Annotated in this window: 403 protein-coding genes, 12 tRNA genes, 1 other RNA gene, 3 pseudogenes and 1 riboswitch (2 of these 420 only partly in view); of the genes and pseudogenes, 143 read left to right on the top strand and 276 right to left on the bottom strand. The window is 71.7% G+C overall.

What is annotated here, in order from left to right; translation table 11 throughout:
• The 3 genes from AC3RKB_RS17740 to aceE form a co-directional block, all read right to left on the bottom strand.
• A protein-coding gene (locus tag AC3RKB_RS17740) for an ACP S-malonyltransferase (RefSeq protein ID WP_491437625.1) crosses the window boundary here: on the bottom strand, window positions 1–96 show its beginning. 825 nt of this gene lie to the left of the window's left edge; 96 of the gene's 921 nt are visible here — the first part of the coding sequence; the start codon lies at window positions 94–96; the stop codon falls past the left edge of the window.
• Window positions 97–187: 91 nt separating this feature from the next.
• Window positions 188–1,402 (bottom strand): PucR family transcriptional regulator, encoded by a 1,215-nt coding sequence (locus AC3RKB_RS17735; protein WP_491437624.1) that lies wholly within the window; start codon window positions 1,400–1,402, stop codon window positions 188–190.
• Between the two features lie 14 nt (window positions 1,403–1,416).
• A complete protein-coding gene (gene aceE, locus AC3RKB_RS17730) occupies window positions 1,417–4,143 on the bottom strand; it encodes a pyruvate dehydrogenase (acetyl-transferring), homodimeric type (protein WP_491437623.1) in 2,727 nt (908 codons plus the stop codon).
• 162 nt (window positions 4,144–4,305) lie between these two features.
• Between aceE and AC3RKB_RS17725 the strand changes: the two genes are divergently transcribed.
• A complete protein-coding gene (locus AC3RKB_RS17725) occupies window positions 4,306–4,767 on the top strand; it encodes a peroxiredoxin (protein WP_491437622.1) in 462 nt (153 codons plus the stop codon).
• Window positions 4,768–4,808: 41 nt separating this feature from the next.
• Here AC3RKB_RS17725 and AC3RKB_RS17720 read toward each other — a convergent pair whose 3' ends face one another.
• Window positions 4,809–5,507, bottom strand: a complete 699-nt coding sequence (locus AC3RKB_RS17720) for a hypothetical protein (RefSeq protein WP_491437621.1) — start codon at window positions 5,505–5,507, stop codon at window positions 4,809–4,811.
• Window positions 5,508–5,581: 74 nt separating this feature from the next.
• Between AC3RKB_RS17720 and AC3RKB_RS17715 the strand changes: the two genes are divergently transcribed.
• From AC3RKB_RS17715 to rnpB, 4 genes are all read left to right on the top strand, one after another.
• A tRNA-Val gene (locus AC3RKB_RS17715) sits at window positions 5,582–5,654 on the top strand.
• Between the two features lie 54 nt (window positions 5,655–5,708).
• Window positions 5,709–6,530: a Nif3-like dinuclear metal center hexameric protein gene (locus AC3RKB_RS17710; RefSeq protein WP_491437620.1), complete on the top strand. Its 822-nt coding sequence runs from the start codon at window positions 5,709–5,711 to the stop codon at window positions 6,528–6,530.
• 34 nt (window positions 6,531–6,564) lie between these two features.
• Window positions 6,565–7,302, top strand: a complete 738-nt coding sequence (locus AC3RKB_RS17705) for a zinc ribbon domain-containing protein (RefSeq protein ID WP_491437619.1) — start codon at window positions 6,565–6,567, stop codon at window positions 7,300–7,302.
• Between the two features lie 28 nt (window positions 7,303–7,330).
• Window positions 7,331–7,706: RNase P RNA component class A (gene rnpB / locus AC3RKB_RS17700), an RNA gene on the top strand.
• A gap of 22 nt (window positions 7,707–7,728) precedes the next feature.
• On the opposite strand, the gene ppgK is transcribed toward rnpB, so the two are convergent.
• Both ppgK and map (AC3RKB_RS17690) read right to left on the bottom strand, forming a co-directional pair.
• Window positions 7,729–8,484, bottom strand: a complete 756-nt coding sequence (ppgK, locus tag AC3RKB_RS17695) for a polyphosphate--glucose phosphotransferase (protein WP_491437617.1) — start codon at window positions 8,482–8,484, stop codon at window positions 7,729–7,731.
• A 34-nt stretch (window positions 8,485–8,518) separates the two neighbouring features.
• Window positions 8,519–9,382, bottom strand: coding sequence for a type I methionyl aminopeptidase (map, locus tag AC3RKB_RS17690; protein ID WP_491437615.1), 864 nt, complete (start codon window positions 9,380–9,382; stop codon window positions 8,519–8,521).
• Window positions 9,383–9,393: 11 nt separating this feature from the next.
• On the opposite strand from map (AC3RKB_RS17690), the gene AC3RKB_RS17685 reads away from it, so the two are divergent.
• Window positions 9,394–9,579, top strand: a complete 186-nt coding sequence (locus tag AC3RKB_RS17685) for an SPOR domain-containing protein (RefSeq protein WP_465542743.1) — start codon at window positions 9,394–9,396, stop codon at window positions 9,577–9,579.
• 48 nt (window positions 9,580–9,627) lie between these two features.
• Here the strand turns inward: AC3RKB_RS17685 and panB are convergent, their stop codons facing one another.
• On the bottom strand, window positions 9,628–10,515 hold the full coding sequence (gene panB, locus AC3RKB_RS17680) for a 3-methyl-2-oxobutanoate hydroxymethyltransferase (RefSeq protein ID WP_491437614.1): 888 nt from the start codon (window positions 10,513–10,515) through the stop codon (window positions 9,628–9,630).
• Between the two features lie 86 nt (window positions 10,516–10,601).
• On the opposite strand from panB, the gene AC3RKB_RS17675 reads away from it, so the two are divergent.
• Both AC3RKB_RS17675 and AC3RKB_RS17670 read left to right on the top strand, forming a co-directional pair.
• Window positions 10,602–11,939 (top strand): glutamine synthetase family protein, encoded by a 1,338-nt coding sequence (locus AC3RKB_RS17675; protein ID WP_491437613.1) that lies wholly within the window; start codon window positions 10,602–10,604, stop codon window positions 11,937–11,939.
• 13 nt (window positions 11,940–11,952) lie between these two features.
• Window positions 11,953–14,967 (top strand): bifunctional [glutamine synthetase] adenylyltransferase/[glutamine synthetase]-adenylyl-L-tyrosine phosphorylase, encoded by a 3,015-nt coding sequence (locus tag AC3RKB_RS17670; RefSeq protein WP_491437611.1) that lies wholly within the window; start codon window positions 11,953–11,955, stop codon window positions 14,965–14,967.
• Window positions 14,968–15,067: 100 nt separating this feature from the next.
• Here AC3RKB_RS17670 and glnA read toward each other — a convergent pair whose 3' ends face one another.
• Window positions 15,068–16,492 (bottom strand): type I glutamate--ammonia ligase, encoded by a 1,425-nt coding sequence (gene glnA, locus AC3RKB_RS17665; RefSeq protein ID WP_491437609.1) that lies wholly within the window; start codon window positions 16,490–16,492, stop codon window positions 15,068–15,070.
• 138 nt (window positions 16,493–16,630) lie between these two features.
• Between glnA and AC3RKB_RS17660 the strand changes: the two genes are divergently transcribed.
• Entirely contained in the window at window positions 16,631–17,068 is a 438-nt protein-coding gene (locus AC3RKB_RS17660; RefSeq protein WP_491437607.1) for an RDD family protein, read from the top strand.
• Window positions 17,069–17,162: 94 nt separating this feature from the next.
• On the opposite strand, the gene AC3RKB_RS17655 is transcribed toward AC3RKB_RS17660, so the two are convergent.
• The 3 genes from AC3RKB_RS17655 to lipB all read right to left on the bottom strand — a co-directional run bounded on the left by AC3RKB_RS17655 (window position 17,163) and on the right by lipB (window position 19,592).
• The gene (locus tag AC3RKB_RS17655; RefSeq protein ID WP_491437606.1) at window positions 17,163–17,885 is read right to left on the bottom strand and encodes a DUF4191 domain-containing protein; all 723 of its coding nucleotides are present in this window, start codon (window positions 17,883–17,885) and stop codon (window positions 17,163–17,165) included.
• Between the two features lie 73 nt (window positions 17,886–17,958).
• Window positions 17,959–18,948, bottom strand: coding sequence for a lipoyl synthase (gene lipA / locus AC3RKB_RS17650; RefSeq protein ID WP_491437604.1), 990 nt, complete (start codon window positions 18,946–18,948; stop codon window positions 17,959–17,961).
• Entirely contained in the window at window positions 18,945–19,592 is a 648-nt protein-coding gene (gene lipB, locus AC3RKB_RS17645; RefSeq protein ID WP_491437603.1) for a lipoyl(octanoyl) transferase LipB, read from the bottom strand. Before lipB ends, lipA begins: the two co-directional genes overlap by 4 nt.
• 112 nt (window positions 19,593–19,704) lie before the next feature.
• Here lipB and AC3RKB_RS17640 point away from each other — a divergent pair, with 112 nt between their 5' ends.
• Entirely contained in the window at window positions 19,705–21,294 is a 1,590-nt protein-coding gene (locus AC3RKB_RS17640; protein ID WP_491437601.1) for a serine/threonine-protein kinase, read from the top strand.
• Here AC3RKB_RS17640 and sucB read toward each other — a convergent pair.
• The 3 genes from sucB to AC3RKB_RS17625 all read right to left on the bottom strand — a co-directional run bounded on the left by sucB (window position 21,291) and on the right by AC3RKB_RS17625 (window position 25,816).
• Complete coding sequence (gene sucB, locus AC3RKB_RS17635; RefSeq protein WP_491437600.1) at window positions 21,291–22,811, bottom strand: 2-oxoglutarate dehydrogenase, E2 component, dihydrolipoamide succinyltransferase; 1,521 nt, start codon at window positions 22,809–22,811, stop codon at window positions 21,291–21,293. The two genes, AC3RKB_RS17640 and sucB, sit on opposite strands and share 4 nt — an antisense overlap.
• 65 nt (window positions 22,812–22,876) lie before the next feature.
• Complete coding sequence (gene lpdA / locus AC3RKB_RS17630) at window positions 22,877–24,250, bottom strand: dihydrolipoyl dehydrogenase (RefSeq protein ID WP_491437598.1); 1,374 nt, start codon at window positions 24,248–24,250, stop codon at window positions 22,877–22,879.
• Window positions 24,251–24,343: 93 nt separating this feature from the next.
• The gene (locus AC3RKB_RS17625; protein WP_491437597.1) at window positions 24,344–25,816 is read right to left on the bottom strand and encodes a leucyl aminopeptidase; all 1,473 of its coding nucleotides are present in this window, start codon (window positions 25,814–25,816) and stop codon (window positions 24,344–24,346) included.
• An 87-nt stretch (window positions 25,817–25,903) separates the two neighbouring features.
• On the opposite strand from AC3RKB_RS17625, the gene AC3RKB_RS17620 reads away from it, so the two are divergent.
• The 4 genes from AC3RKB_RS17620 (at window position 25,904) to AC3RKB_RS17605 (ending at window position 30,467) form a co-directional block, all read left to right on the top strand.
• Window positions 25,904–26,821: a proteasome assembly chaperone family protein gene (locus AC3RKB_RS17620; RefSeq protein ID WP_491437595.1), complete on the top strand. Its 918-nt coding sequence runs from the start codon at window positions 25,904–25,906 to the stop codon at window positions 26,819–26,821.
• A 289-nt stretch (window positions 26,822–27,110) separates the two neighbouring features.
• The gene (locus tag AC3RKB_RS17615) at window positions 27,111–28,463 is read left to right on the top strand and encodes an RNA polymerase sigma factor (RefSeq protein ID WP_491437593.1); all 1,353 of its coding nucleotides are present in this window, start codon (window positions 27,111–27,113) and stop codon (window positions 28,461–28,463) included.
• A gap of 7 nt (window positions 28,464–28,470) precedes the next feature.
• Entirely contained in the window at window positions 28,471–29,727 is a 1,257-nt protein-coding gene (locus tag AC3RKB_RS17610; RefSeq protein ID WP_491437592.1) for a Mur ligase family protein, read from the top strand.
• Complete coding sequence (locus AC3RKB_RS17605; RefSeq protein WP_491437590.1) at window positions 29,724–30,467, top strand: type 1 glutamine amidotransferase; 744 nt, start codon at window positions 29,724–29,726, stop codon at window positions 30,465–30,467. The genes AC3RKB_RS17610 and AC3RKB_RS17605 overlap by 4 nt, the downstream gene beginning before the upstream one ends.
• Window positions 30,468–30,545: 78 nt before the next feature.
• Here AC3RKB_RS17605 and AC3RKB_RS17600 read toward each other — a convergent pair whose 3' ends face one another.
• On the bottom strand, window positions 30,546–30,782 hold the full coding sequence (locus AC3RKB_RS17600) for a DUF7455 domain-containing protein (protein ID WP_465542760.1): 237 nt from the start codon (window positions 30,780–30,782) through the stop codon (window positions 30,546–30,548).
• A gap of 149 nt (window positions 30,783–30,931) precedes the next feature.
• Here AC3RKB_RS17600 and AC3RKB_RS17595 point away from each other — a divergent pair, with 149 nt between their 5' ends.
• A complete protein-coding gene (locus AC3RKB_RS17595) occupies window positions 30,932–33,010 on the top strand; it encodes a DNA gyrase/topoisomerase IV subunit B (protein WP_491437588.1) in 2,079 nt (692 codons plus the stop codon).
• Between the two features lie 63 nt (window positions 33,011–33,073).
• On the opposite strand, the gene AC3RKB_RS17590 is transcribed toward AC3RKB_RS17595, so the two are convergent.
• Window positions 33,074–34,408 (bottom strand): FAD-binding oxidoreductase, encoded by a 1,335-nt coding sequence (locus tag AC3RKB_RS17590; protein WP_491437586.1) that lies wholly within the window; start codon window positions 34,406–34,408, stop codon window positions 33,074–33,076.
• Between the two features lie 152 nt (window positions 34,409–34,560).
• A complete protein-coding gene (locus tag AC3RKB_RS17585; protein ID WP_491437584.1) occupies window positions 34,561–37,029 on the bottom strand; it encodes a DNA gyrase/topoisomerase IV subunit A in 2,469 nt (822 codons plus the stop codon).
• A gap of 78 nt (window positions 37,030–37,107) precedes the next feature.
• On the opposite strand from AC3RKB_RS17585, the gene AC3RKB_RS17580 reads away from it, so the two are divergent.
• Window positions 37,108–38,253, top strand: coding sequence for an alkaline phosphatase family protein (locus AC3RKB_RS17580; protein WP_491437582.1), 1,146 nt, complete (start codon window positions 37,108–37,110; stop codon window positions 38,251–38,253).
• A gap of 53 nt (window positions 38,254–38,306) precedes the next feature.
• Here the strand turns inward: AC3RKB_RS17580 and AC3RKB_RS17575 are convergent, their stop codons facing one another.
• A complete protein-coding gene (locus AC3RKB_RS17575; RefSeq protein ID WP_491437580.1) occupies window positions 38,307–38,891 on the bottom strand; it encodes a DUF3043 domain-containing protein in 585 nt (194 codons plus the stop codon).
• A gap of 40 nt (window positions 38,892–38,931) precedes the next feature.
• On the opposite strand from AC3RKB_RS17575, the gene AC3RKB_RS17570 reads away from it, so the two are divergent.
• The 5 genes from AC3RKB_RS17570 (at window position 38,932) to ctaF (ending at window position 44,076) form a co-directional block, all read left to right on the top strand.
• The gene (locus AC3RKB_RS17570; protein WP_491437579.1) at window positions 38,932–40,371 is read left to right on the top strand and encodes a dipeptidase; all 1,440 of its coding nucleotides are present in this window, start codon (window positions 38,932–38,934) and stop codon (window positions 40,369–40,371) included.
• Window positions 40,372–40,467: 96 nt separating this feature from the next.
• The gene (erpA, locus tag AC3RKB_RS17565; RefSeq protein WP_491437577.1) at window positions 40,468–40,818 is read left to right on the top strand and encodes an iron-sulfur cluster insertion protein ErpA; all 351 of its coding nucleotides are present in this window, start codon (window positions 40,468–40,470) and stop codon (window positions 40,816–40,818) included.
• Window positions 40,819–41,013: 195 nt separating this feature from the next.
• The gene (ctaC, locus tag AC3RKB_RS17560; RefSeq protein ID WP_491437575.1) at window positions 41,014–41,907 is read left to right on the top strand and encodes an aa3-type cytochrome oxidase subunit II; all 894 of its coding nucleotides are present in this window, start codon (window positions 41,014–41,016) and stop codon (window positions 41,905–41,907) included.
• Window positions 41,908–41,913: 6 nt separating this feature from the next.
• Entirely contained in the window at window positions 41,914–43,653 is a 1,740-nt protein-coding gene (ctaD, locus tag AC3RKB_RS17555) for an aa3-type cytochrome oxidase subunit I (RefSeq protein WP_491437573.1), read from the top strand.
• Window positions 43,654–44,076, top strand: a complete 423-nt coding sequence (ctaF, locus tag AC3RKB_RS17550) for an aa3-type cytochrome oxidase subunit IV (RefSeq protein WP_491437572.1) — start codon at window positions 43,654–43,656, stop codon at window positions 44,074–44,076.
• Window positions 44,077–44,144: 68 nt separating this feature from the next.
• On the opposite strand, the gene AC3RKB_RS17545 is transcribed toward ctaF, so the two are convergent.
• The 6 genes from AC3RKB_RS17545 to ctaE are packed head-to-tail and all read right to left on the bottom strand — an operon-like array spanning window position 44,145 to window position 49,898.
• Window positions 44,145–44,798 (bottom strand): methyltransferase domain-containing protein, encoded by a 654-nt coding sequence (locus tag AC3RKB_RS17545; protein ID WP_491437571.1) that lies wholly within the window; start codon window positions 44,796–44,798, stop codon window positions 44,145–44,147.
• 20 nt (window positions 44,799–44,818) lie between these two features.
• Window positions 44,819–45,676, bottom strand: a complete 858-nt coding sequence (locus tag AC3RKB_RS17540; protein WP_491437569.1) for a methyltransferase domain-containing protein — start codon at window positions 45,674–45,676, stop codon at window positions 44,819–44,821.
• 32 nt (window positions 45,677–45,708) lie between these two features.
• On the bottom strand, window positions 45,709–47,313 hold the full coding sequence (gene qcrB / locus AC3RKB_RS17535; RefSeq protein WP_491437568.1) for a cytochrome bc1 complex cytochrome b subunit: 1,605 nt from the start codon (window positions 47,311–47,313) through the stop codon (window positions 45,709–45,711).
• Entirely contained in the window at window positions 47,310–48,386 is a 1,077-nt protein-coding gene (gene qcrA / locus AC3RKB_RS17530) for a cytochrome bc1 complex Rieske iron-sulfur subunit (RefSeq protein ID WP_491437567.1), read from the bottom strand. The genes qcrB and qcrA overlap by 4 nt, the downstream gene beginning before the upstream one ends.
• Window positions 48,387–48,418: 32 nt before the next feature.
• Complete coding sequence (gene qcrC, locus AC3RKB_RS17525; RefSeq protein WP_491437566.1) at window positions 48,419–49,210, bottom strand: cytochrome bc1 complex diheme cytochrome c subunit; 792 nt, start codon at window positions 49,208–49,210, stop codon at window positions 48,419–48,421.
• A gap of 49 nt (window positions 49,211–49,259) precedes the next feature.
• A complete protein-coding gene (gene ctaE / locus AC3RKB_RS17520) occupies window positions 49,260–49,898 on the bottom strand; it encodes an aa3-type cytochrome oxidase subunit III (RefSeq protein ID WP_491437564.1) in 639 nt (212 codons plus the stop codon).
• A 131-nt stretch (window positions 49,899–50,029) separates the two neighbouring features.
• On the opposite strand from ctaE, the gene trpD reads away from it, so the two are divergent.
• On the top strand, window positions 50,030–51,082 hold the full coding sequence (trpD, locus tag AC3RKB_RS17515) for an anthranilate phosphoribosyltransferase (RefSeq protein WP_491437562.1): 1,053 nt from the start codon (window positions 50,030–50,032) through the stop codon (window positions 51,080–51,082).
• An 85-nt stretch (window positions 51,083–51,167) separates the two neighbouring features.
• Here the strand turns inward: trpD and glpK are convergent, their stop codons facing one another.
• Window positions 51,168–52,688 carry a glycerol kinase GlpK gene (gene glpK / locus AC3RKB_RS17510; RefSeq protein WP_491437561.1) on the bottom strand — a complete coding sequence of 507 codons (1,521 nt, stop codon included), beginning with the start codon at window positions 52,686–52,688 and terminating at the stop codon, window positions 51,168–51,170.
• 111 nt (window positions 52,689–52,799) lie between these two features.
• The gene (locus AC3RKB_RS17505) at window positions 52,800–53,525 is read right to left on the bottom strand and encodes an MIP/aquaporin family protein (RefSeq protein WP_491437881.1); all 726 of its coding nucleotides are present in this window, start codon (window positions 53,523–53,525) and stop codon (window positions 52,800–52,802) included.
• Window positions 53,526–53,790: 265 nt separating this feature from the next.
• Between AC3RKB_RS17505 and dhaK the strand changes: the two genes are divergently transcribed.
• The 5 genes from dhaK (at window position 53,791) to AC3RKB_RS17480 (ending at window position 57,661) form a co-directional block, all read left to right on the top strand.
• Window positions 53,791–54,792 (top strand): dihydroxyacetone kinase subunit DhaK, encoded by a 1,002-nt coding sequence (dhaK, locus tag AC3RKB_RS17500; protein WP_491437559.1) that lies wholly within the window; start codon window positions 53,791–53,793, stop codon window positions 54,790–54,792.
• A gap of 10 nt (window positions 54,793–54,802) precedes the next feature.
• Entirely contained in the window at window positions 54,803–55,450 is a 648-nt protein-coding gene (gene dhaL / locus AC3RKB_RS17495) for a dihydroxyacetone kinase subunit DhaL (RefSeq protein ID WP_491437558.1), read from the top strand.
• A gap of 1 nt (window position 55,451) precedes the next feature.
• Complete coding sequence (gene dhaM, locus AC3RKB_RS17490) at window positions 55,452–56,147, top strand: dihydroxyacetone kinase phosphoryl donor subunit DhaM (RefSeq protein WP_491437557.1); 696 nt, start codon at window positions 55,452–55,454, stop codon at window positions 56,145–56,147.
• Window positions 56,148–56,225: 78 nt separating this feature from the next.
• On the top strand, window positions 56,226–56,561 hold the full coding sequence (locus AC3RKB_RS17485; RefSeq protein WP_491437556.1) for a hypothetical protein: 336 nt from the start codon (window positions 56,226–56,228) through the stop codon (window positions 56,559–56,561).
• A gap of 365 nt (window positions 56,562–56,926) precedes the next feature.
• Window positions 56,927–57,661, top strand: a complete 735-nt coding sequence (locus AC3RKB_RS17480; RefSeq protein ID WP_491437555.1) for an NYN domain-containing protein — start codon at window positions 56,927–56,929, stop codon at window positions 57,659–57,661.
• 97 nt (window positions 57,662–57,758) lie between these two features.
• Here AC3RKB_RS17480 and AC3RKB_RS17475 read toward each other — a convergent pair whose 3' ends face one another.
• The 4 genes from AC3RKB_RS17475 to AC3RKB_RS17460 form a co-directional block, all read right to left on the bottom strand.
• Entirely contained in the window at window positions 57,759–58,601 is an 843-nt protein-coding gene (locus AC3RKB_RS17475; RefSeq protein WP_491437553.1) for a LysM peptidoglycan-binding domain-containing protein, read from the bottom strand.
• Window positions 58,602–58,863: 262 nt separating this feature from the next.
• Window positions 58,864–61,248, bottom strand: coding sequence for an ATP-binding cassette domain-containing protein (locus tag AC3RKB_RS17470; RefSeq protein WP_491437552.1), 2,385 nt, complete (start codon window positions 61,246–61,248; stop codon window positions 58,864–58,866).
• Window positions 61,245–61,658 carry a VOC family protein gene (locus tag AC3RKB_RS17465; RefSeq protein WP_491437551.1) on the bottom strand — a complete coding sequence of 138 codons (414 nt, stop codon included), beginning with the start codon at window positions 61,656–61,658 and terminating at the stop codon, window positions 61,245–61,247. The genes AC3RKB_RS17470 and AC3RKB_RS17465 overlap by 4 nt, the downstream gene beginning before the upstream one ends.
• A 10-nt stretch (window positions 61,659–61,668) precedes the next feature.
• A complete protein-coding gene (locus AC3RKB_RS17460; RefSeq protein ID WP_491437550.1) occupies window positions 61,669–62,112 on the bottom strand; it encodes a helix-turn-helix domain-containing protein in 444 nt (147 codons plus the stop codon).
• Between the two features lie 113 nt (window positions 62,113–62,225).
• On the opposite strand from AC3RKB_RS17460, the gene AC3RKB_RS17455 reads away from it, so the two are divergent.
• The gene (locus AC3RKB_RS17455) at window positions 62,226–63,071 is read left to right on the top strand and encodes a patatin-like phospholipase family protein (RefSeq protein WP_491437549.1); all 846 of its coding nucleotides are present in this window, start codon (window positions 62,226–62,228) and stop codon (window positions 63,069–63,071) included.
• The gene (locus AC3RKB_RS17450) at window positions 63,071–64,159 is read left to right on the top strand and encodes a 1-acyl-sn-glycerol-3-phosphate acyltransferase (protein WP_491437548.1); all 1,089 of its coding nucleotides are present in this window, start codon (window positions 63,071–63,073) and stop codon (window positions 64,157–64,159) included. Before AC3RKB_RS17455 ends, AC3RKB_RS17450 begins: the two co-directional genes overlap by 1 nt.
• A gap of 63 nt (window positions 64,160–64,222) precedes the next feature.
• Here the strand turns inward: AC3RKB_RS17450 and AC3RKB_RS17445 are convergent, their stop codons facing one another.
• Complete coding sequence (locus AC3RKB_RS17445; RefSeq protein ID WP_491437547.1) at window positions 64,223–65,854, bottom strand: RecQ family ATP-dependent DNA helicase; 1,632 nt, start codon at window positions 65,852–65,854, stop codon at window positions 64,223–64,225.
• 184 nt (window positions 65,855–66,038) lie between these two features.
• Between AC3RKB_RS17445 and AC3RKB_RS17440 the strand changes: the two genes are divergently transcribed.
• Window positions 66,039–66,647, top strand: a complete 609-nt coding sequence (locus AC3RKB_RS17440; RefSeq protein WP_491437545.1) for an HdeD family acid-resistance protein — start codon at window positions 66,039–66,041, stop codon at window positions 66,645–66,647.
• 73 nt (window positions 66,648–66,720) lie between these two features.
• On the opposite strand, the gene AC3RKB_RS17435 is transcribed toward AC3RKB_RS17440, so the two are convergent.
• Window positions 66,721–67,488: an SDR family oxidoreductase gene (locus tag AC3RKB_RS17435; RefSeq protein WP_491437543.1), complete on the bottom strand. Its 768-nt coding sequence runs from the start codon at window positions 67,486–67,488 to the stop codon at window positions 66,721–66,723.
• A gap of 121 nt (window positions 67,489–67,609) precedes the next feature.
• Between AC3RKB_RS17435 and AC3RKB_RS17430 the strand changes: the two genes are divergently transcribed.
• From AC3RKB_RS17430 to AC3RKB_RS17415, 4 genes are all read left to right on the top strand, one after another.
• The gene (locus tag AC3RKB_RS17430; protein ID WP_491437542.1) at window positions 67,610–68,083 is read left to right on the top strand and encodes an NfeD family protein; all 474 of its coding nucleotides are present in this window, start codon (window positions 67,610–67,612) and stop codon (window positions 68,081–68,083) included.
• Entirely contained in the window at window positions 68,080–69,018 is a 939-nt protein-coding gene (locus AC3RKB_RS17425; RefSeq protein WP_491437540.1) for an SPFH domain-containing protein, read from the top strand. Before AC3RKB_RS17430 ends, AC3RKB_RS17425 begins: the two co-directional genes overlap by 4 nt.
• Before the next feature lie 8 nt (window positions 69,019–69,026).
• Complete coding sequence (locus AC3RKB_RS17420; RefSeq protein ID WP_491437538.1) at window positions 69,027–69,779, top strand: glycerophosphodiester phosphodiesterase family protein; 753 nt, start codon at window positions 69,027–69,029, stop codon at window positions 69,777–69,779.
• Between the two features lie 85 nt (window positions 69,780–69,864).
• A complete protein-coding gene (locus AC3RKB_RS17415) occupies window positions 69,865–70,230 on the top strand; it encodes an RNA polymerase-binding protein RbpA (protein ID WP_465542795.1) in 366 nt (121 codons plus the stop codon).
• Here the strand turns inward: AC3RKB_RS17415 and lnt are convergent.
• The 9 genes from lnt to AC3RKB_RS17370 all read right to left on the bottom strand — a co-directional run bounded on the left by lnt (window position 70,227) and on the right by AC3RKB_RS17370 (window position 80,206).
• Window positions 70,227–71,846 (bottom strand): apolipoprotein N-acyltransferase, encoded by a 1,620-nt coding sequence (lnt, locus tag AC3RKB_RS17410; RefSeq protein WP_491437536.1) that lies wholly within the window; start codon window positions 71,844–71,846, stop codon window positions 70,227–70,229. The genes AC3RKB_RS17415 and lnt overlap by 4 nt on opposite strands.
• Complete coding sequence (locus AC3RKB_RS17405) at window positions 71,843–74,272, bottom strand: DEAD/DEAH box helicase (protein ID WP_491437535.1); 2,430 nt, start codon at window positions 74,270–74,272, stop codon at window positions 71,843–71,845. Before AC3RKB_RS17405 ends, lnt begins: the two co-directional genes overlap by 4 nt.
• Window positions 74,273–74,284: 12 nt before the next feature.
• On the bottom strand, window positions 74,285–75,049 hold the full coding sequence (gene tatC / locus AC3RKB_RS17400) for a twin-arginine translocase subunit TatC (RefSeq protein WP_491437880.1): 765 nt from the start codon (window positions 75,047–75,049) through the stop codon (window positions 74,285–74,287).
• A gap of 50 nt (window positions 75,050–75,099) precedes the next feature.
• A complete protein-coding gene (tatA, locus tag AC3RKB_RS17395) occupies window positions 75,100–75,381 on the bottom strand; it encodes a twin-arginine translocase TatA/TatE family subunit (protein ID WP_491437533.1) in 282 nt (93 codons plus the stop codon).
• A gap of 63 nt (window positions 75,382–75,444) precedes the next feature.
• Window positions 75,445–76,464, bottom strand: coding sequence for a helix-turn-helix transcriptional regulator (locus AC3RKB_RS17390; RefSeq protein ID WP_491437531.1), 1,020 nt, complete (start codon window positions 76,462–76,464; stop codon window positions 75,445–75,447).
• Window positions 76,461–77,480, bottom strand: coding sequence for a helix-turn-helix transcriptional regulator (locus tag AC3RKB_RS17385; RefSeq protein ID WP_491437530.1), 1,020 nt, complete (start codon window positions 77,478–77,480; stop codon window positions 76,461–76,463). Before AC3RKB_RS17385 ends, AC3RKB_RS17390 begins: the two co-directional genes overlap by 4 nt.
• A 49-nt stretch (window positions 77,481–77,529) precedes the next feature.
• Complete coding sequence (locus tag AC3RKB_RS17380; RefSeq protein WP_491437529.1) at window positions 77,530–78,477, bottom strand: FKBP-type peptidyl-prolyl cis-trans isomerase; 948 nt, start codon at window positions 78,475–78,477, stop codon at window positions 77,530–77,532.
• Window positions 78,478–78,518: 41 nt separating this feature from the next.
• Complete coding sequence (locus AC3RKB_RS17375) at window positions 78,519–79,535, bottom strand: tRNA (adenine-N1)-methyltransferase (protein WP_491437528.1); 1,017 nt, start codon at window positions 79,533–79,535, stop codon at window positions 78,519–78,521.
• Window positions 79,532–80,206, bottom strand: a complete 675-nt coding sequence (locus AC3RKB_RS17370) for an HAD family hydrolase (protein WP_491437527.1) — start codon at window positions 80,204–80,206, stop codon at window positions 79,532–79,534. The genes AC3RKB_RS17375 and AC3RKB_RS17370 overlap by 4 nt, the downstream gene beginning before the upstream one ends.
• A gap of 77 nt (window positions 80,207–80,283) precedes the next feature.
• On the opposite strand from AC3RKB_RS17370, the gene AC3RKB_RS17365 reads away from it, so the two are divergent.
• Complete coding sequence (locus AC3RKB_RS17365; protein ID WP_491437526.1) at window positions 80,284–81,192, top strand: PAC2 family protein; 909 nt, start codon at window positions 80,284–80,286, stop codon at window positions 81,190–81,192.
• A 52-nt stretch (window positions 81,193–81,244) separates the two neighbouring features.
• On the opposite strand, the gene AC3RKB_RS17360 is transcribed toward AC3RKB_RS17365, so the two are convergent.
• Complete coding sequence (locus tag AC3RKB_RS17360; RefSeq protein ID WP_491437525.1) at window positions 81,245–82,066, bottom strand: undecaprenyl-diphosphate phosphatase; 822 nt, start codon at window positions 82,064–82,066, stop codon at window positions 81,245–81,247.
• Window positions 82,067–82,145: 79 nt separating this feature from the next.
• On the bottom strand, window positions 82,146–83,501 hold the full coding sequence (locus tag AC3RKB_RS17355) for a M20/M25/M40 family metallo-hydrolase (protein ID WP_491437523.1): 1,356 nt from the start codon (window positions 83,499–83,501) through the stop codon (window positions 82,146–82,148).
• A 93-nt stretch (window positions 83,502–83,594) separates the two neighbouring features.
• Between AC3RKB_RS17355 and AC3RKB_RS17350 the strand changes: the two genes are divergently transcribed.
• From AC3RKB_RS17350 to AC3RKB_RS17325, 6 genes are all read left to right on the top strand, one after another.
• Window positions 83,595–83,678 (top strand) — tRNA-Leu (locus AC3RKB_RS17350).
• 285 nt (window positions 83,679–83,963) lie between these two features.
• Window positions 83,964–84,749, top strand: a complete 786-nt coding sequence (imuA', locus tag AC3RKB_RS17345; RefSeq protein WP_491437522.1) for a DnaE2-dependent mutagenesis accessory factor ImuA' — start codon at window positions 83,964–83,966, stop codon at window positions 84,747–84,749.
• A complete protein-coding gene (locus AC3RKB_RS17340) occupies window positions 84,746–86,302 on the top strand; it encodes a DNA polymerase Y family protein (RefSeq protein ID WP_491437521.1) in 1,557 nt (518 codons plus the stop codon). Before imuA' ends, AC3RKB_RS17340 begins: the two co-directional genes overlap by 4 nt.
• Window positions 86,302–89,757, top strand: coding sequence for an error-prone DNA polymerase (locus AC3RKB_RS17335; RefSeq protein WP_491437519.1), 3,456 nt, complete (start codon window positions 86,302–86,304; stop codon window positions 89,755–89,757). The genes AC3RKB_RS17340 and AC3RKB_RS17335 overlap by 1 nt, the downstream gene beginning before the upstream one ends.
• Before the next feature lie 51 nt (window positions 89,758–89,808).
• The gene (locus AC3RKB_RS17330) at window positions 89,809–91,017 is read left to right on the top strand and encodes an MFS transporter (RefSeq protein ID WP_491437518.1); all 1,209 of its coding nucleotides are present in this window, start codon (window positions 89,809–89,811) and stop codon (window positions 91,015–91,017) included.
• Between the two features lie 57 nt (window positions 91,018–91,074).
• Window positions 91,075–91,947: a DUF3097 domain-containing protein gene (locus AC3RKB_RS17325; RefSeq protein ID WP_491437516.1), complete on the top strand. Its 873-nt coding sequence runs from the start codon at window positions 91,075–91,077 to the stop codon at window positions 91,945–91,947.
• A gap of 3 nt (window positions 91,948–91,950) precedes the next feature.
• On the opposite strand, the gene AC3RKB_RS17320 is transcribed toward AC3RKB_RS17325, so the two are convergent.
• Both AC3RKB_RS17320 and AC3RKB_RS17315 read right to left on the bottom strand, forming a co-directional pair.
• Window positions 91,951–93,045, bottom strand: coding sequence for a VIT1/CCC1 transporter family protein (locus AC3RKB_RS17320; RefSeq protein ID WP_491437515.1), 1,095 nt, complete (start codon window positions 93,043–93,045; stop codon window positions 91,951–91,953).
• Between the two features lie 198 nt (window positions 93,046–93,243).
• Complete coding sequence (locus AC3RKB_RS17315) at window positions 93,244–93,720, bottom strand: Lrp/AsnC family transcriptional regulator (RefSeq protein WP_491437514.1); 477 nt, start codon at window positions 93,718–93,720, stop codon at window positions 93,244–93,246.
• Between the two features lie 110 nt (window positions 93,721–93,830).
• Between AC3RKB_RS17315 and AC3RKB_RS17310 the strand changes: the two genes are divergently transcribed.
• A complete protein-coding gene (locus tag AC3RKB_RS17310; RefSeq protein ID WP_491437512.1) occupies window positions 93,831–95,066 on the top strand; it encodes a trans-sulfuration enzyme family protein in 1,236 nt (411 codons plus the stop codon).
• A 64-nt stretch (window positions 95,067–95,130) separates the two neighbouring features.
• On the opposite strand, the gene AC3RKB_RS17305 is transcribed toward AC3RKB_RS17310, so the two are convergent.
• The gene (locus AC3RKB_RS17305; protein ID WP_491437511.1) at window positions 95,131–96,969 is read right to left on the bottom strand and encodes a DEAD/DEAH box helicase; all 1,839 of its coding nucleotides are present in this window, start codon (window positions 96,967–96,969) and stop codon (window positions 95,131–95,133) included.
• Window positions 96,970–97,033: 64 nt separating this feature from the next.
• Here AC3RKB_RS17305 and AC3RKB_RS17300 point away from each other — a divergent pair, with 64 nt between their 5' ends.
• Window positions 97,034–97,852 (top strand): SGNH/GDSL hydrolase family protein, encoded by an 819-nt coding sequence (locus AC3RKB_RS17300; protein ID WP_491437510.1) that lies wholly within the window; start codon window positions 97,034–97,036, stop codon window positions 97,850–97,852.
• Window positions 97,849–98,409, top strand: a complete 561-nt coding sequence (locus AC3RKB_RS17295; RefSeq protein ID WP_491437508.1) for a dihydrofolate reductase family protein — start codon at window positions 97,849–97,851, stop codon at window positions 98,407–98,409. The genes AC3RKB_RS17300 and AC3RKB_RS17295 overlap by 4 nt, the downstream gene beginning before the upstream one ends.
• Before the next feature lie 43 nt (window positions 98,410–98,452).
• Here the strand turns inward: AC3RKB_RS17295 and AC3RKB_RS17290 are convergent, their stop codons facing one another.
• Together AC3RKB_RS17290 and AC3RKB_RS17285 are read right to left on the bottom strand one after the other, a co-directional pair.
• Complete coding sequence (locus AC3RKB_RS17290) at window positions 98,453–99,733, bottom strand: D-alanyl-D-alanine carboxypeptidase family protein (RefSeq protein WP_491437507.1); 1,281 nt, start codon at window positions 99,731–99,733, stop codon at window positions 98,453–98,455.
• A 5-nt stretch (window positions 99,734–99,738) separates the two neighbouring features.
• Complete coding sequence (locus AC3RKB_RS17285; protein WP_491437506.1) at window positions 99,739–100,554, bottom strand: TrmH family RNA methyltransferase; 816 nt, start codon at window positions 100,552–100,554, stop codon at window positions 99,739–99,741.
• A 154-nt stretch (window positions 100,555–100,708) separates the two neighbouring features.
• Here AC3RKB_RS17285 and AC3RKB_RS17280 point away from each other — a divergent pair, with 154 nt between their 5' ends.
• On the top strand, window positions 100,709–101,491 hold the full coding sequence (locus AC3RKB_RS17280) for a Sir2 family NAD-dependent protein deacetylase (RefSeq protein ID WP_491437879.1): 783 nt from the start codon (window positions 100,709–100,711) through the stop codon (window positions 101,489–101,491).
• Between the two features lie 3 nt (window positions 101,492–101,494).
• Here AC3RKB_RS17280 and AC3RKB_RS17275 read toward each other — a convergent pair whose 3' ends face one another.
• Together AC3RKB_RS17275 and AC3RKB_RS17270 are read right to left on the bottom strand one after the other, a co-directional pair.
• The gene (locus AC3RKB_RS17275; RefSeq protein WP_491437505.1) at window positions 101,495–102,589 is read right to left on the bottom strand and encodes a glycosyltransferase; all 1,095 of its coding nucleotides are present in this window, start codon (window positions 102,587–102,589) and stop codon (window positions 101,495–101,497) included.
• Complete coding sequence (locus tag AC3RKB_RS17270; protein WP_491437503.1) at window positions 102,586–103,500, bottom strand: alpha/beta fold hydrolase; 915 nt, start codon at window positions 103,498–103,500, stop codon at window positions 102,586–102,588. Before AC3RKB_RS17270 ends, AC3RKB_RS17275 begins: the two co-directional genes overlap by 4 nt.
• A 61-nt stretch (window positions 103,501–103,561) precedes the next feature.
• Between AC3RKB_RS17270 and AC3RKB_RS17265 the strand changes: the two genes are divergently transcribed.
• Window positions 103,562–104,263 carry an exonuclease domain-containing protein gene (locus tag AC3RKB_RS17265; protein WP_491437502.1) on the top strand — a complete coding sequence of 234 codons (702 nt, stop codon included), beginning with the start codon at window positions 103,562–103,564 and terminating at the stop codon, window positions 104,261–104,263.
• Window positions 104,264–104,305: 42 nt separating this feature from the next.
• Window positions 104,306–104,800: a hypothetical protein gene (locus AC3RKB_RS17260; protein WP_491437501.1), complete on the top strand. Its 495-nt coding sequence runs from the start codon at window positions 104,306–104,308 to the stop codon at window positions 104,798–104,800.
• A 145-nt stretch (window positions 104,801–104,945) separates the two neighbouring features.
• On the opposite strand, the gene AC3RKB_RS17255 is transcribed toward AC3RKB_RS17260, so the two are convergent.
• From AC3RKB_RS17255 to glgA, 3 genes are all read right to left on the bottom strand, one after another.
• Window positions 104,946–105,194 carry a type B 50S ribosomal protein L31 gene (locus AC3RKB_RS17255; protein WP_491437499.1) on the bottom strand — a complete coding sequence of 83 codons (249 nt, stop codon included), beginning with the start codon at window positions 105,192–105,194 and terminating at the stop codon, window positions 104,946–104,948.
• Between the two features lie 124 nt (window positions 105,195–105,318).
• Window positions 105,319–106,110, bottom strand: coding sequence for an ABC transporter ATP-binding protein (locus AC3RKB_RS17250; protein ID WP_491437498.1), 792 nt, complete (start codon window positions 106,108–106,110; stop codon window positions 105,319–105,321).
• A 52-nt stretch (window positions 106,111–106,162) separates the two neighbouring features.
• Complete coding sequence (gene glgA, locus AC3RKB_RS17245) at window positions 106,163–107,353, bottom strand: glycogen synthase (protein WP_491437497.1); 1,191 nt, start codon at window positions 107,351–107,353, stop codon at window positions 106,163–106,165.
• A 78-nt stretch (window positions 107,354–107,431) separates the two neighbouring features.
• Between glgA and glgC the strand changes: the two genes are divergently transcribed.
• From glgC to AC3RKB_RS17230, 3 genes are all read left to right on the top strand, one after another.
• Window positions 107,432–108,682 carry a glucose-1-phosphate adenylyltransferase gene (gene glgC, locus AC3RKB_RS17240; protein WP_491437496.1) on the top strand — a complete coding sequence of 417 codons (1,251 nt, stop codon included), beginning with the start codon at window positions 107,432–107,434 and terminating at the stop codon, window positions 108,680–108,682.
• Window positions 108,679–109,341, top strand: coding sequence for a phosphoserine phosphatase SerB (gene serB / locus AC3RKB_RS17235; RefSeq protein ID WP_491437495.1), 663 nt, complete (start codon window positions 108,679–108,681; stop codon window positions 109,339–109,341). The genes glgC and serB overlap by 4 nt, the downstream gene beginning before the upstream one ends.
• Before the next feature lie 73 nt (window positions 109,342–109,414).
• Window positions 109,415–110,368 carry an NHL repeat-containing protein gene (locus AC3RKB_RS17230; protein WP_491437494.1) on the top strand — a complete coding sequence of 318 codons (954 nt, stop codon included), beginning with the start codon at window positions 109,415–109,417 and terminating at the stop codon, window positions 110,366–110,368.
• 18 nt (window positions 110,369–110,386) lie between these two features.
• Here AC3RKB_RS17230 and AC3RKB_RS17225 read toward each other — a convergent pair whose 3' ends face one another.
• Window positions 110,387–111,097 carry a beta-ketoacyl-ACP reductase gene (locus AC3RKB_RS17225; RefSeq protein WP_491437493.1) on the bottom strand — a complete coding sequence of 237 codons (711 nt, stop codon included), beginning with the start codon at window positions 111,095–111,097 and terminating at the stop codon, window positions 110,387–110,389.
• A 142-nt stretch (window positions 111,098–111,239) separates the two neighbouring features.
• Between AC3RKB_RS17225 and AC3RKB_RS17220 the strand changes: the two genes are divergently transcribed.
• From AC3RKB_RS17220 to AC3RKB_RS17210, 3 genes are read left to right on the top strand one after another with little or no spacing between them, the layout of a single operon-like run.
• The gene (locus AC3RKB_RS17220) at window positions 111,240–111,641 is read left to right on the top strand and encodes a DUF3099 domain-containing protein (protein ID WP_491437492.1); all 402 of its coding nucleotides are present in this window, start codon (window positions 111,240–111,242) and stop codon (window positions 111,639–111,641) included.
• Window positions 111,638–111,922 (top strand): hypothetical protein, encoded by a 285-nt coding sequence (locus tag AC3RKB_RS17215; protein ID WP_491437491.1) that lies wholly within the window; start codon window positions 111,638–111,640, stop codon window positions 111,920–111,922. Before AC3RKB_RS17220 ends, AC3RKB_RS17215 begins: the two co-directional genes overlap by 4 nt.
• The gene (locus tag AC3RKB_RS17210) at window positions 111,919–112,767 is read left to right on the top strand and encodes an SURF1 family cytochrome oxidase biogenesis protein (protein ID WP_491437490.1); all 849 of its coding nucleotides are present in this window, start codon (window positions 111,919–111,921) and stop codon (window positions 112,765–112,767) included. Before AC3RKB_RS17215 ends, AC3RKB_RS17210 begins: the two co-directional genes overlap by 4 nt.
• A 203-nt stretch (window positions 112,768–112,970) precedes the next feature.
• On the opposite strand, the gene abc-f is transcribed toward AC3RKB_RS17210, so the two are convergent.
• Complete coding sequence (gene abc-f, locus AC3RKB_RS17205; protein WP_491437488.1) at window positions 112,971–114,569, bottom strand: ribosomal protection-like ABC-F family protein; 1,599 nt, start codon at window positions 114,567–114,569, stop codon at window positions 112,971–112,973.
• Between the two features lie 112 nt (window positions 114,570–114,681).
• Here abc-f and AC3RKB_RS17200 point away from each other — a divergent pair, with 112 nt between their 5' ends.
• Window positions 114,682–115,791: a winged helix DNA-binding domain-containing protein gene (locus AC3RKB_RS17200; RefSeq protein WP_491437486.1), complete on the top strand. Its 1,110-nt coding sequence runs from the start codon at window positions 114,682–114,684 to the stop codon at window positions 115,789–115,791.
• Between the two features lie 68 nt (window positions 115,792–115,859).
• Here the strand turns inward: AC3RKB_RS17200 and AC3RKB_RS17195 are convergent, their stop codons facing one another.
• Both AC3RKB_RS17195 and AC3RKB_RS17190 read right to left on the bottom strand, forming a co-directional pair.
• Window positions 115,860–116,426, bottom strand: a complete 567-nt coding sequence (locus tag AC3RKB_RS17195; RefSeq protein WP_491437484.1) for a YceI family protein — start codon at window positions 116,424–116,426, stop codon at window positions 115,860–115,862.
• A gap of 72 nt (window positions 116,427–116,498) precedes the next feature.
• Window positions 116,499–117,677, bottom strand: a complete 1,179-nt coding sequence (locus AC3RKB_RS17190) for a glycoside hydrolase family 3 N-terminal domain-containing protein (protein ID WP_491437483.1) — start codon at window positions 117,675–117,677, stop codon at window positions 116,499–116,501.
• Between the two features lie 74 nt (window positions 117,678–117,751).
• On the opposite strand from AC3RKB_RS17190, the gene AC3RKB_RS17185 reads away from it, so the two are divergent.
• The 5 genes from AC3RKB_RS17185 to AC3RKB_RS17165 all read left to right on the top strand — a co-directional run bounded on the left by AC3RKB_RS17185 (window position 117,752) and on the right by AC3RKB_RS17165 (window position 122,875).
• On the top strand, window positions 117,752–118,573 hold the full coding sequence (locus AC3RKB_RS17185; protein ID WP_491437482.1) for an oxygenase MpaB family protein: 822 nt from the start codon (window positions 117,752–117,754) through the stop codon (window positions 118,571–118,573).
• A complete protein-coding gene (locus AC3RKB_RS17180; protein ID WP_491437480.1) occupies window positions 118,570–119,064 on the top strand; it encodes an Lrp/AsnC family transcriptional regulator in 495 nt (164 codons plus the stop codon). The genes AC3RKB_RS17185 and AC3RKB_RS17180 overlap by 4 nt, the downstream gene beginning before the upstream one ends.
• Before the next feature lie 108 nt (window positions 119,065–119,172).
• Complete coding sequence (gene pdhA / locus AC3RKB_RS17175) at window positions 119,173–120,321, top strand: pyruvate dehydrogenase (acetyl-transferring) E1 component subunit alpha (protein WP_491437479.1); 1,149 nt, start codon at window positions 119,173–119,175, stop codon at window positions 120,319–120,321.
• Window positions 120,318–121,346, top strand: coding sequence for an alpha-ketoacid dehydrogenase subunit beta (locus AC3RKB_RS17170; RefSeq protein WP_491437477.1), 1,029 nt, complete (start codon window positions 120,318–120,320; stop codon window positions 121,344–121,346). The genes pdhA and AC3RKB_RS17170 overlap by 4 nt, the downstream gene beginning before the upstream one ends.
• Window positions 121,343–122,875, top strand: coding sequence for a dihydrolipoamide acetyltransferase family protein (locus AC3RKB_RS17165; protein ID WP_491437475.1), 1,533 nt, complete (start codon window positions 121,343–121,345; stop codon window positions 122,873–122,875). Before AC3RKB_RS17170 ends, AC3RKB_RS17165 begins: the two co-directional genes overlap by 4 nt.
• Before the next feature lie 75 nt (window positions 122,876–122,950).
• On the opposite strand, the gene AC3RKB_RS17160 is transcribed toward AC3RKB_RS17165, so the two are convergent.
• On the bottom strand, window positions 122,951–123,475 hold the full coding sequence (locus AC3RKB_RS17160) for a hypothetical protein (RefSeq protein ID WP_491437474.1): 525 nt from the start codon (window positions 123,473–123,475) through the stop codon (window positions 122,951–122,953).
• A 166-nt stretch (window positions 123,476–123,641) separates the two neighbouring features.
• Between AC3RKB_RS17160 and AC3RKB_RS17155 the strand changes: the two genes are divergently transcribed.
• From AC3RKB_RS17155 to AC3RKB_RS17140, 4 genes are all read left to right on the top strand, one after another.
• Window positions 123,642–123,857, top strand: coding sequence for a hypothetical protein (locus AC3RKB_RS17155; RefSeq protein WP_491437473.1), 216 nt, complete (start codon window positions 123,642–123,644; stop codon window positions 123,855–123,857).
• A gap of 137 nt (window positions 123,858–123,994) precedes the next feature.
• On the top strand, window positions 123,995–125,677 hold the full coding sequence (locus AC3RKB_RS17150; RefSeq protein ID WP_491437472.1) for a SulP family inorganic anion transporter: 1,683 nt from the start codon (window positions 123,995–123,997) through the stop codon (window positions 125,675–125,677).
• Complete coding sequence (locus AC3RKB_RS17145) at window positions 125,658–126,329, top strand: GAP family protein (protein WP_491437471.1); 672 nt, start codon at window positions 125,658–125,660, stop codon at window positions 126,327–126,329. The genes AC3RKB_RS17150 and AC3RKB_RS17145 overlap by 20 nt, the downstream gene beginning before the upstream one ends.
• Window positions 126,330–126,354: 25 nt before the next feature.
• Entirely contained in the window at window positions 126,355–128,229 is a 1,875-nt protein-coding gene (locus AC3RKB_RS17140) for an alkyl/aryl-sulfatase (RefSeq protein ID WP_491437470.1), read from the top strand.
• A gap of 366 nt (window positions 128,230–128,595) precedes the next feature.
• Here AC3RKB_RS17140 and AC3RKB_RS17135 read toward each other — a convergent pair whose 3' ends face one another.
• The 5 genes from AC3RKB_RS17135 to AC3RKB_RS17115 form a co-directional block, all read right to left on the bottom strand.
• Window positions 128,596–128,973: a hypothetical protein gene (locus AC3RKB_RS17135; protein WP_491437469.1), complete on the bottom strand. Its 378-nt coding sequence runs from the start codon at window positions 128,971–128,973 to the stop codon at window positions 128,596–128,598.
• A complete protein-coding gene (locus AC3RKB_RS17130; protein WP_491437467.1) occupies window positions 128,970–130,004 on the bottom strand; it encodes an IS110 family transposase in 1,035 nt (344 codons plus the stop codon). The genes AC3RKB_RS17135 and AC3RKB_RS17130 overlap by 4 nt, the downstream gene beginning before the upstream one ends.
• Window positions 130,005–130,204: 200 nt before the next feature.
• Window positions 130,205–130,672, bottom strand: a complete 468-nt coding sequence (locus tag AC3RKB_RS17125; protein ID WP_491437466.1) for a hypothetical protein — start codon at window positions 130,670–130,672, stop codon at window positions 130,205–130,207.
• 935 nt (window positions 130,673–131,607) lie between these two features.
• The gene (locus tag AC3RKB_RS17120) at window positions 131,608–132,966 is read right to left on the bottom strand and encodes a helicase-related protein (RefSeq protein ID WP_491437465.1); all 1,359 of its coding nucleotides are present in this window, start codon (window positions 132,964–132,966) and stop codon (window positions 131,608–131,610) included.
• A gap of 140 nt (window positions 132,967–133,106) precedes the next feature.
• Window positions 133,107–135,671 carry a PTS sugar transporter subunit IIC gene (locus tag AC3RKB_RS17115; protein ID WP_491437464.1) on the bottom strand — a complete coding sequence of 855 codons (2,565 nt, stop codon included), beginning with the start codon at window positions 135,669–135,671 and terminating at the stop codon, window positions 133,107–133,109.
• Window positions 135,672–136,211: 540 nt separating this feature from the next.
• Between AC3RKB_RS17115 and AC3RKB_RS17110 the strand changes: the two genes are divergently transcribed.
• From AC3RKB_RS17110 to AC3RKB_RS17085, 6 genes and pseudogenes are all read left to right on the top strand, one after another.
• Window positions 136,212–136,577 (top strand): hypothetical protein, encoded by a 366-nt coding sequence (locus tag AC3RKB_RS17110; protein ID WP_491437462.1) that lies wholly within the window; start codon window positions 136,212–136,214, stop codon window positions 136,575–136,577.
• The gene (locus AC3RKB_RS17105; RefSeq protein ID WP_491437461.1) at window positions 136,577–137,578 is read left to right on the top strand and encodes a hypothetical protein; all 1,002 of its coding nucleotides are present in this window, start codon (window positions 136,577–136,579) and stop codon (window positions 137,576–137,578) included. The genes AC3RKB_RS17110 and AC3RKB_RS17105 overlap by 1 nt, the downstream gene beginning before the upstream one ends.
• 127 nt (window positions 137,579–137,705) lie before the next feature.
• Window positions 137,706–138,644: an IS481 family transposase gene (locus tag AC3RKB_RS17100; RefSeq protein ID WP_491437878.1), complete on the top strand. Its 939-nt coding sequence runs from the start codon at window positions 137,706–137,708 to the stop codon at window positions 138,642–138,644.
• Between the two features lie 183 nt (window positions 138,645–138,827).
• Window positions 138,828–139,082, top strand: a pseudogene (locus tag AC3RKB_RS17095) (transposase); the annotation flags it as partial.
• A gap of 27 nt (window positions 139,083–139,109) precedes the next feature.
• Window positions 139,110–139,586: an IS5 family transposase gene (locus AC3RKB_RS17090; RefSeq protein WP_491437460.1), complete on the top strand. Its 477-nt coding sequence runs from the start codon at window positions 139,110–139,112 to the stop codon at window positions 139,584–139,586.
• Window positions 139,587–139,689: 103 nt separating this feature from the next.
• A complete protein-coding gene (locus AC3RKB_RS17085) occupies window positions 139,690–139,938 on the top strand; it encodes a hypothetical protein (protein ID WP_491437459.1) in 249 nt (82 codons plus the stop codon).
• A 209-nt stretch (window positions 139,939–140,147) separates the two neighbouring features.
• Here the strand turns inward: AC3RKB_RS17085 and AC3RKB_RS17080 are convergent.
• The 10 genes from AC3RKB_RS17080 to rplU all read right to left on the bottom strand — a co-directional run bounded on the left by AC3RKB_RS17080 (window position 140,148) and on the right by rplU (window position 147,272).
• Window positions 140,148–140,220 (bottom strand) — tRNA-Ala (locus tag AC3RKB_RS17080).
• Between the two features lie 78 nt (window positions 140,221–140,298).
• The gene (gene rsfS / locus AC3RKB_RS17075) at window positions 140,299–140,706 is read right to left on the bottom strand and encodes a ribosome silencing factor (RefSeq protein WP_491437457.1); all 408 of its coding nucleotides are present in this window, start codon (window positions 140,704–140,706) and stop codon (window positions 140,299–140,301) included.
• Between the two features lie 31 nt (window positions 140,707–140,737).
• Window positions 140,738–142,036 (bottom strand): hypothetical protein, encoded by a 1,299-nt coding sequence (locus AC3RKB_RS17070; RefSeq protein WP_491437456.1) that lies wholly within the window; start codon window positions 142,034–142,036, stop codon window positions 140,738–140,740.
• A complete protein-coding gene (nadD, locus tag AC3RKB_RS17065; RefSeq protein WP_491437454.1) occupies window positions 142,033–142,632 on the bottom strand; it encodes a nicotinate-nucleotide adenylyltransferase in 600 nt (199 codons plus the stop codon). Before nadD ends, AC3RKB_RS17070 begins: the two co-directional genes overlap by 4 nt.
• A 14-nt stretch (window positions 142,633–142,646) precedes the next feature.
• Window positions 142,647–142,868, bottom strand: coding sequence for a hypothetical protein (locus AC3RKB_RS17060; RefSeq protein WP_491437453.1), 222 nt, complete (start codon window positions 142,866–142,868; stop codon window positions 142,647–142,649).
• Between the two features lie 71 nt (window positions 142,869–142,939).
• Window positions 142,940–144,235, bottom strand: coding sequence for a glutamate-5-semialdehyde dehydrogenase (locus tag AC3RKB_RS17055; RefSeq protein ID WP_491437451.1), 1,296 nt, complete (start codon window positions 144,233–144,235; stop codon window positions 142,940–142,942).
• A gap of 46 nt (window positions 144,236–144,281) precedes the next feature.
• Window positions 144,282–145,058, bottom strand: coding sequence for a glutamate 5-kinase (gene proB / locus AC3RKB_RS17050; protein WP_491437877.1), 777 nt, complete (start codon window positions 145,056–145,058; stop codon window positions 144,282–144,284).
• Between the two features lie 11 nt (window positions 145,059–145,069).
• Window positions 145,070–146,614, bottom strand: coding sequence for a GTPase ObgE (obgE, locus tag AC3RKB_RS17045; RefSeq protein WP_491437449.1), 1,545 nt, complete (start codon window positions 146,612–146,614; stop codon window positions 145,070–145,072).
• A gap of 70 nt (window positions 146,615–146,684) precedes the next feature.
• Entirely contained in the window at window positions 146,685–146,942 is a 258-nt protein-coding gene (gene rpmA / locus AC3RKB_RS17040; protein ID WP_204394428.1) for a 50S ribosomal protein L27, read from the bottom strand.
• 21 nt (window positions 146,943–146,963) lie between these two features.
• Window positions 146,964–147,272, bottom strand: coding sequence for a 50S ribosomal protein L21 (gene rplU / locus AC3RKB_RS17035; RefSeq protein ID WP_129234758.1), 309 nt, complete (start codon window positions 147,270–147,272; stop codon window positions 146,964–146,966).
• 245 nt (window positions 147,273–147,517) lie between these two features.
• Between rplU and AC3RKB_RS17030 the strand changes: the two genes are divergently transcribed.
• Window positions 147,518–147,796, top strand: a complete 279-nt coding sequence (locus AC3RKB_RS17030; protein ID WP_491437447.1) for a DUF4031 domain-containing protein — start codon at window positions 147,518–147,520, stop codon at window positions 147,794–147,796.
• Here the strand turns inward: AC3RKB_RS17030 and AC3RKB_RS17025 are convergent.
• Window positions 147,782–150,469, bottom strand: coding sequence for an Rne/Rng family ribonuclease (locus AC3RKB_RS17025; protein WP_491437445.1), 2,688 nt, complete (start codon window positions 150,467–150,469; stop codon window positions 147,782–147,784). The two genes, AC3RKB_RS17030 and AC3RKB_RS17025, sit on opposite strands and share 15 nt — an antisense overlap.
• Window positions 150,470–150,738: 269 nt before the next feature.
• On the opposite strand from AC3RKB_RS17025, the gene AC3RKB_RS17020 reads away from it, so the two are divergent.
• A complete protein-coding gene (locus tag AC3RKB_RS17020) occupies window positions 150,739–151,362 on the top strand; it encodes a vitamin K epoxide reductase family protein (protein ID WP_491437443.1) in 624 nt (207 codons plus the stop codon).
• Between the two features lie 72 nt (window positions 151,363–151,434).
• On the opposite strand, the gene ndk is transcribed toward AC3RKB_RS17020, so the two are convergent.
• The 5 genes from ndk to AC3RKB_RS16995 form a co-directional block, all read right to left on the bottom strand.
• Window positions 151,435–151,857, bottom strand: coding sequence for a nucleoside-diphosphate kinase (gene ndk / locus AC3RKB_RS17015; protein WP_491437442.1), 423 nt, complete (start codon window positions 151,855–151,857; stop codon window positions 151,435–151,437).
• Window positions 151,854–152,306 (bottom strand): DUF4233 domain-containing protein, encoded by a 453-nt coding sequence (locus AC3RKB_RS17010; protein WP_491437441.1) that lies wholly within the window; start codon window positions 152,304–152,306, stop codon window positions 151,854–151,856. Before AC3RKB_RS17010 ends, ndk begins: the two co-directional genes overlap by 4 nt.
• A complete protein-coding gene (locus AC3RKB_RS17005) occupies window positions 152,303–153,676 on the bottom strand; it encodes a bifunctional folylpolyglutamate synthase/dihydrofolate synthase (RefSeq protein ID WP_491437439.1) in 1,374 nt (457 codons plus the stop codon). Before AC3RKB_RS17005 ends, AC3RKB_RS17010 begins: the two co-directional genes overlap by 4 nt.
• Window positions 153,673–157,002: an isoleucine--tRNA ligase gene (ileS, locus tag AC3RKB_RS17000; RefSeq protein ID WP_491437437.1), complete on the bottom strand. Its 3,330-nt coding sequence runs from the start codon at window positions 157,000–157,002 to the stop codon at window positions 153,673–153,675. The genes AC3RKB_RS17005 and ileS overlap by 4 nt, the downstream gene beginning before the upstream one ends.
• 272 nt (window positions 157,003–157,274) lie before the next feature.
• Window positions 157,275–157,625, bottom strand: a complete 351-nt coding sequence (locus AC3RKB_RS16995; protein WP_491437436.1) for a GntR family transcriptional regulator — start codon at window positions 157,623–157,625, stop codon at window positions 157,275–157,277.
• A 105-nt stretch (window positions 157,626–157,730) separates the two neighbouring features.
• On the opposite strand from AC3RKB_RS16995, the gene AC3RKB_RS16990 reads away from it, so the two are divergent.
• The 4 genes from AC3RKB_RS16990 (at window position 157,731) to AC3RKB_RS16975 (ending at window position 162,503) form a co-directional block, all read left to right on the top strand.
• Entirely contained in the window at window positions 157,731–159,071 is a 1,341-nt protein-coding gene (locus AC3RKB_RS16990) for an MFS transporter (RefSeq protein ID WP_491437434.1), read from the top strand.
• A 167-nt stretch (window positions 159,072–159,238) separates the two neighbouring features.
• Window positions 159,239–161,833 (top strand): valine--tRNA ligase, encoded by a 2,595-nt coding sequence (gene valS / locus AC3RKB_RS16985; protein WP_491437433.1) that lies wholly within the window; start codon window positions 159,239–159,241, stop codon window positions 161,831–161,833.
• A complete protein-coding gene (locus tag AC3RKB_RS16980) occupies window positions 161,830–162,276 on the top strand; it encodes a GNAT family N-acetyltransferase (RefSeq protein ID WP_491437431.1) in 447 nt (148 codons plus the stop codon). The genes valS and AC3RKB_RS16980 overlap by 4 nt, the downstream gene beginning before the upstream one ends.
• Entirely contained in the window at window positions 162,276–162,503 is a 228-nt protein-coding gene (locus AC3RKB_RS16975; protein WP_491437429.1) for a hypothetical protein, read from the top strand. Before AC3RKB_RS16980 ends, AC3RKB_RS16975 begins: the two co-directional genes overlap by 1 nt.
• Window positions 162,504–162,547: 44 nt before the next feature.
• On the opposite strand, the gene AC3RKB_RS16970 is transcribed toward AC3RKB_RS16975, so the two are convergent.
• From AC3RKB_RS16970 to sufB, 6 genes are all read right to left on the bottom strand, one after another.
• Entirely contained in the window at window positions 162,548–163,372 is an 825-nt protein-coding gene (locus tag AC3RKB_RS16970) for a class I SAM-dependent methyltransferase (protein ID WP_491437427.1), read from the bottom strand.
• Window positions 163,373–163,405: 33 nt separating this feature from the next.
• The gene (locus tag AC3RKB_RS16965) at window positions 163,406–163,735 is read right to left on the bottom strand and encodes a metal-sulfur cluster assembly factor (RefSeq protein WP_491437426.1); all 330 of its coding nucleotides are present in this window, start codon (window positions 163,733–163,735) and stop codon (window positions 163,406–163,408) included.
• 19 nt (window positions 163,736–163,754) lie between these two features.
• On the bottom strand, window positions 163,755–164,522 hold the full coding sequence (gene sufC, locus AC3RKB_RS16960; RefSeq protein ID WP_491437425.1) for a Fe-S cluster assembly ATPase SufC: 768 nt from the start codon (window positions 164,520–164,522) through the stop codon (window positions 163,755–163,757).
• 67 nt (window positions 164,523–164,589) lie between these two features.
• Window positions 164,590–164,916, bottom strand: a complete 327-nt coding sequence (locus AC3RKB_RS16955; protein WP_491437424.1) for a non-heme iron oxygenase ferredoxin subunit — start codon at window positions 164,914–164,916, stop codon at window positions 164,590–164,592.
• Window position 164,917: 1 nt separating this feature from the next.
• Window positions 164,918–166,099 carry a Fe-S cluster assembly protein SufD gene (gene sufD / locus AC3RKB_RS16950; RefSeq protein ID WP_491437423.1) on the bottom strand — a complete coding sequence of 394 codons (1,182 nt, stop codon included), beginning with the start codon at window positions 166,097–166,099 and terminating at the stop codon, window positions 164,918–164,920.
• Between the two features lie 3 nt (window positions 166,100–166,102).
• Window positions 166,103–167,521 carry a Fe-S cluster assembly protein SufB gene (gene sufB / locus AC3RKB_RS16945; RefSeq protein ID WP_491437421.1) on the bottom strand — a complete coding sequence of 473 codons (1,419 nt, stop codon included), beginning with the start codon at window positions 167,519–167,521 and terminating at the stop codon, window positions 166,103–166,105.
• A 252-nt stretch (window positions 167,522–167,773) separates the two neighbouring features.
• Here sufB and AC3RKB_RS16940 point away from each other — a divergent pair, with 252 nt between their 5' ends.
• Complete coding sequence (locus AC3RKB_RS16940; RefSeq protein WP_491437419.1) at window positions 167,774–168,712, top strand: COX15/CtaA family protein; 939 nt, start codon at window positions 167,774–167,776, stop codon at window positions 168,710–168,712.
• Window positions 168,713–168,724: 12 nt separating this feature from the next.
• On the opposite strand, the gene AC3RKB_RS16935 is transcribed toward AC3RKB_RS16940, so the two are convergent.
• A complete protein-coding gene (locus tag AC3RKB_RS16935; RefSeq protein ID WP_491437417.1) occupies window positions 168,725–171,622 on the bottom strand; it encodes a helix-turn-helix transcriptional regulator in 2,898 nt (965 codons plus the stop codon).
• Between the two features lie 143 nt (window positions 171,623–171,765).
• Between AC3RKB_RS16935 and AC3RKB_RS16930 the strand changes: the two genes are divergently transcribed.
• On the top strand, window positions 171,766–172,005 hold the full coding sequence (locus AC3RKB_RS16930; protein WP_491437415.1) for a hypothetical protein: 240 nt from the start codon (window positions 171,766–171,768) through the stop codon (window positions 172,003–172,005).
• A 102-nt stretch (window positions 172,006–172,107) separates the two neighbouring features.
• On the opposite strand, the gene AC3RKB_RS16925 is transcribed toward AC3RKB_RS16930, so the two are convergent.
• Window positions 172,108–173,037: a heme o synthase gene (locus AC3RKB_RS16925; protein ID WP_491437413.1), complete on the bottom strand. Its 930-nt coding sequence runs from the start codon at window positions 173,035–173,037 to the stop codon at window positions 172,108–172,110.
• A 284-nt stretch (window positions 173,038–173,321) separates the two neighbouring features.
• On the opposite strand from AC3RKB_RS16925, the gene tkt reads away from it, so the two are divergent.
• The 6 genes from tkt to pgl are packed head-to-tail and all read left to right on the top strand — an operon-like array spanning window position 173,322 to window position 181,445.
• Window positions 173,322–175,418: a transketolase gene (tkt, locus tag AC3RKB_RS16920; protein WP_491437412.1), complete on the top strand. Its 2,097-nt coding sequence runs from the start codon at window positions 173,322–173,324 to the stop codon at window positions 175,416–175,418.
• Between the two features lie 26 nt (window positions 175,419–175,444).
• A complete protein-coding gene (gene tal, locus AC3RKB_RS16915) occupies window positions 175,445–176,557 on the top strand; it encodes a transaldolase (RefSeq protein ID WP_491437410.1) in 1,113 nt (370 codons plus the stop codon).
• Window positions 176,554–178,158 carry a phosphoglucose isomerase-related protein gene (locus AC3RKB_RS16910; protein ID WP_491437408.1) on the top strand — a complete coding sequence of 535 codons (1,605 nt, stop codon included), beginning with the start codon at window positions 176,554–176,556 and terminating at the stop codon, window positions 178,156–178,158. Before tal ends, AC3RKB_RS16910 begins: the two co-directional genes overlap by 4 nt.
• A 14-nt stretch (window positions 178,159–178,172) precedes the next feature.
• Entirely contained in the window at window positions 178,173–179,714 is a 1,542-nt protein-coding gene (gene zwf, locus AC3RKB_RS16905; RefSeq protein WP_491437406.1) for a glucose-6-phosphate dehydrogenase, read from the top strand.
• Window positions 179,711–180,670: a glucose-6-phosphate dehydrogenase assembly protein OpcA gene (locus AC3RKB_RS16900; RefSeq protein WP_491437404.1), complete on the top strand. Its 960-nt coding sequence runs from the start codon at window positions 179,711–179,713 to the stop codon at window positions 180,668–180,670. The genes zwf and AC3RKB_RS16900 overlap by 4 nt, the downstream gene beginning before the upstream one ends.
• A gap of 4 nt (window positions 180,671–180,674) precedes the next feature.
• On the top strand, window positions 180,675–181,445 hold the full coding sequence (gene pgl / locus AC3RKB_RS16895) for a 6-phosphogluconolactonase (RefSeq protein ID WP_491437403.1): 771 nt from the start codon (window positions 180,675–180,677) through the stop codon (window positions 181,443–181,445).
• Between the two features lie 67 nt (window positions 181,446–181,512).
• Here pgl and AC3RKB_RS16890 read toward each other — a convergent pair whose 3' ends face one another.
• From AC3RKB_RS16890 to coaE, 12 genes are all read right to left on the bottom strand, one after another.
• Window positions 181,513–181,878: an RNA polymerase-binding protein RbpA gene (locus AC3RKB_RS16890; RefSeq protein WP_491437401.1), complete on the bottom strand. Its 366-nt coding sequence runs from the start codon at window positions 181,876–181,878 to the stop codon at window positions 181,513–181,515.
• An 11-nt stretch (window positions 181,879–181,889) separates the two neighbouring features.
• Window positions 181,890–182,141, bottom strand: coding sequence for a preprotein translocase subunit SecG (secG, locus tag AC3RKB_RS16885; protein WP_491437399.1), 252 nt, complete (start codon window positions 182,139–182,141; stop codon window positions 181,890–181,892).
• A gap of 108 nt (window positions 182,142–182,249) precedes the next feature.
• Entirely contained in the window at window positions 182,250–183,038 is a 789-nt protein-coding gene (gene tpiA / locus AC3RKB_RS16880) for a triose-phosphate isomerase (RefSeq protein WP_491437397.1), read from the bottom strand.
• Window positions 183,029–184,243: a phosphoglycerate kinase gene (locus AC3RKB_RS16875; protein ID WP_491437396.1), complete on the bottom strand. Its 1,215-nt coding sequence runs from the start codon at window positions 184,241–184,243 to the stop codon at window positions 183,029–183,031. The genes tpiA and AC3RKB_RS16875 overlap by 10 nt, the downstream gene beginning before the upstream one ends.
• Window positions 184,244–184,254: 11 nt before the next feature.
• Complete coding sequence (gap, locus tag AC3RKB_RS16870) at window positions 184,255–185,259, bottom strand: type I glyceraldehyde-3-phosphate dehydrogenase (RefSeq protein WP_491437394.1); 1,005 nt, start codon at window positions 185,257–185,259, stop codon at window positions 184,255–184,257.
• A 107-nt stretch (window positions 185,260–185,366) separates the two neighbouring features.
• A complete protein-coding gene (locus tag AC3RKB_RS16865; RefSeq protein ID WP_491437393.1) occupies window positions 185,367–185,993 on the bottom strand; it encodes a superoxide dismutase in 627 nt (208 codons plus the stop codon).
• 129 nt (window positions 185,994–186,122) lie between these two features.
• Window positions 186,123–187,103 carry a DNA-binding protein WhiA gene (gene whiA, locus AC3RKB_RS16860; RefSeq protein ID WP_491437392.1) on the bottom strand — a complete coding sequence of 327 codons (981 nt, stop codon included), beginning with the start codon at window positions 187,101–187,103 and terminating at the stop codon, window positions 186,123–186,125.
• Window positions 187,104–187,146: 43 nt separating this feature from the next.
• Window positions 187,147–188,019: an RNase adapter RapZ gene (rapZ, locus tag AC3RKB_RS16855; RefSeq protein WP_491437390.1), complete on the bottom strand. Its 873-nt coding sequence runs from the start codon at window positions 188,017–188,019 to the stop codon at window positions 187,147–187,149.
• 42 nt (window positions 188,020–188,061) lie between these two features.
• Window positions 188,062–189,993 (bottom strand): excinuclease ABC subunit UvrC, encoded by a 1,932-nt coding sequence (uvrC, locus tag AC3RKB_RS16850; protein WP_491437389.1) that lies wholly within the window; start codon window positions 189,991–189,993, stop codon window positions 188,062–188,064.
• A gap of 2 nt (window positions 189,994–189,995) precedes the next feature.
• A complete protein-coding gene (gene uvrA, locus AC3RKB_RS16845; RefSeq protein ID WP_491437388.1) occupies window positions 189,996–192,887 on the bottom strand; it encodes an excinuclease ABC subunit UvrA in 2,892 nt (963 codons plus the stop codon).
• Between the two features lie 119 nt (window positions 192,888–193,006).
• Window positions 193,007–195,070 carry an excinuclease ABC subunit UvrB gene (gene uvrB, locus AC3RKB_RS16840; protein WP_491437387.1) on the bottom strand — a complete coding sequence of 688 codons (2,064 nt, stop codon included), beginning with the start codon at window positions 195,068–195,070 and terminating at the stop codon, window positions 193,007–193,009.
• A gap of 84 nt (window positions 195,071–195,154) precedes the next feature.
• Window positions 195,155–195,772 carry a dephospho-CoA kinase gene (gene coaE, locus AC3RKB_RS16835; protein ID WP_491437386.1) on the bottom strand — a complete coding sequence of 206 codons (618 nt, stop codon included), beginning with the start codon at window positions 195,770–195,772 and terminating at the stop codon, window positions 195,155–195,157.
• A 54-nt stretch (window positions 195,773–195,826) separates the two neighbouring features.
• On the opposite strand from coaE, the gene AC3RKB_RS16830 reads away from it, so the two are divergent.
• Window positions 195,827–196,435: a DUF4126 domain-containing protein gene (locus AC3RKB_RS16830; protein WP_491437385.1), complete on the top strand. Its 609-nt coding sequence runs from the start codon at window positions 195,827–195,829 to the stop codon at window positions 196,433–196,435.
• Between the two features lie 120 nt (window positions 196,436–196,555).
• Here the strand turns inward: AC3RKB_RS16830 and rpsA are convergent, their stop codons facing one another.
• The 5 genes from rpsA to AC3RKB_RS16805 all read right to left on the bottom strand — a co-directional run bounded on the left by rpsA (window position 196,556) and on the right by AC3RKB_RS16805 (window position 205,640).
• Window positions 196,556–198,004 carry a 30S ribosomal protein S1 gene (rpsA, locus tag AC3RKB_RS16825; protein ID WP_491437384.1) on the bottom strand — a complete coding sequence of 483 codons (1,449 nt, stop codon included), beginning with the start codon at window positions 198,002–198,004 and terminating at the stop codon, window positions 196,556–196,558.
• A 147-nt stretch (window positions 198,005–198,151) separates the two neighbouring features.
• The gene (locus tag AC3RKB_RS16820; protein WP_491437383.1) at window positions 198,152–199,816 is read right to left on the bottom strand and encodes a DUF885 domain-containing protein; all 1,665 of its coding nucleotides are present in this window, start codon (window positions 199,814–199,816) and stop codon (window positions 198,152–198,154) included.
• Window positions 199,817–199,897: 81 nt separating this feature from the next.
• Window positions 199,898–202,585 carry a DNA polymerase I gene (gene polA / locus AC3RKB_RS16815; RefSeq protein ID WP_491437382.1) on the bottom strand — a complete coding sequence of 896 codons (2,688 nt, stop codon included), beginning with the start codon at window positions 202,583–202,585 and terminating at the stop codon, window positions 199,898–199,900.
• A 64-nt stretch (window positions 202,586–202,649) separates the two neighbouring features.
• The gene (gene ppsA, locus AC3RKB_RS16810) at window positions 202,650–204,941 is read right to left on the bottom strand and encodes a phosphoenolpyruvate synthase (RefSeq protein ID WP_491437381.1); all 2,292 of its coding nucleotides are present in this window, start codon (window positions 204,939–204,941) and stop codon (window positions 202,650–202,652) included.
• A 93-nt stretch (window positions 204,942–205,034) separates the two neighbouring features.
• On the bottom strand, window positions 205,035–205,640 hold the full coding sequence (locus tag AC3RKB_RS16805; protein WP_129233325.1) for an ANTAR domain-containing response regulator: 606 nt from the start codon (window positions 205,638–205,640) through the stop codon (window positions 205,035–205,037).
• 37 nt (window positions 205,641–205,677) lie between these two features.
• Here AC3RKB_RS16805 and AC3RKB_RS16800 point away from each other — a divergent pair.
• Window positions 205,678–205,760: transfer RNA gene (locus AC3RKB_RS16800), tRNA-Leu, on the top strand.
• Window positions 205,761–205,793: 33 nt separating this feature from the next.
• On the opposite strand, the gene AC3RKB_RS16795 is transcribed toward AC3RKB_RS16800, so the two are convergent.
• From AC3RKB_RS16795 to pyrR, 30 genes and pseudogenes are all read right to left on the bottom strand, one after another.
• Entirely contained in the window at window positions 205,794–206,777 is a 984-nt protein-coding gene (locus tag AC3RKB_RS16795) for a CapA family protein (protein WP_491437380.1), read from the bottom strand.
• Window positions 206,778–206,877: 100 nt separating this feature from the next.
• Entirely contained in the window at window positions 206,878–208,293 is a 1,416-nt protein-coding gene (gene pyk / locus AC3RKB_RS16790) for a pyruvate kinase (RefSeq protein ID WP_491437379.1), read from the bottom strand.
• Between the two features lie 70 nt (window positions 208,294–208,363).
• A complete protein-coding gene (locus AC3RKB_RS16785) occupies window positions 208,364–209,821 on the bottom strand; it encodes a glutamate synthase subunit beta (RefSeq protein WP_491437378.1) in 1,458 nt (485 codons plus the stop codon).
• Window positions 209,814–214,337, bottom strand: coding sequence for a glutamate synthase large subunit (gene gltB / locus AC3RKB_RS16780; RefSeq protein ID WP_491437876.1), 4,524 nt, complete (start codon window positions 214,335–214,337; stop codon window positions 209,814–209,816). The genes AC3RKB_RS16785 and gltB overlap by 8 nt, the downstream gene beginning before the upstream one ends.
• Window positions 214,338–214,504: 167 nt before the next feature.
• Entirely contained in the window at window positions 214,505–215,497 is a 993-nt protein-coding gene (lgt, locus tag AC3RKB_RS16775) for a prolipoprotein diacylglyceryl transferase (protein ID WP_491437377.1), read from the bottom strand.
• Between the two features lie 65 nt (window positions 215,498–215,562).
• Window positions 215,563–216,348: a tryptophan synthase subunit alpha gene (gene trpA / locus AC3RKB_RS16770; protein WP_491437376.1), complete on the bottom strand. Its 786-nt coding sequence runs from the start codon at window positions 216,346–216,348 to the stop codon at window positions 215,563–215,565.
• A complete protein-coding gene (gene trpB / locus AC3RKB_RS16765) occupies window positions 216,345–217,550 on the bottom strand; it encodes a tryptophan synthase subunit beta (protein ID WP_491437375.1) in 1,206 nt (401 codons plus the stop codon). Before trpB ends, trpA begins: the two co-directional genes overlap by 4 nt.
• Before the next feature lies 1 nt (window position 217,551).
• Window positions 217,552–218,322 carry an indole-3-glycerol phosphate synthase TrpC gene (gene trpC / locus AC3RKB_RS16760; protein WP_491437374.1) on the bottom strand — a complete coding sequence of 257 codons (771 nt, stop codon included), beginning with the start codon at window positions 218,320–218,322 and terminating at the stop codon, window positions 217,552–217,554.
• A 3-nt stretch (window positions 218,323–218,325) separates the two neighbouring features.
• On the bottom strand, window positions 218,326–218,556 hold the full coding sequence (locus AC3RKB_RS16755) for a DUF6704 family protein (RefSeq protein ID WP_491437373.1): 231 nt from the start codon (window positions 218,554–218,556) through the stop codon (window positions 218,326–218,328).
• Window positions 218,557–218,588: 32 nt separating this feature from the next.
• Window positions 218,589–219,212 (bottom strand): Trp biosynthesis-associated membrane protein, encoded by a 624-nt coding sequence (locus tag AC3RKB_RS16750; RefSeq protein ID WP_491437372.1) that lies wholly within the window; start codon window positions 219,210–219,212, stop codon window positions 218,589–218,591.
• A gap of 23 nt (window positions 219,213–219,235) precedes the next feature.
• A complete protein-coding gene (locus AC3RKB_RS16745) occupies window positions 219,236–220,771 on the bottom strand; it encodes an anthranilate synthase component I (protein ID WP_491437371.1) in 1,536 nt (511 codons plus the stop codon).
• On the bottom strand, window positions 220,768–221,226 hold the full coding sequence (gene hisI, locus AC3RKB_RS16740) for a phosphoribosyl-AMP cyclohydrolase (RefSeq protein WP_491437370.1): 459 nt from the start codon (window positions 221,224–221,226) through the stop codon (window positions 220,768–220,770). Before hisI ends, AC3RKB_RS16745 begins: the two co-directional genes overlap by 4 nt.
• Complete coding sequence (gene hisF, locus AC3RKB_RS16735) at window positions 221,223–221,984, bottom strand: imidazole glycerol phosphate synthase subunit HisF (protein ID WP_491437369.1); 762 nt, start codon at window positions 221,982–221,984, stop codon at window positions 221,223–221,225. Before hisF ends, hisI begins: the two co-directional genes overlap by 4 nt.
• 11 nt (window positions 221,985–221,995) lie before the next feature.
• Complete coding sequence (gene hisG / locus AC3RKB_RS16730) at window positions 221,996–222,835, bottom strand: ATP phosphoribosyltransferase (protein WP_491437874.1); 840 nt, start codon at window positions 222,833–222,835, stop codon at window positions 221,996–221,998.
• 47 nt (window positions 222,836–222,882) lie between these two features.
• A complete protein-coding gene (locus AC3RKB_RS16725; RefSeq protein WP_491437368.1) occupies window positions 222,883–223,146 on the bottom strand; it encodes a phosphoribosyl-ATP diphosphatase in 264 nt (87 codons plus the stop codon).
• Window positions 223,147–223,155: 9 nt separating this feature from the next.
• Window positions 223,156–223,824 carry a ribulose-phosphate 3-epimerase gene (gene rpe, locus AC3RKB_RS16720; RefSeq protein ID WP_491437367.1) on the bottom strand — a complete coding sequence of 223 codons (669 nt, stop codon included), beginning with the start codon at window positions 223,822–223,824 and terminating at the stop codon, window positions 223,156–223,158.
• 40 nt (window positions 223,825–223,864) lie between these two features.
• Window positions 223,865–225,310, bottom strand: a complete 1,446-nt coding sequence (locus tag AC3RKB_RS16715) for an RsmB/NOP family class I SAM-dependent RNA methyltransferase (protein WP_491437366.1) — start codon at window positions 225,308–225,310, stop codon at window positions 223,865–223,867.
• The gene (fmt, locus tag AC3RKB_RS16710) at window positions 225,307–226,239 is read right to left on the bottom strand and encodes a methionyl-tRNA formyltransferase (RefSeq protein WP_491437365.1); all 933 of its coding nucleotides are present in this window, start codon (window positions 226,237–226,239) and stop codon (window positions 225,307–225,309) included. The genes AC3RKB_RS16715 and fmt overlap by 4 nt, the downstream gene beginning before the upstream one ends.
• 58 nt (window positions 226,240–226,297) lie before the next feature.
• A complete protein-coding gene (locus AC3RKB_RS16705) occupies window positions 226,298–228,238 on the bottom strand; it encodes a primosomal protein N' family DNA-binding protein (protein ID WP_491437364.1) in 1,941 nt (646 codons plus the stop codon).
• A 16-nt stretch (window positions 228,239–228,254) separates the two neighbouring features.
• Window positions 228,255–229,448 carry a methionine adenosyltransferase gene (gene metK, locus AC3RKB_RS16700; protein ID WP_491437363.1) on the bottom strand — a complete coding sequence of 398 codons (1,194 nt, stop codon included), beginning with the start codon at window positions 229,446–229,448 and terminating at the stop codon, window positions 228,255–228,257.
• A pseudogene (locus AC3RKB_RS16695) lies at window positions 229,445–230,761 on the bottom strand (bifunctional phosphopantothenoylcysteine decarboxylase/phosphopantothenate synthase); the annotation flags it as partial. The pseudogene AC3RKB_RS16695 and the gene metK, both read right to left, overlap by 4 nt.
• A gap of 7 nt (window positions 230,762–230,768) precedes the next feature.
• The gene (gene rpoZ / locus AC3RKB_RS16690) at window positions 230,769–231,026 is read right to left on the bottom strand and encodes a DNA-directed RNA polymerase subunit omega (protein WP_092669843.1); all 258 of its coding nucleotides are present in this window, start codon (window positions 231,024–231,026) and stop codon (window positions 230,769–230,771) included.
• Window positions 231,019–232,005: a guanylate kinase gene (gene gmk / locus AC3RKB_RS16685; protein ID WP_491437362.1), complete on the bottom strand. Its 987-nt coding sequence runs from the start codon at window positions 232,003–232,005 to the stop codon at window positions 231,019–231,021. The genes rpoZ and gmk overlap by 8 nt, the downstream gene beginning before the upstream one ends.
• A complete protein-coding gene (gene pyrF, locus AC3RKB_RS16680) occupies window positions 231,998–232,876 on the bottom strand; it encodes an orotidine-5'-phosphate decarboxylase (RefSeq protein ID WP_491437361.1) in 879 nt (292 codons plus the stop codon). The genes gmk and pyrF overlap by 8 nt, the downstream gene beginning before the upstream one ends.
• Entirely contained in the window at window positions 232,873–236,166 is a 3,294-nt protein-coding gene (gene carB, locus AC3RKB_RS16675) for a carbamoyl-phosphate synthase large subunit (protein ID WP_491437360.1), read from the bottom strand. Before carB ends, pyrF begins: the two co-directional genes overlap by 4 nt.
• The gene (carA, locus tag AC3RKB_RS16670) at window positions 236,166–237,377 is read right to left on the bottom strand and encodes a glutamine-hydrolyzing carbamoyl-phosphate synthase small subunit (RefSeq protein WP_491437359.1); all 1,212 of its coding nucleotides are present in this window, start codon (window positions 237,375–237,377) and stop codon (window positions 236,166–236,168) included. The genes carB and carA overlap by 1 nt, the downstream gene beginning before the upstream one ends.
• Window positions 237,370–237,936, bottom strand: a complete 567-nt coding sequence (locus tag AC3RKB_RS16665) for a PH-like domain-containing protein (protein ID WP_491437358.1) — start codon at window positions 237,934–237,936, stop codon at window positions 237,370–237,372. Before AC3RKB_RS16665 ends, carA begins: the two co-directional genes overlap by 8 nt.
• Window positions 237,929–239,242, bottom strand: a complete 1,314-nt coding sequence (locus AC3RKB_RS16660; protein ID WP_491437357.1) for a dihydroorotase — start codon at window positions 239,240–239,242, stop codon at window positions 237,929–237,931. The genes AC3RKB_RS16665 and AC3RKB_RS16660 overlap by 8 nt, the downstream gene beginning before the upstream one ends.
• Window positions 239,239–240,192, bottom strand: a complete 954-nt coding sequence (locus AC3RKB_RS16655) for an aspartate carbamoyltransferase catalytic subunit (RefSeq protein WP_491437356.1) — start codon at window positions 240,190–240,192, stop codon at window positions 239,239–239,241. Before AC3RKB_RS16655 ends, AC3RKB_RS16660 begins: the two co-directional genes overlap by 4 nt.
• Window positions 240,189–240,728 carry a bifunctional pyr operon transcriptional regulator/uracil phosphoribosyltransferase PyrR gene (pyrR, locus tag AC3RKB_RS16650; RefSeq protein WP_491437873.1) on the bottom strand — a complete coding sequence of 180 codons (540 nt, stop codon included), beginning with the start codon at window positions 240,726–240,728 and terminating at the stop codon, window positions 240,189–240,191. Before pyrR ends, AC3RKB_RS16655 begins: the two co-directional genes overlap by 4 nt.
• A 131-nt stretch (window positions 240,729–240,859) precedes the next feature.
• Between pyrR and AC3RKB_RS16645 the strand changes: the two genes are divergently transcribed.
• Entirely contained in the window at window positions 240,860–241,507 is a 648-nt protein-coding gene (locus AC3RKB_RS16645; protein WP_491437355.1) for a hypothetical protein, read from the top strand.
• 73 nt (window positions 241,508–241,580) lie between these two features.
• Here AC3RKB_RS16645 and AC3RKB_RS16640 read toward each other — a convergent pair whose 3' ends face one another.
• Complete coding sequence (locus AC3RKB_RS16640) at window positions 241,581–242,111, bottom strand: DoxX family protein (RefSeq protein ID WP_491437354.1); 531 nt, start codon at window positions 242,109–242,111, stop codon at window positions 241,581–241,583.
• 247 nt (window positions 242,112–242,358) lie between these two features.
• On the opposite strand from AC3RKB_RS16640, the gene AC3RKB_RS16635 reads away from it, so the two are divergent.
• Entirely contained in the window at window positions 242,359–243,645 is a 1,287-nt protein-coding gene (locus AC3RKB_RS16635) for a nucleotide disphospho-sugar-binding domain-containing protein (RefSeq protein ID WP_491437353.1), read from the top strand.
• Window positions 243,646–243,667: 22 nt separating this feature from the next.
• Here the strand turns inward: AC3RKB_RS16635 and nusB are convergent, their stop codons facing one another.
• The 13 genes from nusB to AC3RKB_RS16570 form a co-directional block, all read right to left on the bottom strand.
• Window positions 243,668–244,081: a transcription antitermination factor NusB gene (gene nusB, locus AC3RKB_RS16630; protein WP_491437352.1), complete on the bottom strand. Its 414-nt coding sequence runs from the start codon at window positions 244,079–244,081 to the stop codon at window positions 243,668–243,670.
• Window positions 244,081–244,644, bottom strand: coding sequence for an elongation factor P (gene efp / locus AC3RKB_RS16625; protein WP_491437351.1), 564 nt, complete (start codon window positions 244,642–244,644; stop codon window positions 244,081–244,083). The genes nusB and efp overlap by 1 nt, the downstream gene beginning before the upstream one ends.
• A 79-nt stretch (window positions 244,645–244,723) precedes the next feature.
• On the bottom strand, window positions 244,724–245,161 hold the full coding sequence (locus tag AC3RKB_RS16620) for a type II 3-dehydroquinate dehydratase (RefSeq protein WP_491437350.1): 438 nt from the start codon (window positions 245,159–245,161) through the stop codon (window positions 244,724–244,726).
• A gap of 76 nt (window positions 245,162–245,237) precedes the next feature.
• Window positions 245,238–246,317: a 3-dehydroquinate synthase gene (gene aroB / locus AC3RKB_RS16615; RefSeq protein WP_491437349.1), complete on the bottom strand. Its 1,080-nt coding sequence runs from the start codon at window positions 246,315–246,317 to the stop codon at window positions 245,238–245,240.
• Window positions 246,314–246,814, bottom strand: a complete 501-nt coding sequence (locus tag AC3RKB_RS16610) for a shikimate kinase (RefSeq protein ID WP_491437348.1) — start codon at window positions 246,812–246,814, stop codon at window positions 246,314–246,316. Before AC3RKB_RS16610 ends, aroB begins: the two co-directional genes overlap by 4 nt.
• A gap of 55 nt (window positions 246,815–246,869) precedes the next feature.
• Window positions 246,870–248,084, bottom strand: coding sequence for a chorismate synthase (gene aroC / locus AC3RKB_RS16605; protein WP_491437347.1), 1,215 nt, complete (start codon window positions 248,082–248,084; stop codon window positions 246,870–246,872).
• 24 nt (window positions 248,085–248,108) lie between these two features.
• Entirely contained in the window at window positions 248,109–248,984 is an 876-nt protein-coding gene (locus AC3RKB_RS16600) for a shikimate dehydrogenase (protein ID WP_491437346.1), read from the bottom strand.
• On the bottom strand, window positions 248,985–250,634 hold the full coding sequence (gene mltG, locus AC3RKB_RS16595; RefSeq protein WP_491437345.1) for an endolytic transglycosylase MltG: 1,650 nt from the start codon (window positions 250,632–250,634) through the stop codon (window positions 248,985–248,987).
• 4 nt (window positions 250,635–250,638) lie between these two features.
• The gene (gene ruvX, locus AC3RKB_RS16590) at window positions 250,639–251,109 is read right to left on the bottom strand and encodes a Holliday junction resolvase RuvX (RefSeq protein ID WP_491437872.1); all 471 of its coding nucleotides are present in this window, start codon (window positions 251,107–251,109) and stop codon (window positions 250,639–250,641) included.
• Between the two features lie 2 nt (window positions 251,110–251,111).
• Window positions 251,112–253,769 carry an alanine--tRNA ligase gene (alaS, locus tag AC3RKB_RS16585; RefSeq protein WP_491437344.1) on the bottom strand — a complete coding sequence of 886 codons (2,658 nt, stop codon included), beginning with the start codon at window positions 253,767–253,769 and terminating at the stop codon, window positions 251,112–251,114.
• A gap of 67 nt (window positions 253,770–253,836) precedes the next feature.
• A complete protein-coding gene (locus tag AC3RKB_RS16580; protein WP_491437343.1) occupies window positions 253,837–254,040 on the bottom strand; it encodes a hypothetical protein in 204 nt (67 codons plus the stop codon).
• A gap of 137 nt (window positions 254,041–254,177) precedes the next feature.
• Window positions 254,178–254,801 carry a 30S ribosomal protein S4 gene (rpsD, locus tag AC3RKB_RS16575; RefSeq protein WP_491437342.1) on the bottom strand — a complete coding sequence of 208 codons (624 nt, stop codon included), beginning with the start codon at window positions 254,799–254,801 and terminating at the stop codon, window positions 254,178–254,180.
• Window positions 254,802–254,969: 168 nt separating this feature from the next.
• Complete coding sequence (locus tag AC3RKB_RS16570) at window positions 254,970–256,382, bottom strand: replication-associated recombination protein A (RefSeq protein ID WP_491437341.1); 1,413 nt, start codon at window positions 256,380–256,382, stop codon at window positions 254,970–254,972.
• A 113-nt stretch (window positions 256,383–256,495) separates the two neighbouring features.
• Here AC3RKB_RS16570 and AC3RKB_RS16565 point away from each other — a divergent pair, with 113 nt between their 5' ends.
• From AC3RKB_RS16565 to AC3RKB_RS16555, 3 genes are all read left to right on the top strand, one after another.
• Window positions 256,496–257,263 carry a peptidylprolyl isomerase gene (locus AC3RKB_RS16565; RefSeq protein WP_491437340.1) on the top strand — a complete coding sequence of 256 codons (768 nt, stop codon included), beginning with the start codon at window positions 256,496–256,498 and terminating at the stop codon, window positions 257,261–257,263.
• A gap of 133 nt (window positions 257,264–257,396) precedes the next feature.
• Entirely contained in the window at window positions 257,397–258,629 is a 1,233-nt protein-coding gene (locus AC3RKB_RS16560) for a DUF349 domain-containing protein (protein ID WP_491437339.1), read from the top strand.
• 104 nt (window positions 258,630–258,733) lie between these two features.
• Complete coding sequence (locus AC3RKB_RS16555) at window positions 258,734–259,309, top strand: type IV toxin-antitoxin system AbiEi family antitoxin (RefSeq protein WP_491437338.1); 576 nt, start codon at window positions 258,734–258,736, stop codon at window positions 259,307–259,309.
• Window positions 259,310–259,361: 52 nt separating this feature from the next.
• Here the strand turns inward: AC3RKB_RS16555 and AC3RKB_RS16550 are convergent, their stop codons facing one another.
• The 12 genes from AC3RKB_RS16550 to pdxS all read right to left on the bottom strand — a co-directional run bounded on the left by AC3RKB_RS16550 (window position 259,362) and on the right by pdxS (window position 271,163).
• Window positions 259,362–261,614, bottom strand: a complete 2,253-nt coding sequence (locus AC3RKB_RS16550) for a RelA/SpoT family protein (protein WP_491437337.1) — start codon at window positions 261,612–261,614, stop codon at window positions 259,362–259,364.
• 72 nt (window positions 261,615–261,686) lie between these two features.
• Window positions 261,687–262,712, bottom strand: coding sequence for a protein translocase subunit SecF (secF, locus tag AC3RKB_RS16545; protein WP_491437336.1), 1,026 nt, complete (start codon window positions 262,710–262,712; stop codon window positions 261,687–261,689).
• The gene (gene secD / locus AC3RKB_RS16540; protein ID WP_491437335.1) at window positions 262,712–264,454 is read right to left on the bottom strand and encodes a protein translocase subunit SecD; all 1,743 of its coding nucleotides are present in this window, start codon (window positions 264,452–264,454) and stop codon (window positions 262,712–262,714) included. Before secD ends, secF begins: the two co-directional genes overlap by 1 nt.
• A 61-nt stretch (window positions 264,455–264,515) precedes the next feature.
• Window positions 264,516–264,896 (bottom strand): preprotein translocase subunit YajC, encoded by a 381-nt coding sequence (gene yajC, locus AC3RKB_RS16535; protein ID WP_491437334.1) that lies wholly within the window; start codon window positions 264,894–264,896, stop codon window positions 264,516–264,518.
• 67 nt (window positions 264,897–264,963) lie between these two features.
• Window positions 264,964–266,028 (bottom strand): Holliday junction branch migration DNA helicase RuvB, encoded by a 1,065-nt coding sequence (ruvB, locus tag AC3RKB_RS16530; protein WP_491437333.1) that lies wholly within the window; start codon window positions 266,026–266,028, stop codon window positions 264,964–264,966.
• Window positions 266,025–266,645: a Holliday junction branch migration protein RuvA gene (gene ruvA, locus AC3RKB_RS16525; protein ID WP_491437332.1), complete on the bottom strand. Its 621-nt coding sequence runs from the start codon at window positions 266,643–266,645 to the stop codon at window positions 266,025–266,027. Before ruvA ends, ruvB begins: the two co-directional genes overlap by 4 nt.
• Window positions 266,642–267,262: a crossover junction endodeoxyribonuclease RuvC gene (ruvC, locus tag AC3RKB_RS16520; protein WP_491437331.1), complete on the bottom strand. Its 621-nt coding sequence runs from the start codon at window positions 267,260–267,262 to the stop codon at window positions 266,642–266,644. The genes ruvA and ruvC overlap by 4 nt, the downstream gene beginning before the upstream one ends.
• A 5-nt stretch (window positions 267,263–267,267) precedes the next feature.
• Complete coding sequence (locus tag AC3RKB_RS16515) at window positions 267,268–268,029, bottom strand: YebC/PmpR family DNA-binding transcriptional regulator (protein ID WP_491437330.1); 762 nt, start codon at window positions 268,027–268,029, stop codon at window positions 267,268–267,270.
• A 124-nt stretch (window positions 268,030–268,153) separates the two neighbouring features.
• On the bottom strand, window positions 268,154–268,873 hold the full coding sequence (locus tag AC3RKB_RS16510) for a hemerythrin domain-containing protein (protein WP_491437329.1): 720 nt from the start codon (window positions 268,871–268,873) through the stop codon (window positions 268,154–268,156).
• A gap of 129 nt (window positions 268,874–269,002) precedes the next feature.
• Window positions 269,003–269,533 carry a DUF1697 domain-containing protein gene (locus AC3RKB_RS16505; RefSeq protein ID WP_491437328.1) on the bottom strand — a complete coding sequence of 177 codons (531 nt, stop codon included), beginning with the start codon at window positions 269,531–269,533 and terminating at the stop codon, window positions 269,003–269,005.
• A 107-nt stretch (window positions 269,534–269,640) separates the two neighbouring features.
• Complete coding sequence (gene pdxT / locus AC3RKB_RS16500; RefSeq protein ID WP_491437327.1) at window positions 269,641–270,279, bottom strand: pyridoxal 5'-phosphate synthase glutaminase subunit PdxT; 639 nt, start codon at window positions 270,277–270,279, stop codon at window positions 269,641–269,643.
• Window positions 270,273–271,163, bottom strand: coding sequence for a pyridoxal 5'-phosphate synthase lyase subunit PdxS (gene pdxS, locus AC3RKB_RS16495; RefSeq protein WP_491437326.1), 891 nt, complete (start codon window positions 271,161–271,163; stop codon window positions 270,273–270,275). Before pdxS ends, pdxT begins: the two co-directional genes overlap by 7 nt.
• Window positions 271,164–271,272: 109 nt before the next feature.
• On the opposite strand from pdxS, the gene AC3RKB_RS16490 reads away from it, so the two are divergent.
• Window positions 271,273–272,625: an aminotransferase class I/II-fold pyridoxal phosphate-dependent enzyme gene (locus tag AC3RKB_RS16490; RefSeq protein WP_491437325.1), complete on the top strand. Its 1,353-nt coding sequence runs from the start codon at window positions 271,273–271,275 to the stop codon at window positions 272,623–272,625.
• Window positions 272,626–272,632: 7 nt separating this feature from the next.
• Window positions 272,633–273,484 (top strand): pyridoxal kinase PdxY, encoded by an 852-nt coding sequence (gene pdxY / locus AC3RKB_RS16485; protein ID WP_491437324.1) that lies wholly within the window; start codon window positions 272,633–272,635, stop codon window positions 273,482–273,484.
• Window positions 273,485–273,507: 23 nt separating this feature from the next.
• Here the strand turns inward: pdxY and AC3RKB_RS16480 are convergent, their stop codons facing one another.
• The 6 genes from AC3RKB_RS16480 to AC3RKB_RS16455 all read right to left on the bottom strand — a co-directional run bounded on the left by AC3RKB_RS16480 (window position 273,508) and on the right by AC3RKB_RS16455 (window position 277,688).
• Window positions 273,508–274,071, bottom strand: coding sequence for an HIT family protein (locus tag AC3RKB_RS16480; RefSeq protein ID WP_491437323.1), 564 nt, complete (start codon window positions 274,069–274,071; stop codon window positions 273,508–273,510).
• Window positions 274,068–275,966 (bottom strand): threonine--tRNA ligase, encoded by a 1,899-nt coding sequence (thrS, locus tag AC3RKB_RS16475; RefSeq protein ID WP_491437871.1) that lies wholly within the window; start codon window positions 275,964–275,966, stop codon window positions 274,068–274,070. The genes AC3RKB_RS16480 and thrS overlap by 4 nt, the downstream gene beginning before the upstream one ends.
• A 215-nt stretch (window positions 275,967–276,181) precedes the next feature.
• The gene (locus tag AC3RKB_RS16470; RefSeq protein WP_491437322.1) at window positions 276,182–277,114 is read right to left on the bottom strand and encodes a metallophosphoesterase; all 933 of its coding nucleotides are present in this window, start codon (window positions 277,112–277,114) and stop codon (window positions 276,182–276,184) included.
• Between the two features lie 272 nt (window positions 277,115–277,386).
• A tRNA-Val gene (locus AC3RKB_RS16465) sits at window positions 277,387–277,461 on the bottom strand.
• A 30-nt stretch (window positions 277,462–277,491) separates the two neighbouring features.
• Window positions 277,492–277,562 (bottom strand) — tRNA-Cys (locus tag AC3RKB_RS16460).
• A 53-nt stretch (window positions 277,563–277,615) separates the two neighbouring features.
• Window positions 277,616–277,688 (bottom strand) — tRNA-Gly (locus AC3RKB_RS16455).
• A gap of 283 nt (window positions 277,689–277,971) precedes the next feature.
• Between AC3RKB_RS16455 and AC3RKB_RS16450 the strand changes: the two genes are divergently transcribed.
• Window positions 277,972–278,044, top strand: a tRNA-Val gene (locus tag AC3RKB_RS16450).
• A 107-nt stretch (window positions 278,045–278,151) separates the two neighbouring features.
• On the opposite strand, the gene AC3RKB_RS16445 is transcribed toward AC3RKB_RS16450, so the two are convergent.
• From AC3RKB_RS16445 to zapE, 3 genes are all read right to left on the bottom strand, one after another.
• The gene (locus tag AC3RKB_RS16445) at window positions 278,152–278,700 is read right to left on the bottom strand and encodes a type II toxin-antitoxin system PemK/MazF family toxin (RefSeq protein ID WP_491437321.1); all 549 of its coding nucleotides are present in this window, start codon (window positions 278,698–278,700) and stop codon (window positions 278,152–278,154) included.
• 42 nt (window positions 278,701–278,742) lie between these two features.
• Window positions 278,743–280,005, bottom strand: coding sequence for an ammonium transporter (locus AC3RKB_RS16440; protein WP_491437320.1), 1,263 nt, complete (start codon window positions 280,003–280,005; stop codon window positions 278,743–278,745).
• A gap of 188 nt (window positions 280,006–280,193) precedes the next feature.
• Window positions 280,194–281,249, bottom strand: coding sequence for a cell division protein ZapE (gene zapE / locus AC3RKB_RS16435; RefSeq protein ID WP_491437319.1), 1,056 nt, complete (start codon window positions 281,247–281,249; stop codon window positions 280,194–280,196).
• A 144-nt stretch (window positions 281,250–281,393) separates the two neighbouring features.
• Here zapE and AC3RKB_RS16430 point away from each other — a divergent pair, with 144 nt between their 5' ends.
• Both AC3RKB_RS16430 and AC3RKB_RS16425 read left to right on the top strand, forming a co-directional pair.
• Window positions 281,394–282,293: a sulfurtransferase gene (locus tag AC3RKB_RS16430; protein ID WP_491437318.1), complete on the top strand. Its 900-nt coding sequence runs from the start codon at window positions 281,394–281,396 to the stop codon at window positions 282,291–282,293.
• A 28-nt stretch (window positions 282,294–282,321) separates the two neighbouring features.
• Entirely contained in the window at window positions 282,322–282,762 is a 441-nt protein-coding gene (locus AC3RKB_RS16425) for a SufE family protein (protein ID WP_491437317.1), read from the top strand.
• Window positions 282,763–282,813: 51 nt separating this feature from the next.
• On the opposite strand, the gene AC3RKB_RS16420 is transcribed toward AC3RKB_RS16425, so the two are convergent.
• The gene (locus AC3RKB_RS16420; protein ID WP_491437316.1) at window positions 282,814–283,995 is read right to left on the bottom strand and encodes an alpha/beta hydrolase family protein; all 1,182 of its coding nucleotides are present in this window, start codon (window positions 283,993–283,995) and stop codon (window positions 282,814–282,816) included.
• 88 nt (window positions 283,996–284,083) lie between these two features.
• On the opposite strand from AC3RKB_RS16420, the gene AC3RKB_RS16415 reads away from it, so the two are divergent.
• The 5 genes from AC3RKB_RS16415 (at window position 284,084) to AC3RKB_RS16395 (ending at window position 289,912) form a co-directional block, all read left to right on the top strand.
• Window positions 284,084–284,674, top strand: a complete 591-nt coding sequence (locus AC3RKB_RS16415; RefSeq protein WP_491437315.1) for a DUF3000 domain-containing protein — start codon at window positions 284,084–284,086, stop codon at window positions 284,672–284,674.
• The gene (locus AC3RKB_RS16410) at window positions 284,667–285,863 is read left to right on the top strand and encodes an HRDC domain-containing protein (RefSeq protein ID WP_491437314.1); all 1,197 of its coding nucleotides are present in this window, start codon (window positions 284,667–284,669) and stop codon (window positions 285,861–285,863) included. Before AC3RKB_RS16415 ends, AC3RKB_RS16410 begins: the two co-directional genes overlap by 8 nt.
• A gap of 77 nt (window positions 285,864–285,940) precedes the next feature.
• Window positions 285,941–287,146: a thiolase family protein gene (locus AC3RKB_RS16405; RefSeq protein WP_491437313.1), complete on the top strand. Its 1,206-nt coding sequence runs from the start codon at window positions 285,941–285,943 to the stop codon at window positions 287,144–287,146.
• 5 nt (window positions 287,147–287,151) lie between these two features.
• On the top strand, window positions 287,152–289,317 hold the full coding sequence (locus AC3RKB_RS16400) for a 3-hydroxyacyl-CoA dehydrogenase NAD-binding domain-containing protein (RefSeq protein ID WP_491437312.1): 2,166 nt from the start codon (window positions 287,152–287,154) through the stop codon (window positions 289,315–289,317).
• A gap of 64 nt (window positions 289,318–289,381) precedes the next feature.
• Window positions 289,382–289,912 (top strand): dihydrofolate reductase family protein, encoded by a 531-nt coding sequence (locus AC3RKB_RS16395; RefSeq protein WP_491437311.1) that lies wholly within the window; start codon window positions 289,382–289,384, stop codon window positions 289,910–289,912.
• Between the two features lie 3 nt (window positions 289,913–289,915).
• Here AC3RKB_RS16395 and dxs read toward each other — a convergent pair whose 3' ends face one another.
• From dxs to dut, 5 genes are all read right to left on the bottom strand, one after another.
• The gene (gene dxs, locus AC3RKB_RS16390) at window positions 289,916–291,859 is read right to left on the bottom strand and encodes a 1-deoxy-D-xylulose-5-phosphate synthase (RefSeq protein WP_491437310.1); all 1,944 of its coding nucleotides are present in this window, start codon (window positions 291,857–291,859) and stop codon (window positions 289,916–289,918) included.
• 130 nt (window positions 291,860–291,989) lie between these two features.
• Window positions 291,990–294,800, bottom strand: coding sequence for an aconitate hydratase AcnA (acnA, locus tag AC3RKB_RS16385; protein ID WP_491437309.1), 2,811 nt, complete (start codon window positions 294,798–294,800; stop codon window positions 291,990–291,992).
• A 158-nt stretch (window positions 294,801–294,958) separates the two neighbouring features.
• Window positions 294,959–295,714 (bottom strand): DUF3159 domain-containing protein, encoded by a 756-nt coding sequence (locus tag AC3RKB_RS16380; RefSeq protein WP_491437308.1) that lies wholly within the window; start codon window positions 295,712–295,714, stop codon window positions 294,959–294,961.
• Complete coding sequence (locus tag AC3RKB_RS16375) at window positions 295,711–296,331, bottom strand: DUF3710 domain-containing protein (protein WP_491437307.1); 621 nt, start codon at window positions 296,329–296,331, stop codon at window positions 295,711–295,713. Before AC3RKB_RS16375 ends, AC3RKB_RS16380 begins: the two co-directional genes overlap by 4 nt.
• Window positions 296,328–296,786, bottom strand: coding sequence for a dUTP diphosphatase (gene dut, locus AC3RKB_RS16370; RefSeq protein WP_491437306.1), 459 nt, complete (start codon window positions 296,784–296,786; stop codon window positions 296,328–296,330). The genes AC3RKB_RS16375 and dut overlap by 4 nt, the downstream gene beginning before the upstream one ends.
• A 38-nt stretch (window positions 296,787–296,824) precedes the next feature.
• On the opposite strand from dut, the gene AC3RKB_RS16365 reads away from it, so the two are divergent.
• The gene (locus AC3RKB_RS16365; protein ID WP_491437305.1) at window positions 296,825–297,289 is read left to right on the top strand and encodes a DUF3093 domain-containing protein; all 465 of its coding nucleotides are present in this window, start codon (window positions 296,825–296,827) and stop codon (window positions 297,287–297,289) included.
• Here the strand turns inward: AC3RKB_RS16365 and AC3RKB_RS16360 are convergent.
• A complete protein-coding gene (locus tag AC3RKB_RS16360) occupies window positions 297,286–297,579 on the bottom strand; it encodes a DUF4193 domain-containing protein (RefSeq protein ID WP_092669728.1) in 294 nt (97 codons plus the stop codon). The two genes, AC3RKB_RS16365 and AC3RKB_RS16360, sit on opposite strands and share 4 nt — an antisense overlap.
• A gap of 192 nt (window positions 297,580–297,771) precedes the next feature.
• Between AC3RKB_RS16360 and sepH the strand changes: the two genes are divergently transcribed.
• Window positions 297,772–298,890 carry a septation protein SepH gene (gene sepH / locus AC3RKB_RS16355; protein WP_491437304.1) on the top strand — a complete coding sequence of 373 codons (1,119 nt, stop codon included), beginning with the start codon at window positions 297,772–297,774 and terminating at the stop codon, window positions 298,888–298,890.
• A gap of 61 nt (window positions 298,891–298,951) precedes the next feature.
• Here the strand turns inward: sepH and clpX are convergent, their stop codons facing one another.
• From clpX to AC3RKB_RS16325, 6 genes are all read right to left on the bottom strand, one after another.
• The gene (gene clpX, locus AC3RKB_RS16350) at window positions 298,952–300,229 is read right to left on the bottom strand and encodes an ATP-dependent Clp protease ATP-binding subunit ClpX (protein ID WP_491437303.1); all 1,278 of its coding nucleotides are present in this window, start codon (window positions 300,227–300,229) and stop codon (window positions 298,952–298,954) included.
• Between the two features lie 142 nt (window positions 300,230–300,371).
• On the bottom strand, window positions 300,372–301,040 hold the full coding sequence (locus AC3RKB_RS16345) for an ATP-dependent Clp protease proteolytic subunit (protein ID WP_491437302.1): 669 nt from the start codon (window positions 301,038–301,040) through the stop codon (window positions 300,372–300,374).
• A 16-nt stretch (window positions 301,041–301,056) separates the two neighbouring features.
• Complete coding sequence (locus AC3RKB_RS16340) at window positions 301,057–301,662, bottom strand: ATP-dependent Clp protease proteolytic subunit (protein WP_491437301.1); 606 nt, start codon at window positions 301,660–301,662, stop codon at window positions 301,057–301,059.
• A gap of 105 nt (window positions 301,663–301,767) precedes the next feature.
• The gene (locus AC3RKB_RS16335; protein WP_491437300.1) at window positions 301,768–302,274 is read right to left on the bottom strand and encodes a tetratricopeptide repeat protein; all 507 of its coding nucleotides are present in this window, start codon (window positions 302,272–302,274) and stop codon (window positions 301,768–301,770) included.
• Window positions 302,275–302,357: 83 nt separating this feature from the next.
• Entirely contained in the window at window positions 302,358–303,827 is a 1,470-nt protein-coding gene (gene tig / locus AC3RKB_RS16330; RefSeq protein WP_491437299.1) for a trigger factor, read from the bottom strand.
• A 51-nt stretch (window positions 303,828–303,878) separates the two neighbouring features.
• Window positions 303,879–303,953: transfer RNA gene (locus AC3RKB_RS16325), tRNA-Pro, on the bottom strand.
• A 169-nt stretch (window positions 303,954–304,122) separates the two neighbouring features.
• Between AC3RKB_RS16325 and AC3RKB_RS16320 the strand changes: the two genes are divergently transcribed.
• From AC3RKB_RS16320 to AC3RKB_RS16295, 6 genes are all read left to right on the top strand, one after another.
• Window positions 304,123–307,794, top strand: coding sequence for an SCO7613 C-terminal domain-containing membrane protein (locus AC3RKB_RS16320; RefSeq protein WP_491437298.1), 3,672 nt, complete (start codon window positions 304,123–304,125; stop codon window positions 307,792–307,794).
• A gap of 78 nt (window positions 307,795–307,872) precedes the next feature.
• Window positions 307,873–307,943, top strand: a tRNA-Gly gene (locus AC3RKB_RS16315).
• Window positions 307,944–308,019: 76 nt separating this feature from the next.
• Window positions 308,020–308,400: a hypothetical protein gene (locus AC3RKB_RS16310; protein WP_491437297.1), complete on the top strand. Its 381-nt coding sequence runs from the start codon at window positions 308,020–308,022 to the stop codon at window positions 308,398–308,400.
• Between the two features lie 5 nt (window positions 308,401–308,405).
• The gene (locus AC3RKB_RS16305; RefSeq protein ID WP_491437296.1) at window positions 308,406–309,314 is read left to right on the top strand and encodes an alpha/beta fold hydrolase; all 909 of its coding nucleotides are present in this window, start codon (window positions 308,406–308,408) and stop codon (window positions 309,312–309,314) included.
• Between the two features lie 114 nt (window positions 309,315–309,428).
• Entirely contained in the window at window positions 309,429–309,947 is a 519-nt protein-coding gene (locus AC3RKB_RS16300) for a Dps family protein (RefSeq protein WP_491437295.1), read from the top strand.
• Window positions 309,948–310,011: 64 nt separating this feature from the next.
• Window positions 310,012–310,728, top strand: a complete 717-nt coding sequence (locus AC3RKB_RS16295; protein WP_491437294.1) for a hypothetical protein — start codon at window positions 310,012–310,014, stop codon at window positions 310,726–310,728.
• Window positions 310,729–310,740: 12 nt separating this feature from the next.
• Here the strand turns inward: AC3RKB_RS16295 and AC3RKB_RS16290 are convergent, their stop codons facing one another.
• The 7 genes from AC3RKB_RS16290 to AC3RKB_RS16260 form a co-directional block, all read right to left on the bottom strand.
• Window positions 310,741–311,403, bottom strand: coding sequence for a response regulator (locus AC3RKB_RS16290; RefSeq protein ID WP_491437293.1), 663 nt, complete (start codon window positions 311,401–311,403; stop codon window positions 310,741–310,743).
• A complete protein-coding gene (locus AC3RKB_RS16285; protein WP_491437292.1) occupies window positions 311,400–312,809 on the bottom strand; it encodes a sensor histidine kinase in 1,410 nt (469 codons plus the stop codon). Before AC3RKB_RS16285 ends, AC3RKB_RS16290 begins: the two co-directional genes overlap by 4 nt.
• Entirely contained in the window at window positions 312,796–314,355 is a 1,560-nt protein-coding gene (locus AC3RKB_RS16280; protein WP_491437291.1) for a multicopper oxidase family protein, read from the bottom strand. Before AC3RKB_RS16280 ends, AC3RKB_RS16285 begins: the two co-directional genes overlap by 14 nt.
• 96 nt (window positions 314,356–314,451) lie before the next feature.
• Window positions 314,452–315,972, bottom strand: coding sequence for an amidohydrolase (locus AC3RKB_RS16275; RefSeq protein WP_491437290.1), 1,521 nt, complete (start codon window positions 315,970–315,972; stop codon window positions 314,452–314,454).
• Entirely contained in the window at window positions 315,969–316,613 is a 645-nt protein-coding gene (locus tag AC3RKB_RS16270) for an FMN-binding negative transcriptional regulator (RefSeq protein ID WP_491437289.1), read from the bottom strand. Before AC3RKB_RS16270 ends, AC3RKB_RS16275 begins: the two co-directional genes overlap by 4 nt.
• Before the next feature lie 13 nt (window positions 316,614–316,626).
• On the bottom strand, window positions 316,627–317,631 hold the full coding sequence (locus tag AC3RKB_RS16265; RefSeq protein WP_491437288.1) for an Fpg/Nei family DNA glycosylase: 1,005 nt from the start codon (window positions 317,629–317,631) through the stop codon (window positions 316,627–316,629).
• 6 nt (window positions 317,632–317,637) lie between these two features.
• Window positions 317,638–318,156: a ribose-5-phosphate isomerase gene (locus tag AC3RKB_RS16260; protein ID WP_491437287.1), complete on the bottom strand. Its 519-nt coding sequence runs from the start codon at window positions 318,154–318,156 to the stop codon at window positions 317,638–317,640.
• A 129-nt stretch (window positions 318,157–318,285) separates the two neighbouring features.
• Here AC3RKB_RS16260 and pepN (AC3RKB_RS16255) point away from each other — a divergent pair, with 129 nt between their 5' ends.
• From pepN (AC3RKB_RS16255) to AC3RKB_RS16235, 5 genes are all read left to right on the top strand, one after another.
• The gene (pepN, locus tag AC3RKB_RS16255) at window positions 318,286–320,871 is read left to right on the top strand and encodes an aminopeptidase N (protein ID WP_491437286.1); all 2,586 of its coding nucleotides are present in this window, start codon (window positions 318,286–318,288) and stop codon (window positions 320,869–320,871) included.
• Window positions 320,872–320,873: 2 nt separating this feature from the next.
• Complete coding sequence (pepN, locus tag AC3RKB_RS16250; protein ID WP_491437285.1) at window positions 320,874–323,441, top strand: aminopeptidase N; 2,568 nt, start codon at window positions 320,874–320,876, stop codon at window positions 323,439–323,441.
• A gap of 75 nt (window positions 323,442–323,516) precedes the next feature.
• Window positions 323,517–324,650: a mechanosensitive ion channel family protein gene (locus AC3RKB_RS16245; protein WP_491437284.1), complete on the top strand. Its 1,134-nt coding sequence runs from the start codon at window positions 323,517–323,519 to the stop codon at window positions 324,648–324,650.
• A complete protein-coding gene (locus tag AC3RKB_RS16240) occupies window positions 324,647–325,036 on the top strand; it encodes a globin (RefSeq protein ID WP_491437283.1) in 390 nt (129 codons plus the stop codon). Before AC3RKB_RS16245 ends, AC3RKB_RS16240 begins: the two co-directional genes overlap by 4 nt.
• Before the next feature lie 64 nt (window positions 325,037–325,100).
• On the top strand, window positions 325,101–326,780 hold the full coding sequence (locus AC3RKB_RS16235; RefSeq protein ID WP_491437282.1) for an FAD-binding dehydrogenase: 1,680 nt from the start codon (window positions 325,101–325,103) through the stop codon (window positions 326,778–326,780).
• Window positions 326,781–326,821: 41 nt separating this feature from the next.
• Here AC3RKB_RS16235 and AC3RKB_RS16230 read toward each other — a convergent pair whose 3' ends face one another.
• On the bottom strand, window positions 326,822–327,505 hold the full coding sequence (locus AC3RKB_RS16230) for a DUF8185 domain-containing protein (RefSeq protein ID WP_491437281.1): 684 nt from the start codon (window positions 327,503–327,505) through the stop codon (window positions 326,822–326,824).
• 95 nt (window positions 327,506–327,600) lie between these two features.
• Between AC3RKB_RS16230 and AC3RKB_RS16225 the strand changes: the two genes are divergently transcribed.
• The 3 genes from AC3RKB_RS16225 (at window position 327,601) to AC3RKB_RS16215 (ending at window position 329,622) form a co-directional block, all read left to right on the top strand.
• A complete protein-coding gene (locus AC3RKB_RS16225; RefSeq protein WP_491437280.1) occupies window positions 327,601–328,482 on the top strand; it encodes an acyl-CoA thioesterase in 882 nt (293 codons plus the stop codon).
• Window positions 328,483–328,600: 118 nt separating this feature from the next.
• Window positions 328,601–329,065: a QcrA and Rieske domain-containing protein gene (locus AC3RKB_RS16220; RefSeq protein WP_491437279.1), complete on the top strand. Its 465-nt coding sequence runs from the start codon at window positions 328,601–328,603 to the stop codon at window positions 329,063–329,065.
• Between the two features lie 5 nt (window positions 329,066–329,070).
• Window positions 329,071–329,622 carry a hypothetical protein gene (locus AC3RKB_RS16215; RefSeq protein ID WP_491437278.1) on the top strand — a complete coding sequence of 184 codons (552 nt, stop codon included), beginning with the start codon at window positions 329,071–329,073 and terminating at the stop codon, window positions 329,620–329,622.
• 27 nt (window positions 329,623–329,649) lie between these two features.
• Here AC3RKB_RS16215 and AC3RKB_RS16210 read toward each other — a convergent pair whose 3' ends face one another.
• From AC3RKB_RS16210 to msrA, 4 genes are all read right to left on the bottom strand, one after another.
• Window positions 329,650–330,129, bottom strand: coding sequence for an acyl-CoA thioesterase (locus AC3RKB_RS16210; RefSeq protein ID WP_491437277.1), 480 nt, complete (start codon window positions 330,127–330,129; stop codon window positions 329,650–329,652).
• Window position 330,130: 1 nt separating this feature from the next.
• Window positions 330,131–331,813 carry an energy-dependent translational throttle protein EttA gene (gene ettA / locus AC3RKB_RS16205; protein WP_491437276.1) on the bottom strand — a complete coding sequence of 561 codons (1,683 nt, stop codon included), beginning with the start codon at window positions 331,811–331,813 and terminating at the stop codon, window positions 330,131–330,133.
• A 198-nt stretch (window positions 331,814–332,011) separates the two neighbouring features.
• Entirely contained in the window at window positions 332,012–332,581 is a 570-nt protein-coding gene (locus AC3RKB_RS16200) for a single-stranded DNA-binding protein (protein WP_491437275.1), read from the bottom strand.
• 180 nt (window positions 332,582–332,761) lie between these two features.
• Window positions 332,762–333,286 (bottom strand): peptide-methionine (S)-S-oxide reductase MsrA, encoded by a 525-nt coding sequence (gene msrA / locus AC3RKB_RS16195; protein ID WP_491437274.1) that lies wholly within the window; start codon window positions 333,284–333,286, stop codon window positions 332,762–332,764.
• A 17-nt stretch (window positions 333,287–333,303) separates the two neighbouring features.
• Here msrA and AC3RKB_RS16190 point away from each other — a divergent pair, with 17 nt between their 5' ends.
• Complete coding sequence (locus tag AC3RKB_RS16190; protein WP_491437273.1) at window positions 333,304–334,311, top strand: aldo/keto reductase; 1,008 nt, start codon at window positions 333,304–333,306, stop codon at window positions 334,309–334,311.
• A gap of 85 nt (window positions 334,312–334,396) precedes the next feature.
• A complete protein-coding gene (locus tag AC3RKB_RS16185) occupies window positions 334,397–335,107 on the top strand; it encodes a hypothetical protein (protein WP_491437272.1) in 711 nt (236 codons plus the stop codon).
• 46 nt (window positions 335,108–335,153) lie between these two features.
• On the opposite strand, the gene nadE is transcribed toward AC3RKB_RS16185, so the two are convergent.
• On the bottom strand, window positions 335,154–335,978 hold the full coding sequence (gene nadE / locus AC3RKB_RS16180) for an NAD(+) synthase (protein WP_491437271.1): 825 nt from the start codon (window positions 335,976–335,978) through the stop codon (window positions 335,154–335,156).
• Here nadE and AC3RKB_RS16175 point away from each other — a divergent pair.
• Window positions 335,940–337,295, top strand: coding sequence for a cation:proton antiporter (locus AC3RKB_RS16175; RefSeq protein ID WP_491437870.1), 1,356 nt, complete (start codon window positions 335,940–335,942; stop codon window positions 337,293–337,295). The two genes, nadE and AC3RKB_RS16175, sit on opposite strands and share 39 nt — an antisense overlap.
• On the opposite strand, the gene AC3RKB_RS16170 is transcribed toward AC3RKB_RS16175, so the two are convergent.
• Window positions 337,257–337,329, bottom strand: a tRNA-Arg gene (locus AC3RKB_RS16170). The two genes, AC3RKB_RS16175 and AC3RKB_RS16170, sit on opposite strands and share 39 nt — an antisense overlap.
• Window positions 337,330–337,416: 87 nt before the next feature.
• Here AC3RKB_RS16170 and orn point away from each other — a divergent pair.
• The 4 genes from orn to AC3RKB_RS16150 all read left to right on the top strand — a co-directional run bounded on the left by orn (window position 337,417) and on the right by AC3RKB_RS16150 (window position 339,911).
• On the top strand, window positions 337,417–338,082 hold the full coding sequence (gene orn, locus AC3RKB_RS16165) for an oligoribonuclease (RefSeq protein WP_491437270.1): 666 nt from the start codon (window positions 337,417–337,419) through the stop codon (window positions 338,080–338,082).
• Between the two features lie 40 nt (window positions 338,083–338,122).
• Window positions 338,123–338,198 (top strand) — tRNA-His (locus tag AC3RKB_RS16160).
• Window positions 338,199–338,288: 90 nt separating this feature from the next.
• Window positions 338,289–338,636 (top strand): metallopeptidase family protein, encoded by a 348-nt coding sequence (locus AC3RKB_RS16155; RefSeq protein WP_491437269.1) that lies wholly within the window; start codon window positions 338,289–338,291, stop codon window positions 338,634–338,636.
• Between the two features lie 24 nt (window positions 338,637–338,660).
• A complete protein-coding gene (locus tag AC3RKB_RS16150) occupies window positions 338,661–339,911 on the top strand; it encodes a serine hydrolase family protein (RefSeq protein WP_491437268.1) in 1,251 nt (416 codons plus the stop codon).
• A gap of 9 nt (window positions 339,912–339,920) precedes the next feature.
• Here the strand turns inward: AC3RKB_RS16150 and AC3RKB_RS16145 are convergent, their stop codons facing one another.
• The 17 genes from AC3RKB_RS16145 to AC3RKB_RS16065 all read right to left on the bottom strand — a co-directional run bounded on the left by AC3RKB_RS16145 (window position 339,921) and on the right by AC3RKB_RS16065 (window position 358,453).
• Complete coding sequence (locus AC3RKB_RS16145; RefSeq protein WP_491437267.1) at window positions 339,921–340,169, bottom strand: hypothetical protein; 249 nt, start codon at window positions 340,167–340,169, stop codon at window positions 339,921–339,923.
• A 32-nt stretch (window positions 340,170–340,201) separates the two neighbouring features.
• On the bottom strand, window positions 340,202–340,783 hold the full coding sequence (locus AC3RKB_RS16140; protein ID WP_491437266.1) for a nucleoside/nucleotide kinase family protein: 582 nt from the start codon (window positions 340,781–340,783) through the stop codon (window positions 340,202–340,204).
• Window positions 340,780–341,577, bottom strand: coding sequence for an energy-coupling factor transporter transmembrane component T family protein (locus tag AC3RKB_RS16135; protein WP_491437869.1), 798 nt, complete (start codon window positions 341,575–341,577; stop codon window positions 340,780–340,782). Before AC3RKB_RS16135 ends, AC3RKB_RS16140 begins: the two co-directional genes overlap by 4 nt.
• 14 nt (window positions 341,578–341,591) lie before the next feature.
• Window positions 341,592–343,091: an ABC transporter ATP-binding protein gene (locus tag AC3RKB_RS16130; protein ID WP_491437265.1), complete on the bottom strand. Its 1,500-nt coding sequence runs from the start codon at window positions 343,089–343,091 to the stop codon at window positions 341,592–341,594.
• Window positions 343,092–343,093: 2 nt separating this feature from the next.
• Complete coding sequence (locus AC3RKB_RS16125; RefSeq protein WP_491437264.1) at window positions 343,094–343,777, bottom strand: ECF transporter S component; 684 nt, start codon at window positions 343,775–343,777, stop codon at window positions 343,094–343,096.
• A 38-nt stretch (window positions 343,778–343,815) separates the two neighbouring features.
• Window positions 343,816–343,925: riboswitch (TPP riboswitch) on the bottom strand.
• 61 nt (window positions 343,926–343,986) lie between these two features.
• Window positions 343,987–344,319 carry a hypothetical protein gene (locus tag AC3RKB_RS16120; protein WP_491437263.1) on the bottom strand — a complete coding sequence of 111 codons (333 nt, stop codon included), beginning with the start codon at window positions 344,317–344,319 and terminating at the stop codon, window positions 343,987–343,989.
• A 66-nt stretch (window positions 344,320–344,385) separates the two neighbouring features.
• Window positions 344,386–345,726: a DNA polymerase IV gene (locus AC3RKB_RS16115; RefSeq protein WP_491437262.1), complete on the bottom strand. Its 1,341-nt coding sequence runs from the start codon at window positions 345,724–345,726 to the stop codon at window positions 344,386–344,388.
• Window positions 345,727–345,766: 40 nt separating this feature from the next.
• Window positions 345,767–346,414 carry a hypothetical protein gene (locus AC3RKB_RS16110; RefSeq protein WP_491437261.1) on the bottom strand — a complete coding sequence of 216 codons (648 nt, stop codon included), beginning with the start codon at window positions 346,412–346,414 and terminating at the stop codon, window positions 345,767–345,769.
• Window positions 346,415–346,532: 118 nt separating this feature from the next.
• Window positions 346,533–348,065, bottom strand: coding sequence for an Asp-tRNA(Asn)/Glu-tRNA(Gln) amidotransferase subunit GatB (gene gatB, locus AC3RKB_RS16105; RefSeq protein WP_491437260.1), 1,533 nt, complete (start codon window positions 348,063–348,065; stop codon window positions 346,533–346,535).
• Window positions 348,065–349,594, bottom strand: a complete 1,530-nt coding sequence (gene gatA, locus AC3RKB_RS16100; RefSeq protein ID WP_491437259.1) for an Asp-tRNA(Asn)/Glu-tRNA(Gln) amidotransferase subunit GatA — start codon at window positions 349,592–349,594, stop codon at window positions 348,065–348,067. Before gatA ends, gatB begins: the two co-directional genes overlap by 1 nt.
• On the bottom strand, window positions 349,591–349,890 hold the full coding sequence (gene gatC, locus AC3RKB_RS16095; RefSeq protein WP_491437258.1) for an Asp-tRNA(Asn)/Glu-tRNA(Gln) amidotransferase subunit GatC: 300 nt from the start codon (window positions 349,888–349,890) through the stop codon (window positions 349,591–349,593). Before gatC ends, gatA begins: the two co-directional genes overlap by 4 nt.
• A gap of 74 nt (window positions 349,891–349,964) precedes the next feature.
• Window positions 349,965–351,755 (bottom strand): alkaline phosphatase family protein, encoded by a 1,791-nt coding sequence (locus AC3RKB_RS16090; protein ID WP_491437257.1) that lies wholly within the window; start codon window positions 351,753–351,755, stop codon window positions 349,965–349,967.
• A 32-nt stretch (window positions 351,756–351,787) separates the two neighbouring features.
• A complete protein-coding gene (ligA, locus tag AC3RKB_RS16085) occupies window positions 351,788–354,115 on the bottom strand; it encodes an NAD-dependent DNA ligase LigA (RefSeq protein WP_491437868.1) in 2,328 nt (775 codons plus the stop codon).
• Between the two features lie 131 nt (window positions 354,116–354,246).
• Window positions 354,247–355,029: a hypothetical protein gene (locus AC3RKB_RS16080; RefSeq protein ID WP_491437256.1), complete on the bottom strand. Its 783-nt coding sequence runs from the start codon at window positions 355,027–355,029 to the stop codon at window positions 354,247–354,249.
• Between the two features lie 153 nt (window positions 355,030–355,182).
• Window positions 355,183–355,896, bottom strand: coding sequence for a hypothetical protein (locus AC3RKB_RS16075; RefSeq protein WP_491437255.1), 714 nt, complete (start codon window positions 355,894–355,896; stop codon window positions 355,183–355,185).
• Window positions 355,897–356,044: 148 nt separating this feature from the next.
• Complete coding sequence (mnmA, locus tag AC3RKB_RS16070; RefSeq protein ID WP_491437254.1) at window positions 356,045–357,166, bottom strand: tRNA 2-thiouridine(34) synthase MnmA; 1,122 nt, start codon at window positions 357,164–357,166, stop codon at window positions 356,045–356,047.
• 51 nt (window positions 357,167–357,217) lie between these two features.
• Window positions 357,218–358,453, bottom strand: coding sequence for a cysteine desulfurase family protein (locus AC3RKB_RS16065; protein ID WP_491437253.1), 1,236 nt, complete (start codon window positions 358,451–358,453; stop codon window positions 357,218–357,220).
• A 50-nt stretch (window positions 358,454–358,503) separates the two neighbouring features.
• On the opposite strand from AC3RKB_RS16065, the gene glgX reads away from it, so the two are divergent.
• Together glgX and ybaK are read left to right on the top strand one after the other, a co-directional pair.
• On the top strand, window positions 358,504–360,675 hold the full coding sequence (gene glgX / locus AC3RKB_RS16060) for a glycogen debranching protein GlgX (protein WP_491437252.1): 2,172 nt from the start codon (window positions 358,504–358,506) through the stop codon (window positions 360,673–360,675).
• On the top strand, window positions 360,675–361,172 hold the full coding sequence (gene ybaK, locus AC3RKB_RS16055; protein ID WP_491437251.1) for a Cys-tRNA(Pro) deacylase: 498 nt from the start codon (window positions 360,675–360,677) through the stop codon (window positions 361,170–361,172). Before glgX ends, ybaK begins: the two co-directional genes overlap by 1 nt.
• A 160-nt stretch (window positions 361,173–361,332) precedes the next feature.
• Here ybaK and AC3RKB_RS16050 read toward each other — a convergent pair whose 3' ends face one another.
• Both AC3RKB_RS16050 and glgP read right to left on the bottom strand, forming a co-directional pair.
• Window positions 361,333–361,608, bottom strand: coding sequence for a GIY-YIG nuclease family protein (locus tag AC3RKB_RS16050; RefSeq protein WP_491437250.1), 276 nt, complete (start codon window positions 361,606–361,608; stop codon window positions 361,333–361,335).
• A gap of 283 nt (window positions 361,609–361,891) precedes the next feature.
• The gene (gene glgP, locus AC3RKB_RS16045; protein WP_491437249.1) at window positions 361,892–364,456 is read right to left on the bottom strand and encodes an alpha-glucan family phosphorylase; all 2,565 of its coding nucleotides are present in this window, start codon (window positions 364,454–364,456) and stop codon (window positions 361,892–361,894) included.
• 148 nt (window positions 364,457–364,604) lie between these two features.
• On the opposite strand from glgP, the gene AC3RKB_RS16040 reads away from it, so the two are divergent.
• Both AC3RKB_RS16040 and glgB read left to right on the top strand, forming a co-directional pair.
• A complete protein-coding gene (locus AC3RKB_RS16040) occupies window positions 364,605–366,617 on the top strand; it encodes a maltotransferase domain-containing protein (protein ID WP_491437248.1) in 2,013 nt (670 codons plus the stop codon).
• Window positions 366,614–368,818, top strand: coding sequence for a 1,4-alpha-glucan branching protein GlgB (gene glgB, locus AC3RKB_RS16035; protein ID WP_491437247.1), 2,205 nt, complete (start codon window positions 366,614–366,616; stop codon window positions 368,816–368,818). The genes AC3RKB_RS16040 and glgB overlap by 4 nt, the downstream gene beginning before the upstream one ends.
• A gap of 42 nt (window positions 368,819–368,860) precedes the next feature.
• Here glgB and AC3RKB_RS16030 read toward each other — a convergent pair whose 3' ends face one another.
• Both AC3RKB_RS16030 and AC3RKB_RS16025 read right to left on the bottom strand, forming a co-directional pair.
• On the bottom strand, window positions 368,861–369,820 hold the full coding sequence (locus AC3RKB_RS16030; RefSeq protein ID WP_491437246.1) for a co-chaperone YbbN: 960 nt from the start codon (window positions 369,818–369,820) through the stop codon (window positions 368,861–368,863).
• Entirely contained in the window at window positions 369,817–371,688 is a 1,872-nt protein-coding gene (locus AC3RKB_RS16025) for a DUF8094 domain-containing protein (protein WP_491437245.1), read from the bottom strand. Before AC3RKB_RS16025 ends, AC3RKB_RS16030 begins: the two co-directional genes overlap by 4 nt.
• A 246-nt stretch (window positions 371,689–371,934) precedes the next feature.
• On the opposite strand from AC3RKB_RS16025, the gene AC3RKB_RS16020 reads away from it, so the two are divergent.
• Together AC3RKB_RS16020 and AC3RKB_RS16015 are read left to right on the top strand one after the other, a co-directional pair.
• The gene (locus AC3RKB_RS16020) at window positions 371,935–373,545 is read left to right on the top strand and encodes a DivIVA domain-containing protein (RefSeq protein ID WP_491437244.1); all 1,611 of its coding nucleotides are present in this window, start codon (window positions 371,935–371,937) and stop codon (window positions 373,543–373,545) included.
• Between the two features lie 26 nt (window positions 373,546–373,571).
• A complete protein-coding gene (locus tag AC3RKB_RS16015; protein WP_491437243.1) occupies window positions 373,572–374,636 on the top strand; it encodes an AI-2E family transporter in 1,065 nt (354 codons plus the stop codon).
• Window positions 374,637–374,653: 17 nt separating this feature from the next.
• Here the strand turns inward: AC3RKB_RS16015 and AC3RKB_RS16010 are convergent, their stop codons facing one another.
• The 9 genes from AC3RKB_RS16010 to rpsB form a co-directional block, all read right to left on the bottom strand.
• Entirely contained in the window at window positions 374,654–375,391 is a 738-nt protein-coding gene (locus AC3RKB_RS16010) for an alpha/beta hydrolase (RefSeq protein WP_491437866.1), read from the bottom strand.
• Window positions 375,392–375,402: 11 nt separating this feature from the next.
• Window positions 375,403–375,711, bottom strand: coding sequence for an Rv1322 family protein (locus tag AC3RKB_RS16005; protein WP_491437242.1), 309 nt, complete (start codon window positions 375,709–375,711; stop codon window positions 375,403–375,405).
• Between the two features lie 32 nt (window positions 375,712–375,743).
• The gene (locus tag AC3RKB_RS16000) at window positions 375,744–376,400 is read right to left on the bottom strand and encodes an aggregation-promoting factor C-terminal-like domain-containing protein (protein WP_491437241.1); all 657 of its coding nucleotides are present in this window, start codon (window positions 376,398–376,400) and stop codon (window positions 375,744–375,746) included.
• A gap of 50 nt (window positions 376,401–376,450) precedes the next feature.
• Window positions 376,451–377,005: a DivIVA domain-containing protein gene (locus AC3RKB_RS15995; protein WP_491437240.1), complete on the bottom strand. Its 555-nt coding sequence runs from the start codon at window positions 377,003–377,005 to the stop codon at window positions 376,451–376,453.
• Window positions 377,006–377,025: 20 nt separating this feature from the next.
• The gene (locus tag AC3RKB_RS15990) at window positions 377,026–378,009 is read right to left on the bottom strand and encodes a phosphatidate cytidylyltransferase (protein WP_491437239.1); all 984 of its coding nucleotides are present in this window, start codon (window positions 378,007–378,009) and stop codon (window positions 377,026–377,028) included.
• A gap of 9 nt (window positions 378,010–378,018) precedes the next feature.
• Complete coding sequence (gene frr / locus AC3RKB_RS15985) at window positions 378,019–378,573, bottom strand: ribosome recycling factor (protein ID WP_491437238.1); 555 nt, start codon at window positions 378,571–378,573, stop codon at window positions 378,019–378,021.
• A gap of 30 nt (window positions 378,574–378,603) precedes the next feature.
• Window positions 378,604–379,335, bottom strand: a complete 732-nt coding sequence (pyrH, locus tag AC3RKB_RS15980; RefSeq protein ID WP_491437237.1) for a UMP kinase — start codon at window positions 379,333–379,335, stop codon at window positions 378,604–378,606.
• Window positions 379,336–379,528: 193 nt separating this feature from the next.
• Window positions 379,529–380,359, bottom strand: coding sequence for a translation elongation factor Ts (tsf, locus tag AC3RKB_RS15975; protein WP_491437236.1), 831 nt, complete (start codon window positions 380,357–380,359; stop codon window positions 379,529–379,531).
• A gap of 48 nt (window positions 380,360–380,407) precedes the next feature.
• Window positions 380,408–381,331 carry a 30S ribosomal protein S2 gene (rpsB, locus tag AC3RKB_RS15970; RefSeq protein WP_491437235.1) on the bottom strand — a complete coding sequence of 308 codons (924 nt, stop codon included), beginning with the start codon at window positions 381,329–381,331 and terminating at the stop codon, window positions 380,408–380,410.
• A gap of 281 nt (window positions 381,332–381,612) precedes the next feature.
• Here rpsB and AC3RKB_RS15965 point away from each other — a divergent pair, with 281 nt between their 5' ends.
• Complete coding sequence (locus AC3RKB_RS15965) at window positions 381,613–382,173, top strand: murein hydrolase activator EnvC family protein (protein WP_491437234.1); 561 nt, start codon at window positions 381,613–381,615, stop codon at window positions 382,171–382,173.
• 11 nt (window positions 382,174–382,184) lie between these two features.
• Here the strand turns inward: AC3RKB_RS15965 and AC3RKB_RS15960 are convergent, their stop codons facing one another.
• From AC3RKB_RS15960 to AC3RKB_RS15910, 11 genes are all read right to left on the bottom strand, one after another.
• Window positions 382,185–383,183 (bottom strand): tyrosine recombinase XerC, encoded by a 999-nt coding sequence (locus tag AC3RKB_RS15960; protein WP_491437233.1) that lies wholly within the window; start codon window positions 383,181–383,183, stop codon window positions 382,185–382,187.
• The gene (locus tag AC3RKB_RS15955; protein ID WP_491437232.1) at window positions 383,176–384,093 is read right to left on the bottom strand and encodes a metallophosphoesterase; all 918 of its coding nucleotides are present in this window, start codon (window positions 384,091–384,093) and stop codon (window positions 383,176–383,178) included. The genes AC3RKB_RS15960 and AC3RKB_RS15955 overlap by 8 nt, the downstream gene beginning before the upstream one ends.
• Before the next feature lie 49 nt (window positions 384,094–384,142).
• Window positions 384,143–385,390, bottom strand: a complete 1,248-nt coding sequence (gene dprA / locus AC3RKB_RS15950; RefSeq protein WP_491437231.1) for a DNA-processing protein DprA — start codon at window positions 385,388–385,390, stop codon at window positions 384,143–384,145.
• Window positions 385,387–386,946: a YifB family Mg chelatase-like AAA ATPase gene (locus tag AC3RKB_RS15945; protein ID WP_491437230.1), complete on the bottom strand. Its 1,560-nt coding sequence runs from the start codon at window positions 386,944–386,946 to the stop codon at window positions 385,387–385,389. The genes dprA and AC3RKB_RS15945 overlap by 4 nt, the downstream gene beginning before the upstream one ends.
• Window positions 386,946–387,302 carry a YraN family protein gene (locus AC3RKB_RS15940; protein WP_491437229.1) on the bottom strand — a complete coding sequence of 119 codons (357 nt, stop codon included), beginning with the start codon at window positions 387,300–387,302 and terminating at the stop codon, window positions 386,946–386,948. Before AC3RKB_RS15940 ends, AC3RKB_RS15945 begins: the two co-directional genes overlap by 1 nt.
• A gap of 105 nt (window positions 387,303–387,407) precedes the next feature.
• Complete coding sequence (locus AC3RKB_RS15935) at window positions 387,408–389,963, bottom strand: CHAT domain-containing protein (protein WP_491437228.1); 2,556 nt, start codon at window positions 389,961–389,963, stop codon at window positions 387,408–387,410.
• 141 nt (window positions 389,964–390,104) lie between these two features.
• Window positions 390,105–390,428 carry a DUF2469 family protein gene (locus AC3RKB_RS15930; RefSeq protein WP_465541046.1) on the bottom strand — a complete coding sequence of 108 codons (324 nt, stop codon included), beginning with the start codon at window positions 390,426–390,428 and terminating at the stop codon, window positions 390,105–390,107.
• Window positions 390,429–390,434: 6 nt separating this feature from the next.
• Window positions 390,435–391,121 (bottom strand): ribonuclease HII, encoded by a 687-nt coding sequence (rnhB, locus tag AC3RKB_RS15925; RefSeq protein ID WP_491437227.1) that lies wholly within the window; start codon window positions 391,119–391,121, stop codon window positions 390,435–390,437.
• Between the two features lies 1 nt (window position 391,122).
• A complete protein-coding gene (lepB, locus tag AC3RKB_RS15920) occupies window positions 391,123–391,872 on the bottom strand; it encodes a signal peptidase I (protein WP_491437226.1) in 750 nt (249 codons plus the stop codon).
• A 78-nt stretch (window positions 391,873–391,950) separates the two neighbouring features.
• Window positions 391,951–392,298 carry a 50S ribosomal protein L19 gene (gene rplS, locus AC3RKB_RS15915; protein WP_491437225.1) on the bottom strand — a complete coding sequence of 116 codons (348 nt, stop codon included), beginning with the start codon at window positions 392,296–392,298 and terminating at the stop codon, window positions 391,951–391,953.
• A gap of 210 nt (window positions 392,299–392,508) precedes the next feature.
• Window positions 392,509–393,045 (bottom strand): hypothetical protein, encoded by a 537-nt coding sequence (locus AC3RKB_RS15910; protein ID WP_491437224.1) that lies wholly within the window; start codon window positions 393,043–393,045, stop codon window positions 392,509–392,511.
• Window positions 393,046–393,131: 86 nt separating this feature from the next.
• On the opposite strand from AC3RKB_RS15910, the gene map (AC3RKB_RS15905) reads away from it, so the two are divergent.
• Window positions 393,132–393,899, top strand: a complete 768-nt coding sequence (map, locus tag AC3RKB_RS15905) for a type I methionyl aminopeptidase (protein ID WP_491437223.1) — start codon at window positions 393,132–393,134, stop codon at window positions 393,897–393,899.
• On the opposite strand, the gene AC3RKB_RS15900 is transcribed toward map (AC3RKB_RS15905), so the two are convergent.
• A complete protein-coding gene (locus AC3RKB_RS15900; RefSeq protein ID WP_491437222.1) occupies window positions 393,883–394,332 on the bottom strand; it encodes a sirohydrochlorin chelatase in 450 nt (149 codons plus the stop codon). The two genes, map (AC3RKB_RS15905) and AC3RKB_RS15900, sit on opposite strands and share 17 nt — an antisense overlap.
• Window positions 394,329–394,679 carry a nitrite reductase small subunit NirD gene (gene nirD / locus AC3RKB_RS15895; RefSeq protein WP_491437221.1) on the bottom strand — a complete coding sequence of 117 codons (351 nt, stop codon included), beginning with the start codon at window positions 394,677–394,679 and terminating at the stop codon, window positions 394,329–394,331. Before nirD ends, AC3RKB_RS15900 begins: the two co-directional genes overlap by 4 nt.
• 203 nt (window positions 394,680–394,882) lie before the next feature.
• Here nirD and nirB point away from each other — a divergent pair, with 203 nt between their 5' ends.
• The 6 genes from nirB to AC3RKB_RS15865 all read left to right on the top strand — a co-directional run bounded on the left by nirB (window position 394,883) and on the right by AC3RKB_RS15865 (window position 404,711).
• Window positions 394,883–397,492 (top strand): nitrite reductase large subunit NirB, encoded by a 2,610-nt coding sequence (gene nirB / locus AC3RKB_RS15890; RefSeq protein ID WP_491437220.1) that lies wholly within the window; start codon window positions 394,883–394,885, stop codon window positions 397,490–397,492.
• Window positions 397,489–398,265 (top strand): uroporphyrinogen-III C-methyltransferase, encoded by a 777-nt coding sequence (gene cobA / locus AC3RKB_RS15885; RefSeq protein ID WP_491437219.1) that lies wholly within the window; start codon window positions 397,489–397,491, stop codon window positions 398,263–398,265. Before nirB ends, cobA begins: the two co-directional genes overlap by 4 nt.
• The gene (locus AC3RKB_RS15880; RefSeq protein WP_491437218.1) at window positions 398,262–399,392 is read left to right on the top strand and encodes a uroporphyrinogen-III synthase; all 1,131 of its coding nucleotides are present in this window, start codon (window positions 398,262–398,264) and stop codon (window positions 399,390–399,392) included. The genes cobA and AC3RKB_RS15880 overlap by 4 nt, the downstream gene beginning before the upstream one ends.
• A 141-nt stretch (window positions 399,393–399,533) precedes the next feature.
• The gene (locus tag AC3RKB_RS15875) at window positions 399,534–400,949 is read left to right on the top strand and encodes an MFS transporter (RefSeq protein ID WP_491437217.1); all 1,416 of its coding nucleotides are present in this window, start codon (window positions 399,534–399,536) and stop codon (window positions 400,947–400,949) included.
• Between the two features lie 10 nt (window positions 400,950–400,959).
• Window positions 400,960–403,074, top strand: coding sequence for a molybdopterin oxidoreductase family protein (locus tag AC3RKB_RS15870; RefSeq protein WP_491437216.1), 2,115 nt, complete (start codon window positions 400,960–400,962; stop codon window positions 403,072–403,074).
• The gene (locus AC3RKB_RS15865; protein ID WP_491437215.1) at window positions 403,071–404,711 is read left to right on the top strand and encodes an FAD-dependent oxidoreductase; all 1,641 of its coding nucleotides are present in this window, start codon (window positions 403,071–403,073) and stop codon (window positions 404,709–404,711) included. Before AC3RKB_RS15870 ends, AC3RKB_RS15865 begins: the two co-directional genes overlap by 4 nt.
• 155 nt (window positions 404,712–404,866) lie before the next feature.
• Here the strand turns inward: AC3RKB_RS15865 and AC3RKB_RS15860 are convergent, their stop codons facing one another.
• The 5 genes from AC3RKB_RS15860 to rpsP all read right to left on the bottom strand — a co-directional run bounded on the left by AC3RKB_RS15860 (window position 404,867) and on the right by rpsP (window position 407,779).
• Window positions 404,867–405,628, bottom strand: a complete 762-nt coding sequence (locus AC3RKB_RS15860; protein ID WP_491437214.1) for a sirohydrochlorin chelatase — start codon at window positions 405,626–405,628, stop codon at window positions 404,867–404,869.
• 110 nt (window positions 405,629–405,738) lie between these two features.
• Window positions 405,739–406,449 carry a tRNA (guanosine(37)-N1)-methyltransferase TrmD gene (gene trmD / locus AC3RKB_RS15855; protein ID WP_491437213.1) on the bottom strand — a complete coding sequence of 237 codons (711 nt, stop codon included), beginning with the start codon at window positions 406,447–406,449 and terminating at the stop codon, window positions 405,739–405,741.
• A 9-nt stretch (window positions 406,450–406,458) separates the two neighbouring features.
• Window positions 406,459–407,115, bottom strand: coding sequence for a ribosome maturation factor RimM (rimM, locus tag AC3RKB_RS15850; protein WP_491437212.1), 657 nt, complete (start codon window positions 407,113–407,115; stop codon window positions 406,459–406,461).
• A 1-nt stretch (window position 407,116) separates the two neighbouring features.
• Window positions 407,117–407,353, bottom strand: a complete 237-nt coding sequence (locus tag AC3RKB_RS15845) for an RNA-binding protein (RefSeq protein WP_092669556.1) — start codon at window positions 407,351–407,353, stop codon at window positions 407,117–407,119.
• Window positions 407,354–407,356: 3 nt separating this feature from the next.
• Window positions 407,357–407,779, bottom strand: a complete 423-nt coding sequence (rpsP, locus tag AC3RKB_RS15840; RefSeq protein ID WP_491437211.1) for a 30S ribosomal protein S16 — start codon at window positions 407,777–407,779, stop codon at window positions 407,357–407,359.
• Between the two features lie 287 nt (window positions 407,780–408,066).
• Here rpsP and AC3RKB_RS15835 point away from each other — a divergent pair, with 287 nt between their 5' ends.
• Window positions 408,067–409,218 carry a glutamate--cysteine ligase gene (locus AC3RKB_RS15835; RefSeq protein ID WP_491437865.1) on the top strand — a complete coding sequence of 384 codons (1,152 nt, stop codon included), beginning with the start codon at window positions 408,067–408,069 and terminating at the stop codon, window positions 409,216–409,218.
• Window positions 409,219–409,225: 7 nt separating this feature from the next.
• Here the strand turns inward: AC3RKB_RS15835 and AC3RKB_RS15830 are convergent, their stop codons facing one another.
• The 4 genes from AC3RKB_RS15830 to ftsY form a co-directional block, all read right to left on the bottom strand.
• Window positions 409,226–410,659, bottom strand: a complete 1,434-nt coding sequence (locus tag AC3RKB_RS15830) for a GH1 family beta-glucosidase (RefSeq protein WP_491437210.1) — start codon at window positions 410,657–410,659, stop codon at window positions 409,226–409,228.
• 100 nt (window positions 410,660–410,759) lie between these two features.
• Window positions 410,760–412,340 (bottom strand): signal recognition particle protein, encoded by a 1,581-nt coding sequence (ffh, locus tag AC3RKB_RS15825; RefSeq protein WP_491437209.1) that lies wholly within the window; start codon window positions 412,338–412,340, stop codon window positions 410,760–410,762.
• Window positions 412,341–412,353: 13 nt separating this feature from the next.
• The gene (locus AC3RKB_RS15820; RefSeq protein WP_491437208.1) at window positions 412,354–412,842 is read right to left on the bottom strand and encodes a DUF2004 domain-containing protein; all 489 of its coding nucleotides are present in this window, start codon (window positions 412,840–412,842) and stop codon (window positions 412,354–412,356) included.
• A 14-nt stretch (window positions 412,843–412,856) separates the two neighbouring features.
• Window positions 412,857–413,732, bottom strand: a complete 876-nt coding sequence (gene ftsY, locus AC3RKB_RS15815; RefSeq protein ID WP_491437207.1) for a signal recognition particle-docking protein FtsY — start codon at window positions 413,730–413,732, stop codon at window positions 412,857–412,859.
• A gap of 131 nt (window positions 413,733–413,863) precedes the next feature.
• Here ftsY and AC3RKB_RS15810 point away from each other — a divergent pair, with 131 nt between their 5' ends.
• Together AC3RKB_RS15810 and AC3RKB_RS15805 are read left to right on the top strand one after the other, a co-directional pair.
• On the top strand, window positions 413,864–414,844 hold the full coding sequence (locus AC3RKB_RS15810; RefSeq protein WP_491437206.1) for a TIGR03885 family FMN-dependent LLM class oxidoreductase: 981 nt from the start codon (window positions 413,864–413,866) through the stop codon (window positions 414,842–414,844).
• A gap of 4 nt (window positions 414,845–414,848) precedes the next feature.
• Window positions 414,849–416,513 carry an alpha-amylase family protein gene (locus tag AC3RKB_RS15805; protein WP_491437205.1) on the top strand — a complete coding sequence of 555 codons (1,665 nt, stop codon included), beginning with the start codon at window positions 414,849–414,851 and terminating at the stop codon, window positions 416,511–416,513.
• Window positions 416,514–416,535: 22 nt separating this feature from the next.
• Here the strand turns inward: AC3RKB_RS15805 and smc are convergent, their stop codons facing one another.
• A complete protein-coding gene (smc, locus tag AC3RKB_RS15800) occupies window positions 416,536–420,057 on the bottom strand; it encodes a chromosome segregation protein SMC (RefSeq protein WP_491437204.1) in 3,522 nt (1,173 codons plus the stop codon).
• 153 nt (window positions 420,058–420,210) lie between these two features.
• Here smc and AC3RKB_RS15795 point away from each other — a divergent pair.
• A pseudogene (locus tag AC3RKB_RS15795) lies at window positions 420,211–420,564 on the top strand (GNAT family N-acetyltransferase); the annotation flags it as partial.
• 664 nt (window positions 420,565–421,228) lie between these two features.
• Here AC3RKB_RS15795 and mutM read toward each other — a convergent pair.
• The 10 genes from mutM to AC3RKB_RS15745 all read right to left on the bottom strand — a co-directional run bounded on the left by mutM (window position 421,229) and on the right by AC3RKB_RS15745 (window position 432,021).
• A complete protein-coding gene (gene mutM, locus AC3RKB_RS15790) occupies window positions 421,229–422,230 on the bottom strand; it encodes a bifunctional DNA-formamidopyrimidine glycosylase/DNA-(apurinic or apyrimidinic site) lyase (protein ID WP_491437203.1) in 1,002 nt (333 codons plus the stop codon).
• A gap of 1 nt (window position 422,231) precedes the next feature.
• A complete protein-coding gene (gene rnc / locus AC3RKB_RS15785; protein WP_491437202.1) occupies window positions 422,232–422,942 on the bottom strand; it encodes a ribonuclease III in 711 nt (236 codons plus the stop codon).
• Between the two features lie 28 nt (window positions 422,943–422,970).
• Window positions 422,971–423,174 (bottom strand): 50S ribosomal protein L32, encoded by a 204-nt coding sequence (gene rpmF / locus AC3RKB_RS15780; protein ID WP_067950558.1) that lies wholly within the window; start codon window positions 423,172–423,174, stop codon window positions 422,971–422,973.
• Between the two features lie 9 nt (window positions 423,175–423,183).
• A complete protein-coding gene (locus AC3RKB_RS15775; protein WP_491437863.1) occupies window positions 423,184–423,687 on the bottom strand; it encodes a YceD family protein in 504 nt (167 codons plus the stop codon).
• A gap of 74 nt (window positions 423,688–423,761) precedes the next feature.
• Window positions 423,762–426,101 carry a transglutaminase TgpA family protein gene (locus AC3RKB_RS15770; RefSeq protein ID WP_491437201.1) on the bottom strand — a complete coding sequence of 780 codons (2,340 nt, stop codon included), beginning with the start codon at window positions 426,099–426,101 and terminating at the stop codon, window positions 423,762–423,764.
• On the bottom strand, window positions 426,091–427,455 hold the full coding sequence (locus AC3RKB_RS15765) for a DUF58 domain-containing protein (protein ID WP_491437200.1): 1,365 nt from the start codon (window positions 427,453–427,455) through the stop codon (window positions 426,091–426,093). The genes AC3RKB_RS15770 and AC3RKB_RS15765 overlap by 11 nt, the downstream gene beginning before the upstream one ends.
• A gap of 5 nt (window positions 427,456–427,460) precedes the next feature.
• Window positions 427,461–428,435: an AAA family ATPase gene (locus AC3RKB_RS15760; protein ID WP_491437862.1), complete on the bottom strand. Its 975-nt coding sequence runs from the start codon at window positions 428,433–428,435 to the stop codon at window positions 427,461–427,463.
• Between the two features lie 41 nt (window positions 428,436–428,476).
• Window positions 428,477–428,968 carry a pantetheine-phosphate adenylyltransferase gene (gene coaD / locus AC3RKB_RS15755; protein WP_491437199.1) on the bottom strand — a complete coding sequence of 164 codons (492 nt, stop codon included), beginning with the start codon at window positions 428,966–428,968 and terminating at the stop codon, window positions 428,477–428,479.
• Between the two features lie 51 nt (window positions 428,969–429,019).
• Window positions 429,020–431,206, bottom strand: a complete 2,187-nt coding sequence (locus AC3RKB_RS15750; protein WP_491437198.1) for an ATP-dependent DNA helicase RecG — start codon at window positions 431,204–431,206, stop codon at window positions 429,020–429,022.
• Complete coding sequence (locus tag AC3RKB_RS15745) at window positions 431,203–432,021, bottom strand: hypothetical protein (RefSeq protein ID WP_491437197.1); 819 nt, start codon at window positions 432,019–432,021, stop codon at window positions 431,203–431,205. The genes AC3RKB_RS15750 and AC3RKB_RS15745 overlap by 4 nt, the downstream gene beginning before the upstream one ends.
• A gap of 48 nt (window positions 432,022–432,069) precedes the next feature.
• Here AC3RKB_RS15745 and AC3RKB_RS15740 point away from each other — a divergent pair, with 48 nt between their 5' ends.
• Window positions 432,070–432,696, top strand: a complete 627-nt coding sequence (locus tag AC3RKB_RS15740; protein WP_491437196.1) for an RsmD family RNA methyltransferase — start codon at window positions 432,070–432,072, stop codon at window positions 432,694–432,696.
• Here AC3RKB_RS15740 and thiL read toward each other — a convergent pair.
• Window positions 432,666–433,664 (bottom strand): thiamine-phosphate kinase, encoded by a 999-nt coding sequence (gene thiL, locus AC3RKB_RS15735; protein WP_491437195.1) that lies wholly within the window; start codon window positions 433,662–433,664, stop codon window positions 432,666–432,668. The two genes, AC3RKB_RS15740 and thiL, sit on opposite strands and share 31 nt — an antisense overlap.
• Before the next feature lie 25 nt (window positions 433,665–433,689).
• Here thiL and AC3RKB_RS15730 point away from each other — a divergent pair, with 25 nt between their 5' ends.
• The gene (locus AC3RKB_RS15730; RefSeq protein WP_491437194.1) at window positions 433,690–434,199 is read left to right on the top strand and encodes a DUF3515 family protein; all 510 of its coding nucleotides are present in this window, start codon (window positions 433,690–433,692) and stop codon (window positions 434,197–434,199) included.
• Window positions 434,200–434,253: 54 nt separating this feature from the next.
• Here AC3RKB_RS15730 and AC3RKB_RS15725 read toward each other — a convergent pair whose 3' ends face one another.
• The 16 genes from AC3RKB_RS15725 to AC3RKB_RS15650 form a co-directional block, all read right to left on the bottom strand.
• On the bottom strand, window positions 434,254–435,348 hold the full coding sequence (locus tag AC3RKB_RS15725; RefSeq protein ID WP_491437193.1) for a D-alanine--D-alanine ligase family protein: 1,095 nt from the start codon (window positions 435,346–435,348) through the stop codon (window positions 434,254–434,256).
• Entirely contained in the window at window positions 435,248–436,384 is a 1,137-nt protein-coding gene (locus tag AC3RKB_RS15720; RefSeq protein ID WP_491437192.1) for an NAD(P)H-dependent glycerol-3-phosphate dehydrogenase, read from the bottom strand. The genes AC3RKB_RS15725 and AC3RKB_RS15720 overlap by 101 nt, the downstream gene beginning before the upstream one ends.
• The gene (locus AC3RKB_RS15715) at window positions 436,377–437,153 is read right to left on the bottom strand and encodes a lysophospholipid acyltransferase family protein (RefSeq protein ID WP_491437191.1); all 777 of its coding nucleotides are present in this window, start codon (window positions 437,151–437,153) and stop codon (window positions 436,377–436,379) included. Before AC3RKB_RS15715 ends, AC3RKB_RS15720 begins: the two co-directional genes overlap by 8 nt.
• Window positions 437,154–437,160: 7 nt before the next feature.
• Complete coding sequence (gene murA, locus AC3RKB_RS15710) at window positions 437,161–438,531, bottom strand: UDP-N-acetylglucosamine 1-carboxyvinyltransferase (protein ID WP_491437190.1); 1,371 nt, start codon at window positions 438,529–438,531, stop codon at window positions 437,161–437,163.
• The gene (gene leuD, locus AC3RKB_RS15705; protein ID WP_491437189.1) at window positions 438,532–439,149 is read right to left on the bottom strand and encodes a 3-isopropylmalate dehydratase small subunit; all 618 of its coding nucleotides are present in this window, start codon (window positions 439,147–439,149) and stop codon (window positions 438,532–438,534) included.
• Window positions 439,149–440,660 (bottom strand): 3-isopropylmalate dehydratase large subunit, encoded by a 1,512-nt coding sequence (leuC, locus tag AC3RKB_RS15700; RefSeq protein WP_491437188.1) that lies wholly within the window; start codon window positions 440,658–440,660, stop codon window positions 439,149–439,151. The genes leuD and leuC overlap by 1 nt, the downstream gene beginning before the upstream one ends.
• 159 nt (window positions 440,661–440,819) lie before the next feature.
• Window positions 440,820–441,407 carry an FHA domain-containing protein gene (locus tag AC3RKB_RS15695; protein WP_491437187.1) on the bottom strand — a complete coding sequence of 196 codons (588 nt, stop codon included), beginning with the start codon at window positions 441,405–441,407 and terminating at the stop codon, window positions 440,820–440,822.
• Between the two features lie 9 nt (window positions 441,408–441,416).
• Window positions 441,417–443,720: a transglutaminase-like domain-containing protein gene (locus AC3RKB_RS15690; protein WP_491437186.1), complete on the bottom strand. Its 2,304-nt coding sequence runs from the start codon at window positions 443,718–443,720 to the stop codon at window positions 441,417–441,419.
• Window positions 443,717–445,027, bottom strand: coding sequence for a DUF58 domain-containing protein (locus AC3RKB_RS15685; protein WP_491437185.1), 1,311 nt, complete (start codon window positions 445,025–445,027; stop codon window positions 443,717–443,719). The genes AC3RKB_RS15690 and AC3RKB_RS15685 overlap by 4 nt, the downstream gene beginning before the upstream one ends.
• On the bottom strand, window positions 445,024–445,992 hold the full coding sequence (locus AC3RKB_RS15680; RefSeq protein ID WP_491437184.1) for an AAA family ATPase: 969 nt from the start codon (window positions 445,990–445,992) through the stop codon (window positions 445,024–445,026). Before AC3RKB_RS15680 ends, AC3RKB_RS15685 begins: the two co-directional genes overlap by 4 nt.
• Before the next feature lie 41 nt (window positions 445,993–446,033).
• Entirely contained in the window at window positions 446,034–451,382 is a 5,349-nt protein-coding gene (locus AC3RKB_RS15675; protein ID WP_491437183.1) for an Ig-like domain-containing protein, read from the bottom strand.
• A gap of 175 nt (window positions 451,383–451,557) precedes the next feature.
• Window positions 451,558–452,259, bottom strand: a complete 702-nt coding sequence (locus AC3RKB_RS15670; protein WP_491437182.1) for an FHA domain-containing protein — start codon at window positions 452,257–452,259, stop codon at window positions 451,558–451,560.
• Window positions 452,256–453,935: a serine/threonine-protein kinase gene (locus AC3RKB_RS15665; RefSeq protein WP_491437181.1), complete on the bottom strand. Its 1,680-nt coding sequence runs from the start codon at window positions 453,933–453,935 to the stop codon at window positions 452,256–452,258. The genes AC3RKB_RS15670 and AC3RKB_RS15665 overlap by 4 nt, the downstream gene beginning before the upstream one ends.
• Complete coding sequence (locus AC3RKB_RS15660; protein WP_491437180.1) at window positions 453,935–455,092, bottom strand: FHA domain-containing protein; 1,158 nt, start codon at window positions 455,090–455,092, stop codon at window positions 453,935–453,937. Before AC3RKB_RS15660 ends, AC3RKB_RS15665 begins: the two co-directional genes overlap by 1 nt.
• Window positions 455,093–455,111: 19 nt before the next feature.
• Window positions 455,112–455,912 (bottom strand): PP2C family protein-serine/threonine phosphatase, encoded by an 801-nt coding sequence (locus AC3RKB_RS15655; protein WP_491437179.1) that lies wholly within the window; start codon window positions 455,910–455,912, stop codon window positions 455,112–455,114.
• A gap of 202 nt (window positions 455,913–456,114) precedes the next feature.
• Window positions 456,115–456,750, bottom strand: partial view of a TerC family protein gene (locus tag AC3RKB_RS15650; RefSeq protein WP_491437178.1) — the 3' portion only. It continues 429 nt past the right edge of the window; 636 of the gene's 1,065 nt are visible here — the last part of the coding sequence; the start codon falls outside the window, past its right edge — the gene reads right to left on this strand; its stop codon occupies window positions 456,115–456,117.

The following is a 456,750-nucleotide window of genomic DNA, read 5'->3' as shown; positions in this document are numbered from 1 at the left end:
GCCGGCCAGGCGGTCGGCGAACGCGGGCTCGGCGAGCCAGGGAGCGAGGAAACCGGGGGTCTGGGAGCCCTGTCCAGGGCAGACGACGACGATCACCGCTCCAGTCTGCCAATCCGGCGAGGGTCGTGTGTGTGCACTCGCGACAAGGTATCCAGGATGCCGTTGTGCCGACGACACATACGTGTGGTCAACTCGAGGGCCGGCGGCGCGGCGCCGCGTCGTGGTCGCTCATCGACCCGATGATCAGCGCCGACTGCAGGATGAGCGCCTCGCGCGCGCCCGTGGCATCCCACCCGATGACGTCGGAGACGCGCTTCAGGCGGTACCGGACGGTGTTCGGGTGGACGAACAGCTCGCGCGCCGTCGCCTCGAGCGAGCGGCCGTTGTCGAGGTAGCTCCAGAGCGTCGTGAGCAATTCGGTCGAGTGCGCCTGCAGCGGCCGGTAGATGCGGTGCACGAGGGTCGCGCGCGCGAGCGGGTCGCCCGCCAGCGCGCGCTCGGGCAGCAGGTCGTCGGCATGCACCGGCCGCGGCGCGTGCCGCCACGACCGCGCCACCGCGAAGCCCGCGAGGGCCGCCTTCGCGCTCTTGCCGGCGTCGACGAGGTTCGCGACCTCGTGCCCGAGCACGAGGTGCCCCGCGCCGAAGTGCGGCTCGAGCTGGGTCGCGATCTCCATGAACGTCAGCGCCGGCGCGGTGCCGACCGATTCCTCGCCCTCGGGTCCGCGCGGGTCGGCGCGGCCGATGACGACGACGAGCCGATTGCCCTGCACGCCCACGAGGACGTCGGCCTGCATGTGACGGGCCGCCCGGCGGACCTGGTCGACGTCGAACAGCTTCGGCGCCGTGCCCACGAGCACCGCGACCTCGCCGTGGCCATGCCAGCCGAGGGCCGCGATGCGGCTCGGCAGCTCGTCGTCGTACTCGCCCGAGAGGATCGAGTCGACGACGAGCGCCTCGAGGCGCGCGTCCCAGAGGCCGCGCGCCTCGGCCGCACGAGCGTAGACGTCGGCGGCCGCGAAGGCGATCTCGCGCGAGTAGAGCAGGATCGACTCCCGCAGCAGCTCGCCGCCGTCCTTGACCCGCTCCTCGACGACCTCGACGGTGACGCGGATGAGCTGCAGCGTCTGCTGCAAGCTCACGGATCGCAGCAGTTCCCGGGGCGCCGCGCCGAACACGTCGGCCGCGATCCACGGCGTCGACCGCGGATCGTCGAACCAGGAGATGAACGAGGTGATGCCCGCCTGCGCCACGAGCCCGACCGCCGAGCGCCGGCTCGGCGGCATCTCGCCGTACCAGGGCAGCGTGTCCTCGAGACGCTTGAGCGTCTGCGTGGACAGCTCACCCGAGATGGTGCGCAACCACGCGAGGGTCTCCGCCTTGGTCCTGGGCTTCGTCGCCACCGTCGGAACGCCTGCTAGCTCTCGCCGCCGGCGGTGCCGGTCGTGCCCGCGTTCACGTCGTGGAGCCGGTACTTCTCGATCGCCTGGCCGGGCAGCGCACGGTCGACCTCGCCGCGGTCGGCGAGCAGCTCGAGGGTGCGAACCACCACCGAGGGGCCGTCGATCTTGAAGTAGCGGCGGGCCGCCGGACGCGTGTCCGAGAAGCCGAAGCCGTCGGCGCCGAGCGTGGCGTACTGGCCGGGGACGTACGGACGGATCTGCTCCTGCACCGCGCGCATGTAGTCGGACACCGCGACGAACGGTCCGCGGGCTCCGGCGAGCTTCTGCGTGAGGTACGGAACGCGGCGCTCGGCGTCGGGGTGCAGGAAGTTGTGCTCGTCGACCGCGAGTCCGTCGCGGTTGAGCTCGCCCCAGCTGGTCACCGACCACACGTCGGCGGACACGCCCCAGTGCTCGGCGAGCAGCTGCTGCGCCTCGAGGATCCACGGCACCGCGACGCCCGACGCGAGCAGCTGCGCCTTCGGCCCGTCGCCGTGCGATTCGGCGACCCGGTGGATGCCGCGGACGATGCCCTCGACGTCGACGCCCTCGGGCTCGGCCGGCTGCACCAGCGGCTCGTTGTAGACCGTGAGGTAGTACATGACGTTCGGGTCGGGGTGGTTGCCGCCGTACATCCGGTCGAGGCCCGAGTGGACGATGTGCCCGATCTCGTACCCGTAGGCCGGGTCGTACGAGACGACCGCCGGGTTCGTCGCCGCGATCAGCGGCGAGTGGCCGTCGGCGTGCTGCAGGCCCTCGCCGGTGAGCGTGGTGCGGCCCGCGGTGGCGCCGATCATGAAACCGCGGGTCATCTGGTCGCCGGCCGCCCAGATCGCGTCGCCCGTGCGCTGGAACCCGAACATCGAGTAGAACACGTAGATCGGGATGAGCGGCTCGCCCTGAGTCGAGTACGACGTGCCGACCGCGGTGAACGCGGCGAGCGCACCGGCCTCGTTGATGCCGACGTGGATGATCTGGCCCTGCGGGCTCTCCTTGTAGGCCAGGAGCAGCTCGCGGTCGACCGAGGTGTAGTGCTGGCCGTTCGGGTTGTAGATCTTGGCGTTCGGGAAGAAGGCGTCCATGCCGAAGGTGCGGGCCTCGTCGGGGATGATCGGCACGATGCGGTTGCCGAAGTCCTTCGAGCGCATGAGGTCCTTCAGCAGCCGGACGAACGCCATCGTCGTGGCGATCTCCTGCGTGCCGGAGCCCTTCTTCGCGATCGCGTACGCCGAGTCGTCGGGCAGCGAGATCGGCGTGTGCGTCGCGCGCCGCTCGGGCAGGTAGCCGCCGAGTTCGCGACGCCGCTCGTGCATGTAGCGGATCGCCTCGTCGTCGTTGCCGGGGTGGTAGTACGGCGGGAGGTAGGGGTTCTCCTCGAGCTGCGCGTCGGAGATCGGGATGCGCATCGTGTCCCTGAAGGTCTTCAGGTTGTCGAGCGTCATCTTCTTCATCTGGTGGGTCGCGTTGCGGCCCTCGAAGGCGGGACCGAGGCCGTAGCCCTTGATCGTCTTCGCGATGATGACGGTCGGCTGGCCCTTGTGCTCCATGGCGGCCTTGAAGGCGGCGTACACCTTGCGGTAGTCGTGGCCGCCGCGCTTGAGGCCCCAGACCTGGTCGTCGGTGAGGTCCTTGACGAGCTCGAGCGCGCGCGGATCGCGGCCGAAGAAGTTCTCGCGCACGTACGCGCCGGACTCCGCCTTGTAGGTCTGGTAGTCGCCGTCGGGCGTGACGTTCATGAGGTTGCGCAGCGCCCCGTCGTGGTCGCGCGCGAGCAGGTCGTCCCACTCGCGGCCCCAGACGACCTTGATGACGTTCCATCCGGCGCCGCGGAAGAAGCTCTCGAGCTCCTGGATGATCTTGCCGTTGCCCCGCACCGGGCCGTCGAGCCGCTGCAGGTTCGCGTTGATGACGAACGTGAGGTTGTCGAGGCCCTCGTTCGCGGCGACCTGGAGCTGGCCGCGGCTCTCGACCTCGTCCATCTCGCCGTCGCCGAGGAAGGCCCAGACGTGCTGGTCGGAGGCGTCCTTGATGCCGCGGTTGGTGAGGTACTTGTTGGCCTGGGCCTGGTAGATCGCGTTGATCGGCCCGAGGCCCATCGACACGGTGGGGAACTGCCAGAACTCGGGCATGAGCCGCGGATGCGGGTACGACGAGAGGCCGTTCGGCGCGTGCGACTTCTCCTGCCGGAAGCCGTCGAGCTGGTCGGCGGTGAGCCGGCCCTCGAGGAAGGCACGCGCGTAGGTGCCGGGGGAGGCGTGGCCCTGGACGAAGATCTGGTCGCCGCCGCCGGGGTGGTCCTGGCCGCGGAAGAAGTGGTTGAACCCGACCTCGTAGAGCGCCGCCGACGACGCGTACGTGGAGATGTGGCCGCCGACCGCGATGCCGGGGCGCTGCGAGCGGTGCACCAGCATGGCCGCGTTCCAGCGGATCCACGCGCGGAAACGACGCTCGATCTCCTCGTCGCCGGGGAACTCGGGCTCGTTCTCGGGGGCGATCGTGTTCAGGTAGTCCGTGGTCGGCACCATCGGCACGCCCAGGTGCAGCTCCTTGGAGCGCTTGAGCAGGCTGAGCATGATCTCACGCCCGCGCTGGTGGCCCTTCTCCGCGACGAGGGCGTCGAGGGACTCGGCCCACTCGTTGGTCTCCTCCGGATCGGAGTCCATCGCCTCGACCGAGTACGGGTCCTGGTCGTTGACAGTCACACGCGACCTCTCTCTTCAGCAGATCGTGCCGTCTCGTCGGTGCGTGCGCACGACGAAGCGACCGGGTCACGGTCGCGGGCACCACGCCATCCTAGTGATTCTACGGCCGCTGTGACGGGGCTAGGCTGGCGCGCGTCCCGACCCGGTCGTCAGGAGGCGCACGTGATCCTCGGCCCCGGCGCCCTCGCGCCCGAATTCGACCTGCCCGACCAGCACGGCGCCCCGCAGCGGCTCGCCGATCGGCGCGGCCTCCGTCCCGTCGTGCTCGTGTTCGTGCCCTTCGCGTTCTCGCGCACGTGCACTGGCGAGCTGCGCGAGCTCGACGCGCACGCCGACCTGTTCGAGACGGCCGGAGCCGAACTGCTCGTGGCCTCCGTCGACGCGAAGTACGCGCTCCGGGCCTGGGGCGAGGCCGAGGGCGTCGGCGTGACCCTGCTGTCGGACTTCTGGCCGCACGGCGCGGTCGCCCGCGCGTACGGTGCATTCGACGAGCGCGCCGGGTACGCCACGCGGGCGTCGTTCGCGATCGGCGCCGACGGGGTCATCCGTTCGTCGTTCGCGACCGGCCCGGGCGAGGCGCGCCCCGTTTCCGCGTACCGCGAGGCCCTCTCCGCGCTGGGCTGACGACGACGTCGAGCGGATGCCGCGTGGCGGCGCGTCCGGTCTCAGCCGAGGATGCCGACCGACCGGGCGATGACGAGCGCGAGGATCACGAAGCCGCCGAACGCCTGCAGGCCCATCAGCAGCTTCATGCGCTGCGAGAGGGGGATGGCGTCGCTGGCGCTGAAGGCCATGCTGTTCGACAGCGAGGTGTAGAAGTAGTCGACGAACCGGGGCGTCCAGTCCATGATCGCGGAGGACCGCGCCGCCACCTCGGCCACGGCGTCGTGGTCCTCGTCCTGGGGAAAACGCAGGTCGGCCGCCGGCAGTTCGGTCCGCGCCCAGGTCGTGCGCACGACCGGGCCGCCGCGGTCCAGTTCCCAGAACAGCAGCGCGAACCCGATGACGTTCGCGACCCAGACCTGGAGGGCGGCGAGCAGGAGGCCGGGGGCGTCGTGATGCCCGCCGATGAGCTTGGAGACGATTACGACCAGCGCGACCTGGTTGACGAGCACGAGGAGCAGGGCGAACCCGACGGAGACGATCCGGTACCACCTCGGCTGGCGGACCAGCCGGTGCGGGTTGACGATCGAGATCGTGACGAGGAACGCGAGGCCCGCGCCGACGATCACGAAGCGCTGCACGCCGACGAGCGTGTTCGGCAGCAGCGCGTACAACGCGAGCGCCGCCAGCAGCGCTAGCACCGCCGGCCAGCGGTACTCGGGCTCGGCGGTCCGGCTCGGATGCCGCGTCGCCACCTCCATGCCCGTGAGTCTAGGCCCGCTCGGATACCATGGGCGTGCGCCGCACTGCGGGCCCACCGGCCCGGCGCGGCGAGGGGCCTTTAGCTCAGTTGGTAGAGCGCCACGCTTACACCGTGGATGTCGTCGGTTCGAGCCCGGCAGGGCCCACCCGAACGACCTCGACGCCCCGGAACCGGCGATGCGCGGCGCTAGGCTGGGCGGGTGCCCGTTCCCCTCGCCGACCTGCTCGCGACCGTGGAGCGACTCTGGCCCGTGTCCGGCGCCGAGCCGTGGGATGCACCGGGGCTCGTGACCGGAGACCCGGCGCGCGAGGTATCCCGGGTCGTGCTCGCGGTCGACGCGGTCGCCGCGACCGTCGACGAGGCCGTCGCCGCCGGCGCCGACGTGCTCGTCGCGCACCATCCGCTGCTCCTCCGGGGCGTCACCTCGATCGCCGAGGACCGCTACAAAGGCGCCCTGCTCGCGAGGCTCATCCGCGCCGACTGCGCGCTCGTCGCCGCGCACACCAACGCCGACGTCGTCGAGACCGGCACGTCGGCCGTCCTGGCCGAGCGGCTCGGCCTGGTCGACGCGACCCCGATCGTGCCCGGTGCGACGGATTCCGCGCGCGGCCTCGGTCGCGTCGGACGCCTCGCCGAGCCGACCACCCTGGGCCGCCTGGCCCGTCGCCTCGCCGAGGTGCTGCCGCCCACGGCGAGCGGCGTGCGCGCGGCCGGCGGTTTCGACGACCCGATCGAGACCGTCGCGGTGTGCGGCGGAGCGGGCGACTCGTTGCTCTCGCACCCCGCCGTGCAGGGCGCCGACGTCTACGTCACCGCCGACCTGCGCCACCACCCGGCATCCGAGGCGCGCGAGCAGGCCGTGCTCGGCGGCGGCCCGGCGCTCATCGACGTCTCGCACTGGGCGAGCGAGTGGGTGTGGCTGGATGCTGCGGCCGCCGAGCTCCGTGCCGCGCACCCCGACCTCGAGGTCGCCGTGAGCGACCTCCGCACCGACCCGTGGGACTTCCAGGTCCTGCAGTGACCCGTCCCGCCCCCATCCCCACGAGGAGCACCACGTGAAGGCCAGTCCCGCCGACCAGCAGCAGCTGCTGCGTCTCCAGTCGATCGACACGCGCCTGCAGCAGCTCGCCCACCGGCTCCGCTCGCTCCCGCAGACGGCCGAGCTCACCGCGCTCGCCGACCGCGACGCCGGCGTGCGCACGCGCCGCGCCGAGGCGGTCGGCGCGCTCGAGGACGCGCGCACCGAGCTCGGCCGCATCGAGTCCGACGTCGAGGTCGTCGAGAAGCGCATCGCACGCGACGGCGAGCGGCTCACGCACACCTCATCGATGAAGGATGTCGCGGCGCTCGAGTCCGAGCTCGTCTCGCTCCGCAAGCGCCTCAGCGACCTCGAGGACCAGGAGCTGGTCGTCATGGAGAAGGTCGAGGCGGCCGAGGCGCACGTCGCCGACATCGACGCCGAGCGCGCCGAGGTGGCCGCCGACGTCGCGCGCCTCGAGGGCGAGCGCGACGAGGCCGCAGGCGGCCTCGCGACGGAGCGCGACGGGGCCGAGCGCGACCGCACCACGGTCGCGGGCACCGTTCCGGCCGAGCTGCTCGCCTTCTACGAGCAGCGTCGCGCCCGCGGCGGCGGCGTCGGCGCCGCGCTGCTGCGGCAGCGCACCTGCGGCGGCTGCACGATGACCCTCACGGGGTCCGACCTCGAGGCGGTGCGGCGCGCGGCTCCCGACGAGGTCGTGCAGTGCCCGGAGTGCGATCGCATCCTCGTGCGCACCGACGAGTCGGGGCTCTGAGCGCCCTCGGGTACGCTGGAAGGGCGAGCGGGTCGGCAAGACGGCCGCGTCGTCCGAGCGATCGGGCGCCGAGGAACGTCCGGGCTCCGCAGGGCAGGACGGTGGGTAACGCCCACCCGGGGTGACCCGCGAGACAGTGCCACAGAAAGCAGACCGCCACGGGCCTCGGCCCGCGGTAAGGGTGAAACGGTGGGGTAAGAGCCCACCAGCGGCCGCGGTGACGCGGTCGGCTCGGTAAACCTCGTCCGGAGCAAGGCCAGACAGGGAACGATGGGGCGGCCCGTCCCGTTCCCGGGTAGGCCGCTGGAGGGCTGCGGCGACGCAGCTCCGAGAGAGATGGCCGTCCAGCCGGTGTCGCGCAAGCGCCCGGTGAACAGAACCCGGCGTATCAGCCGGCCCGCTCGCACCCCACCTCGCGCCGCTCGGCTAGAAGCGGGCGGCGAGCGCCGCCGCGCCCAGCAGGCCGGCGTTGTTGCGGAAGGCCGCGGGGACGATCGGGGTCGCCAGCGAGAGCAGCGGCAGGAACTCGTGGTGGTGCTTGGAGACGCCGCCGCCGACGACGAACAGGTCGGGCGAGAACAGGAACTCGACGTGCGAGTAGTAGCGTTGCAGGCGCTCGGCCCACGCCGCCCACGAGAGCTGCTCGCGCTCCATGGCCGAGTACGCCGCGCGATCCTCCGCATCGTGCCCGTCGATCTCGAGGTGGCCGAGCTCGGTGTTCGGCACCAGCACGCCGTCATACAGGAAGGCCGAGCCGATCCCGGTGCCGAGCGTGGTCAGGATCGCGAGCCCGCGCTCGCCCTTCGCGGCGCCGAATTGCGATTCGGCGTAGCCGGCGGCATCCGCGTCGTTGATGAAGTGGATGGGGCTGCCGAGTTCGCGTTCGAACAGCTGCTCCGCCTCGAGACCGATCCACTCGTCGGAGATGTTCGCCGCCGAGAGCGTGCGGCCGTGCTTGACGATCGCGGGGAAGCACACCCCGAGCGGCAGCGAGGTGTGGCCCTGGCCTGCGATGATCGCGAGCAGCTGTCCGGTGGCCTCGAGGATGTCGCCGGGCCGGCCGCCCGCGGGCGTCTTGATCTTGACGCGCTCGGTGAGGAGCTCGCCGGTGCCGAGGTCGACGACCGCGCCCTTGATGCCCGTGCCGCCGATGTCGATGCCGATCGCACGCTCAGTCGCCATGGCGCCACCCTATCGCGGGCCTCACCGGCGGCGTTCAGGGCAAGGTCAGGATCTCGGCGCCGCGCTCGGTGACGACGAGCGTGTGCTCGAACTGCGCGGTGAGCGACCGGTCGCGCGTCACCACGGTCCAGTCGTCGGCCCAGAGGTCCCATTCGGTCGTGCCCAGCGTGAGCATCGGCTCGATCGTGAACACCATCCCGGGCTCGAGCAGGGTCGTCGCCTCGGGCGCGTCGTAATGGGGGATCACGAGACCGGTGTGGAACGCGCGGCCCACGCCGTGGCCGGTGTAGTCGCGCACGACGCCGTAGCCGAACCGCTTCGCGTACGACTCGATCGCGCGCCCGATCACGTTCACCTGCCGACCGGGCGCGACGGCGCGGATGCCGCGGGCGAGTGCCTCGCGCGTGCGCTCGACGAGCAGGCGAGCCTCCTCGCTCGCCTCCCCGACGAGGAAGGTGTGGTTGAGGTCGCCGTGGTAGCCCTCGAGGTACGCCGTGACGTCGATGTTCACGAGGTCGCCGTCCTCGAGCACGGTGTCGTCGGGGATCCCGTGGCAGATCACCTCGTTGACCGAGGTGCACGAGGACTTCGGAAACCCGCGGTAGCCGAGCGTCGACGGGTAGGCGCCGTGCGCGACCACGAACTCGTGGGCGATGCGGTCGAGCTCGTCGGTGGTGACTCCCGGGCGTATCGCCGCCGCGGCCGCCTCGATCGCGCCCGCCGCGACACGCCCGGCCGCCCGGATCAGCTCGATCTCGTCGGGGGAGTAGCGGTCGCCGCCGGTGTTCGGCGAGGGCGCCGCACGGCCGACGTACTCGGGCCGGGCGATCGCCGCCGGAACGGCGCGCATCGGCGACGGTCGGCCGGGGATCACGTGGCCGGCGGGGTCCTTGGGCATAGGATCAGCCTATGTCGCGGGACGCCGAGCATCAGTTCTGGTACAACCTCAACACCGGCGAGGTCGAGGAGGGGATGGTCTCCCCGGCGGTCGAGCGCGTCGGGCCGTTCGAGACGCGCGCCGAGGCCGAGCACGCCCTCGAGATCCTCCGGGCCAACAGCGCCAAGTGGGCCGAGGAGGAAGCCGCGGAGGAGTGAGCCGCGCGCCGGCACGCGTACGAGCGCGCCGGCTGCGAGCCGTGCCTCTCAGTAGGAATGCTCCTCGGTCGGGTACGCCCCCGACGCGACATCGGCCCGCCAGGCGGTCGCCGCTTCGCTGAGGACGCCGGCGAGGTTCGCGTACTGCTTCACGAACTTCGGGATGCGGCCGGTGGTCAACCCAGCCCAGTCGGTCCACACGAGCAGCTGGCCGTCGCAGTGCGGGCCGCCGCCGACCGAGATCGTCGGGATGTGCAGCCGCTCGGTGACCTGTCGCGCCGCGTCGGCGGGGACCATCTCGAGCACCACGGCGAACGCGCCGGCGTCCTGCACCGCCTCGGCGTCGGCGAGCAGCTGCTTCACGCCCTCGCCGCGACCCTGGATGATGTGGCCGCCGAGCCCGTGCTCGCTCTGCGGCGTGTAGCCGATGTGCGCCATCACCGGGATGCCGGCACCGACGATGCGGCGGATCTGCTTGTGGCTGCGCTCACCGCCCTCGAGCTTGACCGCGTGCGCGCCCGTCTCCTTCATGAAGCGGATGGCGGTGTGCAGGGCCTCGTCGGGACCGTTCTCGTACGACCCGAATGGCATGTCGGCGACGACGAACGCGCGCTGGACGGCGCCCGCGACGGCTCGGGTGAGGGGGATGAGCTCGTCGACCGTGACCGGAAGTGTGGTCTCGTAGCCGAGCACGTTGTTGCCCGCCGAATCGCCGACGAGCAGGAAGTCGATGCCGGCCTCGTCGAAGATGTGCGCCGTGAGCGCGTCGTAGCTCGTGAGCCCGGTGATCTTGATGCCCTCGCGCTTGGCGTTCTGGAAGTGCCGGGTGCGCACTCGCTTCGGGCCGCCCGTGACCGCGGCCGCGCCGCCGTACGGGTTCTCGGGAACGGCGGAGTCGCCTGCGGACGCTGCGTCGGTGGATGCGGTGTCGGACATGTCGTCATCCTCGCACAGGGCGCCGTCACCCGGCGGGGCGGGGCGGCGCGACCCAGTACGCTGAAGAGCATCGAGGAAGGGTGTGCATGGACAAGCAGCGCGACTTCGTTCTTCGGACCATCGAGGAACGAGGGGTCAAGTTCGTCAGGCTCTGGTTCACCGACGTCGTCGGCACCCTGAAGTCGGTCGCCATCGCGCCGGCCGAGGTCGAGGGCGCGTTCACCGAGGGCATCGGCTTCGACGGCTCGGCGATCGAGGGGCTCAGCCGCACGTTCGAGTCCGACCTGCTCGCCTACCCCGACCCCACGACGTTCCAGACCCTCCCGTGGCGGGGCGACATCGACCCGACCGCGCGCATGTTCTGCGACATCACGACGCCCGACGGCGAGCCCGCCGTTGCCGACCCCCGCAACGTGCTGAAGCGCACGCTGGCGCGCGCCGCCGACCGCGGATTCACGTTCTACACGCACCCCGAGATCGAGTTCTACCTGCTGAAGTCGAGCAAGTACGGCCCCGAGGGCCCGCAGCCCGTCGACTCGGCGGGCTACTTCGACAACGTGCCCGGCGGCACCGCGCACGACTTCCGCCGGCGTTCGGTCCGCATGCTCGAAGACCTCGGCATCTCGGTCGAGTTCAGCCACCACGAGGCGGGCCCCGGCCAGAACGAGATCGACCTGCGCTACGCCGACGCGCTCACGACGGCCGACAACATCATGACCTTCCGCACGGTCGTGAAGGAGGTGGCGATCGAGCAGGGCGTCTACGCGACCTTCATGCCGAAGCCCTTCTCGCACTACCCGGGCTCGGGCATGCACACGCACCTCTCCCTCTTCGAGGGCGATGCCAACGCGTTCTACGAGCAGGGCGCGCAGTACCAGCTCTCCAAGATCGGCCGGCAGTTCATCGCCGGACTGCTGCGCCACGCCAACGAGATCTCGGCCGTGACGAACCAGTTCGTCAACTCGTACAAGCGCCTCTGGGGCGGCGACGAGGCCCCGAGCTTCATCTGCTGGGGGCACAACAACCGGTCCGCGCTCGTGCGCGTGCCGCTGTACAAGCCGAACAAGGGCCAGAGCGCTCGCGTCGAGTACCGCGCGATCGACTCCGCAGCGAACCCCTACCTGGCGTTCTCCCTCCTGCTCGCGGCGGGCATGAAGGGCATCGAGGAGGGGTACGAGCTCCCGCCCGAAGCGGAGGACGACGTGTGGGCGCTGACCGACAGCGAGCGCCGGGCGCTCGGCTATCGGCCGCTGCCCGCGAGCCTCGACCACGCGATCGAGTACATGGAGGAGTCCGAGCTCGTCGCCGACACGCTCGGCGAGCACGTGTACAACTACGTGCTGGCGAACAAGCGGGCCGAGTGGCGCGACTACCGCACGCAGGTCACGCCGTTCGAGCTGCACCGCAATCTCGAGATCCTCTGACGAGACCGGTCGGATGACGCGCCAAGTGCCCATGCTCGGCGCGCTCGCGCGCGCCGGGTTCGACGACCTCGACCTGGCGGCCGCCCGGCTGAGCGACCTGGCGGAGGCGGCCGGGCTCGTGCCTGACACGCTCCTCGACGCGTTCGCGGCCGCCGGCGACGCCGACCAGGCGCTCGCCGAGCTGCAGCGGCTCTTCGAGCGCACCCCCGAGGCCGTCCGCGCCGTCCTGCACGACCCGGCATCGCTCGACCGCGCCGCGCGCCTCCTCGGCGGGTCCCGCGGGCTCGCCGAGTTCCTGCTGCGCAACCCCGACGAGCTCGCCGTGCTCCACGACGAGCCCGGGCGACCGCCGTCGGCCGACGCGGCCCGGGCCGAACTCGTCGACGCCGTGGCATCCGTCGACGGGCCCCTCGCCTCGCTCGCCGACGCGGGCGCCAGGGCGCTGCGCGTGCGCTACCGCCGCGTGCTCGCCCGGATCGCGATCTGGGACCTCACGCGCAGCGATGCGGTCGCCGCGGTCGACACCGTCGCCGCCGGCCTCGCCGACCTCGCGGGCGCGGCCCTCGACGCGGCGCTGCACCTCGCGCGCCGCACGGTCGGCCGCGCCGACGGCGAGCCGGCCGCCCCGGGCCGGTTCCCCGCCGCGGAGGTCGAGGCGACGCGCCTGGCGATCATCGGCATGGGCAAGGCGGGCGCGCGGGAACTCAACTACGTCAGCGACGTCGACGTGATCTTCGTCGCCGAGTCGGCCGACGAGGAGGCGGCGTCGACCGCCCGGGCGCTCGACATCGCCACCCGTCTCGCGATGACCGCGATGCGGCTCATCGGCGAGCCCGGCATCGAACCCCCGCTGTGGGAGGTCGACCCCAACCTCCGGCCCGAGGGGAAGGACGGCGCACTCGTACGCACGCTCGAATCGCACCTGCAGTACTACGACCGGTGGGCGAAGAGCTGGGAGTTCCAGGCCCTGCTGAAGGCGCGCCCGCTCGCGGGCGACCCCGACCTCGGCGACCGGTACGCCGCCGGCGTCGCCCCCAAGGTGTGGGCGAGTTCGTCCCGCGAGGGCTTCGTCGAGTCGGTGCAGCGCATGCGCGAACGCGTCACCGAGCACATCCCGGCCGACGAGGTCGACGTGCAGCTCAAGCTCGGCCCCGGCGGCCTGCGCGACATCGAGTTCACCGTCCAGTTGCTGCAACTCGTCCACGGAGCGACCGACGATGCGATCCGCCAGCCCGGCACGCTGCCCGCCCTCGCCGCACTCGCCGAGCACGGCTATGTCGGGCGCGAGGAGTCGGCCGAGTTCTCGCGCGACTATCGGGTGCTCCGTGTGCTCGAGCACCGCCTGCAGCTGGCACGCCTCCGACGCACCCACCTCATGCCGCGCGACGCGGCCGCGACCCGGGTGCTCGCCCGCGCGTCCGGACTCGCCCGGAGCGCCGAGGAGCTCACGACCGTGTGGCAGGCGACACGCCGGCGCGTGCGCGGGCTCCACGAACGGCTCTTCTACCGGCCGCTGCTCTCGGCCGTGGCGGCGCTGCCCGCCGACGGGCTCGGGCTGACCAGCGAGCAGGCCGCCGCGCGGCTCGCGGCGATCGGCTTCGTGGATCCGAGAGGCGCGCTCGCCCACATCGGCGCCCTCACCGCCGGCGTCTCCCGGCGGGCCACCATCCAGCGCCACCTCATGCCCGTGCTCATCTCGTGGTTCGCCGACGGCGCCGACCCCGACTACGGACTGCTCGCGTTCCGACGGATCAGCGACACGCTCGGTACCACGCACTGGTACCTGCGCCTGCTCCGGGACTCCTCCGATGCAGCGCTCCGGCTCACTCGCGTGCTGTCGGGCTCCCGCTTCGCGGGTGAGCTGCTCGAGCGCATCCCCGAGGCGGTCGCCTGGCTGGAGGATCTCGACGAGCTGCGCCCACGCCAGCTCGCCGGGCTCCGCGAGGAGGCGTCGGCGGTGCTCGCCCGCCACTCCGAGCTCGATCCCGCCGCGAAGGTGCTCCGTGCGATGCGCCGTCGCGAGGTGCTCCGCCTCGCGCTCGCGGCGATGCTCGACGTCTGCACGATCGAGGAGCTCGGCCACGGCCTGAGCGACGTGGTCGAGACCCACATCGACGCGCTCGTCCGCGCCATCCGCCGCGGCGACGACGGCATCGAGTTCGCCGTCATCGGGATGGGACGCTTCGGGGGCCGGGAGCTCGGCATCGGCTCCGACGCCGACATCCTCTACGTGTATCGCCCCGCGGGGGCCGAACCCGATGCCGCGCACTCGCGCGCGCTGAAGATCGTGTCCGAGCTCGTCCGGGTCAGCGAGGACGCGCGCCTGCCGTTCGAGCTCGACGCCGACCTCCGCCCCGAGGGACGCAATGGGGTGGTCGCCCGCTCGCTCGACGCGTACCGCGCCTACTACGCGCGATGGTCGCTGACCTGGGAGGCGCAGGCGCTCCTTCGCGCACGCGGCGTCGCCGGCGACCCGGCACTCGTCGAGGACTTCACCGAGCTGGCCGACAGCGTGCGCTATCCGGCCGAGATCGCCGAGCGCGAAGTCCGCGAGGTCAAGCGCATCAAGGCCCGCGTCGAGAACGAGCGCCTCCCGCAGGGCGCCGACCCGACGCGTCACCTGAAGCTCGGACGCGGGTCGCTGAGCGATGTCGAGTGGTTCGTGCAGCTCGTCCAGCTCGAGCACGCGGCCGACGTCCCGTCACTGCGCACGACGTCGACGCTCGACGCGCTCACCGCGTCCGTCGCGGCCGAGCTCGTGGACGCCCGCGATGCCGAGACGCTGCGCGCGGCGTGGGTCTTCGCCTCCCGGGCCCGTTCTGCCCTCACGCTCTGGCTCGACCGCACGACCGACGTCCTGCCGGTGGAGCGCACGCAGCTCGAGGGCGTGGCGCGCATCATGGGCTACCCGCCGGGTTCCGCGACCCGGCTCGAGCACGACTACCTGCAGGTCACGCGGCGGGCCCGCGCCGTGTTCGAGCGCGGCTTCTACGGCCTCGAACCCAAGCGCGAGCCGACCACGGGCTGAGCCGCGGCATCCGCTCGCTCGCTCGCGCACACGCCACGAGGGCCCGTGTCGCAGATCGCGACACGGGCCCTCGGCTCTCTGGGGGGATGGGGGAGAGAGTCTAGACGCCGTAGTACAGCTCGAACTCGAACGGGTGGGGACGCTGGGCCAGCGGCTTCAGCTCCTTCTCGCGCTTGTAGTCGATCCAGGTCTCGATGAGCTCACGGGTGAACACGCCGCCCTCGAGGAGGAACTCGTGGTCGGCCTCGAGCGCGTCGAGCACGGCGTCGAGCGAGCCCGGCACCTGGGGGATCGTCTTGGCCTCCTCGGGCGGCAGCTCGTAGAGGTCCTTGTCGACGGGCTCGTGCGGCTCGATGCGGTTCTTGATGCCGTCGAGGCCGGCCATGAGCTGCGCGGCGAAGGCGAGGTACGGGTTGCCCGAGGCATCCGGCGCACGGAACTCGATGCGCTTGGCCTTGGGGTTCGTGCCCGTGATCGGGATGCGGATGGCCGCCGAGCGGTTGCCCGCCGAGTAGACCAGGTTGACGGGGGCCTCGAAGCCCGGCACGAGGCGGTGGTACGAGTTCACCGTCGGGTTCGTGAAGGCGAGCAGCGCCGGAGCGTGCTTGAGGATGCCGCCGATGTACCAGCGTGCGATGTCGGACAGGCCGCCGTAGCCGGCCTCGTCGTAGAACAGGGGCTTGCCCTCGTTCCAGAGCGACTGGTGCGTGTGCATGCCCGAGCCGTTGTCGCCGAAGAGCGGCTTCGGCATGAACGTGGCGGTCTTGCCCCACTGGTCGGCGGTGTTCTTGACGATGTACTTGAACTTCAGGATGTCGTCGGCCGCGTGCACCATCGTGTCGAAGCGGTAGTTGATCTCGGCCTGGCCGCCGGTGCCCACCTCGTGGTGCGCGCGCTCGAGGATGAGACCGGCCTCGATGAGCTTCAGCGAGATGTCGTCGCGCAGGTCGGCCTGCTTGTCGACGGGGGAGACCGGGAAGTAGCCGCCCTTGTAGGGCGTCTTGTTGCCGAGGTTGCCGCCCTCTTCGACGCGGCCCGAGTTCCAGGCGCCCTCCTCGGAGTCCACCGAGTAGAAGCTCGCGTTCTGCGTCACCTGGTAGCGGACGTCGTCGAAGATGTAGAACTCGGCCTCGGGGGCGAAGTACGCGGTGTCGGCGATGCCGGTCGAGGCGAGGTACTTCTCGGCCTTCTTGGCGACCTGGCGCGGGTCCTTGGCGTAGATCTCGCCGTTGCGCGGGTTGTAGATGTCGAAGACCATGATCAGCGTCCGCTCGGCGCGGAACGGGTCGATGTAGGCCGTCGAGACGTCGGGGATGAGCTGCATGTCGGACTCGTGGATCGACGCGAAGCCGCGGATCGACGAGCCGTCGAAGAGCTGGCCGACGGTGAAGAAGTCCTCGTCGACGGTGGAGGCCGGGATGTTGAAGTGCTGCTGCACACCCGGGAGGTCGGTGAAACGGATGTCGAGGAACTTGACGTCCGTCTCCTTGATGAACTTGAGGACTTCGGAAGAATCACTGAACATGTGACGGTGCTCCAAGGGCGGGTAGAGGGCGCGGACGCAGTCGTTCGACCGAGTGCGACGCTACGCGGGCGGAGTTTCCCGACCGTGACGCGAATGTTTCCACCGTGTTACACGATCGGCCATCGGTAGAATCGTCCGGTGCCCGACCCCGCCCCCGCGCCCGCCTCAGGCGACATCCCGCCCAGCCGTTATCCCGGGGAACGCCTCGGCCTTCCCGAGGAGGGCGTCGGCTCCGTCGCACGCGTCGGGCGGCGCATCGTCGCCCTGTTCGCCGACTGGGCGATCGCGAACGTGATCGCCCTGCTCGCCGGTCCGTACGCATCGCCGGCGCAGTCGTGGACGACGCTCGGGGTGTTCGCGCTCATGCAGGTCCTGTTCATTCCCACGATCGGCGGCAGCATCGGCCATCGGATCCTCGGCCTGCGCGTGGTCGCGATGCGCGGCGGATGGGTCGGTCCCTGGCGGCCCGTCGTCCGGACCCTCCTGCTCATCGTCGTCGTGCCCGCGCTCGTGTGGGACTCCGACCAGCGCGGCTTCCACGACAAGGTCGCCGGAACGGTGCTCATCCGGCGCTGAGCCGCCGCGCGGCATCCGCCCCGGATCTCACGGCCGGAGACGACCGCGGCACCCGTTCGAGGTGAACGGATGCCGCGGGGGAGTCGTGATCGGGTCAGCGCATCTTGCCGCGCTGCGGGCGGACCTTCATGGGGTCGATGCCCTTCGGGATCGGCAGCGGCGCCTGGAGCGAGTTCAGGCGATTGCTCACCGCCAGGACCTCGGGCTTGGTCAGCGACTTCTTGGTCTTGCGCAGCGTCGCAGGGAGCCGGTAGAGCTCGACCGAGCCCTCCTCATGGCCGACCGAGAGGGTCGTCACGGGCACGTTCGGGAGCACGCGGCTCACCTTGCGCTTCTCGTCCTCGAGCATGCGGTCGGTCCGCGAGCGCGGACCCTCGCTGATCAGCACGACACCGCCGCGGCCGACCGCCCGGTAGATGGCATCCTGCGTCTTTCCGTTCACGGCGATGGGCATCTCGTTGCCGACCCATCCGCCGCGCAGCCCGCTGCGGAGGACCGCGCCGACCGCGCCGGGCTGGCCGTCGATCTGGGAGTACGCCGCGCGCTCGGCCCGGCGACCGAGGATCACGAGGGCGATCAACAGGCCCGCGAGCACGCCCGAGACGATCCAGAGCGCGATGGTGAAGCCGTTGCCCTCGCTCAGCCAGAGGGCGAGCGCGAGACCCACCAGGACGGGCAGCAGGAAGCCGAGGAGCATGAGCCACTGGGCGCTCGGGTCGTAGCGGCGGGTCATCTGGAAGACCTGCCACATCTGCTTCATGCGGCCGGGCTCCTTGGGGGGCTTGGGAGCGGACCCGGCGTCCTTGGTTCGTGCCATGCGACAAGGATACCGGCGGAGGACGGGCCGTCCGACCGCGTCAGGACGCTCGGACGGCCCGTCTCCGCGCGCGTCAGCCCACGGCCTGGGCGAATCCCAGCGACTCGTCGGCGAGGTGCGCGAGCTCGGGGGGCAGCGGCCGACCCTTCGCCCGCATGGACTGGGCCCAGAGACGCCCGGCGCGGTACGAGGAGCGGACCAGCGGTCCCGCGAGGACGCCCAGGAACCCGATCTCCTCGGCCTCGGCCTTGAGCTCGACGAACTCCTCGGGCCGCACCCAGCGCGCGACCGGCAGGTGCCGCGGGCTCGGCCGCAGGTACTGCGTGATGGTGATGATGTCGGTGCCCGCATCGTGCAGGTCGCGGAGCGCCTGCGAGACCTCGGCGCGCTCCTCGCCCATGCCGAGGATCAGGTTCGACTTGGTGATCAGCCCCGCGTCACGACCCTGCGTGATCACGTCGAGCGATCGCTCGTACCGGAACGCCGGGCGGATGCGCTTGAAGATCCGCGGCACCGTCTCGACGTTGTGCGCGAACACCTCGGGTCGCGCCGAGAAGACCTCGCCGAGCAGCTCGGGGTTCCCCGAGAAGTCGGGGATGAGGATCTCGACGCCGGTTCCCGGCGACTGGGCGTGGATCTGCCGGATCGTCTCGGCGTACAGCCACGCACCCTCGTCGGGCAGGTCGTCGCGCGCGACGCCCGTCACGGTCGAGTAGCGCAGTTGCATGCGGACGACCGACTCGGCGACGCGGCGCGGCTCGTCGATGTCGTAATCGGCCGGCTTGCCGGTGTCGATCTGGCAGAAGTCGCACCGGCGCGTGCACTGCGAGCCGCCGATGAGGAAGGTCGCCTCGCGGTCCTCCCAGCACTCGTAGATGTTCGGGCAGCCGGCCTCCTGGCAGACCGTGTGCAGCTCCTCGGACTTCACGAGCTGCTGCAGCTGCCGGTACTCCGGGCCCATCCGCGCGCGGGTCTTGATCCACTCGGGCTTGCGCTCGATGGGCGTCTGGGCGTTGCGGACCTCGAGGCGCAGCATCCGCCGCCCCGCCGGATCGGCGCTCACGCCGCGACCCCCGCGACCGGGGCGAACTCCGCGTCCAGTCGCGCCTGCACGGCCTCCACGACGTCGGCCGGGTCGACCGTGCGGCCGAGCACGCGCGACATCGTGGTGACCCCGGCGTCGCGGATGCCGCAGGCCACGATCTTCTCGTACGGGGCGAGCGAGTTCGAGCAGTTGAGGGCGAACCCGTGCATGGTCACGCCCTCGGCGACGCGGATGCCGATCGCGGCGATCTTCTCCTCGAGGCCGTCGCCGAGGATCCAGACGCCGGAGCGGCCGTCGACCCGTCGGCCGTCGATGCCGCACCCCTGGAGGACGTCGATCAGGACCCCCTCCAGTCGGCGGACGTAGCCGACCACGTCGATCGGCTCGGCGAGGCGCAGGATCGGGTAGCCGACGAGCTGCCCCGGACCGTGCCAGGTGATCTTGCCGCCGCGGTCGACGTCGACGACGGGCGTGCCGTCGGTCGGTCGCTCGTCGGGGGCGGTCCGCTTGCCGGCCGTATAGACCGGATCGTGTTCGAGGAGGATGACGGTGTCCGGTCGTTCACCGGAGACCACCGCCTGATGGACGGCGCGCTGGAGGGAGAGGCCCTCGCTGTACGGCACGGAGTTGGCGCTTAGCCCCGCGACGACGTAGTCGAGCATGCGAACCAGTCTAGGTCGCCTCCACTCCTCCACAGGCGACGGCGGCGGATGGCTCGCCACACCCTCCCCGCATCGACCCCCGAGGCGCCGCCGCGGGGGCGAGCCTGAGGGCATGCCCCGTTTCCGAATCCGCCCCGGCACCACCGCGGTCGGGGCCGAGCATCCGGTCGCCTCGACCCGTGCCGAGGCCGGCGCCGCCGTCGAGTCGGCACTGGCCGGGTATCGTCTCCTCCGGCGGCTCGCCGAAGGAGACCGTGCCGACGTCTACCTCGCCGCGATCGACCGCGGCGAGGTCGAGCCTGCGCCGGGTGAACCGACCGCGGCGGCCGACTCGCTCGTGGTCATGCGCGTGTACGGGCCCGGCACCGACGACGACGCGATCGCGACCGAGATCGCGTCGATGCAGCACGACGGCTCGGGACCCACTCCCGCACTGCTCGACGTCGCCACGCTGGCCGACGGTCGCGCCTGCCTGATCGTCGAGCGCGTGAGCGGCCCGTCGCTCGCCGGCCTCCTCGCGGGCAGCGATCTCCTTCCCGGCCAGGCGGTCACCGCCCTCGCGCCGGTCGTCATGGCGGTGCGATCACTGGCCGAACTCGGACTGGTGCATACCCGGCTCGCCGCGGCCGACGTCCTCGTCGACGAGACCGGGCGCCCGCGGCTCATCGGGCTCGGCGCGCTCGCCCGGCTCGACGCCGCCGCGACGACGGCCGAGCGTGTCGGCCTGCTCCGCGGCGGGCATGCGGCACTCCTCCGGTTGATCGACGACGTCGTCGCGTCGACCCGTGAGGCGCGCGGGTTCGCCGACGTCGCCGGGATCGCGCGGCGGGCCCTCGAGGCGCGGCCGTTCACTCCCGTCGAGCTCGAGCTCGAGCGGGCGCTGTTCGCCGCGGCCGACCCGCTGCCGCTTCCCGGGGTGCCGACGGAGGTCCGCCTGCGCGGGGTGCCCTCCCGCGCCACGCCGATCGCACGGGTTCCCGCCGATGCGCCTCCCGCGATCGTCGCGCACGACGGCGGGCGTCAGGTCCGCCATCGCGAGCTGACCCGGCTCGCCGAACTCGCGCAGCTTCCCGGCGACGCGGCGGAGGACCTGGCCGCCTCCCTCGATCGCGACCCGCGGGCCGCACTGGCGCGCCGTGCGGCCGGGTGGGCCCGGCAGCGCCGTGGAGCGCTCCTGACCGGCGGCCTCGTGGGCGCCGGCGCGCTCGTCGCACTGCTCACCATGGTTCCACCGTCCGCCGCCGGCGTGCGCGCCGAGCCAGGGCCCGACGTCTCCGCAACGGAGGCGTCGGCCGAGGTCGATGGGACCGCCGACGGCATCGCACCCGCCGATGGGGTCGCGACTGCCGCGCCTCCCGAACCGTCGGAGGAGGCGCCGCCGGTCGGATCGGCGGACGATCCGGTCGCGGCGGCGGCGGCCCTGCTCGAGATCCGGGCGACCTGCCTCGTCTCCGCCGACGTCGACTGTCTCAGGGCGGTCGAGCAGCCGGGATCGGCGATCGAGGTGCGCGACCGGGCCGCGATCGACTCCGGCGCGACGATCGGACAATCCGATGCCGACCTCGACGCGATCACGCTCGTCGCCGACCTCGGCGACGCGGTCGTCCTCTCCGTGCCAAGCGTCGGCGGCGAACGCGAACCGACCTCGCTCCTGCTGGTGCGGAGCGAGGCCGGTTGGCGCTTGCGCGAGTGGTTCGACTAGAGGCCGAGGTCGCCCTCGAAGTCGCCCTCCTCGAGACGGGCCTTGACCGCGGTGAGGAACCGAGCGGCGTCGGCTCCGTCGATGATGCGGTGGTCGTACGAGAGCGCCAGGTAGACCATCGAGCGGATCGCGATGGCGTCCGACCCGTCCTCGGAGATCACCACGGGCCGCTTCACGACGACGCCGGTGCCGAGGATCGCCGTCTGCGGCAGGAACACCACAGGTGTGTCGAACAGCGCGCCGCGCGAACCCGTGTTGGTCAGCGTGAACGTGCCGCCGGCGAGCTCGTCGGGCTTGAGCTGGTTGTTCCGGGTGCGGTCGGCGAGATCGGCGATCTGCTGCGCGAGGCCGGCGATGTCGAGCTCGCCGGCATCGCGGACGACCGGCGTGAGCAGGCCGCGCTCGGTGTCGACCGCGATGCTCAGGTTCTCGCGCTCGGGGTAGACGATCGACTCGCCGTCGACCGTCGAGTTGATGATCGGGTAGGCGCGGAGCGCCTCGACCGCGGCGAGCGCGAAGAACGGCAGGAACGAGAGCTTCGTACCCGTCTTCTCCTGGAAGGCGCCCTTCACGCGGTCGCGCAGGCGCGCCACGCGAGTGACGTCGACCTCGACCACCGAGGTGAGCTGTGCCGTCGACTGCATCGAGACGACCGCGCGCTCGGCGACGACCTTGCGCAGGCGCGTCATCGGCTGGGTCGTGCCGCGCAGCGGCGAGGTCTCGAGCGGCTGGCGCGCGGGCTTCGCCTCGGCCGCGGCAGCGGCCGGGGCGGGGGTGCCCGCGGAGAGGACGTCCTGCTTGCGGATGCGACCGCCGACACCCGTGCCCTGGACGGACGCGAGGTCGACGCCCTGCTCGTTCGCGAGCTTCCGGACGATCGGCGTGACGTAGCCCGACGTTCCGGCGTGCGCTCCGCCGGCCGCCGGAGCCTCGGCCGCGGGAGCGGCAGGCGCTGCCGGGGCAGCAGCGGGTGCCGGGGCAGGAGCGGGAGCCGCCTGGGCGACGGGCGCCGCCTCAGGGGCCGGAGCCGGAGCAGGAGCCGCCTGCGGTGCCGGCGCTGCCTGGGGTGCCGGAGCCGGAGCCGGAGCGGGTGCCTCGGGTGCCGGCGCAGGAGCGGGCGCGGGCGCCTCGGCAGCGGGAGCCGGGGCGGCCTCGGGCGCCGGTGCCGCCTCGGGAGCCGGAGCCGGTGCCGGCGCCTCCTGCGGGCCGGCCTCGGCGGCAGGGGCCGGAGCAGCCTCAGCTGCAGGCGCCTCGGCGGCCGGAGCCGCGCCGGCGCCGGAACCGTCGCCGATCGTCACGAGCGGCGTGCCCACCTCGACGGTCTCGTCCTCCTGGACGAGGATCGACTCGATGACCCCCGCCACCGGCGACGGGATCTCGGTGTCGACCTTGTCGGTCGAGACCTCGAGCAGCGGCTCGTCGACCTCGACACGGTCGCCCACGTTCTTCAGCCAGCGGGTGACCGTGCCCTCCGTGACACTCTCGCCGAGTGCCGGGAGGCTGACGGATTCGCTCATGCGCTTGTCTCCTTCACAGCGTTACGCGTTCTAGCTTATTGCAGTCGGATTTCGGCGGGACGGGCTCAGAGCGCGTGGAGCGGCTTGCCCGCGAGCTTGAGGAACGCCTCGCCGAGCGCCTCGTTCTGGGTCGGGTGCGCGTGGATGAGGGGCGCGATGTCCTCGGGGTAGGCCTCCCAGTTCACCGCGAGCTGGGCCTCTCCGATGAGCTCGCCGACGCGAGCGCCGATCATGTGCACGCCCACCACGGGGCCGTCCTCGACCCGGACGACCTTGATGATCCCGCTGGTCTCGAGGATGTGGCTCTTGCCGTTGCCCGCCAGGTTGTACTCGTACGCCGAGACCTTGTCGGCGCCGAACTTCTCGGCGGCCTTCGCCTCGCTGTAGCCGATCGAGGCGACCTCGGGCTCGCAGTAGGTGACCTTGGGGATGTTGACGTCGTCGACGACGATCGGGTTCAGGCCCGCGATCTCTTCTGCGACGAAGATGCCCTGCTGGAAGCCGCGGTGCGCGAGCTGCAGGCCGGGGACGATGTCGCCGACCGCGTACACGCCGGGCACGCTGGTCTGCAGGCGCTCGTTCGTGATGACGAAGCCGCGGTCGACGGTGACCCCGGCCTCCTCGTACCCGAGGCCCTGGGTGACCGGACCGCGCCCGACGGCGACGAGCAGGAGCTCGGCGTCGACCGTGTCGCCGTTCTCGAGCGTGATGACGACGCCGTCCTCGTGCTGGGTGACGCCCTGGAAGCGGACGCCGAGCTTGTACTCGATGCCGCGCTTGCGGAACGCGCGCTCGAGGTGCTTGGAGATCGTCTCCTCCTCGTTCGGCACGAGGTGGGGGAGCGCCTCGATGATCGTGACGTCGGCGCCGAAGGACTTCCAGACGCTCGCGAACTCGACGCCGATGACGCCGCCGCCGAGGATCGCGACCTTCTGCGGGACGAAGTCGAGCTCGAGGGCCTGCTCGCTCGTGATCACGCGGCCGCCGATCTCGAGGCCGGGCAGCGAGCGCGAGTACGAACCCGTGGCGAGCACGACGTTCGTGCCGACCAGGCGCTGGTCGCCGACCTGCACGGCGTTCGCGCCGACCAGCCGGCCCTCGCCCTCGACGACCGTGATGCCGCGCGCCTTGACGAGGCCCTGCAGGCCCTTGAACTTGCTCGCGACGATGCTCTCGCGGTACTTCGTCACCGCGGGGACGTCGATGCCCTCGAACGTCGAGCGCACGCCGAACTTCGCCGACTCGCGGGAGTTGTCGGCCACCTCGGCGGCGTGGAGCAGCGCCTTCGTCGGGATGCATCCGCGGTGCAGGCACGTGCCGCCGAGCTTGTCCTTCTCGACGAGTGCCACGCTGAGGCCGAGCTGGACGGCACGCAGCGCCGCCGCGTACCCTCCGCTGCCGCCTCCGAGGACGACGAGGTCAAAGTTCTGCTCGGACAAACGGATCTCCCTTGCGCATCGGATCAGCGGCACGAACTGCGTCGGCTCGTGGCCGGGCAGGCCCTCGGGCGACGATCGCCCCAGACGACTGTACTACCTGGCGGCGAGCTGCTCGCCCAGCCGGACGAGCGTGCGGACGGCCGCTCCCGTGGCCCCCGATCCGGTGAATCCCCACGGCGCGCCGCTGTTGAACGACGGGCCCGCGATGTCGAGGTGGGCCCACGGAATCCGCGGCGCGTCCTCGCCCTCGCGGCGCCCGACGAACTGCTGCAGGAAGACGCCGGCGAGGAGCATTCCCGGCACCACGGTGCCGAGCTTCGTGTTGGCGAGGTCGGCGACGTCGGACTTCAGCAGCGACTTGAGGTCGCCGGGCAGGGGCATCGGCCAGACCGGCTCGCCCGCGTCATCCGCCGCCCTGCGCACGTCGGCGACGAGATCGTCGTCGCCCATGAGGCCCGATATGCGGTTGCCGAGGGCCACGACCTGTGCGCCGGTGAGCGTGGCGACGTCGATGATCGCGTCGGGCTGCTCCTCGCTCGCCGCCGCGAGCGCGTCGGCCATGACCAGGCGTCCCTCGGCGTCGGTGTTCAGCACCTCCACGGTCGTTCCGCCCTTCATGCGGAGCACGTCGTTCGGTCGCACCGCGTGCCCGGACGGCATGTTCTCGGCGAGGCAGAGCCAGCCGGTGACCCGCACCGGCACCTGCAGGTCGGCGAGCGCGACGATCGCCGAGAGCACCGCCGCCGCGCCGGCCATGTCGGACTTCATGCCGACCATCGAGGCACCGGGCTTCAGCGAGAGCCCGCCCGAGTCGAACGTGATGCCCTTGCCGACGAGGGCGAGGTGCACGGATGCCGCGTCGGGGGCGTACTCGAGGCGGACGAGCCTCGGCGGGCGGGACGATCCGCTGCCGACCGACAGGATGCCCGTGAACCCCTCGGCGGCGAGGGCGTGCTCGTCGAGCACCCGGACGGACACGCCCGCGGCCGACGCCGCCTCGGCTGCGAGCTCGGCGAGCACCGAGGGCGGGAGGTCGTTGGGTGCCCTGTTCACGAGGTCCTTGGTGCGCGCGACGGCCGCCACGACCGAGCGGATGCGGTCGAGCCGGACGGCGTCGGCGTCGTGGCCGGTGTGCAGGGTGATGCGCTCCGGACCGGTCGGCCCCTCGCGGTACTCGGTGAAGGCGTACGCGCCGAGCGCCGCACCCTCCAGGAGCGCACCCGCGTCCGTGGCATCCTCGACCGGCACGGCGACGGCGATCGAGGTCGCCGACGCGAGGCCGCGCACCGCCGCGCCGGCCGCGAGACGCAGCGCCGCGGCATCCGCCGACTCGCCGACCCCGGCGACGACGACGATCCGCCCGGATCCACCGGGCTCCACGAGACGCGTGACCTCGTCGACCGAACCCTTGGCGCCGAGCGCCGAGAGGGCCGCCGTCGCCCACTCGAATCCGGCCGGCGCGAAGAGTTCGGGGCCGTCGCCGGTGCGCCGTGCGGCGAGGACGACGGCGTCGGCGTCGGAGTCGATGGCGGGGGAGTCGGCGAGGGCGATCGTGGGAACGGACATGCGTTCGATGCTAGGTGTTCGCTCTCGGCATCATGGCGCGGTGCCGCTGCCGGCAGCCCGGGCGCGGGGCGTCAGTACCCTTGAGGTATGCGCGATCCCCGCTCCCTTTACGAGCTGAACGCCGACGTCGTGGTGCCGCCGGGGCTGCCCCTCGTCGCGGGCCTCACGGGGTTCGCCGATGCCGGCGGAGCGGTGGCGCAGACCACCCAGTACCTGCTCGACACGCTCGAGACCACGGTCGTCGCGACCTTCGACGCCGACGAGCTCCTCGACTACCGGGCGCGTCGCCCCATCATCCTCTTCGACGGCGACCATCTCACCGACTACCGGCCGCCGCGGCTTTCCCTCGACCTCGCGCGCGACGAGCTGGGCCAGCCGTTCCTCCTGCTCACCGGCTTCGAACCCGACTTCCAGTGGGAGCGGTTCGGCGCAGCGGTGCTCGGCCTCATCGAGCGGTTCGAGATCGGTTCGACGACGTGGATCAACTCGATCCCGATGCCCGTCCCGCACACGCGCCCCATCGGCGTGACGGTGAGCGGCAACCGCGACGACCTGATCGAGGCCATGTCGGTGTGGAAGCCGACGACGCAGGTGCCGGCCAACGCGCTCCACCTCGTCGAGTACCGGCTCCAAGCGCAGGGGCACCCGACCACCGGCTTCGTCCTGTTGGTACCGCACTACCTCTCCGACGCGGAGTGGCCCTCGGCGGCCGTCGCGGCGCTCGAGGCCGTGAGCGCTTCGACGGGGCGGATCTTCCCGACCGACGCGCTGCGGGAGCAGGGGCGCGAGTTCACCGCCCGCATCGACGAGCAGGTCGCCGAGAACGGCGAGCTCGCCAAGCTGGTGCACGCCCTCGAGGAGCGTCACGACGCCTATATGGAGGGCACGACCGTCCGCTCGCCGCTGACCGACGAGGACGGCGAGGTGCCCTCGGCCGACGAGATCGCCGCCGAGCTCGAGAAGTTCCTGGCCCACCGCCGCAACCGGGACGACGACTCGGCCTGAACCGCCGATCCGCACGCTCGCCGGGGGAATGCGCACCCGGCCGCCGGCGTTGTGGTCAGAGACGGGTGCGACGCGCCCCGGATCCGGCGGTGTCGCGGGACGGTCGACGCGCGCAGCCCTGTATAATAGGGGGAAGGACCCGTTCTGGTCCGCGGTGCGGCGCTTGCCGCACTCCTCGCGGACTTGACATGGGTCCTCATCGTGTCCGAAATCACCGGATCGCGACGCAGATCTCCGGGGTCCGAACTCGGGCACCGACCGCGCGACGGTGAGGAAGAGGTTCTAACGCATGGCAACCAAGGCCACCAAGGCCACCACGGCGCCGACCGACGAGTCGGCTGAGGCCGTCGGCACGGCGGCGAAGCGCGCCGCCGCATCCAAGACGAAGGCCGCGGCGAAGCCGACCAAGGGCAAGGCCGCTGCCACGGCCTCCACGACGCGGCGCACCGCGACCGCCAAGGGCGCGAAGGCCAAGGGCGCCGCCGGCGACCAGGCGGCGCTCGACGACGACGACGAGGAGATCGACCCCGCCGACCTCGAGGCCGACGCGGCCGAGGTCGGCGACGACGCGACCGAGGTCGCTCCGGGCGCCGAGGCCGCCGCCGCCGACGAGGACGAGGAGGAGGCCAAGCCGATCCCGGCCGAGCCGCACCCCACGGGTGCCCTCGTGCTCCGGGCGTCCGACGACGAGGACGAGATCCCCGTCTACTCGACGACGATCACCGGCGCGACCGCCGACCCGGTCAAGGACTACCTCAAGCAGATCGGCAAGGTCGCGCTCCTGAACGCGGCCGAAGAGGTCGAGCTCGCGATGCGCATCGAGGCGGGCCTCTTCGCAGAAGAGAAGCTCTCGCACATGTCCGACGCCGAGAAGAAGTCGCAGCTCGGCCGCGAGCTGCAGTGGGTCGCGCGCGACGGGCAGCGGGCCAAGAGTCACCTGCTCGGCGCGAACCTGCGTCTCGTCGTCTCGCTCGCCAAGCGGTACACGGGTCGCGGCATGCAGTTCCTCGACCTGATCCAGGAGGGCAACCTCGGCTTGATCCGTGCGGTCGAGAAGTTCGACTACACCAAGGGCTTCAAGTTCTCGACCTACGCGACGTGGTGGATCCGTCAGGCGATCACCCGCGCGATGGCCGACCAGGCCCGCACCATCCGCATCCCGGTGCACATGGTCGAGGTCATCAACAAGCTCGCCCGCGTGCAGCGGCAGATGCTGCAGGACCTGGGTCGCGAGCCCACGCCCGAGGAGCTGTCGAAGGAACTCGACATGACCCCCGAGAAGGTCATCGAGGTCCAGAAGTACGGCCGCGAGCCCATCTCGCTGCACACCCCGCTCGGCGAGGACGGCGACAGCGAGTTCGGCGACCTGATCGAGGACACCGAGGCGGTCGTCCCGGCCGACGCGGTGGGCTTCACGATGCTGCAGAAGCAGCTCGAGTCGCTGCTCGACTCGCTGAGCGAGCGCGAGGCGGGCGTGATCCGCATGCGCTTCGGACTCGGCGACGGCATGCCGAAGACCCTCGACCAGATCGGCGACACCTTCGGCGTGACGCGCGAGCGCATCCGCCAGATCGAGTCGAAGACGATGGCGAAGCTGCGCCACCCGTCGCGGTCGCAGTCGCTGCGCGACTACCTCGAGTAGGTCGACGGTGCGCTACGCGCCGGCGATCCTCGTCGGCAGGCTCGTCCGCATCGCCGCCCGGCTGCGCAAGCCGGGCGGCGGCTCCGCGGTCCCCGGCCTGATCGTCAACCGGATCGCCCCGGGATACCTGCGGAGCACCCTCTCGGGCTTCCCGCAGGGGCTCCTCGTCGTGTCCGGGTCGAGCGGCAAGTCGACGACCACGAAGATGCTCGTGGCCATCCTCCGCGCGCACGGCGTCGACGTGTTCACGAACCCCTCGACGGCCAACATCAGCCAGGGGCTGACCTCGGCACTGCTCGAGCGGGCCGACTGGCGCGGGCGCGTCCCGGGCGACATGGCCGTGCTCGAGATGGACGAGGGCCATGGCGCGCTGGTCATGGACGGCGTCGACGCACGCTCCGTCACGCTCACCAACGTGATGGTCGACCAGATCGACCGCTTCCACGACTCCGAGATGGTCGCCGGAATGCTCTCGAGGATCGGCGCGCGGGCGCGCGAGGCGGTCGTCGTGAACGCCGACGACGCCTACCTCGAACGGCTCGCGGGCGGCCTCCGCCCCGAGGTGCGCATCCACCGCTTCGGTGTGTCCGCCGCAGTCCTCGCGGCCGCGCCGCGCGGACTCGGGCACACCGAGACGAGCGCGCGACGGCTCGATCCGGGCGACGGCGTGGTCGTCGAGTCCGTCGACGGCGCGTCGGCGGTGCTCGCCGACCACGCGACATCCGTGCCCATCGGGCTTCCGGCGCGCGGCACGCACTACGCCGTCGACGCGGCCGCCGCGTACGCGACCGCGAAGTCGGTGCTGGGGGAGCGGTTCTCCTCCGAGACCGCGGCGGCGGCCCTCAGCGCCATCCCCGCCGTCTTCGGACGCGGCGAGCGCGTCACGGTGCGCGGCCACGAGGTCGACTTCGTGCTCGTGCAGAACCCGGCGAGCTACCAGCTCAACGTCGACAGCATCGCGCCGGGCACCGAGCAGATCCTCTTCGCGATCGGCTCCGATGTGCGCGACCCCTCGTACTTCTGGCCCACGGATGCCTCCTCACTCGGTCGCGTCTCGATCGTCAGCGGTTCCAAGGCGAACGAGGCGGCGCTCATGCTCGCCTACGACGGCGTCGAGATCGACCGCGTCGAGCCCGACCTCGCACGCGCGCTGGACGACTTCCTCGCCGCACCCGCGCCGACCGGCGGCAGGAAGACCATCGTCTTCTCCGCGGACTCGATGCGGCGTACGCGCGCGCACCTCGGACTCACGGGAGCGGAATGAGCCTCACGATCGTCTCGCTGCTTCCCTCGCTGCAGAACACGAACGGCGACGCCGAGAACGCGGCGGTCCTGGCCGCACGCGCCCGGTGGGCCGGACTCGACGCGCGCGTCGTGCCCGTCGAGCAGGCCGCGGACCTGCCCGCGCACGTCGACGCGGTGATCCTCGGCTCGGGCAGCGACGCCTCGCTCGAGGCGAGCCGCTCGCGGCTCCTCGGCCTGCACGACGAACTGCGCCGCTGGGGCACCGAGGGCGTCCCGATCCTCGCCGTCGGCACCGGTTGGGAGCTGCTGAGCTGGGGCGTCGAGCGCGCAGACGGCAGCACCGTCGAGGGCCTCGGCATCGTCGCCGGCCGCGCCGTGGCCCGCGAGGAGCGCGTGGCCGGCGACCTCGTCGTCAAGGCCGGCGGCGGAATCGGCCTCCTCGTCGGATTCGAGAACCACGCCCGCGACTACGTCGGGGCCGAGGCGTCGCCGCTCGGGCGCGTCCAGGCCGGCTCGGGCAACGGCCGGGGGTCCGGCCAGGAGGGCGTGCGCATGGGCGACGTGATCGGCACGCACCTGCACGGTCCGGTCCTCGCGAAGAACCCGCGGCTCGCCGATGCGATCCTCGAGCGCATGTGCTCGCGTGCCGACCTGGCGTACGAGGCCGGCGAGCAGGCGGCGGTCGTCGACGGCTACGCCGAGGCGGCACGCGCCGCCCAGCTCCGCGCCGCCGGCGTCGCGACATCCGTCGGCGCCTGAACCCCGCGCCATCGCGCTGCTCGGAAACGACGAAGGCCCCAGATCGCTCCGGGGCCTTCGTGCTGCTTTGGGACGCGCTCAGTCGCGCGTGTCGGTGAGGAGCCGGCTCGACTCGTCGTGCCAGCTGTGGGCGATCTGCGAGAGCTTCTCCTGGTGCTTGCGGCCGTGGTGGGCGCAGAAGAGGAGCTCGCCGCTCGCGACGACCACGCGGATGTAGGCCTGCGCGCCGCAGGCGTCGCACCGGTCGAGGGCCGTGAGCTCGTTCGGGGTGTCGAGTTCGTCGACCGCACCGGCGGTGTCGGTGGTCTGGTTCATGGCGCCTCCTCCGTAGCTCACGATCCGATTCCTTACGTCTACCAATGAAAACACGTGCGGGGACCGGATCCTTCCGGATGGCTGCGCATTTCGCTCAGCGCGAAGCGCCTGGCCGATGATGCCGGTGGGCATCACTAGGCTTGGGCGACGTGAGTTCCGACTATTCCGCCCGCCATCTCTCCGTCCTCGAGGGCCTCGAGGCCGTGCGCAAGCGGCCGGGCATGTACATCGGCTCGACCGACTCCCGCGGCCTGATGCACTGCCTGTGGGAGATCATCGACAACTCCGTCGACGAGGCGCTCGGAGGGCACGGCACCGAGATCGACGTCGTGCTGCACGCCGACGGCAGCGTCGAGGTGCGCGACCGGGCGCGCGGCATCCCCGTCGACGTGGAGCCCAAGACCGGACTCACGGGCGTCGAGGTCGTCTTCACCAAGCTCCATGCCGGCGGCAAGTTCGGCTCGGGCTCCTACGCCGCGTCGGGCGGCCTGCACGGCGTCGGCGCCTCGGTCGTGAACGCGCTGTCGGAGCGCCTCGACGTCGAGGTCGATCGCGGCGGCGCGACGTGGGCGATGTCGTTCCACCGCGGCGAACCGGGCGTCTTCGCCGACCGGGGCACCGCCTCACCGGCCTCGACGTTCACGCCGTTCGAGCAATCCAGCGAACTGCGCAAGGTCGGGCGTGTCGCGAAGGGCGTGACCGGCACCCGGGTGCGCTACTGGGCCGACCCGCAGATCTTCACCAAAGGCGCCGCCTTCCAGCTCGACGAGCTGCTGAACCGGGCGCGGCAGACCGCGTTCCTCGTCCCCGGCCTCGCGATCTCGGTGGTCGACGAGCGCGGCGAGGAGCCTGAGACGCATCGCTTCCAGTTCGACGGCGGCATCTCCGAGTTCGCCGAGCACCTCGCGGTCGACGGTCCGGTCACCGATGTCTGGCGCATCACGGGCGATGGCCGGTTCACCGAGACGGTGCCGGTGCTCAGCGACCACGGCGCCATGATCCCGACCGACGTCGAACGCCACTGCCACGTCGACATCGCCCTTCGCTGGGGCACCGGCTACGACACCGTGCTGCGCAGCTTCGTGAACATCATCGCCACGCCGAAGGGCGGCACGCACCAGGGCGGCTTCGAGCAGGGCCTCCTGCGGTTTCTGCGCCAGCAGGTGGAGCAGAACGCGCGCCGCCTCAAGGTCGGCAACGACAAGCTCGAGAAGGACGACGTGCTCGCCGGCCTCACGGTCGTGCTGACCGTCCGGCTGCCCGAACCGCAGTTCGAGGGCCAGACGAAAGAGGTCCTCGGCACGCCCGCCGTGCGTTCGATCGTCGCCTCCGTCGTGCAGAAGGCGCTCGGCGAGCGCTTCGCCTCGACCAAGCGCGACGACAAGGCCCAGACCTCGCTGCTGCTCGACAAGATCGTCGCCGAAATGAAGGCGCGAATCTCCGCACGCACGCACAAGGAGACCCAGCGCCGCAAGAACGCGCTCGAGACCTCCTCCCTGCCGGCCAAGCTCGTGGACTGCCGTTCGAGCGACGTCGCGCAGAGCGAGCTGTTCATCGTCGAGGGCGACTCGGCGCTCGGCACCGCCAAGCTCGCGCGCGACAGCGAGCACCAGGCGCTGCTGCCGATCCGGGGCAAGATCCTGAACGTGCAGAAGGCGAGCATCGCCGACATGCTGGGCAATGCCGAGTGCGCGTCGATCATCCAGGTGATCGGGGCCGGTTCCGGGCGCACCTTCGACCTGTCGACCGCCCGCTACGGCAAGGTCATCATCATGAGCGACGCCGACGTCGATGGCGCGCACATCCGCACACTGCTGCTCACGCTGTTCTTCCGCTACATGCGGCCGATGATCGAGGACGGCCGGGTGTTCGCCGCAGTGCCGCCGCTGCACCGCGTCGTGGTGATGAATCCCGGCTCCAAGCCGAATGACATCATCTACACCTACTCCGAGGCCGAGCTGCAGGGCGTGCTCGCGACCCTGCGCAAGCACGGCAAGCGGTACCAGGACCCGATCCAGCGCTACAAGGGCCTCGGCGAGATGGATGCCGACCAGCTCGCGACGACGACCATGGATCGCCGCCACCGCACCCTCCGACGCGTCGGCGTGGCCGATGCCGAGAACGCCGGGCGGGTGTTCGAGCTGCTCATGGGCAACGAGGTCGCGCCGCGCAAGGAGTTCATCGTCGACAGCGCGGCGGCGCTGACGCGCGACCGCATCGACGCGTAGCGATCCACGCTTCGAACGGCTCGCCGGGCGCATCCAAGCGCGACATCGGGCGGCCGTCGCCGTTCAGGGCTGCGCCGGCGGGATGTTCTGGTTCAGGTGGAACACGTTGGCGGGATCGACTGCCGTCTTGATCTCCCGGAGCCGGGCGAGCTTCGCGTCCGAGTAGGCGCGACGCACCCCTGCAGCGCCCTCGTCGGCGAGCGCATTCACGTAGACGCCGCTCGCGAATCGATCCAGGGCGCCCGCGTACCGGCGCGCCGCAGCCATCCGCGGCTCGTCGTCGGCCGGATCGCTCCACCGCGACGCGGCGACGAACTCGAACGCGGTGTCGCGGCCTGAGAAGGCCGTCGCCTCGTCGGGCACCTCGGCGATGGCTCCGCCGTACGCCTGCAGGCTCACGCTCGGCAGGTCCGCCCCGTCTCGCGCGAGGATCGCGTCGATGGCCCCGTCGCCGAGCGCGTCGAAGTAGTGCCCCTTCCAGTAGCGTCGCCACGTGTGGCCCTCGACGTCGTCCTCCCGTGTCTGCAGTCCCAGGTAGGTCAGCGGCTCGACGATCCGCCGGGGAACGGGCGCCGCCGTCGCGAGCGCGGCGCCGAGCCGGTCGGCGCGGGCCGCGCCATCCGCGGGGTCGCCCACCCACACGAAACCGAGCGAGAGCGATTCGCCGGCAAGGGTCGCGTTCCAGGTCGCCCGTCGATCGGCCGACGCAGCGGCATCCCGCCAGCTCCGCATGGCGTCCGCACCGGATGCCACGGGGAACAGGAACTCGACCGAGAGCGCCGTTCCCGGCTCGGGGTGCAGTGCGAACTCGAACTCAGTGACCACGCCGAAGTTGCCGCCACCGCCGCGGAGGGCCCAATACAGCTCGGGATGCGAGTCGGCGTCGACGCGAAGGATCTCGCCTTCGGCGGTGACGAGCTCGAACGAGACGACGTTGTCGCAGGCGAGGCCGTGCCGGCGGGCGAGCCAGCCCATGCCGCCGCCGAGCGTGAGGCCTCCGACACCCGTGTGCGAGACGTTGCCGGCGGTCGTCGCCAGGCCCTGTTCCTGCGCGGCGCGGTCGAGCGCGCCGAGCAGCGCCCCGCCCTGCACGCGAGCCCGGCGCACCGCGGCGTCCACGCGTACGGCACCCATCGGCCGCAGGTCGATCATGAGCCCGTCGTCCGGCACGGCGTGGCCGACGATCCCGTGGCCGCCGCACCGCACACCGACCTCGAGGTCGTGGTCGGTCGCGTACCGCACCGCAGCGGCCACGTCGGCCGCGCTCGTGCAGCGCACGATCAACCGCGGCCGGCGATCCACCATCGCGTTCCAGACGGACCGCGCCTCGTCGTATCCCGGATCGCCGGGCTCGAGCACGACGCCGTCGATCCTGCTGGCCCACTGCTGCGCCGTCATCGATCATTCACCTCGCGCGCCCGGACGGGTTCGCTCAGCCTCGATGCATCGCGGCTCGCAGTCCGGGTCGTGCCCGAAGATTCCACGCCTCGCTCGCGACGTCAAGCGTCGACCGGAGCGCGGGAGTCATCGCCTGGCGAGGCGCTCGTCGGTCAGCGGATGGCGCGGCCCACGACCTGCACGACCGCCTCGAGCGGCTGGCCCGAGCCGTCGCGCTTGCCGCCGCCCTCGGGGAGCGCACGTACGGAGCCGTCCGCGGCGAGCGCGTGGGCGGGGCCGGGCCCGACCCACGCGATCGACAGCGCATCCTGCCCCTTGAGGAAGCGGTGCGCGCGGACGCCGCCCGTCGCGCGCCCCTTGCCGGGGTACTCGGCGAAGTCGGTCACCTTGGCGGCGCCGGGGTCGGCTCCGAGCAGCGTGTCGGTCGACGCGGCGACGGTGACCACCACGGCGCGCTCGACGTCGGCGCGGGAGAGCACGGAGAACTCGACGACGCTCGCACCCGAGGTGAGCTTGATGCCCGCCATCCCTCCGGCCGGGCAGCCCTGCGGGCGAACCGCCGATGCCGGGAAGTGCAGCAGTTGGGCGTCGCTCGTGACGAACACGAGCTCGTCGTCGTCGCCGCCCTGCGACGCGCCGACGACCCGATCGCCGGGCTTCAGCGCGATGACCTCGAAGTCGGGCCGGTTGGGGTAGCCGCCGGGGGCGACGCGCTTGACGATGCCCTGTGCGGTGCCGAGCACGATGGGCTGCGACGACTCGAGCGAGACGATCGCGAGCACCGTCTCGTCGCGATTGGGCAGCGCGAGGTAGTCGGCGACGCGCACGCCCGCCGCGAGCTGCACCGAGTTGGGCGGCAGCGCGGGCAGCTCGAGCGGCGAGAACCGGATCAGGCGACCCTTCGAGGTGATCGCGCCGATCTCGGTGCGGCTCGTGGTGTCGAGCTCGGAGCGGACGGCGTCGTGCTTGGACCGGCGGCTCGGGGGAGTGAGCGCGACCGCGGTCCCGCCATCGGGTGCGTCGACGCGGGCGATGCGGCCCGTGACGCTGAGGATGACGCGGCACGGCACGTCGGCGTGCTCGAGCGTGGCCGGGTCGACGGCCTTGCGCGTCTTGGGTTGCACGCGTGCCTCGGTGAGCATCGTGCGACGCGGCGTGCCGTAGAGCTCGGCAGCGCGGTCGAGCTCTTCCGCGACCTGCGCGCGGATCCGCAGGTCGCTGCCGAGCAGTTCCTCGAGCGCGGCGATCTCGGCGAGCAGCTGGTCGCGCTCGGCCTCGAGCTCGATGCGCGAGAACTTCGTCAGGCGCCGCAGGCGCAGCTCGAGGATGTACTCGGACTGGAGCTGGCTGAGGTCGAAGACCTCCATGAGGCGCGTGCGCGCGGCATCGGCGTCGTCGCTCGACCGGATGACCTGGATGACCTCGTCGATGTCGAGGATCGCGATGAGCAGGCCCTCGACGAGGTGGAGTCGCTCGCGGCGGCGTGCGAGGCGGAACTCAGACCGGCGGGTGACGACGCTGATGCGGTGCGCGAGGTAGACGTCGAGCAGCTCGCGCAGTCCCAGCGTCTGCGGCTGGCCGTCGACGAGGGCGACGCTGTTGATGTTGAACGAGTCTTCCAGCGGGGTCAGGCGGTAGAGCTGCTCGAGCACCGCCTGCGCGTTGAAGCCGGTCTTCACGCCGATCACGAGGCGGAGGCCGCGCGTGCGGTCGGTGAGGTCGGTGACGTCGGCGATCCCGGTGATCTTCTTGGCGTTCACCCCGTCCTTGATCTTCTCGATCACCTTCTCGGGGCCGACGAGGTAGGGCAACTCGGTGACGACGAGGCCGGTCTTGCGTGCCGTCAACTGCTCGATCGACACCTTCGCCCTGGTCTTGAACGAACCGCGGCCGGTCGCGTAGGCGTCGCGCACTCCGGCGAGCCCGACGATCGTGCCGCCCGACGGGAAGTCGGGCCCGGGCACGAACTCCATGAGCTCGTCGAGCGTCGCCCCGGGGTGCTGGAGCAGGTGGCGCGCGGCCGCGACGACCTCGACGAGGTTGTGCGGGGCCATGTTCGTGGCCATGCCGACGGCGATGCCGCTCGCCCCGTTGACGAGCAGGTTGGGGATGGCGGCGGGCAGCACCTCGGGCTGCTGGTGCGAGTTGTCGTAGTTCGGGATGAAGTCGACGACGTCTTCGTCGAGGCTCTCGGTCATCGACATCGCGGGGGGCGCCATGCGCGCCTCGGTGTAGCGCGCCGCGGCGGGTCCGTCGTCGAGCGAGCCGAAGTTGCCGTGCCCGTCGACGAGCGGCACCCGCAGCGTGAACGGCTGGGCGAGGCGCACGAGCGCGTCGTAGATCGCCGAGTCGCCGTGCGGGTGCAGCTTGCCCATGACCTCGCCGACGACGCGCGCCGACTTGACGTGCCCGCGATCGGGGCGCAGCCCCATGTCGCTCATCATGTAGAGGATGCGTCGCTGCACGGGCTTGAGCCCGTCGCGCGCATCGGGCAGCGCGCGCGAGTAGATGACCGAGTAGGCGTACTCGAGGAACGACCCCTGCATCTCCTCCGCGACGTCGATGTCATCGATCCGCTCGGCGATCTGGGAGGGGGCGGGCTCGTTCTTGCCTGGGGTCATTCGTCGTCTCTGGACAGGGCGTGGCGCGCACGCGCGGGGGAACGGGGACCGCGCCCGGCCTGTGCCAGACTGGGCGCGATGCCTGCCATGCTACCGGTGCCCACCGACGGCGCCCCGAGGCTCACCGGGGTGCTGGGCGCCGCGCTCGCATCGCTCGACGGCACGCCCGACCCGTTCGGTCTGCCGCGCGCGAACTCGGCGGTCGTCGTCCTGGTCGACGGGCTCGGCGCGTCGAACCTCCGCGGCCGGGCGGGGCACGCACGGTTCCTCGCCGGCCGGATGGCGAAGCGCGACGTGATCCGAACCGTCTTCCCCTCCACGACCGCCGCCGCGATCGCGAGCTTCGCGACCGGGCTCATGCCCGGCGCCCACGGACTCATGGGATACCGCGTGCCCGACCGGGCCAACGACCGCGTCGTCAACCAGCTCAGCGGGTGGGACGAGCGCATGGTCCCCGAGCAATGGCAGCGCCATCCCACCGTCTTCGACCAGGCCGTCGAGCGCGGGTTGCGGGCCGTCGCCGTCGGCGGCACCCGGTACGCCGACTCGGGCTTCACCCGCGCGGTGCTGCGCGGCGCCGAGTACCGGGCCGGCGCGAAGGTGCCCGACCGGTTCGCCGAGGCGCTGCGCGTCGTCCAGGAGGGCCCCGCGCTCGTCTACGTGTACGTGTCCGAGCTCGACCAGATCGCCCACGCGCACGGGTGGGAGTCCGACCGGTGGATCGCCGCACTCGAGGCGCTCGACGCCGAGATCGACGCGTTCGAGCAGCGGATGCCTCGCGGCACGGGCCTGCTCGTCACGGCCGACCACGGCGTGGTCGACGTTCCCGCGCACCGCCACGTGTTCGTCGACGCGTCGCCCGAGCTGCTCGACGGAGTCCGGCACGTCGCGGGGGAACCGCGCTGCCTGGGCCTCGTCCTCGAACCCGGGCTCGACGCGGACGGCCGGGCCGCGCTGCTCGACCGGTGGCGCGCCGCGGAGGGCGACCGGGCATGGGTGCTCTCCGGCGACGAGGCGATCGCGGCGGGCCTCTACGGCGAGGTCGAGCCCGAGAACCGCGACCGGATCGCCGACCTCCTCGTCGCCGCGCGCTCCGGCGTCGCCTACTACGACCGACGCGAACCCGACCGGCGCGGCGAGGAGATGGTGGGCCAGCACGGCTCGCTGTCCGACGAGGAGACGCGGATCCCGCTGATCAGGCTGGGCGCCTTCGCCCGCGACTGAGCGCGGACAGCGCCGTCACGGCGCCGCCACGCGGCATCCGGCTCGGGCCGGGGTCAGGCCGGGTACTGGCCGCGCTTGACCTGCGGCTTGGGGAGTCGGAGCGGGCGCAGCTGCAGCGCACGCATCGCGGCGTACCACCGGATGCGCTCGACCTTGTCGGCGCCGAACTTCGCCGCGAGCTTGCGCCGCAGGATGACGCCGAGGATGATCACGTCGACGACGGACACCAGGAAGAACGCCCACAGGGCGAAGATCCCGACGGTCTGCACCTCGTAACTCGGGATGAACGTGAGCACGATCACCGCGAACATGACGGGGATCAGGACCTCGCCGATGCTGAAGCGCGCGTCGACGTAGTCGCGCACGTACTTCTTCTGGGGACCGCGATCGCGGACCGGGAGGTACTTCTCCTCGCCGGCGGCCAGGCCGACGCGTGCGCGCTCGCGCTGTTCGGCCGCCTTCGTCCGCGCCTGACGCGCCGCTTCCTTGCGGTCGTTCGGCACGAGCGGGCGCTTGCGGGCCGCCTCCTGGGCGGCGCGGCTCGGGGTCGGGGCGCCCTTGCCGGCCTTCGGGGCGGCGGGCGTGTCGCCGTCGCCGGTCTGGGGCGCGGGCAGGTCGGTGCTGGGGTGCTTGGCCACGGGGAGTCCTCGTCGATCGGTTCGCCTTAAGATTACCCGCATGACCGAGACCCGGACCGACGTCCCGCCTGCCCGCGAACCCGCCGAGCGCCCCGATGCGGCGACCGTCGAGCGGCTCCGGACGGCGGTCGAGCAGGGATTCCCGTCGACGCTCGCCGACCTGACCCGGCTCGTGCGGATCCCGTCCGTCTCCTGGGGCGCATTCGACCCCGAGCACGTCGCGCGGAGCGCCGAGGCGGTCGCCGACCTGGTGCGCGGCCTCGGCGTGTTCGACGTCGTCGACGTCCGCCGCGCCCACGTGGGCGACGGCGACGAGCTCGGCCAGCCGGCCGTGGTCGCGCGTCGCACCGCACGCAACGGCCGCCCGACCGTGCTGCTCTACGCCCACCACGACGTCCAGCCGCCCGGGCGCGACGAGGACTGGGACTCGGCGCCGTTCGAGCCCACGCTCCGCGGCGACCGGCTCTACGGCCGCGGCGCCGCCGACGACAAGGCCGGCGTCATGTCGCACGTCGCCGCGATCCGGGCGCTCGTCGACGTGCTCGGCGACGACCTCGACCTCGGCATCGCACTCTTCATCGAGGGGGAGGAGGAGTACGGCTCGCGCTCGTTCGCGAACTTCCTCCGCGAGCAGCGCGACCTGCTCGCCGCCGATGCGATCGTCGTCGCCGACTCGAACAACTGGGACGTCGAGACGCCCGCGCTCACCGTCGCGCTGCGCGGCAACGTGACCTTCCGGCTCACCGTCACGACCCTCGACCACGCCTCGCACTCGGGCATGTTCGGGGGAGCGGTGCCCGACGCGATGCTCGCGACCGTCCGCCTGCTCGACACCCTGTGGGATGCGGACGGCTCGGTCGGCGTCGATGGGCTCCGCTCGGCCGACCTGACCACGCCCGAGTACGACGAGGCGCAGCTGCGCGCCGAGACCGGGCTGCTCGACGGCGTCGCCCCCATCGGGCGCGGCAGCATCCTGTCGCGCATCTGGGCGCAGCCTTCGATCACGATCACGGGCGTCGACGCGCCGTCCGTCGCGAACGCGTCGAACACCCTGCTGCCGAGCGTGGCCGTCAAGCTGAGCGCGCGCATCGCGCCCGGCCAGGACGCCCGCGAGGCGTACGAGGCCCTCCGCGCCCACCTGTTCGCGAACGCGCCGTTCGGCGCACGCCTCGAGATCGAGGACCTCGACACCGGCCAGCCGTTCCTCGTCGACACGAGCGGGTGGGCCGTCGCCGAGGCCAAGTCCGCCATGGCCGACGCGTGGGGGCGCCAGCCCGTCGACATCGGCGTCGGCGGATCGATCCCGTTCATCGCCGAACTCGTCCAGGAGTTCCCGGAGGCGCAGATCCTGGTGACCGGGGTCGAGGACCCGGACTCGCGTGCCCACAGCCCGAACGAGTCGCTGCACCTCGGCATCTTCCGGCGGGCGGTGCTCGCCGAGGCGGCCTTCCTCGCGCGGCTCGAAGCGCGGGAGGGCTGAGCCACACGGGATGGCGCGTCATCCTGCGCCGCGCTGGGGGAGTGCCCAGCCCGGCACGGGTACAATCGAGGCATCCGTACTTCTTCGAGGAGTGACATGAGCGACACCATCACCGACGCCGTCCACGGCGTGAAGCTGAGCGAGCCGGCCGCCGACAAGGTGCGCAACCTCCTCGAGCAGGAGGGCCGCGACGACCTGCGTCTTCGCGTCGCCGTCCAGCCGGGCGGCTGCTCGGGCCTCATCTACCAGCTCTACTTCGACGAGCGGCTGCTCGACGGCGACGCCGTCGTCGACTTCTCGGGCGTCGAGGTCGTGGTCGACAAGATGAGCGTGCCCTACCTCGACGGCTCCACGATCGACTTCGAGGACACCATTCAGAAGCAGGGCTTCACCATCGACAACCCCAACGCGCAGGGCAGCTGCGCGTGCGGCGACTCGTTCCACTGAGACGCCCGAACCCGGAAAGGGAGACCGCTCACGCGGTCTCCCTTTCCGCATTTTCGGCGGCTGGCGGCGGGTTTCATCGCACACGCACCTGAACGCGCGCCGAGGGTGCACGAGCGGGTGGTCGACTCGGAGTAGGCTAGGCATGATCAATGCGCTTCGCTGAGAAGCGCCTTCGAATCTCCCGAAAGGTCACCGGTGCGCCACAATCGCCGTCTCCGATGGGCTGCAGTTCCGATCGCAGCGACGCTCAGCCTCGTCCTCGCCGGATGCACGCAGGCACAGCTGAACGGATTCCTCCCCGGGTTCGTCGAGGGCGAGCCGCCCGTGACCAACCACACGGAGCGCGTCTCGGGCCTGTGGGTGACGTCCTGGATCGTCCTCCTCGTGGTCGGCGTGATCACGTGGGGCCTGACCATCTGGGCGGTCATCGCGTACCGCCGACGCAAGGGCCAGACCGGCCTTCCGGTCCAGCTGCGGTACAACATGCCGATCGAGGTGTTCTACACCGTCGTTCCGCTGATCCTGATCCTCGGGTTCTTCGCGTTCACCGCGCGTGACCAGTCCGCGATCGAGGCGCGCTTCGCCGAAGACGAGATCGACGTCAAGATCGAGGCGATCGCCAAGCAGTGGGCCTGGGACTTCAACTACGTCAATGAGGATGTCTACTCCGCCGGCATCCAGGCGCAGCTCGACCCCGACGGCGAGGCCGGCTCGGTCAAGCAGGAGGAACTGCCGACGCTGGTGCTGCCGGTCGGCGCGAACGTCGAGATCGCGCTCGAGGCGCGCGACGTGATCCACTCCTTCTGGGTCGTCGACTTCCTCTACAAGAAGGACATGTTCCCGGGCAAGACGAACTACATGTCGTTCGTGCCCGAACGCGAGGGCACCTACGCCGGCAAGTGCGCCGAGCTCTGCGGGGAGTACCACTCGCTCATGCTCTTCAACGTCGAGGTCGTCTCCGAGGCCGAGTACGAGGACTACATCGAGTCGCTCCGCGACGCGGGCCAGGAAGGCCAGCTGTCGACCGAGTACGACCGCAACCAGAACCTGCCCGGCACGGGCGCGCCCGAACTCGAAGAGGAAGAGTAAGCCGCGATGAGCACCACCACCACCGCACCGGCTCGCCCGACCGCGTCGTCGCAGCCGTTCGGCGCGCTGAAGGTCGAGCGCAAGGGCAACGTCCTCGTCAAGTGGATCACGTCGACCGATCACAAGGTCATCGGGTACCTCTACCTGATCACGTCGTTCATCTACTTCTGCATCGGCGGCGTGATGGCCCTCATCATCCGCGCGCAGCTGTTCGAGCCCGGCCTCGAGATCGTCCAGACGCGTGAGCAGTACAACCAGCTGTTCACGATGCACGGCACGATCATGCTGCTGATGTTCGCGACGCCGCTGTTCGCGGGCTTCGCGAACGTGCTCATGCCGCTGCAGATCGGCGCTCCCGACGTCGCCTTCCCGCGCCTGAACGCGCTGGCGTACTGGATGTTCAACTTCGGTTCGCTGATGGCCGTCGCCGGCTTCTTCACGCCGCAGGGCGCCGCGTCGTTCGGATGGTTCGCCTACCAACCCCTGGCCTCGACCACGTTCTCACCAGGAATCGGCGGCAACCTCTGGATGCTCGGACTCGGCCTCTCGGGCTTCGGCACGATCCTCGGCGCGGTGAACTTCATCACCACGATCATCACGATGCGCGCGCCAGGCATGACCATGTTCCGGATGCCGATCTTCACGTGGAACACCCTCGTGACCTCGATCCTCGTGCTCATGGCCTTCCCGGTGCTCGCCGCCGCGATCCTCGCCGCCAGTGCCGACCGCATCTTCGGCGCCCACATCTACGATCCCGAGAACGGCGGCGTCATCCTCTGGCAGCACCTGTTCTGGTTCTTCGGGCACCCCGAGGTGTACATCATCGCCCTGCCGTTCTTCGGCATCGTCTCCGAGATCTTCCCGGTGTTCAGCCGCAAGCCGATCTTCGGCTACAAGACGCTGATCTACGCGACGATCGCGATCGCGGCGCTGTCGGTCTCGGTGTGGGCGCACCACATGTACGTCACCGGATCCGTGCTGCTGCCGTTCTTCGCGCTCATGACCATGCTGATCGCGGTGCCCACGGGCGTGAAGATCTTCAACTGGGTCGGCACGATGTGGCGCGGCTCGATCACGTTCGAGACACCGCTCATCTGGGCGCTCGGATTCCTCATCACCTTCGTGTTCGGCGGTCTCACCGGCGTCATCCTGGCGTCCCCGCCGCTCGACTTCCACGTGTCCGACACGTACTTCGTCGTCGCGCACTTCCACTACGTGGTGTTCGGCACCGTCGTGTTCGCGATGTTCGCCGGCTTCTACTTCTGGTGGCCGAAGTGGACCGGCAAGATGCTGAACGAGACCCTCGGCAAGTGGCACTTCTGGCTGCTCTTCATCGGCTTCCACACGACGTTCCTCATCCAGCACTGGCTGGGCGTCGTCGCGATGCCGCGCCGGTACTACTCCTACCTGCCCGAAGACAACATCACCTGGATGAACCAGCTCTCGACGATCGGCGCGTTCATCCTCGCGATCTCGCTCCTGCCGTTCTTCCTGAACGTGTACATCACCGCTCGCCGCGCCCCGAAGGTGACCGTGAACGACCCGTGGGGCTACGGCGGATCGCTCGAGTGGGCGACCAGCTGCCCGCCGCCCCGACACAACTTCACGTCGATCCCGCGCATCCGCTCGGAGCGTCCGGCGTTCGACCTCAACCACCCGGAGGCCGGCATCCCCGTGGGCATCGGCCCCGCGAAGGACGCCCCCGAAGCCCCCGTGTACGACGCCGAGACGAAGGAAGTCAAGTAGATGCGCGCCAATGTCATCCTCTTCTGGATCCTTGCCGCGTTCTTCACGCTCGCGGCGGCCGTCTACATCGTGTGGACGATCATCGACGAGAACGAGCCCGGGGTCGAGTGGGTGGGGCTCGTCGCCCTGAGCCTCTGCGCGGTGCTGGGCGCGTTCATCGCGTTCTACCTCGGTCGCGTCCAGAAGGAGCAGGGCGGAACGCTCCCTGAGGACCGCCTCGACGCGAACATCGACGACGGCGACGCCGAGCTCGGCTTCTTCAGCCCATGGAGCTGGTGGCCGATCTTCCTCGCCGGGGCTGCGGCCCTCGCGTTCCTCGGCCTCGCGGTCGGGTTCTGGATCACGTTCATCGCGGTGCCCCTCGCCCTCGTCGCCCTCGTCGGCTGGGTCTACGAGTACTACCGCGGTAACTTCGCGCGCTGATCGAACGCTCCGACGAAGGTCCCGGCACACTCGTGTCGGGACCTTCGGTCATTCCGGAGCGATGCGGCTCACGTGCGCGCCGCGCCGACGATCGACCAACGGGGGCCCCGGCGGAGCGGTACGACCGTCAGGCCCGACCGCGCGAGCGTGGCGTACATCGTGTCCGGCGAGTGGATGTAGGCGCGATACTCGCGGCCACGGATGCGCATCATCGCGTTCTCGATCGCCACGGGCACTCGGGTGAGCCAGGAACGGGTCGGATGGCTGAAGACGAGCTCCCGGCGTGCGTGCTCCGCCGCCGCCTCCAGCAACCGGTCTGCGTCGGGATAGCAGCACACCACCCGGTGGAGGACGACGTAATCGGCCGGAGCGATCCGTTCGCCCTGTGACGCCAGGTCCACGCCGACGACGCGGGTGACTCGGGCGACGACGCCGTGCTCGTCGAGCAGGGGACCTGCCGCGGCCTCGTAGGCACCCGACATCTCGAGGTTGATCGTGCGCTCCGCTCCGCGAGCGAGCAGTTCGAGCTGGATCTGGCCGACGCCTCCGCCGATCTCGAGGACGGTGGAATCGGCCAGTCCGTGGGCGGCGAGATGGGTCACGATCCGACGCTCGGGCGCGGTCAGCCCGCGACGCCGGTACCGGCGGGCGACCTCGTTCGCGAAGTCGCCGTCGAACACGTCCTCGTAGCGTGACGAACCCGCGCGGCAGCATTCGGGCATGCGCCCAGTATGCACCCGCCTCAGCCGCCGTGGTGCGGCGCGTGCTCGAATGTGAGGACGTCGACGGCGACCGTCACGACGGCGGTGCTCGTCGCCCCGGGATCGGGGTCGAATGACGCGGCATGATGCGCGGAGGGTCCCATGCCGGCGAGGAGTCCCCTCGTCTCACGATCCGTATCGAGCACGTAATCGACCGCGTCGAGACGACGACGCGTCAGGCCGGCGCCCTCGAACTGCTCGGTGACGGCGTTCGCCTTCTCCGGCGGCACGTCGAGGAGCACCCCGCCCTGCCTGAGTTCGCGGAGATGCTCGGGCCGCGGAACGACCACGACCAGGCGACCGCCGGGCCGGAGGATTCGAGCGAACTCGGCCGGGTTGCGCGGAGCGAACACATTCAGGATCACGTCGGCTGCGCCATCCCGGATCGGGAGAGGGCGCCAGATGTCGAGGACGACACCGGTGGCCGTCGGAATGGCGCGCAATGCGGCCCGCACGGCGTCGGGCGACCGGTCGGCGAGCAGCATCTCGCTGCCGGGAGCCGCCTCACCGAGGCGCGATGCGTAGTAGCCCGTGCCGCAGCCGAGGTCGGCGATGCGGAGCGAGCCGGGGCCGGCAGCCTCCGCGTCCGGCAGCGCCGACCCCGCCACCGCGTCGGCGATCGGTCGGTACGCGCCACCGCCCAGCAGTCGCGACCGCGCGTCCAGCATCGAACGGTCGTCGCCGACGGTGCGTGGCGCCTTGGGCGGCAGCAGCGTGAGGAAGCCGTACTTCGAACGGTCGAAGCGGTGGCCGTGCCAGCACCCGTACACGCGATCGTCGACGGGGGAGAGGTCGGCCATGCAGTTCGGGCACCGGAGCCAGGTCGAATCGATCGACATGGCCCGGTGCCCGAACGCGATGGTGGCGCGGATCAGTGGTGGTTCGAGTGCGATGCCTCGAGCTCGCCCTTGGTGACCGGCGCGATGCGGTCCTCGAAGAACCAGCGCGACATGCCCGCACGGAGACGCTCACCGACGGTGATCTTGCCGCGGGCGTTCGGACGGAGCATGAGCGGCTCGTACGACTCGTGGCTGACGAGCTTCCACCGGTCGTACTCGTCGAGCGGCTGGTGCACCTCGATGAACTCGCCGCCCGGCAGCTTCACGATGCGGCCCGACTCGTAGCCGTGCAGCACGATCTCGCGGTCCTTCTTCTGGAGCGCCAGGCACACCCGCTTCGCCACGAAGTACGCGACCAACGGTCCGATGAAGAGCAGCGCCTGCAGCGTGTGGATGACACCCTCCATCGTGAGCAGGAAGTGCGTCGCGATGATGTCGGATGCCGCTGCGGCCCACAGCACCGCGTAGAACGTCACGCCGGCAGCACCGATCGCGGTGCGGGTCGGCATGTTGCGCGGACGGTCGACGATGTGGTGTTCGCGCTTGTCGCCGGTGACCCACGCCTCGATGAACGGGTAGATCAGCACGGTGAGGATGAACAGGCCCAGACCCATCAGCGGAACGAGGATGTTGAAGGACCAGGTGCGGTCGAACAGCACGAACTCCCAGCCCGGCGGGATGAGGCGAAGCGCACCGTCGGCGAAGCCGATGTACCAGTCGGGCTGCGTGCCGGCCGACACGGGCGACGGGTCGTACGGTCCGTAGTTCCAGATCGGGTTGATCGTGAACATCGACGCGATGAGCGCGAGCACGCCGAACACCAGGAAGAAGAAGCCCCCGGCCTTGGCCGCATAGATCGGCAGGATGGGCGGGCCGACCGCGTTCTGCTGCGTGCGTCCCGGCGCAGCGTACTGCGTGTGCTTGTGCACCACGACGAACATCAGGTGCAGTGCGATGAGCGCGAGCAGGATCAGGGGCAGCAGCAGGATGTGCAGCGTGTAGAGGCGGCCCACGATCGCGGTGCCGGGGAACTCGCCGCCGAAGAGCAGGAACGAGGTCCACGTGCCGATGAGGGGGATGCCCTTGATCATGCCGTCGATGATGCGGAGGCCGTTGCCCGAGAGGAGGTCGTCGGGAAGCGAGTACCCGGTGAAGCCCTCACCCATCGCGAGGATGAACATCACGAAGCCGATGACCCAGTTGAGCTCGCGCGGCTTGCGGAACGCACCGGTGAAGAAGATGCGCAGCATGTGCAGGCCGATGGCGGCGACGAAGAGCAGGGCGGCCCAGTGGTGCATCTGCCGGACGAACAGGCCGCCGCGGATGTCGAACGAGATGTCGAGCGTCGAGGCCATCGCCACCGACATCTCGACGCCCTTGAGCGGAACGTAGGAGCCGTCGTACTCGACCTCGGCCATCGAGGCCTGGAAGAAGAACGTCAGGAACGTGCCGGTGATCAGGATGACGAGGAAGCTGAAGAGCGCGATCTCGCCGAGCAGGAACGACCAGTGGTCCGGGAACGCCTTGCGGCCGAGCTCCTTGACGAACGTCGAGACGCTCGTGCGCTCATCGATGTAGTTCGAGGCGGCCGCGGTGAATGTGCGACGCTGCGGCTCGCGGGTGGTTGCGGTGCTCAATGACGCTCCCAGAAGCTCGGGCCCACGGGTTCGGTGAAGTCGCTCTGCGCGACGAGGTAGCCCTCGTCGTCGACCGTGATGGGCAGCTGGGGCAGCGGCCGAGCGGCCGGCCCGAAGATGACCTCGCAGTGGTTGGCCACGTCGAACTGCGACTGGTGGCACGGGCAGAGCAGGTGGTGCGTGTGCTGCTCGTACAGGGCGACGGGGCAGCCCACGTGGGTGCAGATCTTGGAGTACGCGACGATGCCGTCGTACGACCAGGACTTGCGCTCCTCGGTCTCGTTGAGTTCCTCCGGATTGAGGCGCATGAGGAGCACGGCCGCCTTGGCCTTCTCCTCGAGGCGCCCGTGGTGGAGCTCGCTGAGACCCTCGGGGATGACATGGAATGCGCTGCCGATCGTGACGTCGGAGGCCTTGATCGCGACGCCCGACGGGTCGAGCGTGAGCCGGGTGCCCTGCTTCCACATGGTGTGGCTGAGCAGTTCGACCGGGTGCTGGTCCTGCGGGGCCAGGCCGCGGAAGAGCACGACGGCGGGCAGCGGGAAGACGAGCAGTGCGCCGATGAGGCTGTTGCGCACGACGGCGCGCCGAGTGAAGCCCGACTCCCGGTCGGCGTCCTGGAAGACCTTGATCGCGCCCTCGCGCGAGACCTCGTTGCCGCCGATCTTGTGGCGCTCGTCGGCGATCTCGACATCGGCCATGAGGGCCTTCGCCCAGTGGACCGCGCCGAAGCCGATGCCGAGGAGCGCGAGCGCGGCGCCGAGGCCGATGAACATGTTGTTCAGGCGGACCTCGCCGACGTCGTTCGACTCCATGGGGAACAGCATGTACGCCGCGATGGCCCAGACGCTGCCGAGGATCGAGAGGTAGAACAGCGTGTAGACGGTGCGCTGGGCGCGACGCTGCTTCTTCGGGTCCTCGTCGGTCACCCGCGGACGGTGCGGCGGGAACCCGGGGTTCTCGAACGCGTCGGCCTGGATGAGTGCGGTGCCCGTCTTGACGGCGGGAACGTTCGCGGCGTGCGACGAGTCGGCAGCGGCGAGTTCAGTGCCGCTGTGGTCGTCCTGTGCCATGGTTCTCCTTCTTCGCTTCTTCGGTGCGGGCCCTAGTTGGACTTCGCCGTGATCCACACGGTGATCGCGACGATGGCGCCGAGACCGAAGACCCAGATGAACAGGCCCTCCGCGACCGGACCGAGCGAGCCGAGCTCGAACCCGCCGGGCGAACGGTTGTCCTGGACGTACTGCAGGTAGGTGATGATGTCGCGCTTGTCCTCAGGCGAGATGTTCAGGTCGTTGAACACCGGCATGTTCTGCGGGCCCGTGACCATGGCCTCGTAGATGTGGACGCCGGACACGTCGGTCAGCGCGGGAGCGAACTTGCCCTCGGTGAGGGCGCCGCCTGCGCCGGCCACGTTGTGGCACATGGCGCAGTTGATACGGAACAGCTCGGCGCCGTTGGCCGCGTCGCCGCCGCCGTTGACGAGGGAATCGGCGGGGATGTCGGGACCGGGGCCGAGGGAGGCGACGTAGTACGCGAGCTGCTTGACCTGCTCGTCGGTGAACTGCACGGGCTTGACCTGCGCCTGCGGGCCCTGCATCTGCATGGGCATGCGGCCGGTGCCGACCTGGAAGTCGACGGCGGCGGCACCGACGCCGATGAGGCTGGGGCCCTCGTCGGTGCCCTGGGCCTCGAGGCCGTGGCAGGTGGCGCAGTTGGCCTGGAAGAGCTTCTCGCCCTCGTCGATCGTCTCCTGCGACGTGGGGGAGGCCTCGGCCTGCGCGGTGGTCGTGCTGAAGGCGGCGTAGGCGCCGCCCGTGAACACGAGGCCGAGCGCGAGCAGCGCGGCGGTGGCGAGCGGGTGCCGGCGACCGGTGCGTCGCTTCGAGCGGGTCATTGATCTCTTCCTGTTCGCGGGCATTGCGGGTGGCGCTCCTGTGCTCGGCCTATTTGAGGACGTAGATGACGAGGAACAGGCCGATCCAGACGACGTCGACGAAGTGCCAGTAGTAGGACACGACGATCGCGCTGGTGGCCTCGCGGTGGCCGAAGTTCTTCACGGCGAAGGTGCGCCCGATGACGAACAGGAAGGCGAGCAGGCCGCCCGTGACGTGGAGGCCGTGGAAGCCGGTGGTCAGGTAGAACGCCGAGCCGTAGGAGTTCGAGTCGATCGCGATGCCCTCGGAGACGAGCGTCGCGTACTCCCAGACCTGCCCGGCGACGAAGATCGCGCCCATGGCGTAGGTGAGGAAGAACCACTCGACCATGCCCCACTGGCTCGGCTTCCACCCGGTGCGGTACGGCTGGCTGCGCTCGGCGGCGAAGACGCCGAACTGGCACGTGAACGACGAGGCCACGAGGATGATCGTGTTCGTCAGGGAGAAGGGGAAGTTCAGGCGGTCGGCCTCGAACGCCCACAGTTCGGGGGACGTCGAGCGCAGCGTGAAGTAGATCGCGAAGAGTCCCGCGAAGAACATCACCTCGCTGCCGAGCCACACGATCGTGCCCACAGCAACGGTGTTGGGGCGCTTGATCACGGGCGCGCTCGCCTGATACGTCAATGAGGTGCTCGTCACGCTCCCCATTATGGCTGATTCGGAGGCCGAGTTTTGGACGTCACGGCTCGCTTCAAGGTTGGCCCGCCTTGCGAGACCCTGCGGTGGGGCTGATGAACGCCCGTGAATCCGCCTCGAATCCCCGCGGATAGGATCGGACCATGTCGTCGTTGCAGTCCTGGCCCGCCGTCCTGAACGCCCTCATCGAGGGCGACGACCTCAGCGTGTCGGATGCCGCGTGGTGCATGGAGCAGGTCATGACGGGGGTCGCGACCGACGCCCAGCTCGCCGCGTTCCTCATCGCGCTGCGCCTCAAGGGCGAGACCGTCGACGAGATCGTGGGCTTCCGCGACGCCATCCTCGACCATGCCGTCGAGCTGCCGGTCGACCCCATGGCGCTCGACATCGTCGGCACGGGCGGCGACCGGTTCGGCACCGTGAACGTCTCGACCATGGCCTCCGTGATCTGCGCTGCGGCCGGTGTCCCCGTCATCAAGCACGGCAACAAGGCCGCGAGCTCGGCGTCGGGCTCATCCGACGTGCTCGGCGCGCTCGGGATCGACCTCACGCTTCCGGCCCATCGCGTCGCCGAGGTGCTCGGCGAGGCCGGCATCACGTTCGCATTCGCCGCCGCGTTCCACCCCGGCTTCAAGCACGCCGGACCGGTCCGGGCTCAGCTCGGCGTCCCCACGGTGTTCAACTTCCTCGGCCCGCTCTGCAATCCTGCTCGTCCCGAGGCATCGGCGGTGGGCGTGGCGCAGCTCGACCGCGTGCCGCTGATCGTCGGCGTGTTCCAGACCCGAGGCGCGACGGCGCTGGTGTTCCGCGGCGACGACGGACTGGACGAGCTCACCACGACCGGCCACAGCCACATCTGGGAGGTCTCGCGCGGAACGGTGAAGGAGCACGACCTCGACCCCCGCGAGCTCGGCATCCCGCGCACCACGATCGAGCAGTTGAAGGGCGGCGACGCCCAGCACAACGCGCAGATCGTCCACGACGTGTTCGCCGGGGCCCGCGGCCCTGTGCGCGACATCGTCGTGCTCAACGCGGCCGCCGGACTGGTCGCGTTCGAGCTGGCCAACGACCCGAGCCAGGTGCAGCGCACCATCCTGGAGCGCTTCCACGAGAAGATGGCGGTCGCCGAGGGTGCGATCGACAGCGGGGCGGCGGCTCGCAAGCTGGAGGAGTGGGTCGCGGCCACTCGGGCGTGATTCCGAGGCACGTCGGCCCGACGCATGACGACGGGCCCCGCGGATGCCGCGGGGCCCGTCGTGTCCGCCGGAACGGGTCCGGAGCTCAGCCGTGCGACACGTCGTCGTCGACCCAGTCGAAGGTCTTCGTGACGGCCTTCTTCCACAGGCGCATCTGGCGGTCGCGCTCCGCGGAATCCATCTTCGGCTCCCAGCGCGAGTCCTCCTGCCAGTTGTCACGGAGCTCGTCGAGGCTCGACCAGAAGCCGACCGCGAGACCCGCAGCGTAGGCCGCGCCGAGCGCCGTCGTCTCCGCGACCACCGGTCGCACGACCGGCACGCCCAGGATGTCGGCCTGGAACTGCATCAAGGTGTTGTTGGCGATCATGCCGCCGTCGACCTTGAGCTCGGTGAGGTCGACGCCGGAGTCGGCGTTCACCGCGTCGAGGACCTCGCGGGTCTGGAACGCGGTGGCCTCGAGGACGGCGCGGGCGATGTGGCCCTTGTGCACGTACCTCGTGAGGCCGACGAGCGCGCCGCGGGCGTCGGGTCGCCAGTACGGCGCGAACAGGCCCGAGAACGCGGGCACGAAGTACGCGCCGCCGTTGTCGTCGACGGTCTTGGCGAGCTCCTCGATCTCGGCCGCGTTGGAGATGAGCCCGAGGTTGTCGCGCACCCACTGCACGAGGGAGCCGGTCACGGCGATCGCGCCCTCGAGGGCGTAATGGGGCTTGTCGTCGCCGAGCTTGTATCCGAGCGTCGTGAGCAGCCCGTTCTTCGAGTGGACGATCTCCTCGCCCGTGTTGAAGATCAGGAAGTTGCCCGTGCCGTACGTGTTCTTCGACTCGCCGGGGTCGAACGCGGCCTGCCCGAACGTGGCGGCCTGCTGGTCGCCGAGGATGCCCGCGACGGGCACCTCGCGCAGCAGGCTGGACGGCTCGACGTTGCCGTAGACCTCCGACGACGCCCGGATCGACGGCATCATCGAGCGGGGCACGCCGAACGCGGCGAGGATGTCGTCGCGCCACTCGAGGGTCGCGAGGTCCATGAACATCGTGCGGCTCGCGTTCGTGACATCCGTCGCGTGCACGCCGCCCTCGACGCCGCCGGTCAGGTTCCAGAGCACCCAGCAGTCGGTCGTGCCGAACAGCAGGTCGCCGGCCTCGGCCTTCTCGCGCGCGCCGTCGACGTTCTCGAGGATCCAGACGATCTTCGTGCCGGAGAAGTACGTCGCGAGCGGCAGGCCCACGTCCTGCTTGAAGCGCTCGACGCCGCCGTCGGCCGCGAGGCGGTCGACGATCGGCTGGGTGCGGGTGTCCTGCCAGACGATCGCGTTGTAGACGGGCTCGCCCGTGTTCTTGTCCCACACCACCGCGGTCTCGCGCTGGTTGGTGATGCCCACCGCGGCGACGTCGTGCCGGGTGAGGTCGGCCTTGCCGAGGGCCTGCCCGATGACCTCGCGGGTGTTGCGCCAGATCTCCATCGGGTCGTGCTCGACCCAGCCCGCCTTGGGGAAGATCTGCTCGTGTTCGAGCTGCCCGGTCGAGACGATCGAGCCCTTCTTGTCGAAGATGATCGCTCGCGTGCTGGTGGTGCCCTGGTCGATGGCCAGGATGTAGTCCGCCATGTCCGTTGCGTCCTCTCTGTCGCATTGGGATGGTTCACGTCCGCGTGCGCGCCAGGTCGACGCGCGTCAGGACGAACGAGGGGCCGGTCGATCGACCGGCCCCTCGGAGGGTCAGAACTCGATGGGGAGCAGCGGGATGGCCGCCCAACCCGCCAGCAGGCCGCCGATGATGGGGCCGACGACGGGCACCCACGAGTACGACCAGTCGGATCCGCCCTTGCCCTGGATGGGAAGGAACGCGTGCGCGATGCGCGGACCCAGGTCGCGGGCCGGGTTGATCGCGTACCCGGTCGGGCCACCGAGCGACACGCCGATGCCGACCACGAGGAGGGCAACGGGGAGTGCGCCGAGGGCCGCGAGCCCGCCGGGGTCGCCCTGACGGCCGAAGCCGATCACGACGAAGACCAGCACGAACGTGCCGATGATCTCGGTGATCAGGTTCCAGGCGTAGTTGCGGATGCCGGGGCCCGTCGAGAACGTGCCGAGCTTGGGTGCCGGGTCGGGCTCCTGGTCGAAGTGCTGCTTGTAGGCGAGCCACACGATGACCGCGCCGATGATGGCGCCGAGCAGCTGCGCCCCGATGTAGCCCAGCACGCTGAGCGGGGAGACGGCCACCGTCATGTCGAGCCCGGCGTTGCCGAACTCGGTCGCGCCGTTCGCCACGAGGCCGAGCGTGACCGCCGGGTTGATGTGGGCACCGGAGACGTAGGCCACGATGACGCCCGCGAAGACCGCGAAGCCCCATCCGAACGTCACCATGAGGAATCCGCCGCCGAAGCCCTTGGTCTTGGCTAAGGCGACGTTCGCGACGACGCCGCAGCCGAGGAGCACGAGCATCGCCGTGCCCACCAGCTCGGAGAGCATCAACACACCGAGATTGTCCACGTTGACCTTCCATCCTTTCGCCGAGCCCGAGGGCCACGCCCAGGGGCGGATGGCGCCCACCCTACTCGCGTCGCGAAGCCAGGCGGAAGAGCCGCTCCGCTTTTCGGGAGAGCCCTTTCATGGGCACCCTTCGCGGGAGTAGTTTTGCGAGGGAGTGCTGCGTCAGCGTCGATGTGCGAGGGGCCCGACGCGAGCAGCCGAGGGGAAAGGGACGTCCGTGAAGAAGATCATCAACGACCCCAAGCGAGTCGTCGACGAGTCGGTCGCCGGGTTCGCGCTCGCGCACGCCGACCTCGTGACGGTCGCGACCGACCCGATCCACGTCGTGCGCGCTGATGCGCCCGTGGCGGGCAAGGTCGGGATCGTGTCCGGCGGCGGCAGCGGGCACGAGCCGCTGCACGCGGGGTACGTCGGCCACGGCATGCTCGACGCCGCCGTGCCCGGCGCCGTCTTCACGTCGCCCACCCCCGACCCGATCCTCAACGCGACGAAGGCGGTCGACGGAGGCAAGGGCGTGCTGCACATCGTGAAGAACTACACCGGCGACGTGCTCAACTTCGAGACCGCGGCCGACCTCGCCGCGGCCGACGGCATCGAGGTGCGCGCGGTCGTCACGAACGACGACGTCGCGGTCAAGGACTCCCTGTACACGGCCGGCCGCCGGGGCGTGGGCGGCACCGTCCTGGTCGAGAAGATCGCGGGTGCGGCGGCTGAGCGGGGCGACTCGCTCGACCAGGTCGCCGAGATCGCCGAGCGCGTGAACGCCAACGTCCGCTCGATGGGCATGGCGCTCACGCCGTGCATCGTGCCGCACGCCGGCGAGCCGAGCTTCACGCTCGCCGAGGACGAGGTCGAGATCGGCATCGGCATCCACGGCGAACCGGGCCGGGAGCGCATCAAGCTCGAGCCCGCGGACGCGCTCGTCGATCGACTGCTCACGCCCGTGCTCGAGGACCTGCCGTTCTCGTCCGGCGATCGCGTCCTGCTGTTCGTGAACGGCATGGGCGGCACGCCGCAGGTCGAGCTCTACATCGCGTACCGCCGTGCTGCCGAGGTGCTCGCCGAGCGCGGCATCCGCATCGAGCGCTCCCTGGTGGGCAACTACATCACCTCGCTCGAGATGCAGGGCTTCTCGATCACCCTCCTGAAGCTGGACGACGAGATGCTCCAGCTCTGGGATGCGCCGGTGCACACCGCCGCGCTCCGGTGGGGCCGGTAGGGGCGCCGCGGTGGGGCTGGACATCACCTGGGCGGTCGACTGGGTACGGCGGAGCGCGGAGTCGATGGCGGAGCACCGCGTCGAGCTCATCACGCTCGACCGCGAGATCGGCGACGGCGACCACGGCGAGAACATGGACCGCGGATTCCAGGCCGTGCTGCCGAAGCTCGACGACCTGCCGGCCGGATCGACGCCGTCCGACGTGCTGAAGCTCGTCGCCACGACCCTGATCTCGACGGTCGGCGGGGCGGCCGGGCCGCTCTACGGCACCGCGTACCTGCGGGCGTCGACGGCGACGGCCGGCGAGACCTCGATCGATGCGTCGGGCGTCGTCGCGCTGCTGACCGCCGGACGCGACGGCATCGTCGCCCGCGGCAAGGCGGAATCGGGTGACAAGACCATGGTCGACGCCTGGACGCCGGCCGTCGATTCGGCCCGAATAGCGGCCGACGGGGGCGCGAGCGCGGCCGAGACCCTGAAGGCGGCTGCGGATGCCGCGGCAGCAGGCTCCGACGCGACGATCCCGCTCGTCGCGCGAAAGGGAAGGGCGAGCTATCTCGGTGAGCGCTCGGCGGGTCATCGCGACCCCGGAGCGCAGTCCACGGCGTACCTCCTCGCGGCGGCGGCCGCGGCGGCGACGAACGGAACGAGTGCCTGACGTGGGGGAGGGCCCGCGCGTCGGCATCGTCTTCGTCTCGCACTCGCGCCGGCTCGCCGAGGGGCTCGTCGAGCTCGCCCGTCAGATGGCACCCACGGTCCGGCTCGAACCCGCGGGCGGAACCGACGACGGGCGCATCGGTACCAGCTTCGACCTCGTGTCGACGGCGATCGAGGCAGCGGATGGCGGGGCAGGGGTCGTCGTGATGTGCGACCTCGGCTCCGCCATCCTGACCGCCGAGACCGCCCTCGAATTCCTCGACGAGGAGGTGCGCTCTCGCGTGCGGATCGCGGACGCGCCACTCGTGGAGGGCGGAGTCGCGGCATCCGTGGCAGCCGAGGCGGGCGACCCGCTCGACATCGTGGTGCGCGCCGCCGAGAGCGCCGGCGGCGGGGGAGGGGAGCCCGCCTCGGCGCCGCCGCCCGGGACTGCCGCGCCCGATCTGATCAGCCGCCGCGTGACGCTCACGAACGCCGACGGGCTGCACGCACGGCCGGCCGCTGAGCTGGTCAAGCTGGCGAGCACGTTCTCGCAGCGCGTGACGGTGAACGGCACCGACGCGAAGAGCCTGCTCGCCATCATGGCGCTCGGACTGGTGAGAGGCGACGAGGTCGAGATCGCGACGGAGGCCCCCGACGGCGGGCCCGCGGTCGACGCGCTCGCCGAACTCGCGGAGTCCGGGTTCGGCGAACACTGACGGTCGACGCTGCGCGGATTTCGAGATATCCGCGGTTTTCCTCGCGCAGCGCACTCGGCCGGGAGTAGCATCTGCGCCATGGCACGCGAAGAGGCGGGCCCCGGCGAGGGCAACGCGTTCACCCGGTTCTTCGACCGGGTCGATCGGACCCTGAGTCCCGCGTTCGAGTCACCGCGAGTGGCCCCGGAGGACCCGGATGACCGCAGTCATCTGGGGGAGAAGCCGTGCCCCATCTGCGGGCACCCGATGTTCGAGCACCGCATCGACGAGTCCACGTCGAACGTGCTGCTCGAATGCCCGACCGACGAACGCCTGCCCGAGCGGGCCGCGAGCGGTCCACTGAACGAGTTCGGCATGCCCGCGAGCGAGGCCCGCGTGCAGAAGATGCAGCAACGCAGCGAGAAGCGCGCCTGACTGACCACGCGAACGGGCCGGTGCCGAGCCGGCGATCGCGTCGTGAACGGATTGTGAAGACTCTTCACAGTGCATCTGCATCGCGATTCGGTTGGTCGATATCGCGCCGCACGCGTCCCGTGTCGACTCGTGTACGGCACCGCTCGCGCGCATCGGGCGAGCGCGTGTGCGATGTCGCTGTCAACGGGTCAGTTGGCAGGAATGGAATGTCGCTGTCCACGGGCAGCGGGGGCGTGCGACTGCTCGGCATCTCACAGTGATTCGGACATAATGTGCATTATCGGCTCCTCATCGAGCGACGTCATCGTGGCCCGTCCCTTGGCGAGCAACGCCGATTGCCGCGTGTCAACTGCCATGCTGGTCGGATGCCGCAGCCGAACGATCTCCTCGCCGTCCTCGTCGACGCTGACAACGTGCCGCCGACGAAGATCGGCGCTGTCCTCGCCGAGGTCGCGCGATTCGGCACCGCCTCGGTGAAGCGGGTCTACGGCGATTGGACGAAACCGAACCTGAGCAGCTGGAAACCGGTTGCGAGTGAGCACGTGATCCAGCCGATGCAGCAGTTCGCCAATACCGTCGGGAAGAATGCGACCGACAGTGCGCTGATCATCGATGCCATGGACTTGTTGTACACGCGTCGCTTCCACGCATTTTGCATCGTCTCGTCCGACAGCGACTTCACCCGGCTCGCGTCCCGCATCCGCGAAGAAGGCGTCACCGTATACGGGTTCGGCGAGCGGAAGACCCCCGAGGCGTTCCGCAACGCGTGCGATCGTTTCACCTACCTCGAGGTGATCGACGAGCCGGCGGACGAGAGCACGTCTGAATCAGGTGGGCGCGTGCTGCCGCCCAAGCTTCGCGGCGACACCAAGCTGGTCTCCGGGTTGCGAGCGAGCGTCACCACGGCATCAGGTGAGGACGGATGGGCCAATCTGGCCGCGGTCGGAAACCTGATGCGGAACCAACAGCCCGACTTCGATTCTCGAAACTGGGGCTATGCGAAACTGTCCGACCTGATTCGAGCGACCGAACTCTTCGTCGTCGAGACCCGGCCCACCGGCGGACTCCACGTGAAGGATCGAAGGAAGGCCAGCGTCTGAACGGGGCGCCGCGGGCGACTCGAAATCTGGATCCGATCCTCGGCTGGCGTCGACGATCGTGTCCCTGCGACGACTGGGCACTTCATCGGCGGATTCGCTACTCCCGGAGACCACGGGAGTCGCGGTCCAGGTTGAGCGTGATGTCGGCGAGGATGAGCCGCGTGCTGAGACGATCCGGGTTCAGCCATTCGAGGTCGTCCATGGTGATGCCGAAGCGCCCGGTGATGCCATCGGGCGTATCACCCCAGGCGACGCGGTAGCTCTCGGGGCTGCCGTCGGCGGCGAGCGTCACCCTTCCGCGTGCGCCGTCAGCAGCGCCGTGGTCGACGACATCGATTCCGGGGTTCATGTCAGGGAGCAGCCAGGTGAGCGGCGCCCTCGCCACGATGCTCCCGAACATGAACGACGTTCCGGGTTCGGCCGCCCAGATGATCGCCGTGCGCATGTAGCTCGGGTCGTTCGTCTCGAAGCCGCCGTAGCCCACACCCGGCGTCGTGAACGTCTGGTCGGTCGACGGCTGCAATGGGTCGTATCGGTAGTAGCTGAAGCCGCTGCGCAGTTCGTGCTCCCCCGCGGTCGCTTCGAGCGCGCTCAGCTCGAGCGACGCTCCTGCCGACGGCACCGGGGTCAGGCCCGCGAGCGAGACGTCAAATCCCCGGTCGGTGCCGTTGGCGCGGATCTCGATGCGACCGGCCGCGCCGCCGTCGAATTCGCCCGTCGCGATCACCGTCCCCGGAACCAGTTCGGAGAGGCGCGGGACCGCCGGTACGGGCGACGACGCGACCTCGCCGACATCCGCGGGTTTCGTCGACGGGTCGACCACAGGTGAGCGGCCGGCCGTCGCAACCGGCTCATCGACGGATGCGCATCCCATCAGGACCAGCGCCACGAGCGCCGCCGCGCCGACCACTCCCCTGGGCCGATTCGCTGACTCCACCATGGGCGCACTCTAGCGATGCGTGCTCGCCGGAAGCGGCCGATGCGGGCGGATGTGGAGAAGTTCCTCCGCACCCGCCCGACGGCAGGCGCGCCTTTCCGGTTCGGTCGGATGGTTCAGATCGCCGGGCTCACGGTTCGAACAGGTGTTCGAATCGTGAGCCCGAGCGGGCTTGGGATCGAGGCCGCGCACGTACACCACTCCCCCGGCCTCGTATGCCGAATGCAGGCACATTCGTCCTCCTTCGATCCGGATGTCGCGGGCGTCACGCCCCGACGTAGGCGGCGAGGTGCTCCCCCGTCAGCGTCGCCCGGCCGGCGATGAGATCGGCGGGCGTGCCCTCGAAGACGATCCGTCCGCCGTCGTGGCCCGCACCCGGCCCGAGGTCGATGATCCAGTCGGCGTGGGCCATGACGGCCTGGTGGTGCTCGATGACGATGACGGACTTGCCCGAGTCGACGAGGCGGTCGAGAAGGCCGAGGAGCTGTTCGACGTCGGCGAGGTGCAGGCCGGCGCTCGGCTCGTCGAGCACGTACACGCCGCCCTTCTCGGCGAGGTGGGTGGCGAGCTTCAGCCGCTGCCGCTCGCCGCCCGAGAGCGTCGTGAGCGGCTGGCCGATCGCGAGGTAGCCGAGTCCGACGTCGGCCAGGCGAGCGAGGATCGCGTGCGCCGCCGGGACGCGGGCCTCGCCGTCGGCGAAGAAGGCCAGCGCCTCCGTCACCGACATCCCGAGCACCTCGCTGATGTCGCGGCCGCCGAGCCGGTACTCGAGCACGGCATCGGCGAACCGGCGGCCCTCGCAGACCTCGCACGTGCTCGCGACGCTCGCCATGACGCCGAGATCGGTGAACACGACGCCGGCGCCGTTGCAGTTCGGGCACGCGCCCTCGGAGTTCGCGCTGAACAGCGCCGGCTTCACGCCGTTCGCCTTGGCGAAGGCCTTCCGGATCGGGTCGAGCAGGCCCGTGTACGTCGCCGGGTTGCTCCGCCTCGAACCGCGGATGGCGCCCTGGTCGACGGTCACGACGCCGTCGCGTCCGGACACCGACCCGGTGATGAGCGAGCTCTTGCCCGACCCGGCGACCCCGGTCACGACGACGAGCACGCCGAGCGGGATGTCGACGTCGACGCCGCGCAGGTTGTGCTCCGTCGCACCGCGAACCTCGAGCGCGCCCGTGGGGCTGCGGACCGACGGCTTCACCGCGGCCCGGTCGTCGAAGTGGCGCCCGGTGAGCGTGTCGGCGGTGCGCAGCTCGTCGACGGTCCCTTCGAACACGATCGCTCCCCCGGCCGCGCCGGCACCGGGTCCGAGGTCGACCACGTGGTCGGCGATGGCGATCGACTCGGGCTTGTGCTCGACGACGAGGACCGTGTTGCCCTTGTCGCGCAGGCGCAGCAGCAGTTCGTTCATGCGCTGGATGTCGTGCGGGTGCAGCCCCACGGTCGGCTCGTCGAAGACGTACGTGACATCCGTCAGCGACGATCCCAGGTGGCGGATCATCTTGGTGCGCTGGGCCTCGCCGCCCGAGAGCGTCCCCGACGAACGGTCGAGCGAGAGATAGCCGAGGCCGACCTCGACGAACGACTCGAGGATCTGACGCAGGCCGGAGAGCAACGGCGCGACGGATGGCTCGTCGAGCCCGCGCACCCATTCCGCGAGGTCGCTGATCTGCATGGCGCACGCGTCGGCGATGCTGATGCCGTCGATCTTCGACGCGCGGGCGGGTGCGTTCAGGCGCGTCCCGTCGCACTCCGGGCAGGCCGCGAACGTCACGGCGCGTTCGACGAAGGCGCGGATGTGCGGCTGCATCGCGTCGACGTCCTTCGAGAGCATCGACTTCTGGATCTTCGGCACGAGCCCCTCGTAGGTGAGGTTGATGCCGTTGACCTTCACCTTGCGGGGCTCGGAGTAGAGGAAGTCGTGGCGCTGTTCGTCGGTGAAGTCCGCGATCGGGACGTCGGCGGGCACGACCGCACCGATGATCTTCGTGCTCCACCCGTCGGCGGTGTAGCCCGGGATGGTGATCGCGCCCCCGGCCAGCGACTTCGTCTCGTCGAAGAGCTCGGCGAGGTCGAGGTCGGAGACCGTGCCCATGCCCTCGCACCGCGGGCACATCCCGCCGAGCTGGCTGAACGTGCGCTCCATCGATTCGGGCGTGCCGCCCCGTTCGATCGTGATGGACCCGCTGCCGGTCACCGACGGGATGTTGAACGAGAACGCCTGAGGCGAGCCGATGTGCGGCTGCCCGAGGCGGCTGAACAGGATGCGCAGCATGGCGTTGGCGTCGGTCGCGGTGCCGACGGTCGAACGCACGTTCGCCCCCATGCGCTCCTGGTCGACGATGATCGCGGTCGTGAGCCCGTCGAGCAGGTCGACGTCGGGCCGCGCGAGCGAGGGCATGAACCCCTGCACGAACGCGCTGTACGTCTCGTTGATGAGCCGCTGCGACTCCGCCGCGATCGTGTCGAACACGAGCGAGCTCTTGCCCGACCCCGACACGCCCGTGAACACGGTGAGGCGCCGCTTCGGCAACTCGACCGAGACATCCTTCAGGTTGTTCTCGCGCGCGCCCTGGACCCGGATCAGGTCGTGGCGGTCCGCCGCGGGCACGGCGGATGCCGTCGCACCGCCGGTCGCGGCCGTCGTCATCGAGCCACCTGCTGGATGCGGATCATGTTGCCGGCGGGGTCGCGGAACGCGCAGTCGCGGAGCCCGTACGGCTGGTCGACCGGCTCCTGGACCACTTCGGCGCCCGCCGCATCGAGCGTCGCGAACGTGTCGTCGAGATCGGTCGCCGCGAGGTTCACGCCGAAGTAGCTGCCCTTGGCGATGATCTCGAGGAGCGCATTCCGGTCGTCGTCGGTCATGCCGGGGCCGACGCCCGGGGGGTGCAGCACGATGGCGGTGTCGGGCTGGTCGGCCGGGCCGACCGTGATCCACCGCATGCCCTCGTAGCCCACGTCGTTGCGGACCTCGAAGCCGAGGACGTCGCGGTAGAACGCGAGCGACGCCTCGGGGTCGAGGTGCGGGAGGAAGCTGGAGTGGATGGTGAGGCTCATGTCAGCCACGCTAGCCCCGGCCGCCCACCATCGCTTCTCGATTCCTGATCGGCTTGGTGACCTGCTTCGCCACGCACGGGAGCATCCCGAGGGTGACGCCGGCGTACTGCTCGCGATAGACGCTCGGCGGCACGCCCACGAGCTCGGTGAAACGGGTGCTGAACGTCCCGAGCGACGACGAACCGACCTCGAAGCACACCTCCGTGACGCTCAGGTCGCCGCGGCGCAGCAGCGCCATCGCGCGTTCGATGCGCCGCGTCATGAGGTAGGAGTAGGGCGACTCGCCGAACGCGAGCTTGAACTGACGACTCAGATGCCCGGCCGACATGTTCGCTCCCCGCGCGAGCGCCTCGACGTCGAGCGGCTGCGCGTACTCGCGGTCGATGCGGTCGCGGACCCGTCGCAGGGCCGCGAGGTCGCCGAGATGCTGCGTCGTTGCGGAACTGCTGCTCACGTGCGCGATGGTGCCACGTCGCCCCGGCCGTGTCCAGCGCGGCAGAGCGCCGGGCGGGCGGGCCGGGCCGAACGTCACCCGTCCGCGCCGGGACGCGGTGCGACAATGACGCCATGGTGTCGGCGAAGGTCGCGTTCGTCCTCGGCGGCGGCGGCGTGCTCGGTGCCGTGCAGGTCGGGATGCTGCGTGCGCTGCTCGAGCGCGGCATCCGGCCCGACCTCGTCGTCGGCACCTCGATCGGCGCGATCAACGGCGCGATCATCGCCGCCGACGTCGATCGTTCGCTCGAGCGCCTCGAACACGCGTGGACGTCGACGGACGCCCGCGCGCTCACGACCGGCATGGGCTTCCGGCCGGGCCGCGCGCACGTCATGTCGACCGGTCCGCTCGTCCGCCTGCTCGAGGCCGGGCTGCCGGGTGCCCGCACGTTCGGCGACCTCGAGGTCGAGTTCCGGTGCGTCGCGGCGAGCATCGAGCGCGCCGCCGAGCACTGGTTCACCGACGGCCCGATCATCCCCGCCGTGCTCGCGTCCTCGGCGCTGCCGGGCCTGTTCCCGGCGGTGCGGATCGGCGACGAGCACTTCGTCGACGGCGGCATCGTCAACTCGATCCCGATCAGCGAGGCCGCCGCCGCCGGCGCGACCGAGATCCACGTGATGCAGGTGGGGCGCATCGAGTACCCGCTGTCCGCTCCGCGGAACCAGTTCGACAACGCCCGGGTCGCGTTCGAGATCTCTCGGCGCCACCGCTTCGCGCGCGACTCGGCGAACCTGCCCGAGGGCACCCGACTGCACGTGCTGCCAACGGGCACGACCTCGGAGCGGGAGAACCGGATCGCGCGCAACCTCTCCCCCGCGGCCGTGCTGCGGCGCATGGAGAGCGCGCACCGGGCGGCCTCGGAGTACCTCGACCGGGAGACGGCGACCGCCGGTCGAGCCCGCGACGGATCGCCGGACTGATGCGCGTGCCGCCGAGGTGGGTGCGCCGCCTCATCCTCGCGCCCCTCGTCGTGCTCGCGGCGCTCGTCGTCACGCTGCTGCTGCCCGCTTGGCTGGTGGTCGCCACGGCCGTCTCGATCTTCATCGAGCCGCGTCTGCGCACGCCGCGGCTGCTCTGGATGCTGAACCTCTACCTGCTGTGGGACGCCGCCGCGCTGATCGCCCTGTTCGCGCTCTGGGTGGCCTCGGGCTTCGGATGGCGCATCCACTCGCCGGGCTTCCAGCGCGCGCATTACCGGCTGGTCGCGAGGATGCTCGAGTTCCTGTTCTGGAACGCGTACTGGGTGCTGCGGCTCGACATCGACGTGCGGGTTCCCGACGACTTCCACGACGACGACCGTCCCCGCGTGATCGCGAGCCGGCACGCCGGGCCGGGCGACTCGTTCATCCTGATCCACGCGGTGCTGAACTGGTTCGCCCGAGCGCCCCGCATCGTCATGAAGGACACGCTGCAGTGGGATCCCGCGGTCGACGTCGTGCTCAACCGGCTGCCCAACCGGTTCATCGCGCCGCCGCCGTTCTCCGGTGACGCACGTCCGAGCGACCACGTCCTGCAGCACCGGATCCACGACCTCGCGAGCGACATGGGCCCGCGGGACGCGCTGGTGATCTTCCCCGAGGGCGGGAACTTCACCGAGCGCAGGCGCACCCGCGCGATCGAACGCCTCCGCGCCGCCGGCCTGGACGCGGCCGCCGACCGCGCGGCGCGGTTGCAGAACGTCATGGCGCCGCGCCCGGGCGGCTTCTTCGCGGCCACGGATGCGGCGCCCGACGCCGACGTGTTCTTCGTGGCGCACACCGGACTCGACCGCATCCGGACCATCTCCGACGTGTGGCGCGAGCTGCCCACCGACAAGACGATCATCATGCGGTTCTGGAACGTCCCGCGCGCCGAGATCCCCGCCGACCACGACGAGCGGAACGACTGGCTCATGCGCGAATGGGAGCGGATCGACGACTGGATCGACCGGCACCGGCCCGAGGCCGAGACGGCTGCTCCGCCCGCCGCGCGACTCCGCCGCGGGCGGCCGGCCCGGACCGCCCGCTGACGCGCGGTCGCCGCGGTCGGTCCGGCCACGCCGGACGCGCCGCCGCGCGGCGCCGCCGCGCCGTCAGATCGCCGCGAGCAGGTCGCCGTCCCGCACGGCGGCGAGCGAGAGCACCCGGTACCCCTCGTCGTCGAAGAACACCGTGATGCGGTCGGGCTCGATGCTCATCACGCGCCCCTCACCCCACTCGCGGTGACGTACCGTCTGGTCGGGGCGGTACTCCCCGGCTGCGGCCGCCGGTTCGTCGGACTCGAACGCCGACCCGCTGTCGCACGTGTCGCAGTTCCCGCACGGCTCGTTCAGGTCGTCGCCGAAGTACTCCAGGAGCGTGGCGCGCCGGCACCGGGACGTCTCAGCGTACGCCCGGATCATCGCGAGCCGGGACTCGTCGATCCGCTTCCGGCGCTCGACCACCTCGTCGACGAGCGTCAGCACGGTCTCGGGATCGAGCGTGCCGTGCGCCACGACGCCACCCTCGACGGCGGTCGCGGCATCCGCCTCGACCAGGATGTTGAGGATCGAGGTGACTGCGCGTGGCGGCAGGTCGAGTTCGGAGCCGAGCGCGCGGCCCGTCTGCGGCGCACCGGTCGCCGAGAGCGCCGCGGCGACCGTGCGGACCCGATCCTCGCGGGGCCGGCCGGAGGCGAAGAACGTGCGCAACCCCAGGTCCTCGACCCGGTAGTGCAGCGTCGCCGCCGACGGCTGCCCGTCGCGGCCGCTCCGCCCGACCTCCTGGTAGTACGAATCGAGCGACTCGGTGATGTCGCCGTGCACGACGAAGCGCACGTTCGGCTTGTCGACCCCCATGCCGAACGCGCTCGTCGCGACGACGACGTCGAGCTCGTCGCGGAGGAACGCCTCGTGCACCTCGCGGCGGGCCCGTGCGGGCATGCCGCCGTGGTAGGCGGCGGCGCGCAGCCCCTCGCCGGCGAACCGCTCGGCGAATCGCTCGGTGTCCGTGCGGGTGGCGACGTAGACGAGACCGGGCTTCTGGGCGGCCAGCGCGGTCTCGATGACCGCGCGCTCCTTCGTCGCCTCGTCTTCGTGGCGCACGACGGCGAGGTGGATGTTGGGCCGGTCGAACCCGCCCACCAGCACGCGCGGTTCGCGCAGCCCGAGGCGCTCGATGATCTCCTCGCGCACCGGCGCCGACCCGGTCGCGGTGAGGGCGACGACGCGGGGACGGCCGACGGCCTCGATCGCCGCCCCGAGCCGCAGGTAGTCGGGGCGGAAGTCGTGCCCCCAGGACGAGACGCAGTGCGCCTCGTCGACCGCGAACAACGACACGCCGAGGCCCGCGAGCTCCTCGATGACCTCGGGCTTGGCGAGCTGCTCCGGGGCGAGGAAGACGAACTCCGCCTCGCCGGAGGCAACGGCTTCCCACGAGCGCTGGTTCGCGCCGTCGCTGTGCGCCGAGTTGACGGCCACCGCGGTCCCGTCGCCGGACGCGCGCTCGAGGTGCCGCACCTGGTCGGCCTGCAGCGCGATCAGCGGCGAGACGACGACCGTGGGCCCCTCGAGCAGGTGCGCGGCGATCTGGTAAACCGCCGACTTGCCGTAGCCCGTGGGCATCACGACGAGCACGTCGCTGCCCTCGACCACGGCCCCGATGGCCTCGGCCTGGCCGGGCTTGAGCTCGGCCCAGCCGAAGCGCTGCCGGGCGACCTCGCGCATCCTGCCGGTGAGTCCACTCACGCCGCTCCCCCATCCTGATCGATTTCCCAGTCTGTCGCATCGCCGCGACGGTCCGGCGGCTCTCCACAGGCGGGCGGATGGCACGACACGCCGACCTCAGGACGAAAGGCTCCCCCATCGGAGCCGTCGCCGCCAATAACCTGATCCCGGGCGCGCCAGTCGGGGCGTGCCGGAAGGAGTCGGTATGTCGTCCCCGCAGTCCAACAGCACCTTCGCCGCGTTCTCGTTCGATTCCGCCGAGCTGACCAAGTCGGCGGTCAACACCATCCGCGTCGCGCTCGGCGTGACGGGCGTGCTCGCCCTGATCGCCGGCATCTTCATCACCTTCTGGCCGAAGAACTCGGCGATCGTGCTGACGGTGATGCTCGGCATCTACTTCCTGATCGCCGGTCTCGCGTACGTGGGCCTGGGCATCTTCTCGAAGGGCCTCTCGGGCGGTGCGAGGGCGCTCGACATCATCCTCGGCGTCCTGTTCGTCATCGGCGGCATCCTGATGCTCGCCAACCCCACCCAGAGCGCCGTCGTGATCGGCATCTTCCTCGGCGTGATCATCGGCATCCTGTGGATCGTCGAGGGCGCGGTCGCGCTCGCGCAGTCCGGGAACTCGCCGTCGAGGGGATGGAGCATCTTCTTCGGCCTGCTCAGCATCATCGCGGGCATCGTGCTGCTCTTCTCGCCGTTCTGGGGCGCCGCGATCCTGTTCTGGGTCATCGGCGTCTCGCTCATCGTGCTCGGCATCGTGCAGATCGTGCGTGCCTTCACGTTCGGCCGAGGGATGCAGCTCTCGAGCTGACGCCGACCCCGCGCACGGGGTGACACGACGGGGGCCGGTCGGAACGCGACCGGCCCCCGTCCGCATGCGCGGCCTACTGCTCGGGCGCGAACCCCGAGACGTCGCCCACATAGCGCGTGTGGTCAGCGGGGATCGGCTCGACCGCGGCCGAGGCGACCTCGGCGGCGAACTCGGCGACGTTGTAGAGTTTGCCCGCGTCCTCCTTGCGAGCGGCGATCGCGCCGGGGTTCGCGCGCTCGAGGAGCGTCGCGGTGATCGTGCCCTCGATCATGTCGCCCGACACGACGACGAACTCGACGCCCGCGGCCTCGAACTCGGGCAGCTTGGCCCGGAGGGCGTCCTCGCCGGCGCGCTTGGAGAGCGCGACGGGCTCGTACTCGGGCATGGTCGGCGTGGTGCGGATGAAGTGCGCCTGGTGGCTCGTGACGAACACGATGCGAGCCCCCTCCGCGAGGTGCGGCAGGGCGTTGTCGACGACGTTGACCTGCGCGTCGCGGTTGAGGCGCATGGCGTAGTCCTCGCCCATGCCGGACTCCATGCCGCCCGAGGCGTTGAGCACGAGCAGGTCGATCGGCCCGAACTCAGCGACGGCCCGCTCGAACATGGCCTGGACCGAGGCGGCGTCGGTGAGGTCGGCGCCGACCGCGAGCGCGCGGCCGCCGGCCGCCGTGACCTCGCCGACGATCTTCTCGGCGCGCGGCGCCTTGCTGCGGTAGTTGATCACCACGGCGGCGCCGGCCTCGGCGAGGTAGCGGGCGGTGTCGGCGCCGATGCCGCGGGACGAGCCCGTGACGAGGGCGACGCGACCGTCGAGCGATCCGGGGGCGAGGGGGTTGGTCACGGTGGGCTCCTCAATGCTGCGGATGTCGGCGCGCACGCGGACGCGCCGCACCGAGACTACCAACTCCCCCAACCGCGGCCCTCGCGCTGCTAGGTTCATGACGGGTCCTGAAGGAGACGAAGTGGATGTGCTGACGCAGTACGCCTGGATCGCCTGGCTGGTGCTGATCCTCGTGTTCGCGACGATCGAGGTGTTCACCCTCGAGATGACCTTCCTGATGCTCGCACTCGGCAGCGTGGCCGGACTGCTGTCGGGCCTCACGGGCATCCCGTGGTGGGCGCAGTTCATCGTCGCGGCGATCGTCTCGATCGCGCTGATCCTGACGTTGCGTCCGTCGCTGCTCCGGATGCTGCGGCGCGGGGCCGACCCGGCCCGCAGCAACATCGACGCCCTGATCGGCGCCGACGGCTCGGTCGTCCGCACGGTGACGACGACGGGTGGCCAGGTGAAGCTGCAGAACGGCGACGTGTGGACGGCGCGGCTCTCGCCCATCACCGACCAGGCGGATGTCGCCGTGGGCGAGCACGTGCTCGTGACCGGCATTGACGGGGCGACGGCGGTCGTCGTCCCGGTGGAGAGGAGCACAGAGGCGTGAACGACCTCGGACCAATCATCACCGTGATCGTGGTCCTCGCGATCGCGATCTTCGCCATCGTGGTGATCGCGCGCTCCATCCGCATCATCCCGCAGGCCTACGCCGGCGTCGTCGAACGGCTTGGCCGGTACCACAAGACGCTGACCCCGGGCCTGAACATCCTCATCCCGTTCATCGACCGGCTGCTCCCGCTCGTCGACATGCGCGAGCAGGTCGTCTCGTTCCCGCCCCAGCCGGTGATCACGGAAGACAACCTCGTCGTCTCGATCGACACGGTCGTCTACTTCCAGGTCACCGACGCGCGGGCCGCGACGTACGAGATCAACAACTACCTCGGTGCCGTCGAGCAGCTCACGACCACCACGCTCCGCAACGTGGTCGGCGGACTGAACCTGGAGGAGGCGCTGACCAGCCGCGACAACATCAACGGGCAGCTGCGCATCGTGCTCGACGAGGCGACGGGCAAGTGGGGCATCCGCGTGTCGCGGGTCGAGCTCAAGGCGATCGACCCGCCCCTCTCCATCCAGGACTCGATGGAGAAGCAGATGCGCGCCGAGCGCGACCGCCGGGCCGCGATCCTCACCGCCGAGGGAACGAAGCAGTCGGCGATCCTCGAGGCAGAGGGTGCTCGGCAGGCTGCGATCCTCAAGGCCGAGGGCGATGCGAAGGCCGCGGTGCTCCGCGCCCAGGGTGAGGCCGAGGCGATCCTCACGGTCTTCGACGCCATCCACAAGGGCGACCCCGACCCGAAGCTGCTCGGCTACCAGTACCTGCAGATGCTGCCGCAGCTCGCCGAGGGTGCGTCGAACAAGCTGTGGATCATCCCGAGCGAGCTCACCGAGGCGCTGAAGGGCGTGAGCTCGGCCTTCACGCCGAAGGGCGACGGCACGGCCGGCAGCGGCGCCGGACGGTCGACTCCCGGCGGGCTCGCCTGACCCGCACGGTGCCCTCGCACTGGTTCGATCCGCCGCGGCCGCGACTGCTCGCGCATCGCGGTCTCGCGCTCGACGCGCCCGAGAACACGCTCGCGGCGTTCGAGCACGCGGTGCGCGCGGGGGCGACGTACCTCGAGACCGACGTGCACGTGAGCGCCGACGGCGCCGCGGTGCTGGCGCACGACCCGACCCTGGCGCGCCTCGCGGCCCGCCGCGATGCGGTCGCGAGCCTTCCCCTGTCGGAACTCCGCCGGGTCGACCTCGGCGGCGGCCACGGCTACGGCACGCTCGACGAGCTCCTGCACGCGTTCCCCGAGGCGCGCCTGAACATCGACGTGAAGGCGGATGCCGCGGTGCCGGCCACGATCGAGGCGATCCGTCGTGCGAAGGCGGACGGCCGCGTCCTGCTCACCTCGTTCTCCGATGCACGTCGACGGCGGCTCGTCGCCGCGGTGCCCGACGCGGCCACGTCGGCCGGTCGCACGTCCGTGCTGCGGGCGCGCGCGGCATCCGTCACCCGAAGCGCGACGCTCATGCGCCGGACGACCGCCGGGCTGGGAGCGCTGCAGATCCCCGAGCGGGTCGGCCGGATGGCGCTGCTCTCCCCCACGTTCATCGGCGCCGCGCACGCGGCCGGCGTCGAGGTGCACGTCTGGACCGTCAACGACGAGGCCGACATGCGGCGCCTGCTCGCGCTCGGCGTCGACGGACTCGTCACCGACCGCGTCGACCTGGCGCTTCGCGTCGCCTCGGAAAGCTGAGAGTTCCCCGGCAAAACATCAGCCCGTGGAAAGAAGACGCCCAGCTTGATCGTTTATACCTGATGACGATCGAGAGGAGTACGCCATGGCGGACCGGAGCCTTCGGGGCATGCGAATCGGCGCGCAGAGCCTGCAGAGCGAGGACGGCGTCGTCTTCGCCGACCGTGCCGAGTACACGTACCAGTGCGAGACGTGCGGTCGCGAGACCACGATGGTCTTCTCGACGGAAGCAGAGATCCCCGAGACCTGGGAGTGCCGTCACTGCGGCAACTCCGCGGTGCTCCTCGTCGACTCCAAGCCGGTCGAGATCGACCGCTCGGGCGAGAAGGTCGCCCGCACCCACTGGGACATGCTGCTCGAGCGCCGCACGCGCGCCGAGCTCGAGGAGATCCTGCAGGAGCGCCTCAACTACCTGCGCGCCCGTCGCGGGCAGCAGAAGATCGGCGCCTAGGTCGCCGATTCCACGCCGACGCCCCGCCCGGATCGCTTCCGGCGCGGGGCGTTCCGCTTACCCGCGCGGACGCCGGCGACGACCAGTCCCGCGATGGATCCCATCACGATGAGGGTCGGCACGAACCCGCCGAGCACGACCGACGGGGTGAACCCCTCACGAAGCTCGACGTCGGTGACCATGGCGCCGGCCTCGTAGGCGGGCAGCGAGTCGATGGTCCGGCCCGACGGGTCGATCACCTGGCTGGTGCCGACCGTCGAGATGTTCACCACGGAGCGGCCGGTCTCGATGGCACGCAGGCGCGCGATCGCGAGCTGCTGCTGGTTCTCGTCGGTGCCGCGGAAGTCGGCGTTGTTCGTCTGGAACAGGTAGAGCTCGGCGCCATCCCGCGCGCCCTCCCAGATGAGCCCGTCGTAGATGACGTCGAAGCAGATCGCCAGGCCGGCGATCGTGCCGTCGAGGTCGAACACGGGCGGCTCGGTGCCCGGCGAATAGCCGCGCTGGATCAGCCCCGTGAGGTCGGGGGCGAGCGCGTCGTAGAACCAGCGGTCTGGGATGTACTCGCCGAACGGCACCGGGTTCCGCTTCGAGAACCGGTCGACCGCGCCCTCGCCGTCCTCCCACAGCAGCGACGTGTTGAAGAAGCGCTCCTCGTCGTCGACCGTCACGGTGTTCAGCACCACGGGAGCGTCGAGCTCATCGCTCAGGTCGTCGAAGATGCGCGCCGCCTCGGCGCTGCGCGTCGGATCGACGTCGGAGCCGCCCTCGGGCCAGAGCAGCACGTCGATCCCCGGCTCGTCGAGGATCGGCTCGGTCGCGGCGAGTTGCGCCTCGAGCACGTCGCCCGGCGCGCGCTCGTCGAAGTAACCCGACGGGCCGTTGCCCTGCACGCTCGCCACCCGGAGCTCGCCGCTGGGCACGGTCTGCCACGCCGGAACCACGATCGCGACGACGAGCAGTGCGGCGACCGGGATCCCGGTGCGCAGGTCGCGCCATCCGCGTGCCCGCACCCATTCGATGAGGCCGGCGACGATCGCGACCATGACGAACCCCAGCCCCGAGGACCCCGCCCACGAGACCACCTCGGCGAACGGACTCTCGGACTGGCTGAGGGCCGCCCGACCCCACGGGAATCCGCCGTACGGCAGGGTGCCGCTGGCGGTCTCACGCAGCACCCAGAGGCCGGCGACCAGCAGCGGGAGGAGCACGAGACGCGCCCACCGCGAGCGGGTCGCCTGCGGCATCCACCGGTACGCCAGCGCGATGAGCACCGCACCGCCCGCCACGAAGAGGGACTCGAGGATCGAGAGCGCCAGCCACGGCACCGGGCCGAGGTAGAGCGAGGTCCACGACACGTGCGTCAGGTAGAAGGCGAGGCCGAACGCGAGCCCGACGTGGAACGCCGCCCACGACGAACGCCCGATGAGGCTCACGAGCGCCATCGCGATGCCGGCGAACGCGAGCGGCCAGACGCTCGCACCCGGGAAGCCGAGGTCGTAGACGAATCCGCCGAGCGCGGAGACCAGCAGCGCGGCCCACAACGGCATCAGCGGCCGGGTCGGATCGACGGCCGGTTCGACCGTCGCGGACTCGGACCGAGGGGGTGCGGCGCTCACGCCGCCGCCCCGTACGCGACGACGCCGCGGCGCACCGCGTCGATCGCCGCCCGGGCGGTGGCGCCGAGCTCGGCGTCGGCCACGATCGACACCTGGTCGAGCAGGTCGATCACCTGCTTGGTGAGCCGCACGAAGTCGCCCGCCGCGAGCTCGGTGTCGGCGAGGATCACGCCGAGCCCGACGCCGCGCGCCCAGGCGTGCATCGCCGAGGCGAGCGCCGGCGAAGGCTGTTCGCTGCCCGGCAGGCGGCGGTCGCGCTCGACGTCGTCGAGCTCGCTCCACGCGTCGGTCGTCCGCTCGAACGCCTCGCGGAACGGGCCCCGCGGGAAACGGAACTGGATGCCGCGCTCGTCGCGGCGCGGCTCGTACACGAGGGACGCGGCCATCGCCGCGAGCGCCGGCACGTCGAGGCGGTCCCAGTACCCGCGGCGGAGCGACTCGGCGACGAGCAGGTCGCGCTCGCCGTAGATGCGCTTGAGCGTGCGGCCCGCCGCCGTCGAGGCGAGCCCGCCCTGCCCGTCGGACTCGAGGTAGCCGAGCTCCTCGAGCACCTCCGCGACGCGGTCGAACCGCTTGGCGACCTGGCCGGTTCGCGTTCGGATCTGCCGGGAGAGGTCGTCGTGGTCCTTCTTCAGCCGCCACCAGCGCTCGGCCCAGCGCGCGTGCTGCTCGCGTTCGGCGCAGCCGTGGCACGGATGGGAGCGCAGGCGCTTGCGCTCGGCGGCGAGCTCGCGCTGCATCCGCTCCCGCTGGGCGTGCGTGGGGTTGCCCTTGGCCTGCTGGCGTTCGAGCTCGCCGATGCGGCGGCGCATCGCCGCGTACTCGCCGAAGTCGCCGAGGTGGCAGCGCATCGCCTGCTCGTACCCGGCCATCGACTCCTCCTGCTTGCGCAGGGTGCGCGCGAGGTCGACGACCGCGCGATCGGCCTGGAACTGCGCGAACGAGAGCTCGAGGACCTGGCGCGTGCGCTCACGGCCGAACTGGTCGACGAGGTTGACGGCCATGTTGTAGGTCGGGGTGAAGCTCGAGTTCAGCGGGTAGCTCCGCCGCGAGGCGAGCGAGGCGACCGCCTCGGGGTCGAGTCCATCGACCCACTGGATGACCGAGTGGCCCTCGACGTCGATGCCGCGCCGGCCCGCGCGGCCGGTCAGCTGCGTGTACTCCCCCGGCGTGATCGGCACGCGGGCCTCGCCGTTGAACTTCTCGAGCTTCTCGAGCACGACCGAGCGAGCGGGCATGTTCACGCCCAGCGCGAGCGTCTCGGTCGCGAAGACGACCTTCAGGAGCTTGCGCTGGAAGAGGTCCTCCACCGTTTCCTTGAACGCCGGCAGCATGCCCGCATGGTGCGCCGCGACGCCGCGCTGCAGGCCCTCGAGCCACTCCCAGTACCCGAGCACCGCGAGGTCGTCGTCGCGAAGCATCCGCGCGCGTTCCTCGACGATCGCGCGGATCTCGTCGCGCTCCTCGGCGTCGGTCAGTCGGATGCCGCTGCGCAGCACCTGGCGGACCGCCTGGTCGCACCCCGCCCGCGAGAAGATGAACACGATCGCGGGCAGCAGGTGCTTGCCGCGGAGCAGCTCGACGACGTCGGAACGCTCGGCGCGGCCGCCGCCCGGCCCGGGCCCGTGGAACCGGCCACGGTCGCTGCCGCGGCGCCCGCGCTGCGAGCGGCCCTGGATCGAGCGGCCCCCCGCGCGCGCGAGCCGTTGCAGCTCGGGGTTCACGCGGTGGGTCGCCGCCTGTCCCGACGAGTCGAACAGGTCGACGAGCTTCGTGCCCACGAGCGCGTGCTGCTCGAGGGGCACCGGCCGCTGCTCCGAGACGATCACGTCGGTGTCGCCGCGCACCGCCTGGAGCCAGTCGCCGAACTCCTCGGCGTTCGACACGGTCGCGCTGAGGGAGACCAGTCGCACCGCCTCGGGGAGGTGGATGATCACCTCCTCCCACACGGCGCCGCGAAACCGGTCGGCGAGGTAGTGCACCTCGTCCATCACGACGTACGAGAGGCGGTCGAGGAGCGGCGAGTCGGCGTAGAGCATGTTGCGCAGCACCTCGGTGGTCATCACCACGATGCGCGCGCCGGAGTTGATGTTCGTGTCGCCGGTGAGCAGGCCGACGTTGCGCGCACCCCAGGTCTCGACGAACTCCTGGTACTTCTGGTTCGACAGCGCCTTGATCGGCGTCGTGTAGAAGACCTTCTCGTCGCCGGAGTGCATCGCGAGGTGCACGGCGAACTCGGCCACCACCGTCTTGCCCGCGCCGGTTGGCGCGGCCACGAGCACGCTCCGGCCCTCATCGAGCGCGGCACAGGCGGCGCGCTGGAACGGATCGAGGTCGAAGGAGAGACCGGCGGCGAACTCCTGCAGCCTGGGCTGTCTGCGCTGCTGCCGTGAGAGCGCGTAGCGCTCCGCCGGTGAGAGGCTCATCACCCCTCCAGCCTAGACAGCCGCGCCGAACTCCAGTTCATTGCGCTTGGCCACGCGCCGGTCGTGCAGGTACGCGATGCCGTATGCGGCGAAGTACAGGCCGATCATCGGGATCGCCAGCATGAACATCGAGACCACGTCGGCCGACGGCGTCGCGAAGGCCGTGAACAGCACGATCACGAGGATCGCGATGCGCCACGACTTGATGATCGAGGACGCGCTGATGACGCCGGCGAAGTTCAGCAGGACGATGAACACCGGGACGACGAACGCGATGCCGATCGCCACGACGAGCTTGAGCACGAAGTCGATGTACTCCTTGGCCGTCAGCAGCGTCTCGGCGCCCTCGGGCACGAAGCTCGTCATGAGCTTGACGATGTTCGGCAGCACGAACCATCCGGCCGCGCACCCGGCGAAGAAGAGCGGGATGGCGGTCGCGAAGAACGCGAACGTGTACTTGCGCTCGCGCGTGTTCAGCCCGGGCACGAGGAACGCGAACACCTGGTAGAGCCACACCGGCGCCGAGATCACGATGCCCAGCGTGAACGCGATCTGCAGTCGCAGGTCGAACGCACTCGAGATCGTCGGGAAGATGATGCCGGTCGACGCCGCGTCGGTGCCCTGCTGCGCCTCGACCACGAGGTTGACCGGCTCCTGGATCGCCTGCCACACGAAGGCGTCAGTGAGCCACCAGCCGAGGGCCATGCCCACGACGATGGCGATCGCGGACCGGAACAGGCGCTTGCGCAGCTCGACGAGATGCGCGCCGAGCGACATCCGCTTCTCGCGGTTCTTCTCCCCGCGATCCTTCACCGCGGTCATGCGACTCAGGCGCTCGGGCCGGAGTCCGCGCGCTTCGGCTGCTCGACCTGGCCGGGAGTCGTCGACGCCGGGGTCGCCGTCGCGGACGGAGCCGGAGCCGCTTCGGCGTTGGCCGCCGTGCCGTCGGCCGTCTCGGCGTCGCCGTCGGAACGGACCTCGGTCTTCAGGATCTTCATCGACTGGCCCAGGCTCCGCGCGAGCGCGGGAAGCTTCGGCGCACCGAACAGCAGCAGGATCACCAGGAGGATGATCAGCGCGTGCCAACCGGTGAAGGCGTTTCCAAACATAGGTGCTCGTCCATTCTGGCGGGATGGTGCGGCCAGTCTACCTGCTCGCGGAGGGTGCGGTTCTCACGCTTCGATCACGCCGTCACCGGGGGCCGGCGGAGCCTCCCCGTACCCCGCGAGACCCGCCTCCGCCCACTCGGCGACGGCCGCGCGCGCCTCTGCGGGCGCGACGACGGTGACGAGTCCCGGCAGCCCTGCGACGAGTCGCTTGAGGCCGTGCACGTGCGCGAGCCGGAGCGTCACGCGGAGGCGATCGTCGACCTCGGTGGTGGTCGCGTCGGCGAGGTAGTCGGCGAGCAGCGGCAGCGTGGCCGGCGCGACGTCGACGACGACCTCGAGGTCGTCGGGCGAGGCCTGGAAGAGCGTCTCGGGGATGGCGCGGCCCGTGTGGTCGCCGATCGGCTCCTCGGTGACCTCGAGGTCGCTCATGCGGTCGACTCGGAAGTTGCGGACGTCCTCGCGCAGGTGGTCGTACGCCTGCAGGTACCAGTCCGCGCCGAGCGAGGCGATCCGCAGCGGGTCGACGCGCCGGCGGCGGCGCTCGCCGCGCGCGTTCAGGTAGTCGAACTCGAGGCGGTGGCCGGATGCCACGGCGCGGCGCACCGTCGCGAGGGACTCGTCGGCCGACTCCTCGGCCACCGCGAGCCGGCTGGGCGCGGCCGACGCGCCGGCGCGCAGCTTCCGGGTCAGCGCCGCGAGCGACGCGCTCCCGGCGTTCTCGGGCAGCGCGGAGAGGTACTGCAGTCCCGCGATGAGCGCGGCGGCCTCGCGCGCGGAGAGCCGGGGTGCGTCGTCGATCGCGACATGGTGCACGATGACGATGACGTCGTCGTCCTCGAAGGAGTCCCAGTCGATGTCGAAGAGGTCGTTGGGCTGGTACGTGCCGGTTGCGCCGGGCAGGCCCGACGTCGCGATGAGCATGACCGCGTCCCGGATCTCCTGCTCGCCGACGCCGAAGTGCGCGGCGGCATCGCGGACGTCGACGACGCGCTGCTCGAGCAGGTAGGGAACGAGCGAGAGCAGGAAGACCAGCTTGTCTGGCGCGCGCAGGCCGGCGGGCCGCCGCGCGGACGGTCCGCTCATGCCGCTCCTCCTCCGCGGTGGGCCGACACGACCGCCTCGAGCCGCTCGCACACCGCGTCGCGCAGCGACGCCGGTGCGAGCACGCGGACCTCGGGACCGTACGAGGCGAGCTCGTCGGCGAAGATCGCCGCGTCGGTGTAGTGCAGGCGGATGACGCCGGCATCCTCGTCGGCCTCGACCGCGCGCTTGCCCAGCCGCACCTCGGCATCGGAGCCCGCCCGGACCGCGAGATCGGCGGCGTTGGCCAGCCGGAGCTCCTGCAGGTCGGCGAGCACGCGATCCTGGATGTCGGCGGGCGGCGGGTCGAACGGTGCGCCCGGCATCGTCTGCACGTCGCCCACGATCCGGGAGAGCAGGAAGGTCCGCCCGGCCGCGGCGTCGACGTCGCGGCCGTGCAGGTGCCAGCGCCCCTCGTGCAGCACGACCGCGTACGGTTCGACCGTCCGCAGCCGCGGGTCGCGCTCGCCGGGCTTGAGGTAGCGGAAGCGCACGCGCTGGCGCTTGTCGAGCGCCTGCCGGATCGGCTCGAACGCGGCATCCCGCACCCGCAGTCGCGGCGCGTACCCGATCACGGGCTCGCGCGGCTCGATGCCGAGCGATCGCAGCTTGGTGAGCGCCCGCTGCGAATCGGACGACAGCGACGCCTCGCGCCACACCTCGGCGGCCAGGCCGAGCAGGGCCAGCTCGTCGGGCGTGAAGCGCACGTCGACGGGCAGGTCGTACTGGCCCTTCGGGATGCGGTAGCGCAGCGCCTGGTTGTCGCCGGGCCGGTCGGGCGACTCGACCGTCTCGAGCGGGATGCCGAGGTCGCGGATGTCGTCCTTGTCGCGCTCGAACTGCCGTTCGAGGTTCGCGTTCCCGCCGCGCGGATCGTAGCGCTCGGCGTACCCTCGGACCGTCGAGAGGATCTCGGACTTCAGCAGTCCGGTCTCGGTCGCGAGCAGCGCGAGGACGAGGCTGAACAGCCGGTCCTCGACCGGGATCCTCGGCTCCCCCGAGCGCTTGGATGACGCCACGTCAGCGATCATACTGAAGCGCCCGCGGCGGCACGGCGGCCGCGAGCCGTCACACCACGCCGAGGATGTCGATCACGAAGAACAGCGTGGCGCCGGCCGGGATGCTGCCGCTGCCGGCCTCGCCGTAGCCGTCCTCGGGCGCGACGACCACGCCGACCTGCGAGCCCACGGGCTGGCCGATGACGGCCTCCGCGAAGCCGGGGATGACCTCCGAGTCGGCGCCGTCGCTCACGACGAACGAGGCGGGACCGCCCTGCTCCCAGCTGGAGTCGAAGACGCTGTTGTCGTCCCAGAGGACGCCCGTGTAGTGCACCACGACGCGGTCGCCCGACTCGACCTCCTCGCCGTGGCCGCGCTTGAGGACCTCGACCTCGGTGGTCGTGAACGGCTCCTCGTCGGGCACGGTGATGCCGGGCCGGCCGTCGGGTGCGGTCACGACCGCGGGGAAGCCGTCGCGGGTCAGCTGCGGGGCGCCGTTCGCACGCGGGAGGAAGGCCTCCTTCACGTCGAAGACCACGACGAGGCTGTCTTCGGCGCCGATGCCGAACGAGGCGTTGCCCTCCTCGCCGAACGCATCCGCCGGCGGCACGACGACGACCACGCGCGAGCCCTCGCTCGCGCACGAGAGGCCCTTGCGCAGGCCCGGAAGCGTGCTCTCGCCGAGCAGGACGGGCAGCGCCTCCTCGTCGCCGAAGCCCTGCGGCGCCTGGATCTCCTCGCCCGTGGCCCCGTTGTACACCGCGAGGCCCACGAGCGCCTGCTGGCCCGCGACGAGACGCTCGCCGTCGCCCTCGACCACCTCGGTGCACTGCGTGGACTCGGGCGTGAGCGGCGTCGGGAAGTCCACTCGCGGCGCCTCGCCGAACTCGCCGGTCACCTCGATCAGGTCGGACGACGCGCCGGCGGTCGCCTCGGGCTCGGGTGCCGGGGCGGTGCAGCCGGTCAGGGTGACCGCGAGGGCGGTCGCGGTGGCCATGAGTGCGAGCGGGAGGCGCACGGATCCTCGTTTCGTCGAGTGGAGCACGGGCGGCAGACAGCCTAGTCGGCGTCGGCGGGCGGGATGGTCGGTTCGGCGTCGTCGTCGCCGCGCGAACGGCGCGCCGCGGCATCCGCCGCCCTCGCGCGCTTGCGCAGCACCTTGTCGCTGACGTTGCGCTCGCCGAGGGCGCCGGGCGTCCAGGCCTCGACGTCCTCGTCGCTGAACTCCGTCTTCGACGGGCGGCGCTTCAACTCGGGCAGGACCGTGTCGGGCGCGAGCCGACGTGCGGTCAGGAGGAACCCGGTGTGCGCGATCATGCGGTGGTCGGGCCGGACGGCGAGGCCCTGCACGTGCCATCCGCGGACCATCGTCTCGTTCGCCTGCGGCTCGGTGTACTCGCCCGTCGCGCGGATCGCCTCGGCGACCCGCGAGAGCTGCGTGACGGTCGCGACGTAGCAGAGCAGCACGCCGCCGGGCTTCAGGGCGGTCGAGACGGCGTCGATGCACTCCCACGGCGCGAGCATGTCGAGCACGACGCGGTCGACGGAGGCCGCCTCGGCCTGCTGCGGCAGCGCCTCGGCCAGGTCGCCGAGCGTGATCGACCAGTTCGCGGGGTCCTCGCCGTGGAAGGTGGCGACGTTGCCGCGTGCGACGTCCGCGAACTCCTCGCGACGCTCGAACGACAGCAGGCGACCCTGCGGGCCGATCGCGCGGAGCAGCCAGAGCGACAACGCCCCCGAGCCGACGCCGGCCTCGACGACGGTCGCGCCGGGGAACACGTCGGCCTGCGCGAGGATCTGCGCCGCATCCTTCGGGTAGACGATCGCCGCACCCCGCGGCATCGACATGACGAAGTCGCTGAGCAGCGGCCGCAGCGCGAGGTACTCGACGCCGACCGCGTTCGCGACGACCGAGCCGTCGGGCAGGCCGATCAGGTCGTCGTGCGCGATGAAGCCCTTGTGCGAGTGGAAGACCTTGCCCGGCTCGAGCGTGATCGTGTGCAGGCGGCCCTTGGGGCCCGTGAGCTGCACGCGGTCGCCGATGCGGAACGGCCCGCTCGCCTCGCCGCGGCTCATGCGCGTTCCCAGACGGATGCCGCGACCTCGACGAGATCCTCGAGCGAACGCCCGTCGAGCGTCGGCCACACCACGTGCGACGGCGCGTCGTCGAGCGGGAGCATGTGCGGCACGCCGATCGAGACGGCGCCCGCGGACATCGCGGCGGCCAGCCCGGTCGGCGAGTCCTCGATCGCGACGCAGTCGGCGATGTCGACGCCGAGGCGGCCCGCCGCGGCGAGGTACGGCTCGGGGTGCGGCTTCGGGGCGGCCACCTCGTCGCCCGTGACGAGCTCGTCGAACGCGGCGAACGGGATGGCGCCGACGATGTCCTGGGCCATCGAGCGGATCGACATCGTCACGAGCGCGGTCGGGATCCCGGCATCGCGGACCGACTTCAACAGCGCCTTCGCGCCGGGCTGCCACGGCACGCCGTGCTGCGCGAGCTGCTCGCGCACGCGCTCGGTGAGTCGCTGCACGATCTCGTCGGCGGGCAGGTCGACGCCGGCACGCTGGAACACCGCGGCCGCATCCCACAGCCCGGCGCCGACGACCTGCAGCGCGTCCTGTTCGGTCCACGTGCCGCCGAACTCGCGGATGAGCTCGATCTCGGCCCGCATCCAGTACGGCTCGGTGTCGACGAGGGTGCCGTCCATGTCCCAGAGGACTGCGGCGGGGAGGCGCTTGGTCACAACGGGCGATTCTATCGGCACGCCCTATTGTGGAGGTGAGCCCGGAGGTCCCGGGTTCGGGAAGCGGGGCGAACCGAGTGCAGCATCCGACCGGGTTCGAGGGCGGGCGACTCCTCATCGTGGCGTTCGAAGGCTGGAACGACGCGGGCGAGTCGGCGACCGGTGCAGCCAGGCTGCTGGCCGAGCGACTGGGACTGGTCGAGATCGCGGCGGTCGACCCCGAGCTGTACTTCGACTACCAGTTCACGCGCCCCACCATCCAGGCCGACGACGACGGCATCCGACGACTCACCTGGCCGGGTGCCGCCATACTCGGCCCGAGCGGCGAACCGCCCGCCGACGACGACGAGATCGTCACGGGCCCCGGCGCCGACACCCTGCACGTGCTGCTCGGCGCCGAGCCCGCACGCACCTGGAAGGGGTTCGCGGCCGAGCTCATCGACGCCGCGCTCTCGGCCGACATCGAGGGCATCGTCCTGCTCGGAGCCATGCTCGCCGACGCGCCCCACACCCGGCCGCTCGCGGTCTTCGCCTCCAGCGAGAACCCCGAGGTGCGCGCGGCGCTCGGGGTCGAGCGGTCGACCTACGAGGGGCCGGTCGGCATCCTCAGCGTCATCGCCGACCAGGCCGAGCGCGTCGGGATCCCGACCGTGTCGCTCTGGGCCTCGGTGCCGCACTACGTGCACAACGCGCCGTCGCCGAAGGCCGTGCTCGCGCTCCTCGGCAAGGTCGAGGAGCTCACGGGCCTCAGCATCCCCCGCGGTTCGCTGGAAGACGAGGCGCAGGCGTGGGAGGCCAGCGTCGACGCGCTCGCGGCCGACGACGAGGAGATGGCGGGCTACATCCAGCAGCTCGAGCAGGCGCGCGACGCGGTCGACGCGCCCCAGGCGTCGGGCGAGGCCATCGCGCAGGAGTTCGAGCGGTACCTGCGCCGGCGGGGCGATCAGCCCGGCGGCGGGCCGTGGCGTCCGCGCGACGTCGGCTGAGCCATCCGCTCACCCTGAGGCCGCAGGCCGCCCTGCGGCCCACCGAACGGGATCAGTACGGCTCGAGGACGCCCGCGCCGAGCAGGATGAAGAGCGTGACGCCGAGCACGATGCGGTAGATCACGAACGGCAGGAAGCTGTGCCGCGAGATCCACTTCATGAAGACGGCGATGATCAGGATGGCGACGGCGAAGGCGACGGCGGTCGCGACCGCCGTCTCGAGCGGCCCGTAGACCGCGGGCTCGCCCATGCTCTTGAACAGCTGGTAGAACCCCGAGCCGAACACGGCCGGGATCGCGAGCAGGAACGCGTACCGCGCCGCCGCCGCGCGCTCGTAGCCGAGCAGGAGGCCCATCGTGATGGTGCCGCCGGAGCGCGAGACACCCGGGATGAGCGCGAGCGACTGGGCGAGGCCGAAGTACAGGCCGTGCGGGTAGGTCAGATCGTCGAGCTTGCGGCGCTTGGCGCCCGCCCAGTCGGCGAGGCCGAGCACGATGCCGAAGACGATGAGCATCGTCGCCACGATGTAGAGCGAGCGGAAGGTGGTCTCGATCTGGTCCTGGAAGAGCAGGCCCAGCACCACGATGGGGATCGAGCCGATGATGATCAGCCAGCCCATGCGCGCGTCGGGGTCACTGTGCGGGATCTTTCCGCGGACGGCCTGGAACCAGTGCGAGATGATGCGCACGATGTCGCGCCAGAAGAAGACCACGACCGCCGTCTCGGTGCCGAGCTGGGTGATCGCGGTGAACGCCGCACCCGGGTCGGCCGCGTTGGGCAGGAACTCGCCGAGGATGCGCAGGTGCGCGCTCGAGGAGATCGGCAGGAACTCGGTCAGTCCCTGGACGAGGCCGAGGATGATGGCTTCGAGCAACGGCGCATCGCCTTCCCGCCCTCCGGCGCGGCGAAGGGCAACGGACCGTCGTGGTCGGGCTGGGGGTGGACGGCGTACCTCAGTACGCGAGGAGCAGGTCGCGCAGGACCCGCCTACCGAAGACTAGTGCGTCGAGCGGCACGCGCTCGTCCACGCCATGGAACATCGCCGGGAAGTCGATACCCTCGGGAAGCCGCAGTGGCGCGAACCCGTAGCCCGAGATGCCGAGCCGCGAGAGCGACTTGTTGTCGGTGCCCCCGCTCAGCAGGTACGGGAAGACGCGCGCCTCGGGGTCGTGGGCGTTCAGCGCGGTGGTCATCGCATCGACGAGCGGCCCGCGGGTCGGCGACTCGAGGCCGACGTCACGGTGCACGGTCTGGATCTCGATGTCGGGACCGATGAGCTCGCGGATCTCGGCGAGCACCGCGTCCTCCTCGCCCGGCAGGGTGCGGATGTCGACGAGCGCCTCCGCACGGTCGGGGATCACGTTGTGCTTGTAGCCGGCGTCGAGCAGCGTGGGGTTCGACGTCGTGCGGAGCGTCGCCGTGATGAAGCCCGAGGCGGAGCCGGTCGCCAGCGCGAGCTCGTCTGGCGCCACCTGCTCGGGGTCGACGCCGAGCGTGTCGGCGATCGCGGCGAGCAGCTCGCGCGTCGTGCCGGTGAGCCGCACCGGCCACTCGCGGCGGCCGATGCGCGCGATCGCCTCGGCGAGCTTCGTGACGGCGTTGTCGCGCACGAGCCGCGACCCGTGCGCGGCGGTGCCGTGCGCGACCAGGCGGACCCACACGAGCGACTTCTCGCCCGTCTGCAGCAGGTAGGCGCGCTTCCCGCCGACCGTGATCGAGTAGCCGCCGACCTCGCTGATCGCCTCGGTCGCGCCCGCGAAGAGCTCGGGGTGCTCGTCGACCATCCAGCTCGCGCCGTAGAGGCCGCCCGCCTCCTCGTCGGCGAAGAACGCGACGATGAGCTCGCGCTCGGGCAGTCGGCCCTCGGCCAGGATGTCGCCGACGGCGGTGAGGATCATGGCGTCCATGTCCTTCATGTCCACCGCACCGCGACCCCAGAGCATGCCGTCGCGGATCTCGCCGGCGAACGGGTCGACGCTCCAGTTGCGCGGGTCGGCCGGGACCACGTCGAGGTGGCCGTGCAGGACCAGCGCGGGCTTGTCGGGGTTCGTGCCGGGGATGCGCGCGACGACGTTCGCCCGACGGGGCGCGGACTCGTGCAGCACCGGGTCGAGACCCATCGCGCGCAGGCGCGCCTCGACGTACTCGGCGGCCTCGCGTTCGCCGTTGGAGCGGCCCTCGCCGTGGTTGGTGGTGTCGAACCGGATGAGGTCGCGCGCGATGACGGCGGTCTCGTCGAGGGCGGCGGCGGGCGGCTCGGCGGGCGCCGCAGCGGGCGTCGGGGCGTCGGTCGGGGTCGTCTCGGCCATCGCTCCACCGTAGCGTCGGGGCGTGGTCAATGGCCCCGGGAAACCGTGCTAATGTCTTCTACGGCCCGCTGAGCGATCAGGGGTCACGGCAACGCGCGGGTGGCGGAAATGGCAGACGCGCTAGCTTGAGGTGCTAGTGCCCTAACGGGCGTGGGGGTTCAAGTCCCCCCTCGCGCACGCGTTGTCGAGAAGGCCGGATCTTCGGATCCGGCCTTCTCGCGTTAACCCGCGCAGTGGTGCCGCATGCTGCCGCCATGTGCTGAATTCAGGAGCAGCCGGCCGCGGCTCCTCGGTGGGCGCGGCGTTTCGCTCCGCGGAATGCCGTCCGCACGCGCCGCAGTCCTGAATTCCGAACCGCATCGAACGGGTGGGCGGATGGCGCGACCCCCGGTCGGGGGCATGGACGCGTGGCACCCGCGACTTGCCGTATTCGAACATGTGTTCGAATATTGAGTGGTGACGATGACCGCTCCCCTCCCCACCGGCCGGGTCGCCCCCGCGGCGGCGGGCGTGCGGGTCGAGCGGGTCGAAGAGCTGCAGGCGCGCATCCGCGGCATGCAGGCGACGCGGCTCGACTCGCGGGCGGTGCCCACGCACCCGGCGCTCGCCTCGGTGCTGCCCGGTGGGGCGCTGCGCGAGGGCGCGGTCGTCCAGGTCGAGGGCTCGATCACGCTGCTCATGGCCGCACTCACGGGTCCGTCGCAGAGCGGGCGCTGGGTGGCGGTCGCCGGCATCCCCGAGTTCGGCGTCGAGGCGGCCGCGCGGTTCGGCATCGACCTCGAGCGGCTGGTGCTCGTGCCCGATCCGGGGCGGCAGTGGCTCACGGTCGCGGCGGCGCTCGCCGACGTGATCCCGGTGGTCGCGGTGCGGCCGGCCGGCCGGCTCGCGCCCGCCGAGGCCGCGCGGTTCGCCGCCCGGCTCCGGCAGCGGGGCGCGCTGCTGCTCGTCGACGGCGACTGGCCGGGGAGCGACGCGAGACTCGAGCTCGAGCGCAGCGACTGGAGCGGCCTCGAGCACGGGCACGGGCACCTCGCCGAGCGCGAGGTCGTCGTCCGGGTCACGGGGCGCGGCGAGGTGGGCCGGGGCAGCCGGCGCCTGCTGCGGCTGCCCGCGGGCGACCTCGGGTTCGCAGCGGTCGACGAGGGCGGTGCCGATGCGGCCGCTCGCGGCGCGACATCCGCCGCCCCCCTCGTCGGCGCCGTCGACGGCATCGTGCACCGGCCCGACTTCGCGGCGAGGGCGTCGTGAGCGCGGCGGTGCGCACCATCGTGCTGTGGTGTCCCGACTGGCCCGTGCTCGCGGCGTGTCGCGAGCACGGCATCGACCCCGCCCTGGCGGTGGCGCTCACCGAGACGGGGCTCGTGCACTCGTGCTCGGCCGCCGCCCGGCGCGACGGCGTGACGCGCGGACTCCGGCTCCGCGAGGCGCAGTACCGTTCGACGGCGCTCACGGTGCTCGAGTACGACGCGGCGCTCGACCACCGTGCGTTCGAGCCGGTCGTGCGCGGCATCGAGGCGATCGTGCCGGGTGTGCAGGTGCTGCGGCCGGGCACGCTCGCGATGCGCGCGCGTGGTCCGGCGCGCTACTACGGCGGTGAGGATGCCGCGGCGCGGGCGCTGCTCGAGGCGGCCGCGGGCCTCGGGGTCGCCGGGGCGCGGGTGGGTGTCGCCGACGGTCCGTTCGCGGCCGAGCAGTCGGCGCGGGCGGCCGCGCGACAGGCCGACCCGGTGCACGTGGTGCCGGTCAGCGGGGCGGCCGCGTTCCTCGCGCCGCTGCCCGTGTCGCTCGTGGTCGACGCGCGCACCACGACGCTGCTGCACCGGCTCGGCGTGCGCACGCTCGGCGAGTTCGCGGCGCTGCCCGACGACGACGTGCGGCGGCGCTTCGGCGCGGCGGGCGCGTTCGCGCACGACCGCGCCGCGGGGCGCGAGCAGTCGCGCGTGGCGCCGCGCACTCCCCCGCCCGACTTCGAGGTCGAGCAGCACTTCGAGCCGCCGCTCGACCGCATCGACCAGCTCGCGTTCGCGTTCCGGGTGCGGGCCGAGCAGTTCATCGAGCGCATGCGGGCCGTGCGGCTCGTGTGCACCGGCATCCGCGTCGAGCTCGACGACGAGCGCGGCGGGCACTCGAGTCGCAGCTGGCTGCACCCGCACTGGTTCACGCCGGCCGACGTGGTCGACCGGGTGCGCTGGCAGCTGCAGGGCGCGGGCACGGCCGATGCGGGGCTCGACTCCCCCGTCGTGCGCCTGCGCGTCGTGCCCGAGCGCGTCGACTCGACCGGCAACCACGAGGAGGGGCTGTGGGGCGGCGGGCCCGACGAGCGCGTGCACCACGGGCTGACCCGGGTGCAGAGCATGCTCGGGCACGAGGGCATCGTGACGGCGGCCATCGGCGGCGGCCGCATGCTCGCCGACCGGCAGGTGCTCGTGCCGTGGGGCGACCGCGCGCCCGAGCGCGGCACGGCCGATGCGCCGTGGCCCGGCAGCCTGCCCGCGCTCGCGCCCGCGAGCGTGTTCCGCGAGCGGCTGCCGGTCGCACTCGTCGACGCGGGCGGGGCGGCCGTGTCGGTCGACGCGCGCGGGGCGATCTCGGCGGCGCCCGTCTCGTTCGCGGTCGGAGCCGAGCGAGGGGCGCCCGCGCCCGTGCGCGCGTGGGCGGGTCCCTGGCCCGTGGTCGAGCGCTGGTGGGATGCCGAGCGCGCCCGCCGCGTGCACCGGTTCCAGGTCGTCGACCACGACGGGTGCGCGTGGCTGCTCGTGCGCGACGCCGACGGCTGGTGGGCCGAGGCGAGGTACGACTGATGGGCTGGAACAACCCCGAGATCCCGTGGTCCGAGCTCGAACGGCGGCTCTCCGACCGGCAGCGGCCGGGCGGGTCGAAGGTGCTGGCCGACGGCGGCGACAGCCCGGGATGGAGCCGGAAGCGGCATCCGTACCGCCCGTCCGATGCCGCCGACGAGCGGCCCGCCGGCCCGGTCGTGCCGTACGCCGAGCTGCACGCGCACTCGACGTTCAGCTTCCTCGACGGCGCGTCGGGGCCCGAGCGGCTGGTGGAAGAGGCGCACCGGCTCGGCCTCACGGGCATCGCGATCACCGACCACGACGGCTTCTACGGCGTCGTGCGGTTCGCCGAGGCCGCCGAGTCGTACCCCGAGCTCGACACCGTGTTCGGCGCCGAGCTGTCGTTCGGGCTCACCGAGCCGCAGATGGGCGCGGCCGACCCCGAGGGCGACCACCTGCTCGTGCTCGCCGCGCGCGAGGAGGGATACCACCGACTCGCGTCGGCGATCACCGCGGGCCAGCTCGCGGGCGGCGAGAAGGGTCGGCCGACGTACTCGCTCGATGAGCTCGCCGCGCGCGCCGACGGCCACTGGGTGGTCTCGACGGGGTGCCGCAAGGGCGTGGTGCGGCGCGCGCTCGCGGGCGAGGGCGGGGCCGATGGCGCGTGGCGCGAGCTCGACCGGCTCGTCGCGCTGTTCGGGCGCGACCACGTGGTCGTCGAGCTCACCGACCACGGCGATCCGCTCGACCAGGTCCGCAACGACGCGCTCGCCGAGCTCGCGACCCGCGCGCACCTGCCCGTGCTCGCGACGAACGCCGTGCACTACGCGACCCCCGGCGAACACCGGCTCGCGTCGGCGCTCGCCGCGGTGCGGGCCCGGCGCAGCCTCGACGAACTCGACGGATGGCTGCCGGCCACCGACGGACTGCACCTGCGCTCGGGCTCCGAGATGCTCGCGCGCTTCGACCGCTACCCCGGTGCGGTCGCCCACTCGGTGACGCTCGCGCGCGACCTGTCGTTCCGGCTGCGCAGCGCGCGCCCCAAGCTGCCCCGGCAGGAGGTGCCGGAGGGACACACTCCGATGTCGTGGCTGCGCGAGCTGGTGTGGCGCGGTGCCGATCGGCGGTATCCCGGCGTGCCCGATCACGTGCGCGAGCGGCTCGCGAAGGAGCTCGACGTGATCGAGCAGAAGGACTTCCCGGGCTACTTCCTGATCGTGCACGACCTCGTGCAGGAGGCGCGCCGCCGCGGCATCCTGTGCCAGGGTCGCGGGTCGGCGGCGAACTCGGCGGTCTGCTACGTGCTCGACATCACCGGGGTCGACTCGATCTTCTACGAGCTGCCGTTCGAGCGGTTCCTGTCGTCGCTGCGCGACGAGGAGCCCGACATCGACGTCGACTTCGACTCCGACCGCCGCGAGGAGATCATCCAGTACGTCTACGGCAAGTACGGCCGGCACAACGCCGCACAGGTCGCGAACGTCATCAGCTACCGCCCGAAGGGCGCCGTGCGCGACATGGCGAAGGCGCTCGGGTACTCCACCGGGCAGCAGGATGCCTGGTCGCGGCAGGTCGAGCGCTGGGGCGCCGTGGTCGAGACCGACGACCACGACATCCCCGACGCCGTCGTCGAGCTCGCCGAGCAGCTGCTGACCTTCCCCCGGCACCTCGGCATCCACTCGGGCGGCATGGTGCTCACCGACCGGCCCGTCGGCGAGGTGTGCCCGATCGAGCATGCGCGCATGGAGAACCGCACCGTGCTGCAGTGGGACAAGGACGACTGCGCGTGGATGGGCCTCGTGAAGTTCGACCTGCTCGGCCTCGGCATGCTCGCCGCGCTGCAGTACACGTTCGACCTCGTGCGCGAGCACACCGGCGAGGAGTGGGAACTCGCGACCCTCCCGAAGGAGGAGCCCGCGGTCTACGACATGCTGTGCCGCGCCGACTCGATCGGCGTGTTCCAGGTGGAGTCGCGCGCGCAGATGGGCACCCTCCCCCGCCTGAAGCCGCGCTGCTTCTACGACCTCGTCGTCGAGATCGCGCTCATCCGGCCCGGGCCGGTGCAGGGCGGCGCGGTGCACCCGTACATCCGCCGCCGCACCGGCGAGGAGCAGGTCAGTTACCTGCACCCGAAGCTCGAGCCCGTGCTGCGCCGCACGCTCGGGGTGCCGCTGTTCCAGGAGCAGCTCATGCAGATGGCCGTCGCGGTCGGCGACTGCGACGCGGCCGACGCCGACCTGCTGCGCCGGGCCATGGGCTCCAAGCGCGGCGTGGAGAAGATCGAACGGCTGCGCGCGAAGCTCTACGACGGCATGGCGAAGAACGGCATCGAGCCCGACGTCGCCGACTCCATCTACGAGAAGATCGAGGCGTTCGCCAACTTCGGCTTCGCCGAGAGCCACGCCATCAGCTTCGGCCTGCTCGTCTACGCGAGCTCGTGGCTGAAGCTGCACTATCCCGCGGCGTTCCTCGCGGCGCTGCTGCGCGCGCAGCCCATGGGCTTCTACTCGCCGCACACGCTCACGGCCGACGCGCGCCGGCACGGCGTCGAGCTGCTGCGGCCCGACCTCGCACGGTCGGGCGTGCACGCCGGGCTCGAGGCGCTCGGCGTGGCGGGCCCCGATGAGACGGCGACGGATGCCGCGGCGGGGGCGCGCGGCATCCGTCGCCCCACCGGCATGCCGACGTGCGCCGACGCGGCCCAGCCGCCGGTCGGCCCGTTCGACCGCGACGCGCCCGACCGGTCGGCCGAGCACCGCCGCGACGGCGCGTTCGCCGTACGGCTGGGGCTCGCCGATGTCACCTCGATCGGCGAGAAGGTCGCCGAGCGCATCGTGACCGAGCGCGAGCAGCACGGGCCGTACCGCGACATGGCCGACCTGTCGCGACGGGCCGACCTCGACGCGACGCAGCTCGAGGCGCTCGCCGCGGCCGGCGCGTTCGAGTGCTTCGACCTCGCGCCCCGTCAGGCGCTGTGGCTCGCCGGCGAGGCCGCGCAGGATCGCGCCGACTACCTGCCGGGCGCGGTCGTCGTCGTCCAGCCGCCCCTGCTGCCGATGCTCAACGACGCCGAGCAGGTCGTGTACGACCTGTGGGCCACGGGCATCTCGCCCGACGACCATCCGATCCGGCACGTGCGCGAGCGCCTCGACACCCGCGGCGTCGTACGCATCGACCGGCTCGGCGAGGCCGAGTCGGGCCGGCGGATCGAGGTCGGCGGCGTGGTCACGCACCGGCAGCGCCCGGCGACCGCGAGCGGCATCACCTTCATGAACCTGGAGGACGAATCGGGCACGCTCAACGTGATCGCGAGCGTCGGCGTCTGGACGCGGTATCGCCGCATCGCGCGCGAGGCGCCGGCGATGATCGTGCGCGGAATCCTCGAGCGCTCGCGCGAGGGCGTCGTCAACCTCGTCGCCGACCGGTTCGAGCCGCTCACCGTGTCGACCACGAACCGGTCGCGCGACTTCCGTTGAACGCGGTCACCGAAGCCCCGCCACGATCAGGGCGCGGCGGTACGCTGGAGCATGGCCGCGCCCACCCCGCCTCGGCGGCGTGACGGAGGCGACTCCCTGGCCCCGTCGACGCGTGCACCGCTCATCACGACGGCGTTCGTCGCCCTCGCGGTCGCCGACCTCGCCTACTTCACCGCCGACGGCATCGCCATCTTCGCGCTGCCGTTGTACGTGGTCGGGCCGATCGGCGGAAACGAGGCCGCGGCCGGCATCGCCTTCGGCGCGTTCGCGGTCTCTGCCCTCGTCCTCCGGCCCATCGCCGGGCGACTGGCCGACCAGTTCGGTCGTCGACCCCTCCTGGTCGGCGGCGCCCTGCTGGCCGCCGGTGCCCTGGGCCTCACCGCGATCGCCGACTCGCTGGTCGTCGTGGTCGCCCTGCGCCTGCTCGCCGGAGTCGGCGAGGCCGCGTTCTTCGTCGCGAGCTTCGCGGCGCTGGCCGACATCGCCCCGCCCGAGCGGATGGGCGAGGCCCTCTCGTACAACTCGCTGGGCCTCTACCTCGGACTCGCGCTCGGTCCGCCGCTCGGCGAACTGCTCGTCGGCGTGGGCGGCTACCAGGTCGCCTGGCTCGGCGCCGCGGCCATCGCGGCGATCGCTGCGGTCGTCGTGCTCGTGGTCGGCGAGACGCGCACCGCGGTGCCGGCCGCGAACGAACCGCTGCGCATCATCCACCGCCCGGCGATCCCGGTCTCGCTCGGATTCCTCACCTCGCTCATCGCGATGGGCGGTCTCCTGGCCTTCGCGTCGCTCCACGCGACCCGCATCGGTCTCGCGAACCCGAGCGTGGTGCTCCTCGTCTACGGCGGCACGGTCGTGATCTGTCGACTCGCCTTCGCGCGCGTACCCGATCGCGTGCCGTCGCTCGTCCTGGGCGCCGCGGCGCTCATCGCGATCGGTTCCGGCGCCGCGATCGCCGCCGTGTGGCAGCAGCCCACCGGTTTCGTGGTAGCGACGGTCATCATGGCCATCGGCGTCGCGTTCAGCACGCCGGCCTTCTTCTCGGCGATCTTCGCGACGGCGTCGCCATCGGAGCGCGGCATCGCGTCGGGCACCGGGAGTGCGGCGATCGATCTCGGGCTCGGCATCGGCCCGATCCTGCTGGGGCTGGTCGCGACGCCGCTCGGCATCCCCTGGGCGTTCGGCGTCGCCGCCCTGATCGCGGGCGCCGGAGCGGTGTGGACCGGCGGCTTGGCGCGTCGCGCGCGGAGTCGTCTCGCGTGAGCGGCGAACGGACCGTGTCGCCGCTGTCGACGAGCCGAACTCCGTTAGCCTCGTCCGGTGCCTTCCGCCACCGACGACCGATTCGGATCCGACCGCTACGGCGAGGACGTGCTCGCCGGCGACTGGCGCGCCGCCGGGCGCCGCAGCATCCCCGAGGTGCCCGCGACGCGTGACCTGGTCGTCGAACTCGCCACCGACGGATACTGCGGCGCCGTCGTCGCCGTCGAGAAGCAGACCGTGACGCTCGAGGACCGCCACGGCCGCACGCGGATGTTCCCGCTCGGCCTCGGCTTCCTGGTCGACGGCCAACCGGTCCGGCTCGTCGCGCCGAAGGCCGCGGCGCCGCAGGGCCGGCTCCGGACCGCCTCCGGCTCCTTCGCGGCGGAATCGGGCCCGGCGAAGGTCGCCCTCCCGAGCCGGATCTTCGTCGAGGGCCGGCACGACGCCGAACTCGTGGAGAAGATCTGGGGCGCCGACCTGCGGGTCGAGGGCGTCGTGGTCGAGTACCTCGAAGGCGTCGACGTGCTGGGCGACGTGCTCGACGAGTTCCGCCCCGGGCCGGGGCGACGCGTCGGCGTGCTCGTCGACCACTTGGTGGCCGGTTCGAAGGAGCAGCGGATCGCCGACGCGGTCATGCGGGGTCGCCACCGCGGGCACGTGCTCGTGGTCGGTCATCCGTACATCGACATCTGGCAGGCCGTGAAGCCGGCCCGGCTCGGCCGTGACGCGTGGCCGACGATCCCGCGCGGCACCTCGTGGAAGCACGGCATCTGCGCCGCGTTCGGCTGGCCGCACGCCGAGCAGGCCGACATCGCCCGCGCGTGGCAGCGGATCCTCGGCCAGGTGCGAGGCTACGGCGACCTCGAACCGGCCCTGCTCGGCCGGGTCGAGGAGCTCATCGACTTCGTGACGACCCCCGCCGAGGCCTGAGCGCTACGCGAGCGTCGTGCCGAAGGCCAGGCCGAGCAGGTAGGTCACGGCAGCCGCGCCGAGGCCGATCGCGAGCTGGCGCAGTGCGCGCCTGAGCGGCGACGCGCCCGAGAGCAGGCCGACCGTGGCGCCCGTCAGCAGGAGCGCGATGCCGACGAGCACCGTCGCGGTGACGACGGCGGCGAGTCCCGACATCCCGAACAGGTACGGCAGGACCGGGATGAGCGCGCCCGACGCGAAGAACAGGAAGCTCGAGATCGCGGCGCTCATGCCCGTGCCGACGGCCTCGTCGTCGTGCTCGACGGTGCCGATCGCGTCGGTCGGCGCCTGCAGTCGCTCGGCGGCCTGCACGCGCGCGATCACGAGCGCGGCCTGGTCGATCGCATCGTCCTCGGCCATGCCGCGGGCGCGGTAGACCAGGGCGAGCTCGTTTGCGTCGATGTCGAGGTCGCCGAGCGCCTCGCGCGCGGTCGGGTCGGGGGCGGATGCCTCGAGCAGCTCCCGCTGCGACCGGACCGACACGTACTCCCCCGCGCCCATCGACAGCGCACCGGCGAGCAGGCCCGCGATGCCGGTGAACAGCACGACCGGGGCGGGCACGCCCGTCGCCCCGATGCCGAGGACGAGCGCGAGGTTGGAGACCAGGCCGTCGTTCGCGCCGAATACAGCGGCCCGGAACGTGCCCGCGAGCCGGCGGCGTCCGCGTGCGGCGAGCCCACGCACCACCTCGCCGTGGATGCGCTCGTCGGCCGCCATCGCCGCGGTCGCGTGCGGGTCGGTGGAGTAGGGCGATCGGGCCTCGGCGCGCTGCGCGAGCGCGAGCACGAAGATCGAACCGAACGCGCGGGCGAGTCCCGCGAGCACCCGGGTTCGGAGGTCGGCGCGCGGGATGCCGGTGTCGTCGCCGTCGAGGAGCGCGAGCCAGTGCGCCTCGTGGCGGCCCTCGGCGGCCGCGAGGGCGAGCAGGATGGCGCGTTCCTCGCCCTCGCGCCGGGCGGCGAGTTCGCGGTAGACGGCGGCCTCGGCGCGTTCGGCGGCGAGGTAGCGCTTCCATCGGGCGCGGTCGGCTGGGGTGCCCAGGGGCTGCTCGGCGGTCATGGTGCTCCATCGGGTCGCGGGCCGCACGTCGCTATCGCGTCGGTTCGGGCGTCCCGCCTCGTCGCGTTCGGCCCCCGTGGGGCCTCCGAAAGGCTAGCGGCACCGAGAGCGCGGCCACCCGCCGAGCGACTGGATTGGCAGCATTTCGGAGCACCGAACCGGCCCGCCCGAAGCGGCCCCGCCGGGACGGCTCCCGGCTCAGCCGACGAGCTTCTGCCAGCCGTCGCCGTCGGCGTACTCGAAGATCAGGTTCGTCTCGGTGTGGGCGACCGCGGGGTGGCCGGTGAGGTGCGCGAGCACGAACTCGCGCAGTTCGACCGCGTCGCGCGCGGCCACGTGCAGCAGGTAGTCCTCGGCGCCGGCCATGTGGAACACGCCGAGGACGCCGGGCAGGTGCGGCACGGCGTTGCGGAATGCGTCGATCTCGCTGCGGTCGTGCTTGACGAGCCGGATGGCGATGAGCGCCTGGAGCGAGACGCCGAGCGAGGCGAGGTCGACGTCGACACGGTACCCGCGGACGGTGCCGAGGCTCTGCAACCGGCGGAGCCGCAGCGACACGGTCGACTCGGCGACGCCGACCTCGGCCGCGAGCGCGGCGCCAGATGCACGGGCGTTCTTCGAGAGGGCGGCGAGCAGCGCCCGGTCGACGCGATCGAGTTCCGGTTTCTGCACCATCGCTCGCTTCCTTCCCCTAGTTCTGTGAAGATTCTGCGCCCTCAGATACAGAATCGCAAGAGCCTGCAGGCCGACTTGAGTCTGGTCACAGATTCTGCTTCATTGACCCCATGCTGACACCGACGTCGAACCTCGAGACCCGTGCCGTCCACGCTGGGATGGAGGGGGTGCGCGAGCAGGGCTCGCACGTTCCCACGATCGATCTTTCCACGACCAACCCGCTCGGCGACGTCGAGAACGGCGGACTGTCGTACGAGGAGCTCGCGACGGGCGGCTGCCTGACCGAAGGCCGTTCGGCGGTCTACCAGCGACTGTGGCATCCCGGCGTCGCGCGCTTCGAGACCGCGCTGGCCGACCTCGAGGGCGCCGAGGGCGCGGTCGCCTTCGGCAGCGGGATGGCGGCGCTCGCCGCCACGCTCATCGCGGCGGGGTCGGCCGGCACGCCCCACATCGTGGCCGTCCGGCCGCTCTACGGCGGCACCGACCACGTGCTGGAGAGCGGCCTGCTCGGCACCGAGGTGACCTGGACCGACGTCGACGGCATCGCCGGCGCCATCCGCCCCGACACCGGCCTCGTGATCGTCGAGACCCCCGCGAACCCGACGCTCGAGCTGGTCGACCTGCGCCGGGTGGCGGACGCCGCGGGGCGCGTGCCGCTCCTCGTCGACAACACGTTCGCGACGCCGGTGCTGCAGCGCCCCATCGAGCACGGCGCGACGCTCGTGCTGCACAGCGCCACGAAATACCTCGGCGGACACGGCGACGCGATGGGCGGCATCGTCGCCGGCCCGACCGAATGGGTCGAGCGCCTCCGGCGCGTGCGGGCCCTCACCGGCGGTCTGCTGCACCCGATGGGCGCGTACCTGCTGCACCGCGGGATCCGCACGCTCCCCGTGCGCGTCCGCGCGCAGCAGCAGACGGCCGTCGAGCTCGCAGATCGGCTGCAGGCGCACCCCGCCGTCGCACGAGTGCGCTACCCGGGCCTGCCCGGGCAGGACCCGCAGGGCCTGATCGGCCGCCAGCTCGCCGGCCCGGGATCGATCATCGCGATCGAGTTGGTTGGCGGCTACGACGCCGCGTGCCGGTTCACCGAGGCGTGCCGCCTCGTGACGCACGCCGTGTCGCTCGGCGGCGTCGACTCGCTCGTGCAGCACCCGGCGTCGCTCACCCACCGGCCCGTCGCGGCGCACGCGAAGCCCGACGGCGGCGTCGTACGGCTCTCCATCGGGCTCGAGCACGTCGACGACCTCACGGCCGACCTCATGGCTGCGCTCGACGCGGCCGCCGATCCCGGCGACCTCGAGCGCTCGCCGGAGTTCGCGGCCTCGGTCGACGCCGCGAGCTGACCCGCATCCGGTATCGGGGCGACGTTGCGGCGTCGCCCCGATACCCCGACGCCCCGGGTCGGCCTCAGCGCCCGGAGAGCCGACGACGGAGCATCTCGATGCGCGACTGCAGCTGGGTCACGGTCGCCTGCGCGACCTCGGGGCCGCCGCACGCGCGCCGGAGCTCGGCGTGCACCATCGAGTGCGCCTGCCCGTTCTGCCGCGCGTACAGCCCGACGAGGCTGTTGAGCAGGGTCCGCTGCTCCTTGAGCGTGCGGTAGAGCGCGACGGGCTCGGCGGCGCCGGCTCCCGCGGCGTCGCCGTCGCCGCCGCCCTCGGAGGCGGCCGCGTGCTTGCGCCGATCGGACGCCCGGCGGGCCTGTCGCGCCTGCCGGTGCCGCAGCAGCTCGGAGACCTGCTCGGGTTCGAGGATGCCGGGGATGCCGATGAAGTCGAGCTCCTCGTCGCTGCCGGGCTCGGCGAACGTGCCGAACTCGGTGCCGTCGTAGACGACCCGGTCGAAGTTCGCGTCGGAACCGAGCGCCTGCCACGTGAACTCGGCCTCGAGCTCGTCGGATGCCTTGTCTTCGCGGTTGGCCGACTCGAGCAGGCCGTCCTCGAGGCCCGGGTCGTCGTCGCCGTCGCCGGAGCGCCGGTCGAGCGCGTGGTCGCGCTGCCGTTCGAGCTCGGAGGCGAGCGCCATGAGCACGGGCACGTTCGGCAGGAACACCGACGCGGTCTCGCCGCGGCGCCGGGCGCGCACGAAGCGCCCGATCGCCTGGGCGAAGAACAGCGGGGTCGACGAGCTCGTCGCGTACACGCCGACGGCGAGCCGCGGCACGTCGACACCCTCGGACACCATGCGGACCGCGACCATCCACCGGCTCGTGCCGTTCGAGAACTCCTCGATGCGCGCCGAGGCCTCCTTCTCGTCGGAGAGCACGACCGTGACCTTCTCGCCGCAGATGCCCTCGAGGATCTCGGCGTAGGCCCGTGCGACGGACTGGTCGGTCGCGATGACGAGCCCCCCGGCATCCGGGATCGCGTGCCGAACCTCGGTGAGGCGCCGGTCGGCGGCCTGCAGCACCGACGGGATCCACTCCCCCGTCGGCTCGAGCGCGGTGCGCCACGCGGCCGAGTGGATGTCCTTGGTCGCGTCCTCGCCGAGGCGCGCCTCCATCTCGTCGCCGGCCTTCGTGCGCCAGCGCATGCTGCCCGCGTAGACCATGAAGATCACGGGGCGCACGACGCCGTCGGCGAGGGCGCGGCCGTAGCCGTAGTCGTAGTCGGTGCTCGACACGCGGATGCCCTGCGCGTCGGGCTCGTAGTGCACGAACGGGATCGGCGCGGTGTCGCTGCGGAACGGCGTGCCCGTCAGCGACAGGCGCCGCGTGGCGGGCTCGAAGGCCTCGCGGATGGCGTCGCCCCACGAGAGCGCGTCGCCGCCGTGGTGCACCTCGTCGAGGATCACCAGCGTGCGACCCGAGAGCGTCAGCTCGCGATGCAGCGCGGGCCGCACGGCCACCTGCGCGTACGTCACGGCGACGCCGTGGTAGTGACGCGCGCTGCGACCGTGCGCGTTGCGGAACCCGGGGTCGAGCCGGATGCCGACGCGCGCGGCGGCATCGGCCCACTGCCGCTTCAAGTGGTCGGTCGGTGCGACCACGGTGATGCGGTCGATCGTGCGGCGCGCGCGGAGCTCGGCGGCGAGCCGGAGCGCGAACGTCGTCTTGCCGGCGCCCGGCGTCGCGGCGGCGAGGAAGTCGCGCGGCTCGGTCTCGAAGTAGCGGTCGAGTGCCTCGGCCTGCCAGGCGCGCAGCTTCGACGCGGTGCCCCACGGTGCGCGGGCCGGGAACGAGGGTGAGAGGTGCTCGGCGGCCGAGGTGCCCGGCAGGTGCTGGCCGGATGGGGTCGCGGTGCTCACTGGATGGGAGGCTACCCGAGCCGACTGACACACGGCCACTCGACAGGCTGTGCAGAATGGAGGGATGGTCACCCAACAGCATCCGTGGTCGAGATATGTCGCGATCGGCGACTCGTTCACCGAGGGCATCGGCGACCCCGAGCCAGGAGTGCCCGATGGCAACCGCGGCTGGGCCGACCGCGTCGCCGAGGTGCTCTCGCAGGGCGTCGACGACTTCGCGTACGCCAACCTCGCCATCCGCGGCCGGCTCATCCAGCAGATCATCGACGAGCAGATCGAACCGGCGCTCGAGCTGCGCCCCGACCTGATCACGATCTCCGCGGGCGGCAACGACGTCATCCGCCCCCGCACCGACCCCGACGAGATCTCGGCGCGATTCGAGTACGCCATCGAGCGGCTCTCGCGCGACCGGGCGACGATCGTGCTCTTCACTGGCGTCGACGTCGGCTTCTCCCCCGTGTTCCGCGGGATCCGCGGCAAGGTCGCGATCTACAACGAGAATCTCCGCGCGATCGCGCAGAAGCACGACTGCATCGTCGCCGACCAGTGGGCGCTCGCCGAGATCCAGGACCAGCGCATGTGGGACCGCGACCGCCTGCACCTGAACGCGCTCGGCCACCACGAGGTGGCGCGGATGGTGCTGCGCGCCCTCAACGTCGAGAACGACCTCGAGCCCATGAAGCCCGAGCCGCTGCCGCAGCACTCGTGGCGCCAGGCTCGCACGCAGGACCTCTCGTGGGCGCGCGAGTACCTCGTGCCGTGGGTCGTCCGCCGCATCCGTCACCAGTCGTCCGGCGACCTCATCACCGCCAAGCGGCCGGATGCCGGTCCCTACGCCGCTCGTGTCGAGGATGCCGACGGCGCCGAGGGGGCGACGAGATGAAGCCACTTCGGTACGCGATCAACGTCACGCTCGACGGCTGCGTCCATCACGAGGCAGGAGTCGCTCCGGATGAGGAGTCGATGCGCTACTGGACCGACGAGATGGAACGTGCCGACGCCGTGCTCTTCGGCCGGACGACCTACGAGATGATGGAGTCGGCCTGGCGGCGGCCGGCCACGGGCACGTGGCCCGACTGGATGCGGGAGTGGGAGATCCCGTTCGCGGAGGCCATCGACCGGACGAAGAAGTACGTCGTGTCGAGCACGCTTGGGGCGGTCGATTGGAATGCCGAGCTGGTGCGAGGCGACCTGGAGCTCGCGGTTCGGCGGCTCAAGCACGAACCGGGCGAGGGCCTGTCCGTGGGTGGCGTGATGCTCCCCCGAGCGTTGGCAGATCTCGGACTGATCGACGAGTACGTGTTCGTGGTGCAGCCGGTCCTCGCCGGGCACGGGCCGACGTTGCTCGCCGGGCTGCGTGAGCGCATCCAGCTCGAGCTCGTGGATCGCCACGAGTTCCGATCGGGAGCGGTCGCCCTGCGCTACCGCCCACGAGCGTAGGGCCCATCGCCGTTCGTCATGGCCGGGAACGAATGGCTCGGCCCTAGTCGAGCCCGCCCGGGTTCGTGAGGCGCCACCACATGCCCGGGTCGTCGATCGTGCCATCGAGCACGAGCGGAACCTCGACGCGCTGCGTGCCCGCGGTGACGACCGCGGTGCCGACGGCCGCGCCATCCGCTGCGAGCGTGATCGGGTCGGCGTCGACGGTGACATCGACCGGCGTATCGGACCACACGACGACCGTCGCGCCCTCGGCAGTGCGCGCCGTCGCGGTGTCGCCCCAGGGCGTCGTGTACGACGCGACCTCGGTGCCGGCCTCGATCGCGACGACCTCGTGGAAGCCGGGCGCGATCGTGTCGATCATCTCGGCGATCGCCTGCCGCACCGCCGGGTGGTTCGCACCGCCGAGCACCACGCCGACGACCGTGACCGACGACGAGCCGACCGCGACGTCGGTGGAGAACAGCAGGTTCGCCGCGTCATCCGTCGTACCGGTCTTGATGCCGTCGACGCCGTGCGTGCCGAGCAGCTTGTTCGAGTTCTGCAGCACCCCGAGCTCGGGGATGTCGACCTGCTGGGTCGCGACGATCTCGGCGAGCGTGGGGTCCTGCAGGGCGAGCTCGCCGAGCCGGACGAGGTCGGAAGCGGTCGCGACGTTCTCGAGCGACAGGCCGCTCGGGTCGGCGATGCGCAGCGAGCCGAGGCCCTGCTCGGCGGCCCAGGCGTTCGCGCGCGCGACGTAGGCGTCGATCGAACCGAACCCCCAGATCGCGAGCGAGTTCGCGTAGTTGTTGCCCGAGGGCAGCATCATCGCCTCGAGGCTCTCACGCAGGCTCAGCGTCGCGCCCTCGGCGACGGGGGCGACCGAGCCGTTCTGGGCGATCATGTCCCAGTAGATCGCGACGTCGGCCGCGGTGTACCCGATGTCGGGGCCACCCTCGCCCGCCGGGATCGGCTGCTCCTCGAGCAGGACGAGCGCGGTGACGACCTTCGCGATGCTCGCGATCGGCATGGCGGTGGTCTCGTTGCCGGTGGCGAGCGCACCGTCGTGGCCGACGGCGCCGACGGCCCAGGCACCGAAGTCGGGCTGGTCGACGACCTGCGTCGGCGCGACGATCGGGGCGGGGTCGACGACGGATGGCGCGGCCACCGGGACCGGCGCGTTCAGCGTCGTCGTCGCGTACGCGCCGCCGCCCACGAGGCCCGCGAGCAGCATGCCGAGCGTGCCGAACACGACGATCCGCCGCCGGCGGTAGACGCGGGCGGAGGGTCGGGGCGGCGCGGCGGCGGGCGCGGGCGGTGCCGGGTCGAGCGTTCGAGTCATCGCGTTCAGGATACCGAGGGCACCTCTGTGAGCGCGTACAACGCGACGGCGGCGGCGGCAGCTACGTTGAGCGAGTCGACGCCGTGCGCCATGGGGATGGTGACGACGGTATCGGCGGCGGCGAGCGCCTGCCGCGAGAGCCCGTCGCCCTCGGCGCCGAGCACGAGCGCGAGCCGCTCCGGTGGATCGGCAGCGAGGGCGCGCAGCGTGACGGCGTCGTCGGCGAGGGCGAGCGCGGCGACCCGGAACCCGCGGGCGGTGAGCAGGTCGCGCGCGTCGGCCCACCCGGGCAGGCGCGTCCAGGGCACCTGGAACACCGTGCCCATGCTCACCCGCACGCTTCGGCGGTACAGCGGGTCGGCGCAGCGCGGCGTGACGAGCACCGCGTCGGCACCGAGCGCGGCGACGGAGCGGAAGATGGCGCCGACGTTGGTGTGGTCGACGATGTCCTCCAGGATCACGACGCGGCGTGATGCGGCGAGCAGGTCGCCCGGGTCGGGCAGCGCAGGCCGCTCGAACGCGGCGAGGGCGCCGCGGTGCACGCGGTACCCGGTGATGGCCTCGAGCTCGGCGGGGTCGGCGAGGTGCACCGGGATGTCGAACGGCGCGAGGGCCGACTCGAGGCCCGGCAGCCACTTCTCCTCCATGAGCACCGACCTCGGCGTGCAGCCCGCGTCGATCGCGCGTCGGATGACCTTGGCCGACTCGGCGATGAAGATGCCGCGCTCGGGCTCGGTGATGCTGCGGAGCGCGACATCCGTCAACCGCGCGTAGTCGGCGACGGCGTCGGATGACGCGTCCCGGACGTGTTCGATTCGCATGCGTACAGCCTGCCGGTCCCTCCTGCCGCCCGCGGAAACATTCCGGTAAAGCGCGGCGTTTAGAATCAAGCACCGCACGAAGGGAGAGCCCGTGGCCACAGGGATCGAGGCACCGGCCCCATCCGACGTGCAGCTCGACGAGGCGATCCGCCTGATGCGCGGCTCGCACGTCGCCGTGCTCACCGGCGCGGGCGTGAGCACCGACTCGGGCATTCCCGACTACCGGGGCGAGGGCGCACCGGTGCGCGCGCCCATGACCTTCCAGACCTTCCTGACCTCGGAGACCGCGCGGAAGCGCTACTGGGCGGGCAGCCACCTGGGCTGGCGGCACTTCGGGGTCGCCCAGCCGAACGACGGGCACCGTGCGCTCGCGGCGCTCGAAGCTGGCGGCGTCGTGTCGGGCGTCGTGACGCAGAACGTCGACGGGCTCCACCGCCGCGCGGGCAGCACGCACGTCGTCGAGCTGCACGGCGCCACCGACCGGGTGCTGTGCCTCTCGTGCGGGCAGGTGTTCGCTCGCCAGTCGATCGCCGACCGGCTCGAGCAGCTGAACCCGCACATCGACCTCGAGACCGCGATCCGGCCGAATCCCGACGGCGACGTCGACGTCGACGACCCCGATGCGATCGTGATCCCCGAGTGCACGGTGTGCGGCGGCATGCTGAAGCCCGACGTGGTGTTCTTCGGCGAGTTCGTGCCGACGCCGGTGTACCGCCAGGCGGCCTCGCTCGTGCAGCACGCCGACGTCCTGCTGGTCGCCGGGTCCTCCCTGGTGGTCAACTCCGGCGTGCGTCTGCTCGAGATCGCCCGGCGACGCCGGGTGCCGATCATCGTCGTCAACCGCGGCATCACCAAGGGCGACAGCCGTGCGACCGTGAAGCTCGACGCGGGCGCGACCGAGACCCTGACGGCGATGGCCGAGGCGCTGGTCTCCTGATCGTCAGCGGCGGGCGTGTGCGGCGCGCCCGTTCGCCTCGCCGACGTCGAGCAGCAGTGCGAGCAGTCGCTCGGCGGACGCGCTCCAGGTGAACCGGCCGGCGAGTTCGGCCGAGGCCGCGGAGCGGCGCTCCCATTCGCCCGTCGCGTCGAGCGCAGCGATCGCGCGCGCGGCCCCGGCGGCGTCGTCGGCGGGGAAGTATGTGGCCGCGTCGCCGCCGATCTCGCGGAAGATCGGGATGTCGGTGACGACCGCGGGCGTGCCGAACCGCATGGCCTCGACGAGCGGGATGCCGAACCCCTCGGCCTTCGACGCGGTCACGAGCGCGGTCGCATCCGCGAGTGCCGCCGCGTACTCGGCGTCGGTGGCGCCGTCGTGGAACACGAGCCGGGCCTCGGGGGCGAGTCGCGTGAGCCGCTGCCGCTCGTGCTCGGGCACCCGGCTCATGAGGTGGAGCTCGTGGTCGGGCAGCATCCCGACGGCGCGCACGAGCGTGTCGACGCCCTTGTACGACATGAACGAGCCCATGTAGACCAGTCGCTTGTCGGCCGGCCGGGTGCGGGGAAGGTCGGGCGTCCCGAGCTCGTCGGCGGCGTTGTGCACGACGGTGAGCGGTCGGCGGGTCAGCCGATGCTTGCGGATGAGGCCGGCGCTCGTCTCGGAGACGGTGACGATCGCGTCGGCCCGGTTCAGCAGCATCCGCTGCGGCCACCAGGCGAGGTGGTAGAGGCGCCACAGGCCGCGCACGAAGGCGGGCAGGTCGCGCGGCGGCGTGCGGTTCTCGTAGTAGATCAGGTCGTGCAGGGTCAGCACGAGGCCGTAGTCGCGGCCCCACGAGCCCATGGTCTGCATGGGCGAGAACACCACGTCGGGCTTGAGCTTGCGCACCTGCCGGGCGACCCACGGCTCGCGTGGGCTCGTCGGGCTGCTGACGAGCTCCCACGGCAGCGCGGGCAGCTTCGCGAGCTGGCGGTGGTCGCTGATGAGCATGGTCAGCGGATGGCGCTTCGCGAGCTCGCCGACGAGCGCCGCCGTGAACCGGCTGATGCCGTCGTGGTGGTCGATCCGCACGTAGCGGCAGTCGACGACGAGTCTCACGCGCGCTCCCCCTCGACGAACACGCGGATGTGACCGGCCGCCTCGGCGGGCGTCTCGTAGTGGATCAGGTGCCCCACGCCGCCGATCACGGCGAGCGTCGCGTCGTCGAACAGCGGCTGCAGCCGATACTGCGCCGCGAGCGGCGTCACGTCGTCCTGCTCGGCGACGACGAGCAGCACCGGCATGCGGATCGCCGGCGCGTACTCGCGAACGTCGTGGCTCACGGACGCCTCGAACGCCTGGAGCACGGCGTCGCGGTCGCTGAACGCGGAGAAGTACCGGTCGTGCTGGTCGTGGATGAACCGGCGGAGGTCGGGCTCCTCGGTCTTGGCCATGGTCACGCTCATCACGCGCACGATGGCGCGGTTGCGGAGCAGCGCGAACCCGAGCTTCTCGGGCAGGGCCGCCGATGCGCGGTAGTAGCCGATCGCCAGCTTGGTCATGATCGCGCGCGGGCCCTCGAGCGCGGGCGCGCCGATCGGGTTGACGAGCACCAGGTCGTCGGGCGCGAGGCCGCCCGCCACGGCCGCCGACGCGATGATCGAGCCGAACGAGTGGCCGAGCAGCGTCCAGCCGCCGGGACCGTCGGGCGCCGCGGCATCCGCCATCCCCGAGACGCGGGCGAACTCGGCGAGCCACGCCGCGTACCCGTCGATGTCGTGCGCGCCGTGGGCGAACGTCGACGAGTCGCCGAACCCGGGCAGGTCGGGCACGATGACGCGATAGCCCGGGAGCTTCGCGACGATGGGCTCGAGTCCGTGGTGGTCGCCGCGGAAGCCGTGCACCATCAGGATGACCGGCGCCTCGGGATCGCCGTACTCCCACCACGCGGTGTCGCTGCCCCGCACACGGGCGTGGCGTTCGCGCACCGGGATGCGCGCGAGGTCGTCGGCGTACGGTGAGGCGATCATCCGTGTCATCCTACGGCGCGGCACCTGAGCGCTGTCGGAGGCGACGGATACCGTGACCGGCATGGAGCACTCCCCCGCCGCATCGTGGGCCGACACCCTCGCCGTCTTCGACCTCGAGACCACCGGCATCGACATCGACACGTGCCGCATCGTCACCGCCCACGTCGGCGTCATCGGGGTCGACGGCGAGGTGCTCGAGCAACGGGAGTGGCTCGTCGATCCCGGCGTCGAGATCCCCACCGCGGCCACGCTCATCCACGGCGTGTCGACCGAGCGCGCCCGGCTCGAGGGGCTCGCCGCCGTGCAGGCCGTCGCCGAGATCATCGGCGCGCTGCGCGATGCCGCGTCGCGCGGACTGCCGATCGTCGCGTACAACGCGGCGTACGACCTGTCGGTGCTCCACCGGGAGGCCGAGCGCTACGGGCACGAGGCGTTCCGCGGGCCCGGGTACGTCGTCGATCCGCTCGTCATCGACAAGGCCGTCGACCGGTACCGGCGTGGCAAGCGCACGCTGACCGCCGCGTGCGAGCACTATGGCGTCGAGTTGCTCGCCGCGCACGACGCCGGCGCCGACGCGATCGCCGCCGGCCGCGTCGCGCAGGCCATCGCCCGCGCCTTCCCCGAGCTCGCGGCGTGCGCGGTGGCCGAATTGCACGCACGCCAGGTCGACTGGTGCCGCGAGCAGGCCGAGGGCTACCAGCAGTGGCGGCGGCAGAACGGCGAGCCCGAGTTCACGACGTCGGGAGCGTGGCCGATCCGCTGATCGACCGTCGCGCTCCGGTCCGCGCCGTGGAATCCTTGCCTCATGGAGCCACCCCGCGTGAACCGTTCCGAGACCGAGGCGCTCGTCGATGCGAGCGCACTGTGGATCCTCGGCGACACCCCGGTCGATCCGGTGCTGGACGCCGCCGTCGACCTCATCGTCGCCGGCACGGATGCCGCGGCGCTCCGCGAGCTCGCCGGCATGTCCGATGCCGACGACCCGTGGCAGATCCGCGCGGCCCTGGGTCGCACGTTCGACGAGCTCGGGCTGACGATGCCCGACGCCGCCTCGCCGGCGACCACGCGCCTGGCGCTGCGAGAGCTGTGCGCGCTGTTCCTGCACGACCGCATCTCGGTGCGCGAGCTCATCGACCGGGCCCGGGCGCTCGCGGGCGACACGGCCGGCTCAGTCGGGGCGGATCCGCTGCTCGAGATCGGAACGGCGCTCGACGCCGGCCGGTCGACCCCGCACGAGGCGCAGCTCGCCGCGATCGACTGGGCGACCGGCTACCTCGCGGCGTCGTCGCCGGAGTCCTGAGGCCCCCACCTCCTGCGCCGGCCCGCCATCCGCCGTTCGACGAGAGTTCGGTGTTCGGGTCCAGGTTCGGGTGCACCCCGGCACCGGTCCGGGGCATGACGAGAGGGCGGGCGACCGGAGTCGCCCGCCCTCTCGTGGTGGCGTCTTAGGCGCCGAAGCCCTTGAAGCGCTTGTTGAACTTCTCGACGCGGCCGGCCGAGTCCATGATGCGCTGCTTGCCCGTGTAGAACGGGTGCGACTCCGACGAGATCTCGACGTCGATGACCGGGTAGGTCTCGCCGTCGAGCTCGATCGTCTTGTCGCTCGAGACCGTCGAACGGGTGAGGAACGTGGCGCCCGAGGCGAGGTCGCGGAAGACGACGGCGTTGTAGGTCGGGTGGATGTCGGCCTTCATGGTGAATCCTTGCTGGTCGGATGGTGGGTTCGCCCCGCCTCAGGGCAGGGAAGCGTGTCGGCCGTTGGGCCAAAAAAAGAGTCTAGCAGAGACGACGAGCGGATGCCGCGCCGCGCCGGCCTCGTCAGGCGGCCGAGCGGCGCGCGGTGTACCGGCCGTCGGACTCGCTGAGCTCGATCGGCATGCCGAACGTCTCGGCGAGCGTCTCGGCGGTCAGCGCCTCGTCGATGGGGCCGGCTGCGCGGATCTTGCCGCCGGCGAGGAGCATCGCGTGGGTGAACCCCGCCGGGATCTCCTCGACGTGGTGGGTGACCATGACGATGGCCGGTGACGACGGCGACGAGGCGTACCCGCCGAGCAGCGAGACGAGCTCTTCGCGCGCGCCCAGGTCGAGGGAGGCGGCCGGCTCGTCGAGCAGCAGCAGCTCGGGGTCTGTCATGACCGACCGGGCGATCTGCACGCGCTTCTGCTCGCCGTCGGAGAGGCTGCCGAAGCGGCGACCGGCGAAGCCCTCGAGGCCCCACTCCTTGAGCACGCGCTGCGCGCGGCGGTCGTCGATGGCCTCGTACTCCTCGTTCCACCGGCCCGTGACCGAGTACGCGGCGGTGAGCACGGCGTCGAGGACCGTCTCGTTCTTCGGGATCCGGCGCGCCATCGCCGTCGAGGCGAACCCGATCATGGGGCGCAGCTCGAACACGTCGACCTTGCCGAGCGACTCCTGCAGCACCTCGGCGGAGCCCGTGGTGGGATGCATCGCGGCGGCGGCGATCTGCAGCAGCGTGGTCTTGCCCGCGCCGTTCGGCCCGAGGATCACCCAGCGCTCGTCGGACCCGACGTTCCAGTCGATGTCGTCGAGGATCGTGTTGCCGTCGCGGACCACCGACACATGCTGGAACTGGAGAACCGTAGACGCCATGCGCTCCATGCTAGTAGGACGGATGGCACGCTCCGGCGCACCCCCGACCCGCTCAGCGGCCCGCGAGCACCCGCTCGTACAGCGCTCGCGTGGCGGCGGCGATCGCGTCCCACGCGAAGTGCTGCTCGGCGCGCACGCGGCCCGCGGCACCCATCTCGCGGGCGCGGGCGGGGTCGCTGACGACCCGCGTCAGCGCCTCGGCGAGGTCGGCCACGAACCGGTCGGGATCGAGGGGCGTGCCGGTGCCGTCGTCGCTCTGCTCGATCGGGACGAGCACGCCGGTGACGCCGTCGTCGACGACCTCGGGGATGCCGCCGGTCGCCGTGCCGACGACCGCCGCGCCGCACGCCATCGCTTCGAGGTTCACGATGCCGAGCGGCTCGTACACCGAGGGGCAGACGAACGCGGTCGCCGCCGTGAGGAGGGCCGTGAGCTCGGCGCGCGGCAGGTGCCGGTCGATCCACACGACGCCCTTGCGCGTCTCGCCGAGCTCGGCGACGAGCCCGGACACCTCGGCCATGATCTCGGGGGTGTCGGGCGCGCCGGCGCAGAGCACCAGCTGCACGTCGGCGGGCAGCGACCGGGCGGCGCGCAGCAGGTACGGCAGGCCTTTCTGCCGGGTGATCCGCCCCACGAACACGATCGACGGGCGATCGGGGTCGACACCGAGCGCGCGCACCTGGTCGGCGTCGTCGTTCGGCTTCCAGTCGGTCAGGTCGATGCCGTTGTAGACCACCGACACCCGCTCGGGGTCGATGCCCGGGTACGAGCGCAGGATGTCGCGGCGCATGCCGTCGCTCACCGCGACCACGGCGTCGGCGCTCTCGAAGGCGGTCCGCTCGACCCAGCTCGAGACGCGGTACCCGCCGCCGAGCTGCTCGGCCTTCCACGGACGCAACGGCTCGAGGCTGTGGGCCGTCACGACGTGCGGGATGCCGTGCAGCTGCTTCGCCGTGATGCCCGCGAAGTTGGCATACCAGGTGTGCGAGTGCACGAGGTCGGCGCCCGCGGCATCCTGCGCCATCAGCAGGTCGACGCCCATCGTCGCGAGGGCCGCATTCGCCGACGCGAACTCGGCGGGCGTGGCGTACGCCGTGGTGCCCGCCTCGTCGCGCGGCGCGCCGAAGCAGCGGACCTGCACGTCGATGTCCCTGCGCAGCGCGCGGACGAGCTCGGCGACGTGCACGCCGGCCCCTCCGTAGATCTCGGGCGGATATTCGCGCGTGAGGAGGTCGACTCGCATGCGGCAACGTTAGCCCTTCGAGGTCACGCGCCGTCAACCACCTGTGCCGCGCGGCATCCGGCTGACTACGCTGGGCACATGGTCGCCACGCGCAAGATCTTCGGCATTGTCCTCGCTGGTGGCGAGGGCAAGCGCCTCATGCCCCTCACCGAGGACCGCGCGAAGCCGGCGGTGCCCTTCGGCGGGCAGTACCGGCTCATCGACTTCGCACTGTCGAACCTCGTCAACTCGGGCCTGCGCCAGATCGTCGTGCTGACCCAGTACAAGTCCCACAGCCTCGACCGCCACGTCTCGCAGACCTGGCACCTCGACGGCCTGCTCGGCTCGTACGTCGCATCGGTGCCAGCGCAGCAGCGGCTCGGCAAGCGCTGGTTCTCGGGTTCCGCCGACGCGATCCTGCAGAGCCTCAACCTGATCTACGACGAGCAGCCCGACATCATCGTCGTCGTCGGCGCCGACCACGTCTACCGCATGGACTTCAGCCAGATGATCCAGGCGCACATCGACTCCGGCGCCGAGGCGACGGTCGCCGCCATTCGCCAGCCCATCTCGCTCGCCAACCAGTTCGGCGTCATCGAGGTCGACGCGACCTCGCCGCAGCGCATCCACCGGTTCCTCGAGAAGCCGAGCGACCCCGAGGGCCTGCCCGACTCGCCCAACGAGGTGCTCGCCTCGATGGGCAACTACGTCTTCAACGCCGACGCGCTCATCGATGCCGTGCTGCGCGACGGCGAGCGCACCGACTCCAGCCACGACATGGGCGGCGACATCATCCCCGCGTTCGTCGCGCAGGGCACCGCGGGTGTGTACGACCTCAAGGGCAACGACGTCCCCGGGTCGACCGACCGCGACCGCTACTACTGGCGCGACGTGGGAACGATCGACTCGTTCTTCGAGGCGCACCAGGACCTCATCTCGGTCCTGCCGGTCTTCAACCTGTACAACCGCGAGTGGCCGATCTTCAGCCAGCAGGTGAACTCCCCGCCCGCGAAGTTCACGCGCGACTCGCGCGGCTCGCTCGGCACGGTCATCGACTCGATCGTCTCGCTCGGCTCGGTGATCTCGGGCGCGCACGTCGAGCGCAGCGTGCTCGGCCCGTGGGCGATCGTGGGCTCCGGGGCGCACGTGGCCGACTCGATCCTGTTCGACCGCGCGCGGATCGAGGCGGGTGCGACGGTGCAACGGGCGATCCTCGACAAGGAGGTCGTCGTCGAGGAGGGCGCCCGCATCGGCGTCGACCGCGCGGAGGACATCGCGCGCGGGTTCGTCGTGACCGACAGCGGCGTCACCGTGGTGGGCAAGGGATCGCACGTCCGGGCCACCGCGTGAGCCCAGCGCCATCCGGCCGCGAAGGCGGCCTGCTCGTCGTGCTCGACGCCGACTCCACGCTGATCCGCGAGGAGGCGATCGAGCTGCTCGCCGAGGCGGCCGGAAGCCTCGAGCACGTCGCGGCCGTGACCGAGCGCGCCATGCGCGGCGAGCTCGACTTCGCCGCGAGCCTGCGCGAGCGTGTCGCGACCCTGGCCGGCCTGCCCGTCGCCGAGGTCGCTGCGGCGCGCTCCAGGCTGACGCCGACGCCCGGCGTCGAGGCGCTCATCGACGGCGTGCACGCGGCGGGCGGTCGCGTGGGGGTCGTCTCGGGCGGATTCCACGAGCTGCTCGACCCGCTCGCCGACCGGCTCGGCCTCGACTTCTGCCGTGCGAACCGGCTCGAGGTCGACGGCGACCGGCTCACGGGCCGCGTGCTCGGCGACATCGTCGACGCCGAGGCGAAGCGGCGCGCGCTCGAGGAGTGGGCCGCCGCATCCGGTGCGCCCCTCTCCCGCACCATCGCCGTCGGCGACGGCGCGAATGACCTGCGCATGCTCGACCGGGCAGCGCTCGGCGTCGCGTTCTGCGCGAAGCCAGTGGTGCGGGCGCAGGCCGATGTCGCGATCGACCGCGTCGACCTCAGCGGCGTGCTCGCGCTCGCCGGCCTCCGCGGCTGACGTATCCCTCCCCCCGGCTGGGAGTCGCATCAGAAGCCGGGCGGTCATCCTCGCACCGGCTTAGCATGACGCCATGGCCAGCCGCATCGTCGCACGCTCGTCTGCCGTGGGCGCCATCGTCGCCCTCCTCACCGTCGGCACCGCGGGTGCCGCGATCGGAGCTCCCGCTGCGCCGCCCGGCGGGGGCGCCGTCGAGGACCTCATCGAACTCCCCGACGGATTCCGACCCGAGGGCATCGCGATCGATCCGCGCGGCACGGCCTACTTCGGGTCGCTGGCCGATGGCGACATCGTCGCGGTCGACCTGCGGACCGGCGAGGAGGTCGACCGTTTCGAGGGCCCGGGCACGCCGTCGGTCGGGCTCAAGGTCGATCAGTTCGGCCGGTTGTTCGTGTCAGGCGGACCCGCCGGCGACGCGCGCGTGATCGATACGGCCACGGGCGACCTGCTCGCGAGCTATCAGCTCACGACCGGACCGGCATTCATCAACGACGTCGTCCTCACTCGGGATGGCGCGTTGTTCACGAACAGCCAGGCGGCAGAGCTCTCCTTCCTGCCGATCGGTCCGGGCGGAGCGCTTCCGGATGCGGATGACGTCGAGACCCTGCCGTTGACGGGCGACTGGTCGCAGGTCGCCGGGTTCAACGCGAACGGCATCGCCGAGACGCCCGACCACCAGGCGCTGCTCGTCGTCCAGTCCGCGACCGCGACCGTCTTCCGCGTCGACCCGGACACGGGCGTGGCGACGGCCGTCGACCTCGACGGGTTCGCGGCCACGGCCGGCGACGGCCTGCTCGTCATCGGCCGGACCCTCTACGTCGTGCAGAACCAGTTGAACACCGTGGCCGTCCTCCGGCTCAGTGCCGACGGAAGCTCGGGTGAACTCGTCGACAGGCTCACGAGCGCGGAGTTCGACGTGCCGACGACGGTTGCCGCGTACGGCGATGGCCTGTACCTGCCCAACGCGCGGTTCGGTACGCCGCCGACGCCCGACACGACGTACACGGCGGTGCGAATCGATCGCTGATCGGTGCGGCGGCGGCCCCTAGTGGCCCATGCCGAGGCCGCCGTCGACCGGGATGACGGCGCCGGAGATGTAGCCCGCGTCGTCGCCGGCGATCCAGGCGACGACCTTCGCGACCTCGGACGGCGACGCGAAGCGGCCCGCCGGGATGGACTTCTTGTACTCGGCCTGCTGCGCCTCGGGGAGGGCGTCGGTCATGTCGGTCTCGATGAAGCCGGGCGCGACGACGTTGGCGGTGATGTTGCGGGCGCCGAGCTCGCGCGTGATCGAACGGGCCATGCCGACGAGCGCGGCCTTCGACGCCGAGTAGTTGACCTGGCCGGCGCCGCCGTACAGCCCGACGACGCTCGAGATGAGCACGATGCGGCCGTAGCGCGCCTTGAGCATCCCCTTCGACGCGCGCTTGATCACGCGGAACGCACCGGTGAGGTTGGTGTCGACGACGCTCGTGAACTCCTCCTCGCTCATGCGCAGGAGCAGGGTGTCGCGCGTGATGCCGGCGTTCGCGACGACGACCTCGACGGGGCCGAGCTCGGCCTCGATCTCGGAGAACGCACGGTCGATCGACTCGGCGTCGGTCACGTCGGCGCGGACCGTCAGCGTGCCCTCGGGACCCTCGCCGGAGCGGGCGGTCACCGCGACGCGGTGGCCCTGTGCGACGAACTCCTGCGCGATCGCGTAGCCGATTCCGCGGTTGCCTCCGGTCACCAGCACGGTGCGGCTCGTGGTCATGGCGGACTCCGTCTCTCTCCAAGGGACACGTCAAGGCCGGAAGGCCCGTCCCAGCATAGAGGTTGCCGAAAGCGCGGCATCCGCTGGCCCTCGGAGTCGTAGGCTTGAAGGTGAGGAGCGCCGGCAGGCCACGGCGACCAGCATGAAGCACCAGCCCCTGCAGTCGATCACGTCGCTGCCTCCTTCGCCCGAGGAGGAGCGTCGCGCGCGCATGATCAAGTACTCGATCATGATGGGGATCCGCGTCGCATGCATCGTCGCGCTGCTGTTCGTGCAGGGATGGTGGATCCTGGTGTTCGCGGCGGGTGCGGTGTTCCTGCCGTACTTCGCGGTCGTCGTGGCCAACGTGGCGACGAACCGCCCGCAGGCCAAGGTCGAGCGCCCGGGCAGCATCGTGCCCGTCGGCCGGCCGGCGCCGTACGACGCCGACGCCGACGCCGACGCCGACGCGAGCGGAACCGCCGACGCCGCCGGCGAACCGCGAACCGCCGCGGAGCCCGATGGCGGACGCCCAGACGACGAGGGTCCGGAGGCCGAACGGTGATCGGCTCGCTCGGCGCCGCCCCCGCGGGCGGCTGCTCCCGCGCGGGCTGCCGCGAGGCGGCGACCTGGCGCATCGACTGGCGCAACCCGAAGATCCACGCGACCGACCGGGTGAAGACGTGGCTCGCGTGCGACGAGCACGTCGACTACCTCCGCGAGTTCCTCGCCTCGCGCTCGTTCCCGGTGCGCGTCTCGGCGTTCGATGCGTCGGCCCCCGATGACGCGGCGGCGGCGCCCGCGCCCATCGCCGATCCGTCCGTGGCAGGCGGTGACGGCGCATGAGCGACTGGCGCTTCCTCCTCGCCCCGCGCTGGGCGGGCTACCTCGCGCTCGTGATCGTGTTCGCGATCGCGTGCTCGGCGCTCGGCACGTGGCAGTTCAACCGCCGCGCCGAGGCGCTCGCCGAGGTCGCGCGCATCGACGCGAACTACGACGCCGAGCCGGTGCCCGTCGCCGAGGCGCTGCCCGAGCACGACGGCTTCGACATCGACCAGCGCTGGCAGGTCGTCGCGCTCACGGGCGAGTTCCTGCACGACGAGGAGGTCGTCGTGCGCAACCGGCCGAACGCCGGAAGCACGGGCTTCGAGGTGATCACCCCGATGCGCCTCGCGGATGGCACGGTGTTCATGGTCGACCGCGGCTGGATCGCGCAGGACTCCGACGGCCGGCCCTCCGAGGTGCCGCCGGCGCCCGACGGCGAGGTCTCGGTGACCACGCGCCTGAAGGCCGGCGAGCAGCGGATCGCGGGGCGCACCTCGTCGGGCTCGGAGTTCGCGACGATCGACCTCGACGAGCTCGCCGAGCGTGTGGGCGAACCGTCGTACACGGGCGCCTACGGCATCCTGATCCAGACCGGCGCCGACGCGAACGAGCCGCCGCTCGCCCTCCCCCGCCCCGTCCGCGACGAGGGCCCGCACCTCTCGTACGCGCTGCAGTGGTTCGTGTTCGCGCTGCTCGCGTTCATCGCGCTGGGCTGGTTCGCGAATCAGGAGCGCAAGGCGCTCGCGGCGGATGCCGCGGAGCGGTCGGGCGTCCCGCGCCGCCCGGCCGGGCCCACGCGACCGCCGCGACTCCAGCCCGCGCGAACCGACGCCGACGTCGAGGACGAGATCCTCGACCGCCGCTGAGCTCGGACGCCGAGCTGCCCGGCGGAACGACGTTCCATTTGCGTGATCCGGTACCGAAGTACCGAAGTACCGAAGTACCGGGATTCTCGAGGTGGATCACTCGCCCCCGCACCGGTGGAGTCTCCGTCGCGAATCCCGCATTCCCGCGGATCGACCCGCGGGAACCCGGGATTCACAGCGGGGAACGCAGGCGACCGAGCGGACTATGCCAACTCGATGAGCTCCTGGTACTCGCGGCTCCAGTGGTCCTCGACGCCGTCGGGCATGATCAGCACGCGCTCGGGATTGAGCGCCTCGACGGCGCCCGGGTCGTGCGAGACGAGCACGACCGAGCCCTCGTAGTGGGCCAGCGCGTCGAGGATCTCGGCGCGGCTGGCCGGGTCGAGGTTGTTCGTGGGCTCGTCGAGCAGCAGCACGTTCGCACCGGAGACGACGATCATCGCGAGCGCGAGCCGGGTCTTCTCGCCGCCGGAGAGCACGCCCGCGGGCTTGTGCACGTCGTCGCCCGTGAACAGGAACGAGCCGAGCACCTTGCGCGCCTCGGTCTCGGTCAGGTTCGGCGAGGCGCTCACCATGTTCTGCAGCACGGTGCGCGCGACATCCAGCGTCTCGTGCTCCTGCGCGTAGTAGCCGACGCGCAGGCCGTGCCCGGCCTCGACGACACCCGTGTCGGGCCGGTCGACGCCGGCGAGGATGCGCAGCAGCGTGGTCTTGCCGGCGCCGTTCAGCCCGATGATGACGACCTTCGAGCCGCGGTCGATCGCGAGGTCGACGGCCGTGAAGATCTCGAGCGATCCGTAGCTCTTCGACAGGTCGGCGGCGGTGAGCGGCGTCCGGCCGCACGCGGCCGGGGTCGGGAACCGGAGCTTGGCGACCCGGTCGACCTGGCGCACCTCCTCGAGCCCGGAGAGCAGCTTCTCGGCGCGGGCGACCATCTGGTGCGCCGCGGCGGCCTTGCTCGCCTTGGCGCCGAACTTCGCGGCCTGCTGCTTGAGCGCGTCGGCCTTCTTCTCGGCGTTGACGCGCTCCTTCTTGCGGCGCTCCTCGTCGGCGGCCCGCTGGCGCAGGTAGTGCTTCCAGCCCATGTTGTAGATGTCGATGAGCGAACGGTTCGCGTCGAGGTAGAACACGCGGTTGACCACCTCGCCCACGAGCTCGACGTCGTGGCTGATGACGATGACACCGCCCTTGTAGCCCTTCAGGAACTCGCGCAGCCACACGACCGAGTCGGCGTCGAGGTGGTTCGTGGGCTCGTCGAGGATCATCGTCTCGGCGTCGGAGAACAGGATGCGCGCGAGCTCGATGCGGCGCCGCTGGCCGCCCGAGAGCGTCTTCAACGGCTGGTCGAGGATGCGGTCGGGCAGGTTGAGGTTCGACGCGATCGACGCCGCCTCGGCCTCGGCGGCGTACCCGCCGAGCGCCTGGAAGCGGTCGGTGAGGTTGCCGTAGCGCTTCATGGCCTTCGCCGCGACATCCGGATCGTCGGAGCCCATGAGCTCCGACGCCTCGTGCATGCCGAGCACGAGCGAGCCCAGGCCGCGCGCATCGAGGATGCGGGTGCGGGCCAGCATCTCGGGGTCGCCCGAGCGCGGGTCCTGCGGCAGGTAGCCGATCTCGCCCGACCGGTCGATGCGGCCGCCGGTCGGCAGCGTCTCGCCCGCGAGGGTCTTGGTGAGCGTGGTCTTGCCGGCGCCGTTGCGGCCGACGAGCCCGATCTTGTCGCCGTCGGAGACGCGGAAGTTCACGCCCTCCATGAGCACGCGCGCGCCTACGCGGATCTCCAGGTCCTGGACGGCGAGCACGGTTGACCTCCGGTGGGGCGGCGTTGGGGTTGGCGTGCCGAGCGGCACAGCCCTCCAGTCTAGCGTCGGTCGAGGGATGTCGCGTGTCGGCGGTGCGCGGGAGACTGGCGGCATGGCCGCCGCCTCCTCCCCCGCCGTGCGTGCGATGCGCCTCGCGGCGCACGGGTTCCGCACGCCCGCCGACGATGCGGTCGCCGCGATCGAACGTCTCGGCGCGATGCAGGCGCAGGACCTCGGCGCCGCCAAGTGGGCGATCGGCAGCCGGATGGCGCGACCGTCGCTCCAGGCGGTCGACGCCGCGCTCGAGTCACGACGCGTCGTGCGGTCCTGGCCGATGCGCGGCACGCTGCATGTCCTGCCGACGCGCCTGCTGCGTCCGCTGCTCGAGGTGACGCGTCCGCGGATCCTCGCCAAGGCTGCGCTCCGGCATCGGCAGCTCGAGCTCGCCGAACCCGAGTACCGCGTCGCGCGTGCGACGACCGAACGCGAACTCGCCGGCGGCGCGACGGCGACCCGCGATGAGCTCGCGGCGATGTGGTCGGCCGCCGGCCTGAGGGTCGACGGCCAGCGCGCCTACCACCTCATCCTGTGGCTCGCGCTCGACGCGGTGCTCTGCTGCGGGCCGGTCGACGGGCGGGTGCAGCACTTCGCACTCCTCGACGAGTGGGCGCCCGCGCCATCCGATTCGCCGACCGAGCGCGACGCGGTGCTCGGCGAGCTGTTCGCGGCGTACGTCGGCGGGCACGGCCCCGCGACGGTCGCCGACTTCGCCTGGTGGGCCGGGGTCACAATGGCCGATGCTCGAACCGGGCTCGCGGCGGCGGGCCGGCGCGTCGAGCGGTTCGACGGCGACGACGACCGCTACGTCGGCGCCGGGGCGACGGATGGCCCGGCCTCGCGCCCCCGCGGAGCGCTCGCGCTCGCCGGGTTCGACGAGTACTTCCTCGGCTACGCCGACCGCTCGGCGGTGTGCGAGCCGGAGTTCGGCGACCTCGTGGTGCCGGGGGGCAACGGCGTCTTCAAGCCCATCCTCGTGCTCGACGGGCGGGTCGTCGGCACGTGGGCGCGCGCGGGAACGGCGCGGAGGCCGCGGGTCGAACTGCGCTGGTTCCACTCGATGCCCGCCGGCGCGGCGCAGCGGTTCACCCGTCCGCTCCAGGCGTGGGCGCGGTTCACGGGCATCGACCTCCAGGGCGTCGACGAGCGCGTCCCGGGCACCTGAACGATCCGGGAACGACCGTGGGCGGCCCGGCCGAGGCCGGACCGCCCGCGGGACGTCTCGGTCGAGGACTACTCCTGGACGAGCGCGGCCTGCAGGTCGATGGTGATGGTGACCTGCTCGCCGACCAGCACGCCGCCGGTCTCGAGGGCCGCGTTCCACGAGAGGCCGAAGTCCTCGCGGTTGATGACGGTCTTGGCCGTGGCGCCGCCCTTGTAGTTGCCGTACGGGTCGGTGCCGAAGCCGCCGAAGTCGAAGTCGAACGTGGCGGGCTTGGTGACGCCCTTGATGGTCAGGTCGCCGTCCACCTTGAACTCGCCGCCCTCGACGCGGACGCCGGTCGAGACGAACTCGATCGTCGGGAACTGGTCGGCCTGGAAGAAGTCGTTCGTGCGCAGGTGCGCGTCGCGGTTCGGCTCGTTCGTGTTGATCGAGGCGACCTCGGCCGTCGCGGTCACGCGAGAGTCCAGCGGGTCCTCCCCCGTCACGAAGGTGGCGTCGAAGCGCTCGAACTTGCCCTTGACCTTGCTGATCATGAGGTGGCGGACGCTGAAGGCCACCTCGCTGTGGGTCGGGTCGATCTTCCAGGTGCCGGCGCGGTAGCCGGGGATCTCGATCGTCGTCTCGGTCGTCGTCATTCGGTGTCTCCCGTGTGTCTGCGTTCGCGGCCGAATGGCCACAGTCAATGCAAACGCATGGACGACCGGGATCTATTCCCCACCCGCGAGGGAAATCTCGCGACGGAGTTCGAGCACGCGTTCCGCGGCCTCGTCGAGCCGCTCCTCCGGCACCCGGCCCGATTCCACGGCGTCCACGATCGACCCGGTCAGGCCGTCCAGGCTGATGCCGAAATCCGTCGGGTCGGCCGGGAGCACGTAGAGCAGCAGGTCGCTGCCGGCCTCGAGCGCGCGCACCGCGTTCTCGCCCGGGTCGGCGTACTCGGGCAGCTCGTTGTGTTGCAGCATCAGCATGTCGTCGGTGACGACCACGCCGTCGAAGCCGAGCTCCTTGCGCAGGATGCGGTGCCACTCCGCCGAGAGCGACGCCGGCGCGGCATCCACCGAGGGGTAGGCCAGGTGCCCGGTCATCACCAGCTCGACGTCGGCGCCGATGGCCGCCTGGAAGGGCGCGGCCGGGCCGGCGCGCCACTCGTCGAGCGTGAGGGGCGCCGACGGGACCGAGAAGTGCGAATCCCCCGGCGCCGCCCCGTGGCCGGGGAAGTGCTTGACGGTGCTCGCCACGATCCCGCGCTCCCCCGCCACGGCGGCGGCGACCCGCTCGCTCGCGGCCGCCGGATCGGTGCCGAGCACGCGCTCGTGGATGAAGGACGACGGGTCGGCCGTGACATCCGCGACGATGCCGAAGTTCACGTTCACGCCGGATGCCGCCAGCGCGGCCGCCCGCGCGGCGAACGCGTCGCGCGTGGCCGGCGCCGGCTGCCCGCGCAGCACCTCGGGCCCCGGCGCCGGATCCCAGTCGATGCGGCTCACGATGCCGCCCTCCTGGTCGATGCCGACGAGCGTCGCCGCTTCGGGGTCGGCCTGCAGGGCTCCGGTGAACGCGGCGAGCGAGGCCTCGTCGGCCGGCATGTTGTCGCCCATCAGGATCACGCCCGCGATGCCCTCGTCGATCAGCGCCCGGAGCGGCGCGGGGTCGGTGCCCGGCGCGTGGAGCATGAGCAGCGAGGCCGCCTTCTGCTCGACGGTCATGGCCTCGACGCGCTGCTTGGCCCACGCCGCAGGATTCGCCGGGGCGCGTGCGGGCGACGGCGTCGTCGAGGGCGACGGCAAGGGTTTCGCCCCCGGCGCCTCGGCGGGCCCGGCGCAGCCCGCGAGCGCCGCAACCCCGAGCAGGGCGACGGCGATGAGGGACGAGACCGGGCGACGCACCCGCCCGAGTCTACGTTCGCCTCCTGCGCGCGAGCCGGGCGCCTCCGGAGTGAACGTCGGGTAGAACGGAGGGGATGGAATTCGACGAGAGCGATCGCGCGATCCTGCAGCGGTACGCCGCCGACGCCACGTTCATGGCGGGCGGCGCCGCGGCGATCCTCCTGCAGCTCGCCGATCCGCGGATCGCCGCCGGCGTGGCGCGGCACAGCGGATTCCGCGAGCGCCCCCTCGACCGCCTCGCGGCGACGCACCAGTACCTGATGGCGCTGTGGTTCGGCGACGAGCGCGACGTCAACCACGTCGTCCGCATCGTCGACGCGCGGCACTCTCGCGTCCGCGGAGCGGGCGACCCCGACTACGACGCGCGCGAACCCGACGCGCAACGGTGGGTCGCGGCGACCATCCTGTTCGTCGGGACGGACCTGGAGCGCCGGATGTCCCGGTCCGCGCCCGACGCCGGCACGGCCGACGCGCTCGTCCGCGCGTACGCGCCGCTGGCGGGCCGACTGCAGGGGTCGGCCGCGGGGTGGCCGGCCACGCGGGACGAGTTCGACGCGTGGTGGGCCGAGCGGATGCCGCGCCTGCAGGTCGGACCCGACGCGCGAGCGGTCGCACGCGACCTCCTCGGCGGCACGGGGCTGCCCGCGGCGATGCGCCCTCTCCTGCCTCCCCTCCGACTCGTCACCGCAGCCCTGCTCCCGCCCGCGATCCGGGAGGCGTACGGCTTCCGGTGGACCCCGCGCGTCGAGCGGGCGGCCGCCGACTGGATCGGCGCCCTGGCGACGGCGCGCCGCCTCACGCCGATGGCGGTGCGCACCATCCCGATGCGCATATCACTCCAACGCGTGCAGCAGCGCAGCCGGTACGCTGAGGGTGACCCGCGAGGACGAGGATGACCCAGCACGCACCGCACCGTAGCGAGGCGCTCGACGCGATCGACCGACGCATCGTCGCCGAGTTGAGCCGCGACGGCCGGCTCTCGGTGCGCACCCTCGCCGAGCGCGTGCACATCTCCCGCACCGCCGCGCACAACCGCGTGCTCGCACTGCAGCAGCGCGGCGTGATCACGGGCTTCGGCGCGCAGATCGACCGCAAGGCGATCGGGCTGAACATCTCCGCGCTCGTGGTGGTCCGGATCGGCGACGTCTCGTGGGAGGAGATCGCCGCGAAGCTCGCGACGCTCCCGTTCGTCGAGAAGGTGCAGGCCGTCTCGGGCGACATCGACATCATCCTCACGGTCAGCGCCCCCGATCACGAGCAGTTGAGCCAGGCGATCCTCCGCGACATCCATGACATGCCCGGTGTCGTGTCGACGAGGTCGCACCTCATCCTCGAGGAGATCGACGGCCGGCCCCCCGCGCAGTCGCTGGACATCTGGCGCGCCTGAGGCCATCTACCGCGGACGAACGGCATCCGTTTCGTCCACGCAGTGCCGTTCGTTCACGGTTCTGCCGTACTCCGAGCGGGGGGCCTCAGACTGTCGCACCATGGCCGTATGAGCCTCAACGTCGAGCATCACGAGACCCGCGTCCTGCCGTCAGAGAAGCCGCTCCGGCTGCTGGACAATGCCGGCCATGCCGTCCACGGCCGGGAGACCGGCGGCTTCGCGCTGCCACCCGTCGAGACGCTCCTCGAGCTCTACCGGCGCATGGTGATCGCACGCCGCTTCGACGTCCAGGTGACCGCGCTCACCAAGCAGGGCCGGCTCGCCACGTATCCGTCCGCGTACGGGCAGGAGGCCTGCGAGATCGGCGTGATCTCGGCGATCACGTCCGACGACTGGTTCTTCCCGACGTACCGCGACAGCATCGCGCTGCTCACGCGCGGCCTCGCCCCCGGCGAGATCCTGCAGTCGTTCCGGGGCGACTGGCACAACGGCTGGGACCAGCACGAGCACCGCACCGCGTCGATGGCCACGCCGCTCGCCACCCAGGCGCTGCACGCCGTCGGCCTCGCACACGCCGCACGCCTGCGTCGCGACCCCATCGTGACGCTCACCTTCCTCGGCGACGGCGCCACGAGCGAGGGCGACGCGCACGAGGCGTTCAACTTCGCCGCCGTGTGGCAGACCCCGACCGTGTTCCTCGTGCAGAACAACCAGTTCGCGATCAGCACGCCGCTCGCGCGGCAGACGCACGCGGCGACGCTCGCCGACAAGGCCGTGGGCTACGGCATGCCCGGCTACCACGTCGACGGCAACGACATCGCCGCCATGTACGCCGTCGCGTCGGCGGCGGTCGACCGCGCGCGCTCCGGGGGCGGGCCGACCCTCATCGAGGGCCTCACGTACCGCATCGAATCGCACACGAACTCCGACGACCCGACGCGGTACCGCCAGAAGCGCGACGTCGAGCACTGGAAGCGGCGCGACCCGATCGAGCGGCTCGAGAAGTACCTGGTCTCCGAGGGAGCGCTCACCGACGCGGTCCGCTCCGAGATCGGCGAGGCCGCCGAGGAACTCGCGGCCCGCACGCGCGAGGCGATGAGCGAGGAGCCGCACCTCGACCCGCTCGAGCTGTTCGACCACGTGTACGCGACGCCGCGCGCGGCGCTCGCGGAGCAGCGGTCTGCGCTCGAGGCCGAGCTCGCGGCGCACGCCGACCACGCCGCGCACGCCGCCGGCGCGGAGGTGCCCGCCCGATGAGCACGGCCGCGACCGAACGTGCGACGGATGCCGCGGCATCCGCCCCCCAGCCGCTGACCATGGCGGGTGCGCTGAACGCCGCCCTGCGCGACGCGATGGAGGCCGACGACCGGGTCGTCGTCTACGGCGAGGACGTCGGGCCGCTCGGCGGCGTGTTCCGCGTGACCGACGGCCTGCAGGCGAAGTTCGGCGACGAGCGCGTCTGGGACTCGCCGCTCGCGGAGGCCGGCATCGTGGGCACCGCGGTCGGCATGGCCATGTACGGCCTGCGACCCGTCGTCGAGATGCAGTTCGACGCGTTCTCCTATCCCGCGTTCGAGCAGATCGTCTCCCACGTGGCGAAGATGCGGAACCGCACCAAGGGGCACGTCAGCCTGCCCATGGTCATCCGCATCCCGTGCGCCGGTGCGATCGGCGGCGTCGAGCACCACTCCGACTCCTCCGAGGCGTACTGGACCGCGACGCCGGGCCTGACCGTCGTGATGCCGTCGAACCCGGCAGACGCATACTCGATGCTCCGCGAGGCGATCGAGAGCGACGACCCGATCGTGTTGATGGAGCCCAAGAGCCGCTACTGGTCGAAGGCGAACCTCGAACTGCCCGTACGCACCGCGCCGATGAACCGCGCCGAGGTCGTGCGCGAGGGCACGGATGTCACGCTCATCGCGTACGGTCCGACCGTACGCACCGCGCTCGACGCGGCCGCCGCCGCGGAGGCCGAGGGGCTCTCGATCGAGGTGGTCGACCTCCGGAGCCTCTCGCCGTTCGACGACGAGACCGTCGGCGCGTCGGTGCGGAAGACCTCGCGCGCCGCGGTCATCCACGAGGCCGCGCAGTTCGGCGGCTACGGCGCCGAGGTCGCCGCACGCCTGACCGAGCGGAACTTCTTCCACCTCGCCGCGCCGATCCTGCGGATCACGGGCTACGACATCCCCTACCCGTCGCCCAAGCTCGAGGAGCACCACCTGCCGACGCCCGACCGAGTGCTCGATGCGCTCGCCTCGTGGGAGTGGGACCTGGCATGAGCGCGCGCGAGTTCATCCTGCCCGACCTCGGCGAGGGCCTCACCGAGGCCGAGGTCGTCGCCTGGCTCGTGCAGCCCGGCGACGAGGTGACGGTCGACCAGCCGGTCGTCGAGCTCGAATCGGCGAAGTCGGTCGTGCAGCTGCCCACGCCGTTCGCGGGCGTCGTCGAGTCGCTCGGCGGCGAGGTGGGCCAGGTGCTGCACGCCGGCGAGGTGCTGATGCGGCTCACCCCGGTCGGCGCCGCCGCCGAGCCGGCGACGGATGGCGCGGCCGCACCCGCGACCGCGGCCGCGGCTGCGACAGCGGACGCGCCCGTCGCCGCCGAGCCCGGCGTGGTCGCCCCCACCGACACGGCGTCGGAGGAGTCCGGGGCCGTGCTGATCGGCTACGGCACGCGGACGACCGCGGCGACGGCGCGCGCAGCGAGCGCGCCGTCGCGGTTCGGCGCGCGGCGGCCTGCGGCGGATGGCCCGGCGGCGGCGTCCGACGCTGGGGCGGCACCGCCTCCCGAGGCCGCGCCCGTGGCGCCCGTGGCCCCTGCGGCGCCGACCCCCGCCCCGGTACCGGCCGAGGATCCTCGGGAGGCGCTCGACCACGACCGCCACTCCCCCGTCGTGTCCCCGATCGTGCGCCGGCTGGCGCGCGAGCACGGCTTCGACGCGTCCGAGCTCGTCGGCTCGGGGCCCGACGGCCTCGTCACGCGCGGCGACGTCGAGGCGTTCATCCGCGAGGTCGAGGCGGCACGGGCCGGCACGCCGACCGGGGTCACCGCGGCGCACGCCGCTGCTGCGCCATCCGTCACCGCCCCGGCCCCGCCCCCGGCGACGTCCGTCGCGACGGGCGACCACCGCGTGCCGCTCGACCGCACCGGGCGCGCCGCCGCCGCGCACTTCACGCGGTCGCGCCGCGAGATCCCCGAGGCGACCGTCTGGATGGACGTCGACGCGACCGAGCTGCTCGCCGCCCGCCGCCAGCTGCAGGAGGCCACCGGCGAACGGTTCGGCATGACCGCGCTCGTCGCGCGTTTCGTGGTCGCCGGCCTCAAACGGCATCCGTCGCTCAATGCGAGCTTCGACGCCGAGCGCAACGAACTCGTACTGCACTCCGCGATCAACCTCGGTCTCGCCGCGCAGACGCCGCGCGGGCTGCTCGTGCCGGTCGTGCACGGGGCCGAGCGGATGTCGCTCCGCGAACTCCGCGACGCGGTGCAGCGCCGCACGGAGCAGGCGACGACGGGCGCGTTCCCGCCCGACGCCCTGTCGGGCGGCACCTTCACCTTCAACAACTACGGCACGCTCGGCGTGGACGGCTCGGCCGCGATCATCAACCACCCCGAGGCGGCGATGCTCGGCATCGGGCGGCTCGTGGAACGGCCCTGGGTCGTCAACGGGCAGCTCGCGGTGCGGACCGTCACCGAGCTGACGATCTCGTTCGACCACCGCGTGTGCGACGGCGCGGAGGCCGCGGCCTTCCTCACGTACGTCGCGCGCTGCATCGAACGCCCGATCTCGCTGCTGGCCGATCTCTGACGGCCGGCCGCACGAACGACTGAGGCGCACCTCCCTGCGGAGGTGCGCCTCGGCCGTTTCCGGGCTCCGGCCGGATCAGAAGAAGTCGTCGGGGGTACCGGCCGCACGCTCGACGTCGCGCGTCTCGATCCGGGCGGCGGCGAGCTTGGCGACCGCGACACGCAGGCCGGACTCCATCTGCGCCGCCCAGGCGTCGGACTCGCGCGCGGTCGTCTCGGCGGCACGTGCGCGCGCGTCGGCCGCGTCGGCCGCGCGTCGTGCGTCGGCGACCTGCCGCAGGGCGAGGGAGATGCCGTAGTACGCCGCGACCATCGTCGCGATCGGCGCGGCCACGACGGCGAGGGCGCTGACCCCGGCTCCGGTCGGCGTGAACGCGACCACGAGCGCGAAGGCGAGGAACAGCGCCGCGATCGCGATGATCACGACGAGCATGAAGCGCAGGTCGCGACTCCATGGCGTCGCCGACTTCGCCGCAGTCTCGGTCGATGGCTCGGGCGTCGCGGCGGGCTCGGGTCCGGGCTCGGACCCGAAGACGGCGGTGTCGCCGTATCCGGCGCCGGGGAAGCTCTGTTCGGAGGTGCGGGCGGTCGTGTCGCTCATATCGCGGAACCCCTTGCGTTCGGATCGTCCCCTCATTGTGTGACGCGTTCGGGGGTCGGTCAAGCAAGCACGCCGAGGCCCCATCCGTTCGCGCGCTGCGAACCGCGCCCGTCGGGCACGATGCCCGGGCGCCTCGGATGTCGGTGGGTGCTGAGATGCTCTCAACATGGAAGCCGTCGAACTGAAGCAGACCAGAGAGCTCGCCGTCGGCGACACGCTGGTCAGCGCGACCGGCAGCGTCTACGAGATCACCCGCCTCGCGCGCATCGGCCGCGGCATCCGCGTGCACTACGCCACACCTGACGGCCGCACGGGCCGCTTCACGGCTGCGCCCGACGCCGTCACGCGCGTCCGCCGCGCCGACTCGGTGCACGCCGCCTGAGATCCGAGCGACGACCATCCACGGTCGCGCAAGCGACGGACCACGTCGTTCCGCACGGCCGACTGAGCCGGCACCTGGCCGACCTCACCTCTGGCGGAGGTCGGCCGCGCGCAGGTATGTTGCAGGCGGGGGTGGGCGTGGAGAGACCGCTGGCGGGGCTCGGGCGTCGGAACGTCGTGCGCGAGCTCGCGGCCGGCGTGACACTGCTCGCGATCGCGGTGCCGCTGAACATCGGGTACGCCCAGATCGCCGGTCTCCCGCCGACCGCGGGGCTCTACGCGCTCGTCGTCCCGGCGGTGGTCTATGCACTCACGGTGTCGTCGCGCCAGCTCGTGGCGTCGCCCGACGCGGCAGCGGCCGCCCTCGTCGCGTCTTCGCTCGTCGGGTTGGCGACGGTGGGGGCGGGTGACTACGCGACGATGGCGCTCGCGCAGGCCATCGTCAGCGGCGTGGCGTTCCTGCTCGCCGCGGTGTTCAAGCTGGGCTTCCTCGCGAGCTTCCTCTCGAAGCCGATCCTGGTGGGGTTCGTCGGCGGGCTCGCACTCGACATCCTGGTCAGCCAGGTCGCCAAGATGCTCGGCGTCCCCATCGAATCGGGCGAGGAGTTCGTCGGCAAGCTCATCGGGCTCGCGACGGGCCTCGGCGAGGTCGACGCCTGGTCGGTCGCGATCTCGGCCGGCGCGGTCGCGATCCTGATGCTCGGTCGACGGTTGGCGCGCGCGGTGCCGTGGGCGCTCATCGTGCTCGTGGCCGCGACGGTGCTCGTGGTGGTCGCCGACCTCGACCGTGCCGGCGTCGACGTCCTGGGCGAGGTGCCCGCGGGGCCGCCGACGCTCACCTGGCCGGTGCTCGAGTGGACGACGTGGCTCCTGCTCGTGCCATCCGCTCTCGCCCTGACGATGGTGACGATGGCCGAGGGCCTGCTCGTCGCGCGCTCCTACGCGGAACGGAACGGGTATCGCGACGAGCCGAACCGCGACCTGTTCGCGTTCGGCCTCGGCAATATCGCCGCCGGCGCGACCGGCGGATTCGCCGTCGGCGCCTCGACGTCGCGGACCGCCGCCATGGACCAGGCCGGCTCGCGAACCCAGCTCCCGGCGCTGGTCGCGGCAGTCGGCACGCTACTGCTCCTCGTCTTCGGCACGGCGCTGCTGGCCGACATCCCCTCGCCGGCCATCGGCGCGGTCGTCGCGGTCGCGATCATCCCGCTGCTCGGCATCCGCGAGCTCGTCGCACTGTGGCGACGGGATCGCTTCGAGTTCGCCGTCGCGGCGGCGTGCTTCCTCACGACGCTGTTCGTCGGGGCGATCGCGGGGATCCTGATCGCGTTCGTGCTCGCGCTCGTCAACCTCGCCCGAAGGGCTGCCAGACCGGCGCTCGACGTGCTCACCTCCGACGGGGAGCCGACGCACTCCCTGCTGGACCCTGCGCCGAAGGGCGCGGTCACCGCGCCCGGGGTCGTGGTCGTCCGGCTCGCCGCTCCCCTGTTCTTCGCGAACGCGACCTCGTTCGACGACGCGGTCAAGCGCGCCGTCCGCGACGCCGCCGAGCCGGTGCACCACCTCATCCTCGATGCCGAGTCGATCACCGACCTCGACGTCACGGGCGCCGAGGCGTTCGAGTCGCTCCGCAGCTGGCTGCGCGACCACGACGTCGCGTTGTCGATGAGCCGGATGCGACCGGCGGTCCGCCGACGCTTCGAGACCTTCGGCCTGCTCGACGGTGTCTCGATCCATTCGACCAATCGGGCCGCCCTCGCCGCCGCCACGGTGGATGCCGTGCAACAGGGGGAGGACCCGCATGGGCTCGGTCATCGGTGACGTCCTGCCGCTCGCCGTCGGTATCGCGATCAGTCCCATCCCGATCATCGCCGCCATCCTGATGCTGCTCTCGCCCAGGGCTCGGACCACGAGCGTGGGCTTCCTCGCCGGGTGGGTGCTGGGCATCGCGGCAGCCGTGACGATCTTCACGCTCCTGTCGTCGGTGCTCCCGCAGGGTGAAGCGGATGACTCGAAGCCGATCACGGCCGTGATGCAACTCGTGCTCGGAGCCGGCCTCCTGGTTCTGGCCCTCCGTCAGTGGCGCTCACGACCTGATCCCAGCGAGGAACCGCCGTTGCCGAAATGGATGGCCGGGATCGACACGATGACCGCCGGCCGCGCGCTGGGCCTCGGATTCCTGCTCGCCGCGGTCAACCCGAAGAACCTGCTGCTCGGCGCCGGCGCCGGGCTCTCGATCGGCTCCGCCGGGCTCGATCTCGGCGCGGTCGCGATCGTGCTCCTGACATTCACCGTCATCGCCGCGGCATCCGTCGCCATTCCCGTGATCGCCTACCTCGCGGCATCCGAGCGGATGGCGGCACCGCTCGAACGCCTGCGCGGCTGGCTCGTGCACAACAACGCCACCGTCATGGCCGTGCTGCTCGTCGTGATCGGCGTCGTGCTCATCGGCAAGGGCATCGGCAACTTCTGAATCGACATCGTCAAGGGGGAACAGCATGCAGCAGAACGAGGCGACCGAGAGCATCCGGGCGCAGCAACGGGAGCTCGCCGAACGACTGCCGTTCGACGACCGCCGCGACCTGGAGGCGGTCGAGCGTGGCTTCATCGCTGCGCTCGAGCCCGGCGAGATCCGCGACGCCGACGGGATGGTCGTGTGGGATGCGGACGAGTTCGCCTTCATCACGGGCGAGGCGCCCGACACCGTCAACCCGAGCCTCTGGAGGCAATCCACCCTGGTATCGAAGCAGGGGCTCTTCGAGGTCGCCGAGGGCATCTACCAGGTCCGCGGGCTCGACCTCTCGAACGTGAGCTTCGTCGAGGGCGACGCCGGCGTGATCGTCATCGATCCGCTCATCTCGAAGGAGACCGCCGCGGCGGCGCTCGCCCTCTACCGCGAGCACCGCGGCGATCGACCGGTCACGGCGGTGATCTTCACGCACAGCCACATCGACCACTTCGGCGGCGTGCTCGGCGTCGTCTCGCACGAGGACGTCGGCGCGAACGGCGTGCAGGTCGTCGCGCCGGTCGGCCTCGTCGGCGAGGCCGTCGCCGAGAACGTGTACGCGGGCACCGCGATGGCGCGTCGCGCGGGATACATGTACGGCGCGGCGCTGGAACGCGGGCCGCGCGGCGCGGTGGGGGCCGGCCTCGGCCAGTCCACCTCGACGGGGCACCCGGGCATCGTCGTGCCGACGCTCGAGATCCGCAGCACGGGTGAGACGCACGTGATCGACGGTGTCGAGATCGAGTTCCAGATGGCGCCCGGCACCGAGGCGCCGGCCGAGATGCACTTCCTGTTCCCCCAGAAGCGGGCGCTGTGCATGGCCGAGAATGCCACGCACAACCTGCACAACCTGCTGACCCTCCGCGGCGCACTCGTGCGCGACCCTCACGTCTGGTCGAAGTACCTCACCGAGGCGATCGAACGGTTCGGCAGCCGAGTCGACGTCGTGTTCGCCTCGCACCACTGGCCGACTTGGGGTGCCGACGAGATCCGCGAGTTCCTCGGCCTGCAGCGCGACCTGTACGCATACCTCCACGACCAGACGCTCCGGATGCTGAACCAGGGGCTGAACGGTGCCGAGATCGCCGAGGAGATCCAGCTGCCACCCGCCCTCGAGAGCGCCTGGCACGCGCGAGGCTACTACGGGTCGGTGAGCCACAACGTCAAGGCCATCTACCAGCGCTACATGGGCTGGTTCGACGGCAACCCTGCCCGCCTCTGGCCGCATCCTCCGAAGCCGCTCGCCGAGCGGTACGTCGCCGCCATCGGCGGCATCGATCGCGTCGTCGAGCTCGCGAGGCAGGCGTACGACGAGGGCGACTTCCGGTGGGCGGCGACTCTGCTCGACCACGCGGTCTTCACCGATCCCGCCCATGCGGCCGCACGCACGCTCTACGCCGACACGCTCGAGCAACTCGCATACGGCGCCGAGAACGGCACTTGGCGCAACTTCTTCCTCTCGGGAGCGACGGAACTGCGCGGCGAGAACTTCGGCACGCCGACGAGCACCGCGGCACCCGAGATCCTCGCCCAGCTCACGCCCGAGCAGCTGCTCGACGCCATCGCGATCACGGTCGACGGACCGCGGGCCTGGGACCTCGACCTCGCGCTCGACCTGACCTTCACCGACGTCGACCGGAACTTCCGCGTCACGCTCCGCAACGGCGTGCTCGTCTACGTCGAGAAGCCCGCCGACGAGTCGAGCGCCCAGGCGACGGTCTCGCTTACGAAGCCGCGCATGCTCGCCCTGCTCGCCGGCGACCGCGAGACTCCGGGCATCGACAAGCGTGGCGACACCGAGGTCCTCGACCGGCTGATGTCCGTCCTCGAGCGTGGCGACCCGTCATTCGACATCGTCGTTCCATGACGGGTGCGGCCCGTGAGTCCGTCGACCCGGTTGATGGCTCTGATCAGATGACCAGCTTGCGCTGAACGTCATCGGCATGCGGCTCGGAGGCGCAGTTCGGTCGAGGCTACCACGTGCTCCCGTCTGGAAGTACCGGATGGATCGCCGCACCTGGGTGCCGACGCCCAACGCCGAGGTCAGTTACTCGATGAGCTACCTGGACCTGAAGGAGATGCCGAGCCGGCGTTCGACGGCCACCTGAGAAACGGGAAAGCCCCTGAGAATCTGCCGATCATCAGGGGTTCTTGGTGGATGTGAGGGAACTCGAACCCCTGACCCCCTGACGGTGTGCACCGTGGTGTGCGCGCACGTGTTTGGTTGTGGATGCTAGCAATTGTACGGCAGGGCGGGCTGATCGAGGGTCTCGACATCGCCGCTTGTTGCCGTCAGCTGCAGGTGCTTGTAGTTGAAAAGAGCCCCAAAAAGGCCGCAGTGCCAGCGACCGTCGTGTGATGTATCAAGACATCGGTGACGGTTCTGCATCAGGACATCGGTGACGGTTCGTGTGTCAGGACATCGGTGACACTGGATGCTCTTCGGTCGTCGGCCGCGGAGTCTGCCGTTGCCGAGGTACTTCACGCCGGGCGCCGGCCGGTCGTGCTCGATGAGGATGGTGCCGTCGAGATCGGCGACGAGGATCGCGTCGCCGTCTTCGATGACGATCACGTCGTCGCCGGCGCGTTGCCCATCGATCATGTACGTCACCCGGTGGAGCCGGATGATGCCGTTCTCGCGGAGCCTGATGACGCGCTGGGCGGCCGGTAGGGCTTGGGGCGTGGCGGGTCGGCCTTCGGGGTCGCCAGCCACGCGGTTTCCAGGGTTACTCGGCCGGGCAGCCCCTGGTGCGGGCGCTCGGTGTTGTAGATCAAGTCGAACGCGTCGACCTGCGACTGCAGCTGCTCGAGCGAGTCCGCCAGCGGCTGCTTGTCGAGGTACCGGAACAGGGCCTGGTGGAAGCGTTGGATGCTCCTATGTTCGCCGGCGAGCTCAGTGCCGACGCCATGCAGCTGAACGAGGCTGGGCACGGCCTCGGTGACCAGCGCGGCGATCTGCGTGCTCAGCTGCTTGACCTCATCGTCCAGCGCCTTCCATCGTCGGGCGAGATCACGCAGCGATAGCTTCATTGCCGCCAGGTGCATGCGCTCAGGATCGGCGACCAACGACAGCATGTTCTCGGTCTCCGGGCGAAGTCGCAGGCAACGGCTTACGAGCGTCCGCTTGGTTAGCGAGATGAGTTCGTCGCGGAGCTGGGACGGTGCGCCGATCGCGACGCCGAACAATGTGTTCATCGCTTGAGTGCGCACCTTCACCGCGCTGGAGCGGGTAACGCGAAGCGTCCGGATCACTTCGACGATGCCCGACTTGGTCTTCGAGACTGCGGTTGATGTCCCGCCAGGCACGGCGCGAGCGACCTGTTCCGCATCCAGACGGTCGGACTTGCCATCCATGCGTCGGGCGAGCCTGTTGGGTCGGTTCACCTCGACGATTTTCTCGCCGCTGCGGGTGAGCTCGCGAGCGAGGGCCGCGCCGAACGATCCGGTGCTCTCCACCCCGATCGAGGCGACATCACCGTGACCATGCATCCAGTCGCGCAGGACTGCGCAGCCGGGCATGGTGGCGGGGAACTCTCGGTGGCCGAGCAGGCGCCCGTGCGCGTCGATCGCCGCCGCGTAGTGGGTGTGCTTGTGAGTGTCGACCCCGCCGATCACCATGACAGGGTTCATCAGGGTTGTCATGCTGGGAGGGCGCTGCAGCCGCCGAGTGCGATCGCTAGTCCGAGGGCTACGGCAACGGCAAGCAGCGAGGCGCGGCGGGGATCTGCCATAGGACCCGGCGCATCCAATTGTGCCGAACGCAACCGAGAGGGTCACAACCGCAAGAAGGATGCTGCGCCACGGCTTCTCGCTCCCCCATAGGAGAAGACCTGGCTGGTGAATTAAGCCGCCGCCGCAGCACGCCGCTCGTCGTCACGATCTTCGGTCAGTTCCCGGAAAGAGCGCCGGCCCGTGGCGTAAGCGACTCCGAAGAGTACGAGCCCATAGGCGACGACAATCGCAATGATGGCCCCGTCCTCGAAGTCGCTGAAGTAACCGATTTGCAGGAGCCACGACCAAATCAACACCCCGGCGAGGCCAATCACAAGAGTCCAAGCCATCCGCCGATACGCGGCGCGGGTCACCTCGGTTTGATGGCGCAGCGCCCTCGCTTGCCGCCGAATGTAGCGCTCCAGCACCTCCCGCGCGTAAGCGTCATCGACGGACTCCAGAGCCTCGGCAGCTGACTTGATGTGCGCTACCCGATGATGTGCGGCGGTCTGGGCAGTGGCGCCGAGCCATGTCGCTAGTGCCGTGCTGATCAGCAGCGCCACCGCCCCGATGATCGCGACCCACACACTGTCCGTCATGCACGCGAGCCTATTGGCAGCGGGTCGCCTTCGGGTCCAACTCATCGGCCATTTGGGTCAAGCTCAGGTCTGATCGGCCGATCGCTCGTCCTCGCTGTTCCCGCCCACGGAGTCGTCATCGCCATGCGCCTCAAGATTCCGAAGGTCGATCGCTTGACGGAGGCTTTCCGCGCGTGCCTCTGACTCGCGCGCCACCGAGACCCCGAACGATGACAACTTCGTGTCGATTGAGGTTGGCTTCGTCGCCCACGTATTGGCGAGGGCGTGGGCTCGCTCAGCTCGTCCTGCGAACGGGACGGGTGACGTGCGTGCGCGCGTTCTCCCGCTGACAACTTATCGAGTGCAGTGTCGATTGCGGCGATCTTGATCGGAATTGCCCTCATCAGCCCCAGACCTTGCACTTCGCCCTCGCGTTCCAGTCGAGCCGCGATCTGCTTCTCCTGAGCGCGAAGATCTCGGCCATCTTCGTCATCGGTCCGCCAGAACAGCCCAAATCGTTCGTCGCAGCGCGCCGCTTGTCCAATCGCGCATATCAACTGCGACCCCACGCCTAGATCGCGCGTACCGCGCGCTTCAATCCTCCTCTCGGTGGCGCTCAACGATGTCGTTCGCTCGCTCTTCCGCCCGCCACGATTTCGCCGCAGCGTACACAGCCCGCGGCGGGCCTCGCGGAGCGCTGCTCATCCCGGTGAATCGAGGCAACCTCATCTCACGCCTTAGCATCCTCCACACCCGAGTCGAGTTCCGCATGTCCACCCAAATGAGGACTGGTCGTGTCCTCGAAGCGAGTGACGCATCTCGGGGACTCTCTTTCGAATGAGAGGACGGGGACGAACTGAAAAGGATTCAGCGTGGCGTCAGCCGATACGCCCTACTCAACGAGTTCAAACGCGATCTCCTCGCTGTCCAGATAGGCGTTCGCCAGCCCGATCGGGTCAAGCGTGTCGAACCACGGCCGCGTGATCGACATCGCCAGGCGGTACATTCCATCGGGGACCATCGATCTGGATGCTGCGCTGCGGATCGTCCGCTGGAATTCGGCGCCGGTCGTCGAAGGGGTCGAAGCCCATCCGTACGTCCTTCGGCAACGAGATCGGTGCAACGGAGCCGATCTCCTTTGTGCCTTGGAGGACAAGGATCTCGAGGTCTGCGATGAACGAGGACAGGAGGTCCATGAAGTTGCGACGACCGAATGTATGCTCGGCGGTAGGTCCGATGACCAGCAGGTCGCCATCAGCGACGAGAAACTCGGATGCCACGAGGTAGTCGAGCACCTCGGTCGCGCCATCCATCACCGCGGAATCCGCCCACCAGTCTTCCCAGCCTGCTACCGGGATACGACCTTCCTGCAGCGCGAGCGCGAGCAGCTGCTGCGCGGCGATGTGTCGCGGATGCGGCGGGGCGACGATCGGCTCGACAAAGCCACGTGACCACAGCAACAGCAGGCCCGCCGCTCGAGCGAACGCATCGAGCTCGGTCGCGAGGAACAAGGCGTTCCGCGATGTCCCTGGCCGCCGCCCGGTGCGACCGAGTCGCTGCAGAAACGCCGATACCGAGAACGGCGCATCGATCTGGATCATCCGGTCGAGGTCGCCGATGTCGATACCGAGTTCGCGCGTCGAGGTGGCCACGATCACGCAGTCGCGCGCTTCTGCGAACGCCCGCTCGCTGATGCGCCGCGCATCGACCGACAGCGAGGAGTGGGAGATATGCGTGGTCACGCCCCGCTGTCGCAGTTCGAACGCGAGTTCCTCGGCCTGAGCCCTCGCTTGGCAGAAGACGAGCCGCTTCTCCCCCACGAACAACCGCGACAGGATCTCAGCGGCGTTCTCGAGCGAGCCAACGTAGTCGAGCGTTATCGTGGGCTCAGTAATCGTGCTCGAGTCGCGCACAACCTTTGCGAACACACCGCGAGCCCGGTTCGAGCCCTGCAGCCAGTGCAGCACATCCTCCGGGTTGCCGAGTGTCGCCGACAGCCCGATTCGCTGGATCGGGCGGTCGGCGATGCGCTGCAGCCGCTCGAGTACCGCGAGCAGGTGCCAGCCACGATCGGATGCCGCGAACGAATGCACCTCGTCGACGACGATCGCGCGGATCCTTCGGAAGAACTGATGATGCGAGACTCGCCGCGAGACGAGCATCGCCTCGAGCGATTCCGGCGTGGTGAGCAGGATGTCTGGTGGGTCAGCGAGGATGCGTCGGCGATCGCCATCGCCGACATCGCCGTGCCAAAGCGCCACCCGACGACCGCCCACGTCCGCGCGACGCAGCACCCCCGCGCGCCATTCGATCACGGGTCCGTGCCGCAGCCTTGAGCCGCATGACATCCCTGCTCATCGATCCGGACTACGAGCTCCTCCCGACGGGCCGTATTCGTGGCTCACGATCGCAATCGCAGGCACCATCCTCTTTCGTGCGGTGGCCGATGTCGGGATCATCGGCCACCGACGACGAGGTTCAGCAGTTGCTCTGCAACAGAGCCGAGTAGCGCTGTTGCAAATGCTGCCGCACCTGCGACCAACAGGCCCGCACCCCAGACGACGAGCCGGTTGACGCTGTAAATGTCACCCACACGATCCAGGCCCAGTCCTGCACTTTTCAGCGATCGGAGATCAAAGGCGAATCCGAGAGCCAGGAAGACCGTTGCGACTTGCAGCAGACGGAGCAGGAGGATCTGCTGAATCGCAGGACCCCACGCGAACGGAATGAGTATGACGATCGATTCGGTGACTACAAGGACCGCAGCCATCAGGACTGCTTTGCTTATGCCGCGGTGGCCTCGAATCGCGGGAAATAGGAAGCCGAACGCGAATCCGTACAGCGGAAAGCCAAGACCGATCACTGCGTTCATTCCGGTGCTCAGTACGTAGGGTCCGGTTGCATCATCGGCCAATGCGAGTATGAACCCCAGTGACTCGAGGGCGTATGGGAGTCCCGCCACGGTTGCGATAGCGGCACCGTACCCGCCACGTCGCAATGCGCTGGCTGGGTTTCCGCCCCAACTCAGGGCGCTCGCGCTCAGCCGCCGGGAAGCGTAGTGACGCGGCGAGATCTCATGTTTGATCGCCTCGAGCTTCTCGAGCGTGTCTACTGAGCCGTCCGCGATTGCCTTGCGTCGCGCATCAGCGTAGTCACGGTCCATGCGGCGCTCGCCCACACCCTGCACGAAGCTCCGTAACCTACTCGACAACTCGCGGGCAGGCGGCACTCGCCAGCGATTGCGCGCGTTGGGGACAAGGACGAGGAGTGTAAAGAGCACGCCTCCGACGATCAATGACACCGGCGCGCCATTGAATGTCGTCGGTCTGAAGAGGAGCACAAGGCCGGTGGCGATCAGTCCGTAGCGAGTCCAATCGCCGAGTGATCGATCAGATCGAGCGAGCCCAACTACGAGGAGAATTGTGAGGGCTACGCGTAGCGGGTCGACGAAGATGTCGAGCGAATCGTACGCCTCGCGTGTTCCCACGGAAGCGAACTCCTCGAACAGTTGAGGAAGTGTGGTTCCGAGCACGAGGAGAGCAGTCAAGGCGACGAGCCACCGCATCACAGACACTCGCCGCACCCCGACCACCCGACCAACCCAGCGGACGAGTCCGCACATTGCGAGCAGAATAACCGCTACGACGATGGCGTGAGCCGTTCGGTTCGCAGCTTTGCCGTCAAATACCGGCATGAGTGAAACGAAAGCAGTTCCGAGCGCACCTGCACCGATCGCGCCCCAAAGCGCAAGGGAGCCTTTGAAGGCGCGGATAATTAGCCACGCGCCTCCCGCCATCACTACCCCGCCCGCGAGAACTGCGGCTATCAGCCAGCCCCCCGGGATGCTCCACTCCGAAAGTGCGGGGAGGTTCAGGAGGAGCACAGCGAGAATCGCCGATCCGCCGAGGACTCCGAGACTTGCGCCGATCCGCCCCCAGAAAGCCACTCGACCTGACGTGCCTTCCGAGAAGACCAGGCTCCAACCCCACGCGACGATCAGCGGGAGGATCGCCCCGACCACCGATCCGGGCGAGAGCAGTGGAGCAAGGTACATCGGATCTATCGACGGATCCTGTGCCAGCAATCGGTGTGCTTCTGGACCCCATGAACCTAGTAGTTCGTCGATTCGGGGCAGCAAGGCAGCCAGGGTGAAGACAGCTAGAGCTGCGACGAGAGGGCCGAACCGCGTCCACTCGTAAGGGACGTTGCGCCCACTTGGATATGCCAGAGGCGTCTCGCGGAGGGTGCCACGTCTGCGGCTCCACATCAGTGAGAAGTAGAAGACGCCCCAGATCGCGAAGGTTACGAGCATCGAGGGGAGTTCGCTTCTGAGTAACCAGTTGTCGGCGACAGGTGAAGAAGACTCGGTCGGTGCCGTCGAGTGCGCCATCGTGAAGGTCACGGGGTCGGCGCCGTCATCGTCGATATCCACTTCGGCATCGGTGTCTGACTGGCGATCCACCCTCTCGTCGGGAGTTACGCGGGTGAGTGTCCATCCGTCGACCGCCGATAGCGTGACGTGAGCGGCAGCGAAGTACGGCTTCACCAGCGCGACTTCGACGGGTCCGTCGGCCTTATTGAGTAACCCCGTTCGCACGACCATCCGCAGAGTCTCCGTCGCGCTGCCCGCGTCGCGCTGCTGAGTCAGGGGCTGAGCGGTGAGCTGGAGGACGCCGGAACGATTACGCACTTCTGGTCGGCCGGCGGCGGCGTAGAACAGCCAAGCTTGGGCGTGCATGAGCTCGAGTGATTCCTCGTCCAGGAGGCCGTCGGAGGCGTCGACAGTTAGCTCGATTGTGTATTCCACCGAGTCACCTGCAGTGATGTGGATCTCTGCTTCCCGAGATTCCCCGTCGATGTTGCCGACGATGGTTTCCAGTATCGAATTGGTCTCACCGCCTCTCTGCAGTTGGCTCGCAGCGGAGGAGGTAAGCAGCGATCCGCTCAACAACAACACGAGACCCACGCCGAGGGCAATCGCTCGCTGGACTATAGGAGTGAGCCTCGGGACCACTGCCATAGGACGCTCCCGTCAGTCTCAAGATGACTGCTGACTGTACAGCCGTGAGCGTCAGGCGTCGAGGGCGCGACCGGTGACGCCACGCGTCCGCCGGTCAGCACTCTGGTTACTCGCCTCAAGGAGAGCGAGCACATCGCGCGCCACCTGGGAGGTAGCCATACCGATTCCATCCGGCAATGCCGACAACCCATTCGATCGTCCTGCCGTTCGGTTTCCCCACCCGCTCGGCGAGGCCCGGGGCAGACTCGGATTCCGCCCGCTGAGCGATCCTTTCGTCGAGATGGCGCCGTCCGTCACGAACGGCCATCAGGTGTCTATGCAGGAGGCATCTGACGCGCTGCGTCCCTCAGGTCGTCACCCAATCTTGGTGACGGATGTCCCCATCGCTCGGTGTAGCCGGGACAGGCGATTATGCACCGAGGTTGAGCCGACGCTTCCGGCGGCCGGCTAGGGCTCAATGACTAGGGCGGATGATTTGGGCGTTAGCGCAGCAGCGTGGTTCCCGCCTTGTGGTGGGCCCCGGCATGCGATATAGAAGCCATGTATCAAACTGCAGGCCTCGACTTCGAAGGGTGCGAAATGGCAAATCGGAGCAAGAAGGTTCCGATCACAAGCGACTTTGTGATTGTGGTCGATGTGAACGCGTCCGGCGATGTCCGGGTACTACTTGACGATCTTGGCCTCGACTACGGCCTCGCACCCGGAGACACGCTCACCCTCATAGTGCAACCATCGAAATCAGACGAGAAAGCCCCCAAGGACGCCACCAAGCCCAGCTGGGGAAACGATCCTGGTGCGAAGGCAGAAGATTCATGGCCGACTGGCGTTGGCGCTGCTGGCTACGCGCCCGACTTCTCTGACGGAGAACCTGGCCCCAATCCCGCCGACGACGCTCGGAACGGCTGATGGCCGAAAACGCGCAATCAGAGCCATCGCTTCCACCAGTCTCTCGGTGGCGGGAAGCAGCCGACCGGCTGCGCAATAACGCACGATTGTTCGTTGTGTCACTGGGTGCTGTCGCCGTGACGGTGGTAGCAGGTTTAAGCCTGACCGGCCTTCGAGAATTGGACCCACAATCTCCCAATTTCGTGGTCGCGATAGTGGCCGCGTTACTCGCGACTCTCGGCGTTGTCGCGATGCTCGCGTTCGCAATGCGACTATCGTCCGCGTCGGCGGTTACCATGGCCGACCTGCTAGAGCTCGGTCCAGACAGCGATCAAACGGAGGCAAAGAAGAAACTGCGAAAGTCTCGGCCCGGGTACGCCTACGCTCGCAAGGTAGTAAATAGCAAATCGAACGGCTCGCTCGCAGGCTACGAGAATCTCGAGGCCTTCAATGCGGCGGTTGCTGCAGCCTATGTTGACCTGACGTCGAAGGCTAGAGCCGCCGCACAAGCGCCAGCCAACACGGACCTTTATGGAGAGTATCTCGCGTCACAGAGAACGGCCGAGTGGTACAACGCTCGACTGGCGGCACTTATCGAGGTCGCGAGTTACCAACGCCTCCGATGGAACTTCGGGCTCACGTCCGTGCTCATGGCGGTCGCCGGTGCGATCACCGCTGTAGGAATCGTCACCTACGCGGCGGCCCTGCAGCCGAGTGGCGTTCCTCCCACCCCGGTTGCGGTCACCACCCACCAGATGATCGAGATACTTCCCCCGTCGACACCCGCGGCCGCCGCGCTTTATGAGGACGTACTCGGTTGCAGAGTGGCCGTGCAAGGTTTGGTGGACGTCGTAGCCGGCGGCAGCGTCTCTGCAATCACCATCCCTGACGAAACTTGCCGCTCCGTCACCCTGACGGCCAAATGGGATGGCGAGGTTTTTGTTGCAACCTTCAACGACGTGGAAGATCCAGAAGAAGACCAGGAGACCGCGACCCCGTCCCCTTCGGCCACTCCCCAATAGGCGCACCTTCTAGGTGTGATGTCCAGGGACGTTGTTTCGGGACACGGCCCTGATCTGCTGAAAGGCGAAGACCTCCGCTTGTGAAGTGGAGCTGTTCAAGGAACCGCTTCGACAACTGGAGGCCTTCGTGTCCCACGCTAACGCGCTGCTGACTCCGCGCGCTCGTCTTCGCCTGGCTCGTCTGATCGTCGATGACCGCTGGCCAGTCGCAGCCGCGGCGAAGATGTTCATGGTCTCGCCCGTGACCGCCCGCAAGTGGGCCGCCCGGTACCGCACCGAAGGGCCGGCTGGGATGACCGACCGCTCGAGCCGGCCTCGGTCGATGCCGACCAAGACGCCGCTGCCGACGGTCAAGCGGATCGTCAAGGCCCGGTGGCGCCGCCGGCTCGGTCCGGCGCAGATCGCCGGTGAACTCGGGCTGCCGACCTCGACCGTGCACGCCGTCCTCGTGCGCTGCCGCATCAACCGGCTGGGCCGCATCGACCGCGTTACCGGTGAACCGATCGGCAACATCCCTGACGGTGGCGGCTGGCGCTTCCTCGGGCGGGCTCAGGGCGAAAAGAATCGCGAGGCCACCGCCCGCCGCACCGGGAACCGGAACCACCGCTACGAACCGCGGGTCGGCATCGCCTACGTGCACACCGTCATCGACGACCACTCGCGCGTGGCCTACGCCGAGATCTGCGCCGACGAGAAAGCCCCGACCGCCGTCGCGGTCCTGCGCCGTGCAGTCGCCTGGTTCGCCGACCGCGGCATAACGATCGAACGGGTGATCTCCGACAACGGGTCGGCATACAAGTCCTACGACTGGCGCGACGCGTGCATCGAGCTCGGCATCACGATGAAGAAGACCCGCCCGTACCGTCCGCAGACCAACGGCAAGATCGAACGCTTCCACCGCACCCTCGCCGACGGCTGGGCGTACGCCCGCTTCTACGCCTCAGAGACCGAACGCAGAAATGCCCTGCCCGGTTGGCTGCACTTCTACAATCAGCACAGGCGCCACTCCGCGATCGGAGCCCCGCCCATCAGCAGATTCAACAACCTGCCTGGACATCACAACTAGGCCGTGTTGATCAAGTCGTTTCGGGTCTCGGTCGGTGAGTCTTGACAGGTGGCGCGTCGCGAGGTCTCTGACGAGGTGTGGGCTGTGCTGGAGCCGTTGATGCCGGCAGTCACGGGTCGGTCGCGGCCGTGGACGGATCACCGGCTCGCGGTCGAGGGAATGGCCTGAAAGTACCGGACCAGGGCGCCGTGGCGCGATGTGCCGGAGCGGTTCGGGAAGTGGAACTCGATCTACAAGCGGTTCACCCGTTGGGCTCACGATGACACGTGGGACAAGCTGCTCACTGAGGTGCAGCGCCAGTCGGACGCCGCCGCGCGGCTCGACTGGGTTGTGTCGATCGATTCGACGATCACGCGCGTGCATCAACACGGCGCGACCCTCGAGGGGGACACAGGGGGCTCCACCGAATCACAAGAATCCCTGATTCGAGCCGGTTGACCACGCGATCGGCCGCTCCCGCGGCGATTGACCTGCAAGGTCCACCTGGTCGCCGACGGTCGCGGACGCCCGTTGGGGTGGGTGCTCACCGGGGGCAACGTCAACGACACCACGATGATGACCACGGTGCTCGAGCACATTCGGGTGCCGCGGAGCGGGGCCGGCAGGCCGCGCAGCCGCCCTGATCGGGTGCTCGCGGACAAGGGGTACCCGTCGAAAGCGAACCGCGCCTGGCTGAGACAGCGTGGCATCGCCGCGACGATCCCCGAACGTGACGACCAGATCCTTCACCGCCGCAAGAAGCCGGGCCGACCGATCGACTTCGGCGCCGAGCAGAAGTCCCGGTATCGTGGCCGCAACGTGGTTAATCGCTGCTTCAACATGCTCAAGCAGTGGCGCGGGATCGCGATGCGCTCCGACAAGACCGCACGAAGCTACCGCGCCGCGATCGCCCTCGCCGCCACGCTGATCTGGATCAGGACCGACCTAGTCGACGCGACGTAGCCGGCTTCACGGGCAGAATGCTGTCTAACGCTGACCTGAACTTCCTTCGCGTCATCAACGAGGACGGGGTTCCGAAAGCGCCGTACTGTCCGGGGAGTGAGAGATGGCCGATGAGCTGAGTGGGATCATGGTCGCTCTCCCGTACGCGCGAGCGCTCAGCATGTCGGAGCTGCTATCGGGCTGGAAGCAGCACGTTCATCGCTTGGCGCTCGAGACGAGTCGCCCGCCAAGCGACACCGATTGGGGCGGCCGCGACCTGGTCGGGGCATTGATCTTGCGGAACTTCATCGCAGCTGGCATGACGTCCTTACCGAAAGCCAACTGTCGCTCGTCGCTGGGCAACTCGCCGTGATTGACGAGGAGTACCGCGCTTTCACCGAGCCGGACCAAGCGGGTGCCCTGCGCGCGTTGATGCCGACCGTCAGCGGGATCAGGATGTGGATGCCTGTGGAAGCCGTCCGCCGAAACGAGAAGAGCCCCAAAAAGGCCGCACGGGCCTTCGACAGGCCCCTCAGCAACGGGAAACCCCCTGAGAATCTCGTGATTCATCAGGGGTTTCGGTGGATCTGAGGGGACTCGAACCCCTGACCCCCTGCATGCCATGCAGGTGCGCTACCAGCTGCGCCACAGACCCGTTTCAGGTGTGTTGCCCGCTCGGGGCAACGGATTCAGCCTACACCAGCCTCCGTCGCGATATGAAATCGAGACGACCTCAGGACGACGAACCGGTGGCCGACGACGCGGTCGAGCCGTCGCGTTCGATGAGCGGCGCGACGGGGATCGACGGGCAGTCGCGCCACAGGCGTTCGAGGCCGTAGTACATCCGCTCCTCGCGGTGGAAGACGTGCACGACGAGGTCGCCGAAGTCGAGCAGCGCCCACCGTCCGGCGTCGCGGCCCTCACGACGCACGACGTCGTCGCCGCCCTCGCGGACCGCCTCGACGACGGCGTCGGCGATCGCCACGACGTTGCGCTCGGAATTGCCGCTGACCAGCAGGAAGACGTCGGTGAAGGGCAACGGCTCCGACACGTCCAGTGCGACCAGGTCCTCGCCTCCCTTCGCATCGGCGGCGCGGGCGGCGGCGGCGAGCAGGTGGTGCGCGTGGTCGGATGCGGTCATGTCCTCGACTTCCTGGAAACGGTCATGACGATCAGAAGAGTCCTGCCACCGCGCCGACCACGAGCGTGGCGACGACGCCGAGGGCGAGCACGCCGGCGGTCACCGCGAGCACGAGGGGCACGTTCATGCCCTCCTTGGATGGCGGCGCCATCATGGCCTTGCCGGGGCCCTGCGTGCTGATCGCCCGCGTCGCGGCGACCGGCGCGACACCCGTGCCGGTGACATCCTCGACGCTGCTGTCGAAGATGCGGTCGACGTCGCTCGAATCGATCTGGCTCGGGTGCACACCGGTCGAACCGTAGCTGCGCGGCAGGTCGATCGAACCGGTCACGATGATCTCGCCGCTCGGGGCGAGCGGGGTGCCGGCGAGGGCGCCCTGATCGGGCAACGTCGGCAGGATCAGCGCGTTCGTCGTGGTGGGAACGCCGCGCGGCGACCCGCCGCGTGAGAGCAGCTGGTCGTACGGCTCGACGCGTTCGTCGGGCAGGTTCAGCTGCGAGGTCCAATGGCCGACCGGCTTGGGTGCGACGACCGGCTCGTCGAGCCCAGCGTCGACGGTGGTGTGCGGCGCAGCCGCTCGTCCGGGCGCCGGCTGATGCGGATGCCGCGACGGCGCCTGCGACGACGGCGCACGCCCGTCGGGCGCGCCCTGCGGCGGCCGCTGCTGCGGTGAGGGCCCGCGCTGCGGCGCGGCCGCGGATGCGGGTCGCTGCGGCACCTCGTCGAACTCGTCGCCCTCGTCGAAGCCGTCGCCCGCGTGGGAATCGAGCATCGCACGGAGCTCGCGGCGCGTGAGCGTGCGCTCGGGCGTGGTGCGCTGCGCGGGCGCGCTGCGCGGCGGGCCCTGCGGCGGACGCGGCGCCTCGCCCTGCGGCGGCCGCTGCGGGCCCTGCGCGCGGGGGTCGCCCTGAGGGACCGGCATGGCTCCCGAGGTGTACGCGTCGCGCGATGGCGGTGCGGCCTGCGGATACGGCTGCTGCGGGCCTCGGGCCGGAGCATCGGACCAGGCCTGCGGCGGGCGACCGGGCGCCTGGGGCGCCCGGGGCGCCTGTCGCTGTTCACCGGGTCGCGGTTGCGCACCGGGAGGGCCACCGGGCGCGCCGCGGGCAGGCGCGCCGTGGCCGCCGCCCTGCGGACCCGTCGGCTGCGGCACCCGCGGCTGCTGCGGGTACGGCTGCTGCGGGTAGGCGGGCGGAGCCGCCTGCGGCGGCTGGGCGGGCGCCGGCGCATCCGCCGGCTGGGACGCCGAGGCAGCCTGCTGCTGCTCGATCAGCCGCTCGCGCTCGCGAATCTCGCGGCGCGTGAGCGGCGGTTCCTGCGACGACGTCATTCGACACTCCGATAGAGGTGGTGCTTGGAGATGTACTGGACGACCCCGTCAGGCACCAGGTACCACACCGGGAATCCCCGATGCACTCGGTCCCGGCAGTCTGTCGACGAGATCGCCAGCGCCGGAACCTCCAGCAAGCTTACGTCCTGCTCGGGCAGTCCCGAAACGGACAACACGTGTCCCGGACGACTCACAGCCACGAAGTGCGCGAGCGACCACAGCTCCTCGACGTCCTTCCAGGAGAGGATCTGCGCGATCGCGTCGGCCCCCGAGATGAAGAACAGGTCGGCCTCGGGGCGCTCGGCGTGGATGTCGCGGAGCGTGTCGATCGTGTACGTCGGCTTCTTCCGGTCGATGTCGACCCGGCTCACGGTGAACCGCGGGTTCGACGCGGTGGCGATCACCGTCATGAGGTAGCGGTGCTCGGCCGGCGTGACGACCTCTTTGTAGTACGGCCGCCCAGTCGGGACGAACACCACCTCGTCGAGGCCGAACGACTGCGCGACCTCACTGGCCGCCACGAGGTGCCCGTGATGGATGGGGTCGAACGTGCCGCCCATCACGCCGATGCGTGGTCGGCGTGTCTCGGTGGTCACGACGGCGCCGCGCCTCAGTGGCCGCCGTGCTCCGATCCGGCGTGGCGGGCCGCGTAGGCGGCGGCCTTGGCGCGGTGCCGGTTCGCGACGTCGCGGTACGAGTAGGCGACGGCGCCGAGCACGAAGAAGACCGCCAGGGCGACGATGCCGTACACGTACGGCTCCATCGGGAGCTCCCTCGCGTGCACCGTCTCGGTCAGCACCGTGCTCGTCAGCACTGCGGTCGCCAGGCTCATTCGCCGCTCCTTCGGTTCTTCGCGGGGGTTCGCTCAGGACAGTCTAGCGGGGACGCGGGAGCCGGGTCGGTTCAGGCGCGGACGTGCCCGGCGCCGCGGACGATCCACTTGGTGCTCGTCAGCTCGGGCAGACCCATGGGCCCGCGGGCGTGGAGCTTCTGCGTGGAGATGCCGACCTCGGCGCCGAAGCCGAACTCGGCGCCGTCGGTGAACCGCGTCGAGGCGTTGACCATGACCGCGGCCGCGTCGACCTCGTCGAGGAAGCGCTCGGCGTTGCCGAGGTCGTTGGTCACGATCGATTCGGTGTGCTTGGTCGAGTAGCGGCGGATGTGGGCGAGCGCGTCGTCGAGCGAGTCGACGATGCCCACCGAGAGGTCGAGGCTCATGTGCTCGGTCGCCCAGTCCTCGTCGGTCGCGGGCACGGCCTCGGGATGGAGCGCCCGGACGCGATCGTCGCCGTGGACGGTGACGCCGGACGCCTCGAGCTTCGCGAGCACGGGCGGAAGCAGTCGCTCGGCCGCATCGGCGTGCACGAGCAGCGTCTCGAGTGCGTTGCAGACGCTCGGCCGCTGCACCTTCGCGTTGTGGACGAGGTCGACCGACCAGTCCTCGCGCGCGCTCGCGTCTAGGAACATGTGCACCACGCCGGCGCCGGTCTCGATGACGGGCACCGTGGCCTCGTCGACGACGGCGCGGATGAGCGCCGCGCTCCCCCGCGGGATCAGCACGTCGACGTGGTCGCGCGCGCGCATGAGGTGCCGTGCACCCTCTCGGCCGAAGTCGTCGACCGTCTGCACGGCGTCGCCCGGAAGCCCGGCGCCGGCGATCGCCTCACGCAGCACGTCGACGAGCACCGCGTTGGTGCGCTCGGCCGCCGAGCCGCCGCGGAGCGCGACGGCGTTGCCGCTCTTCAGGGCGAGCGCCGCGATGTCGACGGTGACGTTGGGCCGCGCCTCGTAGATCGCGCCGACCACGCCGAGCGGCACGCGCACCTGCTCGATCCGGACGCCGTTCGGCAGGGTCCGGCCGCTGACGGTCTCGCCGACCGGGTCGGTGAGGGCGACGAGGTCGAGGACCGCGTCGGCGATCGCGCCGATGCGCCGCTCGTCGAGCGTGAGCCGGTCGAGCAGTCCCTCGCCGAGGCCCGACGCGCGGCCCGCGTCGAGGTCGAGGCGGTTCGCGGCGACGATGTCGTCGGCGCGGGCGCGGAGGCGGTCGGCGATCGCCTGCAGCGCGGCATCCTTCTCGGCGGTCGTGGCGCGCGCGAGGCCGCGCGACGCCTCCTTCGCGGCGGCGAGGCGCTCGTCGAGCACGGTGGCGAGGTCGGCCGCGAGGTCGGCGGCAGGATCGGTGCGGACGTCGGTCATGCTGCCAAGCCTAGTTCGACCGGGACGACCACGGGCGGGTGTGACGTCAGTCGGCGGCGGGCTCGAACCACGTGCCGATCGGCTCGCCCGCGAGTGCCTGCGAGACGAGCGAGGTCGCCGTGAGCAGCACGCCGGCACCGGATGCCGCGGCGATCCGCGCCGCTGACACCTTCGTCTCCGCACCCCCGGTGCCCACGCCGGCGCGCCCGATCGACCCGATCTCGACGCCCGCGAGCGGGTCGCCGTGCGCCACGTGCTCGATGCGCTCGGCCCCCTCGAGGTGCGGCGGCCGGGTGTAGAGCGCGTCGACGTCGGAGAGCAGCACGAGCAGCTCGGCGTCGACGAGCTCGGCGACCATGGCGGCGAGGCGGTCGTTGTCGCCGAACCGGATCTCGTGGGTCGCGACGGTGTCGTTCTCGTTGACGATCGGCAGGATCCGCAGTCCGAGCAGTCGCTCCATGGCGCGCTGCGCATTGAGTCGGTGCGTGTCGTTCTCGAGGTCGCCCGCGGTGAGCAGCACCTGGCCGGCGACGATGCCGTAGCGGCGGAGCGAGTTCTGGTAGCGGTAGATCAGCACGTTCTGGCCGACCGAGGCGGCGGCCTGCTGGGTCGCGAGATCGTCGGGCCGCGCGTCGAGCTTCAGGTACGGCATGCCCGTCGCGATCGCGCCCGAGGAGACGAGGATCACCTCGGCGCCGCGCGCGTGCGCGACCGCGAGCGCGTCGACGAGCGGTTCGATCTGGCCGGCGTTCTCACCCGAGATCGACGACGACCCGACCTTCACGACGATGCGCTTCGCGGTCGCGACGGCGTCGCGGGCCAGTGGACGTGCGGTCACCGCTCCCCCTCATCGCTCGACTCGGCGCCGCCGACCTCCTGGGCTTCGTCTGCCCACAGGCCGGCCTCGCGCTCGCGCTCGAGCTCGGCGCGTGCCTCGGCCTTGGCGTCCATGCGCTCGTGGTACCCGCTGCGGCGCTCGGCGCGCGTGGCACGTCGGTTGTCATCGAGGCGGATGTCGGCACCACGCGGCGACGTGATGAGCTCGGCCGTCGAGGTGAGCGTGGGCTCCCAGTCGAAGATGACGCCCGCGCCGGCCCCGATCACGACGGTCGAGCCGGCGACGGCGCCCGCGCGGACGAGCTGGTCCTCGACCCCGAGCCGCGCGAGGCGGTCGGCGAGGTAGCCGACGGCCTCGTCGTTCTGGAAGTCGGTCTGCGCGACCCAGCGCTCAGGCTTGGCGCCGAGGATGCGGTAGATCGTGCCGTAGCTGCCGCCCTCGGGGCGGACGACGAAGTCGGGCTCCTGCACGGCCTTCGGACGCAGCACGATGCGGGGCGCCTCGGCCGCGTGCGCGGCATCCTTGCGGGCACGGTCGACGACCTCGCCGAGCGCGAAGCCGAGCTGGCGCAGGCCCTCGTGGCTGACCGTGGAGATCTCGAACACGCGGTAGCCCCGCGACTCGAGCTCGGGGCGCACGAACTCGGCGAGCTCGCGTGCCTCGGGCACGTCGACCTTGTTCAGCGCGACGAGCTGCGGGCGCTCGAGCAGCGGCACCTGCCCCTCGGGCACATCGTAGGCGCCGAGCTCGGCGAGGATCACGTCGAGGTCGCTGATCGGGTCGCGGCCGGGTTCGAGCGTCGCGCAGTCGAGCACGTGCAGCAGCGCCGAGCAACGCTCGACGTGGCGCAGGAACTCGAGCCCGAGACCCTTGCCCTCGCTCGCCCCCTCGATCAGGCCGGGCACGTCGGCCACGGTGAAGCGGTGGTCGCCCGCCTGCACCACGCCGAGATTCGGATGCAGCGTCGTGAACGGGTAGTCGGCGATCTTCGGCCGCGCCGCGGACATCGCGGCGATGAGGCTCGACTTGCCGGCCGACGGGAAGCCGACGAGCGCGACGTCCGCGATGGTCTTCAGCTCGAGCGAGACCTCGCCCTCGAAGCCCGGCGTGCCGAGCAGCGCGAAGCCGGGCGCCTTGCGCTTCTGCGAGGCGAGCGCGGCGTTGCCGAGCCCGCCCTGGCCGCCCGGGGCGACGACGAAGCGCATGCCCGGCTCGGCCAGGTCGGCGAGCTCGACGCCGTCGGCGTCCTTGACAACGGTGCCCACCGGAACCGGGAGTTCGAGGGGTTCGCCGGCCGCACCGGACCGGTTGTCGCCCATGCCGGGCTGGCCGTTCTCGGACGAGCGGTGCGGGCGACCGTGGTACGAGAGGAGCGTCGTGACCTGCGGGTCGGCGACGAGCACGATGTCGCCGCCGTCGCCGCCGTTGCCGCCGTCGGGGCCGGCGAGCGGCTTGAACTTCTCGCGGCGCACCGAGACGCACCCGTTGCCGCCGTGGCCGGCACGGACGAACAGTCGCACCTGATCGACGAAGCTCACCATGGCCGCGTCACCTCTCTCTGGAAACACGTGAGGGCGAGCCGAAGCCCGCCCTCACGACAACGACCGACGACTACGCGTCGACCGCGACGATGTTCACGACCTTGCGGCCGCCCTTGTTGCCGAACTGGACCGCGCCGGCCTCGAGGGCGAACAGCGTGTCGTCGCCGCCACGACCCACACCCGCACCGGGGTGGAAGTGCGTGCCGCGCTGGCGGACGAGGATCTCGCCCGCCGAGACGACCTGGCCACCGAAGCGCTTCACGCCGAGGCGCTGCGCGTTCGAGTCACGACCGTTGCGAGTGGAGCTCGCACCCTTCTTGTGTGCCATTGTCCCTGTCTCCTCTGGCCGTTACTTGATGCCGGTGATCTTGACGCGCGTGAGCTCCTGACGGTGGCCCTGGCGCTTCTTGTAGCCGGTCTTGTTCTTGAACTTCTGGATCACGATCTTCGGGCCGCGGAGGTCGTTCAGGACCTCGGCCGTGACCGTGACCTTGGCGAGCGACTTCGCGTCGGAGGTGATCTTGTCGCCGTCGACGAGGAGGACGGGCGTGAGCTGGACGTTGCCGTCCTTGTCGGCCTTGATCCGGTCCATCGTCACGATGGTGCCGACCTCGACCTTCTCCTGCCGGCCACCGGCGCGCACTACTGCGTAAACCACTTCTCGTACCTATCTCCAGGGAGTCATACGACTCCGCCTAACTGATGGGATGTCACTGCGCGGATGACCCCAGCGGGAAAGGAGGGTCGTCACTGCCAGAAAACTGTGCGTGCCCACCGTGATAAGCGGCGGCACCAACGGTCGAGTTTACCGGATGCCGGAGAGGCGGTCAAACGGAGGCCGCCCCGCGTGTCACGCGCACTGCCGGCGGGGGTGCAACGGCCCGCGGGCGTACACTCGGCGCCATGGCCGTGCTCATCGATCCGCCGCTGTGGCCCAAGCACGGCACCGTGTGGTCGCACCTGGTCAGCGACTCCTCGATCGAGGAGCTCACGGCGTTCGCCGAGCGCGCCGGGATCCCCCGTCGCGGGTTCGACCTCGACCACTACGACGTGCCCGCCGAGCGGTACGACGAGCTCGTCGCGGCCGGCGCCGAGCCCGTGCCGCCACGGGAGCTCGTGCGCCGGCTCGCCGCGAGCGGGCTCCGCGTCACGCCGCGCGAGCGCCGATCACTCGGCGCCTGACTCCCGAGCGTCGTCGGACCGCGTGATCACGGGCGGCGCACCGGCCGGGCTCAGCGCCGCGGTCGACACGCGACGGCCGCGCGAACGCGCGCGACCCTCACCGGCCGCCTTCGGCGCCGGCAGCGCGTCGAGCACCGAGTCGAGCAGCGTCTCGGCCTCGGCGACGCGGACGGGACGCTCGCGGCGGGTGGGAGGCTCGGGCAGCTCGATGATCGGTGCGGAAGGCTCGGCCTGCGGGACCTCGACGGCCGCCTGCTCGCCGAGCGCCTCGGCGCCGGGCTCAGCGGCCGCGTCGGCTGCGGACTCGGCGGCCTGCGAACGCTCGCCGCCTGCGCCGCCCGAACCGCGCGAGGCGCGGCGGCGACCGCGGCGGCGGCCGCCCGTCGACTCGGATGCCTCGCCGGCCGGCGCCTGCTCGGCGGTCGGGGCCGGCACCTCGGGTTCGACCGGCTGCGCCTCCGCCGCCGGCGCGGACGGCGCCTTGTGCTCGCCGTGCGCCACGGTCGAGGCCGCGATCTGCGCGAGCGCGTGCTTGACATCCTCGGTGATGGCGTGCGTGCCCTGGTGGGCCTTGTCGCTCGCGGGCTGGGTCGACGGGGCACCGCCTCCGTTGCCGCCGCCGCGGTTGCGGTTGCGGCCGCGTTCGACCTGCTGCTGCGGTGCGCGGTGCTTGGCGATGGGCTCGTGGTGCACGATGATGCCGCGGCCGGCGCACACCTCGCACGGCTCGCTGAACGACTCGAGGAGACCGAGGCCGAGCTTCTTGCGCGTCATCTGCACGAGGCCGAGGCTCGTGACCTCGGCGACCTGGTGCTTCGTGCGGTCGCGCGACAGGCACTCGACGAGCCGACGCAGCACGAGGTCGCGGTTGGACTCGAGCACCATGTCGATGAAGTCGACGACGATGATGCCGCCGATGTCGCGCAGTCGCAGTTGGCGGACGATCTCCTCGGCCGACTCGAGGTTGTTCTTGGTCACCGTCTCTTCGAGGTTGCCGCCGGAGCCGACGAACTTGCCCGTGTTGACGTCGATCACGGTCATCGCCTCGGTGCGGTCGATGATGAGCGAACCGCCCGACGGCAACCACACCTTGCGCTCGAGGGCCTTCTCGATCTGCTCGCTGATGCGGAACTCGTCGAAGGCATCGCGCTCGCCGGCGTACGCCTCGACGCGCTCGAGCAGGTCGGGCGCGACCTGGCCGAGGTACTTCTCGATCGTGCGACGCGCCTCGTCGCCCGCGATGATCATCTTCTGGAAGTCCTCGTTGAACACGTCGCGCACGATCTTGATCAGCAGGTCGGGCTCGGAGTGCAGGAGCGCCGGCGCCTGGACCTTCTCGATGGTCTGCGAGATGTCGGCCCACTGGCTGATCAGGCGGTTCACGTCGCGCGTGAGCTGCTCCTCGGTGGCCCCCTCGGCCGCCGTGCGGACGATGACGCCCTGGTTCTCGGGGAGCACCTCCTTGAGGATCTTCTTCAGTCGCGCGCGCTCGGTGTCGGGGAGCTTGCGGCTGATGCCGTTCATCGAGCCGTTGGGGACGTACACGAGGTAGCGGCCCGGCAGCGAGATCTGGCTCGTCAGTCGCGCGCCCTTGTGGCCGACCGGGTCCTTCGTCACCTGGACGAGGACGCGGTCGCCGGGCTTGAGCGCGAGCTCGATGCGACGCGGCTGGTTCTTCTCGCCGTTCTCGGCGGCGGCATCCCAGTCGACCTCGCCCGAGTACAGCACCGCGTTGCGGCCGCGGCCGATGTCGACGAAGGCCGCCTCCATGCTCGGCAGCACGTTCTGGACGCGGCCGAGGTAGACGTTGCCGATGAGCGAGGCGTCCTGGTTGCGCGCGACGTAGTGCTCGACGAGCACGCCGTCCTCCAGCACGCCGATCTGGATGCGGCCGCCCTTCTGGCGCACGACCATCCGGCGGTCGACCGACTCGCGACGGGCGAGGAACTCGGCCTCGGTGATCACCGCGCGGCGGCGACCCGCGTCGCGGCCGTCGCGGCGGCGCTGCTTCTTCGCCTCGAGGCGGGTCGAGCCCTTGACCTTCTGCGGCTCGGTGATGAGCTCGGGCTCGCGGGGCTTGCGGACCTTGACGACGGTGTTCGCGGGCTCGTCGGCGGCCGTGCGCGACTCCTCGCCGCTGCGGCGGCGGGCACGGCGACGCACGCTCGACCCCTCGCCCTGGCCGCCGGCCTCGCGCTCGGGGCGCTCCTCCTCGACGGGCGGCGCGAACACCGGCGGGGCGTGGAAGATGAGCGACGTGGTGGTCAGCACGGCCGGGATCGGCGACTCCGGAGCGGGCTGCTCTGCATCGGCATCGGATGTCGCGGCGTCGGCGGACTCCGGCTCGGTGCCGGCCTCGGCCGACTCGCTCTCGTTGGCGGGCTCCCCCGCGTCGCCGGCATCGCCGGCGTCGGACTCGCCCTCGGCCTCCACCGCGGGCGCGGCCGACTCGGCGAGCGCCGAGGCGTCGGCCGTCGCGTCGGGCGCCGGTGCCGCGGCATCCGTCGTCTCGACCGACTCGCCGGGCTCGGCCGGCTCGTTCACCGCGTCGCCGCCCGCGCGGGGAACGACCTGGGCGCGTCGCCCTGAGCGGCGAGCGCCGAACAGTCCGGCGCGACGCCGCGGCGCCTCGTGCTCTGATGCGTTCGGCGGTGTTCCGTTGTCTTCCACCATCTCTGGTGCACTCCTACACCGGGGGCGATGGCCGCGCCATCTCTCCCGTACTCCTCAGAGCGATCCTGCGCCGTGCGCGGGATCGCCAATCCTTCACTGCTGCGCCCGGCGGGTGCCGGTGACGCCAAATCTCGCGGTTGCTCCGCGGATGGGATGCGGTGCATCCTCAAAGCCCTCGTTGGCGTCGCACCGGGCGCGGCCCGGACGACTCCTCCGATTATCGCATGCTCTCCCAGCTCGGCGCGGAATCGGCGTGCCAGAATCGGCTCATGCCCGATTCCCCCCGCACGGCGCGGCCGATCGCGTTCGCCGTCTTCCTGGTCATCGCCGGCGGTCTCGGGCTCCTGGCCGCGTTCGAGCTGTCGCTCGAGAAGATCCTCACCCTGACCGATCCGGGCTACGAGCCCGGGTGCAACGTGGGCGTGCTGGTCGGGTGCAGCGTCAACCTCGCCTCGCAGCAGGGCGCGATCTTCGGGTTCCCCAACCCGTTCATCGGCCTCATGGCCTGGCCCGTGGTGATCACGATCGGGATGGCGCTGCTCGCGCGCGCCCGGTTCGACCGCTGGTTCTGGATCGGGCTGAACGTCGGCGTGACGGGCGCGCTCGCGTTCGTGATCTGGCTCATCGCCCAGAGCATCTACGTGCTCGACGTGCTGTGCCCCTGGTGCATGCTCACGTGGGCGGTGACGATCCCCGTGTTCTGGGCCGTGACGTTCCGGAACCTCCGCGAGGGCGTGGTCACGTCGGACGAGCGCGTGCGCCGGTTCGGCGCCGTCGCGCTGAACTGGGTGGTCGTGGTCACGATCGCGAGCTACGCGGTGGTCGTCGTGCTCGCGCAGGTGCACATGGACGCCATCCCCCGCGTGCTCCTCGACCTGCAGAACCTGTTCTAGGGAGTGCGGGCGCGGGGCGGCGGCATCCGTCGGCCGGACCCCGCCGCCACGCGCGAGCGGACGCGACGCCGCTCAGGCGAACCAGAGCGCGAGCTCGCGCTCGGCCGACTCGACCGAGTCGGAGCCGTGCACGAGGTTCTGCTGCACCTTCAGGCCCCAGTCACGGCCGAAGTCGCCGCGGATCGTGCCGGGCGCCGCGGTCGTCGGGTCGGTCGTGCCGGCGAGCACGCGGAAGCCCTCGATGACGCGGTTGCCCGCGACCCTGGCCGCCACGACGGGGCCGGACTCCATGAACTCGACGAGCGGCTCGTAGAACGGCTTGCCCTCGTGCTCGGCGTAGTGCGCGGCGAGCAGCTCGCGGTCGGCCTGCAGCATGCGGAGGTCGACGAGCGAGTAGCCCTTCGCCTCGATGCGGCGCAGGATCTCGCCGGTGAGGTTGCGGGCGACGCCGTCGGGCTTGACGAGCACGAGGGTCTCTTCGATCGCGGTGGTCATGCGGGTTCCTTTCCCGGTTCGGTTCCCCCGGCGGCCTCCGCCGCCCGGGCGCGGTCGATGCGAGCGCCGACGACCATGCAGTAGGCCCACATGCCGCCGAAGATCGCGCCGACCAGGTACATGGCGGGGTTGAGCAGGCCGGACGCGAGGACCAGCACCTGCAGCGCCCAGCCGAGGACGTAGGCCCACTCGTAACGCAGGAGCGGGATCGTGAGCAGCATCAGCAGCACGAGCACGCCGCCCGCGGCGAGCGGCGTCCACGCGGGCAGCCCGAACGGGCCGCCATCCTCCCTGGAGAGCCCCCAGATCACCAGCACGCCGAGGAAGACCACGACGGCCTCGAACACGAGCACGATCGAGGCGAGGCTCTGGCGCACCGAGCGTGCAGGTCGCGCGGAGCGCGCGCCCTCGGCCGGCTCGTCGGGCGCCGGCGCGGCGGCGTCGCTCATCGGCTCCCCCACTCGCGGTCCTCGGCGATCGCCATCGCATCGCCGACGAGCGTGATCGATCCGGTCACGACCACGCCGCGCTTGTCGGCGCGCCCCGCCCAGTCGCGGGCCTCGTCGAGCGCGTCGTCGAGGCGCTCGATGACGTCGACGCGCTCGGCGCCGACGATCGAGACGACGGATGCCGCGAGCTCGCCGGCCGGCACGGCCCGGTCGGATTCCGACTGCGTGACGAGGAACCGGGCGCCGGCGGGCTCGAGCGCGCGCACGATGCCGCCGGCATCCTTGTCGCCGAGCACGCCGAGCACGATCAGCAGCTCGTCGAAGTCGAAGTACTCGCCGATCGCCTCGACGAGCGCGGTCGCGCCGTGCGGGTTGTGCGCGGCGTCGACGAGCACGGTCGGGTCGGTGGAGATCGGGTGCAGCCGTCCGGGCGAGCTCACCGAGCCGAGGCCCTCCTCCAGCACGTCGTCGGCCAGGCGCACCGCGCCGCCGAGGAACGACTCGACGGCCGCGATCGCGAGGGCGGCGTTCTCGGCCTGGTGCCGCCCGTACAGCGGCAGCGCGAGGTCGCGGTACTCGCCCGCGAGCCCGCGGATGGAGACGAGCTGGCCGCCCACGGCGACCCGTGAGTCGAGCACCGCGAAGGCGCCGCCCTCGACCGCCACGGCGGCATCCTTCGCCGCGGCGACCTCGTGCAGCACCTCGAGGGCCTCGGGGGCCTGGAAGGCGGTCACGACCGTGGCGCCCGGCTTGATGATGCCGGCCTTGGTGCGGGCGATCTCGGCGACCGTTCGGCCGAGGCGCGACTCGTGGTCGAGCGCGATCGGCGTGAACACGGCGACCTGGCCGTCGGCGACGTTCGTCGAGTCCCACTCGCCGCCCATCCCGACCTCGAGCACGACGACGTCGACGGGCGCGTCGGCGAACGCCGCGAACGCGAGCACCGTGAGCGCCTCGAAGAACGTCAGCGGCTCCTCGACGCGGTCGGCGAGCTCGGCGTCGACCAAGTCGACGAACGGCTCGATCTCGCCCCAGATCCGGGCCACGGCCTCGTCGGCGATGGGCTCGCCGTCGATGCGGATGCGCTCGGTGAAGCGCACGAGGTGCGGGCTCGTGAGCAGGCCGGTGCGCAGTCCCTGGGCGCGCAGGATCGACTCGATCATGCGGCTCGTCGACGTCTTGCCGTTCGTGCCGGTCAGGTGGATGACGGGTGCCGCGCGATGCGGGTCGCCGAGCAGTTCCACGGCCCGCCGGGTGGCGTCGAGCCGGGGCTGCGGCGCGGACTCGCCGACGCGGGCGAGCAGCGCGGCATACACGGCGTCGGCCGCGTCGCGCTCCTCGGGCGTCGCCTCGGGGGCGGCGTCGTTCACGGGACGCTCACCTCCGCGACGCGGTCCACGGCGACGACGAGCTTCGAGCCCTCGCCGACCGCGCGGGCGCCGTCGCCGCGCACGTCGCCCTCGGCGATGCGCACCTCGGTCGCGAGCGTCTCGCGCGCGATGAGCTCGCGGTGCGCCTCGGCCGCCGCCGCACCCGCCGCGTCGAGTGTCAGCTCGAGCCGGATACGGTCGCCGACTTCGAGGCCCGCCGCCTTGCGCGACTCCTGCACGGCACGCACGACGTCGCGCGCGAGCCCCTCGGCCTCGAGCTCGGGGGTCGTCTGCACGTCGAGGATCACGAAGCCGCCGTCGGCGAGGAGGCCGAGCGCGCTGCCGCCCTCGCCCGTGCCCGCGGCCTCGAGCACGAGCTCGTACTCGCCGGGCTCGAGCGCGATGCCGCCGGCGACCACGTTCTCGCCCTCGAGCGACCAGTCGCCCGACCGGGCGGCCTGGATCGCCTGCTGCACCTGCTTGCCGAGTCGCGGGCCCGCCGCCCGCGCGTTGACCGTGAGGCGCTTCGTCACGCCGTACGCGGCGGCGCTCGACTCGTCGAGGGCGACGAGGTCGACGCGCTTCACGTTGAGCTCGTCGCGCAGGATCGCCTCGAACGGCGCGAGCGCCGCGGCATCCGCCGTCACGACCGTCAGCAATTCCAGCGGCAGGCGCACCCGGCGGCTCGCCTGCTTGCGCAGGGCCAGCACCGCGCCGGTGACCTCGCGCACCGCGTCCATCGCCGCGACGAGCTCGGGGTCGGCCGGGAACTCGGACGCGTCTGGCCAGTCCTCGAGGTGCACGCTGCGGCCGCCGGTCAGGCCGCGCCAGACCTGCTCGGTCACGAGCGGGAGCATCGGCGCGGCGATTCGCGTGAGCGTCTCGAGCACCGTGTAGAGCGTGTCGAACGCCTCGGCGCCCGCTCCGTCGGCGTCGACGCCCTGCCAGAACCGGTCGCGCGACCGGCGCACGTACCAGTTGGTGAGCACGTCGGCGAAGTCGCGCAGCTTCTGCGACGCCAGCGGCGAGTCGAAGTCCTCGAGGTCGGCCGTGACGGCCTCGACGAGGTCGCGCAGCTTCGCGAGCAGGTAGCGGTCGAGCACGTCGGTCGAGGAGGTCGAACGGGACGCCTCGTAGCCGCCCTCGCGCGCCGTGTTGGCGTAGAGCGAGAAGAAGTACCAGGTGCTCCACAGCGGCAGCATGAGCTGGCGCACGCCCTCGCGGATGCCCTCCTCGGTGACGACGAGGTTGCCGCCGCGGAGCACCGAGCTCGACATCAGGAACCAGCGCATCGCGTCGGAGCCGTCGCGGTCGAACACCTCGTTGACGTCGGGGTAGTTGCGCAGCGACTTCGACATCTTCTGCCCGTCGTTGCCGAGCACGATGCCGTGGCTCACGACGTTCTCGAAGGCCGGTCGATCGAAGAGCGCCGTCGAGAGCACGTGCAGCGTGTAGAACCATCCGCGGGTCTGCCCGATGTACTCGACGATGAAGTCGGCCGGATGGTGCGTGTCGAACCATTCCCGGTTCTCGAACGGGTAGTGCACCTGCGCGAACGGCATCGAGCCCGAGTCGAACCACACGTCGAGCACGTCGGGGATGCGACGCATGGTGGACATCCCGGTCGGGTCGTCGGGGTTCGGACGCGTGAGTTCGTCGATGTACGGACGGTGCAGGTCGGGCTCGCCGTGCTGGTTCAGCGGCAGGCGGCCGAAGTCGCGCTCGAGCTCCTCGAGCGAGCCGTACACGTCGACGCGCGGGTACGCCGGGTCGTCGGACTTCCACACCGGGATCGGGGAGCCCCAGTAGCGGTTTCGGCTGATCGACCAATCGCGCGCACCCGAGAGCCACTTGCCGAACTGGCCGTCCTTGACGTTCTCGGGCACCCAGGTGATCTCCTGGTTGAGCTCGCCCATACGGTCGCGGAACTCGGGCACGCGAACGAACCAGCTCGAGACCGCCTTGTAGATGAGCGGGTTGCGGCAGCGCCAGCAGTGCGGGTACGAGTGCTCGTAGCTGGCCTGACGCAGGAGCCGCCCCTCGGCCTTGAGCAGCTGGGTGAGCGGCTTGTTCGCCTCGCTCCACAGCAGCCCCGCGACATCCGTCACCTCGGGCAGGAACTTCCCGCCGTCGTCGAGCGAGAGCACGACCGGGATGCCGGCCGCCTCGCACGCCTTCTGGTCCTCCTCGCCGTAGGCGGGCGCCTGGTGCACGAGGCCCGTGCCATCCTCGGTCGTGACGTACTCGGCGATGAGGATCGTCCAGGCGTTCTCGAGGCCCCAGTGCTCGACGTCGGCGTAGTAGTCGAACAGCCGGTCGTACGTGACGCCCTCGAGTTCAGCGCCGCGCACCGTGCGACTCACGGCCGCGCGGGCGTCGTCGGCGGAGTCGTAGCCGAGCTCCTTGGCGTAATTGCCGACGAGGTCGACCGCGAGCAGGTACTCGGCGCCGAGCACCTCGATGTCGGACGGCGCGTCGCCGCCGCGCTCACGGAGGACCGTGGCATCCGGGGTGCCGTTCGGGCCGGCGGGCACGACCGCGTACTCGATGTCGGGCCCCACGGCGAGCGCGAAGTTCGTCGGAAGGGTCCAGGGCGTCGTGGTCCACGCGAGCGCGCGGACCGCCGTCAGGCCGAGGGACTCCGCCTTCGCGCCCGTGAGCGGGAAGGTGACCGTGACGGACTGGTCCTGCACGTTCTTGTAGACGTCGTCGTCCATGCGCAGCTCGTGGTTGGACAGCGGCGTCTGGTCTCGCCAGCAGTACGGCAGCACGCGGTGGCCCTCGTACGCGAGCCCCTTGTCGTGCAGCTGCTTGAAGGCCCACACCACCGACTCCATGAAGGTGACGTCGAGCGTCTTGTAGTCGTTCTCGAAGTCGACCCAGCGGGCCTGGCGGGTGACGTACTCCTCCCACTCCTCGGTGTAGCGGAGCACGGCGTCGCGCGCGGCCTGGTTGAAGGCCGCGATGCCCATGCGCTCGATCTCGCTCTTGTCGGTGATGCCGAGCTGGCGCTCGGCCTCGAGCTCGGCGGGCAGGCCGTGGGTGTCCCACCCGAAGCGGCGGTGCACCTGCTTGCCGCGCATGGTCTGGAAGCGCGGGAAGAGGTCCTTGGCGTACCCCGTGAGGAGGTGGCCGTAGTGCGGCAGGCCGTTCGCGAACGGCGGGCCGTCGTAGAAGACCCACTCGGGGGCGCCCTCGCGCCGGTCGATGGACGCCTGGAAGGTGCCGTCGGCCTTCCAGTGCGCGAGCACGTGCTGCTCGATCGCCGGGAAGGACGGCGACGGCGTGACGGACTGCTGCTCGGGGTCCTGGCCCTTGGGGTACAACGCTCGCTCCTGCTGGATTCGCCGGTTCCACGAGGACGGTGCGCCCGTCGAGCGCCACCGCGGTACCACCCCGCTTGCCCCGGCGATGCCGGAGCCTCTCGTTCCTCAGCTGTGACGGGCTGGTCCCGTTCGGTTCTAGTGACGACCCGGATGCCTAGTGGCGCCCGTTCCGCGTTCTTCCGAAGACTCCCCGGTGATGGCCGGATCGCAGTCGTTGGCTACCAGAGTACCGTGCGGGGGCCGGTCGGCGCTCGTCGCGGGGCAAGCCGGGATCAGCGGTATGCCTCGCGGATGAGCGAGAGGAGTGCGGGGGCGTCGACCCCGTTGAGTCGCGCCTCGTCGACGAGGTCGTGGATGGCGCCGGCGAGCGCCGTGTGGTGGCCGAGGCGCTTCGCGACGACCGCGCCGCGGCCGGGGTGCAGCTCGATGAGCCCCTCGTCGCGCAGCACGCGGTACGCCCGGAGGACGGTGTGCACGTTGACCTCGAGCGCCTTCGCGAGCTCGCGCGCGGCGGGCAGGCGCTCGCCGTAGCCGACGCGGCCGTCAACGATGGAGGCGCGCAGCGAGGAGGCGAGCTGGCCGAACAGCGGTCCGGGCGCGGTGGGGTCGAGGCGGATGCGCACGTTCCGACCGTACGGCGCTCGCCTGCGCACTTCAAGCGCATTGTGCTAGGGCGAATAGCGCAAGTTCCTTGTCGTGCCATTCGCTCGCTGTCAGGATGGTCAGCCGTGACCACTGCAGTCCCCTCCACGGAATCCCTCCCACCGAGCTCCTCCCCCGTCCGCCGCGTCGCCTGGGCGTCGATGGTCGGCACCTCGCTCGAGTCCTTCGACTTCTACGTCTTCGCCTACTTCAGCGCGTATTTCATCGGCCCGCTGTTCTTCGACCCGCTCGGCCAGTTCGGCGGCACCCTCGCGGCCTTCGCCACGATCGGCGTCGCCTTCGTCGTGCGCCCGATCGGCGCGGCGATCTTCGGCCACCTCGGCGACCGCATCGGCCGCCGGGCGACCCTGCTCTGGACGGTCGGCGTCATGGGCGTCGCGACGGGCCTCATCGGCCTCCTGCCCACCTACGCGCAGGCCGGATGGCTCGGCGCCGTGCTGCTCGTCCTGCTCCGCGTCGCCCAGGGCCTGTCGCTCGGCGGTGAGTGGGGCGGCTCGATCCTGCTCGCGACGGAGCACGCGCACCCCGTCAAGCGCGCGTTCTACGCGGCGGTGCCGCAGCTCGGGTCCCCCGTCGGGTCGATCCTCTCGGCCGTGGTCTTCATCGTGATGACCCTCGCGCTGCCGGCCGACCAGCTCGCCGAGTGGGGCTGGCGCATCCCGTTCCTGCTCGCGTTCCCGCTGCTGCTCGTCTCGCTGTGGCTGCGCATCTCGATCGATGAGACGCCCGTGTTCAAGGCCGTCGTCTCCGAGCACCGGCGCGACCGCGTGCCGTTCGCGGCCATGTTCCGCGCCCAGCCCGTGGCCCTGCTCGTGGCGTTCGGTGCGGCGATGCTCGGCATCGGCTCCTACTCGCTCATGAACACGTACACGATCAACTACGGCGTCACGACCCTCGGCTTCAGCTTCCAGGACCTCCTCGTGGCGACCACGATCGGCGGCCTCCTGCAGCTCGTGACCATCCCGCTGTTCGGCTGGTGGGCGACCCGCATCGGCTCGGCGAAGGTCGTCGCCTACGGCGCGCTCGGCACGCTCCTGATCACGTTCCCGATGTACTGGCTCCTCCAGTTCGCGAGCTTCCCCGTGCTCGTCGGCACCATGATCGTCGGCGGCATCCTGCCGACCATGTCGTGGGCGGCGCTCGGCGGCCTGATGAACGACCTGTTCGCCGACCACTACCGATACTCGGCGCTCTCGGTGGCGTACGCCGTCGCGGCCGCGGTCGCGGGGTTCATCCCGCTTCTCACGACGCTGCTCGGCGAGTCGACCGGCTACGTGTGGTGGCACCCGGGCGTCGTGCTGGCGCTGCTCTCGGCGATCACGCTCGTCTCCGCGTGGGCCGCCGCGCGGATGCGCCACGCGCCCATCTCGGAAGACGGGCGCGAGGTGCAGCCCGTCGCCGCATAGGACGTGGCGGATGTCGCGGCGCGCGCCCGCGACATCCGCCCGCCCTGCTCGACCCGCGCCCGGTTCAGGCCGATCACGGCACGGATCGGGCGACTCCGGTAGGCTTGAGCGTCCCACATTCAGGCACCCCCACGGACTCGGTGCCGCACATACCGAACCGGAGCATCATGACCGACACCGCGCGCATTCCCGACAAGCCCGCTCTCGAGGGCCTCGAAGCCAAGTGGGGCGATGTCTGGGAGTCCGACGGCACCTACCGGTTCCACCGCGACGGGGTGACGCGCGAGCGCATCTTCTCGATCGACACGCCGCCGCCGACCGCCTCCGGCTCGCTGCACATCGGCCACGTGTTCTCGTACACGCACACCGACGTCATGGCGCGGTTCCAGCGCATGCGCGGCAAGTGCGTCTTCTACCCCATGGGCTGGGACGACAACGGGCTGCCCACCGAGCGCCGCGTGCAGAACTACTACGGCGTGCGCTGCGACCCGTCGCTCCCGTACGAGCCCGGGTTCACGCCGCCGTTCGAGGGCACCGAGGGCAAGACCATCAAGCCCGCGGACCAGGTGCCGATCAGCCGCCGCAACTTCATCGAGCTCTGCGAGCGGCTCACCGCCGAGGACGAGCAGCAGTTCGAGGCGCTCTGGCGCACGCTCGGCCTCTCGGTCGACTGGACCCAGACGTACCGCACCATCGCCGACGAGGCGCTGTTCACCTCCCAGCTGGCCTTCATCCGCAACGTCGAGCGCGGCGAGGCGTACCAGGCGCTCGCGCCGACCCTGTGGGACGTCACGTTCCGCACCGCCGTCGCGCAGGCCGAGCTCGAGGACCGCGAGCAGCCCGGCCACTACCACCGCGTCGCGTTCCACAAGCCCGGCGGCGGCCACATCGAGATCGAGACGAGCCGGCCCGAGCTCATCCCTGCATGCGTCGCGCTCGTGGCCCACCCCGACGACGAGCGCTACCAGCCGCTCTTCGGCACGACGGTGACCACCCCCGTCTTCGGCGTCGAGGTGCCCGTCGTGGCGCACCACCTCGCCCAGAAGGACAAGGGCACCGGCATCGCCATGATCTGCACCTTCGGCGACGTGACCGACGTGGTGTGGTGGCGCGAGCTCGACCTGCCCAACCGCGCGATCATCGGCTTCGACGGCCGCATCATCTCCGAGGCGCCCGACGCGATCACCTCCGAGGTCGGCCGCGAGGCCTACGCGCAGCTCGCGGGCAAGACCGCGTTCTCGGCCAAGCAGGCCGTGGTCGAGCTGCTGCGCGAGTCGGGCGACCTGCTCGCCGACCCGAAGGCGATCACGCACCCCGTGAAGTTCTACGAGAAGGGCGACCGCCCGCTCGAGATCGTCTCGACCCGGCAGTGGTACATCGTCAACGGCGCGCGCGACGTGTCGCTCAGGGAGCGCCTCGTCCAGCGCGGCCGCGAGATCGACTGGCACCCCGACTTCATGCGCGTCCGGTACGAGAACTGGGTCGGCGGACTCTCGGGCGACTGGCTCATCTCGCGCCAGCGCTTCTTCGGCGTGCCCATCCCCGTGTGGTACCCGCTCGACGGCGACGGCAACCCGGTGCACGACCAGCCGATCGTCGCGACCCGCGAGATGCTGCCCGTCGACCCGTCGTCCACGGCGGCGCCCGGCTATGACGAGTCGCAGCGAGGCGTGCCCGGCGGGTTCGTCGGCGAGCACGACATCATGGACACCTGGGCCACGTCGTCGCTCACCCCGCAGCTCGCGGGCGGGTGGGAGCGCGACCCCGAGCTGTTCGACCTCGTGTTCCCGTACTCGCTGCGGCCGCAGGGGCAGGACATCATCCGCACCTGGCTGTTCTCGACGGCGCTCCGCGCCCAGCTCGAGCACGGCGTCGCGCCGTGGGGCAACGCCGCGATCTCGGGCTTCATCGTCGACCCCGACCGCAAGAAGATGTCGAAGTCGAAGGGCAACGTCGTGACCCCGGCGGGCCTGCTCGAGCAGCACGGCTCCGACGCCGTGCGCTACTGGGCGGCGTCCTCGCGGCTCGGCACCGACGCGGCGTTCGACCCGCAGAACCCGACGCAGGTCAAGATCGGCCGGCGCCTCGCGATCAAGGTGCTGAACGCGGCGAAGTTCATCCTCGCCTTCGAGGGCCGGGCCGATGCCGCGGTGTCGGTGCCGATCGATCGCAGCATGCTCGCCGGGCTCGCCACGGTCGTCGAGCAGGCCACCCGCGCGCTCGACGCGTACGACCACGCCCGCGCGCTCGAGGTCGCCGAGACGTTCTTCTGGACGTTCTGCGACGACTACCTCGAGCTCGTGAAGGAGCGCGCGTACGGCGAGCCGAGCGAGGAGCAGGCGTCGGCGGTCGCCGCGCTGAAGACCGCACTCAGCGTGCTGCTGCGCCTGTTCGCCCCCGTGATCCCCTTCGCCGCCGAGGAGGCGTGGCGATGGTCGAACGACGGCTCGGTGCACGTCGCGTCGTGGCCGACGGTCGACGAGCTCGCGGCGCGCGGCGATGCCGGCGTCGAGCTGATGGAGCTCGCGAGCCTCGCGCTCACCGGCATCCGCAGAGCGAAGACCGACGCGAAGGCCTCGCAGAAGACCCCGGTCGCGCGCGCCGTGATCGCCGCGCCCGAGGCCGCGACGGCGCTGCTCGCGCACGCCGCTGGCGACCTGCGCGCCGTCGGTCGCATCGGCCTGCTGGAGTTCGCCGCGTCCGAGGAGCTCGAGGTGCGTGACGTCGAGCTCGAGATCGTCACCGAGGAGGCCCGCGCATGAACGTCACCGTCCGCGACATCGCCGAGAACGACTTCTTCGGCTGGCTGCCCCTGTTCGACGCGCACTGCGCCGGGCGAGGCGCCCAGCTCGACGACACCAAGGCGCTCATCGTCTGGAGCTGGATCCAGGACGGGCGCAACGGGCTCCGTGCCGCGCTCGCGGTCGACGACGAGGGCACCCCGATCGGCCTCGTGCATTACCACCCCGAGCCGCGCACGTTCGACGCCACCGTCGGCGTCGTGGTCGACGACCTGTACGTCACCGAGGAGCACCGCCGGAACGGGGTCGCGCACCGGCTGCTCGACCTCGTGCGCGGGCACGCCGCCGAGCTGCACGCGGCGCGCCTCACCTGGACGAACGACCCGGAGGACGCCGACGGCCTCGCCCTCTCCGACGACGTCGCGCGCCGCAGCCCCGCGATCACCTTCGAGCAGGACCTCTGATGCGGCTCGGCACGCGCTGGTCGTTCGGCGACGAGCCGCCCGCGTCGGTGCCGGCGGAGCTCCGGCCCCTGATCGCCGCGGCCGAGTCGCGCGCGACCGACGGAGCCGGCCGGCACTGGACGCTCACCTGGCTCGAGGGACGGCCGATCGCCGAACTCGACGACGGGACCGTCGTGACGACGGGCGCCGCGCCCTCCGGCACCCACGCGGAGGCCGACGATTGGTGAGCGCCCTGCGCTCATGAGCCGAGTGCGCGCGTGAGCCGAGTCGCTCAGGCGCGCGCGATGATCTCGCCGTGCGGCATGAGCAGCCACCCCTCGGGATCGGCGGCCCAGTCGCGCCACGCCTCGGCGACGAACTCCAGTTCGGCGTGCGTGGCGTGGCCCGACTCGATGGCGTGCGCGGCGAAGGTGGACTGCGTCGCCCGCTCCGACCACGCGCCGCCCCACCACTCGCGATCGCGGTCGGATGAGAAGACCCACACCGAACCCGTGGCCGTGACCTCGTCGAAGTCCGCGGCACGCGCCCACTGCTTCAGCAGCCGGCCGGCGCGCGATTCTCCCCCGTTCCAGGCGTACACCTCGCGGTTCAGCTGCAGCCACCGCGTGAGGCCGTCGGAGTCGGGATTCCAGATCACCCCGCCGTAGTCGGCGTCGCGGGCGGCGAACACGCCGCCTGGCTTCAGCACGCGGCGGATCTCGCGCATCACGTCGACTGGCCGGCCGAGGTGCTGCATGACCTGGTGGGCGTGCACGACGTCGAACTGGTCGTCGTCGAAGTCGAGCGCGTACGCGTCGCCGACGCGGAACTCGACGTTGGCCACGCCCTCGCTCGCCGCGAGGCCGGCCGCGCGGTCGACGACCTCGGCCGACGCGTCGATGCCGATCACCGTGCCCGGACGCACGCGCCGCGCGAGGTCGATCGAGATCGTGCCCGGCCCGCTGCCCACGTCGAGCACCCGGAGCCCCGCCCTCAGGTGCGGGACGAGATAGGCGGCCGAGTTGTCGACCGTCCGCCATTCGTGCACCCGGAGGACGCTCTCGTGGTGGCCGTGCGTGTACCCCTCACGGGTCGCGGATTCCGGTGCGCCGTCCATGGGACGAGCCTATTCCTCCGGGCCGCTCCAGGGTCAGATCGCGAAGCCCAGCGCGCGCATCATGTCGCGGCCGTCATCGGTGATCCGCTCGGGACCCCACGGCGGCATCCACACCCAGTTGATGCGGAACCGCTCGACCGTGCCGTCGAGCGCCTCGGCGGTCTGCTCCTCGATCACGTCGGTGAGCGGGCAGCCGGCGCTGGTCAGCGTCATGTTGATGACGAGGGCGTCGTTCTCGTCGTCCCAGTTGAGGTCGTAGATGAGCCCCAGGTCGACGATGTTCACGCCCAGCTCGGGGTCGACGACATCCTTCAGCGCTTCGCTGATCTCGTCGAACCGCTCGGGTGCGAGTGAGGTGACCATGATCGGAGTCTACCCGCGCCTACTGGGCCGCCGACTCGGCGACGTGGTACCGGTCGTAGCCCTCTTCCTCGAGGCGGTCGGCGAGCTCGGGGCCGCCCTGCTCGGCGATCTTGCCCGCGACGAAGACGTGCACGAAGTCGGGCTTGATGTAGCGGAGGATCCGCGTGTAGTGCGTGATCAGCAGGATGCCGAGGCCCGTGTTCGCGTGGGCGCGGTTGACGCCCTCGGAGACGACCTTGAGCGCGTCTACGTCGAGGCCCGAGTCGGTCTCGTCGAGCACCGCGAACTTCGGCTTGAGCAGCTCGAGCTGGAGGATCTCGTTGCGCTTCTTCTCGCCGCCCGAGAAGCCCTCGTTGACGTTGCGCTCGGCGAACGCCGAGTCCATCTTGAGGTTGCCCATCGACTCGCGGACGTCCTTGACCCAGCCGCGGATGGAGGGCGCCTTGCCGTCGATGGCGGTCTTGGCCGTGCGGAGGAAGTTCGTGACCGTCACGCCCGGGATCTCGACCGGGTACTGCATCGCGAGGAACATGCCGGCGCGGGCGCGCTCGTCGACGGTCATCTCGAGCACGTTCTCGCCGTCGAGCAGGATCTCGCCCTGGACGACGGTGTACTTCGGGTGGCCGGCGATCGTGTAGGCGAGCGTGGACTTGCCGGAGCCGTTGGGCCCCATGATCGCGTGGATCTCGCCCTCGTTGATGGTCAGGTCGACGCCGCGGAGGATCTCGCGGGTGCCCTGGTCGGTCTCGACGTTGACATGCAGGTTCTTGATCTCGAGCACGGACATGGTCTCGGTGGTCTCTTTCGTTCGTGTCGGCCGCGCGGACGGCCGGAATTCTTCTGGAAGCGGGAGGTCAGACGGCGAGCTTCACCGCGGGGTCGATGAACACGCCCCCGTCGGTGATCTCGACCTGGTAGACGGGGACGGGCTCGTACGCCGGCAGCGTGAGCGGCTTGCCCGTGAGGAGGGAGAACTTCGAGCCGTGGGCCCAGCACTCGAGCGTGTCGTCCTCGACGAAGCCCTCGGAGAGCGAGATGTCGCCGTGCGTGCACGTGTCGCCGATCGCGAAGATGTCGCCGGCGGCGTCCTTCACGACCGCGATCGGCACGCCGTCGACGACGAATCGCTGGGCCTCATTGACGGCGAGGTCGTCGACCCCGCACACGCGAGTGGATGCCACGTCAGCTCCCCTGGAGTTCGGCTTCGAGCGCCGCCATCAGGCGCTCCTCGAGTTCGGCGTCGCCGATCTGCTGCACGACCTCCGCGAGGAATCCGCGCACGACGAGGCGACGCGCCTCATCTTCCGGGATGCCGCGGGCCTGCAGATAGAACAGCTGCTCGTCGTCGAACCGGCCCGTCGCCGATGCGTGGCCGGCGCCCTCGATGTCGCCGGTCTCGATCTCGAGGTTCGGGACGGAGTCGGCACGCGTGCCGTCGGTGAGCACGAGGTTGCGGTTCTGCTCGTAGCTGTCGGTTCCGGTCGCGGCGTTGCCGATGAGCACGTCGCCGACCCAGACGCTGCGCGCACCCTCGCCCTGGAGCGCGCCCTTGTAGGTCACGCGCGAGCGGGTGTGCGGGGCGTCGTGGTGGACGAACACCTGCTGCTCGAGGTGCTGGCCGGCGTCGGAGAAGTACAGCCCGAGCGCCTCGATGTCGCCGCCCTGCTCGGCGAGGTGCGTCGACGGGTTCACCCGCACCACCCGGCCGCCGAGCGAGACGACGATGTGCTTGAGCTTGGCGTCGCGTGCGATGCGGGCGAAGTGGCTCGCCAGGTGCACGGAGTCGTCGGTCCACTCCTGGAGGGAGACGACGGTGAGGTTCGCACCCTCACCCACGAGGATCTCGACGTTCTCGGCGAGGCGGGCGTCGCCGGTGCCGCGCAGCACGAGGAGTGCGCGGCTGTTCGGCGCCGCCTCGATGACGGTGTGAGCGCCGCGCGGCGACGTGCCGAGCCCCGAACGCGTGACGGTGACGGTCTTGGCGTCTTCACCGGAGATCGAGACGAGCAGCGCCTCGTCGACGCTCGACCAGGCGTTCGCGGACGCGCGGTCCTCCGGGATGCCGGCACGCCCGATGCGGGCGTCGTCGCGCGGGATCCAGGAGAGGGCGACCCCCGCGACATCCGGCGCCGTCACCTCGGGACGCGAGCCGTCGAGCTCGCCCGAGGTCAGGTCGGCGAATGCGGCGACGGGCGAGTACTTCCACTCGTGCTCGCGACCGGTGACCGGGGCGAACTCCGCGACCTCGGTCGAGCGGAACCGCTCGGACCGGGTCTGCACGGGCACGAAGGCACCGTCGGAGTGGGGGCGGAAGCCGTGCTGCTCGGCTGTGGGCATGGCGGTGCTCTGCATAGTGTCGGTCATCTCCTAGCCGACCGATCCTTCCATGCCCATCTCGATGAGCTTGTTGAGTTCCATCGCGTATTCCATGGGCAGCTCGCGCGCGATCGGCTCGATGAAGCCGCGCACGATCATGGCCATCGCCTCATCCTCGGGGATGCCGCGGGCCATGAGGTAGAACAGTTGCTCCTCGCTGACCTTCGAGACGGTCGCCTCGTGGCCGAGCTGCACGTCGTCGACGCGGATGTCGATCGCGGGGTACGTGTCGGAACGCGAGATGGTGTCGACCAGGAGCGCGTCGCAGCGCACGGTGTTGGCCGAGTGGTGCGCGTTGGCATCGACCCGCACCTCGCCGCGGTAGCCGGCCCGGCCGCCGCCGCGCGCGATCGACTTCGAGACGATCGACGACTGCGTGTACGGCGCCATGTGGATCATCTTGGCGCCGGCATCCTGGTGCTGGCCCGGGCCCGCGAACGCGACCGAGAGGGTCTCGCCCTTGGCGTGCTCGCCCATGAGGAAGATCGACGGGTACTTCATCGTCACCTTCGAGCCGATGTTGCCGTCGATCCACTCCATGGTGGCGCCCTCGTGGGCGACGGCGCGCTTGGTGACGAGGTTGTAGACGTTGTTCGACCAGTTCTGGATCGTCGTGTACCGCACGCGGGCGTTCTTCTTCACGATGATCTCGACCACGGCCGAGTGCAGCGAGTCGGACTTGTAGATCGGAGCCGTGCAGCCCTCGATGTAGTGCACGTACGAGCCCTCGTCGGCGATGATGAGGGTGCGCTCGAACTGGCCCATGTTCTCGGTGTTGATGCGGAAGTAGGCCTGCAGCGGGATCTCGACCTGCACGCCCTTCGGCACGTACACGAACGAGCCGCCCGACCAGACGGCCGTGTTCAGCGCGGCGAACTTGTTGTCACCGGCGGGGATGACCGTGCCGAAGTACTCCTCGAAGAACTCGGGGTGCTCCTTGAGCGCGGTGTCGGTGTCGAGGAAGATGACGCCCTGCTGCTCGAGGTCCTCCCGGATCTGGTGGTACACGACCTCGGACTCGTACTGGGCGGCGACGCCGGCGACGAGGCGCTGGCGCTCGGCCTCGGGGATGCCGAGGCGCTCGTACGTGTTGCGGATGTCTTCGGGCAGGTCCTCCCAGGTCTGGGCCTGCTTCTCCGTGGAGCGGACGAAGTACTTGATGTTCTCGAAGTCGATGTCGGACAGGTCGGCGCCCCACGACGGCATCGGCTTGCGGTCGAACAGCTGGAGCGCGCGAAGGCGACGCTGCAGCATCCATTCGGGCTCGTCCTTCAGACGAGAGATGTCGGCCACCACCTCGGGCGACAGGCCGCGGCGAGCGGATGCCCCGGCGACGTCGGAGTCGGACCAGCCGAACTCGTACGTGCCGAGCCCCTCCAACTCGGGGCGGTCGATCAATACGTCCGTCATGCTCTCCCTCTTCTCCCTCCCCGCGCACCGGATATCAGTCCGGCCCACCCCTGCCGCCCGGTCGAGGTGCCGATGCAGTCGTGGGGTGATGTGCGGGTGGCGTCGTCGCGAACCTACAATGGCTGTGCGCCGTTGCCGCGCCGAGGCGCGCGCATCGGCCTGTGCCAACCCACCAAGTCTATAGGGTCCAAGGTCCCGGAGTCCCGACTCCCAGAACCCTCCCACTGCGACCCGGATCAGGAACCCACGAGCGTGAATCGCGTCATCGCCTGGCTGCCCGACCGCATCGACCGCCGCGTGCGGGTGGTGGGATGGCTGTCCTTCCTCGCGCAGACGATCATCATCGCCACGGGCGGCGCGGTCCGGCTGACCGGTTCGGGCCTCGGCTGCCCCACCTGGCCGCTCTGCACCGAGGACTCCCTCGTGACCACGCCCGAGATGGGCATCCACGGCATCATCGAGTTCGGCAACCGGCTCATGACCGGCGTGGTCGGCATCGTCGCGCTGCTCGTCGTGCTCTCCATCTGGCGCCTGCGCCGCGAGCGCCGCGACCTCTGGACGCTGGCGCTGGTCGTCGTCCTCGGCATCGTCGCCCAGGCGATCGTCGGCGGCGTCACGGTGTGGACCGGGCTGAACCCGTTCATCGTCGGCTTCCACTACGTCGCCTCGCTCCTGCTCGTCTGCGTCGCGGCCGCCTACCTCGTACGCCTCGACGCCGTGCCCGGTCCGCGGGAGCGCGCCGTGCCGGGCTGGTACGCCGCGCTCACGCACGCGACGACGGCGGTCCTGGCGGTCTCGATCGTGTTCGGCGTGCTGACGACCGCGTCGGGTCCGCACTCGGGCGATGCCGACGCGGGCCGCACCGGCTACAACGCCGAACTCCTCGAGCACGTGCACGCCTGGCCCGGCTACGCGCTGCTCGCGCTGACGGTCGCGCTCGTCGTCGGCGCGTGGCGCCTCAGGCTGCCCACGCTCCGCTGGTCGCTCGTCGTGCTCGGCGTCGAGCTCGTGCAGATCGCCGTGGGCCTCTACCAGGCCCGCAACGGCCTGCCGCCGCTCGCCGTCGGCGTCCACATGGTGCTCGCTGCCCTGACGGCCGCCGCGATGACCGTGCTCGTGCTGAAGCTCACGCGCCCGGTGACGACGGAGGCCGCAGCGAGCGACGCCGCGGTCGAGGCATCCGCCCGCTGACCCGGCGGATCGTCATCGGGCGGAGGCCTCGCGCTCGTCCAACCGGTGGACCAGTCGCGCGAGCTCGACCCGGTTCGCCGCGCCGGTCTTGGCGAGCAGGTGCGAGACGTGGGTGCTCACCGTCTTCTCGCTGATCATGAGGGTGCGCGCGATCTCGGCGTAGGTGCGCCCGACTGCGACGAGTCCGAGCACCTCGCGCTCGCGCTCGGTGAGCCCCGGCACGGCCGAGGTCGCGTCGGATGCCGCGGGGGCGGGCTCCTCGACGGGCACCCGGGCGCGCCGCGCGAGGTCGACGAGCTCGTCCTCGACCGGGCGGGCATCGAGGCGCCGGGCGAGCGCGAGGCCACGGCGAAGCATGTCGGCGCCGGCCGGCCGATCCGCGCCGCGTCCCAGGAGCGCCTCCGCGGCCCGCCACCGCGCGTACGCCTCCTCCCACGGCAGCCGGGCCGCCGAACAGCGCTCCACGGCCAGCGACCACGCCTCCGCCGCATCCGCGGCATCCCTGGCGCGAGCGCACTCCGCGGCGTACACCGCGTCGAGGGCGGCGACCTGTCGGCCCATGAGCTCCGTCCACGTCCCGACGTCCTCGATGACGTGCGGGAACCGCTCGACGAGTGCGTCCAGGGTCTCGAGCACCTCGTCGGCCGAGGCTCCGGCGTCCCGCGCCGCCTGCGCCTGATCGGCCAGGGCCCGAGCCGCGAACGGCAGGAGCCATTCCGCCATGGTCGGCGGCGTCCCCCGATCGACGGCGCCCGCGAGTGCGGCCCGGTACGCGCCCTCGGCGTCGCCGGCCCCGAGGCGGACCTCGGCACGAACGGCGTCGTACTCGATGGCCAGGAACGCCGAGCCGTCGACGATCAGCTCCTCGACCCGCAGCAGGTGCCCCTCCGCGTCGCGTTGGCGTCCCTGGAGCACGGCGAGCCGGGCCGCCGCGAGTCGGGCCTCGACGTCTCCGATCGGTCCGGGATCGGAACCGAGCGCCACGCGGAGCCGCTCGTCGGCCTCCCGCCATGCTCCGCTCGTCAGCCGCGAGAGCGCCTCTGCCGCCGACAGCCACGCGATGTACGGGTGCGGCCCGCCGTGCGCCTCCAGTTCCAGGCGCCGGTCGCGCATCCGCAGGGCGTAGGCCTCGCTCGCCCAGGTCTCGATCGCGTTCGCCTCCCACATGGCCGCGTGCACGTACGCCCACCAGTCACGTGCCTGCAACGCGGGCGCCAACGCCTCCCGGCCGAGGTCCGCGGCACTGGTGAAGTCCTCCGCGAAGCTCGCGGCCATGGAACTGGCGGCGAGCGCGATCGACAGCGCCCTGGGGTCGGCGGCCGCGCGAGCCACCTCCACCGCCTCGCGGGCGTGCACGGCGGCGACCGCGTGGCCCTCCCACTGCTCCGCGTGCGCCAGCTCGGCCAGGGCGAGCGCGTACTCGGGACTGGTCGTGTCGGATGACGCGAGCCGCACGGCCTCCTCCATCTCGCCCGCCTCGATGAAGGACAGACCCCGCATGAAGCGCAGGTGCATCCGGCGCACTCGGAGCTCGGAAGCCCGGAGGGGGTCGGCGTCCGCGTCGACACGCTCGAGCATCATCTCCACGGCCTCGAGCTCATCCCCCGTGGCGCCGGCATCCGCGGCCGTGCGCCGGAGCCGTCGGAGCAGCTCATCGACCGACGGCTCGGCACCGGGCAGCTCCGCCCGCAGTGCCACGGCCCGCCGCAGCAGGCGCAGTTCCTCCGCGGTGCCCGCCGCCTCGCCGGCAGCGCTCGCCGCGCGCAGGGCCCAGTCGAAGGCGGCGCGCACCTCGCCCGCGCGATGACGGTGGTCTGCGACGGCGACGGCCGTCGACACGGTGATCGCCTCCCGTCCGTCCGTCTCCATCGCGTCGGCGAACCGCCGGTGCCACTCGCGGCGCTCGTCGGCCCCGAGCGCCGCCTCGAGCGCCTCCGCGTTCAACGGGTGGTGGAACCAGAAGGTCCCGTCCTCGAGGAGGTCGAGCGTTCCCGCCTCCACCGCCTCGGACAGCAGCGCGCGGGTCGACGCGACGTCGACGTCGCCGACGACCGCGGCCAGGTCGTCGGCCCGCATCGCACGCCCGCCGACGGCGAGGACGATCGCGAGATGACGCGTGGGCTCCGAGAGCCGGTACCAGGACTGGAGCACCGCCGAGCTGAGGTCGGCCGGGAACGAGGCCGGGACGCTCCGCGCGTCCGCAGGGAGGCCAGCCACGAGCAGGCGGGTGAAGTACGGGTTGCCCCTGCTGCGCGCGTGCACATCGTCGATCAGCGACTGGTGCGGCGAAGTGCCGAGCAGCGACTGGACCTGCGCGGCCGTCCCCGCGCGGTCGAGCGGGGGAAGCGCGAGCTCCGTCATGCGAGGCAGGCGACGGATGTCGGCGAGCCAGCGCTGCAGCGGATGGCCGAGACCGACCTCGCCGGCCCGCAGCGTCACGACGATCGCGAGGCGACGCGCCGCCGGGCCGGCGATCGCGTACATGAGCGTGTCCAGCGTGCTGCGGTCGGCCCACTGGACGTCGTCGACCACGAGCGTCATCGGCTGCCGATCGCACTGCTCGTCGAGCCAGGCGTCGAAGCGCACCGCGAAGTCCCGTTCACCGCCGTCCGACGCGGAGACCGGCGGCGTGGCGAACCGGCGGTCGGCGCGAAGCGCGGACCGGATCGGGAGGAACGGGATGGACATCGAGGTCAGCGGCAGGCACGCGCCGACGAGCGTCACGCCCTCTCCGTCGCGGGCCGCGCAGGCCGTCGCGACGAGCGCGGTCTTGCCGACGCCCGCGTCGCCGGAGACCACAAGGGTCTGCGCCTCCTCGACCCAGGCCCGGTCGAGGAGTCCCCCCACGATGTCGAGCTCCCGCTCGCGGCCGACCAACGGCGGCCCGGCGGTCGCGGCTGGCACGACCACCCGACCAGTCTGGCACCGACGGGCTGGAGAATCAGGACTTTCGTCGTCGATCTCAGGAGTACCGCCCGATCCGGCCTCACCGCGAGGGGCGCATCGTCGTCGGCGTCGACCACGGTCGGCACCATCCCGGAAGGAACAGGATCATGCGCATCACGACCACCCTCACCGCGTCGGCGCTCGCCTCCGCCGCCGCTGCCGCCCTGCTCGCGGCCCTCGCAACCACCCCCGCGTCCGCGCGACCGGATCCGGCGACGACGCCCGCCGTGCAGGCGATCGACGACGACCGGTGCCCGCTCGAACGGATCGGCACCCAGTTCATCCGCTGCGACGACCTGACCGGCGCCGGCGTCCCCGCCCCGTCCCACATCCCGGAACGGCGCTGATCCGCGCCGCGCTCGCACGTGCTCGGAGGCGAGGGGTGGAGCCTCCGGGCGCGCTGCACCGCTCGACGACCGGCGCCCGATCGGATCAGGACGGCAGCAGGATCAGAACGGCAGGAGCGGGTCGATGCCGACGGCGAGGAAGAGCAGCGACAGGTAGACGATCGAGCCGTGGAAGACGCGCATCGGCGAGACCTCGACGCCGCGGATGGCGAGGCTGTAGAGGCGGTGGCACTCGGCGATGAACCACACGCCGGTCACGAGCGCGACCGTCGAGTAGAGAAGCCCCATGCCGGCCACGGGGATGAGGAGCAGTGAGGCTGCGACGGTCGCGTAGGCGTACAGGATGACCTGCAGGCCGACCTGCGCACGGCCGCGCACGACGGCGAGCATGGGCACGCCGGCGGCCGCGTAGTCGTCCTTGTACTTCATGGACAGCGGCCAGTAGTGCGGCGGCGTCCAGAGGAAGATGATGAGGAACAGGATGAACGGCGCCCAGTCGAGGCTGCCGGTCACCGCCGCCCAGCCGATCAGCACGGGCATGCAGCCTGCGACGCCGCCCCAGACGATGTTCTGCGCGGTGCGGCGCTTGAGGATGAGGCTGTAGAAGACGACGTAGAGCAGGATGGCGAGCAGCGAGAGCCCCGCGGCGACCCAGTTCGTGAACACGCCGAGCCAGACGATCGAGGCGATGCCGAGCGCGTAGGCGAACACGAGCGCCTCGCGGTCGGTGAGCTCGCCGGTGACGAGCGGGCGGCCCTTGGTGCGCTTCATGACCCGGTCGATGTCGCGGTCGATGTAGCAGTTGAAGGCGCCCGCCGAACCGGCGCTCATGGCGCCGCCGATCAGGGTGGCGATGAGCAGCCACAGATCGGGCAGGCCGTTCGACGCGAGGATCATCGTGGGCGCCGTGACCACCAGGAGGAGCTCGATGACCCGGGGCTTCGTGAGGGCCACGTAGGCGGCGACCTTGCGTCGCAGGCCCGTCGACGGACGGGTCGGACGAGCGTCACGGGTGATCGGCGCGGCGTGCATGCATTCCTCTTCCGGGGCGCACGCGAACGGCGGGCGCGCGCATCCCGTTCGATTCTAGGACATGCCCCCGCCGGCCTCCGGACGCGTCAAGCCCCGTCACACAGTGAGGGGTACTCCATATACTGAAGCCAGCGCGCCCGGAGGCGCGGATTCGACGTGCCACTCCACCTGACGCATGACCGGATCGGTCGCCGGGCTCCACCGCGCCGTCGCGTTTCCCGGCGGGTCGGGAGCCGGAAGAAGAGCTCCCCGACGCCCGTCACAACCGGAAGGAACAGCAACCCGTGGCACCTCTGCACTGGGACCCCATCGACGACCGCGCGGTCGACACGGCGCGCGTGCTCGCCGCCGACGCCGTGGAGAAGGTCGGCAACGGCCACCCCGGCACGGCGATGAGCCTCGCTCCCGCCGCCTACCTCCTCTACCAGAAGGTCATGCGCCGCGACCCGGCCGACCACCGCTGGCTCGGGCGCGACCGGTTCATCCTGTCGGCCGGTCACAGCTCGCTCACGCAGTACGTCCAGCTCTACCTTGCGGGCGACGGGCTCGAGCTCGCCGACCTCGAGTCGCTCCGCACCTGGGGCTCGAAGACCCCCGGCCACCCCGAGTACGGGCACACCGACGGCGTCGAGATCACGACCGGTCCCCTCGGCCAGGGCCTCGCCTCGGCGGTGGGCTTCGCGTACGCGGCCCGCTACGAGCGCGGCCTGTTCGACCCCGAGGCGCCCGCCGGCGAGAGCCCGTTCGACCATCACGTCTACGTCATCGCGAGCGACGGCGACCTCGAGGAGGGCGTCACCAGCGAGGCATCCTCGCTCGCCGGCCACCAGCAGCTCGGCAACCTGGTCGTGATCTACGACTCGAACCAGATCTCGATCGAGGACGACACCGACATCGCCTTCACCGAGGACGTCGCCAAGCGCTACGAGGCGTACGGATGGCACGTCCAGACGGTCGACTGGAAGAAGTCCGGCGAGTACGTCGAGGATGTCGCCGAGCTGAACGACGCGATCGAGGCCGCGAAGGCCGAGACCGGCAAGCCGTCGATCATCGTCCTGAAGACGATCATCGGCTGGCCCGCGCCGAAGAAGCAGAACACCGGCAAGATCCACGGCTCCGCGCTCGGCGCAGAGGAGCTCGCGGCGACCAAGGAGGTGCTCGGATTCGACCCCGAGCAGCACTTCGCCGTCGCCGACGAGGTCATCGAGCACACGCGCGGCAACGCGCGCGACCGCGCCGCCGAGGCGAAGGCCGCATGGCAGCAGGCGTTCGACGCCTGGGCCGCCGCGAACCCCGAGCGCAAGGCGCTGCTCGACCGTCTCGAGTCGGGCGAGCTGCCCGAGGGCCTCGAAGACGCGCTTCCGGTGTTCGAGGCCGGCAAGGACGTCTCGACCCGCGCCGCATCGGGCAAGGTCATCAACGCGCTCGCGGCGCACCTGCCCGAGCTGTGGGGCGGCTCGGCCGACCTGGCCGAGTCGAACCTGACCACGATCAACGGCGCACCGTCATTCATCCCGGCCGAGCACTCCACGCACGAGTTCAGCGGCAACCCGTACGGGCGCGTGCTGCACTTCGGCATCCGCGAGCACGCCATGGCGTCGATCCTGAACGGCATCGTGCTGCACGGCCCGACCCGCCCGTTCGGCGGCACGTTCCTCATCTTCAGCGACTACATGCGCCCGGCCGTCCGTCTGGCCGCGCTCATGGGCGTCCCGTCGATCTTCGTCTGGACGCACGACTCGGTCGCGCTCGGCGAGGACGGCCCGACGCACCAGCCGATCGAGCAGCTCTCGACCCTGCGCGCCATCCCGAACCTCTCGGTCGTGCGCCCCGCCGACGCGAACGAGACCTCCTACGCGTGGCTCGAGATCCTCAAGCGCCGCAGCGGCCCCGCGGGCATCGCGCTGACCCGCCAGAACATCCCGGTGTTCGAGCGCGGCGACGGCGCGGCATCCGGCGACACGCTCGCCTCGGCGGCGAACGTCGGCAAGGGCGCGTACGTGCTGGCCGACGCGGCCTCGGGCACGCCCGACGTGATCCTCATCGCCACCGGCTCCGAGGTGCAGGTCGCGCTGGCCGCGCGCGAGCAGCTCGCCGCCGAGGGCGTCGCCGCCCGCGTCGTGTCGGCGCCGAGCCTCGAGTGGTTCGAGGAGCAGGATGCCGCCTACCGCGAGTCGGTGCTGCCGTCGTCGGTGACCGCGCGCGTGAGCGTCGAGGCGGGCCTGGCCATGAGCTGGCAGCGCTACCTCGGCACGCACGGCCGCGCCGTCTCGATCGAGCACTTCGGCGCCTCGGCCGACTACAAGACGCTGTTCCGCGAGTTCGGGATCACGGCCGAGGCCGTCGTCGCCGCCGCGAAGGAATCGCTCGCCTCCGCGTGAGTCCGAGCATGAAGGAGACCACTGTCATGAGCACCAACACCCCCACCGCCGCCCTGTCGCAGGCCGGCGTGAGCATCTGGCTCGACGACCTGTCGCGCCAGCGCATCGCCTCGGGCGGCCTCGAGCGGCTGATCGCCGAGCGCGACGTCGTCGGCGTCACCACCAACCCGACGATCTTCGCCACGGCCCTCACCGACGGCGAGTCGTACCGCGAGCAGCTGCACGCGCTCGCCGCCGACGGCGCCGACGTCGACCGCGCGGTCTTCGAGATCACCACCGACGACGTGCGCGACGCGGCCGACCACTTCCTGCCGGTCTACGACCGCACCGACGGCTACGACGGCCGCGTGTCGATCGAGGTCTCCCCCGACCTCGCGAACGACACCGAGGCGACCATTGCCGAGGCGCACCGCCTGTGGGAGAAGGTCGACCGCCCCAACGTCATGATCAAGATCCCCGCCACGCGCGAGGGCCTTCCCGCGATCACGGCCGTCATCGGGGCCGGCATCAGCGTCAACGTCACGCTCATCTTCAGCCTCGACCGCTACCGCGAGGTCATCGACGCCTACCTCGCCGGGCTCGAGCAGGCGAAGGCGGCCGGGCACGACCTCTCGACCATCCATTCGGTCGCGTCGTTCTTCGTCTCGCGCGTCGACACCGAGATCGACAAGCGCCTCGCGGCCATCGGCACCCCCGAGGCCGTCGCCCTGAAGAGCAAGGCCGGCGTCGCGAACGCGCGCCTGGCCTACGAGCTCTACGAGCAGCAGTTCGCGAGCCCGCGCGCCGTGGCCCTCCTCGACGCCGGCGCGAACCGCCAGCGTCCGCTGTGGGCGTCGACCGGGGTCAAGGACCCGGCGCTGCCCGACACCCTGTACGTGACCGAGCTCGTCGCGCGCGGCATCGTGAACACGATGCCCGAGAAGACGCTCGAGGCCACGTTCGACCACGGCGTGGTCGAGGGCGACACCGTGACCGGCGCGTACACCGACGCCGGCCGCGTGCTCGACGCGCTCGCCTCGGTCGGCGTGGACTACGACGACGTCACCCTGCTCCTGGAGCGCGAGGGCGTCGACAAGTTCATCGTGTCGTGGAAGGAGCTGCTGGAGACGGTCCGCGGCGCGCTGGAGGCGGCACGATGAGCTTCCGCATCTCCGTGAGCGGCCCGGCCGCCGACGCGGTCCGCCGCGTCGTCCCGCAGCTCGTCGCCGACGACGTCGCCTCGCGCATCACCGCGCTCGACGCGACCCTCTGGGGCCCCGAGGCCGAGGCCGAGTCCTCGAAGCGCCTCGGCTGGACCGAGGCCGTCGCGGTCTCCCGGCCGCTGCTGCCCGAGATCGCCGCGCTGCGCGACGAGCTCCGCGCCGCCGGCGTCGACCACATCGTGCTCGCCGGCATGGGCGGATCGTCCCTGGCGCCCGAGGTCATCACGCGCACGGCGCGCGCGCACCTCACGGTGCTCGACTCGACCGAGCCCGGCCAGGTCGGGGCGGCGCTCGCCGACCGCCTCGAGCGCAGCGCGCTCGTCGTGTCCTCGAAGTCCGGCTCGACCGTCGAGACCGATTCGCAGCGCCGCGCGTACGAGCAGGCGTTCCGCGACGCGGGCATCGACCCGGCCACGCGCATCGTCGTCGTGACCGACCCCGGTTCGCCGCTCGACGAGTCCGCGCGCGCCGCGGGCTACCGCGTCTTCAACGCGGACCCGACGGTCGGCGGGCGCTACTCGGCGCTCACCGCCTTCGGGCTCGTGCCGTCGGGCCTCGCCGGCGTCGACCTCGACGAGCTGCTCGCCGAGGCCGAGTCGATCGAGCTCGCACTCGCGGTCGACTCCGAGGAGAATCCGGGCCTCGTCCTCGGCGCGGCGATCGCCGCGACCGAGCCCCGCCGCGACAAGCTCGCGATCGTCGCCGACGGCACGCACATCGTGGGCTTCGCCGACTGGGCCGAGCAGCTCATCGCCGAGTCGACGGGCAAGGAGGGCACCGGCATCCTGCCCGTCGTCCTCGGTCCCGACGCGCCCGAGCTGAAGGATGTCGCCGCCGACGTGCAGGTCGTGCGCCTCGTCGACGACGCGGGCACGCACCGCTTCGTCGACGGCACCGACGGCGAGATCCGCGTGTCCGGCACGCTCGGCGCGCAGCTGCTCGTCTGGGAGTACGCCACCGCCGTCGCCGGCCGGATCCTCGGCATCAACCCGTTCGACCAGCCCGACGTCGAGTCGGCGAAGATCGCCGCGCGCGGCCTCCTCGACGCGCGTCCCGAGCCGGCGCCCGCCGCGTTCGTGACCGACGGCATCGAGGTGCGCGGCACGCCCGACGTGATCGGGGCCGCGAGCGACCTCACCTCGGCGATCGAGGTCCTGCTCGAAGAGGTGCCCGCAGACGGGTACATCTCGGTGCAGGCCTACGTCGACCGCGTCGCGCACCCCGAGATCGAGGAACTCCGCGACCTGCTCGCCGCGCGCAGCGGCCGCCCGGTCACGTTCGGCTGGGGGCCCCGCTTCCTGCACTCGACCGGCCAGTACCACAAGGGCGGCCCCGCGCACGGCGTGTTCCTGCAGCTCGTGCAGCGCTCCGGCGACGACCTCGCGATCCCCGAGCGGCCCTTCACGTTCGGCGAGCTCATCGCCGCGCAGGCCTCCGGTGACGCGTCCGTGCTCGCCGAGCACGGACGTCCGGTGCTCACGCTCACCCTGACCGATCCGAGCGCCGACCTCCGGTCGTTGCGCTCCGCGATCGGCTGATCCCGGGAGCGCACATGCATCCGGTCGAGATCACGGCGACGCACAACCCGCTGCGGTCGCCGAAGGACTACCGCCTGAACCGGATCGCCGGCCCGTCGAGCCTCATCATCTTCGGCGTCACCGGCGACCTGTCGCGCAAGAAGCTCATGCCCGCGGTCTACGACCTCGCGAACCGGGGGCTCCTGCCCCCGGGCTTCGCGCTGGTGGGCTTCGCGCGCCGCGACTGGGAGGACCAGGACTTCGAGAAGGTCGTCCACGACTCGGTGAAGCAGTACGCCCGCACCGAGTTCCGCGAGGACGTGTGGCAGCAGCTCGCCCGCGGCATCCGCTTCGTCCCCGGCGCCTTCGACGACGACGAGGCGTTCGAGCGCCTTCGGCGGACCGTCGAGGAGCTGGACCGCGAACGCGGCACCATGGGCAACCACGCGTTCTACCTGTCGATCCCCCCGAAATCGTTCCCGATCGTCACGGAGCAGCTCAAGCGCTCCGGGCTCACGGAGCAGAAGGACGGGCAGTGGCGGCGCGTCGTCATCGAGAAGCCCTTCGGGTCCGACCTGAAGACGGCCATCGAGCTCAACGACGTGGTCGCGTCGGTGTTCCCGCCCGACTCCGTGTTCCGCATCGACCACTACCTCGGCAAGGAGACGGTCCAGAACATCCTCGCGCTGCGGTTCGCGAACCAGCTGTACGAGCCGATCTGGAACGCCAACTACGTCGACCACGTGCAGATCACGATGGCCGAGGACATCGGCGTGGGCGGCCGGGCCGGCTACTACGACGGCATCGGCGCGGCACGCGACGTCATCCAGAACCACCTGCTGCAGCTGCTCGCGCTCACCGCCATGGAGGAGCCCATCTCGTTCGACGCCGCCGACCTGCGCGCCGAGAAGGAGAAGACCCTCCGCGCGGTGCGCCTGCCCGACGACCTGGCCGCCGCCACCGCCCGCGGGCAGTACTCGGGCGGCTGGCAGGGCGGCGAGAAGGTGATCGGCTTCCTCGACGAGGACGGCATGGACCCCGCGTCGACGACGGAGACCTACGCCGCCATGAAGCTGCTCATCGGCACCCGCCGATGGGCCGGCGTGCCGTTCTACCTCCGCGCGGGCAAGCGTCTCGGCCGTCGCGTGACCGAGATCGCCGTGGTCTTCAAGCGGGCGCCGCAGCAGGTGTTCGCCGACAGCCAGACCTCGCAGCTCGGCCAGAACGCCCTCGTCATCCGCGTGCAGCCCGATGAGGGCGTCACCATCCGGTTCGGGTCCAAGGTGCCCGGCGCCGGCATGCAGGTGCGCGACGTGACGATGGACTTCGGATACGGCCACGCCTTCACCGAGGCCAGCCCCGAGGCGTACGAGCGACTCATCCTCGACGTGCTGCTCGGCGACCCGCCGCTCTTCCCCCGGCAGGAGGAGGTGGAGCTCTCCTGGAAGATCCTCGACCCCATCGAGGAGTTCTGGGAGACGCAGGGCCAGCCCGAGCAGTACAAGCCCGGGTCGTGGGGTCCGTCCTCCGCCGACGAGCTCCTCGCCCGCGACGGACGCACCTGGAGGCGCCCATGATCGTCGAACTGCCCGACACCACCACGAGCCAGGTGTCGAAGACCCTCGTCAAGATCCGCGAGGAGGGCGGCGTCGTCGCCCTCGGACGCGTGCTCACCCTCGTCATCGCGACCACCCACGACGGCGAGGAGGAGGCGATCGAGGCGGCGAACGACGCATCTCGGGAGCACCCGATGCGCGTCATCGTGGTCTCGACCGAGGACGAGGACGACGCCCCCGCCGCCGAGAGCCGGATCGACGCGGAGATCCGCGTGGGCGGCGACGCCGGCGCGAGCGAGGTCATCATCCTCCGCGCGCGCGGCGACGCCGCACAGGACGAGCAGAGCCTCGTCATGGGCCTGCTCCTGCCCGACGCCCCCGTGGTCACCTGGTGGCCGGGCGCCGCACCCGCGGTCCCAGGCGACTCGCCCCTCGGGCGCATCGCGCAGCGACGGATCACGGATGCCTCGACCCAGGCCGACCCCCAGGCGGCGCTCGACCACCTCGCCGAGAGCTACCGACCGGGCGACGCGGACTTCTCGTGGACCCGGCTGACGCTCTGGCGCGCCCAGCTCGCGGCGGTGCTCGACCAGCCGCCGTACGAGCCGGTCACCGCCGTGAGCGTGACGGGCGCGGTCGACTCGCCGTCGACCACGCTGCTCGCGGCGTGGCTGTCGATGCAGCTCGGCGCCCCGGCCGACTGCACGCTCACGGGGCTCGAGCACGGCTCGCACGGCATCCACGGCGTGCACCTCGTCCGCCCGACCGGGCGGATCGAGCTGGTTCGCGATCACCCCGGCGTGGCCACGCTGCGCCAGCCCGGACAGCCCGTGCACGACGTCGCACTCCCCCGTCGCAGCCTCCGCGACTGCCTTGCCGACGAGCTGCGTCGACTCGACCCCGATGAGCTGTACGGTGAGGTGATCACGAGAGGGCTCGCGCTGGTCTCGCAGCGCCGGGCGACGACGAAGGAGTGACCGAATGACGAACGAGCGCCGCGTGCTCGTCCATCCCGACAAGGAGACGCTGGCCGGGGCGGTCGCCGCCCGGTTCATCACCAAGGTGCTCGACCTCCTCGACGTCCAGGAGACCGTGCACGTGGTGCTGACGGGCGGGTCGATGGGCGGCGCGGTGCTCGTGGCGGTGCGCGAGTCGCCCGCGCGGCAGTCGGTCGACTGGCAGCGCGTGCACTTCTGGTGGGGCGACGAGCGGTGGGTGCCCGACGGCGACGCCGATCGGAACGACCGCCTCTCGCGTGAGTCGCTCCTCGACGCGCTCGACCTGCCGGCGGGCAACGTCCACCCGTTCCCCGCCGCCGACCAGGGCCTCACGCTGGACGAGGCGGCCGACGCGTACGCGGCCGAGCTCGAGCGCTTCGGCGCCGAAGGGCTGCCGCACCCCGTGTTCGACATCGTCTTCCTCGGCGTCGGTCCCGACGGGCACATCGCCTCCCTTTTCCCGCACCGATCGGGCATCCAGGTCGTCGACCGGCCGGTCATCGCCGTGCGCGAGTCGCCCAAGCCGCCGCCCGAGCGGCTGAGCCTCACGCGCCCCGTGATCAACGCGTCGCAGCGCGTGTGGCTCGTGCTCGCGGGTGCCGACAAGGCCTCCGCGCTCGGTCTCGCGCTTGCGGGTGCGAGCCGCGACGAGGTCCCCGTCGCGGGCATCAAGGGCCGCCGCCGCACGGTGTTCTTCGTCGATCGGGATGCCGCGGCGGAGGTCCCCGACGCGCTCATCGCCCGCGACTACTGACCCGGCAGACACGAAGGAAGGGCCGCTCCTGACGGGGCGGCCCTTCCTTCGTTGCAGTGCGTGGAACTCAGTCCTTCGACGCCGTGCCACGGCGTGCGCGGAGCTGCTGCAGCGCCTCCTCCAGGAGCGCGGCCGCCTCCTCCTCGGTGCGTCGTTCCTTCACGTACGCGAGGTGCGTCTTGTACGGCTCGAGCTTGGAGACCGCGGGCGGGTTCTCCTTGTCGCGGCCCGCCGGCAGGCCCGTCGAGGGGCTGTCGATGACGTCGGGGATCTCCTCCTCGGGGAGGTTCGCCGCGAAGTACCGCACCGTCTCGTTGCCCTGGGCGTCCCAGTAGCTGACGGCGACACGGTCGGCGTGGAAGCCGCGGTCCTGCTCGCCCATGGGGCCGGAGCCGACTCGCGAGCCCCGGATCGCGCTGTTGCCTGATGCCACGGTGACCTCCGTCAGATCCCTGCGTCGAACTTGGTGATGAGGCCGAGCACGACGATGCACGTCACCCAGACGAGTCCGAGGATGATCGTGATGCGGTTGAGGTTGCGCTCCGCAACCCCGGACGCGCCGAGGTTCGACGTGACGCCGCCGCCGAACATGTCGGACAGACCGCCGCCGCGACCCTTGTGCAGCAGGATCAGGAGCGTGAGCAGGACGCTCGTGAGCCCGAGCAGCACCTGCAGGACGACCTGGAGAATCTCCACGGTGAAACCTTTCCGGGCATGACGAAGTGTCGATGCCGCCAGTCGAGTATAGCCGTCCGCGCCGCCCGCCCCACGTCGCGACGGGGGTGGGCGGCGCGGTTCCGGGCCTCAGGCGCCGACGTGCTTCTTGAAGCGGACGATGCTCGAGAACTCGTCGATGTCGAGGCTCGCGCCGCCGACGAGCGCACCGTCGACGTCGGGCTCGCGGAGGAACGACGCGATGTTCGCCGCCTTCACGGACCCGCCGTACAGGATGCGCGTCGACGCCGCGAGCTCGTCGCCCGCGAGCTCGGCGAGGACTGCGCGGAGGGCCGCACCGACCTGCTGGGCCTGGTCGGGCGTGGCCGCCTGGCCCGAGCCGATCGCCCAGACCGGCTCGTACGCGACGACGAGGCCCTTGGCGACGTCGACGCCCGCGAGCGCCGCCCGCAGCTGCGCCACGGGGACGGCGCTCGCGCCGTGCGTCTCGAGGTCCTCCGCGGTCTCGCCGACGCACAGGACGGGGACGAGCCCGTGGCGGTGCGCGGCGAGGACCTTGGCGTTGACGACCTCGTCGGTCTCGGCGTGGTACTGGCGCCGCTCGGAGTGCCCGATGATCACGTACCGGCAGTCGAGCTTCGCGAGGAACGCGCCCGACACCTCGCCGGTGTACGCGCCCGAGTCGTGCTGCGACAGGTCCTGCGCGCCGTAGCCGATGGGCAGGTCGTCGGCCGAGACGAGCGTCTGCACCGACCGCAGGTCGGTGAACGGCGGGAACACCGCGACTTCCGCGTCGGCGAAGTCGTGCTTCGCGTCGGCGAGGCTCCACGCGAGCTTCTGCACGAACGCGATCGCCTGCAGGTGATCGAGGTTCATCTTCCAGTTGCCCGCGATGAACGGGGTGCGGCCTACTGCCATCCGAGGACCTCCAGTCCGGGGAGCTTCTTTCCTTCGAGGAATTCCAGGCTCGCGCCGCCGCCCGTCGAGATGTGCCCGAAGGCGCTCTCGTCGAAGCCGAGCTGGCGCACCGCCGCGGCCGAGTCGCCGCCGCCGACGACGCTGAGTCCGTCGACCTCGGTGAGGGCGGATGCCACGACGCGCGTGCCCTCGGCGAAGGGCGCGAGCTCGAACACGCCCATCGGGCCGTTCCAGAACACGGTCTTCGCACCGCGGACGCGCTCCGCGAACGCGGCCGCCGTGTCGGGCCCGATGTCGAGCCCGAGGCCGGAGGCGCCGAACGGCGTCTCCTCGATCGCGTCGGCCGCGGCGACCTGGTGCTCGGCGTCGGCCGAGAACGAGGCGGCGACCACGACGTCGGTCGGGAGCACGATGTCGACGCCGCCCTCCGTGGCGGCCGCGAGGTAGCCCTTCACGGTGTCGATCTGGTCGGCCTCGAGCAGGCTCGAGCCCACCTTGTGGCCCTGCGCGGCGAGGAAGGTGAACAGCATGCCGCCGCCGATGAGCAGCGCGTCGACGCGCGGGAGCAGGTGCTCGATCACGCCGAGCTTGTCGGACACCTTCGAGCCCCCGAGCACGACCGCGTACGGCCGCTCGGGGTTCTCGGTGAGCCGGTCGAGCACGTCGAGCTCGGCCGCGATCAGCAGGCCGGCCGCGCTCGGACGCAGCTGCTCGAGCTCGTACACGCTGGCCTGCTTGCGGTGCACCACGCCGAAGCCGTCGGAGACGACCGCGTCGGCGAACTCGGCCAGCTGCCCGGCGAACGCGGTGCGCTCGGCCTCGTTCTTGCTGGTCTCGCCCGGGTTGAAGCGCAGGTTCTCGAGCACGAGCACCTCGCCGTCGCCGAGTACGGCGACCTTGGCCGCCGCGTCGTCGCCGACCGTGTCGGACGCGAATGCGACGGGCGCGTCGAGCAGCTCGCCGAGGCGCGCGGCGACCGGCGCGAGGCTGTACTTCGGGTCGGGTGCGCCCTCGGGGCGGCCCAGGTGCGAGATCACGATCACGCGGGCGCCCTGTTCGACGAGCGCGGTGAGCGTGGGGACCGACGCGCGCACGCGGCCGTCGTCCGTGATGACCCCGTCCTGCAGAGGGACGTTGAGGTCGCAACGGACGACGACACGCGAGCCGGCGAGCGGACCCAGGGAATCGATGGTTCGGAGGGTCACGTCGTCTCGATTCAGAGACGCTCGGCGACGTACTCGGTCAGGTCGACGAGTCGGTTGGAGTAGCCCCACTCGTTGTCGTACCACGCCGAGAGCTTGACCTGGTCGCCGATGACGCGCGTGAGACCGGCGTCGAAGATCGACGAGTGCGGGTCGGTCACGATGTCGCTCGAGACGATGTCGTCCTCGGTGTACTTGAGGATGCCCTTCAGGGGACCCTCCGCGGCCTTCTTGTACGCGGCCTTGACCTCGTCGACCGTGACCGGGCGCGACGAGGTGACCGTGAGGTCGGTGATCGAGCCGGTGGGGACCGGGACGCGCAGCGCGAACCCGTCGAGCTTGCCGACGAGCTCGGGCAGCACCAGGCCGATGGCCTTCGCGGCGCCCGTCGAGGTCGGCACGATGTTGATCGCCGCGGCGCGCGCACGACGGAGGTCCTTGTGCGGGCCGTCCTGCAGGTTCTGGTCGGCGGTGTACGCGTGGACCGTGGTCATGAGGCCGCGCTCGATGCCGAACTCGTCGTTGAAGACCTTCGCGAGCGGTGCGAGGCAGTTCGTCGTGCACGACGCGTTCGAGATGATGTGGTGCTTCTCGGGGTCGTAGGAGTCCTCGTTCACGCCGATGACGAACGTCGCGTCCTCGTCGGTCGCCGGGGCCGAGATCAGGACCTTCTTCGCGCCGGCCTCGAGGTGCTTGCGCGCGTCGGCGGCCTTCGTGAAGAACCCGGTCGACTCGATGACGATGTCGACGCCGAGCTCGCCCCAGGGGAGGTTCGCGGGGTCGCGCTCCGCGAACGCCTTGATCGACTTGCCGTCGACGATGAGGTGCTCGTCGTCGTAGTCGACGGTCGCGTCGAGTCGGCCGGTGATCGAGTCGTACTTGAGCAGGTGAGCGAGCGTCTTGTTGTCGGTGAGGTCGTTCACCGCGACGATCTCCAGGTCGGCGCCCTGGGCGAGGGCGGCTCGGAAGTAGTTGCGGCCGATACGGCCGAAGCCGTTGATGCCGATCTTTACGGACACAGGTTTCTCCCCTGTCATGACGGGCGCGAGCGCGCTATCGGGATGGATCTGGTGGAGCTGATCGGACGGCGGTGTCCCCGGGACGGCGCCCGGGGACACCATCCGCGTTACGACAGTAGCAGCAGCCCTGAGGTCTTCTCAGTGGCGGACTGGAGGCGCTGCTGGACGTTCTCCCAGTTCACGATGTTCCAGAACGCCTTCACGTAATCGGCACGCACGTTCTTGTAGTCGAGGTAGTAGGCGTGCTCCCAGACGTCGAGCATGAGCAGCGGCACGATGCCCGCCGGCAGGTTGCCCTGCTGGTCGAAGAACTGCACGATGATCGGGCGCTGGCCGATCGAGTCCCATGCCAGGACGGCCCAGCCCGAACCCTGCACGCCGAGCGCGGTCGCGGTGAAGTGCGCCTGGAACTTCTCGAACGAGCCGAAGTGGTCGTCGATCGCCGCCGCGAGCTCGCCCGTGGGCTTGTCGCCGCCGTCGGGCGAGAGGTTCGTCCAGAAGATCGAGTGGTTGACGTGGCCGCCGAGGTTGAACGCGAGGTCCTTCTCGAGCTTGTTCACGTTCGCGAGGTTGTCGGAATCCCGCGCCTCGGCGAGCTGCGCCAGCGCGGTGTTCGCGCCGGTGACGTAGGCCTGGTGGTGCTTCGAGTGGTGCAGCTCCATGATCGTGCCGCTGATCGACGGCTCGAGCGCCCCGTAGTCGTAGGCGAGTTCAGGGAGGGTGTAGTCAGCCATTGCTTCTCCTTGTCAGCAGCCGGGCGACCCGGACCTCTGCCCGGGCGGACCGCGGCTTCCTCGATCCTATGCCCGTGCATGCGGCGCATGACGGGGGTTGACGACGTTCGGAGCGCGTTCGGGAAGCGTTCAGACGTCGTCGAGGTCGGCCGGCAGGTTCGCCTCGGTGCCCGGGACCCCCAGGTCTGCGGCACGCTTGTCGGCCATCGCGAGCAACCGGCGGATGCGGCCGGCGACCGCGTCCTTCGTCAGCGGCGGGTCGGCGTGGTGGCCGAGCTCGTCGAGGCTCGCGTCGCGGTGCGCGAGTCGCAACTCGCCGGCGTACTTCAGGTGCTCGGGGATGTCGTCGCCGAGGAGCTCCATGGCGCGCTCGACGCGCGCGCACGCCGCGACCGCCGCCTGGGCGGAGCGGCGGAGGTTGGCGTCGTCGAAGTTCACGAGCCGGTTGGCCGTCGCGCGCACCTCGCGGCGCTGGCGCAGCTCCTCCCAGTTGCGCACGGTCTCGCTCGCCCCCATGAGGGCGAGCATCGCGCTGATCGCCTCGCCGTCGCGGATCACGACGCGGTGCACGCCGCGCACCTCGCGCGCCTTCGCCGACACGCCGAGGCGGCCGGCGGCGCCGACGAGCGCCATCGCGGTCTCGCCGCCGGGGCAGGTCACCTCGAGCGCGGCCGAGCGGCCGGGGTCGGTGAGGCTGCCGCGCGCGAGGAACGCCCCTCGCCACACCGCGGCGACGTCGTCGCGCGATCCGGTCGTGAGCTTGTTCGGCAGCCCGCGGACGGGTCGTCGCCTGGCGTCGAGCAGGCCGGTCTGCCGGGCGAGCGTCTCACCGCCGTCGAGCACCCGCACGAGGTACTGGTTCGTGCGACGCAGCCCCGATGCCGAGATCACCGAGACGTCGGGCCGCACGCCGTACAGCTCGCCGAGGTCGCGCGTCACGCGGCGGGCAATCGTGGGCGAGTCGAGCTCGGCCTCGATCGCGATCCGCCCCGAGATGATGTGGAGTCCTCCGGCGAACCGGAGCACCGAAGCGAGCTCCGCGGCACGCACCGAGGTCTTCGTCACCTCGACTCTCGCGAGCTCCTCTTTCACCTCAGCCGTCAGGGCCACGTGGTCGTCCTCTCTGTCGTCGGCAGGCGCGCGTCGCGCCGGGTCATTCTCGTCCGAGGTCGCGGTGCTTGACGCTGACCGCCAGTCCCGGGATCGATCGGAGTCGCGCCGCGAGCTCGCGGACCAGTGCGACCGAGCGGTGCTTGCCGCCGGTGCAGCCGATCGCGATCATCGCATGGCGCTTGTTCTCGCGCTGGTAGCCCTCGAGCACGGGCCGCAGCGCGGCGACGTAGGCATCGAGGAACTCGCGCGCACCGGGCTGGTCCAGCACGTAGTCGCTGACCTCCTGGTCCTCGCCGGTGAGCGAGCGCAGTTCATCATTCCAGAACGGATTGGGCAGGAAGCGCGCGTCGGCGACGAGGTCGGCGTCGGCCGGCACCCCGTACTTGAACCCGAAGCTCTGGACGGCGACCCGGAGCCCGGCGCGACCGGCCTCGGCGAAGGTCTCGGTGACGAGGTTGGCCAGCTGGTGGATGTTCAGGTTCGAGGTGTCGACGATCAGGTCGCTCGCCTCACGCACCTCGGCCAGCCGCGCCCGCTCGGCGGCGATGCCGTCGAGGAGCGTGCCGTCGGCCTGGAGCGGGTGCGGGCGCCGCACCGACTCGAAGCGCCGGACCAGCACGGCGTCGTCGGCATCGAGGAACATCACCCTGACGTTCACGCCGTTGCGGAGGACCTGGACGACGTCGCGGATCTCGGAGAAGAATCCGCCGCCGCGGATGTCGACGACGGCGGCGATGCGCGGCAGTGACGCGCCGGCGCGCTCCGCGAGGTCGACGAGCGGGCGCAGCATCTGCGGCGGGAGGTTGTCGACGACGTACCAGCCGAGGTCCTCCAGTGCGTCGGCCACCGTCGACCGTCCGGCACCGGACATCCCCGTGACGATGAGCATCTCCTGACGGTCGCCGTCGCCCATGGTGTCGGCGCTCCCTTCCTGCAACTCCCCCGGCCTCCCAGCCTAGTCGCCGCCCGGTCGGGCCTCTCCCCGCAGGTGGGCGCGGACGCTCGTCGCGAGCGCCGGGCCGATTCCCGGAACCTCGGCGATCGCGGCCTCGTCGGCGCCGCGAAGCCGTGCGACCGAGCCGAAGTGCGTCAGCAGGGCCTTCACGCGCGCGGGCCCGAGCCCGGGGACCTCGGACAGGATCGAACCGATGTCGCGCTTGCGCCGCTGTCGCTGGTGCGTGATCGCGAACCGGTGCGCCTCGTCGCGGATGCGCTGGAAGAGGAAGAGCGCATCGCTGTTGCGCGGCAGGATGACCGGGAAGTCGGACTCGGGGGTCCAGATCTCCTCGAGTCGCTTGGCGATGCCGCACAGGGAGACGCCCTCGACGCCGGCCTCTCGGAGCGCGCGCTCGGCGGCGGCGACCTGGGGCTGTCCGCCGTCGACGACCAGCAGGTTGGGCCGGTAGGCGAACTTCGCACGGCGCGGCGGCGAGGCCGCGCCATCCGCACCGCCCTCGTCGGCGCCGTTCGCTCCGTCGCCGTTCGCTCGGTCGCCATTCGCGACCGGCTGGGAGAGGTACGCGAGTCTCCGGGTGAGGACCTGGTGGATCGAGTCGGTGTCGTCGGTCGAGTTCGGGATCGTGAACCGCCGGTACTCGTCCTTGCGCGGCAGGCCGTCTTCGAAGACGACCATCGACGCCACGATGTTCGTGCCGCTGAGGTGCGAGACGTCGAAGCACTCGATGCGCAGCGGGGCGTCGGTCATGCCGAGCGCCTCCTGGATGTCCTCCAGCGCCCGCGACCGCGCGGTGAAGTCGGCGCTGCGCCGGGTCTTGTAGAGCATGAGCGATTGCCGGGCGTTCTGCGTCGCAGTGTTGAGCAGCTGCGCCTTCGCACCGCGCTGGGCCACGCGAAGGCTCACGTTGCGACCGGCGAGTCCGCGCAGCCATGCCTCGAGCGCCTCGGCACCGTCGGGCAGCTCGGGCACGACCACCTCACGGGCCGGCGCCTGGCCGTCGCCGTAGGCGTTCTCGACCACGAAGCCGACGAGCTCGCCGAGCGGGACGTCGAGCTCCTTGTCGACCGTCCACGAGCGCTCGCCCCGGATGCGGCCGCCCCGGACCATGAACAGGTGCACCGCGGCCGCGAGCTCGTCGTGCTCGATGCCGTACACGTCGAGGTCGACGCGGTCGCCGAGCACGACCGCGCTCTTCTCGAAGAACGCGGTGGCGGCCTGCAGCTGGTCGCGCTTGCGGGCGGCGGTCTCATAGTCTTGCGCGGCCGACGCGTTGCGCATCTCGCGCTCGAGGTCGCGAACGATGCGAGGGTCCTGGTTCTGCATGAACGCGACGAAACGGTCGACGTTGGCCCGATGCTGCTCGATCGTGACCCTGCCCGAGCAGGGCCCGAAGCAGCGCCCGATCTGGCCCGCGAAGCACGGCTTGCCGGTGGCCATCGCCCGCCGGTAGTCGCTGTCCTTGCAGGTGCGGATCGGGAACAGCTTGATGAGGATCTCGAGCATCTCGGTCACGGCCCACATCTTGGGATACGGGCCGAAGTACCGGGCGCCCGGGATTCCGCGCCTCCGCGAGACCATCGCCCGCGGCGCCTCGTCGGCAAGCGTGACGACCAGGTACGGGTACGACTTGTCGTCCTTGAAGCGGACGTTGAACGGCGGCTTGAGCTCGTTGATCCACGTGATCTCGAGGTTGAGGGCCTCGACGTCGCTCGCGACGACGGTCCATTCGACGGATGCCGCGGTCGTGACCATGCGACGCGTGCGCTCGTGCAGGGTGTGCAGGGGTGCGAAGTAGTTCGACAGCCGCGCGCGGAGGTTCTTGGCCTTGCCGACGTACAGGACCCGGCCCTCGGCGTCGCGGAACCGGTAGACGCCGGGGTCGGTCGGGATCTCCCCCGGCCGCGGCCGATAGGGGACGGTCGTGCGCATCGTCAGCTCGCGGCGACGGCGGGCGGCGCCGCGGCCTCGAAGATCTCGCGCAGGAAGTACCCCGTGTGGCTCTCGTGCACCTCGGCCACCTGCTCGGGCGTGCCCACCGCGACGACTTGGCCGCCACCGGAACCGCCCTCGGGACCGAGGTCGACGATCCAGTCGGCCGACTTGATCACGTCGAGGCTGTGCTCGATGACGATCACCGTGTTGCCCTTGTCGACCAGCTTCCCGAGCACCTTCAGGAGCTTGCGCACGTCCTCGAAGTGGAGGCCGGTGGTCGGCTCGTCGAGCACGTAGACGCTGCGCCCGTTCGAACGGCGCTGCAGTTCGGTCGCGAGCTTGACGCGCTGCGCCTCGCCGCCGGAGAGGGTCGTGGCGCTCTGGCCGAGCTGCACGTACCCGAGGCCGACGTCGACGAGGGTCTTGAGGTAGCGGTGGATCGCCGAGATGGGCTCGAAGAACTCAGCCGCCTCGCTGATCGGCATCTCGAGGACCTCGGCGATGTTCTTGCCCTTGTAGTGCACCTGCAGCGTCTCGCGGTTGTACCGCTGGCCGCCGCAGACCTCGCACGCGACGTAGACGTCGGGGAGGAAGTTCATCTCGATCTTGATCGTGCCGTCGCCCGAGCACGCCTCGCAGCGCCCGCCCTTGACGTTGAAGCTGAACCGGCCGGGAAGGTAGCCCCGCGCCTTCGCCTCGGCGGTCTCGGAGAACAGGGTGCGGATGCGGTCGAACACGCCCGTGTACGTGGCCGGGTTCGACCGGGGGGTACGGCCGATCGGCGCCTGGTCGACGTGCACGACCTTGTCGAGGTGATCGAGCCCGCCGACGCGGCGGTGCTTGCCGGGCACCTTGCGGGCGCCGTTGAGGCGGTTGGCGAGCACCCGGTACAGGATGTCGTTGACGAGCGAGGACTTGCCCGAGCCGCTGACGCCGGTGACGGCCGTGAACGTGCCGAGCGGGAACGCCACGTCGACGTTGCGGAGGTTGTTCGCCTGCGCCCCCTCGACCGTGATCATGCGGTCGGGATCGATCGCCCGGCGCGTCGCCGGGATCGGGATCTCCTTGCGCCCCGCGAGGTAGTCACCCGTGAGGGAACGGGTGTTCTTCACGAGGTCGGCGTAGCTGCCGCTGTGCACGACCGTGCCGCCGTGCACGCCGGCCCCCGGCCCGATGTCGACGATCCAGTCTGCGGTGCGGATCGTGTCTTCGTCGTGCTCGACGACGATGAGCGTGTTGCCGAGGTCGCGGAGTGCGACGAGCGTGTCGATGAGGCGGCGGTTGTCGCGCTGGTGCAGGCCGATGCTCGGCTCGTCGAGCACGTAGAGCACCCCCGTGAGGCCGGACCCGATCTGCGTCGCGAGCCGGATGCGCTGCGCCTCGCCGCCGGAGAGCGTGCCCGCGGCGCGGGCGAGGTCGAGGTAGCTGAGGCCGACGCGGATGAGGAAGTCGAGCCGGAGCTTGATCTCGCGCAGGACCTGCGCCGCGATCGTCTGCTCGCGGTCGGTCAGCTGGAGCCGGTCCATGAACGAGCGGGCGTCGTGGAGGCTGAGGCGGCACACGTCGGCGATCGACGCGTCGTGGATGAGGACGGAGAGCACCTCGGGCTTGAGCCGGTCGCCCTGGCAGACGGGGCAGGGCACCTCGCGGAGGTACTCGGCCCAGCGCGCGCGCTGCACGTCGGTCTCGGCCTGCAGGTACTGCCGCTCGATGTACGGCACGACGCCCTCGAAGCCCGAGGTGTAGCTCATCTCTCGGCCGTAGCGGTTGCGCCACCGCACCTTGACCTCGAAGTTGTCGCCGCGCAGCACCGCGTTGCGCGCCGCCCCGGGCAGTTCCTCCCACGGCGTGTCGAGGGAGAAGTCGAAGTCGCGGGCGAGGCCGTCGAGCAGCTTCTCGTAGTAGTTGTAGAGGCTCTTGCCCTGCGAGGTCCAAGGCAGGATGACGCCCTCGGCGATGCTGAGCGTCGGGTCGCCGAGCAGCAGCTCCTCGTCGACCGACATGCGCGTACCGAGGCCCGAGCACTCGGGGCACGCGCCGAACGGCGCGTTGAACGAGAAGGTGCGGGGCTCGATCTCGGTGAGCGCGATCGGGTGCTGGTTGGGGCAGCTCAGCTTCTCGGAGAAGGTCTGCCACGCGTCGTCGCCCTCGAGGTCGACGTAGTTGATCTGCACGAGGCCGTCGGTCAGCCGCAGCGCGGTCTCGAGCGAGTCGGTGAGCCGGCCGAGCATTTCATCGGATGCCACGAGCCGGTCGATCACGACCGAGATGTCGTGCTTGACCTGCTTCTTCAGCTGCGGCGGCTCGCCGAGGCGGATGACCTCGCCGTCGACGACGGCCCGCGAATAGCCGTGCGAGGAGAGGTCGCGGAAGAGGTCGACGAACTCGCCCTTCTTCTGGGAGACCATCGGGCTGAGGATCTGGAACCGCGTGCCCGCGGGGAGCTCCATGAGCTGGTCGGCGATCTGCTGCACGGTCTGCCGCTGGATGCGCTCACCGCACACTGGACAGTGCGGCACGCCGATGCGCGCCCACAGCAGGCGCATGTAGTCGTAGATCTCGGTGATCGTGCCGACGGTCGATCGGGGGTTGCGGTTCGTGGACTTCTGGTCGATCGAGACCGCGGGGCTCAAGCCCTCGATGAAGTCGACGTCGGGTCGGTCGACCTGGCCCAGGAACTGGCGCGCATACGCCGAGAGCGACTCGACGTAGCGCCGCTGGCCCTCGGCGAAGATGGTGTCGAACGCGAGCGAGGACTTGCCCGAGCCCGAGAGGCCCGTGAAGACGACCATGGCATCGCGCGGGATCTCGACATCGACGTTGCGCAGGTTGTGCACGCGGGCACCGCGGACGCTCAGGCGCGAATGGGCATCGAGACGTGAAACTGGCACCCTACGAGTGTACGAACGCCCTCCGACACTCCGGCTACGATCGCACGTGCCGAGAGCGAACACACGTTCGATTCACGGCACCGCTGCCGGCCGTCGCGCGGCCGCTCCCCCGACGAGGCTCAGCCCAGGTGCCCCGCCTTCTCCATCTGACGCAGCTCGCGCTTGAGCTCGGAGACCTCGTCGCGGAGCCGGGCGGCGAGCTCGAATTTGAGCTCTCCGGCGGCCTCGAGCATCTGGTCGTTGAGGTCGCGGATGAGTTCCTCGAGGTCGTTGGCGCCGGCCGCCGCGATGCCGTCACGACGCATCGGCACGGGCGAGGTCTTCTTCGCGTCGCGCCCGGCGAGCAGCGCCGCCGTGTCGGCCTCCTCGCGCGCGAGCACCTCGGTGATGTCGGCGATGCGCTTGCGGAGCGGAGTGGGGTCGATCCCGTTCACGCGGTTGTACTCGATCTGCTTGTCGCGGCGCCGGTTGGTCTCGTCGATCGCGGAGGCCATCGAGTCGGTCATCACGTCGGCGTACATGTGCACCGCGCCCGAGACGTTGCGCGCGGCACGCCCGATCGTCTGGATGAGCGAGGTCGACGAGCGGAGGAAGCCCTCCTTGTCGGCGTCGAGGATCGCCACGAGCGACACCTCGGGCAGGTCGAGGCCCTCTCGGAGCAGGTTGATGCCCACGAGCACGTCGTACACGCCGGCGCGCAGCTCGGTGAGCAGTTCGACGCGGCGCAGGGTGTCGACGTCGGAGTGCAGGTAGCGCACTCGCACCCCGGCCTCGGTGAGGAAGTCGGTGAGCTCCTCGGCCATGCGCTTGGTGAGCGTCGTGACGAGCACGCGCTCGTCGCGCTCGGCGCGGATGCGGATCTCTTCGAGCAGGTCGTCGATCTGGCCCTTGGACGGCTTCACCACGATCTCGGGGTCGACGAGGCCGGTCGGGCGGATGATCTGCTCGACCACGCCGTCGGCGATGCCGAGCTCGTACTTGCCGGGCGTGGCCGAGAGGTACACCGTCTGGCCGACGCGGGCCTTGAACTCGTCGAACTTGAGCGGGCGGTTGTCGAGTGCACTCGGCAACCGGAACCCGTGCTCGACGAGCGTGCGCTTGCGTGACGCGTCGCCCTCGTACATCGCGCCGATCTGCGGCACGGTCACGTGGGACTCGTCGATCACGATCAGGAAGTCGTCGGGGAAGTAGTCGAGCAGGCAGTGCGGCGCCTCGCCCGGCGCGCGCCCGTCGATGTGCCGCGAGTAGTTCTCGATGCCCGAGCAGAAGCCGATCTGCTCCATCATCTCGAGGTCGAACGTCGTGCGCATGCGCAGCCGCTGCGCCTCGAGGAGCTTGCCCTCGCGCTCGAGCTCCTGCAGCCGCTCGTCGAGCTCGTCGCGGATCGTGCCGATCGCCCGCTGCATCACGTCGGTGCTTGCGACGTAGTGCGAGCCGGGGAAGACCGGCACCGCATCGAGCTTCGCGACCACCGACCCGGTGAGCGGGTGCAGGCTGTACAGCGCCTCGATCTCGTCGCCGAACAACTCGATGCGGATCGCCAGCTCCTCGTAGATCGGGATGATCTCGATCGTGTCGCCGCGAACCCGGAACGTGCCGCGCGAGAAGGCGACGTCGTTGCGCTGGTACTGCATCGACACGAACTTGCGGATCAGCCAATCGCGGTCGACGCGCTGGCCGACCTGCAGCGGCATCATCGCGTTGAGGTACTCTTCGGGCGTACCGAGGCCGTAGATGCACGACACGCTCGAGACCACGACGACGTCGCGCCGGCTCAGCAGGGAGTTCGTGGTCGAGTGCCGCAGCCGCTCGACCTCGGCGTTGATCGAGCTGTCCTTCTCGATGAAGGTGTCGGTCTGCGGGACGTACGCCTCGGGCTGGTAGTAGTCGTAGTACGAGACGAAGTACTCCACGGCGTTGTGCGGCATGAGCTCGCGGAACTCCGTGGCCAACTGGGCCGCGAGGGTCTTGTTGTGCGCGAGCACGAGCGTCGGCCGTTGGACCTGCTCGATGAGCCACGCGGTCGTCGCGGACTTGCCGGTGCCGGTCGCACCGAGCAGCACGACGTCGGTCTCGCCGGCGTTGATCCGGGCGGCGAGCTCGGCGATGGCCTGCGGCTGGTCGCCGCTCGGCGCGTACTCGCTGACGACCTCGAATGGGCGCACGGAACGGGTCGACTGCATGGATTCGAGTCTAGGTCGACCCACCGACACGGGGGCCGGGTACGCCGAGGGCGAAGCGGATGGCGCGGTCGCGCCATCCGTCGGCTACTGCGTCGCCGCGCGTCGCGCGCGATCGATGCGCACCCAGAGGTCGTCGGCCTGGCTCATGGTGTGCGCGAGGGAGCCGCCCGTGTCGATCACGACGTCAGCGACGGCGCGCCGGTCGGCATCGTCGACCTGCGCGTCGACCCGCGCCTCGGCCTGGATCGGGTCGAGCCCGCGTTCCTCGACCAGTCGCCTGACCTGGGTGCGCTTGGGCGCACTCGTCACCACGATGAGGTCGAACGGATGGTCGACCTGCGCCTCGACGAGGAGCGGGACGTCGTACACGACGACCGCGCCGGGATCCTCCTGCTCGGCCTTGGCGATGAGCCGGCCCGACAGCTCGCGCACCGCCGGGTGGACGATGGCGTTCAGGCGAGCGCGCGCATCCTCGTCGTGGAAGACGATCTCGCCGAGTTTCTGCCGGTCGAGCATGCCGTCGTGGTTCAGCACGCCTTCGCCGAACTCGCGGACGATCGCGTCGAGGCACGCGGAGCCCGGCTCGACGACGCGACGCGCGAGCTGGTCGGCATCGAGATGGATGGCGCCGTGCTCGACGAGGCGGCGGGCGACGGTGGACTTTCCGGAGGCGATCCCGCCGGTGAGGCCGATCAGATACACATCCCCCACCCTATCCGTGTGCGACACTCCACCCGAACCGTGAGGGGGCGAGGCGTGCTGGAAGTGCTGACCGCGTCGGGCCTGGCGCTCGCCGCCGGCCTGAACGCGTGGATCCCGCTCATCGTGCTCGGCGCGCTCGACCGGTTCACCGGACTGGTCGAGCTGCCGTCCGGATGGGAGTGGCTCGCGAACGAGTGGGTGCTGCTCATCCTGGTGGTGCTGCTCGTCGTCGAGATCATCGCCGACAAGGTGCCCGGGCTCGACTCGCTGAACGACATCGTGCAGACCGTCGTACGACCCACCGCGGGCGGGCTGGCCTTCGGCTCCGGCGTGGGCGCCTCGACGGCCGCCGTCACGGATCCGGAGGCGTTCTTCGCCTCACCCGACTGGATCCCGGTCGCGATCGGCGTGGTGCTCGCCCTCGGTGTGCACCTCGCGAAGGCCGCCGTCCGCCCGGTCGTGAACGCGTCGACGGCCGGGGTCGGCGCTCCCGTCGTGAGCACGGTCGAGGATGTCGGCAGCGTGTCGCTGTCGTTGCTCGCGATCCTCGCTCCGGTCCTCGTCGTCATCGCACTCGGCGGCATGATCGCGCTCGTGGTCGTCTTCCTGCGCCGGCGACGCGAGCGACGCCGACGAGCGGACTCCCCCGTGCCGGGCTCCTAGCTCCGACGCACCACCGGCCGGCGCGGTCGGCGCACCGGACACCGCGCCGGCCCATGGCCGGAGACGCCGGAAGGCCGGCCCCATCCGGGACCGGCCTTCCGTCTGCGAATGGAGCAGCGACTAGTTGCTCGAGAGCTTCTCGCGCAGCGCCGCGAGCGACGCGTCGTCGGCGAGGGTGCCGGCCGAGGCCGACTCGCTCGTGTACGACGAGGTGCCCGACGAGAACGACTCGTCCGAAGCCTGGGCCGCGAGCGACGCGGCGACCTGCTTCTTGTGCGCCTCCCAGCGAGCCTGGGCGGCAGCGTACTCCTGCTCCCACTTCTCGCGCTGGGCGTCGAAGCCCTCGCGCCACTCGTTGGTCTCGGGGTCGAAGCCCTCGGGGTACTTGTAGTTGCCCTGCTCGTCGTACTCGGTGAGCATGCCGTAGAGCGCCGGGTCGAACTCGGTGCCCTCGGGGTCGACGCCCTCGTTGGCCTGCTTGAGCGAGAGCGAGATGCGGCGACGCTCGAGGTCGATGTCGATGACCTTGACGAAGACCTCCTCGCCCACCGACACGACCTGCTCGGCGAGCTCGACGTGACGGCCCGACAGCTCGGAGATGTGCACGAGGCCCTCGATGCCGTCGGCGACGCGGACGAACGCACCGAACGGCACCAGCTTGGTGACCTTTCCGGGCGTGACCTGGCCGATGGCGTGCGTGCGGGCGAAGACCTGCCACGGGTCCTCCTGCGTCGCCTTGAGCGACAGCGAGACGCGCTCGCGGTCGAGTTCGACGGAGAGCACCTCGACGGTGACTTCCTGGCCGACCTCGACGACCTCGGACGCGTGCTCGATGTGCTTCCACGAGAGCTCCGAGACGTGCACCAGGCCGTCGACGCCGCCGAGGTCGACGAACGCACCGAAGTTGACGATCGACGAGATGACGCCCTTGCGGATCTGACCCGGGTGGAGGTTCTGCAGGAAGGTCGAGCGCGACTCCGACTGGGTCTGCTCGAGCAGCGCACGGCGCGACAGGACCACGTTGTTGCGGTTCTTGTCGAGCTCGAGGATCTTCGCCTCGATCTCCTGGCCGAGGTACGGCGTGAGGTCGCGCACGCGGCGGAGCTCGATGAGCGAGGCGGGCAGGAAGCCGCGGAGGCCGATGTCGACGATGAGGCCGCCCTTGACGACCTCGATGACCGAACCGGTGACGACTCCGTCGTTCTCCTTGATCTTCTCCACGTCGCCCCAGGCGCGCTCGTACTGCGCGCGCTTCTTCGACAGGATCAGACGGCCTTCCTTGTCCTCCTTCTGGAGAACGAGGGCCTCGACGGTGTCGCCGACCTCGACGACCTCGCTGGGGTCGACGTCGTGCTTGATGGAAAGTTCGCGCGAGGGGATGACACCCTCGGTCTTGTACCCGACGTCGAGGAGGACCTCGTCGCGGTCGATCTTCACGACGGTGCCCTCGATGAGGTCGCCGTCGTTGAAGAACTTCAGAGTCTTCTCGACCGCGGCGAGGAAATCGTCAGCAGACCCGATGTCGTTGATCGCGACCTGCTTGGGCGCCTTGGTCGTTGCGGTTGTCATGTAGTGGATGCTCCGTTAATGGACAGAATCAGGCCCGTCGCGGAAAGAGCGTGTTGTTGGGATCCGCGGCGGGCAGGCGGACATGGATGTCACACGAGTGACGCTCCATCCTAGCGGGTTCATTCCCGGCGCGGCAACCGGCGCGTCTCAGCCGCCCAGCGCGCCCCGGAGCGTGTCGAGCCCGACACCGCCGAGCGCGAGCGCCCGCGAATGGAACGAGCGGATGTCGAAGCGCTCGCCCTCGCGGCGGCGGACGTCGTCCCGGAGCTGCTCCCAGATCCGCTGGCCGACCTTGTACGACGGCGCCTGGCCCGGCCAGCCGAGGTAGCGATGCACCTCGAACCGGACGAACTCCGGGGGCATGTTCACGTTCGCACCCATGAACTCGAAGGCGTACTCCCCCGTCCAGGCGCCGAGGCCGTCGGGGCGCGACTTGCCGAGGTGCACGCCGATGTCGAGCACGACGCGCGCCGCGCGCATCCGCTGCCCGTCGAGCATGCCGAGCCGGTCGGCGCGGTCGTCGAGGTAGCCGAGCTCCTCCATGAGCCGCTCGGCGTAGAGCGCCCAGCCCTCGGCGTGCCCCGAGGTGCCGGCGAGCTGTCGGCGCCACGTGTTCAGCTGCCCGCGGTTGACGACCGCCTGGCCGATCTGCAGGTGGTGGCCCGGCACGCCCTCGTGGTAGACCGTGGTCTTCTCGCGCCACGTGTCGAACTCGGTGACGCCCGCGGGCACCGACCACCACATGCGGCCGGGCCGCGTGAAGTCGTCGCTCGGCCCCGTGTAGTAGATCCCGCCCTCCTGGGTCGGCGCGATGCGGCACTCGAGCGTGCGGATCTCCTCGGGGATGTCGAACTGCGTCGCGCCGAGTTCGGCGACCGCCTCATCGCTCGTCTCCTGCATCCAGCGCTGCAGGGCATCCGTGCCCACGAGCTTGCGCGCGGGGTCGGCCTCGAGGTGGGCGATCGCCTCGGCGACCGAGGCCCCGGGCAGGACCTGCCGGGCGACGGACTCCTGCTCGGCGACCATGCGCGCGAGCTCCTCGATGCCCCATTCGTAGGTCTCGTCGAGGTCGATCGTCGCACCGAGGAACCTTCGGGACTGGAGGGCGTACGCATCGCGGCCGACTGCATCCTCCTGGGTCGCGCGCGGCGCGAGCTCGCGCTCGAGGAACTCGGCCAGTCGGTCGTAGGCGGATGCCGCGGCCGCGGCGTTCGCGTCGAGCTCGCGTCGCAGCGCATCGCCCGCGATCCCGTCGGCGCCCTCCACGAACGCCGGGAAGAACCCGTCGGCACGAGCGGTGCGCCGCGCCTGCTGGGCGACCTCGCGGACCTGCCGGACCGCGGGCACGACGCCGCGCTCGATGCCGAGCCGGAGCGTCTCGACGTAGCCGTCGATCGCGGCGGGCACCGCGGCGAGGCGCTCGGCGATGCGCGCCCACTCTTCGGTGCCGGTCGTCGGCATGAGGTCGAAGACGTCGCGGATCTCCTGGGCGGGGCTCGCGATCACGTTGAGGTCGCGCAGGTGGAGTGCTGCGGCGTCGCTCTCGAGCGCGAGCTCGAGCTGGCTGCCGAGGTCGGCGACCGTGATGCGGTCGACATCGTCGGCAGGCGTCGCGGCGCCCAGGGCCGCGAGCGCCGCCCGGACGGCCTCGACCCGCGCGGCGTGGCCCCCCGGCGAGAAGTCGGGCATCCGGTGGTCGTGTTCGGTCCGGCCGATGTACGTCGCGGTCGCGGGATCGAGGGCGACGAGGGTGTCCACCCACTCCTCGGCGACGCGGTCGACCTCGGTGGGGGTGCGCTCTGGGGTGGCCATGCGCGCGAGCCTAGACGAGCGGATGGCACGCCCGCGAACCTGCGAGCAGTCCTCGGCTTGCTCGACGCACGCGCGCCCGCCTCAGTGCGCGGCGTCCTCCCAGTCGCGTCCCCTGCCCACCTGGACGTCGAGCGGCACGAGCAGGTCGGCGGCGTGCGACATGCGGTCGTGCACGATCGCCTCGACCTCGTCGCCCTCGCCCGCGGCGACCTCGAAGATGAGCTCGTCGTGCACCTGCATGAGCATGCGCGATCGCAGCTCGCGTGCCTGCAGCTCGCGCTCGACGCCGATCATCGCGAATTTCATGATGTCGGCCGCCGACCCCTGGATCGGCGCGTTGAGCGCGGCGCGCTCGGCGTTCTCGCGCAGCACCCGGTTCGGGCTGTTGAGGTCGGGGAACGGACGGCGTCGGCCGAAGATCGTCTCGGTGTAGCCGTCGACCTTCGCCTGCCCCACGACCCCGCGGAGGTAGTCGCGCACCGCGCCGAACCGCTCGAAGTAGTCCTTCATGAGCTGGGTGGCCTCGGCGCGGTCGATGCGCAGCTGCTTCGAGAGGCCGAACGCGCTGAGGCCGTACGCGAGCCCGTACGACATCGCCTTGACCTTGGTGCGCATGAGCGGCGTCACATCGGACGGGTCGACGTCGAAGATGCGGGCGCCGACGAATCGGTGGAGGTCCTCCCCGGAATGGAACGCCTCGATCAGGCCGGGATCCTGCGAGAGGTGCGCCATGATGCGCATCTCGATCTGCGAGTAGTCGGCCGTGAGCAGCTCGGCGTAGTCGCGCCCGTAGGTGAAAGCCGCCCGGATGCGACGGCCCTCCTCGGTGCGGACGGGGATGTTCTGCAGGTTCGGGTCGGTCGACGAGATGCGACCGGTGGTCGTGCCGACCTGCACGTAGCTCGTGTGCACGCGGCCGTCGGACTGGATCGACTTGTCGAGCGCATCGACGATCTGCCGCAGCTTCGTCGCGTCGCGGTGCTCGAGCAGCAGGCCGAGGAACGGGTGCGGATGCGACTCCTGCAGGTCGGCCAGTGCACCGGCGTCGGTGGAGTACCCCGTCTTGGTCGCGCGCGTCTTCGGCATGCCGAGCTGGTCGAAGAGCACCTCCTGCAGCTGCTTCGGCGAGCCGAGGTTCACCTGGCGACCGATCTCGGCGTAGGCGGACTCGGCGAGCGTTGCGGCCCGCTCCCCCAGCTGCCCGGACAGTTCGGCGAGCCGGTCGTGCTCGACCGTCACGCCGCGCAGCTCCATCTCGGCGAGGATCGAGACGATCGGGATCTCGATGTCGGCGAGGACGCGGCGGGACCCCTCGGACAGGGCCGCGAGCACGACGGGTGCAACCCGGAGCGAGTACCAGGCGAACTCGGGCGCACCGGCCGTGGAGTCGGCGTCGGGCACGAGCTGCGCCGGATCGGCCATCGGCACGGTCTCGCCGAGGTACCGCGACACGAGGTCGGGGAGGTCCTTCTCGGCCAGGCTCGGCCGGATGAGCCAGCCCGCGATGAGGGTGTCGACCACGAGGCCGTCGAACGCGAGCCCCGATCTGCGCATCGCCTTGAGCTGCGGCTTCGCGTCGGTCATGACCTTCGGGGCGTCGCTCGCCAGCCACCGCTCGAACGGCTCGAGGTCGGCGGTGCCCGCGCTCCACGCGAGCTGCACCGACTCGGTGGTCGAGGCGACCCCGGCGCCGATGACCTTGCCGTCGAGCGTCTCGAGGCTCAGGCCGAGGCCCGCGGGCTCGGCGGCGGTGACCCGCTCGAACCAGGCGTCGAGCTCCGCCCCGCGGAGCGCCTGCGGCGCCGGAGCGGTCGCCGCCGGCACCGCCTCGGCCGCGAGCGCCGCCGTGCCGTCGGCCGTGAGGCCGTTCGACTCGGCCGCCATCTTGGTCACCCGCTCGAGCAGCGTCTTGAACTCGAGCCGGTCGAACAGCTCGCGCACGGCCGCCTCGTCCATCGGCTGCGCCGCGAGATCTGGCACGTCGACGTCGAGCTCGAGGTCGCGCACGAGCCGGTTGAGCCGGCGGTTGCGGATCGCGTTCTCGCGCTCGCGCCGCAGGTTGTCGCCGACGACGCCCTTGATCTCGTCGATGTGCTCGAGGATGCCGTCGAGGCTGCCGTACAGGCCGAGCCACTTGACGGCGGTCTTCTCGCCGACCTTGGTGATGCCGGGGAGGTTGTCGCTGGTCTCGCCGACGAGCGCCGCGATATCGGGATACTGCTCGGGCCGCACGCCGTAGCGCTCGAGCACCGCGTCGGCGTCGTACCGCTTCAGCTGCGACACGCCCTGCACGTTCGGGTAGAGCAGCGTGACGTCGTCGTCGACGAGCTGGATGGTGTCGCGATCGCCCGAGACGACGAGCACGTCGTACCCCTCGGCCTTGCCGCGCGTGGCGAGCGTCGCGAGGATGTCGTCGGCCTCGTAGTCCTCCTTCTCGAGCACCGTGATGCGCATGGCCCGCAGCGCATCTTTCAGCAGCCCGATCTGGCCCTTGAACTCGGGCGGCGTCTCGCTCCGGTTCGCCTTGTACTCGGTGTACTCGCGCGTTCGGAACGAGTGCCGCGAGGTGTCGAACGCGACGGCCAGGTGCGTGGGCTTCTCGTTGCGCAGCAGCATGAGCAGCATCGACAGGAAGCCGTGGATGGCGTTGGTGTGCTGGCCGTCGCGCGTGCTGAAGCTGTCGACGGGCAGCGCGTAGAAGGCGCGGTAGGCCAGGGAGTGGCCGTCGACGACGAGGAGGGTGGGCTTTTCGGGGGTGGGGTCCGACACCCCCCAAGACTACAAGCGGCCACCGACGTCCCCGTGGCCGCCGAGGCGTCGCGGCGGGGGCCCGTCAGCCGTCCGCGGACCGCCGCGCCGCGTCGAGCAGGATGCGCCGTTCGGCCGCTGCGACGACGCGACGCGTCCGCTCCGCCGCATCCGGGTTCACCGAGATCGAGTCGATGCCGAACCGCACCAGGTGCTCCGCGAACGAGGGCGTGTTCGACGGCGCCTGGCCGCAGAGCGAGCTCGTGATGCCCGACGCCCGGCACGCCGCGATGATCCGCTCGATGGCGTCGAGCACGGCCGCGTCGGACTCGTCGAACAGCTCGGCGCACACCTCGGAGTCGCGGTCGACGCCGAGCATGAGCTGCGTGAGGTCGTTCGAGCCGATCGAGACCCCGTCGATGCCCATCGCGGCATACTCGGGGATCCGGTACACGATCGAGGGCACCTCGGCCATGACCCAGCGCTTCAGCCCGCGCTGGCGGCCGAGCGGGCTCGCGTCGATGAGCTCGAGGCACGCCTCCAGCTCCCACCGGGTGCGGACGAACGGCAGCATCACGTGCAGGTTCGGCGTCTCGTCGCGCACGCGAGCGAGGAGCTCGAGTTCGAGCATGAAGAGCTCGGGCTCCTTCACGTACCGGTACGCGCCCCGGTACCCGATCATGGGGTTGTTCTCCTGCGGCTCGAACCGGTCGCCGCCCTCGAGTCCGCGGAACTCGTTGGTGCGGAAGTCGATCGTCCGATAGACGACCGGACGGCGCCCGAACGCGCGCGTCACCTCGAGCAGCGATCCGGTCATCCGGCGGATGAACTCCTCGCGCTGCCCGCGGGCGAGCATCTCGCGCGGGTGCAGGCCGCCGAGCGCGTCGGTGATCATGAACTCCGCGCGCAGCAGGCCCACCCCGTCGACGTCCTGCGCGGCGACGTCCGCGGCGCGCTCGGCGATCGCGAGGTTGACGTAGAGCTTCGTCGCGAGCGACTCGGGCGCTGCCGGCGCGCGCACCTCCGAGACGACGGCCGCAGGCCCGGGTGCGACGGATGTCGCGACATCCGCCCCCTCGATGATCTCGCCCTTCGCACCGTCGACCGTGACCATCTCGCCGTCGCGCAGCACCGACGTCGCCGTGCGCGCACCGACCACCGCGGGAACGCCGAGCTCGCGCGCGACGATGGCGGCGTGGCAGGTCATGCCGCCCCCGTCGGTGACGACCGCCCCGGCGCGGCGCATCGTCGGCACCCAGTCGGGATTCGTCATCGGCGCGACGAGGATCTCGCCCGCCTGCAGCGCGGCGCCCTCTGCCGGGGCCTGCAGGATGCGGACGCGCCCCGACACGCGGCCCGGCGCCGCCGCGAGCCCGCGGAGCAGTACCGTGCCGACCGGCGGGCCACCGCCGAGCGTGGTGACCGGTCGCGACTGCAGCATCCACAACCGCCCGCCCGAGTACGCCCACTCGGTGTCCTGCGGCTCGCCGTAGTGCGCCTCGACGCGCAGGCCCAGGGCGGCGACCTCGAGTACCTCGGCATCCGAGAGCACGCGCGCATCGGCCGACGCCGGATCGAGATCGTCGCGCTGCACCGTGCCGTCGTCGGCGGCCACGAGCCGGTGCGACTGGCGCCCGACGCGGACCGACAGCATCCGCGGGCCGTCCTTGGCGACGATGTACGTGTCGGGCTCGACCGCGCCCGACACGACGACCTCGCCCAGGCCGAGCGCGGCCTCGATCACGAGCCGGTCGCGCGCGCCGGTCGACGGGTCCACGGTGAACATCACGCCCGAGCGGTCGGAGACGACCTGCGTCTGGACGACGACCGCGAGCTCCGGCTCCTCGTCCATGTGCTGGCTGGCGCGGTACGAGATGACGCGATCGCCGTAGAGCGACGCCCAGCAGTCGCGCACGCGCGCGATCACCGCGTCGTCGCCGACCACGTTGTTGTAGGTCTCGTGCATGCCCGCGAACGAGGTCCCCTCGGCGTCCTCGGAGGTCGCCGACGAGCGGACCGCGACCGCGATGCCCTCGCCGAGCCGGTGGTACTCGTCGAGGATCGCCGCGCGGACCTCGTCGGGGACGTCGATCCCGCCGACCGTCTCCCGAAGGGCCGCGGCCGCGCTCGCGAGCGCGGCCGGGTCGTCGACCGCCCGAGCCGCGGCCCGGAAGTCGTCGAGCAGTCGCTGCCGGACCCCCGCCCCGTCGACCGCGCGCAGGTACGCCTCGGCGGTGACGACGAAGCCGGGCGGGATCGGCAGCCCGGCGGAGGTCATCTCGCCGAGATTCGCTCCCTTGCCGCCGACGACCGGGGCGTCGCCGAGCCGTACCTCCTCGAACCGGCTGACCAGCCTGGACGTCTCGTCGTGCAGCATGCGTGTACCCCCGCTTCGAACGGAACCGGGCGGTTCCGCCCGGGATACACCCACACTCGCCCGGACGCCGGGCTCGGCCTAGGGCCGGAGGGCCTACTTCTTCGGCGCGAGCTGCTCGATGATGGCCTGCGAGACGTCCTTCATGGTCAGCCGGCGGTCCATCGAGGCCTTCTGGATCCAGCGGAACGCCTCGGGCTCGGTCAGGCCCATCTTCTCGTTGAGCAGGCCCTTCGCCCGGTCGACGAGCTTGCGCGTCTCGAAGCGCTCGACCAGGTCGCCGACCTCGGCCTCGAGCGCGATGATCTGCGCGTGGCGGGCCAGGGCGATCTCGATCGCGGGCAGGAGGTCGTTGGGCGTGAACGGCTTCACGACGTAGGCGAGTGCGCCCGCCTCGCTCGCGCGCTCGACGAGCTCCTTCTGGCTGAACGCCGTGAGGAGCACGACCGGGGCGATGTGGCCCTTCGAGAGCCGCTCCGCAGCCGAGATGCCGTCGAGCTGCGGCATCTTCACGTCCATGATGACCAGGTCGGGTCGCAGTTCGGTGGCGAGCTGGACCGCGGTCTCGCCGTCTCCGGCCTCGCCGACCACCTCGTAGCCGTTGTCGCGCAGGATCTCGACGATGTCGAGGCGGATGAGCGACTCGTCCTCCGCGACGACGACGCGTCGCGGTGCCGGCTGGGTGTCTTCGGTGTCTGTCACGCAGGAAAGCCTACGGTATTCTGGCCGAGGCCTCCGGGCCGGTGTGGCGGAATGGCAGACGCGGAGCACTCAAAATGCTTTGCCCGAAAGGGCGTGTGGGTTCGACCCCCACCACCGGCACCGCACTCCCTCGCGCGTGTCGTCCGCGGGCGGTCAGGCCGCGGACGGCCCGATCCCGATGACGAGGCAACCCGCGTCCGCGTCCCAGTCCGCATGCGTGTCGAGCGCGCCACAGCGCCGCACCATCTCCTCGGCGGCCTCCCGGGCGTGCCGGCGCGCGAGGCGGACGCGACATCCGTCGATCTCGGTCGGATGCAGCCGCAGCTCGACGGGCGTCGCCCCCTCGGTGCGGAGCACGAAGACGAACGAGCGGTCGTTGCGTTCGACGGGGTCGACCGCGTAGTCGTCGACGAAGTCCCCCGCGCTGTGGAGGATCGGGCGGCCGCGGATCACCTCGACGCCCCGCACGATGTGCGGCGAGTGCCCGAACACGACGTCGGCGCCCGCCTCCACGAGGGCGCGCGCGAACGCCCGGTGCGATCGCGGCACGTCCACGCCCCAGTTGCCGCCCCAGTGCGCGGACACGATCAGCAGGTCGACGGCCCCCCTCGCGCGGGCCACCGCATCCAGGATCGCCGCCGCACGATGGTCGCGCGGATCCACCGGCGCGAAATGCACGCCGGGATCGGCGGGCCCCGCGGCCCACCCGGGCTCGTTGTCGGTGAAGGCGATCATCCCGATCGTCAGGCCCCCGCGCGACACGACGGCGGTCCGCCGTGCGGCGTCCAGGTCGGGCCCGGCGCCGGCGTAGCGGATGCCGTGGTCGTCGAGCGTCGCGAGCGTGGCCAGCGCCGCCTCGACGCCGAAGTCGAGCACGTGGTTGTTCGCGACCGAGACGAGTCCGAACCCGGCCGCCTCGAGGCTGGCGACCGCGTCCGGGTCGGCGCGGAAGTGGAACACCTTGCCGGGCCACGGGCGTCCGTCGTCGGACAGCACGAACTCGAGGTTGCCGACGAGCAGGTCGGCCCGGCGCAGCAGTGGCAGCGTGTCGCCCCACGGGAACGCCGCCGGCCGACGGCGCAGCTCGTCCGCGACGAGCCGCCCGAGCATCACGTCGCCGACGAACGCGATCTCCATGGCTGCCATCATGCGCCCCCGGCCCGCCGGACGCCATGCCCCGGAGCACGCCGGAGGCCCGGCCATCCGCTCGGACGACCGGGCCCCTGACAGCGAGCTGCTAGAGCACCTCGCCGACGACGTGCACGCGCACGTCGTTCGTGGTGCCGGGGATCCCGGGAGGGGACCCCGAGATGATGACGACCTTCTCGCCCGCCACGGCCTTGCCGGTGCGCGCGAGCCACTCGTCGACCTGGCCGACCATCTGGTCGGTGTGCGTCACGCGGTCGACCACGAACGACTCGACACCCCAGTTCAGGGCCATGCGACGACGGATGTCGGGGTACGGCGTGAACGCGAGGATCGGGATGATGCTGCGCAGGCGCGACATCCGTCGGACGGACTCGCCCGTCTCGGTGAACACGCACAGGTACTTCGCCTCGACGAAGTCGGCGACCTCGACCGCGGCGAGCGTGATCGCGCCGGCCTGCGTGCGGGGCTTCGTGCCGAGCGGCGCGATGCGGTGCAGGCCGTGCTGCTCGGTCGACTCGATGATGCGCGCCATGGTCTTCACGGTCTGCACGGGATACTCGCCCACGCTCGTCTCGCCCGAGAGCATGACCGCGTCGGCGCCGTCGAGGATGGCGTTCGCGACGTCGGACGTCTCGGCGCGGGTGGGGACGGGCGCGTGGGTCATCGACTCGAGCATCTGCGTCGCGACGATGACGGGCTTCGCCAGTCGACGGGCGATCTCGATCGCGCGCTTCTGGACGATCGGCACCGCCTCCAGCGGGAGCTCGACGCCGAGGTCGCCGCGGGCGACCATGATGCCGTCGAACGCCTCGACGATGTCTTCGAGGGCGTCGACGGCCTGCGGCTTCTCGATCTTCGCGATCACCGGCAGGCGGCGGCCCTCCTCGGACATGATCGCGTGCACGCGGTCGATGTCGGCGGCGTTGCGCACGAAGGACAGCGCGATGATGTCGGCGCCGAGCTGGAGGGCCCAGCGCAGGTCGGCCTCGTCCTTCTCGGAGAGCGCCGGCACGTTCACCGCGACGCCCGGGAGGTTGATGCCCTTGTTGTTCGACACGGGACCGGCCACGACGACCTTGGTGGTCACGACCGTGCCGTCGGTCTCCAGGACCTCGACGCGGACCTTGCCGTCGTCGATCAGGAGGTGGTCGCCGGCCTCGACGTCGTGGGGCAGGCCCTTGAACGTGGTGCCCACGATCTCCTTGGTGCCGAGGATCTCCTCGGTCGTGATCTTGAAGATGTCGCCCTCGGCGAGCTCGTGGGGCCCGTCGGCGAACTTGCCGAGGCGGATCTTCGGGCCCTGCAGGTCGACGAGCACCGCCACCGCACGACCGGAGTCGTTGGCCGCCTTGCGCACGTTCTGGTAGACGCCCTCGTGCACGTCGTAGCTGCCGTGGCTGAGGTTCATGCGGGCGACGTCGACGCCCGCATCGATGATCGCGCGGATCTGCTCGTAGCTGGACGTGGCCGGCCCGAGCGTGGCGACGATCTTCGCTCTTCTCATGTGGTGTCTGCTCCAGTGGGTTGCGCGCCGTAGCGCTGATACGGACTCGTCGGGCGCCGGATGGCGCGGGTCAGATGGCGAAGGCTCGTGCGTTCGCGGGGATCGGGCTCGGCAGCTGCGTCTCACCCTCAAGGTAGCGGTCGACGGCCGCGGCCGCAGCACGGCCCTCGGCGATCGCCCACACGATGAGGGACTGGCCGCGACCGGCATCGCCGGCGATGAACACGCCGGGCTCCGAGGTCGCGTAGTCGGCGCCGCGGGCGAAGTTGCCGCGGTCGGTGGCCTGCAGGCCGAGCTGGTCGTTCGCCGCGTCCGTCTCGGGACCGGTGAAGCCGAGCGCGAGCAGCACGAGGTCGGCGGGGATCTCGCGCTCGGTGCCCGCCTTCGGCACGCGGCGGCCGTCGAGGTACTCGGTCTCGGCGACGCGGATGGCGCGGACCTCCCCCGCCTCGTTGGCGAGGAACTCGACCGTCGAGGCGAGGTACTGGCGCACGCCGCCCTCCTCGTGCGCGCTCTGCACCTCGAACAGCGTCGGGTGCATCGGCCACGGCTGCTCGGCCGGCCGCGTGGGGCTCGGCTGCTTGCCGATCGCGAGGTTCGTGACCGAGAGCGCGCCCTGGCGGTGCGCGGTGCCGATGCAGTCGGCGCCGGTGTCGCCGCCGCCGAGGACCACGACGTGCTTGCCCTCGGCCGTGATCTGGTCGAACACGTCCTCGCCGGCGATGCGGCGGTTCGCCTGCACCAGGTACTCCATGGCGAAGTGCACGCCCGGCAGGTCGCGGCCGGGGATCGGCAGGTCGCGCGGGACGAGCGCACCCGTGGCGACCACTACGGCGTCGTAGCGGCGGCGGAGCTCGTCCCACGAGAGATCGACGCCGATCTCGACGCCCGCGCGGAAGCGCGTGCCCTCGGCCGTCATCTGCGCCAGGCGCGCGTCGAGGACCTTCTTCTCCATCTTGAAGTCGGGGATGCCGTAGCGCAGCAGGCCCCCGATGCGGTCGTCGCGCTCGTACACGGCGACCGTGTGGCCCGCGCGCGTGAGCTGCTGCGCCGCGGCGAGGCCGGCGGGACCCGAGCCGACGACGGCGACGGTCTTGCCGGTCAGGCGGCCCGGCGGCTGCGGCTGCACCCAGCCGTTGCCGAACGCCTGATCGGCGATCGAGACCTCGACCTGCTTGATGGTCACGGCCGGCTGGTTGATGCTGAGCACGCAGGCCGACTCGCACGGCGCCGGGCACAGCCGGCCCGTGAACTCGGGGAAGTTGTTCGTCGCGTGCAGGCGATCGCTCGCCGCGCGGCCCTCGCCGCGCCAGGTGAGGTCGTTCCACTCGGGGATCAGGTTGCCGAGCGGGCAGCCCTGGTGGCAGAACGGGATGCCGCAGTCCATGCAGCGTCCGGCCTGGCGGCGCACCTGCGCCGGGTCGCCGGCCTCGTAGACCTCTTTCCAGTCCATGATCCGCACCGGCACGGGGCGCCGCTTGGGCAGCTCGCGCTCGGTGACCTTCAGAAAGCCCTTCGGGTCAGCCACCCGTCACCTCCAGAATGCGAGTCCAGACCACGTCGCCGTCGGGGTCGAGCCCCTCGTCGACGGCGGTCTGGCGGGTGCGGAGCACCGCGGCGTAGTCGCGCGGGAGCACCTTGGTGAAGCGGTCGAACGCGGAATCCCCCTCGGCGAGGAGGGTGGCCGCGACCGCGGAGTCGGTGTGCTCGAGGTGCTGCTCGAGCAGGTCGCGCACGATCTCATGGTCGGCGCTGCCGAGCGGATGCAGCTGCAGCTCGCCGCTCGAGAGGGCCTCGCGGTTCACGCGCGGCTCGGCGAGGTCGAGCACGTAGGCGGTGCCGCCCGACATGCCCGCGCCGAGGTTGCGGCCCGTCGCGCCGAGGATGAGCGCGAGGCCGCCGGTCATGTACTCGAGCGCGTGGTCGCCCACGCCCTCGACGACCGCGGTCGCCCCGGAGTTGCGCACCAGGAACCGCTCGCCCACGATGCCGCGGATGAACATGCTGCCCTGCGTGGCGCCGTAGCCGATCACGTTGCCCGCGATGACGTTGCGCTCGGCGACGAAGCCGGCCTCGCGCGACGGTCGGACGATGATCTGTCCGCCCGAGAGCCCCTTGCCGACGTAGTCGTTCGAGTCGCCCTCGAGGCGAAGCGTGATGCCGCTGGGCAGGAACGCGCCGAGCGACTGGCCCGCGGAGCCCGTCAGGGTCACGTCGATCGAACCGGTCGGGAGCCCCTGTGCGCCGTGCCGCACGGTCACCTCGTGGCCCAGCATGGTGCCGACCGCGCGTTCGGTGTTGCGGATCGGCAGCGAGACCTCGATGCGGCCGCCCTGCTCGAGCACGAGCTGGCTGCGCCGGATGAGCTCGTTGTCGAAGTGCTCGTCGAGCTCATGGTCCTGCGCGCGGCTGTTCCGACGCGGGTCGGACTCCGAGAAGTCGGGGCCGACGAGCACCGGCGTGAGGTCGAGGCCCGACGCCTTCCAGTGCGCGACGGCACGGTCGACGTCGAGCAGCTCGCGGCGGCCGATGATCTCGTCGATCGAGCGGTAGCCGAGCTCGGCGAGGTACTCGCGCACCTCCTGCGCGATGAACTCGAAGAAGTTCACGACGAACTCGGGCTTGCCCGTGAAGCGCTTGCGCAGCTCGGGGTTCTGCGTGGCGACGCCGACCGGGCACGTGTCGAGGTGGCAGACGCGCATCATGACGCAGCCCTCGACGATGAGCGGGGCCGTGGCGAAGCCGAACTCCTCGGCGCCGAGCAGCGCGCCGATGACGACGTCGCGGCCGGTCTTGAGCTGGCCGTCGACCTGCACCACGACGCGGTCGCGCATGCCGTTGAGCATGAGCGTCTGCTGCGTCTCGGCCAGGCCGAGCTCCCACGGCGTACCCGCGTGCTTGAGCGAGTTCAACGGGCTCGCACCCGTGCCGCCGTCGTGCCCGGAGACCAGGATGACGTCGGCCAGCGCCTTCGCGGTGCCCGCGGCGACCGCGCCGATGCCGGACTGGCTGACGAGCTTGACGTGGACGCGCGCGCCGGGGTTGGCCCGCTTGAGGTCGAAGATCAGCTGCTTGAGGTCTTCGATCGAGTAGATGTCGTGGTGCGGCGGCGGCGAGATGAGCCCGACGCCGGCGGTCGCGTGCCGCGTGCGCGCGACCCACGGGTACACCTTCGTCGGCGGCAGCTGGCCGCCCTCGCCGGGCTTGGCGCCCTGGGCGAGCTTGATCTGGATGTCGTCGGCGTGCGTCAGGTACATGCTCGTGACGCCGAAGCGACCGGAGGCCACCTGCTTGATGGCGCTGCGGCGCTCGGGGTCGAGCAGGCGGTCGAGGTCTTCGCCGCCCTCACCGGTGTTCGACTTGGCGCCGAGCCGGTTCATGGCGATCGCGAGGGTCTCGTGCGCCTCCTTGGAGATCGAGCCGTAGCTCATCGCACCCGTGGAGAACCGCTTGACGATCGACTCGACCGGCTCGACCTCGTCGATCGGCACGGGCGCGCGGACGCCGGTGCGCAGCGCGAACATGCCGCGGAGCGTCATGAGCTGCTCGGCCTGCGAGTCGACGAGCTCGGTGTACTCGCGGAAGACGTCGTACCGGCGGTTCCGCGTCGAGTGCTGCAGGCGGAAGACCGTCTCGGGGTTGAACAGGTGCGGCGAGCCGTCGCGGCGCCATTGGTACTCGCCGCCGGTCTGCAGGCGCTCGTGCGCCCGCACCGCGACATCCGCCGGGTACGCGACGGCGTGGCGCGAGAGGTTCTCGGAGGCGACCACGTCGATGCCGACGCCGCCGAGCTTCGACGTGGTGCCCGTGAAGAACTCGTCGATGAAGCCCTGCGCGAGCCCGACGGCCTCGAAGGCCTGGGCGCCCGCGTACGACGAGATGGTCGAGATGCCCATCTTCGACATGATCTTCAGCACGCCCTTGCCGAGCGCGGTGATGACGTTGCGCACGGCCTGCTCGGGTGTCACGCTCGCGAGCACGCCCGAGCGCACGAGGTCCTCGCAGGTCTCCATCGCGAGGTACGGGTTGACCGCCGACGCGCCGAACCCGACGAGGAGCGCGACGTGGTGCACCTCGCGGACGTCGCCCGCCTCGACCACGAGGCCGACCTTCATGCGGGTCTCGGAGCGGATGAGGTGGTGGTGCACTGCCGAGAGCATCAGCAGCGACGGGATCGGCGCGAGGTCCTTGGTGGAGTCGCGGTCGCTCAGGACGATGAACGACGCGCCCTCGTCGATCGCCTCGTCGACCTCGCGGCAGAGCTCGGCGAGCCGGGCGCGCAGGCCGTCGGGCCCGTCGTCGACGCGGTAGAGGCCCCGCAGCGTGCGCGACGCGCGGGCGCCGGACGGCGCCGTCATGTGCACGATCTTCGCGAGCTGGTCGTTGTCGATCACCGGGAAGTCGAGCGAGACCTGCCGGGCATGCTCGGGGCCGGCCGTCAGCAGGTTGCGCTCGGGCCCGAGCGAGGTCGAGAGCGAGGTGACGACCTGCTCGCGGATGGAGTCGAGCGGCGGGTTGGTGACCTGCGCGAACTGCTGCGTGAAGTAGTCGAAGAGCAGGCGCGGTCGCTCGGAGAGCACCGCGATCGGCGTGTCGGAGCCCATCGCGCCGAGCGGTTCCTGCCCGGTGGCGGCCATCGGCGCGAGGAGGATCTTGACCTCCTCCTCGGTGTAGCCGAACGTGCGCTGACGGCGATTCACCGAGGCCGGCGGGTGCACGATGTGCTCGCGCTCGGGCAGGTCGGCGAGGCGGATGCGGCTCTCGTCGAGCCAGTCACCCCACGGGGCGGATGCCGCGAGCTCGGACTTGATCTCGTCGTCCTCGATGAGGCGGCCCGCCTCGGTGTCGACGAGGAACATGCGGCCCGGCTGCAGCCGGCCCTTGCGGACGACCTTGCGCTGCGGCACGTCGAGCACGCCGATCTCGCTCGCGAGCACCACGAGGCCGTCGTCGGTGACGACGTAGCGGCCGGGGCGGAGGCCGTTGCGGTCGAGCGTCGCGCCGACGAGCGTGCCGTCGGTGAACACGATCGCCGCCGGGCCATCCCACGGCTCCATGAGCATCGAGTGGTACTCGTAGAACGAGCGGCGGGCGGGGTCGATCTCGGTCTGCTTCTCCCACGCCTCGGGCACCATCATCATGACGGCGTGCGGCAGGCTGCGCCCGGCGAGGGTGAGGAGCTCGACGACCTCGTCGAACGAGGCCGAGTCGCTCGCACCGGGGGTGACGATCGGCATGAGCGGGCCGAGGTCGCCGAGGACCTCGGCCTCGAGCTGCGACTGGCGTGCGCGCATCCAGTTGCGGTTGCCCTGGATGGTGTTGATCTCGCCGTTGTGGGCGATCATGCGGAACGGCTGCGCGAGCGGCCACGACGGGAATGTGTTCGTCGAGTACCGCGAGTGCACGAGCGCGAGCTTCGAGGCGAATCGCTCGTCGGAGAGGTCGGGGTAGAACGGCTCGAGCTGGAGCGTGGTGACCATGCCCTTGTAGACGAGCGTGCGGCTCGAAAGCGACGCGAAGTACAGCTCGAGCTCGCGTTCGGCCCGCTTGCGCAGCCGGAACGTGAGGCGGTCGAGCGCGAGGCCCTCGAGGTGCTCGCCCTCGGACGTCGTCGCGGCGCTGCGCACGTAGAGCTGCTGCACGACCGGCATGGCGGCGCGGGCGAGCGTGCCGAGCTCGTCGGGACGCACGGGGACCTCGCGCCATCCGAGCACGTCGAGGCCCTCGGACGCCGCGATCCGCTGGAGCTGCTGCTTCACGCCGCTCCGCGCGGTCGGGTCGACCGGGAGGAACGCGTTGCCCACGGCGTAGCTGCCGGCCGGCGGCAGTGCGAAGCCCGCGACCTCGCGCAGGAACGCGTCGGGCACCTGGGTGATGATGCCCGCGCCGTCGCCCGTGCCCGCGTCGGAGCCGACCGCGCCGCGGTGCTCGAGGTTGCGGAGCGCGTCGAGCGCGGCCGTGATGATGTCGTGGCCGGCGGTGCCGCGCAGGGTCGCGACCATGGCGAGCCCGCAGGCGTCCTTCTCGGCGGCAGGGTCGTACATGCCCTGTGCGGGCGGCACGGTTCCGAACCTGGAGTGGGGAGGGGGAAGCGACACGTTGGACCGTCCTCGGTATCTCGGTGGCAACGGGGACGACGTCGGCCCACGATGGAGGATTCGCGGCGCTAGGTGCGGCGCCGCGGCGGAGAACGCGGTGGTGGCGGGGCCTCCTAGGCGGAGGCCGAGCGGCTCGAGCTTGTGGCAGCCGGTTCGCCGGGTTCGTTCTCACCCTCGACACCATCGTCGAGAGAGTCAGTGTCGGACTCGGTGTTGTCGTCCGAGTCTACCTCAGCATCTGCGGGCGTCCATTCACGGCCCGGCCGGTACACGCTCGGCTCGATGCCGGGGTGCCGGCGGCGCTGCACGAGGATGATGACGACGCCGATGAGGATCGCGAGGAACGACGCCCAGACGTTCGATCGGATGCCCAGGAACATCTCGCTCGGGTCGACGCGGATGGTCTCGAAGACCGAGCGGCCGACGCCGTACCAGATCAGGTATGCGCCGAACATCATGCCCCAGCGAAGGCGGAAGAACCGCTCGAGTCCGAGCAGCACGACCACGCCGAGGACGTTCCAGATGATCTCGTAGAGGAACGTCGGGTGGAAGAGGGTGCCGTCCTCGAGGCCGGCGGGGAATGCCGGGTTGGTGGACTCGATCTCGAGGCCCCAGGGAAGGTCGGTCGGCCAGCCGAACAGCTCGTGGTTGAACCAGTTGCCGAGGCGGCCGATCGCCTGGGCGAGCAGCAGGCCGGGGGCGAGCGCGTCGGCGAACGACCAGAACCGCAGGCCGGTGATGCGGCAGGCGATGATCACGCCGACCGCGCCGCCGATCAGCGAGCCGTAGATGGCGTTGCCGCCCTCCCAGATGGCGAAGACACGCCAGAGCTCCTGGCCGGCGAAGTAGTCGTCGGGGTGGGTGAGCACGTGGTAGACGCGCGCGCCGATGATGCCCAGGGGCACGGCCCAGAGCACGACGTCGAGCACGATGCCGGGCTCGGCACCGCGCTTGGTGAGCCGGCGCCCGGTCATGATCGTCGCGATGATGATCCCGGCGAGGATGAAGAGCGCGTACAGCTGGATGTTGAGCGTTCCCCACGGGACGGGGATCTCGAGGGTGCGCCACTCCGGGTCGGGGCTCGGGATGCTGATCGGTGCGATCACGCCGGCGTCTGCCTTTCGTCGATGGTGCGGGGCCCGCCGCGCGCGGCGGCCTCGTCGAGACTACTTCACTTGCGGGCGGTGCCGCGCGCCAGCTCGGCCGCGAGGGCGCCGGCCGCGTCGACGCCGCCGTCGGCGAGCGCCTTCACGAGCGCGGAGCCGACGATCGCGCCCTCGGCGTACTCGAGCACCTCGGCGACCTGGGTCGCGGTCGAGATGCCGAGGCCGACGCAGCTCGCCTCGGAGCCCGCCTCGCGCAGGCGGTCGACGAGCGTTCGCGCCGCCTGGTCGACGTCGGTCCGAGCGCCGGTGATGCCCATGGTCGAGACCGCGTAGACGAAGCCGCGGCTCGAGTCGACGGCCTGCCGGAGGCGGTCGTCGGACGAGGTGGGCGCGGCGAGGAACACGCGGTCGAGGCCGGTGCGCTCGGATGCGGCGATCCAGTCGACCGCCTCGTCGGGGATGAGGTCGGGCGTGATGAGGCCCGCTCCCCCGGCGGCCGCGAGGTCGTCGGCGAACCGCTCGACGCCGTACTGCACGACCGGGTTCCAGTAGGTCATGACGAGCACCGGTGCGTCGACGCGCTCAGTGATGCGGCGGACCGCCTCGAAGCCGTGCGCGAGCCGGAACCCGTTCGCGAGCGCCTGCTGCGTCGCAGCCTGGATCACCGTGCCGTCCATGACCGGGTCGGAGTACGGCAGGCCGAGCTCGAGCACGTCGACGCCGTTCTCGACGAGCGCCACGGCGGCGTCGACGCTCTCGTCGAGCGTCGGGAAGCCGACGGGCAGGTACCCGATCAGGGCCCCGGCGGCCTCCTCGTTGCGGCGACGGATGACGGGACCGACGTGACTCACTGTGCTCCCTCGTCGTACAGCCCGAAGTACTTCGCGGCCGTGTCCATGTCCTTGTCGCCGCGCCCCGAGAGGTTGACGAGGATCGTGGCGTCGCGGCCGAGTTCGCGGCCGAGGTCGATGGCGCCCGCGAGCGCGTGCGCCGACTCGATCGCGGGGATGATGCCCTCGGTGCGCGTGAGCAGGCGCAGCGCCTGCATCGCGGCGTCGTCGGTGACCGGACGGTACTGCGCGCGGCCGAGCGCGGCGAGCCACGAGTGCTCGGGGCCGACGCCCGGGTAGTCGAGCCCGGCCGAGATCGAGTGCGACTCGATGGTCTGGCCGTCCTCGTCCTGCAGGAGGTAGCTGCGCGCGCCGTGCAGCACGCCGGGGCGGCCCTTGGAGATCGTCGCGGCGTGGCGGGGCGTCTCGACGCCCTCGCCGCCGGCCTCGAAGCCGTAGAGCGCGACGTCGGCGTCGTCGAGGAACGCGTGGAAGATGCCGATCGCGTTCGAGCCGCCGCCCACGCACGCGGCCACGGCGGTCGGGAGCGCACCGGTCAGGTCGAGCACCTGCTGCCGCGCCTCCTCGCCGATGACCTTCTGGAAGTCGCGGACCATCTCGGGGAACGGGTGCGGGCCCGCGACCGTGCCGAAGATGTAGTTGGTGCTCTCGACGTTGGTCACCCAGTCGCGCATCGCGTCGTTGATCGCGTCCTTGAGGGTGCGCGAGCCGGTCTTGACGGCGATCACCTCGGCGCCGAGCAGCCGCATGCGCGCGACGTTGAGCGCCTGGCGCTCGGTGTCGACCTCGCCCATGTAGATCGTGCAGTCGAGCCCGAAGAGCGCGGCGGCCGTCGCGGTCGCGACGCCGTGCTGGCCCGCGCCCGTCTCGGCGATCACGCGCCGCTTGCCGATGCGCTGGGTGAGCAGTGCCTGGCCCAGCACGTTGTTGATCTTGTGCGAGCCCGTGTGGTTCAGGTCTTCGCGCTTGAGGATGACACGCGCGCCGCCGGCGTGCTCGGCGAAGCGCGGCACCTCGGTGATGATCGAGGGCCGCCCGGTGTAGGTGCGGCCGAGCTCGTCGAGCTCGCGCTGGAACTCGGGGTCGAGCTTGGCGAGGGTGTAGGCCTCGGAGAGCTCGTCGAGCGCGGCGACCAGGGATTCGGGCACGAACCGCCCGCCGAAGTCGCCGAAGTACGGACCGGTCTGGGCACGGAGGGCCATGTCACACCGCCAGGAATGCTGAGAGGTTCGCGATCGGATCGCCCGTGACGAGGGCCTCGCCCACGAGCACGACGTCGGCACCCGCGGCGCGGTAGTGCGCGACGTCGGCCGCCGACAGCACGGCCGACTCGGCCACGCGGATCGCCCCCTCGGGGAAGCGGTCGGCGAGGCGGCCGAACAGGTCGCGGTCGAGTTCGAACGTGGAGAGGTCACGGGCGTTCACGCCGATGAGCCGCGCGCCGAGCCGGGCGGCGCGATCGAGCTCCTCGGCGGAGTGGGTCTCGACGAGTGCCGTCATGCCGAGCTCGGTGATGAGCGCGTACAGTTCGGCCAGGGTGTCGTCGTCGAGGGCGGCGACGATGAGGAGCACGAGGTCGGCGCCCGCGGCGCGCGCCTCGTAGACCTGGTACGGCGTCGCGATGAAGTCCTTGCGGAGCACGGGGAGCGAGACGGCGGCGCGCACCGCCTCGAGGTCGGCCAGCGAGCCGCCGAACTTGCGCCCCTCGGTGAGCACGCTGATCGCGCTCGCACCGCCGAGCTCGTACGTGCGGGCGAGCGCGGCCGGGTCGTCGATGGCCGCGAGCGAGCCGCGCGACGGGCTCGAGCGCTTGATCTCGGCGATGACCTTGACGCGGTCGCCGGGCGCGAGCGCCGCAAGGGCGTCGATGGCGGGCGGGCGCGCGAACGCCGCGGCCTGGACCTCGGCGAGCGGCCGTTCGGCACGACGCGCCTCGGCGTCGGCGACCGAGTTCGCGGTGAGCTCGGAGAGCACGCGTCAGTGCGCCTTCGGCGCGATCTTCGCGCCGTCGACGCCGTACCCCGCACGCGCGAGCGCCCAGCCCACCACCGCGCCGACGACGAGCAGGCCGGCCGACGCCCAGACGAGCCACTGCAGGTCGAGGAAGAACGCGAACGTGCCGATGGCGAAGGCCAGGAGCATGATCACCACGGCGGTCCACGCCGCGGGCGAGTGTCCGTGGCCGGGGTCGGCGTGCTCAGTGCTCATGGTGCTCCTTCGGTGCGGTGATCGGTGAAAGTCTAGCGGGTGCCGTCATGCGGTTCCGGCGCGTCGTCCGTCGGGTCGTCGCCCCGGCTGAGGCCGTCCCAGTCGTCGACGGCGCGATCGGATGTCGCGGCCGGTCGCGACCCGTCGGCGGCGAGCCGCACGCCTCCGCCGTAGCGGCGCGACGTGGGCCACGCGCGCCCGGTGAGGACGACCAGCAGCCCCGCGAGCGCGACCAGCGCGCCACCGGCGATGGCGACGGCGGGCCAGACGCTCGTCACGACCGACGCCGCGAGCTCGGCCGTGGGCTCGGCGCCGGCGACGCCGGTGGCCTCGGCGATCGCGCCGGACACGGCGGCGACGGGGTCGGCGAGCGAGATCGAGGCGGCGAGCACGAGGCATCCGCCCAGCAGTGCCGCGAGCAGGCCGAGGAGGATCCGGATCAGCGGGCCGGCGATCGCGAGGGCCCCGGCCAGGGCGAGTCCGGCGAGTGCGAGTGCGGCGATCGCCGGCGACGCGACCGCGCCGCCGACCTCGAGCGTCGCGGCGCCGCCGGCCGAGGCGCCCTCGACGAGCGTCACCGCGAACCAGGTCTGGCTCCACGCGAGCAGTGCCAGTCCGGACCCGGCGAGGATGCCGACGATCGCGGGCAGCTTCATGCGTTCGGGTCTCACGCGCCGCCCTACCGTACGGGGCGCATCGCGTTGGCGACCGCCACGGCGCGCAGCGGCGCCGCGGCCTTGTTGACCGACTCCTGGAACTCGGACTCGGGGTTCGAGTCGGCCACGAGGCCGCCGCCGGCCTGCACGCGCGCGATCCCGCCCGAGATCGTCGCGGTGCGGATCGCGATCGCGAGGTCGGCGTCGCCGCCGAACCCGAAGTAGCCCACGACTCCCCCGTAGACGCCGCGCTGCGCGGGCTCGAGCTCGTCGATGATCTCGAGCGCACGCGGCTTGGGCGCACCCGAGAGGGTGCCGGCCGGGAAGGTCGCGCGGAACACGTCGATCGCGTTCGCGTCGGCGCGCAGGTCGCCCTCGACGGACGAGACGAGGTGCATGATGTGGCTGAACCGCTCGACGCGCATGAACTCGGTCACCTCGACCGAACCCGCGTCGCACACCTTCGCCAGGTCGTTGCGGGCGAGGTCGACGAGCATGAGGTGCTCGGCCTGCTCCTTGGGGTCGGCGATGAGCTCAGCCTCGAGGTCGGCGTCGTCTTCCGGGGTCGCACCGCGCGGCTTGGAGCCGGCGATGGGGTGCGTGTACACGCGGCCGTCCTCGACCTTGACCAGCGCCTCGGGCGACGAGCCGACGATCCAGTACGGCTCGCCCGCGACATCCTCGAGGTGCAGCAGGTACATGTACGGGCTCGGGTTGAGGCTGCGCAGGACCCGGTACACGTCGATCGGGTGCGCCGTGGCCTGCTGCTCGAAGCGCTGCGAGATGACGACCTGGAAGATGTCGCCCTCGTGGATGTAGTGCTTCGAGCGCTCGACCGCGGCGAGGAAGTCGGCCTTCACGGTGCGGTGCCGGGGTTCGGGCTCGCGCGTGAGGTCGATCTCGGCGAGGTGGGCCTCGGCCGGCTCGGCGAGCGCCGCCTGCAGGCGGTCGAGCCGGGCCTGCGCGTCGGCCCAGAGCGCCTCGGGCGCGTCGCCGAGGTCGTTGAGCACGGATGCCACGAGCTGGACGGTGCCCGTGCGGTGGTCGATCACGACGAGCTCGGAGACGAAGGCGAACGCCTGGCCCGGCACGGAGAAGTCGGCCGGGGGCCGGTTCGGCAGGTGCTCGATCTGGCGGATCGCCTCCCAGCCGATGAAGCCGACGAGGCCGCCCGTGAGCGGCGGCGCGCCCGGCACGTCTTCGGTCGCCCAGCGCGCGTAGAGCGCCTCGAGCGCCGCAAGCGGTGCGAGCGACCCCGACCCCTCGCCGAGGGCGCGCTCGCGCGAGAGGCCCGTGTCGATCCATTCCACCGTGCCGTCGCGGTCGGTGAGCACGCCATAGGACGCGGCGCCGACGAACGAGTAGCGCGACCAGATGCCGCCCTGCTCGGCGGACTCGAGCAGGAACGTGCCCGGGCGGTCGCCGGCGAGCTTGCGGTAGATGCCGACGGGCGTCTCGCCGTCGGCGAAGAGCTCGCGGACGACCGGCACGACACGGCGGCCCGGCAGCAGCGCGACGAAGTCGTCGAAACGGGTGGTGGCGGTGCGCGAGTCCGTCATCGTGCTCCTCCGTGCGGGGCGGGGTCGTCGGGGTCGCCGGCGGCCTCGGCCCGGGAGCCGGGATCGCCCGTCACGACGGCGAGCGGGTCGCCGTCGAAGCAGGTGCGGGTGCCGGTGTGGCAGGCGACGCCGACCTGCTCGACCCGCACGAGCAGTGCGTCGGCGTCGCAGTCGAGCGCGGCGGCCTTCACGTACTGGGCGTGGCCGGAGGTGTCGCCCTTGCGCCAGTACTCCTGGCGCGACCGCGACCAGAAGGTGACGCGACCCTCGGTCAGGGTGCGTCGCATGGCCTCGCGGTCCATCCAGCCGAGCATGAGCACCTCGCCGGTGTCCCACTGCTGGATGATCGCGGGCAGCAGGCCGTCGGCGTTGAACGCGGCGCGGTCGACCGCGGTGGCATTCGGTGCCCAGGCCTCGGAGTCGAACTCGAGCTCCTCGTCGCCGGTCTCGGTCATCGCACGGTCCTTCCGTCGGCCGCGAGCGCCCGCTTGACGTCGCCGATCGTGAGCTCGCCGTTGTGGAACACGGACGCCGCGAGCACGGCGTCGGCGCCCGCCGCGATCGCCGGCGCGAAGTGCTCGACGGCGCCGGCACCGCCCGAGGCGATCACGGGTACGCTCGAGAGCTCGTGCATCAGGCCGACCAGCTCGAGGTCGAAGCCGGCCTTCGTGCCGTCGGCGTCGATCGAGTTGACGAGCAGCTCGCCCGCGCCGAGTTCGATGGCCTGCCGCGCCCACTCCAGCGCGTCGAGGTCGGTCTCGGTGCGGCCGCCGTGCGTCGTCACGACGAAGCCCGATTCGGTGCGGTCGGAGCGCTTGACGTCGAGCGAGAGGACGCACACCTGGGCGCCGAACCGGTCGGCGATCTCGGCGATCAGCCCGGGGCGCGCGATGGCCGCGCTGTTCACGCCGATCTTGTCGGCGCCGTGGCCGAGCAGGCGCGCCACGTCGTCGTTCGAGCGGACGCCGCCGCCGACGGTCAGCGGGATGAAGACCTGCTCGGCGACCTGCTGCACCATGTCGTAGGTTGTCGAGCGGTCGTCGACGGTCGCGGTGACGTCGAGGAAGGTGAGCTCGTCGGCGCCCTGCTCGGCGTAGCGGGCGGCGAACTCGACGGGGTCGCCCGCATCGCGCAGGTTCAGGAAGTTGATGCCCTTCACGACGCGGCCGCCGGCGACGTCGAGGCACGGGATGACACGGACGGCGAGGCTCATGCGGCGCTCCCCTACAGCCGCGCCGCGTGGATCGCGCTGACCAGGATGGCGCGCGCGCCGAGCGCGTAGAGCTCGTCCATGACGTGGTTCATCTCGGTGCGCGGGATCATCACGCGGACCGCGACCCACTCGGGGTCGTGCAGCGGCGACACCGTGGGCGACTCGAAGCCGGGTGCGACCTCGGTGGCCGCCTCGAGCTGCGCGACCGGCACGTCGTAGTCGAGCAGCACGTACTGGCGCGCCACGAGCACGCCCTGCAGGCGCCGCACGAGGGTCTGCGTGCCGGGCCGCTCGACGCCGGAGCCGATCAGCACGGCCTCGGACTCGAGGATCACGGGCCCGAAGATGTCGAGGCCCGCCTTGCGCAGCGTCGAGCCGGTCGAGACGACGTCGGCCACCGCATCGGCCACGCCGAGCCGCACCGCGGACTCGACCGCGCCGTCGAGCTTGACGAGCTTGGCGGTCACGCCGTGCCGCGCGAGGAAGTTGCCGACGAGGCCCGGGTAGCTCGTGGCCACGCGCACGCCGTCGAGATCGGCGAGCTCGGTGAACGCACCTGGCGCGCCCGCGAACCGGAACGTCGAGTCGCCGAAGCCGAGCGGCGCGATCTCGGTCGCCTCGGAGCCCGAGTCGAGCAGCAGGTCGCGGCCGGTGATGCCGACGTCGAGCGCGCCCGAGCCGACGTACGTCGCGATGTCGCGCGGCCGGAGGTAGAAGAACTCGACCCCGTTGCGGGGGTCGGCGACGATGAGCTCCTTGGGGTCGCGACGACCGGTGTACCCGGCCTCGTAGAGCATCTGCGCGGCGGTCTCGGAGAGCGAGCCCTTGTTGGGCACGGCGATTCGGAGCATTCCCTGGCTTTCGTGTCGACGGAACTGTTCTGCGGTCATGTGCGTGATCACAGATGTCGGTACACGTCGGCCGGGGTGAGCCCCTTCGCGAGCATGAGCACCTGGAGGTGGTAGAGGAGCTGCGAGATCTCCTCCGCCGTCTCGGCGTCGGTCTGGTACTCGGCGGCCATCCAGACCTCGGCCGCCTCCTCGACGATCTTCTTGCCGATGGCGTGCACGCCGGCGTCGAGCTGACGGACGGTGCCGCTGCCCTCGGGGCGGGTGCGGGCTTTGTCCTCGAGCTCGACGAAGAGGTCGTCGAAGGATTTCACCCGTCCAGCCTACCGATGCGCGTGCGGGTGCGACGCCACGGCGTCGCGCAGGAGCGCGATCTGATCCTCTGGCACGCCGCGGAACACGGCGGAGCCCGCGACGAACGTGTTCGCGCCGGCCGCGGCAGCGACGCCGATCGTGTCGGCGGAGATGCCGCCGTCGACCTGCAGCCAGACGTCGAGGCCCCGATCGGCGACCGCGTCGGCGACGCGCGCGAGCTTCGGCATGGTCTCGGGCATGAACGACTGGCCGCCGAAGCCGGGCTCGACGGTCATGACGAGCACCTGGTCGAACTCGTGCAGCAGCTCGAGGAACGGGTCGACGGGCGTGCCGGGCTTCAGCGCGATGCCCGCGCGCGCGCCGATGTCGCGCAGGCGACGCGCGAGCGCGATGGGATCGCGCGTGGCCTCGGCGTGGAAGGTGACCGACGCCGCGCCGACTTCGGCGTACCCGGGCGCCCAGCGGTCGGGGTCCTCGATCATGAGGTGCACGTCGAGCGGGATCGGCGTGACCTCGACGAGTCGCTCGACCATCGGCAGGCCGAACGTGAGGTTCGGCACGAAGTGGTTGTCCATGATGTCGACGTGCACGAGGTCGGCGCTGGCGATGCGGCCGAGCTCGCGCTCGAGGTTCGCGAAATCGGCGGCGAGGATGCTCGGGTTGATGCGCGTGGGCATGCTCCCGAGCCTACCGGCGCCCCGCTGGCCGATGACGCGCTCAGCGCTTGCGCACGAGCGCGATGAACATCGCGTCGGTGCCGTGCCGATGCGGCCACAGCTGCACCGTGCGTCCGTCGCCGGCGAGGTCGAGCGGATGGCGCGACAGCCCCTGCACGACCGCGGCCGTGTCGAGCTGCTCGGCCTGGGCTCCCCACCGCTCGAGTGCCCGGCCGAGCGTGCCGTGCGTCTCTGCGGTGTGCGGCGAGCACGTGACGTAGGCGAGCACGCCACCGGGGGCGAGCGCGCGGAACGCGGCATCCGCCAACTCGCCCTGCAGCGCCGTGAGCTCGGCGACGTCGGCCGGTGCCTTGCGCCAGCGGGCCTCCGGGCGGCGCCGGAGTGCGCCCAGCCCGGTGCACGGCGCGTCGAGCAGGATCCGGTCGAACCCGCCGGGCGCACCGAGCTCGGCCGGGTCGAGCTCGCGGCCGTCACCCTCGCGGACGGGCACGTCGAGCGGCACCGGCGCGATCGCGCGGCGCACCAGCTCGGCGCGAGCAGGGACGACCTCGTTCGCGACGAGCGCGGCGCCGCCGGCGCGCGCCTCGGCGGCCAGCAGTGCGGTCTTGCCGCCGGGCCCGGCGCAGACGTCGAGCCATCGTTCGCCCTCGCGCACGGGAGCGACCCGGCTGAGCGCGAGCGCCGCGAGCTGCGAGCCCTCGTCCTGCACGCGCACCCGGCCGGCGCGCTCCTCGACGACGCGCAGGGGCGCGGCGGCGGTCAGGCCGACCGGCGAGTACCAGTCGGGTTCGCCGAGCGTGTCGGCGTCGGCGACGAGTCCGGGCAGCGCCGCGAGGTTCACGCGCGGCGAGGCGTTGTCGGCCTCGAGCAGGGCGACGAGCTCATCGCCGCGGCCCTCGCGCTCGAGGGCGGCGCGCAGCGCCCGCACGACCCACACCGGGTGCGAGTGCACCGCGGCGAGGGCCTGGTCGGGCGAGCCCGCCTCGTCGGCGACGAGCTCGCGCCATCCGTCGGCCTCCCGGCGCGAGATGGTGCGGAGCACGGCGTTGACGAACCCGGCGGCCTTCGGGGCGACGCGGCGCGCGAGCGCCACCGACTCGTTGACCGCGGCGTGCGTGGCCACGCGCGTCGAGAGCAGCTGATGGGCGCCGAGGCGCAGCACGTCGAGCGCCGGCGGGTCGATCGCGTCGACCGGGCGCCCCGCCGCGAGCGCGATCACGGCGTCGTAGTAGCCCTGCCGCCGCAGCGTGCCGTACGTCAGCTCGGTCGCGAGCCCGGCGTCGGCCTCGGAGAGGCGCGCGCGCGTGATGCGGGCGGGCAGCAGCAGGTTCGCGTAGGCGTCAGAGTCGCGGACCGCCGCGAGGACCTCATAGGCGACCAGCCGCGCCGGCGAGACGGCGTCGCCCCGCCCCGGCGTCGCGGGTCGCCGGCCTCCGCGAGCGGTGGGCCTCGACCGCCCCGGGTCGCGACCGCGATCGTCGCTCATCGCGCCTCCGCCCGCTCGACGCCGAGCCCGCGCCACCAGTCGGCGGCGGCCATGGCCGTGCGCCCGGCCGGCTGCACGCGACGCAGCTCGAGCGCGCCGTCGCCGGTGCCGGCGAGCACGCGGCGACCGACCAGCCGCAGCTCCCCCGGTGCGAGCGCCGGCGCGCCGCCGGGGACGCCGACGCCGGCGTCGAGCACCTTCAGGCGGACGCCGCCGACCTCGGTGTGCGCGCCCGGTTCGGGCGTCACGCCGCGGTAGCGCGCGTCGACCTCGGCCGTCGGCCGGGTCCAGTCGAGGCGAGCGTCGTCGATCGTGAGCTTGGGGGCGAAGGTCGGCTCGCCGGACTGCGGCACGGCGAGCGCGGTGCGCCCGGCGATCGCGTCGACCACCTCGGCGACGAGGTCGGCGCCGGATGCCGCGAGCGACTCGAGCGCGAGGCCCGCCGTCTCGCCCGGCGCGACGGGTCGGGTGCGCGTCGCGTACACGTCGCCGGCGTCGAGCTCGGGCACGAGCCGGAACACGCTCGCGCCGAGCTCGGCGTCGCCTGCGATGAGCGCGTGCTGCACGGGCGCGGCACCGCGCCACGCGGGCAGCGCCGAGAAGTGCAGGTTGATCCAGCCGTGCGCGGGCGTCGAGAGCAGCGGCTCGCGGACGAGTCCCCCGTAGGCGACGATCACGCCGAGGTCGGGGCGGAGCGCCGCGATCCGCTCGGTCGCCTCGTCGTCGAGCTGGCGTGCGTCGATCACGGGGATGCCGAGGCGCTCGGCGGCCTGCGCCACCGGCGACGGCGTGAGCACCCGCTTGCGCCCGAGCGGCGCGGGCGGGCGGGTCACGACGCCGACGACCTCGTGCGGCGAGTCGGCGAGCCGGTCGAGGGTGGGCACGGCGGCGGCGGGCGTTCCCGCGAACACGATCCGGAGCTGGGGCACCACCCCATCATCCCAGCCGATCACGGCGGGCCGGGCCGGTGCTCACGACGATCGGCGATCACGGCAGGTCGGGATCGTCCATCCGCACGCGCAGCGTGGGCGGTCGCCCGGGCCGGCGGCCCGCCACAGGTCGCCGGCGCTCGGTGGCGGCGCGGATCGCCTCGGCCTTCAGGCGTGCAGCGACCTCGGCGCCCTGGGCGTACCCGAACCGCACGATCGCCCGTTCGAGCCCGTCGCCGGCCTCGGTCGGCCCGAGCACGTCGACGCCCTCGAGGCCGCTGAGGCGTTCGAGCCCGTCGGCGAGGCGCTCGCGGCTCGAGACGACCGAGGCCATCCGCACGGCGGGCGGGAATCGCAACGCCCGCCGGGTCTCGAACTCCTCGGCCGCCCACGCGGACTGCGTCCATGTCGCGAGCGCCGTGCCGAGGGCGCCGCCGACGCCGACGAGGAACACGGGTGCCCCCGGTGCCGCCAATGCCGCCGCGTTCGACCACCAGCGCAGGCAGTCCTCAGCCACGCGCAGCGACTCGCGCAGCAGCATCCGCTCGCCGTCGAGCAGCAGCACCGCACGATAGCCGCCGTCGGCGATCGGCTCGGCGCCGCGCGTCGCGACGACGAGCTGCGGCTCCGAACCGACACGGAGCAGAGGCCGCTCCCCGTCGGAGACGACGACGCGCGATCGGGGGAAGGCACGGCCGAGCTCCTCGGCCGTGCGGCTCGCGCCCACCACCGCGGCGCGCAGCTTCGTGCCCTCGCACACGCGGCAGCGCCATCCGTTCGCCGTCGTGCCGCACAGCACGCACGCGGCGGGCCCGCCCGATCGCGGGATCGCGAGCGCGCCGCCGCACGCCGTGCAGCGCGCCGGCTCGCGACAGCGGTCGCACACGAGCATGGGCGCGTGGCCGGGGCGCGCGACCTGCACGAGCACGGGGCCGTGCGCGATCGCCTCCTGCGCCTCGCGCCACGCGGCGGACGGGATGCGCGCACCGCCGCTCTCTGGCGCGGCCTGCTGCTCGGTGAGCACCACCCGGGGTCGCGCGCCGCGACGCAGCGGCACGTCGTGGACCCAGCCGAGCCCGACGAGCCGCTGCACCTCGACGCTGCGCGTGTGCGCGAGGAACACCAGCGCGGCGCCGCTCTGCTCCTGCCGGATCAGCGCGGCATCGCGCACGTGCACGCCCGGCGCGAGCGGCTCGGCCTGCAGCGGGTCGCCGTCGTCGAACACGGCGATCAGCCCCAGGCGGCTCGCCGGCGCGTAGACGGTCGATCGGCTGCCGATCACGATGCGGGCCGCGTCGCCCGTCGCGTCGAGGAAGGCGCGGTACCGTTCCGGCCCGGACTGGCGCGCGTCGGTGCGGAGCACGCGGCGCGGGTCGACGAGCGCGGCGAGCGCCGCCTCGAGTTGCTCCTGGTCGCGGTAGTCGGGCACCGCGATCACCGACGAGCGGTCGTGCGCGAGCGCGTGCGCCGCGGCCTCGGCGAGGGTCACGGCCCACGCGCCCACCCACGCGCCCGAGGGCAGCCGCACCGGGCGTGCGTCGGCGGCCAGCGCCATCCGCTCGCCCGCCGCGAGCCCGCGCTCGACGCGACCCGGCTCGTAGCCGTCGATCGCCGGTGCCGGCTCGGGCAGTCGCCCGGGCTCGCCCGGATCGTTCCGCCATGACTTCTCGGCGCGGACGTACCGGCCCGGGATCGCGAGGCGCAGGATGTCGCTCGCGTTGCCCGCCGCACGGTCGGCGGCGGCGCGCGCGAGGCGCCACACGTCGGGCACGAGCAGCGGCACGTCGGTGACGACGTCGTCGACCTCGCTCAGCTCGCCGCGGTACTCCGACCGGTCGGTGAGCTCGACGACCCACGCCTGGGCGATGCGCCCGCCGGAGCGCAGCGGCACGCGGACGCGCACGCCCGAAGAGACCGCACCGGCCAGCCGGTCGGGCACGCGGTAGTCGAGCAACTGGTCGAGCTGCGGCAGCGGCGAGTCGACGAGGACCCTCGCCACCGAGCCGCCGGCCACCTCAGAGCCCGGCGGCGGCGCGGAGGTCGTCGACGCGGTCGAGCCGCTCCCACGTGAAGGCGGGCAGCTCGCGGCCGAAGTGGCCGTAGGTGGCCGTGTCGACGTAGATCGGCCGCAGCAGGTCGAGGTCGCGGATGATCGCGGCCGGGCGCAGGTCGAACACCTCGCGGATGGCACCGATGATGCGCTCCTCGGGCAGGTGCCCGGTGCCGAACGTCTCGACGTAGAGGCCCACGGGCGCAGCGGCGCCGATCGCGTACGCGACCTGCAGCTCGAGCCGGTCGGCCAGGCCCGCGGCGACCGCGTTCTTCGCCACCCAGCGCATCGCGTACGCGGCCGAGCGGTCGACCTTCGACGGGTCCTTGCCGCTGAACGCGCCGCCGCCGTGCCGGCTCGCGCCGCCGTAGGTGTCGATGATGATCTTGCGGCCGGTCAGGCCGGCGTCGCCCTGCGGACCGCCGATCTCGAACCGGCCGGTCGGGTTGATCAGCACCTTCAGGTCGGGGCGCGACAGCTCGACGGTGTCGAGCACGGGCCGGATCACCAGCTCTTCGACCTCGGCGCGCAGCTGCTCGGTCGACACGCTCGTCGCGTGCTGCGTCGAGAGCACCACGGTCTCGATCGTGCGCGCGGTCTGCCCCTCGTACCCGACCGTGACCTGCGTCTTGCCGTCGGGACGGAGGTAGTCGAGCTCACCGTCCTTTCGCACGCGGGCGAGGCGCTCGGCGAGTCGGTGCGCCAGCCAGATCGGCACTGGCATGAGCTCGGGCGTCTCGCGCACGGCGTAGCCGAACATGATGCCCTGGTCGCCCGCGCCCTGCCGGTCGAGCTCGTCGATGCTCGCGCCCTCGCGCGACTCGTACGCGTGGTCGACGCCCTGCGCGATGTCGGGCGACTGGCCGCCGATCGACACGGAGACGCCGCACGAGCGGCCGTCGAACCACACGTCGGAGGAGTCGTAGCCGATCGAGGTGATGCGGTCGCGCACGATCGCGGGGATCTCGACGTAGCCGGAGGTGGAGACCTCGCCCGCGACGTGCACGAGCCCCGTGGTCACCAGCGTCTCGACGGCCACGCGTGCATGCGGGTCGACGGCGAGGAGCGCGTCGAGGATCGCGTCGGAGACCTGGTCGCAGATCTTGTCGGGGTGCCCCTCGGTGACGGACTCGGAGGTGAACTGGCGCAGTGCGCTCATGCGGGGTGGGTGTCCTTCGTCGTGGATGCGGCGCGGGCGTCGCCGGCGGCCGGGAGGCGCGCGGCGACGACGTCGAGGATGCCGTGCGCCACCGACATCTTGGTTCCGGATGCCTCGGCGACGACCTCGTCGGTGGCGTCGATGATCGCCACGGCGTTCTCGTCGGCGGCGAAGCCCTGCGTCCAGCCGACGCGGTTGACCACGAGCAGGTCGGCGCCCTTCGCCCGGCGCTTGGCGCGGCCGAGCTCGAGCAGCCGCGCGGGGTCGGCCTCGGTTTCGGCGGCGAAGCCGACGAGGAGCGTGCCGTCGTGCGGCATCTCGCCGAGACCGGCGAGGATGTCGGGGTTGCGGACGAGCTCCAACGTCATGTGGTCGCGTCCGTCGACCTTCTTGATCTTCGACTCGCTCACCGTCGCGGGGCGGTAGTCGGCGACCGCCGCGGCCATCACGACGACGTCGGCGCCGGCGAGGGCCTCGACCATCGCGTCGCGCAGCTCGAGCGCCGTCGACACGGCGCGGATGTGGCATCCGCCCGGATCGGCGACCTCGAGGTTGGCCGCGACGAGCGTGACCTCGGCGCCGCGCGCGGCGGCGGCCTCGGCGATCGCGACGCCCTGCTTGCCGCTCGAGCGGTTGCCGAGGAAGCGCACGGGATCGAGCGGCTCGCGCGTGCCGCCGGCGGACACGACGACGCGGCGCCCGGCGAGGTCCGCCGGGATGGCGCCGGACGACGCGGCGGACGGCGCCGCACCGGGCGCGCCGGCCGGCAGACCGTGCCGCTCGGCGACCTCGAGGGCCGCCGCGACGATCACGTCGGGCTCCTCGAGTCGCCCCGGTCCGATGTCGGTGCCCGTGAGCTGCCCGACGGCCGGGCCGACGATCGTCACGCCGCGCTCGCGCAGCGTCGCGATGTTGGCCTGCGTGGCCGGATGGTTCCACATCTCGGTGTGCATGGCCGGCGCGATGACCAGGGGCGCCTCGCTCGCGAGCACGGTGTTGCCGAGCAGGTCGTCGGCGAGTCCCGTGGCGAGCTTGGCGATGCTGTTCGCGGTCGCGGGGGCGATGACGATGAGGTCGGCCGCCTGGCCGATGGCCACGTGGCGCACCTCGGCGACGCCCTCGAAGAGGTCGGTGTGCACCGGGTTGCGCGAGATCGCCTCGAGCGTCGGGCGACCGACGAATCGCAGCGCCGACTCGGTGGGCACGACGTGGACGTCGTGCCCCGCGAGCACGAGCGAGCGCACCACCGACACGGCCTTGTACGCCGCGATGCCGCCGGTGATGCCGACGACGATGTTCAGCGCCATGCGCGCCTGCCGGCTACTCGCCGATCGGGCGGAGGCGCAGCTTGTCCTCGTTGACCTCGTGGAGGGCGACCGAGAGCGGCTTGTCGTCGATCGACGAGTCGACGAGCGGGCCCACGTTGTCGAACAGGCTGCCCTCGTGGAGGTCGGCGTAGTAGTCGTTGATCTGGCGCGCCCGCTTCGAGGCGAAGATGACCAGCTGGTACTTCGAGTCGACCTTCGACAGCAGGTCGTCGATGGGCGGGTCGATGATGCCGGACAGCTTCTCAGCCATGGAGGGACTCCTTCGAGTGGGGCGCACCGTCGGTGCGCGGAAGATCTTGGCGCGAGGCAGGCTGACGCCGACCCCGGCGAGGCCGCATCAAGTCTACGACCTTTTGCGCGGCCTCGCGGACCTCGTGGTTGACGACCTGGTGGTCGAACTCCTCGACGGCGGCCAGTTCGACCTTGGCGGTCTCGAGCCGGCGCTGCTGCTCGGACGGGCTCTCGGTGCCCCGGCCGACCAGTCGGCGGACGAGCTCGTCCCACGTCGGCGGCAACAGGAACACCAGCGTCGCCTCGGGCATCGCGCGGCGCACCGAGCGCGCGCCCTGAATGTCGATCTCGAGCAGCACGCTGTTCCCGGCGGCGATCGCCTGCTCGACGGCGCGACGCGGCGTGCCGTAGCGGTACGCGTTGTGCACGGTCGCCCATTCGAGCAGCTCGCCGGACTCGATCATCCGGTCGAACTCGTCGTCGGAGACGAAGAAGTAGTGCTCGCCCTCGACCTCGCCGGGCCGCGCCGCGCGCGTGGTCGCCGAGACGGAGAGCTTGACGTCGGGGTGGTGCTCGCGGATGTAGCCGGCCACGGTGCCCTTGCCGACCGCGGTCGGGCCGGCGAGCACGACGAGGCGGTCGCCGGTGCCGCCGTGGTCGGCGACCCAGTCGGCGGTGAACTCGCGCAGGCGGCGGCGCTGCAGGCGGCCCAGCCCGCCGAGGCGCTTGGAGGCCGCGATCTGGAGGTCCTCCATGATCCGCGCGCACTTGGTCTGGCCGATCGCGGGGATCGAGGTGAGGAACTCGGTGACCCGCAGTCGTCCCTCGACGCCCTCGGGCTCCTCGTAGGCGGCGCGCAGCACGTCGAGCGGGCTGCGCGCACCGTCGGCGACGTCGTGCTTCACGGCCGCACGGGCACGGCGCGCGGCGACGGCGGCGCGCGAGGCGGCGACGCGGTCGACCTCGGGCGGTGCGGAGGTCGCGGTGCGCTCAGACACGGGCGGCTCCGATCTCGTCGGCCCGGCGCACGATCGCCTCGACGAGTCCGTCGGGGCCCTCGCCGAGCAGCGACCGCGATTCACTCACGATGACGCCGGTCGCGAGCGAGCCGTAGATGGCGTCGAGGTCGCGCACGTCGGCGCCCTGGTGGCCGAAGCCCGGCGCGAGCACGGGCAGCGTGGGCGAGACGGGGTCGGCCGAGGTGTCGATGCCGGATGCCGCGAGGTCGACGGTCGCGCCGAGGACCACGCCGATCGGGCCGAACGGCCGGTCCGCGGCATCCTCGCGCGCGGCGTTCCACGCCGCGACGCCGCCGCAGATCGCGCCGGCGACCGTGTCGCCCTCGCGACTGGACTGCTGCAGCACCGCCCGCTGGATGGCGGCGGCCTCGGGGTTGGAGGTCGCGGCCAGGACGAAGAGGCCCTTGCCCGCGGCATCCGCTCGGCGCATGACCGACTCGATCGACCCCAGCCCCTGGTAGGCGCTGATCGTCATCGCATCGGACTCGAGACTCGAGCCGGGTCGCAGCCACGCCTCGCCGTACGCGTCGACGCTCGTGCCGATGTCGCCGCGCTTGACGTCGGCGATCACGAGCAGGCCGGCGTCGCGGGCCTCCGCGAGCACGCGCTCGAGCGCCGCGTAACCCGCCGAGCCGTGGCGCTCGTAGAACGCGACCTGCGGCTTCACGATGCCGGCACGACCGGACGCGGCGCCGACGACGCGCAGCCCGAACTCGCGCGCGCCCGCGGCCGAGTCGTCGAGCCCCCAGCGATCGAGCAGCGACGCGTGCGGGTCGATGCCGACGCACAGCCGGCCCCACGCCGTGAAGGCGCCGAGCAGGCGCTCGCCGAACGAGGCGGTCCCGTTCACGCGACCACCTCGGCCGCGCGACGCGCTGAGTACTCCTGCAGGCTGGTCACCTCGAACCCGCCCTTGACGGCGTCGAGCGAGGCGACGGCCGCCGAGAGCTCGGCGATCGTGGTGAACAGGGGGATGTCGGCTGCGACGGCGGCGGCCCGTATCTCGTAGCCGTCGGCACGCGCCGACCGACCGCTGGGCGTGTTGACGACCACGTCGATCTCGCCGCGGTGGATGAGCTCGACGACCGACGGGTCGGCCTCGTCGTGCTTCTCACTGAACTTCAGCACCGTGCCCGCCCGGATGCCGTTGCGGCGCAGCACCTCGGCAGTGCCGTCGGTGGCGACGAGCTCGTAGCCGAGCTGCTGCAGGCGCAGGATCGGGAGGATGATGGCGCGCTTGTCGCGGTCGGAGACCGAGACGAAGACGCGGCCCGAGAGCGGCATCCCGCCGTAGGCGGCGAGCTGGCTCTTCGCGAACGCGGTCGGGAAGTCCTTGTCGATGCCCATGACCTCGCCGGTCGAGCGCATCTCGGGGCCAAGCACGGAGTCGACCATGATGCCCTCACGGGTGCGGAACCGGTGGAAGGGCAGCACGGCCTCCTTCACGGCGACGGGGGCGTCGAGCGGCACGCGCGAGCCGTCGACCTCGGGGAGCATGCCCTCGGCGACGAGCTCCCGGACGGTGGCGCCGACCATGATGCGCGACGCGGCCTTGGCCAGCGGGATGCCGAGCGCCTTCGAGACGAACGGCACCGTGCGGCTCGCGCGCGGGTTCGCCTCGAGCACGTAGAGCACGCCGGCGCCAATCGCGAACTGCACGTTGAGCAGGCCCTTCACGCCGATGCCCTCGGCGATCAGGCGCGTCGCCTCGCGCACGCGGTCGATCTCGGCGCGGCCGAGCGTCACGGGCGGCAGGGTGCAGCTCGAGTCGCCGGAGTGGATGCCGGCCTCCTCGATGTGCTCCATGACGCCGCCCACGTACAGCTCGGTGCCGTCGTAGAGCGCGTCGACGTCGATCTCGATCGCGTCGTCGAGGAAGCGGTCGACCAGCAGCGGGTGCGTCGGGCCGACGATCCCGTGCCCCTCGATCCGCGCGAAGTAGTCGGCGAGCGAGGCCGTGTCGTACACGATCTCCATGCCGCGCCCGCCGAGCACGTAGCTCGGGCGGACCAGCACCGGGTAGCCGATCTGCTCGGCGACCTGCACGGCGCCGGCCACGTCGATCGCGGTGCCGTTGCGCGGGGCGAGCAGGCCCGCCCGGTCGAGGATCGCCGCGAACTGGCCGCGCTCCTCGGCGGAGTCGATCGCCTCGGGGCTGGTGCCGAGGATCGGCACGCCGGCCGCCTCGAGGCCCTTCGCGAGGCCGAGCGCGGTCTGGCCGCCGAGCTGCACGACGACGCCGACGAGCTCGCCGGACTGCGACTCGGCGTGGATCACCTCGAGCACGTCCTCGAGCGTGAGCGGCTCGAAGTAGAGCCGGTCGCTGGTGTCGTAGTCCGTCGAGACCGTCTCGGGGTTGCAGTTGATCATGATCGTCTCGAACCCGGCGTCGGACAGCGCGAACGACGCGTGCACGCACGAGTAGTCGAACTCGACGCCCTGGCCGATGCGGTTCGGGCCCGAGCCGAGGATGACGACCTTGCGGCGCTCGCTCGGCGCGACCTCGGTCTCGAGGTCGTAGCTGGAGTAGTGGTACGGCGTGAGCGCGGGGAACTCGCCCGCGCACGTGTCGACGGTCTTGAACACGGGCCGGATGCCGAGGATGTGGCGCACCTCGCGCACGTCGGCCTCGCCGAAGCCGCGCAGCTGGCCGATCTGGACGTCGGAGAACCCGTGCTCCTTCGCGAGGAGCATCGTGTCGGTGTCGAGCGCCCCAGCGGCCGCGACCTGCTCGGCGACCTCGTTGATCAGGACGATCTGGTCGAGGAACCAGGGATCGATCTTCGTGGCCTCGAAGGCCTGCTCGATCGTCGCGCCCTTGCGCAGCGCCTGCTGCACGAGCACGATGCGGCCGTCGGTCGGCACGGTGGCCGCCTCGAGCAGCTCCTCGACCGTGCGCGACTCGTCTTCCCAGTGGAAGCTCGATCCGCGCTTCTCGAGCGAGCGCAGCGCCTTCTGGAGCGCGGTCGTGAAGTTGCGGCCGATCGCCATGGCCTCGCCGACCGACTTCATGGTCGTGGTGAGCGTCGGGTCGGCGGCGGGGAACTTCTCGAACGCGAACCGCGGCACCTTGACCACGACGTAGTCGAGGGTCGGCTCGAAGCTCGCGGGCGTCACCTTCGTGATGTCGTTCGGGATCTCGTCGAGGCGGTATCCGATGGCGAGCTTCGCCGCGATCTTCGCGATGGGGAATCCGGTCGCCTTCGACGCGAGCGCCGACGAACGCGACACGCGCGGGTTCATCTCGATGACGATGATGCGCCCGTCGACCGGGTCGACGGCGAACTGGATGTTGCAGCCGCCGGTGTCGACGCCCACCGCGCGGATGATATCGATGCCGATGTCGCGCAGCTTCTGGTACTCGCGGTCGGTCAGGGTCAGCGCGGGCGCGACCGTGATCGAGTCGCCGGTGTGCACGCCGACGGGGTCGACGTTCTCGATCGAGCACACGACGACCGTGTTGTCGTGCGTGTCGCGCATGAGCTCGAGCTCGTACTCCTTCCAGCCGAGGATGGACTCCTCGAGGAGCACCTCGGTGGTCGGCGAGTCGTGCAGGCCCTGCGTCACGATGCGGACGAGGTCCTCCTCGGTGTACGCGAAGCCCGAGCCGAGGCCGCCCATCGTGAACGACGGACGGACGACGAGCGGGTAGCCGAGGTCCTTCGCGAACTCCTTGGCCTGCTCGAGGGTCGTCGCGACGTGCGAGCGAGCCACGTCGGCGCCGGCCTCGATCACGAGGTCCTTGAAGAGCTGGCGGTCCTCGCCCTTGCGGATCGCGTCGACCTTCGCGCCGATGAGCTCGACGCCGTGCTTGTCGAGGATCCCGGCGTCGTGCAGGGCGATCGCGGCGTTCAGCGCGGTCTGTCCGCCGAGCGTCGGCAGCACGGCATCGGGCTTCTCCTTGACGATGATCGACTCGATCACCTCGGGCGTGATGGGCTCGACGTAAGTGGCGTCGGCGAAGTCGGGGTCGGTCATGATCGTCGCCGGGTTCGGGTTGACGAGGATGACGCGCACCCCCTCCGCGCGCAGGACGCGGCAGGCCTGGGTGCCCGAGTAGTCGAACTCGGCCGCCTGGCCGATGACGATCGGGCCCGACCCGATGACGAGGACGGAATTGATGTCGTCGCGCTTGGGCATTACTCGCCGGCCTCCTGGCTGTCGTCGGTGGTCCTGCTCGCGATGACCATGTCGCGGAAGCGGTCGAAGAGGTAGTTCGCGTCGTGCGGTCCGGCGGCCGACTCGGGGTGGTATTGCACCGAGAACGCGGGGATGTCGAGGCAGTTCAGTCCCTCGACGACGTTGTCGTTGAGGCCGACGTGACTGACCTCGACGCGGCCGAAGCCCTGCGCCGAGTCGCTGACCCGGTCGGTCGGCGCGGCCACGGCGAACCCGTGGTTGTGCGCGGTGATCTCGACGCGGCCGGTCTCCCGGTCGAGCACGGGCTGGTTGATGCCGCGGTGGCCGAACGGCAGCTTATAGGTCTCGAAGCCGAGCGCGCGGCCGAGCAGCTGGTTGCCGAAGCAGATGCCGAAGTACGGCAGGCCCGCGCGGAGCGCGGTGCGCAGCAGGTCGACGTGCCGGTCGGATGCCCCGGGGTCGCCGGGGCCGTTCGAGAAGAACAGCGCGTCGGGTTCCAGCGCAAGCACGTCGTCGGCGGTCACGGTCTGCGGCAGCACGTGCACGTCGAACCCGCGCTCGGCGAGGTACTTCAGCGTGGAGGTCTTGACGCCGAGGTCGAGCACGGCGACAGAGCCGACGCGCTCGCCGACCGCGTCGAGCGAGTACAGCTCGTCCGTCGAGACCTGGCCCGAGAGGTTGCGACCGGTCATCTGCTCACCGCCCTGCACGAGCTCGAGCTGCTCACCCGGCGAGAGGTACGCCTCCTCGCCCGAGAACACGCCCGCGCGCATGGCGCCGAGCGAGCGGATGTGGCGCGTGACCGCGCGCGTGTCGATGCGGCTGATGCCGACGATGCCGGCCTCGGCGAGGTCGTCGTCGAGGCTCCGCTGCGAGCGGAAGTTGGACACCACGCGGGAGGGGTCGCGCACGACGAAGCCGGCGACCCAGATCTTCGACGACTCCATGTCGTCGTCGTTCATGCCGGTGTTGCCGATGTGCGGCGCGGTCATGAGCACGATCTGGCCCGCGTACGACGGGTCGGTGAGCGTCTCCTGGTAGCCGGTCATGCCGGTGGCGAAGACCGCCTCGCCGACGGTGCGTCCGCGCGCGCCGTAGGCGCGGCCCTCGTAACGGGTGCCGTCCTCGAGCACGAGCACCGCGCGGTCGAGGTCGACCGCGACGGGGGCCGCCTCGGCGTCGGCGGGAAGGGGAATCGGGGTCTCAGTCATCCGAGGCCTCGCTCTCTGCGTTCTCTGCGTCCGGCCGCAGCGCGACGGGCGCTGCGGCGATGTCGTTCAGTGCGGTGACGAGCCGGGCGGAGTCGCCCGGGTACCGGCACCGGAGGTAGCTGTCGACCCGGGTCGGCGTCTCGGGCTCCGACCGGTCGTCGACGATCCAGGTGAGGGCGACCAGGCCCTCGGGCTCGACCCCGCGATCGATCGCGTAGGTCGCGGTCCCCGCGCCCGCGATGCGGCCGGCGGGGATGAAACTGGGCTGCTCGCCCGCGATGCGCAGCAGCACGCCCTCGGCGTGCAGCTCGAGGCGTGCCGAGCCCCGGAAGGCCAGCCCCTCGACCGCGAGGCGCTCGAGCGGCTCGGCCTCGGGGGTGGTCGCCACGTAGAGCGCCTCGATCTCGAGGATCGGCGCGCCGAGCCCCGCGGGCGTCTCGTACGCCGTGAGCGACTCGTCGCGCACGGCGCGGTGCTGCCACGACCGCGCCATGAGCCAGCCCGCGACGCCGACGAGCACGACCGCGATGACCGTGCCGACGATCCAGCCGCTATCCACGCGCGACCTCCTCGGCCGGACGGACCGCGCCGTCGAGCACCGTCGGCACGCCGCGGTGGAACGTCGCGACGACCCGGCCCGGGAGTGTGCGGCCGAGGTACGGCGAGTTGACGCTGCGGCCCGCGAGCCGGCCGATGCCGAACTCCGCCGACGCCGCCGGGTCGACGAGCGTCAGCTCGGCGGCGGAACCCGCCGCGACCGGCTCGCCGTGCCCGGCCAGCCGGCCGATGCGCGCGGGCGTCGCGGAGAGCACGCGCGCGACATCGGCCCAGCCCATCAGGCCGGTGTCGACCATCGTCTGCTGCACGACCGAGAGCGCCGACTCGAGGCCGACCATGCCGTTCGCTGCGGCATCCCACTCGCACTCCTTCGCCTCGACGGGGTGGGGTGCGTGGTCGGTCGCGACGATGTCGATCGTGCCGTCGGCGAGGGCCGCGCGCAGCGCCTCGACGTCCTCCTGCCGGCGCAGCGGCGGGTTGACCTTGTAGCGGGGGTCGTAGCCCGCGACGAGCTGCTCGGTGAGCAGCAGGTGGTGCGGGGTGACCTCGGCGGTCACGTCGATGCCGCGGGCCTTCGCCCAGCGGATGACCTCGACCGAGCCCGCCGTCGAGACATGGCACACGTGCAGGCGCGAGCCGACGTGCTCGGCCAGGAGCACGTCGCGCGCGATGATCGACTCCTCGGCGACCGCCGGCCACCCGGCGAGCCCGAGCTCGCCCGAGAGCGCGCCCTCGTTCATCTGCGCGCCCTGGGTGAGTCGTGGCTCCTGTGCGTGCTGGGCGATCACGCCGTCGAAGGCCTTGACGTACTCGAGCGCGCGGCGCATGAGCAGCGGGTCGAAGACGCAGAAGCCGTCGTCGCTGAAGACCCGCACGCGGGCTCGCGACGCGGCCATCGCGCCGAGCTCGGCGAGCTGCTCGCCCTTGAGCCCGACGGTCACGGCGCCGATCGGCTGCACGGTCGCGTAGCCCGCGGCCTCGCCGAGCGAGAGCTCCTGCTCGACGACGCCGGCGGTGTCGGCGACGGGGAACGTGTTCGCCATCGCGAAGACCGCGGTGAAGCCGCCGGCCGCGGCCGCCTGCGTTCCGGTGAGCACGGTCTCGCTCTGCTCGTAGCCTGGTTCGCGCAGGTGCGTGTGCAGGTCGACCAGCCCGGGGAGGGCGACGAGCCCGTCGGCGTCGATCACCGTCGCGCCCGCGACATCCGCCACCGACCCGACCTCGGCGATGCGCCCGCCCTGCAGCAGCACGTCGGCGCGCTCGCCCGTGGGCAGCGCGGCCCCGCGGATGAGGAACGACTCGCTCATCGGACCTCACCCCGCTCGCCGGACAGCAGCAGATAGAGGGCGGCCATTCTCACTGATACTCCGTTCGCAACCTGCTCGCGCACCGTGGACTGCGTGGAGTCGGCGGCGCGGGCGGCGATCTCGAGCCCGCGGTTCATGGGGCCCGGATGCATGACCATCGTAGTCTCGGGAAGCTGGGCGAACCGGTGGTCGTCCAGCCCCCAGGTGCGCGCGTATTCGCGGCTGTTCGGGAAGAACGCGCCCTGCATGCGCTCCGCCTGGATGCGGAGCATCATCACGACATCGGGGTCGCTCGCGAGCGCGCGGTCGAGGTCGTACCCGATGCGCGCCGGCCAGCCGCTCACGTCGACGGGCACGAGCGTCGGCGGCGCGACGAGCGTGACCTCGGCGCCGAGCGTCTCGAGCAGCCACACGTTCGAGCGGGCGACGCGCGAGTGCAGGATGTCGCCGACGATCACCACGCGCACGCCGTCGAGGTCGCGGCCCCGCGAGGCCGCCCCGTGCAGTCGGCGGCGCATCGTGAACGCGTCGAGCAGCGCCTGCGTCGGGTGCTCGTGCGTGCCGTCGCCGGCGTTGACCACGCCCGCGTCGATCCATCCGCTCGTCGCGAGCGTGAACGGCGCTCCCGACGAGGGGTGCCGGATGACGACGCCGTCGGCGCCCATCGCCTGGAGGGTCTGCGCGGTGTCCTTCAGGCTCTCGCCCTTGGAGACGCTCGAGCCCTTGGCGCTGAAGTTGATGACATCGGCCGAGAGCCGCTTCGCGGCGGCCTCGAACGAGATGCGCGTGCGCGTGGAGTCCTCGAAGAAGAGGTTCACGACCGTGCGGCCGCGCAGCGTCGGCAGCTTCTTGACCTCGCGCTCCTGGACGGCGGCCATGTCCTCCGCGACGTCGAGCAGGCCGATGGCCTCCTCGCGCGCGAGGTCGCGCGTGCTGAGCAGGTGCCTCATGCGTCGCCCCCGTCGATCGTGACCGCGTCGTCGCCGTCGATCTCGGCGAGGTGCACGTTGATGCGCTCGCGGGCCGAGCTCGGCAGGTTCTTACCCACGTAGTCGGCGCGGATCGGGAACTCGCGGTGGCCGCGGTCGACGAGCACGGCGAGCCGTACCGCGCGGGCCCGGCCGAGGTCGGCCAGCGCGTCGAAGGCGGCGCGGATGGTGCGGCCCGAGTAGAGCACGTCGTCGACGAGCACCACGACCCGGCCGTCGATGCCGTCGCCCGGCACCTCGGTCGGGTGCGGGGCGCGCACGGGATTGCGGCCCAGGTCGTCGCGGTACATCGTCACGTCGAGCGCGCCGGCGGGCACGTCGACGCCGGCGATGCGCGAGACGATGCGGGCGAGTCGTTCGGCCAGCACCACGCCGCGCGTGGGGATGCCGAGGAGGACGAGATCGTCGGGGCCCCGATTGGCTTCGAGGATCTCATGGGCGATGCGGGTCAGCGCCCGCTCGAGGTCAGCCTGCTGCAACACGGTGCGCACAGCGATGCGGACTCCCTTCTCCGCCTCACGGGACGGGCTTCAAGGTTGTCGGTCGATCCATCCTACCAGCGCCGCGACGGGTCGGTCGGATGTCGCGGCTCCCGCGACACGAGCCGCTCATCCGCTACGTTGCGGGCATGCGATCGCATCCTGGCCGCGTCGTCGCGGTGACCCTCGCCATGCTCGCCGCCGTGTGGGCGTTCGTGCTGCTGCCGCCCCAGCAGCACGCGTGGTCCGGCGCCTACGCGATGCCGCGGTGGCTGCTCGTGCTCGACGAGCTGCCGCCGTACGACGCGGTGCGGGGATGGCTCGTGGCGCTCGGGCAACCCGACTTCTACCTCGTGTTCGGCGCCGCGGCATCCGTGTCGTTCGCGCTCATCTGGCTCGCCACGGGCCCGGCGTTCGCCGCCCTCGGCTGGTCTGGCCGCGTGCTCGGATGGCTCGTGCTCGCGGGTGCGCCCATCACCCTGCTGAGCTACCTCAACCACGCCGACGGCGCGCCGCTGCGGTTCCTCTGGGGCGCGGAGGCGTTCGTGCTGCTGGCCGTCGGCATGTGGGCGATCGTCGTCGCGATCGTCGCGCCCCGGGGCGCCGCCATCCGGGTGTGGGAACGGGCGCTCGTCGGCGCCACGCTCCCGATCATCGTGGTGTCGACCCTGCTGCTCACGTACTGGCCGCACGGGTCGCTCGTCGGGCTCGGACTCGAGGCTGCGGCCCTCGCGGCGTGGGGAGTCCGCACGGATCGGGCGTCCGTCGAGGAACCGGTCGCCGCTCAGGGCGTCTGAACCGTCGCGCCGACGCGGACGGGGCGGGATGCCGCGCATCCCGCCCCGTCCGCGTGGTCCGGACCCCGCCGGCTCATCGAGTGCGCGCCGACCCGCGCAGCACGCGCGACGCGACCACGAGGGCGGCGGCCACGAGCACGACGTTCTTCGCCACGTACTGGCCGAGCAGCGTCGGGCCGGCGGCGGTGACGAGCTCGTCGGTGAAGAACACGACCGGGGAGAAGATGCCGACGAACGCGACCGCGAGGACGACGAGCCCGAGCCGGGCGAATCGGCCCGAGATCAGGAGCGCTCCGGCGACCGTCTCGATGATCGCCGTCAGCACGAGGGCCAGCTGGCCGCCGACGAGGCCGAACGTCAGGACGCCCCACGTCGCCTCGACGAGCGGCTCGACCGGGCTGACGCCCGGGAAGAACTTCAGCACGCCGAAGGCGACGAACACGGCGCCGAGCGCGACGCGAAGGCCCGGGACGCTCCAGCGCTCGAGGACGGCCTTGAGCGCAGCCTCGGCGGCGGCGAATCGGGCGAGGAGCGAGCGGACGCCGGTGGCGGCGGGTCGGTGCGCGACCGGCTGCAGTCGGGTGGGTGCGGACAGGGTGGACATGCGGTGCTCCTTCCAGAGCGGAGATCGTGACGGTGGTGGTGACCGTGATGGCCGAGGCGCCGTGCGGCGCGATGTCCACCAGTGAACCGCCCGGCCCCCTGGCCGCGGATCCGGGCGCATCCCGGACCGAAGCGAGGGATCGCCCTCCGTTTCCGCGGGGGTTCGCCCTGACCGCGCCTCAGGGTCGTGCGCCCTTCGCCCCTGTTCGGGGGCCGCGCCGGTCGGCGGCGCCGTGGTGCCATCGGGCATGGCCGACGTGATGATCGCGGTGATGCCGTTCGCGGGCCACGTCGCGCCGCTGGCGGCGGTCGCGGCCGCGTTCGTCGACGCGGGCCACGACGTGCGCGTCTACACGGGCCGCGCCCACGCGGCCCGCTTCGAGGGCCTCGGCGCGGAGGTCGTGACCTGGTCGCGCGCGCCCGACTTCGACGAGCACGACCTCGCTCCGACGTTCCCGATGCTGCGCGGACGCAAGGGGCCGATGCAGGCGATCGCGAACATCGAGCACGTGTTCATCCGCACGGCCGCCGCGCAGGGCGACGACCTCGTCGCCGCGTATCGGGACCGCCCGTGGGACGTGATCGTCGCCGACGGCCTCAGCCTCGGCGCGCGCTTCGCGTCCGAGCACACCGGCACGCCGTGGGTGACCGTCGCCATCGTGCCCCTGACGATCCCGACGCCGGAGCTTCCGCCGCCGGGTTTCGGGTTCCCGCCCGCCCGCGGACCGCTCGGTCGCGTCCGGGATCGCCTCCTCCACCTGATGCTCGGCCTGGCGACCCGCAGCCTCCGGCACGCGTACGACGAGCAGCGCACGGTGTCGGGACTGCCGCCGTCGACGGTCCCGTTCGAGATCGCGTTCTCGTCGCCCCACCTCGTCTGCGCATCAGGGATCCCCGGCCTGGACTGGCCGCGGCGCGGATGGCCCGTGCCGATCGAGTACGTCGGCGCGCTCGCGCCGACCGGCCGCGACGATGCGACGCTGCCGCCGTGGTGGAGCGACCTTCCCGCGGACCGGCCGATCGTGCACGTGACGCAGGGGACGCTGAACGTCGATCCCGCCGATCTCATCCGGCCCGCGTTCGCCGCGCTCGGCCGGCAGCCGGTCTCGATCGTGGCGACCACCGGGCGCGCCGACGCGCCGGAGCTGCCGTTCCCGGGCCCACCGAACGCGTACGTCAGCGGGCTCGTCGACTACGCGGCGCTCCTCCCCCGCCTCGACGCCATGATCACGAACGGCGGGTGGGGCGGCGTCCTCGCCGCGCTGTCGCACGGCGTACCGCTCATCGTCGCCGGCGGCGACCTCGACAAGCCCGAGATCGCCGGCCGTGTCGCGTGGGCCGGTGCGGGCATCGACCTGCGCACGGGCACACCGACGCCTGCCACGATCCTCACGGCGTGGCGGAAGCTGTCGAGCGACCCGGGCTATCGCCAGAACGCCGAGCGCCTCGGTCGGGAGCTGCGACGCCACGACGGGCCGCGCGAGGTGGTCGCCCACACGATGGCGCTGCTCGACCGGTTCGCCCGGGTCGACTGACGCGGCCGGTCGTCGGTCGGGCTCAGGCCTTCGCGTGCGAGATCGCCGCGAGCAGGCCGTTCACGAAGCCGGCCGAGTCGTCGGTGGAGAGCACCGTGGCCGCCTCGACGGCCTCGCTGATGGCGACCGGGTCGGGCACCTCGTCGTTGTAGACGATCTCCCACACCCCGATGCGCAGCAGCGCGCGGTCGACCGCGGGCATGCGCTCGAGGGTCCAGCCGCGCGAGTGCGTGGTGATGAGCTCGTCGATCTCCTCGCGGTGGTCGACGACGCCGTCGACGATCTCGCGGGCGTAGAGCCAGGACGCCTGGCGCTCGGGTTCGTTCACGGCGCGCTCCGCCTCGGCGACGAGCAGTTGCTCGACCGGAACCTGGCGCATGTCGGCCGCGTAGAGCAGGTCGAGGGCGCGCTTGCGCGCCTTCGTGCGGGCGCTCACTAGTCGTTCACGCGCCCGAGGTACTCGCCCGAGCGGGTGTCGACCTTGACCTTGGTGCCGGCCTCGAGGAACAGGGGCACCTGGATCTCGTAGCCCGTCTCGACGGTCGCGGGCTTGGTGCCGCCGGTCGAGCGGTCGCCCTGCAGGCCGGGCTCGGTGTAGGTGATCTCGAGCACGACCGAGGCGGGCAGGTCGATGTAGAGCGGGTTGCCGTTGTTCAGCGCGATGGTGACGGCCTGGTTCTCGAGCATGAAGTTCGCGGCGTCGCCGACGATCGTCGCCGGGACGGTGATCTGGTCGTAGTCGGTCGTGTCCATGAACACGAAGCCGTCGCCGTCGTTGTAGAGGTAGGTGAAGTCGCGGCGGTCGACGTTCTCGATGTCGATCTTGGCGCCGGCGTTGTAGGTGCGGTCGACGACCTTGCCGCTCACGACGTTCTTCAGCTTGGTTCGCACGAATGCACCGCCCTTGCCGGGCTTGACGTGCTGGAACTCGATGACGCTCCAGAGCTGGCCGTCGATGTTCAGGACGACGCCGTTCTTGATGTCCGCGGTGCTTGCCATGGGTGTTCCGTTCAGTGGTGGAGAGAGGGAAGTCGAGGGGCGCACGACGAGGGTGCGACCGACCGAGTCTAGTCGAGGACTACCGATGCCGCAGAAGCCAGTCGACCGCGAGCCGGTATGAGTCGGCGCCGAACCCGGCGATCACGCCCGTGGCCACACCCGAGATGACGCTCGTGTGCCGGAACGCCTCGCGCGTGTGCGGGTTGGAGAGGTGCACCTCGACGAGCGGCACGCCCGCCGTCTTCAATTGCGCCGCGGCATCCCGCAACGCGTAGCTGTAATGGGTGAACGCCGCCGGGTTCAGCACGACCGGCGTGCCGCGGTCGACCGCCTCGTGGATCCAGCCGATCAGCTCGGCCTCGTCGTCGGTCTGGCGCAGGTCGATCTCGACGTCGTCGGGCACGGATGCCGCCAGCCCGGCGCCGATGTCGGCGAGCGTCTGCGAGCCGTACACCTCGGGCTCGCGCGAGCCGAGCCGGCCGAGGTTGGGCCCGTTGAGGACGAGGATCGTGGTCATGCTCGAAGCCTAGCCAGCCTGCCGGTCGAGGAGCGCGCGCAGTGCGCGTCTCGAGACCCGCCGCCCCGATCGTCGCTCAGGACGCGATCTCCTGGTACGCGGCGAAGAGCAGCGACTGGTCGGGCGCGAGCATCACGGTGGGCTTGGCGAGGTCGTCGAGCACGATGAAGCGCAGCTGCCCGGCACGCGCCTTCTTGTCGCGCTGCATGGTCGCGAGCAGCGTGTTCCAGCGGCCGGCGGGGTACGACGTCGGCAGGCTCAGCAGGTCGAGGACGCGCTTGTGCCGGTCGGCGACCTCGTCGGACAGGCGCCCGGAGAGCCGGCCGAGCTCGGCCGCGAACGCGAGCCCCACGGCGACCGCGGCGCCGTGGCGCCACTGGTAGCGCTCGGCGTGCTCGACCGCGTGGCCGAGCGTGTGCCCGTAGTTGAGGATCTCGCGCAGGCCCTGCTCCGTGAAGTCCTCGCTGACGACGTCGGCCTTCATCTGGATGGCGAGCTCGACCACGCGACGGAACTCCGGCGTGGACGGGTCGGTCGCGACATCCGGATCGGCCTCGATGACGTCGAGGATCTCGGGATAGCGGATGAAGCCGGCCTTCACGATCTCGGCGAACCCCGCGAGGATCTCGTTCTTCGGCAGCGTGTCGAGCAGTTCGAGGTCGCACAGCACCGCGGCCGGCGCGTGGAACACGCCCACGAGGTTCTTACCCTCGTTCGTGTTGATGCCGGTCTTGCCGCCCAGCGCGGCGTCGACCATGCCGAGCACCGTCGTCGGCACCTGCACGATGCGGACGCCCCGCAGCCACGTCGCCGCGACGAAGCCCGCGAGGTCGGTGATCGCTCCCCCGCCGAGGCCGACGATCGCGTCGGTGCGCGTGAAGTCGGCCTGGCCGAGGATCTGCCAGCAGAACGCGGCGACCTCGACGCGCTTGGCCTGCTCGGCGTCGGGCACCTCGGCGAGGAGCACCTCGTAGCGGCCGAGCAGCGAGTCGCGCACGGCGGCGGCGCGAGCGCCGAGCGTCGGCGGGTGCACGATCAGCACCTTCGTGGCCGCGGTGCCGATCGCGTCGGCGAGCCCGGCGAGCACGCCGCGGCCCACCACGACGTCGTAGCCCGGGTCGCCTCCGACGGGGATGGTGGTGGCCTCGTCGGTCATGCGCGTGCTCCAGCCCACTCGGTGATCTCGGCGACGATCCTCGCGACCGAGCGGCGCGAGGTGTCGATGACGAGCCCGGCGACCTGCTCGTAGAGCGGTCGCCGTTCGTCGCGGATGCGGATCCAGCGGTCGAGGCCGCCGTCGGCGATGAGCGGGCGCGTGCCGCCCGCCAGTCGCGGCGCGACCGCCTCGGCCGACACCTGCAGCCACACGGTGGCGACGGCGGCGAGGTCGGCGCGCGTGTCGGCGTCGAGCACGGCGCCGCCCCCGAGGGAGACGACGGCCTGCTCGCGGAGCGCCTCGGCCACGACCTCGCGCTCGATCACGCGGAAGTGCGCCTCGCCCTCGCGGGCGAAGATCTCCTCGATCGGGCCGTGCCGTTCGACGATCCGCTGGTCGGTGTCGACGAAGGGCACGCCGAGCGAGCTCGCCAGCCGGGCGCCCACGCGCGACTTGCCGGCCCCCATGGGGCCGACCAGCACGATCGGCAGCGGCACGGTCCGACCCGAACCCGGACCCGGCGCTGCGGGCGGCGGGCCGGGCTGCGGCGCGTCAGGCACGGATCGCGTCGGGCGCCGCGACCTCGCTCGCGAGCGCGTCGGGGATGGCCGCGAGGTAGCTCTCGAGGTTGCGTCGCGTCTCGGCGACCGAGTCGCCGCCGAACTTCTCGAGCACCGAGTTCGCGAGCGTGAGCGCGACCATCGCCTCGGCGACGACGCCCGCGGCCGGGACCGCGCAGACGTCGGAACGCTGGTGGTGGGCGGGCGCCGGCTCGCCCGTGGCGACGTCGACCGTCGGCAGGGCGTGCGGCACCGTCGCGATCGGCTTCATGCCGGCGCGGACGCGCAGCACCGTGCCGGTCGACATGCCGCCCTCGGTGCCGCCGGCGCGGTCGCTCGCGCGCACGATGCGGCCGTCGGCGAGGTGCAGCTCGTCGTGCGCGGCCGAACCGCGGCGCGTCGTCGTGAGGAAGCCGTCGCCGACCTCGACGCCCTTGATCGCCTGGATGCCCATGAGCGCGGCGGCGAGCTGCGCGTCGAGGCGGCGGTCCCAGTGCACGTGCGAGCCGAGGCCCGGCGGCAGGCCGTACGCGAGCACCTCGACGACGCCGCCGAGCGTGTCGCCGTCCTTGTGGGCGGCGTCGACCTCGGCGACCATCCGGGCGCTCGTCTCGGGGTCGAAGCAGCGCAGCGGATCGGCGTCGAGCGCGTCGACGTCGGACGGCATCGGCAGCACGCTGCCCTCGGGCACGCGCACCGGGCCGATCGCGACCGTGTGCGAGACGAGCCGGATGCCGAGCTCGCCGAGGAACGCGCGCGCGACCGCGCCGAGCGCGACGCGCGCGGCGGTCTCGCGGGCGCTGGCTCGCTCGAGCACCGGCCGGGCCTCGTCGAAGCCGTACTTCTGCATGCCCACGAGGTCGGCGTGACCGGGACGCGGGCGGGTCAGCGGTGCGCCGCGGCCCTTCCCGAGCGTCGCCGGGTCGACCGGGTCGGGGCTCATGACCTGCTCCCACTTCGGCCACTCGGTGTTGCCGACGCGCAGCGCGACGGGGCCGCCGAGCGTCAGGCCGTGCCGCACGCCGCCCGAGATCGCGAGCTCGTCCTGCTCGAACTTCATGCGCGCGCCGCGCCCGTAGCCGAGCTTGCGGCGCGCGAGATCGGCGCGGATGTCGTCGAGCGTGACGGGGATGCCGGCGGGAAGTCCCTCGAGGATCGCGACCAGCTCGGGGCCGTGCGATTCACCGGCGGTGAGCCAACGGAGCATGCCCACCATCCTCCCACAGCGGGGTCAGACGCTCCGACGCATGACGTCGAGCACGGCCGCCTCGTCGGGCAGTTCGGCGAGCGGATCGCCGCCCACGAAGATGCGCACCTGCAGCAGCGCCTGGTGCACGAGCATGTCGAGCCCGTGCGCGACGCGCCCGCCGCGCTCCGACCACGCGGCCGCGAGCGCCGTCGGCCACGGGGCGTACGCGACGTCCAAGAGCGGCGCGGCGACGAGCTCGTCGGAGGGCGCAATGCCGAGGTCGGTGCCGCCGGGCACCGTGCTGATGACGAGATCGGCCGGCTCCGCCTCGGCGAGCCGTGCGATCGGGCGCACCTCGACGACGAGGCCCATCGCGTACCCGAGTTCGACGACGGATGCCGCGCGGCTCGCGTCTCGTACGCACACCTCGACGCTCACGGCGCCGAGCTCCGCCATCGCGATCAGGGCGGACGCCGCGGTCGCCCCGCCTCCGACCAGGACGCCGTGCCGGATCGCGGCCACCCCCGAGTCGGCCAGGGCCCGGACGATCCCGCCGATGTCGGTGTTGAAGCCCAACCGGCGGCCGTCGTCGCCGAGCAGCAGCGTGTTCACCGCGCCCGCGCGCTCGGCGAGCCGCTCGACGTCGTCGGCGATCGCGAGCGCCTCGGGCTTCAGCGGCATCGTCAGCGAGAGGCCGCGCCACTCGGGGCCGAGCCCGTCGAGGAACGCGGCGAGGCCGCCCTCGCCGACCTCGGCGCGCTCGTACGTCCAGTCGGCCAGTCCCAGCCGATCGTAGGCCGCGCGGTGCAGCGCGGGGCTCTTCGAGTGCGCGATCGGCGAGCCCAGCACGGCGAGCCTGCGCGGCCCGCCCGCCGCGATCGACGGCGGGACGGTGACATCCGACGACTGCTCGCTCATCTACCCGTTGTCCTCCAGGTACTGCAGGAACTGCTGGACGGCGGCCTCGTGCTCGGCGAGCGTCGCCGAGAACACCGTCTCGCCGGTCTCGAGGTTCACCGTCACGAAGTACAGCCAGGGGCCGTCGGCGGGGTTGAGCGCCGCGTCGATCGCGACATCGCCCGGGTTGCCGATGGGCCCCGGCGGCAGGCCGGGGTGCACGTACGTGTTGTACGGGTTCGCGGGGTCGGCGCGCTCGGCGTCGGAGGTCTCGACCGTCGAGTCGTCGCCGATGCCGTAGTGCACGGTCGAGTCGAACTGCAGCAGCCCGCTCTCGAACTGCGCCGGGTCGAGGCGGTTCCGGATGACCCGCGAGACCTTGTACGAGTCGTCGGCCGAGCCCGCCTCGCGTTCGATGAGCGAGGCGACCACGATCGTCTCCCACCGCTGCTCGACCGGCACCCCGGCCTCGTCGAGCGCCTGGAACGTGCGGTCCACGAGGGTCTTCACCACCTGGTCGGCGGTCACGTCGGGCGGGAACGTGTAGGTCGCCGGGAACAGGAAGCCCTCGACGGAGGTCGCCTGCTCGGGCAGGCCGAGCGCCTGCGGGTCGGCGGCGGCCGCCTGCAGTTCCTCGACCGGGATGCCCGTCGCGGCGGAGGCGGCGGCGAGCGCGTCGCGCGCCCACAGTCCCTCCTGGATGACGAAGGTGTTCTCGAGCTTGTTGGCGGGGTCGAGCAGGGCGTCGAGCGCCGACTTCGCGCTCATCTCGCTCGCCAGCCGGTACGCGCCGGGGTAGAACGTCGGCGTCGACGACCGGCTGGTGACCTCCTCGACGAACGCCTCGGCGGAGGCGACCACGCCCTCCTCCTCGAGGTTGGCCGCGATGGTCTCGCCGCCGTCGCCCTCGTTGATCATGAACACGACCTCGCCCGAGCCCGAGCCCGAGTAGTCCGCCGCCGGCTCGAACCGCTCGAGGAACGCGGTGACCGGCGCCTGCAGGAAGAGGAACCAGGCGCCCGCCGCCACGGCCACCAGCACGACCAGGGCGACGAGGCAGCCGATCGCACCGCGGCCCTTCCGCCGGCGCGGCTCGGTCTCGTGCTCGTCGAGGTCGACGGAGGCTGCGGCGCGTCGGTCCGCACGCGACGGACGGGGTGCGGGGTCGTCGTCCCACGGGAAGAGGAGGTCGGGCTCGGGCGCGTCGGGGTCGGCCACGGCCTGGACGGGACGCGCGGCGCCTGACCGGACGCGCTCCTCCCCGTGGGCGATCGCCGTCTGCGCTCTCCGCTCGTCGTCGCTGCGGCGGGATTCCCGCGCGACGCGCTGGGCCTCCTGAGCGCGCCACTCCAGCTCGGCCTGCCGCTCCTGCTCGGCCCGCTGCGCCTCGCGCGCGCGCCATTCCAGCTCGGCGCGGCGCTCCTGCTCGGCCTTCCACTCCTGCTCGGCGCGGCGTTCCTGCTCCGCTTTCCACTCCTGCTGGGCGCGCCACTCCTCCTCGGCGCGGCGCTCCTCCGCCTCCGCGATGCGCCGCCGCTCGGCCTCGGCCTCCTGCCGCTGCTCGTACTCGCGCAGCTCCCGTCGGCTCCGAGGCGCCCGCGACGCGGCGGGGGTCTCGGGCTCGTACGGCTGGCCGGAGCCGCGGCGATGCTCTGGGGGGAGCTGGGTCACTGGGTCAGAGCCCTTCGTCGGGGCGGATCGTTCGTCCGGGGGCGGTTCCCGATGCCCGTTCGGCATCGATGGCATGTTGCAGAATGATAACGGCTGCAGCTTGGTCGATGATGGGACGCTGCTTCTTGGACGATTTCCCGGCCGCGCGGAGCGCCTGTTGGGCGCTCACGGTCGACATCCGTTCGTCGACGAGCCGCACGTGCGCCCCGGCGCTCGCGAGCCGCTCCGCGAAGGCGATCGCGTCGGCCGTGGACGCGGTCGCCTGCCCCGACAGCGAGAGCGGGTTGCCGACGACGAGCTCGATCGCGTCGTGCTCGGCCGCGATCTCGAGGATGCGCCGGACGTCGCCATCCTCGCCCTCGGTGCTGCGGGGCACGGTCTCCACCGGCACCGCGAGGATCACCGACGGATCGCAGCGCGCCACGCCGATGCGGGCCCGGCCGACGTCGATGCCGAGCCGGGCACCGGGTCGCACGGTCACCGCGCGATCGCCGCCCGCGCCGCGGCGAGCGCCGCGGGGATCGCGGTCGGGTCGTTGCCGCCGCCCTGGGCGAGGTCGGGCTTGCCGCCGCCTCCGCCGCCGAGGGCGGCGGCCATGGCCTTCGCGATGGCGCCGGCGTTCGCCCCGGCATCGCGCGCGGCGGGCGAGGTCGCGGCGATCGCGAGCGGCTTGCCGCCGACCTCGCCGACGAGGGCGACGACGGATGCCGCGTCGCCGAGCTTCGCCCGCACGGCGGTCGCGAGGGAGCGCAGCTCGTCGCCCGACCTGAGCCGTCCGACCGACTCGAGTACGACGAGCAGGTCGCCGACGCGCTCGGCCGTGGCCGCGAGGTCGGGCACGCGATTGCTCAGCGCCTTCGCCTCGTACGCCTGGATCTTCTTCTCGGCCGCCTTCAGGCTCGCGACGAGTTCGCCGACGCGGTCGACGAGCGACTCGGGCCGGGTCTTGAGCGTCGAGGTGAGCTCCTGGACCAGGGTGCGCTCGGCCGCGAAGCGGCGGAACGCGTCCTGGCCGACGAGCGATTCGACACGGCGGTTCGAGGCGCCGACCGAGGACTCGCCGATGATGTTGATCATGCCGACCTCGGCGCTGCGCGCCACGTGCGTGCCCGCGCAGAGCTCGCGCGACCACGGGCCGCCGATGTCGACGACGCGCACGAAGTCACCGTACTTCTCGCCGAACAGTGCCATCGCGCCGAGCGCCTTGGCCTCGTCGATGGGCATCTCGCGCGTGACGACCTCGAGGTTCTCGCGCACCGCGCCGTTGGCGATCTCCTCGATCTCACTGCGCGTCTCGGCCGAGAGGGACTGGTTCCATCCGTAGTCGAGGCGGAGGTAGCCGGCCTTGTTGTACGAGCCCGACTGGTGCGCGGTGGGTCCGAGCACCTGTCGCAGTGCCGCGTGCACGAGGTGCGTGCCCGAGTGGGCCTGCGTCGCGCCGCGCCGGTAGTCCTCGTCGACGAGCGTCGTCGCGGGCACGCCCACGCCGACCTCGCCGGCGGACACCCTCACCGTGTGGCTGATCAGTCCCTTGACGGGCTTCTGGACGTCGAGCACCTCGAGCTCGAAGCCGTCGCCCACGATGCGGCCCTGGTCGGGCGCCTGGCCGCCGGACTCGGCGTACAGCGAGGTCTCGGCGAGGATGACCTCGGCGGTCTGGCCGGCGGTCGCCTGCTGGGCGGGACGACCGTCGACCAGGATGCCGAGCACCGTCGAGTCGGTCGCGAGGTCGACGTACCCCGTGAAGACCGTCTCGCCCTTCGCGCGGAAGTCGCTGTAGACCGACAGGTCGGCCAGCACCTTCTTCTTCGACTTCGCGTCGGCCTTCGCGCGCGAGCGCTGGTCGGCCATGAGCGTGTCGAACGCCTGGCGGTCGACCGCGAGGCCGGCCTCCTCGGCCATCTCGAGCGTGAGCTCGATCGGGAACCCGTACGTGTCGTGCAGCAGGAACGCGGTGTCGCCCGCGAGCCGCTCGGCACCCGACTCCTTGGTCTTCGCGACCGCCGTGTCGAGGATCGAGGTGCCCGCGCTGAGGGTGCGAAGGAACGCCGCCTCCTCGCCGACGGCGAGCTGCTCGATCTTCGCGTAGTCCGTCGCGACCTCGGGATAGGCGGCCTTCATCGCGTCGCGGGATGCCGCGAACAGCTCGTGGAACGTCGGGCCCTCGACGCCGAGCAGGCGCATCGCGCGGATGCTGCGACGTAGCAGGCGACGCAGGATGTAGCCGCGACCCTCGTTCGACGGTGTCACGCCGTCGCTCATGAGCATGAGCGAGGAGCGGATGTGGTCGGCGATGACGCGCATGCGCACGTCGTCCTCGTGGTCGGCGCCGTACCGACGGCCGGACAGCTCGGCGGCGCGGTCGAGGACGGGACGGACCTGGTCGATCTCGTACATGTTGTCGACGCCCTGCTTGATGAAGGCGACGCGCTCCAGGCCCATGCCGGTGTCGATGTTCTTCTTCGGCAGCTCGCGGACGATCGTGAAGTCGGTCTTCGACTTCACGTCGGCGATGAGGTACTGCATGAAGACGAGGTTCCAGATCTCGACGTAGCGGTCGTCGTCGGTCGCGGGGCCGCCGTCGATGCCGTACTCGGGTCCGCGGTCGAAGAAGATCTCGGAGCACGGACCCGCCGGTCCGGGCTGGCCCGTGTGCCAGTAGTTGGTGTCCTTGCCGAGGCCCTGGATGCGCTCGTCGGGGAGCCCGGCGACCCGCTTCCAGATTTCACGGGCCTCGTCGTCGTCCTCGTAGACGGTCACCCAGAGATCGCTCGGGTCGAACCCGTACCCGCCGTCGGCCTCCGCCGCGGTCAGCAGCTCCCAGGCGAACGAGATGGCGCCTTCCTTGAAGTAGTCACCGAACGAGAAGTTGCCGTTCATCTGGAAGAACGTGCCGTGCCGGGGGGTCTTGCCGACCTCCTCGATGTCGTTCGTGCGGATGCACTTCTGCACGCTCGTCGCGCGGGCGTACGGCGCCGGCACCACGCCGGTCAGGTACGGCACGAACGGCACCATGCCGGCGACGGTGAACAGCAGCGACGGGTCGTCCGACACGAGCGAGGCCGACGGCACGACCGTGTGGCCGCGCGTGGCGAAGAAGTCCAGCCAGCGCTGGCGGATCTCGGCAGTCTGCATGGTTCCGTTCTGGTTCCTGGGATGGGTGGAGCGCCCGCGGGTCGCGGGAGGGAGGTGGCGTGAGGGGCTACTGGCCTTCGGCGGCGTGCACCTCGGCGGCGCGGAGCTCGGCCTCGCGGGCGTGGTACCCCTCGGCGACGGCGCGGCCGAAGGCCCGCGCCTTCGCGTCGAGGCCGGCGAAGAACTCGCGGCCCTGCGCGGTGCGGTTGACCTGGTGCGCGACGGCGAAGCCTGCCGCGACGCCGACGGTGAACCACAGGATGCTCTTCACGTGTCACTCCTCGAGGGGTCGGGCCCTGGGGCGTGCGGTGCGCACGCGTCCTCTCAGTCTAGGGCGTCGATCGTGCTGCGCGCCGGGACGACGAACGGGGCCGCGGCGAACCGCGACCCCGTTCGTGAACCGTCCGACTAGCGGGCGGCGTAGTACTCGACGACGAGCTGCACGTCACACGTGACGGGCACCTCGGCGCGCTTCGGGCGACGCACGAGCTTCGCCTGGAGCTTGTCGAGCTCGACCTCGAGGTAGCCCGGGGTCTTCGGGAGCACGTCGACGTGTCCGCCGGCCGCCGCGACCTGGAAGGGCTCGGTGCCCTCGGAGCGCTGCTTGACGCCGATGACCTGGCCCGGCTTCACGCGGAACGAGGGACGGTCGACGATCTTGCCGTCGACGATGATGTGGCGGTGCACGACGAACTGGCGAGCCTGCGTGATCGTGCGGGCGAAGCCGGCGCGGAGCACGAGCGCGTCGAGGCGCATCTCGAGCAGCTCGACCAGGTTCTCACCGGTCAGGCCGTCGGTGCGGCGGGCCTCGTTGAACGCGATGCGGAGCTGCTTCTCGCGGATGCCGTACTGGGCCCGCAGGCGCTGCTTCTCGCGGAGACGCACCGCGTAGTCGGAGTCCTGCTTGCGCTTGGTGCGACCGTGCTCGCCGGGGGCGTACGGGCGCTTCTCCATGTACTTGGCGGCCTTCGGGGTGAGGGCGATGCCGAGCGCGCGGGAGAGGCGCGTCTTGCTACGTGACTGGTTCGACACGAATGTCCTTTCGGAAGAATCTCAGATGAACCCACGGCGCGATCGTGCGCCGGAAGTCTGTGTCAGAGGGATTCGCCAAGGGCCGATCGGCTACAGATCGCACCCATTCGCCGATGACTCTCTCGCAGCCGCGCTCGAGAATCTGGCTTCAGGCCAGCGGAAATCGTATCACGAACGGGTTTCGCCGCGCACGATGCGCCGCAGCTTGGCGAGCCGGGCGGACACCTCGCGCTCGTTGCCGTGCTCGGTCGGCGTGTAGTAGACCGCACCGCGCAGCGGGTCGGGCAGGTACTGCTGGGAAACGACGCCGATCGGATCGTCGTGCGGATAGACGTACCCCTTGCCGTGCCCGAGGCGCTTGGCCCCCGGGTAATGGGCGTCGCGGAGGTGCTTGGGCACGCGGCCCGCCGTGCCCGCCCGCACGTCGGCGATCGCCGCGTCGATGCCGAGGTATGCCGCGTTCGACTTCGGCGCGGTGGCGAGGTGCACGACCGCCTGGGCGAGCGGGATCCGGCCCTCGGGCATGCCGATGTACTGCACCGCGTCGGCGGCCGCGACCGCGACGCCGAGCGCGGTCGGATCGGCCATCCCGATGTCCTCCGAGGCGAGCACGATGATGCGCCGCGCGATGAAGCGCGGATCCTCCCCCGCCTCGATCATTCGCGCGAGGTAGTGCAGGGCCGCGTCGACGTCGCTGCCCCTGACCGACTTGATGAACGCCGAGATGACGTCGTAGTGCTCGTCGCCGGCGCGGTCGTAGCGCAGCAGCGCGCGGTCGACGGCGCGCGCCACGACCTCGGGCGTGATGAGCGGCCGCGACGGCGCTGCCGCCTCGCCGCCCTCGTCGGATGCCGCGGCTTCCGCCTCGTCGCCCTCGGCGGGGCCGGCCGACGCCGACGCCTCGCTCACTGCCGAGACGGATGCCGCCTCGAGGGCCGTGAGCGCCCGCCGCGCGTCGCCCGAGGCGAGGCGGACGATCGCGGCGCGCGCCTCGGACGCGAGCTCGACCCCGCCGCCCAGCCCGCGCGGGTCGGCGACGGCGCGATCGACGAGCATGCCCAGGTCGTCGTCGTCGAGCGTCTCGAGGGTGAGCAGCAGCGACCGCGAGAGGAGCGGCGAGATCACCGAGAACGACGGGTTCTCGGTCGTCGCGGCGACGAGGATCACCCACCCGTTCTCGACGCCGGGCAGCAGCGCATCCTGCTGCGCCTTGGTGAACCGGTGGATCTCGTCGAGGAAGAGCACGGTCGAGACCCCGTACAGGTCGCGGTTGGCGCGGGCCTCCTCCATGACCTGGCGCACGTCGCGGACGCCGGCCGTCACGGCGGACAGCTCGACGAACTTGCGGCCCGACGAACGGGCGATCGCCTGCGCGAGCGTGGTCTTGCCGGTGCCGGGCGGCCCCCAGAGGATCACGGAGACGGCGCCGGACTCGCCCGTGCGATCGGCGGCGAGGGCCACGAGCGGGGATCCGGGCGTGAGGAGGTGCTTCTGGCCGGCCACCTCGTCGAGGCTGCGTGGGCGCATGCGCACTGCGAGCGGGGTCGCGCCGGAACGCAGCCCCGGAGCCGAATCCACCATGCCGACCAGCGTAGCCGCGGCATCCGACACCGCCGGCGGCGCGCGGCGGTGGGATTGGCACGCCGGGGTCGCGGACCCGTAGAGTCTCCCCGCAGGATCCCCGAAGGAGCAGCGTGGCAGCGAACGACCGTCAGGCGCGCGAAGAGCGTGCGCGCCTCCGCACCTACCAGGCACGTCAGGAGGTGCACCGTCGGTCGGTGCGCCGTCGGACGCGCGACAACGTCATCGCCGGGATCGCCCTGGTCGTCGTGCTCGCGCTCGCGACGGGCGCCCAGCTGCTCTACTTCAGCGGCGGGCCGGGCACCCCCGAGGCCGAGGCCACGCCGACCCCGACGCCGACCGCGACCGCTGCGCCCGTGCCCTCCGCCGACCTCGCCGAGGATCGCACTTGGGCCGGCGCGCTCGCGCTGAACGAGGTCCCGCTCTCCGTCGAGCTCGACGGCGCCGCCGCGCCGCAGGCGGTCTCCAGCACGATCAGCCTCGTCGAGCAGGGCTTCTACGACGGCCTCACCTGCCACCGCCTCACGACCGAGGGCATCTTCGTGCTCCAGTGCGGCGACCCGAACGGCGACGGCTCGGGCGGGCCCGGCTACAGCTACGGCCCGATCGAGAACGCGCCGGAGGACGGGGTCTACCCCGCCGGCACGATCGCGATGGCGCGCCAGTCCGGCAACGCCGAGAGCCAGGGCAGCCAGTTCTTCATCGTGTACGAGGACACGACGCTGCCGGCCGACGCCGCGGGCGGGTACACGGTCATCGGTCGCGTCACCTCCGGGCTCGACGCGCTCCGCACCGACGTCACCGGCCTCGGCACGGCCGACGGGTCGACCGATGGGGCGCCCGCGGTGCCCGTGAGCATCACCGGCTTCACGCTCGAGTGAGGCGCCTCCCCCGGACCGGCGGCGGGGCCGACGCGGCGGCCGCGACCGGGCGGACGGCGCTTCCGGGGGTGCAATAGGCTTGATGCCGTCATCCGCCGCGCACGCGGCATCCGACGAACGACAGGGCGAGTCAGTGACCGATTCAGCACAGCAACCGTGGGGCCGCGTCGACGAGACGGGCACCGTCTTCGTGCGGACCAGCGAGGGCGAGCGCGAGGTCGGGCAGTACCCCGACGCCACGCCGGAGGAGGCGCTGGCGTACTTCGAGCGCAAGTACGCCGACCTCGCCGGCGCGGTCGGGCTGCTCGAGCAGCGCGTGCGTCGCGGCGCCCCCGCAGCGGATGTCGCGAAGGCCGTCGCCACCCTCCAGGAGAGCGTCGCGAACGCCCACGCGGTCGGCGACCTCGAGTCGCTCACGCGACGCCTCGACGCGCTCTCGGGCACCACGCAGGAGCTCACGGCGCAGCAGCAGGCCGAGGCCAAGGCCGCCGTCCAGGAGGCGGTCGCCGAGCGCACGCAGATCGTCGAGCAGGCCGAGGCCCTCGCCGCCCAGGACCCGGCGAAGACGCAGTGGAAGCAGACCAGCGCCGAGCTCGACGCCCTGTTCGCCCAGTGGCAGAAGCACCAGCAGGACGGCCCCCGCCTGCCCAAGGGCGAGGCGAACGAGCTCTGGAAGCGGTTCCGGGCGGCACGTTCGACCATCGAGCAGCACCGCAAGGCGTTCTTCGCCGAGCTCGACGCCGCGCACCGCGACGTGCGCCAGCGCAAGCAGCGACTCATCGAGCGCGCCGAGGCCCTCGCTCCGCGCGGGGCAGACGGCGTCGCCGAGTACCGGTCGCTCCTCGACGAGTGGAAGCAGGCCGGTCGTGCCGGCAAGAAGGTCGACGATGCGTTGTGGGCGAAGTTCAAGGCCGCGGGCGACGTGCTCTTCCAGGCCAAGGCCGAGGTCGACGCGAAGGACGACGAGGAGTACCGCGCGAACCTCACCGAGAAGCTCGCGCTCCTCGACGAGGCCGACACGCTGCTGACCTCGAAGGATGCGCGCGCCGCGCGCAGCGCCCTCAACGGCATCCAGCGGCGGTGGGACGACATCGGTCGCGTGCCGCGCGACCAGGTCCGCCCGGTGGAGGACCGCCTCCGCAAGGTCGAGAACCACGTCCGGGCGCTCGAGGACGAGCGCTGGGAGCGCGAGGACCCCGAGAAGAAGGCCCGCTCCGAGGGCATGCTCGGCCAGCTGCACGACGCGATCGCCAAGCTCGAGTCCGAGCTCGCCGACGCCGAGGCGGCGGGCGACGCGAAGGCCATCGCCGCCGCGCGCGAGGCGCTCGACGCCCGGCGTGCGTGGCTCAAGGCCGTCGGCGGCTGATCGCCGGGTCTCCGCCCGTCCTGCACCGCGCCCGTCGGCCGACGGTTCTCCACAGGAGCGCGCCCCGCGGCGCAGAGCGACGCCGGATCCCGCAGCATGGGCGGATGGCCAGGCTTCCCGCGGTGCTCGGCACCGACGACCTCCCGCTCGCCGAGCTCTGCGCGGCTCGACTCGATGGCGAGCTCGTCCTCGTCGGCACCGGATGGTGCCCGGTGGACGAGCCGGACCTCCCCTCGCTCCGGGCGGCCGCGGTCGCGCGCCGGCTGCCGGCGCCGCTGATCGTCGAGCGACGATCGGCCGCATGGGTGCACGGCGCCGTGCCCGTGCCGCCGTCGGTCACCGAGTGCTGCGTGCCCCATGATGAGCGGGTCGCGGCGCGCACCGATCCGACCCTGATCGTGCGCGAGGTCGTCATCGCCGACGCCGACATCGTCGAGGTCGGCGGCATCCGCTGCACGAGCATCGAACGCACGGCGTTCGACCTCCTGCGCGACGCGACGGCCGACGACGGGTCGATGATCGACGCCGTGCGCGCGCTCATCGCGATCGCACCGCGGGCGGCCGACCGCGTGCACGACCGGATCCGCGCTGCGCACCGACTGCCGCACAAGGCGCTCGCGCTTCGCCGGCTCGCCGACGCCGTGGCGACGGGAGCGGCCGAGGCAGGCGTGCCGACCTGATCCGGGCGGTCGCCGCCGCGCGGCGTCGAACCGCCTCGCGAGCGGTCGGGGCTCAGCCGTCGCTGACGCGGTAGACGTCGTAGACGGCGTCGATCCGCCGCACCGCGTTGAGGACGCGGTCGAGGTGGGTCGTGTCGCCCATCTCGAAGACGAACCGGCTGAGCGCGAGGCGGTCGGTCCCGGTGGACACGTTCGCCGACAGGATGTTGACGTGGTGCTCCGACAGCACGCGCGTGACGTCGGAGAGCAGGCCGGCCCGGTCGAGCGCCTCGATCTGGATCTGCACGAGGAACACGCTCTTCGAGCTCGGCGCCCACTCGACGTCGATCATCCGCTCGGGCTCACGCAGGAGCGCCTGCACGTTGTGGCACGACGACTGGTGGACCGAGACGCCCGAACCGCGCGTGATGAAGCCGACGATCTGGTCGCCGGGCACCGGCGTGCAGCAGCGTGCGAGCTTGACGAGGATGTCGGGCGCCCCGCGGACGAGCACGCCCGAGTCGCTGTGCCGCGGCAGCGGCCTCGTGCGCACGGGGATCGGCAGGTCGGGCTCGTCGACGTCGTCGACGTCGCGGACGAGGGCGACGACCTTCTCGATGACCGACTGCGTCGAGACGTGCCCCTCGCCGACCGCCGCGTAGAGCGCGGAGACGTCGTCGTAGCGAAGCTGCGCGGCGACCTCGGCGAACGACTCCTGGCTCATGAGCTTCTGCAGCGGCAGGTTCTGCTTGCGCATGGCGCGTGCGATCGCGTCACGCCCGTGCTCGATGGCCTCGTCGCGGCGCTCCTTGGTGAACCACTGGCGGATCTTGCTCCGCGCGCGGGGGCTCTTGACGAAATTCAGCCAGTCCTTGCTCGGGCCGGAGTCGGGGTTCTTCGACGTGAACACCTCGACGACGTCGCCACTGTTGAGCACGCTCTCGAGGGGCACGAGGCGGCCGTTGACCTTCGCGCCCATCGTGCGGTGGCCGACCTCGGTGTGGACGGCGTAGGCGAAGTCGACCGGCGTCGCGCCGGCGGGCAGGCCGATGACCCGCCCCTTCGGCGTGAAGACGTAGACCTCCTTGGCCCCGATCTCGAACCGGAGGGAGTCGAGGAACTCCCCCGGGTCGGCCGTCTCGGCCTGCCAGTCGGAGATGTGCGCGAGCCAGGCCATGTCGGCCTCGTCGCGCGAGCTCGCGGCGTCGGCGCGGCCACCCGCCATCCGCTCCTTGTACTTCCAGTGCGCGGCGACGCCGTACTCGGCGCGCTGGTGCATGTCGTGCGTGCGGATCTGGATCTCGACCGGCCGGCCCTTCGGGCCGATCACCGTCGTGTGCAGCGACTGGTAGAGGTTGAACTTCGGCGTCGCGATGTAGTCCTTGAACCGGCCGGGCAGCGGGGTCCAGCGGGCGTGGATCGAGCCGAGGATGGCGTAGCAATCGCGGACGGTGTTGACGAGAACGCGGATTCCGACGAGGTCGTAGATCTCGTCGAAGTCGCGACCGCGCACGATCATCTTCTGGTAGATCGAGTAGTACTGCTTGGGCCGGCCGACGACCTTGCCGCGGATCCGCGCGGCCTTGAGGTCTTCCGAGACCATGTCGATCACCGACTGGACGTACTCCTCGCGCTGCGGCGTCCGGCCCTTCACGAGGCTCTCGATCTCGGCGTAGAGCTTCGGGTAGAGCACCGCGAACGAGAGGTCCTCGAGCTCCCACTTGATGGTCTGGATGCCGAGGCGATGCGCGAGCGGAGCGTAGATCTCGAGCGTCTCGGTCGCCTTGCGCGCCGCGGAGTCGGCGGGCACGAAGCCCCACGTGCGGGCGTTGTGCAACCGGTCGGCCAGCTTGATGATGAGCACGCGGATGTCTTTCGACATCGCGACGATCATCTTGCGGACGGTCTCGGCCTGCGTGGAGTCGCCGTACTTGACCTTGTCGAGCTTGGTGACCCCGTCGACCAGCATCGCGATCTCATCGCCGAAGTCGGCACGGAGCTGGTCGAGCGTGTAGGCCGTGTCTTCGACGGTGTCGTGCAGCAGTGCCGCGGCGACCGCCTTCGAGCCGATGCCGAGGTCGGCGAGGATCTGGGCGACCGCGATCGGGTGCGTGATGTACGGCTCGCCGCTGCGACGCTTCTGCCCCTCATGGGCGCGCTCGGCGACCGTGTAGGCGCGTTCGATGACCGAGAGGTCGGCCTTCGGATGGTGCATCCGCACCGTTCGCATGACGGTGTCGACCGCACCGGTCGGCAGGGCCTTCGAGAAGATCCGGGGCACGAGACGGCGCAACGACGCCGTCGAGTTGACTCCGGTCTCCGTCATCGCCGCACCTCCAGACCTCAATTATCACCGCTCCCGAGCCGGGCGCGTGCCACCGAGGTCGGGGCACGGCGCTCAGGCGACGGGAACCGCCTCGATCTCGGACCCGTTCGACCCACCGGCGCGCTCGCGTTCCTTGAGCACCTTCTGGTCGTGGCGCTTGATCTCGGGCTCACCCTCGCGCAGCTGCGAGTAGAGCGGCGCCGCGATGAAGACGGTGGACCACGTGCCGACGATGATGCCGATGAGCAGTGCGAGCGAGATGTCGCGGAGCGTGTCGGCTCCCAGCACGCCGGCGCCGATGAACAGGATCGCGGCGACGGGCAGCGCCGCCACGATGCTCGTGTTGATCGACCGCACGAGGGTCTGGTTTACGGCGAGGTTGACGGACTCGGCGAACGTCCGCCTCGCCTCCGGTCCGGCATCCTCTGCCGTGTTCTCGCGGATCTTGTCGAACACCACGACGGTGTCGTAGAGCGAGTAGCTGAGGATCGTGAGGATACCGATCATCGCGGCGGGCGTGATCTCGAACCCGACCGCGGCGTAGATGCCCGCGGTCACGATGAGGTCGCCGAGCAGCGACAGAATCGCCGCGACCGACATCTTCCAGGTCCGGAAGTACAGGGCCATCACGATGGCGGCGAGCAGGAGGAACGCGAGCAGGCCCAGGATCGCCTGCCGCGTCACATCCGCACCCCAGCTCGCACCGACGAAGGACGACGTGACCTCGGACTCGTCGACGCCGTACGCCTCCGCGAGGGCGCTCGTGAGCTCCCGCGCCTCGGCCTGCTCGAGCTGCTCGGTCTGGACGCGCACGCCGTCGTCACCGACGATCGTGACGCGCGGTGCCGCCCCGGGGGCGACCTCGTTGACCGCGTCGATCGCCGGCTGCTGCTCGGCGGTCTGCGCGCCGGTGATCACGAACTGCGAGCCGCCGCGGAACTCGATGCCGAAGTTGAAGCCGCGGACGACGGGGATGAGCACCGACAGGATGATCAGCACCGCCGCGATCGCGTACCACTTCCTGCGGCCGCCGACGAAGTTGAACGAGCGCTTGCCCGTGTAGAGGTCGTTGCCGAACGTGGTGAGTCGGTTGGCCATCAGGACTCCTTGCCTTCGCCGGCGCCGACGGTGGCGTCGACCTGTGCTGCCTTGCGCTCCGCGATGGTCTGGCGCTTCTGCGCCTCGCGCGAGCTGGATGCGGCCTTCTTCGCCGGGACCGCGACGGGCTTGCGGAACTCGGCGCGGCCCCGGTACACGGCGCCGAGCGCCTGCGGGTCGAGGCCCGACCAGGAGTGGCCGCTGGAGAAGAACCGCGTCTGTGCGAGCAGCTGCAGCATCGGGTGGGTGAACAGGATGACGACGATGACGTCGATCACCGTGGTCAGACCGAGCGTGAAGGCGAAGCCTCGCACGCTGCCGACCGCCAGGATGAACAGGACGATCGCCGCGAGGAGGTTCATGCCCTTCGAGGAGAGGATCGTGCGCAGCGCGCGCTTCCAGCCCGCTTCGACGGCTCCGACGAGCGGTCGGCCGTCGCGCAGCTCGTCTCGCACGCGCTCGAAGTAGACGATGAACGAGTCGGCCGTGAAGCCGATCGCGACGATGAGGCCCGCGATGCCCGCGAGCGAGAGCCGGTAGCCCTCGCGCCAGGACAGGATCGTGATCGTGAGGTACGTGACGATGCCGACGATCACGAGCGACGCGATGGTGACCGAGCCGAGCGCTCGGTATTGGAACAGCGTGTAGATCACGACGAGGATCAGGCCGATGATGCCGGCGATGAGGCCGGCCTGGAGCTGCGAGGTGCCGAGCGTCGCCGAGATGGTGTCGGATGACTGGACCTCGAAGCTGATCGGCAGCGCACCGAACTTCAGCTGGTCGGCCAGGGCCTTCGAGGACTCCTGCGTGAAGCTGCCGGTGACCTGAGGACGGCCGTCGGTGATGACGCCGTTCATCTGCGGCGCGGACAGGACCGCGCCGTCGAGCACGAACGCGAACTGGTCGCGCGGAGTCTGGCCGTTCAGCGCGAAGAGCCGCTGGCTGACCTCGGCGAACTGCTCGGTGCCGCGCTCGTTGAAGACGATGTTGACCGCCCACTGGCCGGTCGTGGCACCCGTCTGCGTCTGCACCATGCCGTTGGTCGCGTCGACGATGTCCTCGCCGCCGACCTCGACCGGGCCGAGCAGGTACTTGATCGTGCGCGAGCTGTCGCAGGTCACGAGGGGTTCGTCGGCGGGCGCGACGTTGGCGTCGCCCTCATCGAGCGTGGCGCAGTCGAAGGTGTCGAACTCGTCCTGCAGCGCGGGCGTCACCCAGTTGGGGTCGCTCGCGTCGGTCGGTTCGACCGTCGGAGTCGATTCGAGCTCCTGCTCGGCACCGTCGGTCGGCGCAGGGCTCTCGCTCGGGTCGATCGACTGGTTCGTGGCGGCGTCGGCGAGCAGCACCGGGCGCAGCTCGAGCTTCGCCGACGACTCGATGCGGTTCCTGGTCTGATCGTCGAGCTCGCCGGGGATCGCGACGACGACGTTCTGGCCGCCCTGCGTGTTGATCTCGGCCTCGGAGACGCCCGACGCGTCGACGCGCTGCCGGATGATCGACACGGCCTGGTCGAGCTGCTCCTGCGACACCGACTCGCCCTCGGCCAGCTGCGGCGCGAGGATGATCTGCGTGCCGCCCTCGAGGTCGAGCGCGAGCTTCGGCGTCCAGGAGCCGCCGCCCCAGATCACGCCCGCGGCGTTGATGCCGAAGAGCGCGACGATGATGACACCGAGCCAGGTCAGGGAGCGCAGGGCCTTGCGCACGGGCGTGGGTCGAGACGACCGCTTGGATGGTGCAGCCACGAGATCTGCTTTCTGTGCAGGTGCCCGCGCAGCGTTGCGCGGGCCGAGCGATGGGTGAGCTCTAGTCGTCGGACTTCTTGACGTCGGGCGTCTCGTCGCCCGGCACGTCGTCGACGCGCTGGCCGAACTCGGGCTCGCCCTCGACGGCGGCGGTCGAGTTCGCGGGCGCCTCCTCGGCGGCGTCGATGACGCGCGCGATGGTCTGGCGGTGCACCGTGAGCACGGTGCCCGGGCTCGTCTCGAGCAGCACCTGGTTCTCTTCCTCGTCCATCGAGAGGATGGTGCCGAACACCCCGAAGTTCGTCATGACCTTCGCGCCGGCCACGACCTTGGCCTGGAGTTCGCGCGCGTCCTGCTGGCGCTTGCGCGAGTTGCGGAACATGAAGAAGATCAGCACCGCCAGGACGACGAGCATGATGATGGTGAACGGGTCGAAGACCATGGGGTGGAAACCTTCCGGGGTGCGCGAGGCGCACGATCAGGGGTGAAGTGGCCGGAGCCTCAAAGGATTATAGGTCATCGATCGGGAGCATCGCCGGGCTCTCCCCACCCTCGCGGACCAGCCCGAAGTGGCGCCATGCGGTGGGCGTCGCGACACGGCCGCGCGGGGTGCGCGTGATGAGCCCGATGCGCACGAGGAACGGCTCGACGACCGCCTCGATGGTCTCCGCCTCCTCGCCCACCGACACGGCGAGGGTGTTGAGCCCGACGGGGCCGCCGCCGAAGCGCGTGAGGATGGTCGTCATGACGGCGCGGTCGAGGCGGTCGAGCCCGAGCGGGTCGACGTCGTACAGCTCGAGCGCGGCACGCACGGCCTCGACGTCGGCGCCCCCGACGCGCCCGACGCCCCCCGACGAGTGCACGAGCGCGTAGTCTCGGACGCGCCGGAGCAACCGGTTCGCGATGCGCGGCGTGCCACGGCAGCGCCCGGCGATCTCGGCGACGGCCTCGCGGTCGATCGCCAGCCCGAGCATCGCCGCCGCCCGCGCGAGCACCTGTTCGAGCTCGGCCTCGTCGTAGAACTCGAGGTGGGCGGTGAAGCCGAACCGGTCGCGGAGCGGGTTGGGCAGCAGGCCGGCGCGCGTCGTGGCCCCGACGAGCGTGAACGGCGCCAGATCGAGCGGCACCGAGGTGGCGCCGGCGCCCTTGCCGACCATGATGTCGATGCGGAAGTCCTCCATCGCGAGGTAGAGCATCTCTTCGGCCGAGCGCGCCATGCGGTGGATCTCGTCGATGAAGAGCACTTCACCCGGGACGAGCGAGGAGAGCACCGCGGCCAGGTCGCCGGCGTGCTGGATGGCAGGACCGCTCGACATGCGCAGCGGCCGCCCGCCCTCGTGCGCGACGATCATCGCGAGCGTGGTCTTGCCGAGCCCGGGCGGACCGGCGAGCAGGATGTGGTCGGGAGTGCGCTGCTGCATGGCCGCGGCCGACAGCAGCAGCTGCAGCTGCCCGCGCACCCGGGTCTGGCCCACGAATTCGTCGAGGCTGCGCGGCCTGAGCGCGCCCTCGAACGCGAGCTCGGCCTCGGAGGCGAGCGCCGGGTCGGTGAGGTCGAGGTCGGCGTCGCTCATCGCGCCCTCGCCGACGGCTGCGCCGGCCCGAGCCGGGCGAGCGTGAGCCGGAGCAGGGCCGGAACGGAGGCCGCGGCGACCGGATCGGCCGACTCGAGCGTCTCGGCGATCGCCTCGCCGGCGAGCTTCTCGGACCAGCCGAGGCCGGTGAGCGCGGCGAGCACGTCGTCGGCGGCGCCGCCCGCGCGGATCGGCGCGCCGGGCGACGTGACCGCGGGCGCCACGAGCTTGCCCGCGAGCGAGACCGTGATGAGCTTGGCGGTCTTCGGCCCGATGCCGCTCACGCGGCGGAACGCCGCGTCGTCGTCGGCATCGACCGCCCGCGCCACGTCGTCGGGCGACATCGCCGAGAGCACGCCGAGCGCCGACTTCGGCCCGACGCCGGTCACGCCGATGAGCAGCTCGAACACGTCGAGCTCGTCGCGGGTCGCGAAGCCGAAGAGGGTCATCGCGTCTTCGCGGACGATGAGGGCCGTGTGCACGAACACCTCCTGCCCCTCGCGGCTCGAGAGAACCAATGCCGGGGTCGCGTTCACGAGGTAGCCGACACCGGAGACGTCGACGACGAGCGCGCCGCCGGATGCCGATGCGACGCGGCCGCGGAGGGAGGAGATCACTCCTTCACCCTACGGGCGGCCCCCGACACGGTCGCGGCACGCTCCGCGGCGAGCCACGCACGCTGCGCCGGCGTGAGCCCCGACGCCTCCGCCGGACCGCGCCCGCGGACCGCGGCGGCGTCGGCGATCGCCGCGCCGGCGACCCCTCCGGTGCGCCACGCATGGCAGATCGCGAGCGCGAGGGCGTCCGCGGCATCCGCCGGCTTCGGCACCGAATCGAGCCCCAGGATGCGCGCGACCATCGCGCCCACCTGTTTCTTGTCGGCGCGCCCATAGCCCGTGATCGCGGCCTTCACCTCGCTCGGCGTGTGCAGCGCGACGGGGAGTGCTCGCCGCTCGGCGATGAGCATGGCCACCCCCGAGATCTGCGCGGTGCCCATGATCGTCGACACGTCGCTGCGCGCGAACACGCGCTCGAGCGCGACGGCGTTCGGCCGGTGCTCCTCGACGATCGCCTCGAGCCCGTCGGCGATGCGCGCGAGGCGCCCGGGCGTCGCGAGCTCGGCCGGCGAGCGCAGCACGACGACGTCGACGAGGGTCGCGGTGCGGTCGGCCGCCACATCCACCACGCCCACGCCGCAGCGGGTCAGCCCGGGGTCGATGCCGAGGACCCGCACCGCGGCTACTCCGACTCGGATTCGAGCTCGGCCTGCACCTCGGGCGAGAGGTCGAAGTTGCTGTAGACGTTCTGCACGTCGTCGCTGTCCTCGAGCGCGTCGATGAGGCGGAAGATCTTCTTCGCGGTGTCGGCGTCGATCTCGACCTTGAGGTTGGGCACGAACTCGATGTCGGCCGACTCGTAGTCGAGGCCGGCCTCCTGGAGCGCCTTTCGCACCTCGACCATGTCGGAGGGGTCGGTCACGACCTCGAAGCCCTGCGCGTGCGGCTCGATCTCCTCGGCGCCGGCTTCGAGCGCAGCCATCATCACGTCGTCCTCGGTCGTGCCCTCGCCGCTGACGACGATGACGCCCTTGCGGGTGAAGTTGTACGCGACCGAGCCCGGGTCGGCGAGCGTGCCGCCGTTGCGACTGAGACCCGTGCGGACCTCGGCGGCGGCGCGATTCTTGTTGTCGGTGAGCACCTCGATCATCATCGCGACGCCGTTCGGTCCGTACGCCTCGTACGTGATGTTCTGGTACTCGACCGACTCGCCGCCGATGCCGGCGCCGCGCTTGATGGCGCGGTCGATGTTGTCGTTCGGGACCGAGGTCTTCTTCGCCTTCTGCACGGCGTCGTACAGGGTCGGGTTGCCGGCGAGGTCGGCGCCGCCGAGCTTGGCCGCGACCTCGATGTTCTTGATGAGCTTGGCGAACGACTTCGCGCGGCGCGCGTCGATGACGGCCTTCTTGTGCTTGGTCGTCGCCCACTTGGAATGCCCGGACATGCGTCTCCCGTGATGGTGATCGGTACCCCGTCATTCTAGGCCAGCGCACCGACCCGCATCTGCGGGGCGGTGCGGCGGGGCGTGCGGGCGACGGATGCCGCGGCGCGGGCGCCGTCCGTCGTCGTCACGCGAACGCGGCCGACGTCGGCTCCGGGAAGAGCCGCTGCAGTGCCCGTTCGTACTGCTTTCGTCCGACGATCCGGTAGGCGGCGCGGATGGGTGCCGGCAGTTGCGTCGCGAACCACTCGTCCCGCTCCGACGGGGGCACGCTGTCGATCATGAGGCCGAGCAGCACGAAGATCGGGAGGGGCGGCTTGTGGCGCTGGGCGTGGCGATGGATGTCGTCCCACTCCGCGTCGGAGAGGATCGCGTCGAGGACCGGGAATGCGTCGCGCTCCTCGTCGGCGAGGTGCTCGACGAGCAGGCGGTCGACCTCGTCGAGCTCCGCCGCGAGGCGAGCCGCGCTCGCGCCGTCCGGCCGACGCACCCACCGGTCGACGAGCCCGTCGACGAGGTCCAGCCTGTCGGACACCGCGCCGTGCTGTCGCCGCATGAGTGCGACGTGCAGCCCGCACGCGGGCGCGCGCTCGGTCATGCGGTCCCAGAAGTACTCGTCCTCGGTGCGGTGGTGCACGTGCAGCAGTGCGGTGATCCCGTGCACGTGCTTTGCGACGTACTTCACCCGCGCGGTGTCGCCCGGGTCGACGTCGCGCACGAGCCCGGGCGCATCGGCGAACAGCCGCCGGAAGAGGCGATGGATCGTGACGACCTCGTCGCTGCGGCAGGTCGTGGCGGGGGCGGCGGCGGGATCCGGCGCGCCCGTGCTGGGAAGTCGAGTGGTCATGCGGGCAACGCAAGCGGATGGCTCGCTTCGCCGCGCCGGGGCAGGCCCCGGATCATTCCCGGGCGATCCCCCGCATCCGACCCGGGGTGGACCCTGAGACCGGCCGCGGCGGATGTCGCGAGCGCGCGCCTACTTCAGCAGCTTCTCGAGCGTTCGCAGGTTGCGGTTCGTCGTGGTGGGCTTGAACCTCGGCTTCGCGAGGAGCTTCGCGAACGGCGTGTCGACCGTGGTTCCCTTCACCGGATTCCAGTAGACGACGCCGTCGCCGCGCGCGACGGGATCGACCGCCGGATCCAGGTCGGATGCGGCCTCGGCGAGCTCGTCGAGCGCCGACGCGTCGGAACCGAACACCGCGTAGGGCTGACGCTTCGGGTCGGCGGCGTCGAACGGGAAGGCGTCGACGACCGCGCGGACGTGCTCGGGGGTGGTGAGCACGATCCACGCGTCGTATCCGAAGGCGTCGGCGAGCGCCCGCTCGATGCGTCGCTTCACGGCGGCGACTCCGGCGCCCTTGCCGGCGTCGAACACGACGTTGCCGCTCGCGAGCACCGTGCGCACCTCGGTGAAGCCGAGGTCGCGGAACACCTCGGCGAGCGGGGCGGACTTCACGGTGACGCCCCCGACGTTCACTCCGCGGAGCAGCGCGATGTACCTGGTCACCCCGTCGACGCTACTCGCGGCCATCACGATGCGGAATCACGGGATCGGCGGCACGGGCCGCCCCTCGTGCACGACCCACTGCGTCGGCGTCGATGGCCGCGACCGACTCAGACCGCCGCCCGCGCGCGCACCTTCGAGAGGAAGTACTCGTGGAAGCGCCGGTCGCCCTGGATCTCGGGGTGGAAGCTCGTGCCGATGAGGCTGCCCTGCTCGACGGCGACCACGCGACCATCCGCCAGCGCGGCGAGCGGCGTGGCCCGCTCCCCGACCGACTCGACGACTGGTCCGCGGATGAACACGGCGTGCACCGGCGGGTCGCCGAGCACGGGCACGTCGAGGTCGGTCTCGAACGACTGGTTCTGCGACCCGAACGCGTTGCGGCGCACGACCACGTCGAGCCCGCCGAGGTTCTGCTGCCCCGCGATCGTGTCGAGCAGGGTGTCGGCGATCATGATGAGGCCGGCGCAGGTGCCGTACACCGGCATGCCCTCGGCGATGCGCCGCTTCAGCGGCTCGGCGACGCCGAACGCGCGAGAGAGCTTGTCCATCACGGTCGACTCGCCGCCGGGGATGACGAGTCCCTCGATGCCCCCGACGTCCTCGGGGCGGCGGACGAGCACGACCCTCGCGCCGAGCTCGCCCAGCACGCGCGCGTGCTCGCGGAAGTCGCCCTGCAGGGCGAGGACGCCGACGGTCGGCCCAGTGGCATCCGGCGCCCCGAGGGACTCGTCGCGGAGACTCACCATCCGCGCTCGGCGAGGCGGTGCGGCGCCGCCAGGTCGGCGACGTTGATGCCGACCATCGCCTCGCCCAGGCCGCGGGAGACCTCGGCGATGACCTTCGGGTCGTCGTAGAACGTCGTCGCCTTGACGATCGCGGCGGCGCGCTGCTCGGGGTTGCCCGACTTGAAGATGCCCGAGCCGACGAAGACGCCGTCGGCGCCGAGCTGCATCATCATGGCGGCATCGGCCGGGGTGGCCACGCCGCCCGCGGTGAAGAGCACGACGGGCAGCTTGCCGGTCTCGGCGACCTCGAGCACGAGGTCGTACGGCGCCTGCAGCTCCTTGGCGGCGACGTAGACCTCGTCGCGCGTCATCGACTTGAGCTGGTTGATCTCGGAGGTGATCTTGCGGATGTGCTTGGTCGCCTCGGAGACGTCGCCCGTGCCGGCCTCGCCCTTGGAGCGGATCATCGCCGCGCCCTCGTTGATTCGGCGGAGCGCCTCGCCGAGGTTGGTCGCGCCGCACACGAAGGGCGTGTCGAAGCCCCACTTGTCGATGTGGTTGACGTAGTCGGCCGGCGAGAGCACCTCGGACTCGTCGATGTAGTCGACGTCGAGCGCCTGCAGCACCTGCGCCTCGACGAAGTGGCCGATGCGGGCCTTGGCCATGACCGGGATGGAGACCTCGGCGATGATCGCCTCGATGAGGTCGGGGTCGCTCATGCGGGCGACGCCGCCCTGGGCCCGGATGTCGGCGGGCACGCGCTCGAGCGCCATGACGGCGACAGCGCCGGCATCTTCGGCGATGCGCGCCTGCTCGGGCGTGACGACGTCCATGATGACGCCGCCCTTCAGCATCTCGGCGAGGCCGCGCTTCACACGGCTGGAGCCGGTCTGGGCAGTGCTCATCGGGGGTTCCCTTCGACGGATGGCGCGACTCGCGCAAATTCACGGACAAGGTGCTTGCTTGGCCTAGGCCAAAAGATAGCATGGGCGCAGCCCTACCTACGGAGCGCGCATGGAACATGACGTGACACTCGAGATCGCCGGCCGATCCGCCGCGGACATCGCCGCGAGCGTTCGCGCCCTCATCGAGCGCGGCGCGTTGCGCCCGGGCGATGCGCTGCCGCCGGTCCGCAACCTCGCGGACGACCTCGGCGTGAACCGCAACACCGCCGTCGCGGCGTACCGCCAGCTCACGCTCGCGGGCGTCGTCGTCACCCGCGGCCGGGCCGGCACGCGCGTCGCCGATCGGATGGCCGTGGCGCAGGAGGGGTTCGCCGCCGACAGCGTGCTCCGCGACGTCGCCACCGGCAACCCCGACCCCGACCTCATCCCCGACCCGTCGCGCGCGCTCGCCGCGATGGCGGGCCGGCCGGTCCTCTACGGCGAGCCGGTCATCGATCCCGACCTCGAGCGCTGGGCGCACGAGTGGATCCGCGCGGACGTCGCGCCCGCGGACGTCAGGCTCACCATCACGAGCGGTGCGGCCGACGCGGTCGAGCGGCTCCTCGCACAGGCGCTCGTCCGCGACGACGCGGTCGCGCTCGAGGATCCGTGCTTCCTCACGAGCATCCACACCGTCCGCGTGGGCGGTTATCGCGCGGTCCCGGTCCCGGTCGACGACGAGGGCATGACGGTGGACGGCCTGCGCTCGGCGCTCGATCAGGGCGTGCGCGCGGTGGTGTGCACGCCCAGGGCCCAGAACCCGACGGGCGCGAGCCTCTCCGAACGACGCGCCGCGGAGCTGCGCGAGGTGCTCCGGGCGCACCCGTACGTCCTCGTCATCGAGGACGACCACTTCTCGATGCTCTCGCGCCGCCCCTTCCGCTCCCTGATCGGCCACGACCACCGTCGCTGGGCGCTCGTGCGCTCGGTGTCGAAGTTCCTCGGCCCCGACATGTGCCTCGCGGTCACGGCATCCGACCCCGACACGGCGGAGCGGCTCGCGACGCGGCTGACCCCCGGCACGACCTGGGTGAGCCACCTCCTGCAGCGCCTCACGCTCGCCCTCGTCACCGATCCGGCGGTCGCCGCGGCCATCGCGGAGGCGGGCGCGCACTACGCCGCCCGCAACGACGCGTTCGCTGCACGGCTCACCGCGCTCGGCGTGCCCGCCGAGGCCGGCGACGGGCTCAACCTGTGGGTGGCCCTGCCGGTGCCGGCGCGCGACGTGTCGGAGCAGTTGATGCGCCGCGGCTGGCTCGTGCGCACGGGCGACGAGTTCGTGCTCGCCGACGCGCCCGCGTCGCGCCGGCTGCGGCTCACGGTGCACGACCTCGGCGACGCCGACGCCGACCGGCTCGCCGCAGACGTGGCCGCCGCCGTGCGCGCGGCGGGCGGACGGCTCGTCCCGACCGGGATGGAATGATCGAGGGGTGAAGGTCCTCTCGATCCAGTCCGCGGTCGCCTACGGCCACGTCGGCAACTCCGCGGCCGTCTTCCCCCTCCAGCGCATCGGCGTCGAGGTCATGCCCGTCTATACGGTCAACTTCTCGAACCACACCGGCTACGGAGCGTGGCGCGGCCCGTTGATCAGCCCCGACGACGTGCGGGCGGTCATCGACGGCATCGAGGATCGCGGCGTGTTCCCCGAGATCGACGTCATCCTCTCGGGCTACCAGGGCTCCGAGGGCATCGCCGACGTGATCCTCGACGCGGTCGCCCGGATCAAGGCGGCGAATCCCGACGCCGTCTACTCGTGCGATCCGGTGATGGGCAATGCGAAGAGCGGATGCTTCGTCGCGCCGGCGATCCCCGTGCTGCTGCGCGACCGCGTGGTGCCCGCCGCCGACCTCATCACGCCGAACCAGTTCGAGCTCGGCTACCTCACCGGGACCGAGCCGGGCTCGCTCGAGTCGACGCTCGAGTCGGTCGACCTGGCGCGGGCGACCGGGCCTCGCACCGTGCTCGTCACGAGCGTCGAGCGACCCGACCGCGAGCAGGGCACGATCGAGATGGCGGCCGTCGACGACCGGGGCGCGTGGATCGTGCAGACCCCGCAGCTTCCGATGAAGGCCAACGGTTCCGGGGATGTCACGGCCGCGCTCTTCACCGCGCACTACCGCCGCTCCGGCGACGCGGCCGACGCGCTGGCGCGCACCGCATCGAGCGTGTTCGACCTGCTCGCGAACACCCACGAATCGGGTGAGCGCGAACTGCAGCTCGTCGAATCGCAGGAGGCGTACGCGCACCCGCGCCTGCAGTTCGAGGTCCGGCAGGTTCGCTGACCGACTCCGCCGTCGCCGGGTCGCTAGCTCGGCCAGGCCTCGGCGATCTCCTCGCGCACCTCGCCGAGCAGGCGCGGGATCGCCTTGGTCCCGGCCACGATCGGGAAGAAGTTCGAGTCGAGCGCCCAGCGCGGCACGATGTGCTGGTGCAGGTGCTCGGCGATGCCGGCCCCGGCGATGCGGCCCTGGTTCATGCCGAGGTTGAAGCCGTCGCACCTCGACACCTGCGTGACCGTGCGCATCGCGATCTGCGTGAGCTCGCCGATCTCGGCGACCTCGGCCGGAGTGGCCTGGTCGTAGGTCGCGATGTGCCGGTACGGGCACACGAGCAGGTGGCCGCTGTTGTACGGGAACAGGTTCAGCAGCACGAACGCGTGCTCGCCGCGGGCCACGATGAGCGACTGCTCATCGCTGAGCTGCGGCGCCCGGCAGAACGGGCACGTGTGCTCGTCGGGCTGCTCGCCCTGCTGGATGTAGACCAGCCGGTGCGGGGTCCACAGCCGCTGGAACGCGTCGGGGACCCCGGCCAGCTCGCTCGAGACATCCGTCGGGACGCCGTCGAACTCGCCGTGCTCGTAGGAGTTCATGCGAACAGGTCGTCCCTCGTGGTCACCTGACGACGGTCGGCGATCGCCTCGAGGATGCGTCGCTCGGCCTCGGCGATCGGCACGCCGTTCTCCTGGCTGCCGTCGCGGAAGCGGAAGCTGACGGTCTCGGCCGTGCGGTCGTTCTCGCCCGCGATGAGCAGGATCGGCACCTTCTGGGTCGTGTGCGTGCGGATCTTCTTCTGCATGCGGTCGTCGCTCGTGTCGAGCTCGGTGCGCACGCCCGAGCCCTTCAGCTGCGTGAGGATGCCGCCGAGGTACGGCGCGTACTCGTCGGCGACGGGGATGCCGACGACCTGCACTGGAGCGAGCCAGACGGGGAACGCACCGGCGTAGTGCTCGGTGAGCACGCCGAAGAACCGCTCGATCGAGCCGAACTTCGCCGAGTGGATCATGACGGGCTGCTGGTGCGAGCCGTCGGCCGCGGTGTACTGGAGGCCGAAGCCCTCGGGCTGGTTGAAGTCGTACTGGATGGTCGACATCTGCCAGGTGCGGCCGATCGCGTCGCGCGCCTGCACCGAGATCTTCGGGCCGTAGAAGGCGGCCCCGCCCGGGTCGGGCACGAGCTCGAGTCCCGATCGCTCGGCGACGTCGCGCAGCACGTTCGTGGCGATCTCCCACTGCTCGTCGGAGCCCTTGAACTTGTCGGAGGCGTCGTCGCGGGTGGAGAGCTCGAGGTAGAAGTCGTCCAGCCCGAAGTCGCGCAGGAGGCCGAGCACGAAGTTCAGCAGGTGCTCGATCTCCGCCGGTGCCTGCTCGGGCGTCACGTAGCTGTGCGAGTCGTCCTGGGTGAGGCCCCGCACGCGCGTGAGGCCCTGCACGACGCCCGACTTCTCGTACCGGTAGACCGTGCCGAACTCGAAGAAGCGCAGGGGCAGCTCACGGTACGAACGGCCCCGCGAGCGGTAGATGAGGTTCTGCATCGGGCAGTTCATCGCCTTGAGGTAGTACTCGCTGTTCTCGAACTCCATCGGCGGGAACATCGTGTCCTTGTAGTACGGCAGGTGGCCCGACAGCTCGAAGACGTGCGACTTCGTGATGTGCGGGGTCGAGACGTACTGGAAGCCCTCCTCGATGTGGCGCCGGCGGACGTAGTCCTCCATCTCGCGCTTGATGACGCCGCCCTTCGGGTGGAAGACGGGCAGGCCCGATCCGATCTCGTCGGGGAAGCTGAAGAGGTCGAGCTCGGCGCCGAGCTTGCGGTGGTCGCGGCGCGCGGCCTCCTCGAGGCGGTGCTGGTAGGCGCGCAGCTCATCCTTCGACGGCCATGCGGTCCCGTAGATGCGCTGCAGCTGCGGGTTCTTCTCCGACCCGCGCCAGTAGGCGGCCGCGACGCGCATGAGCGCCCAGCCGTTGCCGATCATGCGCGTGCTCGGCAGGTGCGGCCCGCGGCAGAGGTCCTTCCAGGCGACCTCGCCCGTCTTGGGGTCGACATTGTCGTAGATCGTCAGCTCGCCGCCGCCGACCTCGACGCTCTCATTGTCGTCGCCGGATGCCGCGGCGCCCTTCAGCCCGATGAGCTCGAGCTTGTACGGCTCGCCGGCGAGCTCGGCGCGTGCCTCGTCATCGGAGACCGCGCGACGCACGAAGCGCTGCCCGGCGCGGATGATGCGGGCCATCTCCTTGTCGAGCGCCTTCAGGTCTTCCGGCGTGAACGGCTCGGCCACGTCGAAGTCGTAGTAGAAGCCGTCGGTCACGGGCGGACCGATGCCGAGCTTCGCCTCGGGGTTGACGTTCTGGACGGCCTGGGCGAGCACGTGCGCGGTCGAGTGGCGGAGGATCGCCAGCCCGTCGGGCGAGTCGATCGTGACGGGCTCGACGGTGTCGGCACCCGTCACCGTCGTGGCGAGGTCCTTCAGCTCGCCGTTGACGCGCATCGCGACAACGGACCGGTCGGTGAAGAGCTCGAAGCCGTCGGCCAAGTGGATCCACTCCCTGCAGTGTGAGACGCAACCCCTCAACTGTAGTCGGGCGTCAGAGCGCGAACGCCAAGGTCGAGGTGCCGGGCAATTCCCCATGCGTGCCGGAGATCATCTGCGGGTTCGGCGGCAACCCGTGACGCGGCGCTGACGACGACGCGGTACTCCGCCGATCAGCCCGGGGCCTCGCCGGAGATCCGGAACCGATCGGTGAAGGCGCCGACCGCCGGGACGAACTCGGCCTCGAGGGCCGATTCCGAGACCTGCACCCGCAGGTTGCCCCACGACGGCTCGGCGTTCGCGCCCGACCAGGCCACGAACCAGCCCGCCTCGGAATCGTCGCGGTGGACGTCACGCAGGGCGGTGCCTCCCGTTCCGACCGTGATGAAGACCGTGCCGGCGTCCCGCTCGAGTTCGTCGCCGTCCTCGACGACGCAGGCGCCGGTGATCTCGTCAGGGGCGATCGAGGCGCATCGATCGCCGAAGCCGAGCTGGGCCGATCGCTGGTAGAGGTGCTCGTGGCCGCCGATCACCAGGTCGGCCCCGGATGACACGAGAAGGTCGACGATCTCAGGCCCCGGATCGCACGCATACTCCCCCATCGAGAGGCACGGCTTGTGCATCCCGACGATGGTCCACGGGATGCCCGAGGCCGTGGCGTCCTCGATCGCCTCGCGCGCCCAGTCGGAACGCGGCGTGCCGTCGGCGTACGACCAGGTGCCGTCGGGATAGGTGATCCCGGGCGAGATCATCACGAATCGGGCGAGCGGATCCGCGGCCGGCACGTCGACGTAGTACTGCTTCGCGTACTCGCCGACGAGCCCGTCGAGCCGGTCGGGGAGGCACGCGGCGAACGCGTCGATGTCGCCGTCGAGCCCGTCCGACTCGTGATTGCCCGACAGGAGCTGGAAGGGGAAGTCCGTGCCGACCTGCTCGGTCACGAACTCGCACCAGTCCTGTTCCTCACCGGGATCGCCGTAGGAGAGGTCGCCGAGCGCGAAGTGGACGTCGGAATCGAGCTCGCGGATCTGCCCGAGCGTGGCCTCGGCCTCAGCCGTCGTTCCGATGTCGCCGGACGCCGTGACCACGACGCTCCGTGCGGGCACTGGGGCTCCATCCGCGGGTCGAGCGTCCCGGATCGCCGGACCGACGCATGCGGTGAGCAGCAGGAGGCCGCCGACGCCGAGCGCCGATGTCACGAACCGCCGTCGTCGCATCGCCTCCCCGTTCCCTCCGACACGCACGCGTCCGTGGGGGTCGCGGGACACGTGACGTGCTCAGACACGCAGGGTACCGCGCACAGGGGTGCCCGGCGCCGTGTGTCTTCGACCCGGCGGCCGGAACGACGAAACGCCCCGGCGAACCGGGGCGTTGCATGTGGTGGGCGATACTGGGATCGAACCAGTGACCTCTTCCGTGTCAGGGAAGCGCGCTACCGCTGCGCCAATCGCCCGTGTGAGTGAGCTGCGAGGGGCTCGTCTCGAGGTGGATACGGGATTCGAACCCGTGTATACGGCTTTGCAGGCCGCTGCCTCGCCTCTCGGCCAATCCACCGTGTGCTGGGTTCACCACCAAAGAACAGGACCGGCTTGCGCCGGCCTGATCAGAGCGGATGACGAGACTCGAACTCGCGACCCTCACCTTGGCAAGGTGATGCGCTACCAACTGCGCCACATCCGCGTTGTCGCTGTTTCGGCGACAGAGAGACTCTAACGGATGACGTGAACGAAAGACAAACCGAGCGGGCCACGTGGCACGTTCGGGCCGATCAACCGAGCAATCCGTCTGCGCATCCCGGGCGTGTCGACCTTACCGACCGTGTCTGCGGCGCTCCGCGAATAGCCGGTCGCGTCGGTTCCCTGCGACCGACGCGCCCGGTCCGCCGTCGATGTGCGCGAGGGGTGCCGGGTGGGTTAGTATCGACTTCGCGGCCGGGGCGTGCCCCGGATCCGCGAGACACCTCGGGCGATTGGCGCAGCTGGTAGCGCGCTTCCTTCACACGGAAGAGGTCGTCGGTTCGAGCCCGGCATCGCCCACGACAACAGCCCCGGTCCGCCGGGGCTGTTCTCGTTCCGGGACAGACCTGTCGGCAACCAAGATCCGTGGCCCCGGCTCGCACCCGCCGCCAGTCGCGCTGCGCCGATCAGCCGCCCGAGCCCCAGCCGTAGCGTGCGCCGAGCGCGTCGACGAGCCGGGCGTACCGTTCGCGGTCGAGCGAGGCCGCCTCGCGCCGCATGCCGTCGGCGTGCACGCGGAAGACCCGATCGAGGCGAGTCCAGCTCGGCCGCCCCTGCGGATCCCACGGTCCGGCGCCGAGCGGGATCGCATCGCGGTCGTGGTCCCGCGGCGTGCTGGTCAGCTGCACGGCGAGGAAATCCCCCGGCGCGCCGGCCGCGACCACGACGACCGGCCGGTCCTTGCCACGCCCGTCGTTCTCCTCGTACGGAACCCACGTCCAGACGATCTCGCCGGGGTCGGGCTCGCCGTCGCGATCGGGCGTGTAGGAGAAGCGCACGTGACGGATGGCGGAGGGGTCGAGCTCGGTGGTCGCCGCAGGCCCCGACCGGCCCGGCCACGACTCGTCGGCCTCCGTGCCGCGCTGCGGCGCGACATCCGCCGGCCCCCGGCCCGTTCCGGTGAGCGAGCGGATGACACGCCCGAGGGCGGTGAGGAAGCGGCTGGTGTCTGGCACACCCGCACACTACCCTCACCGCCCTCGCGGTGATCCGTGGGATCAGACGGTCTCGAGCTTGTAGCCCTCCTCGCCGTGCACGACCGTGTCGATGCCGGCGACCTCGTCCTCGTTCTTCACGCGGAAGCCGATCGTCTTCTGGATCGCGAAGCCGATGATCCAGGCGAGCGTGAACGAGTAGAGCAGGACCGCGAAGGCCGCGATGGCCTGGACGAGCAGCTGGGTGCCGTCGCCGCCCATGAAGAGGCCGGTGCCGTTGGCGAAGAAGCCGATGTAGAGCGTGCCGATGAGGCCGCCGACGAGGTGGATGCCCACCACGTCGAGCGAGTCGTCGAAGCCCCACTTGAACTTCAGGTCGATGGCGAGGGCGCAGACCGCGCCGGCGATGACGCCGAGCAGGATGGCCCAGACCGGGTCGAGCGAGGCACAGGCCGGGGTGATCGCGACGAGACCGGCGACGGCACCCGAGGCGGCACCGACCGAGGTCGGCTTGCCGTCGCGGATCTTCTCGACCACGAGCCAGGCGAGGAGCGCGGCGGCCGGAGCGGCGATCGTGTTCACGAACGCGAGGGCGGCGACGCCGTCGGCGGCGAGCTCGGAGCCCGCGTTGAAGCCGAACCAGCCGAACCACAGGAGGCCCGCGCCGAGGAGCACGAAGGGCGGGTTGTGGGGCACGTGCGCGCCCTTCGAGAAGCCGACGCGCTTGCCGAGGACCAGCGCGAGCGCGAGGGCCGCAGCACCGGCGTTGATGTGGACCGCGGTGCCGCCGGCGAAGTCGATGACGCCCAGGCCGAAGAACTCCTGCATGCCGAAGGTGGTCCAGCCGCCGTAGGCGAACGAACCGTCCTCGGCGAGGCCGAAGTTGAACACCCAGCTCGCGACCGGGAAGTAGACCACCGTCGCCCAGATGCCGGCGAAGATCATCCACGCGCCGAACTTGGCGCGGTCGGCGATGGCGCCGGAGACGAGCGCGACCGTCAGGATCGCGAAGGTCGCCTGGAAGGCCACGAACGCCAGCGGCGGGTATGCGGCGTCCTCGGGCGTCTCGAGCAGGCTGTTCAGGCCCAGGGCCGACCAGTCGATCGACCACGGCGCGACGAGGCCCTCGGCGCCGGGGAACGCGATGGCGTAGCCGTACAGGACCCACAGCACGCCGATCAGGCCGAGTGCGCCGAAGCTCATCATCATCATGCTGATCACGCTCTTGGCCTTGACGAGGCCGCCGTAGAAGAACGCGAGTCCGGGGGTCATCAGCAGGACGAGGGCTGCCGCGATCAGCAGGAACGCGGTGTTGCCTTGATCCATGTCGAACCTCTCTCAAAGAATCTGGGGGGCAGGTGCTGACCAGTTTCTTGAGCGGAGGTTTCCGAACGCGTCGCTGAATGTTTCGGGACGGTTACGGGGTGCGGCCCGGCGTAAACAACGTGTTTCACGGACCGGAGGATCGGATGTGAAGTCCTCGGCGGGAGGTCCGGAACGGCCCTCGCGGCCGATCAGTCGTGGGGCGGCAGTTCGCCCGTCGTCAACGCGATCATGCGCGACATCGAGCGGAGGTACTTCTTGCGATAGCCGCCCGAGAGCATGTCGCCGCCGAACACCGAATCGAGCGGCGTCCCGCTCGCGACGATCGGGACCTCGGCGTCGTAGACGCGGTCGATGAAGGCGACGAGCCGGAGGGCGGCGTTCTGGTCGGTGAGCTCGTGCACGCCGGTGAGGGCGATGATCTCGAGGCCCTCGATGAGCTTGATGAACTTCGACGGGTGCACGGTCGCCAGGTGCGCGATGAGCGCATCGAACGAGTCGAGCGACACGCGGTGCCCTCGGCCGGCGAGCGCGGATGCCGCGTGCTCGACGGCCGCGTCGTCGCCGTGCGCCTCGGCGTGGCCCTCGGTGTCGCGACGGCGGTAGTCCAGGCCGTCGATCCGGAGCGTCTCGAAGTTCGACGACAGCGCGTGGATCTCGCGGAGGAAGTCGGCCGCCGCGAATCGCCCCTCGCCGAGGGCGTTGGGCGGCGTGTTCGAGGTCGCCGCGACGCGCGTTCCGCCGGCCATCAGCTCGCCGAGGAACCGCGTCATGAGCATGGTGTCGCCCGGGTCGTCGAGCTCGAACTCGTCGATGCAGACCAGGCGGGCCCCGCGGAGCAGTTCGACGGCCTGCGCGTACCCCAGGGCCCCGACCAGCGCCGTGTACTCGATGAACGTGCCGAAGTACTTGGGCCCGTGCGCCACGTGCCAGAGCGCCGCGAGGAGGTGGGTCTTGCCGACGCCGAAGCCGCCGTCGAGGTAGACCCCGGGAAGTTCGATGCGGGCGGGCCGCTTGCGCGAGAAGAAGCCGCCGGGACGCTGCGCGGCCCGCCAGGCGCCCGCGAACGCGTTCAGCCGGTCGAGCGCGGCCTGCTGCGAGGGGAAGTCGGGGTCGGGCCGGTACGACTCGAACGACGCGTGCTCGAACTGCGGCGGCGGCACCAGCTCCGAGGCGATCTCCGCACCGGTGATGGAGGGGTTCCGGTCGACGAGGCGCTCGAGGGCGGATGTCGCTGCAGTGGTCATCGGCGAGGGGCTCCCGTGTTGCGCGTGGTGACGGGGCCGGTGACGGCGACCGGCGCGCCGCGTAGATTCGTGGTGGACAGGTGACCAGCCTAGCCCGCGCCCCGCACGCCCCCGCCCGCACCCGGGCCAGCCCCAGGAGGATCCATGCCCGTCGAGACCGACCCCGCCGCGAAGCTCTCCGAGTACGCGCACCCCGAGCGGCTCGTCACCACCGACTGGCTCGCCGATCGCCTCGGCGAGCCCGGCCTGGTCGTGGTCGAGTCCGATGAGGACGTCCTGCTGTACGAGACCGGCCACATCCCCGGCGCGGTGAAGGTCGACTGGCACACCGAGCTCAACGACCCGGTGGTGCGCGACTACCTGACCGGCGAGCAGTTCGCCGCGCTCGTCGGTTCGAAGGGCATCGCGCGCGACTCGACCGTCGTCATCTACGGCGACAAGAACAACTGGTGGGCGGCGTACGCCCTCTGGGTGTTCACGCTGTTCGGCCACGAGGACGTGCGCCTGCTCGACGGGGGCCGCGACAAGTGGATCGCCGAGGGCCGGCCGATCACGACCGACGCGCCCGCGGTGACGTCGGTCGACTACCCCGTCGTCGAGCGCGACGACACGACGGTCCGTGCGTTCAAGGAGGACGTGCTCGCGCACCTCGGCAAGCCCCTCATCGACGTGCGCTCACCCGAGGAGTACACCGGCGAGCGCACGCACATGCCCGCCTACCCCGACGAGGGCGCCCTGCGCGGCGGGCACATCCCGACCGCGGCATCCGTGCCCTGGGCCCGGGCCGCCGCCGAGGACGGCACGTTCCGGAGCCGGTCCGAGCTCGAGGCCATCTACCGCGACGAGGTCGGCCTTCGCGAGGGCGACGAGGTCATCGCCTACTGCCGCATCGGCGAGCGCTCGAGCCACACGTGGTTCGTGCTGACGCACCTGCTCGGCTTCGAGCACGTGCGCAACTACGACGGGTCGTGGACGGAGTGGGGCAGCGCGGTGCGCGTGCCCATCGTCACGGGCACCGAGCGCGGGGAGCTTCCCGGCCGCTGATCGGGCGCCGGATGGGAGAATGGTCGTGATGGACGCCACGACCCTGCCCGCCGCACTCGCCGAGACGCGCGAGGACTTCCTCGCGCTCGGACTGAAGGACCGGCTGACGCTGCTGCTCGACTTCTCGAACGAGCTGCCCGAGCTGCCCGAGCGCTACCGCGACCACCCCGACCTGCTCGAGCGGGTCGAGGAATGCCAGTCGCCGGTGTACATCTTCGTCGAGCTGGATGACGCGGGGCTCGTGCACATGCACGCGACGGCACCCGCCGAGGCGCCGACCACCCGCGGGTTCGCGTCGATCCTCGCGCAGGGGCTCGACGGGCTGACGCCCGACGAGGTCATGGCGATCCCGGCCGACTACCCGCAGTCGCTCGGGCTCAACGAGGCCGTCTCGCCGCTGCGCGTTCGGGGCATGTCGGGCATGCTCGCACGGGCGAAGCGACAGCTCGCGGAGCGGCTCGCCGCCTGATCGCCCGCCCGGCCGGGCCGGCCCGACCGCACGCGGCCGCCGGGGCCGGGTTCAGCGCGCGCGCAGCCAGTCCCGCAGGAGTCCCGTCCAGCGGTCGGGGTCGTGGTTCCACAGGCGCGTGTGCTTCGCCTCGTCGAACACCTCGAACTGCACGAGGTCGGCGCGCACCGTGGCGAGCCGCCGCGACCCGTCGATCGGGACGAACCCGTCGTCCTCGCTGTGCATGAGCAGGATGGGCACGTCGAGCTCGTCGGCGCGGGCCACCGCGTCGAGCGCCTCGAGGTCGATCGGCGCCGCGAGGCCCGTGAGGGTCCCGGCGACGGGTGCGCTGAGCACGCGCGCCACCGCTCCCCCGAGCTCGGCGGGCCAGCCCATCGCGCGGCCCTGGAACCGGAGGATGTCGGGCCAGTCGACCGCGGGCGACTCGAGGATCACGCCGATGAGGTGCTCGCGCACCTCATCCGAGCGGAACACGGTCTGCAGCACGATCGAGCCGCCCATCGACCAGCCCATGAGCACGATCCGGCGCGCGCCGTGCGCGACGGCGTAGCGCACGGCGGCGACCACGTCCTCCCACTCGGTGCCGCCGAGTCCGTACCGGCGGTCCTCGCTCTCGGGGGCCTCGCCGTCGTTGCGGTACGAGACGAGCAGGCTCGACCATCCGGCGTCGCGGGCCGGTTCGATCGCGCGCAGTGCCTCGTGGCGCTTCGCGCCGCGCCCGTGCACCTGGACGACCCAGTCGGTGGACGGAGCGCCAGCGGACCCGGATGCGGGGACGAACCAAGCGGGCGCCGGCCCGAGCGGCGTCTCGACGACGACGTTCTCGTACCGTTCGGCGACCTCCCACGGCCCGAGGTGGTACCACCCGCTGAGCCGGCCGCGTGCGGCGCGGTCGAGGCGGCCGAAGTCGACGGACTCGACGCGGCGTCGCACGCGATGCCCGTCGTCGCCGAGCACCTCGCCGAGCCGTGCATGGCCGGAGTCGTGCTCGAACCACAGCCCGTAGCGGCCCGGCACGCGCGTGTCGTCGTTCGAGGTGAGGAGCACCTCGCCCGCGGCGAGGTCCACGCGCTCGATCCTGAGGTCGTCCTCGCGTTGCGGCTCGGGGATCACCACGCGCCGCGCGAAGACCACCGCGGTCGCGGCCGTCGCCGCCAGGAAGGCCGCGCCGACGAGTGCGACGCCGCCGAGCACCGCGGCGACCGGTCCGACGGTGCGTTCCAGCCGTGACATCCTGCCTCCTCGAACGATCCGTGCGCCTCGCCCGGTGGTCGCGGCGCGCCGTCGCCGACCCCCGTGATCCAGACTCTAGTCTGCACTCGTGTCCGACTCGGCGACCACGCCTCCCCCCGAGTTCGCCGCGGCGCTGGAGTCGCTGCGGGCGGCGTCGCCGCGTGCCGAGCTCCGCGTGTCGGAGATCCCCGCGCCGGCGTCGCTGGCGCCGTGGGCGGTCGCGCTCGCGGCCGACGTCGCATCCGGACGGCACGCCGATGACTCCGACCTCGGCACCGGGCGGTTCGTGCTGCTGTACGACCCGTCCGAGCCCGAGTCGTGGGGCGGGCGGTTCCGCGTGGTCTGCTTCGCGCAGGCCCCCCTCGAGACCGACATCGGCACCGACCCGTTCCTGGCGGATGTCGCGTGGTCCTGGCTCGTCGACGCGCTCGACGCGCGCGGCGCGAGGTACGTCGCCGCGTCCGGCACGGTCACGAAGATCCTCTCCACCGGGTACGGCGAACTGGCGCGCCAGGGCGACGGCGCGGAGCTGGAGCTCCGCGCCTCGTGGACCCCGCTCGACGAGGTCGCGGCGCCGCATGTGGAAGGGTGGAGTGAGTTGTTGTGCATGCTGGCGGGCCTGCCTCCCTCGACCGAGGGGGTGACGGCCCTTCCGCGACGGAGGAGGAGACGTGGCTGACGAGTTCCACGTGATCGACTCCCGCGACGCGTACGACGAGGCCGTCGAGCTCATCGAGGGCGGCTCTGGGCCCGTGGCCGTCGACGCCGAGCGGGCCAGCGGGTTCCGCTACTCGCAGCGGGCATACCTGATCCAGCTCTACCGACGCGGCTCGGGCACGTTCCTGTTCGATCCGACGATGCTCGACGGGTTCACCGAGTTGCAGGACCTCATCCGCGACGAGGAGTGGGTGCTCCACGCCGCGAGCCAGGACCTCGCCTGCCTGCGCGAAGTGGGCCTCGACCCGACCCGCATCTTCGACACCGAGCTCGCGGCTCGGCTGCTCGGGATGCCGCGCGTGGGCCTCGCGTCCGTGGTCGAGGAGCTCCTCGACATCCGGCTCGCCAAGGAGCACTCGGCGGCGGACTGGTCGACCCGTCCCCTGCCGCAGTCGTGGCTGCGCTACGCCGCACTCGACGTCGAGCTGCTCGTCGACGTGCGCGACCACCTCGCGGAGCGGCTCGACGCGGCCGGCAAGGCCGGGATCGCGCAGCAGGAGTTCGACGCGACCGTGCATCGCGAGGCCAAGCCGCCGGCGGCGGAACCGTGGCGGAGGCTGAGCGGCATCCACGCCCTGCGCTCGCCGCGCAACCTCGCGGTCGCCCGATCGCTGTGGCTCGCGCGCGACGCGCTGGCCGCCGAGGCCGACACCGCACCCGGGCGGCTGATCCCGGATGCCTCGATCCTCGCCGTAGCGAAGTCGCTGCCCGAGTCCAAGCGCGCGCTCGCCGACCTCAAGGCGTTCAACGGGCGCGCGAGCCGGACCGAGCTCGAGCGCTGGTGGGCCGCCATCGAGGCGGCCCGGACGGCCGATCCGCCCGCGACGCGCGTGCCCAGCGACGCCCCGCCGCCGCCCCGCGCGTGGGCGGCGCGCAATCCCGAGGCCGACGCGCGGCTCCGGCTCGCGAAGGCCGCGGTCACCGAGGTGGCCGAGGGCCTGGAGATGCCCGTCGAGAACGTGCTCACGCCTGATCACCTGCGGCGCGTGGCGTGGCATCCGCCCGCCGAACCGACCGCGGCGACGATCGCCGACGCCCTTGCGGCGCTCGGTGCGCGACCGTGGCAGGTTGAGGCTACTGCACAGAGAATCGCCGAAGCGTTTGTGAAAGCTGCACAATCGCTCGAGGACGCCGCGCACGACGCTTCGTAGGAACCGCCAACCGATTCCCGATGCCCCGACGGCCTTCCTAGGATCGGCTCATTCCTCATTCGAAAGGGAGCTGCAGCGTGGCTGAACGAGCTGATGTCGTGTTCGTCGACGGGGTACGCACCCCGTTCGGACGGGCCGGCGAAAAGGGCATGTACTGGAACACGAGAGCCGACGACCTCGCGGTCAAGGCGATCACCGGACTGCTCGAGCGCAACCCGAACCTGCCGAAGGACCGCGTCGACGACGTGGCCATCGCCGCCACCACCCAGACCGGCGACCAGGGCCTCACGCTCGGGCGCACGGCCGCGATCCTCGCCGGCCTGCCGCTGAGCGTGCCCGGCTTCGCCATCGACCGGATGTGCGCCGGCGCCATGACCGCCGTGACCACCACGGGCGCGGGCATCGGCTTCGGCCAGTACGACGTGGTCATCGCGGGCGGCGTCGAGCACATGGGCCGTCACCCGATGGGCCTCGACGCCGACCCGAACCCCCGGTTCCTCGCCGAGCGACTCGTCGCCGCCGACGCGCTGAACATGGGCAACACGGCCGAGCGCCTGCACGACCGCTTCCCCGAACTCACCAAGGAGCGCAGCGACCGGTTCGGCCTGCGCAGCCAGCAGAAGGTGCAGGCGGCCTACGATGCCGGGCACATCCAGCCCGACCTCGTTCCGGTGGCGCTTCGGACCGACGAGGGCTGGGGGCTCGCCGACGCGGACGAGGGCCGCCGTCCCGAGACCACCATGGAGGGCCTCGCCACTCTCAAGACGCCGTTCCGTCCGCACGGTCGCGTCACGGCGGGCAATGCCTCTCCCCTGACCGACGGGGCGACCGCCGCGATCCTCGCCAGCGCGGACGCCGCGAAGGAGCTCGGCCTGTCGGCCAAGATGCGCATGGTGAGCTTCGGCTTCGCCGGCGTCAAGCCCGAGGTGATGGGCATCGGCCCGATCCCCTCGACCGAGAAGGCGCTGAAGCGCGCCGGCCTGAAGATCGACGACATCGGCCTCTTCGAGCTCAACGAGGCGTTCGCGGTGCAGGTCCTGAGCTTCCTCGACCACTTCGGCATCGACGACGACGACGCGCGCGTGAACCCGTGGGGCGGCGCGATCGCCATCGGCCACCCGCTCGCCGCCTCCGGCGTGCGCCTCATGATCCAGCTCGCCCGCCAGTTCGAGCAGCACCCCGAGGTGCGCTACGGCCTGACGGCGATGTGCGTCGGCCTCGGGCAGGGCGGCAGCGTCATCTGGGAGAACCCACACCACAAGCGCTACGGAAAGGGCCGCTGAGCGAGATGACCGACTACTCGAAGATCGACTTCTCCGAGCTGGCCGCCGCCTTCGCGGACGACGAGGTCGTCACGCACTCGTACGTGCGCGACATCCGCCTGCCCTCCGGCAAGGTGCTCGCCCTCATCACGCTCGACAACCGACGCGACCACACGCGCCCCTCGACGCTCGGCCCCGTGACGCTGCTCGAGCTGAACGACCGGCTCGACGAGCTCACGGCGCGCGCCGCGGCCGGCGAAATCCAGGCGGTCGCGATCACCGGCAAGCCGTACTTCCTCGCCGCCGGCGCCGACCTGTCGAAGGTCGGCGAGATCCCGACCCGCGACATCGCGCTGAAGATGGGCCAGCTCGGCCACATGGTCTTCGGCAAGCTCGGCGAACTCGGCGTGCCGTCGTTCACCTTCATCAACGGGCTCGCCCTCGGCGGCGGCCTCGAGGTTGCGCTGAACTCCGACTACCGCACCGTGGACGCCTCGGCGCCGGCCATCGCCCTGCCCGAGGTGTTCCTCGGGATCGTGCCGGCCTGGGGCGGCGCCTACCTCCTGCCGAACCTCATCGGCATCGAGAACGCGCTTCGCGTGGTCGTCGAGAACCCGCTGAAGAACAACCGCATGCTCAAGGCCGAGGACGCCCTCGACCTGGGCATCGCCGACGTCATGTTCCCGCCGGTGAACTTCCTCGAGGACTCGTTGAAGTGGGCCGACGGCGTGCTCGGCGGCACGGTCAAGGTGAAGCGGCCGAACGCGCCCGGCAAGCTCGAGAAGCTCGCCAAGTGGGATGTCGCGATCGGCATCGCGCGCAAGAGCCTCGAGGGCAAGATCGGCACGACTGCGAAGTCCCCGTACGTCGCGCTCGACCTGCTCAAGGCGGCCAAGGGGGGCACGAAGGCCGAGGGCTTCGCGCGCGAGGACGAGGCGCTGGCCGACCTCGTCGCGGGCGACCAGTTCGTGGCATCCATCTACGCCTTCAACCTCGTGCAGAAGCGCGCCAGGAAGCCCGCCGGAGCGCCCGAGAAGGACCTCGCCCGCAAGGTGACGAAGGTCGGCATCATCGGCGCCGGGCTCATGGCCAGCCAGTTCGCGCTGCTCTTCGTGCGCCGCCTGCAGATCCCGGTGGTCATCACCGACCTCGACCAGGCGCGCGTCGACAAGGGCCTCGCGTACATCCGCGACGAGATCGGCACGCTCGAGACGAAGGGCCGCATCGACGCCGACGAGGCCAACCGCCTGCGGGCACTCGTGACGGGCACGACCGACAAGGCCGACTTCGCCGACTGCGACTGGGTCATCGAGGCCGTCTTCGAAGACCTCGCAGTCAAGCAGCAGGTGTTCGCCGAGGTCGAGCCGTTCCTGTCGGAGACGGCGATCCTCGCGACGAACACCTCGTCGCTCTCGGTCGAGCAGATCGGCGCCAAGCTCGCCCACCCCGAGCGCGTCGTCGGGTTCCACTTCTTCAACCCGGTCGCCGTCATGCCGCTCCTCGAGATCGTCAAGGCCCCCGCGACCGACGACGAGACGCTCGCGACCGCGTTCGCGGTCGCCGCGAAGCTGAAGAAGAGCGCGGTGCTCACGGCCGACGCTCCCGGCTTCGTCGTGAACCGCCTGCTCGCCAAGGTCATGGGCGAGGCGGCCCGCGCCGTCGACGAGGGCACTCCCGTGCCGGTGGTCGAGAGGGCGCTCGCGCCGATCGGCCTGCCGATGGGCCCGTTCGAGCTCATCGACCTCGTCGGCTGGGCCGTCGCGGCGCACGTTCAGGACACCATGGTCCGCGAGTTCCCCGAACGGTTCTACTCCTCGCCGAACCTGCACGCCCTCGCGAAGCTCGACGGCCCCGTGGTCGAGAAGGACAAGCACGGCAAGGTGACCGACCTCACCAAGGACGCGAAGAAGGCGATCACCGTGGGCACGTCCCCCGTCGACGAGGCGACCATCCTCCGTCGCGTCGAGGACGAACTGGCCCGCGAGATCAGGCTCATGCTGGACGAGGAGGTCGTCGCGGCGGCCGAGGACATCGACCTGTGCCTCATCCTCGGCGCGGGCTGGCCGTTCCAGGCCGGCGGCGCGACGCCCTACCTCGACCGCGTCGGCGCGTCCGAGCGCGTCTTCGGCGACACGTTCCACCACCCGCCCATCCGCGGCGTGGGCGCGACGCAGGCCGCGGCCGTCGCGTAGCGGCCTCCGGCGTCTCGAACGGCTCCCGACACACGATGTCGGGAGCCGTTCGTATGCTCAGCCGGTGACCAAGATCCAGTACTACGTGGCCTCCACGCTCGACGGGTTCATCGCCGACGAGCACGACGACCTGTCCTGGCTCCTCCAGTTCGGCATGGAGGACTTCAGCGAGGGCTACGAGCGGTTCTTCGCCGAGGTGGGCGCGCTCGTGCTCGGCGCGACGACGTACGAGTGGGTGCTCCGCGAGGGCGGCGGCTGGCCGTACGGGTCCGTGCCCACGTGGGTGCTGACGCATCGCGAGCTCGAGGTTCCCGATGGCGCCGACGTGCGGTTCGCCTCCGGCCCGATCGAGCCGATCGCCGACGCGGCCGTCGCGGCCGCCGGCCCACGCAACGTGTGGATCATCGGCGGCGGGCCGGTCGCGGCGCAATTCCTCGCGGTGGGCCGGCTCGACGAGCTGCTCGTCACCTACATGCCGGTCGCCCTCGGGCGCGGCCGACCGCTCCTGCCGGTCTCGTCGGTGACGCCGCCCCTGACCCTCACCGGCGTGACGCGGCTCGGCGACGCGGTCGAGCACGTCTACCGCGTCGGCTGATACTCAGACGCGCGGGTGCGAGTTCGTGTCGGCCGACACCTCGACGCCGGCGTTGCGGGCGTGCGGCAGCTTGCTGCCCAGCACCATCGCGGTCACGTCACGGGCGATGTGCTGCGGGGTCAGGCCGACGCGCTCGAGGATGTCGCCGCGCGAGCCGTGGTCGAGGAACTCGTCGGGCAGCCCGACCTCGGTCACCGCCGTGTCGACGCCGGCCTCGCGGAGATCCTGCCGGATCCGGGTGCCGATGCCCCCGACGCGGATGCCGTCCTCGATGCTGACCAGGATCCGGTAGTCCGCCGCGAGGCCGACGACGCTCTCGGGGACCGGGACCACCCAGCGGGGGTCGATCACGGTCGCGCCGATGCCCTGCGCCTCGAGCCGTTCCGCGACCTCGAGCCCGATGCCCGCCATCGGGCCCACGGTGACGATGAGCACGTCCTTGCGCTCGGACTCGGCCAGCACGTCGACGCCGTCGTGCGTGCGGCGCACCGCGTCGTACTCGGTTCCGACCGTGCCCTTGGGGAACCGCAGAACGGTCGGGCCGTCGGTCACCCGCACGGCCTCGCCGAGCTCCTCGGCCAGGCGAACGGAGTCGCGCGGCGCCGCGATGCGGATGCCCGGCACCACCTGCAGGATCGAGAGGTCCCACACGCCGTGGTGGCTCGGACCGTCGGGGCCGGTCACGCCGGCGCGGTCGAGCACGAAGGTCACGCCGGCCTTGTGCAGCGCGACATCCATCAGCACCTGGTCGAAGGCGCGGTTGATGAAGGTCGCGTAGACCGCGACGACGGGGTGGAGGCCGCCGAACGCGAGGCCCGCAGCCGAGGTGGCGGCGTGCTGCTCGGCGATGCCCACGTCGAACACGCGCGCCGGGAATCGCTCCGCCATGCGGTGCAGGCCCGTGGGCCGGAGCATGGCAGCGGTGATGCCGACGAGGCGCTCGTCGCGCTCGGCGAGGCTCACGAGCTCGTCGGCGAAGACGCTCGTCCACGACGGCGCCGACGCAGTCTCCAGCGACTCGCCCGTCTCGGGATCGATCTGGCCGACGGCGTGGAACTGGTCGGCCACGTCGTTGCGAGCCGGCTCGTACCCTCGTCCCTTCTCGGTGATCGCATGCACGATCACGGGCGCGCCATAGGACTTCGCCTGGCGCAGCGCCTCCTCGACGGCGCGTTCGTCGTGGCCGTCGATCGGCCCGATGTACTTGATGTCGAGGTTGGAGTACAGCGCCTCGTTGCCGCTGAACCGGCTGAGGAAGCCGTGCAGGCCGCCGCGAACGCCGCGGTAGATCGCCCGTCCGGGCGATCCGAGCCGGTCGAACGCGCTGCGACTGCGGAGGTGGAGCGTGCGGTACGACTGCTTGGTTCGCACCGAGTTCAGGAAGCGCGCCATGCCGCCGATGGTCGGCGCGTACGAGCGGCCGTTGTCGTTGACGACGACGACGAGGTTGCGGGTGTTGTCGTCGGAGATGTTGTTGAGCGCTTCCCACGTCATGCCGCCCGTGAGTGCGCCGTCGCCGACGACGGCCACGACATGCCGGTCGCCCTGCCCGGTCATCTCGAACGCCTTCGAGATGCCGTCGGCCCACGAGAGCGAACTCGACGCGTGCGAGCTCTCGACGACGTCGTGCTCGGATTCGGAGCGCTGGGGGTACCCGGCCATGCCGCCGGTCTTGCGGAGCGTCGAGAGGTCGCGTCGGCCGGTCAGCAGCTTGTGCACGTACGACTGGTGGCCGGTGTCGAAGATGACGGGATCGCGCGGCGAGTCGAAGACCCGGTGGATGGCGATCGTGAGTTCGACCACGCCGAGGTTCGGGCCGAGATGCCCGCCGGTCTTCGACACGCTCTCGACCAGCACTTCACGGATCTCGCGGGCGAGCTCATCGAGCTGGTCGTGCGTGAGCGCGTCGAGGTCGCGCGGTCCGCGGATCGTGTCGAGCAGCCTCATTCGTCGTGCCTCCGGAGCTGTGGGCGGCGGGTGCCACGGTGTCGTTCGAGTGTACGCCGGAGCACCTGAGAGCCCGGGCAAAGATCGGGGGCGGCGGGCCGAAGCCCGCCGCCCCTGGAATCGCGTCGCGTCAGACGAGGCTGCGCAGCACGTACTGCAGGATGCCGCCGTTGCGGTAGTAATCGGCCTCACCCGGCGTGTCGATGCGGACGACCGCGTCGAACTCGACGGGCTGCTTGCCCTCGGGCGAGAACTCGCTCGGCTCGGCGACCACGTGCACCGTCTTCGGCGTGACGCCCTCGTTGAGCTGCTCCAGGCCCGTGATCGAGACGATCTCGGTGCCGTCGAGGCCCAGCGAGTCGGCCGACTCGCCCGCGGGGAACTGCAGCGGCACGACGCCCATGCCGATGAGGTTCGAGCGGTGGATGCGCTCGAAGCTCTCGGTGATGACGGCCTTGACGCCGAGCAGGTTGGTGCCCTTCGCGGCCCAGTCGCGGCTCGAACCCGAGCCGTACTCCTTGCCGCCGAAGATGACGAGCGGGATGCCCTGCGCCTGGTAGTTCGTCGACGCGTCGTAGATGAACGACTGCGGGCCGCCCTCCTGCGTGAAGTCGCGCGTGAAGCCGCCCTCGACGCCGTCGAGGAGCTGGTTCTTCAGACGGATGTTCGCGAAGGTGCCGCGGATCATCACCTCGTGGTTGCCACGTCGCGACCCGTAGGAGTTGAAGTCCTTGCGGTCGACGCCGTGCTCGGTGAGGTAGCGGCCCGCGGGGCTGTCGGCCTTGATGTTGCCGGCGGGGCTGATGTGGTCGGTCGTGACCGAGTCGCCCAGCTTCGCGAGCACGCGAGCACCCACGATGTCGGTGACCGGGGTCGTCTCCATCGTCATGCCGTCGAAGTACGGGGGCTTGCGGACGTAGGTCGACTGGGCGTCCCACTCGAAGGTCGCGCCCGTCGGCGTCGGCAGCGTGCGCCACCGCTCGTCGCCCTCGAACACGCTCGCGTACTGGTTCGTGAACATGTCCTTGTTGATCGACGAGTCGATCGTGGACTGGACCTCGGCGGTGTCGGGCCAGATGTCCTTCAGGAACACGTCGTTGCCGTCGTGGTCCTGGCCGAGCGGGTCGGTCTCGAAGTCGAAGTTCATCGAACCGGCGAGCGAGTACGCGATCACGAGCGGCGGGCTCGCGAGGTAGTTCATCTTCACGTCGGGGTTGATGCGGCCCTCGAAGTTGCGGTTGCCCGAGAGCACCGCCGTCACGGCGAGGTCGTTCTGCTGCACCGCGGCCGAAACCTCCTCGATCAGCGGGCCCGAGTTGCCGATGCACGTCGTGCAGCCGTAGCCGACGGTGAAGAAGCCGAGGTCCTCGAGGTCCTTGGTCAGGCCGGCCTTCTCGTAGTAGTCGGTGACGACCTTCGAGCCCGGCGCGAGCGTGGTCTTGACCCACGGCTTGGCCTTGAGGCCCTTCTTGACCGCGTTGCGCGCGAGGAGGCCCGCCGCGAGCATGACCGACGGGTTCGACGTGTTGGTGCACGAGGTGATCGCGGCGATGGTGACCGCGCCGTGGTCGAGCGTGTACGACGTGCCATCCGTCAACTCGACCTTCGTCGGCTTGGACGCCGTCTTCGGGGCGTGGCTGTGGTGGTGGTGCACGTGGTGGCTGTGCTCGTCTTCGGGCGTGTTGCTCGGCGGGTCGGACGCGGGGAACGACTCGGCGATCTCGAGGTCGACGAGGTCGTGCTCGACGTCGGCGTAGTTCGTCAGGTCCTTCTCGAACTGCGACTTGGCGTCGGAGAGCACGATGCGGTCCTGCGGGCGCTTCGGGCCGGCGATCGAGGGCACGACCGTCGCGAGGTCGAGCTCGAGGTACTCGGAGTAGACGGGCTCGTTGTCGGCGTCGTGCCAGAGCTTCTGCTCCTTCGCGTACGCCTCGACGAGGGCGAGCTGCTCCTCGCTGCGCCCGGTGAGGCGCAGGTAGTCGACGGTCACGTCGTCGATCGGGAACATCGCGGCGGTCGAGCCGAACTCGGGGCTCATGTTGCCGATGGTGGCACGGTTGGCGAGCGGCACGGATGCCACGCCCGATCCGTAGAACTCGACGAACTTGCCGACCACGCCGTGCTTGCGCAGCATGTCGGTGATCGTGAGGACCACGTCGGTCGCCGTGACGCCGGCCGGGATCGAGCCGGACAGCTTGAAGCCGACGACCTTGGGGATCAGCATCGAGACGGGCTGGCCCAGCATCGCGGCCTCGGCCTCGATGCCGCCGACGCCCCAGCCGAGCACGCCGAGGCCGTTGACCATGGTCGTGTGGGAGTCGGTGCCGACGCAGGTGTCGGGGTACGCACGCGTGACGCCGTTGACGTCGCGGTCGTAGATGACCTTCGCGAGGTGCTCGATGTTCACCTGGTGCACGATGCCCGTGCCCGGCGGCACGACCTTGAAGTCGTCGAACGCGGTCTGGCCCCACCGGAGGAACTGGTACCGCTCGCCGTTGCGCTCGTACTCGATCTCGACGTTGCGCTCGAGGGCGTTCTCGGTGCCGAAGAGGTCGGCGATGACCGAGTGGTCGATGACCATCTCGGCGGGCGAGAGCGGGTTGATCCGGTTCGGGTCGCCGCCGAGGGCGACGACCGCCTCGCGCATCGTCGCGAGGTCGACGATGCAGGGCACGCCCGTGAAGTCCTGCATGACCACGCGCGCGGGCGTGAACTGGATCTCGGTGTCGGGTTCGGCCGTGGGGACCCACGAGCCGAGCGCCTCGATCTGCGCCTTGGTGACGTTGGCGCCGTCCTCGGTGCGGAGCAGGTTCTCGAGCAGCACCTTCAGGCTGAAGGGGAGCTTCTCATGCCCGGCGACCGTGTCGATCCGGTAGATCTCGTAAGCCGCATCACCGACGTGGAGCGTGTCCTTCGCCCCGAAACTGTTCACTGCAGACACGATGTCCTCTCCTTCGCGGATGCCGCCGACGCGACGTTCGTGGGCGGCGCCCTGCCGTGGTGCCCGGGGCCCGCCCCAGCAAGGCTAGCCCAACCCCGTCGCCCGCCGACAGGATCGTGCCGGCACCCGTGATTTATCTCGATATCGAGATAACTGTATCACTCCGCGGGCGTCGGCTTCGCCGGGTACACGGCGCGGACGACGAGCCAGGAGAACACCAGCAGCAGGGCGTACAGCGGCACGCCCATGAGCAGGCGCGTGGCACCGAGCGCCTCGACGTTGCCGGCGAAGTAGAAGGGCAACTGCACGGCGAGCCGCGCGACGAACATGCCGAGCCACACGAGCGTCAGGAACTGCATCGCACGGTAGATGCGCTTGTCGCGCCGCCAGGCGGTGCCCTCGCCCTTGAGGAATCCGACGATGATGCCGACGAGCGGCCACCGCACCAGGAGCGACACCAGGATGCCGATGGCGTAGGCGGCGTTGGTGTAGAAGCCGAGGACGTAGTTGTCCTCGGCGCGGCCCGTCCAGAGCGCGAGCGCCGCGGATGCCGCGACGCCGATGAGTCCGGCGATGGCCTGCGTCGGCTGGCTCCGCGTGGCCAGCCGGGCGATCGTGAACACGACCGCCAGACCCAGTGAGGCCATGAGCGCCCACACGAGCTCGCGGGAGAACGTGTAGACGACGAGGAACACGAGGCCCGGCAGGATCGCCTCGGCGAGCCCGCGAAAGCCGCCGAGCGCCCCGACCAGGTCGGCGGGCGTCAGCGTCTCGTCGCGTGCGATGCGGCCGAGGCCGGCGCGCTCCGCCGCCGCGGCGATCGAGCGCCCGAGCTCGGCCGCGTCGTCGCGTTCGCCCTCGCGGTCGTCGCCCGCCTCCTGGGCCTCGTCGGAGCCGGACCGCTCGTCCGTCACGCGGCCGGACCGCCCGAGGACGGTGCAGGCATGCGCAGCGGGATGAGGTCGCGCGGCGGCATCGGCGTGTTGCCGCGCACGACGACGATCGAGCGGAAGAGGTCCTCGACCTTGGCTGCGGCAGTCGGGTCGGCGGCCGCCTCGCCGGCGATGACGCCGCGGAGGAACCAGCGCGGACCGTCGACGCCGATGAAGCGCGCGAGGCGCATCTGCCCGGTCTGCCCGTCGGCGGTCGTCACGGGGATCTGCGCCAGCAGCTCGGGCCCGAAGGACCCCTCGCGCACCGTGGTGGTGCCACCCTGGCGGGCGATCTGGTCGGCGATCTGGTCGCGGATCTCGTGCCAGAGGCCGCTCGACCGCGGCGCCGCGAACGGCTGGACCTGCAGCGTCGAGTTGGCGTAGTCGAGCCCGACCGCCACGACGCGCTTGGTGCCCTCCTCGACCTCGAGGCGCAGGTGGAGGCCCTCTCGCGGCAGCACCTTGACGCCGCCGAGGTCGACGTACGGGCGCACGGGATTGGCCTCGGACTCGTCGAGCGGGCCGTTGGTGGCGCGATCTTCGGGCGCCGACTTGGGGTGGTCGACGGGGATGTCGTCGATGTTCTCGATGTCGCTCACGCGTGTGCTCCTGACTGGTGTGCCCCGAATCCGGTGGACCCGAATCCCCCCTCGCCGCGGAGGCTGCCCGGCAGCCTCTCGACCTCGACGAACCGCGCCCGGCTGACCGGCATGACCACGAGCTGGGCGATCCGGTCGCCCGGCTCGATGCGGTACGCCTCGCGGGCATCGGTGTTCAGCAGCGAGACCTTGATCTCGCCGCGATAGCCGGCGTCGACGGTGCCCGGCGCGTTCACGATCGTGATGCCGTGCTTGAACGCGAGCCCCGAACGCGGCACGACGAACGCGACGTACCCGTCGGGCAGTGCGATCGCGACGCCCGTGCCGACGGTCGCGCGCTCGCCCGGCTTCAGCACGACCGCCTCGGCGGCGTGGAGGTCGGCGCCCGCGTCGCCGGGGTGGGCGTAGGCGGGCATGCGGTCGGCCGTGATCAGCACATCGACGGAATCGGTCACCGTTCGAGGGTAGTGCAGAAGTCTGGTCTGATAGACCCATGCCCGACTACCGCGAGCGGCTGTGGCCGACGCCCTGGATCTACCTGACGAGCCTGCTGCTGATCCCCGCGAGCATCCTGGTCCTCGCGCCCGTCTCGCTGCCGGCCGGGATCGCCACCGGCGTCGTGCTGTACATCGCCGTCGCGGGCTCGCTCTCGCTCACGGCACCGGTGATCGAGGTGGCCGACGGCCGTTTCCGCGCCGGTCGCGCGAGCGTGCCGCTCGAGTTGACCGGCGATGCCGTGGCCGCGATCGGCGATGCCGCGCGCGTCGAGCGCGGCACCGGTCTGGATGCCCGCGCGTTCCTCGTGATCCGCGGCTGGATCCGCGACGCCGTGCGCGTGCCGATCACGGATGTCGCGGACCCCGCGCCGTACTGGCTGGTCTCGACGCGCCATCCCAAAGAACTGGCCGCCGCGATCAACGGATCGCGACGGCCACGCGTCGAAGGGGAGCCGGCCTAGGCGGCGCACTCCAGGCAGATCGGACCGAGCTTGGTCTCGTGGTCGATCTGCGACCGGTGCTTCACGAGGAAGCAGTTCACGCACGTGAACTCGTCGGCCTGCGGCGGAAGCACCACGACGTCGAGCTCGACGTCGGACAGGTCGGCACCCGCGAGGTCGAAACTGCCGGGGTTGTCGGCGTCCTCGACGTCGACCACACCCGACATCTTGTCGGGCACGCGCTCCTTGAGGGCCTCGATCGACTCGGAGTCGTCTTCGGTCTTCCGCGGCGCGTCGTAATCCGTTGCCATTCCCATCCCTTTTTCGTTGCCGAGGATTCGGCGGCCATAGTCTGCATCAAATCAATGTCATTGGCAAACCACTTGTCGGTGCCGGATCCGGTGGAATGCACAACTTCCGGCACGCCCGCCGTATTCCCGCGGCCCGGAGTCGGCCCGTGGCATCCTTGGGCGGAGACTCCAGGCACGGAAGGGCTTCGCGCGATGCAGGAACTCAAGGTGATCGGCGTCGAGAACGGCGCCCTCGTGGCGGCCTCCGATGACGGGGCGCGCTTCCGGATCGAGATCGACGAGGTGCTCCAGTCCCGCATCCGCCACGCCGTCCCTCCGGTCGAGGCCGGACCGAGGCTGTCGCCGCGCGAGGTGCAGTCGCACATCCGCTCCGGCCTGTCCGCCGAGGAGATCGCCGAGCTCACCGGTGCCTCCGTCGAGTTCATCCGCCGCTTCGAGGGCCCCGTGATCGCGGAGCGCGAACACATGGTCACCTCGGCGCTGGCCGTCCCCGTGCACGCGGGCGACGCGGGCGACGGCGACGAGCCGGCCTCGTTCGGCTCGATGGTGCGCGAGCGGCTCGCGCAGCTCTCGGCGCACGGCGAGCGCTGGGCGAGCTGGAAGGACGAGGAGCGCGGCTGGCTGGTCAAGCTCGAGTTCACCGCCGACGGCATCGATCACGACGCCCGCTGGAGCTTCGAGCCCCGCAAACAGGCGCTGCACCCGCAGAACTCCGACGCGGTGACGCTCTCCAAGCACGGTGAGGTGCGCGGCGGCATGATCCCGCGCCTGCGCGCCGTGTCGGCCGAAGGCGAGCAGTCCCGCTTCGACAGCGGAGCATTCACCTTCGACGCACCCGACACGGCGAACGACGACACCGCGCCGCAGCCCGAGCTGGCGGCGCAGCGCGCCGCGGCTCCGGCGCCGTCCTCGAGCGCCGCGGTCGCACGTGCGGCGATCAAGCGCGCCGACGAGCCCGCGCCGCCGAGCGGCGAGACCGCAGACCTTCTGGAGGCGCTTCGCCGTCGGCGCGGGGAGCGCGAGGCCGGCTCGGCCGAGCGCACGGCGCCGCCGTCGCCGGTCGCCCCGTCCACCGTCGCGCGTTCGGAGGCGCCGCTCGCCGAGAACGCGGCCTCCGCGAGCCCGTCCGCTGCCCCTGCACCCTCCGCCGGGGCAGACGAGACGCCCGAGAGCCGTGCGGGCGCCGCTGCGCGCGCCCTGTGGGGCGGCGCGGCCAAGCCCGCCCAGCCGCGCGCGAAGAAGGGCCGAGCGGCCATGCCGAGCTGGGACGAGATCGTCTTCGGCGCGCGCAGCGACGACGACCTGGCCTAGCGGCCGCCGTCGCCCGGAAAGCCCGGCGAACGGGGCCGCCTGGCGACGGGCTCAGGCCGCGCTACGCGGACTTCTCTGCACGGCGCGGCTTGGACGGCACGATCGTCGGTGCCGCGTTGTCGATGACCGTCTCCTTGGTCACCACGACCCGGGCGACGCCGGTGGTCGAGGGCACCTCGAACATGATCGGCCCGAGCACTTCCTCCATGATCGCCCGGAGGCCGCGGGCGCCGGTCTGGCGCAGCACCGCGAGGTCGGCGATCGACTCGAGGGCCGCGTGCTCGAAGTCGAGCTGCACGCCGTCGAGCTCGAACATCCGCTGGTACTGCTTGACCAGCGCATTGCGCGGTTCGGTGAGGATCTCCATGAGCGCATCGCGGTCGAGCGGCGTGACCGTCGCCACGACGGGCAACCGCCCGATGAACTCGGGGATGAGCCCGAACTTGTGCAGGTCTTCCGGGAGGACCTCGCTGAACAGCTCGGCTTCATCCTGCTTGGAGTGCAGTGGAGCACCGAAGCCGATGCCGCGCTTGCCCGCGCGCGAGGAGATGATGTCCTCCAGGCCGGCGAACGCGCCGGCGACGATGAACAGCACGTTCGTCGTGTCGATCTGGATGAACTCCTGGTGCGGGTGCTTGCGGCCGCCCTGCGGCGGCACCGAGGCGACCGTGCCTTCGAGGATCTTCAGCAGTGCCTGCTGCACGCCCTCGCCGGACACGTCGCGCGTGATCGACGGATTCTCGGCCTTGCGGGCGATCTTGTCGACCTCGTCGATGTAGATGATGCCGGTCTCGGCCCGCTTCACGTCGTAGTCGGCGGCCTGGATGAGCTTCAGGAGGATGTTCTCGACGTCTTCGCCGACGTACCCGGCCTCGGTCAGCGCGGTGGCATCGGCCACGGCGAACGGGACGTTGAGCTGCTTGGCCAGGGTCTGGGCGAGGTAGGTCTTGCCGCAGCCGGTGGGGCCGATGAGGAGGATGTTCGACTTGGCGATCTCGACGTCGTCGTGCGCCCGGTCGGCGGAGGTGATCGCGGTCTTGGCGCGGACGCGCTTGTAGTGGTTGTAGACGGCGACGGCGAGGGCGCGCTTGGCGGCCTCCTGGCCGATCACGTACTCCTCGAGGAAGCCGAAGATCTCCTTCGGCTTGGGCAGTTCGAACTCGCCCGACTCGGGCTCGCCGGCCTCGGCGAGGCGCTCCTCGATGATCTCGTTGCACAGCTCGACGCATTCATCGCAGATGTACACGCCAGGCCCGGCGATGAGCTGCTGCACCTGCTTCTGGCTCTTCCCGCAGAAGGAGCATTTCAAGAGGTCCGCGCTCTCCCCGATGCGTGCCATCGCGTCCTCCCTCGCAACGAAATCTGTTTCGAGCCTAGCCCGATGCGGGCCTCGTGGGGTCGATCCGCCACGGGTTTGGCGGAAACCTGACGAACGAGGGGTGGATGCGCTCACCGCATCCACCCCTCGCCGGTCTGCAGCGCTACCGCGCGAGCGCCGGAAGCGACTTGCGCGACGTGAGCACCTGGTCGATGAGGCCGTACTCGCGGGCCTCCTCGGCGGAGAGGATCTTGTCGCGGTCGATGTCGGAGTTGACCTGCTCCTGCGTGCGGTTGGAGTGCTTCGAGAGCGTCTCCTCGAGCCACGACCGCATGCGGAGGATCTCGGCCGCCTGGATCTCGATGTCGGAGGCCTGGCCGTGGCCCGCCTCGCCCATCGCGGGCTGGTGGATCAACACGCGCGCGTTCGGCAGGGCGAGCCGTCGGCCCGGCGTGCCGGCCGCCGCGATCACGGCCGCGGCGGAGGCCGCCTGGCCGAGCACGACGGTCTGGATCTGCGGACGGATGTACTGCATCGTGTCGTAGATCGCGGTCATGGCCGTGAATGAGCCGCCGGGTGAGTTGATGTACATCATGATGTCGCGGTCGGGGTCCATCGACTCGAGCACGAGCAGCTGCGCCATGATGTCGTCGGCCGACGCGTCGTCGACCTGCACGCCGAGGAAGATGATGCGGTCCTCGAAGAGCTTCGCGTACGGGTCCTGGCGCTTGTAGCCGTAGGCGGTGCGCTCCTCGAAGCTCGGCAGGATGTACCGCGAGCCCGGGGCGGGCATGCCGCTGAACGCGGTGCCGCCGAAAGCGGGGATGTTCATTCGCATTCTCTCTTTCTCAGGCCTTGGTGTCTTCCGTCTCGGGCGCGGTTCCGCCGCCGCCCGAGACGTCGAGCGCCGACTCCCGGATGTGATCGACGAAGCCGTACTCGAGCGCCTCGTGCGCGTTGAACCAGCGGTCGCGGTCGCCGTCGCGGTTGATCTGCTCGACCGACTTGCCGGTCTGCGCGGCCGTGATCTCGGCGAGGCGCTTCTTCATGTCGAGGATCAGCTGCGCCTGGGTCTGGATGTCGCTCGCGGTGCCGCCGAAGCCGCCGTGCGGCTGGTGCAGCAGCACGCGAGCGTTCGGGGTGATGTAGCGCTTGCCCTTGGTGCCGGCGGTCAGCAGCAGCTGCCCCATCGACGCGGCCATGCCGATGCCGACGGTGACGATGTCGTTCGGCACGAACTGCATCGTGTCGTAGATGGCCATGCCCGCCGTGATCGACCCGCCGGGCGAGTTGATGTAGAGGTAGATGTCCTTCTTCGGGTCTTCTGCGGCGAGGAGCAGCAGCTTCGCGGCGATCTCGTTCGCGTTGTCGTCGCGCACCTCCGAGCCGAGCCAGATGATGCGGTCCTTCAGCAGTCGATCGAACACACTGGGCTGCAGTGTCGGTTCGGCCATGGATTTCGCTCCGTTTCGTTCGTGCGTTGTGTCGAATCTATCCGGTGCAACACGCGCGAACCGGGCTGTTCGCCGTCGGCGGATGCCGCGTCGCGGCGCCGCGGCTCAGGCCTCCGTTCCCGCGTCCTCGCGGGGCGGCGCGACGAGTTCGCGGGCGTACGCGTCGATCGCGCGCCGGTACTGGGTGAGGTGCGGGGCGAGTGCCCCGAGGGCGACGGATGCCGCGGCATCCGGTGCACCCGACGTGGCGAGCGCGAGCGCGCGGAAGGCCGCGACGGCGTCGGCCAGGTCACCGGCGTCGCCCTGGACGTGGTCGAGGAGCGCGAGCGACTCGGCCGGCCGGCCGAGGTTGCGCAGCGTCGACGCGAGCTGGATGTGCGCCTCGATGCGCGCGCGGCCGGCGAGACCGAGTTCGAGCGCGCGGCGGTAGAGCGGCTCGGCCTCCGCCTCGAGCCCGGCGGAGTCACGGGCGCCCGCGGCCTCGAACGGGCCGCGGGGGTCGCCCGCGGGCAAATCAGCGACGAGCGCGTCGATCCGCTCGATCACGGCCCGCTCCCCCGATTCGGATGCCGTCGCCCAGACGGCGTCGACGCGTCGCTGCCAGTCGTCCAATGCTGCTCCTCGCTTCCGGAGACGACGGACGGGGCCGGGCACGACTGCCCGACCCCGTCGCGTGGTGGTGCGACCCGCGCCGACTACTCGGCGTCGGCCTTCTTCGTGGTGCGCTTGCGGGCCGGCTTCGTCTCCTCGGCCGGGGCCTCGTCGGCGGCGGCCTCCTCGGCGGGCGCCTCGTCGGCGGCCTTCTTGGTCGAGCGCTTGCGGGCGGGCTTCTTCTCCTCGGCGGGCGCCTCCTCGGCGGCCGCGGCGGCCTCGCCCTCGGCCTCGTCGGCCACGGCGGTGAACTCGGAGAGGTCGACCGCGTTGCCGGCGGCATCGGCGACCTTCGCCTTGCCGAGCGCGATCGCGAGCGCCTTGTTGCGCGCGACCTCGCCGACCATGGCGGGGATCTGGCCGTTCTGGCTGAGGATCTGCACGAACTCGTTCGGGTCCATGCCGTACTGCGCGGCGCCCTGCACGAGGTACTGCGTGAGCTCCTCCTGCGAGACCTGGACCTTCTCGGTCTCGGCGATCTTGTCGAGGACGATCTGGGTCTTGAAGGCCTTGGTGCTGGCCTCGGTGACCTCGGCGCGGTGCTCGTCGTCCTCGAGACGACCCTCGGACTCGAGGTGGCGGTGCACCTCGTCCTCGATGACGCTGTCGGCGACGGGGACCTCGACGAGCTCGAGCAGCTTGTCGACGAGGAGGTCGCGGGCCTGCGAGCCCTGGCCGAACGACTTGTTGCGGGCGACCTGCTCCTTGAGGCTCGCGGTGAGCTCGTCGAGCGTGTCGAACTCGCTGGCGATCTGCGCGAAGTCGTCGTCGGCGGCCGGGAGCTCGCGCTCCTTGACGGCGGACACGGTCACGGTGATCTCGGCGGTCTCGCCCTGGTGGTCGCCGCCGAGCAGCTTCGACGCGAACGTGGTCGTCTCGCCGGCGGTGAGCGAGTCGAGCGCCTCGTCGATGCCCTCGAGCAGCTCGCCCGAGCCGAGCTCGTACGACACGCCGCTGGCGGTGTCGACCTCGGTGCCGTCGATCACGGCGACGAGGTCGAGGGTCACGAAGTCGCCGGTCTTGGCCGGGCGGTCGACCGTGATGAGGGTGCCGAAGCGGCTGCGCAGGCGCTCGAGCTCCTCGGTGACCTCGTCGTCGCCGACCTCGATCGAGTCGACCGTCAGCTCGAGTCCCGCGTAGTCGGGCAGCTCGATCTCGGGGCGCACGTCGACCTCGATGGCGAGCAGCAGGTCGCCGGAGAAGTCCTTCTCGTTCGGCCACTCGACGATGTCGGCAGACGGACGGCCGAGCGGGCGGAGCTCATGCTCGGCGACCGCCGCGCGGTAGAAGGTGTCGAGGCCCTCGTTGACCGCGTGCTCGAGCACGGCGGCCTTGCCGACCCGCTGGTCGATGATGGGCGCGGGCACCTTGCCCTTGCGGAAGCCGGGCACGTTGATCTGCTCGGCGATGTGCTCGTAGGCGTGGGCGATGCTGGGCTTCAGCTCCTCGGGCGTCACCGAGATGGTGAGCTTGGCGCGCGTCGGGCTCAGCTTCTCAACCGAAGTGGTCGGCATGGGGAAGTTTCTCCTGTTGTGTGAAGTACGTGGTCGAGCCGATGCGACTCGTCGGGGCGACAGGATTCGAACCTGCGACCTCCCGCTCCCAAAGCGGGCGCTCTAGCCAAGCTGAGCTACGCCCCGAGTCGCCGGCTGACTCGCCGGTCCGGCGTGTCGGCGCGCCGGAGCACGACGAAGCGCGGATGGACCCGGGAAAGTCTACTGCACGCGCCACCGAGCCCCCGGCCGCGGGTTTCCCACAGGCGGGCCGGAAGCCCCTCGCCGACACCGTCCCACGTGCCAGAGTGACGCCATGACCGACCAGGCGAGTCCCGCGGCATCCGACCTGCGCCGCTGGCCCGATGATCCGTCGCAGTTCGTCGACACCACACGATGCCCCGCATGCTTCGCTCGGTTGCATCGAGCCCGGTGCGACGTCTGCGGCCTCCGACTCGACGTGCCCGAGGCCGCTCAGTTGCTCGCCGCGGGGGCGCGAGTGCGCGTCGCCGAGGCCGATCGACAGGAGATCATCAGCCGGATGCGCTCGCTCCAGGCCCTGATGGAGACGCGCCCGCCGCTCCCCGAGCCACCCATCCCGGCGGCACCCGCCGCCGCGCCGCCTCCGCCCGTCGAGCCGCCCACGCCCGTCGAGCCGCCCGCGCCCGTCGCGGAGCCGACCACGCCGGCGCGGCAGCGCCGCTCGGGCGTCCAGGTGCTGCTACTCACGCTCGGCGTGGTGCTGCTGGCCGTCGCCGCCGTCGTGTTCCTCCTCGTGGCGTACCTCATCGCGACGCTCGAGGTGCGCTCGATCGTCATCGCGATCGCGAGCGTGCTCGTGCTGGCGATCGCGTGGCTGCTGCGAGCGCGGGGACTTCCCGGCACGGCGGAGGGCGTGGCATCCCTCACCGTGGTGCTGCTGGTGCTCGACATCTGGATCATCCGGGAGAACGAGTTGTTCGGCAGCGAGCAGCTCGACGATCCGGGCTATTGGGGCGGGTCCCTCTTGGTCCTTGCCGCGCTCCTCGCCGGCGCCCGGGTCGTGAGTCGCGTCCGGGCGACCGGCATCGCCGCCGCCATCCTCGGGCCCGTCGGCCTGTTCGTGTTGGCCTACGGCGTCGCGCCCCGCGGTGAGACGGGCACCGGTCTCTGGCTCGGGGGCCTCGCGGTCCTGCTCCTCGCCGCGGGGGCCCGGTTCGCCCGGCCGTCGCTCGAGCACACCATCGTGATGGGCCTCGGCGCCGGGGGCGGAGCGATCGCACTCCTCGCCGCATGGGAGGCGCTGCCCGGGATCGCGTGGGGCGTCACGTGGGCGCTGCTCGTCGTCGCGGTCGGATGGATCCTGCTCACCGTCTCGCTCCGCCTGCGTACCACCGACATCTGGGCGCGCCTCGCCCCGTTCGCCGCGGTCGTCGCGGCGATCGCCGCCGCGTCGGCACCCGCCGTCGGGGCTGCTTCGGAGCTCGATCCCGGCGACGCGACCTGGATCTCCCCAGCCTCCGCCGGCGCGGTGGCCTGCCTCGCGGCGGCGCTGTCACGCACCCGCAGCCGCTGGGCGCCGGACGGCCTGCCCGCCTTCATCGCCGCCTCCGCGGTCGCCGCGGTCGCGGCTCTCCCCGCGATCTACGCCGCGGTGACGCACCTCGGCTTCCTCGCCTTCGCGGCGTTGGCGGCGTGGTCGATCGACCCGACCGAAGCCCGGGAGATCCCCATCGACGTGTCGACCACCGGGGTCGTGCTCGCGCTGCTGTCCGTGGGGGTGCTCGCGACGATCGCCCTGCTCCTGCTCCGGCGGCTCGTCAGGCTGGGCGCCGTCCCGACCGGGCTGCTGCTCGCCGCGGCGGTCGCGTCGGCGGTGACGGCACCCACACTGCTCGGCGTCGTCGGCCTCCTTCTCCTGGTGGCCAGCGGTGCCCTCGCCCTGGCGGTGCTGCGCCAGACGCATCGCGTACCCGGTGCCGTCGCGGTCCTCGCGGTGTTCGGCATGACGTCGGCCGCCGTCGCCTGGGCCGTCGCACACGGGAGTGGCGGCGTGTGGGGGTGGGCGGTGCTCGCGGTCACCGCGCTCGCGGTCGCCGGACGCGTCCTCGCGTCGCGGGTCTGGCCTGCGTCGGCGGCAGCGACGCTCGGCGTCCTCCACCTGGTCGTGGCCTCCGTGATCGCCGTGCTGGGCCTGCTGGTACTCCCGGCCTGGGCCGACAGCGGAGGGCGCGCGTTCCCGGAGCCGTGGGATTCGGGCGTCTTCATCGCGGCGCTCGCGAGCGGGGCGGCGCTCGGTGTGCTCGCGTTCGTCCGCCGTATGCGGGCCCGCGACCGCCTGGCGATCGCGTTCCCCCTGTTCGCGACCGCGTCGGTCGGATCCCTGATCCTCGCAGCGCAGCCCACCACCACGTCGTACGGCTGGATCCCCGCTCTGGTGCTCGCGCTCGTAGGTTTCGCGTGGATCCGTTCGTCGGTTGCGGCCCTGCGGATCACGTTCGCCGCGGCGACCCCGATCGCGCTGGCGCTCGCCGGAGCCGGGATGGTGACCGAGTACGTCGACGAGGACGTTGCGGTCCACGGGATCGCCGGGGCGGCGCTGCTCGCGGCTGTGCTCGCCCACGTCGCCGTCCCGCGGCAGCGGGACGTCCGGCCGGTGTGGTCCATCGGGGTCGGCCTCGTGGCGTTCGGATCGCTCGTGCAGGGTCTGATGCCGCCGGCCGCACCCGAGCAGACGTGGCTCGTCCTGCTCGTCCTCGCGCCGGTGCCGATGGTCATCGCGGCGCTCGACGGCGATCCGGTCGGCGGCACCGCTCCCACGAGACACCTGTCGTGGGTGAGCCTCGCGTTCGCGATCGGTGCCGTCTGGGCCCGGCTCGCAGCCGATGACGTGCGCGACGTCGAGGCGTACACGCTGCCGCTGGCCGGTGCGCTGCTCGCGGCGGGTGCGCTCATCATGTGGCGCCGGGCCGCCCCGGGGTCGACGGCGGCCGGCCGGACGACCGTGCTCGGCGCCGCGGCGGCCATCGCAGTGCTTCCGAGCGTCGCACAGGCCGGCGAGTCGGAGCTGCGGACCCTGGTCCTCGTGGCGTCGGGTGCGGTCGCGGTGCTCGCGGGGCTGTTCCTGCCCGAGCGGGTGCGCGGGGTGCCGGTCCGGCTCCTCGCGGTCGCGGCCGGCTCGACCGCCGTCACGGGTGCCTCAGTCGTCCGCGGCACGGCCGTCGCCCTCGATGAGACCAGTGCACTCGTGGTCGAGTTCTGGCCGCTGGTCGCACTCGCGATCGGCGCGATCGCCGCCACGGTGTGGGCGCGGACGGAGGCGCGGCCGTCAGCGGTCGCGGAATGGGGGCTCGCGGCATCCGTCGCGCTCACCTCGGTTCCCACCGTCGTGGCCATCCTGGACGGCGACCACGCGACGCTCAGGGCAGCCGTGCTGTTCCCCGTCCTCGCCGCCGTCCACGTCGCATCGGTCGCGCTGCGCGTCCGGCCGGTCGCGGGGGCCGTGCTCGAGTGGACGAGCCTCGGAGTCCAGGCGTCGGCGGGGGTGCTCGTGCTCGCCTCCGGCCGGGTCGACCCGTTCGACGTCGTGACCGTCCCCGTCGGCGCGGCGCTCATCGTCGCGGGCGCGATCCGGATGCGGCGCTCCCCCGCGATGCGGAGCTGGCCGGCGCTCGGCCCCGGACTCGCGGTCGTGCTCCTGCCCGCGCTCCTCGCCGACTGGACCGAGCCCGAGCTGTGGCGACTCGTCGCACTCGGGATCGCCGCGGTCGTCACGGTCGTCGCCGGGGCGGTGCTCCGGCTCCAGGCGCCATTGCTCATCGGTGGAGCCGTCCTCCTCGTCCACGCGGTCACCCAGCTCTGGCCGTGGATCAGCCGGCTCTACGAAGCGGTCTGGTGGTGGCTGTGGCTCGGCATCGCGGGAGCCCTGCTCGTCGCGATCGCGGCGACGTACGAGCGTCAGCTCCGCCTGGCGCGCGGCATCGTCCGGACGATCGCCGGCCTCCGCTAGCCGGATGCTCGACGGCTCGTCCGTCGCGAGCGGGAGTCTGCCGTGTACTACGATGATCGGGTGCCCGCGAGGGCGCACGGGGATGTAGCTCAATGGCAGAGCCTCAGTCTTCCAAACTGATGGTGCGGGTTCGATTCCCGTCATCCCCTCCGTTGATTTCCGCTCGGCCGGGTCCGGAGTACGCTTGGCCGTGCAGCAGGCACCGTGGCCTCGAGGGGGTACGTCGTGACCGCACGCCGGTCGGAGCGAACACGGGTCATCGCCGACCTGGCGTGGCTCGGCGGCCTGATCCAGGTCGCCCTCGGCACCGCGCTGCTCGCCGGTCCCGAGGCGCCGGTCGTCGCCGCGACGCTGGCCGTCGTCGGCGGAGCGGCTCTCGTGCTCGCGGGCACCCTCGTGCTCTTCGGCGTGCGGGCGTCGTGGACGGCCGCCACCGCCGCGTTCCTCCTCTCGTTCGCCAGCGCCGCCTATGCGGCCTGGGTGGCCGCACCGTACTGGCGAGGCGCCCTCGTCGCCGGAGTGCTGGCGCTCGGCGGCCTGGTGGTCGCATGGACGCAGCGTTCGCCCGCGCCGGCCGGCGTCCTGTCCGACGCTCGAAGGGGATGACGAGCATGACCTCCGGCTCGACCACGCGTTCCGGCTCGCGACACCGGTCGCGGATGCATCCGAGCAAGCCCGAATCGCGCCTCGCCGGCCGGTGGACCGAGATCGACGGCCTCGAGGTGTTCTACCGCGAGTCACCCAGCCCGCCCGACGCGCCGGTGATGATGCACGTGCACGGCTTCGGGCTCTCGGGTCGCTACCTGCTGCCCACCGCGGAGCTGCTGGCCGACGAATTCCACACCTTCGTGCCCGACCTGCCGGGCTTCGGCCGGAGCCAAGGGGCCGCGAACGCGCTCGACGTCCCCGATCTCGCGCACGCGGCCGTCAGGTTCCTCGACGACCGCGGGGTGGAGAAGGTGACCCTCGTCGGGAACTCGATGGGGTGCCCGGTCATCACCGAGTTCGCCCGCCACCATCCGGAGCGCCTCGAACGCGCGGTCCTCGTCTCACCCGCCGGCGGCATGTACAACCAGCCGCTCCGCCGCGCCATCGCGCAGCTCACGCGCGACGGCCCGCGCGAGCCCACCCGGATGGTCGGCGTCGCCGCGCCGGACTACCTGCGCTTCGGCGTGCCCAGCACGCTCAAGATGTTCCGCGCCCTGACGCAGTACCCGTCGCTCGACCGCCTCCTCGAGCTCGAGATCCCGACCCTCGTGGTCGTCGGCGACCGGGACCCGCTGATGCCGCCGCCGCACCGCGTCCACGAGGTCGCGGCGATGACCGACAACCACGTCCTCCTCGTCGGCATCCGCGGCGCGGCGCATGCCATCAACTTCAGCCACCCCGGCGAGCTCGCGCACGTCATCCGCCTGTTCATGGCCGATCGGCCGATCACCGACGACCCCGATTCGCCCGGGTTCGCGCAGGTCATCGAGATCCACCGCGGAACGCACCATCCGCGACCCGCGAGCGACTGAGCCGAGCATCCGCTCGAAGGTCAACCCCCTGCGAATCCGGCGCGAATGCCATCGCGGCGTGCGCGGTTCGGCGTAGCGTGGCAATGGTCACGTCATCGAGTGGAAGGGGACCACATGACCGACTCCAAGACCGCATCCAAGTCGACGGCCCGGAAGCCCAAGGCGCCGATGAAGGGCGCCGACCCTGAGATCGCGTCGGGCGTCTCGCAGTTCTTCACGCCGGTCGTGCACGAACTCACCGCGCTCGCGCTGAACGGCAAGCAGGCCCACTGGAACGTCCGCGGCCGCGACTTCCTCGAGGTCCACGAGTTCCTCGACACCGTCGTGGAGCACGCCCAGGAATGGGCCGACCTCGCTGCCGAGCGCGTCGTCGCGCTCGGACTCCCGATCGACGCGCGCCTCGCGACCATCGCGAAGGAGAGCGACGCGGTGAATCCGTCGGCGGGCTTCAAGCAGTCCGACGAGACCATCGCCGACGTCGTGGCGCAGATCGACGTCGCCACCGAGAAGGTGAACGCCGCGATCGAGGGCCTCGAGGAGCTCGACCCCGCGAGCCAGGACGTCGCCATCGAGATCCGCCGCGGACTCGACAAGGACCGCTGGTTCCTCGCGGCGCACGTCAGCGTCAAGTAGTCGCGACGACCCCGACGCACCGTCGCAGGTGCGGAAGCGACGGGCCCGGGTGCACAATGCCGCTATGGCGGATGCGCCCGGGCCCGACCCGTCTCCCCCGGCATCCGGAGAGGATCCCGGCGGCGACGCCCTCACGGACGCGCAGAAATCGCTGCGCGCCCAACTGCTCGCGACCGAGCACTGGAGCCTCCTCGCATCCCGGAGCACCACGCAGAGCGAGGTGCTCACCCGGATCGCGATCTTCCTCACGGTCGTCTCCGCCGGCCTCATCGGGCTCGGGATCCTGGGCAACGCGACGCAGTTCCGCGGATGGTTCGGGGTCGCCGCGCTCGCGGTGCTGTTCCTCCTCCTCCTGCTCGGGCTCATCACGATGATCCGCGCGTTCAACACGGCGACCGAGGACCTCATGTACGTCCTCGCGATGAACCGGCTCCGCGCCGCCTACCTCGACCTCGACCCGGGCCTCGCGCCATACCTGATGATGTCGGCGCACGACGACCTGAAGGGGTCCACCGTCACGTACCACGTGTTCTTCGACCGCGCCGCGTCGCAGGTGATCGGCAGTTCGATGATGGTGATCACCCTCGTGACCGCGGCCGTCGCGGGCCTGTTCGCCGGCGGCCTCGTCGCGGCATTCGACGCCCCGGTCGGCGTCGCCGTGGCAACCGGGGTCACCATCGGCGGCGCCGCGTTCGTCGCGATGATGTACCGCGGGTACCGCCTGTACTGGCGCGTCTGGCGCGAGCACACGCCGCTCCGGCCCACTCCTCCGGTCCCGTGAGACGACGTCGCGTCAGCGGCGCAGCCAGGCGAGCACGGCGAGAACGCGCCGGTGGTCGGTGCCGGAGTCCTCGAGCCCGAGCTTCTGGAAGATCGACGTGACGTTCTTCTCCACCGCGCCGACCCCGATGAACAGCTGCGAGGCGATGCCCGCGTTGGTGCGCCCTTCGGCCATGAGCTCGAGCACCTCGCGCTCGCGCGGCGTGAGCGAGCCGAGCGGGTCGCTTCGCCGTGAGAGCAGCTCGCGCACGACCTGCGGATCGAGCACCGTGCCGCCGTCGCGGACGCGCAGGACCGCATCCTGCAGGTCGTCGAGCGAGGCGACGCGGTCCTTGAGCAGGTAGCCCATGCCGCCCTCCGCCGATGCGAGCAGTTCGTGCGCGTAGGTGCCCTCGACGTACTGGCTGAGCAGCAGCACGCCGAGTCCGGGCATGCGGCGCCGGAGCTCGATCGCGGCCCGCACGCCCTCGTCGCGGAACGTCGGCGGCATGCGCACGTCGAGCACCGCGACATCCGGTGCGACCCGCTCGAGGTCGGCCAGCAGCGCCTCGGCGTCGCCGTAGGCGCCGACCGTCTCGAACCCGGCCTCGTCGAACAGGCGCACGAGTCCCTCGCGCAGCAGCATCGAGTCCTCGGCGAGCACGACGCGAACCGGGATCGCGGACTGGTCGGTCACGCGCCCACCCTAGCCTCCGGCACGAACGGGAAGTGCGCGCCGATCACGGTCGGGCCGCCCGCGGGGCTGTCGACGACGAGCATGCCGCTGAGGCCGCGCACGCGCTCGTCGAGCCCCGCGAGACCGTGCCCGGCGACCGGCGCGGCGCCGCCGTGGCCGTTGTCGGTGACCCAGAGGTCCAGCCAGTGGCCCGACGCGCCGGTGTCGCGCGTGGCGAGGCGCAGCCGGATGGCGCTCGCTCCCGAGTGCTTCGCGGCGTTGGTGAGCAGCTCGGCGGCGATGAAGTACGCGTTCCGCTCGATGGCGGCCGGCAGCCCGTCGCCCATCGGGACGTCGAGCTCGAGCGTCACGGGCACCGGGCTGCGACCGGCAAGCGATTCGAGCGCACTCGCGAGGCCGCGGTCCTGCAGGAGGGGCGGTGCGAAGCCGCGCGAGAGCGCCCGAAGCTCGTCGAGCGTGTCACGCGCCTGGTCGCGCGCCTCGCCGAGCAGCACGCGTGCCGCGTCGGGATCGGCGTCGAGCTTGCGCTCGACCGCCGCGAGGTCCATCTGCAGGCGCACGAGGCGCTGCTGCGGGCCGTCGTGGATGTCGCGTTCGAGGCGTCGGAGCGAGGCATCCTCGGCCTGCACGGCCGCACCGCGTGAGGCGGCGAGCTGCTGCACCTGGCGCTCGAGCGCCTCGGAGCGCCACGCGCCGAGCATGCCGCGCGCGATGGCGTCGTGGATCCAGGTGAGCCCCGCGGTGACGAGCGGCAGCGTGAGCAGGAAGATCGCGCCGAGCAGGAGCTGCGCGATCGACTCCGCGACCAGCGGGTCGATCTCGAACGCGCCAGGCGCGACGCGGTCGAGGAACCACTCGACGGGCCAGACGTCGCGATCGCCGATCGGGAGGAACATGGCCCAGAACCAGTACGTCACCCCGCCGAGTCCGACGGCCAGCCACACGATCGTCACGATCCAGCTGAACAGCGACACGATGGGCGCGACGATCATGCCGTGCAGCAGGTACAGCCAGTAGTGGCCGTCGACGAACGGCGCGAAGAACGCCCGCCACGGCCCCTCCCCGGCAGGGGAGCCGGCATCCCAGTTGGGCCGGCGGATCTCCGGCCGCCCGGCCCAGCCGAGTCGCACGAGCTCGAGGGTGCCGAATCCCCGCGCGGTGTAGAGCGCCGCGACGACGATCAGCAGGCCGACCACGATCACGAGCAGGCTCGCGCCCGTCGAGAACAGGGTGACGAGCACCGTGAAGCCGACGATCGCGATCGGCATGCCCAGCAGCAGGTAGCCGAGCTCGCGCGGCACCGCGGCCCACAGTCCGCCGTACCCGCGGCGCCGTCGCGGCGCGACCTCCGTCACCGGCTCGGTCGGGCGGGACGCGGGCACGCCCGCGAGGTCAGTGGTGGTCATGGTCGTTCGTCTCCTCGGTCATCGTCGCACGTTGACCGGGTTCGACGACGGCGAACTGGCCCATCATCCCCTGGTCCTCGTGCCACAGCAGGTGGCAGTGGTACATGTACGGCGTGTCGGGGTCGGCGTAGTCGTCGAACCGCAGGATCAGCTCGTACTCGGTGCCGGGCCGCGCGAAGATCGTGTCCTTCCAGCCGGCGAGCTCGGGCGGCGGCGGTGCGCCGTCGATCGACGCGATCCGGAACTGCACGTCGTGCACATGGAAGCTGTGCGGCATCGCGCTGACGTTCTCGACGACCCAGCGCTCGGTCGTGCCGACCTCGACGGTGTGGTCGACGCGGTCCAGCCGCATGGGCTCGCCGTCGATCTGGAAGCCGTCGAGCGTGAAGGTGCGCGTCTCGGCGACGGCGTCGGTCGCGACCGGCGGCACGTCGGCAAGCCGCTCGGGCAGCTGGGGCGCCGGGTCGAGCTCGCTCGCCGCGCGCAGTTCGAGCACGTCGAACGCGTCGGTGCCGCCGTTCATGCCCGCGATCGCGGGTTGCAGGCCGGATGCCTCGGGCGTCATGACCGACTGCAGCGTGAGGCGTTCGCCCGGCGCCATCCGCACGAGCACCTCGGCGCGCTCCCCGGGCGAGAGCATGACCCGGTCGAGTTCGACGGATGCCTCCAGCAGCCCGCCGTCGGTCGCGATCAGCTCGATCGGCCGCCCGTCGCCCCAGCCGAACGCGTAGCTGCGCGCGGTCGACGCGTTGAGCAGGCGGAGCCGCACGAGCTCGTCGCGGACCTCGGCGAATGGACCACGCGCGCCGTTCACGAGCAGTTCGTCGCCGAGCCGGCCCGCGAAGCCCTGCGGGGCGGTCTCGAGTCGGCCGTCGTCGGTGAGGGCGGCGTCCTGCACGATCACCGGCAGGTCGTCGACGCCGTACTCGCGCGGCAGCGCGAGCGCGGCCTCGGCGTCGTCGCGCAGGAGGAACATCCCGGCGAGCCCGCGCGCGACGTGCTGCTCGGTCTCGCCGTGCGGGTGCGGGTGGTACCAGAGCGTCGCGGCCTGCTGGTCGATCGTCCACTCGGGCGACCACGTGTCGCCGGGCTCGACCAGCTGGTGCGGGCCGCCGTCCATCTCGGCGGGCAGGTGCATGCCGTGCCAGTGCACGGTGGTCGGTTCGTCGAGCGCGTTCGCGACGTCGACGCGCACGCGCTCGCCGCGGTCGGCGACGAGCGTCGGGCCGAGGTACGCGCCGTAGAAGCCCCAGGTCTCGCTCGCGACGCCGGGCGCGAACTCGGTCGTTCCCGCCTGCGCCTCGAGTGAGAAGACGCGCGTGCCGTCGGCGTCGACGGTCCATTCGGCGAGCGGAGGGATCGGCAACGGCGTGTCGATGTCGACCTCGCCGACGGTGTCGACCCGGCCTGGGCCGACCAGCCCGCAGCCCGCGAACGCGACGGCGACCAGTGCGCCGGAGGCGATGACCGCGAGCGCGGTCGCGGTCGCGCGCGGGCGTCGGACGGCGCCTGAGCGGCCCGGCTCCGGGCGCAGGTTCTGGATCATGCCTCCAGCCTCGCGTCGGCGCCGGGCCCGCCCCAGCCGGTGGACAGCCGGAACCGCACGGGGGTCATCCCCCGCCCTGACCGGGGGCCGCCCGAGTCAGCGGCCGTCGTGCGTCACGCGCCCGCCGAGCAGCGTCAGCGCGACGGGCATCCGGCGCAGCTCGTCGGCGGATGCCTCGAACGGGTCTCGTTCGACGACGGCGAGGTCGGCGGCGAGGCCCTCGCGCACCTCCGCCCCGGCGCCGTCGGTCGATGCGGCGAGTGCGACGCGCACGTCGACGGCCTGCTCGGGATGCCACGGCTCGCGGCCGTCGCGCGTGCGGCCGACGGCGGCGGCGATCGCGATCCAGGGGTCGAGCCTCGCGACGGGCGCGTCGGAGCCGAGCGCGAGCTCGACGCCCGCCTCGGCGAGTTCGCGGAGCATGAACGCGCGGTCGGTGCGGCCGGCCCAGTAGCGGTCGGCGACGTCGCGGTCGTCCATGGCGTGCTCGGGCTGCACGCTCGCGACCACGCCGAGGCGTGCGAACCGGGCGAGGTCGTCGCGGCGGAGCAGTTGGGCGTGCTCGATGGTGGCGCGGCCGTGCCATCCGCTCGGTTGCACCACCTCGAGGGCGTCGAGCGCGCGCTCGTTCGCGCGGTCGCCGATGGCGTGCACAGCGGGTTCGAGGCCGATCTCGCGGGCGCGGCGGAGGTGGGGCACGAGTTCGTCGTACGGCACGTTCGCGAGTCCGTACGGGTGCTCGTCGGCCGCGAGGCCGGGGTACGGGTCGACGCACCAGGCCGTTCGCGTGTTGAGCGAGCCGTCGGTGATGACCTTGTAGCCGCCCACGTGGACGAGCCCGCCGGTGCCCTCGACCGCGTCGCCCGTGCGCAGGCCGGCCTCGGCGGCGCGCTCGAGGTGCTGCGTGTAGACGCCGAACCGCACGCGGAGCGCGTCGACGCCGCCGGCCGCGCGGCGCGCCCAGTCGTCGCGGTTCCACCGCATCTCGTAGTCGACGACGCCGACGACGCCGCGGGCTGCGGCGGCGCGCGCGGCGTCGGCGACCCAGGCGTCGAGCACGTCGTCGGCGACGTCGTCGAGCTCGCGCACGAGCCGGAAGCAGTCGTCCTCGCGGAGCACGCCGCTCTCGCCGGCCGCCTCGAGCAGCGCGTGCCGGCGGGCGGCCGCGGTGTTGACCCAGCACGAGTGCAGGTCGCCGGAGACGAGCACGACGGGCACGTCGCCCGCGACCGCGTCGAGCAGGTCGATGCGCTGGCGGTCGGGCCAGAGCCCGTCGCGGTAGCCCATGCCGATCACCTCGGCGGCGCCGTCGCGGACGGCGGACGCGACGAGGTCGGCCGCCGCGGCCGCCGAGGCCACGTCGGCGAGGTCGATCCGGCGGGCCGCCATCGCCCACTGCGCCATGTGCACGTGGCGGTCCCAGACCCCGGGCACGATGAAACGGCCGTCGAGGTCGATCCGCTCGGTTCCGGATGCCGCGGGCCGCGAGCCCGTCGGCGCGATCGCGCGCACCACACCCGCCTCGACGTGCACGTCGACCGGTGCGTCGGCGCCGGGGAGCCGGACGCCGGCGAGGACGAGCGGAGCGGGCGTCGCCGCGACATCCGCCCCGCTCACGGGCGAGCCGCCCGCAGCGCGTCGTGCGTGCGCCGCATCTCGGCCGCGAGCGCAGGACTCGCGTATGGGCCGTCGCCGTCGAGCTCGGCGATGATGCGGTCGACGGTCTCGGCGGGCTTGTTCTGGCTCATCTTGTTCTTCGCGACGAAGCGGGTGACGGGGATGCGCAGGCCCACGGTGCCCGCCGAGATGCGCTCGGCGTAGGCGGCGTTCTCGGGCGTCGACCGCATGCCGCGCGGCTCGGGCATGCGCTGCTCGAAGTGGTCGACGAGCGCGTCGAGGACGCGCAGGTTCTCGTCGGGCTCGAGGAGTTCGGGGGTGCCGTGCAGGTGCGCGGTGACGAAGTTCCACGTCGGCACGGCGGGGTTCGCGTCGTACCAGCCAGGCGAGACGTAGCCGTGCGGGCCCTGGATGATGACCAGCACCTCGTGGCGCCCGAGTTCGTGGACCTGCTCGTCGGGGCGGCCGACGTGGGTGAGCAGCACGATGCCGTCGGCGCTCTCGTCGAGCAGCACCGGGTAGTGGGAGGCCACGAGCCCCGAGGCATCCGTCATGCTCACGATCGTGGCCCACGGGTGCTCGCGGACCAGGCGCTTGACGCCCTCCGCGCTCGCGAGCGTGAAGCTGGGATTCTGTCTCATTGCGATTCCGCTCCTAGGCCTGGCAGTAGGGGCACCAGTACAGCTTGCGGGCGCCCATCTCCTCCATGACGATGTTCGTGCCGCACACGCGGCACGGCAGGCCCTCGCGCTTGTACACCCAGTGCCGGTCGGCGCGGTTCGCCATCGCGGCGCGCCACGCGTCGTCGTCGAGGTCGTCCATGGTCATCATCTGGCCGGTGTCGACGCCGATGCGCAGCAGCGTCGCCCAGTCGCGCCACAGGTGGCGCACATGCTCCTCGGGCACGAGCCTGCCGGGCGCGTGCGGGTTCTGCCTCGCGCGGAACAGCAGTTCGGCGCGGTAGACGTTGCCGATGCCGGAGACCACGTTCTGGTCCATGAGCAGCAGGCCGATGGGGGTGGGCTTGCGGCGCACGACGTTCGTGAAGCGCTCCTCGGCAGCGGCGCCGTCGTCGATGAGCGGGTCGGGGCCGAGCCTGCCGACCACCGCCTCGACCTGTGCGGGGTCGAGTACCTCGCACGCGGTGGGGCCGCGCAGGTCGGCCACGACGGTGTCGGTGAGCAGGCGCACGCGCACCTGGCCGACCGGCTCGGGCGGAAAGGTGTCGAATCCGTCCTGCTCGCGCTCGGACTCCGACATGCGAAGTCGCGTGCGTCGCGGCGCACCGATCGAGTGGATCGAGTTCTCGCCGGCCGCGTCGAACACCACGGCATCGGGGTTCGGGCCCTCGAGGAACGTGCCCTTCTGGTTCGTCTGGCCCATGCGGCCGTTCGACGAGGCGATCGTGGCATCCATCAGGATGTCGCCCGCGAAGTCCCACGCCCCGTACATGCCGAGGTGCACGCGCAGCCAGCGGTCGCCCTCGAAGCCGAGGAACATCTGCTTGCCGACGGCGCGCGCATCCGTCATCCGGCGCCCGTCGAGGTCGGCTGCGCCCTCGGCGAACCGTCCCTGGGGGCTCGACGCGCGCACGACATGGCCGACGAAGTTGCGCTCGAACTGGCGGGTGATGCGGTGGACGGAATGGCCCTCGGGCATCGGCCGCTACTCCCCCGCGGGCGCCTCGGCGGGGGCCTCGACATCGACGCCCTTGCCGGCGATGTCGCCCGTGGTCTCGTACTCGGCGAGTTGCGCGATGCGGCGCACGTGACGCTCGTCGCCGGAGAACGGCTCGGCGATGAAAGCGTCGATGTACCGGATGGCCTCCTCGACCGTGTGCTGGCGGGCGCCGATCGAGATGACGTTCGCGTCGTTGTGCTGGCGCGCGAGGATCGCGGTGTCCATGCTCCAGACGAGCGCGGCGCGGATGCCGGCCACCTTGTTCGCGGCGATCTGCTCGCCGTTGCCCGAACCGCCGAACACCACCCCGAGCGTGCGCACGCCCGCGGCCTGGTCGCGCGCCACGGCGAGCGCGGCGTTGATGCAGAAGGCCGGGTAGTCGTCGAGCGCGTCGTACTCGGAGGGTCCGTGGTCGACGACCTCGTGGCCGCCGTTGGTCAGGTGCGCCTGCAGCGTCCGGCTGAACTCGAGGCCGGCGTGGTCGGTCGCGATGTGGATGCGCATGGGGCAAGTCTAGGGAGCGTCGAGCCCCTCCCGGGCCGGATGACGCGGGGCTAGGCTGTTCGGGTTGCCCGCGCCCACGAACGCCGTGGCAACGCATCCGTTCGACGCAGATCGCAGATGGAGACCCGAGTGCCTGGAGAGAACCTCACCCGCATCGAAGCCGAGGAGCGTGCCGCGCTCGTCACGGTGCACGACTACGACATCCGGCTGGACGTCACGACGGGTCCGGAGGTGTTCCGCACCGAGACGACCGTGCGGTTCGCCGCCCGTGCCGGCGCGTCGACGTTCATCGACGCGATCACGGCCGCGGTGCACTCGGTGACGCTGAACGGCCGCGAGCTCGATCCGGCCGAGGTGAGCGACGGGGTGCGCATCCAGCTGCCCGACCTGCAGGACGAGAACGAGCTGACCGTCGTCGCCGATGGCCGGTACATGCACACCGGCGAGGGCCTGCACCGCTTCGTCGACCCGGTCGACGACGAGGTGTACCTCTACACGCAGTTCGAGGTGCCCGACTCGCGCCGCATGTACGCGGTGTTCGAGCAGCCCGACCTCAAGGCGGCGTTCCGCTTCACGGTCACGGCGCCTGCGCACTGGCAGGTCGTGTCGAACTCGCCGACGCCCGAGCCGGTCGACGCGGTCTCGACGGGCGTGGTCTCGACAGGCCCGACCGGCACAGGTGCGAAGACCTGGGCCTTCGAGCCCACCCCGCGCATCTCGAGCTACATCACCGCGCTCATCGCCGGGCCCTACGACGTGGTGCGCGACGAGCTCACGAGCGCCGACGGCCGCGTCATCCCGCTGGGAGTGTTCGCGCGCAAGAGCCTGTCGGAGTACCTCGACGCCGACTACGTGTTCCAGAAGACCAAGCAGGGCTTCGAGTACTTCGAGGGCAAGTTCGGCGTGCCGTACCCGTTCGCGAAGTACGACCAGCTCTTCGTGCCCGAGTACAACGCGGGCGCGATGGAGAACGCCGGCGCGGTCACGTTCACCGAGTTCTACGTGTTCCGCTCGAAGGTGACCGATGCGGTCAAGGAGCGCCGCGTCGTCACGATCCTGCACGAGCTCGCCCACATGTGGTTCGGCGACCTCGTGACCATGAAGTGGTGGAACGACCTGTGGCTGAACGAGTCGTTCGCCGAGTGGGCGTCGACCATCGCGACGGCCGAGGCCACCGAGTGGCACGGCGCGTGGACCACGTTCAACTCGATGGAGAAGAGTTGGGCGTACCGCCAGGACCAGCTGCCCTCGACGCACCCGATCGTCGCGGAGATCCGCGACCTCGAGGACGTGCTCGTCAACTTCGACGGCATCACCTACGCCAAGGGCGGCTCGGTGCTCAAGCAGCTCGCGGCGTGGGTGGGCGTCGACGCGTTCTTCGCGGGCGTCTCCGCGTACTTCCGCACGCACGCGTGGGGCAACACGACGCTGGCCGACCTGCTCACCGAGCTCGAGGTCGCGAGCGGCCGCGACCTCTCGGGCTGGTCGGGCCTCTGGCTCGAGACGGCCGGCGTGAACACGCTGCGTCCCGAGTTCGAGACCGACGCCGACGGGCGCATCACGTCGTTCGCCGTGCTGCAGTCCGCGATCGACGAGCACCCCACCATCCGCCCGCACCGTCTCGCGATCGGCTTCTACAACCTGACGGGCGGCAAGCTCGTGCGCGACCACCGCGTCGAGCTCGACGTCGACGGCGAGCGCACCGAGGTCGCCGAGCTGGTCGGCCTCGCCCGCCCCGACCTCGTGCTGCTCAACGACGACGACCTCGCGTACGCGAAGATCCGCCTCGATGCGGCCTCGCACGGCGTCGCCCTCGCCAACCTGTCCGAGATCGACGACTCGCTCGCGCGGGCGCTCGTGTGGGGTTCGGTGTGGGATGCCACGCGCGACGCCGAGACGCGTGCGAGCGACTACCTCGCGCTCGTGCTCGGGAACATCGCGAGCGAGACCGAATCGACGACGCTGCGCATCGTGCTGGCCAACTCGATCCTCGCCGCGAGCGCCTACACCGAGCCCGCACGCCGCGCCGACGCGCTCCGCCGGCTCGCTGACGGGTTCTGGGAGCTCTCGCGCCAGGCCGAGCCCGGCACCGACGCGCAGTTCCAGTTCGTGAAGTCGTTCGCCGCGATCGCCGAGCACGGCACGCATCAGGACGACCTGCTCGCGCTGTACAACGGCGAGCTCTCGCTCGACGGCCTGGCCGTCGACACCGACCTCGGCTGGGAGTTGCTCGTCGCGCTGGCCGCAGCCGGCCGCGCGGGCGACGACGAGATCGACGCACGCCTGGCGACCGACGACACCGTCACGGGTCGCGAGGCCGCCGCGAAGGCGCGCGCCGCGATCCCCACGCTCGAGGCGAAGGAGCGCGCCTGGGCGTCGATCGTCGACGTCGACACCGCGTCGAACTCGATCGTGCGCGACACCGCCGCCGGATTCCTCCGCGCCGCCGACCCGACGCTGCTCGAGGCCTTCGTCGAGCGCTACTTCGGCCTGCTCGAGCGCATCTGGGAGCAGCGCAGCTACGCGATCGCCGAGAAGCTCGTCGACGGGCTCTACCCGTCGCCGCTCGCGAACGCCGCGCTGGCCGACGCGAGCCGGGCCTGGCTCGACTCCCACCCCGACGCCCCGCCCGCGCTGCGCCGCCTCGTGGTCGAGAGCCTCGCCGGCGTCGACCGGGCGATCGCCGCGCAGCAGCGCGACGCGCAGGAGGCGTGAGGATGGCGCGAGCCGAACTCACGCGCATCGAGGCCGAGGAGCGCGCGGCGATCGTCGGCGCCCCGGCCTACGACGTCACGCTCGACCTGACCGGCGACGACGGCCGCTTCCGCTCCGAGACGATCGTCCGGTTCACGGCGACGCCCGGCGCGTCGACGTTCATCGAGTCGACCACGGCCGAGCTGCACGAGGTGGTCCTCAACGGCATCGCCCTCGACGCGGCATCCGTGTCGGATGGTCACCGGATCACGCTCGACGGGCTGGCCGCCGAGAACGAGCTCCGCGTCGTCTCGACGCGCGAGTACACGAACACCGGCGAGGGCCTGCACCGGTTCGTCGACCCCGTCGACGGCGAGGCGTACCTCTACACCGAGTTCGCGGTCGCCGAGGCCAACCGCGTCTACGCGGTGTTCGACCAGCCCGACCTCAAGGCGTCGGTGCGCTTCACGATCACCGCGCCCGACCACTGGGTCGTGCTGAGCAACGCGCCGTCGCCCGAGCCGGCGCCGGGCGCGGCATCCGGCACCGCCACTTGGGCGTTCGAGACCGGGCCGGTGATCTCGAGCTACATCGTCGCGATCATCGCGGGGCCCTACACCTCGTGGCGGGCGTCGGCGACGAGCCGCGACGGCCGCGACGTGCCGCTCGGCCTGTTCACTCGCCGCTCGCTCGCGCAGTACGCCGAGCCCGACGTGATGTTCGGGCTCGTGCGCGACGGCCTGGCGTTCTACGAGGCGGCGTTCGACGTGCCGTACCCCTACGGCAAGTACGACCAGATCTTCGTGCCCGAGTACAACTGGGGCGCGATGGAGAACGTCGGCGCGGTCACGTTCAACGAGTCGTACCTGTTCCGCTCGCGGGTCTCCGACGCGCGCCGCGAGCAGCGCGCGATCGTCGTGCTGCACGAGCTCAGCCACATGTGGTTCGGCAACTCGGTGACGATGAAGTGGTGGAACGACCTGTGGCTGAACGAGTCGTTCGCCACGTGGGCGTCGACCCTCGCCACCTCGCAGGTCACCGAGTTCGCCGACGTGTGGGCGACGTTCGCGACCGACGAGAAGACGCACGCGGCCGAGCAGGACCAGCTGCCCTCGACGCACCCGATCGTCGCCGAGATCGAGCGCCTCGGCGACGTCGAGGTGAACTTCGACGCGATCACGTACGACAAGGGCGCCTCGGTGCTCAAGCAGCTCGTCGCCTGGGTCGGGCTCGACGCCTTCCAGCGCGGCGTCGGCGCGTACCTCGCCCGTCACGGGGGCGGCAACGCGACGCTCGCCGACCTGCTCGCCGAGCTCGAGACCGCCAGCGGCCGCGACCTCGCGGACTGGTCGGCGAAGTGGCTCGAGACGGCCGGCGTGAACACGTTGCGCCTGGCGGTCGAGACGGATGCCGCGGGGCTGATCGTGTCGGCGCGCGTCGAGCAGTCGGCCGCGGCGTCGCACCCGACGCTCCGGCCGCACCGCATCGCGGTCGCCGCATATGACGACGTCGCCGGGCGTCTCGAGCGGGTCCACCGCGTCGAGCTCGACATCGACGGGCCCTCGACCGACGTGCCCGGGCTCATCGGCCTCGCCCGTCCGGCGCTGCTGCTCGTGAACGACGACGACCTCACCTACGCCAAGGTCCGGCTCGACGACGCCTCGTTCGGCGTCGCACGCGACCGGCTCTCCGGGATCGCCGACCCCGTCGCGCGCGCCGTGATCCTCGGCTCGGCGTGGGACGGCGTGCGCGACGCCGAGCTGCCCGCGTCGGACTTCGTCAAGCTCGTCGTGGCGAGCGTCGGCCACGAGACGCAGTCCGCCGCCCGCGGTCTCGCGCTCGCACGGCTCGAGGTCGCGGTCGGCCGCTACCTCGCCGACGACCACCGTGACCGGTTCGCGGAGGAGGCCGCCGACGCGGTCTGGGCGCTCGCCGAGCTCGCGCCCGCCGGCTCCGACGCGCAGCTGCAGTTCGTCAAGGCGTTCACCCGGCTCGCCTGCGTGCCTGCGCACGCCGACGTGCTCGACGCGCTCCGCTCGGGCGAGGCGCGGCTCGACGGACTCGAGATCGACCTCGACCTGCGCTGGGAGATCACCATCTCGCGCGCCGTGCTCGGCGCGGCGGACGACGACGAGATCGGCGCGGCGCTCGCCGACGACGACACGGCCAAGGGCCGCCAGCTCGCCGAGACCGCACGGGCCGCACGGCCCGACCAGGCGGTCAAGGATGCCGCGTGGCGTCGCGTCGCGACCGACACGACGCTCTCGAACGACGTCGCCCGGGCGATCGCCGACGGCTGGCAGCGCACCACCGACCCGACGCTGCTCGCCGGGTCGGTCGACGACTACCTCGGCATGCTCGAGCAGGTGTGGTCGGAGCGCAGCTTCACGATGGCCTCGCTCATCGTGCGACGGCTCTTCCCGGCGCCGGTCGTCGACGCCGAGCTCGCCCGCCGCACCCGGATCTGGCTCGACGCGCACGCCGAGCCGGCGCCGCTGCACCGCCTCGTCGGCGAACAGCTCTCCGAGCTCGAGCGCGCGCTCGCCGCGCGCGAGCGCGACGCGCTGGCCGTGCGGGACGCCGCCGCCTGATCCCGGCCACGGATCGGCGGGGGCTGGACCGCGCGTCCAGCCCCCGCCGATCCGCCCTCAGTACACTTCAGGATCATGCGCCCGTTCGAAGAGACCGCCCCTGAACAGGTCGACGTCTGGGCGCAGCTCGCCGCGTTCTGGGCGACCCCGTGGGGGGTCTTCCTCTCCACCATCCTCCAGGTCGCGGCCATCGTGGTCATCGCGCTCATCGTGCGGTGGCTCCTGCACTTCGTGATCCGGCGCACGGTCAACCAGATCGTCACGGGGGTCAAGCGCAAGCAGGACGTCACCGACACGCAGGCTCTGAACGCCTCGCCGCTCGCCGCGGTCCGCGTGGTGCAGCGGACCCGGACGCTCGGGTCGGTGCTGAAGAACATCGTCAACGTCACGCTCTTCATCGTCGTGCTGCTGATGGTCGTCGGAACGATCGCCCCCGACGTGCTCGGCTCGTTCACGCTGCTCTCGGCCGCGATCGGCGCCGGCCTGGGCTTCGGCGCGCAGAACATCGTCAAGGACGCGCTCAACGGCCTCTTCATGGTCGTCGAGGACCAGCTCGGCGTGGGCGACATCGTCGATCTCGGATTCGCGACGGGCATCGTCGAGGAGGTCCGGATCCGCGTCACCAGCGTGCGCGACGTCAACGGCACGCTCTGGTTCGTCCGCAACGGGGAGATCCTGCGCGTGGGGAACATGTCGCAGGGGTGGGCGCGCGTGATCATCGACCTCGCCGTGCCCTACGAAGCCGACATCGACGAGGTCGAGGCGACGCTCCTGCGCACGGCGACCGAGATGGCGCAGGCCGGCAAGTGGCGTTCGCGCATCCTCGAGAAGCCCGAGGTCTGGGGCCTCGAGTCGATCTCGGCCGACGCGATGGTCATCCGGGTCGTGATGAAGGTGCGCACGTCGTCGAAGGACGACGTCGCCCGCGAGCTGCGCGTGCGACTGAAGAAGGCGACCGACGCGATGGACCTGAAGCTGCCGAGCCTGTCGAGCGTGGTGCTCTCGGGCTTCGACGGCGTCACCCGCGTCAAGGGCGCGAAGCCGCCCAAGACCGCGCCGAACCCCGTGCTCGACACGGCCCCGCCGTCCAAGCGCACGCTGCGCGCGAAGCGGGCCGCCGCGTCGATCAGCGGCGCCGGCAGCGTTCCGACCACGAAGAAGACGGCGACGGATGACGCATCCGGCGCCGAACCGAAGGACACCCCGTGAACCTCCCCTCCCCCAGCTTCTACGACGAGGTCGGCGGCCGCGACACGTTCGTGCGGCTCGTGCACGAGTTCTACACGGGCGTGGCCGACGACCCGGTGCTGCGCCCGATGTACCCCGAGGAGGACCTGGGGCCGGCCGAGGACCGGCTGCGCATGTTCCTCGAGCAGTACTGGGGCGGTCCGACCACCTACAGCGACGAGCGCGGCCATCCGCGGCTTCGCATGCGGCACCTGCCGTTCAAGGTGAACCCCGACGCACGCGATCGCTGGCTCGCCCATATGCGTGCCGCGGTCGACACGCTCGAGCTGTCGCCGATCGCGGAGGCCACGCTGTGGGACTATCTCCAGCGGGCCGCGTTCGCGATGGTGAACACCTTCGAGGAGTAGCCCGCCCCGGCGGTCGACCCGGCCGCCGACCCGACCGAGCGCAGGCCCAGACGAAGGAGTCCACGTGGCCGTCCCCTCCCCCGCCCCGCGGAACGAATTCGACGCCGTCGTCATCGGCGGCGGCCTCGCCGGCCTGACCGCGGCGGCCGAGCTCGTCGATGCCGGCAAGCGCGTCACGATCCTCGACCAGGAACCCGAGGCGAACCTCGGCGGCCAGGCCTGGTGGTCGTTCGGCGGGCTGTTCCTCGTCGACTCGCCCGAGCAGCGCCGGCTCGGCGTGCACGACTCGCTCGACCTCGCGCGCGAGGACTGGCTGGGCAGCGCGGGCTTCGACCGCGACGACGACGAATGGGGCCGTCGCTGGGCGGAGGCCTACCTGGAGTTCGCCGCCGGCGAGAAGCGCGCCTGGCTGCGCGAGAAGGGCCTGCGCTTCTTCCCCGTCGTCGGCTGGGCCGAGCGAGGCGGCGGCATGGCGATCGGGCACGGCAACTCGGTGCCCCGGTTCCACATCACGTGGGGCACCGGGCCCGGCGTGGTCGCGCCGTTCATCGCGAAGGTCCGTGCGGGCGAAGCGGCGGGCCTCGTCTCGCTGCGGTTCCGGCATCGCGTCGACGAACTCGTCGTCGAGGGCGGCGCGGTCGTGGGCGTGCGCGGAGCGGTCCTCGCGCCCGACGACGCACCGCGCGGCGCGCCGTCGAACCGCAACGTCGTCGGCGAGTTCGAGGTCCGCGCGCCCGCGGTCGTCGTCGCCTCCGGGGGTATCGGCGGCAACCACGAGCTGGTCCGCGCCGCGTGGCCCGAGCGGCTCGGCGCACCGCCGGCCACGATGCTCTCCGGCGTGCCCGCGCACGTCGACGGACGCATGCTCGGCATCGCCGCGGCATCCGGAGCCCGTCTCGTCAACGGCGACCGCATGTGGCACTACACCGAGGGCATCGAGAACTACGACCCGGTGTGGCCCTCGCACGGCATCCGCATCCTGCCCGGCCCGTCGTCCCTGTGGTTCGACGCGATCGGACGTCGGCTGCCGCCGCCGCTCTTCCCCGGCTTCGACACGCTCGGCACGCTCGAGCACCTCTCGAGGACCGGCCACGACCACTCGTGGTTCGTGCTCACGCAGCGCATCATCGAGAAGGAGTTCGCGCTCTCGGGCAGCGAGCAGAACCCCGACCTGACGAACAAGGACCTGCGGCTGCTCGCCGACCGGCTCGGCTCGGGCGCGCCCGGCCCGGTCGAGGCGTTCAAGGAGCGCGGGGCCGACTTCGTCGTCGCCGACACCCTCGCCGAGCTGTTCGACGGCATGCGTCGGCTCTCCCCCGACGGCCTCCTCGACACCGACCGCATCGAGCGCGAGATCGTCGCCCGCGACCGGGAGGTCGCGCACGGGTTCTCCAAGGACCTGCAGCTCACCGCCGTGCGCGGTGCGCGCACCTACCGTGGCGACAAGCTCATCCGCGTCGCGCCGCCGCACCGGATCCTCGACCCGAAGGCGGGCCCGCTCATCGCCGTCAAGCTGCACATCCTCACGCGCAAGAGCCTCGGCGGCATCCAGACCGACCTCGCGTCACGGGCGATCGGCGCCGACGGCCGCCCGGTGCCCGGCCTCTACGCGGCGGGCGAAGCCGCGGGCTTCGGGGGCGGCGGCGTGCACGGGTACCGCGCGCTCGAGGGCACCTTCCTCGGCGGCTGCCTCTTCACGGGTCGTGCCGCCGGCCGGGCGATCGCCGGCTCCGCGACGACGTGAGGGCCGAGCGGATGGCGCGTGGCCGCGCCATCCGGAAGCCCCTATGCCTTGAGCGTCCACGCCTTGCGGCGCACGAGCACGTGCCCGCGCCGCGAGCTGAGCCGCGTCCACGGGCCGGTCTCGAACAGCGCGACCGGGTCGTCGCCGAGGAAGCCGAGGCTGTACGCCGCGAACGCCGCACCGGCCGGCACGTACTCGAGCCCGTCGACGCCGCGACCCCACACCTCGGAGCGCACGCGCTGCACGAGCTGCTCGCCCGTGCCCTCGGGGATCGCCTTCGCGACCTCGTCGATTCCCGCGCGGGCCGCGCGCTCGAGGGTCGCCGCATCGGTCTCGCCGAGCGGCCGCCAGCCGCCCCGCGGCGGCGAGATGCCCGCCCACGTGACCGTGTTCACCTCGGGCGGCCGGGTCATCGTGACGGGGCGCGATTCGGCCTCGTCGTCGCCGAGCGCGCCGCGCGCGCGGACGATGCGCTCGACCACCGAACGCATGGGCACCACCACGTCGAAGTCGTCGGTCTCGAACAGCTGGAAGGTGCGCAGGCCCAGCACGGTCGGACTCTCGTCGAGGATGCCGCGCGGGTACAGGATCGCGGTGTACACGGCGAGGATGCCGTTGCCGGCGACCAGGCGCACGGCGCCGTCCTCGACCCGCGCCGCGCGCTGCAGGTAGGTGTGGAGGTCGCCGAGCGCGAGGCTGTCGGCGAGCGTGAATTGCTGGACCATGGCCTGTCTAGACTACCGAGAGAGCGCCGCGGCCCCCGCCGTCGCGCGCCTGCCGGCGGGCGGACCTTCGGCCGACCGACCCACACGGAGGAACGATGAGCGGTTCGATCGACGGCCTGCTGAGCACCCTGCGACTCACCGACACGGGCGCGCGCACCAACGAGGACATCTTCACCGGCCCGTCGCAGTGGATGCCGCTCGGCCGCGTGTTCGGCGGGCAGGTGCTCGCGCAGTCGATCACCGCGGCCACCCACACCGTGCCGGAAGACCGCACCATCCACTCCATGCACGGCTACTTCCTCCGCCCCGGCGACGTGCAGCACCCGATCACCTTCTCGGTCGACCGCATCCACGACGGCCGCTCCTTCTCGACACGGCGCACGCAGGCGTTCCAGCACGGCGAGCCCATCCTCTCGCTCATCGCGTCCTTCCAGACGCACGACGAGGGCTTCGAGCACCAGACGGAGATGCCGGTCGACCTTCCCGCCCCGGAGGGACTCCCTTCGACCGCCGACGTGCTCGGTCACCTCGACCACGACGTGGCCCGGTACTGGTCGAGCGAGCGGGCGTTCGACGTGCGGCACATCCCGTCGCCGGTATACCTGTCGGTCGAGGGCGAGCGGGTCCCTCGTCAGGCCGTCTGGATGAAGGCCTTCGGGAAGCTGCCCGACGACCCCCGCCAGCACCGTGCGGCGCTCGCGTACGCGAGCGACTACTCGATCCTCGAGCCCGTGCTGCGGGCGCACGGTATCGCCTGGGCGACGCCGGGCCTCAAGGTCGCGAGCCTCGATCACGCGATGTGGTGGCACCGCGACGCGCGGGTGGACGAATGGCTGCTGTTCACGATGGCCTCCCCGTCGGCGAGCGGCGGCCGAGGGCTCTCGGTCGGGCGCATCCACACCCGCGACGGACGTCTCGTCGCAACCGTCGCCCAGGAGGGCATGGTCCGCGTCCCCCGACCCGCCGCGTCGGATTGATCCTCACTCGTGCGAGCCGCCGAGTCTGGGTGATCGCCCGACAATCCCCCGCACGCCTCGCGCGGTGTCGCAGAATGGCAGCAGTGCCGCGACGGCGGCCCGGACGAGGAGGCAGCCCATGGACGACCCCCGTGACCTGACACGCCGGACGGCGCTCGCGCTCGGCGGGGCCGGCGCACTCGTGCTCGCCGGGTGCGCACCCTCGGGTGACGGCGGCGGTGGCGCGACGACCGCGCCGAGCGACGGCGAGGACGGATCGGGCGGCACGACCCCCGGCACGAGCGCCGCGGCCGGCGAGGAGGTCGCGGCCCTCGCCGACATCCCGGTCGGGGGGAGCATCTCCGCCATGATCGGCGACGAGCCCGTGCTGCTGGCCCAGCCCACCGCCGGCGAGGTCGTCGCGTTCAGCGCGATCTGCACGCACCAGCAGTGCGTGGTGGCCGCTGCCGGAGACCGGTTCGAGTGCCCCTGCCACGGCTCGGCGTTCGACGCGGCGACGGGCGACGTGCTCAACGGGCCGGCGCTCGAGCCCCTGAGCCCCGTGTCGGTGACCGTCGACGGCGACCGCGTCGTCGCGGGCTGACGCGGATGCTCGACTACGAGTTCGCGGGTCTTCCCCTGCACGTCCTGCTCGTCCACGTCATGATCGTGGGCGTGCCGCTCCTGGCGGCGCTGCTCGTCGTGGTGTGCGCGTGGCCGGGTGCCCGTCGCGTGCTCTGGCTGCCGACGCTGCTCGGCGCGTTCGCCCTCCTCGGCGTGATGGTCGTCACGATCGAGGCCGGCAAGTGGCTGCAGGCGCGCGTGCCGCCGGCCCCGCTGATCGAAGCGCACACGGGCCAGGGCGAGGACATCATCCCGTGGATGATCGGCCTCGCCACGATCTCCGCGCTCGTCGCCGCCCTCGCGATCGTCGAACGCCGTGAGCGCCGGGGCCGGACCGACCCCGAGGTCGCGGCGAACCGCGGCATTCCGGTGCCGCCGACGCGCCGGAGCCCCGTGCGCACGGTCGTCTCGGTGCTGCTCATCTTCGCCGCCGTCGGCGTGGGCGCGGGTTCCGTGTGGACGATCGTGCGCATCGGCGAGTCCGGCAGCCGGGCGGTCTGGGAGGGCTCGTTCAGCGACGAGCCCCTCGAGCGCTGAGCGCGCAGGCCGGCGTCCGACCCGCGGTCAGCGACGGCGGAACGCGAGGGACTCGCCGAGGTAGGGCTCCCACGCGGCGCGCTCGGCCTCGGTGATGCGTCGCGGCCGCTCGGTCGCGGCGTCGACGAGCACGATCGTCGTCACCGCGCGGGTGTAGAGCGTGCGCGGTTCGGCGCCGGGGGGCGAGTACACCTCGTAGCAGACGTCGAGGCTCGCGCCGCCCATGTGCCCGATCCACAGCTCGATGTCGAGCGGGAGCCGCTGGTACGGGATCGGCGCGAGGTACTCGACCTCCTGCCGGGCGATCAGCGTGAGCGTCGCCGCACCCGGCGACGCGTCGAGCACCGCGGTCGACGCGCCGACCGCGTGCTCGGCGGTGCCGTCGTCGTTCACCCAGAACGCCTGGATGCGAGCCTCCTCGAGGAGGCTCAGCATCCGGGCGTTGTTGACATGGCCGTACGCGTCGAGATCGCTCCAGCGGAGCGGCGTCGGCACGTGCAGTCGCACGTCAGTCCCTCGTGAGCTTGCGGTACGTGGAACGGTGGGGCTTCGCGGCCTCGGGGCCGAGCCGCTCGACCTTGTTGGCCTCGTACGCCTCGAAGTTGCCCTCGAACCAGTACCAGTTCGCCGGGTCCTCATCGGTGCCCTCGTAGGCGAGGATGTGCGTCGCGATGCGGTCGAGGAACCACCGGTCGTGCGTGATGACCACGGCGCAGCCGGGGAACTCGAGCAGCGCGTTCTCGAGGCTCGAGAGGGTCTCGACGTCGAGGTCGTTGGTGGGCTCGTCGAGCAGCAGCAGGTTGCCGCCCTGCTTGAGCGTGAGCGCGAGGTTCAGCCGGTTGCGCTCACCGCCCGAGAGGATGCCCGCGCGCTTCTGCTGGTCGGGCCCCTTGAACCCGAATGTGGACACGTAGGCGCGGCTCGGGATCTCGGTCTTGCCGACCTGGATGTAGTCGAGCCCGTCGGAGACGACCTCCCACAGGGTCTTGTTCGGGTCGATGCCGGTGCGCGACTGGTCGACGTACGAGATCTTCACGGTCTCGCCGATCTTGAGGTCGCCCCCGTCGAGCGGCTCGAGGCCGACGATCGTCTTGAACAGCGTGGTCTTGCCGACGCCGTTCGGGCCGATGATGCCGACGATGCCGTTGCGCGGGAGCGAGAAGCCGAGGCCGTCGATGAGCTGCCGGTCGCCGAAGCCCTTCTGCAGCTTCTTGGCCTCGAGCACCACGTCGCCGAGTCGCGGACCCGCCGGGATCTGGATCTCCTCGAAGTCGAGCTTGCGCGTGCGCTCGGCCTCCGCAGCCATCTCCTCGTAGCGGGCCAGTCGCGCCTTCGACTTGGCCTGACGGCCCTTGGCGTTCGAGCGGACCCACTCGAGTTCGTCCTTCAGGCGCTTCTGGAGCTTCTGGTCCTTCTTGCCCTGGACCTGGAGTCGCTCGGCCTTCTTCTCGAGGTACGTCGAGTAGTTGCCCTCGTACGGGTAGAGGCGACCGCGGTCGACCTCGCAGATCCACTCGGCGACGTGGTCGAGGAAGTACCGGTCGTGGGTGACCGCGAGCACCGCGCCGGGGTACTTCGCGAGGTGCTGCTCGAGCCAGAGCACGCTCTCGGCGTCGAGGTGGTTGGTGGGCTCGTCGAGCAGCAACAGGTCGGGCTTCTGCAGCAGCAGCTTGCACAGCGCGACGCGGCGCTTCTCACCGCCCGAGAGCACCGAGACCGGGGTGTCGCTCGGCGGGCAGCGCAACGCGTCCATCGCCTGCTCGAGCTGCGAGTCGAGGTCCCACGCGTCGGCGGCGTCGATCTCCTCCTGCAGGGTGCCCATCTCGGCGAGCAGCGCGTCGAAGTCGGCGTCGGGGTCGGCCATCGCGGCCGAGATCTCGTTGAACCGGTCGACCTTGGACTTGATCGGCCCGACGCCCTCCTGGACGTTCTCGAGCACGGTCTTGGACTCGTCGAGCTCGGGCTCCTGCATCAGGATGCCGACCGAGTAGCCGGGGCTGAGCCGCGCCTCGCCGTTGGAGGGCTGGTCGATGCCGGCCATGATCTTGAGGATCGTGGACTTGCCAGCGCCATTGGGACCGACGACGCCGATCTTCGCACCGGGCAGGAACGCCATCGTCACGTCGTCGAGGATGACCTTGTCGCCGACCGCCTTGCGGGCGCGCACCATTGAATAGATGTAATCCGCCATTTGCCACCAGTCTACGGGGCGAGTGCGGCCCACCGGACAGCCCGCGGCCGGGCGGACGGCGCCGTGTCGCCCGCCCGGCGCCGGCCGGTCGGATCCGGGCGGCGGCGAGCGCGTCGATGAACGCGCGCCCGCCGGCGCTCGGACCGGCCCGGGTCACCGCAACGTCGGCCGAGTCGAATAGCGGCAGGGCGGTGGGCGTCAGGCGTCGACCCGATCCAGGGCCAGGTCGTCGGGATCGACCTGCGGGAGCGCGTCGGTCCCGCCGACGACCTCGGAACGGGAGTCGTCGTTCGAAGCGGCGTCGATGCCCCACCCGACGGCAGGGGTGCTCCAGGCGTCGACGGGCGAGGCGACCTCGGACTCGCGGTCTCCCGGCGGCAGGGACTCGGCCGTGTCGGCGGCGCGCGCCGCGGCGGAGGTCCTCGCGTACACCGTCGTGCCCCAGGCCAGGTCGTGGCCGACCGAGTCGGCGTCGATCTCGATCGCGGTGCCCGACTTCTCCTCGGTCCTCCACTCGCGAAGACGCAGCCGGCCGTGCACGACGACGCGCTCGCCCTTGCGGATGGACGTCGCGGTGTTGAGCGCGAGTTGCCGGAACGTCGAGACGGTGTACCAGTTGGTCTCGCCGTCGGTCCACTGCCCGGTGGCGCGGTCGAAGTACCGCCGCGTGGAGGCGAGCCGGAAGTTGGTGATCGAGAGTCCGGCAGGGGTGACGGTGGGTCGCGGGTCGCTGCCCACGACACCGGTCACGGTGATGAGGTCGGTCATTGTGGTGTGCTCCTCGGAGTCGGCGCCGCCGCGGATCGGCGGCTCGCGGCATCCGGGGCCCTCGTGCCGGAACGACCCCGGATGCCGCTTCCCACAGCGTGGCGGCGGCACCGCGACGTCCGCCGGCCCGGTCGTGCGGCCGTGGACGATCGGGAGCGGTGTCGGCCTGTCGAGGAGGGGTCAGGCGACGACGTAGTCGGCGTACGAGCGCCGGATCTTGTTCACCTTCGGCAGCGCGACCGCGAGGCAGTAGCCCTGGCCGGGGTTCTTGGCGAAGAAGTCCTGGTGGTACTCCTCCGCGTCGAAGAACTCGCCGAGCGGCTCGATCGTCGTGACGACCTCGCCCGGCCACCACTCGGCGGCACGCTCGCGCGCGGCCTCGAACCGCTCGCGCTGCGCGTCGCCGTCGAAGAACATCGCCGAACGGTACTGGGTGCCGACGTCGGCGCCCTGCCGGTTCAGCTGCGTCGGGTCGTGCAGCGTGAAGAACACGTCGAGGATCACCTCGCGCGGGATCACGTCGGGATCGAAGTCCACGCGCACCGCCTCGGCATGCCCGGTCGCCCCGGTGCAGACCAGCTCGTACGACGGGTTCGGGAGCGACCCGCCCGTGTAGCCCGAGACGACGTCGTGCACGCCGCGCAGCGTGCGGTACACGGCATCCAGGCACCAGAAGCAGCCGCCGGCCAGAACGAAGCTCTCCATCGCCATAGGCTAACCGCATGACCTTCGTCGCCGTTCCCGACCGCTACGACCGCATGGCCTACAACCGCATCGGGAGGAGCGGACTGAAGCTCCCCGCGCTCTCGCTCGGGCTCTGGCACAACTTCGGCCACGACCGTCCCCTCGACACGCAACGCGCCATCGTCCGCCGCGCGTTCGACCTCGGCATCACGCACTTCGACCTCGCCAACAACTACGGCCCGCCGCCCGGAAGCGCCGAGGAGAACTTCGGTCGCCTCCTCGCGACCGACCTGAAGCCGTACCGCGACGAGCTCATCGTCTCGTCGAAGGCCGGCTACCTGATGTGGGACGGCCCGTACGGCGAGTGGGGCTCGCGCAAGAACCTCCTCGCGTCGCTCGACCAGAGCCTCGGGCGTCTGGGACTCGACTACGTCGACGTCTTCTACTCGCATCGCCCCGACCCCGAGACGCCGATCGAGGAGACCATGGGGGCGCTCGCGCACGCGGTGCGACAGGGCAAGGCGCTCTACGTCGGCGTCTCGAACTACTCGCCCGAGCAGACACGTCGCGCCGCGGAGGCGCTCGCCGCCGAGGGGGTGCCGCTGACGATCCACCAGCCCCGGTACTCCATGTTCGACCGGCACATCGAGGAGGGCCTGTTCCCCGCCCTCGACGAGGTGGGGGCCTCGGCGATCGTGTTCTCGCCGCTCGCGCAGGGCTTGCTCACGGACCGCTACCTCTCGGGCGACGTGCCCGCCGGTTCGCGCGCGGCCACGAGCCACTTCCTCCCCGCCGACCGGATCAGCGAGGAGTACCTCGAGCGCGCCCGAGCACTGAACGACCTCGCGCTGGCGCGCGGCCAGTCCCTCGCGCAGCTCGCGCTCTCGTGGGTGCTGCGCGTGCCGCAGGTCGCCAGCGCGCTCATCGGCGCCTCCAGCGTCGCGCAGCTCGAGCAGAACGTCGCAGCGCTCGACGCCGCGGCGCTGACCGACGACGAGATCGCGGCGATCGAGCCGTACGCCGCGCACGGTACCGCACTCGGCTGAGGCCGACCTGCCGCCGTGTCGCCGCGCCGGAGGCACGCCGCGAGGCCTCCGTCGCGGCGGACGCGCGCGACGCTAGCCTTCGCTCATGCAGTGGTGGAATGACTTCGTCGCCTGGCTCCTCTCGGATGCCGCACGCCCGATCCTGTTCGCGGCCGCGGTGATCTTCGTCTCGCTCGTCGCGGCGGGGCTGCTCTCCGCGTGGATCGCGCGGCGCGCCGTACGCGGGATCATCCGCCAGCGCGACCGCGAGCTGCGCAACTCCGCCGTGGCCGCGCTCGTCGACGCGGCGACCGAGGCCTCGGTGTGGAACTCGCTCACCCCGCAGGAGCAGGTTCTCGTCGACCGATCCGTCGGCCAGGCCGACATCCAGGTGCGCCTGCTGCCGATCAAGGGCGCGGATGTCGCGGCCGACTGGGCCTCGCACCAGCTGCACGAGCTCAAGCGTGCGTCGGCGACGTTCGGCTACCAGCTCGATCCCGCCGTGGTCGAGTTCCGCGAGCGGATGCTCGAGTGGCAGCGCCATCCGTCTCGCACGCGCCGCGACTTCAAGAACGACCTCGACCGCTGGCGCATGCAGAAGGACGAGCCCGGCCAGACGATCGCCACCGCACAGGACTCGTGGGTGGCCGAGCAGCACCACGACCGCTACGCCGCGACGCCGCTGGCGGAGGCGACGACGCTGCCGGAGGCGACGCCCGCCGTGGTCGAGCCGGCCGATGCGACCGACGACCTGGCCGACGCGGACACCGATCGCCGTCCGGTCGCTCAGCGCGACCCGGCCGTCACGGCCGACTGAGCGTCAGGTCGGCCGCAGCGCGCGGGCACCCGCGCGGTGCCTCGCGTCAGCCGCGCCACCACGCATCGAACATCGTGACCGGCTCGGCGCGCTTGTGTCGGGTCTGGAGGAAGCGCGCCTCGATCTTCTCGGCGATCGCCGGGGCGATCTCACCGCCCTCGAGGAACTCGTCGATATCGGAATAGCGCAGTCCGAGGTTCGCCTCGTCGGACTGGCCCGGCTGGTGGTCGAGCAGGTCGGCCGTCGGCACCTTCTCGTAGAGGCGCTCGGGCGCGCCCAGGTGCACCATGATCGACCGGCCCTGACGCTTGGTCAGGCCCGACAGGGGCAGCAGGTCGGCGCCGCCGTCGCCGTACTTCGTGAAGAAGCCCGTGACCGCCTCGGCCGCGTGGTCGGTGCCGACCACGAGCAGGCCGGCCTCGCCGGCGAGCGCGTACTGGGCGACCATGCGCATGCGGGCCTTCACGTTGCCCTTGCCGAAGTCGCTGATCGGCGCGCCGAGCGCGGCATCGAACTCCGCGGCGAGCCCGTCGACGCCACCCTTGATGTTGAAGTCGACGACCTCGGCGGGCCGAATGAAGTCGAGCGCGAGCTGCGCGTCGGCCTCGTCGCGCTGCACGCCGTACGGCAGCCGGACCGCGACGAACCGCGCAGGGCGCCCGTCGGCCGCGAGTTCCTCGACGGCGAGCTGGCAGAGTCGGCCGGCCAGCGAGGAATCCTGCCCGCCGCTGATGCCCAGCGCGAGGCCCTTCGAGCCCGACGCGACGACGTAGTCCTTCAGGAAGTCGACCCGCCGGCGCACCTGCTCGGCCGGGTCGACGACGGCTTCGACATGCAGTTCTTCGATGATCCGGGCCTGGAGGTCGCGCATGCCACGACCCTACGGCACGCATGTGACGAGCGGATGTCGCGTGCGCGCGCCCGCCGCGGCCGCCCACGGTCGGCTAGCATGCCGACCAACACGCGAGGAAGGGGGCTCCGCGTGACCGTCGACCTGTCCACGCTCGTGCTCGTCCCCGCGATCGCCGCGATCGCGCCGCTCGCGACGCGCGCCGTGGGACGGTGGCTGGCGATCCCGCTGGTGGTGTTCGAGATCGTGCTCGGCATCGTGCTCGGCCCCGACGTGCTCGACTGGGTCCAGTCCGACGCGTTCATCGGGCTGTTCGCCGACTTCGGCCTGGCGATGCTGTTCTACCTCGCCGGGCGCGAGATCGACTTCTCGGCGATCCGCGGCACGCCCATCGTGCGCGCCGGGATCGGATGGCTCGTCTCGCTCGCCGTCGCGATCGGCCTGGGCCTGCTCATCGAACCGAGCGCCGGCGCCGCGTTCGTGGCCGTCGCCCTGACCTCGACGGCCCTCGGCGCGCTGCTGCCGATCCTCCGGGACGCCGGGATGCTCGGCACGCCGTTCGGCGTGTCGATCCTCGCCATCGGGGCGGTCGGCGAGTTCGCACCCCTGCTGGCCATCTCGCTCTTCCTCAGCGGGCGCACGCCGTTGCATGCCGCGCTCGTGCTCATCGCGTTCACCGCGATCGCCGGAGTGCTCATGACCTTCGCCTCGCGCGGCGATGGCGTGCGGCTGCACCGCGCGATCGAGGCGAGCCTGCACACGAGCGGCCAGTTCGTGGTGCGGCTCGTGATGTTCGTGCTGCTCTCGCTGGTCGCGCTCTCGATCTTCCTCGGCATCGACATGCTGCTCGGCGCGTTCGCGGCGGGAGTGCTCGGCAAGCTCCTGCTGGCCGGCGCCTCCGACCACGAGGCGGAGGTCACCGAGGCGAAGATCGAAGCGGTCGGCTTCGGCCTGCTCGTGCCGGTCTTCTTCATCAACACGGGCATCACCTTCGACCTGCACGCACTCGTCTCCGACGGCCGCACGCTGCTGCTGCTGCCGCTGTTCACCGTGCTCCTGCTCGTCACGCGCGGAATCCCCACGGCGTTGCTTGCCCCGCCGGGGTCGAGCATGCGCGAGCGGGTGTCGACGGGCTTCTTCGGGGCGACGGGCCTGCCGATCATCGTGGCGGTGACCGCACTCGGCGTGGACGCCGGCGACCTGGACCCCGGCATGGCCGCCGCGCTCGTCGGCGCCGGCCTGTTGTCGGTCCTGGTGTTCCCGCTCGCCGCCCTCACGGTCCGGACGGGGAATCCTCGGCGCCCTCGGCAGGAATCGAACCTGCGACCAAGAGATTAGAAGGCTCCTGCTCTATCCGCTGAGCTACGAGGGCCGATCGCCACCACGATACCGCAGCGTCCTGCGACGCTCGCGGCACGCGCGCCCGCCCCGTGTCGGGGCGCGCGATTAGACTCGCGGCATGGCTTCCTCGAGTGACCGACTGGTCTGGATCGACTGCGAGATGACCGGGCTCGACCTCGAGGTCGACGAGCTGGTCGAGATCGCGGTCGTCATCACCGACTACGACCTGAACCCCGTCGACGCCGGGATCGAGATCGTCATCAAGCCCGACGCGAGCGCGCTCGAGGCCATGAGCGACTTCGTTCGGGCGATGCACACCGAGTCGGGCCTCATCGACGAGATCCCCGACGGCGTCTCGGTCGCCGAAGCCGAGTACGAGGTGCTCGAGTACGTGCTCAAGCACGTGCCCGACGAGCAGCGGGCCCCGCTCGCGGGCAACTCGATCGGCACCGACCGGGCGTTCATCTCACGGTTCATGCCGCGCCTCGACGCGCACCTGCACTACCGCAACGTCGACGTCTCCTCGATCAAGGAGCTCGCGAAGCGGTGGTACCCGCGGGCCTACTTCAACGCGCCCGCGAAAGACGGCAGTCACCGCGCCCTGGCCGACATCCTCGAGTCGATCCGCGAGCTGCAGTACTACCGTCGGGCGGTGTTCGTGGCCGATCCCGGCCCCACCAGCCAGGAGCTGCAGGCGATCGCGGCCGAGGTCGCGACCGATGCCGGGCTCGACGCGGCGGCGGAGCCCGGCCCCGTGTCAACGACGACCCCCAACGTGGTGTAATCTCGTAGGGTTGCGAATCGCGGAGACGCGGTCGCGCATGGTGGGTATAGCTCAGTTGGTAGAGCGCCTGGTTGTGGTCCAGGAGGTCGCGGGTTCAAGCCCCGTTACTCACCCCAATGAGCGCCTGGTTGTGGTGCAATACCTTCAACGAGGTCGCGGGTTCAAGCCCCGTTACTCACCCCCATGACTCCCGAACGGAGCCGCCCGTGGAACTCGATGCCGAGGCCTTCGAGCAGCTCGTGGTCGATGAGCTCGACGAGCTCCCCGACGACATGGTCGACGGCCTCGAGAACGTCGTCTTCGTCGTGGAAGACCGCCCCGAGGACGGCTCGCTCGACCTGCTCGGCCTCTACGAGGGCACCGCGCTCACCGAGCGCGACCGGTACGGGTTCGGCGAGATGCCCGACCGGATCATGCTCTACCGCGAGCCGCTGCTCGCCGTCGCCGAGACCGAGGAGGAGCTCCGCGACGAGATCCACGTCACGCTGGTCCACGAGATCGCGCATTTCTACGGCATCGACGACGACCGGCTGCACGAGCTCGGCTGGGCGTGACCGGTCCCGCGTTAGCCTGATCGCATGAGCCCTTCCCCCGCTCGCGTGGTCGGCATCGCCGTCGGCACGCTCGCGATCCTCGCCGTCGGCGTGTACGGCCCGGCGATGCTGCTCGGCCCGCTCCCGGCGGTCGACGTCCGCGTCGACGAGGGGCAGGTGGCCGCGCCGCCCGCTCCGGCCTCGGTGGCCCTTCCCGCCGACGGCGCCTCGGCCGTCGCGCTCATCGACGACGCCGGCGAGGCCGAGCTCGTCGCCTCGGCCGCCGATGGGGCGGCCGCGCCCATCGGCGGCGCCGCCAAGCTCGTGACGGCCCTCGTGACGGTCGACTCGCTCCCCCTCGCCGACGGCACAGGTGGCCCCGACATCCCGATCGGCGCCGAAGACTACTCGACCTACGTCCGCTACGAGAGCGAGGGGTCACGCGTGCTGCAGGTCTCCCCCGGCGAGACCTGGAGCCAGCGCGACGTGCTCCGTGCCGTCGTGCTCGCGTCGAGCAACAACCACGCCGACACGCTCGCGACCTGGGCGTACGGGAGCCTCGACAACTACGTGCGCGAGGCGAACGGATGGCTCGAGGAGCACGGGTTCGACACGCTGCGGGTGGCCGACGCCACGGGCCTCTCCGGCGAGAACGTCGGCACCGCGAGCGAGCTCGCGCGCCTCGCGGGGATGGTCCTCGCCGATCCCGCGCTCGGCGCGATGCTCACGGGCGACGACGGACCGCTCGCGGCCGACGAGCGCCGCATCCCCGACGTCATCGCCCACCTCGACGGCGACGGCATCCGGGCGATGAGCCGCAGCTACACCGACGAGGCGGCCCTGTCGTTCGTGTTCACATCCGAGATCACGGTCGCCGATGAGGCACGGCGCATGGTCGGGGCGATGACCGGGGTCGACGACTACGAGACCCTCGACCCCGCCGTGCTCGCTGCCGTGGAGAGCATGCAGGCCGCGTCGGCACCCGTGGAGATCATCGCCGCGGGCGCGCCGTACGGCGAGGTGGAGTCTGCGTGGGGCGACCGCGCGCAGCTCATCGCCGCGGCCGGACGGACGGATGCCGCGTTCGGCGCCGCGCCGGACGCCGCCACGGTCGACGTCGAGCCGTTCACGACGGCGGCGGCCGGCCGCCAGGTGGGCACGGTGACGGTGCGACTCGGCGAACGGGACATCAGCTCGGCACTCGAGCTCGACGAGGCCATCCGCGACCCGGGGCCGCTGTGGCGACTCACCCACCCCGGTGAGCTGATCGGAGCGTTCCTCGACGGGAACGCCTGAGGCTCGGCCTCAGTCGTTCTCCTGGTCGTACTCCACCGGGTCGGAGTCCGCGGCGTCGAACCGGAAGCGCACGCGCAGCTGGCCGTTCACCTCGTGCTCGCCGACCGCCTCGTACCAGAACAGCGACTCGAGGCCGTCGACCGCGGCGACCATGCCGATGCGCTGCTCGGGCTTGCCCCCGACGAGCGCCCGCTGCTCGAAGTCCCCCTCGAGTGGGCCGTCGAGGAACTCCGCCACGTAGGTCGATGCATCTGCCATGACCCCACCGTAGTCCCGCGAGGCCGGTGGGGTCATGCGCCGCGCTGGCCCGGACGGCCGAGCCGGACCCGGACGGCGGCGAGGCGACCGGGGCGCACCTGGCCGAGGTAGCGACGCCAGTCCGCCTCCCAGTCGTCCCAGTACGGGTCGAACGTGCCCTGGTCGCGCGAGAGCGCCCGGTGGCGGCGCTCGGCGTACGGCGCGTCGAGCCAGACCCGCACGGCATCGCGCCGATTGTTTCCGGCGAGGAACGCGCCGCAGCCGTCGATCACCATCGGCGGGCCCGGTGGGACCCACGCCTCGCCGCCGGCGCGGTCGGCGACCCAGTCCCACCGGTGCACCACGCCGACGCCTCCGCGGGCGCGCGGCTCGACGAGCGAGACGCCGAGCGTGCCGGCGCCGCGACGGAGGCCGCGCCATCCCGGGATCGCCTCGTCGACGCGCACGACGATCGGGGCCGCGCCGGCCCACGTGGCGAGGAGCGCCCCGGTGAAGGTCGTCTTGCCGGCCCCGCTGGGCCCGTCGACGAGCACGAGCGGATGGCGCGACGCCGCCGCGGCACGTCGCACCGCGGCGAGTGCAGGCTCGAGTGCCAGCACGCGACCGCCGATCACGCCCACACCGGATGGAACGTCCCCGCCCAGACGGACCCGGCGATCGCGACCGCCGCGATCGCGGCCGCGATCACGAGCAGCGCCGCATCGGGCGCACCGACCCGAGACGGCCGGGCCCAGGTGCGCTCGATGTGGGCGCCGAAGCCGCGCGCCTCCATGGCCGTCGCGAGCTTCGTGCCGCGCCGGATCGCGAGCACGAGCAGCGCGAAGGCCATCGTCGCGGCGCGGCGGACCGCGCCGTGGTCGCCGATCCCCCGCGCTCGGCGGGCGAGCGACATGGCCCGCCAGTCCTCGACGAACAGGCCCACGAGCCGCGTCGCCGCGAGCGCGCCGAGCACGAACCGCGCGGGCAGGCGCGCCACCTGCGCGAGGCCGTCGGCGAGGTCGGTGGGGTCGACCCGCATGAACAGCAGCGCGGCGGGCAGGCCGATCGCGAGCACGCGCACCGTCACGGCGATCGCCAGCTCGATCGAGCCGTCGGTGATCCGCGCGAGCCAGAACTCCCAGTACACGGTGCCGGACGGCTGGCCGTAGAGGAGCATGCTGAGTCCGGCGAGGGGCGCCGCGATGAGGATCGGCCAGGTGCGACGCACGAGCAGCCCCGGCGTCACCCCCGCGATCGCGAACAGCACGAGCTGGATCACGAGCGCGATGGCGGCGCTCACCCAGTCGACCGTGAGGAGCAGCGGCGTGGTGAGCACCATGGCCGCGGCGAGGCGCGTCGCCGGATTCACCCGGTCGACGAACCGCAGCGTCGGCTCGGATGCGGCCCCGGCTCCGGCCCCGGCCGCCACGAGTTCGTGCGCGCTCACGATCGGCTCCCGGCGTGGTCGCGTGCGTCGTGCGGTTCGAGCGTGAGGTGCTGCGCGCCGAGCGAGGCGGTGAAGGCGAGGTCGTGCGTGACCGAGAGCAGCGTCGTCCCGCCGCGGACCAGCTCGTGGAGCAGGCGCACGAGCTCGACCCAGCCGAGGCGATCCTGGCCGAACGTCGGCTCGTCGAGGATCACGACGTCGGGGCGCGTCGCGAGCACGGACGCCACCGAGAGTCTCCGGGCCTCCCCTCCCGAGAGCGTGAACGGGTTCGCGGCCGCGAGGTGGTCGAGCCGAAGGCGCGTCAGCACCTCGTCGACGCGCGCATCGACCTCGTGCTCGGGCAGGCGCAGGGCACGCGGCGCGACGGCGATCTCGCCGCGGACCGTCGCGGCGACGAACTGGTGCTCGGGCTCCTGGAAGACCGTGCCGATGCGGGTGAGCAGGTCGCGCGATCGCCATCGGATGGGCGACGTGCCGAGCCCGCGGGCGAGCGCGGCGGCCGCCACGACGGAGCCGCCCCGCGGCTCGAGCAGGCCGCCCAGGGTGAGGGCCAGCGTGGACTTGCCGGCACCGTTCGGACCGGTGAGCACGCTCGAGGTGCCGGCCGGGAGCGTCAGGTCGAGACCCTCGTGGAGCATGGTGCCGCGCGCGCGACCGATGGCGAGCTCGCGTGCCGCGAGCATCGGTGCGCCACCGGCGGCCGCGCCATCCGTCGATGTCGGCACCCCGAGCGGGACACCCGGCACCCAGACGCCCGCGGCGGCGAGCTCGGCGGCGCGCGCCGCGAGCACGTCGGACGGCGCGCCGTCGGCGATGAGCGCCCCATCGCCGCCGAGCACGACCACCCGGTCGACGAGGTGCTGCCAGACCTCGACGCGATGCTCGACGACCACGAGCGTCGCGCCCGTGCGGTCGAGCACGCGCTCGACGGCCTCGCGGACCTCGGCGACGCCCGCAGGATCGAGGTTCGCGGTGGGCTCGTCGAGCAGCAGCAGGCCGGGCCGCATCGCGATCGCGCCGGCCAGGGCGAGCCGCTGCTTCTGCCCGCCCGAGAGCCGCGCGGTCGGATGGTCGAGCGGCAGGTCGAGTCCGACGGCCTCGACGGCCTCGGCGACACGGCGCCACGTCTCCTCGCGCGGCACGCCGAGGTTCTCGCACCCGAAGGCCACGTCATCGCCGACGCGCGCGAGGATGACCTGGGAATCCGGATCCTGCAGCACGAGCCCCGCGCGCCCGCGCGCGGCGGCCGCCGGCCGCCCGTCGATCCGGAGCGAACCGGCCTGCTCGCCCTCGTCGTCGCCGCCGAGCACGCCGGCGAGGGCGTGCAGCAGCGTCGACTTGCCCGAGCCCGACGGCCCGAGCAGCAGCACCCGCTCGCCCGGCTCGACGACGAGGTCGATGCCCTGCAGCGCGTGGCGGCGGCGACCGGCGTGCCGCCAGCCCCACCCGGTGGCGTCCACGCGGGCGGGGCCGGCGAGACCGGCGGAGTGGTTCACGCTCAGACCCGTCCGGTCACGTCCCGTCCGGCGCCGAACCGGTTCAGGGCGCCCGTGGCCGCGAGCGCGCGCACGACGACCCAGCCGAGCAGGCCCGCGAGGATCGCGCCGGACACCACGACGGTGCCGAGGTAGAGGGCGAGGAACTCGGCGGACTTCTGCAGGTTGCCGGAGAGGAAGAGCTCGAGCGTCCACGCCGCGAGGCCCGCCGCGGCGCCGGCGAGCATCGCCGTCACCACGCCGAACCGGCGGTAGCCGCCTGCGAGGAAGACGAGCTCGGCGCCGAGGCCTTGGGCGAGGCCCGAGTAGATCGTCTCGATGCCCCACTGGTTGCCGACCAGGGCCGACACGATCGCGGCGAGCAGTTCGACGTAGAGCGCGGCGCCGGGCTTGCGGATGATCAGGCCGCCGAGCACGCCGCCGATGAGCCAGATGCCCACCGCGATGCCACCGAGGCCCGGCGTGACGGCGTCGGCCGCGCTGAACCACGCGTACCCGACGTTGTTCCAGAACAGGAAGACCAGGCCGGTCGCGACGCCGATGACGCTCGCGACGACGATGTCGACCACGCGCCAGCGCGTGCGTCGCGCGGGCGCCTCGGGTGCGGCGGTCGAGGCCTGGTGCTCGGATGCCGCGCGGTCGGTTGCGGCGGTGGTGCGGTCGGTGCCGCTGGATGTCTCGTGCACTGTTCGTGCCCTTTCGTCTCGTGGAAAGCGGCACGGGAGATGAGAATCTCTGCCCTCCCTGCGCTGGCATGACCCAGATCAGGTTCGACGGTCGAAGGTTGAGAACCTTCCTCTCAGCCCGGCTCACCGGACTCCCGTGTTCGACCACGAGTATACGCCCGCCGTGCGCCGCATGACGCGGCGGGCGGGTCGGCGCGAGCCCCGTCGGGCTAGCGCTTGAGGGCGCGGATGATGAGCCTCAGCGCCTTCCCCGTGACGGCGACGAGCGGGATCGCGACGATCAGCAGCCCGAGGATGTTCGGCTCGAAGCGCACGTCGCCGCCGCGGCTCACGTACGCACCCAGCGGCACCGACCATCCGCCGCCGCCACCGCCCGAACCCTCGCCCTGCTCGGGGGCGCTGCCCGAGCCGCCGCCGAAGCCGTAGCCGCCGAGGGCGACGGGAACCAGGTCGACGCCGCCCATCTGCACCTTCTCGGCGTACGAGGTGCGAACGCCAACCCCGGCGACCTTGTCTGCGAGCTCGAGCACGAAATCAGCCATGCCGCCACGCTACCGGCCGCGGCCTCGGCCTCGAAAGGGCCTTGACGGATGCCGCGGCCCCTCGCGTCACGAGAAGGCGCGCGCTCCGGGCGGCACCGGGCCGTCGGCAGGGCCGGATCGCCGCGGCGGGCGCGACGCGCGCTCGTCGGCCTCATCGCGCTCCCAGCCGGTGCCGGCCGTCGGCAGCGGACCGGGCGCGTCGGGCCGCACGAGCGACGCCGGCCGCACCGCACCGCGCCCGAAGCGCCGCACGACCTCGTCGATCGTGCGCTCGGCGTCGCGCCAGTCCTCGTCGGGGTCCCACAGCGGCGCGCCGTCGCCCGCGGCGCGGAGCTGCTCGGCGCGCACGCCGATGAGCCGGACGCGACGCCCGTCGCCCACGAGCTCGCCGAGCGGCACCAGCGCCTCCTCGTAGATGCGGCGCGCGACATCGGTCGGCTCGGCGAGGGTGCGCGAACGGGTCACGGTGGTGAAGTCGCCGTAGCGCAGTTTGAGCGTGACCGTGCGCGCGAGCTGCGCCGCCTTGCGCAATCGGACGCCGACGTCGGTCGCGAGGCGGAGCAGCTCGCGCGCGATCTCGTCGGGGTCGACCAGGTCGTGGTGGAAGGTCGTCTCGTGCCCGATGCTCTTCTCGACCCGGCGGGTCTCGACATCCCGCGGGTCGATGCCGTTGGCGAGGCGCGAGAGGCGGGCGGCCAGCGCCGGCCCGACCGCGCGGGTCAGCGCGTCGGCCGGCATCTCCGCCACGTCGCCGACGGTGCGCAGCCCGAGCTTGAGCAGCGATTCCTCGGTGACCCGGCCGACACCCCACAGCGCCGAGACCGGCAGCGGGTGGAGGAACGCGACGGTCTCGCTCGCGGGCACGACGAGCATGCCGTCGGGCTTCGCCCGCGAGGAGGCGACCTTGGCGACGTACTTGCTCGCGGCGACGCCGACCGAGCAGGTGAGCCCGGTCTCGTCGCGCACTCGGCGCCGGATCGTCCACGCGATCTCGGCGGGCGTGCCGTGCAGCCGCCGCGCCCCGGAGACGTCGAGGAACGCCTCGTCGATCGAGAGCGGTTCGACGAGCGGCGTCAGCTCGCGGAAGATCGTCATGACCCGGTCGGAGTACTCGGCGTAGCGCGCGTAGTCGCCCCGCAGCACGACCGCGTTCGGGCATCGCTGCAGGGCGACGGACATCGGCATCGCCGAGTTCACCCCGAAGCGACGCGCCTCGTAGCTCGCGGCCGCGACCACGCCGCGCCCCGCGGTGCCGCCGACCAGGACGGGCCTGCCGCGCAGTTCGGGCCGCCGCAGCAACTCGACCGAGACGAAGAAGGCATCCATGTCGACGTGCAGGATCGGTGTGGCCGAGTCGTCGACCGGGCCGGTCGTGACCTGGCGCGACGAGCCGTCCTGCTTGCTCATGCAGCGACCCTAGCGGTCACGACCGACGCGGTCGTGGCGATCAGAACCCGCCGAAATCGCCGCCGCCGAAATCGCCGCCGCCGAAGTCGCCGCCGAAGTCACCGCCACCACCCCAGTCGCCGCCGGAATCGCCGCCCCAGTCGCCGCCGGAGTCCGCCCCGGCATCGCCGGAGGCATCCGCCCCCTCGGCGCCGGCCGCGTCGAACGCCGCCGGGTCGGGAAGGAACGCCTGCGCGATCGCCGAGCCGATGACGACGCCGGCCACGGTGCCGAGCAGCGAGCTGCCGACCATCGAGCCGAACGACGGCCCGCCCGGGCGCCCGGACCCCGCGCCGCCGGCGGGCGCGCCGGCGAAGGCGCGCTCCATCGAGCCGGGCTGACGCAGCTCCTGGCGCGTCGCGGCGCGAGCGAGCGACTGCGGGTCGTCGGAGGCGATGCGTTCGCCTGCGGGTGCCTGCTCGGCGAGCGAACGATACACCTGCTGCCGCTGCTCGGGCGTCAGCTTCGCGAACGCCTCGGCGTGCACCGCCTCGATCGACTCGGGCGGCGCGGTGCGCAGCAGGTAGCGGTAGCGCTCGATCGCGAGCTCGTCCTCGCTGAGACGGCGCTGCTGCGGTGCCTGGGGCACCGACGGTGCGGGCCGGGTGCGGTCGTCGCCGCCGCCGAAGAGCCGGTCAAGGAATCCCATGATGTCCTCACTCTCGTAGGGGTCGCCAGCGTACCGGCGCCCGCCATGAACCCGCTGGGAAGCGGGCGGATGCCGCGGCACGACGACGCGCCGCGGCATCCGCTCAGGTCGGGCCGAGCTACCCCTCGCCGGCGCGCTCGAGCACGAGCTCGCGCACGCGGGCCGCGTCGGCCTTGCCCTGCATGGCCTTCATGACCGCGCCGATGACCGCGCCCGCGGCCTGCACCTTGCCGTCGCGGATCTTCGCGAGCACGTCGGGCTGCGCGGCCAGCGCGTCGTCGATCGCTGCGATCAGCGCGCCGTCGTCGGAGACGACCGCGAGCCCTCGTGCGTCGACGATCTCGCGCGGCGAGCCCTCGCCCGCGACGACGCCCTCGAGCACCTGGCGGGCGAGGCGGTCGGTGAGCGTGCCCTCGTCGACGAGTGCCGCGAGCTCGGCGACGTGCGCCGGCTCGGCCAGCTCGGCCGCATCGGTGCCCTGCGCGTTGGCGAGGCGGGTGAGCTCGCCCGTCCACCACTTGCGCGCGGCCGCGGGCGTCGCGCCCGCGGCGATGGTGGCCGCGACCTCGTTGAGCAGACCGCCGTTGACGACGTCCTGGAACTCGAGGTCGGTGAAGCCCCACTCCGACTTCAGGCGACGGCGACGGGCGGCCGGCGGCTCGGGCAGCGCCGCGCGCAGCTCCTCGATGAGCGCCGGGTCGGGCTCGACCGGCAGCAGGTCGGGCTCGGGGAAGTAGCGGTAGTCGTCGGCGTCGGACTTCGGGCGGCCGGGACTGGTCGTGCCGGTGTCCTCGTGCCAGTGCCGAGTCTCCTGCGTGATCGTGCCGCCGTCGGCGAGGATCGCCGCCTGGCGCTGGATCTCGTAGCGCACCGCGCGCTCGACCGAGCGCATCGAGTTGACGTTCTTCGTCTCGGTGCGCGTGCCGAAGGGTTCGACGGGCTCGCCCGGCGCCGAACGACGGCGCAGCGAGACGTTGGCGTCGCAGCGCAGGTTGCCGCGTTCCATCCGCGCCTCGGAGATGCCGAGCGAGAGCACGATGTCGCGGATCGCGGCGACGTACGCGCGAGCGAGCGCCGGCGCATCCGCCTCGGCTCCCACGATGGGCTTGGTGACGATCTCGACGAGCGGGACACCCGCACGGTTGTAGTCGACGAGCGAGTACTCGGCGCCGTGGATGCGGCCCGTCGTGCCGCCCACGTGCGTGAGCTTGCCGGCGTCCTCCTCCATGTGGGCGCGCTCGATGGCGACCTGGAACGTGCGGCCGTTCTCCAGCTCGACCTCGACCGAGCCCTCGAACGCGATCGGCTCGTCGTACTGCGAGATCTGGTAGTTCTTGCCGAGGTCGGGGTAGAAGTAGTTCTTCCGCGCGAACCGGCTCGAGGGAGCGATCGAGCAGCCGAGCGCGAGGCCCAGCGAGATCGAGTACCGCACCGCGGTGCCGTTGACGACGGGCAGCGAACCCGGCAGGCCCATGTCGACGGGTGCGACGAGCGTGTTCGGCGCGGCGTCGTGGTTCGCGCTGTTCGCCGGGTTCGGGGCCGGTGAGAACATCTTCGTCGCCGTGTTGAGCTCGACGTGCACCTCGAGGCCGATCACCGGCTCGAAGCGCTCGAGGGCCTCGTCGTAGTCCATCAGTGCCGCGCGCGCCATCAGACCACGCCCTCCTCGGTCGCCATGAGTTCGTGGGTGGACAGGTCGGGCGCCTTCTCGAGCAGCGGGCCACCCCACTGGTCGACGAGCAGCGCCTCGAGGGCCCCACCCACGTTGTAGAGCCGGGCATCCTCTCGCGCCGGCGCGAGGAACTGGATGCCGACCGGCAGGCCGTCTTCCGGAGCGAGGCCCGCGGGCAGCGAGATGCCGGGGACGCCCGCGAGGTTCGCCGGGATCGTCGCGACGTCGTTGAGGTACATCGCGAGCGGGTCGTCGAGCTTCTCGCCGAGCTTGAACGCCGTGGTCGGCGCGGTCGGGGTGGCCAGCACGTCGACCTTCGCGAACGCGGCGTCGAAGTCGCGCTGCACGAGCGTGCGCACTTTCTGGGCGCTGCCGTAGTAGGCGTCGTAGTACCCGGCTGAGAGGGCGTAGGTGCCGAGGATGATTCGGCGCTTGACCTCGGGCCCGAAGCCCGCCTCGCGCGTGGCCGCCATGACCTCCTCGACGGTGCCGCCGCCCTCGGGCGTGACGCGGAGGCCGAAGCGGACCGAGTCGAACTTGGCGAGGTTGGAGGACGCCTCCGCGGGCAGGATCAGGTAGTACGCGGCGATCGCGTACTCGAAGTTGGGCGCACCGACCTCGACGATCTCGGCGCCGTTCGCCGCGAGCAGCTCGAGCGCCTCATGGAAGCGCTGCCGCACGCCGGCCTGGAAGCCGTCGGTGTCGAGCTCCTTCACGACCCCGATGCGCAGCCCCGAGACATCGGCTCGCCGCACCGCCTCGGCCATCGACGGCCACGGATCGGGGATGGAGGTCTGGTCGTGCGGGTCGTGCCCCGCGATCACGTCGTGCAGCAGCGCGGCGTCGAGCACCGTGCGGCTGACCGGGCCGACCTGGTCGAGCGAGGAGGCCAGTGCGATCGAGCCGTAGCGGCTCACGCCGCCGTAGGTGGGCTTGGTGCCGACCGTGCCGGTGACGTGCGCGGGCTGGCGGATCGAGCCGCCCGTGTCGCTGCCGAGCGCGACGGGGGCCTCGAACGCGGCGACCGCGGCGGCGGACCCGCCGCCCGAGCCGCCGGGGATGCGCTCGAGGTCCCACGGGTTGTGGGTCGGACCGTATGCGGAGTGCTCGGTGGAGGAACCCATGGCGAACTCGTCCATGTTTGTCTTGCCGAGCGGCACCATGCCGGCCTCGCGGACCTTGCGCACGGGCGTGGCGTCGTAGGGCGGGATCCAGCCCTCGAGGATGCGCGAACCCGACGTCGAGGGCATGCCCGTGGTGACGAGCACGTCCTTGATGGCGATCGGGACGCCGGCGAGCGGGCCGAGTTCCTCGCCCGCCGCGCGGCGGCGGTCGACGTCGGCGGCGGTCTCGAGTGCGGCCTCGTTGACGTGGAGGAACGCGTGCACGGCGCCGTCGACGGCGGCGATGCGGTCGAGGTGCGCACGCGTCGCCTCGACGGACGAGACCTCGCCGGCGGCGAGCTTCGCGGCGAGGTCGGCGGCGCTCAGGCGGATCAGGTCGCTCACTGCTCCTCCCCCAGGATCGCCGACACGACGAACCGGTCGCCGTCGCGCTCGGGGGCGCCCGAGAGCGCCTCCTCCATCGTGAGCACGTCGCCCACGACATCCTCGCGGAGCGGGTTGTGCAGCGGGATCGGGTGGCTGGTGGGCACCACGTCGGGTGTGGCCACCTCGCTCACCTTCTCGACCGCCTGCATGATCTGGCCGAGTTCCGTCGTGAGGTGGCCGATCTCTTCCTCCGTGAGCGCGATGCGAGCGAGGTTCGCGAGATGTGCGACCTGCTCGGCGCTGATTTCAGACATGCTGCTCCGTCGTGTGGGGATGGGGATGCCTGCGATTCTATCGACCGAGGCCGAGCGCGCCGCGCCCCCTCCGCTCAGCCACCGAAGAGGCCCTCCCCGTGCTTCCGCAGCGTGTCGTAGGCGTCGGCGAACGTCTCGGGCTCCGGGTCGCCCGGCGCGTACTTGGCGATGAGCAGCCCGAGCAGCCCGCGCGCCGGCGGGCTCAGCGGCTTGTCCTTGTGCGCGTGCGCGGGGTGCGGCGCCGTGGCCTCGGGGTTGGGCGGGAGGTATTGCGGCGTCGTCACGGGCCAGTCCGCCGGATGGCGCGGCTCGTCGAGGTTCACGACCGAGAACAGCGAGTTCGCGCCGGCGTCCCGTCGCGTCAGCGGTTCGAGGCCGTGCCGGCGAGCGAGCGTCGCGATGAGGGCGCCGTGGTGCATCTCGTCGTGGATGACCGTGCCGGCGCGCGTGTACGCGGACACGGCGATGGCCGGCACGCGGCATCCCAGCCGGTCGAACCGGAAGCCCATCTCGCCCGGCTCGGCCTCCTCGTCGGGCGGCGTGGCGACCGGCGGCGGCACGTGGTCGTAGGTGCCACCGTGCTCGTCGAAGGTGATCAGCAGGAGCGTGTTCACCGCGTTCGAGCCGTCGGGCGTCGCGCTCTGCCGGATGGCGTCGTAGACCGAGTGAACGAGCGCGTCACCCGCGCGCACGTCGGAGACCGCGCTGTCGATGACGGTCTCGCCGTCGACCTCGCTCTCACGGAGCCTGCCGAACGGCGGGTGGAAGTCGTTGTGGTTGTAGATCATGCGCGGCTCGATGAAGGCGTACGCGGGCAAGGTGCCCTGCGCGACATCCGTGAAGAACCGGTCCATCGTGGCGAACCGGTCGGTCTTCCAGTACTGCTCGAGGACGGGGGCGTGGAGCACGCCGGTGAACGAGACGAGCTGGAGTTCGTCGAAGTAGATCCGCCACGAGAGGCCCGCGTCCTCGAGTCGGTTGAAGATCGTGGGGTCGGGATCGGCATCGAGCCACTTGTCGTACCCGCCACCGAGCTTGTTCGTGACGAACCCGTGCGAGGTCGACGCGTGGAAGAACGACCGGTTGCAGAAGGTCTGCGACGGCACCGCGCAGAACCAGTGGTCGAAGACCGCGAACTCGCGCGCGAGCGTCGAGAGCACGGGCAGCATCTCGGGCGAGAAGCCGCCCATGATCTGCTTCGCCTCATCGATCGTGGGCGGCTCGCCCTTCTTCTCGTGCAGCTGGTTCGAGAGGTAGTCGGTGAGGAAGCCGCTCATGTCGGGCGTGCCGCCGTCGTCGACGAGGTTCCACGGACTCGTCATCGCGTGGACGCCGATTCCCTCGTTCGACGCCGGATCGATGGTGCCGAACAGCTGCGTGTTGACGTGCGGGTACTCCTCGCCGGGGTCGGGGTTGGGCCGCCCCATGACCTCGTCGGTCTGCCCGTCGTACACGTGCGCCGCGACGACGGTGCCGTCGGGGGCGGTGTTCGAGTACTCCCCGAACGCAAGTCCCTCGAACGTGACTCCGTCGGGCAGCGAGTCGGGCGAGTGGAGCCAGCCGAGCAGGTTGTCGAACGAGCGGTTCTCTCCCATGAGCACGACGACGTGGTCGAAGCCGGGCTCGGAGCGCGGTTGGAGGGCGGCGAGCTCCCGCGCGCCGTCGGCGAAGCCCTGGCTGCGACCGACGGCCGCGCCGATCGCGGCGCCGGCCGCACCGCCGACGACTGCGCCGGCCGCCGCGGCGCCTCCCAGCTGAAGGAAGCCGCGACGCGTCGGCCCGGACCGCGGCTCCTGCGCTGCCGCGTGCCCGGTGGCCTCCCGATCGGGCCGGGCCGTGTCCTGCCCGTCGCCAGGTTCCCCCATGCTCGTCCCTCCCCTCGGACGTGCCGGGAAGTCTACCCGTCGAGCGCCTCCGGACCCCGCGTGACGAGGATCGCGAACTGCGCCGCGTCGAGGATCCGGATGCCGAGTTCCTCCGCCTTCGCGAGCTTGGACCCGGCACCCGGGCCCGCCGCGACGAAGTCGGTCCTCTTCGAGACGCTCGATGCGGCCTTTCCGCCGGCGGCGATGATCGCCTCCTGTGCTCCCTCTCGCGTGAAGCCCTCGAGGCTGCCGGTCGCGACCACCGTGAGCCCCGCGAGCACGCCGCCGGCCTCGGCGGCGCGACCCGGCCCCGGATGGCCCGGGGTGGCGAACTGCACGCCGGCGGCGGTCCAGCGATCGACGATCTCGCGATGCCAGTCGACCTCGAACCAGTCGAGGAGCGAGTCGGCGATGATGCCGCCGACGCCCTCGACCTCGGCGAGCTCGTCGCGGCTCGCAGCCCGGATGGAGTCGAGCGAGCCGAAGTGGTCGGCGAGCGCGCGCGCGGCGACCGGCCCGACGTGACGGATGTTCAGCGAGACGAGGATGCGCCAGAGCGGCTTGGTCTTGGCCTTCTCGAGCTCGTCGAGCAGCTTGGTCGCCGCGCCGGAGGGCAGCAGCTCGCGGTGGCTCTTGCGAATGCCTGCGCGCCGACGCTCGGCCGCGTCGAGGTGCTCGGTGCCGGGAGGGTAGGTCGCCGGCCCGTACTTCTGGAACGGAGCGCGCCGGATCGGTTCGCCCGTCGACTCATCGACCTTGACCTCGCCGGTCTCGGCGTCGCGCACGACGACCTGGATCGGCACGAGCTCGTCGATCGTCAGGTCGAACAGTCGGGCCTCGGTCTCGAGGGGCGGGGTCGACGGGACGGAGGGCTGCGTGAGCGCTGCAGCGGTCACCTCGCCGAGCGCCTCGATGTCGAGGGCCCCGCGCGAGCCGATGTGCTCGACTCGCCCGCGCACCTGAGCGGGGCACGATTTCGCGTTGGGGCAGCGGAGGTCGATGTCGCCCTCCTTCATGGGGCGTAGCGGCGTGCCGCACTCGGGACATTCGGCCGGCATGTGCCATTCGCGCTCGGTGCCGTCGCGCAGCTGTTCGACCGCGCCGAGGATCTCGGGAATCACGTCGCCCGCCTTGCGCAGCACGACCGTGTCGCCGATCAGGACGCCCTTGGCCTTCACGATGCCCTGGTTGTGCAACGTGGCCTGCCGCACGGTGCTGCCGGCCACCTTCACGGGCTCCATTACCGCGTACGGGGTCGCCCGGCCCGTGCGCCCGACGCCGACCGCGATGTCCAGCAGCTTCGTGTGCACCTCCTCGGGCGGGTACTTGTAGGCGATGGCCCAGCGGGGTGCGCGGCTCGTGGAGCCGAGTTCGGCGTGGAGCGCGAGCTCGTCGACCTTGACGACGATGCCGTCGATCTCGTGCTCGATGTCGTGCCGGTGCTCGCCCCACTGCTCGATGAACGCGGCGACCTCGTCGACCGACCCGAAGACCCGCGTGTACGGCGACACCGGCAGGCCCCACTTCGCGAGCAGGGCGTAGATGTCGGACTGCGACGCGACGGGCGGACGATCCCACGCGCCGATGCCGTGCAGGTACAGCGAGAGGCGGCCCAGTCGATCGCGCATGAGCCCGAGCTCGAACCCGTTCTTGCGCTCGCGCCGCTGCCGGAGGCTGCCGGCCGCGGTGTTCCGCGCGTTGGCGAACTCGGGGAACCTCGTCTTGACCGATGCCTCGGGCCTGCCCTTGGCCAGCTCGTCGGCCTCGTACGCCGCCTGGAGTTCGTGCTGGCGCCGGTTCAGCGCCTCGAACTCGGCGGTCGCCAGGAACACCTCGCCCCGCACCTCGAAGAACGGCGGGAACCCCTCGCCCGTGAGACGTCGCGGGATCGCGGGGATGAACTCGACGTTCTCGGTGATGTCTTCGCCGACCCGGCCGTCGCCTCGCGTCGTCGCGGTCTCGAGCACGCCGTCGCGATAGGCGAGGCTGATCGCGAGCCCGTCGATCTTGAGCTCGCTGAGCCAGTGCACCGGCCGACCGGCATCGCGCTCGACCTTCGCCGCCCAGTCGCGGAACTCCTCGACCGAGAACACGTTGTCGAGGCTCAGCATGCGCTCGGCGTGCTCGTGCTCGGGGAACCCCGCCGACGCGATGGCCGCGCCGACCTGCTGCGTCGGGCTGTCCTGGCCGACGAGCTCGGGGAACTCGCGCTCGAGCGCCTCGAGCCGGTGGAAGGCGGTGTCGTACTCGGCGTCGGAGTACGGCGAGTCGCCGTCGCCGTAGTACGCCAGGCGCGCCCGGTCGATCAGTTCGGTGAGCCGTTCGGCCTCGGTGCGTGCGGTCTCGAAGTCGGCTGGCATGTCGCTCACAGGGCCATCCTAGGGACGGCCTCCGACAGGCCCCGTCGTGGAGAGGCGGTCGGGCTTCCGCCCGCGAGGCGGGGTGCGCGGCCCCCACCGCGCACCCCTCTCCGGCGCCGCGCCCCCCAGCGTCAGGCGCCGAAGCCGGCGGCGTCCACCTTGCGGTGGTACCGCGTGCCGGCCTTGCCGCCGAGGATTGCGCCGCCGAGGCTCGCCAGGACCACGAGGACCACGGTGACGATGCCGGCGACGGTGAGCTCGCCCTCGGTCACGGGGATGCGCGGGAAGGTGTTGAGGTTCGCGAGGATGTCGTACTGCGCGCCCGCGATCGCCGCGATGACGGCGCCGACGACCGCGATCGCGATCGCCCACAGCCAGACGGCGAGGCCCTGCTTCATGCCGTTGAAGCGTGCCATCCGCCCGGCGACGTAGCCGCCCGTGAAGTACGCGACGAACAGGATGACCAGCAGCGCGATCGCGCCCACGATGCCGATGGTGCCCGCGTTCTCGGCGGCGGCCTCGTCGACCGCCTCGCCGAGCGTGCCGAGGCCGAGCGCGGCCCCGGTCGCGGCGAGGAGGGCGGTCAGCAGCACGGCGACGCCGACCGCGGTCAGCCAGCCGAAGAACGCCGAGCCGAACTTGATGCCGCCGAAGCGTTCCCGCTCCCGGGCGACGACCGCCCGTCGGAGGGCCGGGTCGGCGACGAGCCGCTCGTCGCGCGCGGCGCGGTCGTCGCGGACGACCCGCTCGTCGCGGACGACCCGCTCATCGGCGACGCCGTCGCCGTCGGTGTCGACGCGCCGCTCAGCGACGTGCTCGTGCACGCGGCCGTCGTCGCGGACGACGGCGCGGTCGTCGTGCACGGCCTCGGTGGCCGGATACGGATCGCCGGTTCGATCGGATGAGGTGCTCATGACAGGTCCCCTCTCGTGGTGCGCCGCGCATGGGTGGTGCCTGCGACGCCATGCCGACCCTACGGCGAGGCTCGGCGGACGGCAGGGGCCTTGACAGCGGCCGGATTCGCATCCTCGACGGGCGCAGCGAACGCTCGGGAGACGTTCAGGCTCCTACGAATCCAGCGCGATCCGGTCGACGCGGCGGTGGTAGCGGAGTCCGGCCACGCCCCCGAGGACGGCCCCGACGAGGCTCACGACGGCGAGGGCGACGCCGCCGAGGATCCAGGCGATCGCGCGGTGCTCCTCCGCCACGGGGAGGCGCGGGACGAGGCCCGCGACGTCGTCGAGGAAGCCGAACCGGCCGTCCGCCAGCGCGCCGAGGATGCCGGCGACGATGCCGATGACGATCGCCCACAGCCAGACGACGAGCCCCTGCGCGACACCGCTGAAGCGCGCCATCCGGCCCGCGACGTACCCGCCGGAGAGGAACGCGACGAGCACGAAGCCGAGCAGCAGCGCGACGACGCTCCATCCGACGGTGGTGCCGTCGATCGGCCCGAGCCCGCCCGATGCCCAGGGGTCCGGGAGGAGGCCGAGTCCGAGCGTGGCGTCGACGCCGGCGAACAGCCCGAGGAGGACCGCCGTCAGGGCCGACGCGGTGAGCCAGCCGAAGAACGCCGAGCCGACCTTCGGGCCGCCGAACGCCTGGCGTTGCCGTTCGGCGATCGCCTCGGGCGTGTCGGGCAGCGGGTCGACGAACCCGTCCCACGATCCGGGGGGCGCCGCTTCGGCCGTCGTGACGACCGTTGTGGGCGACGTGTCCAGGTTCCGGAACGGTTCGGCGGGGTCCCGTGTGGGGTCGGCGGGGTACAGCGGGTAGGTCACGACAGCTCCTCATCGCTCGCGCGACGCCGGGGTGCCCGCGCGACCTACGAGAATCTACGCGAATGACGCGTCGAATGTCACCCGTTCGGGTGACATCACAGCCTTGGAGACAAGGAACGGATGCCGCGCAGCGGGCGCCGATGGCGGGTCACGCGTCGGCGGGGACCGCGCTCACCGTCCGGTCGATCGTGCACTGGCCGAGCACGCGGGTGCCGATGTAGACCACCGCCGTCTGCCCGGGGGCGACCCCGCTGATCGGCGCCTCGGGCGTGACGACGAGCTCGGCGGAGCCGGCGGCCACCGTCACGACCTTCGCGACGGCCGGCACCGGGTCGGCGTGCGCGCGGATCTGCACCTCGCAGGCGAACGGCTCGCCCGGGTCGACGGGCGGCAGGCCAGCCCACGTGAAGCGCGAACCGGCGATCTCGGCGATCGCGAGCGCCTCCTTGGGGCCCACGACGACAGTGTTCTCCTTCGGCCGCACCTCGAGTACGAACCGCGGCCGGCCGTCGGGCGCGGGTGTGCCGAGGTGGAGCCCGCGGCGCTGCCCGACAGTGTAGGCGTGCGCGCCCTCGTGCGAGCCGACGACCGCGCCGGAGCGGTCGACGATCTCGCCCGGCGCGACGCCGACCTTATCGCCGAGCCAGCCGCGGGTGTCGCCGTCGGGGATGAAGCAGATGTCGTGCGAGTCGGGCTTCTGCGCGACGCTCAGCCCGCGGCGCGCGGCCTCCTCGCGCACGAGCTGCTTGGAGGGCGTGTCGCCGAGCGGGAAGTACGCGTGCGCGAGCTGCTCGGCCGTGAGCACGCCGAGCACGTAGCTCTGGTCCTTGGCCCAGGCGCTCGCGCGGTGGAGTTCGCGGTTGCCGGCGGCATCCGTCACGATCGTCGCGTAGTGCCCGGTGCACACCGCGTCGAACCCGAGCGCGAGCGCCTTCTCGAGCAGGGCGGCGAACTTGATGCGCTCGTTGCAGCGCATGCACGGGTTCGGGGTGCGGCCCGCGGTGTACTCGGCGATGAAGTCGTCGACGACGTCGGCCTTGAACCGCTCGGAGAAGTCCCACACGTAGTACGGGATGCCGAGCACGTTCGCGGCGCGCTGCGCGTCCATCGAGTCCTCGATGGTGCAACAGCCGCGGCTGCCGGTGCGCAGGGTGCCGGGCATGCGGCTGAGCGCGAGGTGCACGCCGACCACGTCGTGTCCCGCGTCGACGGCGCGCGCGGCCGCGACGGCGCTGTCGACGCCGCCGCTCATCGCTGCCAGGACTCGCATGGGTTCCAGTCTACGAACCCCCTCCTGAGCGGATGCCGCGGGCCCCCGGGATCAGCGGTCGAAGCTCGTGGCGCGGGCCGCCATGCCGGCGCGCGCGGCCCGCTCGTAGGCCGGCGGCAGGGCACCGAGGAACGCGTCGACGTCGGCCTCGGTCGACGTCCAGCCGAGCGTGATGCGCAGCGCGCCGCGCGCCTCCTCCTCGGAGCGGCCCATCGCGAGCAGCACGTGCGAGGGCTCGGGCACGCCCGCCTGGCACGCCGACCCGGTCGAGACGGCCACGCCCGCGGCATCGAGCAGGAACAGCAGCGAGTCGCCCTCGCAGCCCGGGAACGAGAAGTGGACGTTGCCCGGCAGCCGGCGGGCCGGATCGGGATCACCTGAGAGCCTCGCCTCGGGGACGGCCGCCGCGACGCCCGCGATCAGACGGTCGCGCAGGCGCGACATCCGCCGGTCTTCGCTTTCGCGCTGCTCGGTCGCGACCCGCGCGGCCGCCGCGAAGCCCGCCGCCGCGGCGACGTCCTGCGTGCCCGACCGGATTCGGCGTTGCTGGCCGCCGCCGTGCAGGAGCGGCTCGATGCGCGTGGAGCGGTCGAGCACGAGCGCGCCGATGCCGACCGGACCGCCGATCTTGTGCGCCGAGACGCTGACGGCGACGAGCCCGGCGCCGGGCGGCGCGGCCGTCTGGCGACGCAGGGCGTGCAGGTCGATGGGCACGTGCCCGTACGCGGCGATCGCATCGACGTGCAGCGGCACGCCCGCCCGCGCGCAGAGCGCTGCGATCTCGCGCACCGGCTCGATGGTGCCGACCTCGTTGTTCGCCAGCAGCATCGTGACGAGCGCGACGGATGGCGCACGACGCTCGAGAGCTGCGGCGAGCGCGTCGACCTGCACGAGCCCGAGCCTGTCGAGCGGAAGCTCCTCGACCTCGGCGCCGTCGTGCCCGGCGAGCCACTCGAGCGTGTCGATCGTGGCGTGGTGCTCGCCTGCCGGAACGAGGATGCGGTGCGCGCCGATCTCCTGCCGGCGGCGCCAGTACAGCCCCTTGATCGCGAGGTTGACCGCCTCGGTGCCGCTGCCGGTGAACACGACCTCGATCGGGTCGGCGCCGAGCGTCGCCGCGACCTGTTCGCGCGACTCCTCGAGCACCCGCTTGGCGTGCTGGCCGGCGCTGTGGATCGACGACGGGTTGCCCACGATGCGCATCGCCGCGGTCATCGCCTCGATCGCCTCGGGGCGCATCGGCGTGGTCGCGGCGTGGTCGAGGTACACGGGGTCGCCGGCCGGCATCGCGCACCTCCTGATCGGGAACCGGTTCCCTACGAACTACTGTAGTTCGCATGTCCTCCGCCGATCCGCTCCACGACCTGGGCGTGCGCACCGGACCGGACGGTGGAAGCGTTCGCGTCTGGTCCGAGCACGCGACCTCGGTGGAACTGGTCGTCTTCGACCCCGACGACCTCGATTGGGCCGCGACGCGCGTGCCCCTCGAGCGCGACGCTCGCGGCGTGTGGGCCGCGACCTCCGCCGCCCTCATCACGGGCGCCCGGTACGGGCTGCGCGTCGATGGGCCGCCCGGCATCGAGCACGCGTTCAACCCCGTGCACACGCTGCTCGACCCGTGGGCGCGCGGGCTGCAGGCCGCCGCCGACGGCTCCTGGCGCGGGGTCGTGCTCGACTCGCTCGTGTCGGAGGGATTCGACTGGGGCGGCGTCGCCAAGCCGCGCGTGCCGCTCGACCACACGGTCGTCTACGAGGCGCACGTCCGCGGGTTCAGCAAGCTCAACGAGCGCATCCCCGAGCAGCTGCGCGGCACCTACGCGGGGCTCGCGCACGACGCGTCGCTGGAGTACCTGACGGGCCTCGGCGTCACGACCGTCGAGCTGCTGCCCGTGCAGGCGTTCGTGCCCGAGGAGCGGCTGGTGCGCCAGGGGCAGGTCAACTACTGGGGCTACAACACGCTCGGCTTCTTCGCGCCGCACACGCCGTACGCGAGCGCCGCGGCCCAGGCCGGCGGACCCGCCGCGGTGCGCCGCGAGTTCGCCGGGATGGTCAAGCGACTGCACGAGGCCGGCCTGGAGGTCGTGCTCGACGTCGTCTACAACCACACCGCGGAGGAGGGGCGGCAGGGGCCGACGTACAGCTTCCGCGGGATCGACAACGCCTCCTACTACCGGCACGACGTGCACGGCCGCTACGTGGATACGACGGGGTGCGGCAACACGCTCGACTTCGGGCACGACGCGCCCGTACGCCTGGTCCTCGACTCGATGCGGTATTGGGCCGACGAACTGCAGGTCGACGGCTTCCGGCTCGACCTCGCCGCGACGCTCGGCCGCGACGCGCTCGGCGCGTACTCCCCCGACCATCCGCTGCTGCAGGCCATGCTCGCCGACCCCGTGATCGGGACCTCGAAGCTCATCGCCGAGCCCTGGGACGTCGGCCCGTTCGGCTGGCAGACCGGCAACTTCCCCGCGGGATTCAGCGAGTGGAACGACCGCTACCGCGACCGCATGCGCGACTTCTGGCTCGGCGACCTCCGTCGCGAGCGCCACGGCGAGCCCGGCAGCGGCATCGGCCGGTTCGCCACGCGCCTCGCGGGCTCCTCGAACACGTTCGCCGCGGAGCGCGGCCCGCTCGCGAGCCTCAACTTCATCACCGCGCACGACGGGTTCACCCTCGCCGACCTCACCGCCTACGACGTCAAGCACAACCTCGGCAACGGCGAGCACAACCGCGACGGCACCGACCACAACAACTCGTACAACCACGGCGTCGAGGGCCCCACCGACGACGCCGACATCGCCGCGGCGCGACGGCGCAGCATCCGGAACCTGCTCGGCACGCTGCTGCTCTCGGCCGGCGTGCCCATGCTCACGGCGGGTGACGAGTACGGCCGCAGCCAGCGGGGCAACAACAACGCGTACTGCCACGACTCCGAGCTCACCTGGCTCGCCTGGGACGGCGCCGACCGCGACCCCGCGCTCGAGGAGACCGCGCGGCACCTGCTGCGGCTGCGCCGCGAGAACCCCGCGCTCCGGCCGGTGCGCTACGGGCGATTCGGCGAGACGGTGCCGAGCGCGTCGCAGATGGACTGGTACAACGCCGACGGCGACACGATGACCATCGACCACTGGAACGACGCGTCGCATCGCACGCTCCAGTTCGTGGCGGCGTCGACGCCCGAGTTCGAGGAGTTCAACCGCATCCTCCTCGTCGTGCACGCGTCCGAGACCGAGGCTGAAGTGCTGCTGCCCGACCACCCCGGCGTCGACGACTACGAACTGCTGTGGGACTCCTCGCGCGAGGAACCCGACGGCGAGCTCGGCACCCGATTCGCCCCCGGTGAGCCGATGGCGTTGGCGCCGCAGTCGATGCGCCTGTTCCGCGCACACGGCGAGCCGTCCCCCGGACCGGCCGACGCGGCCGCCTCCGTCGTCGAGACCGAGGTCGACGCGCTGCCCGACGCCGACGACACGGTCTCCCCCGATGAACGGGCCGAGCGGCGCTGATGGCCAGGCGAACGGATGCCTCGGCCGGCACGCCCGCGACCGTCGCGCTCACGCGCGCCGGCATCCGCTTCACCGCGCACGCGTACGAGCACGACCCGCGCGCCGCGGCGTACGGGATGGAGGCAGCGGAGAAGCTCGGCCTCGAGCCCGCACGCGTGTTCAAGACGCTGCTCGCCAACGTCGACGGCTCCCTCGCCGTCGCGATCGTGCCCGTCGCCGATCAGCTCGACCTGAAGGCGCTCGCGGCGGCGCTCGGCGGCAAGCGCGCTGAGATGGCCGACCCCGCGGTCGCCGAGCGGAAGACGGGCTACGTGGTCGGCGGCATCAGCCCGATCGGACAGAAGGTCGCGCTGCCGACCGTGCTCGACGAGACGGCGATCCTCTGCGAGACGGTGTTCGTCTCCGGCGGACGCCGCGGCCTCGACCTCGAGCTCTCGCCCGACGACCTCGTCGCCGTCACCGGCGGCCGCTACGCCCCGATCGCCCGCCCCCGCTGACCGCCGTTTCGGGAGGGTTGAGGACGCGCGCAGCGCCGTCTCGTGGTCGTGAGGGTTGAGGAGGCGCGCCAGCGCCGTCTCCCCTGTGAGGGTTGAGGAGGCGCGCAGCGCCGCCCGCCGTGCGGGTCGAGGAGGCGCGCAGCGCCGTCTCGAGACCCCCTCAACCGCGACGACTCAGCCCGCGCAGGTCGTCGATCCGACCTTCGATGAGCGCGATCCGCTTCGCTCGACCCCATCCCTGAACCTGCTTCTCCCGGCCGTACGCCTCGTGGATGTGCTCGAATTCCTCCGCGTAGACGAGTTTCACGGGCAGTCTCGTGCTGGTGTACGACGGCGTCGAGCCCGTCACGTGCTGCTCGAGGCGATGTTCGAGGTCGCGGGCACTCCCGACGTAGAACGACCCGTCGGAGCATTCGAGGATGTACATGTGCGGCATGCGGTCGAGGATGCACGCTCGCGGTGAGCAGGGTGAAGGCGCGGGCCGGGGCTCCACGGGTCTGCGCAGCACGAAGCGGTGTTGAGGAGGAGACGTCACCGGGTCTCGAGACGGCGCTGCGCGCCTCCTCGACCCACACACCACCGGGTCTCGAGACGGCGCTGCGCGCCTCCTCGACCCACACACCACCGGGTTTCGAGACGGCGCTGGCGCCTCCTCGACCCACACACCACCGGGTCTCGAGACGGCGCTGCGCGCCTCCTCGACCCTCACAGCAACCACGTCAGCCGGCGGCGGCGACCAGGCCGAGCTCGGCCGAGGAGAGCAGCAGCGGATGCCGCGGCACGACGCGCACGGTGTAGCCGAACGCGCCGGCCCGGTCGAGGGTGACGGTGCCGACGTACACGCGGGTCGCGGCATCCGTCGTCGACGCGCCGTCGGGTTCGAGCACCGCGACGCGCGCGTCGTCGATGCGGTCGTCGCCGTGCGAGTGGCCGTAGACGACCTCGACGGAGACGTCGTCGGGCGTCAGCCAGCCGAGCGCGACGTGCGCGCGCAGGTGCAACTCGTCTCCGACGTGCGGCGTCGACTCGACCCCACCCGACTCGACGTGCGAGACCTGCACGCCCTCCCACGCCGCGCGCACGCCGGCGACCCACTCGGCGAGCTCCCGCGCGGGCTTGGCGCCGTTCGCGCCGACGACCGCGGCGTGCTCGGCCGCCGGACGGTAGAGGCGCTCGACGTACTCGCGCACCATCCGGTCGGCGCCGAGCTCGGGCGAGAGGTTCGCGAGCGTGCGTCGCACGCGCGTCATCCACTCGGTCGGCACGCCGTCGTGGTCGCGATCGTAGAAGAGCCGGGTGATCCGGTGCTCGATGAGGTCGTAGAGGGCGGACGCCTCGATCTGATCGCGTTCGGCGGGGTCGGGCGCCGCATCCGCGGTCGGGATCACCCAGCCGTGGTCGTCGGCGGCGTACTCGGCCCACCACCCGTCGAGGATCGACAGGTTGAGCGCGCCGTTCATGGCCGCCTTCATGCCGGACGTTCCGCACGCCTCGAGCGGGCGCAGCGGGTTGTTCATCCAGACGTCGCAGCCGGGGTAGAGCTTCTCGGCCATGCCCATGTCGTAGTCGGGCAGGAACACGATCCGCTCGCGCAGCTCGGGGCGCTGGGCGAACTGGACCAGCTTCTGGATGAGGCGCTTGCCCTCCTCGTCGGCCGGGTGCGCCTTGCCGGCGATCACGAACTGCACGGGCCGGTCGGGGTTGGTGAGGATCGCGGCGAGCCGCTCAGGGTCTTGCAGCATGAGCGTGAGGCGCTTGTAGGTGGGCACGCGCCGGGCGAAGCCGATGGTGAGCACGTCGGGGTCGAGCACGCGGCGCACCCAGTCGGGCGCGACGGCGCCCGCGTGCTGGTCGGCCCACGCGGCGGCGAGGCGTCGCCGAGCGTCCTCGACGAGCTGGAGGCGCATGCCGCGCTTGACGCTCCAGAGCTCGGCGTCGCTGACGGCAGGGCTCAGCCAGTCGGCGTGCTCGGTGTCGCCGGTGCCGAGCCGCTCCTCGGCGAGCTCGAGCAGCGCCGGATCGGTCCAGGTCGGCGCGTGCACCCCGTTGGTGATGGAGGTGATCGGCACCTCGTCGGCGTCGAACCCGGGCCACAGGTCGGCGAACATGCCGCGGCTGACCTCGCCGTGCAGCTTCGAGACGCCGTTGGCGTGCTGGGCGAGACGGAGTCCCATCATCGCCATGTTGAAGGCGCTCTCGTCGGGGTGCGTGCCCGGCTCGAGGCCGAGCGGCAGCGCGTCGGCCGGGTCGATGCCCGGCAGGAGGCCCGACTCGAGGTAGCGCGCGACGAGCGCGCGGTCGAAGCGGTCGATGCCCGCGGGCACCGGCGTGTGGGTCGTGAACACCGTGCCGGCGCGCACGAGCTGGAGTGCCTCGTCGAACGTGAACCCGTCGCCGACGCACGCCGAGATGCGCTCGAGGCCGAGGAAGCCGGCATGGCCCTCGTTCATGTGGAAGACGTCGGGGAAGTGCCGTCCGGTCAGCTCGCTCCACGCCCGCAGCGCCCGGACGCCGCCGATGCCGAGCAGCAGCTCCTGCTGCAGCCGGTGCTCGCCGCCGCCGCCGTAGAGGCGGTCGGTGACCTGGCGCAGGTCGTCGTCGTTCGCGGGGATGTCGGTGTCGAGCAGCAGCAGCGTCACGCGGCCGACGGCGGCCTGCCACACGCGCGCGTGCAGGCTGCGATCGCCCGGGACGGCGAGCGTGACCTGGACGGGCGTGCCATCGGCCCGCCGCAGCACCGAGAGCGGCAGCCCGTCGGGGTCGAGGGCCGGGTACCGCTCCTGCTGCCAGCCGTCGGGCGCGATCGCCTGCGAGAAGTAGCCGGCCTTGTAGAACAGCCCGACCGCGACGAGCGGCACGCCCAGGTCGGACGCGGCCTTGAGGTGGTCGCCGGCGAGGATGCCGAGTCCGCCGGAGTACTGCGGCAGTGCCGCGGAGATGCCGAACTCCGGCGAGAAGTACGCGATCGTCCTCGGCGTCTCGGCGCCGAGCGACTGGAACCAGCGCGGCTCGCTCACGTAGGCGCGAAGGTCGGCGCGTTCGCGCTCGGCCCAGCCGACGTACCCCTCGTCGTGCGCGAGCTCGTCGAGCCGGCGCGGGTCGACGTCGCCGAGGAACGCGATGGGGTCGCGCTCGGAGCGGCGCCAGCCGACGGGGTCGATGTGCTCGAAGAGCCGGCGGGTCGGCTCGTGCCACGACCAGCGGAGGTTCGCGGCGAGCTCCTCGAGCGCGCTGAGCTGCGGCGGCACCACGGCCCGGACGGTGAACTTGCGGATCGGCTTCACGGGACCACACTAGGGGGGCGCGTGTGACATCCGGGTGAACGGACATCACGATCCGGTCGCGCCGTCGCGGAGGTCCGGCCCGGAGCACCGACGTCATGTGCGCGAAACCGTGCTGCCGTTCGCCGGGCATCCACGCTACGGTCGGAACGTGACCAGCCGACCCGTTCGTGCCGGCCGGATCCCCGTGACCCGGCTCACGCCCGCTCTGCCCGATCCGCGATGGAACCCGAAGGCGTTCGCCGGGGAGGTGGTCCCGTTCCGCGCCACGGTCTTCCGCGAGGGCCACGACCTGGTGGGGGCGATGCTCGTGCTCACGGGCCCGTCCGGCGCGGTCCAGCGTCACCGGATGTCGCCGCTCGCGGCGGGCACCGACCGGTGGGAGGCGAAGGCCCGGCTCGACGAGCTCGGCGCCTGGTCGTGGCACGTCACGGGCTTCGGCGACGAGGTCGGCACGTGGATCCACGACGCCGAGCTGAAGATCGACGCGGGGGTCGACGTCGAGCTCATGTACGAGATCGGCGCCCGCCTCGCCGAGCGCGCGGCGAAGCAGGTCGAGCGGCCCGCGGCCGTGCGCAAGCGCCTCAGGGCCTACGCCGCGGCGCTCCGGGCGACGGATGGCGCGCCATCCGCCCGACGCGCCCTGCTGCACGACCCGCTGCTCGCCGAGTTCGACGTGCGGCCGCTCGCCCGGCTGACGACCGACTCCGAGGAGCACGGGATCTTCGTCGAGCGCCGGCGCGCCGGCGTCGGCTCGTGGTACGAGTTCTTCCCGCGCTCCGAGGGAGCGCGGCAGTTCAAGAACGGCGCCTGGAAGTCCGGCACCTTCCGCACCGCGCAGCGCCGGCTCGACGGCGTCGCCGCGATGGGCTTCGACGTCGTCTACCTGCCGCCGATCCATCCGATCGGCGTCGCGTTCCGCAAGGGGCCGAACAACACGCTGAATCCGGGGCCGAACGACCCCGGCTCGCCGTGGGCGATCGGCGGGGCCGCGGGCGGCCACGACGCGGTCCACCCCGACCTCGGCAACCTCGCCGACTTCCGCGCGTTCGTGCGTCGCGCCGCCGCCCTCGGCATCGAGATCGCGCTCGACCTCGCGCTGCAGGCCTCCCCCGACCACCCGTGGGTGACCGAGCACCCCGAGTGGTTCACGACCCTGCCCGACGGCACGATCGCGTACGCCGAGAACCCGCCGAAGAAGTACCAGGACATCTACCCGATCAACTTCGACGACGACTTCGAGGGCCTCGTCGTCGAGGTGACCCGCATCGTGCGGCACTGGATGAAGCAGGGCGTGCGCATCTTCCGCGTCGACAACCCGCACACCAAGCCGCTCGCGTTCTGGGAGCGACTGATCGGCGACATCAACGCGACCGACCCCGACGTGGTCTTCCTCGCCGAGGCGTTCACCCGCCCGGCAATGATGCAGGCCCTCGCGATGGTCGGCTTCCAGCAGTCGTACTCGTACTTCACGTGGCGCAATACCAAGGCCGAGCTCGAGGAGTTCCTGACGAGCGTGTCGCAGGAGACCGCCGACTTCATGCGGCCGAACCTGTTCGTGAACACCCCGGACATCCTCACCGAGTACCTGCAGTTCGGCGGCCCGGCCGCGTTCACGGTGCGGGCGACGATCGCCGCGACCGCGGCGCCCACCTGGGGCGTCTACGCGGGCTTCGAGCTGTTCGAGTCGGTCGCGCGCCCCGGCGCCGAGGAGGCCATCGACAACGAGAAGTACGAGTACAAGCCGCGCGACTTCGCCAAGGCCGAGGCCGAGGGCAGGTCGCTGGCGCTCTACCTCGGCATCCTGAATCGCATCCGCGCCGAGCATCCGGCGCTCGGCCAGCTCCGCAACATCCGCTTCCACTACAGCGACGACGACTCGGTGCTCGTCTACAGCAAGCACCTCGAGGGGCGCTTCATCGACGGGCGCGCCGACGACGACCACGACACGATCCTCGTGGTCGCGAACGTCGACCCGCACTCCGTGCGGGAGACGACGGTGCACGTCGACCTCGCGGCCATCGACCTGCAGCCCGGCACGACGTTCGGCGTCGAGGACCTCGTCACCGGCGAGCGCTGGGACTGGGGCGAGCACAACTACGTGCGCCTCGACGCGTTCACCCAGCCGGTGCACATCCTCCGAGTGATTCGAGGCGCCTCATGACCGACATCTCCCCCGTCCAGGCGCCCGCCGTGCCCGACGACCTCCTGCTCGCCGTCGCGGAGGGCCGGTACCACGACCCGCACGCGATCCTCGGCCAGCATGGGTTCGAGGCCCCCGCGCAGAGTGGCGCGCACACCGTGATCCGCGTGCGGCGGCCACTCGCGGCATCCGTCGACGCGCTGCTCGATGATGGCACCGAGCTGCCGCTCGAGCACGTCGCCCACGGCGTGTGGGCCGGTGCCGGTACGTTCGGGCCGACGGGCTATCGCGTGCGCGCCCGCTACGGCGACGGCAGCCAGTGGACCTCCGACGACCCCTACCGGTACGCGCCCACGATCGGCGAGATGGACCTCCACCTCATCGCCGAGGGGCGCCACGAGGAGCTGTGGAAGGTGCTCGGCGCGCACCACCGCGAGTTCCCGTCCGTCACCGGGCCGCTGCGCGGCGTGTCGTTCACCGTGTGGGCGCCGCGCGCGCGGGCCGTTCGCGTCGTCGGCGACTTCAACCGCTGGGACGGCACGGGCCACCCCATGCGCAACATGGGCGCCAGCGGCGTGTGGGAGCTGTTCGTTCCCGACGTCGAACCCGGCGCGTCGTACAAGTTCGAGATCCTCACCCAGTCGGGCGCGTGGACCATGAAGGCCGACCCGATGGCCCGTCGCGCCGAGGTGGCGCCCGCAACCGCGTCGGTGGTCGCCGCCTCGACCCACGAGTGGGGCGACGGCGAATGGATGTCGCGGCGCGCGCACTCGAATCCGCACGAGCTGCCCATGAGCGTCTACGAGCTCCACCTCGGGTCGTGGCGACCGGGCAAGGGGTACCGCGACATCGCGGACGAGCTCATCGAGTACCTGCAGTGGCTCGGCTACACGCACGTCGAGTTCCTGCCCCTGGCGGAGCATCCGTTCGGCGGTTCATGGGGGTACCAGGTCACAGGCTATTTCGCGATCACCTCGCGCTTCGGCTCGCCCGACGACCTGAAGTACCTCATCGACCGGCTGCACCAGGCCGGCATCGGCGTGATCATGGACTGGGTGCCCGGGCACTTCCCCAAGGACGAGTGGGCGCTCGCCCGCTTCGACGGCGAGGCGCTCTACGAACACCCCGACCCGCGCCGCGGCGAGCAGAAGGACTGGGGCACCCTCGTCTTCGACTACGGCAACCCGCGCGTGCGGAACTTCCTCGTCGCGAACGCGCTGTTCTGGCTGGAGGAGATGCACATCGACGGCCTGCGCGTCGACGCCGTGGCATCCATGCTCTACCTCGACTACTCGCGCGAGGACGGCGAGTGGCTGCCGAACTGGTACGGCGGCCGCGAGCACCTCGAGGCGATCGGCTTCCTGCAGGAGGCCACCGCGACGGCGTACAAGCGCAACCCCGGCATCGTGATGATCGCCGAGGAGTCGACGAGCTGGCCCGGCGTGACCGCACCGACCACCTCGGGCGGGCTCGGCTTCGGCTACAAGTGGAACATGGGGTGGATGCACGACACCCTCCAGTACATCCAGCGCGACCCGATGTACCGCTCGCACCACCACGGCGAACTGACGTTCTCGTTCCTCTACACGTTCAGCGAGCACTTCATCCTGCCGATCAGCCACGACGAGGTCGTGCACGGCAAGGGATCGCTCGTGCGCAAGATGCCGGGCGACCACTGGCAGCAGCTCGCGAACACGCGCGCCTACCTCGCGTACATGTGGGCGCACCCCGGCAAGCAGCTGCTCTTCATGGGGCAGGAGTTCGGGCAGCTGTCGGAGTGGAGCGAGGAGCGCGGCCTCGACTGGTGGATCCTCGACCAGCCGAGCCACCGGCAGCTCGCCGAGCTCGTCGGCACGCTGAACCACCGCTACCGCGAGACGCCGGCGCTCTGGCAGCTCGACGACGACTCGGCCGGGTTCGACTGGGTCGAGGGCGGCGCGGCCGAGATGAACGTGATCGCGTTCCTGCGCTACGACCGCGAGCGCCGGCCGCTGCTGTGCATCGTGAACTTCGCGGGGCGCCCGCACGAGGGCGTCCGCCTCGGCGTCCCGACGGCCGGGCGGTGGCGCGAGGTGCTGAACACGGATGCCACGGAGTTCGGCGGGTCGGGCGTGGGCAACCTCGGCGGCGTCGATGCGATCGACGAGCCGTGGGGCGGCAAGCCGGCGTCGGCCGTGTTCACGCTCCCGCCGCTCGCGGCGGTGTGGTTCCAGCCCGAGTGAGAGAGGTCGAGCAGCGTCCGCCAGGCGGGCGCTGCTCGAGGATCAGTACAGCAGCGTCGCGAGTCGGCGGCGCGCCGCGGCCACGCGGGGGTCCTCGACGCCGACCACCTGGAACAGCTCGAGCAACCGCTCCCGGACGGTGTCCTTCCCGGCCGCATCCTGCGTCGGGAACAGGTCGAGCAGGCGCGCGAAGGCGTCGTCGACGTGCCCGCCGGACAGGTCGAGGTCGGCGACGTCGAGCTGCGCGTCGAGGTCGCCGGGTGCGCTCGCCGCGCGGTTGCGGATCTCGTCGAGCGTCTTGCCCTGGAGCCGTCCGAGCAGGTTCGCCTGGGCGAGTCCCGCGACCGCGAGGTCGTCTCGCGGGTCCTGGGCGATGGCCGTGCGGTAAGCGGATGCCGCGGCGGCGTAGTCCCCTCGGCTGATCGCGTCGAACGCCTCCTGGTGCAGTGGCGGCAGCGGCGCCTCGACCGGCGCCTCAGGCTCGCCGGGCTCGGCCGTCGCATCGTCGGCGGGGACCTGGCCGTTCACGCCGTTGCGCTCCGCGATCTCGAGCAGCTGGTCGAACACCTGCTCGATCACGTCGTCGGGCTGGACACCCTCGAACAGCGGCACGGGCTGCCCGGCCACAAGTGCGACGAGCGTGGGGATCGCCCGCGCCTGCAGAGCCTGGACGAGCTGGGGGCTCTGGTCGGCATCGGCGGCGGCGAGCACGAGGCGACCGGCACGAGCACGGACGAGCCGCTCGAGCGATTCGACGAGTTGCACCGACGGTTCGCTCCACGACGCCCACAGCGCCACGACGACGGGCACCGTGCGCGAGAGCTCGAGCACCTGCCCGAAGCCCTGGTCGTCGGTCGCGATCACCACTCCGCCCTGGGCACGGCCCGGCGCCTCGCCGCCCTGTGCGGCCTCGGCGCGCCGCTCGTCGCGGTGCACGAGTGCGGACAGGTCGACCGCGCCGCGAAGGCTCGCGGGCTGCTGCGGGGGGAAGGCGTTCGTCACTGGACCTCCGATGCTCCGATGAGGGATTCCGACCAGCCGAGCAGGCGGATCTGCTCGTCGGAACCGACCGCTGGGACGTAGAACATGAGCTGGATGCCGATCACGCGCTGCACGCCCTTCGCGCTCTTCTCGCTGAAGCCGGAGAGGGCTGCGCCCGGCGCGCCGGCCTCGAAGCCGATCGTACCGCCGTCGTTCGGCGTGACCTTCTCGGTCTGCTTCAGCGAGACCGTGACGAGGGCGCCGGAATCGTTCGTGGCGAGTGCGACCGTCGGGCTCGAACCCACCTCGTTCGAGAACGCGATGTCGGCCGTGTCGGGCAGCGCCTCGGCGATGGCCCTCTGGCCCTCGACGCCCAGCTGCTGGCGGATCACGTCGCCCTCGGGGTCGAAGAGTGCCGCGTACGGCGACTCGTCGCCCTTCAGCAGCACGTCGGCGTAGGCGGGCGCGACCTGGCCGGTCGGCATGACCAGGCCCTTGAACTCGGGGTTGATCGGCGGTGCGCCGATGCTGGCCGGAGCGACCTCGGGAACATCGGCGTCGGGCACGAGGGCGGTCGCGTAGAGCACCTTGTAATTCTCGCGCGGGGACTCCTGGCGCAGCACCAGCGCGGTCGGCGCGACCGTCTCGTCGTCGCTGTTCTTGGCGATCGTGAGCACGGTCCTGGGCCACCCGGTCGCCTGCTGCGGCAGCGTGAGCGTGAGCGGCGCCGCGGGGATGGCGGGCAGCGCGGGATGCTCGGCGATCGAGCCGCGGATCACGTAGTTCGCCTTCCGCGCCTCGAGGGCCGGTCCGGTGAAGCGCTCCTCGACGCGCGCACCGTCGCGGGCCTCGTCGACCTCGGTCGTGAAGACCGCAATGCGGCGCATGATCCGCTCCATCTGCGGCACGGTCACGGCGGGGACGACCTCGGCCGCGTCCGATTCCTCGGCCGCCGCCTCATCCGGCTCGGTGGTCGGGGCCGGCGTCGCGGGCGCGGACGTCTCGGGAGCCTGCGCGAGATCGGGCCAGTAGTCGGCGGAGCAGGCCGACAGCGCGAGCGCCGGCACGAGCAGGAGCGGAGCGAGGAGGGCGCGCCGTTGCCGGCCGAGCGAGCGTCGCGTCGGGGCGCCGGATGCGGCCCGCTGCTGCGACCGCGACGGGCGGGGTGCGCGCGTGAGCTTGCCCTTCGGCCCCTTCGGGAGGTTTCGACGCGGTCCCCGCGATCGGCGGTGGGCGATCAGCCCCGAGATGACGAGCGCGATGCCCACGAGGAACACGAGGGCACCGCCGGCGATGAGCGGACCGGCCCAGGGCGTCGAGTTGTCGAGCGGCCACGCCACCTGGATGGAACCGGGTGCCGGCTCGGAACCGTCGGAGGCGAGCAGCACCGAGATTCCCTCAGGCACGTCGACGGTCGTGGTGAGCGTCCGCTCACCCGTCAGCTCGTCGAGCCACAGGTCGCTGCCGACGGGCGAGGCCACCGGTGCGTCGGCCTCGGGCGCGGCGCCCGCCTCGGGTGCCGGCGTCGGCGTCGGCGTGGCCCCCGTCTCGTCGGCGGCGGGCGAGGACGTGATCACCTCGTCGGTGAACTCCCCCGATTCCGCGTCGTACCCGACGGCGACGTAGGAGGCATCGCCGATCCAGGCCCCGACGTCGGAGGTCCGGCCATAGGACAGGAAGACGGCCTCGGAGCCGGAGACCGTGATGGTCTGCTTGCCCGGGTTCGCCGCGAGGGCGTCGGGCTGGAGCACGATGTAGTCCGCCTCGCTCTCGACGACGGTCTCGAGGGAGACCTCATCGGGCTCCAGGAACACCGTCCGTTGCGCGATGCCGAAGCCGATCATCACAGCCGCGGCGGCGAACGCCAGAATGGCGAGAACGAATCGCACGCAGTTACCTCCAGGCCGCCCACGCGGCATCCGACAAAGACACCCAACACTACCCACGATGTCTGGGAGTCGCCTCACCGCTCACTGAATGGTCGTGAACGGTCCGGGTCGCTTGCGCCGGCGCGGCCGACCCGGTCACAGGACGGACACGAGGCCCCCGCGCGGGCGCGCCCGGCCGTATGATCGGAGGCGACCCGCGCACCCCACAACCCCCCACATCGCGGGACACCGACCCCGGAGGAAGAATTGGCCGTCGAAGAGACCGAGTTCACGCAGGTTTTCCGCGGATACGACAAGGACGAGGTCGACCGGAGCATCAACGCGCTCCGCCGCGAGATCATCGCCGCGAACAACGCGTCCGGCGACATCCAGAAGGAGAACAAGCGACTCCTCGCCCGCATTGAAGAGCTGACGGCCGAGCTCGAAGAAGTCGGCAGCCCCACGTTCTCCGGACTCGGCACCAAGCTCGAGAACACCCTGCGCGTGGCCGAGGAGCAGTCGACGCGCCTCATCGCGCAGGCCGACATCGACGCCGAGAAGCTGCGCCGCGCCGCAGAGGACGAGGCGCACCTCATGCGCTCCGACGCGCACGAGCTCGCCGAGCGCACGCTCTCCGAGGCGCGCGCCCAGGCCAACCGCCTCCTCGAGAATGCCCGGGCCGAGGCCGACGACATGGTCGCCCGTGCGCAGGAGGCGAGCGAGCAGTTCCGCGCCGACGCCGACCGCGACGCGGGATCCATCCGCGGGGCCGCCTCGACCGAGGCCGCCGAGGTGCGATCGACCGCCAAGCGCGAGGCATCCGCACTCGTCGCCGAGGCCGAGCGCAAGGCCGCCGAGATGCTCGTCGCCGCCAACACCGAGGCGAACGAGGCGCGCGCCGCCGCCGCAGGCCTCCAGGAGGAGACCGAGCAGACGCGCGCCGAAGTCGCGGTCGAGCTCGACCAGAAGCGCGCCGAGCTCGCCAAGGAGACCGAGCAGGCCCGCATCGACCTCGCGCGCGAGACCGAGCAGGCCCGCCTCGACCTCGAGCGTGAGACCGCCGAATCGCGCGCGGCCATCGCCGCCGAGATCGCGGAACGTCGCGCCGCCTTCGAGCACGAGCTCGAGCAGACCCGTACCGACCTCGAGCGCGAGCTCGAGGTCGAGCGCGCGAAGCTCGAGCAGCAGCGCGAGCAGACGTCGGTCGATCTCGCGCGCGAGTCCGAGACCGCGGGCCTGAAGCTGCAGCATGAGCTCGAGCGCATCCGCGCCAAGCACGCCGCCGAACTCGACCAGATGCGCGCCGACCTGGCGCTCGAGCAGGAGCAGGCCCGCGCCGACTTCGAGGCGGAGGCCGAGCAGGCCCGCATCGACCTCGACAACCAGCTCACGTCGATGAAGAAGAAGACCACCCACGAGGTCAACCGCATGCGCCGCGAGATCGAGCGGGCCCGCATGGACCTCGACGCCGAGCTGGCCACGAAGCGCGACGAGGCCGAGCAGGAGCTCCTCACCGCCCAGCAGGAGGCCGCCGAGCAGACCCGGAAGTTCCTCGACGACGCCAACGCCGAGCTCGAGGAGGCGGTCGCCCGCATGAACCAGAGCCGCGCCGAAGCCGAGCGGCTCGAGACCGAGGTCCGCTCCGAGGCCGCCGCGTCCCGCGAGAAGGCCGACGAGGAGGCGCGCGAGCGCGTCGCCGCGGCCCACGCGCAGGCGCGCAAGCTCATCGCCGACGCCGAGGAGCGCACGCGGTCGCTCGTGGCCGACGCCGAGGACCGTCTCGCCCAGATCAAGATCGAGCGCGACGCCGTCGCCGGCTACTTCGAGAGCCTGCGCGGCGTGCTCACGCAGGCCGAGCAGGTCGCGAACCGGAAGTAGCGGACGGGAACGGCCCGGTCGCGCCGGTGAGGATCCAGAACGCGTTCCGCATCGCCCTCGTCGGCACGCTCGGCGTGGGCGTGGGACTGCTGATCCTGTCGGCCGTCTCGAACCTGTCCACGATCCTCACCTACATCGGAGCAGCGCTGTTCCTGGCCCTCGGCCTCGAGCCCGCCGTGAGCGGGCTCGAGCGCCGGGGGCTTCCGCGTTGGGGCGCGATCGTCGCCGTCGTCCTCGGCGTGGCGGCCGTCGTCGCGGCACTGCTGCTCGCGGTCATCCCGATCATCGTCGACCAGGTCGCCGAGCTGATCGTCCAGATTCCCGGGATCGTCGCGCAGCTGAATCGCGTCGACCTGATCGAATGGCTGCAGCAGCAGTTCCCGCTGCTCAAGATCGACGAGATCAGCGAGCAGGCGGGCGCGGCGCTCACGGAGTTCTTCACCAACCCCGACAAGCTGAGCGAACTGCTCGGCGGCGTCTGGGCGGTGGCGCTCGCCATCGGCGGCGGGGTCTTCGCCGTGATCGTCGTCGCCGTCCTCACGGTGTACTTCACGGCGTCGCTCGACGCGATGAAGCGGGCGACGTACCAGCTCGTCCCGGCCTCGCGACGTGCCCGGTTCGCCGATCTCACCGAGCAGATCACGCAGTCCGTGGGCCGCTACGTGATCGGCCAGGTCTCGCTCGCCGCAGTGAACGGCTTCCTCAGCTTCACGTTCCTGTCGATCATCCAGGCGCCGTTCCCCGCGGTGCTCGCCTTCATCGCGTTCCTGTTCTCGCTCGTGCCGCTCGTGGGTACGCTGACGGGCTCGATCATCATCGTGCTCATCTGCCTCATCCCGGGGCTCGGGTCACCGCTGACGGCGCTCGTCGCAGCGATCTACTACCTGATCTACATGCAGGTCGAGGCGTACGTGCTGTCGCCGCGCATCATGAGCCGAGCGGTCAAGGTCCCGGGCGCGCTCGTGGTGGTCGCGGCCCTCGCGGGCGGCGCACTGCTCGGCATCCTCGGCGCCCTCGTCGCCATCCCGATCGCCGCGGCGGTGCTGCTGATCATCAAGCAGGTCGTGATCCCGCGCCAGAACGAACGCTGACGCGCGCTGCCCGGCAGTCAGGCCGACGGCTGCGTGACGGATGCCGCGGGCCACTCGGTCGGCAATGGCAGCGCCGACGGGTTCACCGCGCGGACGATCTCGTCGAGCACGCGGCGCGTCTGCGACTCCCCCACCCACAGGTGCTTGCCCCCCGCGACGTCGATGCGCGTGAGGTGCGGCAGGTCGGCGAACCGCTCGGCCGCCTCGGCGGGACGCAGGTAGTCGTCGTGCTCGGGGATGAGCGCGACGAGCGGCACGGGCGCCGAACTCCAGCGCGCGAGCTCCTCGTCGGTCGTGCGGTGGAGCGGGGGCGAGAGGAGGATGGCGCCCGCGATGCCGTGCTCGAGGCCGTACTTGAGCGCGAGCTCGGTGCCGAACGACCAGCCGACCAGCCATGGGGCCGGCAGGCCCCGCTCCTCGACGAAGCGCATCGCCGCCGCGACATCCGCCCGCTCGGCCACGCCCTCGCCGAACGCCCCGTCGCTCGTGCCGCGCGGCGAGCTCGTGCCACGCGTGTTGAACCGCAGGACGGCCAGCCCGGCGAGGGCGGGCAGGCGCGCGGCCGCCTTCCGGATGATGTGCGAGTCCATGAACCCGCCGGCCGTCGGCAGCGGATGCAGCGTCACCAGCGTCGCCACGGGTGCGCGATCGATCGGCAGCGCGAGCTCGCCGACCAGGCGCAGGCCGTCGCTCGTGCGGAGCTCGATCTGCTCGCGGCGGGCCGGGAGCTCGACCCCCGCCCGGATCTCGGTCATCGTCTCGTCGGTCACGTGGGTCCGATCCTCCAGCAGTGCGTGTGCCAGTGCCGCCTCGAGGCGAGGTCGGCCGCGTCGCCGAGCACGCCGTCGGCGCGCCACGCGACGAGATGGGCGATTCCGGGCTCGATCTCGAGTCCGCAGCCGGGGCAGAGGTACGCCTTGGCGGCCTGCGCCTCGCCGACGGGCTGCACGTTCCACTCGCGGCCGCCCCGCACCTCGGTGCGCCGCCACCCGGCCGTCAGCCGGTCGACGTCGAGCTCGGGGTGGGGCTCGCGCGCCTTCGCCGCGCGACCACGGGAGCGGTGCGAGCGAGCCATGCCCCCCAGTCTAGGGGCGGGCCTCGGCGGCCTCAGTACCAGCCGACGCTCTGCGAGTGCGCCCAGGCGCCGCACGGCGTGTCGTACCGGCCCGTGATGTAGCCGAGGCCCCATTCGATCTGCGTGGCGGCGTTGGTCGCCCAGTCGGCGCCGGCCGTGGCCATCTTCGATCCCGGCAGGGCCTGCGGGATGCCGTACGCCCCGCTCGAGGCGTTGTAGGCGTTCACGCGCCATCCGGATTCCTTGCTCCAGAGCGCGACCAGGCAGTCGAACTCGGTGCTCGGCCAGCCGCGGGCCGCGACCGCGCCGGCCGCGTACGCCTGGGCGGAACCCGGGTCGGGCACCACGGCGGGCGGAGCCCAACCGGCTGCCTCGGCGGGCTCGGGGTCGGGCTCGGGCTTCTTCTCGACGAGGTAGCCCTCGGACGCCACGGATGCCGCGGCCACCTCGCCGTCGACGGCGTACTCCTGCGCCGCCTGTCCGCCGAAGCGGTCGACCGGGACGTACGTCGAGGACGCCGTGGCGCCGGAGTACGGGTCGACGATGTTGACGAGGAGGAAGCTGACCGACGCGGCGAACGCGACGACGACGGTCGCGCCCTGCTTCACGCGGCCGGCGAGACCGCCGTTCCGGGGCTCGCGGGCGACCTCGACCAGCGCGTCGCCGTATTCGCCCGTATGCCTGCCCACGATTCGTCGAGTGTATCGGAGCGAGTCCCCCGAATCGAACTCCGAGCCCGTCAACGGACCGCGAGCATGACGTCGACGACCGCGTCGAGCACGAGGTCGACCTGCGACTCCCGATAGCCGCCCCGCTGCGCCGAGAACACGACCCCGCGGACGTCATCGATGGCGATGGGCCAGCCGTCGCGGAAGTAGCGCGTGAGGCGATCGGCGAACCGGTCCACCTCGCGGACGTCGTAGCCGAGCGCCAGCACGCTCACGCGGTCGAAACGCTCGCCCTCGGGTCGCGCGAGACGGTTGGCGACGACCTGCGCGGTCGTGCGCGCCTCGGCAAGCCACGCCTGGTCGCCGTGCAGCCGCGCGGCGATCTGCCGCTCGCGGTAGGCGAAGGCGTCTTCCAGGCGCTCCATGGCCGCGTCGACGTGCGCGGTCGAGTAGCCGCCCTTCTGCATCGAGAACGCGGTCAGGCGGATCCGCTCCGCGTCGAGCTCAGGATCGTCGGGCTGCGGCCGGCCGTCGTAGGCGCGCCGCGCGCGCTGGAGGAACTCCTCGACCTCGACCGTCTTGTAGCCCAGCTGGTTCTTGCGGGCGCGGGGGAACGTGGCATCCACCGCACCAGTATCGCGCACGATCACCCGAACAGCCGGAAGGCCGCGTACGCCACCGCGGCCGACGGCAGGATCGAATCCAGCCGGTCGAGGAACCCGCCGTGGCCGGGCAGCCACGAGCTCATGTCCTTGATTCCGAGGTCGCGCTTGATGAGCGACTCGGCGAGGTCGCCCAGCGTCGCCGTCAGCAGGATCGCCGCGCCGAAGACCAGGCCGAACCACCAGGGCTGCCCGAGCATGAACAGGGCGAGGATGACGCCCGCCCCCAGGCTCGCGAGCGCCGCGCCCGCGAAGCCCTCCCAGGTCTTCTTCGGGCTGATCACGGGCGCCATCGGGTGCCTGCCGAACGCGAGGCCGAACGCGTACGCGCCGGTGTCGGTCGCCACGACGGTGATGATGAAGGCGAGCGTCCACCACTGGCCGCCGTCGGCCGCCGTGAGGACCACCGTGAAGGCCGCGAGGAACGTCACGTACCCCTGCACCAGGAGTCCGGCACCGAGGTCGCGGGCGAGCCCCTGCGACCCCGCGCGGACGCTCGGCACGGCCTGCTCGATGAGCCGCCACACCACGACGAGCGCCATGCCGCCGAGGATCGCGACGAGTTGACCCGCGCCGCCCCCGTAGTACGAGACAGGCACTGCGATGACCGCGGCCGCCACGGTCGGGATGCGCGGGACCAGGTATCCGCCGTGCCGCAGCGCCGCGGCGAGCTCGGAGCTCGCGAAGCCGGCGACGACGACCGCGAACACCATGAACAGTTCCTTGACCACCAGGAGGCTGAGCAGCAGCGCGCCGCCGAACACCAGGCCGATGACGATCGCCACGAGCAGGTTGCGGCCCGTGCGCGCATTGATGCGCTCCTGCGCCTGGTCGAACTGCGCGCGCGACGTCTCGAGCTGCCGTTCGAGGTCGACCCGCGCCTGGTGCATCTGCGCGCGGAACTCCCCTCGCCCCGGATGCCGTTCGTCGCCGGCGTCCGGACCCTCCCCCTCGGGGGCGCCTGTCATGATCGGCCCCTAGACCTCGAGGAGTTCGGCTTCCTTGCGCTTGAGCGCATCGTCGATCTGGTCGACGTGCGACTTGGTGATGTGCTCGAGTTCCTTCTCGCCGCGCGCCACCTCGTCGTCGCTGACCTCGCCCTTGAGGCCTTCGAGGTCGTCCTTCGTCTTGCGCCGGATGTTGCGCACCGCCACCCGCGCATCCTCCGCCTTCGAGCGGACGATCTTGACGTACTCCTTGCGGCGCTCCTCGGTGAGCTCGGGGAGCGTCACGCGCACGATGTTGCCGTCGTTGGTCGGGTTCGCCCCGAGGTTCGGCGTGTCGCGGATCGCCTGCTCGATGTCCTTGAGCGCGCTCTTGTCGTACGGGGTGACGACGAGCGTGCGCGCCTCGGGGTTGTTCAGCGAGGCGAGCTGCGACAGCGGCGTCGGCGTGCCGTAGTAGCTCACCATGATCTTCTGGAAGAGCTGCGGGTTCGCGCGCCCGGTCCGGACCGAGGCGAAGTCGTCCTTCGCGACCTCGACGGCCTTCTGCATGCGTGCACTTGCTTCGGACAGTACATCCGCGATCACGGCGACTCCTTCTCTCGGGCTCGGGCCAGTCTATCGAGCGACGGCCGGCTCGCCGTTGCTCACCACGGTGCCGAGCTCCTCGCCGAGGATCGCCTTCGTGACGTTGCCGGCGGGCTCCATGCCGAACACCACCATCGGCATGCCGTTGTCCATGCAGAGGCTGAACGCGGTCGAGTCGACGACCTTCAGCCCGCGCTGCAGCGCCTCCTGGTAGCTGATGCGGTCGATCTTGCGCGCGTCGGGGTTCGTGCGAGGGTCGTCGGTGTAGACGCCGTCGACGCCGTTCTTGGCGACGAGCACCACGTCGGCGTCGATCTCGAGGGCGCGCTGCGCGGCGACCGTGTCGGTCGAGAAGTACGGCAGGCCGGCGCCCGCGCCGAAGATCACGACGCGGCCCTTCTCGAGGTGACGCTCGGCGCGCCGCGGGATGTAGGGCTCGGCGACCTGGGTCATCGAGATCGCGGACTGGACGCGCGTTTCGGCGCCCGCCTGCTCGAGGAAGTCCTGGAGGGCGAGCGAGTTCATCACTGTGCCGAGCATGCCCATGTAGTCGGCGCGACCACGATCCATGCCGCGCTGGCTCAGCTCGGCGCCGCGGAAGAAGTTGCCACCGCCGACGACGATCGCGACCTCGACGGTGCGCGCGGCATCCGCGATCTCACGTGCCAGCGAGCTGACGACGTCGGGGTTCACCCCGAGCGCGCCGCCGCCGAACGCCTCGCCCGACAGCTTGAGCATGACCCTGCGCCTGTGTTGCGTCATCCGCGATCCGATCCTCTCCTCTGGGAGTCAAAACTAGTGGTTCACCGGGCGCCGCCGCAGCGACGGCTCCGGCGGGGCCGCATCGGGCCCGCCGTCGAACCCGTCGCATCCGGATGCCGACCGTGGTCGGCGACATCCGGACACAGCAAAGGAGTCCGGATCGCCGAGGCGATCCGGACTCCCCTGGTGCAACTTACGCGCCGACCTTGAAGCGGGCGAAGTCGGTGACGGTCAGGCCCGCGTCGGAGACGACCTTGCCGACGGTCAGCTTGTTGTCCTTGGCGTAGTCCTGCTCGAGCAGCGCGACCTGCTTGAAGAACGCGCCGAGGCGACCCTCGACGATCTTCGGGAGGGCGGCCTCGGGCTTGCCCTCCTCGCGCGTGATCTGCTCGACGATCGTGCGCTCCTTCTCGACGGCCTCGGCCGGGACGTCCTCACGGGTGAGGTACTCGGGCGCGGCGAACGAGATGTGCTGCGCGATCGAGCGCGCCGTCTCGGCGTCGGCACCGGCGTAGCCGAGCACCACGCCGACCTGCGGGGGCAGGTCCTTCGACGTCTTGTGCAGGTAGATCGAGAAGTTCTCGCCCTTGACGAGGCGGAGGCGACGGAGCTCGACCTTCTCGCCGAGGATCGCGGCCTCCTCGCTGATGACGTCGGCGACGGTCTTGCCCTCGGCCGGCGCGGCCAGGGCGGCCTCGACGGTCTCGGCGCGCGCCGCGGCGACGGCGGCGAGCACTCGGTCGGCGAGGCCGACGAACTTGTCGCCCTTGGCGACGAAGTCGGTCTCGCAGGCCAGCTCGATGAGGGTGGCGGTGCCGTCGCCGTTGTCGACGGCGGCGACGAGGCCCTCGGCGGTCGAGCGGTCGGCACGCTTCGCGTTGCCCTTCGCGCCCTTCAGGCGGAGGATCTCGACCGCCTTCTCAAGGTCGCCGTCGGCCTCGACGAGCGCGTTCTTGGTGTCGACCATGCCGGTGCCGAGGCGCTCGCGCAGGGTCTTGACGTCTTCGAGGGTGAAGTTGGCCATGTTGTGGCAGTCTCCTGGACTCGTGGTCTGGGTGGTGGAGGGGTGGGCTTACTCGGCCTTGGCGGCCTCAGCGCCCGCGGCGTCGGCCTCGGACTCAGTCGCGGCGACCTCGGCGGCCGCCTCGTCGACGACCTCAGCGGCCTCGGCCTTCGCCTCGGCCTCGGTGCCGGCGACCTTCTCGGTCTCGGCCGACGACTGCTCGGGGGTCTCGGCGGCGCCGGCCTGCAGGAGCTCCTGCTCCCACTCGGCGAGCGGCTCGGCCTCCTCGCCCTCCTCGGGCTTCTGGTGGCGCTGGATGAGACCCTCGGCGGCGGCGTCGGCGATGATGCGCGTGAGCAGGCTCACCGAGCGGATCGCGTCGTCGTTGCCCGGGATCGGGTACTGGACCTCGTCGGGGTCGCAGTTCGTGTCGAGGATGCCGATCACGGGGATGCCGAGCTTCTTGGCCTCGTCGATCGCGAGGTGCTCCTTCTTGGTGTCGACCACCCAGAGCGCCGACGGCGTCTTCGCGAGGTTGCGGATGCCGCCGAGCGACTTGTGGAGCTTGTCGAGCTCGCGCTTCTTGAGGAGGAGCTCCTTCTTGGTGAAGCCGCTCGTGGTGCCCTCGAAGTCGAGCTCCTCGAGCTCCTTCATGCGCGCGAGGCGCTTGGAGACCGTGGTGAAGTTGGTGAGGAGGCCACCGAGCCAGCGCTGGTTGACGTAGGGCTGGCCGACGCGGGTCGCCTGCTCGGCGATCGACTCCTGCGCCTGCTTCTTGGTGCCGACGAAGAGGATGGTGCCGCCGTGCGCGACCGTCTCCTTGACGAAGTCGTACGCCTTGTCGATGTAGGCGAGCGACTGCTGCAGGTCGATGATGTAGATGCCGGAACGCTCGGTGAAGATGAAGCGCTTCATCTTCGGGTTCCAACGGCGGGTCTGGTGCCCGAAGTGCACGCCGCTGTCGAGCAGCTGGCGGATGGTGACGACGGCCATGGCCGTACTCCTTCTGTTCTCAGTTGTCGCTCCGGCCGGCGGCCGGAAGCCCTGGTGCCCGGCACGGCTCCGCCGGCTCGCGCTTCGGGAGCACGAGCGGGACTGAGTGGAGTCGGTGGCCGAATGGGCACGCGTAGTCGCCCCGACAGGCGGGGCGCTCCGGACATGCTATCACGGGCGCGACGAGCGGACCGGTCCTCCACAGGGCGTGCGGACGCCGTCACTTCCCCGCAACGCGGCCGATCCGGGGCGACGGATGCCGCGGCCGGCACGCTCGACGCATGGCCCTCTCCGCTCGACGTCGCGTGGCCAGGACGACGCTGCCCGTCGGTGTCGCGCTCGCGCTGCTCCCGATCCTCCCGCCGGCCGCCGCCGCGGCCGGGGACGCCGCCGCGTCGCCCCCGACGGCGCCTGTCGCGGCCGAGACCGCAACCACGTGGACGTGGCCGATCGTCCCGCCCGTCCGCCTCATCGAGCCGTTCCGGGCGCCGCCGACGCCGTACGCGGCCGGCCATCGCGGCATCGACCTCGCCGCCGCGCCTGGCGACGAGGCGCGTGCCCCGGCCGATGGCGTCGTGTCGTTCGCCGGCCCGGTCGCGGGGCGCGCCGTGCTCTCGATCGACCACGGCGCCGGCGTGGTGAGCTCGATCGAGCCGGTCGCAGCGACGGTGGCCTCGGGCCAGCCGGTCGCCGCGGGCCAGTCGGTCGGTCACGTCTCCGAGGGCGGTCACTGCGACCGCGCCTGCGTGCACTTCGGCGTGCGGGTGCACGGCGAGTACGTCTCGCCCCTCCTGTTCCTCGGCGGCGTGCCGCGTGCGGTGCTCCTGCCGTGGGGGCGCTGAACCGCGGCGACTCAGGCGCGGGGGTGCGCAGCCCGGTAGGTCTGCGTGAGCCGCTCCGCGGAGACGTGGGTGTAGATCTGCGTGGTGCCGAGGCTCGCGTGGCCGAGGAACTCCTGCACCGCCCGGAGGTCGGCGCCGCCGTCGAGCAGGTGCGTCGCGGCGCTGTGCCGGAACGCGTGCGGACCCCCCGGGCCGGATCCGGGCAGGTCGCGGAGCAGCCCGGCGACGAGGCGGTGCACGCTCCGCACGCCGAGCCGAGCCCCCCGCACGCCGAGGAACGCTGCATGGTCGGCGTCGCGCGTCGGCGAGGGCGGCCGGCGTTCGGGATCCGCGGCGGCGAGGATCGCCGTGCGGGCGTGGTCGAGGTAGCGGTCGAGGGCGGCGGCCGCCGGTGCGCCGTAGGGCACGACGCGCTCCTTCGACCCCTTCCCGGTCACCCGGACCGTCCGGTTGCCGCGGTCGATGTCGTCGACGTCGAGCCCCACGAGCTCGGACACGCGAAGCCCGCAGGCGTACAGCAGCTCGATGATCGCGAGGTCGCGGACCGCGACGGGGTCTCCGCCGGCGGCGTCCGCCTGCAGGCCGTCGAGCAGCACCGTGACGGCGGGCGCGGCGACGACACGCGGCAGCGTGCGCGTGGCGCGCGGCGCGCGGAGCCGGACCGCCGGGTCGGCGGGGACCACGCCCGTGCGCTCGAGCCAGGCGCCGAAGCCGCGGGCGGACGCCGCGCGTCGTGCGATGGTCGCGCGGGCGAGATCGCGTTCGGTCGCGACCCAGAGCCAGTCGCGCAGCAGGTCGAGGCCGAGTCCCGACGCGTCGCGGACCCCGCGGTTCTCGGCGAACGCGGCGAGGTCGGCGAGGTCGGACGCGTACGCTGCGACGGTGTGGGCCGAGTAGCCCCGTTCGAGTGCGACGTGCTCGAGGTACCGGTCGATCAGCGCGTCGAGCGGCGTGCCGCGGCCCGCGGTGCGCGGCGCGCGCCGCCGGCCCGACGCGACCGCATCAGCCATCCGTCGGGACCTGGCGTTTCCGGGAGAACCTCTCGATCCGCCCCGCCTCGTCGAGCTCCTCGATCTCGCGGAGGAACTGCTCGCCGAAGCTCGTGATCTCGGGGAACTCGCCGACCGGGACGACGGACGACACGACATCCTCGTCGAACAGGTGGACGAGCGAGACGGAATGCCCGCCGTCGATGCCTACGAGCTCGCGCGTCGGCGCGGAGAGGTCCATCGTGTAGGCGAGCGCCCCGGCGACGAAGACGGGGACGCCGGCGAAGCTGCCCTGCGTCGGGTAGTGCAGGTGGCCGCCGAGGATGGCGCGGATGTCGCGCCCGCGGACGACGTCGGCGAACTCGTCCTGCCCGCGGAGCTCGAGGATGTCCATGAGCGCCAGCGGCGTGGCGATCGGTGCGTGGTGCATGGCGAGCACGGTGCCGTACGGCGCGGGCTCGGCGAGCACGTCGTCGAGCCAGAAGAGCGTCTCGGGTTCGAGGATGCCGTGGTGGTAGCCGGGCACGCTCGTGTCGAGCGTGATGAGGCGAAGACCCGCGAGGTCGACCACCCGGTTCACCGGTGCGTCGCCGGTGTGCTCGCCGAGCAGGATCTCGGTGAACGGCACCCGCTCGTCGTGATTGCCCATCGCCCAGACGAGGCGCGCCCCGGTCTCCGCGGCGAGCGGTTCGAGGATGCCGCGGATGCGGTGGTATGCGTCGGGTTCGCCGAGGTCGGCGACATCGCCGGTGACGACGATCGCCGTGAGCGAACCAGCGAGCCGCCGGAGCTGCGCCACGGCGCGTTCGAGGTGGGCGACGGTGTCGGCGAGCCCGCCGAGCGGCGCACCGCCCGCGAGGAAGTGCGTGTCGCTGAGGTGGGCGATCACGTGCCGTGCCGCCGGGTACCGTCCGAGCCGAGGGTGGTCCATGTCTGCCTCCGCGGCCAGCCTAGGACCACGCCCGCCGTGCGCGCCCGTGTCACGCCGATCTGCGGCGAACCCAGCCGTCGCGCTCGGCACGTGCCAGCCCCGTCGCCTCGAGCGCACCGAGCGCTCCCATGACGGCGCCGACCCCGAGCTTCGCGCGTTCCGCGAGCTCGGCGATCGACCGCGCGCGGCGCACGCCGAGCGCCTCGAGCACGCGACGTTCGTCGTCGGTGAGCTCGTCGGTCACTCGCGAGGCGAGGCGGTGCGGCCCCTCGCCCGCGCCCGTCTCGTCGGTCGCCGCTGACATCGCAGGCACGAGCTCGGCCATCTGCGCGGCATCCGTGACGCAGACCGCATCGAACTCCCGCAGCAGGCGGTGGCAACCCGCCGACGCGGGACTCGTCACGGGTCCGGGCACGGCGCCGAGGGGTCGGCCGAGGGCCGCGGCGTGGCCGGCGGTGTTGAGCGACCCTGACCGCATCCCGGCCTCGAGCACCACCGTGGCGTCGGCCGACGCCGCGATGAGCCGGTTTCGCTGGAGGAACCTCCAACGCGTGGGCGCCGCGCCGCAGGCGAGCTCGGACACCACGGCACCGGTCTCGGAGACGCGGCCGAGGAGCGCCTCGTGACCGGCCGGGTAGAACCGGTCGACGCCGCCCGCCAGGAACGCCACCGTCGTGCCGCCGTTGGCGAGCGCCGATCGGTGCGCGGTGCCGTCGATGCCGTACGCGCCGCCGGACACGATCGCGTACCCGCGGTCGACGAGCCCGGCCGCCGCCTCGATCGTGACGTGCTCCCCGTAGTGGGTCGCCGCGCGGGCGCCGACGAGTGCGATCGACGGCGACTCGGCGAGCGCGTCGAGGCGACCGCGCACCCAGAGCGTGAACGGTGCGTGCGCGTCGAGCCCGTGGAGGCCCTCCGGCCAGCCCGGGTCGGAGGGAAGCAGGAGTCGGGCGCCGACCCGGGCGGCCTGGCCGACGGTTCGCGCGAACGCCGCGGAATCCACCCGGGCACGCCAGCGGTCCAGGCCCGCGGCGAGCTCGCGGGGGCTGACGGCCGCCCCCGCGTCGCCTGCCGCGGCGATCCACTCCTCGGCGGGTCGGTGCTCGATGAGCGCGGTGGCCGTCCGCTCGGGGCCGATCACCGCGGCGAGGCGTCCGAGCACCCCGTCGCCGGGCTCGGAGACGAACCCCAGGATGGCGCAGGCCACGACGAGCCGGGCGGGCGTCGTGTCGTGCGGCCCGCGGATCGCGGCGAGTTCGCCGGCCAGGTCGGTCACGGCATCGTCGAGCCGGTTCATGCCGAGACTCCCCGCCGCATGCCGAGCGCGCGGCCGACGTGCTCGGCGCGCGGACGGTCGGCGCCCTCGAGGTCGGCGATGGTCCATGCCGTCTTGAGCACGCGGTCGTACCCGCGCATCGTCACGGATCCGCGCTCGAGCGCGGCGTCGAGGGCTCGCGTGGCCCGGCCACCGGGATGCAGGCCGCCCTCGCCCCGGAGCCACGGGCCGGGCACCTCGGAGTTCGTGCGCCACGGCGTGCCCGCGAGTCGCTCCGCGGCGGTGCGCCGCGCCCGATTCACGACCGCCCGGGCCGCCGCCGAGGTCATCCGCCCGTCCTCGGGCGGCATGCGGAGGGTCGCGGGCGTGATGCGGTTGACCCAGAGCTGCAGGTCGACCCGGTCCAGCAGCGGCCCGGAGATCCGTGCGAAGTACCGCCGCTTGGCGATCGGCGGGCACGTGCACCCGTCGTTCGGCGAGTCGCCGCCGCCGCACGGGCACGGGTTCGCGGCGAGCACGAGCTGGAAGCGTGCGGGATAGGTCGCGACGGCGTTCGCCCGATGGATGCTGATCTCACCGGATTCGAGCGGCTGGCGCAGCGCGTCGAGCACGGCCGACGGAAACTCCGGCGCCTCGTCGAGGAACAGCACGCCGTGCGACGCGCGCGCAGCGGCGCCCGGCCGGATGACGCGGCTCCCGCCGCCGACCATGGCCGCCGCCGACGCGGTGTGGTGCGGCGCTTCGAAGGGCGGTCGCACGGAGAGCGTCTCGCCCACCGGCCGGCCGGCGAGCGAACGCAGTGACGCGACCTCGAGCGCCGCCTCGGGCGTGAGGTCGGGCAGGATGCCGGGCAGGCGCGAGGCGAGCATCGTCTTGCCGGCGCCGGGCGGCCCGGCGAGGAGGAGGTGGTGCCCTCCGGCGGCAGCGGCGAGCAGCGCCTCGATCGCCTGCGGATTGCCGACGACGTCGGCCAGGTCCCCCGCCGGCGCACGTCCGGGATCGTGCGCGACGTCGGCCTCGTCGACGCCGGGCTCGGGCTCGGAGTCGGGCACCGCGACCTCGAAGCGCCCGCCGTGCCGCACGGCCGCCTCGAGCAGGGTCGCGACGCCGACGACCTCGATCCCCGGGACGAGCCTCGCCTCGGCGGCGTTGGCGGTCGGCACCATGACGCGCTCGAGCCCGGCACGCGCGGCCGCGAGCACCGCGGGCAGGACGCCGTGCGTCGGGCGGAGCCGCCCGTCGAGCCCGAGCTCGCCGAGGTGCACGAACCGCCCCACCGAGACTGGATCGACCGTTCCGGCCGCCGCGAGGCACGCCATCGCGATCGCCAGGTCGAACCCGGATCCCTGCTTGGGCAGCGCGGCGGGCGACAGGTTGACGGTCAGCCGGCGAGAGGGCAGCGGGCAGCCGGCGTTGGTCGCGGCGGACCGGACCCGCTCGCGGGACTCGCCCAGCGCGGCATCCGGCAGCCCGATGATCACGAACGCGGGCAACTGGCTCGACAGGTCGGCCTCGACCTCGACGACCGACCCGGCGAGCCCGACGAGGGCGATCGAGCGGGTGCGTGCGACGGGCATCAGGCGATCCCCTCGAGGTGCTCGACGATCGCGGGCGCCGACGCCGGGGCCAGGACGGCGATCGCGTCGATCCGGATGCGGCCGGCCGGCATGTCGCGTGCGCCGCACCATTCGAGCGCGAGTCGCCGCAGCCGGGCGAGCTTGCGCGCCGTGATCGCCTCGAATGGATGCCCGAAGCCGTCGCCGGCGCGGGTCTTCACCTCGACGAAGACCGTCTCGTCGCCGTCGCGCGCGACGAGGTCGAGCTCACCATGACGGCAGCGCCAGTTGCGATCGATCACGCGCATGCCGCGCGACTCGAGATGATCGGCCGCGAGCTGCTCGCCGCGCCGACCGAGTTCGGTGTTGTGGGCCATGCGCCCAGCGTCGTGGCCGACCACCACGTCGCCGGCGGAACACGGCACACACGGGGACGGGCGCGGCGCATCGGAGCCTGTGGAGGACGGCTCGGCCCCAGCGACCTACTCTCGCGTGCCCGACCTGGCCGCCCGGGCCAGGAGCACGCCGGACATCACGTATCCGGCTGCCATCGCAAGAAGGGCGAGCGGAAGCAACCAGTCCACCAGCGGCACCCAGGCGGAGAGGCTGTTCAGCCAGACGACGGAGGCGATCAGGTAGGTCGCACCGACCGCGATCACGAACGGAGCGGGTGTTCGAAGGCTCGGCGCGAACGGCGAGCGACCCCGTCGGCCGGCGACGGCGAGCCATCCACCCACCGCGACCAGGGCGAGGCCGATGACGGGCACGCCGCGACCGCCCAGGGCGGCGTCGGTCGGGAAGTACGACAGCACGTACACGGCCGCGACGGCCGCGATCCCGTATCCGGCCGCGGCCGGCCACCCCTCGCGTTCCACGCGGCTGAGGTGGTGCGCCGCCAGGGTAAGGAGGGCGACGGTCTGGGCCAGGATCGCGGCGGGCGTCAGCTGGGCCACGTCCGCGGGCCGGAGTGCGGACGCGACGACCATCCAGGCGCCGTAGGCGAGCAGCACGGCGCCGAACACGGCGAGCGCGACGGCTGCGGCGAGGCGCCGGTCCGAACCGGTCGCGGGCCGGGCTCGCGGGCGGCCGACCTGAGGTGAGGCCGCCTCGCGGGCCAGGAGCAGCGCCGAGACCACGTAGCCGGCGGCCAGCCCGAGGAGCGCGAACGCCCACGTCTGGGAGGCGAACGGCTCCCAGTCCCACGCACTGTTGAACCAGACGATCGCCGCGAGGACGTACATCGCCCCGGCGAAGACGGCGAAGGGCGCCGGGATGCGCGCGCTCCGTGCGAACGGCGCATCGCGCCTCGTTCCCAGCGCCCAGAGGCGTACCCCGACCGCGATGAGCGCGGCGCCGGCGATGACGTCGCCCCACATGACGAGGGCCCAGTCGCCGTCGGCGTTCGACAACGAGAACGCGCTCGCCCCGGCAACCGCCGCGTACAGCGCTGCGGCCACCCAGTCGCGATTCGGCCGGGTCGCGTGGTGTGCGGCGAGCGCTGCCGCGCCCACGGTCTGGGTGAGGTACAGCGCGATCGCGCCCTCCACGGTCCACGCGATCCACACCGGGACCACCAGCAGTGCCGTGCACGCGAGCGTCGCCGCGGCGATCCACGCGAGCGCGATGGGGACCGCGACGGGGGAACGACTCCGCTCGGCCGCGGCAGCGGCACCGCCGACGGGCGGTCGCTGCTCACCCTCCGGCGGAGGTGCGGCCGCCACGCCGGCCATGCGTTCCTGCTCGGCGACGGGGCCGTCCGATCCCGCGCCGACGACGGGTTCGGCCACTCGTGTCGCGCCCGGTGCCGCGACCGCGTCCTCGGGCGTCGGGACCGGCCCGGCCGTCCTACCGGGCTCAGCCACGAGATCGCCCAGGTCCTCGACGACCGGCGCGACGGGCGGCCCCGCGGGCGGAGCGACCGCTCCGTCCGCCTGGCCCTCCGCGACCTCGAAGAGCCGCGCCTCGCCGTCGCGGAGGAACAGCACGGGCGTCCCGAACTCGGTCGCGAGCATCGCGCCGATGATGGCCCTGCGGGCGGGTGCGAGCGCCGCGTCGACCGGCAGGCCGCGCGCGAGACCCGTGTAGAGGCTCTCGCTGAAGGCGATCGCCGCGTCGTCCGTGATCTCGAACTGCATGCCGATGACCGCGGGGATGTCGAAGTTCACGAGGCTCGCCGCGACGCCCGAGAACGGGTCGACGTGCGAGCTCCGGGCGCCCTCGCAGGCGTTCAGCACGACGAGGCGCAGGCTCGTCTCGTCCTGCAGCATCGCGCCGATCTCCTCGCCGGTGACGTCGTGCGCGCGCCCCTGCGGGGTCTCCAGCACGAGGATTCCCGATTCGGTCGCCTCGTCGTAGGCCCCGTGGCCGATGTAGTGCAGCACGTGGACCTCGTCGGGTTCGGCGATCCGTCGACCGAGTTCCCCGAGGGTCGCACGCTCGAGCCAGGTCACCTCGACGAGCCCGGCGGCACGCGGCACGGCGAGCGCGCGCTCGAGGTTGCGCCGTTCGACCCCGGCGTCGAGCTCGGGGTAGCCGGAGGGGCTGCTCACCATCGCGAGGATCCGCAGCGGCAGCCTCAGCGGCTGCGGGTGCATCGCGGTGTCGACGTCGAGCGCGCGGACGATCGGCGTCTGGGTCGATTGCGCGATGAACCGGGGGCGTTTGTAGAGGAACTCCCACGGCAGCCGCATGAGTTCGGGCGACCCCGAGAGCCGGAGCGTGATCCTGAGACCCCGGTCGCGCTCTGCCGCCGCGCTGCGGGCGGAGTGGAAGACGGTTCCGACGTCGTCCCGGATGAGCGCGTCGAACAGCTCGGTTCCGAGCTCCCGGATCGCCTCCATACGGGTGTCGGCCGAGCCGCTGCGCCGTCGCGCCAGGCCGACGCGCTGCACGAAGTCGTCGAGCTCGAGGTCGGTCACGGGCGGCCGGAAGGATCCCCGCGCGGTGCGACCGTCTGGCGCCATCGCCAGCACGCGGTAGGACCCGTCCGCATCTCGGTCGATGCGCAACTGGAGGTCGTCGTACTCCGTGACGCTCATCAGGCACGTTCCCCCGGCCCCGGGTCCGGGGCCTCTCCCCCAAGTGTGCGCCCGATTGCGCCCCCGCGCCATCCGGGACAGCCTGGATCACGCCCGCCGACGCCGCCGACGCGGCAGCCGCCATGGCCGCCGACGACGCCGCTACTCCTCGAGCGCCAGGTCCTTGGGCAGCTCGAACTCGCGCGTCGCCAGCTCCTCGACGTTGACGTCCTTGAACGTCAGCACGCGAACCGCCTTGACGAAGCGGTCGGCACGGTAGACGTCCCACACCCAGACGTCCTTCATCGTGAGCTCGAAGTAGAAGTCGTGCTCGGTGTCGCGGCGCACCAGTTCGACCTCGTTCGCGAGGTAGAACCGCCGCTCGGTCTCGACCACGTACTTGAATTGCGCCACGATGTCGCGGTATTCGCGGTAGAGCGCGAGCTCCACTTCACGGTCGTAGTCTTCGAACTCGTCCTCATCCATCGCTGATCATCCTACTTCGAGGTCGAACAGCGACGGGGCCTCCTCGGGCGCCCGCTCGTGCAGCCAGGTGCGCCGGTGCAGGCCGCTCGGGCCGTGCTCGGCGATCGCGGCGAAATGCGCCGGGCTCGAGTAGCCCTTGTTCTCGTGCCAGTGGTAGAGCGGAGTCTCGTCGTGCGCGCGGCGCATCCCGCGGTCGCGGTGGACCTTGGCGATGACGGATGCCGCGGACACCGACGCGCAGTCGCGGTCGGCCTTGATGCGGGTGACCACCTGGGCGCGGTGCTCGATGGACGGGCTCAGCCAGTCGTAGTTGCCGTCGAGCAGCAGCGGAGCCCCGGCGACCAGCCCCCGGTCGACGGCGAGCGCGGCGAACGCCCGGGCACCGGCGAGCCCGAGGCAGGCCATGATTCCGAGCCGGTCGATCTCCTCGGCCGACGCCTCTCCGACGGCCGACGCGAGCACCCAGGCGGCGGCTCGCGGCGCGAGCAGCTCGCGCCTCGGCTCGGGCAGCATCTTGGAGTCGCGCAAGCCCGCCGGCATCCGCTTGACCGTCGCGTCGATGACGACGATGCCGACGCTCACGGGCCCGGCGAGCGCGCCCCGACCGACCTCGTCGCAGGCGAGGACCACGGGCGCTCCCCCGGCCAGCAGCTCGCGCTCGATCCGTAGCGTCGGCACGCCGGCTGGGCTCACCTCACTCGGCCCCTTCGTCGACGCCGGCGAACACCTCGGGGTAGTTGTCGAGCCAGATCCAGTGCGAGATCGGCCAGCTCACCACGACGGCGCGGCCGACGACGTTCTCGATCGGCACGAACCCCTTGAGCGGCGTCTCGGTGTTGTAGCGCGAGTCCTTGGAGTTGTAGCGGTTGTCGCCCATCACCCAGAGCGAGTCGTCGGGCACCACGGTCTCGAAGTCGTCCCGCGAGACCTTGGTCTCGCCGGGCGGCAGGGCGACGTAGGGCTCGTCGAGCGGCACGCCGTTCACGCTCATCTGGCCGAGCGCGTTGCAGCAGACCACGGTGTCGCCGGGCAGGCCGATGACGCGCTTGACGAGGTGGTCGTTGGAGTCGGGCGCCGAGAGCCCGACGAACGCGAGGAACCAGTCGACGGCCGCGATGAGCGGCGGCTGCGACTCCTCGGCGCGCGCGGGCAGCCATCCGCCCGGGTCCTTGAAGACGACCACGTCGCCGCGTTCGATCGGCATGACCTCGGGCGTGAGCTGGTTGACGATGATGCGGTCGTCCTGCACGAGCGTCATCTCCATCGACTGCGACGGGATGAAGAACGACCGGATCAGGAAGGTCTTGATCAGGAACGACACCAGCACCGCGACGAGGAAGATCACCACCAGGTCGCGCAGGAACAGCAGTGTGCTCCGGCGGCGCGACGACGGCGTCCCGGATGCGGCGCGTTCGTCGCGCGCAGTGCGTGTGTCTTCAGTCATGAAACGGCTCGAGCTCCCCGACCCAGTCTAGGGGTGGGGAGCTCGAGCGGATGACGCGATGCGGTCGGCGGCAGCCGATCAGTTCTCGCGCTTCTCCTTGATCTTCGCCTTCTTGCCGCGGAGCTCGCGCAGGTAGTACAGCTTCGCGCGGCGCACGTCGCCGCGGGTGACGATCTCGATGTGGTCGATCACCGGCGAGTGCACCGGGAACTTGCGCTCGACGCCCACCTGGAAGCTGATCTTGCGGACGGTGAAGGTCTCGCGCACGCCCTCGCCCTGGCGGCCGATGACGACGCCCTGGAAGACCTGGATGCGCGAACGGGTGCCTTCGACGATGTTGACGTGCACCTTGACGGTGTCGCCGGGACGGAAGTCCGGGATGTCGGAGCGGAGGCTCGCGGCGTCGACGTGGTCGAGGATGTGCATGATGGTTCGCTCTCTGCGCCCGCAACCGGTCGAACGCGGATCATGGATGGAAGTGTCTGGTGCCGCTTCGCGCGATTCCTCGCGTCATGCGGGCCCCCCGGAGGCAGGGCCATGCGGCGGCACAATCGTCCATTCTGCCAGATCAGGGGCCTCGCGGCCAAAATCGGGCGGTGACGGATGCCGCGGCGGCGGCCGGGCACGAGGCGCCGATCAGTCGCGGCGCTCCTCCCAGCTCCGCTCCTCCCGGATCACGATGATCTCCTCGCCGCCCGTGGCCGCCGGCCCGCGACCGGCATCCCGGCCCTGGCCGGGGAGCCCGGCACCGGGCGCGGCGCCCGACGACGCGAGGCGCTCGTACTCCTCCATGGTGGCGCGCACGCGGCGCGCGCCGTCGCTGAGCAGCCGCCACACCCCGTACCAGAAGGCGCCGATCGCCCCGACCATGGCGAGGATCGCGAACGTGATGCCGGCCTCTCCGTAGAAGCCGGCGGCGACGATGAGCAGGTGCCACACGCCGAGCACCGCGACATCCCACCAGTCGACGGCCTTGTCGCGGCGCACGTCGGGCCGGGCCGCGACGAGCAGGGCGGCGACCCCGAGCGAGATGAACGCGATCGGCGTGGCGAACATGAGGCCGATGACGCCCCAGCCGCTCGAGCCGAAGATGGCGTAGCCGATGAGCAGCCACACGGGCAGCACGATCGCGGCGGCGAACTGCCACCGGTAGAACCCGCGTCGGATCAGCATGAGGCCAGCGTAGCGACGGCTCCTGCGGGGCGGCCGGGTGTTCACTCAGGGCGGAGCCGACAGAATGGTGGGCGGAGAGGATGAGCGTGATCGAACTGAGGACCCCTGCCGAGATCGACGAGATGCGTCCCGCAGGCCGCTTCGTGGCGAGCGTGCTGGAGGCGACGTCGAAGGCCGCCGCGGTCGGCGTGAACCTGCTGGAGCTCGACGCGCTCGCGCACGACATGATCCGGAAGGCCGGCGCGGAGAGCTGCTACATCGACTACCACCCGTCGTTCGGCGGCAGCCCGTTCGGCAAGGTGATCTGCACGTCGGTCAACGACGCGGTCCTGCACGGGCTCCCCCATGACTACGCGCTGAAGGACGGCGACCTGCTGAGCCTCGACTTCGCGGCCTCCGTGAACGGCTGGGTCGCCGACTCGGCGGTCTCGATCGTCGTCGGCACCCCCCGCGAGGAGGACCTCCGTCTCATCGACACCACGCGCCGCGCGCTCGACGCGGGCATCGCCGCCGCGCGGCCCGGCAACCGGATCGGCGACATCTCCCGGGCGATCGCGGAGGTCGCGAAGGCCGAGGGGTACTCGATCAACACCGACTTCGGCGGGCACGGGGTGGGCCGCACCATGCACGGTGAGCCGCACGTGCCCAACAACGGCCGCCCGGGCCGCGGCCTCCCGCTCAAGCCCGGCCTCGTGCTCGCGATCGAGCCGTGGTTCCTGCACACGACCGACCGCATCGTCACCGACCCCGACGGGTGGACGCTGCGCAGCGCCGACGGGTCACGGGGCGCGCACTCCGAGCACACGATCGCGGTCACCCACGGCGACCCCATCGTGCTCACGCAACGGAGCTGAGCTCGGCCTCCGCGGAGCGGTCGGCCTCGAGGTCGACGGGTGCGGCGGGCGCCGCGGCATCCGCTCCCAGCATCGGCGCGGTCGTGACGTCGCCGCCCGCCGACGCGGCCAGGTCGTGCAGGCGCCCAGGCGCGAGCAGGTAGCTCGCGACCACGACCCGGGAGACCGGGTGCGTGGCGCGCGTGTTCGCCACGGCGTCGGCGACCGACGGGCGCGCCGTCGCGAGGAACCCGACGGACACGCGCCGGCCGAGCCGCGCGGCCAGCCGCCGGCCCATGGCGCGGCAGTCCTCGACGGCGGCGGCGTCATCCGATCCGGCGGCGGCCAGCACGACGCGGTCGTCCCAGCGCAGGCCCGCCTCGGCGAGCCGCGCGACGAGCACGTCGACGATCCGGTCGTCAGGCGAGGCGGCGCCGGTCGCGGGTCGCGTCATCCGTGCAGCTCCACCTCGATCATGCCGCCGACGACGCGCGTGCGGTACGTGCGCAGCGACAGCGCGGGATCGGTGAAGCACTCGCCGGTGCCGAGGTCGTAGACCTCCTTGTGCAGCGGCGACGCGATCGTCGGGCGGTCGCCGCGCGATCCGACGATGCCGCGCGCCATGACGGGTGCGCCCGTGTGCGGATCGTGGTGGTCGACGGCGTACACCTCCTCGCCGGCGACGCGCACGAGCGCGACCCGCCGCGCGTCGAGCAGCGCGACCTCGCCCCAGCCGGGCTCGAGGTCGCTGACCGCGCACGCGCGGGCCCAGGTGGTGGTGATCTCCAGGGTCGACGTCATCTCGGCTCCTCCGTCTCGATGCACCCGACGCTAGGCGCGCGATGTTTCCCGAGCCCCATCCCGCGTGTTTCGCCCGGGTGAAACCGCCCTCACATCGACGGGACGCACCCGTAAGGTCCCGGTGCGCTTGTGTTACCACCACGAAACAGAGCGGAAACGCCCCCGCCGTACGCTCGCCGTCAACCTGAGACCGGGAGGCAGCCATGAACGAGACCGCGAACGCCGCGGCCGGCACGCGCCACGTCGTCGTCGTCGGCGGCGGTCCGGCGGCGCACCGCCTGGCCGACAGCCTGCACGCCCGCGACACCGATCGCCGCCTGCGCGTGACGGTCGTCTGCGAGGAATCGTGGGCGCCGTACGACCGCGTCGCGCTGAGCACGCGCCTGGCCGACACCGCGGCCGACCTCACCCTCTCGGACACGCCGTGGGACGACGGGCACGTCCGCCTCCTCACGGGCGAGCGCGTCGTCGAGGTGAGCCGCGCGACCCGCACGGCGACGACCGCGTCGGGCCTCGAGCTGCGCTGGGACGACCTCGTGTTCGCGACCGGCTCGAGCGCGCCCGTGCCCGAGATCCCCGGCCGCGAGCACGCCCGCGTCTACCGCACGATCGACGACGTCGACGCGCTCGTCGCGGAGACCCGCGAGCTCGCGGAGCGCCTCGGCCGTCCGCCGCGCGCGATCGTCGCCGGCGGCGGCCTGCTCGGCCTGGAGGCCGCGGGCGGCCTCGCCGAGCTGGGGGCGGATGCCGCGATCGTCCACTCCGGCTCCTGGCTCATGTCGGCCCAGCTCGACGAGGGCGCCGGGCGCGCGCTCGGCCGCATCATCGCCGGCAAGGGCATCACTCTGCACCTCGGGGTCCGCCCCGCGAAGGTGCTCGAAAGCAGCGGCGGCGTCGTGGGGGTGGAGCTCACCGACGGCCGCCGCGTCGACGCCGATCTCGTCGTGTTCGCGATCGGGATCTCGCCGCGCGACGAGCTGGCTCGGGCGATGGGGCTCGAGCTGGGACCGCGCGGCGGCGTGTCGATCGACACGGCGTGCGCGGCATCCGTGCCGAACGTCTGGGCCATCGGAGAGGTCGCGAGCTTCGAGGGCCGGTGCACCGGGCTCGTCGCCCCCGCGAACGCCATGGCCGAGGTCGTCGCCGACCGCCTGCTCGGCGGCGCGGCGGAGTTCACGACCGTCGACGACGCGACCAAGCTCAAGCTCGCCGGCGTCGACGTCGCGAGCTTCGGCGACGCGCTCGCACGCACCGAGCAGGCGCTCGAGATCGTCTACGCCGACCCGGCGCGCGGGATGTACCAGAAGCTCGTGATGACCGACGACGCGAAGACGCTGCTCGGCGGCATCTTCGTTGGCGACGCGTCGCCGTACGCGTCGCTCCGGCCCCTCCTCGGCACAGAGCTCTCGAGCGAGCCCGCGGCCTACCTCTCGGCGTCGGGCATGGAGGCGCCCGCAGGCGACGAGCTGCCGGCCGCCGCGCTGGTGTGCGCCTGCAACAACGTCGCCGCCGGTACCATCCGCGACGCCGTGACCGGCTCGCACGGCGCGCACGAGGCCGGCTGCACCGAGCTCGGCGCACTGAAGACCTGCACGCGGGCCGGCACGCAGTGCGGCTCGTGCGTGCCGCTCGTGAAGAAGCTGCTCGAGGCCGAGCTGAAGAAGTCGGGCCAGACGATCTCGCGCGCCCTCTGCGAGCACTTCGCGATCTCGCGCCAGGAGCTCTTCGAGTCGATCCGCGTGCTCGAGCTCACCTCGTTCGAGGACATCGTCGCCCGCCTCGGCAGCGGACGCGGCTGCGACGTCTGCAAGCCCGTCGTCGCGTCGATCCTCGCCGCACAGCACGGCTCGTACATCCTCGACGGCGGCCGCGGCGGCCTGCAGGACACCAACGACCGCGCCATGGCGAACATGCAGAAGGACGGCACGTACTCGGTCGTCCCGCGCATCCCCGCCGGCGAGATCACGCCGCAGAAGCTCGCGGTCATCGCGCAGGTCGCGACCGACTTCGGCCTCTACACCAAGATCACCGGCGGCCAGCGCATCGACCTGTTCGGCGCCCGCCTCGAGCAGTTGCCCGACATCTGGAAGCGGCTCGTCGACGCGGGCTTCGAGTCCGGCCAGGCGTACGGCAAGGCACTCCGGAACGTCAAGAGCTGCGTCGGCTCGACCTGGTGCCGCTACGGCGTGCAGGACTCGGTCGCCATGGCCATCCGCCTCGAGCTCCGGTACCGCGGCCTCCGCTCGCCGCACAAGCTGAAGTTCGGCGTCTCGGGCTGCGCGCGCGAGTGCGCGGAGGCCCGCGGCAAGGACGTCGGCGTGATCGCGACCGACCAGGGCTGGAACCTCTACGTCGGCGGCAACGGCGGCTTCCAGCCGGCGCACGCGCAGCTGCTCGCGAGCGACCTCGACGACCAGACGCTGCTGCGCTACATCGACCGCTACATGATGTACTACATCCGCACCGCCGACCGGCTGCAGCGCACCGCGCGCTGGATGGAGGACATCGAGGGCGGCCTCGACCACGTGCGCGACGTCGTCGTCGACGACTCGCTCGGCCTGGCCGACGAGCTCGAGGCCGCGATGGCCCGGCACGTCGACACGTACGAGGACGAGTGGGCGGCCACGCTCGCCGACCCCGACCGCCTCCGTCGATTCCGCTCCTTCGTGAACGCGCCCGAGGCCGCCGACACGCCGCTCGCGCGCATCGAGGAACGCGGGCAGATGCGTCCCGCGACCGCCGAGGAAATCGCGCGCGGCGAGGCCGTGCTCGTCGCCGGACCCACCATCCCGGTGCGGGGGGCCGACGCGTGACGGGCCGCGTGACGCTGGTCGGCGGCGGGCCCGGCCGCGAGGACCTGCTGACCGTCGCCGCGATCCGCGCGCTCGGCTCCGCCGACGTCGTGCTCTACGACCGGCTCGCGCCCCACGCGCGGCTCGCCGAGCTCGCCCCCGACGCCGAACTCGTCGACGTCGGCAAACGGCCCGGCCACCACGCCATCCCCCAGTCCGACATCGAGGCCCTGCTCGTCCGCCACGCGCTGGCGGGCCGCCACGCGGTGCGGCTCAAGGGCGGCGATCCGTACGTCCTGGGCCGCGGCAGCGAGGAGGTGCTCGCGTGCCATCGCGCGGGCGTCCCGGTCGAGGTCGTCCCCGGCGTGACGAGCGCCATCGCCGTGCCCGGTGCGGCCGGCATCCCCCTCACGCATCGCGGCGTCAGCCACCTCTTCACGGTCGTCTCCGGCCACGCGCCCCTGACCGACGACGAGCTGGCGCACCTCGCCGGGCTCGGCGGCACGATCGTCGTGCTCATGGGCGTGAACACGCTGCCCATGCTCGCGGCCGGCCTCGCGCGCCACGGCATGCGTGCCTCGATGCCCGTCGCGATCGTCGAGCGCGGCTTCCGCGGCGACCAGCGCACGACGATCGCCGACCTCGGCGGCATCGTGACGGCGGCCGGCGTCGCGGGCGTCAGCTCGCCGGCGGTCATCGTGGTGGGCGAGGTCGTCCGGCTCGCGCACGACGGCGACCTGAGCGCCGCCCAGCTCATGGAACGTGCGGCGGGTTTCGCGGCGGTGGTCGCGTGACCGACCAGGTGGAGTCCGCGATCGGGTTCCGGCCCGACCAGCTCCACGGCTTCCGGATCGGCGTGACGAGCGACCGCCGCTCCGGAGACCTCATCGACGCGTTCGCGCGCCGCGGCGCGCAGGTCGTGCACGCGCCGACCATCCGCATGGCGAACGCCAGTTCCGACGAGCCCGTGATCGCCGACACGCGCGCGATCATCGAGGCGCGGCCCGACGTGCTCCTCGCGACGACCGCGTACGGTGTCCGCCGCTGGTTCGAGGTGGCGGATGCCGCGGGGCTCGGCGACGAGCTCCTCGACGCGCTGCACGACACGGCCATCCTGGTCCGCGGCCCGAAGGCGCGCGGCGGCATCCGCGCCGCCGGACTCGACGACGTCGGGATGAGCGCCGAGGAGACCACCGAGTCGCTCATCGACGAGGTGCTCGCCTCCAATCCGCGGGGGCTCACCGTCGCGGTGCAGCTGCACGGCTACCTGCCGCCGTCCCAGCTCGACCGCCTCCGCGACGCCCACGATCGGGTGCTCACGGTCGAGCCGTACCGATGGATCGACCCGGACCTCTTCGACGAGCGGGTGGACCGCCTCATCGAGGCCGCCTGCACGGGCGGCCTCGACTGCATCACGTTCACGAGCGCACCGGCCGTCCACGCGCTGCTCATGGCGGCGGAGGCGCGCGGCCGGTACGACGACCTGATCGACGCGATGCGCGGCCCGGTGGTCGCGGCGACCGTCGGTCCCGTGACCGCCGCGCCGCTCATCGCGGCCGGCATCGAGCCGCTGCAGCCCGAGCGCTACCGCATGGGCGCGATGATCCGCCAGGTGTGCGAGCACCTCGAGACCGAGCGCATCGTCCGGCTCGAGACGCAGCACGGCCCGCTCGCGCTGCGGGGGTCCGTGGTCGAGGTCGCCGGGCGTCGGGTCGAACTCGCCCCGGTGGGCCGCGCCATCCTCTGCGCCCTCGTCCGGGCCCGCGGCTCGGTCGTCTCGCGCGAGCGCCTCGCCGCGAGCATGCCCGGCGGCGCCGACGAGCACGCGCTCGAGGTCGCGCTGAGCCGCCTCCGGCAGACGCTCGGGGTTCCGGGGCTGATCGCCACCGTCGTCAAGCGGGGGTACCGGATCGATGTGTGACCACGACCTCACACCCGCCCCGACCCGCGGTGAGCAGGTGGGAACGCAGGGTTTACCACCCGCGCGAACTCGGGAAACACGCCGCGGATAGCGTCGGCGACACCACCTCGAAACCTCGAGACCGACCTCCCGGAGGCACCGATGACCGAGACCATGCAGGCTCCCCCGCCCTCGTCCACGAGCGCCGCGACCGATGTCGCCGCGCCGGCCGACCAGGGCCTGCTCACCACCCGCCCCGGCCGCTGGATCGACGGCTGGGACGCGGAGCACACCGTCCAGTGGGAACGCGAGGGGCGTCGCATCGCCCGACGCAACCTCAACTGGTCGATCTTCGCCGAGTTCCTCGGCTTCGTCGTCTGGCAGCTCTGGAGCATCGTCGCCGTGGCCCTCCCGGCCGCTGGCTTCCAGCTCTCCACCGGCGAGCTGTTCTGGCTCATCTCGATCCCGAGCCTCGTGGGCGCGACCCTTCGCATCCCCTACTCGTTCCTCGTGCCGATCTTCGGCGGCCGGAACTGGACCATCATCTCGGCGGCCCTGCTGCTCGCCCCCACGATCGCCCTCGCGGTCTGCGTATCGAACCCCGAGACCCCATTCGGCGTGCTGCTGTTCGCCGCGGCGCTCGCGGGCTTCGGCGGCGGCAACTTCGCCAGCTCGATGTCGAACATCACGTACTTCTACCCGCAGCGCGAGAAGGGCTGGGCCCTCGGCCTGAACGCCGCCGGCGGCAACCTCGGCGCGTCCGTCGCGCAGTTCACGGTCCCGATCGTCATCACGATCGGTGCGGGAGCGAGCCTCAACCTGCCGATCGCCGGCCTCATCTGGATCCCGTTCATCCTGCTGGCGATGTTCGGCGCGTGGAGGTACATGGACAACCTCTCCAACGCCAAGGCCGACCTCTCGGGTTCGGCGGCGGCGCTCAAGGAGCCGCACCTCTGGCTGCTGTCGCTGCTCTACATCGGCACGTTCGGCTCCTTCATCGGCTTCGCGAGCGTCTTCCCGAAGCTCATCGCCGACCAGTTCCCCGAGTTCTCGACCATCAACGTGCTCGGCGCGACGGTCGGGCTCGCGTTCCTCGGCGCCCTCGTCGGCTCGCTCGCCCGCCCCTACGGCGGCAAGCTCTCCGACCGCTTCGGCGGCGCGCGCATCACGATGGTCGCGTTCGCGGCGATGGCGGCGATCACGGTCGGCGTCCTCGCGACCCTGCCGCTCGGCAACTTCTGGCTCTTCCTCGGGCTGTTCCTGCTGCTGTTCGCCACCGCGGGCATCGGCAACGGCTCGACGTACCGGATGGTGCCGATCGTGTTCGCGATGCGGTCCTCGCACGGCGGCGCCGGCGACGTGTCGACGCAGCGCAAGGCGGCGGCCGCGCTCGGCCTGATCTCGGCGATCGGCGCCTACGGCGGCTTCCTCATCCCCCAGGCGCTGAACCTCTCGTTCCAGACCACCGGGAACTACGCGGCCGCGTTCATGGGCTTCATCGCCGGGTACGCGGTGCTGCTCGTCCTCACGTGGGCGGTGTACGTCCGCCCCCGTCACCTGCGCGAGCAGAAGATCTGAATCGAGCACCATGACCGATCGTCCCGCCCCCACGCACTGCCCGTACTGCGCCCTGCAGTGCGCGATGACCCTCACGCCGGCGGATGCCGCGGACACCGCGACCACGCCCGTGACGGTCACCGGCCGCGACTTCCCCACGAACCGCGGCGGGCTGTGCAAGAAGGGCTGGACGTCGGCGGAGCTGCTCCGCGCACCCTCACGCCTCGGCGCCCCGCTCGTGCGGGGCGCCGACGGCGCGTTCGCGGAGGCGAGCTGGGATGACGCCCTCGACCTCGTGGCGACGCGGCTCCGCGACATCCGGTCGCAGCACGGCGCCGACGCGGTCGGCGTCTTCGGAGGCGGCGGGCTCACCAACGAGAAGGCGTACCTGCTCGGCAAGTTCGCCCGGCTCGCGCTCGGCACGAGCCGCATCGACTACAACGGCCGGTACTGCATGTCGTCGGCGGCCGCGGCGGGCAACCGGGCCTTCGGCGTCGACCGCGGGCTGCCGTTCCCGCTGACCGACCTCGACGACGCCGACACGATCCTGCTGCTCGGCACCAACGTCGCCGAGACCATGCCGCCGTTCATCGGCCACCTCGCCGGCGCGCAGGCCGCGGGCGGGCTCGTCGTCGTCGACCCGCGCCGCACCGCGACCGCGAAGCTCACCGACGACGCGAAGGGGCTGCACATCCAGCCCGCGCCCGGCACCGACCTCGCGCTGCTGCTCGGCATCACGCACGTCGTGATCGCGGAGCGTCTCGTCGACGAGGCCTACGTCGCCGCGCGGACCCTCGGGTACGACTCGCTCCGACGGAGCGTCGCCTCGTGGTGGCCCGAGCGCGTGCAGGCCGTCACGGGCGTCGCCGCGCCGACGGTCCGCCGCCTCGCGCGCCGCCTCGCCGCCGGCGGCAATACGTACGTCCTCACGGGGCGCGGCGTCGAGCAGCACGTCGACGGCACCGACACCGCGACGGCTGCGATCAACCTCGCGCTGCTGCTCGGCCTGCCCGGCCGCCCCGGCAGCGGCTACGGCACGCTCACCGGCCAGGGCAACGGCCAGGGCGGCCGCGAGCACGGCCAGAAGTGCGACCAGCTGCCCGGCTACCGCAAGATCACCGACCCCGAGGCGCGTGCCCACGTCGCCGGCGTCTGGGGTGTCGACCCCGACGACATGCCCGGACCGGGCGTGCCCGCGATCGAGCTGCTCGCCTCCCTCGGGCAGCCGGGCGGCGTGCGCGCGCTCATGGTGCACGGCTCGAACCTCGTCGTGTCGTCGCCGAACGCCGCCGCGGTCCGACGCGGCGTCGAGGCGCTCGACCTCCTCGTGGTGTGCGACTTCGTGCTCTCCGAGACGGCGGCCCTCGCCGACGTCGTGCTGCCGGTGCTGCAGTGGGCCGAGGAGGAGGGCACCATGACGAACCTCGAGGGTCGCGTCATCCGTCGCCGCCGCGCGCTCGCTGCCCCGCCCGGTGCGCGCGACGAGCTCTGGATCATGCACGAGCTCGCCCGACGACTCGGCTCGACCGCGCGGTTCGACATCGACCCCGAGCAGGTGTTCGAGGAGCTCCGTCTCGCGTCGGAGGGCGGCATCGCCGACTACTCCGGCATCGACTACGCGATGCTCGACGCGGGCGAGGCCGCGTACTGGCCGTTCCCGCGGGGCGGAAGCGGCACGCCGCGGCTCTTCGCCGACCGCTTCGCGCACGCCGACGGGCGCGCCCGGCTCGTCGCCGTGACGGTCCGCGCCGCGGCGCATCCGGTGCCTGCGGCCGGCGAGCTCACGCTCGTCACGGGACGCCTCCTCGAGCACTACCAGAGCGGCGCCCAGACGCGGCGCGTGCCCGAGCTGCTGGACGCCCAGCCCGAGCTGCGCGCCTCGCTGCACCCGGCGACCGCCGCCCGCCTCGGCATCGCGGACGGCGACCCGGTCGAGCTCGCCAACCCGCTCGGCACCGTGCGCGGGCGTGCCCGGCTGACCACCGACATCCGCCCCGACGCCGTCTTCCTGCCCTTCCACTACGGCGACGACCAGGCGGCGAACCTGCTCACCTCCGACGCGGTCGATCCGATCTCGTCGATGCCGGAGTTCAAGACCAATCTCGTGCGCGTCACGAGCCTCGCGGAAGCCGGAGCCCTCGCATGACCACACCGCTCAGGATCGTCCTCGTCGGCTACGGCCCGGTCGGCGCCCGCTTCGTCGAGGAACTGCTGCCCGAGGTGGCGGCCGGCCGCGTCGCGCTCACGGTCGTCGCCGGCGAGCACGTCGAGGCGTACAACCGCGTTCTGGTCGCCGAGTACGCGGTCGGGAACACCGACCTCGACTCGATGCTCGTCGGCGACCGCGAGGCCGCCGAGGCCGCCGGCGCGCGCGTGCTGCTCGGCGTCGCCGCGACCTCGATCGATCGCACCGCGCACGTCGTGCGCTGCTCCAACGGCGAGGACCTCCCCTACGACCGCGTCGTGCTCGCGACCGGATCGCGCGCCAACGTGCCCACGCTCGACGGCGTCGACCGTCACCGGCGCGACCTCGCCTCGCTCGAGAAGTACGCCTCGAGCCTCGTCGCCCGAGACGACGCACTCCCCGAGGGCATCACCGCGCTCCGCGACCTCGACGACGCGCAGCGCGTGCTGGAGGCCGTCCGCGAGCGGCGCCGCATCATCGTCCTCGGCGCCGGCGTGCTCGGGCTCGAGCTCGCACTCGCCGCGGCGCACGCCGGCGCCCAGGTGTGCGTCGTGCACCACGGCGCCATCCCGATGCCCCGCAACCTCGACCGCGGCGGCGGGCACGTGCTCCGCTCCGCGCTGCGACGGACGGGGATCACCGTCGTCGCGCACAGCCGCGCCGAGGCCGTGGGCTTCCGCACCGACGACGACGGCACCCGTCGGTTCGACATGCTCGTCACGGCCGACGGCAAGCAGCTGCGCGGCGACCTGCTCGTGCTCTCGTGTGGCGTGAGCCCGCGCAACGAGCTCGCGACGCTCGCGGGGCTCCGCACCGCCGTCGGCGTCGTCGTCGGACCCGACCTGCGCAGCTGGAGCGACCCCGACGTCTACGCGATCGGCGACTGCGCGCAGGTCGTCGAACGCACCGACGAGACCGCCGGACGCCGCGACCTCCCCGGCGCGCCGTCGGGCCTCATCGGCCCGGGCTGGCGGCAGGCGTCGTGGCTCGCCGCCACGTTCGCGGCCGACGCCGCGGCCGGGGGCCGGGGCGCAGGTGTCGCCGACGACGACGCGGACGGCACCGCCGTGTCCCTTCCGGCCGAGCGCGAGCCCATCGTCATGCTCAAGGCCGAGCACATCGACGTCGCCGCAGTCGGCGACGTCAGCGCCGACCCGTGGGACGACGACGCGCTCGCGCCGCGTCGCCGCGTCGCCCAGTGGGCCGACCCCGAGCACCTGCGCTACGTCAAGATGGTGACCGAGGACGGCGTCCTCACCGGCTTCGTGAGCGTCGGGATGCCGCGCACCGCCGCCGAGCTCACCCTCCTGTTCGAGCGGGGCGGCGAACTGCCCGCCGACCGCTCGCTGCTGCTGCGGTTCGACGGTCCCGACTACGACCCCGCCGAGGACGCCGACGCGTTCGCGCCCGAGACCACGGTGTGCTGGTGCAACGGCGTCACGGTCGGGCGCATCGAGGAGTCCGCCGCGTGCGGCCACACCACGGTGGAGTGCGTCGGGCGCGACACGCGCGCCGGCACGGGCTGCGGCGGATGCCGCGGGCGGATCGCCGAGGTGCTCGCCCGGGCCGCCGAGGCCGACGGCGCGCTCGCGGCCTGACCTCGCGCGCACCGGGATCGTGCGTCCGCCCGGTGCCGGACGTCGAGTGGGCGATCTTGGCGGTGCTCGGCGTCGCCGAGCCGCCAGGATCGCCCACTCGAATGAGGCGGGCGCGTTGGCGCGGCGGCGTACGGCCGTGCCGGACCCCTCGGGGCTCAGGCGCGCTCGCGCCGCTCCTGCCCGACCGCGGCGTAGCGGTCCAGCACGAGGTCGACGAGCGCCGCAGGCGCGGGTGCGTCGGGCAGCAGGAGCGGGTCGGCGATGAGATCGGCACCGGATGCCGCGGCCTGGTCGTAGAACGTGCCGGGCGCGAGCAGGTACGGGCCGACGACCACGCGCGAGCCGGGGTGCACCTCGCGGATCATCTCGATGGCGTCGGGCAGCCGCGGGATCGCGGCGGCGATGAACCCGGCGGTCACGGAGCGGCCGAGTCGCTGGCCGAGCCGGCGCGCGGTCTCGAAGCACTCGCGGACGGCGCGCGGATCGTTCGAGCCCGCGGCGGCGAGCAGCACCGTGTCGCCCGGGGCGAGGCCGAGCTCGTCGAGGCGCTGCGCGAGCACCTCGACGAGGCGTTCGTCGGGCCCGAGCTCGGGTGCCAGGCGCGCGGATCCACCGATGCGGTCGAGGCCGAGCGACAGCCCGGTGCGGACGTGGAAGCCTGCGGAGAGCACCAGCGGCACGATGACGGCGTCGGGTTCCGCGGCGGCCTCGAGCGCCGAGCTGACGTCGACGTTGCTCGCGTCGACGAACGTGATCGAGACGCCGAGGTCGGGACGCGCGGAGGCGACGCCGTCGACGAGGCGGATCACCGCCTCGCGGTTGGCCGTCGAGGGGGTGCCGTGGGTGACGGCGACGAGGCGGAGGGGCGGGAGGCCGATGCGCTCCGCCGGTGCTCCGGTCCCACTCGTCCGACCCATCTCCCGACCCGCGCTCTCCGGCGGAATCCGGTGTCACCCGCCGGTTACGACGCTATGCAGGGGGTGTTTCGCGAAGTGCACCCACGTGTTTCCGGCGCGTGAAGAGTCCCTCACTCAGGGGTCGTGCGCGCGTCATCTCCGAGCAGCTCGGGGCGCACGCGGCGGGTCCGCTCGAGCTGCTGCTCGCGGCGCCATCCGGCCACCTTGCCGTGGTGTCCGGAGAGCAGCACGGGCGGCACCTCGAGTCCGCGCCATACGGCAGGCTTGGTGTAGCTCGGGTACTCGAGCAGCCCGTCCTCGTGGGACTCCTCGACGAGGCTGTCGGGGTTGCCGACGACGCCGGGCACGAGCCGTCCGGCCGCCTCGATCATGGCCATCACGGCGACCTCGCCGCCGTTGAGCACGTAGTCGCCGAGGCTGATCAGGCGCACGCGCATGCGCGTCGCGTAGTGGTCGACGACGCGCTGGTCGATGCCCTCGTAGCGGCCGCACGCGAACACGAGGTGCTCTTCGGCGGCGAGCTCGCGCGCGACCGCCTGCGTGAACGGCTCGCCCGCGGGCGACGGCACGACGAGCAGGGCGTCGGATGTCGCGTCGCCGACGATCGCGTCGAGCGCCTCGCCCCACGGCTCGGGCTTCATGACCATGCCGGCGCCGCCGCCGTAGGGCGTGTCGTCGACGGTGCGGTGACGGTCGTGGGTGAAGTCGCGCAGGTCGTGGGTGCGCACGTCGATCAGGCCCGACTGGCGCGCCTTGCCGAGCAGCGACAGGTCGAGCACGTCGAAGAACGACGGGAAGATCGTGACGATGTCGATCCGCACGACCCGCTCCTAGTCGGCGTCGGGCCGGGCGGATGCCTCGGGCTCGCCGCCCTCGGGCGCGTCGCCCTCGATCTCGTCGGCTCCGGGCGCGTCGCCCGCGGCCTCGGCCTCGCTCCGCGGCTCCTCGGGCAGCTCCTCGAAGAGCCCGGGCGGCGGCGTCACGGTGACCGTGCCGGCCGCGATGTCGACCTCGGGCACGATCGCCGACACGAAGGGGACCATGACCTCGCCGTGCGGTGTCGACACGATCAGCAGGTCTTGCGCGGGCAGGTGGTCGACGTGCGACACCTCGCCGACCTTCTCGCCGTCGCGCACGACGGCGAGGCCGACCAGCTGGTGGTCGTACCAGGCGTCGGGTTCGGGCGTCTCGTCGACGGGCTGGTCGACCCAGAGGATGGCCTTCACGAGGCCCTCGGCCGCCGTGCGGTCGTCGACGCCCTCGAAGAACCCGACGGCGTGGCCGTTGTACCAGCGCAGTTCGCGGAAGGTCAGCTCCTTGCCGTACCACGGCGAGGAGTCGGGGACCTGCAGCGAGAACACCGCGCCGGGGACGAAGCGCCGCTCGGGATCGTCGGTGTAGAGCTCGAGCTTGATGGCGCCCTTGAGACCGTGCGCCTTGGTCAGGCGACCGATGCGCAGGCGTTGGGGGCGGTTCGCCTCGGCCACGTCAGTCGTCGGTGTCGACGACGTCGACACGGACCCGGCGACCGTCGGCGAGGGCGGCGACGATGGTGCGCAGCGCCTTCGCGGTGCGACCCGACCGCCCGATGACCCGGCCGAGGTCCTCGGGGTGCACGTGCACCTCGAGGACCTCGCCGCGTGCGCTCGACGCGGAGACGACCTTCACCTCGTCAGGGTGATCGACGATCCCCTTGACGAGGTGTTCGAGCGCGGAGGTGAGCAAGGCCTACGCCTCGTCCGACGCGGTCTCGTCGGCGGCCTCGGCAGCCGGCTCCTCGGCCGGCTTCTCGGCGGGCTTCTCGGCCTTGGGCTTCACGACCGACTTCTTGGCCTCGTCGACCGCGAAACCGGCCTTGGGCTCAGCGGTGAGGACGGTGCTCTTGGCGTTCTTGTCGCCCTTGAACTTGCCCCAGTCGCCCGTGAGCTTGAGGATGGCGGCGACCTGCTCGGTCGGCTGCGCGCCGACGGAGAGCCAGTACTGCGCGCGGTCCGAGTCGACCTCGATGAACGAGGGGTTCTCGGTGGGGTGGTACTTGCCGATCTCCTCGATCACGCGACCGTCGCGCTTGGTGCGCGAGTCGGCGACGACGATGCGGTAGTACGGGGCACGGATCTTGCCGAGCCGCTTGAGACGGATCTTGACAGCCACGATTCTCCAGAATGTGTAGAAAGAGGTTGAACCGATCGCCTGGAGCGTGGGGTGCACACCCGGCGGAAGCTCGAAGGGTCGGATCACGGCCGGATAGAGGGTCGGGCGGCGATCCAACCGCCTATTCTGCCAGATCCGGGCGCGGGCCGCGAACCGAGCCGCACGGCCGTTGCCCCCGGCAGCGGCACCGGCACGTGCCGGCGCAACGTGACGTCGCCATCGCCGAGTCGACCCGGCCCCGTGCGATGATGGCCGCACGGTTCCCGCTCGTCGCGATGGAGGCTGCCATGCAGATCGAGTTCGCACGGTCCGAGCGCTCCACCGTGGGCATCGAGTGGGAGCTCGCGATCGTCGACCGCGCGAGCGGCCAGCTCGCCTCGGTGGGCGACCGCGTGCTCTCCGAGCTCGGCGATGCCGACGGCACGCCGCATCCGTTCATCACCTCGGAGCTCCTGACGAACACGGTCGAGCTCGTCAGCGGCGTGCACCGCCACGTCGCGGGCGCTGTCGACGACCTCACCGGACAGGTCGCCGAGGTGCGCGAGGTGCTCGATCGCCTCGGCGAGTACGAGCTCATCTGCAGCGGCTCGCACCCCTACAGCCAGTGGTACGACCAGCGGCTCACCGACAAGCCCCGCTACCACAAGCTCATCGAGCGCACCCGCTGGTGGGGTCGCAACATGATGATCTGGGGCATCCACGTGCACGTGGGCATCGAGGAGCGCGACAAGGCGCTGCCGATCCTCGACGGGATGCTCGCCTACGTGCCGCACCTGCAGGCGCTCTCGGCGTCGAGCCCGTACTGGGCGGGCGTCGAGACGGGGTACGCCTCCAACCGCGCGCTGATGTTCCAGCAGCTGCCGACGGCGGGCCTGCCGTACCCGCTGCCCGACTGGGGCTCGTACGAGCGCTACGTCGACGACCTCGTCCGCACCGGCGTGATCGAGGACCATACCGAGGTGCGCTGGGACATCCGCCCCTCGCCGCGGTGGGGCACGGTCGAGGTGCGCGTGTGCGACGGCGTGTCGTCGGCCGACGAGATCGGCGCGATCGCGGCGCTCATCCAGTGCCTCGTCGAGTGGATGTCGACGCGCCTCGACGCCGGCGAGACCCTCCCCGTGCTCCAGCCGTGGTACGTGCGCGAGAACAAGTGGCGGGCCGCCCGCTACGGCATGGATGCCGAGGTGATCACGGATGTCGCGGGCTCGGAGCGGCACGTCGTCGACGACCTCCGTGACCTGGTCGACACGCTCGCCCCGGTCGCCGAGCGGCTCGGCTGCGCGGTCGAGCTCGACCGCGTGCGGCGCACGCTCGACGGCGGCGCGAGCTACCAGCGGCAGCTGCAGGTCGCGGCAGACCACGACGGCGACCTCACCGCCGTCGTCGCGCACCTGGCGCGCGAGCTCCGTGAGGGCACGGCCCCGGCGGACGCCGGATAGCCGGGCGCTACGCCGGGATCCGGCGGGTGCGGATCAGCTCGGCGAACCAGCGCGCGCTGGCCTTGGGCGACCGCTCGAGGGTGTCGTAGTCGACGCGCACGATGCCGAAGCGCTTGGAGTAGCCGTAGCCCCACTCGAAGTTGTCCATGAGCGACCACACCTGGTAGCCGCGCAGGTCGACCCCGCGCGCCATGGCCCGGTGCGCGGCCGTGAAGTGCCGGCGCAGGTAGTCGACGCGGTCCTGGTCGTCGACCTGCGGGCCGTCGGGCCCCTCGGTCACGACGTCGTCGAAGGCGGCGCCGTTCTCGGTGATCATGAGCGGCACCTCGGGGTAGGCGCCGTGCAGGGCGATCAGGAGGTCTTCGAGCCCCGACGGGTCGATGTTCCAGCCCATCGCGGTGTACGGCCCCGGCTGCTCGAGGAACTCCACGTGCTCCGAGCCGGGCCAGGGCGTGCCGCCCATGTCCTTGTGCCCGTCGGCGTTCACGCGCGGCGAGACGCCGTCCCAGAGCCGCACCGTGACGGTCGAGTAGTAGTTCACGCCGAGCAGGTCGATCGGCTGCGCGATGAGCTCGGTGTCGCCCGGCCTCACGAACGACCAGTCGGTGACGGCCGCGGTGTCGGCGATCACGTCCTCGGGATAGCCGTCGCCGAACAGCGGACCCAGGAAGACGCGGTTGGCCAGGCCGTCGATGCGGCGTGCGGCCTCATGGCCGGTCTCGCCGGAGGGGCGGATGACGTGCAGGTTCAGCGTGATCGAGAACCCGGGGTCGTTCGTCACGACCTCGCGGAGCGCGCGCACCGCGAGCCCGTGCGCGAGGTTCAGGTGGTGCACCGCGGCGAGGGCCTTCGCGCCGTCGGTCAGGCCTGGGGCGTGCGCGCCCGACCCGTAACCGAGGTATGCCGAGCACCAGGGCTCGTTGAGCGTGGTCCACACGGCGACCCGGTCGCCGAGCCGCTCCCCCACGAGGCGCGCGTAGTCGGCGAACGCCTCGGCGGTCGCACGGTTGGTCCAGCCGCCCTCATCCTCGAGCGCCTGCGGCAGGTCCCAGTGGTAGAGGGTCGCGATGGGGCGGATGCCGCGGGCGATCAGCCCGTCGACGAGGCCTTCGTAGAACGCCAGGCCCGCCTCGTTCGCCGGCCCGCGGCCGGTGGGCTGGATCCGCGGCCACGCGATCGAGAACCGGTACGCCTCGAGGCCCAGCTCGGCCATGAGGTCGAGGTCGGCCTCCCAGCGGTGGTAGTGGTCGCAGGCCACGTCGCCGGTGTCGCCGTTCCAGACCTTGCCGGGCGTGTGGCTGAACGTGTCCCAGATCGACGGCCCACGGCCGTCCTCGTTCGCGGCGCCCTCGATCTGGTACGACGCGGTCGCCGAGCCGAGCAGGAAGTCGGGCGCGAACTCGAGCCCGGAGTCGCGGTAGTCGGCGTTGCCGGTCGTCATCGTCGTGCTCCACTCGTCATGCGCGGCATTTGTTGCGGGTTCCACTGTATCCCGGCTCCGACGACCGTGACGTCGACGGCACCGACGCCGTGCGGCGTTCTCAGCGGCCGAGGAACTTCTGCAGGGCGGCGAGGTCCTCCTCGCTCGGGGCGCCCTTCGCGCCGCCGGCGCCGAGGCCGAAGCCCGAGCCCGCCGCCGAACCCGACGCGGCAGGGGCGACGCCCGAGGCGATCGCGGCGTTCTCGGCCGCGCGCTTGGCCGGGTTGCCGGAGCGCGAGCCAGACGACTTCTTCTTGGCCTTCGCCGCCTGGCGCTTGCCGCCGCCGTAGCCGCCGGCGCCCGGGATCGGACCCATGCCCGGCACCTGGGGCACGCCGCCGCGGGCGACGGTCTTCATCATCTTGGCGGCCTGCTCGAAACGCTGCACGAGCTGGTTGACGTCGGTGACGGTCATGCCGGAGCCCTTCGCGATGCGCAGGCGACGGGAGCCGTTCAGCAGCTTGGGGTTGCGCCGCTCGGCGACCGTCATCGACTGGATGATCGCCTCGGTGCGAACGATCTCGCGCTCGTCGAAGTTCTCGAGCTGCTGCTTCATGCCGCCCGCGCCCGGCAGCATGCCGAGCATCTTCTTGATCGAGCCCGCGCCGCGGAGCTGCTGCATCTGGGCGAGGAAGTCCTCGAGCGTGAACTGCTCGGTCGCGAGCTTCTCGGCGACCTTCAGCGCCTCCTCTTCGTCGAAGGCCTGCTGGGCCTGCTCGATGAGCGTGAGGATGTCGCCGAGGTCGAGGATGCGGCTCGCCATGCGGTCGGGGTGGAACGGCTCGAAGTCGTCGAGCGTCTCGCCGGTGGAGGCGAAGATGATGGGGCGACCGGTGACGGAGGCCACGGACAGCGCGGCGCCGCCGCGGGCGTCGCCGTCGAGCTTGGAGAGCACGACGCCCGTGAAGTCGACGCCGTCCTGGAACGCCTTCGCCGTCGTCACGGCGTCCTGGCCGATCATCGCGTCGATGACGAAGAGCACCTCGTCGGGGTTCGTCGCCTTGCGGATGTCGGCGGCCTGCTTCATCATCTCGGCGTCGACGCCGAGGCGGCCGGCGGTGTCGATGATGACGACGTCGTGCTGGGCCCGCCCGGCGTACGCGACGGCGTCCTTCGCGACCTTGACCGGGTCGCCCACGCCGGTGCCGGGCTCGGGGGCGAACACCTGCACGCCGGCCTGCTCGCCGACGACCTGGAGCTGGGTGACGGCGTTCGGGCGCTGCAGGTCGGCCGCGACGAGCAGCGGCGTGTGGCCGTCCTTCTTGAGCCACTTCGCGAGCTTGCCCGCGAGCGTGGTCTTGCCGGCGCCCTGGAGGCCCGCGAGCATGATGACCGTGGGCGGGGTCTTCGCGAACTGCAGGCGGCGCTGCTGCCCGCCGAGGATGCCGACGAGCTCCTCGTTGACGATCTGCACGACCTGCTGGGCCGGGTTCAGCGCGCGGTTCACCTCGTCGCCGAGCGCGCGCTCGCGCACCGTCGCGGTGAACGACTTGACGACGTCGAGCGAGACGTCGGCGTCGAGCAGCGCGCGCCGGATCTCGCGGACGGTGCCGTCGACGTCGGCAGCGGAGAGCTTGCCCTTGGTGCGGAGGTTCTTGAACGTCTCGGTCAGACGGTCAGAGAGGGTGCCGAACGTAGCCATAGTGCCGTCAAGTCTAGGCGTCGTGGCGGACGTCGACGATCTCGCGGCCGATGTCGATGATCGCGACGAGGCGCGCGTCGACGTCCTCGGGTGCGAGGCCGTACTCGAACTCCGCGAACGTCTCGCCCTCGCGGTCGGCGTCCGGGCGGAGGTCGACCCGCACGAGCGAGAGCGAGCGCAGGGCGTCGATGTCGCGGTCGCCGGAGTCGCGCGTGATCGCGTCGGCCGCGGCATCCGCCTCGTCGCCCTCGCCGTCGAGCACGGCGCGCAGGTACCGCACGACGGGCGAGGCCGACGAGTCGAGCTGCCCGACGAACAGGTTCCGCAGCTCGTCGTCGACGAGCTCGAGCTCGCCGATCAGGGTCGCGGCCGCGTCGAGCGCCGCGGTCGAGACGAGGTCGGCGTCGGCGTCGAGCACGACCTCGACGTCCTGGTCGGCGTACTGGAACCGCTCGGACCAGTAGTCGCCCACGAGCCCGAAGTAATCGTGCTCCATCGACATGGCGCGCTCCCCTCTCAGCCGACGAGCTTCTGCGCGAACACGTGCGGCGTGAAGCCCGTGAGGTCGTTGATGCCCTCGCCCTGGCCGATGAGCTTGATCGGCAGCCCGGTCTTCTCCTGCACGGCGATCACGAACCCGCCCTTCGCGGACCCGTCGAGCTTGGTGAGCACCAGGCCGGTCACTCCGCCGTGCTGGATGAACGCCTCGGCCTGCGCGAGCCCGTTCTGCCCGGTGGTCGCGTCGAGCACCAGCAGCACCTCGCTGATCGGCGCCTGCTTCTCGACGACGCGCTTGATCTTGCCGAGCTCGTCCATGAGCCCGCCCTTGGTGTGCAGGCGGCCGGCGGTGTCGATGATCACGATCTCGGTGCCCGTGCGCTTGGCGTACTCGATGGTCTGGAAGGCGACGGATGCCGGGTCCTGGCCCTCGCGCTCGGGGCGCACCACCTCGGCGCCGGCGCGTTCGGCCCACGTGGCGAGCTGGTCGACGGCGGCCGCGCGGAACGTGTCGGCGGCGCCGACCACGACGCTGCGGCCGTAGGTGCGCAGGAATCTGGCGAACTTGCCGATCGTGGTGGTCTTGCCGACGCCGTTGACCCCGACGACCAGCACGACGGCGGGGCGCTCGGTGAGCTTGAGCGTCGGGTCGTACTTCGACAGCCGCTCCTCGACGAGCTCGCGGAGCATCCGCTGCACGTCGCGGGGGTCGGTCGTCTTGTACCGCTCGACCTGCGCCTTGATGCGGTCGACGACCTCCTCGGTCACGGCCGGGCCGAAGTCGGCGCGGATCAGGGCCGACTCGAGGTCGTCCCAGGTGTCCTCGTCGATCGTCTTCGCCCCGAACACGTTGCGGAGGGCCGCGCCGAGCGACCACGATGCGCGTTCTGCCATGCCATCCAGCCTAGGGCCGAGCGGATGGCGCGGCCGCCTCGCGCCCGCGGTACCCGGGCTCGGCCGCCCTCGCAAGGCCTTGCCGCCGCAGCGGGCGTGCGCGAGCATCGGCCAGGACGGAAGGAGACCCCATGCCCCTCGTCGGATTCCATGCGTCGCACGAGCAGTTGCCCCCCAGCGCCCTCCTCGACGCGGTCGTGCACGCCGAGCAGGCCGGATTCGAGGCCGCGATGTGCAGCGATCACTGGGCGCCGTGGAGCGTGCGCCAGGGCCACTCGGGCTACGCCTGGAGCTGGCTCGGCGCGGCGCTGCAGGCGACCTCGTTCACGCTCGGCGTGGTGACCGCGCCCGGGCAGCGATACCACCCCGCGGTCGCGGCGCAGAAGATCGCGACGCTCGGCGAGATGTTCCCGGGCCGATTCTGGGCGGCGATCGGCAGCGGCGAGGCCATGAACGAGCACATCACCGGCGACCCGTGGCCCGACAAGGACACCCGCGACCGGCGGCTCGCCGAGACGGTCGACGTGATCCGGCGGCTGCTCGCGGGCGAGGAGGTGGACGTCGACGGGACCGTCAGCGTGCACGAGGCGCGCCTCTGGACGCGGCCCGAGACGCCGCCCGCACTGCTCGCCGCCGCCGTCTCTCCCGAGACGGCGGTCGAGGCCGCGGCCTGGGCCGACGGCGTGATCACCGTCGACCAGGATCGCGCCGCCCTGCGCGACTTCATGCAGGCCTACCGCGAGGCGGGCGGCCGCGGGCCGATCTGCGTGCAGGTGCACCTCAGCTGGGCGCCCACCGACGACCAGGCCGTCGCGATCGCGCACGACCAGTGGCGCCAGAGCCTCGTGCCCGCGCACGAGGCGTGGGAGCTCGAGCAGCCCGAGGACTTCGACCGGCGCACCGCGGACGCCACGCCCGAACAGGTCGCGCAGAGCCTGCTCGCGTCCGCCGACACGCGCCGGCACCTCGACGCGCTCCTCGAGCTCGCCGACACCGGCGTGGACCGCATCTACCTGCACCACGTCGGCCAGGAGCAGCGCGGCTTCATTGACGCGTTCGGCGAGCACGTGCTGCCGGAGCTGTCGAAGGCCGGCCCCCGGATCGGAGGCTGAGCGGATGCGCGCGACCGATCGCGGCGACCTCTGGTGGAAGGCCGCCGTCGTCTACTGCCTCGACGTCGAGACGTTCATGGACTGGAACGACGACGGCTGCGGCGACTTCGAGGGACTCGCCCAGCGCCTCGACCACCTCGACGAGCTCGGCGTCACCTGCATCTGGCTCATGCCGTTCCAGCCCTCGCCCGACCTCGACGACGGGTACGACATCGTCGACTTCGTCGGCGTCGACCCGCGGCTCGGCGCGCTCGGCGACGTCGTCGCGTTCGTCCGTGCGGCGCGCGATCGCGGCATCCGCGTGATCATGGACCTGGTCATGAACCACACGTCGGAGCGCCATCCGTGGTTCCAGTCCGCCAAGCGCAGCCGGAACTCGCCGTACCGCGACTTCTACGTATGGCGCGATGAGGTGCCCCCGAACCCGCCCGCCAGCGTCTTCCCGGGCGAGGAGGAGGGCGTCTGGGAGTGGCACGAGCCGACCGGCCAGTACTACCTCCACTCGTTCTACCGGCACCAGCCCGACCTCAACATCGCCAACCCCGACGTGCGCGACGAGATCGCGAAGACCATCGGCTTCTGGCTCGAACTCGGGATCTCGGGATTCCGGGTCGACGCCGTGCCGTTCCTGATCGAGCCGCCGGCCGGTGAGGACGTCGGCGACCCGCACGAGCTCATGCGCGACCTGCGGCGCTACCTGCAGCGGCGCGCGAGCGAGGCGATCCTGCTCGGCGAGGTCAACCTGCCGTACGAGCAGCAGCTCGAGTACTTCGGTCGCGAGGGCGACCCGGCCGAGCTGACCCTGCAGTTCGACTTCGAGGCGATGCAGCGGCTCTACCTCTCACTGGCCCGCCAGGATGCCACGTCGCTGCGCGACACGCTCGCGCGCCGCCCGCAGCTCGAACCCGAGAAGCAGTGGGCGAACTTCGTGCGAAACCACGACGAGCTCACCCTCGACAAGCTGAGCGAGGCCGAGCGCGAGGAGGTCTTCGACGCGTTCGCGCCCGAGGACTGGATGCGCGTCTACGGCCGGGGCATCGTGCGCCGGCTGCCGACGATGCTCGAGGGCGACCCGCGGCGGGTGCGGATGGTGTACAGCCTGCTGTTCTCGCTGCCCGGCACGCCCGTGCTCTTCTACGGCGAGGAGATCGGCATGGGCGAGAACGGCGAGCTCGAGAAGCGCCAGGCCGTGCGCAGCCCCATGCAGTGGACGGGCGGGAGGAACGGCGGGTTCTCGCGCACGACCCCGGGCCGGCTCGTCGCCGCACCGCCGGCCGACGGATACGCGCCCGAGCACGTCAACGTCGAGGCGCAGATGCACGACCCCGAGTCGCTGCTGCGGACCGTCGAGGGCTTCATCCGGCGCTATCGCAGCTCGCCCGAGATCGGCTGGGGACGGTTCGAGCTGCTCGACGTCGGCGAGCCGGCCGTGCTCGCGCACCGGATCACGGAGGACGACCTGCGGTTCGTCGCGCTGCACAACTTCGCGCCGCGGCCCGTGCGCGTGACGCTCGAGCTCGGCGACCTGTCGGAGGGTTCGCTGCTCTCGGACCTGTTCGCGGTCGGCGCCGACGACATCGACGAGCGCGGACGCGTCGACGTCGAGCTCGACGCGTACGGCTACCGCTGGTTCCGGATCCTGGCGCCGGGCGACCGCCGGCTCACCTGACGGCGGGCGGCCGCGGCATCCGTCAACTGGCCTTCGCCTCGACCTCGTCGCGCACGCGCTGGCCGACGACCGCCGACACGCCGTCCTGGCGCATCGACACGCCGTACAGCGCGTCGGCGATCTCCATCGTGCGCTTCTGGTGGGTGATGACGATGAGCTGGCTCGACTCGCGCAGGTCCTCGAACGTCGTGAGCAGGCGCCCCAGGTTCGCGTCGTCGAGCGCGGCCTCGACCTCGTCCATGATGTAGAACGGGCTCGGCCGGGCCTTGAAGATGGCCAGCAGCAGCGCGACGGCCGCGAGCGAGCGCTCGCCGCCCGAGAGCAGCGAGAGCCGCTCGATCTTCTTCCCCGCGGGCTTGACGCTCACCTCGATGCCGGTCGTGAGCAGGTCATCGGGATTCGTGAGCGCGATGCGACCCTCACCACCCGGGAACAGGATCGGGAACACCTCGGCGAACGCGGCCCGGGTGTCCTCGAACGCCGAACGGAAGATCGACTCCATGCGGCCGTCGATCTCCTCGATGATCGTGAGCAGGTCCTTTCGGGTGTTCGCGAGGTCGGTGAGCTGCTCGGTGAGGAACTGGTGGCGCTGCTCGAGCGCGGCGAACTCCTCGAGCGCGAGCGGGTTGACCCGGCCGAGCTGGGCGAGCTTGCGCTCGGCGGCCTGAAGGCGCTTCTGCTGCTCGGCCCGGTCGAACGGCCGCGGCTCGGTGTCGGGGTCGCCGTCGACGGGGATCGGCTGGTCGGGGCCGTACTCGGCGACGAGCACCTCCTCGCCGAGGCCGAGCTCGCTCTCGGCCCGCTCGATGAGCGAGGCGACGTGCAGCTTCTTCTCGTAGATGCGCAGCTCGAGGCCGTGCACGTCCTCGGTGACCGAGTGCAGGCGTTCGCGAACGGATGCCTCGGCGCGCCGGGCGGCCTGCACTTCCTCGTTGCGGCTGGACCGTTCGGCCTCCGCGGCGGCGAGCGCGACGCGCGCCTCGGCGACGGACGCGCCGACCGAGGCGAGCACGGGCGGCAGGGCATCGGCGACGCGCGTGGCGGACGCGAGCTGGGCGCGACGGACGACCGCGCGGCGCGCGGCCTCCTCGGCGGCACGCCGCTCGGCCTCGTACTGGCGCTCCATGGCGGCGATGCGCGCCTCCTCGGCGCGAACGCGCTCGCGGGCGGTCTCGAGCCGGAGTCGCGCCTCGACCTCGTCCTCGCGCGCGCCCTCGAGCGCGGCGAGGGCGCCGTCGCGCCGCTCGGCCTCGAGCACGGGGCGCGGCTCGGCACGCGCCGCCTCGAGCTCGGACTTCGCGGTCGCCGCGGCGGCCTCGGCCTCGGCGATGCGTTCCTCGGCCGTGCGCAGCGCCTCGGCGAGCCGCTCGGTCTCGGCCGCGGCGGCCTCGGCCTGCACGCGTGCGCGGTTCAGCGCCTCGGTGCGCTGGGCGAGCTTCGCGTCGAACTCGCGGAGCGCGGCGAGCGCGAGCTTGGACTGCTCCTTGGCGTGCTCGGCGATGCCGCGCTGCTCGTCGAGGTCGAATCGGGCCCGCTCGATGTCGGCGCGAACCTCCTCGAGCCGGAGATCGGCGCGGTCGCGCTCGGCGATCAGCTCGATGCGGCTCTGGGTGCGACCCGATCCGCCGCGGACGACGTAGCGGCCGACGACGGTGCCGTCGCGAGTGATGACGGTCGCGGGCCGGTCGAGCACGGCGAGGTGCGGCTCGGCGGCGCGCACGGCGTCGAGGTCGTCGGCGACGAGCACCTCGCCGAGGAGGGCAAGCACGCCGGACGGCGCGTCGACGACATCGGCCGCGGCGACGAGCCCGGGCACGACGAGGGGGGCCGGCGCCTCGGCGCGCGGGTCGGCGATCGTGAGCGCGACCCGGCCGAGGTCGCCGTCGGTCGCTGCCGCGACGGCGCGGAGCGCGGCGTCGCGGTCGTCGACGAGCACCGACTCGGCGAGCGAGCCGAGCGCCGCGGCGACGGCCGCCTCGTAGCCGGGCTCGATGCGCAGGTGCTCGGCGAGGAGGCCTCGCACGCCGGAGGTGCCCGACGCGACGAGCGCCGCCGAGCCGTCCTTCTGGTCGAGCGCGAGCGACAGCGCGCCGACGCGCGCGCCGAGCGCGTCGCGCTCGCGCTCACGGTCGTGCAGCGCCTCGCGGAGCCGCTCGATCTCGCCCTCGGCCTCGAACACGGCCGCCTGGGCGAGCTCGTACGCCTCGTCGAGGTCGGTCTCGGCCGTCGGGTCGGCGTCGGTCTCGGCCTCGACCCGCGCCAGATCCGCGGCGGCGGCCTCGCGGCGCAGGTGCGCGGCGTCCAGCGCGTTCCGGTGGCGGAGCACCTCGCCGCGCACGGCGGCGAGCTTCGACGCGGCCGTGTCGGCACGGCCGGAGAGCTGCGAGGCGCGCAGGTCGTACGCGCTCACCCGGGCCGCCTGCGCGGCGATCTCCTCGTCGACCGAGTCGAGCGCGATGCGGGCCTCCCGGGTCGACGAGGTCGCCTGCTCCAGGGCGGATGCCGCGTCGCCGACGCCGCCGCGGATGCCGTCGAGCTCCGCCCGCGTCGCGTCGATGTCGGCGCGGGTCACGGTCGGCACGGAATCCGTGCCCTCGTCGGCCGCGGACAGCAGCGCGATGCGCTGGCGCGCGAGCGAGTCGAGCGAGCGCAGACGCGCCTCGGACTGCTCGAGCGCGAAGCTCACGGCGCGGGCGCGGTCGACCTCGTCGCCGCCCGACGCCTGCTCGAGCCGGGCGATGTGGGCCTGGTGGCGCTCCAGCTCCTGCTGCAGCACGAGCCGCTCGGCGTGCCGCTCGTGCTCGGTGCGCCCGGCGGCCTCGAGCCCGCGGCGCAGCTCGACGACCTCGTCGGCCACGAGGCGGGCCTTCGCGTCGCGCACCACCGAGGCGATGCCGGCCGCCTCGCGGGCGACCTCGGCCTGGCGGCCGAGGGGCTTCAGCTGGCGGCGCAGCTCGGCCGCGAGGTCGGTCAGTCGCGTGAGGTTCGCCTGCATCGCGTCGAGCTTGCGCAGCGTCTTCTCCTTGCGGCGACGGTGCTTGAGGATGCCCGCGGCCTCCTCGATGAAGCCGCGCCGGTCCTCCGGACTCGCGTGCAGTACCTGGTCGAGCTGCCCCTGCCCGACGATGACGTGCATCTCGCGGCCGAGTCCCGAGTCGCTGAGCAGCTCCTGCACGTCGAGCAGCCGGCACTGCTCGCCGTTGATCGCGTACTCGCTGCCGCCGTTGCGGAACAGGGTCCGCGAGATCGTGACCTCGGTGTACTCGATCGGCAGCGCGCCGTCCGAGTTGTCGATCGTCAGGCTCACCTCGGCGCGACCGAGCGGCCCGCGCGTCGAGGTGCCGGCGAAGATGACATCCTCCATCTTGCCGCCGCGGAGGGTCTTCGCGCCCTGCTCCCCCATCACCCAGGCGAGGCCGTCGACGACGTTCGACTTGCCGGAGCCGTTGGGGCCGACGATGCAGGTGACCCCCGGCTCGAAGGCGAAGGTGGTCGGCTGCGCGAAGGACTTGAAGCCCTTGAGGGTGAGGCTCTTGAGGTACACGACCACCCTTCCGACTGCCGAGCGCTGCGGACTACGGTAACCGACGATCCGGGTGCGGCCGGTCGCGCTCGCCGCCCGGGCGCGGATCGGGCGTTGCCGCGCGGCGGGCGAGACCGTAGGCTGGCGGGCTGCGACGACGCGACGGGGGGACACGTGAGCATCGACATCCGGCCCATCCACCTACCCGACCGCGCCGACGCACCCGACGGCGACGAGCTCCGCGCGTACGCCGGCCTCATCAGGCGGCTCGATGTCGAGACGATCGGCACGCCCGACCTGAGCCCGCGGCCGCGCGAACTGCTGCACGAGCTCCGCGGCGTCGAGTACACGGCGCACACCGCGATCGGCGCGTTCGAAATGGGCCGGATCGTGGGATACGCGCTCGTGCACTGGGAACTCGACGACGACGCCACGACGGCGTACGTCCCCATGCTGGGCGTCGATCCGGACCGACGGCGGGAGGGTATCGGCTCGGGGCTGCTCAGCGCGGCCGAGCAGGCCGCCCGGTCGGCGGGCCGACCCACGACCGTGCTGTCGGCCGAGCACCTGCTCGAGCGGGACGACCCCGACGCGCCCCGGCTCCACGCGCCGCAGGGCGACGCGAGCATCCCGGCCGATGCGGCGCCCTCGCGATTCGCCCGCGCGCACGGCTACGAACTCGGCCAGCTCTACCGGGCGAGCGCGATGGATGTCGCGGGCCGGGGCGACGAGTTCCGCGACCGCCTCGCGGCCGCGCTCGACGCGGCATCCGACGACTACCGCCTCGTGGCCTGGCAGGGCCGCGCCCCCGACGAGCTCGTCGACTCGCTCGCGTACGCGCACGAGCGGATGTCGGTGGACCCGCCCGCCGGCGCGATCGCCTTCGAGCACGAGCCATGGGATGCCGCCCGCGTCCGCGAGGCCGAGCAACGCTCGCTCGCCGCCGGCAGGATCCACCTGAACGTCGCAGCGGTCACCCCCGACGGCGAGGTCGTCGGCTTCACGGAGCTCTCGCTCCTGCCCGACTCCCCCGCCGTCGAGCAGTGGGACACCATCGTGCTCGCCCCGCACCGCGGCCACCGGCTCGGCATGCGATTGAAGCTCGCGAACCTGGTCGCGCTCGCCGACACGGACCCGTCGCGCGACCGCGTCTACACCTGGAACGCCGACGAGAACGCGCACATGCTGGCGATCAACGTGTCGCTGGGGTTCCGTCCGTTCGCGCTGGAGTCGACGTGGCAGCGGCCGTCGCCGGACGGGTCGTCGCCGGACGGGTCGCGCGCGGCGTCCGGAGACGCTGGCACCTCGGGCAGCGGTGGGACGAGCGGTTCATGAACGCCTCGCGCACGATCGGCGTGCCGCAGCGCGGGCACGGCTTCCCCGCCTGCCCGTAGGCGTTCAGCGAGTGCGCGAAGTAGCCGGACGCGCCGTTGACGTTCACGTACTGCGCGTCGAAGCTCGTGCCGCCCTCGGCGAGGGCCTTGTGCAGCACGTCGCGCACCGCCTGCAGCAGCTCGCGGATGCGGCGACGACTCAGCGTCGCGCCCGGTTGCTCGCCGTGCAGGCGGACCGCCCAGAGCGCCTCGTCGGCGTAGATGTTGCCGACGCCGGAGACGAGCGACTGGTCGAGGAGGATCCGCTTGACGCCCGAGGAGCGTCGCGCCACCGCGTCGACGAATCGGTCGTCGCGGAACGCGGGGTCGAGGGGGTCGCGGGCGATGTGCGACACCTGCGACGGGACCGATCGCGCCCACGGGCCGGTCACGCCGTCGGAGAAGCCGGCGACCTCGCCGTCGTCGGTCGGCACCATCCGATCGACGGCCATCGACCCGAAGATGCGCTGGTCGACGAAGTCGACCCGGAGCTCGCCGTGCTCGGGATGTTCGAGGTGCAGCCGGATCCGGGCGTGCCGGTCGCCGCCCGGATGATCGGGCGTGCGCAGCAGCAGCTGGCCGCTCATGCCCAGGTGGCCGACGAGCGCGTCGCCGCCCTGGAGCGGCAGCCAGAGGAACTTGCCGCGCCGCACGGCCGCCTCGATGCGCCGTCCGGTGAGCAGCCGTTCGAAGTCGCCGGATGCCGCGTCGTGCCGTTTCAGCGATCGCGTGTCGAGCACCTCGACCCCGGCGATGCGGGCACCCGTGACCGCCGGCGCGAGTCCGGCCCGGACCACTTCGACCTCGGGGAGCTCGGGCACGTCAGCGCGCGTTCAGGACGGTCCACGCCTCGAGGGCCGCGGCCATCTCGGCCTGCTTCTTGCTCGAGCCCTCGCCCGACGCCGACACGAGGTCGCCGACGGTCACCGTGGCCACGAAGTGCTTGTTGTGGTCGGGACCGCTCTCGGTCACGACGTACGCGGGCGCCGTCGTACCGCGCCTGGCCGCGATCTCCTGCAGGCTCGTCTTCGGGTCCATGGCCGCGCCGAAGCGCCCGGGGTCCTCCATGAGCGGGGAGATGAGGCGCAGCACGAGGTCGGTTGCGACGTCGCCGCCGCGGTCGAGGTACACCGCGCCGATGATGGCCTCGACGGTGTCGGCGAGGATCGAGGGCTTGTCGGCGCCGCCGGTCAGCGTCTCGCCACGGCCCAGGCGGATGTACGGTCCGAGCCCGATCGTGCGCGCCACCTCGGCGAGCGCCACCGACGAGACGAGGCTCGCCCGGCGCTTCGCCAGCTCGCCCTCGTCGAGTTCGGGGTGCTCGGTGAACAGCCGCACGGTGACGGCCTGGCCGAGGATCGAGTCGCCGAGGAACTCGAGCCGCTCGTTGGTCGGGATGCCGCCGTTCTCGTACGCGAACGACCGGTGCGTGAGTGCGAGGAGCAGGAGTTCGGGGTCGAGCTCGACCTGCAGCGTGCGCTGCAGTTCGGCGAGCTCGTGTGCCCCGGTGTCCGTACGCTCAGCGCGCCTCACGACCGGTCGTTCGGGAGTCTCGGGCCGACTAGACGTCGGCGACCTTGCGGCCCTTGTACTCGAGGAACAGCGGGGTGCCCGCCGAGTCCTCGACGACGCGCGCGCGGTGCGGGAGGCTGTAGGTGACCTTGCCGTTCTCGACGGTCTTGACGAGCGTGGGCACCTCGGCCTTCCACTGCGAACGGCGCGCGTGGGTGTTGGCGCGTGACTTCTTCCGCTTGGGAACAGCCATGACTCTCTCTCAATCTCTCTTCTGGTCGGCATCGGATGCGGTCGGCACCGTGCCCTCGTCTTCGGAAGCCGTGAACCCCGTGAGCGCGGCCCAACGCGGGTCGGACTGCTCGGGGGTGACGAGTTCGGGATGTTCGGCCAGACGCAGCCCGGTCTCGGGGTCGAGACCCGGGCAGTCCGGCCGGCACACCGGCTGGAAGGGCAGTGCCAGCACTACCGCATCTCTGATGAGCGATTCAAGATCCACGTGGTCGTCTTGAACCTCATACTCGAAAGCTTCTCCGGAATGATACGCGAAAAGCTCCTGGAACTCGACTTGGACCGGCAGCGCGATGTCGATCAGGCATCGTCCGCACTCCCCCTCGGCGACCGCGTCGACCTCGGCGGACACCAGGATGCCCTCGTGCACCGACTCCAGGCGTACGTCGATCTCGAGCTCGGAACCCTCGCGCACGGCGACGAGCCCCTCACCGAACTGCTCGGGCGCGGGGACGTCGAGGCGATGCTCGCGCATCTCGCCGGGACGGTTCACGAGGTCGCGCACGATGAGGCGGAAGGGGGAATGCTGGACAGCCACGATCGACGATTCTACGCGTCGCGCGGGCCTGCCCGGCCGAGCATGCCGCGTCCGGCCGCCCGCAGCGACCGAGGCAGCAGCACCGCCTCGGCGCGGCGCGAGGCGCTCGCGTCGGCGCGGAGCGCGGCCGTGACCGCCGCGAGGTCGCGCGCGACCGCCGCTCGCGAGGCCTCGTCGGCGCCGGCCGAGCGGGCGTACCGCTCGCGCTCGACCGCGTCGCGGAGGCGTCGCAGCGCATTCGCGGCGTCCGGTGGATCGCTCGTGCCGAACGCGGGCCTGGCCAGCAACTCGTCGGCGAGGGCCCGGGCCGTGCGGCGCTCGTCGACGGTCACCCCGAGATCGACCGCCGAGGCCGCGAGCTCTCGCCACGCGGCATCCGCCGGGCTCGGCCCGGACCCGATCCGCCGGCGACGGCCGAGGCGAAGCCCGGCGCGGACGAGCGCGGGCGAGAGCACGAGCAGGATCACGACGGCGACGATCCCGCCGCCGCGCAGCCAGTCGCCGGCCAGGACGCTCCCGCCGGCCGCACCGCCGAGCGCGCGATCGGGGTCGCCGTCGGGGCGGCCGGTGGAGCCCGGCGAGCCGGACGGCGCCGACGGGATCACGCCGGGCGACTCCTGGCCCGCGCCGGGTCGGGAGTACCCGGGCACGGTGCCCCGGCCGGGGGTCGGCTCGAACGGCACCCACCCGACGCCCTCGAAGTACAGCTCGGGCCACGCGTGCAGGTCGTGCGAGTCGACCTCGAGCACGACCTCGCCGTCGACGCGCTCATCGGTCGGGGTGCCCGAGGTGTAGCCCACCGAGATGCGCGCCGGGATGCCGATCTCGCGCGCGAGCACGGCCATCGTGGAGGCGAAGTGCACGCAGTAGCCCGAGCGGACCTCGAGGAACTGCGCGATGACGTCGAAGCCGCCGCCGTCGTAGCCGCCGTCGACCGGTGCGCGCTCCGAGTACTCGAACGTCGAGCCGCGGAGGTACGCCTGGATCGCGACGGCCGCGTCGTACCGCGTGGCGGCCGACGCGGTGATCTGGGCCGCCGTCTCCGCGATGATCGGCGGCAGGTCGTCGGGCAGCTGGAGGGTGCTCTCGGCGACGGCGCCCGCGTCGGGTTCGCGCGCGGTCCGCAGCTGCTGCACCGTGGGCTGCACGTCGAGGTGCGTGAGGCGGTACCGCTGCTCCAGCGTGGTCGCGTCGACGCTCCGGACGTTCAGCGAGCCGGCGTCCCAGAACCAGGAGCCGCGCACGCCCTCGACCTCGGAGGTCGGGTAGGGCAGCGGGAGCCAGGCGGTGCGCATCTCCTCCGTGTCGACCGTGATCTGCCGGGGCTGGGCGAGGACGTCCTCGTCGAGGCCGTCGGGACGCGGCAGCGTGTCGAGCGTGTGATCGCCGTCGACGGCCCGGTCGGTGGCCGCCCAGACCTGCCCCTCGAGCCGTTCGACCGAGAGCAGCGTGAAGTAGGGCCGTTCGCCGTCGGGCGAGACGTAGGTGAACGCGGGCACCGGGTTCGGCCGGCGCAGGTCGCGGCCGAGCTCGAGGTACGGGCTGACGCCGCGTGCGAAGAGGGTGCCCGGGCCCCCGGATCCGAGGAGGAAGCTCGTGGACACGCTCGGCGTGGCGGCGGTCACGACCGAGGCGGCGAGCAGCCCGACCGCGGCGAGGCCCAGCGACGCGCCCATCGTGGACACGATCGGCGCCCGCTTCGGCGCGATCACCACCGGCCCGTCGTCCCGCTCGTCGTCCTGGAGGAGCTCGGCGCTGCGCCGGACGCGCACGTCGACGCGCAGCAGCAGCAGGTAGGCCGCGGCGGTGAGAACGAGCGCGCCGACCTCCGCACCCGCCTCGACGAAGAGCCCGGGCACGAGCACGGGCACGAGCACGGGCACTGCGGCGAGCGCGGGGAGCCGCACCGTCTGCACGATGAGGTCGAGCAGCACCGCCACGATGCCGACCCCGACGCAGATCGCGAAGACGAGCGCGGGGACGGGGATCGCGGGGACCGACTGCTGCTCGATGGTCCGGCGCGCCCCCTCGGCGAGCGCGCCGAACTCGTCGAACGTCGCGGGCGTGGGGATGACCAGGGCGATGCTCGTGGCGCCGCCGAAGAGCAGCGTGAGGGCGACGACGAGCGCGGCGACCTCGAGCGGCGGAACGAGCGACGGCGGCGTGCGCAGCACGCGCATCCCGGCACCGGCCCCGATCACCGCGAGCGCGACGATGGCGGCGGCCCACCACCATCCGCTGCCCGCGATGAGGGGACCGAGCGCGGTCAGCGCGACGAGCAGGAGCAGGAGCGTGGCCCCCGAGAGCGCGAGGCTCTCGGGCGCGGAGAGAGGGATCCGCTCAGGGCGCACCGCGGCCTCCCGAGCGCGCCGCCTCGCGTGCGGACCGCCACGCCTCCGACCAGGCGGCCGGCAGCTCGGCCGGGCGGTGCACGCGCACGACGCGCCAGTCCGCCTCTTCCAGCCGCTCGAGTGCGGCCGAACGGGTGTGGCCGGCCGCGAACGCGATCGCCGGTTCGACGCCCGGGCGGAGCGCCACGAGCGACTCGACGGCGGCGTCGGAGGGTTCGACGAGCACGGCCATCGCGGGCATGCGGGCGTCGCGGCGAACCGCGGCCGGGCGGGCGGCGGTCGCCCCGGTGCGCCGGCCCGGCTCGTGACGGCCCTCGCGACGCGGCGGCTCGAGCCGCGCGAGGTCCTCGAGCAGCACCGCGTCGCCGCCCGCGGCACGGTAGCCGCCCGGTTCCGCGGCGATCGGACCGATCGGCGCGTCCGGGTCCTCGATCGGGTCGAGTCGCACTCGGAACCCCTGCGAGAGCAGGTGCACGCCGAGCGAGGCGGCGACCTCGACGCCGAGCTCGAACGCCGGGTCGAGCGTCGCGGCGTGGTCGTGGTCGTCGGCCGACGGATGGCGCGCCCGCCCGCCGAGCGCCGTGTCGAGCAGCAGCCGCACCTCCGGGTCGCCGCGCTGCTCCTCGTCGCGGACCATGAGCTCGCCGCGGCGCGCCGTGGCCCCCCAATGCACCCGGCGCAGCGGGTCGCCGTAGCGGTACTCCCGGGCGATGAGCTCGTCGCTGTTCGGGTGCGTGCGCCGTTGCAGCGCGTGCACGTCGCCGTCGACGCTGGCCACGACGCCGACCGCCGACTCGAGCGGCGTCACGCGCGGCGTGACCACGATCTCGCGGGGGGTGCCCGCGACGCGGTCGATGCGGGCGAGGCCGAACGGGTCGGTGACGGCGATGCGGAGCGGCCCGACCTCGAACACCCCGCGGCGTGGGGTCCGGAGGCGGTACTCGAGGCCGACCGTGTCGTCGCCGGTCGGCAGGACGCCCTCGTGGCGCCCCACGGCGGGCAGGACGGCCTCGCCGGGCGGGTGCAGCGCCGGGTGGGCGAGGTCGCGCCAGTGCGCCCCGTCGAACGCGCGCCGGCTGCGGTTCTGGACGCGCAGCCGCACGAGCGCCGATTCGCCGGCGCGGACCACCGGCGGCTCGAACACGCGGGTCACCGCGAGCCGCGGGGCGCGCAGCGCGAGGAAGGCGAGCGCGGCGAGCGGCATCGCCAGGCCGACGGAGGCGAGCAGCATGATGTCGCGGAGGTCGAACCACAGCGCGATCGCGAACAGTGCCGCGCCGGTCGCCACGAGCGCGATGCCGCGCCCGGTGAGGCGAGGACGCGCCTGGGCGCGTGCGGCGCGGACTCGCGACATCGGGCTCACTCCCTCCTGGCGCTGCCGACCGGGACCGGGGTGTCGGCGACGACGCGACGCACGATCGCGTCGATGAGCGGGCCGCCGTCGCGGTCGTGGCCCCCGACCGCGCGACTGGTGGGCACGAGGCGGTGCGCGAGCACCGGCACGGCCATGGCGTCGACGTCGTCGGGCAGCACGAAGTCGCGGCCGTGCATCGCGGCGTGCGCCTTCGCGGCGCGGATGAGCTGGAGCGTCGCCCGCGGGCTCGCCCCGAGCCGAAGCTGCCGGTCGTCGCGCGTGGCACGGGCGAGCTCGACGGCGTACTCCTTGACGGGCTGCGAGGTGAACACGCGGTGCACGGCGGCGATCATGGCCCGCACCTCGGCGAGCGAGACCACCGGTTCGAGCGAGTCGAGCGGGCTCGCGGTCTCGCGCTGGGCGAGCATGTCGAGCTCGTCGGACGGCGACGGGTAGCCCATCGAGATGCGGGCCATGAACCGGTCGCGCTGGGCCTCGGGCAGCGGGTACGTGCCCTCCATCTCGACGGGGTTCTGCGTCGCGACGACGGTGAAGGGCTGCTCGAGGCGGTAGGTCGTGCCGTCGGCCGTGACCTGGCGCTCCTCCATGCACTCCAGCAGTGCGGACTGGGTCTTCGGGCTGGCGCGGTTGATCTCGTCGCCGATGACGATGTTCGCGAAGACGGGCCCGTGCTTGAACTCGAACCGGCGCGAGGCCTGGTCGAACACCGACACGCCGGTCACGTCGCTGGGCAGGAGGTCGGGGGTGAACTGGATGCGGCTGACGGTGCAGTCGACGGACCGTGCGAGGGCCTTCGCGAGCATCGTCTTGCCGACGCCCGGCACGTCCTCGATGAGCAGGTGGCCCTCGGCGAGGAGCACGGTGAGGGCGGCGGTCACCGCGTCGCGCTTGCCGCTGATGACGGTCTCGACGTTGCGGACGATGCCGACGGCGCGATCGCCGACCTCCTCGATGCCCATCGCGGGGACGAGGCCGGGATCCGCCACGGCCGCCGGCTCGCTCACGGCCGCATCGCCCCCTGGAGGAACTCCGCGACGGCACGCGGCACGTATGGACTGACGTCGCCGCCGAGCGCGGAGACCTGTCGCACGAGCGAGCTCGACACATGCGCGTTGGCCGGGTCGGGCAGCAGGAAGACCGTCTCGACGCCCGCGAGGTGGCGGTTCACGATCGCCATGGGCGTCTCGTAGGCGACGTCGAGCTGCGATCGGATGCCCTTGACGAGCACCGAGGCGCCGACGTCGGTGCAGTAGTCGACGAGCAGCCCCATGCTCCACGACGCGACGACGATGTCGCCGGGGATGTGCGCGTCGGCGATCGACTGCTCGATGAGCGCGACGCGCTGGGCGATGGGCAGCAGGGCGGACTTGCCGGGGTTGTGGACGACGACCACGTGCAGTTGGTCGTAGAGGCCCGCCGCACGCTCGATGACGTCGAGGTGCCCCCGCGTGACGGGGTCGAACGATCCGGGAACGACGGCGATCCGCTGCATACGAGCCAGCGTAGTGCGCGATCGGGCCTCCGGAACGGCTCCGGGAGAGTCTCAGCCCCTGCTCAGGAACTCGCTCGTCTCGTCGTCGAGGCGGCGGCGCACGGCGGCCGCGAGCGCCGGGTGCGCGGCGAGCTTCTCGTCGCCGGCGAGCACCTCGGCGGCCGCGTCGCGGGCGTCGGCGATGAGGTCGCCGTCGCGGGCCGCGCGCAGGAGCTTCAGCGACGAGCGGCCGCCCGACTGGCTCGCGCCGAGCACGTCGCCCTCCCGCCGCAGCTCGAGGTCGACGCGAGCGAGCTCGAAGCCGTCGAGGGTTGCGGCGACCGCGTCGAGGCGTTCGCGCGCGAGGCCGCCGGGCTCCGCGGCGGTCACGAGCAGGCAGAGCCCGGGCACGCTGCCGCGGCCGACTCGGCCGCGCAACTGGTGCAGTTGCGAGACGCCGAAGCGGTCGGCGTCGACCACGACCATGGTGCTCGCGTTGGGCACGTCGACTCCGACCTCGATCACGGTCGTGGCGACGAGCACGTCGAGCTCGTGCGCGGCGAACGATCGCATGGTCTGGTCTTTCTCGTCGGCGCCCATCCGGCCGTGCAGCGGCGCGATGCGCGCCGTCGCGAGGTGCGGGTTGGCCTGCAGCTCGGCGAGCACCGAGGCGACGGATGCCGCGGGGCCGGCGTCGGGCGCCGGCTCGCCCTCGGGCGGGTCGGCCTCCTCGACCGCCTTGGCATCGATCGCCGGGCAGACGACGAACCCCTGCCGGCCCTCGGCGAGCTCCTCGGCGATCCGCTCCCAGACGCGTGCGCGCCACGCGGGCTTCTCGGCGAGCGGGACGACGTGCGTCTCGATGCCGGCCCGGCCGGCCGGAAGCTGCCGGATCGTGGAGACGTCGAGGTCGCCGAAGACGGTCATGGCGACCGTGCGCGGGATGGGCGTCGCGGTGAGCACGAGCACGTGCGGGTGGCGGCCCTTGAGCCGCAGCGCCTCGCGCTGCTCGACGCCGAAGCGGTGCTGCTCGTCGACGACGACGAGCGCGAGGTCGGCGAACGAGGTCGTGTCGCCGAGCAGGGCGTGCGTGCCGACGACGATGCGCGCCTGCCCTGCCGCGACGCGCAGCGCGGCCCTGCGCCGGTCGGCCGCCGGGAGCTGGCCCGTGACGAGCGTCGGCATGATCTCGGCGGCGAGCTCGGGCCCGAGCATCCGTGCGATCGAGCGGAGGTGCTGCGCCGCGAGCACCTCGGTGGGCGCGAGCAGTGCCGCCTGGCCACCCGACTCTGCGACCGCGAGCATGGCGCGCAGCGCCACCACGGTCTTGCCCGAACCGACCTCGCCCTGCACGAGCCGGTTCATGGGCACCGGCTGCGCGAGGTCGTGCAGGATCTCGTCGCCCACCGCGTGCTGGTCGTCGGTCAGGGCGAACGGCAGCGCCGCCTCGAAGCGCTCGAGCAGCCCGCCGGGCGCGGGCTCGCGCCGCACGGCCTCGTGCGCGCGTGCGGCGGCGCGGCGTTCGAGCAGCGCGGTCTGCAGTACGAACGCCTCGGTGAAGCGGAGCGTGCGGCGCGCGGCCTTCCACTCCTCGTCGCGCTCGGGCCGGTGCACGCGCTCCAGCGCGTCGCGGTGCGCGAGCAGGCCGCGCGCGGATCGCACGGGCTCGGGCAGCGGGTCCTCGACGGGACCGAGCCCGTCGAGCACGACCGCGACCGCCCGCTGCAGGTCCCAGCTCGAGATCGTGCCGGTCGCCGGGTAGATGGGGATCGGCGCCGTCGCCCAGCGCACGGCGGCGGCATCGGCTCCCGTGACCGGCTCGGCCTCGTCGAAGAGCTGGTAGTCGGGATGCGCGAGCTGCCTGGCCCCCCGGTAGTCGGACACCTTGCCGGCGAACATGCCGCGCACGCCCGGCTTCAACTCGTTCGCGCGCCACTTCTGGTTGAAGAAGGTCAGGGTGAGGATGCCGGTGCCGTCGGAGATCTTGGCCTCGAGGATGGAGCCCCGCCGCGACCGCATGGTGCGCTCGCGCACCTCGAGCACCTCGGCGACGATCGTGACGTTCTCCTCGAGCGGCAGCTCGGCCAGCGCGGTGAGCTCGCCGCGCTGCGCGTAGCGTCGCGGGTAGTGCGCGAGCAGGTCGCCGACGGTCGTGTACCCGAAGGCGCGCTGGAGCCCCTGTGCGGTGCGCCCCGCCAGCGGGCCGGAGAGCCGGCTGTCGAGCGTGAGCGCCCCCTCGGCGACGAGATCGGCCGTCATGGCTCGATCGTAGGCTCCGCCTCCGTCGCCGCCGCCTCGAGCGCCTCGATCTCGGCCTGCACGTAGGTGTCGTCGGGCCGGGCGCGGGCGAGCTCGCGCTGCAGCTCGAGCGCCTCGTCGGTGCGCCCGAGGCTGCGGAGGGCCCGACCGACCGACCAGCGCGCGACGTGCTGCTGCCCCGCGGTGCCGTACCGGTCGGCGGCGTCGACCGCCTTCTGGAAGTGGTACAGCGCGGCCTGCGCGTCCCCCGCGTCGTGCTTGGTCCAGCCGAGGTTGTTGTGCATCGCCACGCCCCAGCGCTTCAGGCGCGGGTCGCGGACGCCGTCGAGGATGTCGAAGCCCTCAGTGGCCCACTCCTCCTCGTGCCCGGTGTCGTTGAGCGCGAGCATGTGCAGCGCGTCGAGCACGAGGAACGTCGACCCGCCGAGCGCCGCCTCGCGGACGGCCTTCGTGAACAGCGGCACGGCGTCGTCGGCGTCGTCGCCGGCCGCCGCGATGCGGCCGCGCTCGAGGGCGATGCGCGCGCGGAGCTCGGCGGCCTCCTCGGGCGTCTCGCCCTCGCGCTCGGCGGCCTCGAGCTCGTCGAGCAGGGCGAGCGCCTCGACGCCCCGATGCTGGATCCCGATCGCGCGCGCGAGCTGCGTCGACATCACCGCCCGCTCGTGCGCCGAGTGCGACTCGTCGCCCGCGGCCGCGCGGAAGCGCTCCTCACTGGCCGCCGGGTCGGCGAAGTCCCACAGCCGGTCGATGGTCTGCTGCTCGTGCCCCCGGTGGCGGGACGGATCGGCGTGCAGGGCGTCGGTCGTGTCTTCCACCCCTCCATCATGGCAGCGTGCGGGACCCGCCCGTTATGCTCCCGAGACATGACCCGCATCATCGCCGGCTACGCCGGCTCGCTCGCGCTGGCCGTGCCCCGGTCGGGCACGCGGCCGACGAGCGATCGCGTGCGCGAGGCGATCTTCTCGGCGCTCGAGGCACGCGACGCGGTCGAGGGCGCCGTCGTGGTCGACCTGTACGCCGGGTCCGGGGCCCTCGGGCTCGAGGCGGCCAGCCGCGGCGCGAGCGAGGTCGTGCTGGTCGAGCGTGCCAAGGCCGCGGCCGACGTGTGCCGGCGCAACGCCGCCGCGGTCGCCCGGGCGGCGCGGGGCCGGCCGCCGCGCATCCGCGTCGAGGCGCGCAGCGTCGCGTCGTACCTCGACTCGGCCCCTCCCGGGATCGACCTCGCGTTCATCGACCCGCCGTACGACCTCGGCGAACCCGAACTGGCCCGCGACCTCGAACTGCTCGCGCCGCGGTTGTCGGATGACGCGACCGTCGTCGTCGAGCGGAGTTCCCGCTCGCCCGAGCCGACCTGGCCCGACGGCATCGCCCCCGAGCGCCGGCGCGACTACGGCGAGACGACGCTCTGGTGGGCGTCGGCGGTCGATGGTGCGACGGATGCCGCGTCGGCCGGCGCCGCTCAGCCCGAGACGCCGTCCCATCCGGCGTAGGGGTCCCAGCCGCTCGTGTCGACGGGCGCGCCGTCGAGCGTGAGCCGGCCGGCGTCGGCGTTCGCCGTACCGATGACCTGGAACGGGTGCGGCGGCGTCGTGCCCGCCGGGAAGGCGGCGAGCAGTCCGTGGTCCTCCGCCCCCGCGAGCGCGGTGAGCGGGTCGGCGCCGAGCGCCGCACGGTCGAAGTCGATGCCGATTCCGCTGGCCTCCGCCATCCGGCGCGCGTCGCGCGCGAGCCCGTCGCTGACGTCGAGCATCGCGGTCGCGCCCGCGAGCGCGGCGGCGACGCCGGCACCAACGGGCGGTATGGGAGCGAGCTGGGCCGACACGAGCGCCGGATGCCGCTCGCGCACGACGGCGGCCCGGCCGGCATCGGGCTCGCCCGACTCGTCGCGGCCCTCGGCGAACAGCAGGGCGAGGCCGCGGGCCGCGTCGCCGCGGGCGCCCGCGTGCGCGATGACCTCCCCCGGCCGGGCACCGGAGCGCAGCACCGGCGCCCGCCCCTCGAGGTCGCCGAACGCGGTGACCGCGATCGTCAGCGCGTGCGAGGCCGAGAGGTCGCCCCCGACGACGCCCGCGCCGGGCGCGAGCTCGGCGAGCCCGTCGCGCAGGCCGTCGGCGATGCCCTCGAGCACCACGACGGGCAGGTCGGTGGGCGCCGCGATCGAGACGACCAGCGCCGTCGGTCGTGCGCCCATCGCGGCGACGTCGGTGAGGTTCGTCGCGGCCGCCTTCCAGCCGAGGTCGTGCGGCGTCGACCACGCGAGCCGGAAGTCGGGCCCGTGCACCATCATGTCGCTCGTGACCACGAAACGCCCGTCGGGCGCCGCGACGACCGCGGCGTCGTCGCCCGGGCCGAGCAGCGACGCGTCGCCCGAGCGCAGCCGCGGGAGGATCCGGTCCAGCACGGCCGATTCGCCGAGGTCGCCGATCGTGGGCGAGGGCGGACGTGCAGGGGGCTCCATGGCTCCCACGGTAGCGTGGAGCACGATGTCCGCTCCCCGCCCCCGTCGCGCCCCGCGCACCCTGCAAAGGCGCGCCGCCGCGGCATCCGTCGCCCTCGCCGCACTCGCGGCGCTCACGGCCTGCAGCCAGGCCGTACCCTTCGACCCCGCCCCCGACGCCGCCGACGCCGACTGCGCCGCGGTCGTCGTTCGGCTGCCCGACGAGGTCGCCGGCCAGGCCGCACGCGAGACGAACGCCCAGGGCACGGGTGCCTGGGGATCGCCCACGTCGGTACTGCTGCGCTGCGGCGTCGAGCCGCCCGGCCCGACGACGCTGCGCTGCGTGAGCGTCGACGAGGTCGACTGGATCATCGACGAGTCCGACGCGCCCCGCTACCGCTTCGTCACCTACGGCCGCACGCCGGCGGTCGAGGTCGTGGTCGACAACGACGTCGTGGCGGGCACCACCGCGATCACCGACCTCTCCCCCGCGGTCGCCGCGATCCGCGCCGAGGGCGGCTGCACCGACCTCGAAGACGTGCCGCCGACCGGGTGATGCCCGCCACCGGGCGGCTGACGCCGGCCGCTGACCGGCCGGCGCCGAGGGCCGCTACCGGATGCCGCGCGCGACGCCGAGGTCGATCAGCTCGGCGATCAGCTCGGGATAGCTGAGCCCGGAGTTCGTCCAGCACGTGGGGAACATCGAGATCGGCGTGAAACCGGGCAGCGTGTTCACCTCGTTGACGACGAACTCGTCGCCCGTGTAGAAGACGTCGACGCGGGCCAGGCCCTCGCCGCCGATCGCCTCGAACGCGCGCTGCGCGACGCGCTGCAGCTCGGCGGTCTCGCCGTCGCCGAGGTCGGCCGGGCAGACCAGCTCGACACCGGCGCCGTCGAGGTACTTGCCCTCGAAGTCGTAGAACTCGCGCCCGTCGAGCACGATCTCGCCGGCGACGCTCACGCGTGCCGGGCCGCCGTCGCTCGATTCGAGCACGCCGCACTCGATCTCGCGGCCGGACACCGCAGCCTCCACGAGCACCGTGCGGTCCTCGGCGAACGCCGTCTCGAGCGCGACGTCGAGCTCGCTCCAGTCGGCGACCTTGCTGACGCCGACGGACGAGCCGCCGCGGGCCGGCTTCACGAACGCGGGCAGCCCGAGGCTGCGCACGCGCCGCTCCCACAGGTCGCGATCGCGGTCCCAGGCGGCGCGGGTCAGCGTGACCCACGGCGCCACGGGGATGCCGGCGCCCTCGAGCACCGTCTTCGTGACGTGCTTGTCCATGCCGATCGCGGAGGCGAGCACGCCGTTGCCGACGTACGGCAGGCCGAGCAGCTCGAACAGGCCCTGCACGGTGCCGTCCTCGCCGAACCGGCCGTGCAGGATCGGGAACACCACGTCGACGTCGCCGAGCGAGGACTCCGCGCCGTCGGCCGCGAGGACCCGCAGCTCGCGACTCGCGGCCGACTCGGGCCAGCGCACGCGCGTGCCGTTGTCGACCACCTCGGGCAGGTGCTCGGGGTCGAGCGCGAAGCGCGCCGGGTCGTCGGCCTCGAGCACGAACGCGCCCTCCCGCGTGATGCCGACGGGGATCAGCTCGAAGCGGTCACGGTCGATCGCCGTGAGCACCCCGCCCGCCGTCGCGCAGCTGATCGAGTGCTCGCTTGAGCGCCCTCCGAACAGCAGAACCACCCTGAGCTTGTCCATCCTTCGTCCTTTCGCCCTGGGGCTCGTCGTCGGTCGTGAGGTGCGGCGCGATGTCCTTCGGTGCGAGCGTTCCCGCGAGCACCTGGCGGACCTGCTCGACGATGGGCATCTCGACGCCCTTCGCCCGCGCCAGCTCGAGGATCGGCCCGACCGAGGCGAGCCCCTCGGTGGTCTGCTGCATCTGGTTGACGACCTCGGGCAGCTTGTAGCCCTGGCCGAGCAGGCGCCCGGCGGTGTTGTTGCGCGACAGCGGCGACTGGCACGTGGCGATGAGGTCGCCGAGCCCCGCCAACCCCGAGAGCGTGTCGGGGTGCGCGCCGAACGCGACGGCGAAGTCGGTCATCTCGACGAGGCCGCGCGTGATGATCGACGCCTTCGTGTTCTCGCCGTAGCCCGCGCCGTCGACGATGCCGATCGCGACCGCGATGAGGTTCTTGAGCACGCCGCCGAACTCGGTGCCGATGACATCCGTGTTCACGAAGGAGTGGAAGTACGTGTTGCGGGCCACGGAGGCCACGGCGTGGGCGGTCTCGAAGCTGGTCGAGGACACCACGGCCGCCGTCGGCTGCTCCTTCGCGATCTCGAGCGCGAGGTTCGGGCCGGAGATCACCGCGATCTGCGATTCGGCGATCGGCAGCACCTCGGCGATCACCTCGCTCATGCGGTGCCCGGTCGACTTCTCGACGCCCTTCATGAGCGAGACGATCGTCGCCTGCGCGTGCAGGTGCGGCTCGGCGGCGATGAGGTTCTCGCGGAGGGTCTGGCTCGGCACGCTCACGTAGACCTGCTCGGCCCCCGCCAGCACGAGGTCGAGCCGGCTCGTGGCGCGCAGCCCGATCGGCAGGTTGATGCCGGGGAGGTAGTCGCTGTTGCGCTTGGCCTCCTGGATCTCGCGCGCGAGCTCGGGGCGACGCGCCCACAGCACCACGTCGGCGCCGCCGTCGGCGAGGATCTTCGCGAACGTCGTGCCCCAGCTTCCGGCGCCGAGCACGGCGACGCGCTTGCCGGGCGCGCGTCGGCCCGGCGTCCTAGCCATCGAGGCGCCCCGTCTCCTTCTGGCCGTGCTTGGCGGGGTCCCACCGCTCGGCGGGGGGCGTCTCGCCGCGCAGTTCGCCGAGCAGGGCCGCGATCGCGTCCATCAGCTCGTTCGTGGCCGCGGCGAGGTTGGCCGAGTCGAGCGGCTTGTCGCGGTACGCGGAAAGGTCGAGCGGCTCGCCGAGGATCACGTCGACGGTCTTGCGGGGGAACAGGCTGAGCTTCTTGCCGTAGCGCGGCAGGATCGCCTGCGTGCCCCAGTGCGCCGCGGGCACCACCGGGATGCCGCGCTCGAGCGCGATGCGCACCGCGCCCGTCTTGCCGCGCATCGGCCACAGGTCGGGGTCGCGCGTGAGCGAGCCCTCGGGGTAGACGATGACGACGCGGCCCTTCTCGACGAGCTGCTCGGCCGCGCGGATCGCCGCGTGGCTCTGGCTGCCCGCGCGTTCGACGGGGATCTGGCCCGACGTGCGGAGGAACCAGCCGAGCACCGGGTTCTTGAACAGCGACGCCTTGGCGAGGAACCGCGGCGCGCGCCCGAGCTTCCAGGTCGCCACGCCCATCACGAGCGGGTCGACCTCGCTGTAGTGGTTCGGCGACAGCACGAACGCGCCGGCCTGCGGCATCCGCTCGCCATGGTGGAAGCGGTACTTCACCGACAGGTTCCACAGCGGGAGGACCAGGGCGGCGAGCACCCAGAAGAACGAGGGACGGCGCTTCTCGGCACCGGGCTTCACCGCGGTCGTCGCGGCGGGGTCACGTTGGGGCACCGACCCATTATCCTTCGAGCGCGAAGTCCGCTCCGAGCAGCTCCAGCTTGGTGATGAAGTTCTCGTAGCCGCGCGCGATGATGCCGACGTTCGAGACGGTCGAACGCCCCTCTGCGGTGAGCGCCGCGATCAGGTGGCTGAAGCCGCCACGGAGGTCGGGGACCTCGATGTCGGCGCCGCGCAGCTGCGACGGACCGGAGATCACCGCGGAGTGCTTGAAGTTGCGCTGGCCGAAGCGGCAGGGCCGCCCGCCGAGGCACTCCTTGTGCACCTCGATCGACGCGCCCATCTCGACGAGCGCGTCGACGAAGCCGAAGCGCTGCTCGTACACCGTCTCGTGCACGATCGAGACGCCCTTGGCCTTGGTGAGCGCGACCACGAGCGGCTGCTGCCAGTCGGTCATGAACCCGGGGTGCACGTCGGTCTCGATGATCACGGGCTTCAGCTCGCCGCCGGGGTGGTAGAACCGGATTCCGTCGTCCTGGATGTCGAAGTCGCCGCCGACCTTGCGGAACACGTTGAGGAACGTGAGCATCTCGGCCTGGCGGGCGCCGCCGACGAAGATGTCGCCCTCGGTCGCGAGCGCCGCGGCCGCCCAGCTGGCGGCCTCGTTGCGGTCGAAGAGGGCGCGGTGCGTGTAGCCCTGGAGCTTCGCGACGCCCTCGATGCGGATGACGCGGTCGGTGTCGACCGTGATGATGGCGCCCATCTTCTGCAGGATGTTGATGAGGTCCATGATCTCGGGCTCGATCGCCGCGCCCGACAGCTCGGTGATGCCCTCGGCGAGCACCGCGGTGAGCAGCACCTGCTCGGTCGCCCCGACGCTCGGGTACGGCAGCGAGACCTTCGCGCCGTGCAGGCCGTTGGGGGCCGACATGCGGATGCCGCTGGGGAGCTTCTCGACGATGGCGCCGAAGTTGCGCAGCACCTCGAGGTGGTAGTCGATGGGGCGGTCGCCGATGCGGCAGCCGCCGAGGTCGGGGATGAACGCCTCGCCGAGGCGGTGCAGGAGCGGCCCGCAGAACAGGATCGGGATGCGGCTGGAGCCCGCGTGCGCATCGACCTCGGCCATGTGCGCCGTCTCGACGGCGGCCGGGTCGAGCACGAGCTCGCCCTCATCGGCGCCCTCGGTCACGGTCACGCCGTGCACCTCGAGCAGGCCGCGCACGATGCGCACGTCGCTGATGTTCGGCACGTCCCTGAGCACGCTCGGCGTGTCGCCGAGGATGGCCGCGACCATCGCCTTGGTGACGAGGTTCTTCGCGCCCTTCAACTCGATCCGGCCGCGAAGCGGCTTGCCGCCGTTGATCGTGATGCGGTCGACCGGGAGGCCGACCGCCGTGCCGTGCTGCTTCGCGTCATCCACGAGTGTGTTCACTCAGTTCCCTGTCTCTGCCGGCTCCCGGATGGGGAGGGTCGTCGGGCGCCACGCCTCTCGGTGCGACTCGAACTCGGCGATGGCCGGCTCGTCCCGGAGGGTGAGCCCGATGTCGTCGAGCCCTTCCAGGAGCCGCCACCGAGTGTAATCGTCGATGTCGAATGAAACCGTGAGCGAGCCGATGCTCACCGTACGCTCAACCAGATCGACGGTCGCCGCTATTCCCGGCTGGGCCTCGATCGCCTCCCACAGCAGTTCCACGTCCTCGTAGGCGACCTGCGCGGCGAGCAGGCCCTGCTTGCCGGAGTTGCCGCGGAAGATGTCGCCGAAGCGGCTCGAGATGACGACCGTGAAGCCGTAGTCGCGAAGGGCCCAGACGGCGTGCTCGCGGCTCGAGCCGGTGCCGAAGTCGGGGCCGGCGATGAGGATGGCGGCACCTTCGTAGGCCGGCTGGTTGAGCACGAACTCGGGGTCCTGCCGCCAGGCGTGGAAGAGCGCGTCGTCGAAGCCCGTCTTGGTGACGCGCTTGAGGAAGACGGCGGGGATGATCTGGTCGGTGTCGACGTTCGAGCGGCGCAGCGGGGCGGCCACGCCGGTGACGGTGCTGAACTTCTCCATCAGGCCGAGACCTCCTCGTGTGCGGGTCGAGCAGCCTGCGAGGCCGGCGTCTCGAGTCCCTGATCCTGCTCCAGGTCCCAGGGGCTCGACAGCGTGCCGCGCACCGCGGTGGCGGCCGCGACGAGCGGCGAGACGAGGTGGGTGCGACCGCCCTTGCCCTGGCGTCCCTCGAAGTTGCGGTTGCTCGTGGAGGCGCAGCGCTCCCCCGGTGCGAGCTGGTCGGGGTTCATGCCGAGGCACATCGAGCAGCCCGCGAAGCGCCACTCGGCGCCGAACTCCTCGAACACCTTGTCGAGGCCCTCGGCCTCGGCCTCGAGCCGCACGCGGGCCGACCCGGGCACGACCATGACGCGCACGCCGTCGGCCTTCTTCCGGCCCTTCACGATCGACGCGAACGCGCGCAGGTCTTCGATGCGGCTGTTCGTGCAGGAGCCCATGAAGACGGCGTCGACCTTGATGTCCTTGAGCGGCGTGCCGGCCTGGAGGTCCATGTACTCGAGCGCGCGCTCGGCGGCGGCCCGCTCGTGCTGGTCGTCGATCGCGGCGGGGTCGGGCACGACGTCGCTGAGCGAGACGCCCTGGCCGGGGTTGGTGCCCCAGGTGACGAACGGCTCGAGCTCGTTCGCGTCGATGAAGACCTCGGCGTCGAACACCGCGCCCTCGTCGGTCGGCAGCGTCGTCCAGTACTCGACCGCCGCGTCCCAGTCGGCACCCTGCGGCGCGTGCGCGCGACCCTCCAGGTAGGCGAACGTGGTCTCGTCGGGCGCGACCATGCCGGCACGCGCCCCGGCCTCGATCGACATGTTGCAGATGGTCATGCGGCCGTCCATCGACAGCGCACGGATGGCGCTGCCTCGGTACTCGAGCACGTAGCCCTGCCCGCCGCCGGTGCCGATCTTGGCGATCACGGCGAGGATGATGTCCTTCGCGGTCACGCCCGGGCGGAGCTCGCCCTCGACGGTGATCGCCATGGTCTTGAACGGCTTCAGCGGCAGCGTCTGGGTCGCCATGACGTGCTCGACCTCGCTCGTGCCGATGCCGAACGCCATCGCGCCGAAGGCGCCGTGCGTCGAGGTGTGGCTGTCGCCGCAGACGACGGTGATTCCGGGCTGCGTGAGGCCGAGCTGCGGACCCACGACATGGACGATGCCCTGCTCCTTGTCGCCGAGCGAGTGGATCCGGATCCCGAACTCCGCGGCATTGCGGCGCAGCGTCTCGATCTGGGTGCGGCTCGTCGGGTCGGCGATGGGCTTGTCGATGTCGAGCGTCGGGGTGTTGTGATCCTCGGTCGCGATCGTGAGGTCGGGACGTCGGACGGGGCGCCCCGCCATTCGGAGGCCGTCGAACGCCTGCGGGCTCGTGACCTCGTGCACGAGGTGCAGGTCGATGTAGATGAGGTCGGGCGTGCCGTCCTCGCCCTTCTTCACCAGGTGCGCGTCCCAGACCTTCTCGGCCAGGGTGCGCGGGCGATCGGGGATGTTCGGGTACTGCTCAGTCGCTTCCGCGGTCATGGATGTGTTCTTCCTCGTGACGGGTGTGGCAGCCGACGACGAACTCCGCGACGGGGAAGGCCGTCAGAACGAGGCCCCGTCGCGGCGGAGAAGAAGAAGCCGGCCGCTGAGCACCCCGCAAGGCTACCATCCCGCCGGAGCTCGAACCGTTCGATGACCTCAGGCCGAAGTGGCGGGCGCGCGGTCGACGAGGAACGCCACGTCGCCGAGGAGGAGCACGGCGTCGGCCGGCACCGCCGTGGGCACGCCGGGCTCGAGTTCGACGGGATCCGCGCCGTCGGGCCAGATGCGCACCCCGTTGGTCGAGCGCAGGTCGGTGACGAGGAGGCGGTCGCCGTCGGCCACGAGCAACGCATGCGTCTTCGACACCGAGCGGGCCGGGTCGAGGATGGCGACGGGCGTGCCGCCGCCTTGGACGGCGTCGGGTTGCGGGTCGCGACCCGCGACCACGCGGTCGACGACAGTGAACTCCGCGCCGTCGGCGCTGCGGAGTCGCCAGGGGCCCAGCGGGGGCGCCGAGGGCGGCGCCGCGGTGGGCGGAGCGGTGGCTGGCGACACCGTGTCGCCCGGCGGCACGGGTGGCGCCGTCGGGACCCCGGGCCGGGCGCCCGGCGGCGGCACCACGGGCGTCGCGGGCCGGAAGGCGGGGAGCCGGTCGGGCGCCTGCACCGTGCGCTCCGGCGTTTCGGGCTCCGGGGCGTCGGGCACGAGCCCGGGCGGGGGCACGATGAAGTCGGGCTCGCTCACGCCCCCACCTTAACCGTCGCGTCCGCGGCGACGCATCCGGTACCGTGCCACGAACCGCCGCACGCGCCCGGCCGCCTCCGCGACCGCCGCCACCGCGGCATCCGCCTCGGACCATCGCCGTTCGACCGACGCGGGCGCGACGTCGCCGGCGGCGAACACGTCGCGGTCGACGGTCGCCGCGATCGTCGAGAGCCGCGCCCCGCCGTCGCCCGTTCGCACCGCGCCGAGGCCATGCTCGTCGAGCTGGCGTTCGAGGTCGCGCGCCGTCTGCAGGCGCGAGGCCCGCTCGGGCGGCTCGAAGCCGAGCTCGGCGTAGCGGTCCACGAGCTCCTCCCACGCCCCGGCGGCCTGGCGGTCTCCGGCGCCGCGGCGACGGATGGCGCGGCGTCGCCGCTTCGCGAGCGCGACGGCGAGCATCGGCAGCAGCACGATCGCGGCGGGGATGCCGAGCGAGAGGATGATCGCCCACGCCCACGCGGGCAGCTGGAACGGGCGGTCGCGGTCCTCGTCGTCGGTGTCGTCGATCTCGACCGTGGTGAGCAACTCGTCTTCCGCCTGCTCGGCGCGCGGCGGCTGGCGCACCTGCGGCTGCGGTTCGGACTTCGGCTTGGGCGTCTGCTCCTGGGGCACGTCGACGTTGTCGGGCGTGGGTCGGAACGAGACCCAGCCGACGCCCTCGAACGGCACCTCGACCCACGCCGTCACGTCGGAGCCGAGCACCTCGACCGCACCGGCGCCCTCGGCGACCCCGGGCGCGTAGCCCATCACCACGCGCGACGGATAGCCGAGGTGGCGGGCCATGAGCGCCATCGCCGCGGCGTACTGCTCGGCGTCGCCGACCATCTGCGTGCGCGTGAACAGCTCGATGAGCCGGTCGGCGCCGTGGCCCGCGCGCGAGGGCACCGCGTCGCTGGCCAGGCCGTGGCTGAGGAAGCCGTTGGTCTTGAGGCCGCGCTCGATCGCCCGGAGCTGCTCGATCGGCGTCGCGGCCTCGCCGGCGTACTCGTCGGCCTTCGCGGCGACCACGTCGGGCAGGTTCTCCACGACCGGCAGCGGCAGCTGCGCGACCGGGACATCGGCGAGCGCCTGGTCGTCGGGCTCGCGCTGGATCCGCGACTCGACGCGGTAGCGGGTGGAGTCGGCCGTGCCGCTCGTGAGCACGGCCGTGCCCGCCGCGGCGTTGTAGCGCAGGTCGCCCGCGCGCTCCACCGCACCGGCGTCGAGCAGCTCGAGCTCGGAGCCGTAGCCCACGGTCGGCAGCCACACGTCGTCGTAGGCGAGCACCTCGACCTCGATCGAACGGCCGCTGCCGAGATCGGCGAGCTCCGGTTCGGGCAGCGTCGTGCCGACGATCGCGTAGCCGCCGTCGGCCGCGGCCTGCTCGGGCCCGGCGACGTTCCAGAGCCGGCCGGTGTACGAGTCCATCGCCGCGAGGCGCACGGCGTCGCCGGGTTCGAGCCCCGTGATCGTGAACAGCGGCTCCTCGGCGAGGTCCTTCGTGTACTCGCGGAATCCCGCGAGCGGGCTCGGGAACTCCAGCGGGTCGAACGGCGGCACGACCTGCTCGCGCAGCACGAACCGATCGGGCGCGACGGGTGCGAACGCCAGGCCCGCCACGGTGCCGATGGCGACGGCGCCGGCGACGACCGCGGCCGATCCGGTGAGCTTGCGCCGGCGGAGGCGCGCCGCGCCATCCCCCGACGCCTCGACCTGCGCATCGCGCCGCCAGGCGACCCACGCGAGCGCGACGGCCGCGAACGCGACCCCCCGCACGGCGGCGAGGAAGGCCTCGTCGGTGCCGAGCAGGATGCCCGACAGGAACAGCAACGCGGGGCCGACGAGCAGCACCGCCGCGCGGAGCGGCGTGCGACGCACCGCCAGCCATCGCAGCACCAGCAGCCCGCCCACGAGCGAGACGACCGTTGCAGCCGCGTAGGGCACCGCGGCGACGTACGCGGGCGCCTCGACGGGCGCCGCGATGGTGAGGATGTCGGCCCAGCCGTGCACCGCGCCGACGGCGAGCCCGGCGAGCGAGATGAGTGACGGGAGCACGACGAACAGCGCCGCCTCGGGCATCACGAACGGCGTGCCGACGAGGAAGTAGAGCACGATCCCGAGCAGGACCGTCGTGAGCACGTTCAGCCGCCACAGCGTGCCGAGCACCGCGGCGAGCGTGCCCACCGCGAGTCCGGCGACCGCGGCGAGCAGGAAGTCGAGGCCGCCGAAGCTCGTCTCGTACCCGGCGATCGCGAGCAGCGAGAGCGCCGAGAGCACGCCGAGGTCGGCGAGCGCGGAACGCGGGATCCGGGTCACGGTCGCACCCTCCGCACGAGGCGGGCGAGCTCGTCGAGCGCGCCCACGGTGACGACGGTCGACTCGCCGACGCGCGTGATGCGCGACGCCGCGCCCAGCTCGGCGCGGAATACGAGCACCTGGGTGTCGGAGCCGAAGACCGTCTCGACCGCGCGGAACTCGGCGAGCGGCGCGCGCGAGCCGCCCACGACGATCACGACGCTCGGCGCCGGCACGCGCTTCGCGGCCTCGCGCACGAGGTCGCGCACGGGCGCCGCCCCGGCCTCGAGGGGCTCGATCCGGCTCGTGTCGTCGAGCAGCGCGGTGGGCGTCGCGGTGTTCAGGCGCAGCCGGTCGGTCGCGGTCGCGAGGCGCGTGGCATCCCGGATGACCTGCACGCCGAGCGAGGCGACGACCGACACTGCGAGCTCGAACTCGTCGTCGGAGGCGTAGTGCGCGGCGCTCGTGGCCTGCACGAGGAGCAGCTGCGACCGGCGAGTCTCCTCGTACTGACGCACCATGAGCTGGCCGGTGCGCGCCGACGTGCGCCAGTGCACGTTGCGCAGCGCATCGCCCGGCTCGTAGGCGCGCAACGCGTGGAACGAGATGTCGTTGTCGGTGATGGTCTTGGTGATCTCGCCCTCGAGGTCGCGCACGAGCCCCGCCGCCGACGGCCGCAGCCGCGCGGTCACGGGGTGCACGAACAGCTCGACGGGGTCGGTCCAGCGCACCTCGCGTCGCAACAGGCCCAGTTGGTCGCCGCGAACGGATGCCGCGGGGCCGGCCACGATCACGGCGCGCCGCTTCGTCGGCACGGCGAACAGCTCCTCGTGCTCGCCGCCGGCGGCGATGGACGGGATGACGAACTCGGCGAGCCCGCGGCCGACGGGCAGCTCGAGCTGCGAGGGCACGGATGCCGCGTCGGCGATGTTGTGCACGACGAGGCGGCCGAGCGCCCGCTCCCCCGCCACCACGCGACGCGGCTGCAGCTCGATGTCGACGCGGTACCGCATGCGCCCGAACGTGAACGGGATGGCGATGAGGACGGCGGCCAGCAGCGTCGCGCCGACGAAGGCGAGCTCGATCCATCCGAGTACCCACGCGAGCACGAGCGCGACCGCGGCCGCGGCGAGCACGAGCCATCCGACCGGGGAGATCACGCCGGTGACCGGCGCGGTGAACGCCGCGACGGCGGCGCTTGCCCGGCGCGCCCCTGCCGCAACCGAGCGGGCGGATGCCGCGAGCGAGCGCCGCACCGAGCGCAGTGCGATGCGCGCCTGCGACGGGGGCGTCGCGGGCGTGACTGGTGCGTCGGTCTCGAGCGTCATGCCGCCCGGTACGCCGGCGGCGCGACCTCGGCGAGCACCTTCGAGACGATCTCGTCGGCGGTCACGCCGGCGAACTCCGACTCGGGGTCGACGATGATGCGGTGCGCGAGCACAGGCACGGCGAGCTCGCGCACGTCGTCGGGCGTGACGTAGCTGCGTCCGCGCGAGATCGCCCACGTCTTCGCCGCGCGGGCGAGCGCGAGCGCGCCGCGCATGCTCACGCCGAGCGCCGCGTCGCGGTGGTCGCGGGTCGCGGAGACGATCTGGTTGAGGTACGACAGCACCGCGGCATCCACGTGCACCTCGGCTGCGAGCCGGGCCATGGTCGTCACCGAGCTCGACGCGATGATGGGCGACACCTTCGACGCTCGTGCCCGGTTGGCCGAGTCGAGCAGCAGCGTGACGGCCGTGTCGTGGTCGGGGTAGCCGAGCGAGGTCTTGATGAGGAACCGGTCGAGCTGCGCCTCGGGCAGCGAGTAGGTGCCGGCCTGCTCGACCGGGTTCTGCGTCGCGATGACCATGAACGGGCTGCCCACCTCGTAGCCGACGCCGTCGACCGTGACCCGGCCCTCCTCCATGACCTCGAGGAGCGCCGACTGGGTCTTCGGGCTCGCGCGGTTGATCTCGTCGGCGAGCACGATCGAGGCGAAGATCGGGCCGCGGTGGAACTCGAACTGGCCCTTGCCCTGGTCGTAGATCGTCACGCCCGTGACATCCGACGGCAGCAGGTCGGGCGTGAACTGGATGCGCGAGTGCGTGCCGTCGAGGGTGTTGGCGAGCGCCTTCGCGAGCACGGTCTTGCCCGTGCCCGGGTAGTCCTCGAGCAGCACGTGCCCCTCGGAGAGCATCGCCATGACGACGAGCTCGATGATGTGCCGCTTGCCGAGGATCGCGCGGTCGACGTTGTCGACGAGCTTCGAGAAGGCGTCCTGGAACCACAGGGCCTGGTCTTGGGTCACGGGCATGTTCGTTCCTTCGATATCCGGGGCCTGTGTCGTGTCACGGGTCACCACGTGTTGTAGGCGAGGTTGTTCCACTGGCTGCCGCTGATCGCGCCCAGGGTCCGGGACGTCCCGCCGCTGACGTTCTCGAAGCGCACGGCGATCGTCTCATTGGCCGGTCGGACGCCGAGGTGGTTCAGCAGCTGGAGCTGTCCGTTCGCGCCGACGTCGACGGTCTGCTGGTAGCCGCAGCAGGCGGCGCCGTTGATCGTCGCGAAGACGCGGTACGTGCCGGGATCCATGTTGCTCCACGTGATGCGCACCTCTGCGCATCCGCCGCCGCCGCTGTCGCAGGACCGGCTCGGCCCCTTGCCGATCGTGCCCGACGGCTGCGGGTTCTGCACGGCGAAGTTCGCCGAATCGGCGGGCCCCGACCGGTTGCTGCCCTGGTTGACCGCCCGCACCTGGACGGTGTGGCTGCCCGCGCCGACGTCGGTGAAGCGGTGGGTGCGGTCGGTGCCCGAGTTCGTCCACGCGCCCGAGTCGAGCTTGACCTCGTAGCGCACGCTGCCGCCGCCCGTGTCGACGGGCGCGGCCCAGCTGACGTCGACGCTCGCCGGCGCGGTGCCGTTGACCTGGGCGGAGACGCTCCGCGGAGCGGTCGGCGTGCCGTATGGAGTCACCGCATTCGACGGAGCCGACCAGGCGCCCCATCCGATCGTGTTGTGCGCGCGCACCTTGAAGGTGTACGTCGTGCCGTTGTCGAGGCCGCCCACGCCGTAGTTCGTTCCGCCTGCCGACGCGGGCACGTCGCGGATCGAGCCGTTGACGTCGAGCTGGTAACCGTCGATCTGGGCGTTGTTGTTGGCCGGGATGTTCCACCGCACGGTCGCGGCGCCGTCGCCGGCGGTCGCCGTCGGCGCGTTCGGCGCGTCGGGCTCGTCGCGCACGACGACCGTCACCCGGCCCTGCGTCTCGCGGGCGGGGTCGCGCGTGCCGTCCTGGATCCGGTAGACGACGCTGAGCGTGCCGGTGAATGCGGAACCCGTGCGCACCGTGAGGTCGGAGTCGGTGTGGCTCACGCTCGCGTTCGAGCCGACGCTCTGCTGGTCGATCTGGGCGGCGACGATCCGCAGCGGCGAGTCGGGCGCGAACGGGTTGAAGTCGTTCGCGAGCACGTCGATCCGCTTGGTTTCGCCGCGCTGCATGTACTCGGGCCCGTCGTCGTTGGCCTGCGGCAGCGCGCGCGTGGACGAGACCACCTGCACGTCGACGTAGCCCGGGACCGTGAACTCGTTGAACACGACGTCGAACGCGATGCGCACCTTCGTGCCGGGCTGCACGCCCAGCGGCGACGACACCCGCAGGATCGACCCCTCGACGATCTGCGCCTGCACGTCGGCGGTGGCTCCGCTGAGGTTGCGGTACTCGACCCGCTGGATGTTGTCGGGGTTCGGGTGATCGGTCGACGAGCGGAGGTCGACGTCGAGCGGCGCCTCTCCCGCCTCGATCGTCTCGCTGCGGGGCGTGAACGCGGGCGGCGCGTCGTTGAAGTCCGGATCGCCGACCGTGATCGGGATCGTGAGGATGGCGGTGCGCCCCACGGGATCGTCGGCGCCCTCGCCGTCGGTCACCTCGAAGGTCACCGACGCCGCGCCGCGGTAGTCCTTCGCGGGCACGAACTGGAGCGCGGTGCCGCTCACGAACGGGGGCTCGCCCGAATTCGTGGAGGACGCGCTCAGGATGGTCGCGGGGTTGCCCGAGGGCACCACGACGAGGTCGTCGATGTTCCAGCTGATCCGGCCGTTCATCGGCACGACGATCTCGCCGAGGTCTTTCAGGTACGGCGCAGGGAACTTCGCCTTCTCCTCGGCGAGCAGTTCCTCGGGCGTCTTCGGACGCTGGGTCTCCTCGACGGTGTCGTCGCCGGACGGCACGGGTGGCACGATCACGAAGGCCATGGCCGAGAGGTCGTCGAGGTCGTTCGTGAGCCGGTACGCCACGGCGTACCGTTCGCGCCCCGGGGTCACCTCGATGGTCCCGTCGGACCCGACCTCGGCGAGCCCGGCGTTCGGGCCCTCGACCGTGACGACGAGGTCCTCGACCAGCCCGCCCGGGTTCGTGGCGTCGGCGAGCGGGTCGACCACGACCGATTCGCCGTCGACGACCTCCTCGGGTTCGATCACCTGGTCCTCGGCCGTGGGCGGGTCGATGACGGCATCCTCCGTGACCGCGACCTGGAGGAACGCGGTGTCGGCGCCGCCGTGCCCGTTCGAGATCTCGTACCGGATCGTGTACGCGGCCTCCTGCTCGGGCGCCCTCACGACGATGCGGCGACGATCGCGGATCTCGGCCTTGATCCCCTCGTCGACCTCGGGCAGGTCGGCGACGTGCAGGCGGTAGCCGCTCGGGTCGGAGTCGTTCAGGAGGACCTCGACCGACGCGGTGCGCCCGGGCTTCATCTCGATCGTGTCGTCGACCGCCTTCGGCGGCAGCTGGACCTCGGGACGTGGAATCACCCCGATCCGGATGGTGCCGGTCGCGGTCGCGCCGAGCGTGTCGCGCACCTCGTAGCTGAACGAGTCCGTGCCGGCGGAGCCCGGGAAGGCCTCGTACGTCAACGTCGTGCTCGTTCGCTCGATGATCCGGCCGAGGCTCGGCGCCGCGTCGAGGCCGGTGAGGGTGATGGAGTCGCCGTCGGGATCGAGCTGGTCGAGCGGCACGTCGATCCTCACCGCCGACCCGGCGAAGGTGCGCGAGGTCAGCGGCGTCGGGAGCGGCGGGCGGTTCTCCCCCGCGTCGCGCGCGACGACCGTGAAGTCGACCCTGGCGCGCGCGGTCTGCTCGTGGTCGTCGCCGATCGTGTAGACGGCGCTGTAGACGCCCGGCTCCTCGGGTGCCTGGAACCGCACCGTCTCGCCGTCGACGAAGGCGAGGCCCTCGGGAGCCTGCACCTCGACGAGTTCGGGAAGCACGTGGAGGGTCGCGGCATCCGGATGGTAGTCGTTCTCGAGCACGGGCACGGTGACGATGTCGCCGGCGCGCACGATCGCGCCGTCGTCGACGGCGACGGGCGGCTGGTGCTTGACGAGCGGCGGCACCGGCACCACCGTCACGGTCGCGGTCGACGTGTTCACGCCGTCGGAGATCGTGTACGGGAACTGCAGCTGCCGGTCGAGCGCCTGCGAGGCGGTGATCCGCAGGACGGTGTTGGTGAGGATCTCGACGGAGACCAGGCCGTCGGTGGCCGCGTCGTCGACGGACTGCACGGCGAGCACGCGGCCCGACGGCGAGACGTCGTTGGCGAGCACCGGGACGGAGAGCGGCTCGCCCGCCCGCAGGTACGCGGTGTCCTTGACCGCGACCGGCGGCGGCGCCTCGCCGGGCCGGTCGACGACCTGGACGCGGATGAGGCCCTTGCTCACGGCAGCGCCCGCGCCGAGGTCGTACAGGAACACGTACTCGCCGGGCGCGCTGCTCGAGAACGCGATGGTGCCGCGCTCGACGTTCGGCGTCGCCGAGGCGTCGTCGGGCACATCCGCGACCCCCAGCAGTTCGAGGCCCGCCCCGGAGGGCGAGAGGTCGTTCGCGAGCGGCTCGATCAGCTCGGTCTCGCCCACGAAGACCCGTGCGAAGTCGGGCGTGCCGATCGGATTCAGCGTGCCGGTCGGCTTCACCTCGACGATGAGCGTGCCTGCCGCGGTGGCCTGCCCGTCGGAGACCGTGAACTGCACCTCCTTGGTGCCGAGCTCGGCCGACCGGTGCTCGAAGGTCACGAAGCCGTCGGGGCTCGACCGCACGGTGTCGCCGCCCGTCGGCGAGGCGTCGACGAGGTACAGGTCGTCGCCGTCGGGGTCGTTCCAGTCGGCGAGCACGTTGTACGAGAGCTGCTGGCCCTGCTCGACGCTGATGGCACCCGACCGGATCGAGGCGGGCGCCGCGTTCTCGCTCTCCGGCACGATGCGCAGGTTCACGGATGCCTCGGCGACCCCGCCGCGGCCGTCGTCGACGCCGTACCGGAACGAGACGCTGCCCGCCGCGCCCTCGGCCGGGGAGAACTGCAGCGTCCGGCCGCCGTCGATCACCTCGAGCCGACCTGCGGAATCCGGGATGTCGGACGTCGAGGCGATCGTGAGCACGTCGCCGTCGGGATCGGTGTCGTTCTCGAGCACCTCGACGATGGTGGCGCGGCCGGGCCGCACGCCGTAGTCGTCGTCGCGCGCGACCGGCGGGCGGTTCACGTCGGTGCGCTCCGCGAGCGTGTCCTCGAAGGTCTGCTGGGCCGACTTCTCGTCGCCCTCGAGTTCGTCGCTCTCCTCGGGCGGCGTGACCTCCTCCCAGTTGTCGACGAGCCGCAGGTCGGAGTCGACGAGCCAGGAGTTGCCGTTCGTGAGGTCGTTCAGCACGATCACGTCGCGGTTCACGCGGAACTCGAGTCGGGAGCCGGCCGTCGGCTGGTCGATCGCGAGCGACTCCGGCTCCTGCCCGTCGCACGCGGCGACGTAGCGCTGCCCTGCCGCCCACGCGCCGTGGATGCAGGAACCGAGTCGCACCGGCGCCGCGACCTCGTCGGCGTTCGCCGCGGCGACCTCGGCGCCGCTCGAGATGGTGCGGACCTCGCCGCCGCCGAGCGGTACGTCGAGCAGGTCGGTCGCCGTGGCGAGCACGACGCGGTCGCGCTCGGGGCCGGACTGCTGGATCCGCAGTGCGGGCTCGGGGAGCGCGATCTCGCGCCCGTCGACGATGACGGCGTCGCCCTCGACGTCGAACACGACGGGTCGCTCGCCCACCGCGGCGAGCTGGTGGCGCCCGAGCTTCGGGAGTCCGCGCGACTCGGGCTCGGTCGAGTCCTTCTCCAGCGCGATGAGCTCGCCCTCGCCTGGCGAGGTCGCGAAGATCGTGCCGGTGCTGCTCACGGCGACCTCGGCGTCGTCGCCGAGCTTCGCGATCGGATCGGTTCCGCGGTAGTCGAACGAGAGCTCGGCCGCAGCGGGCACGCGCCAGAGCTCGCCCTCGGGCGAGAGCACGGCGAGCACGTCGCCGCCGTACGCGATCGACGATGCCGGCGGCACGTCGATGCGCTGCACGAGCGTGGTGAAGGACGGGTCGATGCGCTCGATCGAGCCCACGCCGGGGTCGAACAGGAACGCGTCCTCGCCGTCCTGGACGACGTCGATCTCGTTCGTCGCGGTTGCGACAGCCGCGTCGAGCTCCTCGATCTGGCGGTTCAGCCGGCCCGCGAGCAGCTCCTCGGCGTTCGTGACCCACACCTCGCGGGCGCGCAGGTCGGGGTCGGTGACCGGGAACCCCTGATGCAGCGCGGCGATGCCGATGGGCACGCCGGCGAGCACCGCGAGGGCGGTCGCGGAGGCGATGTTCCGGCGCGAGCGCACCCATGACCGCAACGTGACCAAGCTCGTCTCCCCCGGGTGCCGTCCGTCGGTAGGGCGTCGGATGGCGCCGCCGAGACCGGCGGGCCGGGCATCACGCTAACACGCGTCCGGAGACCCCAGAAATGGGGACCGCTGCCCATTCGAACGCATCAATCGGAGAGGACCCTCCGGCGGCCGACGCCGGCCGAGGAGCGCCTCAGGAGCCGGCGCCGGACTCGTCGTCGAGCAGCGCGAGATCCTCGTGGCCCACGAGGCGGGTCGCCACGGCGTACTCCACGAGGCGCGCACGCCGGTTGACGGCGAGCTTGCCGCGCCCGCCGCGAAGTCCGTCGACGCCGATCTTGTCGAGCTTCTCGCACACGTTGTCGAGCTTGCGGTTGAACGTCGTCATGCTCCAGCCGAGGCGCGCGGCCGCCTCGGCCGAGGACGGCACGGTCGCGCGTCCGGCGGACGGCTGCGAGAGCACGTGCTCGGCGAGCGCGACGACGAGCAGGCGCTGGCTCCTGGTGAGCGTCACCGGCAGGATGGTCGTGCCGCCGTCGGCGGGCGCCGCGGTGAGCGAGGTGTTGTAGAAGTCCTCCTCGGCATGCACCGAGAAGTCGTACGTCGTGGCGCCCGCGCTGAACATCACGTGCACGGTCTGGAATACCAGCGGCAGCTTCGCACCCGGCGCCACCCAGGCCTGCACGCTGCCCGTGGCATCCGAGACCGTCGCCGACAGCAGTTGCCCGACGTTCGAGAGCCACCACAGGCCGAACTCGCTCGAGAGGGTGAGGAAGGTGCGGTGCAGGTAGGGGTTGTCGTCGATCGTGAGGTCGGACTCGCGGCCGATCCCGAACGTGCGGCCCGACTCGACGGTGTACCACTCGCCGCAGTACTCCACGCGCAGCGGCCTCACGGCGTGCACCCCGTGACCGGCTCGGAGGTCTTGCTGCCGCGCTGCACCTGCACCTCGATGCACACGGTCGTGCCGGCAGGGACGCCGTCGACGACGATCTCAGGGCCGGGCGTCACCGCGGTCGAGCCCGAGCCGTCGGCGCGCTGCCAGCGATAGCGGTCGCCCTCCTCGGCATCGTCGTGCGACACGGGGAAGACGACCGTGCCGTCGGCCGCGATCGCCCCCGCGCCCACGGTTGCGACGGGCACGCGCGCGGCCACGACGGCATCCTCGGACGGCGTGGAGGTCGACGCGGGATCCGCCTCGCCCGGGCCACCGACCGCGCCGCCGAGCACGACGGCAGCGCCGACCGCGGCGATGAGCACCGCGGAGGCCGCCGCGGCGATGCCGACGACGAGCGGACGCCGCCGGGGCGATCGCGCCGCGTCGGGTGCGACGGGCGACTCCGGCGCCTCGCGCGCCGGGTCGGCGACGGTGCCGACCGCCGGACGGATGACGGTGCCGTCGTCGACCGGCGCCGAGGGCGGGGCGGATGGCACGACCTGCGCCCGCACCTCGCGCACGCCGCGAGCGCGCGTGGCGTCGTCGTCGGGTGGCGCGTCGAGTGCCGGTGCGGCCGCGACCGCGGGCGGCACCTCGGCGTGCACGACCCGGACGGACCGTGCCCTGGTCGCCCCCGCGCCCTCTCCGGCACCCTCGCCGGGCTCGTTCGCGGGCGACTCCACCGCGGCGGGAGCCGCGGCCGGCAGGCTCGGGACCTCGATGCCGGTCACCGAGTAGCCGAGCTCGAGCTCGATGCGCTGCAGCGCCCGACCGAATTCGACCGCGCTCTGGTAGCGGTCCTCGCGACGCACGGCCATGCCGGTCGCCAGGACCGCCTCGAGGCTCGCCGGAATGTCGTCGCGGCCGATCGGCGTGATGCGGCCGCGCTCGATCCGGCCGATGAGGTCGAGCGGCCCGTTGGAACGGCCGGGAACCTCGAACGGCGTGCGGCCCGCGAGCAGCGTGTGCACGGTCGCGGCGAGCGCGAACACGTCGCTGCGCGTATCGGGCCGGGGGTCGTCCTCGAAGAGCTCGGGCGGCGACCACGGCACGCTCATGCCGACGGCCGCGCGGTCGGAGCCGGTGCCCGACCCGGTCGCGGCGGGGTCGGCCGTGAACGACATCGTGTGCACCGGCAGGTCGCCCTCGAGGTCGCTCGAAATGCCGAAGTCGCTGAGCGCCGGCCAGCCGTAGTCGTTGGTGAGCACGTTCGCGGGCTTGATGTCGCGATGCAGGATGCCGGCGGCGTGCGCGGTCGCGACCGCACCCGAGAGGCGGATGCCGGTGCGCAGCGCGTCCTCGACGGTGAGCGGCTGCCGCTTGTACCGTTCGGACAGGCTCGGTCCGGAGCAGTACTCCATGACGAAGTAGGGCCGTCCGTCGGCCGAGACGTCGGCGTGGAAGATCGTGACGATGAACGGATGGGCCGACAGGCGTGCCATGAGGTTCGCCTCGGCGACGAACTGCGCGCGCGTGCCCGCGTCGATGTCGTCGGCGAGGAGCACCTTCACTGCGACCTTGCGGCGCGGCAGGCGCTGCTCGTAGAGTAACACGTCGGCGAATCCGCCTGAGCCGAGCAGGCCGAGCGGCGTGTAGCCGGGAAGGTCGGGCGGCGAGGAGGGCGGCCTGCGCATCAGCGCTCCACCACCTGGATGGTCCACCCGCCGCCGAGGTCGATGACGGTGTCGGGCAGGACGGGGGTCGCCTCGGCGGGTCGGAGCCGCACCGGCGGCTGCCCGGGTGCGACGACCTGCGTGCCGTTGCGGGACTCGAGGTCGGTCACGACCGCGGTGCCGCCCTCGACGGCGACCCGCAGGTGGGTGCGCGAGATGTCGGGGTCGCCCGCGCCGATCACGACCGTGCGGGGCACCTGCGCGCCGGTCACGCGTCCGATCGCGGGCGCCCGGCCGAGCACGAGCTCGCCGACGATGGGCTCGATGGAGCCGTCGGGCAACCGGAGCGCGAGCGACGCCTCCGCGCCGGGCGACGGCGACCCGGCAGCGCCCGCCTCGTGGCGCTCGCGGTCACGCTCCTCCCGCATCCGGCGGATGTCGGCACTCGCGACGGTCAGCCCGTCGTGATCGCCGAGCGCCCGTCCTGGGGACGCCACGGCCGGCGGTGCGACGGACGCGTCGACCACGACACCCGGCGGAGGCACGATCACCGTGGTCGGAATCGCGGCTTCCGGCTCCACGGGGGCGACCGTGTACGCGGACTCTCGCGGGAAGCGCGGCCGCTCGGTTCGCGAGAAACCCACGACGGTGTCCTCGTCGGGCACCATCGTGCGCTCATCCGGACGATCGGCCGCAGGCGACGGCGTCGGCGCCGCGTCAGGCGCCGCCGAGCGCGGTGCGACATCGGCACCGGACGAGACCGGTTCGCCTGCGCCATCCGCTGACCAGTCGACGAGGGATGTCGCGACCGCGCCGGCCACGAGCGGCAGCCGCGGCGACTCGGCGCCGGCCGCGTCGCCATCGGCCGTGCCGCCCACGATCCGCACCGCGGGCGAACCGCCGACCACGCGCTCCTGCCAGGTGGACACCTGTTCGCCCGACACCTCGACGTCGCCGAGCCGAACGGTGATGGGTCCGCGCACGACCGCGCGCGCCGTGCCGTCGGCCCGCTCGCGCACGACGAGCGCGAAGCTCGGCGTCGACGCGACCCCGCCGGCGGCGAGGCGATCGATCACGCGCGCCGCGGCATCCGTCGACCCGAGCACGGGCCACAGCGCCCGGAGGTCGTCGCCGCGCTCGGCCGGCAGCATCAGGAGCGCCTCGTCGCGCACCGCCACCAGCCACCGCGCGCGTTGGTCAGGCCGGTAGTCCAGCACCCTCGTCCCCCGTTCCCCTCGGCCTGGTCTGCTCGACTTCGGCGGGCAGCGCGGCCTCCCGGTCGCGCGTGGCCCCGTCGTCGTCGACGTCACCGCCGAGATCGGATTCGACGACCACGGCCGTCACGTTGTCGCGCGCCCCCGCCGCGAGCGCCGCCTCGACGAGCTCGCCAGCGAGCCCGGCGGCGTGCATGGAGTGCCCGGTGAGGATCTGCGCGATCTGCTCGTCGCCGACCTCCTTCGACAGCCCGTCGGAGCAGATCAGGAACACCTGCCGGCCCGTCGCGGGCACGAGCCACACGTCGGGCTCGACGACGTCGTCGGCGCCCACCGCTCGCGTGATGACGTTGCGGTCGGGGTGGCGCTCGGCGTCGTCGTTCGAGATCAGCCCGGCATCGACGAGCTCCTGCACGGCCGAGTGGTCGACCGTGACCTGCTGCAGTCGGCGGCCGTCCCACGTGTACACGCGCGAGTCGCCGACGTTGAAGACCATCCAGTTCACCCCGCGCCCGTCGCCCGCGTCGACGAGCACGATCCCGGCCACCGTGGTGCCGGCGACCGCGGTGCCCTCGTCGCCGTCGGCGGAGAGGGCGCGCACGACCTCGTTCGAGCTGTGGATCGCGTCGAGCACCTGCTCGGGCGTCGAGGGTCGGCCGGTGTCGAGGTGGCGCGTGAACGTGTCGATCACCGCGCGACTCGCGGCGTCGCCGCGGGCGTGCCCGCCCATGCCGTCGGCCACGACGTACAGGGGCGGGTGCGCGAGCAGCGCATCCTCGTTCACCGTGCGGACGTTGCCGACATGCGTCCGGGCACTGTGGGCGATGCGGGCCGAGCCGCTCGGGATTGGGACGACACCGCTGCCATCAGACGTCACGAGATCGGGTCCTCTCTGAACGGGTCGGGTCGTCGCCGAGGCGCAGTCGCTCCACGCTAGCAAGCGCGGAGCGACGGCGCGTTCGCGAACGGCGCGCCTGTGGAGGAGTTCAGCGCTTGGCCGAGGTCTCGTCCTCCGCGCGCTCGGCGCGGTCGCCCTCCTCGGTGAAGTGCGGGATCTCCTCGCCGAGCGTGTGGCCGCGGCGGCGTGCGTCGAGGTTGGCCTTCACCAGGCTCGCCACGGTCGCGACCGCCATCGCGCCGATGATCACCGCAAGCGAGGTCCACGTGGAGATGTCGGGAGCCCACTCGATGTGCTCACCGCCGTTGATGAACGGCAGCTCGTTCTCGTGCATGGCGTGCAGCACGAGCTTCACGCCGATGAAGGCGAGGATGAACGCGATGCCGTACTTGAGGTACTCGAGCCGCTCGAGCAGGCCGCCGAGCAGGAAGTAGAGCTGGCGGAGGCCCATGAGCGCGAACACGTTGGCCGTGAACACGATGAACGGGCTCTCGGTGATGCCGAAGATCGCCGGGATCGAGTCGAGCGCGAAGATCAGGTCGGTCGTGCCGATCGCGACGAACACGATGAGCATCGGCGTGAAGAAGCGCTTGCCGTCGATGACGGTGCGCAGCTTGATGCCGTCGTAGTCGTTGGTGATGGGCAGGCGCCGGCGCAGCGTGCGGATGAGGGCCGAGTCGGCGCCGTCGTCCTCGTGGTTCCCGAACGCCTGCTGCGCGGCCGT

This window comes from Agromyces capsici (assembly GCF_058349965.1).
This window is presented reverse-complemented; position numbering and strand designations above follow the sequence as displayed.

What these genes read in the sequence shown, in the direction of transcription:
- AC3RKB_RS17720 (WP_491437621.1), bottom strand. Translation starts at nt 5,507, where the DNA reads ATGGAGGTGGCGACGCGGCATCCGAGCCGGACCGCCGAGCCCGAGTAC.
- ppgK (WP_491437617.1), bottom strand. Translation starts at nt 8,484, where the DNA reads ATGGCGACTGAGCGTGCGATCGGCATCGACATCGGCGGCACGGGCATC.
- map (WP_491437615.1), bottom strand. Translation starts at nt 9,382, where the DNA reads ATGCCCAAGGACCCCGCCGGCCACGTGATCCCCGGCCGACCGTCGCCG.
- AC3RKB_RS17685 (WP_465542743.1), top strand. Translation starts at nt 9,394, where the DNA reads ATGTCGCGGGACGCCGAGCATCAGTTCTGGTACAACCTCAACACCGGC.
- panB (WP_491437614.1), bottom strand. Translation starts at nt 10,515, where the DNA reads ATGTCCGACACCGCATCCACCGACGCAGCGTCCGCAGGCGACTCCGCC.
- AC3RKB_RS17675 (WP_491437613.1), top strand. Translation starts at nt 10,602, where the DNA reads ATGGACAAGCAGCGCGACTTCGTTCTTCGGACCATCGAGGAACGAGGG.
- AC3RKB_RS17670 (WP_491437611.1), top strand. Translation starts at nt 11,953, where the DNA reads ATGACGCGCCAAGTGCCCATGCTCGGCGCGCTCGCGCGCGCCGGGTTC.
- glnA (WP_491437609.1), bottom strand. Translation starts at nt 16,492, where the DNA reads ATGTTCAGTGATTCTTCCGAAGTCCTCAAGTTCATCAAGGAGACGGAC.
- AC3RKB_RS17655 (WP_491437606.1), bottom strand. Translation starts at nt 17,885, where the DNA reads ATGGCACGAACCAAGGACGCCGGGTCCGCTCCCAAGCCCCCCAAGGAG.
- lipB (WP_491437603.1), bottom strand. Translation starts at nt 19,592, where the DNA reads ATGCTCGACTACGTCGTCGCGGGGCTAAGCGCCAACTCCGTGCCGTAC.
- AC3RKB_RS17640 (WP_491437601.1), top strand. Translation starts at nt 19,705, where the DNA reads ATGCCCCGTTTCCGAATCCGCCCCGGCACCACCGCGGTCGGGGCCGAG.
- sucB (WP_491437600.1), bottom strand. Translation starts at nt 22,811, where the DNA reads ATGAGCGAATCCGTCAGCCTCCCGGCACTCGGCGAGAGTGTCACGGAG.
- AC3RKB_RS17625 (WP_491437597.1), bottom strand. Translation starts at nt 25,816, where the DNA reads ATGTCCGTTCCCACGATCGCCCTCGCCGACTCCCCCGCCATCGACTCC.
- AC3RKB_RS17620 (WP_491437595.1), top strand. Translation starts at nt 25,904, where the DNA reads ATGCGCGATCCCCGCTCCCTTTACGAGCTGAACGCCGACGTCGTGGTG.
- AC3RKB_RS17615 (WP_491437593.1), top strand. Translation starts at nt 27,111, where the DNA reads ATGGCAACCAAGGCCACCAAGGCCACCACGGCGCCGACCGACGAGTCG.
- AC3RKB_RS17605 (WP_491437590.1), top strand. Translation starts at nt 29,724, where the DNA reads ATGAGCCTCACGATCGTCTCGCTGCTTCCCTCGCTGCAGAACACGAAC.
- AC3RKB_RS17600 (WP_465542760.1), bottom strand. Translation starts at nt 30,782, where the DNA reads ATGAACCAGACCACCGACACCGCCGGTGCGGTCGACGAACTCGACACC.
- AC3RKB_RS17590 (WP_491437586.1), bottom strand. Translation starts at nt 34,408, where the DNA reads ATGACGGCGCAGCAGTGGGCCAGCAGGATCGACGGCGTCGTGCTCGAG.
- AC3RKB_RS17585 (WP_491437584.1), bottom strand. Translation starts at nt 37,029, where the DNA reads ATGACCCCAGGCAAGAACGAGCCCGCCCCCTCCCAGATCGCCGAGCGG.
- AC3RKB_RS17580 (WP_491437582.1), top strand. Translation starts at nt 37,108, where the DNA reads ATGCCTGCCATGCTACCGGTGCCCACCGACGGCGCCCCGAGGCTCACC.
- AC3RKB_RS17570 (WP_491437579.1), top strand. Translation starts at nt 38,932, where the DNA reads ATGACCGAGACCCGGACCGACGTCCCGCCTGCCCGCGAACCCGCCGAG.
- erpA (WP_491437577.1), top strand. Translation starts at nt 40,468, where the DNA reads ATGAGCGACACCATCACCGACGCCGTCCACGGCGTGAAGCTGAGCGAG.
- ctaD (WP_491437573.1), top strand. Translation starts at nt 41,914, where the DNA reads ATGAGCACCACCACCACCGCACCGGCTCGCCCGACCGCGTCGTCGCAG.
- ctaF (WP_491437572.1), top strand. Translation starts at nt 43,654, where the DNA reads ATGCGCGCCAATGTCATCCTCTTCTGGATCCTTGCCGCGTTCTTCACG.
- AC3RKB_RS17545 (WP_491437571.1), bottom strand. Translation starts at nt 44,798, where the DNA reads ATGCCCGAATGCTGCCGCGCGGGTTCGTCACGCTACGAGGACGTGTTC.
- AC3RKB_RS17540 (WP_491437569.1), bottom strand. Translation starts at nt 45,676, where the DNA reads ATGTCGATCGATTCGACCTGGCTCCGGTGCCCGAACTGCATGGCCGAC.
- qcrA (WP_491437567.1), bottom strand. Translation starts at nt 48,386, where the DNA reads ATGGCACAGGACGACCACAGCGGCACTGAACTCGCCGCTGCCGACTCG.
- qcrC (WP_491437566.1), bottom strand. Translation starts at nt 49,210, where the DNA reads ATGACCCGCTCGAAGCGACGCACCGGTCGCCGGCACCCGCTCGCCACC.
- ctaE (WP_491437564.1), bottom strand. Translation starts at nt 49,898, where the DNA reads ATGGGGAGCGTGACGAGCACCTCATTGACGTATCAGGCGAGCGCGCCC.
- trpD (WP_491437562.1), top strand. Translation starts at nt 50,030, where the DNA reads ATGTCGTCGTTGCAGTCCTGGCCCGCCGTCCTGAACGCCCTCATCGAG.
- glpK (WP_491437561.1), bottom strand. Translation starts at nt 52,688, where the DNA reads ATGGCGGACTACATCCTGGCCATCGACCAGGGCACCACCAGCACGCGA.
- AC3RKB_RS17505 (WP_491437881.1), bottom strand. Translation starts at nt 53,525, where the DNA reads ATGCTCGTGCTCCTCGGCTGCGGCGTCGTCGCGAACGTCGCCTTAGCC.
- AC3RKB_RS17485 (WP_491437556.1), top strand. Translation starts at nt 56,226, where the DNA reads ATGGCACGCGAAGAGGCGGGCCCCGGCGAGGGCAACGCGTTCACCCGG.
- AC3RKB_RS17480 (WP_491437555.1), top strand. Translation starts at nt 56,927, where the DNA reads ATGCCGCAGCCGAACGATCTCCTCGCCGTCCTCGTCGACGCTGACAAC.
- AC3RKB_RS17475 (WP_491437553.1), bottom strand. Translation starts at nt 58,601, where the DNA reads ATGGTGGAGTCAGCGAATCGGCCCAGGGGAGTGGTCGGCGCGGCGGCG.
- AC3RKB_RS17470 (WP_491437552.1), bottom strand. Translation starts at nt 61,248, where the DNA reads ATGACGACGGCCGCGACCGGCGGTGCGACGGCATCCGCCGTGCCCGCG.
- AC3RKB_RS17465 (WP_491437551.1), bottom strand. Translation starts at nt 61,658, where the DNA reads ATGAGCCTCACCATCCACTCCAGCTTCCTCCCGCACCTCGACCCCGAG.
- AC3RKB_RS17455 (WP_491437549.1), top strand. Translation starts at nt 62,226, where the DNA reads ATGGTGTCGGCGAAGGTCGCGTTCGTCCTCGGCGGCGGCGGCGTGCTC.
- AC3RKB_RS17450 (WP_491437548.1), top strand. Translation starts at nt 63,071, where the DNA reads ATGCGCGTGCCGCCGAGGTGGGTGCGCCGCCTCATCCTCGCGCCCCTC.
- AC3RKB_RS17440 (WP_491437545.1), top strand. Translation starts at nt 66,039, where the DNA reads ATGTCGTCCCCGCAGTCCAACAGCACCTTCGCCGCGTTCTCGTTCGAT.
- AC3RKB_RS17415 (WP_465542795.1), top strand. Translation starts at nt 69,865, where the DNA reads ATGGCGGACCGGAGCCTTCGGGGCATGCGAATCGGCGCGCAGAGCCTG.
- AC3RKB_RS17405 (WP_491437535.1), bottom strand. Translation starts at nt 74,272, where the DNA reads ATGAGCCTCTCACCGGCGGAGCGCTACGCGCTCTCACGGCAGCAGCGC.
- tatC (WP_491437880.1), bottom strand. Translation starts at nt 75,049, where the DNA reads ATGTCGCTCGGCGCGCATCTCGTCGAGCTGCGCAAGCGCCTGTTCCGG.
- tatA (WP_491437533.1), bottom strand. Translation starts at nt 75,381, where the DNA reads ATGTTTGGAAACGCCTTCACCGGTTGGCACGCGCTGATCATCCTCCTG.
- AC3RKB_RS17390 (WP_491437531.1), bottom strand. Translation starts at nt 76,464, where the DNA reads ATGAGCGGACCGTCCGCGCGGCGGCCCGCCGGCCTGCGCGCGCCAGAC.
- AC3RKB_RS17375 (WP_491437528.1), bottom strand. Translation starts at nt 79,535, where the DNA reads ATGAGCCGCGGCGAGGCGAGCGGGCCGTTCCGCATCGGCGACCGCGTG.
- AC3RKB_RS17355 (WP_491437523.1), bottom strand. Translation starts at nt 83,501, where the DNA reads ATGGCCGAGACGACCCCGACCGACGCCCCGACGCCCGCTGCGGCGCCC.
- imuA' (WP_491437522.1), top strand. Translation starts at nt 83,964, where the DNA reads ATGACCGCTCCCCTCCCCACCGGCCGGGTCGCCCCCGCGGCGGCGGGC.
- AC3RKB_RS17335 (WP_491437519.1), top strand. Translation starts at nt 86,302, where the DNA reads ATGGGCTGGAACAACCCCGAGATCCCGTGGTCCGAGCTCGAACGGCGG.
- AC3RKB_RS17330 (WP_491437518.1), top strand. Translation starts at nt 89,809, where the DNA reads ATGGCCGCGCCCACCCCGCCTCGGCGGCGTGACGGAGGCGACTCCCTG.
- AC3RKB_RS17320 (WP_491437515.1), bottom strand. Translation starts at nt 93,045, where the DNA reads ATGACCGCCGAGCAGCCCCTGGGCACCCCAGCCGACCGCGCCCGATGG.
- AC3RKB_RS17315 (WP_491437514.1), bottom strand. Translation starts at nt 93,720, where the DNA reads ATGGTGCAGAAACCGGAACTCGATCGCGTCGACCGGGCGCTGCTCGCC.
- AC3RKB_RS17310 (WP_491437512.1), top strand. Translation starts at nt 93,831, where the DNA reads ATGCTGACACCGACGTCGAACCTCGAGACCCGTGCCGTCCACGCTGGG.
- AC3RKB_RS17300 (WP_491437510.1), top strand. Translation starts at nt 97,034, where the DNA reads ATGGTCACCCAACAGCATCCGTGGTCGAGATATGTCGCGATCGGCGAC.
- AC3RKB_RS17295 (WP_491437508.1), top strand. Translation starts at nt 97,849, where the DNA reads ATGAAGCCACTTCGGTACGCGATCAACGTCACGCTCGACGGCTGCGTC.
- AC3RKB_RS17290 (WP_491437507.1), bottom strand. Translation starts at nt 99,733, where the DNA reads ATGACTCGAACGCTCGACCCGGCACCGCCCGCGCCCGCCGCCGCGCCG.
- AC3RKB_RS17285 (WP_491437506.1), bottom strand. Translation starts at nt 100,554, where the DNA reads ATGCGAATCGAACACGTCCGGGACGCGTCATCCGACGCCGTCGCCGAC.
- AC3RKB_RS17280 (WP_491437879.1), top strand. Translation starts at nt 100,709, where the DNA reads ATGCGCGGCTCGCACGTCGCCGTGCTCACCGGCGCGGGCGTGAGCACC.
- AC3RKB_RS17270 (WP_491437503.1), bottom strand. Translation starts at nt 103,500, where the DNA reads ATGATCGCCTCACCGTACGCCGACGACCTCGCGCGCATCCCGGTGCGC.
- AC3RKB_RS17265 (WP_491437502.1), top strand. Translation starts at nt 103,562, where the DNA reads ATGGAGCACTCCCCCGCCGCATCGTGGGCCGACACCCTCGCCGTCTTC.
- AC3RKB_RS17260 (WP_491437501.1), top strand. Translation starts at nt 104,306, where the DNA reads ATGGAGCCACCCCGCGTGAACCGTTCCGAGACCGAGGCGCTCGTCGAT.
- AC3RKB_RS17255 (WP_491437499.1), bottom strand. Translation starts at nt 105,194, where the DNA reads ATGAAGGCCGACATCCACCCGACCTACAACGCCGTCGTCTTCCGCGAC.
- AC3RKB_RS17250 (WP_491437498.1), bottom strand. Translation starts at nt 106,110, where the DNA reads ATGGCGTCTACGGTTCTCCAGTTCCAGCATGTGTCGGTGGTCCGCGAC.
- glgA (WP_491437497.1), bottom strand. Translation starts at nt 107,353, where the DNA reads ATGCGAGTCGACCTCCTCACGCGCGAATATCCGCCCGAGATCTACGGA.
- glgC (WP_491437496.1), top strand. Translation starts at nt 107,432, where the DNA reads ATGGTCGCCACGCGCAAGATCTTCGGCATTGTCCTCGCTGGTGGCGAG.
- AC3RKB_RS17230 (WP_491437494.1), top strand. Translation starts at nt 109,415, where the DNA reads ATGGCCAGCCGCATCGTCGCACGCTCGTCTGCCGTGGGCGCCATCGTC.
- AC3RKB_RS17225 (WP_491437493.1), bottom strand. Translation starts at nt 111,097, where the DNA reads ATGACCACGAGCCGCACCGTGCTGGTGACCGGAGGCAACCGCGGAATC.
- AC3RKB_RS17220 (WP_491437492.1), top strand. Translation starts at nt 111,240, where the DNA reads ATGAAGCACCAGCCCCTGCAGTCGATCACGTCGCTGCCTCCTTCGCCC.
- AC3RKB_RS17210 (WP_491437490.1), top strand. Translation starts at nt 111,919, where the DNA reads ATGAGCGACTGGCGCTTCCTCCTCGCCCCGCGCTGGGCGGGCTACCTC.
- AC3RKB_RS17200 (WP_491437486.1), top strand. Translation starts at nt 114,682, where the DNA reads ATGGCCGCCGCCTCCTCCCCCGCCGTGCGTGCGATGCGCCTCGCGGCG.
- AC3RKB_RS17195 (WP_491437484.1), bottom strand. Translation starts at nt 116,426, where the DNA reads ATGACGACGACCGAGACGACGATCGAGATCCCCGGCTACCGCGCCGGC.
- AC3RKB_RS17185 (WP_491437482.1), top strand. Translation starts at nt 117,752, where the DNA reads ATGGAATTCGACGAGAGCGATCGCGCGATCCTGCAGCGGTACGCCGCC.
- AC3RKB_RS17180 (WP_491437480.1), top strand. Translation starts at nt 118,570, where the DNA reads ATGACCCAGCACGCACCGCACCGTAGCGAGGCGCTCGACGCGATCGAC.
- pdhA (WP_491437479.1), top strand. Translation starts at nt 119,173, where the DNA reads ATGAGCCTCAACGTCGAGCATCACGAGACCCGCGTCCTGCCGTCAGAG.
- AC3RKB_RS17170 (WP_491437477.1), top strand. Translation starts at nt 120,318, where the DNA reads ATGAGCACGGCCGCGACCGAACGTGCGACGGATGCCGCGGCATCCGCC.
- AC3RKB_RS17165 (WP_491437475.1), top strand. Translation starts at nt 121,343, where the DNA reads ATGAGCGCGCGCGAGTTCATCCTGCCCGACCTCGGCGAGGGCCTCACC.
- AC3RKB_RS17160 (WP_491437474.1), bottom strand. Translation starts at nt 123,475, where the DNA reads ATGAGCGACACGACCGCCCGCACCTCCGAACAGAGCTTCCCCGGCGCC.
- AC3RKB_RS17155 (WP_491437473.1), top strand. Translation starts at nt 123,642, where the DNA reads ATGGAAGCCGTCGAACTGAAGCAGACCAGAGAGCTCGCCGTCGGCGAC.
- AC3RKB_RS17145 (WP_491437471.1), top strand. Translation starts at nt 125,658, where the DNA reads ATGGGCTCGGTCATCGGTGACGTCCTGCCGCTCGCCGTCGGTATCGCG.
- AC3RKB_RS17140 (WP_491437470.1), top strand. Translation starts at nt 126,355, where the DNA reads ATGCAGCAGAACGAGGCGACCGAGAGCATCCGGGCGCAGCAACGGGAG.
- AC3RKB_RS17130 (WP_491437467.1), bottom strand. Translation starts at nt 130,004, where the DNA reads ATGACAACCCTGATGAACCCTGTCATGGTGATCGGCGGGGTCGACACT.
- AC3RKB_RS17125 (WP_491437466.1), bottom strand. Translation starts at nt 130,672, where the DNA reads ATGACGGACAGTGTGTGGGTCGCGATCATCGGGGCGGTGGCGCTGCTG.
- AC3RKB_RS17115 (WP_491437464.1), bottom strand. Translation starts at nt 135,671, where the DNA reads ATGGCAGTGGTCCCGAGGCTCACTCCTATAGTCCAGCGAGCGATTGCC.
- AC3RKB_RS17110 (WP_491437462.1), top strand. Translation starts at nt 136,212, where the DNA reads ATGTATCAAACTGCAGGCCTCGACTTCGAAGGGTGCGAAATGGCAAAT.
- AC3RKB_RS17105 (WP_491437461.1), top strand. Translation starts at nt 136,577, where the DNA reads ATGGCCGAAAACGCGCAATCAGAGCCATCGCTTCCACCAGTCTCTCGG.
- AC3RKB_RS17085 (WP_491437459.1), top strand. Translation starts at nt 139,690, where the DNA reads ATGGCCGATGAGCTGAGTGGGATCATGGTCGCTCTCCCGTACGCGCGA.
- rsfS (WP_491437457.1), bottom strand. Translation starts at nt 140,706, where the DNA reads ATGACCGCATCCGACCACGCGCACCACCTGCTCGCCGCCGCCGCCCGC.
- AC3RKB_RS17070 (WP_491437456.1), bottom strand. Translation starts at nt 142,036, where the DNA reads ATGACGTCGTCGCAGGAACCGCCGCTCACGCGCCGCGAGATTCGCGAG.
- AC3RKB_RS17060 (WP_491437453.1), bottom strand. Translation starts at nt 142,868, where the DNA reads ATGAGCCTGGCGACCGCAGTGCTGACGAGCACGGTGCTGACCGAGACG.
- AC3RKB_RS17055 (WP_491437451.1), bottom strand. Translation starts at nt 144,235, where the DNA reads ATGACCGACGTCCGCACCGATCCTGCCGCCGACCTCGCGGCCGACCTC.
- obgE (WP_491437449.1), bottom strand. Translation starts at nt 146,614, where the DNA reads ATGGTGAGCTTCGTCGATCAGGTGCGACTGTTCGTCCGTGCCGGCCAC.
- rpmA (WP_204394428.1), bottom strand. Translation starts at nt 146,942, where the DNA reads ATGGCACACAAGAAGGGTGCGAGCTCCACTCGCAACGGTCGTGACTCG.
- AC3RKB_RS17030 (WP_491437447.1), top strand. Translation starts at nt 147,518, where the DNA reads ATGGCCGTGCTCATCGATCCGCCGCTGTGGCCCAAGCACGGCACCGTG.
- AC3RKB_RS17025 (WP_491437445.1), bottom strand. Translation starts at nt 150,469, where the DNA reads ATGGTGGAAGACAACGGAACACCGCCGAACGCATCAGAGCACGAGGCG.
- AC3RKB_RS17020 (WP_491437443.1), top strand. Translation starts at nt 150,739, where the DNA reads ATGCCCGATTCCCCCCGCACGGCGCGGCCGATCGCGTTCGCCGTCTTC.
- ndk (WP_491437442.1), bottom strand. Translation starts at nt 151,857, where the DNA reads ATGACCACCGCGATCGAAGAGACCCTCGTGCTCGTCAAGCCCGACGGC.
- AC3RKB_RS17010 (WP_491437441.1), bottom strand. Translation starts at nt 152,306, where the DNA reads ATGAGCGACGCCGCCGCGCCGGCGCCCGACGAGCCGGCCGAGGGCGCG.
- valS (WP_491437433.1), top strand. Translation starts at nt 159,239, where the DNA reads ATGACCGACACCGCGCGCATTCCCGACAAGCCCGCTCTCGAGGGCCTC.
- AC3RKB_RS16980 (WP_491437431.1), top strand. Translation starts at nt 161,830, where the DNA reads ATGAACGTCACCGTCCGCGACATCGCCGAGAACGACTTCTTCGGCTGG.
- AC3RKB_RS16975 (WP_491437429.1), top strand. Translation starts at nt 162,276, where the DNA reads ATGCGGCTCGGCACGCGCTGGTCGTTCGGCGACGAGCCGCCCGCGTCG.
- AC3RKB_RS16970 (WP_491437427.1), bottom strand. Translation starts at nt 163,372, where the DNA reads ATGGACGGCGCACCGGAATCCGCGACCCGTGAGGGGTACACGCACGGC.
- AC3RKB_RS16965 (WP_491437426.1), bottom strand. Translation starts at nt 163,735, where the DNA reads ATGGTCACCTCACTCGCACCCGAGCGGTTCGACGAGATCAGCGAAGCG.
- sufC (WP_491437425.1), bottom strand. Translation starts at nt 164,522, where the DNA reads ATGTCCGTGCTCGAGATCAAGAACCTGCATGTCAACGTCGAGACCGAC.
- sufD (WP_491437423.1), bottom strand. Translation starts at nt 166,099, where the DNA reads ATGACCGACACTATGCAGAGCACCGCCATGCCCACAGCCGAGCAGCAC.
- sufB (WP_491437421.1), bottom strand. Translation starts at nt 167,521, where the DNA reads ATGACGGACGTATTGATCGACCGCCCCGAGTTGGAGGGGCTCGGCACG.
- AC3RKB_RS16930 (WP_491437415.1), top strand. Translation starts at nt 171,766, where the DNA reads ATGCGCATCACGACCACCCTCACCGCGTCGGCGCTCGCCTCCGCCGCC.
- AC3RKB_RS16925 (WP_491437413.1), bottom strand. Translation starts at nt 173,037, where the DNA reads ATGCACGCCGCGCCGATCACCCGTGACGCTCGTCCGACCCGTCCGTCG.
- tal (WP_491437410.1), top strand. Translation starts at nt 175,445, where the DNA reads ATGAGCACCAACACCCCCACCGCCGCCCTGTCGCAGGCCGGCGTGAGC.
- AC3RKB_RS16910 (WP_491437408.1), top strand. Translation starts at nt 176,554, where the DNA reads ATGAGCTTCCGCATCTCCGTGAGCGGCCCGGCCGCCGACGCGGTCCGC.
- zwf (WP_491437406.1), top strand. Translation starts at nt 178,173, where the DNA reads ATGCATCCGGTCGAGATCACGGCGACGCACAACCCGCTGCGGTCGCCG.
- AC3RKB_RS16900 (WP_491437404.1), top strand. Translation starts at nt 179,711, where the DNA reads ATGATCGTCGAACTGCCCGACACCACCACGAGCCAGGTGTCGAAGACC.
- pgl (WP_491437403.1), top strand. Translation starts at nt 180,675, where the DNA reads ATGACGAACGAGCGCCGCGTGCTCGTCCATCCCGACAAGGAGACGCTG.
- tpiA (WP_491437397.1), bottom strand. Translation starts at nt 183,038, where the DNA reads ATGGCAGTAGGCCGCACCCCGTTCATCGCGGGCAACTGGAAGATGAAC.
- AC3RKB_RS16865 (WP_491437393.1), bottom strand. Translation starts at nt 185,993, where the DNA reads ATGGCTGACTACACCCTCCCTGAACTCGCCTACGACTACGGGGCGCTC.
- rapZ (WP_491437390.1), bottom strand. Translation starts at nt 188,019, where the DNA reads ATGGGCGACGGCGACCGTCAGGAGATGCTCATCGTCACGGGGATGTCC.
- uvrC (WP_491437389.1), bottom strand. Translation starts at nt 189,993, where the DNA reads ATGCGCACGACCGTCCCCTATCGGCCGCGGCCGGGGGAGATCCCGACC.
- uvrB (WP_491437387.1), bottom strand. Translation starts at nt 195,070, where the DNA reads ATGCAGTCGACCCGTTCCGTGCGCCCATTCGAGGTCGTCAGCGAGTAC.
- rpsA (WP_491437384.1), bottom strand. Translation starts at nt 198,004, where the DNA reads ATGACAACCGCAACGACCAAGGCGCCCAAGCAGGTCGCGATCAACGAC.
- AC3RKB_RS16820 (WP_491437383.1), bottom strand. Translation starts at nt 199,816, where the DNA reads ATGGCCACCCCAGAGCGCACCCCCACCGAGGTCGACCGCGTCGCCGAG.
- ppsA (WP_491437381.1), bottom strand. Translation starts at nt 204,941, where the DNA reads ATGCTGCACGACGAGACGTCCAGGCTGGTCAGCCGGTTCGAGGAGGTA.
- AC3RKB_RS16795 (WP_491437380.1), bottom strand. Translation starts at nt 206,777, where the DNA reads ATGGAGATCGCGTTCGTCGGCGACGTGATGCTCGGGCGGCTCGTCGCG.
- pyk (WP_491437379.1), bottom strand. Translation starts at nt 208,293, where the DNA reads ATGAGAAGAGCGAAGATCGTCGCCACGCTCGGGCCGGCCACGTCCAGC.
- gltB (WP_491437876.1), bottom strand. Translation starts at nt 214,337, where the DNA reads ATGTACGACCCTGCCGCCGAGAAGGACGCCTGCGGGCTCGCCATGGTC.
- trpB (WP_491437375.1), bottom strand. Translation starts at nt 217,550, where the DNA reads ATGGCCCTCCGTGCCCAGACCGGTCCGTACTTCGGCGACTTCGGCGGG.
- AC3RKB_RS16755 (WP_491437373.1), bottom strand. Translation starts at nt 218,556, where the DNA reads ATGAGCACTGAGCACGCCGACCCCGGCCACGGACACTCGCCCGCGGCG.
- AC3RKB_RS16750 (WP_491437372.1), bottom strand. Translation starts at nt 219,212, where the DNA reads ATGAAGCTGCCCGCGATCGTCGGCATCCTCGCCGGGTCCGGACTGGCA.
- AC3RKB_RS16745 (WP_491437371.1), bottom strand. Translation starts at nt 220,771, where the DNA reads ATGACGGACTCGCGCACCGCCACCACCCGTTTCGACGACTTCGTCGCG.
- hisI (WP_491437370.1), bottom strand. Translation starts at nt 221,226, where the DNA reads ATGACCGAGACCGGCGACGAGGAGCTCGAGTTCGACTCCGAGGCCTGG.
- hisF (WP_491437369.1), bottom strand. Translation starts at nt 221,984, where the DNA reads ATGAGCCTCGCCGTCCGTGTCATCCCGTGCCTCGACGTCGCCGGCGGC.
- hisG (WP_491437874.1), bottom strand. Translation starts at nt 222,835, where the DNA reads ATGCTCCGAATCGCCGTGCCCAACAAGGGCTCGCTCTCCGAGACCGCC.
- rpe (WP_491437367.1), bottom strand. Translation starts at nt 223,824, where the DNA reads ATGCCCACGCGCATCAACCCGAGCATCCTCGCCGCCGATTTCGCGAAC.
- AC3RKB_RS16715 (WP_491437366.1), bottom strand. Translation starts at nt 225,310, where the DNA reads ATGAGCGACGATCGCGGTCGCGACCCGGGGCGGTCGAGGCCCACCGCT.
- metK (WP_491437363.1), bottom strand. Translation starts at nt 229,448, where the DNA reads ATGAGCGCACTGCGCCAGTTCACCTCCGAGTCCGTCACCGAGGGGCAC.
- rpoZ (WP_092669843.1), bottom strand. Translation starts at nt 231,026, where the DNA reads ATGGCTGAGAAGCTGTCCGGCATCATCGACCCGCCCATCGACGACCTG.
- carB (WP_491437360.1), bottom strand. Translation starts at nt 236,166, where the DNA reads ATGCCCAAGCGCGACGACATCAATTCCGTCCTCGTCATCGGGTCGGGC.
- carA (WP_491437359.1), bottom strand. Translation starts at nt 237,377, where the DNA reads ATGACTGAGACCCCGATTCCCCTTCCCGCCGACGCCGAGGCGGCCCCC.
- AC3RKB_RS16660 (WP_491437357.1), bottom strand. Translation starts at nt 239,242, where the DNA reads ATGAGCGAGTCGTTCCTCATCCGCGGGGCCGCGCTGCCCACGGGCGAG.
- AC3RKB_RS16655 (WP_491437356.1), bottom strand. Translation starts at nt 240,192, where the DNA reads ATGAGGCACCTGCTCAGCACGCGCGACCTCGCGCGCGAGGAGGCCATC.
- AC3RKB_RS16645 (WP_491437355.1), top strand. Translation starts at nt 240,860, where the DNA reads ATGCGATCGCATCCTGGCCGCGTCGTCGCGGTGACCCTCGCCATGCTC.
- AC3RKB_RS16640 (WP_491437354.1), bottom strand. Translation starts at nt 242,111, where the DNA reads ATGTCCACCCTGTCCGCACCCACCCGACTGCAGCCGGTCGCGCACCGA.
- AC3RKB_RS16635 (WP_491437353.1), top strand. Translation starts at nt 242,359, where the DNA reads ATGGCCGACGTGATGATCGCGGTGATGCCGTTCGCGGGCCACGTCGCG.
- efp (WP_491437351.1), bottom strand. Translation starts at nt 244,644, where the DNA reads ATGGCAAGCACCGCGGACATCAAGAACGGCGTCGTCCTGAACATCGAC.
- AC3RKB_RS16620 (WP_491437350.1), bottom strand. Translation starts at nt 245,161, where the DNA reads ATGACCACGATCCTCGTCCTCAACGGGCCCAACCTCGGCCGGCTCGGC.
- aroB (WP_491437349.1), bottom strand. Translation starts at nt 246,317, where the DNA reads ATGACCGACGAGGCCACCACCATCCCCGTCGGAGGCGACCCGGGCTAC.
- aroC (WP_491437347.1), bottom strand. Translation starts at nt 248,084, where the DNA reads ATGCTCCGTTGGCTCACCGCCGGTGAATCGCACGGCCCCGAGCTGGTC.
- AC3RKB_RS16600 (WP_491437346.1), bottom strand. Translation starts at nt 248,984, where the DNA reads ATGAGCGAGCAGTCGTCGGATGTCACCGTCCCGCCGTCGATCGCGGCG.
- alaS (WP_491437344.1), bottom strand. Translation starts at nt 253,769, where the DNA reads ATGCAGACTGCCGAGATCCGCCAGCGCTGGCTGGACTTCTTCGCCACG.
- AC3RKB_RS16570 (WP_491437341.1), bottom strand. Translation starts at nt 256,382, where the DNA reads ATGGTGGATTCGGCTCCGGGGCTGCGTTCCGGCGCGACCCCGCTCGCA.
- AC3RKB_RS16555 (WP_491437338.1), top strand. Translation starts at nt 258,734, where the DNA reads ATGGCCAGGCTTCCCGCGGTGCTCGGCACCGACGACCTCCCGCTCGCC.
- AC3RKB_RS16550 (WP_491437337.1), bottom strand. Translation starts at nt 261,614, where the DNA reads ATGACGGAGACCGGAGTCAACTCGACGGCGTCGTTGCGCCGTCTCGTG.
- secF (WP_491437336.1), bottom strand. Translation starts at nt 262,712, where the DNA reads ATGGCCAACCGACTCACCACGTTCGGCAACGACCTCTACACGGGCAAG.
- yajC (WP_491437334.1), bottom strand. Translation starts at nt 264,896, where the DNA reads ATGGTCTTCGACCCGTTCACCATCATCATGCTCGTCGTCCTGGCGGTG.
- ruvB (WP_491437333.1), bottom strand. Translation starts at nt 266,028, where the DNA reads ATGAGCGACGCCGACCTCGACCTCACCGACCCGGCGCTCGCCTCCGAG.
- AC3RKB_RS16515 (WP_491437330.1), bottom strand. Translation starts at nt 268,029, where the DNA reads ATGTCCGGGCATTCCAAGTGGGCGACGACCAAGCACAAGAAGGCCGTC.
- AC3RKB_RS16510 (WP_491437329.1), bottom strand. Translation starts at nt 268,873, where the DNA reads ATGACCACTCGACTTCCCAGCACGGGCGCGCCGGATCCCGCCGCCGCC.
- pdxT (WP_491437327.1), bottom strand. Translation starts at nt 270,279, where the DNA reads ATGGTGAGTCTCCGCGACGAGTCCCTCGGGGCGCCGGATGCCACTGGG.
- pdxS (WP_491437326.1), bottom strand. Translation starts at nt 271,163, where the DNA reads ATGAGCACTGCCCAGACCGGCTCCAGCCGTGTGAAGCGCGGCCTCGCC.
- AC3RKB_RS16490 (WP_491437325.1), top strand. Translation starts at nt 271,273, where the DNA reads ATGGAACATGACGTGACACTCGAGATCGCCGGCCGATCCGCCGCGGAC.
- AC3RKB_RS16480 (WP_491437323.1), bottom strand. Translation starts at nt 274,071, where the DNA reads ATGAACTCCTACGAGCACGGCGAGTTCGACGGCGTCCCGACGGATGTC.
- thrS (WP_491437871.1), bottom strand. Translation starts at nt 275,966, where the DNA reads ATGCGCGTCAACGGCGAGCTGAAGGACCTCGCCACGACGGTGACGGGT.
- AC3RKB_RS16440 (WP_491437320.1), bottom strand. Translation starts at nt 280,005, where the DNA reads ATGGATCAAGGCAACACCGCGTTCCTGCTGATCGCGGCAGCCCTCGTC.
- zapE (WP_491437319.1), bottom strand. Translation starts at nt 281,249, where the DNA reads ATGACCACTGCAGCGACATCCGCCCTCGAGCGCCTCGTCGACCGGAAC.
- AC3RKB_RS16430 (WP_491437318.1), top strand. Translation starts at nt 281,394, where the DNA reads ATGCCCGTCGAGACCGACCCCGCCGCGAAGCTCTCCGAGTACGCGCAC.
- AC3RKB_RS16425 (WP_491437317.1), top strand. Translation starts at nt 282,322, where the DNA reads ATGGACGCCACGACCCTGCCCGCCGCACTCGCCGAGACGCGCGAGGAC.
- AC3RKB_RS16420 (WP_491437316.1), bottom strand. Translation starts at nt 283,995, where the DNA reads ATGTCACGGCTGGAACGCACCGTCGGACCGGTCGCCGCGGTGCTCGGC.
- AC3RKB_RS16400 (WP_491437312.1), top strand. Translation starts at nt 287,152, where the DNA reads ATGACCGACTACTCGAAGATCGACTTCTCCGAGCTGGCCGCCGCCTTC.
- dxs (WP_491437310.1), bottom strand. Translation starts at nt 291,859, where the DNA reads ATGAGGCTGCTCGACACGATCCGCGGACCGCGCGACCTCGACGCGCTC.
- AC3RKB_RS16365 (WP_491437305.1), top strand. Translation starts at nt 296,825, where the DNA reads ATGCCCGACTACCGCGAGCGGCTGTGGCCGACGCCCTGGATCTACCTG.
- AC3RKB_RS16360 (WP_092669728.1), bottom strand. Translation starts at nt 297,579, where the DNA reads ATGGCAACGGATTACGACGCGCCGCGGAAGACCGAAGACGACTCCGAG.
- sepH (WP_491437304.1), top strand. Translation starts at nt 297,772, where the DNA reads ATGCAGGAACTCAAGGTGATCGGCGTCGAGAACGGCGCCCTCGTGGCG.
- clpX (WP_491437303.1), bottom strand. Translation starts at nt 300,229, where the DNA reads ATGGCACGCATCGGGGAGAGCGCGGACCTCTTGAAATGCTCCTTCTGC.
- AC3RKB_RS16345 (WP_491437302.1), bottom strand. Translation starts at nt 301,040, where the DNA reads ATGAACATCCCCGCTTTCGGCGGCACCGCGTTCAGCGGCATGCCCGCC.
- AC3RKB_RS16340 (WP_491437301.1), bottom strand. Translation starts at nt 301,662, where the DNA reads ATGGCCGAACCGACACTGCAGCCCAGTGTGTTCGATCGACTGCTGAAG.
- tig (WP_491437299.1), bottom strand. Translation starts at nt 303,827, where the DNA reads ATGCCGACCACTTCGGTTGAGAAGCTGAGCCCGACGCGCGCCAAGCTC.
- AC3RKB_RS16320 (WP_491437298.1), top strand. Translation starts at nt 304,123, where the DNA reads ATGACCGACCAGGCGAGTCCCGCGGCATCCGACCTGCGCCGCTGGCCC.
- AC3RKB_RS16305 (WP_491437296.1), top strand. Translation starts at nt 308,406, where the DNA reads ATGACCTCCGGCTCGACCACGCGTTCCGGCTCGCGACACCGGTCGCGG.
- AC3RKB_RS16300 (WP_491437295.1), top strand. Translation starts at nt 309,429, where the DNA reads ATGACCGACTCCAAGACCGCATCCAAGTCGACGGCCCGGAAGCCCAAG.
- AC3RKB_RS16295 (WP_491437294.1), top strand. Translation starts at nt 310,012, where the DNA reads ATGGCGGATGCGCCCGGGCCCGACCCGTCTCCCCCGGCATCCGGAGAG.
- AC3RKB_RS16285 (WP_491437292.1), bottom strand. Translation starts at nt 312,809, where the DNA reads ATGACCACCACTGACCTCGCGGGCGTGCCCGCGTCCCGCCCGACCGAG.
- AC3RKB_RS16280 (WP_491437291.1), bottom strand. Translation starts at nt 314,355, where the DNA reads ATGATCCAGAACCTGCGCCCGGAGCCGGGCCGCTCAGGCGCCGTCCGA.
- AC3RKB_RS16270 (WP_491437289.1), bottom strand. Translation starts at nt 316,613, where the DNA reads ATGAGACAGAATCCCAGCTTCACGCTCGCGAGCGCGGAGGGCGTCAAG.
- AC3RKB_RS16265 (WP_491437288.1), bottom strand. Translation starts at nt 317,631, where the DNA reads ATGCCCGAGGGCCATTCCGTCCACCGCATCACCCGCCAGTTCGAGCGC.
- AC3RKB_RS16260 (WP_491437287.1), bottom strand. Translation starts at nt 318,156, where the DNA reads ATGCGCATCCACATCGCGACCGACCACGCCGGCCTCGAGTTCAGCCGG.
- pepN (WP_491437285.1), top strand. Translation starts at nt 320,874, where the DNA reads ATGGCGCGAGCCGAACTCACGCGCATCGAGGCCGAGGAGCGCGCGGCG.
- AC3RKB_RS16245 (WP_491437284.1), top strand. Translation starts at nt 323,517, where the DNA reads ATGCGCCCGTTCGAAGAGACCGCCCCTGAACAGGTCGACGTCTGGGCG.
- AC3RKB_RS16230 (WP_491437281.1), bottom strand. Translation starts at nt 327,505, where the DNA reads ATGGTCCAGCAATTCACGCTCGCCGACAGCCTCGCGCTCGGCGACCTC.
- AC3RKB_RS16225 (WP_491437280.1), top strand. Translation starts at nt 327,601, where the DNA reads ATGAGCGGTTCGATCGACGGCCTGCTGAGCACCCTGCGACTCACCGAC.
- AC3RKB_RS16220 (WP_491437279.1), top strand. Translation starts at nt 328,601, where the DNA reads ATGGACGACCCCCGTGACCTGACACGCCGGACGGCGCTCGCGCTCGGC.
- AC3RKB_RS16215 (WP_491437278.1), top strand. Translation starts at nt 329,071, where the DNA reads ATGCTCGACTACGAGTTCGCGGGTCTTCCCCTGCACGTCCTGCTCGTC.
- ettA (WP_491437276.1), bottom strand. Translation starts at nt 331,813, where the DNA reads ATGGCGGATTACATCTATTCAATGGTGCGCGCCCGCAAGGCGGTCGGC.
- AC3RKB_RS16200 (WP_491437275.1), bottom strand. Translation starts at nt 332,581, where the DNA reads ATGACCGACCTCATCACCGTGACCGGTGTCGTGGGCAGCGACCCGCGA.
- msrA (WP_491437274.1), bottom strand. Translation starts at nt 333,286, where the DNA reads ATGGAGAGCTTCGTTCTGGCCGGCGGCTGCTTCTGGTGCCTGGATGCC.
- AC3RKB_RS16190 (WP_491437273.1), top strand. Translation starts at nt 333,304, where the DNA reads ATGACCTTCGTCGCCGTTCCCGACCGCTACGACCGCATGGCCTACAAC.
- AC3RKB_RS16185 (WP_491437272.1), top strand. Translation starts at nt 334,397, where the DNA reads ATGCAGTGGTGGAATGACTTCGTCGCCTGGCTCCTCTCGGATGCCGCA.
- AC3RKB_RS16175 (WP_491437870.1), top strand. Translation starts at nt 335,940, where the DNA reads ATGCAGTTCTTCGATGATCCGGGCCTGGAGGTCGCGCATGCCACGACC.
- nadE (WP_491437271.1), bottom strand. Translation starts at nt 335,978, where the DNA reads ATGCGCGACCTCCAGGCCCGGATCATCGAAGAACTGCATGTCGAAGCC.
- orn (WP_491437270.1), top strand. Translation starts at nt 337,417, where the DNA reads ATGGCTTCCTCGAGTGACCGACTGGTCTGGATCGACTGCGAGATGACC.
- AC3RKB_RS16150 (WP_491437268.1), top strand. Translation starts at nt 338,661, where the DNA reads ATGAGCCCTTCCCCCGCTCGCGTGGTCGGCATCGCCGTCGGCACGCTC.
- AC3RKB_RS16145 (WP_491437267.1), bottom strand. Translation starts at nt 340,169, where the DNA reads ATGGCAGATGCATCGACCTACGTGGCGGAGTTCCTCGACGGCCCACTC.
- AC3RKB_RS16120 (WP_491437263.1), bottom strand. Translation starts at nt 344,319, where the DNA reads ATGGCTGATTTCGTGCTCGAGCTCGCAGACAAGGTCGCCGGGGTTGGC.
- AC3RKB_RS16115 (WP_491437262.1), bottom strand. Translation starts at nt 345,726, where the DNA reads ATGAGCAAGCAGGACGGCTCGTCGCGCCAGGTCACGACCGGCCCGGTC.
- AC3RKB_RS16110 (WP_491437261.1), bottom strand. Translation starts at nt 346,414, where the DNA reads ATGGGATTCCTTGACCGGCTCTTCGGCGGCGGCGACGACCGCACCCGG.
- gatB (WP_491437260.1), bottom strand. Translation starts at nt 348,065, where the DNA reads ATGGCGCGCGCGGCACTGATGGACTACGACGAGGCCCTCGAGCGCTTC.
- gatC (WP_491437258.1), bottom strand. Translation starts at nt 349,890, where the DNA reads ATGTCTGAAATCAGCGCCGAGCAGGTCGCACATCTCGCGAACCTCGCT.
- AC3RKB_RS16090 (WP_491437257.1), bottom strand. Translation starts at nt 351,755, where the DNA reads ATGGGGGAACCTGGCGACGGGCAGGACACGGCCCGGCCCGATCGGGAG.
- ligA (WP_491437868.1), bottom strand. Translation starts at nt 354,115, where the DNA reads ATGCCAGCCGACTTCGAGACCGCACGCACCGAGGCCGAACGGCTCACC.
- AC3RKB_RS16080 (WP_491437256.1), bottom strand. Translation starts at nt 355,029, where the DNA reads ATGAGCACCTCATCCGATCGAACCGGCGATCCGTATCCGGCCACCGAG.
- mnmA (WP_491437254.1), bottom strand. Translation starts at nt 357,166, where the DNA reads ATGCGAGTCCTGGCAGCGATGAGCGGCGGCGTCGACAGCGCCGTCGCG.
- AC3RKB_RS16065 (WP_491437253.1), bottom strand. Translation starts at nt 358,453, where the DNA reads ATGCCGGCCGGCGACCCCGTGTACCTCGACCACGCCGCGACCACGCCG.
- glgX (WP_491437252.1), top strand. Translation starts at nt 358,504, where the DNA reads ATGTCCTCCGCCGATCCGCTCCACGACCTGGGCGTGCGCACCGGACCG.
- ybaK (WP_491437251.1), top strand. Translation starts at nt 360,675, where the DNA reads ATGGCCAGGCGAACGGATGCCTCGGCCGGCACGCCCGCGACCGTCGCG.
- AC3RKB_RS16050 (WP_491437250.1), bottom strand. Translation starts at nt 361,608, where the DNA reads ATGCCGCACATGTACATCCTCGAATGCTCCGACGGGTCGTTCTACGTC.
- glgB (WP_491437247.1), top strand. Translation starts at nt 366,614, where the DNA reads ATGACCGACATCTCCCCCGTCCAGGCGCCCGCCGTGCCCGACGACCTC.
- AC3RKB_RS16010 (WP_491437866.1), bottom strand. Translation starts at nt 375,391, where the DNA reads ATGACCGAGATCCGGGCGGGGGTCGAGCTCCCGGCCCGCCGCGAGCAG.
- AC3RKB_RS16005 (WP_491437242.1), bottom strand. Translation starts at nt 375,711, where the DNA reads ATGGCTCGCTCGCACCGCTCCCGTGGTCGCGCGGCGAAGGCGCGCGAG.
- AC3RKB_RS15990 (WP_491437239.1), bottom strand. Translation starts at nt 378,009, where the DNA reads ATGACAGGCGCCCCCGAGGGGGAGGGTCCGGACGCCGGCGACGAACGG.
- pyrH (WP_491437237.1), bottom strand. Translation starts at nt 379,335, where the DNA reads ATGACGCAACACAGGCGCAGGGTCATGCTCAAGCTGTCGGGCGAGGCG.
- tsf (WP_491437236.1), bottom strand. Translation starts at nt 380,359, where the DNA reads ATGGCCAACTTCACCCTCGAAGACGTCAAGACCCTGCGCGAGCGCCTC.
- rpsB (WP_491437235.1), bottom strand. Translation starts at nt 381,331, where the DNA reads ATGGCCGTCGTCACCATCCGCCAGCTGCTCGACAGCGGCGTGCACTTC.
- AC3RKB_RS15965 (WP_491437234.1), top strand. Translation starts at nt 381,613, where the DNA reads ATGGCCCTCTCCGCTCGACGTCGCGTGGCCAGGACGACGCTGCCCGTC.
- AC3RKB_RS15960 (WP_491437233.1), bottom strand. Translation starts at nt 383,183, where the DNA reads ATGGCTGATGCGGTCGCGTCGGGCCGGCGGCGCGCGCCGCGCACCGCG.
- AC3RKB_RS15955 (WP_491437232.1), bottom strand. Translation starts at nt 384,093, where the DNA reads ATGGACCACCCTCGGCTCGGACGGTACCCGGCGGCACGGCACGTGATC.
- dprA (WP_491437231.1), bottom strand. Translation starts at nt 385,390, where the DNA reads ATGAACCGGCTCGACGATGCCGTGACCGACCTGGCCGGCGAACTCGCC.
- AC3RKB_RS15945 (WP_491437230.1), bottom strand. Translation starts at nt 386,946, where the DNA reads ATGCCCGTCGCACGCACCCGCTCGATCGCCCTCGTCGGGCTCGCCGGG.
- AC3RKB_RS15940 (WP_491437229.1), bottom strand. Translation starts at nt 387,302, where the DNA reads ATGGCCCACAACACCGAACTCGGTCGGCGCGGCGAGCAGCTCGCGGCC.
- AC3RKB_RS15935 (WP_491437228.1), bottom strand. Translation starts at nt 389,963, where the DNA reads ATGAGCGTCACGGAGTACGACGACCTCCAGTTGCGCATCGACCGAGAT.
- AC3RKB_RS15930 (WP_465541046.1), bottom strand. Translation starts at nt 390,428, where the DNA reads ATGGATGAGGACGAGTTCGAAGACTACGACCGTGAAGTGGAGCTCGCG.
- lepB (WP_491437226.1), bottom strand. Translation starts at nt 391,872, where the DNA reads ATGACTGAAGACACACGCACTGCGCGCGACGAACGCGCCGCATCCGGG.
- rplS (WP_491437225.1), bottom strand. Translation starts at nt 392,298, where the DNA reads ATGCACATCCTCGACCACGTCGACGCCGCGAGCCTCCGCTCCGACATC.
- AC3RKB_RS15910 (WP_491437224.1), bottom strand. Translation starts at nt 393,045, where the DNA reads ATGCTGATCCGACGCGGGTTCTACCGGTGGCAGTTCGCCGCCGCGATC.
- AC3RKB_RS15900 (WP_491437222.1), bottom strand. Translation starts at nt 394,332, where the DNA reads ATGACGCGACCCGCGACCGGCGCCGCCTCGCCTGACGACCGGATCGTC.
- nirD (WP_491437221.1), bottom strand. Translation starts at nt 394,679, where the DNA reads ATGACGTCGACCCTGGAGATCACCACCACCTGGGCCCGCGCGTGCGCG.
- nirB (WP_491437220.1), top strand. Translation starts at nt 394,883, where the DNA reads ATGAACGAGACCGCGAACGCCGCGGCCGGCACGCGCCACGTCGTCGTC.
- AC3RKB_RS15875 (WP_491437217.1), top strand. Translation starts at nt 399,534, where the DNA reads ATGACCGAGACCATGCAGGCTCCCCCGCCCTCGTCCACGAGCGCCGCG.
- AC3RKB_RS15870 (WP_491437216.1), top strand. Translation starts at nt 400,960, where the DNA reads ATGACCGATCGTCCCGCCCCCACGCACTGCCCGTACTGCGCCCTGCAG.
- AC3RKB_RS15865 (WP_491437215.1), top strand. Translation starts at nt 403,071, where the DNA reads ATGACCACACCGCTCAGGATCGTCCTCGTCGGCTACGGCCCGGTCGGC.
- AC3RKB_RS15860 (WP_491437214.1), bottom strand. Translation starts at nt 405,628, where the DNA reads ATGGGTCGGACGAGTGGGACCGGAGCACCGGCGGAGCGCATCGGCCTC.
- AC3RKB_RS15835 (WP_491437865.1), top strand. Translation starts at nt 408,067, where the DNA reads ATGCAGATCGAGTTCGCACGGTCCGAGCGCTCCACCGTGGGCATCGAG.
- AC3RKB_RS15830 (WP_491437210.1), bottom strand. Translation starts at nt 410,659, where the DNA reads ATGACGACCGGCAACGCCGACTACCGCGACTCCGGGCTCGAGTTCGCG.
- ffh (WP_491437209.1), bottom strand. Translation starts at nt 412,340, where the DNA reads ATGGCTACGTTCGGCACCCTCTCTGACCGTCTGACCGAGACGTTCAAG.
- AC3RKB_RS15820 (WP_491437208.1), bottom strand. Translation starts at nt 412,842, where the DNA reads ATGTCGATGGAGCACGATTACTTCGGGCTCGTGGGCGACTACTGGTCC.
- ftsY (WP_491437207.1), bottom strand. Translation starts at nt 413,732, where the DNA reads ATGGCAGAACGCGCATCGTGGTCGCTCGGCGCGGCCCTCCGCAACGTG.
- AC3RKB_RS15810 (WP_491437206.1), top strand. Translation starts at nt 413,864, where the DNA reads ATGCCCCTCGTCGGATTCCATGCGTCGCACGAGCAGTTGCCCCCCAGC.
- AC3RKB_RS15805 (WP_491437205.1), top strand. Translation starts at nt 414,849, where the DNA reads ATGCGCGCGACCGATCGCGGCGACCTCTGGTGGAAGGCCGCCGTCGTC.
- rpmF (WP_067950558.1), bottom strand. Translation starts at nt 423,174, where the DNA reads ATGGCTGTTCCCAAGCGGAAGAAGTCACGCGCCAACACCCACGCGCGC.
- AC3RKB_RS15775 (WP_491437863.1), bottom strand. Translation starts at nt 423,687, where the DNA reads ATGCGCGAGCATCGCCTCGACGTCCCCGCGCCCGAGCAGTTCGGTGAG.
- AC3RKB_RS15765 (WP_491437200.1), bottom strand. Translation starts at nt 427,455, where the DNA reads ATGTCGCGAGTCCGCGCCGCACGCGCCCAGGCGCGTCCTCGCCTCACC.
- AC3RKB_RS15760 (WP_491437862.1), bottom strand. Translation starts at nt 428,435, where the DNA reads ATGGGCATCGAGGAGGTCGGCGATCGCGCCGTCGGCATCGTCCGCAAC.
- coaD (WP_491437199.1), bottom strand. Translation starts at nt 428,968, where the DNA reads ATGCAGCGGATCGCCGTCGTTCCCGGATCGTTCGACCCCGTCACGCGG.
- AC3RKB_RS15750 (WP_491437198.1), bottom strand. Translation starts at nt 431,206, where the DNA reads ATGACGGCCGATCTCGTCGCCGAGGGGGCGCTCACGCTCGACAGCCGG.
- AC3RKB_RS15740 (WP_491437196.1), top strand. Translation starts at nt 432,070, where the DNA reads ATGACCCGCATCATCGCCGGCTACGCCGGCTCGCTCGCGCTGGCCGTG.
- thiL (WP_491437195.1), bottom strand. Translation starts at nt 433,664, where the DNA reads ATGGAGCCCCCTGCACGTCCGCCCTCGCCCACGATCGGCGACCTCGGC.
- AC3RKB_RS15730 (WP_491437194.1), top strand. Translation starts at nt 433,690, where the DNA reads ATGTCCGCTCCCCGCCCCCGTCGCGCCCCGCGCACCCTGCAAAGGCGC.
- AC3RKB_RS15725 (WP_491437193.1), bottom strand. Translation starts at nt 435,348, where the DNA reads ATGGACAAGCTCAGGGTGGTTCTGCTGTTCGGAGGGCGCTCAAGCGAG.
- AC3RKB_RS15720 (WP_491437192.1), bottom strand. Translation starts at nt 436,384, where the DNA reads ATGGCTAGGACGCCGGGCCGACGCGCGCCCGGCAAGCGCGTCGCCGTG.
- leuD (WP_491437189.1), bottom strand. Translation starts at nt 439,149, where the DNA reads ATGGAGAAGTTCAGCACCGTCACCGGCGTGGCCGCCCCGCTGCGCCGC.
- leuC (WP_491437188.1), bottom strand. Translation starts at nt 440,660, where the DNA reads ATGACCGCGGAAGCGACTGAGCAGTACCCGAACATCCCCGATCGCCCG.
- AC3RKB_RS15685 (WP_491437185.1), bottom strand. Translation starts at nt 445,027, where the DNA reads ATGACGCTCGAGACCGACGCACCAGTCACGCCCGCGACGCCCCCGTCG.
- AC3RKB_RS15680 (WP_491437184.1), bottom strand. Translation starts at nt 445,992, where the DNA reads ATGCCCGTGACCCAAGACCAGGCCCTGTGGTTCCAGGACGCCTTCTCG.
- AC3RKB_RS15665 (WP_491437181.1), bottom strand. Translation starts at nt 453,935, where the DNA reads ATGCGCAGGCCGCCCTCCTCGCCGCCCGACCTTCCCGGCTACACGCCG.